Source organism: Paractinoplanes abujensis (assembly GCF_014204895.1).
Taxonomy (GTDB): Bacteria; Actinomycetota; Actinomycetes; order Mycobacteriales; family Micromonosporaceae; genus Actinoplanes; species Actinoplanes abujensis.
This window is the reverse complement of the sequence record NZ_JACHMF010000001.1, coordinates 516,751-978,123: the sequence shown is the minus strand read 5'-3', so window position 1 is coordinate 978,123 and position 461,373 is coordinate 516,751. Positions and strand designations below refer to the sequence as shown.

Genomic DNA, 461,373 nt, shown 5'->3' with positions numbered 1-461,373 from the left:
CGCCGTCGACCAGGTCGAACGCGAGCTCGACGAGGTGCGCGGCCGGGCCGAGGGGCTGCGCCTGGTGCCGGCCGGTTCGATCTTCACGGCGCTGCGCCGGGCGGTCCGCGACGCCGCCGACGCCGAGGGCAAGCGGGTCAACTTCCACGCCACGGGGGCCGACGTCCGGATGGGCCCCAACCTGCTCAACCTGATCAGCGGCGCGTTCCTGCACGTCGTACGGAACGCGGTGGTGCACGGCATCGAGGCCGAGGACCAGCGCCTGGCCGCGGGCAAACCGGCCGAGGGCACGGTCGGCGTGCACGTCGAGCGGCGCGGCCGGTACGCCGAGTTCCGCTGCAGCGACGACGGGCGCGGCTTCGACCTGGCCGCGCTGCGCCGCACCGCCGAGGAACGCGGCCTGCTGCGGCCGGGGGCCGACGCCGGGCCGCAGGCGCTGATCGACCTGGTGCTGCACGGCGGCATCAGCACCGCGCCCGGCGTCACCGAGGTGGCCGGCCGCGGCATCGGCATGGACGTGGCCCGCGACGTCGCGGCGCAGCTGGGCGGTGAGGTCTCCATCGACAACCGGCCCGGGCAGGGCGCCACCGTACGGCTGGTCGTGCCGCTGACTCTGCTGAGCATGAACGGGCTGATCGTCGAGGCCGGCGGCACGACCGCGACGATGCCGCTGGACGCGGTGCGCCGGTGTGTGCGCCTGGCCGCCGACGAGATGATCGCCGCCACCGCCACCGCCCGGCTCGCGCACGAGGGTGAGGTGCTGCCGTTCCTGCCGCTGGCCGGGGCGCTGCACGCGGTGCCCGCTGAGGACGGGGCCGGACCGGGCTCCGGGGTGGCCGTGGTGCTCGCGGCCGACCGGGACACCGTGGCGATCGGCGTCGACCGGCTGGCCGGCATCACCACGCTGGTGGCCCGCCCGCTGCCCGACCTGGCCCCGGCCGCCCCGGTGATCGCCAGCGTCTCGATCGACCTGGACGGCAACCCGCGGCTCGTGCTGGACGCGCACGGGCTGGTCGCCGAGGCCCGGCAGGAGAGCGCGGCCGCCCGCGGCGACCAGGCCGCCAGCACCCGCCCGAAGATGCCGATCCTGGTCGTCGACGACTCGCTGACCACGCGGATGCTGGAACGCAGCATCCTCGAGTCGGCCGGCTACGAGGTCGACCTGGCCGCGTCGGGCGAGGAGGGGCTGGAACGGGCCCGCAGCCGCGACTACGGGCTGTACCTGTCCGACATCGACATGCCCGGCATCGACGGCTTCACGTTCGTGGCCCGTGCGAAGGCCGACCCGCAGCTGGCTCACGTGCCCGCGATCCTGGTCAGCTCGCGGGCCAGCGCGGAGGACAAACGCAGGGGGGCCGAGGTGGGTGCGGCCGCGTACGTGATCAAGGGCGAGTTCAACCAGGAGGAACTGCTGGCGCACATCCGGAGGCTGATCCTCTGATGATCCGTGTTCTGTTGGTGGAGGACTCCGCGACCATGCGGAACCACCTGCGCGAATCGCTCGCCGCCGACCCGGAGCTGCAGGTCGTGGGTGAGGCGACCGACGGCACGGACGCGGTCGCCATGGTGGCCCGGCTGCGCCCCGACGTGGTGACGATGGACATGATGCTGCCCACGATGAGCGGGCTGGTCGCCACCGAGCACATCATGGCCGAGCATCCGACGCCGATCCTGGTCGTCTCGTCGGCCGACCGGCGCGAGCTCTTCAGCACCTACAACGCGCTGGCCGCGGGGGCGGTGGACGTGCTGGAGAAGCCGCGCGGCGACGCCTCCGACGAGGACTGGGGGCGGCGGCTGTGCGCGGCCGTCCGGCTCGTCTCGCGCATCCGGGTGATCACGCACCCGCGGGCCCGGCTCGACGGCCGGGGGAAATCGGCCGCCCCGATGCCGGCGTCCCCGGCCCCGGTGGTGCCGCTGCCGCAGGAATCGCTGCACGCCGTGGCGCTGGGCGCCTCGACGGGCGGGCCGGGCGCGCTGACCGACCTGCTGCGCGCGCTGCCGGTCGGCTTCCGCCCGCCGATCCTGTGCGTGCAGCACATCGCGGCCAGCGAGCCGTTCGCGGTGGCGTTCTCCGACTGGCTGGCCGGGCAGACGGGACGCGACGTCAGCTACGCCCGGGACCGTACCCCGCTGGCCGCCCTGGGCGGCCGGGTCGTGCTGGCCCCGCCGGACCGGCATCTGCTGGTGCGCGAGGGCATGGTGCGGCTCAGCGACGCCCCGCCCCGGCACTCGTGCCGCCCGTCGGTGGACGTGCTGTTCGAGTCGGTGGCCGCCGAGTACGGCCCGTCCGCGGCCGGCTGCCTGCTCACCGGCATGGGCCGCGACGGCGCCGAGGGGCTGCTGATGATGCGGGGCCGCGGCGCGGTCACGTTCGCCCAGGACGAGGCCAGCTGCGTCGTCTACGGCATGCCGCGCGAGGCGGCCCTGCTCGGCGCGGCCGCGTACGTGCTGCCCCCGGCCCGGATCGCGGCCCGGCTCACCGAGCTGAAACCCGCGGGGAGCCCGCGATGACCCACAGTGTGCTGATCGTCGACGACAGCTTGACCGTCCGGATGGACCTGCACGAGGCGTTCGAGGCGGACGGGTTCGGCACGATTTTGTGCGCGACCGGCGCCGAGGCGCGCACGGCCTTCGCCACCGGCGACTTCGACGTGGCCGTGCTCGACGTGCTGCTGCCCGACGCCGACGGCCTCGAGCTGCTCACCGAGCTGCGCGGGCAGCCCGACCGGGCCGGCGTGGTGACGATCCTGCTGAGCAGCGTGGACGAGGTGGCCGACCGGCTGGCCGGGCTGCGCACCGGGGCCGACGAATACGTGGGCAAGCCGTACGACGCGGGCTACGTCGTGGCCCGGGTGCGGCAGCTGCTCGGCGACGGCCCGGACCGCACCGGCGACCGGACCCAGGTGCTGATCGTGGACGACAGCCTGACGTTCCGCGAGCAGTTGCGCGAGCTGCTGGAGAGTGAGGGATACGCCGTGCTGCTGGCCCCCAGCGGCGAGGAGGGCCTGCGGATGGCGGCGGACCGGCGCCCGCAGGCGGTCATCGTGGACGGTGTGATGCCGGGCATCGACGGGGCCACGGTGATCCGCCGGATCCGCCTCGACCCGGCCCTGCGCGACACCCCGTGCATCCTGATGACCGCGGCCGACGACTACGCCACCGAGCTGCAGATGCTCGACGCGGGGGCCGACGCGTTCCTGCGTAAGCAGCAGAACCTGGCGGTCGTGCCGGCCAAGCTCAACGCGGTGCTGCGGCAGAGCTCGGAGCAGCTGCCCATCGAGGTCACCGGCAGTCTGCACGGGCCGAGCAAGGTGCTGGCGCTGACCCCGGACCGGGAGCGGCTGGCCGGCCTGGCGGCGGCGCTGCAGGGCGAGGGCTACGACGTGATCCAGGTGACCGACACCGACGACGCGCTCGACCTGCTGGGTGAGCAGCCGGTCGACTGCATCGTGCTCGGACTGGGGCCACGCGGCGAGCTGGGCCGCGAGGCCTGCCGGCGGATCAAGGAGGTGCCGCGGATCGGGGAGACACCGATCGTGATGACCGGCGCGTCCGACGACGACATGCTGGCCTGCCTGGGTTCCGGGGCCGACGACTACGTACGGGCCGACTCGGCCGCGGAGGCGTTGCACGCGCACGTCCGTACGCAGATCCGGCGCAAGCAGTCGCACGACGAGAGCCGCCGCATCCGCGAGGAACTGATGCGCCGCGAACTGGACGCGGCCGAGGAACGCTCGGCCCGGCAGCTCGCCGAGACCCGGGCCGCCCTGGTCGAGGAGCTGGAATGGCGCAACCGGGAGCTGGAGGCGTTCTCCGGCTCGGTGTCGCACGACCTGCGCGGGCCGCTGCAGGTGATCAGCAGCTTCGCCGAGCACATGCTGGACGACGAGGACGAGCCGCTGGGGGCCGAGGCGCGGCGCCGGCTGAGCCGCATCCAGGCGGCCGCGCACCGGATGGCCGACCTGGTCGAGTCGCTGCTGATCCTGGCCCGGGCCAGCCGGGGCGACCTGCGCCGGGCCGAGTTCGACATGACCGCCACCACCTGGTCGGTGATCGGCGAGGTGGAGGCGCGCGACCCCGAGCACAAGGTGTCGTTCACCGTGCACGAGAGGATGCGCGCGGACGCCGACGAGGGCCTGGTCCGGGTGATCCTGGAAAACCTGATCAACAACGCGGTCAAGTTCACCCGCAAGGTCACGGCGCCGGTCATCGCGGTGGGCCGGGCCGGGGACGCCTTCTTCGTGCGGGACAACGGCGCCGGGTTCCCGGCCGGCAAGGCGGGCGAACTGTTCCGCCCGTTCGCCCGGCTGCACAGTGCCGAGGACTTCCCCGGCACCGGGATCGGGCTGACCACCGTGCACCGGGCCGTCGAGCGGCACGGCGGGGAGATCTGGGCCGAGGGTGAGGACGGCCGGGGCGCGACGTTCTGGTTCACGCTGCCCCCGGCGGCGGGACCGGCCGCGGTGCCGGACCGGCGAGCTCAGGCCCGCCGGTCCGGCTGACGCGATCAGCGGACGTACGTGAGGCCGTCCGAGATGACCGTGGGGCGGCCGCTCGTGCCGGCCACGACGACCGAGACGGTGTGGGCCTTCCTGGTCAGCGAGCGCACCCAAAGCGTCTGGCGGTGCGTCGTCTTGGCCGCCCTGGTGTCGACCGTGGCCACCTTCACCCCGTCGACGTAGACGGACGCGACGCCGGTGGCCGGGGTGCGGGTGAAGGTCAGCGCGGCCGACGTGCCGGTGAACGTGTACGCCAGCTTGGCGTTCCGGGCCGACGCGGCCAGTGCCCGGCCGCCCAGGTAGCTCGACGCGACCCGGGCCGACCACGCACCGGTCTTCTTGGCCGCGGTCTCGGGCAGCTGGGTCACCGTACGGGAAACGCTCTTGCTGCCGACGTTGCCGGCCCAGTCACGCGCCTCCACCGTGTACTGCAGCGCGGCGCCCGGCTTGACCGTGGGATACCAGACCGTCGAGGCCGCACCCAGCGGCACCACGGCCGGCGCGGTGGCCCGCTGGCTGAACACCTTGACGTTGTCGGTGGTCCTGAACGTCACCGTGGCCGGCACGGACGTGGCCGAGGAGGTGCCCGTACGCAACGTGACCGTCGGGCCGGCCGCCACGATCGGCGCGGTGCGGTCACCGACCACCTTGATCGACGGGGTGACGTCGGCGGCGCCGGTGGTGTGCACGACGCGGACCGCGAAGGTGTTCGCCCCGGCCGGGACGTCGATGTCGGTGGCGCGCTCGGTGCCGCCGGTGATCGTCTTGACGACCTGGTTGTTGCGCAGGATGTCGAAGCGGGCGATGCCGGCCGGGTCGCCGCCGACGGACCAGGACAGCCGGGCTGTGGTGCGCACGTAGTAGCTGCCGGTCGCGCCGACCAGCGGCCCGCCGGTCAGCCCGGTGAGCTTCAGGTCGGGCATCAGGGCGCGGGCCCGCATGACGGTCATGAACGGGTACATCGCGTTGCCGGGGCAGGCCGTCTGGTCGGCGTCCCGGTGCCCGGCCATGCGCGGCAGGGTCTTGCCGCCCAGCTCCGCCGTTCCCGAGGCGTCGGACCCGTACGCCGCCAGCCGGGCCGCCGCGATCTGGGCGATCCGGGTCAGCGCGATCTGGGTCGGCTTGATCGTGGTGTAGTCGCCGAGCAGCGCGACGCCCGCCGAGCCGGTGTTGAACCCGGCCACGTGCGCGCCCACGACGGCCTTGGTGACACTGCCCTTGCGGCCCTCGAAGACCGTGCCGCAGGAGTCGACCACGAAGTTGTAGCCGATGTCGTCGAAGCCCTCGTTGACGTCGTTGGCCATGATGCTGCGGATCTGCGAGGCGGACTGGGCGCAGGGCACCGCCTTGAACCCGCTGTGGTGCACGAAGACAACCTTGACGCCGTCGGGGGCGACTGTCGCGGGCGCCTTGACCAGCGACTCGTCGGCGCCCCAGCCGGCCCGGGAGACCACGGCGGGCATGGCCGCCGGCTTGACCAGCGCAGGCTGGGCGGGCTTGGTCGTCGCCGCGGGCGTCGGGGTGGCTTTGGTGGCCTCGGGGGTCGGGGGCGGCGCGGTCGTGCTCCCGGTGGCCGGCGCGGGAGCCGGGCCCTGGCTGGGCGGCGGGGACGGGTTGGGCGTCATCGCCGCGCCGCCGCCGGTTCCGCCCCGGGTGACCGCCGCGTCGGGATCGATCAGGTTGAGCCGCAGGCCCGCGGGCAGCGGCTTGACACCGGCCCCGACGAGCCGGGCGGCCACGCCGTCGGAGGGCCCGGCCCACAGCGGCTCGGTGCGGCCGCGCACCTTCGCCACCTCGCCGGACTGGTCGGCGGCGGCCTCGGCGACGGCCAGGGACTGCCAGCCGCTCCACCCGCCGGACGCGGCGTCGCGGGTGCGCACCTGCACCGTACCGACCGGCTTGTCCTTCGGGTTCTGCCAGCTGACGCTGAGCATGCTGAACCGTTCGGTGGCGCGCTGGGGCAGGCTCGGCGCGGACAGGCCGATCTCCTTGATGCTGGTGCGCACGGCCGGCGCCTGGGCCTGCGCGGCCGGGGCCGGTGCCGCGGCCGGGGCCGCGGGGACCGCGGCGATCGTGGCCGGCAGCGCCGCCGGAACGGCTTCGCCGGGCCAGTTCAGCACGGCGATCCCGCCGCCCGCCGCGAGCACCGCCACGGCGGCGCCCACCCCTATCACCAGTCGACGTCCCACGCTGCTCCCCCGTTGATCTATCGAGAACCGCGCGTGAGGGTATCGAAGAGGTGCTCAGTCCGCTGTCCCGAACCAGGGGCGGCAGGAAGCGAATCCGGTCACTTCCACCTCCGCGCCCGGCCAGTCGGCGGCTTTCAACCGGAAATGCTGCAGTTCGACCACGTCGCCGCCGGTGTCGACGATGTGGCTGACCCCGTTCTCGGTGTAGCCCACGCGGCGGGACACCCCGAGCGAGGCGGCGTTCGTGACCGTGGCCGAGGTGATCGCGGCGGCCGCGCCCAGCTCGCCGAACGCGAACTGCAGCATCGCCGTACGCATGGCCACGCCCACGCCTTGACCGCGGGCCGGGGGCACCAGCCACGACGCCGAATCGACCGTACGCAGGACCGGGAAGTTCTCGCCCTCCAGCGTCTGCACGCCCACGGCTTCGCCGCCCCGTTCGACCACGAAGTGCAGCACCCAGGACGCCGGATCCCACGTGCCCAGCGACCTCCAGTAGCCCTGGCAGAACAGCCGGCGCTCGTTCTCGGCGAAACTCTGCGAATCGAACAACGTCAGCCGCGGGTCGTGCCCGACGTCGTCCGGCAGCACCGCGGCCAGGTGCGGCAGGTCGGCCTCGCGCATCGGCCGCAGCACCACGTCACGGAAGGCCAGCCGGAGCCCGAACAGGGGCCAGAACTCGTTCACCCCTGCTCTATAGCGGCCCGGCCGGCCTTCGCGCACGCGAATTACTCCGAACCCAGGGCCGCCACCGGGCTCACCTTGGCCGCGCGGCGGGCGGGCAGCACCCCGGCCAGCGCGGTCATCGCGACGAGGACGAGGAACACGATCGCCAGCTGCCCGTACGGCATCGAGAAGGGCGCGTTCAGGCCGAGTGCCTTGACGGCCAGCCAGGCGTACGGGATTCCCAGGGCCAGCCCGACCACGGCGCCGATCGCCCCGTAGAGCGCGGACTCCGTCGTCAGCATCGTGCGCAGGCCGCTCCGCGAGAGGCCGACCGCGCGCAGCACCCCGGATTCGCGGACCCGCTCGACCACCGACAGCGCGGTCGTCGTGCCCACCCCGACCACCGCGATGATCACGGTCAGCCCGACCAGGCCGACCGCGATGATCAGCAGCATGGTGACGTTGTCGTTGAGCTGGTCACGCTGATCGGCCAGCACGTCGACCCGCCACTTGCCGCCCGCCGCGACCTGCGCGTCCTGGATCGCCCGGTTGCCGTTGGTGCGCCCGGTCTCGCCGGCCGCCTTGGCGTTGGCCAGCACCCCCGAGAACGTGGCCGGGGCGCCCAGCTTGGTCAGGTCGGCCGGGTCGACCACGGCCGAGGCGTGCAGCGGCGCGTCCCCGGCGAACTGAGCCACCACCGTCAGGCTGACGGTGCGCCGGCCCGCCGACAGCTGGATCTGGTCGCCGACCTTCTTGCCGCTGTTGCCGGCGCCGAAACCGGAGAGCACCACCTTGCCCGGGCCCAGGTCGGCCAGCGAACCCGCGGTGAGATCGAGCTTCTCCAGTTCGGGCAGCGCCGACATCTTGAGGTCGGTCACGGCCAAGCCGTCGGTCGCGCCCAGCTTGACCTCCATCCGCCGGTACGGGGTGACGTCGGTGAGCTCGTCGCGCTGCTTGAGCTGCTCGGCCAGCGCCACCGGGACCCGGGCCTCGTCGACGCCGAGCATCTCGTAGTCGGCGGGCACCGACGCGGCCAGCTCACGGTCGGCCAGTTCCCGCAGCGACGCCCCGCCGACCAGCGTGCCCGCGATCAGCGTGACCCCGAGCGCGACCACGACCGAGACGGCGGCGGCCCGGCGCGGGGCGGCGCCCACTCCCCCGGCGGCCAGCCGGCCCACCGGGCTCGACCGGCGCAGCGGCCAGCCGATCAGCGCGAGCACCGGCCGCACCAGCACCGGGCCCAGCGTGACGAGCGCGAAGAAGGCCAGCGCGCCCGAGGCGACCAGCGCGAACAGCATGGGCTGGGCCCGGTAGTCCTCGTCGTCGCGGCCGGGCAGGTTCGTGACGATGTAGGCGGCCGTGAGCACGGCCCCCAGGACGAGCACGATGCCGGTGGCCCAGCGCAGCTTGCCGATGTCGCGGCGGGCGCCGGTGGTGCCGGAGCCGCGCAGGGCCTCCAGCGGCGACACCCGCGACGCCGAGACGGCCGGGGCGAGCACGGCCACGACCGTCAGGAAGACGGCGAGCAGCACGGTGAGCAGCGCGGCCGGGACCGGGAAGCCGGGCGAGGAGATGTTCTTGCCGAACCAGCCCGCCACGACCGGGAGCAGATGACCCGCGCCGAGCGCGATCAGCACGCCCGTCAGACCCGTGGCCAGGCCGGTCAGGGCACCCTCGACGGCCAGGGCCCGGACGATGGGGCCGCGGCCTGCGCCGACCGCCCGCAGCAGCGCCAGCTGGCGCATCCGCTGGGCGAACACGATGCGGAACGTGGACGTGGCGACCAGGCCCGCGGCCACCACGGCGATCGCGACGAACATGGCGATCACCGCGAAGATCGTGTTGACCTCTTCCGCGGCCGCCTCGGCCTCCTCGTGCCGCACGGTGGCGCCGTCCTGCACCTGGGGCCGCTCCTCCGACGGGATCTTGGACTTCGCGAGGACCGCGCCGACCTGGTCGATCACCGTGGTCGCGTCGGCGCCGGGGGCCAGGCGCATCTCGATCCGGTTGAGGAAGTCGTAGCCGCCCAGCTTCAGGAGCGCGCTCGTGGGTGCGTACGCCTGGAAGCCGTAGTCGTCGCGGACCTGCACCACGCCCACCACCGTGAGCTTGGACGGCGCCAGGGGTTTGCCGTCCTCGTCGTAGCGGATCTGCGCGTTCACGGTGCTGCCGGGTTTGATGCCCATCCGCTCGACCGTGCGCGGGGTGACCGCGATCTCGCCCGGCCGGGACGGATAGCGCCCCTCGCTCACCGTGGCCATGGCCAGCGGGCCGGTGCCGGGGTCGCCGAGCAGGGCCAGATACTCGCCGCCGACCTGGGTGCCGTTCTCGACGCGGCCGACCGCCTCCTCGACGCCGGGGATCTTGCTGACGGCGGCCAGCTCGGCCGAGGTGACAGTGCCGTTCTGCACGACCACGCCGGCCGCCTCGGGGGTGCCGCTGAGGCCGTTGAGCACGCTGCGCTCGGTGATCTGCTGCGCGAGCACCGTGGCGTACACGACGAACGAGACGACCAGCACGGCCAGACCGGTCAGCAGCAGGCGGGACGGGCGGCGGGCGACGCCGCGGAGCTGGGTGCGCAGCACACTCATCGTGCGACCGCCAGGCTCTGCAGGGCGTCGGTGACCGAGGCGATGTCGGGGCGGTCGATCTCGCCCGCGACCCGGCCGTCGGCCAGCAGCACGACCCGGTCCGCGTACGCGGCGGCGCCCGGGTCGTGGGTCACCATGACGATCGTCTGCCCCAGTTCCCGGACGGAGTTGCGCAGGAACAGCAGCACCTCGGCGCCGGAGCGGGAATCCAGGTTGCCGGTGGGCTCGTCGGCGAACACGACCTCGGGCCGCGACATCAACGCCCGGGCCAGGGCCACACGCTGCTGCTGGCCGCCCGACAGTTCGCCCGGGCGGTGGTCGAGGCGGGCCCCGATGCCCAGCGTCTCGGTCAGGTGGGCGTACAGGTGGGGGTCGGGTTTACGGCCGGACAGCTCGAGCGGCAGCGTGATGTTCTGCGCCGCGGTCAGCTGCGGCAGCAGGTTGAACGCCTGGAACACGAACCCGATCCGCTCGCGGCGCACCTTGGTCAGCACCTTGTCGCTCTGCTTGGTCAGGTCGGTGCCGCCCAGCAGGGCCTGCCCCGAGGTGGCCGTGTCCAGCCCGGCCAGGCAGTGCATCAGGGTGGACTTGCCCGACCCGGACGGCCCCATGATCGCGGTGAACTGGGCCCGGGCGAACCCGACGGTCACACCGTCGAGCGCCCGCACCGCGGTGTCGCCGCTGCCGTAGACCTTGACCAGATCCACGGCGGCGACCGCGGCCAACGTGTCCACGCTCTGCGTCAGCATTCTCTGTCTCCCACTCGGGTCGTTTCCGTCGTGGCAGATCATGGGCGCAGCCGGTCGGTCGGCACATCGGCCGCGGGCCAGGCTCGTAACCGGCGGTGGATCTGTCTTTCGGCCGATGGGCCACCCCGCACCAGCGCATACGCTGGGTGACGATGCAGAACAACTCGAACCGGATGGTGCTGCGCCGCATCGCCCAGCTGGCCGCGCTGGGCGCGATGGCGCTGCTCGGCATCTTCGACGTCGCCCAGGGCCTGCTGCGCGACTCCGAACTGCTGGGCCTGATCAGGGTTCTCCTCGCGATCGCGGCGGCCGCGGTCTGGCTGCCGGTGCACCGGCCCCGCTCGACCCGGCTGCCCAAGACGGCCATGGCCGTGGGCGGCGTCTCGCTGCTGGCCACCCTGGCCTCGGGGGCGCTGGCGGCGTCGGACGGCGGGTACGGCACGAGCTGGGGTCTCGCCGAGTCGGCGGCGCTGCTGGGCGTCTGCTACGTGGTGGCCCGGCACTCCACCGCCGGTCTGGGGTTCACCGCGCTCATCGTGGTCGGGGCCGCGGTCAGCTTCATGCCGTTGCGGGCCGGGCAGGACGCCGCGTACGTCATCTTCGGCCTGATCCAGGCTCTGGCCGCCGCGGCCGCCATCGGGCTCGGGATCTACCTGCGCATCATCGAGAGCTCCCGGCAGCGGGCGTTCGACGCCGTACGGGCCGAGCAGCGCGCCGAGTTCGCGCGGGACCTGCACGACTTCATCGCCCACCACGTGACCGGCATCGTCGTCCAGGCCCAGGGCGCGAAATTCATCGCCGAGCAGGACCCGCAACGGGTTCTGCAGGCCCTCGACCAGATCGAACAGGCCGGGGCCGAGACCATGGCGTCGATGCGGCGCATGGTGGGCGTGCTGCGCGACCCCGAGTCGAAGCCCGACGCGCCGCTGGCCCCCGTGGCCGGGGTGCACGACCTCGGCACGCTGATCGAACAGTTCAACGCGGCGGGCAGCATCAAAGCCCGGATGCACCTGGACGGCGCGCTCGACGGGCTGCCCGTCGAACTTTCCACCTCGGCCTACCGGGTGGTGATGGAGGCGCTGACCAACGTGCGCCAGCACGCCCCCGCCGCCGGCGCCGCCGACATCTGGATCCGGCGTACGCCCGAGTGGCTGCTGGTGCGGGTGGCCAACGACGGCGTGGTTCCGGCCCGCACGCCCGCGCCGCGTGATCGTCCGGGGTACGGTCTCGTGGGCCTGACCGAACGGGTCCGCGCGGTCGGCGGCCGCATCTCGGCCATGCCCGGCATCGAGGGCGGCTGGGTCGTCGACGCCGCGTTCCCGATCGACCCGAGGACGAGCTCATGATCCGCGTACTGATCGCCGACGACCAGGCCATGGTCCGTACGGGCTTCGGCATGATCATCGGCGCGCAGCCCGACATGGAGGTCGTCGGCGAGGCCAGCGACGGGGTCGAAGCCGTGGCCATGGCCCGCAAACTCAAGCCGGACGTGGCCCTGCTCGACATCCGCATGCCCAAGATGGACGGCCTGGAAGCGCTGCGCCTGCTCTCCGGCCCCGGCGTCACCGACCCCGTCAAAGTGGTCGTGGTAACCACCTTCGACCTGGACGAGTACGTCCATCAGGCCCTCCGCAACGGCGCGGCCGGCTTCCTGCTGAAGGACTCGGGCCCGGCCCTGCTGGTCGAGGCGGTCCGGGCCGCCGTCTCGGGCGACGCCCTGATCAGCCCCTCCATCACCGTGCGCCTGCTCGAACACCTCTCACCCCCCGCCCCCACCAACGACGACGGCGGCCTGTCCCCGCGCGAGCTGGACGTGGTGCGGCTGGCCGCCAAGGGGCTGACGAACGCCGAGATCGCGTCCCAGCTGTTCATCTCGATCGGCACCGTGAAGACCCACGTGGGCAGCGTCATGACGAAGATCAACGCCCGCAACCGGGTGGAGATCGCCGCCTGGGCCTGGGAACGCCGCCTCCTCGGCTGACCCCGGAGGTTCCCACGCTGCTGCTCCAGCATGCGCAAGGGTTCCACGGCCGCAGTAAGCCCTGGCGGCCGTGCGGCATGATCGGCGGCGTGCGGGGACTGCGATGGATCGGTGCGTTGCTGGCTGTGCCGCTGATGGCCGCGTGCACGGAGCCGTGGCGGGCGCCCGGTGCGCTGATGCCGTCGGCTTCACCGGCAACCAGTGTCCCGGTCCCGCCGACGGTCGTTCCGGGTCAGGCGGTGGCGGTCGAGGCGGTGTCCGCGTGTTCGGTGATCGGCCTGCTCGTCACGGCGGAGCGCGGGGAGGCGGCGATGGGCTACCGGGAGATGGTGCTCACCGTTCGCAACTGCGGCTCCAAGCCGTACGTGGTGAAGGGACGGCCGGAAATCGTCGTGCTCGACGAGGACGGGCGGCCGTTGCGGATCGACGTCGTGCCGAGCGTGCACTGGACCGCGGCCCCCGGAGAGAAGGTGCTGAAGCCGGGCACCAGCGCGATCTCCGTGCTGTCCTGGCGTAACACCGTCACCGACGTCGGCGGCGGGTCGGACACCGGGGAGTCGCTGGCGGTGGCCGTGTCGGCGGGGAGGACCCGCCAGTTCGTGTCGCTGCCGTCGTCGCTCGACCTGGGCAACACCCGGCGGCTCGAGGCCGGGGCCTGGTTCTGACGGTCAGGGCGCGGAGCGGCGGCGGCGCACGGCGAGGACGCCCAGGCCCACGCCGATCAGGGCCGGGGCGGCGATCAGCAGCGCAGCGTCGAGCCGGCTGTTGAGATCGGGTTCCAGGTAGGCCTCGTCGAGCACCAGGGTGTTCAGAAGCCAGCCGCTGACCAGCACGAAGGCGACGGCCAGGACGGCCAGGGCCCGCTGCCCGGCGACCCGGACAGCCCAGACAGCCGCGGCGGCCAGGGCGACGACAACGACGAGGTGCCAGCTCTGCAGTTCCATGATCAGCGAGACTAGACCAGTAGCGCTCGCTCGCGGCGTGGCGCTCAGGTGCCGGCCGGAACGGCCGAACGGGGTGAAGACCACTCCGTGCGACGTTGATGAGGTGAGTCATGGGTGCGGAAGCCGGCCCGGGGACCGTCACGCTGCCCGCGACGGGCACCCCGCTCTTTCTGGTCGCGTCGGAGGGCACGAGTCTGCCCTCCCGGCTGGAATCGGCCGACGGTGACACGTTCAGCGCCGATCGCCCACCGGGAATCAGCGGTCCGCTCGAGGCGGGTCAGGAACTCGACGTCTTCTGGGCCACGCCGCACTCCCGCGTCGTGCTGACGTGCCGGATCCTGGACGTGGAGGACCCGTCGCGCTGGCGGTTCCAGCCCGTCGGCCCGGCCCGGCCGGACAATCGCCGCCAGTTCGTGCGGGGCGGGGCCGGAGCGGCCGTTCAGCTGAGGCGCGGTGCGGACGGCGCGACCGCGGCCGCGGCGCTGCTGGACATCAGCGAGAGCGGACTCCGGTGCTGGATCGATCCGGCCCTGTCGTTCGCGCCGGGCGACCGGCTGCGGGCCACCCTGTGGCTGGGCACCGGCGAGGTCGAGCTCGACAGCGAGGTGCACGCCGTCCGGGAGGCCCGGGCCGGTGACGTGGGCCGGCACCTGATCCTCACCTTCACCGCCGACCCGGAGCAGGCCCACCTGATCCGCCAGTACGTGACGGCGTGGGAGATCGGCGAACGCCGCCGGACGGTCAGAGAGTGATCCAGTAGCGCTTGACCGTGTGCGCGCCGGCCGTACGGGTGTCCTCGTGGACGCCGCCGTGGGACTCGATCACGCGGGCCGAGGCCACGTTGGCCGGGTTGCAGCTGATCAGCACGCGGTCCAGGCCCATCGCCCGGGCCGTGTCCAGAGTCTGCGTCAGCGCCCACGAGGCCAGACCCCGGCGGCGGGCCGAGGGACGGATGCCGTAGCCGATGTGCCCGCCCGCCTCGAACAGCATCGTGTTGAGCGTGTGCCGCAGCGCGATCGACCCCAGGTATGCGTCGTCCTCGACGATCCAGCGGTAGGTGCAGTGCACCCAGCCGGGCACGGGCGGGATCGCCGGGTCGGCCTGGGCGTGCAGGTCGGCCACCCAGGTCGCGAAGCCGTGCGCGGAGTCGACGTCGTCGGTTTCCCGTACGCCGTGGCCGTCCATGTGGGCCCCGGGCGGCCACTCGTCGCGGGCCGCGAGCCAGGACTCGTGCAGGGTGACGGTGGGCGGGATCAGCACGGGCATGCCGTGCACCCTATGCGGCCATCCTCAGCAGCGTCTGGATCTGGGCCTGGCGGCGCTGGGTGACGGTCTCGCCCATCGTGCGCGCGGGCGGGTAGGCACCGCCGGTCGCGCCCATGCGGGCGGTCTCGACACAGTTGCCGAGGTGACCCAGGAGCAAACTGACCGCCGTACGGTCGAAGGTCGTGCCCGTGGCCGCTTTGAGCTCGCCGACGTCGGACTCCCGCAGGCTGTGCAGGTCGCCGTGGCCCGCGTGGGCGCCGGCGGACGGGTTCGCCTCCCGTGGCTGCTGCCAGCCGACGAGCCAGCGTTGCATCGGGCCGGACTCCTCGCGCCACTGGGTGAGCAGTTCGGTGGCCAGGGTGCGCAGGCGCGGGTCGGTGGCGCGCTGCCCGGCCAGTTCGGCGACCGGTGCGCCTTCGTCGATCTGGGTCAGCGCCATCTGCAGGAACATCACGTCGGTGGCGTTGAAGGCGGGGGCCGGGGTCTCCGGCTGCGCGGTGCAGCCGGAGACCAGGACCGTTACGGCCAGAACGGCCGCAGCTAGGCGGCGGCCCACAGCGCGGGCACGTTCGGCGGTTCCCAGCCGGTCAGCGACGTGTGCGCCTGGCGGCAGGTGTACGAGCGGCCGTTGTAGGTGACCGTGTTGCCCGGCGAGTAGGCCACTCCGGCGCGCCAGGTGCCGCTCGCGGGCGGGTTGGTCGGCGGCGTCGTCGGGGGCGTCGTGGGCGGGTTGGTCGGCGGAGTCGTCGGGGGCGTGGTGGGCGGGTTGCCACCGCCGCCGCCGATGTTCACGTCGACGCACGAGTAGAAGGCCATCGCGGTGTCGGCGACGTTCCACCGGGCCAGCACCGTCTGCCGGCCGCTGAAGCCGGCCATGTTCACCGTGTGCGACTTGGTGGCGCCGGGCTGCGCGCCGCCGTCGTTGAACGTGGCCAGCTTGGTGTTGCCGATGAAGTATTCCCAGGTGGTGGTCGAGTGCCGGGCCGTCAGCACCCAGTTGAAGGTGACCGTCTGCCCGACGGACGCGGCGGGCCAGTTGCGGCTGTTGTCGTTGAGCACGGCGAACCGGCTGCCGCCGCCGTTGCACTGCATCGAGCCCTTGGCCGCCTCGACACTCTGCGGCTCGTAGACGATGTCGCCGCAGTTGGCCACGGCGCCGCTCGCGCAGTTGGCCTGGCGGCTGGGCGGGGACGAGATGTAGCCGTGGGCCGAGGCCGGGGAGACCCCCACGGTCAGGGCGGCCGCGGTCGCGGCGACGGTCAGGGCGGGCAAGGTGAAGCTGCGTCTCATGACGAACTCCTCACGGGGAACCGGCGTACCGGGTGGGGGCCCGGCACCAGGTATCGACCAACATAAGTTAAAGAGTGTTAACAGTAAAGGGGGCTAAGACTTTTCTTGATTTCGTGGGGAATACCGCCGATATGCCCCTGGTGCCAGACATCCATGACGTCCTCGACCGGCGTGCGGTGACCACGCTCTTCCAGCCACTGGTCGAGATCGCCTCCGGCCGTGTGCTGGGTTACGAGGCGCTCAGCCGCGGCCCCGCCCACAGCCCGTGGGAATCGCCGGCCACCCTGTTCGCGGCCGCCCGCGCCGCCGGGCGGGAGACCGAGCTCGATTGGATCTGCCGGGCCCGGGCGTACGAGGCCGCGCTCACGGCCGGGCTCGACCCGGCGCTGAGCTGGTTCGTCAACATGGAGCCGGCCGCCGCGCGCACCGCCTGCCCGGCCGACCTGGCCCCCGTCGTCGCCTACGCCCGGCACCACCTGCGCGTCGTGACCGAGATGACCGAGCGGGCCATCGCCGTCGACCCCTCGGGCCTGCTCACCGCCGCGGCGGCGTGCCGGACGGCCGGCTGGGGCGTGGCGCTCGACGACGTCGGCGCCGACCCCATGTCGCTGGCCCTCATGCCGTTCGTGCACCCCGACGTGATCAAGCTCGACATGGCGCTGCTGCGGGCGCCGGGCGACCCGCACACCGCCCGGGTCGTGGCCGCGGTCGCCGCCTACGCGGAGACGAGCGGCGCGGTCGTGCTGGCCGAGGGCATCGAGACCGAGGAGCACCTGGCCGTGGCCCGGACGATGGGCGCGACCGTCGGGCAAGGCTGGCACTTCGGGCGTCCGGCCCCGCTGACCGGGCCGACCGGGCCGAGCGCCTCCCTTCCGCTGATCACGCCGCCCCGCGCCGACCCGCGCACCCCGTTCGGCATCGTGGGAGACCGGCGGCCCCTGGCCCGGACGACCAAGGCTCAGCTCATGCCGATGAGCCGCCACCTCGAGGCCCTGGCCGCCGACGGGGGCGAACCCTCGGTTCTGCTCGCCTGTTTCCAGGACGCCCGTCACTTCACGCCGGCCACCGAACGCCGCTTCGCCCGGATCGCGACCAGCAGTCCGCTGGTGGCCGCGTTCGGTACCGGACTCACCGACGAGCCGGCACCGGGCGTGCGTGGCGCCTGCCTGGGCGACGACGACTCGCTGCGCGGCGAATGGAACGTGATCGTGGTCGGCCCGCACCGGGCGGCCGCGCTGGTGGCGCGGGACCTGGGCGACGACGGGCCCCAGGGCGAGCGGCGGTTCGACTTCGCCCTCACGCACGACCGCGCCCTGGTGGTGGAGGCCGCCCGGTCACTGCTGCGCTGGCTCGCCCCCGTGCGCACGCCGGAACTGCTGGTGGGTTGAGAACCAGCGCACGGCGGCGAACCACAGCAGGGCCAGGAGCACCGCGTTCAGCACCAGCGACGGGTCGGAGTCGGCGCCGGCGATCGGCTCGTTGCCGGCCAGGGCCGTGAACGGGCGCGCCGCCTGCAGCAGCAGCACGAACAGAACCACGACGGTGATCGGCAACGCCACCACGGTCGCGATCAGCGCACCGCGGCCCGCCCCGGGCCGGCGCCACAGCACGATCCCGGTCGCGGCCGGCACGAGCAGCGCGAACGGCAGCCACAGGGGCACGCCCGGCACGAGGGCCGGCGCCAGCAGCGCGACCACCCCGGCGGTGGCCCACCAGTGGTAGCGGGCGACCGTCAGGCAGAACGCGGCCGCCGCGGTCAGCAACGCGAAGGCGGCCAGGCGGGACGGGCCCAGCTGCGGCTCGGTGTCACTGGGCGACTCCAGCCGGGCGACGAAGCTCGCGGCGAACACGCAGGCCAGCGCGACCCACGTCAGCCCGCGGCGGCGGCCCGGCGGACGCCCGAACAACGCGACGACCGCGGTCAGGATCAGCCCGGCGCTCACCGTGACGGCCGTGCGGGTGGCGCCGCCGGGATCCATCCGGTCGAGCGCCAGGTCGGCGCAGAGCCACACCATGCCGACGGCGACCGCGGTGCCGCTACGCGTGACCGCCCACAGCGCGGCAGTCACGGCGAGGATCGCGCTCCACCGGATGTCCCGGGCCCAGTAGGAGTTGTTCTCGGCGACCTCCCAGTACACCGACCCGGGCTCGCAGAGCGGCTGCAGAACCGCCATCCCGTACGCCCACAGGGCCGCCCCCGCCCATGCCACGGCCCCGGCCACCACCCGCGCGCTCACCGCAGAAGCTTAGGCACGCCGATCGAGGAACTCGTAGACGTCCTGCTCGTCGACGCCCGGGAACGTGCCCGGAGGCAACGCCGCGAGCAGGTGGGAGTGCACACGGGCGCTGGGCCAGGCGTGGCCCGCCCAGCGGTCGACCAGCGCGGCGGGCGGGCGGCGGCAGCAGGCGGGGTCGGGGCAGCGGGAGACCGTACGGCGGGAGGTGTCTCCGCCGCGGAACCAGCGCGCGTGCTCGTACGGCGTGCCGACCGTGACCGAGAATTCGCCCGAGCGCGTCGACTCGATGTGGACGGTGCACCAGTACGTGCCGGCCGACGTGTCGGTGAACTGGTAGAACGACGAATACGGGTCGTCCGCCTGGAAGATCGTGCGGGACGCCCATTTGCGGCAGATCGGCTGGCCCTCGATGGCCCCGGTGACGTCGGCCGGGAAGCGCACCCCGTCGTTCTCGTACGCCTTGTAGACGATGCCGCTCTCGTGCACCCGAGTGAAGTGCACCGGGATCCCGAAGTGATGCGTGGCCAGATTCGTGAACCGGTGCGCCGCCGTCTCGTAGGACACCCCGAACGCGTCCCGGAAGTCGTCGATGGCCAGCGCCCGGTCGGCCTTGGCCTCGCGCAGGAACTCGACCGCGAAGTTCTCCGGCATGAGCAGCGCCGCCGCGAAGTAATTGGCCTCGACCCGCTGCCGCAGGAAGTCGCCGTAGCCGGCCGGCTCGGGGTGCCCGAGCACGAAGTGGCCCAGCGTCTGCAGCACCACCGCGCGCGGGTCGTGGCCCTTGCCGCTGGCCACCTGGGGCAGATAGATCTTCCGCCCGGCCAGGTCGGTCACCGAGCGCGTCGAGCCGGGCAGGTCGTTCACGTAGTGCAACGAGAAGCCCAGTTGCGCCGCGATGTCGAGGATGCCGCGCTGACTGAGCGGCCCGGTCGTGTGTCTCACCGAGCGCAGGACCCGCGCCGCGGCCTCCTCGATCTCGGGGAAGTAGTTGTCACGCTCGCGCATGTCGACCCGCAGCTGCGCGTTGGCCCGCCGCGCGACCTCGGGCGTGGCGCTCTGCTCGGTCAGCCGCCGGTTGAGTTCCCGGTGCAGCCCGACCAGCGCTTCGAGGGCGTCCGCGGGCAGACGGCGCCCACCTTTGACGACGGGCAGACCCAGGTTCCCGTACGCCGGTGACTGCTGAAAGTGGGCGAGGTCGATCTCCAGCCCGGCCCGGCGCGACGGCGCCTCGGGCCGCAGCAGATCCTGCAGGGGCACACCGAGCGCCCCCGCGATCGCCTGCAGCACCGACAGCTTGGGCTCGCGCTTGCCGTTCTCGATCAACGACAACTGCGACGGCGCCCGGCCGACGGCCTCGCTGAGCTGCTCGAGGGTCATGCCCTTGGCTTTGCGCTGGTGACGCAGGCGCTGGCCGAGGGTCACGAGGTCGACGGTAGGTGAATCGGTCACAAGTTTTGACGCTAGCAGAATTTTTTCGTTTCTTCTGCTCACAAACGCCTCCCTAGGGGGTTGCGGGGTGCGCGAAAGTCGAGTTCTTCCCAGAACGCGACAGGGTACGGAAGGGATAAAGCGATGACTGATCAGCTGACCGAAGTTCGGGGCGGTACCGCGGCGGACCTCACTCGGGCGTGGGCCGGCGATCCCCGGTGGCTCGGCATCAAGCGCAGCTACACCGCGCACGACGTGGTCAAGCTGCGCGGCACGGTCCAGGAGCGGCACACCCTGGCCGAGCGCGGCGCGCAGCGGCTGTGGGAGCTGCTGCAGAACGAGGACTACATCAACGCGCTGGGCGCGCTGACCGGCGGCCAGGCCACGCAGATGGTCCGGGCCGGACTCAAGGCCATCTACCTCAGCGGCTGGCAGGTCGCGGCCGACGCCAACCTGGCCGGCGCCACGTACCCCGACCAGTCGCTCTACCCGGCCAACTCGGTGCCCGCGGTCGTGCGCCGGATCAACAACGCGCTGATGCGGGCCGACCAGATCGACACCGCGAGCGGCAAGCACGAGCGGGACTGGTTCGCCCCCATCGTGGCCGACGCGGAGGCCGGGTTCGGCGGCCCGCTCAACGCGTTCGAGCTGATGAAGGCCATGATCGCGGCGGGCGCGGCCGGCGTGCACTGGGAGGACCAGCTGGCCAGCGAGAAGAAGTGCGGCCACCTGGGCGGCAAGGTGCTGATCCCGACCGCGCAGCACATCCGCACGCTGAACGCGGCCCGCCTGGCGGCCGACGTGCTGGGCGTGCCGTCGCTGGTCATCGCGCGGACCGACGCCCTGGCCGCGGACCTGCTGACCACCGACGTCGACGAGCGCGACCAGCCGTTCCTGACCGGCGACCGTACGGCGGAAGGCTTCTTCCGGGTGCGCAGCGGGCCCGAGGCGGCCATCGCGCGCGGGGTGGCGTACGCGGATTATGCCGACCTGCTGTGGGTCGAGACCGGAAAGCCGGACCTGGAGTTCGCCAAGACCTTCGCCGAGGCCGTGCACAAGGAGCACCCGGGCAAGATGCTCGCCTACAACTGCTCGCCCTCGTTCAACTGGAAGAAGAACCTGGACGACGCCGACATCGCCCGCTTCCAGAAGGAGCTCGGCGCGATGGGCTACAAGTTCCAGTTCGTGACGCTGGCCGGTTTCCACGCGCTCAACCACTCGATGTACGAGCTGGCCCGCGGCTACGCCGAGACCGGCATGACCGCCTACGTGAAGCTGCAGGAGGCCGAGTTCGCGGCCGAGCTCGACGGTTACACCGCCACCAAGCACCAGGCCGAGGTCGGCACGGGCTACTTCGACGCCGTGTCCACCGCGCTCAACCCGTCCTCCTCCACGACTGCCCTGGCGGGCTCGACCGAGACGGAGCAGTTCTGATGGGCCACGAGGAAATCACCATCACCGGTACGACTTCCGGCCGGTACGCCGACATCCTGACCCCGGCGGCGATCGAGTTCGTCGTGGCGCTCGACCGGGAGTTCGGCGCTCGCCGTGTCCAACTGCTGGAGCGTCGTCGGCGGCGGCGGACGACCCGTACCTCCTCGCTGGATTTCCTGGAGTCGACCGCTCACGTCCGCGACGACGCCACGTGGACCGTTGCCCCGCCGGCCCACGACCTGCTCGACCGGCGCGTGGAGATCACCGGGCCGCCCGAGCGCAAGATGACGATCAACGCGCTCAACTCCGGGGCCAAGGTGTGGATGGCCGACTTCGAGGACGCCACGTCGCCCACCTGGGAGAACGTGGTGCTCGGACAGGCCAACCTGCGCGACGCACTCGACGGCACGCTCGACTTCACCGACCCGTCGGGCAAGGAATACAAGGTCAACGGGTGGACGCCGACCATCATGGTCCGGCCGCGGGGCTGGCACCTGCCGGAATGCCACCTGCGGATCGGCGGCCGGGCGGTGTCGGCGGCACTGTTCGACTTCGGGCTCTACATGTTCCACTGCGCGCAGCGGCAGCTCGACCGCGGCAGCGGCCCCTACTTCTACCTGCCCAAACTCGAATCGCACCTCGAGGCGCGGCTGTGGAACGACGTGTTCGTCTTCGCGCAGGAGGCGCTGGGCATCCCTCGCGGCACGATCCGCGCGACGGTGCTCATCGAGACGATCACCGCGGCCTTCGAGATGGACGAGATCCTGTACGAACTGCGCGAACACTCGGCCGGCCTGAACGCGGGCCGCTGGGACTACCTGTTCAGCATGATCAAGAACCGGCCCGAGGTGGTGCTGCCCGAACGCTCGCAGGTGACGATGACCGCGCCGTTCATGCGGGCCTACACCGAATTGCTGGTGCGCACGTGTCACCGCCGCAACGCGCATGCGATCGGCGGAATGGCCGCGGTCGTGCCGTCGAAGGACCCGGTGGCCGCCAAACGCGCGCTCAACCAGGTGCGCCAGGACAAGCGGCGCGAAGTCGGCGACGGCTTCGACGGCTCCTGGGTGGCGCACCCGGGCCTGGTCGAGACGTGCCGCGACGTGTTCGACCAGTGGCTGGGCGAAGAACCCCACCAGATCGTGCGCAAGCGTGAGGACGTGCGGGTTACCGCGACCGAACTGCTCGACGTGCGGTCACCGGGCGTGCAGGTGACCGAGGTGGCGCTGCGCAACAACGTCAGCGTGGCGCTGCGCTACATCGCGGCCTGGCTCGACGGTCGCGGCGCGGTGGCGCTGGGCGGCCTGATGGAGGACGCGGCCACCGCGGAGATCTGCCGGGCCCAGCTGTGGCAGTGGATCCACGCGGCCACCCCGACCGACTACGGCGTGCCGGTCAACTCGGCCCTGGTCACCCGCATGCTGCGCGAGGAAGTGGACGTGCTCAGCGAGACGGGCGCGCTGGACGAGGACGCGGCCCGGCGTTTCGGGCAGGCCCGCACCCTGCTGACGGTGCTGCTGACCGAACGCACATGCCCCGAGTTCCTGACCCTGCCGGCCTACTTACGGCACCTGTCCGGCGGGTCAGCCACCCCGGTCCCCGATGAGGCGCCTGTCGCCGCCTGATCGTCCCGGGCCAGGGCGCGGTCCCGTGGGAAACGGGGCCGCGCCCTTCGGCTGCCCGCCCGTCGCGGTCCGCCCCTCTCCCCGCTGCAGCGTCTCCCGACCTGCCCCCACTCCCAGCCGCGCCGCCGCTCGGCCCCTCCTTCAGCCGTCGCGTCCGCCGCTCTACCCCTCTCAGCGGCCGCGTCCGTCGCTTCGCGCCTTCAGCCGCCGCCGTGCCCGTCGGCTCTACCACACGACGTCGGCGTCAGGAGGCTGTCCTCGACGCCGAGCCGCCGTGCCACACCGGCCAGCAGATCGGCCACCTGGATGCGCGGGTCGTCGCGGGAGTCGGCCATCACGAACCCGGCCAGCGGCGAAACCCCGTCGGCCCCGGCGAGCGCACGCTGCAACCGGGCCAGCCGATCCGCGGTGAGGGCGCTCTGCTCGTCATGCGTCACCAGCACCCGCCTCTCACCGTTCGCCGGCGCCACCCCGACCGGCGTCGGCGGCCGCGGCTCGTTCCCGCTCCCCGACAGCACCGCCCCGGCGTGCGGCGACCCGTCCCCGCTCCCCCACGGCCCGGTCCCGGCCCGCGCCGGCTCGTTTGCGCTCCACGACAGCACCGTCTCGGCCAGGGCCGGCAGCAGTGGTTCCAGCGGCGGCGGGATCTCGCGGTCGTCGTCATCGAGCCGGGCCGCCAACGCCCACACCCGGGCCGGCTCCACCTCGACGACCGGCGCCGCCGCGGCCAGGAAGCGCTGCACAGTCTCGCTCGCCGGGCGCCGCCGCTTGGTGCGCACAAGATCGGCGAACGCCGGCAACAAACCCGGACTTTCCCGTACGACCCGGGCCAGCGCGACGGCGGCCGGCCGCTGAGCTTGCGTGAGGCGCGTCCCCGCCGCGTACGAGGGCTCGTAAAGCAAGAAATCGACGATGCGCGTGACCAGGAAGAACCGCTTGTTGATCACATGGACGAGCGCCCGCCCGCGCAGGGCCTCCTGGAACCGGTCCTCGCGGCCGGCCCGCAGGAACTGCCCCGACTTCAGCTCCCGCGACGCCGAGCCGGCCCCCAGCCGTACGAGCAGGTCCGCGGCCTCCGCCGCGCTCAGGTCGACGCTCGCGTGCGTGATCGTCGGCATGCCGGGGTGCAGCAGGTTGGTCCCCGAGAAGCCGGACTCGTCACAGGCGATCCGCACGACCGGCCCGGCCACCGCCTCCGCCGGCAGCAGCCCACCCTGCAGTGGCGACCTCATGACGCCCATTGGATCGCGCTCACAACAGGATGTCGACGTGAACAGGGCCCAGCTCGAACGGGTCGTGCACGACGGCATCGTGACCGAGGTGTCCGCGACCGATCAGGTTCGGGCGACGGTGTTGCATCCCATGGCCGCCGCTAACCGACCATATCCGCCATTGCGCATCGCCGGCGCGCCGCAGCACTTCGCGCAGGGCGGCGCAGGTCTGGCCGACCCCGACGTCCGCGCAGCCGCCGTCTTCGGCTCGCTGAACAGGCGCGACACCAAGCCCGGGCCTCCCGTCCGTCGAAGATGGGCCATGAGGAGCGCGTGGAAGATTTTCGGGAGGTAGTCATCAATCTGGTCGCCGCCGCGATCGGTGCGGCCGTCACCTGGGTCGCGGCTCGTTTCCGGCGCCGGCGCCGAGAGCGACGGTCTCGCCGTTTCTGGGGCGGAATGGCAACTCGGGGCGTCACGGTCGTCATCAGCGCCCAAGACTCCAAAGCCTTGACGGGGTGGGAGACACCACGGCCCTGATCACCGTCCAAGAAGTGCTTCCGGTTGATTCGCTGGTTGCTGGGCCTACGGAACGGCGGGCGCCGCGAAGGCTCTGTCCGACCTGACCGGCTGTGACTAGGGGGCGGCAGGCAGAGCCAGCCGAGGGCGCACGGCGTACGGAGGCCCGGCCCGGGATCACTTGAGCTCGGTCAGCCCGCCCCCCACGACGTCGGCGGCGGCCAGGGCGGCTCGCATGGTCTCCTAGCCGGGTTCCAGGGGGCCGAGGCCGCCTGGGGGATTCTCGCTCAGGTAGCGGCGTTCCGGCTCCGGGATGCGGGCCGATCAGGTCGGGGTCGGCCGTGTAGAGGCCGCGGCCGTCGGCGTAGTTCGGGTCGATCATGACCAGGCGGCCGTCGGTGGATTTCATGACGTCGGCCGGGTTGGTGTCCCGCACAGGGGCAGCGTACGGAGACCGGTTGTGGAAAACGGGCATGCGCAACGTGAAACCGGGCATCGAATGACGGCGTGTACGCCTTGCAGCCGCCTCGGGGGGACCCGTGGCCATCAGAAGATTCCGCAAGCCGGTCGCCGGTGACCTGGACGTTCCAGTGGGATGCTGTGGGGGATCCCCGATCCACTGCCGGGAGGAAGAGCCACCATGCTGCCCCTCAACGCTGAGACCCTGCGTCATCTGCCCGACGGCCTCGCCGTCCCCTCGTACGATCGGGACGCGCTGAGCACCGGCATCGTCCACTTCGGGGTGGGTGGTTTCCACCGCGCCCATCAGGCGATGTATCTGGATCGGCTGATGAACGAGGGCAAGGCCCTGGACTGGGCGATCTGCGGGGTCGGGGTGATGCCGGGCGACCGGCGCATGCAGCAGGTGCTCGACGCCCAGGACGGGCTGTACACGCTGGTGGTCAAGGCGCCCGACGGCGCGTTGGAGGCGCGGGTCATCGGTTCGATCAAGGAGTACCTGTTCGCCCCGGACGACCCGGATGCCGTGATCGAGAAGATGGCGGCGCCGCAGGTGCGGATCGTCTCGTTGACGGTGACCGAGGGCGGGTACAACTTCAACGCGGTCACCGGCGAGTTCATGGCCGACAACAAGGACGTGCAGCACGACCTGGCCCTGCCGAACGAGCCCCGGACGACGTTCGGCCTGATCACGGCGGCCCTCGAGCGCCGGCGGGAGCGGGGTCTGCCGCCCTTCACGATCATGAGTTGCGACAACATCCAGGGCAACGGGGACGCGGCCCGGCGCAGCTTCGTCGCGTTCGCCTCGTTGCGCGGGGGCGACCTGGCCTCGTACATGGAAAGCAATGTGCACTTCCCGAACAGCATGGTCGACCGGATCACGCCGGTGACGACCGACGACGACCGGGCCGAGGTGGGCAAGCACTTCGGGGTCGAGGACGGCTGGCCGGTGGTGTGCGAGCCGTTCACCCAGTGGGCTCTGGAGGACAGCTTCGGCCACGGCCGCCCGCCCTGGGAGGACGCGGGCGTGCAGGTGGTGCCGGAGGTCGAGCCGTACGAGCTGATGAAGTTGCGGCTGCTCAACGCGTCGCACCAGGCGCTGTGCTACTTCGGCTACCTGTCGGGCTACCGGCTGGTGCACGACGTGGCCCGCGACCCGGTGTTCGCGAAGTTCCTGCTCACGTACATGGAGTCCGAGGCCGAGCCGACGCTGGAGCCGGTGCCCGGCATCGACCTGCACGAGTACCAGCACCAGCTGATCGACCGGTTCTCCAACGCACAGGTCAAGGACACGGTGGCCCGGCTCTGCGCGGAGAGCTCGGACCGCATCCCCAAGTGGCTGCTGCCGGTGATCCGGCACAACCTCGACTCGGGCGGCGACATCATCCTGTCCACGGCCGTGGTCGCCTCGTGGGCCCGCTACGACGAGGGCGTCGACGAGCAGGGCGAGCCGATCGAGATCGTCGACCGGCTGCGCGACAAGCTGCACGCGGCGGCCCAGCGGCAGCACGACAACCCGCTGGCCTTCATCGCGGATCGTGAGGTGTTCGGTGACCTGATCGACAGTGAGCGCTTCGTCTCGGCGTACCGGTCGGTCCTGTCGTCGCTGCACTCCCGCGGGGCCAAGGCCACGCTGGAAGCCCTGGTGTCAGGAAGCCTTTAGGCGTGCGCCGCGGAACCGGGCCGGCACTGCCCAGTCCACGGCCCGGTTCAGCACCTCCCGCGCCATGATCGCGACGCAGGTGCAGCCGTTGAGGAACGAGGCGGTCACGTCGCTCGGGTGGTGCATGCCGCGGTAGAGCCGGGCCGTGGCCACCGTGATCGGCACCAGCACGAGCAACCAGGCCAGCCGCTTGGCCCAGGTGCGGTGCAGCAGCGTGAACAGCAGGAAGGCGAGCCCGACGTAGAGCGCCACGGCGGCCGAGGTGTGGCCGGAGGGGAAGCTCGACGTGGGCGGCGAGTCGTCCATCCGGTGCACGGCCGGGCGATCACGGTTGATCACCATCGTGGTGAACAGGAAGACCAGGGCCTGCGCGCTGACGGCCAGGCAGAGGTAGAGCGGCTCGCGCCAGCGGCCCAGTTTCCAGCGCAGGATGGCCGCGGCCACCCCGGTCACGGCGATGATCACCGGGGTGCTGCCGATCAGGCTGGCGATCTCGCTGAGCACGTTCAGGGGCGCGGTGCGGTGGGCCTCGAACCCGCTGTTGATGTCGTCCTCGGTGGTGAACGGCCAAGCGTCGTTCACCACCCGGGTCACGAGCAGGCCGAGCCCGACCATCACTCCGAAGAGGACGGTCACGGGTAGCAGCAGGCGCTTGGCTACTTGCGCGACGATCGGGGGCATGGCGGCCCTGGTACCCGATCTCGGCTCAGCTTATGCCTGAGCGTCGATCAGTTTGCGGGATCCGGTTCGCCGGGCCACGAACGCGGCAGTCGTCGCGGCCACGACGGCCAGGCCGAACAGCCAGCCGCCGACCACGTCGCTGAGCCAGTGCACACCCAGGCCGATGCGGAACAGCCCGGTCAAGGCGGGCACGGCGATACCCGCGGCGACCAGCCAGCGCCGCCGGCGCCGCGGCACGAAGGACCACAACGCCATCACGATCACCGCCGCGCCCAGCGCGTTGTTGAGGGCGTGCCCTGACGGGAACGAATAGCCGACCGCGGTGGCCACCGGATCGAGGAACGACGGCCGCTGCCGCTCGAAGACCAGCTTGAGCAGCACCCCGAGCAGCCCGCCCGCGATCATCGTGATGGCCACCCAGTACGCCAGGGGCCGCGCCCCGCGCCGGACGAGCCAGATCACCAGCGCGAGGGCGGCCGCCCGCCACGTCCACGGGTCGAAGACCAGGCACCACCACCACATGAAGCTCGCCCAGGCGGGGTGGGCCAGCGAGAAGTCGTGCACGGGCGCACTGACGTCGTGGTCGAGGTCGTGCAGCCAGCCGACGTTGCCGACGATCAGCGCGGCGATCACGGCGAAGGGCACGACGAGCACGACGGCGCCGGCGGCGGCCACCGCCAGGCGCACCTCGAGGGCATGTTCCTGATCTCGCATCGGGTCCAGCTATACCCCGTTCATTAACCCCTGATGCACCGGTCGTTCACTTCTCCCGAAGCAGATCCGTAGGCCGTACGGCGAAGTCGCCGTGCGGCACGGGGCGAGGGGCGCCGGGACCAGGCAGGTGCCGATCCGCGCACCCGCTGCGATCCACACTCGCTGATTCACCGGGGGCGGAATCTCGCGCGAGGGGTGAGTGGTCTCCCCGCCCGAGGGAGCGCCGGTCAGCGGACGGCGGCCAGGATCTGGGCCGGCTCGGGGTAGGCGGCGCCGTCGGGGCGGACGTCGGCGTGCCGCACCACGCCCGACCGGTCGGCCACCACGACCGCCGGGAACGGCAGGATCGAGCGGCGGGCGCCGAGCAGCACGTCGGCGCCCGGCGCGTGGAAGCCCAGGTTGAACGCGTCGATCAGCTGGTGGCGGGGGTCGGCGGCGACGAAGAAGCTCAGGTCGTGGCGGCGCTTGATCTCGGCCAGCCGCTCGGGGACCTGCGGGCTGACGGCGACCAGGTGCGCGTCGGTCGCACCGAGGGCGGGCCAGAGCGCGCGCTGGTAGGCGCCGAGCGCCGCGTTGGCCGGCTCGGACGACGCGTACGGGAAGAAGACCAGCACGATCGGGCCGGTCAGCAGCAGCCGGTCGAGGTGGATGGGGCCGAGGTCGGCTTCCAGCAGCACCGCCGACGGCAGCCGGTCGCCCGGTTTGACCAGACGATCCCAGATGTCGTCGCGGTCGAGCGGGAGGTCCACCCTGCGGGAACGGGCAGACCGGCCCGGACGCCGTCCGGCTTCGGGAATTGCTGCTGCGCTCATCGGGCCACCCGTTCAAATGCTATTTAGCAGATAGGAAATGTAGTCTACCGCGCCCGCGCAAACCCGGGCGCGGGACGCTCGTCACTGCCGGGCGGAGGCGACCATATCGGACGTTTCACCGGCGGGCTGCTCGGCAGCGACCGGTGTGGGCCGCAACACTTTGAACGCGAGCACCGCGGCGCCGGCCACCAGGGCCGCGGCCACCAGCGAGACCAGGGCAAAGGCGTTCCCGTACGAGGTGAGAGCCGCCCCGTCGCCCGCCGCGTCCATCAACGTCGAGCCCGCGGGCAGGCCCGGCGCGCCGGCCCGGTACGCCGCCACAACCACCGAGCCCAGCACGGCGATACCCACGGCACCACCCAGTTCGGCCCCGGTCTCCGTGACCGCCGCCGCCATCCCGGCCCGCTCCGGCCGTACGGCGGAAACGACCAGATCGGTGGTGAGCGTGTAGACCGGCGCCAGCCCCAGACCCCCGACCACCATGCCGGTGACCAGGGCCGGCAACCCTCCCCCGTACGGCGCCAGGGCCATCACGGCATGCCCGGTTGCCATCACGACGGCGCCCACCGCGACCACCCGACCGGCCGGGAACCACCGCACCAGCAGCGGCCCGGCCAGCGACGCGGTCAGGAACGCGACCACCGACGGCAGTGCCCACAGCCCGGCCCGCAACGGCGACAGGCCCAGCACGACCTGCAGATACTGCACGATGGCGAGCTGAGTGCCGTACAGCACGAAGAACGAGAGCGCGTTGGCCGACAGGGCCACCCGCACGCGGGCGTCGCGGAACATGGTCAGGTCGAGCAGCGGGCGCGGGATGCGGCGCTGCCGGCGCAGGAACAGCGCGCCCAGGACGCCCGCGACCAGGATCGCCAGGAACGGGACGGCCTGCCCGCCCCCGGCGGCGAGGCGCTTGATGCCGTACACGAGAACGAGAACCGCGGCCAGGCTGAGCAGCGCGCCGCCGAGGTCGAACCCCTTGGCCGAGGTGTCGCGAGCCTCGGGCAGCAGCGCCGGCCCCAGCGCGACGAGCAGCACGGTCGCGGGCACGGCGAGCAGGAAGACCGAACCCCACCAGAAGTGCTCCAGCATGATCCCGCCGATCAGCGGCGCGGCCAGCCCGCCGAGCGAGAACGAGGCGCTCCAGACACCGATCGCGATCGCCAGCTGCCGCGGATCGGTGAACATGGCCCGGATCAGCGCGAGAGTCGACGGCATCAGCGAGGCGCCGGCCAGCCCCATCAGCACCCGGGCCGCAATGAGCAGCTCAGGGCTGGTGGCGAACGCGGCCAGCAGCGACGACAGAGCGAACGCGGCCGCGCCGACCAGCAGCAGCCGGCGCCGCCCGACACGGTCGCCCAGCACACCCATGGCGATCAGGAAGCCCGCCACCACGAAGACGTAACTGTCCATGATCCAGAGCAGCTGGACCGCGGTCGGCTGCAGATCGCGAGCCAGTTGCGGCGCGGCCATGTTGAGCACCTCGGCGTCGAGCGACACCAGCAGGCAGGGCAGGGCCAGGACGGCGAGCCCGAGCCAGTTCCGTGTGCTTGCCTTTTCTCCTGTCACGCAATGAACCCTGCCATACCGTTATCAGCGCTGCAACGCGAAAAGTGGCTTCATTACGTTACGGTGGTGGGGTGCAGCTGGAAGCGATGGACATGGCCGAGGTGGTCACCCTGGTCAACGAGTGGGGCACCCTGCCGTGCCGGATGGACGGCCGCGCCCCCCGCCCGGGCGCCGCACAGACCGCGCTGGCCGACGAACTGCACCCGATCTTCGCCGCTTCCGACGCCACGACCCGGGCCGCGCTGGTCACCGAGTTGCTGCAGAGCACAGCCGTCCGGCCCGAGCTGACCCCCACGCTGATCGAGGCGTGGGCCGTCGACGACCCGGCACAGGCTCACCGGGCGGCGGCCGCGCTGGCGCTACGCCACCACTTGGCTGAGCATCCGGGCCGCCTCGGCATCTGCGCGGATGACCAGTGCGAGGACGTCTACGTGGACTCCTCCCCCGCCGGCAAGCGTCGTTTCTGCTGCCTGACCTGCCAGAACCGCGCCCGGGCAGCCGCCTTCCGCCGTCGCAAGGCCCAGCAGAAATAGCGATCGCGCCTCGTTGAACGGCCAAGCCGTTCGATCCGGAGCCGAGCGGGCCGGACCAGATGGCGAGAGTCGATCGAGAGCGGGCCGACAGCGGTGATCAGAAGGATGTGTTCCATGATTCGCCGCTTCGCCGCAGCCGCGGCCGCCGTAGTCACCGGTCTCACCGTCGCCATCATCGCCCCCGCCGCGCCCGCCCTGGCCATCCAGCAAGGAGATTGGAGCCGCATCGTCAACGTCGCCACCGGTATGGCTCTGGAGGGATACACCACACACAACAGTGTGCGGGTCGTGCAAAGGGCCATGCGGACTTTCGCCGGTGAGCCGGCAGCCCAGCAGAGCTGGCAGTTCAGCGTGGACAAGGGCTACGCCCGGTTCCGCAACGCGCTGGCCACGGACTCGTCGGGCTGGCTGGCCCTAACCGTGAACAACGGCGTCGACGCACTCGCGCGGCCCATCTTCCAATACACCAACATCCCGGGCAATCCGGCTCAGCTCTGGTCGGTGGTCAGAGCCCCGGGCTCCGCCAGCGACGTGTACACGGTCCGCAATCCGGCGAGCAACAGGTGCCTGTCCATCCCGAACGGCAACCCGAACGAAGAGGTACAGGCGATCGCCTATCCGTGCAACGGCGCTCTGGACCAGATGTGGCACATCAAAGCCTTCGCCTGACCTGAGCCGAATCGGAACGAACAAGCCTGGAGGCCGGCCGCGCGGGGTGCGGCCGGCCTCAGCTCAAGTAGCCGAGCTCCGGCAACTGCTCCTGATATCCCGCGATCAACCGCCGCGCCACCGGCACCGAGTCGATCAGGGGGTGGGAGGCCATTGCCCGTACGGCGACGGCACGCGAGCCCGTGGCCGCCGCCTCCAGCACGGCCCGGTCGGTGGCCTTGATCCGCCGCACCAGGTCGACACCGCCCGCGAACAACGACGTCGGCAGCGGCCGCGCCCCCGAGCCGTCCACGATGCAGGGCACCTCGACCACGGCGTCGTCGTCCAGTTCGGGCAGCGTGCCCCGGTTGCGGACGTTCAGGATGAGCTGGGCGGGCCGGCCCGACGCGATCGCCGACATGAGGGCCAGCGCCACAGCCTCGTAGCCGCCGCCCTCGACCGTCGCCGCGTCGCGTTCCCCCAGGCCTTCGGTGGCCATGTACGTCGCGTCGCGGTCCCGTCGCGCGGCCTGCCAAGCCTGCAACGGGTCGCCGTCGGCCGCGACCAGCCGCGCGTAGACGTCGCGCTGCTGGTGCAGCAGATATTCGCCGCGGGTCTGCGGGGCTTCGAGCAGGCCCCGCACCACCGACGAATGGTCGTAGTAGTAGTGCAGGTATTCGTTGGGCACGGCCCCCAGCGCCTGCAGGCGGGCGGCTCCGAAAAGCCGGCCCTCCTCGATCGACTCGGCCCGCGACGGCGTCGTCAGCAGCCGGGGCAGCAGGTCAATCCCGTTCTCCCGGACGGCGGTGAGCCAGCCCAGGTGGTTCAACCCGGCGTACTCGATCTCCACCGACGAAGGAGACGCCCCGAGCGCGCGCACCACTCGCCGCACCAGGGCCGACGGCGAGTCGCAGATGCCGATCACCCGGCCGCCCAGGTGCTGGGCCATCGCCTCGGTGACCAGCCCGGCCGGGTTCGTGAAGTTGATGACCCACGCCTCGGGCGCGACGAGACTGATCCGCCGGGCGATGGCCTGGGCCACGGGCACGGTTCGCAGCCCGTACGCGATGCCGCCCGCACCCACCGTCTCCTGCCCGAGCACCCCCTCGTTCAGGGCGACCCGTTCGTCGATCACGCGCCCCTCGAGCCCGTGCACCCGGATCGCGCTGAACACGAACGACGCCCCGGTCAGGGCCGAAGTCAGGTCGGTGGTGGCGTCGACGCGCGGGCCGCCCTCGAAGGCGCGCAGCACCCGCGTGATGGCCGACAGCCGGGCCGTGTCCACGTCGTGCAGCACGACCTCGTCGACCGGGGAGTCCGGTCCGAGCAACGCGCCGTAGACCAGCGGCACCCGGAACCCGCCGCCACCGAGAATGACCAGTTTCCTACGTGACATGAGCATCCGAGAGTCGGGCGATGGTCGCGCCCGCGCGGCGCACGGTGCGTTGTTCCCCGCCGGGAATCACGTCGTCCAGGAACGCGTACCGCTCGGCGAACGAGCCCAGCCGGGCGGCCTGACGCCACCAGTCGGCGATGTCGCCCCAGCCGGGCGCGGACAGCGAACCGCCGAAGTGCTGCACTGACAGGCCGGCGATCAGGTTGGCGAAGGCGAGGCTCTGGGCCAGCGGCCACTCCCGCAGGCTGCCCAGGATGAACCCGGCCGTGAAGACGTCGCCGGCGCCGGTCGGGTCGAGGGCGGGCACGGGCACGGCGGGCACGTGCACGGTCTCGCCGGTGCGCGCGTCGTGGGCCAGCACGCCGTCGCCGCCGCAGGTCACCACCACGACCGGGGCCAGCCCGGCCAGCCGGCGCAGGGCTTCTTCCGGCGTGGACGCGCGGGTGTACTGCATGGCTTCGACGGCGTTGGGCACGAAGGCGTGGCAGTCCTCCAGCATGTCCAGCATCTCGGGCGGCCACTCGGCGCTGGGGTCCCAGCCGACGTCGGCGAACACCAGCGTGCCCGCCTGCTTGGCCTTGCGGACCCAGGGCAGCCGGTCCTTGGTCAGCGACACCGAGGCCGCGCGGCAGGTCGGGAGCTCGCCGACCAGCCCGTCCGCGCCGACCGGCAACGGATGCCCGTGCGTGATCATGCTGCGGTCGCGGTCGTAGGCCAGCGACACCGTGACCGGCGAGTGCCCGTCGATGCGGCGCGACGCGTCGAGGTTGATGTTTTCCTGGTCGCACAGGATCTGCGCGCAGAAGTCCCCGTACGCGTCGGTGGCCAGCGCCGTGCCGAGGCCGGTGCCGAGGCCCAGACGCGCGGCCGCGACGGCCAGGTTGGCGATGCCGCCGGGGCACGAGCCCATGCCCGACGCCCACACCTCGGTGCCCGGCTCGGGCAGAGATTCCAAGCCGGTGAAGATGATGTCGAGATAGACGACACCGGGGACGAACAGGTCCAGTTCCGGGGTCATCTCGAGATCCTATGCGAGGTCAGCCGTAGTGGGGCCGCTCCGGGCGAGCGACCCCACTCACTTCGTCGTCTACCCCGCGACCCAGGACGCGTCGCCGGCGGCGAGATCGGCCGACGCGCCGCCGACGATCTCCACCCGCCACGGCAGCGCGGGCCCGTCCCGGTCGACGCGGAGCGCGGTGCCGTCGCGCGTCACGGTGAAGACCGATTCCCCCACCCGTACGGTGGAAGTGCCCTCAGCCGGGGCGAACAAGCGCAGCGTCACGCCGTCCGCGTGGTCGTAGTCGGGCCGGTCGGTCCGGTTGCCGATCGGCAGCACCGCGCCCGGCCGCACGAGCAGCGGGACACTGTCGAAGCCGTGCGTCTCGTGCACCCAGCCCGGCCCCTCGACGACCTCACCGGTGGTGAAGCGCGTCCACGAGCCGGCGGGCACGTAGTAGCTGACCTCGCCGCCCTCGCTGAACACCGGCGCCACCAGCAGATCCCCGCCGAGCAGGTACTGCCGGTCGAGGTGGGTCACCGCCGGGTCGTCCGGGAAGCCCAGCACCATCGGGCGCATCACCGGCAGGCCCTGCTCGTGGGCCTGCCGCGCGGCCTCGAACAGGTACGGCATCAGGCTGTACTTGAGGTGCGTGAACGAGCGCAGCACCTCGACCGACTCGTCGTCGAAGAGCCACGGCACCCGGTACGAGTGGTTGCCGTGCAGGCGGCTGTGCGACGACAGCAGGCCGAACGCGATCCACCGCTTGAACACGGCCGGGTCGGGACGGCCCTCGAAACCGCCGATGTCGTGGCTCCAGAACCCGAAGCCCGAGCTCATCAGCGACAGACCGCCGCGCAGGCTCTCGGCCATCGACTCGTACGTGGCCGAGTTGTCCCCACCCCAGTGCACCGGGAACTGCTGCCCGCCCACGGTGGCCGACCGGGCGAACAGCACGGCCTCGCCCTCACCCTTGGCCTCTTTGAGCACGTCGAAGACGACCTGGTTGTAGAGCTGGGTGTAGTAGTTGTGCATCCGCTCCGGGTCGGAGCCGTCGTGCCAGACCACATCCGTGGGCACGCGCTCGCCGAAGTCGGACTTGAACGCGTCCACACCCATCTCGACCAGGACCGCCAGCTTGGCCGCGTACCAAGCCCGGGCGTCGGGGTTGGTGAAGTCGACCAGCGCCATGCCGGCCTGCCACCTGTCCCACTGCCAGACGTCGCCGTTCGCCTTCTTGACCAGGTAGCCCCGGGCCAGACCCTCGGCGAACAGAGCCGAACGCTGCGCGATGTACGGGTTGATCCACAGGCAGGTCCGCAGGCCCCGGTCGTGCAGCCGCTTGAGCATGCCCGGCGGGTCCGGGAAGATCGCCGGGTCCCACTCGAAGTCGCACCAGTGGAACTCGCGCATCCAGAACGTGTCGAAGTGGAACACGCTCAGCGGCAGGTCCCGCTCGGCCATCCCGTCGACGAAACCGGTGACCGTCTCCTCGTCGTACGGTGTGGTGAAACTGGTCGTCAGCCACAGCCCGAAGGACCAGGCCGGGGGCAGCGCGGGCCGGCCGGTCAGCGCCGTGTACTTGCGCAGCACGTCGGCCGGGGTCGGCCCGTACACGATGTAATAGGACAGCGTCTGCCCGGCCACACTGAACTGGGTGCGCGACACCATCTCGCTGGCCACCTCGAAAGACACCTTGCCGGGGTGGTCGACCAGCACGCCGTAGCCGCGGTTGGTCAGATAGAACGGCACGTTCTTGTACGCCAGCTCGCTGCTGGTGCCGCCGTCCTCGTTCCAGATGTCGACGCTCTGCCCGTTCTTGACCAGCGGGCCGAACCGCTCCCCGAGCCCGTAGACGGCCTCCCCCACACCCAGGTCGAGCTGCTCGTGCACGAAATGCTCGCCGTCGGCCGTGTCGACGATGCCCATCCCGCGCCAGCCGCTGCCGGTCAGCCGGCGGCCCTCGGCCTCGAAGTCAAGACCCCACTGCTCCCCCGTACGGAACCGGGCCGTCAACCGGCCCGACGTGAGTTCGCTGTCCCCCACCGTGACGTCGTGGTCCTCGGTGTTGACGGCGAAGTTCGGGCCCGTGGGCACGCCGCCGAGGAAATGCCCGAGCGTCACCTTGAGCACGTCGGGCATCGGCGCCTCGACCTTGATCGTGATGAGCGGCGTGTCCAGCGTGTCCGACCGGCTGCGTACCGGCTTGGTGGCGGCGTACGCGGTCAGGGTCTTGCCGTCGGCAGAAGTGTCCCGCAGCTGAGCCGGGTGCAGGACGGTCAAGCCCTGGCGCTTGAGCCAGTACCCGTCGGTGAACTTCATGAGCGGTCCCTTACTACTTGATCGCGCCGGCAGTGATGCCGCGGGTGAGCGTGCGCTGGAAGACGAGGAAGAAGATCATGGCCGGGAGGATGCCGATCAGGCCCGAGGCGCTGGTCATGGTGGCGTCCATCAGCCGGTCGCCCTGCAGCACGCCGAGGGCCACCGGCACGGTCTGGTTGTCGTTGGAGACGAGGAAGACCAGCGGCAGGAAGAACTCGTTCCACGTCCAGATGAAGAAGAACGTGAACAGCACGCCGAGCGTCGGCCGGCTGACCGGAACCACGACGCTCCACAGAGTGCGCAGCTTGCCGGCGCCGTCGACGTCCGCCGCGTCCAGCAACTCGGTCGGGAACTCCTGATAGACCGAGGTCAGCAGGTAGGTCCCGAACGCGGCCTGGATGACCGTGAAGATGATGACGATCGAGATCAGACTGTCGTAGAGGCCGGCTTCCTTGGACAGGAAGTACAGCGGGTAGACCAGCACCTCCTGCGGCAGCAGGTTCGCCACCAGGAAGAACACGAGGAACCAGACCCGGCCCTTGACCTTGCCGATGCCCAGCGCGTACGCGTTGAGGATCGACAGCAGCACACCCAGCACGGCCACCGTGAAGCTGGTGATGAAGCTGTTCCAGAGCTTCATGCCGAAGTCGACCCGGTTCCAGAAGTCGACGATGCCGTCCCAGTAGAGGCTCGGCGGCAGCGACAGGGGGCCGCCGCTCGCGTAGTCGGCCGGGCTCTTGACCGCGTTGATCGTGATGATCAGCAGGGGCGCGATGACGATCAGCAGCAGCGCCAGCAGGGCCGCCAGGATGACGAACCTGAGCGGGTTGGTGCGCTTCTCTGCGCTTACCGCCGTCTCCGGCTCACGTTCTGTCCGATTTGCTGTGAGTGTCATGCGTTACGCTCCGCGCGGTTCTGCAGGCGCAGGAACACGATGGACAGCGCAATGATCAGCACGGTCAGCACCGTGGAGATCGCCGAGCCGTACCCGACCTGGGCCTTCTCGAAGAAGTTCTTGTACGCGAAGTACGACGGCACAAGCGTGGCGTTGCTCGGCCCGCCGCCGGTCAGCACGAAGATCGGACCGAAGATCTTGAGCGCCGAGATCGTGGTCGTGACCAGCACGACGTAGAACTCGGGCCGGATCAGATACACCGTGATCTTGCGGAACCGCTGCCACCAGGTCGCGCCGTCCAGGTCGGCCGCCTCGTACAGCTCCGGGTCGACCCGCTGCAGGCCGGCCATGAACATGACGATCGGATAGCCCAGCTGGACCCAGATCATGATGCCCATGACGCTGTACAGCGCCGAACCCGGCTCGCCCAGCCAGTTGTGGGCCAAGCCGCCCAGCCCGATCGTGTCGAGGATCTTGTTGAGCGCGCCGTACTCGGGGTGCAGGATCCAGCCCCACACGATGCCCGTGACCGCCACCGGGATCACCTGCGGCAGATAGAACCCGCTGCGGAACAGCGACGCCCAGCGGTTGCTGAACTTCTTGGCCACGTAGTCGAACAGCACCGCGGCCAGGAACAGGCCCAGCAGCGTGGGCACCACGGCCATGGCCAGGATCAGCAGCACGATGTTGCCGAACGACGACCAGAACAGCGAATCCTCGAACAGCCGGGTGTAGTTGTCGAAGCCGATCCAGCGCTGCTCACCCACGCCGTTCCACTTGGTGAAGCTCGTGTAGACGGTCATCACCAGCGGCACGACGATGACCAGCAAGGACAGCAGCACGCCCGGGATCAGGAAGACCCAATATCCCCTACGCCTCATGTAATACCCCTTCCGTGTGCCGGCGAAGGGGTCACCTCCGCCGGCATCCGGTTCACTTGCCGAGGTCGGCGAGGTTCTCGTCGTACGGCTTGGCGATCTCGGTCAGCACCTGGTCCGGGGTCTTGGAGCCGTTGATCAGGCCCTGCACCCCGGCGACCAGCACGTCGTAGTAGCCCGGGGCCGGCCAGTCGGGGTAGAAGGCCAGACCGTCCTCGGACGAGATCTTGTTGAAGTTCTCGATCAGTTCCTTGTTCTTGGCGTCCGTGATCGCCGCCGCGTCGGCCGCCACCGGCACGCCGCCGTTGTTACCGAGCAGCGCCTGGATCTCCGGCTTCATGGTGATGTCGATGAAGTCGTACGCGAGGGCCTTGGCCTTGCTCTTCTCCGGCACGACCCACAGGTTGCCGCTCGAACCCGGGTGCAGCTTGTTGCCCGGGAACAGGAACGTGCCCCACTCGAAGTTCTTGATCTCGTTGACGAACCGGCCGTACCACCACGAACCCGAGATCATGATGGGGAACTTGCCCTGGGTGAACGAGACACCCATGTCCTCGGCCTTGATGCCGGCCGAGTTCTTGGCGATGTAACCCTTGTCGACCCACTGCTTGAAGGTGTCCGCGCCGTACTTGAGCTGCGGGCCCTTGAAGTCGACCTTGTTCTTGTAGAGCTGGTAGTCGTCGACCCAGGCCCGGTCGGCCTTGCTCAGCGCGAGCGAATAGAGGATCTGCTGGGCCGGGTACTCGGCACCACCGACCGCGAGCGGGGTCACCTTGTTCTGGACGAAGGTGTCCATCACCTTGGTGAACTCGTCGAGCGTGGTCGGGACCTGCAGGTTGTACTTCTTGAACAGGTCCTTGTTGTAGTACACCTCGACGTACTCGGCGTAGTTCGGGATCCCGTACGTCTTGCCGGAGCCCATGATGCCGTCTTCGTCGTACTTGGTGGTGGTGGCCAGGCCGGTGTTGAGCGCCTTGTCCCAGCCCCGCTTGCTCGCCTCCTCGGTGAGGTCGGTGAGCAGCCCCTGCTTGCTCAGCAGCCCCGAGGTGGCGTTGCCCTTGTTGTACTCCATGATGTCCGGCGCGCTGTCCGAGTTGAGGATCATCTGGGCGTTCTGCTGGATCTGTTCGAAGCCCTTCTCCTCGAACTTGACCTCGACGCCCGGGTGGCTGGCCTTGAAGTCCTCGATGGCCTTGTTCCAGGCGATACCCATGGCGCTGTTCGGGCCCTCGTAGTGCCAGAGCGTCAGGGTCTTGGCGTCGGCGCCTTCTTCGGAATCACTGCCGCCACCACCACAGGCGGTGAGAGCGAGCGAGGCAGCCATCAACAGTGCACCGGCGGTAAGACCGGCTCGCGATCGAATCATGTTGGTTCGTCCTCCGGGAGGGATCCGTCGAAGCGCTTCGACAATCAGCTCACAGCTCACACCGCACGGGTTGTCGAAGCGCTTCGACGCGGGACTTTGGGAGGAAACTAGGCCCGGCCAAGCCCACATGTCAACGGTGTGACAAAGACATTTCCAAACCCGAGACCAACCCCGCCGAGCACGCCCCCGAAGACCCACCACCCGACGCCGCCGGCCCAGCCCTCACCAACCCACGGCAGCCCTCCCCTTGGCGCCGCTGTCCACGGCGGCCCTCTCGCATCGCCGTTCCCCACGACGCCACCCTCCGTGGCGCCCTCCTCGCGGCGACCTCACCGGGGGCGGCCCTCCTCGCGGCAGCTTCTGTCTCCTCGCGGCGACCCTCACCGGGGGCGGCCCTCCTCGCGGCAGCTTCCGTCTCCTCGCGGTGGCCTCCCGTAGCCGCGCGACCGCAGACCCCGTGCCATTACGGTCTCCGCAGCCGCTTGGCCGCCTTTGCCATCTGGGCCGCATCGCCAACGCAACCGAAGGGGTCGGCTCACCGCGAGTCGGCCGCTCTCACGCAAACTCCGCAATGTGCGCACTGCTCCACCGGCACAATCCCTTGGCATCCTAGGAGGCTAGGTTGTCGGTTGACGCGCAGGAGGGACGGTGCGGGCGAGCCTGGCAACACGCTGCACGGCGACGGATTGATGACCACACTGGGCGTGGCGGCGGGCAGCGGCATGGGATTGGACGCCGTAGCGGCGGCGCGGCGGCAGGCGGCGAACGGCGGGCGGCGGGCGGCGGGCGACACAGCGGCAGACGGCGGGCGGCGGGCGGCGGGCGGCGGGCGACACAGCGGCAGACGGCGGGCGGCGGGCGGCGGGCGACACAGCGGCAGACGGCGAACGGCGGGCGGCGGGGGGCACAGCGGCGGGCGGCGGGCGGCGGGCGACACGGCGGCGAACGGCAGGCGACACGGCGGCGAACGGCAGGCGACACGGCGGCGGGTGGCACGCGACACGGCGGCGGGTGGCACGCGACACGGCGGCAGACGGCAGGCGGCACGCGACACGGCGGCAGACGGCAAGCGAGTAGTGCGGGCTGTGGTTGCGGTTCAAGCGGGGCGGCGGCGCAACCGGGCGGTGCTTTTGGGCCTCCGATCAGGGTGAAACGACTTCTCATGCTTGTTCCTGCTGGGCGCCTGCGCGAGTGGGCCGGTTTCGGGGAGGGCGTCACCAGCCTGGCCACGCCGAAGGGCGGGCATCAGAGCGGGCCGCCCAGCACGACGTCGTGGCCGGGGCTGGGCGTCGTCGACTGTGGGACGTTCGAGCTGGGCAGGGTGAGGTGCTGGCCGACGGCGCGGTGACGGGCATGGGGAGCGGTTCACCGATTCGCGGGCGGACGGGTTCGGGCCCGGACCGTGACCACAGAGGACTGTCAGGCACCGAAGCCGGCGGCTCAAGGTCTTGATTTCACCTCGTGTGTCACGAAGTGAGGATCACCAGCTGGTGGGTCGCGCGGGTCATGGCCACGTAGCGGTCGACTGCCCCGAAGGCGGCCGGGTTGATGAGAATGACCAGGTCGAATTCGAGGCCTTTGGCCAGTTCCGGGGAGAGCGACCGGACTCTCGGCGACGGCCAGGTGAACGACGGGTCGCCGATCACGCAGGCCACCCCTTCGCCGGAGGTGTGCGACGCCAGCCACGAGCCGACGATTCCGGACAGGTCCGCTGTGGAGCCGTAGCGGACCGGCACGCCGCTTTCGCGGATGGATGTGGGCACGTTGGCGTCGGGCAGGACGGCCCGGATCACCGGCGCGGCCTCGTTCATGATCTCGGCCGGCGTACGGTAATTGATCGTCAGTGCGGCCAGTGACACGCGTTCGATGCCGACCCGGTTCAGCCGGGAGGTCCAGGTCTCGGTGAAGCCGTGCCGGGCTTGCGCGCGGTCGCCGACGATCGTGAAGCTGCGCGAGGGGCAGCGCAGCAGCAGCATCTGCCATTCGGCGTCGGTCAGTTCCTGGGCCTCGTCGACGACGATGTGCGCGAACGGGCCGGCCAGCCGGTCCACTTCGGAGCCCGGCAGGACGGACTCGTCGATCAGCACCTCCTTCATGTCCGGTTGCATGAACATCTGCATGAGGCCTTCGCCGTCGTCGTATTCGTGCGATGCGATCAGGTCGTCGATCACGCGGGCGTACGAGCGGCGCTGGGAGTCGACGGCGACGGCGCGGCGGCGTTCCTCGCGGGACGTCTCGGGGTCACCCACCCGCTGGTGTGCGGCGTCGAGCAGCGGCAGGTCCGGCAGGGTCCACGCCCGGGGGTCGGTGCGTTGCAGCGCGCGGATCTCGTCGGTGTTGAGCCAGGGCGCGCATCGGTGCAGGTACGCGGGCACCGACCACAGGTCGGCGACGATGTCGGTGGGTTCCAGGATCGGCCACGCCCGGTTGAACGCCGCGAGCAGTTCCCGATTGCCGAGCAGGCTCCGCCGTACGAGGTGGGAAGGCTCGTCGCCGGAGTATTTGGTCAGCAGGATGGTGAGCAGTTCCTCCCACACCTGGCCGCGGCCTTCGTTGTGCGGGGTGGCGGGTCCGGGCGCGTCGAACGCCTCGGCCCAGTCGTCGGCGGTGAGCCGGATGTCGTCGTCATCGGTGGCCACCGTCAGGCCCCGGGCGGGCGGCTCCTCGTAGAAACGTACGGCCGCTTCGACGGCCCGTACGAGGCGGGCCGACGACTTGAGCGCGGCGACCACCGGATCGTTCTCGGGTGCGGCCGCCGCCCCTTCGGGCACCAGGTCACGGATCATGCAGGTCTGCACGTCCTCCTCGCCCAGGCTGGGCAGCACGTCGGAGACGTAGGCCAGGTACGGCTCGTGCGGGCCCACGAAGAGCACCCGGCGCGCCTCGGAGTGGAGCAGGTACGCGGTGCGGTGCAGCGCGACCACGGTCTTGCCCGTGCCCGGCCCGCCGTCGACGACCAGCGCGCCGCTCGATCCGGCCCGGATGATGGCGTCCTGGTCGGCCTGGATCGTGCCCAGCACGTCGCGCATGCGGGCCGACCGGCTGCCGCCCAGGCCTGCGATGAACGCGGACTGGTCGTCGAGGGCCGCGTGCCCCTCGAGCCCGCCCGGGGTGAACACCTCGTCCCAGTAGTCGGTGACCTGACCGCCGGTCCACCGGTAGCGGCGGCGGCTGGCCAGGCCCATCGGCCGGGCGTGGGTGGCGGCGAAGTACGGTTCGGCCGCGGGCGACCGCCAGTCCACGATCAGGCGCCGGCCGTCGCGATCGGTCAGCCCGAACCGCCCGATGTACACCGGATCCGAGGAAGGGTCAAAAACCAGGCGGCCCAGGCAGATGTCGAGGCTGTAGCGCCGCAACGCCCGCAGCCGGGAGGTCAGCCGTTTGACCTCCTCGTCCCGCTCGACGGCCTGGCGGCCCTTGCCCGCGGGCGCCTTGCGTACGGACTCCAGGCGGTCCGACAGGTCGGCGACGGTGGCGGACAGGCTGGTAGCGATCGCCGCGAAATGCTTCGTGTCCTCGGCGATCAGGGCGGGATCACCCTTGGCGGCGAGGTTGGCAGGCAGGTTGAACGGTTCCACGGTGAGCGATTCTCCGGGAGCACCGGGGTCTTGCCGCAAGACCGGGGGTGTGGTAGACGATATAAGTGGGAGGAATGTCGGACAGGCACGAGCAACGGCTCAAGGACCTGCGACTTCTCCGCCGGGTGCGCGACCGGATCGACCGGGATTATGCGCAGCCCCTCGACGTGGAAGCCCTCGCTCGTGGGGTCAACATCTCGGCCGGGCACCTCAGCCGCGAGTTCCGGGCCGCGTTCGGCGAATCCCCGTACAGCTATCTCATGACCCGCCGCATCGAACGGGCGATGGCCCTGTTGCGCCGGGGCGACCTCAGCGTCACCGACGTGTGCTTCGCCGTCGGCTGTTCCTCGCTGGGCACCTTCAGCACGCGCTTCTCCGAGCTGGTGGGCATGTCACCCAGTGCGTACAGGCGCTTCACGGCCGAGCAGGCGCAGGCCCGGGGGCTGCCCGGGTGCGTGGTCAAGCAGGTGACCCGACCGATCAGGAATCGAGAAGCAACGCCCGCGCCCGGCCTTTAGCGTGGGGCCATGGACCTCACGATTGCCAACACTTTCCTGCCGGCCGACGACCCCGAGGCGTCCCTGGCGTTCTGGCGCGACACCATGGGTTTCGAGGTACGCAACGACGTCGGCTACGGCGACATGCGCTGGATCACCGTCGGCCCGCCCGGCCAGCCGCAGACGTCGATCGTGCTGCACCCGCCGGCCGTCGACCCCGGCCTGACCGACGACGAGAAGCGCGTGATCGCCGAGCTGATGGCCAAGGGCAGCTACGCCAGCATCGTGCTCAGCAGCACCAATGTCGACGAGGCGTTCGAGACGGTGCAGAAGAACGGCGCCGACGTGGTGCAGGAACCGATCGACCAGCCGTACGGGCTGCGCGACTGCGCCTTCCGCGACCCGGCCGGCAACATGGTGCGGATCAACCAGGCGGTCTAGCGGTGCTCCCCCGCTCGACCAGGGTGGGCGGGAGCAGGCGTACGAGCTCGGTGGGGCGGCCGTCGAGCAGCTTCATGGCCGTCTCGACCGCCAGGCCGCCGACGTCGTGCGCCGGGATGTCGACCGACGTCAGCGGCAGCGGCATGTTCAAGGCCACGTCGCGCGGGCAGACCGCCACCACGGAGACGTCCTCCGGCACCCGGCGCCCGCTCGCCCGCAGCTCCTCCAGCACGGTCCGCAGGGCCTCCTCGTTGTGCACGACGAACGCCGTGGCCCCCGGCAGCTGCGCGTCGATGTCGGCCAGGCACGCGCGCACGCCCTCCCGCCCGGGCTCGCACGGGTGCGCGAGCGTCTCCAGTCCCAGCGCCGCCGACGTCTCGGTGAAACCCGTCAAGAACCTTTCCGCGTACGTGGTGCCGCGCTTGTAGACGGCAGGTGACGGCCCGACCAGGGCGACCCGGCGGTGCCCGTGGAAGGACAGATGCCGCAGAGTCTCCGCCGCGGCCGCCTCGAAATCGAGGTCGACGCAGACGATGCCGTCCGGCTCCTCGGGCAGCCCGATCAGCACGGACGGCTGCTTGAGCCGGCGCAGGGCCGGAATGCGGACGTCGTCGCGTTCCACGTCCATCACGATCAGCGCGTCGACCATGGTGCTGTGCGCGACCCGCTCCAGACCCGCGGTGCCTTCGTCCTTGGTCAGCAGCAGGACGTCGTGGTTGTGGGTGCGCGAGGCGGTGACGACGGCGGTCGCGAACTGCATGATGACCGGCACGTTGACGTCGACGCGCAGCGGCACGACCAGGGCCAGCACGCTCGTCCGGCTGCTGGCCAGGGCCCGGGCCCCGGCGTGCGGGTGGAAGCCCAGTTCGGCGATGGCGGCCTGCACGCGGGCGCGGGTCTGCGCGGAGATCGGGCGGCGGCCGCTCAGCACGTACGACACCGTGCTCGGTGACACCCCGGCCGCCCGCGCCACGTCGTTGATCGTCGCCATCCACGCTCCCTGCCCGCCCCGCGCCGCAGATCCGCGCCGAACGGCCTGCTGTCTCAGCCCGGATCCTACTTACTGCCCGGAACGGGCCGGCGCCGCGGCGTGCGCAGAGGCGCCTCGGGCAGCAGGACGGCGTCCTCGGTGAGCAGCAGAACCCAGCCGCCGTCGCGCAGGTCGCCGGCCACCGTCACGGGCTGCGGCCGCGTCTGCTCAGTTCTCCAGCCGTCCTCCCACGTCACGTCCTCACCGGTCAGGCGGGGACGGGGCAGCCGGCGGGGCGTCGACGCGACCGGCACCAGGGCCAGGCCGTCGTGCAGGAGCGCGCGACCCTCGTCGGGTGCGGCGGTCAGCTCCACCGCGGGCAGCGGGCCGCTCAGCAGCCGCCGCCGGGCCGCCCGCATCCGCTGCTCGCGGATCAGCAGCAGGAGGGCGAGGGCGAGCGCTCCCAGCCCGATGCTGAGCCAGACGGTCACGTCCTCCGGCTCGTTCACCGGACGCACCCAGTCGCCGTCGACCAGCACCGGGACGACCTGCCCGGCCTCGTAGGAGCCGAGCACGCCGACCTTCACCGGCCGCGGCACCTCGAGCACGACCGTGCCTTCGGAGTTGTCGACGCCGCGCACCACCGCGTCCGCCCGTACGGCGGCCGCCTCGTGCCGCGCGACCTGGTCGTCCCGGTGGTGGTACCAGGCCAGGCTGACGGCCCCCACGAGGATCAGCAGGACGGCGAGGACGGACCGGCCGCCCCACCCCGGGAAGCTGTCGCGCAGCCGCTCGGTCAGCGCCGCGTCCAGGCGTACGGTCCCGGCCACCTCGGCCACGACCGCCGCCTGCCGCCGCCGGGCCGAGACGATCCAGGCGGCGACGGCCAGGCAGAGCAGGCCGTGCAGGGCGAAGGCCACGTTCGCGGCCCGCAGGTCGTCGTAGCTCACGTCGAGGACGGCGAACAGCACCCCGGCCGCGCAGCCGGCCGGCGGCAGCCACCAGAGCAGCACCGGCGTGGCGAGCAGGACGACGATCGCCACCGCGAACGTCACGTCCGGCCCGCACACGCCGGGGTCCGCCACCGAACAGGCCCGGTTGTCGGCGGCCACCGCCACGAGGACGGCGACCGCCCAACCGCCGAGCAGGCCCGTCCGGGGCACCCACCACGGCACCGCCGCGGCGGTCCACCTCTCGAGGTGCGGGCCGTCCAGTGCCGGGATCGTCGGTGTCACGGCGCTGAGCATAGGTTCTACTGCACAGCGAAGTCCGCCAGCCGCAATCCGGCGCTGAGAACCGGGTACACGTCGTGCCGAGGCCGACGCCGGTAGATCAGGTGTCCACAGCCCCGAGCAGCTCCCGATACTGGTCCAGATAGAACCCGTCCTTGATCGCGGCACTTTCGGCCGCGCCCAGCACGCCCACCTCCGGCGCGTAGGTGACCCCGCCCTTGGGGCCGAGCGGCAGCACGATGGCGTCGGGCTGGGGCACGTACGTCCGCTCGGCCCGGCCGCCCGTGATCAGCGAGCGGATGTTGGCCGCCACGACCTCGGCGTGCATCTGGGCCAGCCGCGCCATCTTCTGCTCGGGCAGCGCCGTCACATCACCGATCGCGAACAGCGTCTCGCTCCCCCGCACCCGCAGCTGGGGCGTCACCTCGATGCGGTCACCGGAGCCGGCCAGGTAGCCGCGGTCGACCGACGCGCCGTGGCAGACCAGCGTCAGATCGGCCTCGATGCCGTCCGCCGCCGTGCCCAGCCGCAGGTCGATACCCATCTCGTCGATCTGCTCGCGCAGTTGCCGCCGGAACTCGTCCGGGTAGTCGCCCGGCATCAGCTCCGTCCCCCGGTCGACGACGATCACGCGCTTCTCCGGCCAGGCCGCCTTGATCTCGCCCGCGAACTCCAGCCCGACCGGACCGGCCCCGATCAGCAGCACGGTTCCGGCCGCCGCGAGTGCGCCGTGCAGTTCCCGGAAATGCGCCGGCCCCTCCTCGGCGATCTTCGCCGGGAACGGATAGGAGGAACCGGTGGCGAGCACGACATAGTCGGCGTTCAATGACTCGCCGGACGCCAGGACGACGGTTCCTTCCGTCACGCGCACCGCCCGGTCCCGTCGCACGACGCCGTTGCGAAGCATTCCCCCGTACGGGATGAAGATCTTCGCGGCCCACGCCGGGTCGACCACCGCCCGCAGCGCCGCCACGTTGTGCACGAAGGTGGCCCGCGGCTCGACCAGGGTCACCCGCGCCACGTCGTCCAGGGCCTTCGCCACGGTGCTGCCGCCGTAGCCGCCACCCACCACAATCACGTTTGCCGTCATGGCTCGACGCTCGCGTGGTTCCGGCGGCGTAACCAGGCCGGGCTCAGGGTGGTAGCAGCGGGGACACGCTAAACGGCCGCCGCCCGGCTACGGTCGGACCGTGAGCGAGAACGAGCTCGGCCTGTTTCTGCGCAGCCGCCGCGAGTCGATCGACCCGGCCGCCGTCGGTCTGCCCGCGGGGTCGCGCCGCCGCACGCCCGGTCTGCGCCGCTCCGAGGTGGCCATGCTGGCCGGCGTCAGCGTGGAATACGTGACCCGCCTCGAACAGGGCCGCGACCGCCACCCGTCGCCGCCGGTGCTGGGCGCGCTGGCCGACGTGCTCCGGCTGACCGGCAACGACCGCGTGCACCTGTACCGGCTGACCAAGGGGGCCGGCGCCACCTTCCCGTGCCGGGCCGGCCTGACCCCGAGCCGCGTCCTGCGGCCGACGCTGCGCGCCCTGCTCGAGCGGCTCGAGCCGGCCCTGGCCGTGCTCGTCAACCACCTGGGCGACCTGGTGGCCCGCACCGAGACGTTCGACGCGTTCGCCCGGCCGCTCGGCCTGCTCGAGACCGATCCCCCCAACCTTCTGCGGTACGTCCTGACGTCACCCCGCGCCCGCACGGTGTTCCCCGAGTGGCCCGCGGTGGCCGACCACTGGGTGGCCACGCTCAAGGAAGGCCCGTTCCGCGCCGACCCGTACGTGGCCGCGGTGGCCGACGAGCTGTCGGTGATCGCAGGCGACGAATTCACCAGCCGCGTGGCCACCGTCCCCGGCGTCCCCGCCCCCACGGGCGTCCTGCGCGTGGCTCATCCGGAGCTGGGCCCGCTGGACCTGGCCTACGAATCACTGGAGCTCCCGGCCGACGACAGCCTCCGCCTGCTCGTCTACCTACCGGCCGATTCCGCCACCGCACACGTCTTGGAAGGCCCGGCTACCCACCCACCCCTGCGGCTCGTCTCGGGCTAGCGCTTCTGTCGGGGGGCGGTGCTAGGTTCCGGCGCATGATCGATGAGGGTCTGCGGCGGGACGCGGCGGAGCACATTCGTACCGAGGTCGCTCGCGGCCGTTCCACTTACGCCGAGATCGTGGACGGCGCGGTCGAATACCTGGAGGACGAGGCCGACGAGGCGGAGCTGCGGCCGGTGGTCCGGGAGATCGCCCGCGAGGAGTTCGCCGCGCACCTGGCCGCGCAGGCGACGTGGCCGGCCCGCACCGACAGCGACCGGCTGACCGACGCGTTCCGGGCCCTGGACGCGGCCGGCATCGTCGCCCGGGAGGACTTCGCCTGCTGCCAGAATTGCGGGACTTCCGAGATCGGCGACGAGGTGCTCGACAAGGCGGCCGCCCGGGGTTACGTCTTCTACCACATGCAGGACGCCGAACGGGCCGCCGACGGCGGCGGCGTCTGGCTGGCGTACGGGCATTTCGGCTCCGGGGCGACCGTCGCGCTGGGCGAGGAGATCGCGGCCGCGCTACGTGCCGAGGGGTTGACCGTCGAGTGGGACGGCTCGACCGGTCAGCGTATTCACGTGCCCCTGCGCTGGGCCCGGCTCCGGCACGGCCGGATGGCGGCCCACCCCGGCGCGCCCGAGGAGGCGAGCCCGATCACGGTGACGCTGCACGACGGCTCGGAGCGGCCGATGGTGCTGGCCGAGATGCTCGACGTGCTGCGCCGCCTGCCCACCCGCGTCAACGCTTTCCTCGTGGCCGTCCACCCCACCGCCGGCTGTGTGCAGATGCGCTGGGAGGACGGCCGGCTCTGGCTGGAGACGCCGGACGCGGACGCGCAGGCCTCGACGGGCAAGTACGCCACCCTGGCCGAGGCCGAGCGGACGTTGACGATCCTGGCCACCGAGCACCGCAACGCCGTCGCCGGCCTTGACGGCGTTACGACTACGGCTTGGTGATCCGATAGCCGTGGGGCTGGAGGATGTGGCCGTCGACCTCGACCGGGGTGGGGTTGTGGTTGATCAGGGTCAGCATCGGGCCGCGGGCGCACGCCTCCACGTGCGGGGGCAGGTTCGCCACGACGGGGCGCAGGTCCAGGGCGTCCACCACGTGCGCGGTGAGGGCGGCCGTGCCGGCCTCGTCGGCGATCGTGGCCAGGTGGTAGGAGCTGCCCGCGCCGTACGGGTGGCGGACCAGCGCGGGTGAGCCGTCGCCGAAGGTGGCCAGCACCGAGGCGCCCTCGACGTGCAGCACCTCGGCCACGACGGTGCCCTCGAAGCGCAGGCCGTCGCCGTGCACGGTGGCCTCGCCCGGCTGCACGCCCGCGAAGTCGAGCACCGACGCGCCGAGCACCGGGCCCAGCCGCCGCGTGAAGCCGCCGGGCAGGAACCGGTCGTGCTCGTCGACGATGTCGGTGAACGCGGTCGTGAGCAGGTGCCCGCCGCCGTCGACGTAGGCCGTCAGCGCGTCGAACGTGGGCGCCAGGTGCAGGCTGGGCGCCACGACCAGGCGGTAGCCGTCGAACGGTCCGGCCGCCCGGACGAAATCGGTCTGCACGCCCGCCTGCAGGAACGCGCTGTGCCAGGCCCGCACCTGCGCGATGTAGTCGAGTGGGGCCGGATGGTTGGGCTGGTCGAGCGCCCACCAGCTGTCCCAGTCGAGCACGATCGCGACGGCGGCCTCCCCACCGGGCGCGGGCAGGTCGCCCAGCTCCGCCAGTTCGGCGCCCAGCCGGGAGATCTCGCGGAACGTGCGGGTGTGCGGGCCGCCGTGCGGGAGCATCGCCGAGTGGTACTTCTCGGCCCCGGCCGACGACTGCCGCCACTGGAAGAACAGCACCCCGTCGGCGCCGCGCCCGACCGCCTGCATGCTCATCGCGGCCATCTGCCCGGGCGCCTTGGCCGCGTTGTTGTCCCGCCAGTTCACGTAGTTGGGGGCCTGCTCCATCAGAATCCACGGCCGGCCCGGTTTGAGCGAGCGCATCAGGTCACGGGCAAAGGCGCCCACCTGGTACGAGAGTGGGTCGCGCGGATCCGGGTAGGTGTCGTCGGCGATCACGTCGACCTCGTCCGCCCAGGCCCAGTAGTCGGTGGGCTGGAAGGCGCTCATCATGTTGGTCGTCAGCGGCTGCGCGGCCCCGGCCTCCCGGATGATCCGCTTCTCCATCCGCAGCAGCTCGAGCAGCATGTCGGACGAGAACCGGCGGAAGTCGAGCACCTGGCCCGGGTTGACGCTGTAAGGGGCGTGCCGCGGCGGCAGGATCTCCTCGAAATCGGTGTAGCGCTGCGACCAGAACATCGTGCCCCAGGCCGCGTTGAGCGCATCGACGTCGCCGTGTTTCGCGCGCAACCAGTCCCGGAAGGCCGCGGCCGCCTGATCCGAGTAGTCGTAGGCGACGTGGCAGCCGAGTTCGTTGTTGATGTGCCACAGCACCACGGCCGGGTGATTCTTGTAGCGCTCCACTGTGGTCCGCACGAGTTCGGAAGCCAGCCGCCGGTAGTCGGGCGACGTCGGGGCGTAGTGCTGGCGGCTGCCCGGCCAGCGCGTCACCCCGTCGGCGTTCTCGGTCAGCACGGCCGGATACTTCGCGGTCAGCCAGGGCGGCGGCGACGCGGTGCCGGTGGCCAGGTCGACCGCGATCCCCGCCTCGTGCAGCAGGTCGATGACCTGGTCGAGCCAGGCGTAGTCGAAGACACCCTCGGCGGGCTGGATTCGCGCCCACGAGAAAACGCCGACGGTGGCCAGGTTGACCCCGGCCTCGCGCATGAGCCGGACGTCGTCGGCCCAGACGTCGGAGGGCCACTGCTCGGGGTTGTAATCCCCGCCGTAGAAAATCGGCATGGCCCTATCCTCGCCGGTAGCCGACAGGGCGGTGGCTGGCGGGCCGTGTCACCAGGGCCGTAGGCTGCGGTGAAGCGGCATCGCGGGAGGGCGGACCCGGCATGACGACGGACGGCAGACCTGTGCGACTTCTGCGTGGGTACGGCTGGTGGATCATCCTGGTGACCGTTTTGATCACCGCCGGGGCATACGCGGTGAGCCGCCTCGAGAAACCGGACTACCGCTCGACGGCGACCGCCGTGACCAGTCCGCGGCTGCGCGCCGACACCGTCCCGGTGGCCGCCAACCCCGGCACCGAACGCGAGATCGCGCGCTCCGGCACGGTGCTCGACACGGTTTCCGAGCAGCTCCGCATCGGCCGCGACGAGCTGGCCCGGGGTCTGACGGTCGAGCCGGTCGAGGGCGGCGGGGCCGCGATCGTCTTCACCTACGACCACCGCAACGCCACCACCGCCCGGCAGCGCGCCCAGGCCGTCGCCGCCGAATACGTGCGCTACCGCAACAGCAGCATCACCCAGTACGGCATCGCGGCCTCTCTGGTCTCGCCGGCCAGTCGCGCCGAGGAGCAGCGCCGCCCGCTCTGGGTCTACCTGGCCCCCGGCGCGGTGCTGGGACTGCTGCTCGGGCTGCTCTCCGCGCTGGCGCTGGCCCGCCGCCGCGACCGGATCCGCGGGCGTGACCACTTCGAGCGGGTGACCGGGGTGCCGGTGCTGGCCACGATCCCGCGGGGCCGCCGCCCGCGCGGCCCGGGCGCGCCGCTGCCGGTGCTGCTGCGCGCGCCCGACTCGGCCGACGCCGAGTCCTACCGCTACCTGCGGGCCCGGCTCGCCCCCCGGCTGAGTGGCCCGTCCACGGTGCTGGTGGCGGGCGGCCGCGAAGGTGAGGGCCGCAGCACGACGGCGGCCAACCTGGCCGTCGCGCTGGCCCAGGCCGGCCGCCGGGTCGTGCTGATCGACACCGACGTGCGGCACCCGGCCCTGCACCTGATGTTCGACCTGTCCCGCGACCGCGGGCTGACCAACGTGCTGACCGGCGAGCACTCGCTGGCCGAGACCCTGGCCGCGGGCGCCATCGTCAACCTGCGGGTGCTGGCTGCAGGAGCCGACCGTGACGGCAGCGCCGACCTGCTGGCCGCGGGCGGGCTGACCGGGCTGCTGCACGAGCTCAAGGGCCAGTGCGACGTGGTTGTGCTCGACTCGCCGCCGCTGCTCAGCGTGTCCGACGCGCTCGGCCTGGCCGACCACAGCGATCACGTGCTGCTGGTCACCGACTATCGCCGGGCCACCCGGGCCGCCGCGGTGCGGGCCGCGGCCGAGCTGGACCAGGTTGCCCCGGGGCGGGTGGCCGCCGTGCTGATCGGTGTGCCCGAGCGCGACGGCGGCCTGACCCCGCGCACCCTGGCCGGCCGCGCTCCGGCCCCGGCCCCGGTTCACCACCCGGTGGCCGACCGGTTCGACGTGCTGGAGGGCCCCTCGGTCGTCCTTCCCCCGCACCCGGTTGCCGCCCCCACCCCGGCCCCGCAACCCGTCGCCGCTCCGGCCCCCGAGCCGCAGCCGGAGCCGGAGCCGGAGCCCGCCGCGAAGACGCCGAAGGCGAGGCCGGCCCGCGCCAAGGCGGCCATCCCGAAGCCGCGCGTCTATTCGTCGGCCGCCGCGGCCGAGGCCGAGGCCCGGGTGCAGGCCAAGGCGGCCGCGGAAGCCGAGGACGCCCCCGCCGAGAAGTAGCCGGCCGGCCCGGTACGCGACGGGCCAGGTCCTGGAGAACGAGGCGGCCCGGGTGGCCAGTTCCGGCGACGGCAGGTTAGGTTAGGCGAGCCTTACGTTCCGGAAGTTGCTATGGAGGCCTCCCGTGACCCAGACCGTCGACCCGGCCACGAGCACGGTGCCGTGGCGGTTCTTCGCCACCGAGGTGCGCGCGGTGACGCGGCTCAGCCCGCACTTCGTGCGCGTCACCTTCACCGGCGACGACCTGGACATGTTCGCCGACAACGGCTTCGACCAGCGCATCAAGCTGATCCCGCCGCTGCCCGGGTCGGGCCTGGCGCACCTGCCGACCGGTGCGGACTGGTACACGCAGTGGCGGGAGCTGCCCGAGGAGCAGCGCAACCCGATCCGGACGTACACGGTGCGCGCCGTCCGCCCCGAGCTGCGCGAGGTCGACGTCGACATGGTGCTGCACGGCGTCGACGGCCCGGCCTCCCGGTTCGCCGCCGAGGCGGGTCCGGGCACCCCGGCCTGCCTGATGGGCCCGAACGCTCTTTTCCCCGGCGCGCACGGCGGCATCGACTTCCACCCGCCCGCCCACACCGACTGCATCCTGCTGGGCGGTGACGAGACCGCAGTGCCGGCCATCGCCGGAATCCTGCGGCGGCTGCCGGCCGACGCGCGCGGCGAGGCGCTGCTCGAGGTGCCCTCGGCCGAGGACGCGCAGGAGCTGGTGGCGCCCGAGGGCGTCCGGGTCACCTGGCTGGCCCGCGATCACGCCGCCCACGGCGAGAAGCTGATTCCCGCCGTACGGGCGGCGACCCGGCGCATCTTCGGCGACGAGCGCCCCGGTCCGGCCGTCGAGCTGGAGGACGTCGACGTCGACCACGACGTGCTCTGGGAGGTCCCGGAGGAGGTCGTCGACGTCAGCCGGTTCTACGCGTGGCTGGCCGGCGAGGCCGCGATGATCAAGACGCTGCGCCGGCACCTGGTCGCCGAGTGCGGCGTCGACCGCAAGCTGGTGGCGTTCATGGGCTACTGGCGCCTCGGACGCGCCGAGGGTAACTAGGGCTCTCGTCCCGTTTTCCGCCGAATTCCCCCGGACGGGCACAGCGTCGCCTAGCGTTTTCGGTGAGGCCGCGCGTGTGTGCGGCGGCCCGGAGAGCCGCACCCTGAGGCGGCTCCACCGAGCCCGAGGGGAGACGGCGATGTGGAACACCTCGGCGCCCCAGCAGGGTCCGGTCGTCCTGCTGGTCGAGGACGACGAGGATCTGCGCGACATGACGTCGCAGATGCTCGAGCTGCGCGGCTTCCAGGTGCTGGTGGCCACCGACGCGGTCAGCGCCATCACCACGTGCCGGGTGCACGAGGGCAAGATCGACGTGCTGCTGACCGACCTGGGCCTGCCCGGAGTGTCGGGCGGCGAGCTGGCGCGCTCGGCCCACGCCGTCCGGCCGGGCATGGAGACGGTGTACGTGTCGGGCATGCCGCAAGAGATCGCGATCCGCCGCGGCATCATCAAACGCGGCGCGCCCTTCATCGCCAAGCCGTTCACGGCGGACCAGCTGGCGGGCATGTTGCGCTCGGTTCTGGCCCAGCACAACAGCAACGCTCCTGCACCCTGACTCTGTGTGCGTCTGACTTAACTCTCCGCAGCGACCTCCGATACATAGGGCACAGGCACGGAACACCGGGCCTGACCACAACGGGGGGGAACCCAATGCTCGCGATCACCTCTTACGTCTGCTCCTTCGTCCAGTCCCGCCTGACCCGCAAGGACGACGAGGGTGCGACCGCCGTGGAGTACGGCCTGCTCGTCACGCTGATCGCGATTGCCCTGATCGCCGGCGCCACGATCTTCGGCGGCAAGATCAGCGACCTGTTCAAGACGGTCGGCAACAAGCTTGTCGTGCCGTGATGATCTGAAAGGCCGGTAGTCACGACCGTGCGATCCGCCAGTCGTTCCCTCCTGCGCCCCGGGCCGCGTGCCGCACGCCGGCCGGCCCGGGGCGAGGAGGGTGCCGCCGCGGTGGAGTTCGCCATCGTGCTGCCGCTGATGCTGGTGCTCGTGTTCGGGGTCATCGACTTCGGGCGGGCCCTGCAACAGCAGACGTTGTTGAGCGCCGCGGTCCGGGAAGGGGCCCGGACCGGAGCGCTGAACGGCACCACCGCCACCATCCAGTCCAAGGTGCAGGGCATGGCGGGCACCAACGCCACCGTCACCAGCACCCTGTGCACCAGCAGTTCGACCACCACCGCCGACTCGACGGTGACGGCGTCACAGCCCTTCACGGCGGTGACGCCCATTTTCGCGTTCATGAAGATGTTCGGCGTCACCTCCAGCCTCACTACGCTCACCGCCACCGGGGTGATGGCGTGCACCGGCTGACCCGACCGCTGTCGGCCGCCCGGTGCGTGTGGCGCCGGGCCCTGCGTCGTCACGGCTCCGAGGACGGCCTGGTCGCCGCCATGCTCGCCGTGCTGCTCAGCACCGGCGTCTTCTTCGGCACGGGCGCCCTGGTCATCGACGTGGCCCAGCTCTCGCTGGAACGCACCGAGCTGCAGTCCGGGGCCGACGCGGCCTCCTGGGCGATCGCCCTCAACTGCGTACGGGTGCCGGCCAACTGCACCACTGCCGCGCAGAGCACGGTTGCGTCGACGTACACCACCAAGAACATCAAGCGCGGCGCGGCCGACTCGCAGATCTGCCTCACCGGTGTCACGGGCCAGACGTGCTCGGCCTGGAGCAGCCTCACCACCTGCCCCGCGACCACGGTCACCGGGGGCAAGTCCGTCGAGGTGCGTACGAGCACCAAGCTCTCCAGCGGCTCGACCCTGCTGCCGCCCACCTTCGCGGGCACGCTCTCCGGCAGCACCTACACCGGCACCCGGGTCGGCGCCTGCGGCCGCGTCGCGTGGGGCCCGCCCGGCCGCACCAAGGTGTTCGCACTGGGCATCTCGCTGTGCGACTGGCAGCGCATGACCAACAGCGGCACCACCTACTACGGTCCCCTGGTCGGGCTGGTGGGCCAGCTCGGGCTCTTCCCGTTCCTGGGGCTGCCCGCGCCCACCGCCGCCGCCGAGGGCGCGATCGTTCAGGTGACCGGGCTCTCCGCAGCGGGCCTGCCGTTGCCTTCGTGCACGACGCCGACTCTCAACCTCACCAAGCCACGCGGCTGGTCGTGGCTCTATGACAACAGCCTCAATCCGCCTGACGCCAACTGCGAGATCGGCGTCGACGTGGGCGACGAGCCGCGCGGCTTCCTTCTGGCCAATCTGACCGTCGGCGCGAACTGCCGCAACCGCTTGCAGACGCTCTACACCACCCGGCAGCCGGTCCTGGTACCGATCTTCGACCAGATCGAGGCGGTTCTGCTGTCGGCCACCCCGGCCTATCGTATCGCCGGTTTCGCGGCTTTCGTGGTGACCGGCTACTCCAGCCTGGGCGGGCTGCTGGGATCCGCGGCCAACCTGCTGTCGCCCGGCGGTGTCCCGTCGCTGGTGCAGAACGTCTTGTGCACCCTCAACTGCATCTACGGCTACTTCACCAGGACAGTCGTGCCCATCGACAACCCGGTCTTCGGCACCGGTTCGGACTACGGGGCCACAGTCATCGGGCGTACGGGATGAAAGGGCTGAGGGGGTAAGACATGCGTAGGCGACTGGTGCTGCTGGGCGTCGCCGCCTTGCTGGCGCTCCTGAGCGCGGTGGCGGTCGTCGCCTACGCGCGCGGCGCCGACCGGCGCGCGGTCGAGGGCAAAAAAGGCACCTGGGTGCTGCTGGCCACGGCGACCATTCCGAGCGGCACGACCGGCGCCCAGATCCGCTCCAAGCGGCTGGTGCGGCAGGTGCTGATGCCCGCCGAGACCGTGCCGTCGGGCGCGCTGACCAAGCTCGACTCCGCGCTCGACCTGAGAAAGCTGAACGCGGACCTGGCACCCGACCAGATGCTGCTGAGCCGGCAGTTCGAGGTGGCCGTCAAACCCACGGCCAGCCCGGCTCCCACGTTCAAGGTGCCGGCCGACCGGCTCGCCGTCAGCGTCCAGCTCGGCGTCGCGCCCCAGGTGGCGGGCAACGTCAAACGGGGCGACCGGGTGGCGGTCTTCCTCACCACCCCCAAACAGGACACCGACAGCAACCCGCAGAAGACCTCAGTGCTGCTGCCCAAGGTCACCGTGCTCAGCGTCGGCGAGAGCACCGAGCCCGCCCAGGCCCCGGTCGTCGTGCAGAAAAGCGGAGCCGCGGCCGTCATGTCGAGCGCGGTGCCCAGCCCCTCCGTGGGCTCCACCGAGCAGCTGATCCGTTACGTCGTCACCCTGGCCGTGACCGCCGAGCAGGCCGAGGAACTGGTCAACGGGTACAACCGCGGGCTGTTGCACCTGGGCCTGCTGGGCGCCAAGGCGACCGTGACCGCCACACCGACCGTCGTCGAGAGCGGGGCCGCCGGATGAGCCTGTACGTCTATCTCGAACCGGACCGCGACATGCTGGCCGAGCGCGGGCAGGAGTTCCAGTCCGTGGGCGGCTCGATCGTGCACAGCATGGCCGAGCTCGAGGCCCACCTGCCCCGCTACCCCGAGACGCTGCTGGTCGTGATGGGAGCCACTGTCGGCCTCGACGAGGCGCTGATGTTCACCGCCTATCAGCGGCTGCAGCGGCCCCTGATCGGGGTGGTGCTGGTGCGCAAACAGATCAACCCGGCCGAGGTCATCCGGTGCCTGCAGGCCGGCGTACGGGATGTCGTCGAGGAAGCCGACTGGGACGCGATCCGGCAGGCCACGAGCCGCTCGGTTGACATCTCTAAGGCGCTCAGCACCACCATGCGCTCCGGCGCCGACGTCGCCCCGCACGCCCGCATCGTCACGATCTTCGCGGGCAAGGGCGGCTGTGGCCGCAGCTTCGTCGCCACCAACCTCGCCGTGGCATTGTGGGCCGGGGGCGCCCGCCGGGTGCTGCTGGTCGACCTCGACCTCCAGTTCGGCGACATCGCGATCATGCTCAAGCTGCCGCCGGACCGCAGCATCGCGGGCGGTATCGCGATGGCCGGCCGCCTCGACGAGCCCGGCCTGCGCTCGATCGTCACGCCGTACCGGCCCGGCATCGACGCCCTGCTCGCGCCGGGCAATCCCGCGCAGGGTGAACACGTACGGCGGGAAATGGTTCTGGAGATCCTGGACGCGGCCCGCCCGCACTACGACTTCATCGTGATCGACACCCCGGCCATCGTCACCGACCAGGTGCTGGCCGCGCTCGACGTCTCGGACTGGTTCGTCCCGATCGTCACGCCCGACCTGCCGACGCTCAAGACGGTGCGGCTGACCGTCGAGATGTTCGACATGCTGGAGTATCCGCGCGACCGCAGCCTGCTCGTCTTCAACCGCGCCAACACCCAGGTCGGTCTGACCACCGCCGACGTCGAGGAGGCGATCGGCATGCCGTTCGCGTCGCTCGTGCCCTCCAGCCGGGACGTGCCGATCTCGGTCAACCAGGGTGAGCCGCTGCTGCTGACCGATCCGCTGCACCCGGTCAGCCGGGCCATCCGCCAGCTGGCCGACCGCTGCGCCGGCGTCGAGTCCGAGCCGGTCGTCAAACGCGGCCTGTTCGGGCGTTCGCTCAAGCGAAAGAAGGTGGCGCAGTGAGTCTCTCGGCGCGGCTCGGCATGTACGGCAACAAAGCCGGCGGCGCCGAGGAGGACAATCAGGAGCCGATCGAGGAGCTGCCGGGCCGGGCCTCCGCGACCACCCAGCGCTATCGGGCGGCCGGCCGGCAGGCCGTGGACCCGGTCTACGACGTGCGGCTGCGGATCCAGCGGCGGCTGGCCGACGAGCTCGGCCCGACCCTGTACGCCAGCCGGGGCAACGACGAGGCGCTCGACGCCCGCGTCCGCGAGGTGCTGTTCGAGCTGCTGGCCCGCGAGGAGACCCCGCTCTCCGGCGGCGACCGGGCCCGCATCATCAAGGAGGTCACCGACGAGGTCCTCGGCCACGGCCCGATCGAGACGCTGCTGCGCGACCCGTCGGTCACCGAGGTCATGGCCAACGGGGCCAAGAGCATCTATGTGGAACGGTTCGGCCGGCTCGAACGCACCGAGGTCGAGTTCGACGACGACGCGCACCTGCGCCGCATCATCGACCGGATCTGCGCCCGCGTGGGCCGCCGGGTCGACGAGGCCAGCCCCATGGTGGACGCGCGCCTGCCCGACGGCAGCCGGGTCAACGCCATCGTGCCGCCGATCGCCCTGGACGGCGCGTCGCTGACGATCCGCAAGTTCTCGGCCACCCCGCTGACCGTGGGCGACCTCATCTCGTACGGGACGATGACCCGGCCCGCCGCCGAGTTCCTCGAGGCCAGCGTGCGCGGCCGGCGCAACGTGCTGGTCAGCGGGGGCACCGGCTCCGGCAAGACGACCATCCTCAACGTGCTCTCCGACTTCGTGCCGGCCGACGAGCGCATCGTGACCATCGAGGACGCCGCCGAACTGCGGCTGGGCCAGGACCACGTGGTGCGCCTGGAATCGCGACCGTCCAACGCGGAGGGACGCGGCACGATCAACACCCGTGACCTGGTCAAGAACGCGCTGCGGATGCGCCCCGACCGGATCGTCGTCGGTGAGGTCCGCGACGCCGCCGCCCTCGACATGCTGCAGGCCATGAACACCGGTCACGACGGCTCGCTGACCACCCTGCACGCCAACACGCCGCGCGACGCGCTGTCCCGGCTCGAGACCATGGTGCTGATGGCCGGGATGGACCTGCCCAGCCGCGCCATCCGCGACCAGATCGCCTCCGCGGTCGACCTCGTCATTCAGATCACCCGCTTCAAGGACGGCTCGCGCAAGGTCACCCACATCACCGAGGTGGTGGGTATGGAAGGCGACACCATCACCCTGCAAGACCTTTTCCTGTACGACCTGAGCGCCGAGACGCCGGTCCATCTGGCCCAGCTGCGGCCCACCGGCATCCGTCCGCGGTTCGTCGACGCGCTCGCCATGTACGGGGTGACGCTGCCCGCCGGAATGTTCGGCGGTCCCAAGCGGTGAACATCGTCCGCTGGATCATCGCCCTGCCCGCCGCCGGCGCCACGTTCCTGCTGTTCGCTCTGATCATCGAGCGGTTCTTCGGACGTACGCCGATGCAGCGCCGGCTCACCACGCTGAAGCACTACACCCGCGGCGAGAAGCAGATCAGGGAGCCGGTGCTGCGCCGCTTGCAACACATGGCCGGCCAGTTCGTCGAACGCTCCCCCGCCCTGGTCGGCCTGGCCGCGCGGGCCGAACCCAAACTGGACGCGGCCGCCACCGGGCTGCTGCCCAGCGAATGGCTGGCCATCCGGTTCCTGATCTGTGTGCTGGCCGCGCTGGTGGGCATGCTGCTGCTCCCGCCGATCTTCGGCCTGCTGATCGGCGTCGTGTTCGGCTACCTGCTGCCCGGCATGCTGCTCACCGCGCAGATCAACCGCCGCCGCAAGACGTTCGCCGACGAGTTGCCGGGCATGCTGCAGCTGATCCTCAGCGCGCTGCGCTCCGGCTTCACCCTGCAGCAGTCGGTGGAGGCGGCCGTCCGCGACGACGAAGGTCCGGTCGCCGAGGAGTTCAGCCGGGCCCTGTCCGAGACCCGGATCAGCGGCGAGTTCGAGGACGCGCTGTCGCGGGCCGGTGAACGCGTGCAGAGCCCCGAACTGACCTGGCTGGTGATGGCGCTGCGGCTGCAGCGCGAGACCGGCGGCAGCCTGGCCGAGGTCATGCAGACCACCGCCGACACGATGCGCGAACGGGCCTACCTGCGCCGGCACGTGCGCAGCCTGTCGGCCGAGGGCCGGATGTCGGCCTACGTGCTGATCTGCCTGCCGATCTTCACGTCGATCATGCTGTTCATCGTCCGCAAGGACTACATCATGCCGCTGTTCCAGCAGTTCCTCGGCATCGTGCTGCTCGGCGTCGCGGTCATGATGCTGATCATCGGCGCGGTCTGGCTGCGCGCGATCACCAAGATCGAGGTGTAGCGGTGACCGGACCGATCCTCGTCGCGATCGCCGCGCTGGCCTCGATCCTGGCGGTGGCGTTCGCCGCGGCCGCGGCCACCGTGCCGCCCAGCCGCCGCCAGCGCATGCTGCGAATCCTGCACTCGTTCGACCGCAGCCGCAACGCGCCCCGCGCGGCCGCCACGCCGTTCGGCGGCCGGCTGCGACCGCCGGTGGTGTGGGCCCTGCAGCGCGTGGGCAACCTGGTCACCCCGCCACCCGTACGGGCCCGGCTGCTGCGGCACCTCGACTACGCCGGCAACCCGACCGCGTGGCCCCTGGACCGGGTGATCCGCGGCCGCATGATCGGCGGGATCGTGCTCGGCCTGTTCTTCTACATCATCGCCCAGGGCATCGCGTTCGCGTTCGCGCTGCCCGGGGCGGCGCTCGGCGTGCTGGCCGGGCTGCACGTGCCCGACCTGCTGGTCTACAACGCCGGGGTGAAACGCCAGAAGGACATCACCATGTCCCTGCCCGACGTGCTCGACGCCATGGTGATCGGCGTCGAGTCGGGCCTGGGCCTGGACGCCGCGATGGCCCAGGTGGCGCAGCTGCTGCAGGGCCCGATGCCGGACGAGCTCAACCGCGTGCTCCAGGAGATGCGCCTCGGTGTCTCCCGCTCGGTCTCACTGCGAGCGCTGGCCAAACGCACCACCGTACGGGACCTGAAGACCCTCGTGACGGCCCTGGTGCAGGCGGGCGAACTGGGGATCTCCATGGCCGGCATCCTGCGGGAACATGCGTCGGACCAGCGCATGAGACGCCGCCAGCGGGCCGAGGAACAGGCCCAGAAAGTGACGGTGAAGCTGCTCTTCCCCGTGCTGTTCTGCCTCTTCCCGGTCATCTTCATCGTCGTCCTGGGCCCCGCCATGATCAAAATCGCGGGCAGTCTCTGACCCCGTCCGTGAACGGCCCCTTCCCGCAGAGCCGTCACCCTCCCCTCACCGCGCCGCCCTCACTGCCGCCCTCGGCTAAGGAACGGACATTTCCGGTCGATAGGTGGAGGTGGCATCTGTCGTGATCGGGTCCGTGCTCGACGAGGAGCGGCGGCTTGCGGTTCTGCACGAGTACTGCGTGCTGGACGCCCCGGCCGACGAGGAGCTGACCACCGTCGTACGGGTGGCCGCCCTGGTCGCCGGTGTCCCCACCGCGACGCTGAACCTCATCGACGAGAGCCGGCAGTGTCAGCTCACCACGTACGGCTTCGAGGGTGGCAACTCGGCGCGGTCCGACTCGATGTGCGCCATCCAGTTCCGGGCCGGTCGCTTCGTGCACGTGCCGGACGCCCGCGAACACCCGCTCTACTGCGACAACCCGTGGGTCAACGGGCACATCGCCAACGTCCGCTTCTACGCCTCGGCGCCGCTGATCACCCCCGAAGGGTACGCGCTGGGCACGCTGTGCGTCTTCGACGACCAGGTCAAGGAGCTGACCGACGAGCAGAGCGGCCGCCTCATCGACCTGGCCGACGTGCTGGTGGCCCTCTTCGAACGCCGCCGGCAAGCCCGCCTCAACGAACGGCTCGCCGTCGAGTCCGAACATCGTCAGCGCTTCATCACCACTGTCCTCGAAACGATCAACGTGGGCGTGGTCGTCTCCGACCCCGCGGGCCACGTCACACTGCTCAACCGGGCGGCCCGCGACTGGCACGGCATGGACGCGGACGCCTCACTCGACCCGTCGGCCCTGCCCGACCGGTACGGACTGTTCGACGCCGAAGGCCGGTCCCGGCTCACACCCGACCAGATCCCGCTGCTCCGGGCCCTGCACGACGGCAAGATCGAAGACGTCGAGATGACCCTGCGCGCTCCGGGCCGCCCCACGATCCTGTTGAACTGCAACGGCAGCCAGCTCGTCGACGACGCCGGTGAGGTGCTGGGCGCGGTGGTCGTGATGAACGACGTCACGGCCGACCGGGCCTACCGGCGGGAACTCGAACGGGCCAGCGCCGAGATCGCAGCCCGGGGAGAGAAGCTGTCCCTGGCCATGGTCGAGTTGCGGCGCTCGAACGAGGAGCTGGAACAGTTCGCCGGCGCCGTCAGTCACGACCTCGTCCGCCCGATGGCGGCCGCGCACGGCTTCCTCGATCTGCTGGTCGGCGAGTACACCGCGGAGCTGGACGAACGGGCCACGAAGTGGCTGACCGGGGCGATACGGTCGGTCGAGCGCATGCAGAAGCTGGTGGACGCTTTGCTGCGGTACGCCCGGGCCGGCCAGACGCCGTACAAGGCCGAACCGGTGCACCTGAACAGCGTCGTGCTCGATGTGCTGGCCGACCTCCGCACGGCCACCGAGAGCAGCGGGGCGCAGATCTCGACGACCGATGACCTGCCCACGATCCAGGGCGACCCGGTGTTGCTGCGGCAGCTGCTGCAGAACCTGTTCGACAACGCGATGAAGTATCGCCGGCCCGACCGTGCGTGCCACATCACGGTGAGCGCGGAGGACCAGCCGGACCAGTGGATCGTGCGGGTGGCCGACAACGGGATCGGCATTCCGCCCGATCAGCGGGAGCGTGTGTTCGAGATGTTCGCGCAGGTCGACCCGAAGCAGCAGAAGGGTTTCGGGATCGGGCTCTCCACGTGCCTGCGCATTCTGGACCGGCACCGCGGCCGGATCACGCTGGAGGAGACCCCGGGCGGCGGCACGACCGTCTGCCTGCAACTGCCCAAATGACAGTAGGCCCACCCCGTAATGGGGTGGGCCTACTGTTCACGTTGAGTCCGGCGGCGTCCTACTCTCCCACACCCTCCCGAGTGCAGTACCATCGGCGCTGGAGGGCTTAGCTTCCGGGTTCGGAATGAGACCGGGCGTTTCCCCTCCGCTATGACCACCGAAACAGCTATCAGCGGAACAATCCAGGTTGTTGTCCAGCCGACCCCGTTCAAAAGGGGCTGCTGCCAACCGGTTGTTCGTTTGCTGTGAATCACACAGTGGACGCGTCGAGCAAAAAGTTTAGGGCGGTTAAGCCCTCGGCCTATTAGTACCGGTCGACTGAACCAGTTACCTGGCTTACATCTCCGGCCTATCAACCCAATAGTCTCTTGGGAGCCTTACCCACTCAAGGTGGTGGGATACCTCATCTCGAAGCGAGCTTCCCGCTTAGATGCTTTCAGCGGTTATCCCTTCCGAACGTAGCCAACCAGCCGTGCCCCTGGCGGGACAACTGGCACACCAGAGGTTCGTCCGTCCCGGTCCTCTCGTACTAGGGACAGCCCTTCTCAAGTATCCAACGCGCACGGCGGATAGGGACCGAACTGTCTCACGACGTTCTAAACCCAGCTCGCGTACCGCTTTAATGGGCGAACAGCCCAACCCTTGGGACCTGCTACAGCCCCAGGATGCGACGAGCCGACATCGAGGTGCCAAACCATCCCGTCGATATGGACTCTTGGGGAAGATCAGCCTGTTATCCCCGGGGTACCTTTTATCCGTTGAGCGACACCGCTTCCACACGCAAGTGCCGGATCACTAGTCCCGACTTTCGTCCCTGCTCGACCCGTCAGTCTCACAGTCAAGCTCCCTTGTGCACTTACACTCAACACCTGATTGCCAACCAGGCTGAGGGAACCTTTGGGCGCCTCCGTTACCCTTTAGGAGGCAACCGCCCCAGTTAAACTACCCACCAGACACTGTCCCTCGACCCGATCAGGGCCGCAAGTTAGATACCCAAACCCAACAGAGTGGTATTTCAAGATTGCCTCCACCCGAACTGGCGTCCGAGCTTCACCGGCTCCCACCTATCCTACACAATTAAATTCGGATACCAATGTCAAGCTATAGTAAAGGTCCCGGGGTCTTTCCGTCCTGCCGCGCGTAACGAGCATCTTTACTCGTACTGCAATTTCGCCGGGCCTGTGGTTGAGACAGTGGGGAAGTCGTTACGCCATTCGTGCAGGTCGGAACTTACCCGACAAGGAATTTCGCTACCTTAGGATGGTTATAGTTACCACCGCCGTTTACTGGCGCTTAAGTTCTCCGCCTCGCCCCGAAAGGCTAACAGGTCCCCTTAACGTTCCAGCACCGGGCAGGCGTCAGTCCATATACATCGTCTTACGACTTGGCATGGACCTGTGTTTTTAGTAAACAGTCGCTTCCCCCTGCTCTCTGCGGCCATACCACGCTCCACCAGCAAGTGGCTTCACGCGTCCGGCCCCCCTTCTCCCTAAGTTACGGGGGCAATTTGCCGAGTTCCTTAACCACAGTTCACCCGTCGCCTTGGTATTCTCTACCTGACCACCTGTGTCGGTTTAGGGTACGGGCCGCTCGGAACATCGCTAGAGGCTTTTCTCGGCAGCATAGGATCACTGACTTCACCTGAAACGGCTCGGCATCACGTCTCACCCTACATGGACTACGGATTTGCCTATAGTCCGGGCTACACGCTTACCCCAGGACAACCACCGCCTGGGACCAGCTACCTTCCTGCGTCACCCCATCACTAAACTACTACCCCACAAGGTCCCGCGCTCCGCTGATGCCGGCCGAAGCCATTACCAGTTTTGGGCGGTTAGTACATGAAGGTTCGTCTTGGGCGTTCCTTCGCGGGTACGGGAATATCAACCCGTTATCCATCGACTACGCCTCTCGGCCTCGCCTTAGGCCCCGACTCACCCAGGGCGGATTAGCCTGGCCCTGGAACCCTTGGTCATCCGGCGGAAGAGGTTCTCACTCTTCATTCGCTACTCATGCCTGCATTCTCACTCGTATGGCGTCCACGACTGGGTCACCCCGCCGCTTCACTCGCCATACGACGCTCCCCTACCCATCCACACCACTGCACCAACCGACGAATCGGAAGGCGGATGTCATGTGTGAATGCCACAGCTTCGGCGGTGTGCTTGAGCCCCGCTACATTGTCGGCGCGGAACCACTTGACCAGTGAGCTATTACGCACTCTTTAAAGGATGGCTGCTTCTAAGCCAACCTCCTGGTTGTCTAAGCGACCCCACATCCTTTTCCACTTAGCACACGCTTAGGGGCCTTAGCTGGTGATCTGGGCTGTTTCCCTCTCGACTACGAAGCTTATCCCCCGCAGTCTCACTGCCGCGCTCTCACTTACCGGCATTCGGAGTTTAGCTGATTTCGGTAAGCTTGTAGGCCCCCTAGACCATCCAGTGCTCTACCTCCGGCAAGAAACACACGACGCTGCACCTAAATGCATTTCGGGGAGAACCAGCTATCACGGAGTTTGATTGGCCTTTCACCCCTAACCACAGGTCATCCCCCAACTTTTCAACGTTGGTGGGTTCGGTCCTCCACGCAGTCTTACCCACGCTTCAACCTGCCCATGGCTAGATCACCCCGCTTCGGGTCTAGAACACGCGACTCACAACGCCCTATTCAGACTCGCTTTCGCTACGGCTACCCCACACAGGTTAACCTCGCCACGTGCCACTAACTCGCAGGCTCATTCTTCAAAAGGCACGCCATCACCCCGAAAGGCTCTGACGGATTGTAGGCGAACGGTTTCAGGTACTATTTCACTCCCCTCCCGGGGTACTTTTCACCATTCCCTCACGGTACTCGTCCGCTATCGGTCACCAGGAAGTATTCAGCCTTACCAGGTGGTCCTGGCAGATTCACAGCAGATTCTAGGAGTCCGCTGCTACTCGGGAACATCGTAAGGAGATCAGAGACTTTCGTCTACGGGGCTCTCACCCTCTACGGCCGGCTTTCCCACACCGTTCCACTAACCTCAGATTTTGTAACTCCTCGGGTGCATGTCAGCACACCCCAACACGTCCCACAACCCCGATGGCGCAACGCCTGACAGCTATCACACGCCCTCGGTTTAGGCTACGTCCGCTTTCGCTCGCCACTACTCACGGAATCACTGTTGTTTTCTCTTCCTACGGGTACTGAGATGTTTCACTTCCCCGCGTTCCCTCTACCCGACCTATGTATTCAGCCGGGAGTAACACGACATGACTCGTGCTAGGTTTCCCCATTCGGACACCCTGGGATCACAGCTAGGTTGACAGCTCCCCCAGGCCTATCGCGGCCTCCCACGTCCTTCATCGGCTCCTGGTGCCAAGGCATCCACCGTTCGCCCTTGACAACTTAACCACAGAAAACAAGATGCTCGCGTCCACTGTGCAATTCTCAACCAACGACCAACCCACAACCCCAAAACGTTCCGTACCGAACCTCGGCGCCGTCACCGGCTCCCACGAGTGGTATACGAAACCAGGTCGCGCCTGGCACTGAAATCCCAACCACACAGGTTGTTCTTTCAGGACCCAACAGGGTGCTATCTCTTGTCGCCCTCCCCAGCCGCACCAGCGAATCCGTTCCACGCCCGAAGGCTGTACTAGGCTCGCCGGCCGTTGCCGGTTCAGACTGGCCAGTGTCTCCGCCTATGAGCACCCCGACCTGACATTCGCAGGTCGCGGGCTACTGGACCACTTTCGTGGTCGAGTTGCTCCTTAGAAAGGAGGTGATCCAGCCGCACCTTCCGGTACGGCTACCTTGTTACGACTTCGTCCCAATCGCCAGCCCCACCTTCGACGGCTCCCTCCCCTTGCGGGGTTAGGCCACCGGCTTCGGGTGTTGCCGACTTTCGTGACGTGACGGGCGGTGTGTACAAGGCCCGGGAACGTATTCACCGCAGCGTTGCTGATCTGCGATTACTAGCGACTCCGACTTCACGGGGTCGAGTTGCAGACCCCGATCCGAACTGAGACCGGCTTTTTGGGATTCGCTCCACCTCACGGCATCGCAACCCTTTGTACCGGCCATTGTAGCATGCGTGAAGCCCTGGACATAAGGGGCATGATGACTTGACGTCATCCCCACCTTCCTCCGAGTTGACCCCGGCAGTCTTCGATGAGTCCCCGCCATAACGCGCTGGCAACATCGAACGAGGGTTGCGCTCGTTGCGGGACTTAACCCAACATCTCACGACACGAGCTGACGACAGCCATGCACCACCTGTCACCGGCCCCGAAGGACCCCACATCTCTGCGAGTTTTCCGGCGATGTCAAACCCAGGTAAGGTTCTTCGCGTTGCATCGAATTAATCCGCATGCTCCGCCGCTTGTGCGGGCCCCCGTCAATTCCTTTGAGTTTTAGCCTTGCGGCCGTACTCCCCAGGCGGGGCGCTTAATGCGTTAGCTGCGGCACAGAGAACCGGAGAGGTCCCCCACACCTAGCGCCCAACGTTTACAGCGTGGACTACCAGGGTATCTAATCCTGTTCGCTCCCCACGCTTTCGCTCCTCAGCGTCAGTATCGGCCCAGAGACCCGCCTTCGCCACCGGTGTTCCTCCTGATATCTGCGCATTTCACCGCTACACCAGGAATTCCAGTCTCCCCTACCGAACTCGAGCCTGCCCGTATCGACCGCAGGCTTGGGGTTGAGCCCCAAGTTTTCACGGTCGACGCGACAAGCCGCCTACGAGCTCTTTACGCCCAATAAATCCGGACAACGCTCGCGCCCTACGTCTTACCGCGGCTGCTGGCACGTAGTTGGCCGGCGCTTCTTCTGCAGGTACCGTCACTTGCGCTTCGTCCCTGCTGAAAGAGGTTTACAACCCGAAGGCCGTCATCCCTCACGCGGCGTCGCTGCATCAGGCTTCCGCCCATTGTGCAATATTCCCCACTGCTGCCTCCCGTAGGAGTCTGGGCCGTGTCTCAGTCCCAGTGTGGCCGGTCGCCCTCTCAGGCCGGCTACCCGTCGTCGCCTTGGTAGGCCATCACCCCACCAACAAGCTGATAGGCCGCGAGCCCATCCCAGACCGAAAAACTTTCCACACAGACTTCATGCAAAGCTGTGTCGTATTCGGTATTAGCCCCCGTTTCCGAGGGTTATCCCAAAGTCCAGGGCAGGTTACTCACGTGTTACTCACCCGTTCGCCGCTCGAGTACCCCGAAGGGCCTTTCCGCTCGACTTGCATGTGTTAAGCACGCCGCCAGCGTTCGTCCTGAGCCAGGATCAAACTCTCCAACAAAAACCTGTTGAAAAACTGTCCCGGCAGTTAAACAACTGCCAAAGGAATCACCCACCGACAAACCCCGTCCCGAAGAACGAGCAAGCCGGCCGGGGTATAACTAATTGGCACTGGCTTATCAAGCACCCTGTTGAGTTCTCAAAGAACAACCACACCCGGCTAACCGCTCCGGGGCACTTCCAAAACCTTACCCGCCGCTTTCCGTTGCGCCAAATCCGGGGTTGTGACCCGAATTTGCCGTGCCCGAATTGCTTTGGGCACCACCGTTCAACAGAATCTCCGGTCGGCCGCGAACGGCGCACACCGATCAACCCTGTTGGGTTCAGTGGTTTCCTCCAGGACGGCCGCGCCGGGCCTCCGAAGAGTCCCGCTCGCTCGCCCGTCTCCCTGGCGGCTCGGAAAACATTACCTGCTGTTGGCCCAACCGCCAAATCGGCCCCCGATGGTGTGCATCACCCCAGGTCAGGGTGGCGCTCCCGGAGTTATCCACAGGGGTGCCCGGCGGGCCGCCGAAGGGTGTGGGATGTAGGGGCCTCGCGCCAGGGCGGCGTGGGTGCGTACGGGTGTTGGGAGCTGCTCATGACTCAGGCTGACCTGGTCCTCACCGGGGGCAACGTCTTCACGGGCGGGAACGAGCAGGGCCGGCATTCCGGGCTGGCGGTCAAGGACGGGCGCATCCTCGCGGTCGGCGGGGATGAGCTGCGCGACCTCGTGGGGGCGGGCACGGAGGTGGTCGATCTGGGCGGCCGGCTGCTCCTCCCGGGGTTTCAGGACGCGCACATCCACGCCGTGATGGGCGGCGTCGAGCTGGGCCAGTGCGATCTGACCGGCACCACCGACCCGGAGGAATACCTGCGCCGGGTCCGTGACTACGCGGCGGCCAATCCACGGGCCGAGTGGATCCTGGGTGGCGGGTGGTCGATGGAAAGCTTCGAGAACGGCATCCCGGATCGGCGGCTGCTCGACTCCGTGGTGGCGGACCGCCCGGTCTACCTCCTCAACCGCGATCACCACGCCGCCTGGGTCAACACGGTGGCGCTGGAACGGGCCGGCATCACGGCTGCGACGCCCGACCCGGCCAGCGGGCGGATCGACCGGGAGGGTGACGGCACGCCGATCGGCGCGTTGCAGGAGGGCGCGATGGAGCTGGTCGATGTGCCCGACATGACGGCGTCGGAGAAGTACGAGGGGTTGCTGCGGGCCCAGCGGCTGCTGCTGTCGCTGGGCATCACGGCCTGGCAGGACGCCATGCTCGCGGCCTCCAACGGATATGCCGACGTCTCCGACGCGTATGTGCGCGCCGCCCGTGAGGGAACGCTGGTCGCGACGGTGGTCGGGGCCCTGTGGTGGGATCGGGATCGCGGGTTGGAGCAGGTCGCGCAGCTGGTCGAGCGGCGCCGGGAGCTGACGGCGGGGCGGCTGCGTTGCGACTCGGTCAAGCTGATGCTGGACGGCATCGCGGAGAACTTCACGGCGGCGATGACGGAGCCCTATCGCGATGCCTGTGGTCATGCCACGTCGAACCGGGGCATGTCGTTCATCGATCCGCAGGCGCTCCCCCGCTATGTGACCGAGCTCGACAAGCTGGGCTTCCAGCCGCATTTCCACGCGCTGGGCGATCGGGCGGTCCGGGATGCGCTCAACGCGGTGGAGGCGGCCCGCACGGCGAACGGGCCCAGCGACACCCGGCCCCATCTCGCTCATCTGCAGGTGGTGCACCCGGCCGACGTGCCGCGGTTCGCGCAGCTGGGGGCGACGGCGAACATGCAGCCGTACTGGGCGGCGCACGAGCCGCAGATGGACGAGCTGACGATCCCGTTCCTCGACCCGGATGCGGTGACCCGGCAGTACCCGTTCGGCGATCTGCTGCGCAGCGGGGCGCGGCTGGCCGGGGGCAGCGACTGGCCGGTCAGCACGCCCGACCCGTTGCAAGGCATCCACGTGGCCGTCAACCGCACGCTGCCCGACGAGGGGCGCGAGCCTTTCCTGCCCGAGCAGCGGCTCGAGCTGGGCACGGCGCTGGAGGCCTATACGGCCGGATCGGCGTACGTGAATCGGCGGGACGACTCGGGACGCCTCGCACCGGGCTGTCGGGCCGACCTGGTGGTGCTCGATCGCGACCTGTTCGCCCGGCCGATCGAGGAGATCGGCCAGGCGCGGGTCGCACAGACCTACGTCGACGGACGGAGGGTCTACGGCTGAGCGGGAGCAGGGCCCACGGCCGAGCGCGAGGAGGGCCTACGGCTGAGCGGGAGCAGGGCCCACGGCCGAGCGGAGGGGACCCGTACGGCTGACCGGCCGCCTCAGCCGCGAGGGGGAGACGACGGTGTCCGGGCGGCGGGAACGGTCGCGGGGCGGCGCTGGGCCGGGATCTGCGGCACGGCCGCGCGCGGGACCAGGGCGTGGACGACGGCGAGCAGACCGAGGACGGCGATCGCGTCGACCCAGTAGTGGTTGCCGGTGACCACCACGACCATCAGCGTGATCGCGGGGTGGACCAGCCACAGCCAGCGCTTCCAGCCGGCGGTGGTGGCCACCAGCGCGATGGCGACCACGACGGCCCAGCCGACGTGCAGCGACGGCATGGCCGCGTACTGGTTGGAAAGGGTGTCGCTCGAGGGCGAGCCGTAGACGGACGGGCCGAACAAGCGGCCGGTGTCGACGATGCCGACGCCGGTGAGCATCCGCGGCGGGGCGAGGGGGTAGAGCGCGTGGATGACCAGCGCGAACGCGGTCAGCGTGGCCAGGGTGCGGCGCATCCACAGGTACGTTTCGGGCTTGCGGACGTACAGCCAGATCAGCGCGGCCGCCGTGGCCGGGAAGTGCACATAGGCGTAGAAGCAGTTGGCGATCCGCACCCACCACTCGTGGCCGAGCAGCGAGCCTTGCAGGCCGGCCTCGCTGGGCAGGTGCAGGGTGCGCTCGAAGTGCCAGACCGCCGACGCGTTGTTCATCGCCTCGGTGACATGGCCGTCGACGAGCAGCCGACCCATCTTGTACGCCAGGAACAGCGCGGCCACGAGAGCGAACTCCCGCAGCGCACGTCGCACAGCAATGCCGTTCACGTGCACCTCCGGACGACCTCGCCGGGAGAACCGAAGCCGGCCCCCCAGGATCGTCCAGTAGTTGCACTCCACGCAATGTTTCACTCTGCGAAACGAATCACACGGCGACAACCAACGACGGACGACACGAACTCAAAGATCAAGTGAACGGCGAAGATACCAAGGGCATGCAAAGGCGGGAGGTCAGCTCATCGACCGAGATCCCGAACGTTTCGACGATCCGGGCCCCCTCCGGGCCGACGGCGAAGGTGGCCACGTCGGTGTACACCCTGCTCACACAGCCACGGCCGGTCAGCGGATAGGTGCACTCGGGCACAAGTTTCGGGCTGCCGTCCTTGGCGAACAGGCTCATCATCACGAAGACCCGCTTGGCCCCGATGGCCAGATCCATCGCCCCACCGACCGCCGGGATGGCGTCAGGAGCGCCGGTCGACCAGTTCGCCAGGTCGCCGGTCGCCGACACCTGGAACGCGCCCATGATGCAGACGTCCAGGTGCCCGCCGCGCATCATGGCGAACGAGTCGGCGTGGTGGAAATACGAGGCGCCGGGCAGCTCGGTGACGGGTTGCTTGCCCGCGTTGGTCAGGTCGGGGTCGACCTCGTCGCCGGTCGCGGGGCGGCCCATACCGAGCATGCCGTTCTCGGTGTGCAGGACGACCCCGCTGTCCGGGCGCAGATAGTCGGCAACCATCGTGGGCTGACCGATCCCCAGGTTGACGTAGGCGCCGTCCGGGATGTCGCGGGCGACGATCTCGGCCATCTGCTCACGGGACAGACTCATACCGACACCAGCCGATTCACGTAGACAGCGGGGGTCACGATCACCTCGGGGTCGAGTTCGCCGACGTCGACGATCCGCGACACCTGGGCGATCGTCACGGCGGCGGCGGTCGCCATCACCGGGCCGAAGTTGCGCGCCGTCTTGCGGTACACCAGGTTGCCCATACGGTCGGCGACGTGCGCGCGGATCAACGCCACATCCCCGCGGATCGGGAACTCCAGCACGTACTCGCGGCCGTCGATGACGCGCGACTCCTTGCCCTCGGCCAGCGGCGTGCCCACTCCGGTCGGGCTGTAGAACGCGCCGATCCCGGCCCCGGCGGCGCGCAGGCGCTCGGCCAGGTTGCCCTGCGGCACGACCTCGAGCTCGATCTTGCCGGCGCGGTACAGGCCGTCGAACACCCAGGAGTCGGCCTGACGGGGGAAAGAGCAAACCACTTTCCGTACGCGGCCCGCCGCCAGAAGTGCGGCCAGTCCCGTGTCGCCGTTGCCCGCGTTGTTGCTGACGATCGTCAGGTCGCCGGGGCCGTGCGCGATGAGCGCGTCGATCAGTTCGACCGGCATTCCGGCCATGCCGAACCCGCCGACCAGCACGGTGTCGCCGTCCTTGACGACCGAGACGGCCTCCGCCGCCCCCATGATCGCCGCCGTCATCGAACGCTCCCCCGGCACGCGAAGGGGAAAGCCAACGGAGCGGAGGGAGAAGCGGCCGGAGCGAAGAGGGCCGACAGAGCGGAGGGGAAAGCGGCCGGAGCGAAGAGGGCCGACAGAGCGGAGGGGAAAGCCGGCGGAGAGGTGGCGGCGGGACCGGGAGAGGGCGGACGGGACGTGTTCGACCGGCTGCGGCTGGTGGAGTCCCCAGAGGAGGCCGCCGTCATTGGTCGTCGCCCGGACGGAAGAAGAGGGACTCGGGCAGAGAAGGGATAACGGGCAAGGAGATGACGGGGCGGGAGGAAGGCTCGGAGCCGGAAGACGGGGTGGGCACGGAGGGAGAGGCCGGGGAGGAAGGGGTGGGCACGGAGGGAGAGGCCGCCGAGGAGGGGGTGGGCGGAGACGACGGCGCGGGGTGGGACGCGGACGGAGGGGGTGCGGAAGCAGAGGAGGCGGGCGGGGACGAGGCGAGGACCTGTTGGGCGATGCGGAAGGCGGCGTTGGCGGCGGGGACGCCGCAGTAGATGGCGGATTGCAGGAGGACTTCCTTGATCTCGTCGTCGGTCAGGCCGTTGGTGCGGGCCGCCCGGAGGTGCAGGGCCAGTTCCTCGTGGTGGCCGAGGGCGATCAGCGCCGTCAGGGTGATCATGGAGCGGCTGCGGCGGTCGAGGCCGGGGCGGGTCCAGATCTCGCCCCAGGCGTAGGCGGTGATCAGGTCCTGGAAGTCGCGGGTGAAGTCGGTCGTGGCGGCGACGGCGCGGTCGACGTGGTCGTCGCCGAGGACCTGGCGGCGTACGCGCAGGCCCGCCTCGCGCACCCGGTCAAGGGTGGCCGGGCCGCCGAAATGGTCGTCCAGCAGCGCCGCGACCTCGGCCGGCTTCTCGGCGGGGGCCAGGTGGGCGACGTTCTGCAGGACGACCAGACGCCCGTTGCGCACGCCCGACGCGATCCGGGCCAGGCCGTCGGGCGGGGTCGGCAGGTCGTCGGCGCCGGCGATCGCCAGCACGGGGGCCGTGATCTCGTTCAACCGGTCCCGTACGTCGAACGCGGCCAGCGCCTCGCACACCAGCGCGTAGCTTTCCGGGTCGGTGGCCCGCAGCGCGTTGAGCAGGGCGGCCGCGACGCCCGGGGACTGCTGGGCGAAGCCGGGCGCGAACCACCGCTGCTGCGAGGCGCCGACGACGGCGGGGGTGCCGTCCGCGCGTACGGTCTCGGCTCGCTGCCGCCACCCCGTGGACTCCCCGATCTTGGCGCCGGTGCAGATGAGGACGGCCGACTCGACCCGCTCGGGCGCGTCGAGCAGCAGTTGCAGGCCGGTCGCGCCGCCCACGGAGACGCCCGCGTAGCGGAACGGCTCGTCCGGGCGTAGCTGGTCGGCCAGCGCGAGGACGCCGCGGGCCAGCCCGGCGATCCCGAAACCGCCGGGTGCGGGCCGGCTCGCGCCGTGGCCGGGCAGGTCCCAGGCGACGACGTGATGTTCGCCCTGGAGGCGTTCGGCGCAGCGCCGCCAGAGGGTTTCGGCCGAGGTGCCCAGCGACGGCCCGAGCAGCAGCAGCGGGCGGCCGGGGGCGTCGACGATGGTGGTCGCGGTCAGCATGGTCTCTCCCCCGCCCGCGCCAGCGCGGCATCGATGATCAGGTCGGTGGCCCCCCGGTAGGAGCCCGAGTCGGTGGCCCCGCGCCGGGAGGGGTCGGAGTCGGTGGGCCCGCGAGAGGACTCGGGCGCGGAGTATTGGCGCTGTTCGGCGTCGATGCCGGGGCGGGCGGCGGCCAGTGTGGCGGCCATCCGCCGGGAGTCGACCTGCAAGCCGGCCAGCATGTCGGCGGTTTGCGAACCCGCGGCCACCGTACGGCGGGCGAGTGTGCGCACCGTGGCCCATTCGACGTGCCAGGCGCCGTCGGCGCGCTCGTCGACCATCGTCGCGGCCGCTGTGTGCAGGGTCGCGGCCAGCGGCGGCCCGGCCAGCGCGGCCCGGCGCACGAGGACGGCCAGGGTGGGGTTGCGTTTGCCGGGCATCGCGGATGATCCGCCGCTGCGGGCCAGGCCGAGTTCGCCGATCTCGGGCCGGGCCAGCAGCAGCACGTCGTTGGCGATCCGGCCCCAGGCGTCGGTGCAGGTCACGAGCGCGTCGCCGAAGCGGGTGAGCGGGGCCCGGCCGGTGTGCCAGGGCTGGTGCGGGGGCAGTCCGAGCCGGGCGGCGGTGGCCGCGACCCGGGCCACGGCCAGCTCGGGCGAGCCTTCGAGGGCCACGACCGCGGCCAGGCTGCCCGCCGCGCCGCCGATCTGGATTCCGAGGGTGGCCGCGGTCAGGGCGTCTCGGGCGTCGAGCACACCCTGCAGCCAGTTCGCCACCTTGAGCCCGAACGTGATCGGCACGGCGTGCTGCGTCAGCGTGCGTCCGGCCATGTCGGTGTGGCGATGCCGGTCGGCCAGCGCGGCCAGCGTCGTGATCGATGCGTCGAGATGGCCGCGCAGCGCGGAAACCGCCTCGCGAAGACAGAGCACGAGGGCCGTGTCGAGGACGTCCTGACTGGTCAGGCCGAGGTGAAGGCGCGGGTTGCCGGAGCGGGCGCGCAGCAGGGCCAGCAGCGGGATGACCGGGTTCCCACCCTCCTCGGCGGCCTCGGCCAGCGCCGGCAGATCGTCCGGGCCGGCCAGGGCTGAGAGGTCGGTGTCGATCCAAGCCGACTCGACCCGGAGCATGGCGGCCAGGAAGCTCGCGTCGGAGCAGAGCTCACCGGCCCGGGCGTCGCCGGGCCAGAGCAGACTGCTCATGGAGCCTGCCGGGGATAGCTCAGGAACACCGTCTCACCTTCACCCTGCAGGTGGATGTCGAAGAGCAGCCCGCGCTCCTCACGCGTGATGATCAGCGTATCGCGGCGCGCCGGTTCGAGCCCGTCGAGCAGCGCTTCCGGTTCGTCGCCGGGCAGGTAGGCGCGGGTGAAGAGCCGGTCGGTGAGGCCGCGAGCGAACACGGTGACGGCGAAGAACGGGCGACGGCCCGGTTCGGTGGCGCCCGGGATCAGCGTCGAGAACCAGTAGTGCCCGTCGCCGTCGGTCTGTGCCCGCCCCCACCCGGTGAACGTGAAGCCGTCGCGGTGCAAGGAGCCGGTTTCGCGGGGCACGCGGCCGGACGCGTCGGCCTGCCAGATCTCGATCACCGCGTCGGGCACGCCCGCTCCTTCGCCGTCGAGAACGCGCCCGTGGAGCCGTACGGCATCGGGGTGGCTCGCGGGAACCAGCAGATTGCCACCCTCGTAGGGCAGGCCCAGGTGGAAGAACGGCCCGACGGTCTGACCGGGTGCGAAGCTCACTGCTCCTCCATGGGCGTGCGGTGGGTGCCGCTGAGCACGATGTCCCACCGGTAGCCCAGGCGGTGTTCGGGCGTGGTGAGGTCGTGGTCGTAGGAGGCCACGAGCATGTCGCGGGCCTTGGGGTCGGTGACCGACTGATAGATCGGGTCGAGGTCGGACAGCGGGTCGCCCGGGAAGTACATCTGCGTGACCAGGCGCTGGGTGAAGTCGGTGCCGAAGAGCGAGAAGTGGATGTGCGCGGGCCGCCATGCGTTGACGTGGTTGCGCCACGGGTAGGCGCCCGGCTTGATGGTCTGGAAGGTGTACACGCCGTCGGCGTCGGTCAGGCAGCGGCCCGCGCCGACGAAGTTGGGGTCGAGCGGGGCCGGGTGCTGGTCGCGCTGGTGCCAGTAGCGTCCGGACGCGTTGGCCTGCCAGATCTCCACGAGCTGATGCCGTACGGGTCGCCCGTCGCCGTCGACGACGCGCCCGGTGACGACAATCCGCTCCCCCAGCGGCTCGCCGGAGCGCTGGATGGTCAGGTCGGCCTCGGCGTCGTCGACGTCCGCGGCGGAGAAACAGGGCGCCCACAGCTCGACGCCCTCGGGGTCGACCTGCAGCCGGTCGCGTGTCGGATGCCGCAGCACACTGCTGCGGTAGGGCGGGTAGTCCAGCCGCGGCTGGGGCCCGCCGCGCCCGCGCAACTGATCGATCTCGCGATTGATGTCCGCCTGGGTCGTCACGTTGGCGACGCTAGACCAGGCGAAGGTCGCGAGACGATACTTGGCTTCCATCCAGCGGAAGGGTCCGGCATGGCTGCGAGCGTCACTTCACGGGCTCTCGCGCTGCTCGGAGCGTTCGACGCGGAGCACCGCAGTCTGACGTTGAGCGAGCTCAGCCGCCGCTCCGGCCTGCCCTTGGCGACCGCGCACCGGCTCGTCGGCGAGCTGCGCGAGTGGGGTGCGCTGGCCCGCCTGGCCTCGGGCGAATACGTGATCGGGCGTCGGCTGTGGGATCTGGGGCTGCTCGCGCCGGTGCAGTCGGGACTGCGTCAGGCCGCGTCGCCGTTCCTGCACGACCTGTACGGCGCGACCCTGGCCACCGTGCATCTGGCGGTCCGCGACGGCTGCGAGGTGCTCTACGTCGACCGTCTGGCCGGGCATGTGTCGGTGCCGGTGGTGAGCAAGGTCGGCTCCCGGCTGCCGCTGCACGCCACGGGGGTGGGCAAGGTCCTTCTCGCGTACGCCCCGGAGGACGTACGGCAGGAAGCTTTCGGCCGGCTCGTGCGGGTCACCCCGTACACGATCACTCAGCCGGCCCGGCTCGCCGAGCAGCTGCGCAAGGTCCGAGCGGACGGGTACGCCACCACGGGCGAGGAGATGAGCCCGGGCGCCTGCTCGGTGGCGGTGCCCGTACGGGGTCCGGCCGACGCGGTGGTGGCCGCGCTCGGCATCGTCGTGCCCGACCTGCGACGCGAACAGGCCCGCCTGGTGGCCGCGCTGCAGGTGGCCGCACGCGGGATCGCCCGCACGATGGCTTCCGGTCAGTGGAAATAGGCTCTTGCCGGTGCGGCGCGGCTGCCGTTGGCTGGGCCCATGCGCACCCAGGTCGCCATCATCGGCGCCGGCCCGGCCGGTCTGCTCCTCGCCCATCTGCTGCACCGCGGCGGCGTCGACGCGGTCGTGATCGAGACCCGCTCGCAGGAGTACGTGGCCGCCCGCATCCGGGCCGGCATCCTGGAGAGTTCGAGCGTCGACCTGCTGGAATCGGTGGGGCTGGGTGAGCGGCTGCGGGCCGAGGGGCACGAACACCGCGGCATCTATCTGCAGCTGCCCGGCGAACGGCACCACCTCGACTTCGTCGACCTGGCCGGGCGCAGCGTGTGGGTCTACGGCCAGACCGAGGTGCAGAAGGACCTGGTCGCGGCGGGGACGGCCCAGGTCTTCTACGAGGCTTCCCAGGTGGAGCTGCATTCCCTGCAGGACCGGCCGTACGTGACGTTCACGGACTCCTCGGGTGCGGCGCAACGGCTGGACGCGGACGTGATCGCGGGCTGCGACGGGTCGTTCGGGCCCTCGCGCGCCGCCGCCACCCCGGGCGAGCGGTACGAGCGCGTGTACCCGTACTCGTGGCTCGGGATCCTGGCCGACGTGGCCCCGTCGACCGACGAGCTGATCTACGCGTGGCACCCCGGCGGGTTCGCCCTGCACTCGATGCGCTCGGAGACCGTGAGCCGGCTCTACCTGCAGGTGCCGAACGGGACGGACCCCGCCGACTGGCCCGACGACCGGATCTGGGCCGAGCTGGCGACCCGGCTCGGCCACGGGCAGGACGGCTGGAAACTGACCCCGGGCCCGGTCACCGACAAGAGCGTGCTGCCGATGCGCAGCTACGTGCAGACCCCGATGCGGCGCGGCCGGCTCTTCCTGGCCGGGGACGCCGCGCACATCGTGCCCCCGACCGGCGCCAAGGGCCTCAACCTGGCCGTGGCCGACGTGGCCCTGCTGAGCCGGGCTCTGGTGGCGCTGCTGATCGACGGCGACGCCCGGCTCGCCGACAGCTACTCCGACGACGCGCTGCGCCGGGTCTGGCGCTGCACCCACTTCTCGTGGTGGATGACGACGATGCTGCACGCCTCGGGCGACCCCTTCGACGCCCAGCTGCAGCTTTCGCAGCTGCGCTGGGTCACGTCGAGCGAGGCCGGCGCGACGGGCCTGGCCGAGAACTACGCGGGCCTGCCGATCGGGTTCTGACCGGACTCAAAGCCGGCCGAGGTCAACCTCGACGCTCCCCAAGCCAAGATACCGTGGCTCCGGCCCGTCCACGCCCACCACCTCCAGGCATGCACAGATGAACATATGCGCAGTTCAATGCGGGCGGGATTCCCTCGGGTGAGGCACTGGCGGGGTGAGGTCGGGCAGGTATGTTGGGGCGCGGCCGACCGCATTGGAGTGACTCTTGCCCCCGTCCCGCCTCGATGCCGAGGACATCGACTGGAACTCGCCGGATCAGCCTCCGGACGGCAGTGAGCAGGCCGCGCCCGGCGACGGCGAGCCGCACCAGCACCGTGGCGGCGAGCCGCACGGCAAGGGCGAGCGGAAGATCGGGTCGCTCGAAGTGCTGGCGGGGCTGCTGGTCCTGCTGGTCGTGTTCCGGGGGCCGCTGTCCGACCTCGTCTCCGGGCCCGCGCTGCAGACGTGGACGACCGTGTTCGTGTCGGTGCTCGTGCAAGCGGCGCCGTTCCTGGCGTTCGGGGTGGCGTTGTCGGCCGTGATCGCGGTCTACGTGCCCCGGTCGTTCTGGGCCAAGGCCCTGCCCAGCCATCCGGCGCTGGCCGTGCCGACGGCGAGCCTGGCCGGGGTGGTGCTGCCCGGGTGTGAGTGCGGCAGCGTGCCGATCGCGGGGTCGCTGATCCGGCGCGGGGTGACACCGGCCGCCGCGCTGGCCTTCCTGCTGGCGGCGCCGGCTATCAACCCGATCGTGCTGACGGCCACGGTGGTCGCCTTTCCCGGCCGGCCCGAGATGGCGGTCGCCCGCGGTGTGGCCAGCCTGGTCGTGGCGGTGCTGATCGGGTGGTTGTGGCTGCGCCTGGGCAAGACCGAGTGGATCAGGCTGCCGCACCGGCCCGAACTCGACGACCTGTCGCGGGCCCGGGCGTTCTGGGCCGCCTGCCGCCACGACGTGCTGCACGCGGGCGGCTTCCTGGTGGTCGGCGCGGCCGCCGCGGCCACGATCAACGTGGTGGTGCCCGAGGCCTGGCTGTCGTCGCTGGCCTCCAGCGAGGTGCTCTCGATCATCGCGCTGGCCGTGCTGGCCGTCCTGCTCTCGATCTGCAGCGAGGCCGACGCGTTCGTGGCCGCCTCGCTGAGCCAGTTCTCGCTCACGTCCCGGCTGGTGTTCCTGGTGGTGGGGCCGATGGTCGACCTCAAGCTGATCTCGATGCAGACCGGGGTGTTCGGCCGCCGGTTCGCCTCCCGGTTCGCGCCGGCCACGTTCGTCGTCGCCGTGCTGGTCGCCAGCCTCGTGGGGGTGGTGGTGCTGTGAACCGGCTGACCCAGGGCGTGATTCTGCTGCTCTTCGGGGGCGCGATCCTGCGCGCCTCGTTCACCGATCTCTATCTGCGCTACGTCAAGGAGGGGTTGCGGCCCTTCCTGATCGCCACCGGTCTGCTGCTGGTGGCCGCGGCCGTCATGACGATCTGGTATTCGTGGCGGTCGGCCGAGCAGACCGGGCACGACGAGCACGCGGAGCACGACGACGACGGGCACGGTCACGGCGAGCACGGGCCGCGCGTGGGCTGGCTGCTCATCCTGCCGGTGCTGGGGCTGCTGCTGGTGGCGCCGCCGGCCCTGGGGTCGTACGCGGCCAATCAGGCCGGCAGCGTGGTCGCGGCCCCGGTCGGCGACTCCGACTATCCCCCGCTGCCCGAGGGCCCGACGGTCGAGCTGAGCATGATCGATTACGCCTCCCGCGCGCTGTTCGACGACGGCAAGAGCCTCACCGGCCGCGACCTCAAGCTGACCGGCTTCATCACCACCGCCCCCGACGGCGCCCCGATGCTGGCCCGCATCGTGCTCTCCTGCTGCGCCGCCGACGGCCGCCCGATCAAGCTCGGGCTCACCGGCCGGGCCCCGATCGACGTGCCCGCCGACACCTGGGTCGAGGTGACCGGCGTCTACACGGGGCAGCGCGGCAAGGACCCGGTGAACAACGTCGACGTCGCCTTCCTCGAGGTGAAGTCGTGGCAGGAGGTCCCCCAGCCGAAGCAGCCGTACGCGTGACGGCGACGATCGAGCGGGCCGCGCCGCCGGGGACGCCGCGCCGCCATCGCTGGACGACCGCCGTCGCGCTGGCCGTCGCCCTGGCCGCCGGGACCGCGCTGATCGCGGGCGGACCCGGCGACGACACGACGACGGCGAAAGGGCCGCCCGCCCGCACCAGCGCGTCGGCCGCCTGGCCCGGCGCGCAGCGGGCGGACATGCCGGCCGGGCTGGCCGACGGCCCGCTGTTCGCACCGTCGATCTTCGTCGACGCGACCACCGCGGTCGGCACCGCGCCCACCCCGGCCGGGTCCGAGCAACGCCTTCTCCTCCGTACGGGAAACCAGGTCCGGGAATGGCGCCGGCTCCCGCTGGACGGCAATCCGCAGTTCGAGGCGTTCACGGTCAGCGACGGCCGGGTCTTCTGGGTGGAGTCGGCGGCCGGGCGCGGGACCAGCCTGTGGACGGCCGCCGTCGCCGGTGGGCCGGCCCGCAGGCTGCTGGCCGACATGGGCCGTGCGGTGTTCTTCGGCAATCAGTACGACCTGGTGGTGGCGGACGGGCAGGTGCACTGGACGGCCGCGCCGGATGACGGGGCCGAGCAGACCGAGGTGCGCTCGGTTCCCGTCGGCGGGGGCCAGGTCTCCGTACGCACCGAGCCCGGCCAGTGGTCGCTGTCGGCCTGGCCGTGGCTGGTCGACGACGGCTCCACATCGGGTGAGCCCCGGCTGCGCAACCTGGCCACGCGACGCGACGTCCCGATCGCCGCGGCCGGGGCCATGGACGTGCTGACCTGCGGCCCGGCGTGGTGCCGGTCGATGGTGATGGGTGCGGAGACGCTGGCCCGCATCGACCTCGTACGGCCCGACGGCACGGAACGCCGCAAGATCGCCGGCGGGGCCGCGCAGTCCGCGATCACCGACGTCGCCGTGCTGGACCGGTTCGAGGTACTGGCCGAGCCGGGCCCCGACACCGACGTGACCGGGGCGGCCGCGCTGGTGGTCTACGACATCGCGACCGGCCGTACGGTCGACATCGCCCCGGACGCGGACGGCGCGTTCGCCCGCGGCGGCATGCTCTGGTGGTCGACCACCAAGGACGACGACGACATCACCTGGCACACCCTCGACCTGCGAACCGTGTGAAGGAGGGCGCCGCCGCGGGGACGGTCCCGGCGGCGGCGCCCCTGACCTGACCGGCGCCGGATCAGCCCGACACCGGGCGTCCGGTCAGGTCGTGGAACATGTCGCGCCGTTGAGCGTGAAGCCGGTCGGCGCGGCATTGTTCCCGGTGTGGTTGGCCTGGAAGCCGATCGAGACCGAGGAGCCGGCCGCGATCGTGCCGTTGTAACTCGCGTTGCGGGCCGTGACCGCGCCGGACGTGGGCGCGTAGGTGGCGTTCCAGCCCGACGTGATCGTCTGCCCGGCGGCCAGGGTGAAGCCGAGGCTCCAGCCGTTGATCGCCGTGCTGCCGGTGTTGACCACCGTCAGCTGCGCGGTCAGCCCGCTGTTCCAGGCGTTGACCGTCGTGGTCACCCGGCACGCGCCGCCAGCGGGCGGAGGCGTGGTCGGCGGGGGCGTGGTGGGCGGAGGTGTGGTCGGGGGCGGCGTGGTGGGCGGAGGTGTGGTGGGCGGCGGGGTGGTCGAGCCGTCGAGGCCGAAGAACGCGATGGCCAGCCGGGCCATGCCCGCGAGCGGCAGGTTGTGTCCGGCCCCGGCCACGCTGATGCCCTCGACCGGCGCCTGCACGGCGGAACTGCCGTAGCGGGTACGGGTCCAGCCGCTCTGCGGTGTGTCGGTGAACGACGGGGTCTGCGAGACACCGAGCACGTTCGTCCACTGCTTGATCTCCTCACCGAAGTTCGGATACCGCAGCGTGGTGTCGTTGACCCCGTGCATGACCTGCATACGCGGCCGCCGGCCGGTGTAGCCGGGGTAGGCCGTCCGGACCAGATCACCCCAGGCCTGCGGCGTCCTCGTCACCTGGCCGTTGGCGCAGGCACTGTTCCACAGCGAGCCGTCGGTGGTGGCGAAGCAGCCGAACGGCACACCCGAGAACGCCGACCCGGCCGCGAACACGTCCGGGTAGTCGCCGAGCAGGACGTTGGTCATCATCGCGCCCGAGGACGCCCCGGTGACGAACGTGCGGTTCACGTCGGTGCCGTACCGCTGCTGCACGTAGCGGACCATCGACACGATGCCGGCCGGGTCGCTGGTGCTGTTGTGGGTCAGCGCGCCCGGCGTGGACACGTCGAAGCACTGGCCGGAGCGGGTGGCCGACGGGTAGACGACGATGAAGCCGTACTGGTCGGCGAGCGACGCGAACTCCGTACCGGAATAGAAGGCCGGACCGGTGCCCGTGCAGTAGTGCACGGCGACCAGCAGCCCCGGGTTCGCGGCGAGCCGGTCCGGGACGTACAGGTGCATCCGGAGGTTGGTCGGGTTGGTGCCGAAGCCCGTCACCTCTTGCAGCGACGCGGCCTGGGCGGGCAGGGCGGGAACGGACAGCGCGAGACCGGCGGCCGCCAGCACGGCGACCACGGCCCGCCAGAGAATCCTCATGGCGATCTCCTTGGGAAGGCCGCGGGCGCCCGGTGGAAAGCGCCCGCGGCCGGGCCGATCAGCGGGCCGTGCAGATGGCCGACGAGGGGCCGGTGCCCGTGCCCTGGAAGCCGAACTCGGTGCTGGCGCCGGCGTTGACCGAGCCGTTGTACGCCACGTTGCTGAAACTGGTGCCGCTGGCCTGCGCGTTCCAGCTGTTGGTGACGGCCGCGCCGGCGGGCAGGGTGACGTTGACGGTCCAGCCGCTGAGGCTCGACGCGCCCGCGGTGACCCTGACCGTGGCCACGAAACCGCCGTTCCACTGGTTCAACGAGATCGTCGAGGTGCAGCCCGAACCGGTCGGCGGCGTGGTGGGTGGCGTCGTCGGCGGGGTCGTCGGCGGGGTGGTGGTGGGCGGCGTGGTCGGCGGCGGCGTGGTGGTCCCGCTGTTCAGGGCGTCGAGAACGGCCGTGTACGCCGCTTTCTTGTTGCCCGAGCCGTCGAAGAGCAGCGGGGTGCCGCTGGCCCGCCACGAGTCCGAGTCACGGATGCCCCACACGGTGATGCCGTTGCAGCGCGTCACCGCCAGGCAGGCACGGGTCGCGGCGGCGAACGAATTGGCCTGCGCGGTGCCGGAACCCTCGATGTCGAGCTCGGTGATCTGCACGTCGACGCCGAGGTTGGCGAACCGCTGCAGGTTGGCCTGATAGTCCGAGGGCAGCGGGGACTGCGCGTTGAAGTGGGACTGGAAGCCGACGCAGTCGATCGGGACGCCGCGCGCCTTGAAGTCCTGCACCATCGCGTAGACCGCGTTGCTCTTCGCGTTCTGCCCGTCGGTGTTGTAGTCGTTGTAGCAGAGCTTGGCGGCCGGGTCGGCGGCCCGCGCGGCCCGGAACGCGGCCTCGATCCAGTCGTTGCCGGTGCGCTGCAGGTTGGAGTCGCGGCGGGCGCCCGAGCCACCGTCGGCGAACGCTTCGTTGACCACGTCCCACGAGTCGATCTGGCCCTTGTAGTGGGTCGCGACCTGGGTGACGTGGTTGAGCATGGCGTTGCGCAGCGCGGTGCCGCTCAGATTCTGGGCCCAGCCGGGCTGCTGCGAATGCCAGGCCAGGGCGTGCCCGCGCACCTTGGCCCCGATGCTCTTGGCCCGGGCCACGATCTGGTCGGCCGAGCCGTAGCTGAACTGGCCTTGCGTCGGCTCGGTGGCGTCCCACTTCATCTCGTTCTCGGGCGTGACCGAGTTGAACTCCCGGTTCAGGATGCCCGAGTACGTGGAGTCGCTGAGCTTGTACGCCGCGACGGCCGTGCCGAAATAGCGGCCCGAGGCGGCCGCGGACGCGCCGAGCGTGGTGGCCGCGTTCGCGGTGGAGGCGACGCTCACCGCGCCGGCCGCGACGAGCAGGCCCAGGGAACCGGCGAGGACGTGCCGGGAACGTTTCATGGCAGGTGCCTTCCGAGCTGTGAGGGGGATGGCACGGACCGGAGGCGCCGGTGGAGGAGCCCCGCGAACCGCTACAGCAGAAAGTGACCCGGATCGATCGAAACGTTAACGGCAAGTTCCGGAAACCACAACGCCCAATGTTGTTTCCGATTAGCCATGGGCACGCTCCCGACCGACATGAATACCCCTCAAACGGACGGGGTCCGGCCGAAAGTTTCGGCGACATGCGCCCGAGAATGTGAACGGGACCGGACGGGGTGAGGTGCCGACGTTAGGCGCGGGCGGCGCTGCGGCCGTTGAGGCGCAAGTCGGCGTCGATGGCGGCCGTGGCCGCGAGCAGCGGGGGCAGCAGCCGGCGGCGCATGGCGTCCACAGTGGCCCGTGCGGCGTGCACCGAGATGTTGACGGCGCCGGCCACCGCCCCGGCCCGGTCGTGGATCGGGGCCGCGATCGCCCGCAGCCCCTCCTCGAGTTCCTGGTCGACGATCGCGTAACCCTGAGCGCGAACCCGGGTCACCTCGGCGCGCAGCGCGTCGGCGGCGGCGACCGTCCGGGCGGTCAACCGATCGAGTGCGACCCGCTGCAGATACGCGTCGAGGGCGGCCGGGGGCAGTGCGGCCAGCAGGACCCGGCCCATCGACGTGGCGTACGCGGGAAAACGGGTGCCCACATTGATCGACACGGCCATGATGCGGCTCGTCGGCACCCGGGCCACGTAGACGATGTCGTCGCCGTCCAGAATGGACAGTGAGGAGGACTCGTGCACCTGCGACACCAGACGTTCCAGGTGGGGCGCGGCCACGTCCGGCAGCGACAGGCCGGACAGGAACGCGTAGCCCAGTTCGAGCACGCGCGGCGTGAGGCTGAACAGGCGCCCGTCGGTGCGCACGTAACCCAGGTCGGCCAGGGTGAGCAGGAAACGGCGGGCGGCGGCCCGGGTCAGGTCGCAGATCTTCGCCACCTCGCTGAGCGTGAGCTCGGGGCGGCGCGCGTCGAACGCCCTGATCACGGCGAGCCCGCGCTCCAGCGATTGGACGTGGTCCGGACTCATCGGCCAACCTGTGGAATCGATGAAGATCGTTGACCGGACACGGCCCACATCCTAGCGTTCACATCGAGAACTATCGTTCGCAATGCGCACAGCTTACCGGAGGCTACGAATGCGACGTGTCTTCATAGGGATAGCTTCAGCAGGGCTTTTGTTGGCGGCGACGGCCTGCGGTTCGTCGGGCGGCTCGTCCGGCGAGACCGGCTCCGACGGTGCCGACCAGGTCAAGGTCGGCGTGATTCCGATCGTCGACGTGGCGCCGATCTACCTCGGCAAGGACAAGGGGTTCTTCGCCAACCGCAACATCGAGGTCAGCATGGAGGCCGGTCAGGGCGGTGCGGCCATCGTGCCCGGCGTCGTCAGCGGCCAGTTCCAGTTCGGCTTCAGCAACATGACCTCGCTGCTCATCGCGCAGACCAAGAACGTGCCGATCAAGACGGTGTCGGCCGGGGTCGCGTCGACCGGCGAGCAGGGCAAGGACTTCGGCGCCGTCATGGTCAAGGCGGACAGCCCGATCAAGACGGCGGCCGACCTGGCCGGCAAGAAGGTCTCGGTCAACACCCTCAAGAACATCGGCGACACGACCGTGCGCGAATCCGTGCGCAAGGCGGGCGGCGACCCCAAGAACATCACCTTTGTCGAGATCCCGTTCGCGAACATGCCCGCGGCCCTCCAGGAGGGGCAGGTCGACGCGTCCTGGGTGGTCGAGCCGGCACTGTCGGCGGTCAAGGCGGCGGGCGGGCGGCTCGTGGCGTCCAACTACGTCGACGCCGCGCCCGACCTGACCGTGGCCGCCTACTTCACGTCGGCCAAGCTCGCCGGTGAGGACGCCGACCTGGTCAAGCGGTTCACCGAGGCGATCAACGAGTCGCTCACGTACGCCGACGCCCACCCCGACGAGGTGCGCGCAGTCCTCGGCAGCTACACCAAGATCGACGAAAAGACGCGCGGCGAGCTGATCCTGCCCAAGTGGCCGGTCGAGATCAATCAGGCCTCGGTGGAGACCCTGGCCGAGCTGGGCCGGCAGGACGGCATTTTCGAGGGAGCGACCCCCGACGTGGCCAAAGTCCTGCCGTGAAAGGCCTCTACGGCCTGGCTGGTCTGCTCCTGCTCGTCGAGGCGCTGCCGCGGCTCGGGCTGGTCGACGACGGCTACCTGCCGCCGGCCACCCGGATCGCGGCCGCCCTGGGCGACGAGGTGGTCACCGCCGGGTTCTGGCAGGCGGTCGGCGACACCCTGACCGGGTGGGCGATCGGCCTGGCCATCGCGGTCGTGGCCGGGGTGGTGATCGGCGTCGGGATCGGCGCGGTGCCGGTGCTGCGGGCCGCGACCGCGTCGACAGTCGAGTTCCTGCGGCCGATCCCGTCGGTCGCGCTGATCCCGCTGGCCGTGCTGCTCTACGGCACCGACCTCGGCTCGACGCTGCTGCTGGTCGTCTACGCGGCGTTCTGGCAGGTGCTGGTACAGGTGCTCTACGGGGTGGCCGACGTGGACCCGATCGCCGAGGAGACCGCACGCAGTTTCCGCTTAGGCGCCTGGGCCCGCATCCGCAACGTCCTCTGGCCGACCGCCCTCCCGTACGTCTTCACGGGCGTCCGCTTGGCCGCGTCGGTGGCCCTGGTGCTGGCCGTGACGGCCGAACTCGTGATCGGCGCGCCCGGGCTGGGCAAGATGATCGCGGTCGCGCAGACCTCGGGTGCGGTGCCCGACATGTACGCCCTGATCGCGGTGACCGGCCTGCTCGGCGTGGCCATCAACCTGGCCGCCCGCCTCTTCGAGCGGCGCACGCTGGCGTGGCATCAGTCCGTACGGGGGGAGGTTGCCTCATGAAAAGGGTCGCGTACGTGCTGGGTCTGCCGGTCGTGCTGTTCGCGGGCTGGTTCCTGATCAGCGCGGGCAGCGAGAACTTCTACGCTCCCCCGCTGAGCGACATCCTGCGCGCGTTCGGCAAGACCTGGACCCTCGACCGGCTGAACGCCGACGTGTTCCCCAGCCTGCTCCGCCTCGGGGCGGGCTATCTGCTGGCGGCGGTCATCGGGATCGCGCTCGGCGTCGCCGTCGGTCTGCACCGCGGGCTGCGGGCCACGCTCGAACCGGTGCTCGAGTTCTTCCGGGCCGTCCCGCCGCCCGTCCTGGTACCGGTGATCATGCTGTTCGCGGGCATCGGGGACGGCATGAAGATCATCGTCATCGTGTTCGGCTGCGTCTGGCCGGTGCTGCTCAACACGGTCGAGGGTGTCCGCGCGGTCGACAGCGTGCAACTCGCCACCGCCAAGGCGTACGGGATCGGCGGCGCCGCCCGCATCCGCCAGCTGATCGTGCCCTCGGCCTCGCCCCAGATCGTGGCGGGTCTGCGGCAGTCCCTGGCGATCGCGATCATCCTGATGGTGATCAGCGAGATGTTCGCGGCCAGCAACGGTCTCGGCTTCACGATCGTCCAGTTCCAGCGCAGTTTCGCGATCCCCGAGATGTGGAGCGGGATCATCCTGCTCGGCCTGCTCGGCTTCGTCCTGTCGCTGCTGTTCCGGCTGGCCGAGCGGCGGGTGCTGCGGTGGTATCACGGTCTGCGCTCAGTGGTGAGAGGTCGTTGACGATGCTCGAGGTGCAAGGACTCCGCAAGGTCTACCCGGGGCGAAGGGAGGTCGAGGCACTGCGCGACCTGAGCTTCACGGTGGGCAACGGCGAGCTGGTCTGCCTGGTCGGGCCGTCCGGCTGCGGCAAGACCACCCTGCTGCGCTGCATCGCCGGCCTGCTCGAGCCCAGCGGCGGCACGATCAGCCTGGACGGGCGCGCGGTCAGCGGGCCGCCGCCGGGCCTGGCCATGGTGTTCCAGGAGTACGGGCGCAGCCTGTTCCCGTGGATGAGCGTGCGCGACAACGTCGAGCTGCCGTTGAAACAGAAGAAGCTTCCCCGTACGCGGCGGGCCGAGCTCGTCGAGGAGGCGCTCACGGCGGTGGGGCTCGCGGGCACCGAGCCGGCGTACCCGTGGCAGCTCTCCGGCGGCATGCAGCAGCGGGTGGCGATCGCGCGGGCGGTCGCCTACGAGCCGTCGACGCTGCTGATGGACGAGCCGTTCGCCGCGGTCGACGCGCAGACCCGGGCCGACCTGGAGGACCTCGTGCGGGCGCTGTGGCAGCGGCTCGGGGTGACCGTCCTGTTCATCACCCACGACATCGACGAGGCCGTCTATCTGGGGCAACGCGTCGTGATGCTGTCGTCGTCGCCCACTGTCGTGCAGGACGAGATCACGGTGGACCTGCCCGCCGAGCGTGATCAACTGCACACGCGGGCCGATCCGCGCTTCACCGAGCTGCGCACGCACGTCTACGAGCAGATTCAGCGAGCCAAGCGCGCGCAGCCCGCATAGGTTGCGCTAGTTCCCTTTCCCGCGCCGGATCGTTTCCGGTGTGAAGCTCCTCTGCGGACCGACGTCCGGGTGACCGTCGCATGACCACGGGTAACCGGCGATCGGCCCTTAGCACCACCCACATGGTGCGCAAACGGGGGGATGTGCAAAGCTGCGCGCTACATCCGCAGCTCTCATTGTTCGGAGCCCTTCATATGGCATCGTTCCTCTCCCTTGTTGCCGGGGTCGTCGTCGGATTCGTCGCCGGGTGGTTTGTGCGCGGACTGCGGTCCCCCAAGCCCACCGCCACGGACGCGCCCGCCCCCACCACCAGCGCGACGGCCACCTCCGCGGCCGCCGAGGCCCCGACCACCGAGGACGAGCCGAAGGCCGACGCGGCCGTGACGCCCGAGCCGGTGGCCGCGCCTGTCGCCGTCGCCGAGCCCGTCGTCACCGAACCCGACACCAAGTCCACCGTCGCCGAGGCCGTCGACGCCCCCGCCTCACACGAGCCCGAGCCGGCCGCCGCTGTCGCCGTCGCCGAGCCGGTCGTCACCGAACCCGGCTCCGAGCCGGCAGTCACCGAAGCCGTGGACGCCCCCGCCGCCGTCGTGGCCGAGCCGGCGCGGGCCCCGCAGCCGATCTCCGCCACCGTGGCCGTCGACGAGCCGCTGGCCGAGACCGTCACCGAGCCGATCAAGCGCGCCTCCGAGCCGGCGCGCCCGGCCGGCGAACCGGTGCGCCCGGCCGAGCCGGAGCCCGTCGCGGTCACCGCCGAGCCGACGATCGTGTCCCCGCCGGCCGCCGAGCCGACGCCGGTGGCCACCTCGAAGCCGGCCCCGAAGCCGCGGGCGGCCCGCACCCGTGCGGCCAAGCCGAAGCCGGTCGCGGCCGTGCCCGGCGCCGACGCGGCCGACGAGGTCGCCGCCGTGCCCGCCCCCATCGCGGTGGCGGAGCCGGCCGTGTCCACTGCGGACACCACGGCCGCGGTTCCCGGTGTCGGCGAGGCCGACGAGGTCGCGGCTGTGCCCGCGCCGGTCGCGGTGGCCGTGACCGAGCCCGACGACCTCACCCGGATCGCCGGCATCGGCCCCAAGATGGCGATGGCCCTGGCCGCTTCGGGCATCACCACGTTCGAGAAGCTGGCCGACACCGACGTGGCCGCCCTGCGCGCCGCCGTCACCGGGGCCGGGCTGCGGCTCGCGCCGACCCTGCCGACCTGGCCCGAGAAGGCGAAGATGCTCGCCGGCAGCTGACCCTCGCAACACCCGATGCCCGGCAGACCCCGTGCTCTGCCGGGCATCGCTGTCTACAGGGCCGCGACTGTCTGCGCCACGCGCTCGCGCAACTCGTCCGGCAGCGGCGCATATCCCGTGGCCGCCGCCGTGTCCTGCCCGGCGGCGCTGGAGGCGTACGAGAGGAAGCTCTTGACCAGGTCCGGTGTGCCGGTCCGGCAGACGATCTCGTAGGTGACCAGCACCAGGGGGTAGGCGCGGGGGTCGGAAACGCGGTAGTCGAACTCGAGGCGCAGCCCCTCGGTGCCCACGACGCGCGCACCGCCCACCGTACGGGCCGCGGCCGCGTCGCCGACCGCGACGAACTGGCCGGCGGCATTGCCCACCTCCGCGGTCGGCAGGTTGTGGAAGCGGGCGTACGAGGCCTCCACGTATCCGATGGCGCCGTCGGTGCGTTCGATCGCCGAGACGAGGTCGTTGCTGCTCTCGGCGGCGATGCCCCCGCGCGCCGGCCACGTCGGGCTCACCTTCGAACCCCAGTCGGCCCGGGCCGTCGAGGCGAGGAACCGGGTGAAGTTCTCGGTCGTGCCGGAACTGCCGGCCCGGTGAACCGTGCGGATCGGCGTCTCCGGCAGCGTCACGCCCGGGTTGTCGGCCCGCACGGCCCGATCGTTCCAGCGCGTGGCCCGGCCGGTGAAGATACGGGCGATCGTGGCCGGGGACAGGCGCAGATCGTTGACGCCGGCCACCGTATAGGCGAGCGCTATCGGGCCGGCCACCATTGGCAGATGCACCAGCGGGCCCCGGCACCGTACGCGGGCCTGGGTCTGCTCGTCGTCGGGCGTGGGCGAGTCGGAACCCGCGAAGTGCCCGGTGCCCGCGAAGAACGCGCGCCGGCCGTCGCCGGAACCCACACTCGTGTACTCGATGGTCGCCTCGACACAGCTGACCTGATAGGCCTTGATCCACGCGCTGATCGCGTTGGCCTGCGCCGAGGAACCCTGCGCGCTGATCGAGCCCTTGCCGCACTCGATGGCGGCGGATGCGGGGGCGCTGGGCGAGTCGCACGCCGCGACGACCAGCAGCAGCGCGGCCAGTCCGAGCAGCCGGGTCTTCATGGCACTCTCCCTCAGCGGTACTCGGCGAAGCGTTTACGGACGGCCAGCGGCACGAGCAGGAGCACCAGGCCCAGCACCCCGGCCGGGATGTACGGCCAGCCGGTGAGCAGGATCTCGACGTCGCGCAGGTCGCGGTCGAAGCGGTCCTTGCGCGTGGCGGTGATGCCGGCGACGGCCGCGTCGTAGTAGGAGAAATCGAAGGCCGCGTCGCCGCGCCGGATGCCGGTGAGCGCGCCGATCGCCTCGGCGTCCCGCCCCGCGTCGGCCAGTTGCACGATCCGCCGGTGCCCGGCCCGGTACGCCCGCCACCGTTCGACGACCTGCTCGGTCGCGAACGGCGCGACGTCGGAACCGCCCGCCACGGCCGGCAGCCCGCTGTCGCCCTCCTCGAGCGCGCCGGCCTTGCGGTCGAAATCCTGCCGGTAGTAGTCGAGCCCGTCGCTGATCAGGTAACGCGACGTGTCGGCGGCGGCGTCGTAGCTGACCGCTCGCGCCTGCGACAGGTCGAGGAACGGGACCAGGCTCCGGTCGCGCGCCCGGCCCAGCGTCTGTCCCTGCACGACCAGCACGAAGGTGAGCGGGACGAGCAGCAGCACGGTCAGCACGGTGGTCGTGATCAGGGCCGGGCTCAGGATCCGGCGGAACCGCCGGGCCAGCCAGATCTGCAGCACCACCAGCAGCACGAACAGTGCGCCGCCGAGCAGCCCGATGAGGACCACGCCGGCCGTCTGCGTCGCGCTTTTCTGCCCGTACGCCTCGTCGAGCCGGGCCTCGCCGGCCTCGCGCAGCCTGGTCGCCGCCGGGAGCAGGTCGAGGTGCAGCACGTTGGTGGCCTGCGTGTAGTAGCCGGCGGCGGACGGGCCCGCGGTCAACGCCTGCCACACGCGTTCGCGGTAGACCCCGAGGCCGTGCATCAGGTCGAGCACGATCGCGCGCTCCGCCTCGACCGTCGCCGTGGTCAGGGACAGCTGCAGGTCGGTGTCGATCTGGCGGCCGCGCTGCTGGTAGGCGCCGAGCGCGTCGATCCGGCTGCCCGCCAGCTCGGCCCGGCCGGAGGTCAGCACGAGCCGTGCGACCTGGGCGTCCATGTCGCTGAGGGCGAAGTAGAGGTCGGCCGCGGTGGCCGCCTGCGGGGCCGCCTCGTCGCCGATGACGCGCACCTGCTGCTGCACCCGGGCCATGACGAGGCACGAGGAGACGAGCAGGGCGGCGGCGGCGAGGAGGGTGACGGTGACCAGGAGACGCAACCGGGCCGGGGTCTCGGGGCGGGCGGCTCGCCGGGCCAGGGACCGGGTCGCCTCCATTACTGCGGGCACGGCCCCAAGGTAATGCACGTGGGCAATTCTTCTTGTCGCCGGGATATCAATTTCCCGCCGTTAACCCGACGTTTTCTTAATGGTTTATGAATGCGTCGAGCGCCGTAACCTCCGGTGCGGCACCACCCGCCGCGGCGAGGCGCTCGGCCGGCGGCGTTCGCACCACCTGCATCCGGAGGCACACCCTCCACATCGGGCTGCCGAACTTTCTTCCAGCGGAAAATCAGGAGTTTCCGGTTCTGGCTGACAGCGGATCCGGGCACTCGTACCTTCGGTCTGGGTGCAAGCGCCACGCCGACGATCGGAGGTCCTGCGCCCGCCGGATCCGGTCTCGCACGAGCCGAGGCCGGCGACCGCTTCCACCCCTAGTCACGCATATGACCGGTTCTCACGGCCGGCCCTCGCTCACCTCAGAAAGCCATTACGGGGGCGGGGCCATGCCGTGATGAAGCCGGCGAATTCGACACCCCTCACGCCCGCCGTTCGCGGGCGCGCCGCAACAAGCACTAGGAGCACCACGTGTTCGGAAAAAGACTTGTCGGACAGATGATCAGCCGCAGTTCCGAGAACGCCACCGACCGGCGCCGATTCCTGCAGAGCGCCGGTGCGCTCGGGCTCGGCGTCGTCGGGGCGAACGCCCTGGGCTCCGGCGCGGCCCGGGCCGAGCCGGACGAGGTGACCGAGACCCTCGCGGAGGCCGACGGCCCCAGTGACGGCGCCGTCCTGAACTTCGCGCTCAACCTCGAATACCTCGAGGCCGAGTTCTACTCCTATGCCGTTCACGGGCACGGCCTGGCCGACGGCCTGACCACGGGCACGGGCCGCCGGGGTGGCGTCGTCGGCGGCAAGAAGGTGCCGTTCAAGACCAGCCGCATCCGGCAGTACGCCACCGAGATCGCGGCCGACGAACTGGCGCACGTCAGGTTCCTGCGGGGCGCGCTCGGCTCGGCCGCCGTCTCCCGGCCCGCCATCAACATCCGCGAGAGCTTCACCTGGGCCGCCCGTGCGGCCAAGCTGATCGGCCCGCACGACGTCTTCGACCCGTACGCCAACGAGAACAATTTCCTGCTGGCCGCCTTCCTGTTCGAGGACGTGGGCGTGACGGCCTACAAGGGCGCGGCCCCGCTGATCACGAACAAGACCTATCTCGAGGCGGCGGCGGGCATCCTGTCGGCCGAGGCCTATCACGCCGCGACGATCCGGTCCTCGCTGTTCGAGAAGGACCTCGCGCCCCAGGTCGTCAAGCTGTCGGCGGCGCGCAACATGCTCGACGGTTACGGCGACGAGGACCAGGGCATCGTCCGCGACCGCAACGCCAACATCAACCCGACCGACAAGAACGGCATCAACTTCAGCCGCTCCTACGACCGGGTTCTGAACATCGTCTATCTCAACCCGAACAAGACCACCAAGGGCGGTTTCTATCCCGCGGGCGTCAACGGCGACCTGAACACCAGCTCCTGATCCCACGCCGTCCGGGCCCGCCACGACGGCGGGCCCGTCAGCCCCGGAGGAACACCCGACATGGCGCAGACGCAGCCGATCACGTACGCCGTTCCATCGCTGGGACGGCCCGGCGCCCGCCCGGTCCGGCTGCGGGCGGCCACCACACTGGGTCCGGCGTTCGTCGCGGCCATCGCCTACGTCGACCCCGGCAACTTCGCCACCAATTTCGCCGGCGGCGCCAGCACCGGCTACCAGCTGGTGTGGGTCGTGGTCCTGGCCAACCTGGTCGCGATGCCGATCCAGTTCATGTCGGCCAAGCTCGGGGTGGCCACCGGCCGCAGCCTGCCGCACGTCTTCCGGGACACCTTCCCGGGCCCCCGGTCGTGGGTCATGTGGGGGCAGGCCGAGATCGTCGCCATGGCGACCGACCTGGCCGAGTTCGTCGGCGCCGCTATCGGGCTCTATCTGCTGTTCGGCATCCCCATGCCGCTGGCTGCCGGGATCACCGCCGTCATCTCCTTCGCCGTGCTGTCGCTGCAGCACCGGGGATACCGGCCGTTCGAGCTGGCGATCGGGGCCATGCTGGCCATGATCTGCGCCGGCTTCCTCTATCTGGCGGTGCGCGTTCCGCCCTCGGCCTCGGAAAGCCTCACCGGGCTGCTCCCGAGCATCGGCGGGGACAACATCCTGCTGCTGGCGGTCGGCATCATCGGCGCCACCGTCATGCCGCACGCCATCTATCTGCACTCCGGCCTGATGTGCGGCCGTGCGGCCGGCCGCACGACCGGCGAGAAGCGGCGGCTGCTCCGGCTCGAGCGGGTGGACATCGCCATCGCCATGAGCCTGGCCGGCCTGGTCAACCTGAGCATGCTGGCCATCGCGGCCAAGCTGTTCCACCGCGGCGCGGACACTCCCGCCATCACGCTCGACGCCGTGCACATCGGACTCGATCGCCTGGTTGGCGGCGGCGCCGCCCTGGCCTTCGCAGCGGCCCTGCTCGCCTCCGGAATCGCGTCGTCCAGCGTCGGCACGGCGGCCGGCCAGATGGTCATGGACGGATTCCTGCGCGCCCGCATTCCGCTGACAGCGCGCCGGCTGGTCACCATGACCCCGGCCGTGGCGCTGCTGTGCTCCGGGGTCGACCCTACCCAGGCACTGGTACTCAGCCAGGTCGTACTGTCCTTCGGCATCCCGTTCGCCCTGGTCGGCCTGCTCGTTCTGACCAGCCGTAAGAGCTTGATGGGGGAACATGTCAACAGCCGGCTCACCATCGCCGGCATGACTGTCGTCGTGGCCGTCCTCAGTGGATTGAACGTGCTGCTCCTCGGCCAGCAGCTCCTCTGAGAAGCCCGTTTGCTAGGGTCTTTCCCGTGACTGCCGGGTCGGCCGCTTCTGGCCTTTACCGAGTGGGGCACCCGGCTGACGTTTGATCCGCCGGCGGCCCCGTGGCCCGCCGCTGCTGTTGTGAGTTCCGATCGTCCGAGACTCCAGCAGAAAGCGATCAACCGTGCCGAACCCTTTCCATCAGCAGATCATCGACGAGTTTCGCACCAACGGCGGGCGTGTGGGCGGGATGTTCGCGGACAGTGAGCTGATTCTGCTCACGACCCGCGGCGCACGCAGCGGTAAGCCGCACACCACGCCGCTCGGGTTCCTCCGCGACGGGCCGGGGCGCATCCTGGTCATCGCCTCGGCCGGCGGGGCGCCCGGCAATCCGGACTGGTTCCGCAATGTGCAGGCGCAACCGCGGGTGACGGTGGAGATCGGGGCTGAGACGTACGAGGCCCTGGCCGTGGCCTTGCCGCCGGAGGAGCGTGACGCCGCGTGGGCGCGGGCCGTCGCCCGCGACCCGGGCTGGGCGGACTATCAGGCCAAGGTCACGCGGCGGATCCCGGTGGTGGCGCTGACCCGGGCCGGCTGAACACGAACGGGCCGGCCCGCTGAACGAAGCGGGCCGGGCCGGTTGAGGAGATGCGCCGGGGGGCCACCCGAGGCCCTCCGGCGCCGGCGCGGTCAGGACAGCTTGGCGAGATAGTCGTCCAGGGCCCGGTACGACTGCTCGGCGCCCGCCTCCATGCCGGACTCGATCATGCCGTCGCGGTCCTCCCGGCTGTCGAAGGTGGACGACGACGTGACAGTGGTCTTGCCACCTTCCTCGGTGAACACGTATTGCTCGCGCAGGACGTGGCCGGGCATCGGCTCGTACTCGAACGTCCACGAGAAGCCGGCCGGCGCGTCGATGGCCGTGATCTCGCCGCGGAACGCGTGCTCCCGGCCGTCGGCGTGCTCGACGAAACGCCATTTGCCGCCGACCCGGAAGTCGAGCTCGACGTCGAGCGGGTTGCCCCGGCCCCACCAGTGGCGCAGGTGCTCGGGCTGGGTGTGGCAGGCGAACACGAGGTCGCGGGGCGCGTCGAAGCTGCGGCTCATGACGAGGGTGGTGTCGGTGGGGGTCTGGACGTTGATGCTCACGGTTCCTCCTTGGTCGGGCCCGGCTGCAGCCGGCCCAGGTAGTCGTCGAGCGCGTCGTACCGCTGCTCCCAGAGGCGCCGATACTGCTCGGCCCACTGGGCGACCGCTTGCACCTGCCCCGGCACGATGCGGCACCACCGCCGCTGCGCCTCGCGGGTGCGGACGATCAGACCCGCCGCCTCGAGCACGTTGAGGTGTTTCGAGACGGCCTGCGCGCTGATCGGGAAGTTGGCGGCGAGCTCACCGGCGGTCGCGTCACCGGTGGCGAGGCGATCGAGGATCGCGCGCCGGGTCGGGTCGGCGAGGGCCGCGAAGACGCCGTCAATGGACTCCGTCATGACAACCACCTGGTTTATAAACTGGTTAGTTGAGAATACGCCCGGAAGCGACGGTGTCAAGCGGTCGCACGGGGATCAGACGCCGGTGGGGTACGTCTCGTACTCGTGCGTGTCGACGTGCAGCGGGTGCAGCGGGCGCAGCGCGCGGGTCTCGTCGAACCACAGGAACGCGTCGTAGCGGTCGCCCAGCACGGACGGCACGTAGTTGTCGAGCTGTTCCTGCTCGGGCCGGTAGACGACGCCGATGGCCCGGTGCGCGACCTCGTCGACGAGCAGGTCGGGGCGCTCACCGAGCGGCGGGAAGACGAACAGGGCCCGCGGCGGGGCGGTCGCGTGCAAGATGTCCTCGAGCGAGCCGGGCCGGCCGGGCGGCACGCGCAGCTCCGTCATGGCGGCGCCCCACGCGCGACCGGCGATCACCGAGCCGCGGTGCCCGCCCATCCCGATCAGCACGACCCGCTCAGCGCCGAACCGCTCCCGGGCCAGCGAGCCGATGGTCACCTCGCCCAGCGCGGCCTGATCGGTGGCGCCGGCGTCACCCACGTGGGTGTTGTGCGCCCACACGACGGCTTTCGAGGCCTCGCCGTAGTGGTCGAGCAGCCGGGCCAGCGTCGCGTCCATGTGCCGGTCCCGTACGTTCCACGAGCTCGCGCCGCCGGTCACCATCGCCCGGTAGTAGTGCTCGGCGCCCGCCACGACCTCCGCGTTCTGCCACACGGCGAGGTCGCGTCCGCGCAGCTCGACGAGCATCCGGACCACCTCGTCGGCACAGCTCGCGCGCAGGAACTTCGCGGCCCAGGCGTAGGACTGCGGATCCTCCGCGTACGAGGCCAGGCACTGGTACGCGTCCACGGCGTGGTCGGCGGCCTCCGGGTCGTTCTCGCGCAGCCACAGGATGACCTCGCGCAACGACTCCCACATCGAGTAGACGTCGAGGCCGTGGAAGCCCGCCTTGTCCGCACGGCCTTCGTTGTGGGCGCGGAGCCAGCCGGCGAAGTCGGCGACCTCCTCGTTGGCCCACATCCAGGTCGGCCACCGTTCGTAGCCGAGCAGCGCCGCCAGCGGTGACGCCGCGGAGCCGCGCACGGCCGCGTTGACGCGTTCGCAGTCGGGCCAGTCGCCCTCGACGGCGACGAAGGAGAAGCCACGCTCCGCGATCAGCCGGCGGGTCAGCGCGGACCGCCACGTGTAGTACTCGTGTGTGCCGTGGCTGGCCTCGCCGATCAGCACGACCCGGGCGTCACCGACCCGGTCGAGCAGGACGTCCAGGTCGCCCTCGTCGGCCAGGGGCCGGGCGATCGCCGCGACCTCATCCCCGTACCGGTGCATGGGTTCGGCTTACCCCTTGCGATTTCTCCCATACGTCCGACATCCGGCGGGCCGGCGCTGACCGGGCAGCTCGACGTACCGGTGGGGTCAGCGCGTCCAGCGCGACGAGTTCGGCGCACCCGTTCATCAGCAGGCCGGCCGCCACCGTACGCCACTCACACGACAATGATCAGACCAATACGTACGGTTAAAGTCCGGAATGGGGTGATCGATACTGGCGGATGTGGCGTATGTTCTCTCAGCAGTCCACCGTGGATCGGATCTTCCAAGGGGAGCAATGGCGGAGAACGACGCGCGTCGCGAGGATCCCGTTCTGGTGCGGCCGTACGTGAAGGCCGTCGCCGAGGCGGAACGTGCGCCCGACGAGGAGAACGAGACCTGGCCGGAGTCGGCGGACCTGCCGCCGGAAGCCGACACCCTCGTCCAGCCGAAGGTGGAGGACGAACCGCTCCCGCCGCCGCGCAGACCCCGGCTCACCCTGCATCCGCTGGCCCGGCTGGCCATCTTCGCCGGTGGCGCCGCGCTGGCCCTCGGCGTGGTGGGCTACTTGATCTTCGGACCGGCCGCCGACCCCGAGCTGCCCAAGCCCGGCACCGCGCTGCCCGCCATTCCCGGTCAGGCGCCCCTCGACGAGCAGAAGCAGAGCGCCGCACCGGGCACGACCGCCTCGCCGAGCGTCAGCGCGCCGGCCAGTGCCTCGGCCAGCGTCTCGGCGAGCGCCACGGTGACGCCCAGCTCGTCGTTCCAGACACTGACCCCCTCCAGCGCTCCCCCGGCCAGCGCGCCGCCCGCCACCGAGCCCACGCTCGCGCCGCCCGGCGCCGACCGCACCGGCGCGATCACCGCCGCCAGCGGCCGCTGCCTGGCACTGGGCAGCCTGTTCGGCTCGAACGGGAGCCCGGTGCAGGTGAACGGGTGCATGTCGGTCTCGTACCAGTCGTTCACCCTGGCCACCGACGGCACGTTGCGGGTGGCCGGCAAGTGCGCGCAGTCGACCGGCGACGGCAGCGTGCGGGTCACCGACTGCGGCGACGGCGCCTCGTCGCAGTGGCGGTCCGGCGGCGACGGCACGCTGGTCAACTCGGCCGGCGGCGGCTGCCTGACCGACCCGGGCCGCGGTGGCACCGCGGCGACGGTCAGCGCGTGCTCCGGCGGGCCGAGTCAGAGCTGGACGCTGCCTTAGCGGCCAGCTTGGCCCGATACATCGCGGCGTCGGCCTCGCGCAGCAGGTGGTCCGGGTCGTCCGCGTTGACCCCGCTCAGGGCCACGCCGATGCTCACGCCTACGGTCACGCGGCCGCCGTCGATCGCGTACGGCTCGGTCAGCCGCAACGCGATGGAGTCGCGCACCACCTGCTCCGTGCCGTCGGCGGGCAGCCCGTCCAGCAGCACCACGAACTCGTCGCCGCCGAGCCGGGCCACCGTGTCCGACTCGCGCAGCAACCCGGTCAGCCGCTGCGCCACCTCGATGAGCAGCACGTCGCCGGCGGCGTGGCCGAGCGTGTCGTTGACCGCCTTGAAGCCGTTGAGGTCGAGCAGCAGCACAGCGAAGCGGTGACCGGCCTGCCGGGCCGCGCGCAGACCGGCCTGGCGCAGCCGATCGGCCAGCAGCACCCGGTTGGGCAGGCCGGTGAGCGGGTCGTGCAGGGCCGCGTCACGCAGTTGCTCCTCCTGCTCGCGCAGCGCGGCCACCATCGCGCCGCGGTCGAGCGAGGCGGCCAGCAGGGCGCCCGACTGGTTCATCATCTCGCTGCCGGGCGGGGTGCTCTGCTGGATGTGCCCGACCGCGGCGAGCATGCCCCAGTCGCGGGTTGCGCTGCGCACCGGCACCACGAACACGGCGTCGCCGGCCGCCCCGTCGGCCAGCTCGAACAGCGCCGGCGGGGGGAACTCGCTGACCGGCATCGTGGCGCCGGCCAGGTCGCGCCCGGCCGGGTACTCCCCCTCGATGCGCAGCTCGGTGTCGAGTGAGGGCACCGCGCCGTCACGCCACAGGCCGAGGCAGCCGGCGAAGGCCGTGGTGCGCTTGAGCCAGCCGAGCTCGCGGGGGTCGCGGTCGTGCGCGCCGAGCAGGTCGATGCCCAGCTCGTGCTGGACGTTCAGGGTCTCCTGGAGGCTGACGACCTGCCCGAACAGATAACGGGTGAGGTCCTCGGTGACCGGCAGGCCGCTCGGCGGGCAGCCGCACGAGTCACGCCGGACGAAGGTGGTCGGCACCCGCCGGACGATGCCGGCCCCGGCGGGCTGCCCGGCCAGGTCGGCCAGCAACCCGACGGCGGCCGCCCCGATCACGTCGGCGGGCTGACGCACGGTGGACAGGCTGGGCCGCATGTACATCGCGCCGGCCACGTCGTCGAAGCCGACCACGGCGAGGTCGCCGGGGACCCGCCGGCCGAGCTCGCTGAGGCGGCGGATCAGGCCCATCGCGTTGCGGTCGGTGCCGCAGACCACGGCGGTGGCCGGCATCCCCGCCGCCACCAGCAGGTCGGCGACCAGTTCGCCGCCGCTTTCGTGGTTGTCGCCCGCGTCGATCAGCAGGTCGGACGGCGGGAGCAGGCCGCGCTCGGCCAGCGCGTTCTCGTAACCCTCGCGCCGTTCCCGCACGTCGAAGTGGACGAGGTGCCCGGCGAACGCGATCCGCTCGTGACCGTGCTCGAGCAGATGACGGACCGCCACCCGGACGCCCTCGCTGTTGTCGGCGAAGACCGCGGAGCAGTCACGCATCTCGTGCCCGACGGTGACCACGGGGATGCCCGCCTTCACCGCCGCCTGCGCGTAGGTGTCGTGGATCGCCCCGGCCAGCACCATGATCCCGGACAGGTGGCCCCACGCGACCGGCCGGCGATAGTCGGGCACCCCGCTGCGGTCGGCGTTGTAGGAGCCCGGGTCGAGGGTCTGCAGCGCGAGCACGCGGTCGCCGGAGGCCACGGCCGCCTCGTTCGCCCCCGCGATGATGGTGCCGTAGTAGTCGCCCCCGACGAAGGGCGACAGGACACCGTACGTGCGACCCCTCACGGCCGACATGATCTCCCGAAACGGCGCGGTCAGCGGCGCAGATGCGACATTTTGGCCGCTCCGGAGAGATATCTGCGCAGATCCTGGGTCTGTCCGGTCATCGGCCGGGCGGCCAGGATGCACGTGTCGTCGTCGGGGTTGGTGCGGCGCAGCCGGGACAGCAGTTGCCCCAGGGGCTGGTCGGGCGACGCCCGTACGGCCTCGTCGACGGTGGCGATGACCGAGGCCAGCCCGTCGTCGGGGCCGCGGCGGCGGTGCTCGACCAGGCCGTCGGTGTAGAGCAGCAGCACGTCGCCGACCCGGAAGTCGACCCGGGCGGTCCGGTACGCCGCGTCGTCCACCACACCCAGCATCGGGCCCCCCGGACGCTCCAGCGGCGCTGTCCGGCCGCCGCGAGCCAGCAGCGGCGGCGGGTGCCCGGCCTGCGCCCAGACGATCTCGTGGCGGGCCGGGTCGAACCGGGCCACCACGGCGGTGGCCGCCATCTCGGGCGACTCCCGTTCGAGCTCGCAGGTCAGCCGGTTGAGGTGGCCCAGGAGCTCGGCGGGGTCGCTGGTGGTGACGGCCAGAGCGCGCAGCGCGTGCCGCAGCTGGGCCATCGCGGTGGCGGCCTGGGTGCCGTGGCCGGCCACGTCGCCGACGGCCAGCAGCACCGAGCCGTCGCGCAGCTCGGCCGCGTGATACCAGTCGCCGCCGACCAGATCCTCCTGCCCGGCCGGCAGGTAGCGCACCGAGACCTTGAGCCCGGGCAGCACGATCGGGCCCTCGGGCAGGGGCAGGATGATGCGCTGCAGACGGCCGGCCAGCTCGTGCTCGGCGGCCAGGCTGCGGCGCTGCTCGGCCAGCTGCCGTTCGACCTCGGCCAGTCGCTGGGCCCCGGTCTCCTGCGCGGTGACGTCCTGCACGATGCCGAAGATCCGCAGCGGACGACCCTCGGCGTCGCGGCCGGCGTCGGCCACCGTGCGCAAATGCTTGACCCGGCCGTTGACCCGGATCCGGGTGATCATGTCGACGCGGTCGCCCCGGGCGAGCTGCGCCTTGGCTGCCGCACGCAGCGGCTCGTCCTCGGCCAGGCCGGCCTCGTCGGGCCCACCCGGGTCGGGCGGGCCCAGCCGGGGGTCGCGCTCGAAGATGCGGTACAGCTGGTCGGACCAGTAGACCTCGCCGCTGACCAGGTCCCACTCGCCCCAGCCGAGGTTGCCCAGGCGCTCCGTGCCGGCCAGCCGCTCCAGCAGGCCGCCGGGGTGATCGTCGTGCCGGGTCCAGTTGAGCAGCAGCCCCTCGCCGAGCCGGTGCGCGCGCACCGAGTAGACCCCGTCGCGGTGCGGGAACGGGCCCAGCGCGACGGGCACGCCGGTGTCCAGGACGTGCGCGTACGCGAGCCAGCGGTCGCTCGCCAGCACCTCCGGGAAGTGCTCGGACATGCGCAGCCCGACCAGCTGGGAGCCGCACAGACCGTTCGGCGCGACAGCGTCGGGGCTGGCCGCGGCCCAGATCAGGTCGGTCAGGCGGCCGTCCGGCCCGCGCTCGGCGCTGAGATAGGAGGCCATGCCGGGGGCGACGTCGAGCACCCGCTGCACCATGCCGATCCACGGCGCGAACCGGCGGACCGGGGCGGTGAGCGGGGACGGCAAGCGGTCGGTGTCGAGGCCCAGGACGACGCCGGTGTCGGGGTCGGCCACGTCGAGCATCCGGATCACCCCGCTCGCCACCTCGACCAGCCCGCGACCCTCCTCGGCGGCCATGCGCAGCAGATGCCGGTGGGCGTCGGCCAGACGGCAGCGGGCGCGACCGGCCAGCAGCCCGACGGCGCGCTCGACGGTCAGGCGCGCGCTCTCGGTGGCGCCGGCCGGCGCGCTGGGGCGCAGGCTCTCCACCGCCGCCGCGTACGCCTGTGTCACGCCTGTTCCTCCCCGTCCCTCGAGTACCGGTTACTTGAATACGTCAGCGGGACACCGGTCGTCATCGGCCGAACATCTCGACCGTTCGCTACCTGTGGCGTGACGTCGCACCGGTCACCCGACCGGGTGTGACCCGATGGAGTGCGTCCAGAGTTGAACGGACAAGGCGAATTAAGGCGGAGGAAAGGCTCACAACTCGAAGAGTGACCGCATAGCCTCGGTCAGGCGGGCCATGCTGGCCCCGGTGACCATGCCGATGCGTTCCGCGCCGACCGACGCGGGAAGCCGGCGCATCCGGTTGACCACCACGACGCCGGTGATCGGATCCTGCTCGGTCAGAGCCACCGCGTACGGAGGGAGCTCGGTGACCCCGCGCTGGCGCACGATCGGCGCGCAGAAGGGCGACGCGTTGCCGCGTTCGTTGTACGAGTCGGCGGACAGTACGAGAACGCGATAGCGCAGGTCGGTGCGGTTGCCGATGGTCCAGATCTCGCCGCGCCTCATGGACGCGTCCCGCTCGGCATGGGATAGACCCTACCGCCGCGCGATCTTAGGGCACCGCGAGGCACACCGGCGCAAAATCCCACTGTGCTGACAGGGGGGGCACGGGGGTGAACCTTGATCATGACGGAGCCGTAAGAATAGGCGGCGTGGTCTGCTGCTAGGGAAGGGTGTCAATGATGTCGGAGAAGGCACAGATCGGGGTCACCGGCCTCGCGGTGATGGGACGGAACCTGGCTCGCAACTTCGCCCGGCACGGGCACACCGTGGCCGTGCACAACCGCTCCTACAACCGCACCAAGGAGCTGGTCGAGGAGTTCGGAGGCGAGGGGAAGTTCATCCCGGCCGAGACCGCCGAGGAGTTCGTGGCCAGCCTCGAGCGGCCGCGTCGCGTGATCATCATGGTGAAGGCCGGTGGGCCCACCGACGCCGTGATCGACGAGTTCGCCCCGCTGCTCGAAGAGGGCGACATGCTCATCGACGCGGGTAACGCGCACTACCTGGACACGCGCCGGCGCGAGGCGGCCCTCAAGGAGCGCGGCCTGCACTTCGTGGGGACGGGCGTCTCCGGCGGCGAGGAGGGCGCACTGCACGGCCCCAGCATCATGCCGGGCGGCTCGCCGGAGTCGTACGAGGCGCTGGGCCCGCTGCTGGAGGACATCTCGGCCAAGGTCGACGGGGAGCCGTGCTGCGTGCACGTGGGGCCGGACGGCGCCGGGCACTTCGTCAAGATGGTGCACAACGGCATCGAGTACGCCGACATGCAGCTCATCGCCGAGGCGTACGACCTGCTGCGTCAGGTCGGCGGGCACTCCCCGGCCGAGATCGCCGACGTGTTCCGGGGCTGGAACGAAGGCCGGCTGGGGTCCTACCTGATCGAGATCACGGCCGAGGTGCTCAAGCAGGTCGACGCCGAGACGGGCCAGCCGTTCGTCGACATCGTGGTCGACCAGGCCGAGCAGAAGGGCACCGGCCGCTGGACGGTGCAGGCCGCCCTCGACCTGGGCGTGCCGGTCAGCGGCATCGCCGAGTCGGTGTTCGCGCGGGCGCTCTCCGGCGGCCCCGACGTGCGCAAGGCGGCCGCGGAGGCGGCGCTGCCCGGCCCGTCCGCGTCGTCCGGGGCGCACGGCGGCGACCTGCAGGCCGATGTGGAGCAGGCGCTGTTCGCCTCCAAGATCGTGGCCTACGCGCAGGGCTTCCAGCAGATCCAGGCGGCCAGCAAGGAATACGACTGGGCGATCGACCCGGGCGCGATGGCGAAGATCTGGCGCGACGGCTGCATCATCCGGGCCAAGTTCCTCGACTTCATCAAGCAGGCGTACGACAAGCAGCCCGAACTGGCCACGCTGCTGGTCGACCAGTACTTCCTGGACGCCGTCAGCGGCGCCCAGGACGCCTGGCGCCGGGTCGTGGCGACGGCCGCCCAGCAGGGCATCCCGGCTCCCGGCTTCGCGTCCGCCCTGGCCTACTACGACGGCCTGCGCGCCGAACGCCTGCCGGCCGCCCTGATCCAGGGCCAACGCGACTACTTCGGCGCCCACACCTACCGCCGCGTAGACAAGGACGGCTCGTTCCACACCCTCTGGGCCGCCGACGGCCGCCCCGAGACCGCAGCCTAGGCCACCACCGGGGCCGGCGTCGCCATCAGGGCGCCGGCCTCCTCGGCGGGCAGCGGCTTCGACATGAAGAAGCCCTGCCCCAGCCGGTACCCCATCTCGCGCAGGCGGATCAGCTGGGACTCGCTCTCGATGCCCTCGGCAACGGCGCTGAGCTGCAGGTATTCGGCCAATTGGGCCACTGCGGCGGCCACCGCGAGGCGACCCCGGTCGGCGCCCTCGGTGATGCCGTCCACGAACGATTTGTCCAGCTTGAGGACGTCGACGGGGAACGCGCGCAGCAGGCTGAGCGACGACGAGCCGGTGCCGAAGTCGTCCAGGGCCAGGCGGACCCCCATCTCGTGCAGCGCGTGCAGCGTCTCGCGCACCTGCCGGCCGTCCGCGACCGACGACTCGGTCACTTCGAGCACCAGGTTCTGCGGCATCAGCCCGGTCTCGCTGAGCACGGCCGCGACTTCGTCGACGAAGCCCGATTCGCGCAGTTGCCGGACCGCCACGTTCACGTTGATCGCCTTGATCGCGCCGTCGCCGTGGTCGCGGTGCCAGCGGGCCAGCTGCTCGCAGGCTTCGCGCAGCACCCATGAGCCGAGCGGCACGATCAGCCCCGACCGTTCGGCGACGGGGATGAAGTCGCCCGGTGAGACGAAGCCGCGGGTCGGGTGTTTCCACCGGACGAGGGCCTCGGCGCCGTGCAGGCGGCCGGTGACGATGTCGAAGACCGGCTGGTAGAGCAGGAACAGTTCATGCCGGATGATCGCGTTGTGCAGTTCGCTGCCCAGGCGGGCGTGGTTGACGACGTCCTGGCGCATCCGCGGCTCGAACCGGGTCCAGGCCGCCTTGCCGCCTTCCTTGGCCGCGTACATGGCGATGTCGGCGTTGCGCAGCACCTCGTCGGCCGAGTCGCCGGGCCCGGCGATGGCGACGCCCAGGCTGGCGTGGGCCAGCAGCTGGTGCTCGCCGACCCGGAACGGTTCGGCCAGGGCTTGCAGGATGCGCGTGGCGGCCTCCTCGGCCGAGGTGACCTCCTCCACGTCGAGCAGCACGGCGAATTCGTCGCCGCCGAGCCGGGCCGGCAGTTCCTTGGCCGCGCCGTTCTCGCGCAGCCGCTGCGCCACCTGGTAGAGCAGCTGGTCGCCGAGGGCCGGGCCCATGGTGTCGTTGACCATCTTGAAGTCGTCGATGTCGATGAGCAGCACGGTGGCCGGTTTGTGGGCGGCCAGCCGCTCGGTCAGCACGGCGACGAAGCGGGTGCGGTTGGCCAGTTCGGTCAGCGGGTCGGTCATCGCCAGGCGGGCCAGTTCGGCCTGCTGGTCGCGCAGGCCGGTCAGCATCCGGCGGTTGTCGCGCAGGCCCAGCAGCACCCGGGCCGCCACCAGCACGGCGATCACCACCGAGGCGAAGATCAGGGTGCGCTGCCGGGAGGTCATCTCGTGCACCGACACGTAGGTGACCAGCACACCGGTCCCGCCCACGGCGAGGAACGGCACCAGTTCGGTGCGCGAGCGACGCGGCGCCCGCGGTGCGGGCTCGGCCCCGGTGCGGTTCAGCACCCGGCGTTGGCGATAGGCGGCCGAGGTGAAGGACAGTGCGACGAGCGGGCTGCCGCCCACCGAGATCAGCAGGCGGGAGAAGTCGTTGCCGGCGATCAGCAGGACGGCCAGCGCGACCGCCACGATCGGGGCGGCGGTGAGCAGGCGCAGGGCGACCGGGTCGATCGGGCCGTCGGCGCGGCCTCCGGCCTTGCCGATGACGACCAAGCAGAGCACGCCGGCCACGCCGACCGTGGCGGCGGTGGCCCGGGTGGCCAGGTCGGTGCCGGGCGGGGCCGAGCTCAGCACGACGTACCAGAAGACCAGCCCGGCCGCGACGGCCACGGTGGCGCCGTCGAGCACCACCCGCAGCCAGCTCAGCGGCGCGCGGTCGGTCATCGGCAGGCGCAGGAAGGCCGACATGGTCCAGAACATGCCGGTGAGCATCGGCACCGCGACGTAGAGGGACATGCCCGCGTTGTTGTTGGCCAGGGCCAGCGCGGTGCTGCTGCTCAGCACGAGGATGATCGCGGCGTGCCCGAGCTGGCGCCAGAACGCGCGCATCACCCGCGGCAGCATCACCATCGCGCCGATGCGCTGCAGCGACCAGGCCGCGCCGGCCATCGCGACCGGGCCACCGACGTAGCCGAGGGCCACGGCGTGCGGTTCGCGCACCGCGAGCCACACGGCGACCGCCACGGTGGCGGCCGCCGCGAGAAGCAGGGGTGCGAGCCCGGTACCCGCACGCCGGGCGGCGGGTCCCACGGGTCCAGTCATGCGCGTCCTATTGGCCTGAGTCGGTAGAGTCCCTACCGCCCTCCAGTCGGCCGCCGGACGCCGAATCTGAGAAGATCAGCCCTTGAGCGCGGCCCCCACCACGGCCCGCGCCTCCTCCTGGATGCGGGCCAGCTGCTCCGGTCCGCCGAAGGACTCGGCGTAGATCTTGTAGACGTCCTCGGTGCCGGACGGGCGGGCGGCGAACCAGCCCGACTCGGTCGCGACCTTGAGCCCGCCGATCGCCGCGCCGTTGCCGGGGGCGGTGGTGAGCACGGCGGTGATCGGCTCGCCGGCGAGCTCCTTGGCGGTGACCTGCTCGGGCGAGAGCCGGCCCAGGACCGCCTTCTCCTCGCGGGTGGCGGGGGCGTCGATCCGGGCGTACGCGGGCTCGCCGAACTTGGCTGTCAGGTCGCGGTAGTGCTCGCTGGGTGTGCGCCCGGTGACGGCCAGGATCTCGGAGGCGAGCAGGTCGAGCAGAATGCCGTCCTTGTCGGTGCTCCACGGGCTGCCGTCGCGGCGCAGGAACGAGCCGCCCGCGCTCTCCTCGCCGCCGAAGCCGATCGAGCCGTCGAGCAGGCCGGGCACGAACCACTTGAACCCCACCGGCACCTCGTCGAGGCGGCGGCCCAGGTCGGCGGCCACCCGGTCGATCATCGAGGAGGACACCAGGGTCTTGCCGATGGCGGCGGCCGCGGGCCAGTCGGTGCGGTTGGCGAACAGATACCGGATCGCGACGGCCAGGTAGTGGTTGGGGTTCATCAGGCCGGCGTCGGGGGTGACGATGCCGTGCCGGTCGGCGTCCGCGTCGTTGCCGGTGGCCAGCTGGAAACGGTCCTTCTGCTCGATCAGCGAGGCCATCGCGTACGGCGACGAGCAGTCCATGCGGATCTTGCCGTCCCAGTCGAGCGTCATGAAACCGAAGGTCGGGTCGACGTTCGGGTTGACCACCGTGAGGTCGAGGCCGTGCCGCTCGGCGATCGCGCCCCAATAGGCGACGCTGGCCCCGCCGAGCGGGTCGGCCCCCACGCGCAGCCCGGCCTCGCGGACGGCGTCGAGGTTGATCACGGACGGGAGGTCACCCACGTACGCGTCGAGGAAGTCGTAACCGGAGACCGAGTCCGACTGCCGGGCCCGCGCGGCCGGGATGCGCCGCACGTCCTTGAGACCGGCCGCGATCAGCGCGTTGGCCCTGTCCTGGATCCACTTGGTGGCATCGGTGTCGGCCGGGCCACCGTTGGGCGGGTTGTACTTGAAGCCGCCGTCGGCCGGCGGATTGTGCGACGGGGTGACGACCACGCCGTCGGCCAGGCCGCTCGTACGGTTCCGGTTGTAGGTGAGGATCGCGTGCGACACGGCCGGGGTCGGCGTGTAACCGTCGCGGCTGTCGATCAGCACGGTGACGTCGTTGGCCGCGAACACCTCGAGCGCCGTGATCATCGCGGGCTCGCTCAGCGCGTGCGTGTCACGGCCCAGGTAGAGCGGGCCGTCGGTGCCCTGGTCGCGCCGATACTCGACGATCGCCTGGCTGGTCGCGGCGATGTGGTCGGCGTTGAAGGCGTTCTTGAGGCTGGAGCCGCGGTGGCCGGACGTGCCGAAGGCGACCCGCTCCCCGACGACCTCGGGGTCGGGGTGCTCGGTGTAGTAACGCGAGATCACCCGGGGCACGTCGATCAGGTCGCGCGGCTCGGCGGGCTTCCCGGCGCGGGGGTTGACGGACATGGGCGGCCTCCCTGAGAGCGTGGATCTGCCTCGGAGCCTATAGAAAGTGACTTTCGGCCGCGCTTTGGGAAGAAGGAATTAGCTTTCTTCTTCAGACCGGAGGTTGTCGTGCACGTGTCCGTGGTGGGGAACGCGGACGACTCAGTAGTCGTCACGGTTCGCGGCAATCTCGACATCGACAGCGGAACAACCCTGATCACGACGCTCAATCAGGTGCTGGACAGACCCTCGCCGCGCATCGTGGTCGACCTGTCCGGCGTCGAGTTCTGCGACTCGACCGGGCTGAGCGCGCTGATCGTCGGCCACAAGCGGGCGTCCGCGGGCGGGGGCTGGCTGCGGCTGGCCGCCCCCGGCGAGTTCCTGGGCCGGCTGCTCGACACGGTCGGGCTGACGCCGCGGCTCGCGATCTACCCGACGGTGGGTGACGCGCTGGTCGGGCGGGACGCCGACTAATCTCGCCAGGTGCTCATCCTGCTGCCGCCGTCCGAGGGCAAGACGCCCGCCGCCTCCGGTGACCCGGTCGACCCGGCCACGCTGTGGTTGCCCGCGCTGACGACGGCCCGCAAGCGGGTGCTGTCGCGCCTGGTGACGATGAGCAAGCGGACCAGTGCCCGCGCGCGGGCCGACTCGCTGGCCGTGCTCGGGCTCTCCCCCGGCCAGACCGACGAGGTCACCCGCAACGCGTCGCTGCTCACGGCCCCGGCCGCGCCCGCGGTCACGGTTTACACCGGAGTCCTGTACGAGGCGTTGGACGCGCAGTCGCTGGCCCCGGCCGCGCGCGCGTGGCTGGACGAGCGGGCGGTGGTGTTCTCCGGCCTGTGGGGCGTGGTGCGCCTCGACGACCGCATCCCCGCCTACCGCCTGTCGGTCGGGGTGACCCTGCCGGCGCTGGGCGGGATGACCTCGTACTGGAAGAAGGCTCTGCCCAAGGCCCTCGATCCCGAGGCGGCCGGGGGCCCGGTGCTCGACCTGCGCTCGGGAGCCTACGGCGCGATGTGGACGCCACCCGCGCCGACGTCGGCCACCGTACGGGTGCTGCACGAGCGGGTCGTCGACGGCGTGGCCAAGCGCTCGGTGGTCAGCCACTTCAACAAGGCGACCAAGGGCCGGCTCGTACGTTCCCTGGCCGAGGCAGCCGCGACGCCGGCCTCGGTGGACGAGATGGTCACGGCGTTGCGCGACCTGAAGTACACCGTCGAGGAGCAGCCCGTCGCCCCGGGCCGCCCCCGCCAGCTGGACGTGGTGGTCGCCGACCTGTGACCTACTGCGCGGCCAGGATGTCGACCACGAACCGCAGGTCACCCTGCTCCTCGCCGTAGGCCAGGGCGGCCGGGACGTCGATCTGGATGCGGCTGCCGACCTTCTGGCCCGGGATGCTCTTGTCCCAGCCCTGGATCACGCGGCCGGTGCCGATCGGGGTGCTGAAGGGCTCGCCGCGCTTCCAGGACGAGTCGATGACCTCGCCCTTCGCGTAGCTGATGAGCACGTAGTTGGCGGTGACCGTCTGGCCCGCCTTGACCGCGGGTCCGCGCCCGGCCACCAGCGGGGTCACCTTGAGCTCGGTCAGCTTGCCGGTGCCGGGCTTCACGACCGGCTCCTTCGACAGCTCGGGCGGGGTGCTGACCGGGGCGGGGGCGCCCGGCTCGGCGGGGGCCTCGGCCGACGGCGCGCTCTCCGGCGCCGCCTCGGCCGAGGCGGGCGCGGGAGCGGCGGCGGGCTGCTGGGCCGCGGGCTCGTCGGAGCCGCCGCGGACGGTGACGAAAACGGTCACCAGGACGGCGATCACGGCCACCCCGGCAACGGCGCCGGCGACGGCCTGAGTGCGGCGCTTCGCCGTGTCGCCGGTGATCGGGCGGGCGGTCTCGGTACTCATATGTCGTCGACTCTCCTGGTATCGGCGGCGCCGGAAACTTCGGACACGGTACCCGTACCGGTGACGAAGCCCACCGCAAACCTCGGCCGAACCGCTGAGGCGGATGATCGCCCGTACGGATGGTCACGGATTTCGCTCTATTCCGTCACGCATCGAAGTGCCATTGTTTAGCACTCCAACACGTTGATTCGCTCTGTGAACAACCGGTAACGCACTTGCAGGAGGGTCGGTTGCCGTCGACCGCGGATGGCCGCCGCCGAGGCCGGAACAGCCACCGCGCCGATCCCGCCGGGCGGCGGAACGGGCCGCGCCACGAGTGGAACGAATATCTTTCGTCCGCCGCCGTGATCCTCGCGGGTGTCCTCGTCGTCATCGGGTTCGGCTTCGTGGCCGCCCGTGCGCTCAACACCTCCGACGAGGCGGCCCCGCCGCTGGACCCGCCCGCCCCCGCGCTCGGTGACGTGCAGCTGCCCCCGCCGCCCAGCCAGGGGCTGATCCCGCTGCAGAGCCCCACCCCGACGCCGTCGCGCACCAGCGCCGCCCCGACGACCAAACCACCCGTACGCGACCAGCTCCGAATCGCCCAAGGCCCCGTACCGGGAAAGGTCGACCTGTCGGCGGAGGGCACGAGCGACTGGGTGCACTGGGGGCTCGACGGGACGTTCTCCCTCGAACGCGACCGCGGCGGCGACTTCCGCATCCTCGAGGGGGCCCCGACCGCGCCCCGGTTCCGGCATTCGCTGAGCCCCGCGCAGTTCACCTGGAGCGGCGGCGACCCGGTGGCCACCGCGGCCGGGACCCGTACGGGAATCCGCACCTGCGGCCAGGGCAACGGTTTCACGCTCAGCGCGCCCGCCGGCACCACCCCGCGGATCCTCAAGCTCTACCTGGGGTCGGTCTCCGCGCGCGGAAAGCTGACCGCGCGGCTGAGCACGGGCGACTCGACCGGCTCTACCGTGCTCGACAACCGTGGTGGCACGCTGCGTACCGCTGTGGTGACCGTGGCCTATCAGGCGCCGAGATCCGGCCAGATACGGCTCACGTGGACCACCGACAGCGCGTACGGGAAGGGTTGCGCAGGGGTAACCCTGGAAGCGGCGACGCTTTCGTGAAGTGGTCTCATAAGCACTCCAGCCGGGATCCGGCGGTAGTGAGGAACGATCAGAGGGGTTGACGTGTTCGCGGGCTGGGGATCGTGGGTCGCCCGCTTCCGGTGGCCGGTGCTGTCCGTCGCGCTCGTCGCGGTGATCAGCGCGGGCGTCTGGGGGCTCGGTGTTTTCGGCCAGCTCACCGAGGGCGGTTATCAAGACCCGGACAGCGAGTCGTCGCAGGCCGCCGAGGCCGTCGAGAAGGCGTTCGGCGCGCAGGGCGGCGACCTGGTCGTGCTGTACACGCCGGACAAGGTCAAGATCGACGACGTCGAGCTGGGCAAGAAGATCCGGACGAAGCTGGCGCTGCTGCCCAAGTCGGCCGTCACCGGCACCACCTCGTACTGGCAGACGAAGTCCTCCCAGTTCGCGGCGAAGGACAAAACCAGCGGCCTCGCGATCGTCACGCTGGCCGGCGCGGACGACGGCGCCAAACTCGACGCGTTCCGCGAGATCGACGACAAGTTCGCCGTCGAAGGCACCAAGGTGCAGCTCTCCGGCGGGGTCGTGCTCTCCGACGCCACCTCCACCCGCTCCACCCAGGACCTGGCGCGCGCCGAGATCATCTCGCTGCCGGTGGTCCTGATCCTGCTGCTGTTCCTGTTCGGCTCGCTCGTCGCGGCGTCGCTGCCCGTGCTCGTCGGCGGCGCGGCCGTGCTCGGCTCGCTGGGCATCCTGCACGCGGTGGCGAACGTGCACGAGGTCAACTCGTTCGCGGTCAACGTGGCCAGTCTGCTCGGCCTGGGCATGGCCATCGACTACGGCCTGTTCATGGTCGGCCGCTTCCGCGAGGAGCAGAACTCCGGTCGTACGCCGGCCGAGGCCGTGAGCCGCACCGTCGCCACCGCCGGGCGCACGGTCGTCTTCTCCGCCTCGCTGCTGATGATCGCGCTCGCCGGTCTGCTCCTGTTCCCGCAAGGGTTCCTCAAATCCCTGGCGTACGGGGGCCTGGCCGCGGTCGGCCTGGCCGCGCTGCTCTCGCTGACCCTGCTGCCCGCCATGCTGGCGCTGCTCGGCCCACGTGTCGACAGGCTGCCGATCCGGCTGCCCGGCCGTAAGTCTGTGGCCCCCGAAGACTCCTTCTGGGCCCGGCTGGCTGCGGCCGTGCTGCGCCGCCCGGTCATCGTCGCGCTGCCGATCCTGGCCGGGCTGCTGGTGCTGGCGGCGCCCATCGCCGGGGTCCGCTTCGGCGAGGCCGACGAACGTACGCTGCCCTCAGGCGACCCGGCCCGCGTCGCGATCGAAACCCTGAAAGCCGGCTACCCGCAGTTCACCGGCGACGGCATGCCGATCGTGCTGCGCGGGCAGGCCGACACCTCCGCGTTCGCCGTCACGCTGCGCCAGATCGACGGCATCGCCCAGCTCGGCCCCGCCCAACGCGCCGGTGACGTCACCGTCTTCACCGCCACGCTGAAATCGACCGACCCGTTCAGCGTCGAAGCCCGCCAGGTCGTCGACGACATCCGCTCCCTGCCCGTGCCCAACGGCGCGGAACTGCTGGTCGGCGGGACCACGGCCCGCAACGTGGACAGCCTGTCGGCCACCGCGGCCAAACTGCCGTGGATGGTCGGTCTGCTGGTCGGGGCCACACTGATCCTGATGTTCCTGGCCTTCGGCTCGATCCTGCTGCCGATCAAGGCCGTGGTGATGAGCGCGCTCAGCCTCAGCGCCACCTTCGGCATCCTGGTCTGGATCTTCCAGGAGGGCCACGGCGCGAGCTGGCTCGGCGTGACCCCGGCCCCGCTCGAGGCCGGCATCGTCGTGCTCATGGCGGCCGTGGTGTTCGGCCTGTCCACCGACTACGAAGTGTTCCTGCTCTCCCGCATGGTCGAGGCCCGTGCCCACGGCGCCACGACCGATCAGGCGGTGACCGTCGGCCTGGCCCGCACCGGCCGCGTCATCAGCGCCGCCGCCCTGCTGCTGATCGTGGTGACCGGGGCGTTCGCGCTGTCCTCGGTGACCACCATGCGGTTCGTGGGCGTCGGGATGATCGTGGCCCTGTTCCTGGACGCCACAGTCGTACGGATGCTGCTGGTGCCGGCCGTGATGGGGCTGCTCGGCAATGCGGTGTGGTGGGCCCCGGGCCCGTTGAAGCGCCTGCAGGAACGGGCCGGCCTGGCCGAACACGCCGGTGAACAACCGGCGCTGCCCTCCGGCCGGCACGCCGCCGGTGAGGTGACGGCGGTGCTGGCGCTGCCCCCCGGCCCGTCGGCGACCGCGAAGAAGGCCGACTGGGACCGCGAGGCGGCCGGGGTGCTGCTCCTCCCGCCCGGCATGATGCCGCAGGGGTTGGCGTCGCGGGAGGTGGCCACACAGGTCATCCCCCGAGTCGACGACAAACCAACCGACGACGACGTCGTGGACGCCGAAATCATCGAGGACACCCCATCCTCCTCCGCAGCCTCTTCTTCCTCCTCCGCACCGGCCGCCTCCTCTTCCGCCGCGGCTGCCTCTTCCGCCGCGGCTGCCTCCTCCTCCGCGGCTGCCTCGTCTTCCGCCGCGGCTGCCTCATCCTCCTCCGACTCGACACTCGACGGCCCCGCCGCCGAGTCCCCGGATTCCCCCGCCTCCACCGCCTCTGAGGCTTCCCCCTCCGCCGCGACCTCGCCTTCCGCGGCTCCCGGAACCGACGTCGAGGCCGAGATCGTCGAGGACGAGCCGGAGGGTGCGACGGCTGACAAGCCTGGCGCTGAGGATGAGCCGGCCAAGACGCCCGCCTCCGCTCCAGACGACGCTCCGCATGCGGAGAAGCCGCCCACCGTCGATACGAACGAGACAAAAGCCGCGAACGAGTCAGACGTTGCGGACGATGACGAGAAGGCCGAGAAGGCTCCAGCTGACGAAGCAGCTGCCGAGCCCGAGTCCGCTTCCTCTACTGCCGGCACCGGGGCGCCCACGGCATCCGCTCCCACTGACGCCACGACAACCGCGACGGCCGCACCCGTTGACAGAACAACGACCGCACCGTCCGAAACCGCCGCACCCGCTGACACAGCGACGACCGCACCGCCCGCGACGGCCGCACCCGCAGACACAACAACGACCGCACCGCCCGCGACCGCCGCACCCGCAGACACAACAACGACCGCACCGCCCGCGACCGCCGCACCCGCAGACACAACAACGACCGCACCGCCCGCGACCGCCGCACCCGCAGACACAACAACGACCGCACCGCCCGCGACGGCCGCACCCGCAGACACAACACAAACTGCGCCGTCCGGGACCACCTCACTCGCCGCGACGACCCTGACGACCGGGACCGCCGCATCTGCTGACACAACCACGACCGCGCCGTCCACGAAGAACTCACCCGCTGACACAACACAGATTGCGACGAGCGGGACCACCTCACTCGCCGCGACGAGCGCGACGAGCGCGACTACCTCGCCCGCTGAGGCCAGCTCGATCGGCCACCCCACTCCATCCAGCAAATCCGAAATTTCGGTTTTGCCCGATGAGAGTAATCGATCCGCTTCTGCCGCGAACCCCGCGTTCGGTGCGACTTCTGAGTCTGTCGCGGGCGCTACCGAGCCTGCTACGCCCGTCAGCGACCACGTTGCGCGCGCCGCCGAGCCTGTTGCACCCGTCAGCGACCACGTAGCGCCCGTCAGCGAGCACCTTGCACCCGCCGCCGAGCACGTTGCGCCCGCTGGCGAGCACCTTGCACCCGCCGCCGAGCACCTTGCACCCGCCAGCGAGCACCTTGCACCCGCCGCCGAGCACCTTGCACCCGCCGCCGAGCACCTTGCGCCCGCCAGCGAGCATGTTGCGCCCGCCGGCAAGCACCTTGCACCCGCCGCCGAGCACGTTGCGCCTGTCGCAGCCGAGGGGGAACCCGCCGGCGTCGCGGGCGACAGGGCGGCCGATGCCGTCGACGACGAGCAGGGTGTCGACGATGTCGTCGAGGCGGAGATCGTGGAGGCTGAGCTGGTCGAGGACGAGCCGGACGTCGAGCCCGATCCGCCCCTGGCCGCGGCCTCGCTCAACCTGCCGGTGCTCTACTACCCCGAGCCGGGTGTCTACCGGTCGGAGTCGGTGAGCAAGTACACCGACTACTCGGCGCCGGACGACTTCTTCTTCGGGCCGTCGGCGGCGGGGACGTTCGCGAGCTCGTTGCAGCTTCCGGCCGAACCGTCGCCGGTGCCCTACTTCGGCGAGCGGCCCGATTTTGAGCCCGCCGCCAATGTCTCGCTGCCCGAACTGGATCTGACCCGCAGCTTCGACGCGCCCGACCTGGACGCCACCGCGATTTTCGAGGCGCCCAACCGCGCGGCTGTACGGGCCTTCGAGTCGCCGGACCCGGAGACCTCCGGTGTGATCGTGACGCCGGAGACCGACCCGGCGCCGGATTCTCGACCCGAGCGGTTCTTCACCAATGAGCCGCCGTCCGCGGTCGACCCGAAGCCCGCGGCCGAGCCGGCCACCACTCCCGAGCCGGTCGCCGCGGCCGAGCCGGTCGCCGCGGCCGAGCCGGTCCCAGCGGCCGAGCCGGTCGCAGCTGAGCCGGTCTCCGCGGCTGCTACGCCGGGGCCGGGCGAGCCCGACGACGACGATCCTGCCGTCACGCGCAGCTTCGACGCGCCCGATCTGGACGCCACCCGCAAGCTTCAGCTGCCCGGTCTCGAAGCGACCCGGCGGATGCCCGCCCCCGACATCGCCCGCGCCCGCCGTCTGGAGTCGTCGCCGGCCGACCCGACGCCGGTCGAGCCGGTGGCCGAGCCGCTGCCCAAGCGTCCCGTGCCGGCCGCCGAAACGCCCTCGTCGCTGATCGAGCCGCCCACCAGCGGCAGTGGCACGGCGAACCGGCTTTCCGACCTGTTCCCGCCCCGGCGCGCGACGGAGCCCGCCGACACTCCGGTCCAGCGCCGCCCGACGATCTTCGACGAGCCCGCGCCTGTGCCCGAGGACCCGGGCCCGGCCCCGTACGACCGGCCCTTGCCCCGGTCCCGCACCACCGAACCGGCTCCGCAGCGTCGGGCCGGCGAACCCCTGCCGCAGCGCCAGGTTGGCGAACCGCTGCCGCAGCGCCAGACCGGCGAATCCCTGCCGCAGCGCCAGGTTGGCGAACCGCTGCCGCAGCGCCAGACCGGTGAGTCCCTGCCGCAGCGCCGGCCCAACGAGTCCCTGCCCCAGCGGCCCGTCAACGAGTCGCCGGTGGCCGAGCCGCTGCCCAAGCGGAAGGCCGCCGAGCCGTCGCCCGCGTTCGAGCCGCGCCTGCCCAAGCGCCCGACCAGTGAGCCGCCGGCCGCGTTCGAGCCGCCCCGGCCGACGCGCCCGACCGCCCCGCCGGCGCCGGTGCCCGTACGGGAGGAAAGCGAGCCGGCGCCGCTGCTCCGCCCCTCCATGCGTGGCGACCAGCCGTATTCGGTCCGCCGAGCCGAACCGCCCGCGCAGCCGGCCCCGCCCGCCGCGCCGATCGTGCCCACGCCGGTTCAGCCGCGCGCGTCGGTTCAGCCGCCCGCACCGGTTCAGCCGCCCGCACCGGTTCAGCCGCCCGCACCGGTTGTGCCCACGCAGCGCCGGCCCGCCGACCTGGGTGATCACCTGCGGACGACCCGCCCGGCCGACCTGGGTGATCACCTGCGCGAGTCCCGCCCGGCCGACCTGGCCCAGTACACCCGCCGCCCGACCACGGAACGCAAACGCCCCGAGACCCTGGCCGAGCACAAGCCGGCCCGCCGGCCCGCGACGCTGGCCGACCAGGTGACGACCCCGCGCCGCGACCCGGACGGCGACGAGCCCGCCGGCTGAGGCCTGTTTCACGACTGGGGCGGCAGCGAAGCCGGGTCCTGATTTCGTCTGGTGGTGGCCCGTGGAAGCCCGGCTCCCGGAGTGGGAACCGGGTTTTCGCTCAGGCGCCGCCGGGCGGGATCTGGACCCGGCCGCAGCCCCGTTCCGGTCATGAAACAGGGCTTGAGGCTCAGCGGAAGACGAGCCCGCCGCCGACCTCGAGCACCTGGCCGGTGATGGCGCCGGAACCCTCGGAGACCAGCAGGCGTACGGCGGCCACCACGTCCTCCGGGACGAGGGCGCGCGGCAGGGCCTGCGTGGCCACGAGGGGCGCGTGGGCCTGCTCGTCGCGCCCGGCGGCCAGTTCGACCTCGCCTTCGGTGCGGATCGCGCCCGGCGACAACGCGTTCACGGTGACGCCGGACGGGCCGAGCGCGCGGGCCAGTGACCGGGTGAGGCCGATCAGGGCGGCTTTGCTCGACACGTACGCGGGGCCGGACGGGCCGCCCATCCGCACGGTGGGCGAGACGACGTTGACGATGCGTCCCCAGCTCCGTTCGGCCATGCCCGCGCTGAGCGCCTGGGCCAGCAGCATCGGCGCGGTGACGTTGACGGCGAACGTCTGCTGCCACTCGGCCAGCGGCAGGGTCGCGAAGGCCATGTTGGACGCCTTGGCCGCGTTGTTGATCAGGACGTCGATCGGGCCGGCCCGTTCGGCCAGGTCCCGTACGGCTCCGGGGTCGGCCAGGTCGGCGTCGAGCAGGGTGGCTTGCGCGCCGAGGTCACGGCAGAGACGGGCGACCCCTTCGGCCTCGTCGGCGGCGGCCAGGTGATGCAACACGAGCCGGTGCCCGGGACGGGCCAGCCCGACGGCGATGGCCGCGCCGATTCCCCGCCGCGCCCCGGTGATCAGAATCCGCTGCCCCATGCCGGTCACCCTAAGCCGTCGACCGGCAAAAAGGGACGTGGCCGAGCGGCCCGCTGGCGCTGGGTCGCTCGGCCACGCCGGTCCGGGTGCGCGCTATACGCGGGCCAGTTCCAGCTCGGCCACCTCGGGTGCGGGGCGGGTCAACAGCCAGCAGCCGGTGGCGACCAGCGCGAAGCCGGCGATCGTGCTGAGCCCGAAGCTTTCGTTGAGCAGCGCCACCCCGAGCAGCACCGCGACGACCGGATTCACGTACGTGACCAGGCCCGCCCGGGTCGAGCCGACCTCGGCGATGAGCTGGTAGAAGGCCAGCAGCGCCAGCGCGGTGCACAGCAGGCCGAGCGCGCCGAGGGACGCCCAGGCTTCCGCCCGTACGGGTCGGGAAGGAAGTGAGAAAGCAGCGAACGGCGCGAGCGCCAGCGCGGTGATGCCGGTCGTCGCGCCGACCAGCGACTCGGTGGGCACGTCGGACAGGCGGCGCTGCACGAGCATGGTGGCGACCGCGTAGAAGAGCGCCGCGACCAGCACCATCCCGGCGCCCAGCAGGCCGAGGCGGTCACCGGACAGGTCGAGCCCGACGAGCAGCGCGACACCGCCGAAACCGAGCACGAGACCGGCCACGCGGATCGGGGTGAGCCGTTCGGTGCGCGCCATGAGCAGGGCGATCGCGACCGGTTCGACCGCGATGAGCAGGCCGGTCAGCGACGAGCTGATGTGTGTTTCCCCGTAGGTGATGAGCAGGAACGGGCCGAGGATGTGCACGACGGCCAGCACGGTCACCCAGCCCATCCGGCCCCGCAGCGCGGCCAGTGAACCGCGGGCGGCGGCGATCGGCAGCAACACCAGCGCGGCGATCGCCACACGGCCGAACACGACCAGCAGCGGCGACAGGTCCTCGAGGGCCACCTTGATCAGGAAGTAGGGGATGCCCCAAAGGACGGAGACGGTGAGGAAGAGGAGCCAGGCGCGACGATTCACACCTCGACCTTGCCTCCGTACGGTAGTAAGCGGTAGTAGTTACTTCCTGAGGTCGTCGTTAGGTGAGCTTATGATCGACGTGCGTCGTGTGGCAGTGCTGCGGGAAGTCGCCCGGCTCGGCAGCTTCAACCGGGCCGCCACCTCGCTCCGGCTGACCCCCTCGGCGGTGTCGCAGCAGATCAGCGCGCTCGAACGCGAACTGGGCGGCACACCGGTCGTGGAGCGCAGCACGCGCGGGGTGACGCTGACCGCGGCGGGGCGGGTGCTGGTCGACGCGGGTGACGCCATCGCCGCCGAACTGTCCCAGGCCGAACGGGAGATCGCGCGGCTGGACACCCCCGACAGCCTCACCGTGGCCACGTTCACCAGCGGCGGTCAGCGGCTGCTGCCCCCGGCGCTGACCCGCTTCGCCCTCGACCGGCCCGGGGTGGAGCTGACGGTCCTCGAGAACGAGCCCGCGGACGCGCTGCCCCTGGTCCGCTCGGGCGCGGCCGACCTCGCGCTCGTCTACCATTTCGACGACCTTCCCCCCGTACGGCCGGGGGACCGTTCCGGCCTGAGCTGGACCCCGCTGCTCGACGACCCCATGTGGATCGTGCTGCCCGCCGCCCACCCCTTGGCCGGCCGCGAGGCGCTCACGATCGCCGAACTGGCCGGTGAACGCTGGGTCCACGGCTGCCTGGAAATCGTCGACATGCTCGACCACTACGCGGCCCTGGCCGGCTACGAGATCCGCACAGCCTGCCGCGGCACGGACTACGTCTTCGCCCAATCCCTGGTGCGCGCCGAGGTCGGCATCAGCATGATCCCGCAGGTGGCCCTGACCGCCACCCCGGGCGGCCTGTCGATGGTGCCGCTGGCCCCACCGTGCCCATGCCGCTACATCGGCATAGTCACCCCCCGACGACGCCGGCCCAACCCGCTGACGTCCGCTTTGGTCCACTCCCTACGCGAAACGGTGGCCGCTCTGCCGGTGCCCGCTTAGTCCCCGCCCTCCCCGCCACCACCAGCGCCCCTTTATCTCAGGTCGCCGCCCTCGGTCGTACCGTCTCCGACCAGCCCGACCCCGACGAAGCCAAAGCCCCAGATCACCCCACTTTTCAACACCGTCGGCGACAAGCTGCCCGACGACGCCCGAGCACCTCGACGACCTGCTCGCGTGCCCCGCGAGCTCTGCCGCCAGATCTGGTCCAACAACCGCAAGAACGACTCGCCGCCGCACCGACGTCGTCGGGATCTTCCCGAACCCCGCCGCGATCATCACACTCCTCAGCGCCGTGCTCGCCGACCAAACCCCATGGGCCTCGACCTACTCCGCAAGGCCCGCCTTACACCCATCACCACCACCCCAGACACCGAACAAGCCGACCCCGTCGCGATCGCCCCACAGCATCAACCCACACGGACCAGCGATGGCCAACTCTCACACCACGCCAGCGGACGTGACCCGCCGCCCTCCCCCCAGCCACCACCCGTCCACCTTCGCCGCCCTCCACCGCGCCCATCCGCCCTCACCCTCGCCGCCCTCCCACCAGCCACCACCCGTTCACCCTCGCCCTCGACGCCCATCCGCCCCGCGCCGTCTTCCCACCGCCCATCCGCCCTCACCCTCGCCGCCCTCCCACCAGCCACCACCCGTTCACCCCCGCCCTCGACGCCCATCCACCCCGCGCCGTCCTCCCACCAGCCACCACCTATCCACCCTCGCCCTCGCCTCTCTCGCCGCCCTCCACCATCCATTCGTCCTCGCCCTCGACGCCCCCGCCGCCCTCCACCATCCATTCGTCCTCGCCCTCGCCGCCCTCGCCGCCCTCCACCATCCATCCGCCCTCGCCCTCGACGCCCCCGCCGCCCTCCACCATCCATTCGTCCTCGCCCTCGCCTCTCTCGCCGCCCCCATCACCCATCCGCCCTCGCCCTCGATGCCCTCGCCGCCCTCCACCATCCATTCGCCCTCGCCCTCGCCCTCGCCCTCGACGCCTCGCCGCCTCCACCACCCATCCGCTCTCGCCCTTGCCCTCGCACCAGCCACCACCCCGTCCGCCCTCACCACCTTCCAATGACCACCACCCGTTCGCCCTGCCGCCCTCGCCGCTTTGCCGCCGGCCGCCGAATGGTCAACGCCCAACTAAGGCGCACGCCCATATTTGCCTTCAGGCGTGAAGCTATTTTTCAACGCCTAGAAATTGCCACTAAATGGCATGATCGAATACTGACAGCGGGCATGATGAACGGCGGATAATGTAGGCATGGGCCAGATGTCGTTGTTCAGTCGAGCCGCTATTTCTCAGATGCGGGATCGGACGAAGGCGCGCAATTATTCGCCGGGCAACGAAGAGTTCCGGCGCGAGCATCAACAACGCCGGGCGTGGGGCCTGCAGCGTCGACATGCCGAGAAGGCGCGGTGGGCGGCACGGCATCCCGCCGCGGTGTGGCCTGCTGGCCGACGTCCGGTTCCTCCCCACGGCGTTTCCGGCAATATTGTCATTACCTCATTGAGGAGAGCGTCGGGGGTGCCACTACGGGAGCCGACTTCGACTCGCGCTCGTTGCATTTTAATGAGTTTGTGTGGTTGCGGCGGGAGGGTGGTTGCGGTGAAACTCAATGCCGTTGCAAAGCCTCCGGGAAGTGCAACTCACCATGCTGTGGTCGGGCTCGAGAGGCAGTTTCCCTCACCCGTGCCACTTAGTGTCGCTGCCCACACGTCGTCTCCTTACCGGGCCACCTCAGTCCCATCCCAACTGCTCCACTCACCCCGGGCCACCACGATCCCAACGCTCCGCCTCACTCACTTCTCCAGATCCGAACACTCCGTCGCTCACCCACCTATCGCTTCGCCGCAGCGCGCCACCTCCGTCCTTCGTCCTCCGCCGGCTCGGAGCTCCACCCCCTCTCCTTCGCCTCAGCCCATGCCGCAGGCCACTTCGCGACCCCGGCGCGCCGCATTGCCTCGTCCAGCCATTTGGCCCGGTTTGCACTACAGCGCTCCCACCCGCCGCGTCACGCCCCACCCCACCCCGCACGCCACCAGCCGCCTCACCGCCATCACGTCTTTCCGCGTTACAGCACCTCACCGCCGCTGCTGCATCCCGGTCGCACCACAACGCGCCATTCGCCGCGACACCACCCCCGCAGCGCGACACCCGCCGCTTATCCGTCGCAGCACGACACCCGCCGCCTCTATCCCCCGCAGCACGACACCCGCCGTTCCTATCCCCTGCGGCACGCCACCGCGCAGCACTGCGCCACCCACGCCTCCGCCGCCCCAGTCGCACCCACCGCCCCGTTCCACCAACTCGTCCGCCGCGCTGCGCCGCTTCACCGGCCTCAGACCGCAGCGCACCGTCCCCCGGGCGGCGGCTGTGCCTATTTGCTGCTTCGCTCTTTGCGCTGATGCGACCAGCCCCGCCGCGTCGCACCGTCAACCCGCCGGGGCACTGCTCCTACTCCGGAGGGCCCGCAGACCGGCAGCTCGCGCGGGCCGGCTGCTCGCGCGGGCCAGCAGCTCACGCAGGCCAGCAGCTCACGCGGGCCAGCAGCTCACGCAGGCCAGCAGCTCACGCAGGCCAGCAGCTCACGCAGGCCAGCAGCTCACGCAGGCCAGCAGCTCACGCAGGCCAGCAGCTCACGCAGGCCAGCAGCTCACGCAGGCCAGCAGCTCACGCGGGCCGGCGGCCCACGCGGGCCGTTCGCCGCATCTCTGGGCGGCTGCGGCCGGTTCGCGGCGTCCCGGGGCGGGCTGCGAGCGCGCCGGCTCGTGCCCCGCCGCGTGAGTTTCTCCGGCGAGTGCTGGTCGGGTCGGGCTGGATGAGGGCGCGGGGGGTGAATGGCTTCAGCGGGGGCTTGGGGGGTCGATCTTTCGGGGGGCTCAGTAAAGTTCCAGCGACGGGTTGGCGATGAGGGACGGACTGTTCGGATGACGGGCGAAGCGGTAGCGGCCGCTGGGGTGGATGCCGAGCGGCTGGCGGTGTGTCTTGCGGTGATTGCTGAGGTGGAGGGGCTTCCTACGGAGCACCCGGATGCTTTGGCGGTGCGGCGGGCTACTGCGGGGCTGTTCAAGACGGTGAAGCACAAGCGGCGGCGGGAGCGGCGGGACGCGATCCTGGCCAACGATCGGGCGGTCACCGAAGCCACCGCCACGGGGGCGCCGGGGCGCATCGATGACGAGACCGCGGGGATTCCGCTGCGCAGCACGGCCAAGGCGGCCACGGCCGGCATTTTGCATCAGGCCCGGGGTTGTTACGTCTGCAAGCAGCGGTTCACGCAGGTCGACGCGTTCTATCACCAGCTCTGCCCGGAGTGCGCCGCCAAGAATCATGAGCGGCGGGATGCCCGTACGGACCTGGTGGGGCGGCGTGCGCTGCTCACCGGCGGGCGGGCCAAGATCGGCATGTACATCGCGTTGCGGCTGTTGCGGGACGGGGCCGATCTGACGATCACCACGCGGTTCCCGCATGATGCGGTGCGGCGGTTCACGGCCATGCCTGACAGTGCCGAGTGGCTCCACCGGCTGCGCGTGGTCGGCCTCGACCTGCGTGACCCGGCCCAGGTCGTCGGGCTGGCCGATTCGGTGGCGGCGCGCGGGCCCGTCGACATCATCATCAACAACGCGGCGCAGACGGTGCGCCGTACGCCGGGGTCGTATTCGGCCATCGCCGCGGCTGAGGCCGAGTCGCTGCCGAACGGGCAGCTGCCGGAGCTCGAATATTTCGGTACGGCTGGTGGTTCCTCACCGGCGGCCGCGTTGACCACCGGGGCGCCGGTGCTGACACCGCAGCAGATCACCGAGATGGCGTTGACCGCGCGTTCGGTGGCGATCGACGCCGGTGGGCTGGTGCCCGACACGACGCCGACGAACAGCTGGAGCGACCGGGTGCACGAGGTCGAGCCGCTGGAGCTGCTGGAAGTGCAGCTGTGCAACGTGACGGCCCCGTTCGTGCTGGTCAGCCGGTTGCGGGCAGCGATGAAGGCGTCACCGTTCCCGCGCAAGTACGTGGTCAACGTGTCGGCGATGGAGGGCATCTTCAACCGCGGCTACAAGGGCGCCGGGCATCCGCACACCAACATGGCCAAGGCGGCGTTGAACATGCTGACCCGGACGAGCGCGGCCGACATGTTCACCGACGGGATTCTCATGACCAGCGTGGACACCGGCTGGATCACCGACGAACGCCCCCATCCGACGAAGATGCGCCTGGCCGAGGAGGGTTTCCACGCCCCGCTCGACCTCGTGGACGGCGCGGCCCGGGTGTACGACCCGATCGTGCGGGGCGAAGCCGGCGAGGACCTGTACGGGGTTTTCCTGAAGGATTACGCGCCGGTCGCCTGGTAGGACGCGAACGAGCCACGACCTGGTGAGGCCGTGGCCCGTCCTGTTGATGCTGTCAGGCAGCGGGGCGGTCAGCCCGGTCGCCACCCCGGTCACGGTCGCCGCCGCGGTCCCGGTCCCCGCCGCGGTCGCCATCGCGGTCACGGTCACGGTCACCATCACGGTCACGGTCACCATCGCGGTCGCGGTCGCGGTCGCGGTGGTCACGGTCGCGGTGGTCACGGTCGCGGTGGTCACGGTCCCGGTCGTGGAACCACGGACGGCCGTGACCGTGGTGCCGGTCACCCCAGCGCCAGTCACGGTCCCAGCTGACCTCGAGCGCGAACGTACGGCCACCGACCCGGTCGCAGTCGAAGTCGTCCCAGCGGTCGAAACGCTCACCGATGCGGCCGGCGATGACGCACGCTCCGTAGCTGCGGTAGTAGCCGACGATGCGGTCACGGCGGTTGTCCTGGGAGACGCTGGACGTCTTCGAGGTGCCGGCGTCGGCCGAGGAGGCCGCCATGGCCGGACCCGCACCCATGGTGACGCCCGCGAGCAGGCCGAGGCCGCTGACCGTGAGCATCCGGGAAATACGGTTCATATCACACCTTTTCTTGACAGAACGTTATGCCTCGAAAAGGACATCACGGGCACCGAATGTAACGGGGCGGTTTCATAGCGTGTAGCCCGTTAGTGACTCAGCACTGGACGAACGGTGGATCCCTACTCGTCGGGAAGGGCGAGGTAGGCGGGGCGCAGCACGTCGGTGATCGGGCGGCCGCCTTCGGCCAGCGGTGGCGGATCGAGCTGGTCGAGCAGCGCATCGGGCCTGCTCACCGCGCCGGGCCGGCCGCCGGTGGATGCGGCCGGAGGCAGTGCGGAACCCCAGAAGTCGGCCACGTCGCCGAGATCTTCGGCGGCCGCGGCGGAAGGCCCGGTCGCCGGGGCTGCAGGAGGGGCGGACGACGCCACCGCGAGGGCACTGCGCAGCTCGCGCAAGTGGGACAGCAGCTCGTCGCGCCCCCGGCCGCGCCAGGCGAAGACCCCGAACGGGTCCTCCTGGAAGCTGCGGGCCAGCGCGTAGCACGTGGCGGCCAGGTGGACGCACGGCATCGGCCACCGTTCACACGTGCAGTCCAGGGCGACCTCGTCGAGCGACAACGGCACCAGGCTCAGCCCGGCCGCCGCGAAGACCTCGCCGATCCCGGCCGGCATGCGTCCGTCGAGCAGCTGGGCCGTGAAGCGGGCCTCCTGCGCGAGCGAAGCTTCCAGGGCGGCCCACTCGGAGGCCCCGAAGGCGCGCACGGCGATCCGGGACCGGAAGGCGCGCGGGTCGTCGGGCCCGCGCACCTGCGCCACGACCAGGCTGGACGAGATGGTCAGGCTGCGTACGTGCCCGGCCCGTTCGTCGCGGCGGCCGCGGGCGAAGGTAGGCCCCATCCGCAACGACTCGAAGGTGCTCAGGAAGGCGACCGGCAAGTCAGTCAACGATGGCCTCCGGGGCGAGCGTGAGCAGGTCGCGCAGCTCGGTGGTGGAGAGCGCGGTCAGCCAGCCTTCGCCGTTGCCGACCACGCGCGCGGCCAGCACGCCCTTGTCGGCCAGCAGGCGGTCGATGCGTTCCTCCAGCGTGCCCAGGCAGACCAGGGTGTGCACCCGCACGTCGCGCTGCTGGCCGATGCGGAAGGCGCGGTCGGTCGCCTGTTCCTCGGTGGCGGGGTTCCACCAGCGATCGATGTGCACGACGTGGTTGGCCGCCGTCAGGTTGAGCCCCGTGCCGCCGGCTTTCAACGACAACACGAAGACGCCGGGGCGGGAGTCCGCCTGGAACTCGGCGACCATGGCGTCGCGGGCGGAACGGGACAGGCCGCCGTGCAGGAAACGCACCGGCGCCCCGAACCGGGCGGCCAGGTGCGGCGTCAGCATCCGCCCGAACTTGGCGAACTGCGTGAAGCAGAGCACGCTCTCGCCCTGCGCGAGCGCCCCGTCGACGATCTCCTCGAGGCGCTCCAGCTTGCCCGAGCGGCCCGGCAGCGGCGACCCGTCGCCCAGCAGCAACGCCGGGTGCACGCAGGCCTGTTTGAGCTTGGTCATGCCGGCCAGCACGATGCCTTTGTTCCAGCGGTCGGTGCTCTCGTCGAGCCGGGTGGTCATCTCGTCGAGGATCGCCCGATACAGCGTGGTCTGCTCGCCGGTGAGCCCGCACAGATGCCGTACGTGCTGCTTGTCGGGCAGGTCGTTGATCACCACGGGGTCGTTCTTGACCCGGCGCAGCAGGAAGGGGCGGGTGGCTTGGCGCAGCCGCGCGGCCGCCTCCTCGTCGGCGTAGCGCTCGATCGGCACGGCGAACCGCGCCCGGAAGGTGTGGGCCGACGCGAGCACGCCCGGGTTGAGGTAGTCGAGGATCGACCACAGCTCGGCCAGCCGGTTCTCCACCGGGGTGCCGGTCAGCGCGATCCGCATCCGCGAAGGAAGACGACGAATCGCCCGAGCGGCCTGCCCGGCGCTGTTCTTCACGTGCTGAGCCTCGTCCAGCACGACCCTGTCCCACTGCACGGCAGCCAAAAGATCCGCGTCCCGTACGGCGATGGAGTACGTAGTCAGCACAAGATCAGCGTCGAGGAGCCGCCGGTCGTCGCCGTGCAGGACGTGGACGCTGAGCGACGGCGCGAAGCGAGCGATTTCGCGCTGCCAGTTGCCCAGCACCGACAGCGGGCAGATCAGCAGGGCCGGCCCCGAGCGCCGGTGCAGCAGCAGGGCCAGCAGCTGCACGGTCTTGCCGAGCCCCATGTCGTCGGCCAGGCACGCCCCCAGGCCGAGCTGATCAAGGAACGCGAGCCAGGAGAAACCCCGGCGCTGGTACGGCCGGAGCTCGCCCCGCAACTCGGCCGGCGCGTCGAGCAGGTCCAGGCGGTGTTCGAGCTCGCCCGAGAGCAGGTCGGCGGCCCAGCCCGCGCCGCTGACCGTGGTGACCGGCAGCGGCAGCTCCTCGGGGGGCAGCAGTTTGATCGTGCGCAGCGCGTTGCCCGCGGTCATCGTGCCGCCGCCGTGAGCCAGGAAGCGCAGCCCGGCGTCGAGGCGGTCGGCGTCGAGATACACCCAGCGGCCCCGCAGCCGTACGAGGGGAACTTTGGCTTTGGCCAGGTCGGCGAGCTCCTCGCTGGTCAGCACCCGCCCGCCCAGGGCCAGGCCCCAGTCGTAGTCGACGAGATGGGCCAGGTCGGCCGTCTGGTCGCGCAGCACCGCGGGGATCGGGTCGCGGGGACGCAGGTTGAGGCCGAGCCCGAGGCCGGGTTTGTCCTGCCACCAGGCCGGCAGCAGCACGCCGTAGCCGGCCTCCTCCAGGGTGGCCGCGTGAGTGAGGAAGCGGTGCGCCTCCTCGGTGTCCAGCACCATGTCGACCGGACGGGGCACGCGCAACGCGGCCTCGAGGTCGGGATAGAGGCGGGCGGCCCGTCCGAGCGCGCCCAGCAGGCGTTCCTGCGGGTGGTGGGTCCAGCGGCGCAGCGGGGCGTAGCTGTCGCGCCAGATGTCGGCCGCGGTGACCAGGGCACTGGGCTCGTCGACGGCCTGCAGCAGAAACTCGAGCAGCCAGGCGTCGCGGGCCGGGACGACAGCCGGGTCGGGGTCGACCGCGTCGGGCTCGTCGGGTTCGAGCTCGGCCAGGTGGGTGAGGCGGAAGCAGAGCCGGACGGCGGCGCCGGTGAGCGCGCTGGTGTGCCAGTGGTCGAGGCGGTCGGCCAGCTCGTCGACCAGCCCGGGGGCAGCAGTGAAGGCGGGCTCGCCGGTGAGCGCGGCCAGCCAGCCCGCCCCGAGCTGCACGCCGGCCTCGGCCAGGCGGGTGCGCACGAGGCCGTCGACGAGGCGTTCGAGCGCGGCGGCCAGCGCGTCCTGGGCGGGCAGGCCGGCCACGTCGCCGGGGCGGGCCCGTTCGGCGCGGGCGGCCGCGGGCATGCGCAGCAGCAGGTCGTCACGGTGCAAGGCGTCGAAGCCGGTGAGCACGGGGCGCCAGCGGGCGGTGGGGCCGTGCGGGTGCACGGCGGGCAGCACCCGGCCCCGGCGCACCAGGTCGGCCGCGAACTCGCAGAGCTCGACGAGCCACTCGACGGACCGGCCCAGCCGCCCGTCGAACTCGGCCGTGACCTCGGCGTCCAGGAACGGCACGGTCACGGCGGGCACCGGCCACGCCCGCAACTTGGGCGTGCCCCGCCGGGGCGGCAGCCCGAACTGCGGCGACGGCAGCGGCCCGGCGCTGGTGGAGGGCAGCACGAGCGTGGCCCCGCGCTGGTCCCCCGCGGGGAGCCGGGCGACTGGGAGGGCGAAGGGATGCCCGGGCTCGGCCGTCGGCCCACCCTCACCCCACAGGTTGAGCGAACCGTCGCGGCCGACGAAGCCGTGCAGCACCCGCACCTCAGCGGCGACGAGAGAGGTGGCCGAAGGGGCGGCGGCCGAGGTGGCCGAAGGAGCGGCGGACGAAGCGGCCGAAGGAGCGGCGGCCGAAGTGGCCGAAGGAGCGGCGGCCGAAGTGGCCGAAGGAGCGGCGGCCGAAGTGGCCGAAGGAGCGGCGGCCGAAGTGGCCGGAGGAGCGGCGGCCGAAGTGGCCGAAGGGGCGGCGGGCGAAGTGGCTTGAGGGGTAGCGGGCGAGGCGGCCGGAGGGCTAGCGGTCATCGCACCTCCCATGCGATCACCGGCGGACGGACGCGGGCGCAGATCGGGTCGCCGAACCCGTCGGTCAGCGGGAGGGAGCCGGTCAGCCCCGGCAACCGCGGCCGGCAGGTCGCGTCCCTCGATCCGGATCCTCACCCCCGAAACCCTAGCCCGAGGGTCTGACAGAAAGCTCAGCCTCGAGGCCGGGGTCCGGAGGTGGGGGCGGGGCGGGGTGCCGAGGGTGGGAGTGCCGAGGGTGGGAGTGCCGACGGTGAGAGGGCGAGGGTGGGGGCGCCGGGTTGAGGGGGCCGAACGAGAGGGTGCCGGCGTGAGGGGCCGAGAGCGGGGGCGCCGAGGGTGGAAAGGCGAGGGTGGGAAGGCGAGGGTGAGGGCGCCGAGGGCGGGAAGGCGAAAGTGAGGGCGCCAAGGGTCGGAAGGCGAAAGTGAGGGCGCCAAGGGTCGGAAGGCGAAGGTGAGGACGCCGAGGGTGGGAAGGCGAGGGTGAGGGCGCCGATGGTGAGGGGATAGGGCGGGGCAGGCGGCGGGAACGGTCAGCGGTCGCGGACCCAGGCGTCGAGCAGGCCGCCGAAGTGGGCCAGGAACTTCTCGTGCTCGTGCACCGGATACATCGCCCGGACAGTCTCGCGCAGCAGCGAGCGGAACTCCTCCGAGGTGACCCAGTCGTAGACGATCTCGTCGACGTTGCCCAGGTAGCGGTCGCAGAAGTCGGCGTAGCGGTCGGCCTCGAAGTAGTCGTCGGCGAGCTTGCGGTATCCGGCGAGCTTCTCCGCGTACGAGAGGGAAGGGTCGTCGCCGATCGCGAAGTAGGCCGACGTGTCCGTGTCGAGGCGCGGCTTGCGCCCGGTCACCACGCAGAACACCGACCAGCGCAGGAGCGCCGACATGGCCCACGGGAAGTAGTAGTGCAGTGAGGTCAGCGCCACGTCGGGGCACGCGTTGGCGTAGTCGATGGGGTGCACGTCGTCGCCGCGCACCAGCGACTCGCACGAGTTGAACTCCCAGCGGAAGAACGCGTTGACCAGCCGCGAGATGGTCACCACCTCGTCGCCCTGCTCGGCGCCGAGGAAGTTGTGGTCGACCTCGTAGCGGGCGTGCATGGGCTGCTCGGGGCGGAACTTCATGACCATCGTCTCGGGGCCGATGGTCAGCGAGCGGGCGAACACGTCGTAGTTCTCGACGGACGCCTGCAGATGCATGAGCCGTTCGCCGGAGGCGTCGTACGCGGCGTGCAGCTCCTGCGGGTCGCGGATCTTGGAGACGCCGACCCAGGCGCCACCGTCGTACGGCTTCATGAACATCGGATAGCCGACTTGCGCGGCTGTCGCGTCGAGGTCGAACGCCTGGTTGTAGCGGGCCGCCGTGTACGCGTACCGGCTGTTGTCCAGGGGATTCTTGTACGGCACCAGCACCGTCTCGGGCACTTTGAGGCCGAGCCGCATCATCGCGCAGTAGGCCGCGTGCTTCTCCATCGACTGGAACGTGAACGGGCTGTTCAGCAGGTACACGTCGTCCATCAGCGCGATCTTCTTGAGCCACTCGCGGGGGTGGTAGTACCAGTAGGCCAGCCGGTCGATGACCAGTTCGTGGCGCGGCTTGTAGCGCAGGTTGAACGGCTCGATGGTGACACGCTCGGAGGAGACCCGGTGCGTCTTGCCGTCCGGCCCGTTGATGGTTCCGAGCCGCCGGACCAGGGCCTCGAAGGCCCGGGGCCAGTCGTCTTCCGTTCCGAGTAGAAGTCCGATGGTGTGTTCGACGTCCGCCACGGGTGCCTCCCTCAGGGCCAAACTCTTCTCAGCAGCGATGTCAGGTGCGGGTCGAGGGCGTCGCGCCACGCCGGCCAGTCGTGACCGCCCTCGATCTGCGCGAAGCTGACCGGATAGCCCTGCCCGCGCAGCGCCTCGGCCATGCTCCGGTTGTTGGCGAGATTTTCTTCGAGCCTGCCGCAGGTCATCGTCGTCGGCACGGCGGGACCGCCGCTGGAGCGCACGACCCGGCCCGTCCAGCGCACGATCGGCAGGTAGCGCGCGAACCCCGATTCCTGCCGGTCGAAGCGCGGCTGGAAGAAGCTGCCCGACTGCAGGAACAGCCCGGCGAACGGGCCGGGGTGCCGGCGCTGGCAGTGCAGCAGGGACAGCGCGCCCAGGCTGGCGCCGATCGCGACCACGGGCCGCCCGCCCGACAGGCGCTCGCTCAGCTGCGGCAGGATCTCCAGCCCCAGGCCCCGGGCGTATGCGGGGAGGGCCGCATACCACTGGAGGCGATCACCGGCCGGCAGCAGCACGACGTGGCAGGGCTGGATGCGGCCCGCGCAGATCGACGCGGCGGCGTAGCGGCCCAGGTCGGCGTGCTTGTCGTAGTCGGGCCCGTCGTGAGCGACCAGCACCCGGCCGGTGGCCTCGGCCGGGGACCAGACGCGCGCCTGCAGCTCGGCGCGTAACGCCTTGACCCGCAGGTCGAGCGTCGACCACGAACCGGCCGCGGCCGGAAGCGTCCACCAATCGGGGTCACGCCTCCGCTCCATGAACGCACGATAGCCGCAGCGTCGCGCGGCCGCGCGCCATCTGAAGTCAGGGTGTGTAGGTCTGGCTGGGCGACGACGACGGGGGCAGGCCGAACATCTCGGCCAGGCCGGTGACGCGCAGCTGCCGGTGCACGAACTCGCTGGGGTTGCGCAGCACGAACCGGGTGCCGGTCTCGCGGGCCGCGTGGTAACCCGTGACCAGCGTGCCGATGCCCTGCGAGTCCATGAACGTGACGTAGGTGAGGTCGACGATCAGGGTCAGCGGACGTTCCCGCTGCACCGTGCCGAGCAGGGTGTCGCGCAACGCGCCCACGGTCGCGGCGTCGAGGCTGCCCCGCACGTCGACGACGATCGCGCCGTCCGCCTGGCGCCGCGTCGTCATCACCGCCTCGCCCACCGCCGAACCTCCGTCACCCTGGGCTGTCTGGCCACCGTACCTCTGGTTTCGCCCTTCTCGCAGGCTGCCGCACGTTTCCGATGCCACAGCGGACACCCGGTCCGCGGGCTGCCCTCGGGAACATGCCGCACCTGCCCGATCTCGCTGTCCAGTTGCGGAGTGACCTTCTGTATGCACAAAGTCACATAGGCGGAAGCCGATGACGGGAGGGGTGGCATATGGCGACAACTTCGGGACGCCCGGGCATCTTCGCGGTGCGCGACGTCCGGTCCCTCATCACCGAGACGGCCGAGGAGGGCCAAGGTCTCAAGAAGGCGGTCGGTGCCACGCATCTGACCGCGATGGGTGTCGGCGCCATCATCGGCACCGGCATTTTCGTGGTGATCGGTGAGGGGGCCGGCATCGCCGGGCCCGCGGTCATCCTGTCCTTCGTGCTGGCCGCGGTGGCCTGCGCGTTCTCGGCGCTGTCGTACGCGGAGCTGGCCTCGTCGATCCCGGTCGCGGGCAGCGCGTACACCTATACCTACGCCACCCTGGGCGAGCTGGTGGCCTGGATCATCGGGTGGGACCTGATCCTGGAGTACGGGGTCTCGGTCGCGGCCATCGCCGTCGGCTGGGGCGGCAACCTCAACGCGTTCCTCGACTCCGCGTTCGGGGTCGCCCTGCCGGACGCGATCGCCAAGTCGCCCGAGGACGGCGGCGTCTTCAACCTGCCCGCCGTGTTCGTGGTCCTGGCCATCACGTTCCTGCTGATCCGGGGCGTGACCGAGAGCGCCCGGGTCAACCTGGTGATGGTCGCGGTCAAGCTGGTCGTCCTGCTGTTCTTCATCGTCGTGGCGTTCGCGAACTTCGGCACCGGCAACTTCCAGCCGTTCGCGCCCGAGGGAGTGGACGGGGTGACCGCGGCCGCGGCGGTGATCTTCTTCGCCTATATCGGCTTCGACGCGGTCTCGACCGGCAGCGAGGAGGCCAAGCAGCCCGCCCGCGACCTGCCCCTGGCCATCATCGGCTCGCTGGTCATCTGCACGATCTTCTACGTGCTGACCGCGGTCGGCGCGATCGGCATCGCCTCGCCCGAGCAGCTCGAGGGCAGCGACGCGCCGCTGGCGGCCGCGCTCGACCAGGGCGCCGGGATCAGCTGGGCGGCCGCGGTGCTGGCGCTGGGCGCCGTCGTCGCGATCACGAGCGTGGTGCTGGTCATCATGTACGGCCAGACCCGCATCTTCTTCGCCATGTGCCGCGACGGCCTGCTCCCCCAGCGGCTGGCCCAGGTCAACCAGCGTTACGGCACGCCGGCCCGGCTGACCCTGGTGCTGGGTGTGCTGATCGCGATCCTGGCCGCGCTGGTGCCGCTGAGCGAAATCGTCAAGCTCGTCAACATCGGCACGCTGTTCGCGTTCGTGCTGGTCAACATCGGCGTGATCGTGCTGCGGCGGACCCGGCCGGAGATGCCCCGGCCGTACCGGGTGCCGTGGTCGCCGGTGCTGCCGATCCTCGGTATCGCGTTCGCGATCTATCTGATGAGCGACCTGCCCTGGGACACCTGGGTGCGGTTCGTGGTCTGGCTCGTCATCGGCGTGCTGATCTACTGGCTGTACGGCTACAAGCACTCCCGCCTGCGCCGCGAGCAGCAGGGCGGCACCCCGGGCTGGGCCCGTACGCCGGAGGACGGTGACCCGCAATGACCGGCCCGGTGATCGCCGGGGTGGACGGGGGCACGGCCGCCGCCGACGCGCTGGCCCTGGGTCACTGGTTCGCCGAGACGCTCGGGGCCCCTCTCGTGGTGGCCGTCGTGCATCCGGCCCCGGCCGCCCTGGGCTCGGGCCGGGTCGACGCCGAGTGGGTCGCCGACCGGCACCGTGCCGCGCAGCGCGTGCTCGACGACGCCCGCGCCACGCTCACCGGCGTACGGGGGGAAGTGGCTTTTCGGATGGTCGCCTCGTCGTCGGCCGCGCACGGGCTGCACGACCTGGCCGAGCAGACGCAGGCGGCGATGGTGGTGATCGGCTCGGGGCGGCACGCCACGCGGGAGCGGCTGATGGCCGGCAGCACCGCCGAACGACTGCTCGCGGGCAGCGTCTGCCCGATCGCCATCGCTCCCGCCGCGATGCCCGCCCCGCCCACCGAGCAGCGGCGGATCGGCGTGGCCTACGTGGACACGCCGGACGGGCGGACCGCGCTCACCGCCGCGGCCGAGATGGCCCGCCGCACCGGGGACACGCTCAAGCTCTACACCGTGGTCGCCGAGGGGGACGCCTCGCTGCCGTTCCTCATCGGCGACGACGTCGAGCGGGCGTTCCTGGAGACGGCCCGCGAGACGTACGAGCAATCGCTGCGCAAGGCGGCCGACTCGTTGCCCGGCGTGACCGCCGAATGGCAGGTGGTGGCCGGTGACGTCGTCGACACGCTGGCCGACCTGACCGACGTGGACGTGCTGTACTGCGGCTCGCGCGGCTACGGCCCGGCCCGGCGGGTGCTGCTGGGCGGCGTCTCGACCCGGCTGATCCGGCGTGCCTGCCGTCCGCTGGTCGTGGTGCCGCGCAGCGGTTAGTCGGCGCGGTGGCGCCCACCTCCGGCCTGCACGGCGCTTGCGCCCGGCGGGGCGCTTGCGGCTTGGACCGCGACGGAGGTGGGCTCCTCCGCGGCGCGCTTGTCCCACGGTGAGATCGCCGGGTGCGCGTCGGCGGCCTGCAGATCCTGGATGGGCACATAGACCCGGGCGTCCACCGCCTCGGCCAGCAGCAGCGCGGCCACCATGGCGGTCGGACGTTCGGCCGGGTCGCGGTTGAGGCAGCGCGACACCAGGTCCTCCACCTCGGGCGGCAGGCCGTCGAGCTCGGGCAGCGGGTCGGGGTCGCGGTACCGCTGGGCGTAGACGAGTTCGGTGGGCGTCTCGGCCCGCCACGGCAGATGCCCGCTGATGCACTGGTGCAGCAGCGTGCCCAGGGCGAACATGTCGCTGGCCGGGGTCGGCGGCACGTTCTCGAAGAGCTCGGGCGCCACGTACGCCGGGGTGCCCATCACCGGCACCGACGGGTCCGGGTCGGGCACGCCCGCCGAGGCCGCGATGCCGAAGTCGAGCACCTTGGCCCCGGACGGCGTGAGCATGACGTTGGCCGGCTTGATGTCGCGGTGCACGATCAGCTCGGCGTGCGCGGCGGCCAGCGCGGCCGCGACCTCGGCGCAGATCCGCACCCCGATCCGCCAGTCGATGGGGCCCGCGGCCAGGTGCGCGCTCAGCGTCTGCCCCTCGACCAGTTCCATCACGATGTACGGGACGTCGCGCGCGGACGGCTCCGAGCGGGACGTGCCGAAGTCGTGCACGCCGGCCACATTGGGGTGGGCCAGTTTGGCCGCCGAGCGGGCCTCCGTGCGCACGAGATCGACACTCGCCGCGTCGCCCAGCGTGCCCTCCAGCGAGGGACCCATGATCTTGACGGCGACCGGACGATCGAGCACCTGATCGTGGCCCAGCCACACCTCGGACATGCCCCCGACGCCGATGCGCCGTACGAGCTGGTAGCGCCCGCCCAGCATCCGCATGTACCGAACCTCCTGGCTTAGATCTTCGGATCGCGGTACCCGTGGACCCGGTGGCAGAAACGCTGTACTCCCCCACTACGTGGAGATACAGTCCCCCGCGTGACGCGCTACGGACCGATGTACGGCCCCGATTTCACCTTCCTCGGGGTGCCCGCGTGCGACTGGGAGGAGCCGGAGACGTACGCGGATGCCGACGTCGTCATCCTCGGCGCGCCCTTCGACGGCGGCACCTCCCACCGGCCCGGCGCCCGCTTCGGCCCGCAGGTCATCCGGGGCACCGACTACCTGCCCCACGACGGCTCGCGGCCGCACATGGCGATGCGGGTCGACGCGCTCAGCGGTGACCTGACCGTCAAGGACGCGGGCGACCTCGAGGTGTTCAGCGGCGAGATCCAGCGCAGCTGCGACACGATCGAGGACGCGGTGGCCTTCGTCGCGTCGCACGGCGCCGTCCCGGTCGTCCTCGGGGGCGACCACACCGTCACGTGGCCCGACGTCGCGGGCGTGGCCCGCCATCACGGCGCCGGGCGGGTCTCGGTCATTCACTTCGACGCCCACGCCGACACCGGGGACATCGAGTTCGGGTCGCTCTACGGGCACGGGCAGCCCATGCGGCGGCTGATCGAGTCGGGAGCCGTACGGGGGGACCGCTTCCTGCAGCTGGGCCTGCGCGGCTACTGGCCCGGCCCGGAGACGCTGGACTGGATGGCCGACCAGGGCATGAACTCGTTCCACATGAGCGAGATCGTCGACCGCGGGCTCGACTCCGTGCTCGACCAGGCGTTCGCGATCGCCCTGGACGACTGCGACGGCGTGTTCCTCTCGGTCGACATCGACGTCTGCGACCCCGGCCACGCCCCCGGCACGGGCACCCCGGAGCCGGGCGGGTTCACGGCCCGGCAACTGCTCGACAGCGTCTCGCGCATCTGCCACGAGTTACCCGTAGTAGGCATGGACATCGTCGAGGTGGCACCCCCGTTCGACCACGCCGACATCACCGCCATGCTCGGCAACCGGGTGGTGCTGGAGGCCCTCTCAGGCATGGCCCGCCGGCGTAAAGACGCAGGTGGGCCTCGCTGGAACCGGGCTACGCCGCTGCTGTCGGGCCGCGGCTCCGCCGACGCTCCGCCGCCCTCCGTGAGTGATCCGCAGCGCTGAGTTCGTTTTGCGGGGCCGTCACAGACAGTCGCGGTTGCGCACTTGTTCCGCCCTGACCAGCCACGCAGCATGCCTTGCATGTCCCCCGACACGGCACTCTCCCCGTACCAGCAGATCGCGGCCGAGCTGAGACATCAGATCTTCACCGGCAGCCTCACGGTCGGCGCGAAGCTCCCCTCCGAGCACACGCTCGCCGGGGAGCATCGCGTCGCCCGCACCACCGTCCAGTCCGCGCTGCGGGTGCTGCGCACCGAGGGCCTGATCTCGTCGCGCAAAGGCGCCGGCAACTTCGTCACGAACCTCGCCGTCATCGACGAGCACCGCTGCCCGGCCCGCATCGAACTCGACCATCACCAGGTGGGCTGGCTGAGCCGGCTCCCCCGGCCCGCCCACGGGCTCGACCGGGTGCTGCACTGCGAACTCGAACACCCGCACTCCGGGGCGCACGCCGGGCTGGGCCAGCACGCGGCGGGCACCGGCTGGTGGGTGCAGTGGACGCTGTCCGCCTCCGAGATCAACGCGATCCCGCACTGCCTGGCCGTGCGGGCGCCCTCCGAGCAGGACGACAACCACTGCCTGCTCTACCGTGAGCACCCCGGACGGCACCTGTACGGCAGTGACTACTCCTGAACGCGCTTCGTATACCGGCGGCAGGGCACCCTCATGCCGGCCGTCACGTAGTCGAAGCCACCCTCGTCCTGCCACGCTTCGCGCTCGTAGAAGCGCCAGGCCCGGGCGTTGCCCGGCACCACGGCCGGCCACGCCACCCCGTGCCTGGCCGCCGCGACCTGACGTTGCGCCCCGGCCGGAAGCGCACGGGCCACGCCGCCGCCCCGGACGGCCGCGTCCACGTAGACCTGCTCGACCTCGCCGGCGGCCACCGTCACGAACCCGGCCACCTCGTCACCGGCGACCGCCACGGTGGTGCCGGCGATCCGTTGCGCGGCCCGGGAACGGAACGTCTGGGTGGTGCGGGTCACGACCAGGGGTCGGGCACGTGACCCAGGTGGCCGTCGCGCCAGCCGCCGCCCGGATGTGGGCGACGGCTTCGGCGTTGTCCCCACGGGCCGGTAGCGCCTCACGCCGCAGCTCGGGATCGCGCAGGGACCACGGCCACAACTCGACCCAGACCCGCCAGGGGGCGCCGCCGCCGGCGGCCGCTCGTCGCACCGGGAGTGTCCAGCACGGAGCGCCCACATCAGGCAGTCACGACAGCGCACGCTCCGTGATCGCCCACCACGGACGGTGAAGAGCCGCCGAAGTCCTTCTTTGACGCGGCAACAGAACGGCGCGAATTAACCGTGCATTAAGTACCACTTCGCCGTCGTCGGCAATTTGTCAGACGGAGAACTGACCGATTGTTGCCGGAAGATTACGCACGGAATACGCACCGGAATGTGCGCCGGGCCGCGGATCCGGCCATCGGGCGCTCGACCTCCCCCATTCGGTCGCGAGCGAGCATACAGCCCCGGCACCCACCGGTGAGCCCCGGGCCCGCGGCGGAGGTTTGGGAGCGCCCCCATCGGGGGATGGTGTTCTTTCACCGTGCAAGGGGTAGCGGGTGGATCAAGAGCTGCGGGAACTGGTGGAGCGGGCGAGCCGGCTGATCGCGATCCCGTCCACGGCGGACCGCCCCGAGGAGCTGACCCGGGCCCTCGACTTCGTGCTCGATGAGGTGGGTCCGGGTTTCATCACCAGGCGATTCATCGCGAACGGCAAGCCCAGCGCCCTCGTCCATCCGCCCGGCGCCGAGACCTTCCCGGTGATCCTCAATGCTCACCTGGACGTGGTCCCGGCCGCGCCCGAGCAGTTCGTGCCGCGGGTCGAGGGTGATCGGCTCTACGGGCGCGGGGCGCAGGACATGAAGGTGGCCGCCCTGATCATGGCGGACGTGTTTCGGGAACTGGCGCCGCGGCTGGATTTTCCGATCGCCTTGCAGCTGGTGACCGACGAGGAGGTCGGCGGCGCGGACGGGACGGCGCATCAGATCGCGCAGGGCGTACGGGCCGGGTTCGTCGTGATCGGAGAGCAGAGCCGGCTGCGGGTCGTGAACGAGTCGCGCGGGCTGGCTCATGTGCGGCTCACCGCGACGGGGCGCGCGGCCCACGCGGCGTACCCCTGGCTCGGGGAGAACGCCCTGGTCACCGTGATGAACGCGACGAACGAACTGTTGCGGAGATATCCGGTGCCGGGTGACGAGGTCTGGCGCACGACGGTGAACGTGGCCCGCATCGACACGCCCAACACGGCCGTCAACCAGGTGCCCGCCGAGGCGAGTGCCTGGCTGGACATCCGGTTCCCGGCCGAGGACGAGGACTGGCAGTCGACGGAACAGATCGAGGCCCGGCTCGGCGAACTGACCGGGGTCGCCGCGAAGGTCGAGGCGCTGGGCCACCCGCACCACGCCGACCCGGACGGTGCCGAGGTCAAGCTGTTGCAGCGGGCCGCGCGGGAGGCCGGGTTCGCGGGCTCGTTGCTGGCCAAGCACGGCGCCGCCGACGGCCGGCACTACTCGGCCGTCGGCGTGGACGCGGTGATTTTCGGACCGGGCGGGGACGGCCAGCACGGTGCGGGCGAGTTCGCCGATCTGACGACGCTCACCCCGTACGGGAAGGCCTTGGCAGGCTTTTTGCGGAGCCTCAGTCCTCGTTGGCCAGCAGCAGCCAGCGGACCCGGCGCACCAGCTCGGCCGGGTTGAACGGCTTGACCAGGTAGTCGTCGGCCCCGACGGTCAGGCCGAGGTCGATGTCGACCTGACGCGAGTGGCCGCTCATCATCAGCACCGGGATCTGCGCGGTGTCGGCCGACGAGTGCAGCTCGTAGCAGACGCTGAGGCCGTCCAGGCCGGGCATCGACACGTCGAGGATCACCATGTCGGGCTGCTCGGTGACCACCTGGCGCAGCGCGGAGGCGCCGTCGTCCGCCGTGATCACCCGGTAGCCGGCCGCGACCAGCTTGCTGGTGACCAGGTCACGCACGTCCTCGTCGTCGTCGGCGACCAGGATGGTCGGCTCCGCGAGGTCGGTCACCCAGTCGGCGACGGGCGCGGGGTGGCCGGACGCGGGTGCGATGAACGTGGGAACGATGGAAACCGTTGCTCCGACCATGTGATCTCTCCCCTTGATCCCTCGGTTGGTCTCGCTGGACGAGGGGACCATCGGCGGCGGGTGGGGAGGCTGCAGAAGATTTGAGGGTGCAGAGCGGGAGCAGGTCGGGGAAAGAAAAATGGCGGAGCCGCTCCTTGTGGGAGGGACTCCGCCACCGACGGTGCGGCCGTTTACCGCTCGCACCTGGCGTCGGTTTTCAAGCTAGAGGATCGGCGTCGATCCCCGGGCATCCGCCCCCGGGAATCGTGATGACGCTAACATCGCCCACTACCTGCGGTAACGCATCAGATCAGCTCCGTGCGCAGGTCGTGCGCGCCGTCGGCCCGGGTGGCCTCGTAGTAGACCCGGCGGCGACCGCCGGGCAGTTCGACGAGGCTCAAGTAGCGCAGGCCGTGCGGGGTGTGCGGGCTGCCCAGCGGCGGGCCGGGCTCGGCGGTGAGCTCGCCGAAGCTGCCGTCGGGCCGGCGTTTGCCCCGGGCCACCCCGGTGCGCTCCTCCCAGTTCTCCCCGGCCGTGGCCCGGCCGTCGTAGGCCACGCTGATCTCGTCCCCGTCCACCTGCACCGATGACACCCGTACGCCCCGGGCGTCCCACTCCCCCGGCCGGGGTGCGAGCGCCGTGCCGCGCCACGTCCAGTGCACGCCATCGGGGCTGGTCGCGTACTCGGTGGTCATCCTGTCGGCGTCGTCCCAGCTCTCCAGCGGGTGCACGGAAGCCCACAGGTGCCACCCGTACGCGTCGTGGTGCAGCACCGGGTCCTTGACGCCGGCCGTCTCGTCGCCCGCCAGCACGACCCGCGGCACGGCCGTGGCCAGGCCTTCCGGGGTGGCCGCCTCGAGCAGTTCGACCCGCCAGTGCTTGGTGCCGGGGGTGGCCGCGCTCACGTAGAGCCGCCAGCGCCCGTCTTCCGTGCGCACCAGGGCGGGTCGTTCCAGCGATTCGGCGCCGAACTGCTCCTTGGTCACCTCGGCGACCGTCTCGAAGGTCAGGCCGTCGGCCGAGCGGGCCACCACGTTCGCGATGCCGCGGCCCTCGCCGATCGGGAGCCGCACCCGGTACGCCAGGTAGACGTGGCCGTCGGCGACGATCGAGCTGGGCGCGCCCGACCAGGCGCCGGGCTCGTCACCGGGCGGCTCGACCACGACGGTGGAGTCCTCCCAGCGTGGCAGCGGCAGGGTGAAGGTTCCCGTGGTCAAGGCGGCTCCTCGTCGAGTCGGCACGATCAGGTGCGAAGAGTATCCGCACAAGTGTGCAATATCTATGGGGAAAGTGGGGATTAGGCGGGCGCGGCGTGTCGGTCGACCGACAGCCAGTCTTCGTACGACTCCCCGGTCACCTCGGTGAGCAGCGCGATGTCGTCGGCGAAGAGCGGCAGCAGCGCGGCCCGCTCGGCCGGCGTCGTGACCGGCCGGGTGCCGTGCTTGCGGTGCAGCAGGGTCAGCAGCGGCCCGCGGGCGGCCAGGCGCAGCGGGACCGGGAACCGATGCCCGAAACTGCCCCCATTGCGCAGGAGAAAGCGCAGAACCTGGTTCACGCCGTTGTCCTCGACCACGTGACGGTTCACGTTCTCGCGCGGCACGGCGGTCAGCACTCCGGTCTTCACGCCGAGGAACTCGCACACGCGGTCCAGAGTGGCCGCGGGCTGGTCCTTGAGCTCCTTGTAACGCATCAGCAGCACCTGCTCGCGCGGGAAGTGCTCGTACAGGTGGCGCACCTGCTCGCCGTAGCGGCCGAGCGCCACGTAGTGCCAGAACGGGGCCCAGCCGGCCGCGACACGCTCGGGCTCGGCCCGGCACGCGGTGAGGAAGTCGGCCTCCGGCTCGAGCCCGGCGTTCCACAGGTGGGTCCAGTTGGAATGGGCCCGATCGACCGGGTCGCGCAGCAGCAGGATCAGCCGGGCCGACGGCACCAGCGCCTTGATCCGTTCGTGCGAGGCCAGGTCGTGCAGGTAGAACGGGGTCGCCTCGCCGAGCAGCGCGCCCGCCGGGGCCGGGGCGAACAGCGCCTCGTAATCGGCCTGCCGCCAGACGTGCTCCTGGTAGGTCTGCACATCACCCGGGCCGCCGTGCCGGGGCGGCGGGCCGTCGGAGAGGAAGAACTTCGGTTCCTTGACCGTGGGCAGGAAGAGTTCGGGATGGCCCACGAGCGCCGCGTGCAGGGCGGTCGTACCCGCTTTCGGCACGCCGGCGATCAGGAAGTCGGGTAGTGCCATGACGGTCCCTCCAGTCGTGCGGAGACGTCGCGGAGCTGCGACTTCTCGCTCGAAGTGAGACTTACCCTACAGATCTGATATGCATTCGCGACAGCCGTCTCACCGTCCGGCCAGGAGCCGGCGCCACCAGGTGATACGCCGGAATCGCGGGCACCGCTCGGGCCCGCACAGCGCGCATTCAGTTCCTGACCGGTAGTGCTCGTGGGCACTGTGCGCATGCCCGCAGACACACACGGCTTCATCAGCGTTCATCGTCTCACCAACGGTAAGGCGGCCCGGAAGCTACGGGGGCGCGGCCGAATTACGCCCTGGTCGATACCTACCCAGGTCAGGGCGTAGCGACCCATCGATGAACGAGCAACCGAACTGCACCCGTTCGAATACGCTGCGTAATGTCCGTATTCGGTGACCCAGTTCACAGCGAGTAATCCGGCGTTACGGACATGACCGGTTTGCGGGATCTAACCCCGACTATGCGGTCATTGTCGCTTTCATGGATGACACGCCTATGCGAGCCGCATATGTCCATTACCAGTGGTAACGATGTGACGAAAATCCTCTTCAGTTAGCCGTGTGAATACACTGCGGTCATCCGGTTGGAGAGAATGATCCTCCCAGCCGCCCCTAGGTTGTCTTTTCGGACAGTTGACGCTTGGTAGCGACTTGCTACGTTGGTCGACAGAAGCGAAAGCCCTACGCTTCTTGCCGCTGGATTTACTGATCGAACCGCTTTGCCGCCCCCGGGAAGGGACCGACATGGAGTTTTCGACGCCTGCCGCGAACACGAGGGGTGACGGAGGAACGTCACCGACCGTGAGCGTGGTGATTCCGACCCTCAACGAGGAGCGCAACCTTCCGCACGTGTTCGCCAAGCTGCCGGCGAACATCGACGAGGTGGTTCTGGTCGACGGCGGCTCGAAGGACCGGACCGTCGAGGTCGCGCGGGAGCTGCGCCCCGACGTCGTCGTGGTGCACCAGACCCGTACGGGTAAGGGCAACGCGCTCGCCTGCGGCTTCGCCGCCTGCACGGGCGACATCATCGTGATGATCGACGCCGACGGCTCGACCGACCCGGCCGAGATCCCGCTGTTCGTCCAGAAGCTGACCGACGGCGCCGACTTCGTGAAGGGCAGCCGGTTCAACCACGGCGGTCACAGCCACGACATCACCAAGCTGCGCAAGCTCGGCAACGACGGGCTCAACCTGGTCGTCAACGTCCTGTTCGGGACGAAGTTCACCGACCTCTGCTACGGCTACAACGCGTTCTGGCGCACGGTCGTGCCGGTGCTCGACCTGCCCGACACCAAGCTGCCCAAGAAGACCGACGGCACCAAGCACTGGGGCGACGGCTTCGAGATCGAGACCATGATCAACATCCGGGCCGCGGTCGACGGGATGAAGGTCGGCGAGGTCGGCAGCATCGAGCACCGCCGTATTCACGGCGAGACCAACCTCAACACTTTCCGCGACGGCTTCCGCGTGCTGCGCACCATCTTCAGCGAGTACGGCCGCATGCGCAGCCAGAAGCGCAACGGCGAGCGCCGGCCGGGTGGCGTCATCGTGCACCAGCAGCCGGGCAGCCGGGCCCACGGCATCAAGCCCGCCGCCGAGCCCGCCCCCGAGGCCCGGGCGAGCCGTCAGGGCGACGAGGTCGGCGCCGTGAGCACCGACATCAAGCCGCTCAGCTGACCCACTGCGACCCGTCCCCACCCCTCGCTCAGGAGACGCTTCCCGTGGAACCCACCCCCCTCGACACGACCATCGTGATCCCGACCCATACGGAGGAACGCTGGTCCTCGCTCGTGCGGACGGTCGCCTGCGCCAAGTCGCAGGATCCCGAGCCCGCCGAGGTCGTCGTGGTCGTCGATCACAACCCCGACCTGTTCCGCCGCATCCAGCGGGACCTGCCGGGGGTGACCGTCCTCGAGAACGCCTACGCCAAGGGCGTCTCCGGCAACCGCAACACCGGCGCCTTCCACGCGAAGACCGCCCTCGTCGCCTTCATGGACGACGACATCACGGCCGGCCCCGACTGGCTGGAGCAGCTGATCAAGCCCTTCAGCGATCCGACGGTGGTCGGCACCGGCGGCGGCATCATCCCCGCCTGGGAGGGTCCGGAACCCCGCTGGATGCCCGCGGAGTTCCTGTGGGCGGTCGGCGGCTCGTACGCCGGCATGCCCACGGAGACCTCCCCGATCCGCAACGTGTGGTCGGCCAGCATGGTCGTGCGCCGGGAGACGTTCGACGCCGTCGGTGGCTTCCGGGTCGGCTTCGGCAAGCTGGGCGACCGCAACCGTCCCGAGGACACCGAGCTCTGCCTGCGGATGAGCGCGCACGCCGGCGGCCACTGGATGTACGTGCCGAGCGCGATGATCCGGCACGAGGTGCCCGCGAACCGCTCGACGTTCCCGTGGTTCGTCAAGCGCTGCTACGCCGAGGGCCGGGGCAAGGTGCAGATGGCCGGCCTCGACGACGGCAGCAGCGACACCTTGGGCGCCGAGCGCTCCTACTTGTGGTCGCTGCCCAAGGCGGCGCTGCGCAACCTGGGCGCCGGTCTGACCGGCAAGGGCGCCGACAACTTCCTGCGCGCCGGCGGCATCGTCGCCGGCGTGGCCGCGGCGGGCTGGGGTGGCGTCGTCGAGACGGTCGCCGCCAAGCGGGCCCCCAAGACCCAGCTGGAGCCAGCCCGATGAGCGCCGACCTCGGCCGCAGCGTGATCCCGGCGCAGCGCACCGCACAAGACGACACCCTGCCCGGCATCGTCCGCGACCTCGAACTCTCGCAGCCGCTGCCGACGATCCCGGCCGTGCAGCCCGACGGGCGCCGTGCCGAGCAGGCCTGGCTGCTGGTCCGGCTGTTCTCCGAGCCGCTGGGCGCCCTGCTGCTCGACATCCCGCCGGCCGGTCTGCTCCCCGCCGACCTGGCCGCGGCCGTCGAGGCCGAGCTGGGTGAGGCCGTCCGCAAGCGGCTCGGCGACGGCCCGGTGCCGCTGCACGGCGTCAACCCGGCCAGCGAGCCCGACTTCCTGGCCCAGCGGCGCGCGGTGCTGACCACCGCCCCGCACATCACCGTCGTGGTCTGCACCCGGGAGCACCCGGTCGAGCTGGCCAAGTGCCTGGACAGCCTGCTGGCCCAGGAGTACCCCGCGTTCCGGGTGCTGGTCGTCGACAACGCGCCGGTCACCGGCGCGACCGCCGAGGTCGTCCGGGCCGCCGCGGCCCGCGGCCCGGTCGACTACCTGGTGGAGCCCAAGGGCGGCCTGTCGTTCGCCCGTAACACCGCAGTCAAGGCCGCGCCCGGTCAGATCCTGGCCTGGCTCGACGACGACGAGGTGGCCGACCCGCACTGGCTGGCCGAGGTCGCCCGCGCCCTGCACGAGCACCCCGAGGCCGACGTCGTCTCCGGTGTGATCGTCCCGGCCGAGCTGGAGACCAAGGCGCAGATCTGGTTCGAGCAGTTCGGCGGGCACAGCAAGGGCCGCGGGTTCAAGCCGGACGAGTTCGGCCCGCACACCAGGCACATCCAGAGCCCGCTGTACCCGCTGCCGCCGTTCGGCACGGGCGCCAACATGACTTTCCGGCCCGGCGTGATCGAGCGGATCGGCCTGTTCGACACCGCGCTCGGCGCCGGCACCCCGGCCATGGGCTCCGAGGACACGCTGGCGTTCACCCAGGTGCTGCTGACCGGGGGCACGATCGTCTACCAGCCCTCCGCGATCACCCGGCACTATCACCGGCGCGACCTCGAGGGCCTGCGCAAGCAGATGGTCGGCTACGGCACGGGTCTGGTGGCCGCGTACACGAGCCTGCTGGTCTCCCGCCCGGCCCTGATCTTCGGTCTGCTGCGGCTCGTGCCCAGCGCGCTGAAGGACATGACGGGCAAGGACACCGCCCGAACTGCGACCATCCGCGAAGACTTCCCCCAGGAGCTGCTCTCGGCGAACCGCCGTGGCATGCTGGCGGGTCCGCGAGCCTACTTCACGTCTCGCCGGGCGGCTCGGGCCAAGGAACGCGCCGCAACCACCCAGGCTTAGGAACACGCGTCACGGCGGGCGTCGTGACGTTCACGGAGGACGGGAATTCATGCAGCAACGCTCGCCCGACATGCCAGACCGGCCGGACTCCACCGTCCGGATCGTGCTCGGCGCCGCCGGCGAGGCCCAGCCGGCTCCCGACGCGACCGCGGTGATCACCACCGTGGACAAGGACGCGACCACCCGGCTCGAGGTCGGCGACAAGACCGTACGGATCCCGGTCGGCCCCGACGACTCGTCGCAGACCCGGTTCATGCCGGCCCCGGTGATCACCACCGGTGGTTCGACGGCGCTGGCCGAGGAGCCCGCGGCCGCCGCCGACAGCGACTCCGGCGCCGACCACCGGCCCGAATTCGCGCTGGTCGGTATCGTCAGCGGCGTGCTCGGCCTGCTGGGCCAGGTCGTGCCCGAGGGCGCCGGGCGCCTGTTCCTGCTGCTCGCCCTGGCCCTGTTCGGCCCCGGCGCGGCCCTGCTGTCGGTGGCCAACGTGCGCAACCGGCTGGTTTCGTGGGCGCTCACCGTGGCCGGCAGCCTGGCCACCATCACGATCCTGTCCTCGCTCACGCTGTGGCTGCGGGTCTGGGAGCCGACGGCCTGGCTGAGCGCGCTCGCGGGCGTCACGATCGTCGGTTCCGCGGTGCAGTTCTTCCGGCTCAGCCGGGCCAAGGTGCCGCTGATCCTGGGCCGGGTCGGCAAGCCGTACGACAAGGTCGACAACGGTCTCGCCCTGGGCGTCATCCCGTTCGTCACCCTGGCCGCCGGCGTCGGCCTCTGGATCCTGGCGCTCGCCCAGATCTCCCCCGACCAGGTCGGCCTGTACGGCTTCAGCGCCGCGCTGGGCGTGCCGTTCGTGGTCGGCATGGTGCTGCTGTTCATCGGCTTCGCGGTCGAGCTGTTCGGCCGGGCCCGCCCGCTGGTCATGGCGGCCCACCTGGTCGTCGTCCCGATCGTCATGCAGGCCACCGTCCCGCTGCTGGACGGCACGATCGAATACGCGTGGACGTACAAGCACATCGGCGTGGTCGACCTGATCCGCGAGAACGGCTCGCTGATCAGCGGCAGCGACATCTACCAGCAGTGGCCCGGTTTCTTCGCCGCGGTGGCCGGCCTGTCGCAGGTCTCCGGCCTCGACGGGCTCTCCTTCGCGGCCTGGTCCTCGCTGCTGTTCGCGCTGGTCACCTCGCTGATGACGGCGGCCCTGCTGCGCCAGTTCACCAAGGACCGCCGGGTCATCGCGCTGGCCGTGCTGCTCTTCCAGGCCTGCATGTGGGTCGACATCGGCTACTTCTCGCCCCAGGCGCTGGTCTTCGCGCTGATGCTGGCGTTCTGGGTGATCGTGAGCCGCTGGCTGGTGGGCGCCCCCGAGATCAAGGGTGAGCCCAAGGGCAGGATCGGCCGGCTGCGGGCCTGGGCCGTGCGGGGCATGCCGCCGCGCATCGAGACCGACGCCCGGACGCGTCGTTTCGCCGCCCTCGGCGCCGCCGGGCTGTTCGCCGCGATCGTGGTGTCGCACCAGCTCACCCCGGTGCTGATGATGGTGCCGCTGTTCGCGCTGACGATCCTGGGCATCCTGCGGCCGCGCACGTTCCTGGTCGGCCTGGTCGCCGTCATGCTGATCTTCTTCGTGCCCCGCCTGGGCTCGGTGAACAGCCAGTACAGCCTGTTCAGCTTCGACCTGCTGTCCAACGCCTCGGGCAACTCGGCCAGCTGGAACACGCCGGAGCAGGAGTTCTCGGCGACGGTCTCGCGGGCCCTGGCCATCGGCCTCTGGCTGACCGCGCTGATCGCGATCTTCCTGACCCGCAAGAAGCTGGGCCGGGTGCTGGTGCCCGCGCTGATCGGCTTCCTGCCGATGGTCACCCTGGTCGCCGGCAACTACGGCGGCGAGGCGATCTACCGGGTCTTCGCCTTCTCGATGCCGTTCGTGGGTCTGCTGATCGGCGTGCTCTGGGCCGGCAAGGGGCGGCGCGGGGTGCCCGCGATGCTGGCCTCCGGCGTGATGCTGACCGTGCTGCTGCTGGCCGGTCTGCAGGGCCTGCAGGGCCAGCTGATGGTGCACCAGGTGCGGGCGACCGACATCGAGGCCGCGCAGTACTTCTACGCCAACGCCGAGCCCGGCTCCGGCCTGGTGCTGGTGGCGCCGAACTTCCCGACGAAGCTCGAGGCCAACTACGGCGACTACAACAAGGGCCACGTGTCGGTCGACATCTCGCTGATCGGCGACCCGCTGTTCACCGGCAACATCAACGGCAACCGCCTGCCCGACATCGAGCAGTACATCCGGTCGATGAACTACCCCACCAACTACTTGGTGGTCAGCGACGCGATGGACGACTACACCGACTACTTCGGCACGGCCGACGACAACGCGATGCAGTCGCTCGACTCGGCCCTGCGCGCCTCCGGCAACTGGCAGGTCTTCTACCAGGGTCCCGGCGTGGCGATCTTCAAGCTGGTCGGCGCCTCGGCCACGCAGTAACCAAGCAAGATCGAAGGCCCGCTGCCCGTACGATCGGGCAGCGGGCCTTTCTCATGAGTGCGCGTCACGAGCGGAGAGCGGCCGAGAAGCGACTCCCGTCCGACTCGCTCGTCGGCAGGCCCGGCCGGCGTCCAGCAGCAGGTCCGCGCCCTTCACCCCCACCGATGCGGCCACGCTGCGGGTCAGCTCAGGTTCCGTGCTCGTGGCGGACAGCGTTCGCGGCCGCCCCCCCGTCGAAGAACTCATCCCCCGCCAGCGGGATCAGCGGTCCGACCATGGTGTCGCCGTCCAGGACGAGGTGGCGGGGCCAGGCGCTGATGTCGTCGAGGTGTTGTCGATCGCGCTCGGGCAACTTGTCCCGCCACGACACCATCGCCCTCAATGAGGCTTCGTTCACGGGACGGTCGTAGCGCTTCACCAGACACCGCTCACCACCGGCCCGTACCGGGATCAGTCCGGCGTGGCGAGCGAGGCGGCGGTCCTGGACCCGCTGCAGCTCCTGCCAGCGCAGGTCACCCATGGCCGGTCCAGACACCAGCCTCATCAGCCCGGGACCAGCCTGCGGGTCTTCTGAGCACCGCCTCGTGCATAGCGCGGCGCGACACCGTGAAATCGTGGTACAGGCTTTCCGCGAAGGTCTCCGGAGTTTCCCTTCCCGCACGGACGAAGCAGTTCCGTGGGCCCCGAGGCTCCCCCGTCGACACATTCCAAAGCACCGACCGGTTCGAGTCGGGCGGCCCGATAGTGGCTATCTGCGCCTTGATACGGCCGCCGGTCAACGCCTCGCGATCCCGCGTGCCATCCGTACGTGTTGTCATGCGCGCGCCCGGACGTGAGGAGAAGGACCCAGGGCCTCGCGACCACCACGTGGACACCAGATCCGAGCTGATCGGCCCGGATGGTCCGCCTGGCGACACGTCGCGGACAAGCCGCCGATCCGGCGATTGCAGCTGCCGTCGGTCAAGGGCCTGCGGGACCCGGCACCCTTGCTGTCCCTGCGACGGCTGGAACATCTGCGACTCTATCCGCCACTCAACCGAAAGCTGATCGGGTTGCTGGCAGACCTTCCCCGCCTCAACACGCTCGGTCTGAGCCGGATCCGGCCGCCGGACGACCTGGACGGTATCGCGGCGGCGCAGCCCGGCCTGCAAAGGCTGGAATTGATGGAACTGCGACTGGCTGACCAGCGCCGAGAAGCTTCCGGACTTCACCCGTCTCAACCAGCTCTATCTGGCCAGTACCGGAATCACCTCCCTGGCCCCGCTGGTCTCCGCCACAGGCCTGCAGGCAATGTGGCTGAACTGTCCCTCGGTCCGTGACCTGGAACCGCTCGCCGGGCTTCCGCAACTGCGGCGGCTCTGGTTCGGCGCGGCCTCGACCGCTATGGACCTCACGCCGCTGGCCGGCTTGCCCCTCACGATCGAGATCACTGACCGGAAGACTCGTTCACGCTGGCGTGGCAAGCTCGGCGCTCGTACCAAGGTTCTGTAGAGCTCGTCAGCTCCCCGATCCGTGAGTGAACCTGACGCTCGCCCCCAGCATCTCGATAACCTCTGGGTGTGAAACTGAAGTTCAAGCTGGGCCGGCCGCAGATCATCGCCCTGGTGATCGCGGGCCTGGCCGTCGTGGCCCTGCTCGCGAGCCGGGGCGGTGACGGCGGCAACGAGGGGCCGGGCAGGCTCGACAACGCGGCCGTGCGGGCCTGCGACGACTTCGCCGCGGGGCAGTCGGCGGCCCGCAGCAACTCGGCCCGGCTCTCGCTGGCCGACAAGGTCACCGCGTCCGCCGCCGAGAGCGACAACGACCCCGTACGCACCCGGTCGATGGAGCTGGGACGCCAGGCCGACGAGGGCAACGCGGCCTGGCGCACGGCCGCCAACGCCCTCACCCGGGCCTGCCAGGAAGCGGGCTGGACGGCGCCTTAGCGCTTCAGGGTGGAGGCTTTGTCGAAGCCCGTACGGCTGACCCACTGGTCGTACGGGACGGAAGCCTCGGTGAAGCTGCCGTTGAGGATCGAGAAGTTGTTGTCGCCGGTCTCGTAGTTGTTCTTGTCGATCACCATGTTGGGCGAGGCCCCGCCGTCGATCTGCAGGCGGAAGATCGGCACGCTGTCGTTGCGGGTGACCGTGTTGCCGGTGATCTTCAAGCCTTCGATGCTGCCCGCGAAGTCGCTGCCGGTGGCCAGCAGGAAGGTGAACTTCTTCATGTCGGCGAAGGTGTTGTTGCTGACGGTCATGCCGGCCGCGCAGCGCAGCACCATGCCGGTGTCGTTCTCGAACCCGGACTGGGTGCCGCCGGTTGCCTTGTTGTCGCTGAAGACGTTGTTGGCGCAGCCCCCGCCGTTGCCGGTGCCGGTCTCCATCACGCCGTCGTTGGCCTCGAACGTGTTGCCGGTGATGGTGACGTTGGCGGCGTCGTAGATCTCCATGCCGCCGCCGTCGATGCCGTAGTCGGAGGACGGGCCGTGGTTGCGGCGCACGACGTTGTCGCGGAAGACCGGGCCCGGCTTGGCCGACACGAAGGTGGCCGACAGCCCGTAGCCGCCGAAGTCGTCGCCGTCCTGCTTGCTGTTCTGGATGATCCGGTCCTGGTCGTGCACGTCGTTGCCGTCGACCAGCACGCCCCGGCCACCGCCGGTGACACCGATGCCGGCGCCGTTGTTGTGGACCTCGGAACCGGTTACCCGTACGTCGTTGGAGTCGGTGACGAGGATGCCGTAGCAGCCGACGGGCAGCCCGGCCGCGTTCTCGCCGTGGCTGTCGCGCACGGTCACCCCGCGGATGGTCACCTTGCTGGTCTTGTGCACGCGGATACCGCTGCCGTGGTCGCCGTTGATGTTGACGTCGGCGTTCGGCTTGGGCACGCACTTCTGCACGGTCACGTCGGCGATCGTGGTGCCGGTGGCCGCGACCAGGATGCCGTCGCGCACCCCGGACACCCCTTCGACCGTCGCCTCCTCGCCGGGGGCGCTGCTGACGGTCAAGTTGGGCCGCGAGACCGTGAAGGGGGCGTACGTGCCCTCCCGCACGAAGATCTTGGAACCGGCCGGCGCCACCTCGACCGCGTGTGCGATCGTCTTCCAGGGCTTCTCGGGGCTGCCGTCGGCGTCGTCGGAGCCGCGGGTGGAGACCCAGAGACCGGGCCCGGCCGCCTCGACGTCGGGCGGGCCCTCGTAATAGTAGGCCCGATAGCCGGCGGCCGCGGTGCCACCGAGCAGCAGCACCATGACCAGCCCCAGCCAGCGGCGGCGGGAACCGGCCGGAGCGCGATGACTGGAACGCTTCGACCGGTGATGCGCTCCGCTCACCCGGTGAAGACCGGGTCGTTCGACATCGCCTTGTAGGCCGCGAGCGACGCGGCCGTCGAGTCGATCCGCCAGTTCTCCCGGGAGGACGGGTGCGTGTCGGTGTCGAACCAGACCGAGGCCCCGACCGCGGGATGCGCCTTGATCCACTCCTGCAGGGCAGCGATCCACTCGGGCTTGCTGCTGCCCCCGCGATCGACCACCGAGACCTCGGAGATCATGATGGGTTTCCGAGCCGCGTACGTCGCGTAGAACTCGTCGAACATGTCGCCCGGGGACTGGGTCTGGGCGAAGCCGGAAATACCGGCCCAGTCGACGTATTCATCACCCGGATAATAGTGCTTGAAGTGGTTCCAATCCTCGCCGGGGCGCGAATTCCAGTTCGGGCTCCAGACCCAGGCGACGTTGTCCGCGCCCTCCTCCCCGAAGATCCGGTGGATGCGGCGAAATGCCTGGATGTAGCCCTCCGTGTCCCTGTTGTTGGCGGGTCCGCCCCATTTGTAGAAGTCGCGATTCATGTCCCACGCCCAGCGCATCAACGTGGGCCTTTTCCGCTGCGCCATACGCTTCGCGGCGCGGGCGATCAGCCGGTCCGATGCGCCGCCGTTGATGTCTTTGTACTCCGGGCCGCGCCACGAGATCATCAGCGTGCTGCGGCCCGACACGTAGCCCAGCGAGACCGGCAGCTGGTCGGTCCACGAGAAGTACCGGTGGACGATCCGCTCGGCCCGCCCGAGCTGACGGCGGCGCAGATCGATGCCCGCGCTCGCGCTCCGGCCCTTGAGATCCACGTACGCCCCCAGCATCACCTGGCCGGGCTGGAAGGGCACGGCGCCGCCGCCCTTCGTGACCGGTGACGCGGCGGCCGAGGCGCCGCTCGCCGACGGGGCCGGGTGCGACACGACCGGGGGGACGGCGTCGTTGGACCGATACGTCTCACAGCCGGCCAGCGGGACGGCGGCCAGCGCGCCGGCGCCCAGGCCGAGCAGGCTCCGGCGCCTCATGTGAGGTTGCGCCCGAACGTGCGAGCCACCTTGCGGACCGCGCGCCAGCCCGGCTGGGCCAGCTGCTTGACCTTGGGGATCAGGCCGGCCTCGCCGTGCTTGACCAGCTCCACCAGGTCGGCGCCGCTGTGGTCGGGGGTGGGCTGCAGGCGCGGCACGGCGAGCTGCTTCTCGCCCGGCGTGTGCAGCCGGCGGCCGACCTCGGTGGCGTTGTCGTACCCGTTGGCCGCGACGATGTCCCGGACCCGCCGGCTGTTGTAACCGTGCGGGTAGGCGAACGACCGCACCTTGGTCTGCAGCCGCTGCTCGAGCTCGTCGTGACTGCGGGTGATCTCGTCGCGCAGCTGCTCGGGCGGGAGCACGTCGAGCGGGTGGTGGATCAGGCTGTGGTTGCCGATCTCGACGCCCGCCGCGGCCACCTCGCCCAGCTCGTCCCAGGTCAGCATCGGCCCGAAGTCGGGGGCCCACTGGCCGAGCCAGCCCGCCGTGCCGCCCAGGTGGCCGACCGAGGCGTACAGGGTCGCCTCGGCGCCGGTCTCGGCGAGGATCGGCACGCCCTCGGTCAAGAAGTCGCGGTAGCCGTCGTCGAACGTGACGGCGAGCAGCTTCTCGGTGCTGCCCGCGGCCAGCAGGTCGAGCGCCTCGGTCAGGCCGACGAGGCGGTAGCCCGCGCCGGTGAGCGCCTGCAACTGCTCGCGCAGCAGTGCGGGCGGCACGGCGAGATCACGCATCGGGCCGCCGACGGCCGACACGGAGTGGTACATGAGTGCGGGCAGGGTGTCCCAGCCCGGCCTCGTCGTCACGGTCACGCGGTCGTCCTCGTACGGCTTGTGGTCTGAGGTTCCACGCTAAGTGGAACCCTTGCGCAGGGTTGCGGTTTCTTCGCTTTCGTCCCTCTGCCGAAAGTCGTAGCCGAAGTCCCGCTCCGGGCAGAGGCGCGCAGGGATCCCCACCCGGAAGGGTGAAGGCTATGACATTCGATCCGTTGCGCTGCGCGGAGGCTACTTGTCAGGCGGCCGTCGTGCTAGGGGCAACCCTGGTTCCGGCCGCCTGGCCGGCCCTCGACGGGGCCCTGACCGCCGTGCTGGCCGCCATGTTCGTGGTCATCTCGGCTGCGATCTATGCCCTGCATGCGGTCACGTTCGACGCGTTCCGGCTCACCGGGCCGCGGGACCGGCAGATTTTCTCCACCGGCACCCATGACGAGTGAACCGCACGATCGCCTGGCCCGTACCCCCGGTCGACGACGGTCCTTCACCACCCGGGGGCGACGGGATATGTTCCGATTGATCCAGATGCAGGCCGAGAGCGGCATTCCTCGCATAAGCGTGGCTTCCGATGGTTACGCCAGCGCCCGGACCGCGCTCACCCGATATCGCAGCGCCCCCGCCGCCTATTTCGGGGTGGGCCGCTTCGACCACGAGGGCACCCTGGCCGAGATCATCCTCGACCGGCTGTGCGGCCCGCTGGGCGACTGCCCGCGCCCAGCCACCCTCGTGCACGCGGCGACCTACTACCGGCTCTGTGAGACCTGTGCGGCCGGGCTCGACGTGCTCACCGTGCCCGAGCTGGCCCGCCTGCTCGGCATCGCCTGCCGCCTGGCCCCGGTGCCGGCCCGCGCCGGCCGGCACGCCGCCCCCGAGGAGCCCTCACCGGCCGGCAACCGGATCGCCCGCGAGTTCGCCAACCGGGTCGACGACCCGCGTTGGCGCCGCGAGCTCTGCGCCGAACTGGTGCACACCCCGGGCGCGGTCAACGGCCTGCTCATCGGCGTCGGCGCGCTGACCCACCGCGACGTGCTCGACCTCTACCCGCGCCTGCGCTCCCTGGCCGACGAGCTTCCCCCCGCCGTACGGGAGGAGTTGTCCCGGGCCACGAAGCGCCCGCTCTCCCCGGCCGGGGTGGCCGGGCTGCGGCTCGGTCTAGGGCTTGGCTAGCGGGAAGCTGCGCACCGTGCCCTCGCCCGGGCAGTCCGCGCACGTCGTCACGTAGGCCACGCCGTTGCGGATGGTCAGGCCCGACGGCGCGGCCAGCCCGTCCGAGGCGATCGTCGCGCGCCGGCCACTGCCCTCGACACGCAGCAGCGCCCCGGTGCGGTCGCCGCTGAGCAGGCCGTGCCGGGCCAGCTCGAGCACGTAGAGCCCGCCCGGCCCCCAGTCGAGGTCGACCACGGCGGTGAACCCGCCCGCGTACACCTCCGGCGGCCGGCCCGGCACGACCCGCCACACCCGCGCCCGGCCCGGCGGGAACGGGAAACCGGTCAGCTCGCCCACGTAGAAGGCGCCGTCCGGCCCCATCGCGACCGCGCTCGGCACCGGCGGCATCCGCACCGGCCCACCCCGCGGCGTGCCGTCGGGCAGGCGCCCGGGCGCCGGCACGACACGGCTCGGGAACTCGGCCACCGTCGTGCGGCGGCCCCGCGGCATGAGCCGGATCAACGCGTCCCCCTCGGTCACGTAGACCCGGCCCCGCCGATCCACCGCGGAGTCGAACGGCCCCGCCGCGAAGCCCGGCCCGACCGGCTCGACCGGTGCGCTCACCAGCGTGGCCGCCAGCACGGCAGCCACCACCGCCCCCATGATCATGTGCAGATCCCCCGTTGCTTCCCCGCAACCGGTATAGGGCTTCGGCGCCGCCGATGGGACCCCTGAGTCGTCGATCCGACCGGTTACCGTGATCGCCATGACGCTCACGTTCGACGCGCTGGTGGAGCGGGCCCGCGGCCTGGTCTCCGGTGGCCGGCGGGCGGTCCTCGGCATCGCCGGGCCGCCCGCCGCCGGCAAGACCACGCTGGCCGAGGAACTGGTGGCCGCGCTGGCCCCCGCGCCGCCGGACGGGCTGGCCGCGGGCGCCTGGGTCGCGCACGTGCCGATGGACGGTTTCCACCTGGCCGACGCCGAGCTGGTGCGGCTGGGCCGCCGGGACAGCAAGGGTGCGCCCGACACGTTCGACCCGCTCGGCTACGCGGCCCTGCTGCGACGGCTGCTGGCCGACGAGGACGAGATCATTTACGCCCCCGGGTTCGAGCGCGTCATCGAGCAGCCGATCGCCGGCGCCCTGCCGATCTTCCGCGACGCCCGCCTGATCGTCAGCGAGGGCAACTACCTGCTGCTCGACGACGGCCCGTGGCGACCGCTGCGGCAGCTGTTCGCCGAGGTCTGGTACGCGGACCTGGATCAGCCGGAACGCCTGCGCCGGCTGATCGAGCGGCACGTGCGCTTCGGCAAGGACGAGACGACGGCGATAGCGTGGGCCACCGGCACCGACGAGCGCAACGCCGTGCGGATCGCGGCCACCCGGGACCGGGCCGACCTGATCGTGCCGGCCGAACTTGTCCACAGGGTCGGCAACCCGCCCGCGTGAGGTGTCATAGTTCAACGCGTGTCTGTGGGTGAAGCAGTCGAGACCGAGCCGCGTCGTCGCCGGCCCGGGCGCGCGATCCGGTTCGCGCTGACCATCACCGGGGTTCTGCTGCTGCTGTTCGGCGTGCCCTGGTGGACGCTCGTCGGCGCCGGAAACGACTGGCCCACCGGTGTCTTCGTGACCGGCACGATCGTCTTCGCGGTCGCCCTGGTGTCGTTCCCGGTCCTGATGTTCCTGGGCCACGGCCCGCGGCACCGCGACGGCCCGTCGGTCGTGGCCGACACGACGCTGGGCGTGATCTGGGTCCTGTTCGTCTGGTCGATCATCGGCCAGCTGCTCGTCCTGGTCCTGACGATCGCCGGCGTCGACGCCCCGGCCCGCTCCCGCGTCGCCACCGCGGCGGTTCTGGTGATCTCGCTGGTGCTGCTCGGGTGGGGCACCGTGGAGGCCCGGCGGGTGCCGCGGGTGCGCCGGGTGGAGGTGGTGCTGCCCCGGCTGGGCGCGGGCCTCGACGGGCTGCGGCTGGTGCTGCTGACCGACACCCACTACGGCCCGATCGAACGCTCCCGCTGGTCCCGCGGGGTCACCGAGGTGGTCAACACGCTCGACGCCGACGTGGTCGCCCACACCGGCGACATCGCCGACGGCGAAGTGGCCCAGCGCCGCAGCCAGGCCGCCCCGCTGGCCGACATCCGGGCGTCGATGGCCCGGGTCTACGTGACCGGCAACCACGAATACTTCAGCGGCGCCCAGCGCTGGGTCGAACACATGGCCGCGCTGGGCTGGGAAGCCCTGCACAACCGCCACGTGGTCGTCACCCGCGGCGGCGACTCCCTGGTGATCGCGGGCGTCGACGACCGCACCGCGGCCGGCTCCGGCGTGCCCGGCCACCACACCGACCACGAGGCCGCCCTGTCCGGCGCCGACCCGGCCCTGCCCGTCCTGCTGCTGGCCCACCAGCCGCAGCAGATCCAGGGCGCCGTCGCCCACGGCGTCGACCTGCAGATCTCCGGCCACACCCACGGCGGCCAGATGTGGCCCTTCCACTACCTCGTGCGGCTCGACCAGCCGGTGCTGCAGGGCCTCTCCCGGCACTCGGAACGCACCCAGCTCTACACCAGCCGGGGCACGGGCTTCTGGGGGCCGCCCTTCCGGATCTTCGCCCCCAGCGAGATCACCCTGCTGACCCTACGATCCGCCTGACGCGATCGCGTCGGCCGCGGCGAGCATCTGCGCGGCGACCGGCTGCAGACCGACGGCGGTCAGCACCAGACCCGTGCTGACCCGGTCGGCCACGCCCCACTCCCAGATCGCGACGGGGTCGGTGCCCGTGCGGGCGGCCAGCCGATGCGCACGGTCCCACGGGTCGCCGGCCATCAGCTCGATCGGGTCCTCGCGCATCAGCACGCCCAGGTCGCATTCGGGTTCGGCCCAGATCCCGTCGGGGTCGACCAGCTTGAAACCCGCGCCCGCGCGCAGCGCGTTCCACTGGTGCACGTCGCCGTGGTTGAGCACCGCCCGGGCCGGGTCGTGGGCGCGGCGCCGGCTCTCGGCTGCCGCCATCGCGTGATCGACGGCCGCCCGGCTGCACGGGCGGCCCAGCTCCTCCCACCGGCGCGTGATGGTGGCGGCCATCCGCTCGGCCCTGCCGGCGCCGGAGGGCAGAACCGACGCGGGCGACGCGGCCGCACGGCGGTCCGGGGTGGCCCGCCAGACCGTGGTGGCCAGGTCGGTGAGGATGGTCAGGCGGTCGGGCTGGGGCAGGGCCAGGTCCGACAGGGCGGGGCCCAGACGTTCCAGCAGCAGCGCGCCGCGGGCCTCGTCGTGCGCGAGGAGCCGGGCACATCCGGCACCGGCGGTCAGGCGCAGCACGGTGATCTCGTGGCGGGCCGCGGCGCCGGGGCGGGGAACCAGCAGCTTCAGCACCGCGGGGGTGCCGTCGTGGCGCGTCACCGCCGCCACATACGCCTCGGTGCCGTCCGGGAAGGCCTCGCCCACCGTGAAGGCCCAGCGCTCGGCGAGCTCGGCCACCAGTGCCGGCAGTCCCGCCAGCCACTGCTGGGCGCCGGCGTTCACGGCCTTGGCCCGTACGGGGTCAGGAAGATCTCGCACAGCCGTCGATGGTGACAGGCGCCATGCCGGTGAGCCACGTAATTCCGTTGAAGACCTCCTGCCCACGACAGAGGATGGTGGGACCCCCCTCCCCGCTCAACCAGAGGACTACGTCGATGCGTCTGCTTCGCGATCTGTGGGCCACCTCGAGGAGCCGTTCGGCCCTCGCGGCGGTCCTCATCCTGCTCGGTGCAGCGGGATCGGCGGGCGCGCTGGCTCTGTCGGGTCAGGTGCTGGTCAACCGGTCCATGCCGCTGTTCGGGGTGCTCGCCGCCGCGCTGGTGGCCTCCGTGCTCAGCGACGTGTTCGTCGGCCTGGTCGCCGCGCGGCTGACCGCCGACTGGGCCGCCAGGATCCGCCGCGGCCTCAACCGGGTCGCCTTCGGGCAGGACCTGCCCACGCTCGAGAACACTCCGGTCGGCGAGCTGCTCGACCGGATCGACGCCGACGTCTACGAGGTCGGCGCCCAGCTGCGCGGCAGCGGGGTGCGGATCGCCCAGTCGGTGGCCGTCGCGGTCTTCTCGATCGTGACGGCCTTCTTCGTGTGGTGGCCCGCAGGCGTCGGCATGGTGATCGTGTCGGTCCTGCTCTACGTCACGATGAACAAGCCCATCCAGCGCATCTCCCCGCGCCGCATCGCCGAGGAGGAGGCCTGGTCCGACCTGGCCGCCGTGATGGAGGAGTCGATCCACGGGCAGGACGACGTACGCACCAGCCTCGCCGCGCCGTACGTGCGCCGGCTCTACGCCCAGCGGGCGGCCGAGGTGCTGCGGCGCGGGCGTCTCGTCTGGCACTCCTCGGCCCGCATCACGATGGGCGCGGGCGCCATCACCCGTACGCTCATCGCGGTTCTGGTGGTCTTCGGCGCCTGGGCCCTGGTCGCGGGTCAGATCGACGGCGCCCGCCTGACCGCGGTGTGGCTGCTCGCGCTCGGCTTCGGCGGCACCCTCGAGCACGTCACCCGCATGGTGCCGGAGCTGCAGAACGCGCTCGGCGCCTGGAGCCGCGTGCAGCTGCTGCAGGACGTGCCGCAGGAGCCGACCGAGGGCCGCCCGCCGGTCGACGGCGACCTCGTCGTCCGCGACCTCACCTTCCGTTACGGCGAGTCCGACAGCGGACGCCCGCCCGCGCTCAAGGACGTCAACCTGACCTTCGCCCGCGGCCGGTCCTACGCGTTGATCGGCCGCACCGGCTCGGGCAAGTCGACGCTGGCCAAGGTGCTGACCCGCGCGGTCGACGTGCCGCGGGGCACGGTGTTCCTGGGCGGCACCGACCTCAACGACCTGGCCGTGGAGGGTCTGCGCCGCTGGACGGCGATCGTCCCCCAGCGTACGGAGATCCTCTCCGGCACCCTGGCCGAGAACATCGCGCTGTTCGACCCCGAGCTGCTGCCCAAAGCGCAGGGCGCGCTCGACGAGCTGGGCCTGAGCCCGTGGGCGACGAGCCTGCCCGACGGCATCGACACCAAGCTCGGCGAGGGCGGCTACAAGCTGTCGGCCGGACAGGAACAGCTGGTCGCGTTCGCACGCATCCTGGTCCGCGACCCGCACGTGGTGATCCTCGACGAGGCCACCGCGCGGATGGACCCGGTCACCGAGTCGTGGGTCCAGCGCGCGACCGATCGCCTGCTGGCCGGGCGGATCGGCGTGATCGTCGCCCACCGGCTGTCGTCGGTGCAGCGCTGCGACGAGGTGGTCGTGCTGGCCGACGGTGAGGTGCTCGAGTCGGGCCCGCTGCGCGAGTCGCGGCGGTTCGCCGAGCTGATGGCGAGCAGCGCCCTCTCCGTCCCGGCGGCGACGTCGGGCCACGGCGGGGTGCTCGTCGAGGAGGAGCGCGACTGGGACAAGGCCGCCCAGATCGAACTGGGTGCGGAGGCGCTGGCCAACAAGCTGCCCCCGGTCGACCCGCCGCCGCTGCCCGAACAGCCGCCCGCGCGCACGATGCGCGAGATCGTCCGGCTGGCCCTCAACGACAAGCGGTACGGGCTGGGCGCGGTCTCGCTGTTCGTCGTGCTGGTGCTGCTCGGCCTGGACGGCGCGATCCTGCCGCTGCTCTGGGCCAACGTCGTCGACGGCCTGGGCGACCCGCTCTATCCGGCCATCGGCATCGCGGCCGGCCTGCTGCTGGCGATCCCGACGCTCTACTACACGGGCGCCTGGTTTCCCGAATGGTGGGTCCGGCAGATGCTGCGGATCAGCATGCGCCTGGTGCACGGCCAGATCGGCCCGCGCCGGATCAGCAAGCACACGCCGGCCGAGGTCGTGGCCCAGGGCGGCGACACCGAACGCGTGGTCATGCTGGCCGACAACCTGATCGACAACGCGACCAGCCTGGTGATGATCGTCGCGATGACGTGGGCGTCCGGCTCGATCGTGCCGGCACTGTTCTTCCTCGGCACGATGGTGGTGTCCGGGCTCGCGGCGACACTCTTCGGTCCCCGGCTGGAAAAAGCCGCCCGCCGTACGGTGGCCGCCCGCGCGGCCTTCGCCACGGCCCTGGTGTCGTCGCTGTCGGCGGCGCGCACGGTCAAGCTGGCCGGCGCGACCGAGCCGGTGCTGACCCACCTGGCCCGGCTCGACGGCACCCGCAGCGAGCTGCAACGCCGCGAGATCGCCATCCAGGTGTGGGCGCGCTCGACGCCGTCGATCGCCAGCGGCCTGCTGCCGATCGCCGCGTGGGGGATGTATCTGAACGGGTCGCTGTCGGCCGCGGCCACCCTCATCGCGGTGGCGACACTGGGCGCCGCGCGCTGGTTCGCCTGGACGACGGCGTCGCTGGTCAGCCAGCTGCCGTCGGCCCGGGTGTGGACCCGCCGCACGGTCGCGATGACCGGCGTGTCGGATTACTCGTCCGACATCTCCGGGGTCGACCTCTCGGCCGGCACGGCGCCCGCGCCCCCGACCGCGCCGCGCAACCCGCTGCGCACGCTGGAGCTGCGCCGCTTCAGCGCGGTGCACGAAAACGGCACGGTCGGCGCGCAGGACGTCGACCTGACCGTCGAACGCGGCCAGCTCGTGCTGGTGGTCGGGCCGGTCGGCGCGGGCAAGTCGTCGCTGCTGCGGGCGCTGGCCGGCATCGTGCACCACGCAGGCGAGCTGCGCTGGAACGGCCAGGCAGTCGACGAGCCGGAGGTCTTCCTGCGGCCCAACCAGGTGGGCTACGTGGCCCAGCTGCCGCGGGTGCTGTCAGGCACGGTGGCCGACAACATCCAGCTCGGGCACGAGGTGGACGCGGCCGACGCGGTGTCGACGGCCCAGCTCGAGCACGACCTGAAAGCGGCCGGGGGCGGCCTGCAGCTGCTCATCGGGCACAAGGGCACGCGATTGTCGGGCGGCCAGCTGCAGCGGCTCGCGCTGGCCCGCGCGCTGGCCCCGCGGACGGAGTTGCTGATCGCCGACGACGTCTCCTCCGCGCTCGACGTGACGACCGAGCTGGAACTGTGGCGCGCCCTGCGCGAACACGGCGTCACGGTGGTCGGCTCGACCTCCAAACGGGCGGCGCTGAGCCAGGCCGACCGGGTGGTCGTGCTGATCGCGGGCAAGGTCGAGGATCAGGGCACGTGGGCCGAGCTGGAGGACCGCTGGGGGCACCTGGCGGGCTGAGGTCCGGCCGCTGCCTCACCGGGAGCGAAGTCGCACTTCGCTCCCGGGGCGACCCTCACCGCTCCGGCAGACCCAGAGCGCAGCCCTTACCGCCCCGGCAGACACAGAGGGCCCCTGCAGACGCAGAGGGCAGCCCTCACCCGCCCCCGGCAGACGCGGAGAGCAACCTCACCCGCCCCCGGCAGACGCGGAAAGCAACCCTCACCCGCCCCCGGCAGACGCAGAAAGCAACCCTCACCCGCCCCCGGCAGACGCAGAAAGCAACCCTCACCCGCCCCCGGCAGACGCAGGGGGCGGCCCTTACTGCCCCGGCGGGCCCGGGGTCGGGTCGGGCGGGTTGCCACGGTCGGACGGGGTCTCGGACGAAACGCCGGGAGCCGTGCCGGCGGGCGGAGCCTCGTCGGAAGAGGCGAGCGATCCCGCAGGCGGAGCCTCGTCGGAAGACGCGAGCGATCCCGCGGGCGGAGCCTCGTCGGGAGACGCGAGCGATCCAGCAGGCGGGGCCGCATCGGGAGAAGTGAGCGATCCGGCGGGCGGGGCCGCATCGGGCGACGTGGGTTGCCCGGCCGGCGTGAACGGGGCGGACGGTGGGAACGGCGGCGCGCCCCAGTCGGCGGGAGCCGGCGGGTACGGGTACACGGGGCCGGGCGGCGGGACGAACGGCCCGGGCGCTGGATAGTACGAGCCGGGCGCGGCGCCGTACGGGCCGGGCGCGGCGCCGTACGGGCCGGGCGCGGCGCCGTACGGGCCGGGCGCGGCGGCGTACGGGGCGGGCGCGGCGGCGTACGGGGCGGCCGGAGCGGCGTATGGGCCGGCCGCGTATGGGGCGGGCGTGGTGCCGTACGGGAGAAACGGCATCGGCGGGCGGCGCTCCGGCTCGTCGCGGCGGAAGTAGCGGGCGGCCGGACGCGTCAGGAGCAGGACCGCCACGGCCACCGCCAGCAGCAGCGCCAGCATGAAGCCGACGGCGGTGATGATGTCGTAGGCCAGGGACCAGCCGCCGCCGTCGAGGTAGACGCCCTCGGTGAAGGCCACGTCGCCGGGGTCGGCGAGGCCGGGGTCGTCCTCGTAGACCGACGGGTCCTCGAACGGTATCGCGATCATCGCGAAGGTCAGGATGCCGAGCGTGCCCAGCAGGCAGGACAGCAGCACGAACAGCGCCGGGCCGCCGACGCCGACCCAGGTCAGCACGCGGCCGATGTTGCTGCCGCGGCGCACGAGGAGCGCGCTGACGCCGAGCCAGACGGCCAGCACGAACATCGGCACGGCGACGAACAGCAGGCTCGCGATGGTGTCCTCGCGCTCCCAGCTGATCGCCGTCGTGTCGGGTGTGCTGGTCGTGCGGACCGCCTCGTCGATCAGCCCGTTGTGGTGGATCGCGTCGGCTGTCGACGCCGCCACGACGAGCAGGAGGGCCGCGACCAGGGAGACCTGCAGCCAGAAGGCGACGGTGACCACAGTGGGCCGGGCGGTCGGAGGGGTGGTGGCTGAAGTCACGACCGCACGGTACGGCCCCGGAGCCGCGGGCGGCAGACCCGTACGGTCAGTTGATCTGGGATCGCATCTGCTTGACGGCCGCGGTGACGGTGTCGGCGGGGATGGCGAATCCGACGCCGATGCTGCCCGTCGACGAATCGCTCGCGGTGGCGATGGCCACGTTGATGCCGACCACGTGGCCGGACAGGTCGACCAGCGCCCCGCCCGAGTTGCCCTGGTTGATGGCCGCGTCGGTCTGCAGCAGCCCGGTCAGCTTCTCGCTGCCGGAACCGGTGGCCGACTCGGTGGCTGTGCTGATGCTGCGGTCCAGCGCCGAGACGATGCCCGAGGTGACCGTGTTCTCCAGGCCGAGCGGCGCCCCGAAGGCCAGGACGGTGTCACCCACAGCGACGCTGTCGTCGGTGCCGAATGTGACGGGAGTCAGGCCGGACAGCCCGGTCGCCTGCACCAGGGCCAGGTCGTGGGTGGTGTCGGTGGCCACCACGCGGGCCGGCACGGTCTGGCCGGTCGACAGGCGCACGCTCACGGTGCCGTCGCTCTCGATGACGTGATTGTTGGTCAGCACCAGGCCGTCGGAGCTGATCACCACGCCGGAGCCGAGCGACGAGGAGCGGTTGCCGTCGACGAGCACGGTAACCACGCTCGGCTGCACTTGCTTGACCACCGCGGCCAGGTCGTCGCCCTCAGTGACGGTGGCCGACGTGGCCGCGGTCGAGGCGGTGGCGGCCGTGGTGGGGTGGTCGATCAGGTAGCGCTCGGCGGCCACTCCCCCGGCGGTGCCGCCCGCGCCGATCAACGCGAGCACTGCGGCCCCACCGGCCAGGCGGCGCGGCCAGCGACGGTCCTCGGGCGGAGGAGTCGGCACGAACGGGGGCCCGAGCGGCGGGGGCGGCGTCACATAGTCGTCGTGCTGGGGTCGGGTCATCAGGTCGGTCATGGCGACGCCTCACTTCATCGGCTGATGAGTCAACAGTGACCCCGTACCTTGTCGGCAACCGGTGAGTCGTCTGTGGGTTCGCTGTATGCGGCGGATCACCCTTCCGGGTCGGGTCGCCACCCGACGGTGGGCGCGCCGGGGCATCGGCCGGGGCCGCGCGCCTACGGTCGTCGCGTGCGTATTTGGCCCGTTTTCTCCGCGCCCCTGGTCGTCGTGGCCCTGCTCGGGACGCTGACCGCCTGCTCCGACCCGGCGCCGACCGCCCCGCTGGCCCCGGCGCCGCAGGGACCGTCGCCCGACGCCGCCACGCCGTCGTCACCGGTGGCTGCCGTACGGGTTTCGCCGGCTCCCGCCGTACGGGAGGAGGAACCGCAAGCGAAGGCACCCACCCGGACCACGACCCGGCCTCCGCAGCGGGACATGACCCGATTCGTCGCAGCCGTGCGGGAGCGTCTGCCCGAGGTCGTGATCGATCGGCGCGACGAGGAGATCGCGGCGCTCGGCGAGCAGACGTGTGCCGAGCTGAAGCGGGGACGCAAGAATGCCGCGATGGTGACCGCCATGACCGACCAGGGATTGGCGGCCACCGATGCCCGGACGGTGCTGAGGCTGGCCCGGACCGCCGCCTGCCCGACCTGAACCGCGCGACGAACCCGACCCGGGCCTTGTCTGAGCCGCACGACGAGCCCGGCCTGAGCCCGGCCTGAGCCGCGCGTTGGGCCTGCCCTGAGCCACAGAGCGGGGTCAGCCGAAAGTCGGATCGGGGCTCAGCGTTCCGAGACGCCGGTCCGATGTCGTTCACAGTCCGCCGCCCGATGCTGGAGACACCCCCCAAAACCAGCAGGAGGCACGAGATGTCCGCACGAGGATTGCTCTCAGTGGTCGGCACCGCGGTCGGCGGCGTGATCGGCCTGGGCACGCCCCCGCCGCCCGACCCCGAGTGTGTGCGCGAGTTGCTCGCCGAGCTCGACATGCTGCCCGGCCCGTCCGAGGAGGAGCTGACCGAGGCCGTACGGGTCTTCCAGGCGCGCACCGGCCTCGTCGAGGACGGCGTCGCCGGGCCCCGCACGGTCCACCTGTTGACGCGTTACGCCGCGCAGCGACGGTTCTTTCTGGCGGCGTAGCCTTGGCCCGATGACGGCCGGTGACCTTCTCACCTACTACGACGACAGGTCCGGTGAGCGTTTCGGCCTCACCGCGGGTGAGCTCGGTGGCTGGGCGGCGGCCACGTCCGCGCTGCTCACCGAAGGCGGGCTGGGCCCCGGCGACACCGCGGCGGTGCTGCTGCCGCCGCACTGGCAGACCGCGGCCGTGCTGCTCGGCGCGTGGTCGGCCGGCCTGAAGCTGTCGATCCGTGGCTGGGCGACCGCCGGCCTCACCCCCGCGGGTGACCCGCTCGACGTCACATTCGTGGAACGCCGCCGCGTCGGCCACTGGCTCGACGAGGTGCCCGCCGGACGGCACCAGTTCGTGCTCGGCCTGGCCCCGCACGGCGAGGCGACCGGCGACGTGCCGGACGGCTATCGCGACTACATCAGCTCGTTGCGGCCCCACCTGGGTGTGCACCCGCCCCGGCACGAGATCCAGGAGCATCTGCCCGCGGTCGCCGACGGCACCACCTATCGCGAATACGCGCAGGCGGCGGCCGGGGTCGCCGAGCGCAACGGCATCCGCGCGGGCGACCGGGTGCTGATCGACACAGCCGTCCAGGAGCAACCACTGATCTGGTTGCTCGGCCCGTTGTCGGTGGGCGCGTCGATCGTGCTCTGCGCCAACCTCGACCCGTCCCGTCTGGACGCGCGCATCGCCGGGGAAGGCGTCACCAAAGTCCTCTAACTGCTGTCAGTCGTCGAAACTCACCGTCACCTTCTCCGTCAGCGGGGTGGACTGGCAGGTCAGCACGAACCCGGCGTCGACCTCGGCCCGCTCCAGCGCGAAGTTGCGCCGCATCGCCACTTCGCCCTCCACCACCCGGGCCCGGCACGTGCCGCAGACCCCGCCCTTGCAGGCGAACGGCAGATCGGGGCGGCTGCGCTGGGCGCCGTCGAGCACGGTGTCGCTCTTCGCCACCGTGACGGTCGTCGAGCGGCCGTCGAGCAGCACCGTGACCTCGCTGCCCTCGTGAGTTCCCGGGTCGTCCCGTACGGGTTCCGGCGGCGCCTCGTCCACCCAGAAAAGCTCGCGGTGGATCCGCTCCGGCGCGACCCCGGCCTCCGCCAGCACCTCGGTGGCGTCGACGACCATCCCGTACGGGCCGCAGATCCACCAGTGGTCGACGGCGGGCACGTCGAGCAGCACCGGCAGCAGGGCGCGCAGCTTGGGGCCGTCGAGCCGGCCGCTGAGCAGGTCGACCTCGCGCGCCTCGCGGGACAGCAGGTGCACCAGCTCGAGCCGGGACGGGTGCCGGTCCTTCAGGTCGGCCAGCTCCTCGGCGAACATCACCGTGTCGGCCCGGCGGTTGCCGTAGAGCACGGCGATCTGGGCGGCCGGGTTGCGCAGCAGCGAGGTGGCGATCGACAACACGGGGGTGATGCCGGAGCCCGCCGCGATCATCACGTGCCGGCCGCCTGCCTCGACGTCGGGCGTGAACGTGCCCGAGGGTGGGGCCACCTCGACCTCGTCGCCGACCCGCACGTCGTGCACGAGCCACCCCGAGACCAGGCCGCCGGGCACCTCGCGGACGCCGATGCGCGGGCGGTCGCCGGCCGGGGCGCAGATCGAATAGGACCGCCGCTCGTCCCGGTCGTCGCCGGGCCGCCGCACGGTGAGCGACTGGCCGGGCCGGAACGCGTAGAGGCCGGCCAGGTCGCCGGGGACGTCGAAGGTCACCGCGACGGCGTCGGGGCAGAGCCGCTCGACCTCGGCGACCCGCAGCGCGTGGAAGTCCCGCACGTCAGATCTCCTTCACGTGCTCGAAAGGCTCCCGGCAGGCCGGGCAGCGCCGCAGCTCACGGCAGGCGGTGGCGCCGAACGCGGCCAGCCGCTCGGTGCCCGGCTCGCCGCAGCGCGGGCAGGCGACCGGCTCGTCCCGGACGCCGAGGGTCAGCGGCACCGGCCCGGTCGTTCGCCGGGGCGCGGGTCCGGGCGGGGCGATGCCGGCCGCGGCCAGCTTGGCCCGGCCCGCGGCCGAGATCCAGTCGGTGGTCCAGGGCGGGGCGAGCGAGGTCCGCACGCTTGCGCGCTCGAACCCGGCCCGGTGCAGCGCGCGGCGCAGGTCGGACTCGATCGCCGCCATGGCCGGGCAGCCCGAATACGTGGGGGTGATGGTGACCTCGACGCCGTCGCCGGTCTCCCGCACCTCGCGCAGGATGCCCAGGTCGGCCAGCGTGAGGAAGGGCAGCTCGGGGTCGGTGACCGTCGCCGCCACCTCGGCCGCGCTGATCACCACACACCGCCGGGGGTGGCGCGGGCCAGGCTTTGCAGCTCGCCGAGGATGTCGGTCAGCTCGTCGCCGTGCTCACCGTCGCGGCCCGCGGTCTCCGATTCCGGCCGCTCCGGGCCGGGCCGGAGTGTCGCCGCGCGCAGGACCTCGGCGAAGACGGCGTCGCACTCCTCCCGCAGCGACGCGGGGTCGACGCCCACGCGCAGCTCGACCTCGTGCGCGGCGAACAGCTCGCCCATCAGCGGCCACACCGCGTCGACCGCCGTCTGCATGCGCCGGTGCGACACCTCGGTGCCGTCGCCCAGACGCACGACCCAGCCGGCCGCGTAGTCGCGGTGGTAGGCGACCTCCTTGACGCCCTTGGCCCCGATCGCCGCCAGCACCGGGTCGCGGTGTGTGGCCAGCCGGTCGAGCAGGGCCAGCCGCCACGTCGCGAACACGAGCAGCCGGGCCACCAGCTGCGCGAAGTCGGCACTGGCGGCCTCGGCGAACCGCACGTGGCGGAACTCCGGTGGTTCGCGCAGATAGGCCAGGGCGTCCTCGTCGCGCCCGGCTCCCTCGGCCTCGGCCGCGCGGGTCAGCAGCAGGCGGGCCTGGCCGAGCAGGTCGAGCGCGATGTTGGCGATCGCCATCTCGTCCTCGAGTTCGGGGGCGCGGGTCACCCACTGCTGCAGACGGTGCGACATGATCAGCGCGTCGTCGCCGAGCATCAGGCAGTACGCGGCCAGGTCAGGCGGGGCCACACCCTCGGGCAGGGCGGTCGGTACCCCGGCCAGCGGGTCGGCGAAACCCGTCCCGTACGCCCAGCGCGCGTCGTCGTCGTGATCGGTGAGGGCCTGGTAGGCGTCGTCGAAGGACATGGCGGCCTCAGATGTGCGGGACCGAGTCGGGAATGGCGTAATACGTCGGGTGGCGGTAGACCTTGTCACCGCTGGGCGCGAAGAACGCATCCTTCTCGTCGGGGCCGGAGGCCACCACATCGTCGGAGCGCACCACCCAGATGCTCACGCCTTCGTTGCGCCGCGTGTAGAGGTCGCGCGCGTGGTGCAGCGCCATCTCGTGGTCGGCGGCCCGCAACGAGCCCACGTGCACGTGGTTGAGGCCGCGCTTGGCTCGCACGAACACCTCGAACAGTGGCCACTCGTGCCGGATCTCGCCGCTCATGCGCGCGCCTCCCGCTGCTTCGCCTCTTCGCCGGCGGGAGCCGCCTCGGCTTCGCGCTCATTCGCCGCGGTCTCGCGTTTCTCCGCCGTGGCCTCGCGCTTTTTTGCCGCGGCCTCCCGCTTTTTCGCCGCGTGGGCTGCTGCTGCCTCGCGGACCCAGGCGCCCTCCTCGTCGGCCCGGCGCCGGTGGGCGATCCGCTCGGCGTTCATCGGCCCGTCACCCGAGATCACCCGCTTGAGCTCGGACCAGTCGATGGCGCCGAAGTCGTAGTGCTCCCGGTCGGCGTTCCAGCGAAGGTCGTCGTCGGGCAGCCGCACGCCGAGCGCCTCGGCCTGGGGCACGCTCATGTCGACGAACCGCTGCCGGAGCTCGTCGTTGGTGTGCCGCTTGATCTTCCAGGCCATCGACTGGGCTGTGTTCGGCGAGTCGCCGTCGGGCGGGCCGAACATCATCAGGGACGGCCACCACCAGCGGTCGACCGCGTCCTGCACCATCGCGCGCTGCGCCTCGGTGCCGCGCATCATCGTCATCAGCAGCTCGTAGCCCTGCCGCTGATGGAACGACTCCTCCTTGCAGATCCGGATCATGGCCCGCGCGTACGGCCCGTACGAGCTGCGGCAGAGCGGCACCTGGTTGCAGATGGCGGCGCCGTCGACGAGCCAGCCGATCACCCCGACGTCGGCGAACGTCAGCGTCGGGTAGTTGAAGATCGACGAGTACTTCTGCCGGCCCTCGATGAGCCGGCGGGTCAGGTCGCCCCGGTCGGCCCCCAGCGTCTCGGCCGCCGAATACAGGTAGAGCCCGTGGCCGGCCTCGTCCTGCACCTTGGCCAGCAGGATCGCCTTGCGCCGCAACGACGGGGCCCGGGTGATCCAGGCGCCCTCGGGCTGCATCCCGATGATCTCGGAGTGGGCGTGCTGAGCGATCTGCCGGATCATCGTCGCGCGATACTTGTCAGGCATCCAGTCGCGGGGCTCGATCCGTTGATCCTTCTCGATCGTGTCGGCGAAGACCTGCTCGCTCATGACACCTCCCAGGTGTAGAAGCCCTGTCCGGCCTTGCGGCCCAGTTCGCCGCGGGCCACCTTGTCGCGCAGCAGCCGCGGCGGGGCGAAGCGCTCCCCCAGCTCGCGGTGCAGGTGCTCGGCGATGGCCAGGCGCACGTCGAGCCCGACCAGATCGGTGGAGCGCAGCGGGCCCATCGGGTGCCGGTAGCCCAGTTCCATCGCCCGGTCGATCGCCGCCGGGTCGGCCACGCCCTCTTCGAGCATGCGGATGGCCTCGAGCCCGAGCAGCACCCCGAGGCGGCTGGTGGCGAAGCCCGGCGAATCCCGGACCACGACCTCGCTCTTGCCCAGCCCGGCCACCCACGAGCGGGCCGCATCACGCGCCTGATCGCTGGTCAGCGAGCTGGTCACGATCTCGACGAGCTTGCTGGCGGGCACCGGGTTGAAGAAGTGCAGGCCCAGGAACCGCTCCGGCCGGCGCAGCCCGCCGGCCAGCCCGGTGATCGACAGCGAACTGGTGTTGCTGGCCAGCACCGTCTGCTCGCCGGCCGCTTGTTCGGCCGCGGCCAGCACCTGGATCTTGAGCGCAGCGTCCTCGGGGACGGCCTCCACCACCAGATCGGTGTCGGGGCTCAGGCCGCTCACGTCGTCGACGAGCCGCAACCGTTCCAGGACGGCGTCGGACGACTCGTCGAGCACGCCCTTCTCGGTTGCCCGCAGCAGGCCCATGGCCACCCGGTCACGGGCCGCCGCGGCGGCCGCCGGGTCGCGTTCGACCAGGCTCACCACCGACCCGGCGACGGCGAAGACCTGGGCTATCCCGGCCCCCATCCGTCCGCCCCCGACCACGGCGACGAGCTTCGGCACGGTGGCGGTCACGACCGGCCACCCGCCAGGAAGGCGTCCATCCGGGCGCGCTTGTCGTCGGACTCGAAGAGGATCGCCTGAGCCAGGTCGTCGGTCAGCGGATGCCCGCCGCCGTCGGCCACCAGCTTGGTCAGGCGCAGCGCGAGCGGGCCGGAGCGGGCCATCCGGTCGAGCACGGCATGCGCCCGCTCGAGCAGCTTCTCGGCCGGCACAACCTCGGCGACCAGCCCGAACCGCAGCGCGTCGTCGGCGTCGAGCCGCCGCCCGGCCAGCAGCACCTGCTTGGCGACCGAGGCCCCGACCAGCTCCCGCAGCCGCCAGCACGCGCCGGCCGCGGCGAGGATGCCCAACCCCGGCTCCGGATTGCCGAAGACGGCCGCCGGTGAGGCCAGGCGGACATCGCACGCGTACGCCAGCTCGGCGCCCCCGCCCAGCGCGTAACCGTCGACGGCGGCCACCGCCGGCAGCGGCAGCTTGGCGATCCGGTCGAACACCGCGCGGTTGATGCCCTGCAGTGCCTGCTCGCGGCCGCGGTCACGCAGCTCGCCGATGTCGGCCCCGGCGGCGAATGTGCCCCCGGCCCCGGTGATCAGCAGCAGCCTGGGCTCGGCCTCCAGAGCCGCGCACACGTCGTGCAGCTCGGCGACCATGGCCGCGTTGATGGCGTTGCGGGCCTCGGGCCGGTGCAACGTCACCACCACGCGGTCGTCGAACTCCTCGACGGCGAGTGTCGTCACGGCCGTTCCACCAGCATCGCGACGCCCTGACCGACACCCACGCACAGGGTGGACAGGCCGCGCCGGGCGTTCTCCCGTTCCATGCGGCCGAGCAGCGTGACCGTGAGCCGCGCGCCCGAGCAGCCCAGCGGGTGACCGAGCGCGATCGCGCCGCCGTCGGCGTTCACCCGCTCCTCGTCCAGCTTGAGCCGGCGGATCACCGCGAGCGACTGCACCGCGAACGCCTCGTTGAGCTCCACGGCGTCGAGATCGGTCGCCGCCCAGCCCACGCGGTCGAGTGCCTTCTGCGTGGCGGGCACCGGGCCCAGACCCATGAGCTGCGGCGGCACCCCGGCGCTGGCCGCGGTGACCACCCGGGCGCGCGGGGTCAGCCCGTAGCGCTCGACGGCGGCCCGGCTGGCCACGACCAGCGCGGCGGCGCCGTCGCTGAGCGGGGACGACGACCCGGCCGTGACCACACCGTCCTTGCGGAAGACCGTCTTCAGGCCGCCCAGCTTCTCCAGCGTGGAGCCGCGGCGCGGGATCTCGTCGGTGCTGACGTCGCCGACCGGCACGATCTCGTCGCCGAATCGCCCGGCGTCGATCGCGGCGATCGCCCGCTCGTGGCTGCGCAACGCGAACGCGTCGCTCTCGGCCCGGGTGATGCCGTCGAGCGCGGCCACCTCCTCGGCGGTCTCGCCCATGCTCAGCGTGATGCGGCGGTCCTCCGGGCCGCGGCCCGCGGTCTGATCGTGCTGCTTGAACAGCGGGTTGGTGAAGCGCCAGCCCAGCGACGTGTCGACCACCTCGCCAGGCCGCGCCCACGGGGTGCCCGGCTTCTGCATCACCCACGGCGCGCGGGTCATCGACTCGACGCCGCCGGCCACGATCAGGTCGGCCTCGCCGGCCCGGATCTGGTTGGCCGCCGACACGATCGCGGTCAGACCGCTCGCGCAGAGCCGGTTGACCGTGTAACCACCGACGGTGTCGGGCAGGCCCGCCAGCAGCACCGCCATGCGGGCCACGTTGCGATTGTCCTCCCCCGCCTGGTTCGCCGCGCCCAGCACGACCTCGTCGATCTCGTCGGCGGGCACCCCGGCGCGGGCCACCGCCTCGCGGACGACCAACCCGGCGAGGTCGTCGGGACGGAAGCCGGCGAGCGCGCCGCCGTACTTGCCCTGGGGGGTGCGGACGCCGCCGACGAGAAAGGCCTCGGCCATCGTGTAGTTCCTTCCGCTCAGACGTGGTGACGCGACTGCAGGGTGAAGAACCGGCCGGTGACGAAATGGTCGTCACTCAGCGAGGCCGTGGCCGCCGGGTTGGCCCCGGAGCCGTGCAGGTCGCTGAACGCGGCGGTCTGGTTGACGAACACCCCACCGGTGAGATTTTCGGCGAGGTGCACCCCGGCGTCGAGCGCCGCCTCCCGCGCAGCGGAAAGGATTTCGGGCCGGTTCGAGTGGACCAGCGCGGTGAGCGCCCCGTGGGCCCGGACCGTCTCGACCAGGATGCGCAGGCTGTGCTCGGTCGACTCGGTGGTGATCACGAACGACACCGGGCCGAACCACTCCCGCGTGTACGTCTTATCGTCGGCGGCGTCGAGGCTGATCACCACCGGCGTCCGGATCGTCGCCCCGGGGTGCTCGCCGGCGACCTCGGTGGTGGGGTGGATGACGCCGCTCGCGCCCGCGGCCTCGGTCAGCCGGGCCAGCACGCCGTCGTTGACGATCGCCCCGAGCGTGCCGGCCGCACGGGCCGGGTCGCCCAGCAGCTTGTCGAGCGCGCCCGCCAGGTCGGCCCCGAATTCCTCGACGCTGCGGTGACCGGCGTCGGTCTCGATGCCGGACGCCGGGACCAGGATGTTTTGCGGGGTCGTGCACATCTGGCCGCTGTAGAGCGAGAGCGAGAAGGACAGGTTGCGCAGCAGTCCCTTGTAGTCGTCGGTGGAATCGACGACGACCGTGTTGAGGCCGGCCTTCTCGGTGTAGACGACGGCCTGACGCGCGTTCGCCTCGAGCCAGTTGCCGAACTCGCTGGAGCCGGTGAAGTCGACGATGCGCACGTCGGGGTGGGTGGCCAGCGTGGCCGCGATGCCGTCGCCGGGCTCCTCGGCGGCCAGGGTGACCAGGTCGGGGTTCTGCCCGGCCTCGGCCAGCACCTCGCGGCAGATCTGCACGGTGATGGCGAGCGGCAGCACGGCCCCCGGGTGCGGCTTGACGATCACCGGGTTGCCCGTGACCAGGCTGGCGAACAGGCCGGGATAGCTGTTCCACGTGGGGAACGTGGTGCAGCCGATGACGAGGGAGACGCCGCGGCCGACGACCGTGCTGGTCTTGCTCAGCCGCAGCGGGTCACCGCCGCGCTGGGGCTTGCTCCACTCGGTGGTGGCCGGGATGCTGCGGGTGGCGGCCAGCGCGTAGGCCACCGCCTCGAGCGCGCGATCCTGCGCGTGCGGGCCGCCGGCCTGGAAGGCCATGACGAAGGCCTGGCCGGTGGTGTGCTGCACGGCGTGGGCCAGCTCGAAGCTGCGCGCGTTGATCCGCTTGATGATCTCGGCGGCGACCCCGGCCCGGCCCTCCGGCCCGACGGCGCGCCACGCCGAGGTGGCGGCGCGGGCCGCGGCGACCAGCGCCAGCGGGTCGGCCTTGGGATAGCTGACCCCCAGCTCGGGACCCCACGGGGACCGCTCGGTGGCGACGCTGCCCACGGCGCCGGGCACCTCGATCGGGAACGGCCGGCCGAGCAGGGCCTGGAAGGCGCTCTCGCCCTCACCGGCGGCGGTCTCGCCGTAGACCGACTTGCTGGGCGACTCGGGGAAGGCCGACCAGTAGTCACGGGTGGTGGTGGCCCGGACGGCCTGGTCGAGCAGCTCGGCATGCGTCTGAAAGAACTCGGCGGGGGTGGTCATCCTGCGCTCCCTTGCGCTCGCGTGCCTATTTATCTACCGTCCGTTCGGTAGGTAAATCAACCCCGGGAGCGACAATGGCATCTTCTGCTGCGCCCCGCCGGCGCGGACGCCCCGGTCACGACCAGGATGCCGTGCTGGCCGTCGCGGTGCGGCTGTTCAACGAGCGCGGCTACGACTACACGAGCATGTACGACCTCGCGGTGGCGCTCGGCATCACCAAATCGAGCGTCTACCACCACATCGCCAGCAAGGAGCAGCTGCTGCAGATGGCGATGGACCGGGCGCTGGACGGGCTGTTCGAGGCGGCCGACGAGGTCCGCGCGCTCGACGTCTCCGCCCTGGAACGGCTGGAGCAGCTGATCCGGCGCAGCGTGATCGTGCTGTCCGACCGCTTCGAGTACGTGACGGTCCTGCTGCGGGTGCGCGGCAACACGGCGGCCGAGCAGCACGCGCTGGCCCGGCGGCGCGAGTTCGACGGCCTGGTCACCGAGCTCGTCAAGCAGGCCCAGGCCGAGGGCGACGTACGGCCCGACATCGACCCGCCGACCGCGGCGCGCCTGCTCCTCGGCATGGTCAACTCCCTCACCGAGTGGTACAGGCCCCGTCCCGGCAGCGCCGAGTCGATCGCCGACGCGGTGACCGTGCTCGCCTTCGACGGCCTGCGGACCTGATCCACACAAGATCTCCCCGGCTTGTGCACCATCGGCGCACGTCCGGTTGCGCCGACGTTCCGATTGGCTAGCGTGGTCGCCGATGAAGCGAAGCCTGGCCGTTCTGACGGTCGCCGTCCTGCTGGCGTCCGGCGCCTGCTCCACCGAGGAAACGCCGTCGCCCTCCTCCGCGTCGCCTTCGCCTTCCTCGGCCGCGCCACCGTCAGCGTCAGCGTCAGCGTCCACCTCGCCTTCGCCGGCCCCGGATTGCGTCACCCGCACTCTGGAAGGCCTCGACCTGGCCGAACGCGCCGGTCAGCTGCTCATGATCGGCGTTGCGGTGAACGCGCCCAGTGGCGCCGGTGACACCTTGCGGCGCTACCACGTCGGCGGGGCGTTCCTGCGCGGCCGCAGCACACACACCGCCGCCGCCCTCAAGTCGGACATCGCCGGCCTGCAGAAGCGCGCCGAGCTGCCGATGCTGGTGGCCGTCGACCAGGAGGGCGGCAGCGTGCAGACCCTCAAGGGCCCCGACTTCCCACGGCTGCCGTCGGCCCATCGGCTCGGCTCCGGATCACCGGCGGCGCTGCGCGACACCACCCGTGAGAGCGCCCGCCGGCTGACCGGCATCGGCGTCAACCTCAACCTGGCCCCGGTGGCCGACACCGTCCCCACGAGCATCGGCGCCGACAACCCGCCGATCGGGGCGTTCCGCCGCGAGTTCGGCTCCGACCCGGTCCGCGTGGCCGCCGCCATCCGTACGGTTGTGCCCGCCTCACAGGACGCCGGGGTGCTGACCACCTTGAAGCACTTCCCGGGCCTGGGCCGGGTACGGGTCAACACCGACGTCTCGACGGGCGCGACCGACAACACCGCGACCGTCGACGACCCCTACCTGGCCCCGTTCAAGGCCGGCATCGACGCCGGGTCGGCCGCCGTGATGATCTCCTCCGCGCGCTATCCGAAAATCGACCCCGGCGCGGTCGCCGCCTTCTCGAAGCCGATCATCACCGGGCTGCTCCGGGAGAAGATCGGCTTCGAGGGCCTGGTGATCTCTGACGATCTGGGCGCGGCCCGGGCCGTCACCGGTGTGCCGCCGGCCCAGCGCGCGACCCGCTTCGTGGCCGCCGGGGGCGACATGGTGCTGACCATCGTCCCCTCCGACGCGGCCCCGATGGCCGGCGCCCTCATCGCCAAGGCCGAATCCGATCAGTCCTTCCGCTCCCGGGTGGACGACGCCGCCCGTCACGTGCTGCAGACCAAGGAGAAGGCCGGCCTCCTCCGCTGCGACTGACTCGGCCCGCGGCGATCGGTGGCGCCGACGGCGAACCGCCGGCGCCACCGCCCCGGTCAGGCCCTGCGCAGCCCGAACGTGAGGCCGATGGACTCGTCGGTGAACTGCTGGGCGCCCGGCCAGGTGGGCTCGCCCTCCGCGTAGGACGTGGCCAGCACCTCGTCGGCCACCAGGGCGGCGTGCTCGGTGAGGGCCTGTGCCGTCTCGCCCTGGGCCGACCAGCGCAGCTCGATGCGGTCGGAAACCTCCAGACCGCTGGCCTTGCGCGCCTCCTGGATCTGCCGGACCGCGTCGCGTGCGATGCCGGCCCGCCGCAGCTCGGGAGTGAGCGACAGGTCGAGCGCCACCGTGGCGCCCGAGTCGGAGGCCACGGCCCAGCCCGCCCGCGGGGTCTCGGTGATGACGACCTCATCGGGGCTCAACGTGACCTGCTCGCCGTCGACCTCCAGCGACGCCGTCCCCGTGGCCCGCAGGGCGTCCTTGAGCTGTGCGGCGTCGGCGGCCGCGATCGCCTGCGCGACGACCTGCACCTTCTTGCCGAACCGGCGGCCCAGCGTACGGAAGTTGGCCTTGGCTGTCGTGTCGACGAACGAACCGGCGACCGCGCCCACCTCCCCCACGTTGAGCTCGGCGGCGATCTCGGCGCGCAGATCGGCGGGCAGGGTGTCGAAACCGGACGCCGAGGCCAGGGCGCGCGACAGCGGCTGACGCACCTTCATGCCCGACTCGGCGCGGGCCGCCCGGCCCAGTTCGACCAGCCGCCGGACCAGGCCCATCTGCGTCGACAGGGCCGGGTCGATCAGCGACTCGTCGGGCTCCGGGAACGCGGCCAGGTGCACCGACTCGGCCGCCCGCGGGTCGACCTCGACGACCAGGTCGCGCCACACGCGCTCGGTCACGAACGGCGTCAGCGGCGCCATCAGCAGCGTCACGGTGCGCAGGGCCTCGTGCAGCGTGGCCAATGCGGCCGGCTCACCGCGCCAGAACCGGCGGCGGCTGCGGCGGACGTACCAGTTCGACAGGTCGTCGACGAACCCGGCCAGCAGCCGGCCCGCCTCCTGGGTGTCGAAGCCCGCGTAGGCCGCGTCGACCTTGCGGACGAGGTCGTTGAGCTCGGACAGCACCCAGCGGTCGAGCAGCGGGCGCTCGGCCGGCGCGGGATCGGCGGCCGACGGCGTCCAGCCCGAGGACCGGCCGTACAGCGCCTGGAAGGCGACGGTGTTCCAATACGTCAGCAGCGTCTTGCGAACGACCTCCTGCAGCGTGTTGTGCCCGACGCGACGGGCCGACCAGGGCGATCCCACGCAGGCCATGAACCAGCGCACCGCGTCGGCGCCGTGCGTGTCCATCAGCGGGATCGGCTCGAGGATGTTGCCGAGGTGCTTGGACATCTTGCGCCCGTCCTCGGCCAGGATGTGGCCCAGACACACGACTGTCTCGTACGACGAGCGGTCGAAGACCAGCGTGTTCACCGCCATCAGCGTGTAGAACCAGCCGCGGGTCTGGTCGATCGCCTCGGAGATGAACTGCGCCGGGAAGCGCTGCTCGAACAACTCCTTGTTGTGATACGGATAGCCGAACTGGGCGAACGGCATCGAACCCGAGTCGTACCAGGCGTCGATGACCTCGGGCACGCGGGTCGCCGTGGCCGTGCACTGCGGGCAGGCGAAAGTCACCTCGTCGATGTACGGCCGGTGAGGGTCGAGCCCGGACAGGTCGCGGCCGGCCTTCTCACCGAGCTCGGCCAGCGAGCCGATGCAGGTCAGGTGGCCCTCGTCGCAGCGCCAGATGGGCAGCGGCGTGCCCCAGTAGCGGTTACGCGACAGCGCCCAGTCGACGTTGTTGTTGAGCCAGTCGCCGTAGCGGCCGTGCTTGACCGTCTCGGGCTGCCAGGTCGTCCGCTCGTTCTCCCGCAACAGCGCATCCCGTACGGCGGTGGTCTTCACGTACCACGACGGCTGGGCGTAGTAGATCAGCGCGGTGTGGCAGCGCCAGCAGTGCGGATACTGGTGCTCGTAAGGATCGAGGCGGAACAGCAGGCCGGTGCGCCGCAGCTCCTCGACGAGCGGCTCGTTGGCCGTACGGAAGAAGAGGCCGCCCACCATCGGGAGATCGGCGGAGAAGGTGCCGTCGCGCCGCACCGGGTTGACCATCGGCAATCCGTACGCCCGGCAGCTGGCCAGGTCGTCCGCGCCGAACGCCGGCGACTGGTGCACCAGGCCGGTGCCGCTGTCGGTGGTCACGTAACCCGCCAGGATCACGATGTGCGCGTCGGGCACCTCGACCAGCTGGAACGGCGGCTCGTAGGTCCAGCGCTCGAGCTCGGAGCCGGTGAAGGTCTCGCCCGTGGCCGTCCAGCCCTCACCCAGGACCTGGCTCGCGAGCGGCTCGGCGAGCACCAGGCGCTCGGTGCCGTCGGTCATCACCACGTACGACACCGTGGGGTTGACCGCCACGGCCGTGTTGGACACGAGCGTCCACGGCGTGGTCGTCCAGACCAGCAGCGACGTGGTGCCGGCGAGCGGGCCCGAGGTGAGCGGGAACCGCACGTAGACGGCGGGGTCGACGTCGGTCTCGTAACCCTGGGCCAGCTCGTGGTCGGACAACGTCGTCTGGTCGCGCGGGCACCACGGGGCGACGCGGAAGTCCTCGACCAGCAGGCCCTTGTCGAAGATCTGCTGCAGCGACCACCAGACCGACTCGATGTATTGCGGATCCATCGTGCGATAGGCGTCGGCCATGTCGACCCAGTAGCCCATGCGCTCGGTGAGCTCGGCGAAGGCGTCGGTGTGGCGAGTGACCGAGGCCCGGCAGCGGTCGTTGAACGCGGCCACCCCGTACGCCTCGATGTCCTGCTTGCCGCTGAACCCGAGCTCCTTCTCCACCGCCAGCTCGACCGGGAGGCCGTGGCAGTCCCACCCGGCCTTGCGGGCGACGTGGAAGCCCTTCATCGTGCGGTAGCGCGGGAACACGTCTTTGAAGACGCGGGCCTCGATGTGGTGGGCCCCGGGCATGCCGTTGGCGGTGGGCGGGCCCTCGTAGAAGACCCACTCCGGGCGGCCCTCGGACTGCTCGAGACTGCGCGCGAAGATCTTGTTGTCCTGCCAGAACCGCAGGACGTCGTGGTCGAGCGCGGGCAGGTCCACCTGCGCGGGCACCTGGCGATACAAGGCATTCCTCCGTCGGACGTGTCATGTCGTACGTCGTCAACAGAGGGACGAGGCTCACCCCGCGGTACCACCCTCTTTGGCCGTGGTTGTCACGCCACGACCCACTCGAAGTGGTGCTGCCGGTTCTACTCGGCCGTGTGGCCTTTCCTCCGGCGGCTCCGGGGTGATCTTCGGGCCGCGCACACCCCCGGGCTTCCACCGTCCCCGGGTCTCTCCTGGCTGCGTGCGGTCCTACTCGTCCCCATCAGCGCCCTGCGCCGTTGATGCTACCGGGCCCGGTTCGCGGGCTGCCATGAGGTTTTCCGCAGTGCTTCCGCGGACCACCAGACGGGGGACCAACACGATCTCGCTCGCCGCCGTCCGGCCGCCGTCGAGGCGCGAGACGGCGGCCAGCACGGCGTTGCGGGCCTGGGCCGGGGCGTCCTGGTTGACCGAGGTCAGATCGATGTGGGCCAGCCGGGCCAGGCTGCTGTCGTCGTAGCCGACCACGGAGACGTCGCCCGGGACGCCCACGCCGGCTCGGAGCAGCGCGTCCATCAGGCCCACGGCGAGCCGGTCGTTGGAGGCGACGACCGCGGTCGGCCGGTCGGGAGCGGCCGCGAGCAGCCGGCCCGCCCGTACGCCGCCCTCCTCGGTGTGATCACCGGGCAACACCGCCGCCTCGAGACCGGCCCGGCGCATCGCCCGCCGATAGCCGCGCCGCCGCGCGGAGGCCACCGCACCCCGCCCGCCGTCGACGAACGCGATGCGCGCGTGTCCGAGACCGATCAGGTGGTCGAGCGCGGCGTCGACCCCCACGTCGTCGGCCGGGCGCACCACGTCGACGTCGAGACCCCGCACCATGCGGCCGACCACGACACAGGGCACGTGGGTGGCCAGCGCGCCCAGGGCGGCGTCGGGCGCGTCGGGCCCGAGCAGGATGAGGGCCTCGCACCGGAAGTCGAGCAGGGTCTCGACGGCGCGGGCCTCGTCGCGGGCGCGGGTCAGCGTCGAGAGCACCACTTCGTAGCCCGCCTCGTCGGCCTCGACCTGGATCTCCTCGACCAGCTCGGCGTGGAACGGGTTGCGCACGTCGAGCAGCACGCCCAGCAGGTGACGCCGGCGGCGGGCCAGCAGGCTGGCCGTGCGGTCGGCGCGATAGCCCAGCTCGGCCGCCGCGGCCAGCACCCGCTCGCGGGTCTCGGCGCTCGGGCCGGGGGCGCCGCGCAGCACGAGCGAGACCGAGGCGGGTGAGACGCCGACGCGCGCCGCCACGTCGGACAGCCGCGGTCGCTGATCCACTATTCACTCCTTGCCACCGGCTTGACACCCAGCGAGATCAACATCGATATTACAGGCATCCTTAAAGCGCTTTAACGAGGTGCCCATGACACTCGGAGTCGCAGTGATCGGCGCGGGCATGGTCGGCCGCGCTCACGCCAACGCCTATCGCCAGGCCGCCACCGTCTTCGGCCCGGAACAGCCCGCCCCGCGCCTGGTCGCGATCGCCGACCTGCACGAGCCGTTCGCCGCCGACGCCGCCGCGCGCTACGGCTACGAGCGCGCCGAGACCGACTGGCGCGCCGTCGTCGAGGCGCCCGACGTCGACGCGGTCAGCGTCGCCGTCGCCAACAACCTGCATCGCGAGATCGTCGAGGCCGCGCTGGCCGCCGGCAAGCACGTGCTCTGCGAGAAGCCGCTGGCCCCGAGCGTGGCCGACGGCGAGGCGATGGTGGCCGCGGCCGCCGCCGCGCCCGCCCTGGTCAACGCGGTCGGCTTCACGTTCCGCCGCTCCCCCGCCCTCAACGCGATCAAGGCGCAGGTCGAGGGCCCGCTCGGCCCGGTCCGCCACTTCGTCGGCAACTACTGGTGCGACTACGGTTTCGACCCGCAACGCCCGATGAGCTGGCGCTATCGGGGCGGTCCGGGCTCGGGCGTGCTGGCCGACATCGGCAGCCACCTGACCGACCTGGCCGAGTTCTTCTGCGGCGAGACCACCGGCGTCCACGGCACGACCATGACCACCCTGATCAAGCAGAGGCCCCAACCTCTCGGCGTCGCCATGGGCCACGCCGGGGGCGTCCAGGTCAGCGACGAGCACGCGCCAGTCGAAAACGAGGACATCTGCACCTTCACCAGCAGCTACGCCGGTGGCGCGGTGGGCACGTTCGCGCTGTCCCGGGTCGCGTTCGGCCACGCCAACACGCTGCGGGTCGACCTCTTCTGCGAAAACGGCACGGCCTCGTTCGACATGACCCGGCCCGCCGAGTTCAGCGTCATCGACGGCGCGCCCGACGTCGCGGTCAACGGCGCCCGCACGGTCTTCATCGGCCCGTGGCATCCCTACGTCGCGCGCGGCCTGCCCATGGACTTCCCCACCGTCGGCCACGGGCAGAACGACTTCTTCGTCTATCAGGCCCGCGCGTTCCTCGACCAGATCGCCGGCGTCAAAGGCCTGCCGCCCTGCCCCGACCTGGCCCACGGCCTGCACAACCTGCGCGTCCTCGACGCGGTCGTGTCCGCCGCCCGCCCCTGAAAGGAGCCCGTCCATGCGCCTCGGTGCCTACACCGCCTGCCTGCACGACCGATCCCTCGACGAGACCCTCAAGATCCTCGGCGAGCTGGGCCTGACCAGCGCCGAGATCAACACCGGTGGCTTCATCGCCGCCCCGCACATCCCGATCGACGACCTGCTCGCCAGCGCCGGCGCCCGGGAGGATTATCTGGGCCGCTACACCCAGGCCGGCATCACGCTGACCGGGCTCAACTGCAACGGCAACCCGCTGCACCCCGACCCGGTGGTCGGCCCGCGCCACGCGGAGGATCTGCGCCGCAGCATCGAGCTGGCCGCCCTGCTCGGGGTCAAGCGCGTGGTCACCATGTCCGGTCTGCCCGGCGGGGAACCCGGCGCCACGGTGGCCAACTGGGTGGTCAACCCGTGGGACAGTCAATGGCTCGACGTGCTCGACCATCAGTGGGGTGAGGTCGCCGTCCCGTTCTGGCGCGACATCCAGGCCCGGGCGGCCGCCGCCGACGTCAAGGTCTGCATCGAGATGCACCCGCACAACCTTGTTTTCAACCCGCCCACGCTGCTGCGCCTGATCGAGCAGACGAACGCCACGCATGTGGGGGCCGAGATGGATCCGAGCCACCTGTTCTGGCAGGGCATGGATCCGGTGGCCGCCATCGAGTTCCTGGGTGACCGGGTCTTTCATGCCGCCGCCAAAGACACGCGCATCAACGAGGCCAACGCGCGGCGGTTCGGGGTCCTCGACGACCGCTTCTCCCGTACGCCGGCCGACCAGAACCCGCTCAACCTCGGCGGCCGCAACACACTCAACCAGTGGCCGTCCGAGCCGGCATGGCAGTTCGTGGCGGTCGGCCGCGGGCACGGCGACGAGTTCTGGGTGCCGTTCCTGCAGGCCCTGCACCGCATCGACCCCGACATGGCCGTCAACATCGAACACGAGGACACCGAACTCGACCAGATCGAAGGCCTGCGCCAGGCCGCCGAAAACCTGATCGCCGCGGCCCGCCCGGCCGCGGTCTGACCCTGCCCCTACGGGCGGACCGGCACGGTCAGCCACAACGACGGCCAGACGCTGCCGCTGCTCGCACGCGTTCGGTTCGCCGGCGATCGGCCCATCCGGTTCGGCCGAGATGGGAGACGTCGTCGTCCTCGGCCCGGCACTCACGGCACCGGCCCGGCCGAGCCGCATCCGTTCGGCGTCGTGCTCAGCGGCCTGTGCAGGCACGGGGACTGACGCGCCACGAGATGGCCCGTCGCTGCCTCCGTGCCGAGTCCACCATCGCCTCGGCGACCGCCGGCGGCCAGAATCCGCACCGGACGTCGGGCCACGGCACCGCAGATGCCCGAGGCCGACCTGCTCGCCATCGCCGGCCTTGGACAGCCCGCCTGACCGGCGCTTGGGCTGCGAACTGCATCAGCTGACCCTTGATCACAACAGAGGCACGGGCACGGGGCAGAACGCCGCTCCGCGGCAACTCGGCGTGAGCCGGCGCCAAGAACCGGGCGGTCAGAAGCGTTCGGGCGCCACGGTGACCCGGCGGGCGGTAGCGGTGACCGGTGGGGCGTTGGGATGACCCGGCGGGTGTAGCGGCGAACCGGGCCGTTGTGGTGAACCGGCGGGGCGTTGCGGCGGAGCGCTGCAGTGACCCCGGGCGGGGCGTTGCGGTGACCGCCACGGGGCGCTGCGGCGGGCCCGGCGGAGCGTTGCGGCGGGCCGGGCGGAGCGTTGCGGCGGGCCGGGCGGAGCGTTGCGGTGACCCTGACGGGCGCTGCGGCGGGTCCGGCGGGGCGCTGCGGGGCGTCGCGGCGGGCGCGGTGGGCGGCTTCCCGTGGCGACCGCATCAACGCGGCGGCCCCGGCGGCCGGCCATGCCCGCGACGCATCGGGGCGAACGGCTCGGCGGCCGGGGCTGCGGCTTGCGGTCAGCGCAGTGCGCGGCCTCCGCGGCGGCCGGCCGTGCCTGCGACGATGGCCACACCCACGGCGGCCAGGACCACCTGGATGACCAGTTCCAGCACGCTGAAGCCGGAGGTGTTGACCCCCGCGGCGCGGGCGATCACGGTGCCCAGCAAGGCCGCGACGACACCGATGAGCATCGTCAGCCAGATCGGGATGTTCTGCCGGCCGGGCACGACCAACCGGCCCAGCGCGCCGACGATCAGACCCACGATGAGCGCGGTGATGATTCCGGTGACGGTCATGTGACTTGCTCCCTCGAGTTGACGTTGCCTCATCAATCCCCAGTGGCCGCGTCGGCTACCCATGACAGTTGTGTGTCAGCTGACCAACGCGAATTTGACGATCAGCGCGGCGAACGACGCGGGGCGCCGGAGGAGCCGGGCAGCGACCGCGGAGCGGGCCCGGAGCGGGCCCAGCAGCAGCCGCGAAGCGGTCCCCGAGCGGGCCCAGCAGCAGCCGCGGAGCGGGCCCAGCAGCGGCCGCGGGTGATGGCGGGTGGCGTGGGAGCCCAGGCCGTCCAGGATGGAGGTGAGGACCCGCTGTGTGCGGTCGGGGCCGGCGCGCCTGAGGGCTCCGGTGAGCTGGACGGCGAACGCGCGGCCAAAGGTGCCGACCCGGGAGATGCCGCTGCTGGGGGCCTTCGGCTTGGCCCGGGTCAACCCGCAGGTGCGCAACCCGCGTGCCCTGATCAGCCGGGACCTCGACGCCACGGCCAAGGCCGAACGCCCGCAGGGCTGGAAGACCCGCCCGATCGCGGACACGATCGCCGAGACCGCCCAGACAGTGACCGTTCAGAGGGCGCTGCGGGCGGCGTCGAGGAACTTCAGGTGCGGTTCCTCGATCACTTCGCCCACCGTGCGGCCCTCGGGCAGACCTTGCCAGACCGCCCCGTTGAGCACGAGGAAGTAGGCGCGTGCGGCGTCGTGGACCGGGCCCGGGAACAGGACACGGATCATGCGCTCCTCGACCCAGAAGCGGTTCATCACGGCCTGGGTGGGTGCATGCCACTCGTCGCCCTCCACCCACTCCGGTGGGCGGCTGAAGGCGCATCGTTCCGCGTCCGCGGCGACGGTGATGAAGCGTTCCAGCAGGGCCAGCCGCTCGGCGCGGCGGGCCTCGGTGCGGACGCTCTCCTGTTTGGACTGTTCCAGCCGAGCCGCCGTCTGCTGTGTGGTGCGCTGCACCAGGAACGACAGCCCGCCGCCCAGGGCGACCCCGCCCAGCGACGTCAGCGTCGCCCATGCTTCCCCCGCCATGCACGGCATGCTGCCGGACATGCGTAGCCGCTGTCGATCCCGAAACGCTTGACGGCGGCATCGGTAAGTCGTAGCTTACCGTTCGTGGGTACTTACCAAAGACCCGACGGGTGGGAGATTCTCGGGGATCCGAGCCGGCGCGCCATCGTGGAGTGCCTGGCCGAGCGACCCCGGGCCGTGGGCGAGCTGGCCGACACGTTGCCGATCAGCCGGCCCGCCGTGTCCCAGCACCTCAAGGTGCTCAAGGACGCGGGGCTGGTCGACGACGAGGCGGCGGGCACGCGGCGGGTCTATCGGCTCAACCCGGCGGGAGTTTCCGCACTCCGCGACCAGCTCGACATGTTCTGGAAGCGGACACTGCAGGGTTTCGAGGAGATCGTCGAGGACGAGGGGAACGCCTTGTCCGAGGCACCGGAGCAGGACGAGGGGAAGTCATGACCGAGGCAACCGAGCAGGCAGTGCTGCGCCAGGTCGTCGTGAAGGCGCCGCTGGAGCGGGCGTTCGAGCTGTTCACGACGCGGTTCGGCGACATCAAGCCACGCGACCACAATCTGCTGGACTCACCGATCACCGAGACGGTGTTCGAGCGGCAGGTCGGCGGCCGCATCTACGACGTCGTGGAGGACGGCCGCGTGTGGGCCTGGGCGCGGGTGCTGGCCTACGATCCGCCGCACCGGGTCGTTTTCAGCTGGGACATCGGCGTCCAGTGGACCCTCGAGACCGATCTGGCCAACACGAGCGAGGTCGAGGTCCGCTTCATCCCCGAGACCCCGGACCGTACGCGGGTGGAGCTCGAGCACCGCCACCTCGACCGCCACGGCCCGGGCTGGGAGTCGCTGCGCGACGGCGTCGCCGACGACCAGGGCTGGACGCTCTACCTGCAGCGCTTCGTCGCGCTGACCGAAGCCTGAGATCGGGGGTCGCCCAGCGGGCGACCCCCTGCTCTACGCATGCTTCTGCTGGTACTGGGTGATCTGGCTCAGGTTGTAGCGGGCGCTGTCCTCGGCCCGCTCCTCCCAGGCGAAGACGCAGACGGTGGCGATGCCGTCGAAGCCGACCTCGTGCAGGGAGGTGAAGAACTGGTCCCAGTCGACCTCGCCCTGGCCGATGTCGAGGTGCTGGTGGATGCGGGCCGGGGAGCCGGGTGGGTTGACGATGTAGCGCAGGCCCGACGAGGCGCGGAAGTCGAACGAGTCGGCGATGTGCACCTGGGTGAGCAGCGGACCGGCGTACCGGATGATCTCGGCCAGGTTGCCGCCCTGGTGGAACGTGTGGGGGCAGCAGTAGAGGAAGCTGACCAGCTCGGAGTTGATGCCACGGATCAGGTTGACCGCGCCGAGGCCGTCCTCGAGGAAGTCGTCGGGGTGTGGTTCGAGCACGAGCCGCACGCCTTCGCGCTCGAAGATCGGGAGCAGTTCCTCCATCGAGCGCCAGAACTGCGCCTCCGACTGCGCCGCCTGAGAAGGACGGCCGTTGAACTCGGAGTTCATCACGTCCACGCCGAGGTCGACGGTGATCTCGATGGCCCGTTTCCAATACCGTACGGCTGCTTGCCGCTCGTCCTCGTCCGGACCGGACCACTTGTAGAGCGGCAACACCGACGCCACCGACACCTCGGCATCGGCCAGCGCCTTGCGGAATGCCGCGACGCCCGCCTTGTCCACCCGGGGGTGGAGGAAGAACGGGAGAAAGTCGTCGCGGGGTGACAGTTCGATGTGGTGATAGCCGAGGTCGGCCACCACGCGCGGGAGTTCCAGAAGCGGAACGCGCCGCAACATGTACGGATCAAGCGCGATCTTCATGCGGGGACCTCCGGGGCGTACAGCTTGGGCCGGTCGGTCAGGCTGACCGGGACCCTCTCGCCGGAGCGGAGCGCGGCCACCCCGGCGTCGGAGACCACCGCGGCCGCGTAGCCGTCCCAGGCGCTGGGCCCGATGGGCCGCCCGGCCGTGCGCAGCGAGTCGATCCACTCCTGGAACTCGACGTCGTACGCGGTCAGGAAGCGTTCCCGCCAGTCGGTCGGCACCGGGTCGGACGTCCTGCCCGCCACGCGCACCTGTACGGGGCTGAGCGAGCCGAGCGCGGCCGTGCCGTTCTCCCCCACGATCTCGCCGCGGATGTCGTACCCGTACCGGATGTTGACCGAGGTCTCCACGTCGACCAGCGCGCCGTTCTCCATCTCGAAGAGCAGCAGCAACGGGTCCTGCAGGTCGCCGCCGTTGGCACTGCGGCGGGGGCGCAGCACCCGTACGGCGGTGATCTCCTCGCCGAACATCCAGCGGACCATGTCGATCTCGTGGACGGCGGTGTCGGTGATCGCCATTTCCTTCTCGTAGAAACCGGGCACACTGGCGTTGCGGTGCGCGCAGTGCATCATCAGCGGCGCTCCGAGTTCACCCGAGCGCAGCACGGCTTTGAGTGCCCGGTACGACGCGTCGTAGCGCCGCATGTAGCCGACCTGCACGAGCCGGCTGCCGTGCGCGACTTCCGCCTCGAGGATCCGCAGACACGCCTCTTGCGTCGTGGCCAGGGGCTTCTCGCAGAACACGGGTTTGCCCGCCGCGATCGCCGCCAGCACGTACTGTTCGTGCGTCGGCCCCCACGAGCAGACCACCACGGCGTCGACCGATGAGTCGGCGATAAGCGCCTCGCCCGACTTGTGCACGGAAGCGCCCAGTGGGCCGGCGACGGAGCCGGCGATCTCAAGATCCACGTCGGCGACCGCGACGACCTGAACCCCGGCCAGAACCGAGGTCATCCGCCGAATGTGATCCTGACCGATCATGCCTGTGCCGATGACTCCCACGCGAAGCATCCAGATCACCGCTTCAACTCATGGGACAGCTCGGCCAGCTCGTCGCCGCCCGCCATCTGCTGGGTGAGCTCGTCGATCCCGACTTCCTGGCGGGTCTTGTCGAGCGCCATCCGGCCCAGTTTCAGAATCACGAAGTGGTCGCCGACCAGGTACGCGTGGTGCGGGTTGTGCGTGATGAAGACGACGCCCAGCCCCGCGTCCCGGGCCGCGGCCACATATTTGAGCACGACGCCTGACTGTTTGACGCCCAGCGCCGCGGTCGGCTCGTCGAGGATGAGCACGCGCGCCCCGAAGTAGACGGCCCGCGCGATCGCCACGCACTGCCGCTGACCGCCGGAGAGCGTACCGATGGGCTGGTTGATGTCTTTGACGACGATGCCCATCTTGCGCAGTTCCTGATCGGCGATCTCGCGCATCTGCTTCACCTTGAGCCCGGCCAGCGGATATTTGCCCGCGGTGAGCTCGGAGCCGAGAAAGAAGTTGCGCCAGACCTCCATCAGCGACACGACCGCCAGGTCCTGATAGACGGTGGCGATGCCGTACGCGAGGGCCTCACGGGGAGACCCGAACGAGACGTCCTTGCCGTCCACGCGCAGGCTGCCCTCGTTGTGCGGGTGCAGCCCCGACATGATCTTGATGAGGGTCGACTTGCCGGCGCCGTTGTCGCCGAGCACGCAGGTCACTTCGCCCGCGCCGACACGCAGGTTGATGCCCCGCAGCGCGCGGATCGCCCCGTACGACTTGCCGACCTCCTCCATCTCGATGAGCGGGTCGCCCTTGTGCAACGTCTGATCGGCGTGCGAGGCCAGGGTGTCGGTCATGGTCAGCCCACTTTCCTGGCGGTGGCCATCCGTTTGACGTACAGGTTGACCAGCACGGCGAGCAGCAGCATGACGCCGAGGAAGGCCTTGAACCAGTTCGGGTCCCAGCCCGCGTAGATGATGCCGAGGCTGGTCATGCCGAAGATGAACGCGCCGATGGCCACGCCGATCGCGTTGCCGAAGCCGCCGGTGAGCAGGGTGCCGCCCACGACCGCGGCGATGATGTAGAGGAACTCGTTGCCGACGCCGCCGCCGGCCTGCAGCGTGTTGAACCGGAAGAGCTGGTGCATGCCGACGAACCAGCCCAGGAACGACACCGCCATGAAGAGCCCGATCTTCGTACGGACTACCGGCACCCCGACGGCCCGGGCGCTGTCCGGGTTGCCGCCCACCGCGAAGATCCAGTTGCCGATCCGGGTGCGCTGCAGGATCCAGGCCGCCAGCAGCACGAAGAAGGCCCACCAGAGCACCGAGGTCCAGATCGTCACCGACCCGATCTTGAAGCTCGACGAGAAGACCGTGCCGAGCGAGTCGAACCCGTCTATGCCGCTGATGTCGGGCGTGGAGACCGTCTCCGTGACGAGCTTGGTGACGCCGAGGTTGGCCCCCTGCAGCACGAAGAACGTGCCCAGGGTGATCAGGAAGCTCGGGATGCCGGTGCGCATCACCAGGTAGCCGTTGAGGAAGCCGATCAGCAGGCAGAAGACCAGCGACAGGGCGGCGCCGAGCCACAGGTTGACCCCGTAGTACCAGCAGAACATCGAGGTGAACAGGCCGGCGGTGTAGACGATGACACCGGCCGACAGGTCGAACTCGCCGCCGATCATCAGCAGCCCGACGCCGACGGCCACGATGCCGATCACCGACGACTGGTAGAGCACCGTGAAGAACGATTCGGCCGAGCGGAACGAGGGTGCGGCGATCAGGAAGAAGATGAAGATGATGACGGCCGCGACGAGGGCGCCGATCTCGGGGCGGGACAGCAACCGCTGCGCGAGCCCCATCCGTACGCGGTTGGAGGGTTCGGAAGGCGCCGGCGCGGGCGCCTCGAGAGTCTGGCTCATGACGTCATCCCCGCCTACCGGGTGTTGTTCTTGGTGAACGGAATGATCTTGTCGATGTTCGCGCTGTCCACGAAGGACGGACCGGTGAGAACCGCGCGGCCGCCGCCGATGTCGTTGCCGTTCTTGAGGTTCAGGTAGAGCGACGTGACGGCCATGTAGCCCTGCACGTACGGCTGCTGGTCGATCGAGAACACGATGTTGCCGTTCTTGATCTCCGTGGCGGCCTGCTCGTTGAGGTCGAAGGTGACCAGTTTGGCTTGGCTGCCCGACTGCTCCTTGGCCTTGATCGCGTCGAGGGCCTGCGGCGCGCCGAGCGTGACGATCGCGTCGATCGACTTGTCCTGGGCCAGCTTGGCCTGCAGGGTCGACGTCACGGCGGCGTCGTCGGCCCCGTTGACCTGAATGTTCTCGGTGCCGGGGACGGAGCTCTTGACACCCGCGCAACGCGCCTCGAGGGCCACCGAACCGGTCTGCTGGATCACGCAGAGCGGGTGCTTGACGCCCTGCGAGGCGAGCCGCTTGCCGGCCTCGGTGCCGGCCACGGTCTCGTCCGAGCCGAAGTACATCAGCGCGCCCAGCTTCTGGTACTCGTTGATGCCGGAGTTGAAGCCGACCACCGGGATCTTCGCGTCGGTCGCCGCCTTGACCGCGCCGGCCAGGGCATCGGGGGTGACCAGCGTGGTGGCGATGCCGCTGACCTTCGAGTCGACCGCGTTCTGGATCAGCACGGCCTGCTTGGGGGCCTCCGGATCGCTGGAGTACTTGAGGGTGACGCCGGTATCCTTCGCGGCCTGGTTGGCGCCGTTCTTGACCTTGTCCCAGAACGTGTCGCCGGGCGTCTCGTGCGTGATGAAGGCGATCGTGTATCCGGAGCTGCCGGCCGCGTTGCCGCCGCCGGAGGTGCCCGTGTCGTCGGTCTTCTCACGGCCGCCGCCACTGCATGCGGCGGCGGCCAGCATCACCGCCGCGCCGGCGGCGAGGATTCGGAAGGTGCGGGTCCGAGGGGTCATATCTTCTCTCCTGCTGAGTTGGGACGGGAGTGCAGGCCGACGGAGTTGAGATAGGTGCGGGTGCGCTGCGCGATCGGCAGCGGCACGTCGAACTCGACCGGATACATGTCCTGTTCGACGACGACGAACAGTTCGGCGTCGAGCTCGCTGAGGGCGTCGAGGACTGCGGGCACGTCGGGCTCGCCGGCCGGGGGTTCGACGCTGGCGCCCTGGGCCACGGCCTTGCCGAACGCGAGGTCCTCCTTGACGGCGCGCTCGGCGATGACCGGGTCCATCTGCTTGATGTGCACGTAGCCGATCCGGTCCGGGTATTTCCGGATGATGCCGGGCACGTCGGCCTTGCGGTACGCCAGATGCCCGGTGTCCAGGCACAGCGAGACGTACCGGGGATCGGTGTCGGCGAGGAAACGCTCGGTCTGCGTCTGCGTCTCCACCTGGTAGTCGGCGTGCGGGTGGAACCGCATGTGGACGCCGTACTCCTCGAGCAGGATCTTGCCCAGGGTGTTGGAGTTGGTCACCAGTGCCCGCCAGGCGTCCGGGTCGAGCTCGGCCGGCTCCAGATAGGCGTTGGTGACGTCGTCGCGATAGCCCGGCACTGGCACAAATACGACATTTTGCCCACCCACGGCGGCCGTCAGGGCGGCGACGTCCCGAGCGGCGGCAACCACGGCGTCGAAGTCCTTGTGCGGCCCACCGGCTCCGGCCACGGTCCCACCGGCGACGCTGAGCCCGCGCCGCCCCAGTTCGTCGCGCAACTGAGCCGGATCGGTCGGCAGATACCCGTACGGGCCGAGCTCCAGCCAGGAATAGCCCGACGCAACCATCTCGTCGAGGAAGCGCGACCACGGGGTCTGCTGCGGGTCGTCGGCGAACCACACCCCCCACGAGTCGGGGCAGCTACCGAGTTGCAGGTGACGGATTTCTTCCATGAGCAGCCCTTTACGAAGAGGTGGGGAAGTGCAGGGAGGCGTCGTACGAGTGGGAGACGTGCGGCCATCGCGCGGTGACGACCTTGCCGCGGGTGTAGAACGAGACGCCCTCGGGACCGTGGATGTGCTTGTCGCCGAAGAGCGAGTCCTTCCACCCGCCGAAGCTGTAGTAGGCCATCGGCACCGGGATCGGGACGTTGATGCCGATCATCCCGACCCGCACACCCCGCTGGAACCTCCGCGCGGCCTCCCCGCTCGACGTGAAAATCGCGGTTCCGTTCCCGTACGGATTGCTGTTGATCAGCTCGATGGCCGCGTCCACGCTGTCGGCGCGCACGACCGACAGCACCGGCCCGAAGATCTCCTCGCGGTAGACCTCCATCGACGGCTCGACCTGGTCGATCACTGTCGGCCCGACGAAGAAGCCCTCCTCGTAACCGGGGACGGTCAGCCCGCGCCCGTCCACGGTGACCTTGGCCCCCTCGCGCTCACCGCTTTCGATCAGCCCTTCGATGCGCTGCTTGGCCGCAGCGGTGACGACCGGGCCCATCTCGCTGGCCGGGTCGCGTCCGCTGCCCACCACGACCTCGCCCGCCTTGCGGTTGACCAGGTCGACCAGTGTGTCCCCGGCGCCGCCGACGGCCACCGCGGCCGAGATCGCCATGCACCGCTCGCCGGCCGAGCCGAACGCGGCCGCGGTCAGGTGACCGGCGGCGAAATCCAGGTCGGCGTCGGGCAGGACGATCGCGTGGTTCTTGGCCCCGCCCAGGGCCTGCACGCGCTTGCCCCGCTTGCTCGCCTCGTCGTGGATGTAGCGGGCGATCGGGGTCGACCCGACGAACGAGATCGCCGCGACGTCCGGATGCTGCAGCAGGCCGTCGACCGCGGTCTTGTCGCCGTGCAACACGTTGAAGACGCCGTCGGGCAGCCCGGCCTCGCGCCACAGCTGGGCCACGAAGTTCGACGCCGACGGGTCGCGCTCGCTGGGCTTGAGCACGAAGGTGTTGCCGCAGGCGATCGCGACCGGGTGCATCCACATCGGCACCATGGCCGGAAAGTTGAACGGCGTGATCCCGGCGCACACCCCGAGCGGCTCGCGGAAGCTGAACACGTCGACGCCGGACGAGGCCTGGTCGCTGTATTCGCCCTTGAGCAGCTGCGGGATGCCGCAGGCGAACTCGATCACCTCGAGTCCGCGCTGCACCTCGCCGGCCGCGTCCGAGAGCACCTTGCCGTGCTCGTCCGACACGATCTCGGCCAGCGGCTCGACCCGCGCGTTGACCAGTTCCCGGAAGTTGAACAGGATTTTGGTGCGCTTGCTCAGCGAGGCCTGGCTCCACTCCTCGAACGCCGTCCGGGCCGCGCCCACGGCGGCGTCGACGTCGGCGGACGAGGCCAGCACGACATCGTGCTGTTTCTGCCCGGTGGCCGGGTTGAAGACCGGGCCCGTACGGGTGGAACGGCCCGCGGTGAACTCGCCGCCGATCCAGTGCTCGATCGTTGCCATGACAGTCCTTACAGATAGGGGCGTTGGAGGCGCTTGGCGGCGTCGTAGGCCGTGCGCGCCTCCTGCGTGGAGGTCAAAGCGGAAACTGCCGGCACCGGCACGTCCCACCAGGACTCGGAGGACGGCACGGGAGCCAGCGGGTCGGTCTCGATGTGCACGACGGTGAGGCGGTCGGCCTCCCGCGCCCGCTTGAGCCCGTCGGCCAGGTCGGCGATCGTGCGGCAGCGGATGACGTTCGCGCCCAGCGATTCGGCGTTGGCGGCCAGGTCGACGGGCAGGTGACCGCCGTCGTAGTCGCCGCTCGCCCCGCGGTAGCGATAGCTGGTGCCGAACCGCTGCGAGCCGAGCGACTCCGACAGCGACCCGATCGAGGCGAACCCGTGGTTCTGGATGAGGACGATCACGAGCTTGATGCCGTCGGCCACGGCGGTCACGATCTCCTGCGCCATCATCAGGTAGGAGCCGTCGCCCACCATGGCGAAGACCTCGCGGCTGGGGTCGGCCAGTTTGATGCCGAGCGCGCCGGCGATCTCGAAGCCCATGCAGGAGTAGCCGTACTCGACGTGATACTGCTTGGGGTCACGGGCCCGCCACAGCATCTGCAGGTCGCCGGGCAGGCTGCCGGCCGCCTGCACGACGACGTCCCGCGCACCGCAGGCGTCGTTGACGGCCCCGATCACCTCGGTCTGGGCCGGCAGCGGCCCGTGCCCCAGGTGATACGCGTGGTCGACCGTGGCCTGCCACGACACGACGTCGGCCGAGAAATCCGCTGAGAAGCGACGGCCGTCGAGCGCGGCCAGCAACGAGGAGAGCCCGGCGCGGGCGTCGGCGACGATGGGATACGCCGACTCCTTGACCGCGTCGAACCCGGCCACGTTGATGTTGACGAACGTGACGTCCGGGTTCTGGAACGCCGTGCGGGAAGCGGTGGTGAAGTCGCTGTAACGGGTGCCGACCCCGATGATCACGTCGGCCTCGCGGGCCAGCCGGTTGGCGACCGGGCTGCCGGTCGAGCCGACGCCGCCCACCGACTGCGGATGGTCCCAGCTCAACGCGCCCTTGCCGGCCTGGGTGTCGGCCACCGGGATGCCGGTCGCGCGGGCGAACCGGTCGAGCTCGGCCGACGCCTCCGAGTAGATGACACCACCACCCGCGATGATCAACGGGCGTTGCGCTGTCTTCAGAACAGCCGCCGCCCGCGACACGAAGGACGCCTCCGCCGGCGGGCGGGCCACGTGCCAGACGCGCTTGGCGAACAACGCGTCCGGGAAGTCGTACGCCTCGGCCTGAAGGTCCTGCGGCAGGCAAATCGTGACCGCACCCGTCTCGGCCGGATCGGTCAGCACCCGCAGGGCGCCCAGCAGGGCCGCAGGCAGCTGCTCGGGCCGCCACACCCGGTCGAAGAAGCGCGACAGCGGGCGGAACGCGTCGTTGACCGACACGTCGTAACCGCCCGGGTCCTCCAGCTCCTGCAGCACCGGCGGCGCGACCCGGGTGGCGAAGACGTCGGACGGCAACAGCAGCACGGGCAGCCGGTTGACTGTGGCCAGGGCCGCGCCGGTCAGCATGTTGGTCGAGCCGGGGCCGATCGAGGCGGTGCACGCGTACGTCTGCAGCCGATTGCTCATCCGGGCGAAGCCCGCCGCCGCGTGAACCATGGCCTGCTCGTTGCGGGCCAGCCGGTACGGCAGGTCGGCCTCGCCGGTGCGCTGCGCCTGCAACAAGGCCTGGCCCAGACCGGCGACGTTGCCGTGCCCGAAGATGCCGAAGCAGCCCGCGACCGCCCGGCGCTCCACACCGTCCCGCTCGGTCCACTGGTTGGCCAGGAACCGCACCACGGCCTGCCCTACGGTGAGTCTCACGACCGCGTCCTTTCCTTGCTGGAGGTCAGGGGCAGGCGCGGGTCGACGTCGACGCCGCTCCAGGAGGCCCGCACCCAGCCGTGCGCCGGGTCGTCGCGCACCAGCCATTCGCGCTCGCCGGGGCCGGCCATCACATTGAGGTAGTAGAGGTCGTAGCCGGGCGCGGCCATCGACGGGCCGTGCCACCCGTACGGAATGAGGACCACGTCGCCGCTGCGCACCTCGGCGCACACGTCGATCGGCCGGTCGGGGTGCCCGTACACCCGCTGAAAGGCGCAGCCCGCGGTGCCCGCCGGCGACTGCGCGACCTCGAAGTAGTAGATCTCCTCGAGCGACGACTCCCCCTCGCCCGCCTCGTCGTGCTTGTGCGGCGGGTAGGACGACCAGTTGCCGCCCGGGGTGAGCACCTCGCACGCGATCAGCCGGTCCGCCTCGAACCGCTTCGGCGTGCAGAAGTTGTTGACCTGCCGGCTGGCCTGCCCCGCGCCGCGCAGTTCGACCGCCACGTCGTCGGCGGATCCGTACCGGAAAGGCAGTCGCCGGGTTGCACGGGCCGAGGGCAGGGCGAACCGTCCCCCGTTGGGCGCCCGTACGGTCACCGTGGCCTCGCGCGGCACGTAGGCGAAATCGGTGACCCGGGTGAAGACCGACCGGCGGCCGGTCAGTGTCATCCGCTCGTCGTCGCAGGTCACGTCGCAACCACCGGCCAGCGGCAGCACGAGCATCTCGTCGTCGCCGGTCAGCAATGTGGCCCGCGCGCCCACCGGCAGATCCAGGATGCGCAGCCCGCTGTAGTCCCAGCCGGCGTTCTCGGGGGTGACGACCACATCGAATGGCTTGCCGGCCGTGCTGCCGCTGGGCATCACCGGGTTCACGAAGGACCTCACAGCAGGCTCACCGCCCGGTCGACGGCGTCGCTCACCGAGCCGCCCGCGGGATAGAGCAGCGACCGCCCGATCACCAGCCCTTGCACGGTCGGCAGGTCGAGAGCCTTCCGCCATTCCCCGTACGCCGCCTCCCCCTCCCCGCCCAAGATCAGCGCGGGCAGCGTGGTCGCGGCCATGACGCGCTCCATGTCGTGCACCACCGGCACCTTGAGCCAGGTGTAGGCCGACGTCGTGCCCAGACCGGCCGCCACGGCCATCGCGCGCATCATCGCCTCGGCGGTCAGCTCGTTGCGGACCCGCCCGTCGACGCGGTGCGCGATGAACGGCTCCACCATTGCCATCCGCCGCCGGGCGGCCAGCGCGCTGACCGCCGACCCGCACGCCTCCAGCGTCGACACCGTGCCCGCGTCGTCCGGGTCGATGCGCAGCAGCATCTTGCCGCCCTCGAACCCGGCGGTCGTGATGCTTTGCGCGTCGTACGCGGTGAACCGGTCGTCGATCTCGAACGCCGTGCCGGCCAGCCCGCCCCGGTTCATCGAGCCGATCACGACCTTGTCGTCGAGCGCGCCCAGCAGCAGCAGGTCCTCCAGGATGTCGGGGGTGCCGAGCACGCCGTTCACACCGGGCCGGGCCAGCGCCGTACGGATGCGCCTCAGCAGGTCGACACGGTTGGCCATCGCCAGGGGATCGTCGCCGGCTCGCAGGGCGCCGCGGGCCGGGTGATCGGCGGCGATGATCATCAGCCGGCCGTGCGGGCCGAACAGCGACGCCGGCTTGCGCCGGGCCGAGGCGGCGGCGGCGATCGCGGCCGGGCGGCGAGTGCGGATGTCCAGGAGGTCGTCGAGATCAGGCATGCGTGGACTCCCCCATCAGGGCACGGACTTCGGCTTCCGTCGGCATGGCGTCGGCGCAGGACAGGCGCGAGGCGACGATGGCTCCCGCGGCGTTGGCGAAGCGCATCGTCGCCTCGAGCTCCCACCCGGCCAGCAGGCCGTGGCAGAGGGCGCCCCCGAAGGCGTCACCGGCGCCGAGGCCGTTGACGACGTCGACCGGCACCGGCGGGACCTCGGTCCGGTTCGTCCCGTCGGACGCGAGCACACCCGCGGGTCCTTGCTTGACCACCGCCAGCTCGATCCCGGCCTCGTGCAACTTCTGCGCGGCCTCGTCCGGCTTGCGGGCACCCACCGCCGTGTCCGTTTCATCCACGTTGCCCACGGCCACGGTGGCATGGGGCAGCGCACGGGCGTACCAGTGCCGCGCTTCCTCCCTCGACCGCCAGAACATGGGCCGGTAGTCGAGGTCGAAAACGGTGGTGCCCGACTTACCGCGATACTTCAGCGCGTCGAGGGTGGCCGTACGGGAAGGCTCCTGCGACAACCCCGTGCCGGTGACCCAGAAGATGTCGGCTGCCCGGATCGCGTCGTAATCCAGTTCGGACGGATGGATCTCCAGGTCGGGCGCCTTGGGGAAGCGGTAGAAGTACAGCGGGAAGTCGTCCGGCGGGAAGATCTCGCAGAACGTCACCGGCGTCGGCAGCGACGACACCGGTGTCACGAAGCGGTCGTCCACCCCGAAGCCGCGCAGCGCGTCGTGCAGGAACTCGCCGAACGGATCCTCGCCGGTGCGGGTGATCACCGCCGAGCGCCGGCCGTAGCGGGCCGCGGCCACCGCCACATTGGACGCGCTGCCGCCGAGGAACTTCTCGAAGGTCCGGACCTCGCGCAGCGACACTCCGGTCTGTTGCGGGTACAGGTCGACGCCTATGCGTCCCATTGTCAGTACCTCGTCGGCGGGCATGCGGCGGCCTCCGGCCCTTTACGCAGCGAGATCGAGGGATGTGGGCACGCGGCGGCGCGCCCGTTGCCGTGCTCGTTACGGCGCGGTGACGAATCGGTGACACCAGGTTCGCTGACTTCGATGTAATAACTTCGACCGGCGTACGTCAATACTTTGTCATGACAAACTGAGGTAGCTTGTCAGGACAAACTCGGGGAGCGAGGGGTCGCGGTGCCGTCCGATCTACAAGGTCGCATTCGTCCGGACGAGGTCGACCGGAGCAGTCCCGTGCCGTTGTACTTCCAGGTCGCGACGCGTCTGCAGGAACTCATCGAGAAGGGCGAGATCGGTGTCGGCGCCCGCATCGAGAACGAGGTCGACCTGGCCGAACGGCTCGGCGTGTCCCGCCCCACGACCCGCCGCGCCATCCAATATCTCGTCGAACGCGGCATGCTCGTCCGCAAGCGTGGCGTCGGCACCCAGGTCGTGCACCCCAAGGTGCGCCGCCCGGTCGAGCTGTCCAGCCTCTACGACGACCTCGTCGCCGGTGACCGCGCCCCCCGCACCGAAGTGCTGCGCCTCGAAGTGATGCCCGCCTCCGACACCGTCGCCACCGGCCTCGAGATCGCGCCCGGCACGCCCGTCACGTGGATCGAACGGCTGCGCTACGCCGGCGGCGAACCGCTGGCCCTCATGCACAACGCCATCCCGCTCGACGTGCTCCCCCTCACCCGCCACGACCTGGCCGGCCACGGTCTCTACGAGCTGCTGCGCTCGGGCGGCCTCACGCCGCGCACAGCCACCCAGGTGATCGGGGCCCGCTCGGCCACCGCCGCCGAGGCCAAGGTGCTGCAGGAGAAACGCGGCGCCTCACTGCTGACCATGACCAGAACGGCCTGGGACGCGGGCGGCCGGGCCCTGGAGTACGGCAGCCACGTCTACCGGGCCAGCCGATACAGCTTCGAGATCAATCTGAGCGCGGGCTAATAGTTCGATACTTAAGATCAAGAGCCGGATGTCCCCTGTGGGTGGTGGGTGCCGACCGTCGCTCCCGCGGAGGCCGGGCGCTCCCCACCCGCTCGCTCCGCTCCCGGGTGTCCGCACCCTTCATTCTGCGTGAACACTCACCCTCGCAGCGCTGACGCGCCAAACCCAGCGCTCCGCTGAACCCCAACCCCGCTCATACCGGCCGGCAGCCCGCCCCGCGCATGGCGGCGGCTCGCACTGGGCCGACCGCACGGCCAGCCACGTACCGCTTCACGCACCGCGGGCGGCTCGACGGGAGGCGTTGATGTGCGGGCGGCTCGGCGTCAGACGCCGGACCCTACGGGGGGCCACGCTATGGACGGCGCGGAAACGACCGGAACGGTGGAGGGCTCCGACCCTGGGGCGGTGGCTTCGCCGGGAATCGGGGTGGCCGGGTCGGCCGGAGCCGGGTGGGGCGCCAAGGGGAAGCGGGCTCGGACCTTGGTGGCGCACGCGGCCAGGGCGGCTTGGGGGTCAAGGCCGAGGCTGGCGATCGCGACCAGGGCCGTGAAGGCCACGTCGGCCAGTTCCGCGGCGACGTCCTCGCGGGTGTGAGTGACGCCCTTGCGCGGGTTCTGGCCGAGCAGATCGATCCAGGCCTGGACCGCCTCGCCCGCTTCCTCGGTGACTTTGAGGATGCGGCAGGTCAGTTCGAGCGGCAACGTTCCGTTCGACTGGTCCAGCCATTCGCGGGCCGCGTCGACTGCCGGCCAGATGTCGTCCTCCACCACGACGTCACCGTAGACGGGGTTGATAGGCAAGTGACGGCTTGCCTATCATGGGCGGGTGCGCGAGACCCCGGCCGACGAGAGCGTCTTCAAGGCGCTGGCCGATCCGACGCGGCGCAAGATCCTGGACGAGCTGGCCGAGCGGGACGGGCAGACGCTGTTCGAGATCTGCTCGCGGCTCGCCATGAAATATCAGCTCCAGTCGTCCCGGCAGGCGATCTCGCAGCATCTCGACACGCTCGCCGCGGCCGGCCTGGTGCGCAGCCGCAGGGACGGGCGCTACAAGTTCCACCACCTCGACACCACTCCCCTACAACGTCTCACCGAGAGATGGCACAAGGAGAACTGATGCGCATCACCATCACCAGCGTCATCGTGGACGACCAGGCCAAGGCCGAGCGTTTCTACGTCGACGTGCTCGGCTTCGTGAAGAAGCACGACGTGCCCACCGGTGACGCCCGCTGGCTGACGGTCGTCTCGCCCGAGGACCCGGAGGGCTGCGAGCTGCTGCTCGAGCCGGAGGGTCACCCCGCCGCCCGGCCGTTCAAGGCCGCCCTGGTCGCCGACGGCGTTCCGTACACGCAGTTCACGGTCAAGGACGTGCAGGCCGAGCACGAGCGGCTGCGCGGGCTCGGCGTCCGGTTCACCCAGGAGCCGGCCGACCTCGGTCCGCTGTGGACGGCAGTCCTCGACGACACCTGCGGCAACCTGATCCAGATCGTGCAGATGAAGTAAAGAACGGAGTAAGAGGGGAACGAGTCACTCACAGTGAGGTGACGGGTATCGGGCGTGACTTGCCATCTGTGACAGATCGGGCATCGAAAGGTTGCCCCAATACGGATCGATCCGGACGATCGTCGTCGCTACGACACCGATCGGAAGGATTCGACGTCACGTGCAGTCACACCCCTCTATGACTGGCGACGGCCCGGCCACCGCCGATCTCAGCGGCCGCCTCGTCGGCAACTCGTACGTGCTGGTCTGCCCGGTCGGGCACGGCGCCACCGGCACCGTCTGGCGCGGCATCGACCGGTCGACCGGCGCCGACGTGGCGGTCAAGCTGCTGCACGAGGGCCTGCTGCGTCAGCCCAAGCTGGTCATCCGGTTCGTGCAGGAGCGCACGATCCTGATGATGATGCGGCACGAGAACATCGTCGGCGTCCGCGACCTGTTCAGCGCGGGCGGCTCGCTCGCGCTGGTGATGGACTACGTCTCGGGCGGCAGCCTGCGCACCCACCTGCGCGCCGAGGGCACCCTGGCCCCGGCCGGCGCCGCCGACCTGCTGTCCCAGGTCGCCGCCGCCCTGGCCCAGGCGCACGAGCTGGGCGTGGTGCACCGCGACGTGAAGCCCGACAACATCCTGCTGCAGGAGAACGCGGGCCGGCTCGCGGTGCGCCTGACCGACTTCGGCATCGCGCGGGTGCTCGACACCGCCGGTCTGACCACCCCGCAGGCTATCGTGGGCACGCCGCACTACATGGCCCCCGAGGCGATCCAGGGCGAGGCCGTGCCCGCGTCCGACGTCTACTCCGCCGGGGTCGTCCTCTACGAGCTTCTGACCGGCCTTCCCCCGTACGCCGGGGAACCGCTCGCGGTGCTGCGAGGGCACCTGGACGAGGTTCCGCAGCGCCCGCCCGGCCTGCCGCACCCGGTGTGGGAGCTGATCACCTGGTGCCTGGCCAAGGACCCGGATCGCCGTCCGACCGCCGCCGAGCTGGGCGCCGCGCTGCGTGAGCTGTCCCGCGCGACCGCCGGCGTACCCGCGCTGCCCGCGCCCGAGGAGGAGCGGGAGGTCGCGCCCACCGCCACGCCGCACCTCGGGGTCCGCGCGGTTTCCCATCCCTCCGTACGCCGCACGCCCGCTCGCAAGCGGCCCCGCAACGGCCCCCGCTCGTGGATGTGGCGGCGGCCGTGGGCGATGGTCGCGCTGATGGCGGGCGTGCTGGCCATGTCCGGGGTGAGCGGTTTCAACGCGTGGCAGCTGCTGCGCGACGGCGGCGCCGACCCGGCGGTGGCCGCCCCGCAGACGCAGACCCAGCAGCGGGCGCAGCCCGGCGGGCACAGCCGGCTCGGTTCCAGCGGCGGCCCCCGGGCCGGCACCGATCCGTCCGGGGCGGCGACCGGGCTGCCCGCGCTGGCGGCCGTGGCCCCCAGCCCTCCGGCGCTCACGGGCGGCGAGCTGCCCGAGGCGGCCGCGCCCTCGGCCACGCCGTCGCGGGCCGCGGAGCCGGGCGGTGGTGGCGTCGGTGTCGGCGTAGGCGCCTCGGCCGGTCCGGGCGGGGCGCGGGCCGAGGCCACGCTCGGGCCGTGGGTGTGCGGCGACCAGTACGACTGGGATCTGGGCCACCCCGTGCTGGCGCGGCCCTGTCATGCGGTGGGCGGTGGCGTCCGGGTGGTGGGTCAGATGGAGGCGATGCCCGGAGTGCAGGCCGACATTGCGCTGACGCTGCGGGACGCCTCGACGAACGAGGTGCTGGCCGGGCCGTACACCTGCAAGGGTCTGATGTTCACGGACTTCGCGCTCAAGCACGCGTGCGGGCCGGTCGACCTGAATCCGCCGCGCGGGCGCCGGCTGGTGGTGGTGGAGACGTGGGAGTACACGTCGCGGCCGCTGATCCCGGGCGGCACCGCGCGCGGCCCGGAGTTCAGCTGGTGAGAAGGGGCGCGGCCGGACGGTGGCCGCGCCCCTTTCCCGGCAACGTCAGGCGCGCCACATGCGATAGAACGGCGTGCCGTCGGGCAGCAGCATCTCGAACGGGTCCATGTCGGCGTATCCGACCCGGTGGTAGAGGCGCACGTTGTTGTGGTTCGTGGCCTCCAGGTAGGCGGGGACGCCGCTCTTGTCGAGCTCGGAGTGCGTACGGGCCATCAGCTTGCTGCCGAGTCCGTGCTCCTGGTGGTCGGGGTGGACAGCCAGGAACGCCAGGTGCCAGTGCGGGTCGTGCGGGTGGTGCTTCTCGAACAGCAGGTCCAGCGCGACGAACCGGTCGATGTACTCGCCGGCCAGTGCGTTCAGCCGTTCCTCGTACGCCTCCGGGTCCGGCGCGTCCCGGGTGTAGTCGAACCACACCGCGGTCGCGGCCAGGCCGCCCCCGCCGGGCAGGTCGATGACGTCGACCCGGCCGTACTTCTGGGCGTGCTCGGTCAGCAGCGTGAAGAAGTCGGCCATCACCTTCAACCGGTCGTCCAGCGGCGGCACCAGGTAGGCGTTCGCGTCCAGCTCGAAGAAGGAGTGGCTGATCAGGTGGCCGACGGCAGGAATCTCCTCGTCGCGGGCCGGGCGGATCTCGGGGTACGTCGTCACTGGTGGTCCTTCGTGTCGGTGGAGGCGAGAGCGGCCGAGAAGCCACCCGTCGAGGCGGCGCTGCGGGCGCCCAGGCCGATGCCCGCGTAGACCTGCGGGCGGCTGCTGCGCAGAACGAGCGCCCAGGCGATGCCGGCGATCAGCAGGACGGCGAACGCGAGCGGCACGACCCAGGTCGGCTTGCTGCCCTCCTCGACGCCGAACAGCGTGGCGATGTTGCTCAGCGCCAGGTACGACATGATCAGCAGCAGGACCGAGCCGAGCACCGGCGCGCCCAGGCGGTGCCAGAAGTCCTCGCCCTCGGGGTGCTTGACGAAGTAGCCGATGACCGCGAGCGACGTCAGTGTGATCAGCAGCAGCACGCCGATACCGCCGCCGCTGCCGCCCCAGAAGAACAGGTTGACCAGCGGATCCCAGCCGGCCACGGCGTAGACGACGATGACGGTCAGGCCGAGCGCGCTCTGGATCAACGAGCCGTTCTTGGGGGCGCCGGTGCCGGGGACCGTCCGGCCGAAGGCACGCGGCAGCACGCCCTCGCGGCCGAGCGAGAACATGTAGCGGGCGATGATGTTGTGGAACGAGATCATCGCGGCGATCAGCGACGTCAGGAACAGCGCGTAGCCGAGGTCGACGGCCCGGCCGCCGAGCTGGTCGGAGGCGACGTTGAAGAACAGGTCGGGACCCTCGGCGCCGGCCCGGCCGACGACGTCGTCACCGGCGGCCGAGATCATCGCCCACGCGGCGAAGCCGTAGAGGACGGCGATCAGGGCGATGGCGATGTAGGTGGCGCGGGGCACGGTGCGGCGCGGGTCGCGCGACTCCTCGCTGAAGACCACCGACTGCTCGAAGCCCACGAAGCCGGTGATGGCCATGGCCAGCAGCGCGCCCGAGCCGGCGCCGGCCAGGCTGCTCACGTCGACGGGGGCCGAGGAGGCCTGGAAGTTGGGCGAGAACAGGTCGGCCAGGCTGAACGCGAAGACGACGATGATCTCGGCGACCAGCAGGGTGGCCAGGACCTTGCCGTTGACGGCGACGTCGCGGACGCCGAGGACCGCGGTCAGCGCCCACACGACGAGCGCGAGCACCCACCACTGGATGTCCAGGCCGAACCACTTGTCGAACAGCGGGGAGGCGATCGCGCCGAAGCCGCCGTACGCGGCGATCTGGAACATGTTGTAGGCCAGCAGCGCCACCCAGGACGCGCCGACGCCGAGTGGGCGGCCCAGGCCCTGCGAGATGTAGGCGTAGAAGGCGCCCGCGTTGGCGATGTGCCGGGCCATGGCGACGTAGCCCACCGCGAAGATCGCGAGCACGACGGCGACCGCCACGAAGGCGATGGAGATGCTCGTCAGCCCCGTGACGGCCAGGCCGGTCGGCACGACACCGGCGACGACGGTGAGCGGCGCGGCGGCCGACATGACGAAGAAGACGACCGCGGCCACGCCGAGACGGTCGCGGGCCAACGCTGTCGAGAGCTGGCTCTGGGGCGGTTTGGTAGTGGTGGCGGACACGCGGTCTCCAGGAGGGGGTTGAGAAGGAGGGGGTTGAGAAGGGGATGGTGAAAGGGGGTTCGCAGGTCAAGCGCGCCGGGCCATCACGGCGTCGCCCACCGCGGCCTCGGCCTGGCCCACGAGCTCGAGCAGCATGGCGGGCAGTCGGCGCTTGAGCTGGTCGAACAGGGCCGTACGGTCACGGGTGTCGAGGGTGAGGAAGACATGCTGGTCGAGGCCGGTGGCCAGGATCAGCCCGGTGAGCACCAGGTCGGGGATGTCGAGCAGCTCTCCGCGGCCGACGAACGTGCGGATCCGGGTGGCGGGCCACCCGGCGATCATCGAGTCGGAGGGCACGAAGGACACCTTGCTGCCGAACAGGCCTCGCTTCTCCTGCCGCTGCACGAGGGCGGCCCGGGCGAGGCGGCGCTCGACCAGGTCGGTCGCGACGCCGGTGGCGAGGAACGAGATCCAATCCCGGACGAGCCGGTGGTGGCCCTCGCGCAGCAGCTGGTCGAGAACGGCGTTCGCGGCGGGATCGCCGGTGGGTCGGTCGTCGATGATCTGGAGTTTTCCGTCCACCACGTCGAGGCGGCGCCAGAGCACGAGTTCTCCGATCAGGGCGGCGGCCATGCCGAGGCCCAATGTCGCCGGGGAGAGCAGGCACTTGCCCTTGACCGTGTCGTGCGCGGTGAGGAAGAGATCGTCGGCGAGGGGTAGTTGTGCCGATGCCGTCACGGCACTTCTCCTCTCCACTTCGGTATTCACGCGGGGTGACGCGCGCTAACCTCGCCCCACGATTACCGAAAGTGATTCTTACTGCTCATAGCCAACGTTACGGTGTGCGTCCCCCAGAACGACATCGCGTAGCATGCCAGCGAGGTCAACGTCGCGCAACGTCCTCTTGGGACCCAATTTTCGTCCGATGTGGTCCGATCCAGAATGCATTCTGCATCATTGCTCCTACCAGGCACCTTTCGGTCCCGAACGAGTTTGCTGCACGGCAAGAATCTCGGTCCGATGCACGCCTGTCGATACATTTGGCGTACCTCCGGAGCGGGACCGGAGAGCCCTCCGGGAGCGATGACGGAAAGTGTTGACAAGAATGCATCAATACACAGCGTAGTTTTTGACCGCTTCCTTGCTTGTGCAGGCAAGCAGCTGGGCCACCGAGCTGGGCGAAACCCTCGTTCCCGCTGGCAGGATCTCGCGCGACGGCTAAAATCCCAGCTAGGCAGGGCTGCGTTCAGGAAGCTCCCAGCTCAACCGAGGACGATCAACAGGTTGCCCCCCGCTTATCGCCCGGAGGTTCCTTCGCCATGCTTGAGGTCAACGCGCTCGGCTGGACGCTGACCATCGGGGTCATCGTCGCCCTGCTCGCCCTCGACCTGACACTCGGCGTGCTCCGCCCGCACGCCGTCGGCTTCCGAGAGGCGGCCGCCTGGTCCGTCTTCTACATCGCGGTCGCGGTCGTGTTCGGCATCGTCTTCGGACAGATAGCCGGTTGGGATTTCGGCGCCCAGTACTTCGCCGGCTACATCGTCGAGAAGAGTCTGTCGGTCGACAACCTCTTCGTCTTCGTGATCATCATGACCACGTTCGCCGTGCCCGAGAAGTATCAGCAGGAGGTCCTGACCTTCGGCATCATCATCGCGCTGGTCCTGCGGGTCATCTTCATCGCCCTCGGCGCGACGCTGCTCAACGCCTTCTCGTTCATGTTCCTGCTGTTCGGGCTGCTGCTCATCTTCACCGCGATCCAGCTCTTCCGGCATCGCGACGAGGATCCCGACGTCGAGGACAACGCGCTGGTCAAGGCCAGCAAGCGGTTCCTGCCGGTCACCGACGACTACATCGGCGGCAAGATGATCACCAAGGTGGACGGCCGCCGGGTCGTCACACCGATGTTCATCGTGCTGATCGCGATCGGCAGCTCCGACCTGCTGTTCGCGCTCGACTCCATCCCCGCCGTGTTCGGCGTGACCAACGAGGCGTTCATCGTCTTCGTGGCCAACGCGTTCGCCCTGCTCGGCCTGCGGGCCCTGTTCTTCCTCGTCAAGGGCCTGCTCGACCGTCTCGTCTACCTCTCGGCGGGCCTGTCGGTGATCCTGGCCTTCATCGGCGTCAAGCTGATCCTGCACTGGCTGCACGAGGACATCACCAAGTCAGCGCCCGAGATCCCGACGTCGCTCTCACTGATCGTCATCATCGGCGTCCTGGCCGTCACGACCGTGGCCAGCCTGATGAAGTCGCGCAAGGACCCGGAGACCAAGGCTCACGCCGGCAGCCTGCGCGCCCACGACAAGGAACGCGGCCGCTGACCCCGGCACGACAAAACCGGCCCCGGAGCGATCTCCGGGGCCGGCTGCGTTGTGCGCTCGTGGGGTCAGCCCAGATATCCGCCCAGGCCGGCGGTCTGGCGCCCGCTGCTCTGCTGGCGCGCCACGTCCTGGCGGTAGAGGATCTCGCGGATCTGCTCGGTCTCCTCGGCGCTGTGACGGCTGAGAAGCTGGTCGAGCTCGGCGCGCTCGGCGGTGGACCGGAACGACGACAGCTCCTCGGCGAGCCGGCGGTGGGCGACGCGCATGGTGCGGCGGTTCGCCAGCGCTGTGCGGGCGTCGCGAAGCGTGGTCGTGAACTGCATGGCCGTCTCCTTAACGGATAGTGATGGCGATAGGCCTCGTCGCCTTCCGGTACAACGATCCGCGGCCCGCGCTTCATACCCAAATCAAGCAGGTAAAACTTGCGCTTCAAAGGTGACCGCGGCCACGCGGAAGCTGTTGCCGGTGTCACCCTCTGTGGTGAAGTGGCTGGTCAGACACTCGTGGTGACTTCGGACACCACAGTGGGCAGCCGGGACGACAGTTGCGTCCGGGAACGGACGCCCAGCTTGCGGTAGATGCGGGTCAGCGTCGCCTCCACCGTCTTCACGCTCAGATAGAGCCGGCCCGCGATCTCCCGGTTGCTCGCCCCGTCGCGCACCAGCCCCGCGATGCGCAGCTCGGTCGAGGTCAGGCCCAGGTCGATCGGGGTGCCGGCGGCCGACGTGCCGGCCAGGGCGCGCTCGGTCTGCTCGGCCCACGGCTTCGCGTCGGCCGCCAGGAAAATCGTCAGCGCGGCCCCGATGGCCAGGCGGGCGGCCGCGTACCGGCGGCGGCGCCGCTCGGCGCTGCCCTGCACGAGCAACGCGTGAGCCTGCTCGATCGGCTGGTGCAGCTGCTCGAAGTGCTGCGCAGCCGACGCCGACAGCAGCACGGCCGAGTCGGCCTGACCGCTCTCGGAGAGCACGACCGCGGCGGCCCGGTCCAGATAGCCGGCCAGCGCCGGGTTCTCGCCCAGGCGCTCAGCCGCGGCCCGCCCCGCGACCAGCGTGGCCACCGCCTCGGCGTGCTCACCCAGCGCGGCCAGCCCGCCGGCCAGGTCGCCGTGCCAGCGCACGATCATCGGGTCGGCCCCGGCGAACCCGGAATCGAGGTCGCGCAGCCGGCGCAGCGCCGCCACGCCGGCCCGGGTCTCCCCTGCCCGCAGCTCGGCCTGGCCCAGCGCGTGCAGGTTGCGGCGCAGATAGAGAGTGTCGCCCTCCTGTTCGGAGGCGCGCACCCCGCGCCGGGCGAAACCGGCCGCCGCGCTCAAGCTGCCACCGGCCAGCTCCGCGATCGCCGCCGTGTACCAGGTCGGCCCCGGGCTCAGCCCGGCCCGCTGGGCGGCCCGGACGGCCCGGTGTGCGTAACTGAGCGCCTCGCGGCACCGCCCGGCCCGGGTGGCCACCTCGGACAGGCTCCGCAGCACCTCGACCCGGGCCTCGCCGATCCGGTCCTGCTCGGCCACCACCAGCAGGCCGAGCAGCGCGGCGCGGGCCTCCTCGAGCCGGTCGTCCATCATGGCGAACCGGGCCGCCACATAGCGCGGGCCGTAGTGCAACCAATCCGGCGCCGGGGCGGCCGGAAGCACCAGGGCCTGGGTCAGCGTGTCGGCCCAGCCGGGCTCGCCGCGCAGCCGCTCGATCTGGGCCAGCACGCTCAACGCCATCGCCTCGGTGGTCGGGTCGGCGGCGCGGCGGGCGGCCAGGGCAGTGTGCGCGGCCTCGGCGGCCGCGCGGTCCGGGTCGCCGGTGAGCAGCGCGGCCCACGTGCGGCGCAACCGCACCGGGGCGCTCAGGAAAGGGTCGTCGCCCGCCTCGGCCAGCGCGGCCGCGAACATCTCGCCCATCTCGGCCAGCCCCTGCCCGGCCAGGTCGATCAACACCAGACGGGCCCGCACCCGATGCTCGGCGGACGCCCCCGGCGCGGCCAGCACGGCCTCCGCGGCCCGGCCCGCCAGCGCGGCGGCGCCTCCGGCCAGACCGTCCCGGGCCGCCGCGACCAGCCAGTCCAGCCGCCGGTCGGCGTGAGTGTGCGGGCAACGGTCGGCGGCCAGCAGATACAGCTCGGCGGCCGGCCGCCCGGACGCGCGCTCGGCCGCCGCGGCCAGCGAGCCGGCGACCGCCGCATCGGGCACCGAACTGCGCAGAGCCCGATGCCGCAGCGCCTGCACGGGGTCGACAGCCCCCGCGGCCAGGGCGGCGTGCGCCTCGGCCCGGTCACCGGCGGGGGCGTCCTCGGCGACCACTGTCGCCAGCAGCGGCGGCGTGAACCGGACCCGCTCCCCGGTCACCTCCACGACTCCGGCCGCGGCGGCCACCCGCAGATCCCGCACGGCGTCCTCCCGGCCCGCCCGGCGCAGCAACGCGACCGTGGGTCCGGCGGCCAGCGCGGCCACCAGCAAGGTGTGCGCGACGTCGGCGGGCAGCGCCGCGAGCCGGTCCCGCAGCAGCTCCCGGGCCGCCTCGGGCAGGGGCGCGGGCCGCCACGCCTCCCCCGGCGGCTGGGCCGCCCCGAGCGTCAGGGCCAGGAACGGGTTGCCCGCGCTGGCCTCGTGCAGCCGGCTCGCCGTCCGGCAGGGCAGCCCGTGCGCCTCCAGCAACTCGGTCAGGTCATCGGCTTCCAGCGGCGGCACGGCCAGTTCGAGGGCAGGCGCCGGACAGAGCCGGGCCGCCCGCCGACGGACGGACGAGGCCGACGCCGCGAACGACCGGTCGGCGGCTGACGAGCCGGCCGAGTGGGGGCGACGCTCGGCGGCCGGTGGACGCGACCCAGCATCCGGACGGCGATCGGCCGCGGGCGGGCCGGAGCCGGCGTCCGGGCGGCGCTCGGCGGCGATGACGCGAACTCGGGGGCCGGGGCGGCGGCGCATGGCGAAGGCGATCAGTTCGGCCGACTCCGGGTCGAGCCACTGGCAGTCGTCCAGCACGAGCAGAACGGGGCGCAGGCGGGCGCTGTGGGCGAGCAGCAGCGGCAGCACCAGCCGCCGGGCCAGGGCGGGAGCGCCGGCGCGCGGGGCCAGACCTTGCCGCAGCGCGGCCAGGGCACCCCGCTGGGCCGGTAGCAGAGCTTCGCGGGCCGGTGACGGCAACTGCAGGATGAGGTCGGCGACGCCCGCGTACGGGATCCGGCGCTCACTGCGCACCGGGCGCAGCCGAACGACCAGCTCACCGCGGGCACACGCGGCCGCGGCGACCGCGTCCAGCAGGGCCGTCTTGCCGATCCCGGCCGGGCCGTGCAGGGCGACCCCGCCGCCCGCGCCGAGGCGACCCTCGATCGTCGCGAGAAGATCGCCTCGGCCTCGCAGGGCACTCACGTCGGACTGCACGCCGCCCTCCCCGGTCCAAGCCCGACTCAGACTATGGAGCGGCGGGGCCATTCATCAATGGATACACATATGACGACGTCATATCAGTCGTCACCTATCACCGCGATAGCGCGGCTCAGTCGTCGTCGTCGCCGCCGTCATCGTCGTCGTCATCGCCGCCGTCGCCGCCCGGGCAGCCGGACAGGGTCAGCACGGTGGCCGCACCACCCACCAGCAGCAGCGCCCGGCCGAAGAAGGCCCGCCGGCCGATCCCGGGCTCGCCGTCCTGCTCACGCTTCACTTCGTCCATGGCCCGCATTCTGTCAGCGAGACGACGTATCTGCCGAGAACCTTCATCCCTCTTCAGCGCAGACCCGAAAACAGACACAGACGAGGTGACCCATGTCGGAATGGATCGTCGTGCCCTGTCTGCTCCGGTTGCGTGACGAGTTCGACAGGCTCGCGCCGCACCGGCGGAAGGGCGCGGAAGGCACGATCGGCGACGCGGACCACGAGCCGACGTCCGATCACACCCCGGACGAGGACTCGGCCTTCCTCCGGCACAAAGACCCGGACGACGTCAACGAGGTGCACGCCCTCGACATCGACCAGGACCTGCGACTGCCCGGCCTGAGCATGGAGGCGGTCGTGCAGTTTCTGCTGGGGCGCTGCCGATCCGGCGCCGAGCAGAGGCTGCGGTACGTCATCTTCAACCGCCGCATCTGGGAGGCGTCGAACGACTGGCGCCGGTCCGACTATCACGGCGACAACCCGCACACCGATCACGCGCACTTCTCCGCTTCCTACAAGACCGGGCACGAGGCCTCGACGGCCTCCTGGCATCTGGAGGACATTCCCGTGGCACTGACCGACGACGACAAGAAATGGCTCTCCGCCGAGATCGCCAAGCAGGTGCGAGGCTGCGTCAACGACATCTGGGAACACAACATCGGCCGCGCCACCGGCGGCGCCGATCTGAGCGCGATGGGGGCCCTGGTCACCGCCAACGTGCGGGCGGGCGCGCTGACCAATCGGCAGATCCCCGACCTCGCCGAGAGCGTCGGCCGCGTCTCCACCTCGGTCGCCCAGTTGAAGACCGCCCTGGCCGCCGTGCCGCAGTGACCCCCGCATGAGAACGGGGCGCGGCCTCGCCTCCGCGCCCCATCCGCCTGCGCGGTGACCACCGGCTACTTCGTGGCGGTCACCGAGGTCGCCGTGACGCTGCCGTCCGAGCCGGTGCTGCCCTGGATCGTCACCGACTGACCCGCCTTCACGTCGGACACCTTGCCCTTCGTGGCCGTGGCGACACTGGTTCTCGCATCGGTCTTGACGGTGACGACCTGGCCGTCCGACGTCTCCACATAGATCGTCGTGCCGTTGACCAGCTTGACCTTGCCCGTGGTGGCCGCGGCGGCGGACGCCCCGCCCGGCGCCGGCCCACCTGGAGCTTGCCCGCCCGGCGCCTGCCCGCCGTAGCCGGCCCGATCCTGCCCGCCGCCGAAGCCCCGGGCCGCGGCGGTCGGCGTGTCGGCGCTCCCCCACTGCTTCTGCGCCTGCAGGCCACCGGCGAAGCCGCCCACGAGCAGCACTGTCCCGGCCAGCACCAGCGTGCCCCGGTTCCACCAGCGCCGCGGGGCGGCCCGAGCCAGCTCGGCCGCGAAATCGTCGTCGCGTGGCTCGGTGTCGAGGCGGCGGAGCACCTCGGTGTCGTCGTTCGATGGCGTCACAACGGGGTCCTCACTCGTAGCGCAGCGCGTCGATGGGGCGCAGCCGGGCGGCGCGGGCGGCCGGCAGACCGCCGAAGAACAGGCCGATGGCGATCGACACGCCCAGGGCGAGCCCGACCGAGCTCGGCACGATCACCGGTTCGACCCCGACGATCTCGAAGCTGCTGCCGATCAGCGCGGCCGCCACCCCGAGGGCGCCGCCGAGCACGCTGAGCAGGGTGGCCTCGATCAGGAACTGGGTCAGGATCGTGCGCCGGGGTGCGCCCAGCGCCTTGCGGATGCCGATCTCGCGGGTCCGTTCGGTCACCGTGACCAGCATGATGTTGGTGATGCCGATACCGCCCACGAGCAGGCTGATCGCGGCCACCGCGCCGAGCAGGGTGGTGAACGTGTCGGCGGTCTCGGTCTGGGTCTCGAGCAGCTGCGACGCGTTCTGGATCCGGTACGGCGTGGTGGTCGAGCCGTCGGCCACGTCCATCTTCTGGTTCAGGATGACCGACACCTGCGCCTGTACGGCGTCGACGCGGTCGGGGGCGGCCGCCTCGACCAGGATCGACGTGAGCGAGCCGTAGCCGGTGAGCACCTGCCGCACGGCGGTCAGCGGGGCGATCGCGGTGTCGTTGGCGTCCTGGAAGCCGGTCGAGCTCTTCTCGTCGAGCACGCCGACCACGGTGAACAGCGCCCCGCCCACGGTGACCTGCTGGTCGATCGGGTCGAGGCCGGGGAACAGCTCCTCGGCCACGGTCTGCCCGATCACGACCACCCGGCGGCCCTGGGCCTCGTCGTCCGCGGTGAAGGCGGCGCCGCGCCCGACGGGGGTGTTCGAGGCTGTGAACCAGCCCGGCGTGGTGCCCACGAACGAGGTGACGTCGTGGTCGGTGCCCTCGTACGTGAGAGTGGCCGAGGCGCTGACCACCGGCGACACGGATCGCACGTCCGGCGCGAGCTCCGGGTCGACCAGCGCGTCGGCCATCGCCTTGGTGATCGCGGTGCTGCTCGAGCCGCCACGGCCGGTGCTCATCACGGTGATCGTGTTGGTGCCCAGGGCCTCGATCCGGTCGCTGATCGCGCGGGCCGAGCCGTTGCCCACCGCCACCAGCAGGATCACCGCCGCCACCCCGATCAGGATCCCCAGCATGGTCAGCGCCGACCGCAGCTTGTTGGCCGACAGCCCGCGCAGGGCGAATCGGACGACTTCGAGGAAGCTCATACCGTCACCGGGGCCTGCCGCACGTCGTGCACGACGCTGCCGTCGACCAGGCGGATCAGCCGTTTCGCGCGGTCGCCCACCTCGGGCTCGTGGGTGATCAGCACGATCGTGCGGCCGGCCGCGTTGAGCTGGTCGAAGACGGTGAGCACGTCGTCGGTGGAGCGGGTGTCGAGGTTGCCGGTGGGCTCGTCGGCCAGCAGCAGCGCGGGCTCGGTGACCAGCGCGCGAGCCACGGCGACCCGCTGCTGCTGACCGCCGGAGAGCTGGTTGGGTTCGTGCCGCGCCCGGTCGGCCAGGCCCACCAGGTCGAGCGCGGCCATGGCGCGGCGGCGGCGCTCGCGGGGTTTCACCCCGGCGTAGGCGAGCGGGAGCTCCACGTTGGCCACCGCCGACGTACGGGGAATGAGGTTGAAGGCCTGGAAGATGAACCCGATGAGCCGGTTGCGGGCCAGGGCGAGCTGGCGGTCGGCCAGGCGGCTGACGTCGACGCCGTCGAGCAGGTAGGCGCCCGAGGACGGCACGTCGAGCGCGCCCAGGATGTTCATCAGCGTCGACTTGCCGGAGCCGGACGAACCCATGATCGCGACGTAGTCGCCGCGCTCGACGGTCAGCGTCACCCCGCGCAACGCGTGCACGGTCGCCTCGCCCTCGCCGTAGATCTTCTTCAGGTCGCGCACGTCGAGCACCGGCCCGCTCATCGCCCGCCTCCGCCGCCCGCGGGGAACCCGCCGCCCGGGCCACCGCCGCCGCCCACGGCGCCGCCGAAGCCTCCGCCGCCGGGGAAGCCGCCCTGGGTGCCGCCGCCGGTCGTGGCCGATGTGGCCGTGAGCACCACCCGCTCGCCCGCGTCGAGCCCGGAGGTGATCTGGGTGGCGCTGTCACCCTGCAGCCCGATCTCGACCTGACGCACCTCCTGGGCGCCCCCGGTCACCACCGTCACCGAGTGCCGGTTGCCCGCCGTGGTGATCGCGGCCGAGCTGACCATCACGGCGTTGGCGACGCTGCCCGTGGTCACCGCGACGCTCACCGTCTGCCCCGCCTTGGTCCCGGTGGGCACCTTGTCGAGAGTGAGCGTGACGCCGTACGTGACCACGTTGCCGGCCGTCGTCGCCGAGGGGTCGACCGCGCTCACCTTGCCCGTGGCCGTCGTGCCACTGAGCGCGTTCCAGGTGATGGTCGCGGCCTGTTTCTCCTTCAGCTTGGTCGCGTCGGCCTCGGCGAAGGCCGCCGTGATCTGCATCTTGGTCAGGTCCTGGATCTCGATGAACCCGCTGCTCGTCGGCTCCTCCCCGGTCTGACCGCCGGAGGCTTGGCTGCTGCCGCTGTTGCTGCCCAAAGTGCCGTTGACGGCGGTGACCGTGCCCGCCATCGGTGCTTGCAGGACGGTGCCGTCGACCGCCGCCTCCGCCTCGTCCACGGCCAGCCCGGCCTGCTGCACGGCGTTCTCGGCGGTGGACGTGTCGGAGCCGGCGTCCTCGGCCCGCTCCAGCGAGTCCTGTGCGGCGTCGAGGTCGGCGTTCGCAGCGTCCAGCGAACGTTGCGCGTCGGCCGGGTCGACCTTGGCCAGCACCTGCCCCTTGACGACCTTCTGACCGACCCGTACGGAGATCGACGTGACCGTGCCACCGGTGACGAAACTGGCCGTGGCCGTGCTCGCGCTCTCCACGGTCCCGTCCGCGGTGACCGTGCTGGTCACGGTTCCCCGCTGGACGGCGACCGTACGGGTGGCGGCGTTCGCGGCCGGGGTGGTGCCGGACCCGGCGAGGGTCCGGTAGGCCCAGAAACCCCCGGCGGCGAGGGCGACCCCGAGGGCGGTGTTGACCACCACCACGGGACGTCGCAGGTTGAGGCGCGCTGGCATGCCGGACACTGTGGCGGCCCGGCCTCGGAGCAGCTTCCGGGCAACCTCGGAGCCGCCTATGAATCAGGTCGGCAGCAGCACCCGGAACGTCGCGCCGCCGCCCGGTGACGGTTCCAGCTCGACCCAGCCGCCGTGGCCGTGCACGAAGGCGGCCACGATGGACAGGCCCAGGCCGGAGCCGCCGCCCTTGCCGCGGTAACGGCTGGAATCGGCGCGATACAGCCGCTCGAAGACGCGCGGCGCGTGCTCGTCGGGGATGCCGGGGCCGGTGTCGCTGACCTCGAGCACCGCGAGCCGGTCGGCGGTGGGTGACGGCGGGCCCGAGACGACGGCGCCGGGCTCGGGCGGGCGGGGAACCGACCATCCCACCCGTACGGTCACCTCGGCCTCGGGCGGCGTGTGCTGCAGCGCGTTGGCCACGAGGTTGGTGGCGATCTGACGCAGCGCGTGCTCGTCCCCCAGCACCGTGGGCGGCTCGAACGTGTCCTCGTCGTCGTTCAGCCCGGCCAGGTGCACGACCCTCTCCGGCGCGCGGGCATGCGCGTCGCGCACCGTGTCCACTGCGACTTCGAGCAGGTCGACGGGTTTGCGGGCGAGCGGACGCTGCTGGTCGAGCCGGGCCAGCATCAGCATGTCCTCGACCAGCAGGCTCATCCGGCCGGCCTCGGACTCGATGCGGTCGAGGGCCGGGCCGGGCGCGACCCCGCCCCGGCGGTGCAGCTCGGCGAAGCCCTTGATCGAGGTGAGCGGGGTACGCAACTCGTGCGAGGCGTCGGCCAGGAACTGACGCATCCGGCTCTCGGAAGCCGTACGCGCGCTGACCTCGGCCTCGATCCGGCCCAGCATCGAGTTGAGGGCCAGGCCCAGCCGGCCGGGCTCGGTGTGCGGGTCGGCCCCGGTGACGCGGCCGCTGAGGTTGCCCGCGGAGATGTCGGTGGCCAGGCGTTCCATGTCGTTCAGCGGGCGCAGACCCAGCCGTACGACGAAAGCCGCTCCGAGGCCGAGAAGCGCGAGCACGAGCACGCTCACCGCGGCCTGGGTGAGCAGCAGCCGATCGATGGTCCCGTGCAGCTCGACCAGGGAGACGCCGCCGACCGCGAACCCGCCGATCCGGTCGTTGCGCACGGCGATCATCCGCCATTCGCTGCCGTCCGCCGCGACCACCGTGTACGGCTCGCGGAAGCCCGGGGAGTCGGCCGCCTTCTCCAGCGTGGGCACCGCCGGCAGGTCGTCGCCGGCCGACGTGATGCGCGTGACCTCCACCAGGCCCGTACCGACGAACAGGTACTTCAGCTGGTCGGGACCGAGGATCTTGACGTGCCCACCGCCCGCCGGGGGCCCCGCGAACACGTCGACCTGCCCCGTCCGGCGCACCTCGCCGGACTCCGGCATCGCCTGCGACAGCGGCCCGGCCATGATCCGCAGCTGGTCGTCGATGCGCTCCTGCAGGTAGCTGCGGATCAGCACCAGCCCGGCCGCGTTCGCGACGAGCAGCCCGAGCGCGGCCAGCGCCGCCACCACCAGCACCAGGCGCGAGCGCAGGGTCCACTGCCGCCAGCGCCGCAGTCTCGTCCAGTTCCCCCGTGACAGTTTGATCATCTCAGTCGTCGCTGCCCCGGGGCAGCCGCAGCGCGTACCCGACACCGCGCACGGTGTGGATCAGCGGCGGTTCCGACTTGTCGATCTTGCGGCGCAGGTAGTACACGTACGACTCGACGATGCGCCCGTCACCGCCGAAGTCGTATTTCCACACCCGGTCCAGGATCTGCGCCTTGCTGACCACCCGGCCCGCGTTGACCAGCAGATATTTGAGCAGGTTGAACTCGGTCGGCGAGAGGTCGACGGGACGGCCGGCCCGGCGCACCTCGTGGGCGTCCTCGTCCATCTCGAGGTCGGCGTAGCGCAGCACACCCCGCTCGCCGGGCGCCCGCAGGCCGGGCTGGGTGCGGCGCAGGATGGCCCGGATGCGCAGCACCACCTCCTCCAGGCTGAACGGCTTGGTGACGTAGTCGTCGGCGCCCGCCGAGAGCCCGGACAGGCGATCCTCCAGGGCGTCGCGCGCGGTCAGGAACAGCACCGGCACGCGCGAGCCGCCGGCCCGCAGCCGCTTGGCGATCTCGAAGCCGTCCAGATCGGGCAGCATCACGTCGAGCACCACCAGGTCGGGCTCGAACTCCTGGGCCGCGACCAGCGCCCGATGACCGGTCTCGGCCACCCGCACGTCGAACTCGACGAGGCGCAGGGTCGCGCTGAGCAGCTCGGAGATGTTCGGCTCGTCGTCGACGACGAGCACCCGCGCGGCGCGGGCCGGGGCCTCGCCGAGCGCGGCCGAGGAGCGGGAATCAGTCAGCACCCCGAAGGAGTATCAACGGCACCTAGGAATTTGCTATGAACTTGTGTTGAGTCAGCTGGGTTGCTGTCAACCTGCTGACAATCACCACGACCGTACGACCTCGTCGCCCACCGCCAGGCCCTCGGTGATCTCGATGTATTGATCGCCGCGCACCCCGACGCTCACCTCGGCGCGGACGCCGTCGCGCAGCACCGTGCCCCGATCGCCCGACACGTCGTGCACGGCCGTGGCCGGCACGCGCAGCGCCTCCTCCTTCCGGCCGGTCGTCACGCGCACCGCGGCACTCTGCCCAACCAGCAGATCCTTGGGCAAGGAATCGAAGGACAGCAATACGCCGAAGCGCACCAGGGTGCCGTCGCTGGTCCCCACCGGGTCGACCTGCACCACGGTGGCCGTGAATTCCTGACCGGCCCGGTCGGCCAACGTGACCACGGCCTTCTGCGCGACGGCGAGCCGGTCGGCATCGGCCTCGGGAAAGGCCGCGCTGATCTGCATGGCATAGACGTCGGCCAGCGTTATGAAGGCGTTACCTGACGTGACCTGGCTGCCGACCTTGCCACCCACGCTGAGGACCCGCCCGGCGATCGGTGCCTTGATCGTCGCACCGGCCAGAGCTTCCTCGGCCTTCTCGAGCGCGGTCGTGGCCTGGGTGACCCGCTGCCGGGCGCTGAGAACGGCGTCGCCACCCTGGCCGCGATCGGCCGTGCAGGCGCCGCCGCTCGCCGTACCCCCGTTCGGGGCGCCACCGCTCTGCGCGCCGCCGTTCCCAGCGCCACCATTTCCAGCACCACCGTTCCCAGCGTCGCCGCTCGCCGCACCCCCGTCCGGGGCGCCACCGTTCCCAGCGCCACCCGTTGGTGCGCCACCCGTTGGTGCGCCACCCGTTGGTGCGCCACCCGTTGGTGCGCCACCCGTTGGTGCGCTACTTCCACCGGGCGCACCACCCCCACCCCCACCCGAACTGGTCGGAGCCGGGCTCGCGGTCTTGGTGGGTGCAGGCGTCGTGAAGCGCGTCGACGGTGCAGCGCCGGCAACGGGATTGCTCGACAGCCGGGCGTAGGCCGCCGGGACATCATCACCGCAGGACGCCGCGGAGTCCTCGGCCTCGTCCAGCGCGTCCTGGGCGTCGTCGAGGGTGTCCTGCGCGTCGTCCACTGCCTCGGCCGCGTCGGTGTCGTCGACCTCGGCCAGCACCTGCCCAGCCGTGACCGTAGTGCCCGCCCGTACGGAAATGCTTTCCACCGTGCCCGCCACCGCGAACGACAGGCTGCGGGTCTGCGCCGGCTGTACCGTCCCGGTCGTGGCCACCTCGCTGGTCACCGCACCCCGATCGACCGCCACCGTCGCCGCCTCGACTGGCCTCTCGACAGTGCCCGCGGTCAGCACGCGCACCACCCCGAAACCGATCAGCGCGAGCATCGCGACCGCCACCACGCCCCAGACCCAGCGGCGGCGGTGGGGTGGGGGCTGCTCGAGGTTGCCGCGGTGGTCGCGGGGCTGGGGCCGGGTTTGCGGCTGCGGCTGAGGCTGGGATTGCGGCTGAGACTGGGATTGCGGCTGAGACTGGGATTGCGGCTGAGACTGGGACTGGGACTGGGGCTGCGGCTGGGATTGCGGCTGCGGCCGGGACTGGGGCTGGGGTTGGGGTTGGGGTTGGGGTTGGTCGAGGTTGCGGCGGTAGCGACCGGCCCGTGGTTCACCCATGGGCCGGAAGTGTGGTCAACGGTCCTCGCGTCAGCCTTCAACTCAGCTCGGAGTTGCCTCGGAGCCGGGCCGCGGCGCGGGTCAGGTGGTCGCGTTCGGCCAGACTGGCCGCCAGGTGCGCCGCCTCGGCGTACAGCTCGGCCGCCCGTTCCCGCTCGCCCGCCCGTTCCAGCAGGTAGGCGCGGGCCGCCTGGTGGCGGGGCAGCGCGGGGTCGACCTTGTCCAGCTCGGCCAGCCCGGCCCGCGGCCCGTCGGCCTCGCCGATCGCGACCGCGCGGTTGAGCCGCACCACCGGGCTGCCGGTGAGCCCGAGCAGTTCGTCGTACCACTCGACGATCTGCACCCAGTCGGTCTCGGCGGCGCTCGGGGCGTCCGCGTGCAGGGCGGCGATAGCGGCCTGGGCCTGGTATTCGCCGAGCCGGTCCCGGGCCAGCGCGGCCTGCAGGATCTCCACACCCTCGGCGATCAGGGCGGTGTCCCACCGGGAGCGGTCCTGCTCGGCCAGCGGCACGAGCCGGCCGCCGGGCCCGGTGCGCGACGCCCGGCGCGCGTGGTGCAGCAGCATCAGCGCGAGCAGGCCCGCCGCTTCGGGGTCACCGGTCGCGGCGGCCAGCTGCCGGGTGAGCCGGATCGCCTCGGCGGCCAGGTCCACGTCGCCGCCGTAGCCTTCGTTGAAGACCAGGTAGAGCACGCGCAGCACGGTGCCGGGGTCACCGGGCCGGTCGAGCGGCAGGCCGGCCAGTTGCCGTTTGGCCCGGCTGATGCGCTGGGCGATGGTCGCCTCGGGCACGAGGTAGGCGGCCGCGATCTGCCGGGTGGTCAGGCCGCCGACCGCGCGCAGGGTCAGCGCGACGGCCGTGCCGGGCGACAACGACGGGTGCGCGCACAGGAAATACAGCCACAGCGTGTCGTCGGTGGCCGCCACCGAGCCCGGTGCCGGTTCGGCCTCGACGGCGAGCTCACGCCGTTGCCGCGCGGACTCCGACCGTACGGCATCGAGGAACTTGCGCCAGGCGGTGGCGACCAGCCAGCCTTTGGGGTCGCGCGGCGGGTCACCGGGCCACGTCTCCAGCGCGCGGATCAGGGCCTCCTGCACGGCGTCCTCGGCCGCGGCGAACTCCGCCCCGCGCCGGACCAGGACACCGATCACGGCGGGGACGAGTTCGCGCAGCAGGGTGTCGTTCACTCGAGGACCGTGGGCGCCTCGGTCATGAACGGCCGCAGTTCCAGCCACTCCTGGATCGGCCGCCCGCCCGCGCCGGGTGCGTCCGACAGCTCGGCCGCCAGTTCCAGGGCCCGCTCGTACGAGTCGACGTCGATGACCATCCAGCCCGCGATCAGGTCCTTGGTCTCGGCGAACGGGCCGTCGGTGACCGGCGGTTGCCCCGGGCCGCCGGAGCGGACGAACGTGCCCTGCGGGGAGACCGCCTGACCGTCGACGAACTCGCCGGTGGACTGGAGCTTGGCCGCCCAGTCCTGCATGTATTGGATGTGCGCGGTGACCTCCTCCGGGGTCCAGCGGTCCATCGGCACGTCGTTGGTCGGCGCAGGGGCGCCACGATAGTGCTTGAGCAGCAGATACTTGGCCATGGGGGTGCTCCCTTCAGAGCTTCGCGGCGCGCTCGCGGACGAGTTCCTCGACCGCGGTGGGCAGGGTGGTCTCGAAGTCGATCAGTTTGGCCCAGGTCGGGGTGACGACGATGCGCACCATCCCGTCGTACAGGGAACGCACCTCGGCCTCCCAGCCGACGCGCTGTTCGGGCGTCATGTCGTAGGTGCCGTTCATCTGCAGGTACTCCGCGGGGATGCCGTCGACCACGTCGAGTTCGCACCGGCCCCGGATCAGCAGGATCTTGGGCGGGTGCACCTCGGTGTCGATCGTCAGGGCGACCGCCGGGTTGTGCCGCAGCGAGGGCAGCTTCGGGGCGTTCTTGGCGGTGCAGAGCACGATCTGCGAACCGTTCCAGGTGAACGCGATCGGGATGCTGCGCGGGGTGCCGTCCCTGGCCACGTAGGCCAGGCGGGTGATGTCGCGGGCCAGCAGTTCCCGGCTGAGCGGGCGGTTCAGGACCTCGGTGATCTCGTGCTGTTCCATCGTCGCCCCTGAGGTAGGTGGGTGCTTGCACCCCGGGGACGGAGCCGGTCGGGCGTTCTCGACATCGCCGCCGGCATTTTCTCGAAGAAATCCGGCACAGCTTGCGCACAGCTGCTCCGAGCGAACTTCGAGGCGGCGCCGACGCGGTGACGAGGTCGGGCGGTTTGGGTGGGTCGGCATCGGAGAACCGGCCTCGCGAAAGGACAGCATCGTGGTCGAGAAGAGGACTTCCCGCCGGGCGGCGGGGCTGCTCGTGGCGGCGGCCGCGGCGGTGCTGAGCGCGGCCTGCGGCGGCGACTCCGGCGACGCGGGCACCGGCAACAGCGGCGGGGGCGGGCCGGGCGGCGCGTTCACGGCCTACACGGACTGCCTCAAGAACAACGGCGTCACGATCACGATGCCGTCGGGCGGGCCCCGCGAGAGCGGCGCGCGACCGTCAGGAATGCCCCGGCCGTCGGGCAGCGCCGGACCCGGCGGGGGCGGTTTCCCCGGGGGCGGCGGCATGGCCGGCAAGCCCGCCGGGGTCGACGACGCCACCTGGCAGAAGGCGCAGGAGGCGTGCTCGTCGCTGCGTCCCTCGGGCCGGCCCGGCGGCGAGGGCCGGGGCAACGGGCAGAACGCGGCCTACCAGAACTGCCTCAAGGAGAACGGCGTGACCGATCCGTCGACGCTCGACACGACCGACGCCACGACCCGGAAGGCGATCGAGACCTGCCGGGTGCTGCAGCCGACGGCCGCGCCCAGCGCCTGAGCCCGGCCCGCGAAACTGGGCCTAGCGGCGGCCTTGAACGTCGAGGCGGGACCAGCGGTCGGCCAGGTCGCGGCGGCGGCACGCGACCAGGTGCCCGGCCAGGATGGCGGGCTGCCCCCCACGGACGCAGGCGTCGGCCCCGGCCGTGAGCACCGCGGCCACCAGCTCGGCCGGGGCCTCCTCGTCGACCAGGGCGACGATCATCGTGCGGCCCGGCAGCACCCGGCGGGCGGTCGCCACCGCCCGCTCGGTGGCCCCGGCGAACAGCACGATCTCGTCGGGGCGCAGGTCGTCGAGGTTGTCGGCTTGGCGCAGCGACCAGCCGTGGGGCAGATGCTGAGCCAGGCCGGCCACGCGACCGGGATGGCCGAAGCAGGCCACGGCGGGCAGCGGGCCCCGGCCCGTACGGGGAAAGGTTGCGGGGTTGATCGGCAGGTCGGTCGCCGTGGCGGTGAAGTCGTGCGTGCCGGTGTTTCGATTGAGCTGAACGAGCATGGCGCTCCCCCTGTGTGCGAACCGTTCTGACACCCCTCACGATTCGCCCGCCGGCTGAGTCACCCGTGTGCTCCGCCTGTGCGTTTGTTGTGCACTTGATCGACGTGCGCCGATCAGGCGGTGGCCCGGCGCACGACCCGCACGATGTCGGCGGCGGGCAGGTCGGGAGCGGCCCGCCCGCTGATCGCGGCGACGACGGTGGCCGCCAGGTGCGCCCCGACGACCGTCTGATCGGTGGTCACCGTGGTCAGCGGCGGGTCGGCCAGACGGGCCGGCGGGATGTCGTCGACCCCGATCACGGCCAGGTCGTCCGGTGCCGTCAGACCTTCCCTCCGTACGCCGGCCAGGACCGCCAGTGCCACCTCGTCGTTGTACGCGCAGACGGCCGTCACCCCGGTCGCGCGCCACCGCCGTACGGCCTCGGCGGCGGCGGCCGGGTCGAGCGGGACGGTCAGGCCGACCGGCGTGGGCAGCCGCAGCGCGGCGCACGCGGCGCGCACCCCGGCCAGCCGCGGCTCGGCGAAGAACCGGACCCGCTCGTCGTCGGGGTAGGCGAAGCCGAGGCGGGTGTGCCCGGCCCGGGTGAGGTGCTCGGCCTGGCGGCGGCCGACGAGTTCCTGCGGCACGGCCAGCGAGCGGCCCTTGCGGCGGCTGACCGCCTCCACGATGGCGACCCCGGCCGCGCGCATGGCGGCCACGTCGGCGTCGGAGAACTCGGTGTACGCGATGACGGCGGCCGGGGTGATCGCCTTCCACAGCTCGGTCATCGGGCGTTCCTCGCGGTTGCCCGGGTGCACGACCAGGGTCAGGCCGTGCCGGGTGAGCGCGGACGAGAGCCGGCCCAGCATCGAGCCCACCTCGGGGCCGATCGGCCAGTCGGGCAGCAGGCACAGCACCACGTCGGAGCGGCCCGTGCGCAGGGTCCGCGCGGCGGCCGAGGGGGAATAGCCCAGCCGGGCGGCCGCGTCGAGCACACGGGTGCGGGTGCCGGCCGAGATAGTCTGGCGGGGCGTGTCGTTGAGGACGTAGCTGACGGTGGCCCGCGAGACCCCGGCCAGCCGGGCCACGTCGGCGCTCGTGACCCTCTTGGTGGTGGTGGACTCACTCATCGGGATCACGGCCTCCTCGTGCTGACAATCCCAACTTACACGTGTAACCATGAGGGGATGAGTTCCGACCTCGTCGCCCTCGTCAAGTCGCTCGACCTTCGCTCCAAGGTTCGCCTCCTCACCGGGGCCACCGCGTTCACGCTGGCCGGCGAACCGGCGATCGGGCTGCACGAGATGCGCTTCTCCGACGGCCCTACGGGCGTACGCGGATTGAAGTTCACCGGTGGCCGGGTGGTGACCTTGTTCCCCAACGCCACGCTGCTGGCCGCCACGTGGGACGAGCAGACCGCGTACGAGGTGGGACAGCTCCTGGCCGAGGAAGCCGCCGCGCAGGAGATCCACGTGGTGCTGGGGCCGACGATCAACCTGCACCGCTCCCCGCTGGGCGGCCGGCTGTTCGAGGCGTACTCGGAGGATCCGCTGCTCACCGGGCGCCTGGCCGCCGCCTACGTGCGGGGCATGCAGGACAGTGGCGTCGCCGCGTGCCTCAAACACCTGGTCGCCAACGAGAGCGAGACCGACCGCGACACGATGAACTCGGTAGTCGACGAGCGCACGCTGCACGAGCTGTACCTGCTGCCGTTCGAGATCGCCGCGCAGGACGCCGGCGCATGGACGATGATGGCGGCCTACAACGACGTCAACGGTGTGGCCGCGACCGAACAGGACTACGTCAACAACAAGGTCGTCAAGGGCGACTGGGGCTGGCCCGGCCTGATCATGTCGGACTGGTTCGCCACGAAGACCGCCGCCCCCGCCGCCAACGGCGGTCTCGACCTGGTCATGCCCGGCCCCGACGGCCCGTGGGGCGACGCGCTGGTGGCGGCCGTGCAGGCGGGCGAGGTCGACGAGTCAGCGATCGACGACCACGTGACCCGGCTGCTGCGCCTGGCCGAACGGGTCGGCGCCCTCGGCGAGCCCCGCACGTGGCCCGGCGACCTGCCAAAACCCGATTCCCCCGTACGCCGGGAGCAGTTGACCCGCCTGGCCGCGCGCGGCATCACCGTGCTCAAGAACGACAACGACCTGCTGCCGCTCAGCCGCTCGGCCTCCGTGGCCCTGATCGGCCGGCACGCCGTCGACACGATCGACATGGGCGGCGGTTCGGCCGCAGTGAACGCGCCGTACCAGGTCAGCGTGGCCGAAGGCCTGACCGCCCAGCTGGGCGACCGGGTGACGGTGCTCGACGGCGTCGACGTGCGCACCCGCCCGATCCCCGCCCGCGGCGGCTACCTGACCGCACCGTCCACCGGCCGGCCGGGCATCGACGTCATCCTGTACGACGCCACCGGCACCGAACTCGAACGCCGCTACTGCCCCCAGTCCAAAACCATGATCGGCATGGACGACGACTTCCCGGGCACCGTCACGTCGGCCCGCCTCCTCGCCGACGTCCACACCACCCCGTCCGGGGCCGACATCCCGCCGCCCGACTCCGGCTCTCCCACCCCTGCCGCCACTAGCCAAACCTCCACCACCTCCAGCACGAGTACCCCCGGTAGCACCGCCACCCCGGCCGACCAGCCCTCCTCCACCGGCCCCACCTCCCCCACCGCCACTGGCCAGACCTCCACCACCTCCAGCACCGCCCCCGACCAGACCTCCGCCGCCGGCCCCCCGTCTGCCACCGCCACTGGCCAGACCTCCACCACCGCCGCCGGGACGGCCTCCCCCACGCGCGGCGGGCTTGAGCTGGGTGTGTTCGGTGTGGGCGAGTGGCAGGTCGTGGGCGGTGAGTCCTTTGTGCTGCGGTCGGGCGGCGGGATGGGTGAGGACGTTCTGACTCCGCCGTATCGCACTTTCACCCCGGAATCGGCGCCCGAGCGGTTCGAGGCCACCGTGGCCATCGACGGCATGGGGCTTTACGGACTCGTCGGGAATGTCGCCCCGCGGGCCGGCGCCGACGTGATCGAGGAGGCCGTACGGGTGGCGACCGGCGCCGACGTGGCGGTCGTGGTCGTGGGGCTGACCGAGGAGCAGGAGACGGAGTCGGTCGACAAGACGACGCTGCGGCTGCCCGGCGACCAGGACGCGCTGGTGGAGGCGGTGGCCGATGCTGCCGCCCGTACGGTGGTGGTCGTCAACGCGGCCACCCCGGTGCTCATGCCGTGGCTGGCGAAGGTCGAGGCCGTGCTGTGGGCCGGGCTGCCCGGGCAGGAGGGCGGACACGCGGTCGCCGCGGCCCTGCTCGGCGACATCGAACCGGCGGGCCGGCTGGTCACGTCGTTCCCGGCCGCCGACGAGGCCTCGCCCGCGTGGTCGGTGACGCCGGTCGACGGCGAGGTGGCGTACGGGGAAGGAACCTTCATCGGCTATCGCGGGCACGCCGCGGGGCGCGCGCCCGAACCGGCGTTCTGGCTGGGGCACGGACTCGGGTACGGCGACTGGGAGTACAGCGACGTACGGCTGGTCACCGGGGACGCCCCCTCGATCACCGTGACCGTGCGTAACATCGGCCGGCACACGAGCCGCGAAGTGGTGCAGGTCTACCTGCGTCCCGTCGAGGCGGACGAGCCCGTACGGCTGGTGGGGTGGACAGCTGTCGAAGTCGATCCGGGCAAGTCGGCGCGCGTCGTCGTCCACACCGATCGCCGGCTGTGGCGACGCTGGGACGCGCAGTCACATTCGTGGGGCGGGCGGCTCGCCGACGGCGGACACTTCCTGGTCGCGCGCGGATTGGGCGACATCCGCGCGACGGTGTCCTGATCGCGGCCGCGACTCCTGGCATACTCGTTCCCTGCCGTGTCGTACGACCCGTCTGGATCACGCCGTGACCGCTGCGCCCGAACGCGTGGGACTCGAAGACTTCGAGCTCCACAGTCCGGTGCGCCCGAAAAACGTCCTCGAAGCCATGCGGCGCGAAGCGGAACGGCACAAAGCCCTGCTCGGCGAGGGCCGCACACTGGTGCCGAACCGCTACACGGTCGGCCTGTCCGCCTACGACCACCGCCGCTGGGCCCCGCACGCCACCCAGCTGGCGCAGGACCTGGCCGTTCACCAGGCCGCCCTGATCGCGGACCAGGCCTGGATCGTCTACGGCGACGTCTCGGTCGAGATTTTCGTGCTGGAAGACCTGGACACCGGCACGTTCCGGGTGGCCGCCCTGCTCGAACCCGACCCCCCACCCCTGGTCTCCTTCGGCGACGAGGCCGTGGCCACCCTGGTCAGCGCGGAGGGACAGGTGTGGCCGCTCTCCGCGGGGCTGACCGTGCTGGGCCGCGACCGCCAGTCCGGCGTACGGCTGCGCGACCCGGGCGTGTCGCGCCGCCACCTGATCCTGGAAGCCGCCGACGACCGCATCACCCTGACCGACCTGGGCTCCCACAACGGCACCCGGGTCAACGGACATCCGGTGGCAACAGTCGACCTACGGCCGGGCGACGTCATCGAGGTCGGCGGCACCCACTTGACTTTGCGCTCCGCAACCTGACCGCGGTCCTGCAGCCGGCCTCCTAACGCCTCCCCAAGCCCCGCCCCTCCACGCGCCACCTCCCCGTGCGCTGCCTTCCCGCGCCTTCCCACGTGCCGCCTCCCGTGCCACGCTCATCCGCGCACCAAGTTCCTCGCGCCCGCCCCTCCGGGGCGACGGCCTCCCGCGTCCCACTTTCCCGCGCCCCGCCCTTCCGCGCCCCGCCACCCGCACGCCGCCCTCCCGCGTCCTGCCTTCCGCACGCCGCCCTCCCGCGTCCTGCCTTCCGCGCGCCGTCCTCCCGCATACCAGCTCTCCACGCGCCACCCTCATCGCGCCGCATCCCCACCTTCCCCTTCCGTGCGCCGTGCTCCGCACCTCGCCTTCCGGCGTCCCGCCCTTCCGCCCGCCGCCTTCCGCACGCCGCCACCCCGCCACCCGCACCTCGCCTTCCCGCGTCCCGCCCCTCCGCGCCGCCCTCCACGCGCCGCCACCCGCACCTCGCCTTCCCGCGTCCCGCCCTTCCGCGCGCCGCCCTCCCGCGCTCCGCCACCCGTACGCCGCCCTCCCACGCGTCGTCCTCCCGCGCGCCGCATTCCCGCGCCCCGTTCTCCCGCGCGCCGGCGCATTTCCACGTACCGCCCATCCGCGCGCCGCTTCCGGCACTCGGCTAATGCGTCCGCGAAATTGTCGTAAAGTGGCATGATCGACTACTGACATCGTGTGGGTTCTTCGGTGAAGAATGTAGGCATGGGTCGTCAGATGTCGTTGTTCAGCCGGGCCGTTATTGCTGAGATGCGGGATCGGACCAAGGCGCGTAATTATTCGCCGGGGAATGAGGAGTTTCGGCGTGACCACGAGCGGCGTCGTGCTTTTGGGCTGCGGCGGCGGCATGCGGAGAAGGCTCGGTGGGCTGCGCAAAATCAGGCGGTGATCTGGCCTCGCGGCCGTCCGGTTGCGCCGTCTTGTCGCCGGGACGTGGTTACCCGGCCGCGCGTTGCCTCTCGGAAAAGGTGGACTTCCCCGGTGGGGGTTCCGCTTACGGTTTTGCGTTCGGCTCACGCTCGTTGCATTTTAATGGAATTGTGTGGTTGCTCTCCGAGAATGGTTGCGGTGAAACTCGATGCCGTTTCCAGCACTCGGCAGGTGCAACTCACCATGCTGGGGTCAAGGTTGAAAGAATGGGTGGGCCCGTCCGGCCTGTTCAGTGCCTCGGCTTTGGTTTTCCACGTTGTGACAACCGCTGCCACGATCGCGCCAACATCACGTCACTCCCGGACTCGCCCATCACTCACTTTCCTGAGCTTCCCCGCCAGCGCGATAGCCACCGCCGCACTTGCCCCGGCATCACGCCACCCAGCGCTCCGCCCACCGCGCTCGGTCCCAGAACCGGCCGCCGGCTCGGTAGCCAGTGCCGCCCTCGACCAGAAGCCGCGCTCACCGAGCGCCAAACCCGGCGCCGCCCCAGGCTTGGCCGTCGGCGTGATAGCCACCGCCACGTTCGTCCCAACATCAGGCCACCCGGCGCCACGCCGCCCACCCCGCTCGGCCGCAAGCCGGGCCGCCAGCGCTTTGTCACCGCCGCACTCGTTCCAGCATCACGCCACCGAGCGTCACGGCCACGGCGCTCGTCTCAAGCCGGGCGGTCGGCGCGATAGTCACCGCCCCACCTATCGCATTCGCCCCTGAGGTGCCTCGCCGGCACGGTGATCATCGCTACCGCCATCCACCGCTTCGTGCCTCGGCCATAGTGGGCGGGCGACGGTTGGCGAAGGTGGTCAGGAAGCACGCGGGGCTGGGCGTGGGGGCTGAGCAGTGCGGCCGGTGATCACGTTGCCTGCGGTGGTGGGCAGGCGGAAAGCTTCGATCGCCGGGAGGATCAGGAGGGCCGCCAGCGCCAGGAAGGCCACTCGGAACGGCGTCCCGGTGAAGGTTTCTCCCAGCCGTACGAGTAAGGCTCCTAGAGCGACTCCTAGACCTGCGCCCAGTTCCTGAATTGTTGACATCAGGGTGTTGGCGCTGGTCATGCGGGCGGGTGGCACGTCGGCGAAGGCGATCGTGTTGTAGATGGTGAAGCCGGTCGAGCGGAAGACGCCGCTGAGCAGCAGGACTGTCAGGGTGACGAGCAGGGGGGTGGCGGCGGTCAGGAAGGCGATGCCGGCCAGGCACGCGGCGGAGGCCAGGACCGAGCCGAGCATGACTGTGCGGATGCCGAGGCGGCGCATCAGGGGGGTGGTGACCGGTTTGATGCCGATGTTTCCCAGGAACAGGGCGATCACCACCAGGCCGGCCTGGGCGGCGGTCCAGCCGAAGCTGAGCTGGAACAGCAGGGGCAGCAGGAACGGGATGGCGGTGATGGCGGCGCGGAACGTCGAGCCGCCGAGGGCCGTCGCGCGGTAGGTGCGTACGTGGAAGATGCTCAAGTCGACCAGGGGGTGGGTGGCTCGCCGGAGGTGGGCGGTGGCGGCGCCCAACGCGGCCGCGGCCGGCACGAGCAGGGTGACGGCGAGGGGCCAGCGGGGGTCGGGGCCGGCGACGGTTTCCAGGGCGGCCACCAGCGCCGCCGTGCCCAGGGCGATCAGCAGGAAGCCGCGCCGGTCGAGGGGGCGGGGGCGGTCGGCGCGCACGTCGGGCAGCAGGCGGTGGGCCAGCACCAGGGCGGCCAGGCCGAGCGGCACGTTGATCAAAAAGATCCAGCGCCAGGACGCGTACGTGCTGAGGACACCACCGAGTGCGGGGGCGATCAGTGGCGCCGCCAGTGCGGGCCAGGTCAGGTAGGCGATGGCGCGCACCAGGTCGGTCTTGGCCGTCGTACGGATCACCACGAGGCGGCCGACCGGCACCATCAGCGCACCGCCGGCACCCTGCAACACCCGGGTGCCGACCAGCATCGGCAGGGTGACCGCGACGGCGCACCCCACCGAGGCCAGCGTGAACACGGTCAGCGCGGCCGTGAAGACCCGGCGGGCGCCGTACCGGTCGGTCAGCCACCCGCTGATCGGGATGAGCACGGCCAGCGTGAGCAGGTAGGCGGTGATCGCCACGTTCACGCTGACCGGCTCGACCCCCAGGTCGGCCGCGATGTGCGGCGCGGCCGGGGCGATCACCGTCGCGTCCAGGATCTCCATGAAGAACGCGCCCGCGACCAGCAACGCGACGCCCCGGGCCTTACCGTCCATGGCTCGATCATGTGCCCCCGTACGGGGTCAGCGGTAGTGACCTCCCGGCAGGAACTGGGCGGGGCGCAGGGCGCGGGCGGTGATGCGGACGTCGCCGATCCAGCCGTAGAAGCCCTGGCCGTACTTGAGGTCGAACGACGTCGCGCCGAGGGTGAAGGGGCGGCCCACCGTGGCGATGCCCCGGGCCGGCTGGGTCGGATTACGGGCGATCTTGGAGCCGTTCACGTAGACGAGCGAGCGCTTGCCGTCGTTGACCACCGCCAGGTGCTGCCAGACGCCGGTGGGCAGGGCGTGGCTCCAGTGGGTCGGGTTGTGGTCGCCCACCTCGGAGTAGAGCACGTACTGCAGGAACCGTTCGCCCGAGATGTTCAGGCTGCACGTGGGTTCCAGGTCGGACCAGCCGCTGTGCTTGCCGGCGTCGCCCGCGCGGCCCTCCCAGCTCAGGATGCCCATCCACGAGTGGTCGCCGGCGAACGGCTCGGGCAGCTTGACGAAAGCCTCGATCGTGTAGCCGTCGAGGAACTTCGCGCTGTTGAGCGGCGCGTTGCCGGCGGTCTGCAGGACGGCGCCGCGGTCGGGGTTCTTGCCGCCGTCGAAGCGCAAGCTGGCGTGGGCGGGCGCGCCGACGTGGTGTTCCTCGCTCAGCGTCAGCGTCTCGGGGGTGCTGTTGGCGAGACGCCGTACGGTCAAATGGTTGCCTTTGCCGCTGAGGTCACGCACGGTCGCACCGTCGGCCACGCTCTGTCCGGCCTGGTCGAAACGCCAGTAGGCGGCGGTGTGCCGGTCGACCACCCGGGCCGCGGGCCGCGGGGCAGGCTTGGGCGTGGGGAACCGGGCGTCGAAGTCGAAGTCGAGGCTGAACCGGTCGACGTCGCTGGTCAGCTCGATCGTCTCGGACTCCAGCGGGGTCCGCCGGGCGGGGTCGCGGGCCAGGAACCAGGGCGCGAACGTCTCCACGTCGATCCGGTTGCGGACCAGGTCGAAGCGGTACAGCCGGATCATGCCGGCGCCGCCGTAGTAGCGGTCCTGATAGTTGGTGATGTGCACGTGGACGTCGTTGCCCCGGGCGTTCCTCAGGGTGGTGCGCCCGGGCGGCCAGTAGTGCCCGTTGAGGGTCAGGAAGATCTGGTCGTGGTCCTTGATCAGGTTGTCCCAGAGCCGCTGGCCGTGGTCCGACAGGGCGGCCTGCCCGGTGTCGTCGGCGTAGGCGAGGTCGTGGGTCGTGACGATCGTCGGATAGTCACCCATGATCGACTTGACCCAGGCCAGACCCTTGTCGGAGATGCGCCAGTCCAGGGCCAGGATCAGCCACTTCCGGCCGGCCGCCTCGATCAGGTGGGCCGTGTTGTAACCGTCGGGTGAGGCGCCCAGGAAGGTGCGCGACTTGCGCTGCCGCTGCGGGCCGAAGGTCGACAGGTACGCGCTGGCGCCGCGCTGGTCGTCCTTCGAGCCGTCGACGTCGTGGTTGCCGGCCAGCACGCTGTACGGCAACTTCCCGTCGATCTTCGTGAACGTCTGCCCGGCCAGCACGATCTCCTGCTCGGTGCCGTGCTCGGTGACGTCCCCGAGGTGCGTCAGGAAGGCGATGTTGTCCTCGGCCCGCTGCTCGAGCAGGTAGCCGAAGGTTTCCCGCAGCGGCGCCGGGTCGGAGCTGTCCGCGTCGAACAGGTACTGGGTGTCCGGCAGCACCGCGATCGCGAACCGCGGGTCGTCCTGATCGAACGTCGCCGGCGCGGCGTGCGCCACCTCGGGGGCCGCCGTCGTCACGAGGGTCGCGGCCGCGGCCGCCCTGAAAAGATTCCGTCGTTCCACGACGGTCAATATGGCGGCCGCACCGCAACATCAGGCGGCGTCAATCCGAAGCTTGCGTGATCTTCCGGGTGCGGACCGGCTCAGCCGCAGGGGGCGTTCCACGTGTCGATGGCGGTGCGCCCGTGGTCGAAACCCAGGATCGACAGCGTCGCCGTGCCCAGCTTGAGCCGGCCGCCGTACTCGGCCGGCAGCCCGAGCCACCGCGCCCCGACCACCCGCAACGCGTGGCCGTGCCCGATCAGCGCCACATCCCCCGCGTCGAGCAGGGGCCGGACCTTTTCCAGTACGCGGTCGATCCGCTCGGCGATCTGGTCGGGCGACTCGCCACCGGGCGCGCCGTCGGAGAACAGCCACCAGTCCGGATCGGTCTCGTGGATCGTGGCCGAGGTGATGCCCTCGTACTTCCCGTAGTTCCACTCGGCCAGATCCTCGGTCGTCTCGGTGACCGTGAGCCCGGCCAGCTCGGCGGTGCGTAACGCCCGCCGGCGTGGGCTCGAGACCACGGCCACGAATTGCCGCTTCTCGACCCGCGGCGCGACGGCCCGCGCCTGAAGCTCCCCGTCCGCGGTCAGATCGAGATCGGTGTACGACGTGTGCTTGCCGTTCGCACTCCACTCGGTCTGCCCGTGCCGGACCAGCACGATCTCACCCATGACGGTGACCCCTTCGTCGGCTCGCTTCTTTGTACCCCGGCGCCGCCCGTCTTACAGGAGGTCTTTGAAGTCGACAGTGAGCGCGAACGGATCCGCGACGGTGGCCGGCTCGCGGCGCGACACCTCGGCCACCAGTTCCGCCGCGGCCCGGGTGATCCGGGACTGCAGGTAGCCGTCCGACGAGTCGGCGCCCCAGTCGTCGGTGGCCGCGAAGACCGCCGTCGGCACCACGACCGCCCGCAGGTAGGCGAACATGGGTCGCAGAGCGTGCTCCAGGGCCAGCGAGTGGCGGGCCGTCCCGGCCGTGGCCGCGATCAGCACCGGCTTGTCGACCAGCGCGTCCTTGTCGACCACGTCGAAGAACGACTTGAACAGCCCGCTGTAACTGGCCGTGAAGATCGGCGTCACCGCGATCAGCCCGTCCGCGCCGGCCACCGCGTCCAGGGCCTGTTTGAGGGCCGCGGGCGGGAAGCCGGTCAGCAGGTGGTTGGCGATGTCGTGAGCGAGGTCGCGCAGCTCGATCACGGTGACGTCGAAGTCGATCTCACGGCCGGCCACCACGGCCGCGGCCAGCTGATCGGCCAGCAGCCGGGTGGACGAGGGCTGGCTCAGCCCCGCCGACACCACTACCAGGTTGCGCTTCATGCGGCGACCTCCTGCCGGGCGGCGAGCATCGAGGCGTGGGTAGGGGCGTCCGGCACGTGGGCCGGCTTGAGCGACGCGAACTCCTTGCGCAGCACCGGCACGACTTCCTCGCCGAGCAGGTCGAGCTGCTCCAGCACGGTCTTCAGCGGCAGACCGGCGTGGTCGAGCAGGAACAGCTGGCGCTGGTAGTCGCCGACGTAGTCGCGGAAGCCCAGCGTGCGGTCGATCACCTGCTGCGGGCTGCCCACGGTGAGCGGCGTCTGGCTGGTGAAGTCCTCCAGTGACGGGCCGTGGCCGTAGACCGGTGCGTTGTCGAAGTACGGCCGGAACTCCTTGACCGCGTCCTGGCTGTTCTTGCGCATGAAGACCTGCCCGCCGAGACCGACGATGGCCCGGTCGGGGTCGCCGTGGCCGTAGTGCGCGAAACGCTGGCGGTAGAGCGCGATCATCCGCTGCGTGTGCTCCTTCGGCCAGAAGATGTGGTTGGCGAAGAAACCGTCGCCGTAGAAGGCGGCCTGCTCAGCGATCTCGGGGCTGCGGATCGAGCCGTGCCACACGAACGGTGGGATGCCGTCGAGCGGGCGCGGGGTCGACGTGAACGACTGCAGCGGCGTACGGAACTTGCCGGACCAGTCGACGACGTGCTCACGCCACAGCTTGTGCAGCAGCGCGTAGTTCTCGATGGCGAGCGGGATGCCGGCCCGGATGTCCTTGCCGAACCAGGGGTAGACCGGCCCGGTGTTGCCGCGCCCCATCATCAGGTCGACGCGGCCGCCCGACAAGTGCTGCAGCATCGCGTAGTCCTCGGCGATCTTCACCGGGTCGTTGGTGGTGATCAGCGTGGTCGCCGTGCTGAGCAGCAGATTGTCGGTCTGCGCGGCGATGTAGCCGAGTGTGGTGGTGGGCGACGACGAGAAGAACGGCTCGTTGTGGTGCTCGCCGAGCGCGAAGACGTCGAGACCGACCTCCTCGGCGTGCTTGGCGATCGTCACGATGTTCTTGATGCGCTCGTGCTCGGTCGGCGTCTGCCCGGTCGTCGGATCGGTCGTGATGTCGCTGACGCTGAAGATTCCGAACTGCATGACCCGCTCCCTCTGCCCCGGGACCCGTATGTGTCCCGCGTACTGCCACCCTCAACCTCGTTGACCCGGCAACTATTTCAAAATCAAAGAACCTGCGCTGCGGCGTGGATCACACCGCTGGTCGCACTCCGGCAGTCACGCCGGGTAAAGCCGGGATCCGTTCAGTGATCGCAGGTATTCGACGAGATGGCGCACCTCGGAGGTGCTCGTCTTGCTCGACGGCAAGGCGCTCAGGATGGTCTTGGTCCGCTCCGGGATCTGGCCGACGTGAAACTCCGTCGGCACGTCCCACGCCGCCCGGACCGACTGACAAGCGCCATCGACCTCACCGGACGCGAACATGACGGCAGCCCGATCAAGATGAAGCAGGGAACGGCCGACAAGATCTCCGCTTACCGAGGTGAGTTCCAGCGCCCGGTGTCGTAGCGGATCGGCGAGCCGGCCCTCACCCACGATGCTGAGGGCATTCGACTGGTGCCAGCGCAGGAAGTACTCCGGGATACGGATGCCGTCCGCCGCGATCATCTCTGGGGGCAGCTCGTCGAATATGCGCTCCGCCGTGCGGACGGCCACCAGCGTCTCCCGGCGGTTACCCAGCCGGGCCTGGACGCCGGCCTCCGACAGATAGCCGAAGAGCGCCGCCGAGTTGGGCGCCGACCCGCTGGCCAGCTGCGCCACTCGCGCGGCGTCCAGCCCTTGCCGCAGCGAGTGCCCGTAGCAGGCATGGGCATCACAGAGGTGACCGGCAATCCACGCCTCGATACCGGCGTCCTGGGCCCGGCGAGCGGCATGCCGGGCCACACCGAACCAGTTCATGGTCTCGTGAACGCTGGCGACGTCGGTGAGCCGCACACCGATGAAGCCCGCATTCTTGGCCAGCGTGCGATAAAGACGCCGTTCCAGGCCGACCGGCTGCCGCTGCAACAGCAAACGCTGAATCGCGGCGATATCCATCATCCGGGCCGGCACGAAATCGAGTGGCGCGGTCGTGTAGAGCCCGTAGCCACTGTCGTCGGCCCGCTGCTCGAAGTAGGAAACTGCTTGACGGGCGGTGCGACCGTTGAGGCGAACTGTGCCCAGCCCTTCGGCCGTCAGCACCTCCACTCCGTCGGGCACATCCACTTTTCGAGACGGCTCGTCCGGCTCCGTGTAGTCGTGACCGAAACCGAGACGGTCAGGCCTGGTGCGGTAGAGGTAACACAGGGCGTCGAAATAGCGGGCCGACGGCGTGTCAGAACCGCTCTCCCAACGGGAGATCATCTGATGGGCCAGGCCATCACTGACAACTCCCCGGTCGCGCAGGATCTCTTTCAAACGGTCGGCGACGTCGGTCAAGGTATAGCCGTGGGCCACCCGATGGGCGCGCAGCAGCGAGACACCGCAGTGCTGGTGAATCGCGTGAGCCGCGTCGTAGGGGGTGCCCCGAGCCTGCTTGACCTGCTCCGCCAGGCGGCGTCCACATGCACTGCCGTGCTGCTTGTCCACTGTCGTCTCCCGAGGTCAACGGTCAACGGCCCGAAGCGCCGGACTAGCTGCAGGCTAGCTCCGCTCCGGGCAGCCCGTCGACCACCGGCGACCGCTCTGCACGCGACACGTGCAGAGCGCGGTGCACGCATTGCGTGAAGGCCGAGTCGCCCGCTTTCCTGGAGGCACGAACAGTCCTCATGCTGGCCGCAATAACGGAAGCGAGATGGAGGAATGTCATGCGGCGATTCAGGAAGTTCGCCGGCGGCCGGCATTCGCCTGGAGAGTTCGAGTGCCACTGTCAACACGGGAACAACGCGCTGGCGCTGATCATCGAATTGATGCAGACCCTCTCGCTGGTCGTCGCCGTTCCCAGTTATTTTCTTGACGACTTCGCACTCCTGACCACCTTCGCGCCGCTGCTTTCGCTGGCATTCACGGCCGCCCGCATCGGCGTTTCATATCATCGGCCCGGCCGCCGCTTCGACAACGAACCGAACGATCAGCAGGCACTTTGAGTGGAGGAGAAAATGACCGCCCGCAATCTCACCGAACTGGAACTCCGCGCCCTCGACCCACGTGTGATCAACCTTTCGGACGGGCACGCGCATCAAACTCTCTCGGCCGAAAGCCAGGCCGGCATCAGGACTGCGGTCGAGAGGGCACTAGCCGGGACCCGGCCGGACTACCCCGAGGCCGAGCGGCAGTTTCTCCGCGCGCTGACCCATCACACCGGACAGGAGTATCCGGACGGCCGGACCTTCGTGACCTATGCGTCCTCGGTCGCGATGTCCGCCGTCGCCAGTCACCTGAGGAGGATGGACCGGCCGGTCGGCGTCGTCTGCCCCACCTTCGACAACATTCCGGGGCTCCTGCGCACGCTGGACATCAAGCCGATTCCGATTGACGAGCGAGACCTGACACCGACGGTCGACCTCGCCCGGCTGGATCTGAACGGACTGGGAGCCCTGGTCCTGGTCGCCCCGAACAACCCCACCGGACGCTGCCCGACCCGGGCGTCGTTGGAGGAGCTGATCGGCTGGGCCGCCGCCCGCGATGTCCTCCTGGTCGTGGACACCGCCTTTCGCTGGTGTGACGACACGATGCGCTGGGACCTCGTCCGAGCGGCCGAGGAGCAAGGTGCCGACCTCATCACCATCGACGACACGGGCAAGGCGCTCGCCTTCGCAGATGTCAAAGCGGCGGTCATCGGCGTCACTCGCCGTCTGAGCGAGCCGATTCGCGCCATCCACACGCAATACCTGCTGAACGTCTCGGAACTAGGGCTCCGAGCACTCACCGTCATGCTGGATCCGAGCCGGCCCGACAACGAACTCGAACGTGCCCGGAAGATCATTCTCAAGAATCGGGCCTACTTCGACAACGCCATCGAGGCGCAGGTGGGTTCCATCGGCCAGGATCCGCGGCGGCGAGACCGTAATCCTGCGCTGAGTGTGGAGTGGCTGAGGCTGCCCACGGGCCGAGACACGCTCCTCGAGGAGTGCCGGGCCCGGCAGCTGGAGGTGCTCAACGGAGATCAGTTCTTCTGGGCCGGGGAGTCCCTCGAGACAGGCACTTTCGTCCGTCTCGCACTGATGCGCGATCCCGCCTACTTCGCCCGCGGCATCGACCTCTTCGTCGAGTCCCTCAGCCGAACACGCAACGTCCATCGTCGTCTTCCTCTGCGTAATCGGCGTGACTAAGGTGGACGCATGGCGAGCGCCGACGTTGTGGTCATCGGATCCGGAGTCGTCGGCATGACAACCGCGCTTTCTCTCGCCGAGGCCGGTTGCAGCGTCACGGTTCTCACGGCCCACCGCCCCAGCGAGACGACGTCGGCGAGGGCGGGGGCGTTGTGGGGGCCCTATCTGGTCTCCGACGACCGGGTGCTTCGGTGGAGTCTGCTGACTCTGCGCGAAGTAGGATCGCTGGGCGCGGACGCAGGCGTCCAGTTCGTGGGCGGATACGAGGCGTCCCGGATCGAGATGTCGCCACCGGCCTGGCTGCACAACTTGCCGGGCTACGCCGTCCTGGCTCCGGAGCGGATCCCGGACGGTTTCGTGGCCGGCTGGACGTATTCAGCGCCCATCTTTGAGATGCCGGTCTACCTGCGATATCTCCAACAGAGACTGAACGACCTCAAGGTGCGGACCGAAATGCTCACCCGCCCGCTCCGCGGCATACGCGAGGCGATGGCCGAGGCCGACGCGGTCATCAATTGCGCGGGGCTGGGCGCCCGTCGCCTGGTGCCCGATCCCGAGGTGACGGCAAGCTGGGGACTCCTCGTCCAGGTAGAAAATCCGGGCATCGAACCAGGCTTCTTCTCCGACTATCCGGAAGATGCCGAGCCCACCTACTACATCGCCCACTCCGACCACGTGATCCTCGGCGGCTGCCTCCTCGACGAGGAGCCGGACAGCCGGCAAGCAGTTGCCGACATGGCGGCCCGCATCCGCGCCCGGTGCGCGGCGATCGAGCCCAGGCTGGAGCAGGCTCGGACGCTCCACCAGCAGTCCGCGCTGCGACCGGTTCGATCGCAAGTCCGGTTGGAGCGAGAGGTTCACGACGACACGGTCGTCATTCACAACTACGGACACGGTGGATCCGGCGTGACCCTTTCCTGGGGATGCGCGCGCGATGTCACCGCCCTGCTCGGATAGGTCGAGATGAGCACACTCAACACCCAGATCGACAGCAGGGGTTACGACCCCGACCCGTCCGAGCCGGTGGACCGCTGGTTTCAGGCCAAGAACGCCTCCAACGCCCGGACCACAGCGGACATCCTGAGCAAGCTCCGCACCGCCGGACCGGCCGTGGTCATCGATCCTTTCTGTGGTGGTGGCAGCACTGCGGCGGCCGCACGAATACTCGGGCTCGACTTCTTCGGTATCGAGCGCGATCCCCTGCTCGCCTGCGTGACCCTGGCCAAAGCGACGGCGCAATTCCGGCACGTTCCGCTGTTGCCGCCGCTCGCTGCCGCCGGCCAAACGGGCTGGCTGACCTCGGCGTTGACGGACATCGCCGATCGGATCGATCCGGCCGACGCGGTCGTGGTGTCAGCGCTGGCCGTACTGGCCGCTGTCCGGGCTGCCCACGGCCGGACGGCGCATGCCTCCATGTTCGCGACCGATCTGGAGATCGCACCACCCAGATCATCGACCGTTCGCGTGGTATGCGGGGATGCGACCGATCCGCAAGCGTGGCGCGCATTGAACCCGGCAGCGACGCCTGCGCTCGTCTACACGTCGCCGCCGTTTGGCCCGACATCTCCTACTGTGACCGCCCCGGCCGAGGTGCGCACGGCGGCATCGGCTGTGCTCGAGCGTGTCGGAGCGATGGTAGGCCAGCCGACCGGCTCCGCGCCGCGTCCCTTCACGGAGCTGACCGTCGGGATGTTGCGCCGGCTGACCGAGCATGTGCACCACGGACGACTGGTCATCGAGCACGAACCCGACGACGTTCAGGCGGACTCCACCGGCCCGCTTGTGGATGCGATCCAGCAACACTTAAGCCCTGCTCTGCACACACCTGGGATCGACCGGTACGAAGCCTTTTCAGCACGCGGCACCTTCACCCTGATCTCGTACCGCGTCCGCTGAAGAACGGAGTTCATGGTGTTCACCCACCGATCTTCCGGCAAGATACTTGTGACCGGGGACAGCACCCCCTCCAGCGTCCTCACGATGATCGAGGAAAGACACTACGAGGTACGTCTGGTCCCGGATCACGCGCTCAACCCCGAAGAGCTGCACGCCGCTTTGATCGGAATCCGCGGATATCTGATCGGCGGCGAGGAAGTACCCACAACCGAACACTTCGAGCAAGCCACGGCGTTGGAAGCTGTCGCCTTCCTGGGCACCGATTTCCGGGCCCACGTTCCGGGTTGGCAACGCGCCTTCGAGCTCGGCATAGCATTTGCGAACACTCCCGGAACGAATGCGACGGCGGTGGCCGAGCACACCATCCGTCTCCTTCTGACTCTCGCCCGGCCCCTGCCGCCCGGGCCGCTGGGCGATGAGCTCGGTGGCCGGACTCTCGGCATCGTGGGCGCCGGCCGGATCGGTTCACGGGTAGCCCGGACTGCTGCCCTGGGATTCGGCATGCGCGTCATCTACGCAGCGCCTCGCCGCAACGAGCCACTCGAGGCTGCCCTCGGAATGCGTCATGTCAGCATCGAGGAGCTTATTTCGGAGTCCGACGCCATCTGCCTGCACCGGCCCGGACCGGCCGAGGGGGAACCGCCGTTGTTGGGCGCCCTTGAACTGGGTGGTATGCGTACGGGGGCCATGCTGGTCAATACGGGCCATCCGCGTCTCGTTGACCCCTCGGCGCTGGCCGAGGCGATCGAGGCAGGACGCATCAAAGCCGCGTTCGACGGTCTCGGCAAGGGGCCCGAGTGGAAACACTTGGAGAGTCTCGACCCGCACCGGTTCGTCGCCTCGGTCTCAACGGCTTACCGCACACACGAAGCGAACCTTCGATCGAGTTCGGCTGCCGCCCAGGCAGTGTGCGACGTGCTCGACGGTCTCGGATCGCCTCTGGTGAACAACCCTGATCATCGCGAGCGAAGAGCTCAGCCATGATCGGCCCGAGCAGCGATCCGCATTCGGGATCACCGGCCGACGTCGTTGTCGTGGGCGCCGGCGTGATCGGCCTCACCACCGCCTTGCGCCTGGCGAAGTCCGGGCTGAAGGTTCGTGTGTACGCCGCAGACCGATGCCCCTCGCGCACGTCATCGGCGGCGGGAGCCATCTGGGACCCGCTCTACGCCGAGCACCCCCACCGCGGCCGGTGGGCCGAGGAATCCCTAGGACGCTTCGCCCGCATGGCCGTCGACGGCGTACCCGGCGTCCGGATGCTGTCGGGCATCGAGGCCTCGCAGACGTTGGTGGAGATCCCGGGCTGGAGTCGAAATCTGCCCGAGTTCCGAGTGTGTGAGCGCGATGAGCTGCCCACCGGCTTCGCAGTCGGATGGCGCTACCGGGCGCCAGTCATCGATATGCCGGCCTATCTGGCTTTCCTGGGCGCAGAGTTGCAGTCGCTGGGCGCAGAGGTGGTGAGGCGACGGCTCACCACCTTGAGCGAGGCCATGGCAGAGGCGCGGGTCGTGGTCAACTGCGGTGGATATGGCGCTCGGGACCTTGTGCCGGATCCGTCGGTACGACCCATACGCGGCCAGCTCGTGGCGGTGCGAAACCCAGGAATCGCGGAGTTCTTCATCGAACAGAGCAGCGGAATAGACGACTCGACGTACTTTCTGCCCCAGGGCGACGACGTGTTGCTCCTCGGCGGCTGCGCCGAACCGGACGCAGACGGCTACGAACCCGATACCACGACGGCCGAAGCAATAGTGCGGCGCTGCGCCGAGATCGACCCCAGGATAGGACACTCGGAAATTCTCGAGCATCGAGTCGGTATCCGGCCGCACCGGCCCACCGTAAGACTCGAATTGGTCACGACGCAGGACGGTCACGTGATCCACAACTACGGCCACAGCGGCTCCGGCGTGAGCCTCGCCTGGGGTTGCGCAACGGAAGTGCTCGACCTGGTCACCCCGCTCCCCGACTGACCGACAGGACGGCTGATGCAGATCCAACCACGCCAGCAGCTTCTCGACATCTGGCGGTCCACAGCCCGGGTTTCCTATCACGACGGTGAGTGGTTTCCAGGCGGGCGCAGCGGCAGCAACTCGATCAGCGACGCCGAGCAACTGTTGTGCATCATGGCTCCGGCTACCGAGATTCCGCTGTTCCGTCTCGACAATCCTGACGCGGTCGCCAGCGACGTGCTCGACACGTTGCGGACGGTCGGCGACAACCTGCAGATCCCGCAGCGGCTGTTGCGGGCACTGCGCAGTTACATCGACCGGTACACCGATTCCGGCGGTACCCCCGTCTTCTCCGGCGACTCGTATTTCTCGGTCGACGAGAACGAGAGCCCGGGCGCCGAGATCAAGCAGGAGCAGCGCGAGCTCGACGTGGTCGACTCGTTCTCCATCTCGGTCACGCTGATGCTGGCCACGATCGGCTTCACCAAGATCTTCCGGCAGGTCGTTACCCGTGCGTCATTGCTCACGCAGGTCGACGAGTTGGAGAAGGCGGCCAGCTTGCGCTTGACGGCGGCGATGGCAGGTCTGCTCCGCAGTTTTGCGGTCAACGTCTTCACGGCCGACAGCCTCGCCGGCCTGGAACTGGTACGCACGGTCAACCAGGAGCGACGGCCCAGCCACCAGGTAGTCGACGAACTGCGCGAGGCGCTCCGTGAGATCAACGCCCGCTTGCGGGACGACGTCACGATCGGTTCCGGCGCCGCCGAGGGCAACGAACTCGACAACCCGAATCGGCTCTTCGAGTGCGGCTGGTCGTGGGGTGTCGTGCAGGAGGCACCCACAATCGAGACGTCGGCCTCGATCGGCGAGCAGTGTGCCGGCGCCGCGCAGAACGCGCCTTACCTCTACTTCACCACCGTGGCCATGGACGCCGTCCAGGCGCTCTCGTCGGAACGCACCCGGCTGCTCGGCCTGCTCGACGCCGAGCAAGTCCGACTTGCGCAGTCGTTGCAGCTGCGCTTCGAGCTCACCCGGTCCTACTGGGCAGCCGTCGCCACATTCGGGTCGGGTCGCTGGCCGATTGAAGATCTGCCCTGGCGCACCACTGACGGCATCGAGTTCGACTACTTCAGCCTGCTGGTCACGGGCGTGGTCATCCAGAACATGCAGGCCGTCCGGCCGGCCACCACGGAGCTGGGCCGCGTGACCGAGGTGCTTGAGGAACTGGCCAACCGCAGCCGAATCACCCGGCGGTCCACAGAACCCGAAGCCGCGGTCAAAATCCACCACCCGGGCCTGCGCTTCCCGCTCGAAGGCAGTGAGGGTCACGGTGGCCCGCGGCTGGCCTGGACGGTCGCCGACATCGCGCCCACCCTCTTCAAGCGGGCGCTCACCCTGGCCGACATGGTCGATGACGGTCCCGTTCGCTCCCGCCTGCTCGACCTCGCCGACGCGATCTGGTCGCACCTGCAGGAGCGGGTGCTGCGCGAGGGCGATGACCACGGGCTGTGGGACCGTGCGGCAGGAGCATACAAATACCTGCCCGACGAGGTCCGCGAGGTGTCCTGGTATTACACGAAGCGTGTGGTCGACTGTCTCGTGGCGGCGGCGCGGCTGATCAACAACCCGCCGCTGCGTAGCACCCTGCTTACCCAGATTGCGGCCGACCTGCTCAGCGAGGCCGACCACCTGTACGACCGTGAGCTGCTCAACGGCACGACGACACGCGGCGAGACGCTGCGCATCGAGCTGGAACGGATCGGCACCGAGCTGCGGCGGGCGCGGGCCGTGCGCCGGGAACGGCCCGGTGTGGCTGTCGCCGTGGCCGAAGAGGTGCTGCGCAAGCTCGACCGCCTCTCCGCGGCGCGGCGGGCCGACAGCGGGATCAGCTGATGATCATCTTTGCGACCTCCGACAAGGGTGGCACGGGCCGCTCGGTGACCAGCAGCAACTTGGCCTACCGGCACGCGCTGCAGGGTTACGACGTCTGCTATCTCGACTTCGACTTCGGCTCACCCACGTCCGGCGCGATCTTCGACCTGCCCGAGGCGCTGGCCGGCGTCCAGGAGGGCGGCCTGCACAGTTACCTGATCGACGGCGCACCCGAGCCGCGGCGGCTCAACGTGTGGGCCGAGTCGCAGCGAGAGACGTTGCGCAACCGACCGGCGGGCGCAGGCCGGCTGACGCTGCTGCCCGGCGACGTGGGCCGGGGCGAGTTCAGCTCCCAGCCCGGCATCGTCGAGCGCTGCGTCACGCTGTTCCAGCGGCTCGATGAGGAGTACGACCTGATCATGGTCGACTTGAGCGCGGGCCGGTCCTATGCGACCGAGATCGTGCTGGCCGCCACACAGAACAAGGCCCTGCGCGACATCGTGGCCCGCTGGCTGGTCTTCCACCGGTGGACCCGGCAGCACATCATCACGGCCAGCGGCCTGGTCTACGGCCGGCACGGCATCATCGAGACCGGCGGGCATCTGGGCCACGACCCCCAGTCGCTGCGCGAGGCGATCCGATTCGTACGGACGGCAGTGCTCGACCCGTCGGCACCCGACCAGGCGGGCCTGCGCCCCGAGCAACTGGCGTGGCTCGACGTCTGCAACAAGCGCCTGCAGGAACTCGCAGCCAATAAGGGAGTGGGCAGGCTCACCATGATCGGCGAGGTACCGCTCGATCCGGTGCTGCAGTGGCAGGAGCAGCTCCTCTCCAACGACGATGTGTGGCTGCATCGAACGGCCAACGAGCGCACGGTGGTTGCCTTCGAGGAGTTGTCTAAGAAGATCGTCGACGAGAACGCGTGGGTCCGTCTGTGACGACTGCCGACGATTTTGCCACTGAGCTCGGCGTGCCGGCCGCGCCGGTCCGGTCGGTCGCGCTGTCGCACCTGTCGGTCGAGCTGGGTCACCTCTACATGGAGGACTTCAACGAGGGTGATTCCCGGCTGCGCCGGCAGTTCGACCGCGTACGCCCGTGGGCCGAGACCGCCGTACGTCAAGCAGAGCAGTCGGTCGCCACGGGTCGCGCGCGGATCAGCACGTGTTTCCTGATCGACGACTACTTCACCCGGTTCTCCTCGCCACGCGAGGTCGTGACCAGGCTTGTGGCCGCGGCCGAGAGGACCGGGTTGACTATCGACTATGTGGCCCGCGAGTCGGGATGCGCGCGAGCGGGTGAGGTGGACGTGGCCCGCTTGGTGCAAGAACATCTGGTGGACGAGCCGACCGAGGGCGCGAACGGACGCCCGGCAACCAGCGTGACCGGTTGGCTGACCAACGGCGAGCGCTCCCCCGGCACGTCAGCAGCAGCGATGGCCACGCCCCGGCAGTGGCGGCCGCCGCGGCAGAGCGCCGCCCGCAATCATTCGATCTTCGTGGATATCGAGCTGTGGGCCGATCAGCCGAACGGCGGGCGGTTGTGGTCGTGCCCGTTCCTGGCCGCCGTATGGCAGCTGCAACGACTCGGCCTGCTACGGCATCTCGGCCGGCCGGTTGCCGATCCGGTCGCGGCCACCCCCGAGACGCTGCCGGTCGAGTGGGAGCTGATGGCGCCGGTCGTTCAACTGAATCCGAGAGCGGCGCCGATGCGGGCGTACCGGACCTTCACCGCACTCGATTCTCGTTTCCTGTCGATCGAGCTGGCGGTCCGCACGATTCTGGGCAACGTCGCCGTCGACCCAGCAGCCGTAGAGCAGGTGCGCAAGCGGGCACAGGGCGAGGGTCTCGACCTGCCGGACGAGGCGGTCGGGCGCATCGGCTACGCGTTCCTCTGACCCGTCCCCGGTTCGCAGGACAACTCCCACAGTTCACGGAACATCTGTGAGCAGTCCTTGACGCGCGCCGCGGTCAGCACCAGCCGGGTCTCGGCCACCTGGGCGAGATGCGGGTCGCTGATGGTGGGCGTGGTCTCGTAGGCGACGATGTCGTCGAAAACGACCAGGTCGCGCAGCTGAATTTGCAGCGGGGTCGGAACGGCGGAGCGAACGAGCAGCCGCACGTCGATCGCCATCTGGCGCTGCTCCTCGTACGCACCGAGCAGCTTGGCGCCCAACTCCGGGTCGGGGCGTTCGAGCACGAAAATGCGTCGCACCCGCATGCCGTTCCGTGCCGCGCGGCGTTGAGCGTCGAGGTAGCGCAGGCCGATCTCGCTGTTCCACAGGTCGTGGTCGACGGAAGCCAGACTGATCGCGTCGATGCTCGCGGTGGCGTGCCGGGTCAACCCGAGCAGCCAGTCGCGGTCCTCGCCGTAGTAGGTCACCGTGCTTCCGTCGGAGAGCTGCTTGAGGAAGTCCGAGGTTTCCTTGATCTTCGCTTCGACGAACCGGTGGACGATCGGCGGCGAATCGGGTGAGATCAACGTTGAGTTACGGACGAGCTGAGTCACCACGTCGGTCTGCAGCGCCGAGGCCTCGACCGACCCGAACAAATCGGTCGCCTCACTGATCTTGAAGAAGGCGTCCCCGACCAGCCTCTTCATATCGGCCATGCCGGCAGCCCCGAGCTTCTCGACCTCGGCCAGGCGCTTTTCGAAGGCGATCAGGAAGCGCGTTATCAGGACGATGCCGCCGATGAGGATCGACAGGATGATGCAGGTCGCCTGCGGCTGGTCGAGCCCATTGGTGACGAGGAAAGTTGTCCCGCCCGTGGCGACGGTGAGCACGGCCGTACGAATGACACCGGAACTCTCGTTGACCTGACGTGCCGGAACGCTCACGGGGCCAATTCCCTCTTCGTCGAGCTCGTTTCCACAGCGGCCAGCGCGACAAGGTCGCGGATGCGATCGCGTACTAGTCTCCACTGATCGCTCAGGGCGTCCCGTCGCTCCATCTGCCCCCACAGATCGCGGGTCAGGTCGCTGCGGCGGCCGGGCAGCCAGAGGTGCAGCAGATGCTGGACGGCCGGGCGCAGACGTCGCAGCGCCTCGTCGAACGGAAGAATGCCGATCCCAGCCCGCTCGACGAGACCGGTTACCGAGGTCAGTAGCCAGTCGTGGAGCGCCAGATCCTCACCGAACGCAACCACCAGCCGCGGTTCGACGTCGGCCGGCAGGGTCAGGCGCAGCACCCGTAGCTGCTCGTCGTGCACGGTGAGGCGGGGCGGGCTGGGGGCGCCGGCCCGCTCGATCACGAACCGCAGCCGGGTGCGGGGCAGGCGCAACCGCTCGTAAGGACGGCCGTCGGCGGGGACAGCGCTCTGCACCGCATCGGACGCACGGCCAGCGATCTCACCCAGGTCGAGCGCGGCGGTGTCGCGGGCGGGGGCGGCGAAAGCGGCGGCCAGCTCGGCCGGACGAAATCGGCCCATGGCTTCGATCACGCCGGGCCGGGCCAAGTAGTGCGACCAAGGTTGGCGTGCGCTGCTTTCGGCCGGGAGCACGGCAGCCCACGCGGTGCCCTGCACGATGTGGCCGCCGACGACCGCCGCACGTTGCAGAACGGTGCCGATGCCCCGGACCTGCCGCGCCGAGGACACCCCGCCGAGCGGGCAGTCGACCCCGACGGGGCGGCTGGGTGACCGCACGTACGCCCGAGGGCGGTCGAGGCGCAACACCGGCTCGCCGGCCACGAGGTCGACCAGCAGCGCAGCCTCGCTCGCCCTCATCGGTCCGCGCCCGCGCAGCACGCCGGTGTGGACTTCACCCACGATCAGCATCCGGCCATCCCCTGTCGACAGACTGTAACTCTCAGCTACCACCCCGGCATGGACACCGCAAGGCCGGTCGAGTCGGAAGCCACGATCGACGGAGATTCACCTCACGCCATGGCCCGGTCCTCCTGGAGCAGCAGGTGGGAAACCGACGATGTCGCCGATAGTCCCTGAGCGGAGATCGTTAGGCTCGCCGGATGCCGGATACCACGCCGACCTGGCGGACCGTCGAGACCGAGGTCGTGCGGGGGCGGCAACGCCTGGTCTTCGTTCGTGAGCGGGAGCATTACGCCCTGACCCCGCTGCGCGTCTACGCCGACGGTGTCGTCGCCTGGCAGTGGACGTCGACCGACTTCGCCGGGCTGCGTGCTGCGTTCGACGACGGCACGGTGACGTTGGCGCCGCCCGGGGGTGCGCGCATCGTCGTCGACGGCACGGCCTCCGGCCCGGCCCACCTGGACTCGTGGCTGACCCCCGAGCTGGTGCTGGGCGACCTGGCCGACGACCTGGACCGGCTCAACGGGCGGCCGGACTCCTCCCGGCGCTGCTGGGACGCGCTTGTCGCGTACGCCGCCGACCCGAGCCCGGCGGGGCTGGAGACCGTACGGGAGCTGTATCACGCGGTGCCCGCGCACCGGCGGATCTTCATGCTGGGCGACATGGATCAGAACGACGTGCCGGTGCGGATCCTGCTGGCCGAGCCGGGCGAGACCATCCCGGCCCGGCATCCTGAGCGCACGCTGACCGTGTCGCCGGCGGTCCGGGAGGGGGCGCTGGAGTATTTCCGCCGCAGCGAGCGCGGTGCCGCCGAGTCGCGGGAGCGGGACACCGCGGACGGGCCGGAGACCACGGCGCCGCTGCGCGTGGGCGGTCACGTCTATCCGAACGGCTGGCCGGAGCCGCCGGGCCCGGAAGTGCTGCAGATCGACTATCCGGCGGTGGTCGGCCACGGCGGGCGGGAGTATGCAAGCGTCATGCACGCCTACTGGGCGTTGTCCACGAGCGACGCCGCCTGGCACGACCGGATTGCCGCCACCGCGCGCGGGCTCGACGCCCGGCGCCGGGCCGAGGAGGCGCCGCGCCGGGAGGACTGGCCCGCGGTGCGGCTCGGCGTGATGGCGGCGCTGCTGCGCGACAAGTTCGACCGGCATCCGCAGATGGCGCTCCAGCTGCGGGACACCGGCGACGCCCGGCTGCTCTACGTCGACTGGCGGTCCGGCTTCTGGAGCTCGGAGGGCGCCAACTGGCTGGGGCGGCTGCTGGAGCTGGTGCGCTCGGAGCGCGCGGGGCGATGATGGCGGTCACCGCCCCGCGCGCGGCCCGGCGTCAGCGGCCCTGCAGGCGCTTCACGTTGTCGCCGAACGTCCAGCCGCGGGAACCGTCCCAGTTGATCGACCAGGTCATCAGGCCCTTGATGCCGGGGACGCTGTTGTAGGCCTGGGTGACCAGGGCCGGCGTCATGTAGCCGCCGCCCGCGCCGGGCTGGGCGGGGAGGCCGGGGACCTGCTTGTCGTACGGGATGCGGATCGTCGTGCCCTGGATGGTGAGGCCGTTGGCCAGGCACTGGGTCTGCACGGTGAAGCCCTGGACCGTGCCGGCGCCGTACGAGTCGCCGTTGCAGCCGTACATCGAGCCGTTGTAGTACTGCATGTTCAGCCACCACAAGCGGCCGTTGTCCAGGTACTTCTTGATGATCGGCAGGTAGGAGCCCCAGATCGAGCCGTACGTGACGCTGCCGCCGGTGACGTAGGCCGTCTCGGGCGCCATGGTCAGGCCGAAGTTCGCCGGCATGGCGGCCAGCACGCCGTCGATGATGCGGATCAGGTTGGCCTGCGAGGTCGAGAGCTGGTTGATGTTGCCGCTGCCGGTGAGGCCGGTCTCGATGTCGATGTCGATGCCGTCGAAGTTGTACTGCTTGAGGATCGGCACGATCGTGGTCACGAAGCGGTCGGCCACGGCGGCTGAGCTCAGGTCGATGCCCGCGGTGGCGCCGCCGATCGACATCAGGATCGTCGCGCCCTGCTGCTTGGCCGCGCAGATCTCGGCCACGGTGGGCACCTTGACGCCGGCGTCCATGCCGTTCTCCCACAGCACCGTGCCGTCGGAGCGGATCACCGGGAAGGCGGCCATGAGCACGTTGTACCCGTGCTGGGTGATCCGGCTGTCGTTCATCGGGATCCAGCCCAGGCCGGGGTGCACGCCGTTGGACGCGCCGTCCCAGTTCTCCCAGTAGCCCTGCAGCACCTTGCCCGCGGGCTTACCGCGGACGGCACAACCGGTGGGCGGCGGCGTGGTGGGCGGCGGGGTGCTCGGGGGTGGCGTGCTCGGGGGCGGGGTCGTCGGCGGCGCAGTGGTGGTGGGCGGCGGCGTGGCCGGGCCGCCCGTGCAAGCTCCGAGATCACGCCACAGGGTCGGGGTGGCGGCCGGGTTCCAGCCCGTGCCCGCGTACGCGGTGTGGGTGACCAGGGCCTGGTAGAGGTGGGCGTTGTAGGTGACCTGCTGACCCGCGGTGTACGTCGGGCCCTCGCGCCAGACCGTGGCCGAGCAGGCCACCGCGGCGGAGGCGACACTCCCTCCGGTCACGGCGACGGCGAACCCGCCGGCTGCTACTCCCAGTGCGGCGGCCAGCGCCAGCACCCTGCGACGCACACCCATGGCGACTCCCTATGCGTACGTGACCTGCGTTACGCACATCATGGAGTTCACATGTTTAAATATCAAGGGTTCTTAACAGTCAGCGTCAGGCCCAGATAAGCCGCATACGGCTCCAGGGCCTCGGCTGCGGCTCGGCGATCAGCCGCGGTGAACTTCGTCAATGGTTCGACGGTCACCGTGACGCCCTTGCGGGTGAGCGTGCGGGTCCAGGTCGCGCGGACCCGGCCCGCCTGCACGAGCGTGGAGCGGAACACGCCGTTGCCGCCGGGAACGACCGCCTCGAAGTCGTCGGTCATCAGCGAGCGGTCCTTGTAGCCCAGCATGTATTCGTCGAAGCCGGGCAGCGCCAGCCACTCCCCCGCGCCGAGGTCGGGCGCGTCGGCCGCCATGATCATCTCGACGCCGTCGACCTCCACCGTGGTCAGTTGATCACCGGCGACGGCGATGCCCGTACGGCAGTCGGTCGTCGTCAGGCCCGTCCAGCCGACGAAATCCTTGCGCGGGGCCGGGCCGTGGCTGCGGAAATAGCGCAGCGCGATCAGGCCCAGCGCCTCCTCGCGGGACGGGCGGCGTGGCTCGGGCACCCACTCGTCGAGCAGGACGAACGTCTGCTCCTTGCCGACATGCGGCGCGATGGCCGTGACGCCGCGCTGCGACGCATACCAAAGCAGGTGATAGCCCCGCTGGCCGGCGATCTCGACGCCACCGCCGGTCATCGCGGCCATGCACTCGGCCCGGGTGAGCCGGCCGCCACCTCGCAGGGCCGCGCTCAGGATCTCGACGGCCCGGTCGACGGTCGCCTCGTCGAGGCCGAGCACCTCGCGGCGTTTCGCGGCGCCACTGAGGGCACGCACGCCCATCAGGTCGAGCATCCAGTGGGCGTCGGCCGCGGGCACCCAATGGACAGTGCCGCGCATGGGCCACGTACGGAGGACGCTTTTGTCCTCGATCGCCGCGTTGACCTGCTCGAGGGACCAGCCGGGCAGGCGGCAGCCGAGCGACCAGAGCGCGCTGTTGACGTCCTGCGCCTGCATCGCGCCGAACCACTCGACGATGCCCGTGACGTCGCCCGGGGCGTTGCCGCGCAGCAGCAGGCTGGTCATCCGTAGGCCCAGGGCCGTCGACGCGTTCATGCCGACGACCCTAGAGCCCGCGTACGACAGTTTTCAGCGGCCGCGCTGCGAGCGGTACAGCTTGATCAGCGCATTGGTCGACGAGTCGTCGTCCGCGGCCGGCTCGGACGACGCGGTCAGCTTGGGCGCCAGCTGGTTGGCCATGACCTTGCCCAGCTCGACACCCCACTGGTCGAACGAGTTGATCTCCCAGATCGTGCCCTGGGTGAACGTGATGTGCTCGTAGAGCGCGATCAGCTGCCCCAGGACGGCCGGGGTCAGCCGCTCGGCCAGGATCGTGGTCGTCGGGTGGTTGCCCCGCATGACCCGGTGCGGCGCGATCTCGGGCGACGTGCCCTCGGCGAGCACCTGATCGAGCGTGCGGCCGAACGCGAGGGCGCCGGTCTGGGCGAAGAAGTTCGACATGAACAGGTCGTGCATCTCGCCGATGTCGTGGTTCGGCTTGCTGAACCCGATGAAGTCGGCCGGGATCAGCTTGGTGCCCTGGTGGATCAGCTGGTAGAACGCGTGCTGACCATTCGTGCCGGGCTCGCCCCAGAAGACCTCGCCGGTCTGGAACGACGCGGGCGACCCGTCGAGCCGTACGGACTTGCCGTTGCTCTCCATCGTGAGCTGCTGGAGGTAGGCGGCGAAGCGGTGCAGATATTGCGAGTACGGCAGGACGGCGTGCGACTGGGCGCCCAGAAACGTGTCGTACCAGACGTTGAGCAGGCCCAGCAGCGCCGGCACGTTCGACTCGAGCGGCGTGTTGAGGAAGTGCTCGTCGACGGCGCGGTAACCGGCCAGCATGTCGGCGAAGTGCTCCTTGCCGACCGCGATCATCACGGACAGGCCGACCGCCGAGGGCAGCGAGTAGCGGCCGCCCACCCAGTCCCAGAAGCCGAACATGTTCTCGGTGTCGATGCCGAAGTCGGCGACCCGCTTGGCGTTCGTGCTGACCGCCACGAAGTGCTTGGCCACCGCGTCCGCGCCGGCATCGGACCCCAGGCCGGCCAGCAGCCAGTTACGCGCCTCGGTCGCGTTGGTCAGCGTCTCCTGCGTGCCGAACGTCTTGGAGCAGACGATGAACAGCGTGGTCGCCGGGTCGAGGTCGTGCGTCTTCTCGTGCAGGTCGGTGGGGTCGATGTTGGAGATGAACCGGCACTCGATCTCGGGCGCCTTGAAGTCCTTGAGCGCCTCGTACGCCATCACGGGGCCCAGGTCGGACCCGCCGATGCCGATGTTGACGACGGTCCTGATGCGCTGACCGGTGTGGCCGGTCCACTCGCCCGAACGCACCCGGTCGCTGAACGCGCCCATCCGGTCGAGCACCTCGTGCACCTCGGCCACCACGTTCTGCCCGTCCACCTCGAGCGTGGCGTCGCGGGGCAGGCGCAGCGCCGTGTGCAGCACGGCCCTGTCCTCGGTGACGTTGATGTGCTCGCCGGCGAACATCGCGGCGGTGCGCTCGCGCAGCTTGGCCCGTTCGGCCAGCGCCAGCAGAGCGCTCAGCACTTCGTCGTTGACCAGGTTCTTGCTGTAGTCGACGGTGAGGTCGGCAACCTGCGCGGTCAGGCGCTCGCCGCGCTTCGGGTCGCTGCCGAAGAGGTCGCGCAGGTGCACCCCGTTGAACTTCTCGGCGTGGCCCTGCAGCGCGAGCCACTCGGCGCTGTCGGAAACGTGTTCGCTCATTTGTCCTAGTCTCTTCCTTGAACCCGGACTCTCGTCCTCATCCTGGCACGAATCGTGCTAGTGCGACGGCGACGCCGTGGAGATCACTTGTCGGACTACCCGTTCCATGGCAGGCATCACCTTTTTCGGATCCTCCCCTGCCGTCTGCAGCGCCACCCGGAAACAGGCGATCCCGATCTGGGCCGCCAGCAGCGCCACCTCCGGGTCGGTTTTCCGCCGTACGAGGGTCGTCTCGAGCGCTTCGGCGATGCGCTGCATCTTGCGGTTGGCCCGGTCCTGCAACTCGGGCACCGTCGCGATCAACCTCTGCCGTACGCCGAACATGGCTCTGTCGCCCACGACGATGTCGCGTTTGGCGTAGGCGAGGCCCCAGAGCTGCGACAACGCGCCGGCCAGATCGCGCGGCGGGGGCGCCTCGGCCAGGGAGTCGGCGGCGAACTCCTCGATCAGCCGCTGCTCGCCGGCGAACAGGACCTCCTGCTTGTCGCCGAAATAGCGGAAGAACGTCGTGCGCCCGACCTGGGCCCGTTCGGCGATGTCGGTCACCGAGACCTGGGCGAAGCCATGCTCGGCGTACAGCGCGAAGGCCGCCTCGACCAGTTGCTCGCGGACCCGCTGCCGTTTGGCCTCCCGCAAGGACATGAGCCCACCCTAGCGGGACGGAACCGAGTCCCGGACGGTACTCAGTACCACCTCGAACTGCGGCACACCCTCGGCACCGTCCCCGCACCCACGTGGACCAAGCCCGCCGGACTGGCGCGCCCCGGCCCGGAACCCGAAGCCGGGACGCGTACGCGACCAGCAAACTGTGGGCCTTCTGTGAGAACGGGACCTCATAGAACAAGCACAGTGCGGGCACAGAGCGGAGGCCGACTCTTGCCGGCATGACGACCTTGTTGGAACGGCCACCTGCAGTTGCGCCTCGGCCCGCAGCCCCGCCCGCCTCCGGTGCGCGGCGCTGGCCGGTGCTCATTCTGCTGCTCGGCACGGCGGTGCTCTACCTGTGGGACCTGGGCGCATCCGGGTGGGGCAACAGCTTCTACGCGGCCGCCGCCCAAGCCGGCGCGCAGAGCTGGAAGGCGTGGCTGTTCGGCTCGCTCGACGCGGGCAACGCCATCACGGTCGACAAACCGCCCGCCGCGATGTGGGTGATGGGCCTGTCCGCGCGCCTCTTCGGCGTCAACAGCTGGGCGATCCTGGCCCCGCAGGCGCTGATGGGCGTGGCCAGTGTGTGGTTCCTGTACGCGGCGGTCAAACGCTGGTCGGGACAGGCGGCCGGGCTGGTCGCGGGGGCGGCGCTGGCGCTCACCCCGGTGGCCGTGCTCATGTTCCGGTACGACAACCCCGACGCGCTGCTCGTGCTGCTGATGACGGCGGCGGCCTACACGACCGTACGGGCCGTGGAGAAAGCCGCGTGCAAATGGCTGGCGCTCACCGGCGTTCTGCTGGGCTTCGGTTTCCTGACCAAGATGATGCAGGCGTTCCTGGTGCTGCCCGCGTTCGCTCTGGTGTACCTGATCGCGGCGCCCACCGGCCTGAAGCGGCGCATCCGGGACCTGCTGCTGGCCGGGCTCGCGCTGATCGTGTCGGCGGGGTGGTACGTCGCGCTGGTGTCGCTGTGGCCGGCCTCGTCGCGGCCCTACATCGCGGGCTCCACCAACAACACGCTGTGGGAACTGGCCCTGGGCTACAACGGGCTGGGGCGCCTCCTCGGCTCCACGGGCGGGTCGGCCGTGGCGAACGCCTCCTTCGGCGGCTCGACCGGGATCGGGCGGCTCTTCGGCACGTCGATGGGGCTGGAGATCTCGTGGCTGCTGCCGGCCGCACTGATCGGCCTGGCGGCCGGGCTCGCCTGCACGTGGCGGCGGCCGCGCACCGACCACCAGCGCGCGGCGATCGTGCTGTGGGGCGGATGGACGCTGGTCACCGGGCTGACGTTCTCGTACATGAGCGGCACGATCCACCCGTACTACACCGTCGCGCTGGCCCCGGCGATCGCCGCCCTCGTAGCCGTCGCCGGCCGCGCGATGTGGGCTGCCCGGACCTCGCTGCGAGCCCGGGCGGTGCTGGCCGCCATGGTGGGGGCGACCGCGGTGTGGGGATGGGTGCTGCTCGGGCGGGCCGACTGGCAGCCCTGGCTGCGCTGGGGTTCGCTCACGGCCGGGGTGGGGGTCGCGCTGGTGCTGCTGGTGCCGTTGCGGCGGCTCGCGGTGGTGGCGTTGACGGTGGCGGTGCTGTCGGCGGGGGCTGGGGGCGCGGCTTGGGCGGGGGCCACCGCCGCTGGTGCGCACAACGGGTCCATTCCGTCGTCGGGGCCGTCTTCGGCCGCCGGCTTCGGCGCCTTGCGGGGTGGTGGGCCCGACGGCAACAGGGCCTCGGATGCCGTGCCGCCCGGGTCATCGTCAGGTGCTGCTTCGTCCGGATCGTCGGGCGCGCCGTCCGGGTCCGCCATGGGTGGTCCGGCGGGTGGAGGCGGCGCTGGGAGCGACCGGTCCACCAACAGCGAGCTGACGGCCCTGCTGAAGTCCTCCACCACCCAGTGGTCCGCCGCGGTGAGCGGAGCCACCTCAGCGGCCGACCTCGAGCTGGCCAGCGGCACCGCGGTGATCGCCCTCGGCGGCTGGAACGGCTCCGACCCCTCGCCCACGCTGGCCGAGTTCCAGGCTTACGTGGCCGCCGGCCAACTCCACTACTACATCGCCGGTGGCGGCACGGGCGGCGGTCAGTCCACACAGGCCGGCCTGATCGCCGCCTGGGTAGCCGCCAATTACACGGCCACCACCGCCGGCGGGACAACGGTCTACGACCTCACCCAAGCGGCTTAGCTCTGCCGAACCGCAGCCGCAGTCAGGAGCCCCGCGTCCCGCCAAGACGCGGGGCTCCGGCGCGCGTCCCCGACGTCACATCCCCACAAACCCCCGGCGGCGCGCATTCACGCTCCCGAGTGACCTGGAACTAGGCCCCCGCGTAAGCCGGCAACCCCGCCTCCAGCAGTGCCCCGGCTTCGGGAGCAGGCACCGGCCGTGACAGGAAGTACCCCTGCGCGTAGTCGCACCCCATCCCCCGCAGCACCGCCAGCTGGGCCTCGTTCTCGATCCCTTCGGCCACGGTCAGCATGCCGAATCGCCGCCCCAGCCGGATGATCGTGTTGACCAGGGTCTCGTCTTCGGCGTCGCCGGAGCCGAGGCGGTCGACGAAGGAGCGGTCGATCTTCAGCACGTCCATGGGGAAGCGCCGCAGGTAGGCCAGCGACGAATATCCTGTGCCGAAGTCGTCCATGGCCAGCATCACGCCGAGCGCTTTGAGGCCGACGATGCGGGACAGGTTTTCGTCGGTGTCGGTCAGCAGCACGCTTTCGGTCATTTCGAGGCACAGCTGGTCGGCCGGCATCCCGGTTTCGGCGAGTACCGCCGCCACGGTGGCGGCCAGGTCGCCGGCCTCGAATTGGCGGACCGACACGTTCACGGCCATTTTCACGGGGCGGCCCCAGGCGACCGCTTGGCGGCAGGCCTCGGCGAGGACCCAGCGGCCGAGCGGCACGATCAGGCCGGTTGATTCGGCGATGCCGATGAATTCGAGTGGGGGCACCATGCCGCGGGTGGGGTGCTGCCACCGTACGAGGGCCTCGAAGCCGACGATGTCCCCGGTGGCCAGGTCGACGGTGGGCTGGTAGTGCAGCACCAGTTCGTCGCGGTCCAGGGCGAGGCGCAGGTCGTCGGCGAGTGACAGCCGTCGCATGAGGGCGTCGTGCATGGCCGGGTCGTAGCTCGCGTAGACACCGCCGCCGGCTTCTTTGGCTTTGTACATGGCCAGGTCGGCGTTGCGTTGCAACTGTTCGATGTCGGTGGCGTCGGCGGCCGCGGCGACCCCGACGCCCGCGCCGACATGCAGTTCGCGTCCGTCGACCAGGAACGGCTCGTCGAGGCTGTCGAGGACGGCCACGGCCAGCGCGGCGGCGTCGGCCGAGGTGATCACGGCGAACTCGTCGCCGCCGAGGCGGGCCACGGTGTGCGGGGGCGGCACCACGTCGAGCAGCCGCGCGGCCACCTGCACCAGCAGCTGGTCGCCGGCGGCGTGCCCGAGGCTGTCGTTGACTTCTTTGAACCCGTCCAGGTCGAGGAAGAGGATCGACACGTCGTCCTGGAAGGCCGCGGCCAGCCGTTCGCGGAACAGCGCGCGGTTGACGAGACCGGTCAGCGCGTCGTGGTAGGCCTCGTGGCGGAGCTGGTCCTGCAGCTGCTGGGCGTCGCTCACGTCGCGGGTGTTGAAGACCAGACCCCGTACGTACGGGTCGTCGAGCAGATTGGTGATGGTCATCTCGGACAGTCGCCAGGAGCCGTCCTGGTGGGGCAGCGTCACGGTGAACGTGTGGATTCCGCCCGGCCGGCCGAGCACGTTCTCGATGGCCGCCTGGACCCGGGGTGCGGCCCGCTTCCCGACGATGTCGATGAGGCGCCGGCCCACGAGGACCGCGGCGGGGTAACCGAAGATCCGTTCGACGGACGAGCTCTGGTAGCGCACGGTCGAGTCGGCTTCGAGGATCGCCAGCGAGTCGGAGCTCTGCTCGACGAGGGCCCGGAAGCGCTGTTCGCGGTTGGCCACTTCGGCCGTCCGGTCGGTGACCCGTTCTTCCAGGCGGCGGGCGAGCTGGCGGTTGTCGAGCACGAGGATCAGCCCGCGCAGCATGATCAGACCGATCGAGGCGAACCGGCACCACGTGAAGACGGGCGAGCTGGTGTGACCGGTGGCCAGCCAGAACGTGCCGGACGCCACGGCCGCGAGCACCGCCGCGTACGGCAGGAAAAGGCTGGCCGACCGGCGCGTGACGATCGCGTCGGGCTCGTCCTGCTCGTCGGCCAGGCGTCCCGTGCCCGCGGCACGGATGCCGGCCAGCAGCAGCAATCCGTAGCCGGCGAGCCCGCCCGCCTCGGGCATCGCCAGCCAGCCGGTGGTGTCCTCGGCCAGCATCCGGACGGCGGCGCTGTCCCCCAGCGCGATCAGCATCAACGCGACGCTGACCATGACGAGTGTGGCCGAGCCGCGGTAGCCGCGGTGCCAGCGGGCGAGGGCGGCGATCGCGACGGTGCCGAGCACGACGTCGGCCACCGGCAAGGCGATCAGCAATGTGTTGCCGTCCGCCTCGGCCGGCGCCAGCACGAAGTTCCAGCTCGTCATGAGCAGCGAGCTGGCCACCAGCAGGGCGTCGACGATGCTGCGCAGACGGGTCAGGCGGGTCTGTTCGGGTGTCGGGGTGACGAGGAGCGTGCCGGCGATGATCACGGCCATGGCGATGTGTCCGGCGCCCTGCGGTCCGTCGACGATGATGCCCACGGCCTCGGCCAGGGCGCCCGCGCCGAGCCCGAGCCAGGCCATCCGCGTACGGGCTTGGCGTAAGCGCATGACGTACAGGGCCATGCCGGCGACGGCGAGGGCGGTCAGCGCGGTCAGGCCGGCCAGCGTTCCCGAGCCGGCCACGGTGGCCAGGGCGACGCAGACGAGCAGCACGAGGACGGGTAGGGCGGCGCCCGACATCATCGCGTCCCTCCCCTGGTTGTCGCGTCCGGCGAACAGCAGATCGGGTTCTCGGCCGATCACCTGAGGGATCCGGGGGAAACAGGAACGGCGGCTTCCCCGTACGTTCCGGGGAAGCCGCCGCGAGCCAAGAAGAGTCAGGTCACTTCTTCTTCTTGTTCTTCTTGTCCTTCTTCGACTTCTTAGCCATGGTGGGACCCCCTTTCGACCTCAAACCGATCGCGGCGCGATCCGGCGCCGGTGGTTAACGTTACGGAAAGCGGAGGCGTACGGGGGCCCTACGAAGATGAACAACTGGTGCTCAAGGCAACTGGAACATCGGACGAAGCATCAGGTAACAGGCGTCAGCCCAGCTTGACCTTGAAGATCGGGTCGGCGGCCAGCTTCTTGAACGCGGCCAGCGCGGCCGGGGTGCTGTCGATGCTGATGTCGCGGTCGCCCTCGTCGTCGTGCTTGGTGTCGAAGTACACGATCGCCTTGATGCCCGGACGCTTGGCCAGCTCGGGCAGGACGCTGTGGTAGACCGCCGACTTGTCGTGGATCTTGCCGACGCGGTGGTAGGCGCCCCACTCGGCGACCATCAGCGGCTTGGCGGCGTGCTGGGTGGTCGACCACTCGTAGAAGCCGAGGCCACCGCCGGTCGGCGCGCGGTCGAGCAGGTCGTTGAACTTGCCGGCGTGGTAGTAGCCGGGCTCGACGCTCACGTAGGAGTCGAGGCCCATCCAGTCGACGACGTCGTCACCGGGGTACAGGTCCTTCCACCACGACTGGGCCATCCACTTCTCGTTACCCATGTACGCCATCACGTTGACGACATTGGTCACGCCCTGGGCGCGCAGGCGCAGGATCGTGTGGCGGTACATCGCGGCGAAGTCCTTGGCCTCCATGCCCGAGCCGGCCCTGGCCACGACGTCGTTCTCGGGCTCGTGGTTCAGAACCAGGAAGAACTTCTTCCCGTACGCCTTGGCGCGCGCGGCGAAGGCGTCGATGCGCTTGTCCTGCTGGCCCTGGGCCACCTTGGCCCACGACGAGCCGTACGCGATCTTCCAGTTGGTCAGCAGCACCCGGGGGCTGGCGGCGTCGCTCGTCATGGCGATCTCGGCCTTGGTGGGGAAGGTCTCGTCACCCTTGTGGTAGGTGTGGAAGATCGTGGAGGTCCGGCCGCTGAGCTTCTCCCAGTCCTTGAGGGCCTGGTCGCGCGGCGCGGTCGTGAAACCGCCGGCCGCGGCGCCCCAGAGCACGCCACAGGAGGGCACCAGCTTCGCGTCGGTCACACAGTCACCGGCGGGCTTGGGCGTCGACACCACTGGCGGCGACACGTCGGTGTCGGTCTTGACCTCGAGCACCGGGGCGCCCGTCTTGGCCTCGGCCGACTGGAACCGCACGGCCGCACCCGTCGAGGACAGGGCGAAGGCGTACGTGCCGGGACCCTTGACGACCTTGCCCAGGTCGAACGACAGGGTCGCGCCGGGCACGGCGCTGCCCAGCACCGAGCCGAGCGCCGGGGCGGTGGCCGCGGTGAGCTTGCCCTCGGCCCAGGTGGTGTTCGCGACCTGGCGGATGGCGACCGTGCTGGCCGAGGCGGCCTGCGTGGTCAGGACGAGGCGCGCGCCGGCGACCTTGGTGCCCGCCGGGACGGCGAACTTGAGGAACGAGGTCTTCGTCTCCTTGCCGGCGACCCCGGCCACCAGCTTGGTCTCCGCGCCGAAGGCGACACCCGTACGGGCGCTCGAGACGTACGCGTCGTCACCCGCGGCAAGCTTCAGGGTGGTCCCCGCGGCGGCCTGGGCCGGACCCGCAGCCGCGACACCGGCGGCACCGGCGATGACGGCGGTCATGACCGAGTACTTCTTCAGCTTGGAACGACGCATTGTGAATCTCCCCCGCTCTGTCCGGCTGTTGTCAGCCGGGCATGGGAAAGAGATTCCGGCACGCCCGGTGCGCGTCCGGTGCCCGTCGCGGTGCGGTCGGGTTGCGGGGGTCGTTTTCCTCAAGTCTTGCTTTTCGGTGCTTGCGCGGGGTAGCCAGACAGGATGGAACTGATCATCGACGGGCACAACGACCTGCCCATGCAGCTGCGCGGACGCTTCGGGTATCGGGTCGAAGGGCTGGACGAGCCGCGGCCCGAGCTGCAGACCGACATTCCCCGGCTGCGCGCGGGCGGTGTCGGTGGGCAGTTCTGGTCGGTCTACGTGCCGGGCGACCTGAGCGAGCCCGAGGCCGTGGTCGCGACGATGGAGCAGATCGACGCCGTTTACCGGATGGCCGCGGCCTACCCCGGCGACTTCGCGATCGCGTACAGCGCGGATCACGTCGAGCAGGCCATGGCCGACGGGAAGATCGCCTCGCTGATCGGGATCGAGGGCGGGCACAGCCTGGCCACCTCGCTCGGCGTGCTGCGGGCATTCGCGCGGCTGGGCGTGCGCTATGTGACGCTGACGCACAACGAGAACCTGTCCTGGGCCGATTCCGCCGTACGGGAATCCCAGGTCGGCGGGCTCAACGACGAAGGACGAGCCGTCGTACGGGAGATGCAGCGGATCGGTGTGCTGGTGGACCTGTCGCACGTGGCGCCGGTGACGATGCACGCCGCGCTGGACACGGCGGTCGCCCCGGTCATCTTCAGTCACTCCGGCGTGCGGGCCTTGCACGACCACCCGCGCAACGTGCCCGACGACGTGCTGACCCGGCTGCGCGACAACGGCGGCGTCATTCAGCTGACGTTCGTCGCGCCGTTCGTGTCGGCCGAGTCGCGGGCGTGGATGGCCGCGGCCGACGAACAATGGCAGCGGCTCGGACCGCCGGCGCGCCCGGCCGAATGGCCGCGGGCGCCGCGCCCCGGCGAGGACCCGGCCACGCTGCCGGAGTGGCCGGGCCCGGACCGGCTGGTGGAACCGGAGTTCGCGTCGTGGCTGGCCGCCAATCCGCGCCCGCCGGTGACCGTCGCGCAGGTGGCCGACCAGGTGGAGCACGCCCGCGACGTGGCCGGGGTGGACCACATCGGCCTGGGCGGCGACTACGACGGCACACCCGAGCTGCCCGACGGCATGGGCGACGTGTCGAGCTACCCGCTTCTGCTCACCGAGCTCGCCGGGCGCGGCTGGCCGGACGACGACCTGGGCAAACTGGCCGGGCGCAACATCCTGCGGGTCCTGCGCGAATCCGAGCGCCGGGCCGAGGAGCCGCTCTGGCCGCCGGTGCCGGCCCGCTAGACCAGCCCGGCGTCGTGGACCAGGATCGCGACCTGCACACGGTTGTTGAGTTCGAGCTTGATCAGCAGCCGGGAGACGTGAGCCTTCACGGTGGCGATCGACATGTGCAGGTCGCCCGCGATCTCGGCGTTGGACCGGCCGTGAGCCAGGGCCAGGGCCACGTCGCGCTCACGCTCGCTGAGCCGATCGAGCCGCTCGGTGGCCCGGCTGCGCGAGGGCGGGGCGGGCGCGGCAACGTGCGCGATCAGCTGCCGGGTGACAGTGGGCGACAGCATGGCCTCGCCCACGGACACCCGCCGTACGGCTCGCAGGATCTCCGCCGGAGGCGTGTCCTTGAGCAGAAAACCGCTGGCCCCGGCGCGCAGCGCGCGCAGCACGAACTCGTCGGCGTCGAAGGTGGTCAGCACGATCACCTCGGGCGCGCCGGGGCGGGCCCTGAGTGTCTCGGTGGCGGACAACCCGTCGACACGCGGCATCCGGATGTCCATCAGGACGACGTCGGGTTCGTGCCGCGACACCGCCCCGGGCACCTCGGCGCCGTCGGCCGCCTCACCCACCACCGCGATGTCCGGCGCGGCCGACAGGATCATGCCGAGCCCGGCCCGCACCAGCGCGTCGTCGTCGACGATCAGCACCCGCACCGGATCGTTCACGTCGGCCATGGCAGCCATGCTGTCAGAGCGAACTCGTTCTGCGGCGTGCGGCCGTGGCTCAGCCGCCCACCGGCCAGCGCCGTGCGCTCGGTCAGACCGATCAGGCCGGTGCCCGTGCCCGGGATCGACGTGCCGTTCCCGCCGATCGGCCACGGGTTGCGGACCTCGATCACCAGGCCGTCACCGGCCGAGCCGGCCACGTTGACCCGCACGAGAGCGCCGGGAGCGTGTTTGCGGGCGTTGGTCAGGCCCTCCTGCACGATCCGATAGGCCGTGCGGCCCGTGCCGGCCGGCACCGCCTCGGGTTCGACCGCGACGTCGAGGCTGACCTTGACACCGGCCGAGCGCGACTCCTCGGCCAGCGCGGGCAGCTCCCCCAGCGTCGGCTGCGGCGGCTCGGGCGCGCCCTCGGGCCGGTCGTCGCGCAGCACGCCGATCACCTCGCGCAGATCCTGCAGCGCCTGATGTGCGCTGGCCCGGATGACCCCGGCGGCGTTGGCCACGTCGTCGGGCGCGGCGTCCGGTTTGATCTCGAGGGCGCCCGCGTGCAGGCTCAGCAGCGAGATGCGGTGGGCCAGCACGTCGTGCATCTCGCGGGCGATGCGGTTGCGCTCGGTTGTGCGGGCCTGCGCCACCCGCAGCTGCTGCTCGGCCTCGGCGCGCTCGGCACGATCCCGGTACGACGCGAGCAACTGGCGGCGGGCGCGTACCACCATGCCCCACAAGCAGACGATCACCAGGAAGACGGTGCCCCAGGCGGCTGTCTCCCAATAATTGCGGCCGGTCTCGGGGCGGATGAACGGGAAGACGGCGTTGGTGGCGGTGATGCTGACGAAAAAGATGGCCAGCACCAGGAACTTGCGGTGCACGGCGATGGTGAAGAGCACGATGAGCAGCGTGAAGGCGGCGGCCACAGTGAAGATCGAGATGACCACGCAATAGATCGCCAGCGGGATCAGCAGTCTCGTGCGCCGCCACCACAGCCCGATTGCGGCCACCGTCGCGCAGGCGAAGTCGGTCCAGATCAGCCAGGCGGGGTTGCCGGCCTGCTCGACCAGCAACGTGGGCTCCGGCCGGAGCAGATCGATCGTGCCGTAGACGGTGAAGCCGAACCCCGACAGGAACGCCAGGACGTCGATCAGCCAGTCACGGGTCGACCTGCGACCCGGATCCGGCGCCTCGAGCGCGGACGGCAGCAGCCACCGGTATTCCTGGCTGAACCCCACGCCGGAAACTCTACGGGCGGGCGGCGGACCACGGATACCTACCAAAGTCGGTGCCCGGGGTAGACCAAGGTTCGCGGCGACCGACCTCCGGCCGAAGCGTGGCCCCATCCGGCGGCCGCAGGCTGGATGCATGATCACGGTCGAAAATCTCACGAGAAGGTACGGCGCCCATGCCGCCGTCAACGACGTGTCCTTCACGTGCGAGCCCGGCACGGTGACCGGCTTCCTCGGCCCGAACGGCGCGGGCAAGTCGACCACCATGCGGATGATCTGTGGTCTGTCCACGCCCACGTCCGGGTCGGCCACCGTCCGCGGCGTGCCCTACCGCCGGCTCGGCAACCCCGGCCGCGAGGTGGGCGTGCTGCTCGACGCTTCGGCTCAGCACCCCGGCCGTACGGGGAAAGAGGTCTTGACCCTGGCCGCCCTGACCATGGGCATCGACACCAAGGAGGTGCCGCGCGCGCTCGACCGGGTCGGGCTGAACACGGTCGCGGGCAAGCGGCGCGTGCGGGCCTACTCGCTCGGCATGCGGCAACGGCTCGGCCTGGCCCTGGCCCTGCTGGGCGACCCGGCCGTGCTGATCCTCGACGAGCCGGCCAACGGGCTCGACCCCGAGGGCATCTACTGGATGCGCGGCCTGCTGCGCGACTTCGCCGACCGGGGCGGCTCGGTGCTGCTCTCGTCGCACCTGCTGCGCGAGGTCGAGGCGGTCGCCGACCGGCTGGTGGTCATCGGCGCCGGCAAGGTCGTCGCGCAGGGTGACAAGGCCGAACTGCTGGCCCAGACCGGCACCCTGGTGCGCGCGGCCGACCCCGCCGCGCTGGCGATGGTGCTCGACCGGGCGGGTCTGCACGGCACGCGGACGACCGACGGGGCGGTCGTGGTGCCGACCGGAGCCGAGGTGATCGGGCGGGCCGCCGCCGACGCCGGGCTCGTCCTGCTCGAACTGCGGCCGGCCGGCTCCGGTGGCCTCGAGCAGATGTTCCTCACCCTGACCGCCGGCGATTCCGTCAAGGAGGCTGTCCGATGACCGCCGTTCTGGAAGATCAAGCTCCCTCCGTACGCCCCGAGTCCCGCACGCCCGGCCTCGGCCGGCTGACGACGGTCGAGCTGCGCAAACTGGCCGACACGCGGGCCGGGCTGTGGCTGTTGATCATCATCGCGCTGGCCACGGTGGGCACCTCGGCGATCCTGCTCGGCTGGGCGCCCGACGAGGAACAGAACCTCGAAGGCTTCTTCGGGCTGGCCCTGCTGCCCTCGGCCGTCCTGCTGCCCGTGCTGGGCATCCTGTCGATGACGGCCGAATGGTCGCAACGCACCGCGCTCACCACCTTCACCCTGGTGCCGGCGCGCGAGCGGGTGATCGTGGCCAAGCTGGCGGCCGGGGCGCTGATCGCGATCGTCTCGACCGCGGCCATGATGGTCATCGCGGCGGTGGCCAACCTGCTCGCCGGCGCGCTCGGCGGTGACGGCAGGTGGGACATTCCCGGCTCGCTGATCTGGCAGGGCGCCGCCATGCAGGTCATCTTCGTGCTGATGGGTCTGGCCTTCGGCGCTCTGCTGCTCAACTCGCCCCTGGCCATCGTGCTGTATCTGGCCCTGCCCATGGTCTGGGGCATCCTCGGCGGCACGATCAGGGCGCTGGGCGACGTGTCGCGCTGGCTCGACATCAACACCACGACCACGGCGATGACCGAGGCCGGCATGACCGGTGAGGAGTGGGCGCGGGTCGGCGCCTCGGCCGCGGTCTGGGTGCTGCTGCCGTTGGTGGTGGGCGTCGTGCGGGTGCTGCGCCGCGAGGTGAACTAGGGGTTTGTGCCCGGCCGGGCGAGGGTACGCGCCGCGCATGCCCATCGGCGCCCAACCGCCCGGCCGGCGCGGCACGGTCGAGGAACCGTACAGCCCGCTCAACCTGCGGCTGATCCTGGCCGCGTTCGGGTTCGTCGTCTGCACCGTCCTCGGGATCGTGCTGCTGCGCTCCGGCTGGACGGTGCCGGGCTGGCTGCTGCTGGCCTGGGCCGCGGTGGCCGTGGTCGACATGGTCGTCGTGCAGTTGCGCCGCCGGGCCCGCCGCCGCGCCGAGAGCGGACGGAACCACTCCCTCTTCGAATAGGCACCGGACGCCACCCGCCACAGGTAGCGTCCATTTTCATGAACCGTGACCGGTTTGCTGCTTTTGCCGCCCTCGTGCTTTTCACGGGGATCCCCATTCCGGCCACAGCTCAACCGGCGGAAACCGCCGTCTCCGCGCCCGACACCCGCGAGCTCAGCCACCGGCACTTCACGCTCGACGGGCGGCCACTTCCCACCGACACGAAACCGCGGCCCCAGGCCCGGCGGGCCGCCGGGCCGACCCCCGCGGTCGGGACCGTACGGGAATGGGTCGGCCTCGACGACACCACCGGCGACCTCTATCGCAAGAACTACACGCTCAAGGCGGTCGGCCGGCACATCGAGGTCTGGGTCGCGCAGGATCTCGCCTTCCCGGCCACCGACTGCCGCAAGAACTCGATCGAGGTCACCGACAAGAACATCGCTGACCTGGTCCGCGAGTTCGACGGCACGATCTACCCGAAGGAGACGGCCGTCTTCAGCATCCCGCCCGAACGCAACGGCGCGGCGGCGACGATGGACGGCGACTTCACCGGCGACGGCGACAAGACGGTCACCCTGGTCGACAACATCCGCGACGCCAACTACTTCACCTTCCCCAAGGCGGTCACCTACGTCGCCGGGTTCTTCTCGCGGCAGCTCAACGAACTCTTCGACCGCAACGTCATGACCATCGACGCCTACGACTGGAAGCATCGGCTCGGCGCACGACCGGCCGACGACCCCACCGGTGACTTGTGCACCAGCCGGCCCGCGCGGCCCCGCATGTACGAGGCGACCTTCGCCCACGAGTGGCAGCACCTGCTCACCTATTACACCGACCCCGACGAGAAGACCTGGCTCAACGAGGGGATGGCCGACTTCGCGCAGAGCCTGACCGGCTACGTCGACGGCCACGCCGGGGTGCACGACCCGGGCAACGACACGCACCTGATGTGTTTTCAGGGGTGGGGGCCGGTGCACACGCCCTACAACATCAACCCGCGCGACTGCGGCGGCCCGCAGAACTCGCTGAACCTGTGGGACGAGGGCGCACCGAGCGAGGTGCTGGCCGATTACGGGAACGTCTATCAGTTCATGCTCTATCTGCACGACCGCTTCGGAATCGAGGTGCTGACCATGCTGCACCGCGACGGGATGCGGCAGGGCCTGGCCGCGGTGCAGGCGGCGTTGCCGGTCGGGGTCGCCCTCTACGACGTGCTGCACGACTTCCAGCTGATGACACTGCTCGACGGCGTGGACGGGCCAGTCGCAGGGATCGCCGCCGAGCGGGTGACCGCCGCCTCGCTGCGCTCCTCGATCAACCTGAGCAACCGGACCGCGTACGACATGCCGGGCGCGGCGCCGAACGGAGCCGATTACGTGCCCCTGCCGACGCCGCTCAAGTCGGTCTCGTTCCGGGGCGCGAGCACGCTGGACCCGCTGCCGACGGGCTGGACGATCGCCGGCGGCACCCTCTTCTCCGGCAATGCCGACGACCTCGACTCGTACGCGGTCCGCAAGGTCACGATTCCGGCGGGCGAGCCGGTGCTGTCGCTCGAGACGTCCTACGCGGCCGAGGAACGCTACGACTACGCCTACGTGATGATCTCGATCAACGGCGGGCGCACCTATCACGCCGTGACCGGCGACCGGACCGTGCCCGGGCGGCTCGGGCCCGCCCTGACCGGCGCCAGCAACGGCGTCGTGACGGCGAACTATCCCCTCCGGGCCTACGCGGGCAGAAAGGTGCTGCTCGGCCTGCGTTACGTGACCGACGCGGCCGGCTCCAAGGGCGGCTGGCGGATCGGGACCATCACTCTGGCCGGCCGCAAGCTCAGCGACGGCACCTCGCTGGCCGGCTGGGCCGCCCCGACCGCCCTGCGGCGAACCCCCGTCCACGCCTGGCACGTGCGCCTGGCCGGCTTGGCCCCGGGCCGGGCCGAGGTCGTCCCGTTGTCGCAGGTCGAACGCTTGGCCGCCTATCCGCGGGTGGTGGCGATCGTCTCGCACGACGAGCCCACCGAGTCCGAGAAGCGCTACGCCCCCTACCGCCTGATCGCCAACGGCACCCTGCAGCCCGGCGGGTCCTCCGCCCCCGCGCCGGATCACGGCAGCAAGCCGTAGATCAGGGCCGGAGAGCCTGAGCCGGCCCGGTTGATCTGGCCGCCGCAGAGGATGTGGGCCCCCGTCTCGGGCAGCGCCTCGAGATTCGCGAGGATCTCCAGGCTGATGCGGTGACGCTGGTAGATCAAGTGCGACACCGTGTACGTGGCGTCGGCGCCCACGTCGGGACTGAACGCGTCGGTGCCGGTGCCGCCGCGGTGGCCGACGCGGCCCGTGTCGATCAGCCAGCGCGCGGTCTCGACGGCGAAGCCGGGATGGTGGGGCGCGCCGTCCGCACCGGCGTTGGTGAACTCGGCCGTGCCCCACTTCGCGTCCCAGCCCGTCCAAATGACCACCATGGACTCGTCGGGGATGCGCCCGTGCGTCCTTTCCCAGGCCTCGACGTCGGCGATCGTCACGGCGTAATCGGGGTCGCGGACGCACTTCTCCCGCACGTCGAGCTTGACCGCCCGCAGATGCAGGTCGGCGAGGTCGAGCTCGTCGGCCAAGGGCTGGCCCGGATTGAAGTGGCCGGGAGCGCCCCAGTGGGTGCCCGTGTGCTCACCCTGGCGGACGAGACGCAGGTAATAGCCGTCCTGCTCGATCGTGGCGACGGTCTCCAGCTCGAAGGGCGGGTCGCCCGGATAGACGTTTGTGGTCGCCGGGTCGTGCACGTGGGAGAGGCTCACGAGTCGCATGCCGCAGCACCTTACTCTCATTGACAGTGTCATGGTGACAGTGTCATAGTCGTCAGCATGTGGACGCTGGACGAGTTGGTAGAACGGGTACGTGAAGCCCTCGAGGCCGAATACCCGGGCGCGCCGAACGGACGCGTTCGCGACGTGCCCGACCGCCGGGCCATCCGGTGGTATTCGACGATCGGCCTGGTCGACAAGCCGCTCGGCATGCGCGGCCGCACAGCCCTTTACGGCCCGCGCCACCTGCAACAACTGGTCGCCGTCAAGCGGCGGCAGGCCGAGGGTCTCACCCTCGCCCAGATCCAGGCCGAGCTGACCGCCGTCTCCCCGGCCCGGCTGACCGAGATCGCCCACGTCCCGCCCGGCCTGATGGTCACGATCGACGAGAACACATTCGGGCATCACGCTCAGCGGTCCCGCTTCTGGGCCGACCACCCCGCCGAGGCCGCCGCGCCGCCGGCCGACCTCCCGCTGCCCGCCCACTCCCCGGCCGACCTCCCGCTGCCCGCCCACTCGCCGCCCGTCCGTTCCGTCGCGGCGAGCCAGGCCTTCACCGGCCTGGCGCTCGGCGGTGGCGTGCTGCTGCTCGTTCCCGCCGCTGTCTCCGATGCCGACCGCGACGCCGTCGCCGAGGCCGCCGCGCCCCTGCTCGACCTGCTCACCGCCCGAGGCCTGATCACCGCCGACGGCACGACCGATGGGAGTCCGTCATGACCTTTTCCGTCACCCCGATGGCGCCGGGGGAGATCAGCCGCATCCGGATTCTCCCCGACGCCGGCTTCGGCATGCTGCGCACCGACCGCGGTGCCCTGCCGCTCGACCGGCTCGACGTGCGGGCCCGCATCAGCGGCCTGGTCGCGCACACGGTCGTGACCACCGAGTTCGTCAACGTGCACGACGACGCGCTCGAGGCGACCTACGTCTTTCCGCTGCCGGACCGGGCCGCCGTCACCGGCATGACGATGACGTGCGACGACCGCGTGGTCACCGCCGAACTGCAGGAGCGCGGCGCGGCCCGCCAGGCGTACGACCAGGCGATCGCCTCCGGCCGGCGGGCCTCGATCGCCGAGGAGGAGCGACCCGACGTGTTCACGATGCGGGTCGGCAACATCGTGCCCGGCGAGCGCGTCACCGTCGAGCTGAGCCTGGTCGGGCCGTTGCCGTTCTCCGACGGCGAAGCCACGTTCCGGTTCCCGCTCGTGGTGGCCCCGCGCTACATCCCGGGCACGCCCCTGCCCGGCCGGTCGGTGGGTGACGGCTACGCGCCCGACACCGACGCCGTGCCCGACGCCTCGCGCATCACTCCCCCGGTGCTGTTGCCGGGTTTCCCCAACCCGTTGCGGCTGGGCGTCTCCGTCGAGATCGACCCGGCCGGGCTCGAGCTGGGCGAGGTGCGGTCGAGCCTGCACACGGTGGTCGACCGCGACGGCGTGCTGACGATCGGCCCCGGCGAGCGCGCCAACCGCGACTTCATCCTGCGCCTGCCCTATGCCGGAGGCGGTCAGACCGCGATCGCCGTGCCCGACGAGTCCGCCGAGGAGCCCGAGGGCGTCTTCCAGCTGGTGGTGCTGCCGCCCGCCGACGCCACGCCGGCCCGCCCGAAAGACGTGGTGCTGCTGCTCGACCGTTCGGGCAGCATGGGTGGCTGGAAGATGGTGGCCGCCCGCCGGGCCGCGGCCCGGGTGGTCGACACCCTGACCGCCGCCGACCGTTTCGCCGTGCTCACCTTCGACCACCAGGTCGACCGGCCCGGCGACCTGCCGGCCGGGCTGGCCGAGGCGACCGACCGGCACCGTTTCCGCGCGGTCGAGCACCTGGCCAAGGCAGGCGCCCGCGGCGGCACCGAGCTGCTCACCCCACTGCGCCAAGGGCTTGAGCTGCTGCGCGCGAGCGAGGGCCGCGACCGGGTGCTCGTGCTGGTCACCGACGGCCAGGTCGGCAACGAGGATCAGATCGTCCGCGACGTCACGCCGCTGATCGGCACGACCCGCATCCACACGATCGGGATCGATCGCGCGGTCAACGCCGGGTTCCTGGGGCGGCTGGCCGCGCTCGGGGCCGGGCGGGCCGAGCTGGTCGAGAGCGAGGACCGTCTCGACGAGGCGATGGAGCACATCCACCGGCGCATCGGCGCCCCGGTCGTCACCGGCCTGCGGGTCACGGCGACGGGCCTGACCCTGGTCGACGACGACACGTCGCCGGCCCGGCTCCCCGGCCTCTATCCGGGGGTCCCGCTGGTGGTGAGTGGCCGCTTCACCGGCCGGCCGGCCGGCGAACTGGTGGTCACCGGGCGCACGCGCGACGACCGGGAGTTCCGCACGACGGTGGCGGTGCAGGAACGTCGCGAGGCGGCGGTCGAGGCCCAGTGGGCGCGGGCACGGCTGCGCGATCTCGAAGACGCGTACGCGGCGGGCGACCTCGGTCTCGAGCAGCGCATCGTGGCGACGTCGCTGCGATACGGAGTGCTGTGCCGGTTCACCGCGTTCGTGGCGGTGGACAACCGGGTGGTCAACGAGGGCGGCGAGACCCGCCGGGTGACCCAGCCGGTCGAGTTCCCCGACGGCTGGGAGTCCATGGACGACAGTGCGGCGCTCCGCGTCATGCCCATGTCGGCCGGGGCGGCCGCGCCGATGCCGGCTCCGGCGCCGTCCAGGCCGGCCCGCTTCGCCCCGGCCACCCTGGAGTCGATGGCCGCGCCGGCCGAGTCCGGTTCGGCCGGCTTCGGCGGGGGCGGAGGCGTGGTGCCCGGGAGCCCGGGCGGTGCCGGCGGCTTCCGAACGGGCCGTGCCGCCGCCCGCCCGGCGATGATGCGGGCCAAGGCCCAGCCGTCGTTCGGAAGTGCTCTCAGCATCGACGAGGTACGGGCCCTGGCGGCCACCGAGGCCCAGCGGCTGCGCGATGCCGGCGAGCTGCCCGACTGGGAGCGCCGCGACCTGCTCGACGACCTCGCGAGCCGGCTTGACGTGCTGGTGGCAGGGCTCGACGATCCCGATTTCGCCCCGCTCAAGGACCTGGTCGCCAAGCTGCGCTCCGACACCGGCACGGCCGAGAAGTGGGCGGCGGCCACCGAGATCCTGACCACGTTCGCGGGCACATCAGGCCCGTCGGAGTCCGCGGCCGAGCCGGGGGCCGCCGAGAGTGCTCCCGCCCCGTCCGAGCCGGCTCCGGAGCGCAAATCGTTCTGGAAACGCTGAACACAGGCCGCCGCCTCGCCCACCGGCGATCGGTGAGCGGGCGGCGGGCACCTCAGCGGACGGGCGGGAGAACCTTCGGGCTGTTCTCGGCCGGCAGGCCGTGGGCGGCGATCTCGGCCGGGCCGGCGGTGTTGAGGTCGAAGGCGTCCTCGGTGGTCTCGTCCGGGTCGTCGCTCAGCTTCGTCCGGAAGGGCTGAACGTCACCGACGCAGGTCTTGCCCTTGGCGGGCAGGGTCCGCGTGAGCAGGTAGCGATCCATGGCGCCGGTCACGCAGGCCGACGTGCCGTAGGCGGTGTGGCCCCAGTTGGCGCTCGACAGGAGGCGGCTGTGCGGGATCAGGCGGGACGACTTGACCGCGTCGACGTAGTTGGTCGCCGGATCCCAGTAACTGCCGACCACGAGGACAGGGTTCTTGGTGCGGCGGTTGAAGGGCCCGGTGTAGGCGTCCTCGTCGCGGACGGTCCACGAGTCGCGGGCGCAGGCCGCGCTGGCCCACACCCAGGCGCGGCCGAAGTAGGGGGCGCGCTTGTCGGCCTTGGCGCCTGCCTTGACCCAGGTGGTGCCGTGCGCGGGGTGCCGGCCGTCGGTGCACATGACCGCGGTGTAGGCGTCGAACGAGTTGTCGTACGGGAAGGCCCGACCGATCGACTTCCGGTGCGCGCGGAGCACGACGCCGGCCTCGGTGCCTGTCGTCTTCGCGCCGGGTGTGGTCAGCCGCCACAACGCGGCCGCCATCTCGGTCACCTCGGCGCCCGCCTCCACGTCGTAGAGCGAGCTCAGCGCCATGCTCACGAATGCGGCGTAGGTGATCTTCTGGCCGCCCACGGCCAGCGGCCTGGCCTGGAGACGGTCCGCGATGATCCGGAAGCGGCGCAGCGCCTGCCCCGAGAATTCGCACTTGTCCGCGCCGGCCGCGTTGCAGCGCCGCATGATCTCCTGCAGCGCCTTCCACGCGCCGTCGGCCGAACGCAACCGGTCGTCCTGCACCTGCCCGGCCGTGCGGCCGCTGCCGACCCACGCGCGGGGGTCGATCACGCCGTCGACGGCGATCGCGCGAAAGCGGTCCGGGAACATGTTCGCGTAGTACTGCCCGAGCGCGGTGCCGTAACTGAAGCCCAGGTAGCTGAGCTTGCTGTCGCCGACCGCCCGGCGCATGACGTCCATGTCGCGCGCGACCTCGGCCGTCGACATCGCACCGGCGAGTTCGCGTCCGGTGGTCGAGCAGGCCCGGCCCTGCTTGGCGGCCGCTTTCAGGAAAGCCTTCTCGGCCTTGCCCCCGTACGGGAAACCGGTGTTGAGCGTGGCCAGGACGGGCTGCTGGCGACCGGGTCCGGTGAAACAGGTGACGGGGTCGCTGAAGCCGATGCCGCGCGGATCCATGCCGACGATGTCGAAGCGCTCGAGCAGCGGGTCGCTCATGAAGTACGGCGAGGCCAGCGCGAGCGCGACACTCGAACCGCCGGGGCCGCCCGGGTTCACGAAGAGGCTGCCGATCTTGTGCTTCTGGTCGCGGGCTTTGACACGCAGCAGGGCCAGGGTGACCTTGCGGCCGGAGGGACGGTCGTAGTCGAGCGGCACCTGCGCGGTCGTGCACTGCGCCCACGTGTAGCAGGAATACCAGCGCAGCTTGGGGGTCGCCACGGAGTCGACGCGCCGGCGCTCCACGGCGGAGGTCCGCGCGGTCCGCGCCAGAGCCGAAACCTCGGCCGTGCCATCCGCAGCGGCGGCAGTGCTGTCCGGGGCGGCGGCAGTGCTGTCCGGGGCGGCCGCGGCCGGGGCGACCAGCGCACCGGCCATGACCAGGCCCGCGACACCTGCGGCGAGCAGGCGGGAGGGAAGCGACATGGGGACCCTTCTGATCAGCCGGTGCCCGTGTCGCGCCCGGATGAGCAGAAAATAGGGGCGCTGAGGATCAGGCCGGTGCGCCGCCGGGGAGCAGCGACGTTGCTGCTCGATCAACTGTCGCCAAGCCGACTCAATGGCATGGATCACTGCCCGGACGACCACATCGGGCGGAAAGTCGGATGTTCACGGGGAGGCGGATTCACGATCATCGCGGGTATGTTGGACCGCCGATCGTCTTGTGCAGACTCGATGGCGGCGGGTGAAGCGTGACGGACGGTAACCAGAACGGCGAGCGGGATCCGTTGCTCGTGCGTCCGTTCGTGCTGCGCGACTCCGGCGCGCTCGACCACGACGAGTCCGCTCAGACCTGGCCGGCGGCGCCGGTCCGGCCGGAGCCGGGCGGTGACGACGCGCCCACGGCGATCCTGCATCTTCCGTTCAAGCGCCGGCACACCGGTGACAAGCCCGCACCCGGCAACCACCGGAGGCGGCTGCTGGTCCTGACGTCGGTCGCCGCCGTCGTGGTGCTGGGGGCCGCCGCGGCCGGTTACGCGGCGCTGCGCCACGAAGACGTCCGGCCGTCGGTCGCCACCGAGCCCGGAGCCGAGATTCCCGCCGCGAAGGCCCCGCTGCCCACGAGCGCCACGGTCTCGCCATCGCTCTCCGGCACGTCGGCCGACCGGCCGGGCCGCACCGGGAGCACGGCCGGCGCCGCCGCGTCGTCCGCCTCGGCCTCCACGAGCGCGGGAGCCTCCGCACCCGGGGGGTCACCCGCCGTGACCAGCCCGACCCCGATCTCGCTGAACCCGACGTCACCGGGCGGGGAGAAGACCGCCCCGACCGGCGGCCCGCAGCTCGTCGCGCCCGACCCGCCCCAGGCCGACCGCACCGGCGTGATCCGCGGCCAGAACGGCCAGTGCCTCGACCTGAACGGCGCCGTCGCGGTCGACGGCAACTTCGTGCAGACGTACGAATGCAACAACTCGGTGGCCCAGACGTGGACGCTGGCCACCGACGGCACCCTGCGCGTGATGGGCAAGTGCGCCCTGCTGGTCGGCGGCGGCGCGGTCGAGGTCGTCACGTGCGACGGCCGCACCCCGGCCCAGTGGCGCGTCTCCGGCCAGCGCCTGCTCAACGCCGTCAGCAACGACTGCCTGACCGACCCGGCGGGCGGCCGCAAGTCGGGCAGCCGCGTCGTCATCACCGACTGCACCGGTTCCGCCAACCAGCGCTGGTCCCTCCCGTAACGCCCGCGGCGAAACCCGCGCTCCCGCGCCGCCACGATCCGCGGCCGGCAAGCGCCAGCCGTCGGCCTTCCGACCAGGGCGGGCCGACCACGGCGGGCCGACCACGGTGGGCCGACCACGGCGGGCCGACCACGGTGGGCCGACTTCGGGCGGATCCCGGCGGGCTGACCGCGGCGCCTTGACTTCGGCGCGCCGACCGCGGCGGACCGGCATCAGGTTGACCGCGGCGGTCCACCGCGACGGGCCGGCTGCGGGCAGGGAGGTGGGTCAGGGTGCGAGCGGGTCGCAGCATGCGGGACTGACAGCGCGCGTTCATAGGGCTCGGGCCAGGATGCCGACCGGTCAACGGCTCGGGTCAAGGCCCCGGCCGCGTCAGAACGTGCGGATCAATGGGCGGGCGCGGGCGGGCGATCAGCGGGCGGGCGCCGGGCCGGCGATCGGTTCGGATTGCGGCCCGGCGCGGCGGCCGCGGTCAGAGGGTGCGGGCCAGGTGGCGGCCGGCGTTGCGGCCGCTGTAGAGGCAGCCGCCGAGGAACGTGCCCTCCAGAGCGTTGTAGCCGTGCACGCCGCCGCCGCCGAAGCCGGCTACCTCACCTGCGGCGTACAGGCCCGGGATGGGGGTGCCGTCGCTTTGCAGGGCGCGCGAATCCAGGTCGGTTTGGACGCCGCCCAGGGTTTTGCGGGTCAGGATGTGCAGCTTGACGCCGATCAGCGGGCCCGCGGCCGGGTCGAGGATGCGGTGCGGGGTGGCGGTGCGGCCGATCCGGTCGCCCAGATAGCGGCGCGAATTGCGGATTCCCTGCACCTGGGCGTCCTTCGCATACGGGTTGGCCATCTGGCGGTCGCGCGCCTCGATCTGGGTGCGGATCCGGGCCACGTCCAGTAACGGCTGGTCGGTCAGTTTGTTCATCCCGGCTACCAGGTCCTCCAGGGTGGAGGCGACCACGAAGTCGGCGCCTTTGCGCTTGAAAGCTTCTACGGGGGCGGGGGCGCCCTTGCCGAGCAGCCGCTCTTTGACGAAGGCCCGCTTGTCGCCCGAGGTGATGTCGGGGTTCTGCTCGGAGCCGGAAAGCGCGAACTCCTTCTCGATGATCCGCTGCGTGAGAATGAACCAGGAGTGGTCGTACTCGGCGATGTCCGGCGTCACCCGCAGGTGTTGCAGCGTGCTCATCGTGTCGTAACCGGGCAGGCAGGGCGCGGGCAGGCGGCGTCCGAGGGCGTCGAACCACATCGACGACGGCGCGGGCAGGATGCGGATGCCGTGGCCGGGCCAGATCGGATTCCAGTTCTGGATGCCCTCGGTGTAATGCCACATGCGGTCCCGGTTGACGAGCCTCGCTCCCGCGCTCGCCGTGATGTCCAGCATGCGGCCGTCCACGTACGCGGGAACGCCGGTGATCATCGTGCGGGGCGGCGTGCCCAGCCGGTCGGGCCAGAATTCGCGGACCAGTTCGTGGTTGCCGCCGATGCCCCCGGAGGCGACCACCACTGCCTGCGCGGTGAGACTGAAGTCGCCGGCCTCGTCGCGATTGGAGGGCTCACCGCGGGCGTCGCCGGAGGGCGCCAAGACCTTTCCCCGTACGCCGGTGACCGCGCCGTTCTCCACGATGAGCTCGTCGACCCGGTGGCGGTAGTGGAACGTCACCAGCCCGCGGGCCGCGGCCTCCTCGATCGACCGGACGAACGGCGCGACCACACCCGTGCCGGTCCCCCAGGTGACGTGGAAACGCGGCACCGAATTGCCGTGCCCGTCGGCGCGCAGACTGCCGCGTTCGGCCCAGCCCACGGTCGGCAGCCACGAGAGGCCGAGCGACGACAGCCAGGCCCGCTTCTCGCCGGACGCGAACTCGACATACGACCGGGCCCACTGGTAGCCCCACGAGTCCTGGTCGTCGAGCCGGTCGAAGCCCGCGCTGCCCTGCCAGTCGCTCCAGGCCAGGTCGAACGAGTCGGCCACACGCATGCGGCGCTGCTCGGGTGTGTCGACGAGGAACAGTCCGCCGAAGGACCAATACGCCTGCCCGCCGAGGTTGGCCGCGTTCTCCTGGTCGACGAGCGCGACCCGCTTGCCGGCCGAGGTGAGTTCGTGAGCGGCGGCGAGGCCGGCGAGCCCGCCCCCAACAACGATGACGTCTGCGTCCATGGTCCGGCAGGGTACCGGAGATTCCGAGGAAGTTTCAGATTCGCCGGGCGGGCGTCAACTCGGCTGGCGGCTGCGGGCGGGGTGGCCGCGGTACAGCGGGGACGGCGACGCGGGGGCGGCGGCGGTGCGGCGGGCGGCGGCGGCGCGGGGCGGCGGCGGCGCGGGGCGGCGGCGCGGGCGGCGGCTGCAGTGTGGCGGGCGGCGGCACGCGGGCGGCGGCTGCGCGGGCGGCGGCTGCAGTGTGGCGGGCGGCGGCACGCGGGCGGCGGCTGCGGTGCGGCGGGCGGCGGCTGCGCGGGCGGCGGCTGCGCGGGCGGCGGGCGGCGGCTATCAGGTGGACGGCAGACCCGCGGGCGTCGGCTCGGTGAGCAGAACGCGCTGGAGGCGGAAGGCCTCACGCATGTGGTCGATCAGCGCCCCGTCGTCGGGATCGGTTGTCCAGGCGGCGAAGGCGACCTTGAAGGCGGCCACCCCCGATTCGGCGGCCACCGCGGCGGACGGGGCGGTGACGCCCCGGTCGCGCAGCACTTGGGCCAGCGCTTCGGCCACGCGGTGGAGTTTGGCCAGCTCGCGTTCCTGCAGCGGCGGGTTGGCGTCGATGATGTCCTGGCGCTGGCGCGAGAACGCCACCTCGGGGAAGTACGTCGCGGCGGCGTGCTCGAAGGCAGCCGCCACCGCCCCGGCCGGGCCGGCGGTTTCGAGCGCCGCCGCGGTCGTCTCGACCAGCAGCTGCTGGAGGCGGTCGGAGCCGGCGAAGAGGACTTCGCGCTTGTCGGTGAAGTGCCGGAAGAACGTGCGTTCGGTGAGCCCGGCGCGCTCGGCGATCTCGGCGACTGTCGTGTTCTCGAAGCCCCGGGACGAGTAGAGGTCGAGCGCCGCCTGCCGAAGGCGGGCCTGCCCGTTCGGTTCCCAGCGTCCCATGACGTCATCCTATCCAACGTCAGTCTCTGACATCACAGCGTGCACGTGATGACAGGGGCTGACATCCGCGGCTACGGTAATGACAGCGACTGACATCGCCGCCGGGTGCGGCATCGAAAGAGAGAAGGACTGTCATGCGCGTATTCGTCACCGGAGCGTCGGGGTGGATCGGGTCGGCCGTGGTGCCCGAGCTGATCCGGCACGGGCACTCCGTGGTGGGACTGGCCCGGTCGGACGCCGCGGCGGAGCGGGTCGCCGCGGCGGGAGCGGAGGTGCTGCGGGGTGACCTGGACACGCTCGACGTGATCCGGGAGGGGGCCACCGGCACTGACGCAACCATTCACCTGGCCTTCGTGCACGACTTCGGCAACTTCGCCGAGTCGCTGCGCAAGGACCGGGCCGCCATCGACGTGATCGGGCAGGCCCTCGAGGGGTCGGGGCGGGCGTTCGCGATCGCCTCGGGAACCCTCGGCATCCTGCCGCCCGGACAGGTGGCCACCGAGCGGGACCGGCCCGAGCCGGGCGCCGGCCACCCTCGTCAGCAATCCGCGGCCGCGGCGCTCGCGTTCGCCGAGCGGGACGTGCGGCCGATCGTCGTGCGGCTGGCGCCCTCCGTGCACGGAACCGGCGACTACGGGTTCGTGCCGACGCTCGTGAACGTGGCCCGCGAGCGCAAACTGGCCGGCTACGTCGGCGACGGCTCCAACCGATGGACGGCCGTGCACCGGGACGACGCGGCGACCCTGTTCCGCCTGGCGATCGAGAAGGCACCGACGATCGGCGCGGCAACACCCGACGGGGCAGCGCCGGGCGGGACAGCGCCGGGCGGGACAGCGCCGGGCGGGACAGCGCCGGGCGGGACAGCGCCGGGCGGGACAGCGACCGGCGGAAACCCGGCGGGCGGGGCAGCGACGGCCGCGAGGGCGGCAGCCGGGACAGCCGCGGCGACGCCGGGTGAGACGGTGGCGGCCGGGAAGACCGCGGGACTTGTGCTCCACGCAGTCGCCGAGGAGGCGGTCACGGGCCGGGCGATCGCGGAGGCCATCGGGCGCGGGCTGGGCGTGCCCACCGGCCCGGCCGCCCCGGAGGACTTCGGGTGGATCGGGCCCATGTTCGCGATGGACAACCCGGCGTCCAGCACGATCACGCGTGAGCTGCTCGGCTGGAGCCCGGCCGGACCCGCTCTCATCGACGATCTTGAGTCTGGCCACTACTTCAACTAAGCCCGGAATAAAGAGAGCGCTCTCTTGTGCCGGAACTTTTAAGAGGGACTTAAGTACGTCGATCTGTGCTTGACCGGGATCTCCCGGGATGGGAACTGTTAACTCACTTTCCGGTTCCCCACCCCCACCCGGGAGATCCCCCATGCACAAACGCGCCCTGTTGGCGGCGTTCACGGCATTGGTCGCGGCGGCCGCCACGTTCGGCGTCCGCCTGACCGCCGACGCCGCCGAATCCGAAGCGGTCGGACAGGCAGCCGCCCCCGCCACCTTCGCCCACCCGGGCGTCCTGGTCAGCCGGGCCCAGCTCGACTTCGTCAAGGGCAAGGTCAGCGCAGGCGCCCAGCCCTGGGCCGCGGCCTACACCCAGATGGTCAGCAGCCGGTACGCGTCCTTGAGCCGTACGCCCAAGCCGCGCGCCACTGTCGAGTGCGGCTCCTACTCGAACCCGAACAACGGCTGCACCGACGAGCGTGAGGACGCCCTCGCGGCCTACACCGACGCGCTCATCTGGTACATCGGCGGCAACCCGGCGTACGCGCAGAAGTCGATCGCCCTCATGGACGCGTGGTCGGCCACCGTCAAGGCGCACACCAACAGCAACGCCCCGCTGCAGACGGGCTGGGCCGGCTCGGTGTGGCCGCGCGCCGCCGAGATCATCAAGTACACGTATTCCGGCTGGCCCAACCAGGCCCGGTTCGCCACCATGCTGCGCACCGTCTACCTGCCCACGGTGATCGGCGGCAGCAGCAGCAACGGCAACTGGGAACTGTCGATGATGGAGGCCGCGGCCGGCATCTCCGTCTTCCTCGACGACCGGGCGAGCTACGACCGGGCGATCACCCGCTTCAAGGCCCGCACCGCCGCGTACGTCTACGTGACGGCCGACGGCAGCCAGCCGAAGTATCCCCCCGTCGGCAGCGTCGACACCCGGGCCGAGCTGATCAGCTACTGGCAGGGGCAGAGCACGTTCGTGGACGGCCTGAGCCAGGAGACGTGCCGCGATTTCGTGCACACCGGGTACGGCCTGAGCGCGATCAGCCACGTCGCCGAGACCACCCGGATCCAGGGCGAGGACCTGTGGCCCGAGGTGAGTGACCGGATGCGGCACGCGCTCGGTTTCCACACCAAGTTCGAGAACGGCACGGCCGTGCCCGCGAACATCTGCGGCGGCTCCGTGGTCAAGGGCCTCGGGCCGGTGACCGAGGTGGCTTACAACGCCCTCGCGAACCGGCTCGGCATCGCCATGAGCAACAGCAAGACGTACACCGAAGCGCGCCGCCCGCAGGGCACGAACAACCTGTTCGTGGCCTGGGAGACGCTCACCCACGCGAACAACCCGGCCTGAGGAACGCCATGAAGAGAAGACTCCTGACGGCCGCGCTCGTCGGCCTCACCGCAACCGCCGTCGGCGTCGTCGGCGTGACCCAGGCGTACGCCGCGACCACCGGGTCGATCAGCAGCTCGGCCAACGGCAAGTGTCTCGACGTGACCAACGGCAGCACGGCCAACGGGAACCAGCCTCAGATGTGGGCGTGTGCCGGCGGCCCCAACCAGACGTGGACCCTCGGCGACGACGGCTCGCTGCGCGGCCTCAACAAGTGCCTCGATGTAGCCAACGGCGCCACCACCGACGGCGCCGTCGTGCACCTGTGGGACTGCTACGCCGGCCTGACCAGCCAGCAGTGGACGCTCAACGCGGCCAAGGATCTGGTCAACGTCAAGGCCGGCAAGTGCCTCGACATCAAGGACAACAACCTCGCCGACGGCGCCAAGCTGCAGCTCTGGACGTGCGGCGGCGGCGCCAACCAGAAGTGGACCATGAGCGGCGGCCCGACGACACCCCCGACCACCCCGCCGAACAATCCGAACAACCCGGACCTCGGCCCCAACGTCGCGATCTTCGACCCGTCGATGAGCGCGTCGGCGATTCAGAGCAAGCTCACCAGCACCTTCAACCAGCAGGTGACCAACCAGTTCGGAACGGCCCGCCACGCGCTGCTGTTCAAGCCGGGCACCTACAACGTCGACGTCAACGTCGGCTTCTTCACCCAGGTCGCCGGGCTCGGGCTGGTTCCCGGCCAGACCACCATCAACGGCCATGTGCACGTGGAGGCCGACTGGTGGCCCGACGGCTCGCAGAACGCCACCCAGAACTTCTGGCGATCCGCCGAGGGTCTGAGCGTCACCCCGCAGGACGGCCTGGACCGGTGGTCGGTGAGCCAGGCCGCGCCGTACCGCCGGATGCACGTACGGGGAAATCTGGCGCTCAGCGACGGCGGCTGGTCGAGCGGTGGCTTCATCGCCGACTCGAAGATCGACGGCCAGATCCAGTCGGGCAGCCAGCAGCAGTTCCTCACCCGCAACTCGCAGATGGGCAGCTGGAACGGCTCGAACTGGAACCAGGTGTTCGTCGGCTCCCCCGGCGCCCCGGCCCAGAGCTTCCCCAGCCCGCCGTTCACCACGGTCGGCTCGAGCCCGGTCATCGCCGAGAAGCCTTACCTGTACGTGGACTCGGCCGGGGCGTACCAGGTCTTCGTGCCTGCCCTGCGCAGCAACGCGAGCGGCACGACGTGGGCCGACGGCAACCCGGCGGGCACGAGCTTGCCGATCAGCACCTTCGCCGTCGTCAAGCCCGGTGACACCGCCGCCACGATCAACGCGGCCCTCGCCCAGGGCAAGAACCTGCTGGTCACTCCGGGTGTCTACAACCTCAACCAGACACTCAACGTGACCCGGGCCAACACGGTGGTCCTGGGTCTCGGCCTGGCCACCTTCGTCCCGACCGGTGGCGTCAACGCCATGAACATCGCCGACGTGGACGGCGTACGGCTGGCCGGGGTGCTTTTCGACGCGGGCACGACCAACTCGAACACGCTGCTGCAGGTGGGCCCGGCGGGTTCGGCGGCCGACCACGCCGCGAACCCGACCGTGCTCTCGGACGTGTTCGTGCGGGTCGGCGGTTCGATCGCGGGCAAGGCCACGGTCAGCGTCGAGGTCAACAGCGACGACGTGATCGGTGACCACGCCTGGATCTGGCGGGCCGACCACGGCAACGGCGGCACCGTCGGCTGGAACGTCAACAGCGGGCGCAACGGGCTGATCGTCAACGGCGACGACGTGACGTTCTACGGCCTGTTCGTCGAGCACTATCAGCAGTACCAGACGATCTGGAACGGTGAGCGCGGCCGCACGTACTTCTATCAGAACGAGATGCCGTACGACCCGCCGAACCAGGCGGCCTGGATGAACGGCTCGACGCGGGGCTGGGCCGCGTACAAGGTGGCCGACGCGGTGAACAGCCATGAGGCGTACGGCTTGGGCAGTTACTGCTTCTTCAACGTCAACCCGTCGGTGGTGGCGCAGCGGGCGTTCGAGGTGCCGGCCAAGCCGGGTGTGCGCTTCCGCGACATGGTCACGGTCTCGCTCGGCGGCACCGGCACGATCGTCAACGTCATCAACAACACGGGGCAGACGGTCAACAGCGGCCATCAGGTCACCAGCATCGTCGGCGGCCCCTGAAAAGGCCATAATTCGCCCACATCATCGAGGCCAACGCATGACGATGGAGTCATGCGTTGGCTGATGCGGGTGGACACCGCTGTGCCGGCCGCCGGCCTGGTCACGTTCCTGCTGGTCTTCGGCGTGTTCGGCGGCCCCTCGGACCCCGCCCCGGCCGCCCGCTGGGTCGGGCTGGGGGTGCTGATCGGGCCCGCGCTCATGGTCTACGCGCATCGGGGCGCCGCCGCGTGGGCCGCCGTGCTCGGCGCGGTGCTCTGGACCCCGCTCGCCAACTCCCCCGGCACTGTGCTCGTGACCTGGGGTTATGCGGCCGCCGCGATCGTGGTGTCCCGCCTCGACAAGCCGCCCGCGCCGCTGCCCGTCCCGCATCGCCGGCCCCCTCCCCCGTACGCCCTCCCGCACGTCGCCGTCCCGGCCGAGGTGGGCGGGTTCGCGCTGTTGCTCATGGCCGCGGCCGGGGTGTTCTGGGTGGCCGTCGACGACGCGGCCGTTCCGTGGCTGGCCCTCACGATCTGCGCCTTCTCGCTGGGCTGCGCGCTGCTGGCCCGGGCCGTACGGCACCAGTCCGCGCTGCGCCGCCTGTTCACGACACCGCAGCCCGTGCACGCCGTACGGGCCGTCGAGCAGGAGGGCTACGTCCATGTGCTGGTGCCCTCGGCGGACGGCCGCACCGCGCTGGAGTTCGCGTTCGACGTGGCCGAACCGGAACCGTGGCACGACGAGGACGACGTGCACACCGAGGCCGCCGTGCTCTACGGCGATCCGCGACCGGGCTCCTGGTGCGCGCTCGAGGTCGGCGAGCGGCTGCACGTGCCGGTCGGCCCGGTCGGCGAGGTCATCGAGGTGCCGTACGACGTGGTCGAGGGCCTGCCCCGCGAGATCGAGGACGACGAGGAGCAGCTGGTCGACCCGGAGTCGCTGCGCCCGGCGGACCGCGACGCCGATGCCTTCGTGCCGCGCGAGCACCGGATCAGCCCGCAGCGGGCCTGGATCGCCACCGTCGCCATCGGGCTGGGCGGCGCGCTGGGCCTGACCGAGGTCGCCCACCTGGCCGGGCTGCCCCGGAACGCGCTGATCGCCGTGGCCGCGGTGGCCGCCGGAGCCGGCTTCGAGTTCGGCTGGCGTTCGCAGCTGCGGCCGCGGCTGCGGTGGCACGCGGGCGGGATCGCGGCGATCGGCTTCCGCGAGCGCAACCGGGAGCCGTGGGCCACCGACAGCGCGATCGTGCACGACGACGAGGGCACGGTGGTGCTGACCGCGGGCGAGGCCGTCCTCAGCGTGCCGGTGCCCGCGCCCTGGCCGTCGCGTTCGCGTCAGCGCACCGCCGATCAGCTCGTGGCCGCGCTGCGCGACACCCGGATCCGGGCCCTGGCGCTCAGCCCGCTGCCCCCGCCGCCCGAGCTCGAGGTCCCGCGCCGGCCCGTGTTGCTGTTCGCGCTGTGGGCGGCCACGGTGGCGGCGACAATGCTGATCGTCAACTGACGGAAACACCACGCGCGTAACGTACGAACGTGGACCTCAACACCGTGGCCGAAGTGATCAGCCCAGCTCATGTGGGCCAGTGGCGCCCGGGTGACGCGTGGCTGGGCGGCGGCACGTCGCTGTTCGGCGAACCCCGTCCGCAGATCACCCGGCTGCTCGATCTGACCACCGCCGGCTGGCCCGCGCTGACCGTGCGCCCCGACGGGGTCGAAGTCGCCGCCACCTGCACGATCGCCGAGCTGGCGGCCAGCGGTTACGACATCGCCGAGCGGTGCTGCCACGCGTTCCTGGCCTCCTTCAAGATCTGGAACGTGGCGACGGTGGGCGGCAACCTGTGCGCCGCGCTGCCGGCCGGGCCGATGATCGCGCTCGGGGCCGCCCTCGACGGCACGGTGCTGCTGCAGGGCCCGGCGGGCGAGCGCACGGTGCCGGTGGCCGAGTTCGTCACGGGCGAGGAGAGGACCGTGCTGCGCGAGGGCGAGTTGCTGCGCTCGATGATGCTGCCGGCCTCGTCGCTGAGTGCCGTCACGGCGTACCGGCAAGGCTCTTTGCATGCCCACGGCCGCTCGGGGGTGCTCGTGATCGGGCGGCGCGACGCCGACGGCGCGACGACGCTGACCGTCACCGCGGCGACCAAACGGCCGTACGTGCTGCGGTTCTCCGAGCCGCCGCCGGCCGAGCTGGTGTCGGTGGCGCTGACCGAGCGCATCGAGGCGGACGCGTACGTCGACGACGTGCACGGGTCGCCCGCGTGGCGCCGGCACCTGACCCGGCTCTACGCCGAGCAGATCCGGGCGGAGCTGGCATGAGGATCGACGGGACCGAGCACGACCGGCCGCCCCGCCCCGGTCAGTGCCTGCGCACCTATCTGCGCGAGGAGGGGGCGTACGGGGTCAAGAAGGGATGTGACACCGGGGACTGCGGCGCCTGCACGGTGCACGTGGACGGCCGGCCCGTGCACTCCTGTGTCTATCCCGCGTTCCGGGCGGCCGGGCGCAGCGTCACCACGATCGAGGGGCTGGCCCGCGGCGGCGACCTGCACCCGGTGCAGCAGCGGTTCCTCGACGCGCAGGGGTTCCAGTGCGGGTTCTGCACCGCCGGCCTGATCATGACGACCGCGGCCCTCACCGACGACCAGCGGGCCGATCTGCCCCGGGCCCTCAAGGGCAACCTTTGCCGCTGTACGGGTTATCGTGCGATCGCCGACGCGGTGGCCGGGGTGGTCACCGTGGCCGAGCCGGTGGCGGGGCAGTCGGTCGGCGCCAATCTGGGCGCCCCGGCCGGACCGCAGGTGGTCACCGGCACCGCCCGCTACACGTTCGACCTGGACGTGCCGGACGTACGACATCTCAAGGTGCTGCGCTCGCCGCACCCGCACGCGCGGATCCTCGCCGTGCACACCGCGGGCGCGCTGGCCGTGCCGGGCGTCGAGCTGGTGCTGACCCACGCCGACGCGCCCGCCGCCCGGTTCTCCACCGCGCAGCACGAGCACGCGTCCGAGGATCCCTGGGACACCCGGGTGCTCGACGACGTGGTGCGCTTCGCCGGGCAGCGGGTGGCCGCGGTCGTCGCCACCAGCGAGGCCGCCGCCGAGGCGGGCGTGCGCGCGCTCGTCGTCGACTACGAGGTGCGGCCGGCCGTGCTCACCCCGGAGGAGGCCATGGCCGAGGGCGCTCCGCAACTGCACGCCGGAGCCGAGCGCAACATCGTGGCCGAACTGCACGCGGACCTGGGCGATCCGGAGGCCGGGTTCGCCGCGGCCGACGTGGTCTACGAGGAGACCTTCCGCACCCCGCGGGTGCAGCACGCGAGCCTGGAGACGCACGGCGCGGTCGGGTGGCTCGACGACGACGGCCGGCTCGTCGTACGCACCAGCACGCAGACGCCGTTCCTGACCCGGCGCGCCCTGGCCAAGCTGTACGACCTGCCCGAGGATCGGGTGCGGGTGGTCGCGGGCCGGGTCGGCGGCGGGTTCGGCGGCAAGCAGGAGATGCTGGTCGAGGACCTGGTGGCGCTGGCCGTGCTGCGTTTACGGAAGCCGGTGCGGCACGAGTACACGCGGGCCGAGCAGTTCACGTCGGCCACCACCCGGCATCCGTTCACGGTCACCGTCAAGGTGGGCGCGCGCGCCGACGGCACCCTCACCGCGCTTCAGCTCGGGGTGGTGGCGGACACCGGGGCGTACGGCAACCACGGACCGGCCGTGATGTTCCACGGCTGCCACGAGTCGGTTGCCGTCTACCGCTGCCCCGACATGCGCACCGACGCCCGCTGCGTCTACACGAACACGGTTCCGGCCGGGGCGTTCCGGGGGTACGGGCTGGGCCAGGTGTCGTTCGCGGTGGAGTCGGCGCTCGACGAGCTGGCCCGGCGGCTCGGCATCGACCCGATCACGCTGCGGGAACGCAACATCGTGCGCGAGGGCGACCACCTGACCGCGCCCGGCGACCACGCGGACGACCTGACCATCGCCTCGTACGGGCTGGATCAGTGCCTGGGTCACCTGCGCGAGGCCGCGGCAGGCCCGGCGGAACCGGCGCCGCCGGGGTGGCTGACCGGGGACGGCATGGCGGTCACGATGATCGCGGCCGGGCCACCGGGTGGGCACTACGCCGACGCGACCGCCACGCTGCGGCCCGACGGCCGGTTCGAGATCGCGGTCGGCACCGCGGAGTTCGGCAACGGCAGCACGACCGTGCACGCCCAGATCGCCGCGGACGCGCTGGGCACGACGGCGGACCGGATCACCGTACGGCAGTCCGACACCGACGTGGTGCGGCACGACACCGGGGCCTTCGCGTCGACCGGGGTGGTGGTGGCGGGCCAGGCGGTGCTGCACGCGGCCCGCGGCCTGCACTCGTTGCTGCGGGCCGCCTCCGGTGGCGCGGAGCTGACCGAGGGCCTGCTCCAGGAGCTGGCCGCGCGGGCCGCGGAGCCGCTGAGCGCCGGGGGGCACTGGGGCGGCAGCCCGCGATCGGTGGCGTTCAACGCGCAGTGGTTCCGCGTCGCGGTCGACCCCGACACCGGCGAGCTGCGGATCCTGCGCAGCGTGCACAGCGCCGACGCGGGCACGGTGATGAACCCGCTGCAGTGCCGCGGGCAGATCGAGGGCGGGGTGGCCCAGGCGCTCGGGGCGGCGCTGGCCGAGCACGTCGACATCGGGCCGGACGGGCAGGTCACCACGACCGGGTTCCGGCAGTATCACCTGCCCACGTTCGCCGACGTGCCGCGGACGGAGGTGTTGTTCGCCGACACCGACGACGCGATCGGGCCGCTGGGTGCGAAGTCGATGAGCGAGAGCCCGTTCAACCCGGTGGCCCCGGCGCTGGCCAACGCGGTGCGCGACGCCACCGGGGTCCGGCTGACCGAGCTGCCGTTCACCCGCGACCGGATCTGGGCGGCACTTCGGCCATCCGGGGCAGAGCCATCGTGAAAGTGCTCCCCCGGCCCAGCTCCGAGTGGGCGGTGACGGTGCCGCCGTGGTCGTTGACGATGTTGCGCACGATGGCCAGGCCCAGCCCGTTGCCCTGCACTGCCTGATCCATCGCGTTGGCCGCCCGGTGGAACGGGGTGAACAGCCCGGGCACGTCGTCGGCCGGGATGCCGATGCCGGTGTCGGTCACGGTGATCACCGCGCGGTCGCCGGCGCAGGCGAGCCGGCACTCCAGGTGCCCGCCGGGCGCGGTGAACTTGACGGCGTTGTCGAGCAGGTTGCGCACGGCCCGTTCCAGCTGCACCGAGTCGCCGCGCACCCAGGCCGGCTCGGTGCTCAGCTCGCACTCGAGGTCCTTGGCCCGGACGGCGGTGCCCAGCGTGCCGTGCACCTCGCCGACCAGGCGGGCCAGGTCGACCGGCCCGGCTTCGGCGTCGCCGATCCGCTCGTTGGAGCGGTCGAGCAGCAGCAGGTCGGCCACCGTGGCCTCGAGCCGGTGCGCGTTGCGCAGGATCGCCTCGACCCCGCGCTTCTGCACCAGCGACAGGCCGAGCGCATGCTCCTCGTCCTCCACGAGCATCTCGCTGTAACCCAGGATGCTGGTCAGCGGCGTCCGCAGCTCGTGGGTGACGGTGGCCACGAAGACGTCCTTCTGCTCGTCGAGCACCCGCAACTCGTTGATCAGGCGGGCCTGCCGCAGCCGCAGCCGTTCCTGGTGGGCGGCGTGGTCGATCTCGCGGGCGAGCCCGATCAGCAGCCGCCGCTCCTCCTCCGACCAGGCCGGCCGGGCCGGGCGGACCAGGCAGATCAGCCCGGGCGGGCAGCCCGCGTCGCCGCTGAGCGGGATGACCAGCCCGCCGGGCAGCCCCGCGGGCCGCAGCGAGCCGCCGGGCGCGCACGATCGGACCTGCTCGGCGATCGACGGGTCGAGCGGCTCGGCGTCCCGCGGCCACGTGGTCTCGATCGGGACGCCGGCCTGAATGGTGATCCGGCTGTGCACCGCCTCGGCGCCGAGGGTGGTGCCGATCATCTCGGCGATCCGCTCCGCCATGTCCAGCGGATCGCCGTCCTCCTGCAGCTGCACGGTGACGGCCTGGCGCAGCTCGCTGCGGGCCACCCGGGCCTGCTCGGCACTGATCAGCTGCTCGGTGCGGGCGGCCAGGTCGTTGAGGGTGCCGGCGACGGCGCGCAGCTCGCCCGGCCCGGCCGGAGTGACCCGGGCGGACAGGTCGCCGTCGGCCAGCCGGCGCAGGGTGAGCCGGATGTGCTCGAGCGGGACGAGCAGGTGCCGCTGGTGCAGCAGCGCGAGCCCGAACCCGGCCGCCACGACCAGCGCGGCCAGGCCGGCGAAGAGCAGGGTGGAGTACGTGGCGGCGGCGCGTTCACGGTCGCCGACGCGGCGCTCGAAGTTCTCGACCGCGGCGAAGAGGTCGGCGTTGGCCGTGCGGAGCCGGTCGAACAGGTCCTTGCCGCGGGCCGCCCGCTCGGCGTCGGTGTCGGCCACCCCGGCGTTGACGATCGGGATGGCGTAGCCGAAGAGCCAGCCCTCGGCGGACTCGCGCTCGACCGCCAGCAACCGCGCGGTCTCGGCGTCGAGCGGGTCCTCGGCCAGCCGCTGCATCGCGCTGAAGGCGCCGGCCCGCCCGCTGGTGTAGGGCGCAAGATACGCCGTGTCGCCGGTCAGCTGGAAACCGCGGACACCGGTCTCGGCGTCGGTCATGTACTGCAGCACCGCGCGATTGGTGTCGCGGAACACGTCGATCCGGGCCGCGTGCGCCTCGTGCTGTTCGCGTTCCCGTTCGCTCACCACGAAATGCGCGACGATCAGGGCGAGGAAAAGCGTGAGCAGGACGGCGAACCCGCCGGCCACCCGGTACTTCAGCCTCGTGACCGCGAACCGTTCGATCATGACACCGGCACCGGATGCCGCATCGGCAGCGTGAAGACCACTGTGGTGCCGCCGCCCGGCGTCTCGGCGGCGACGATGTGCCCGCCGTGCCGCTCGACGATCCGGTGACAGGTCGACAGCCCCACGCCGTGGCCCTGGCCGGACGCCGGGTCGACCTGAGTGAACATCTCGAAGACGCGCTCGCGCTGGGCCTTGGGGATGCCCACCCCGTTGTCGGCCACCGAGATCCGCCACTGCTCGCCGTCGCGGCGCGCCCCGACCTCGACGCGGCAAGGCCGGTCCTTGCGGCGGTACTTGAGCGCGTTGCCCAGCAGGTTCTGCAGCAGCTGGCGGATCAGGGTGGGGTCGGCCTCGATCACCGGCAGGTCCGCCGGCACCGTCACGGTCGCGTCCGAGATGGTGCCGCGCAGGTCGTTGAGGGCCTGGTCGGCCAGCTCGCCCAGTTTGACCGGCTCGGGGCGGCAGGGCGCCTGCCCGGCCCGGGCATAAGTGAGCAGCGAGGTGATCAGGCGCTGCATCCGGCCCACAGCCCGGGTCGAGGCAGCGACCCAGCGGGCCGACTCCGGATCGTCGCGGGCGACGCGCTCCTCGATCAGCTCCAGGTAGCCGTTGACGACCGTCAGCGGGGCGGCCAGATCGTGGCTGACCACACCGGCGAACTGCTCCAGCTCATGGTTGGAGCGCCGCAGCTCGGCGATCGCGACCTCGAGCTGATCGTGCTGCTCGCGCACCTCGGCGGCCAGGGCCTCGTTGGCGCGGGCCTGCCGGCGACGCTCGAACAGGGCCAGGATCACCTGGGCCAGATCCTTGAGGCGGTCGATCTGCCCGGCGGTCAGCTCGTGGCGCTCGGTGTGGAAGACGCAGAGCGAGCCCAGCGCGTAGCCCTGCGGGGTGACCAGCGGCGCCGAGAAGTAGAACCGGACGTGACCGAGCATGCCGGTGACCCAGGGGTTGAACGCGTACGCCGCGTCGAGGCCGGCGTCGGGCAGATACGTGACGTCGCCCGACTCGAACCGCACCGCGCACATCGAGTCCGAACGGGCGGAGTCGGCGCCCTCGAACCCGTGCGTGGTGAGCTGGCACTGCCGGTTCTCGTCGATCAGGTTGAGCGTCGCGTTGGGCACACCGGCCACCAGCGCCGCCACCCGTACCACTGCCTCCAGTTCGTCACCCGCGGGCGTGTCGAGCAGCTCGTACTCGTGCAGAGCGGCCAGGCGTCGCTGCTCGTGGGCGGCGGTCACAGGGTTAATGTCGGCAGCAAACCCCCCGATACTGAGTAAATCACCCGCCGTACGCCGATCGGCCGCTCGGCGGTGTGAACGTCGCGGACCCGGCGTTGCCGGCCGCTACCCGCAGTGTCCGGGCCACCGCCGCCACCACGCGCGCCTCGACCGCGCTGCCGACCCGGTCGGACGGGTCGGCCGGGTCGTTGGCGATGCCCGCGGCGGCCACCGCCGGGGTGAAACCGACGAAGGTCTCGGTGCGGTTGTCCTCGGTGCTGCCGGTCTTGCCGGCCAGGTCACCGCGCCCGAAGATGTCGCCGGCGGCGGTCGCGGTGCCGCCGTCGCACTGACCGAACGCGCTCTGCTGACCCACCGGGCAGCGGGCGGCGTCGGTGGCCGCGCGGGCGATGCCGGGATCGAGCACCCGGGTGCACGTGCTGGGCAGGGTCACCGCGGCGCCGTCGGGGCCGGTGATCGACCCGACCGGGCGCGGCGCGCAGTATTCGCCGTCGGCCGCCAGGGTCGCGTACGCCGAGGCCAACTCGAGCGGCGTGGTGTCGACGACCCCGAGGGTGAACGAGCCCCACGAGTCCGCGCCCTCGGCGGCCAGTTCCGCGTCGGCCGGGGCGCTGAAGCTGATGCCGAGCCGCTTGGCCATCGCGACCGCGGCGGCCGGGCCGACCTGCTCCTCCAGGTGCACGAAATACGTGTTGACCGAGCGGCCGAACGCCGTCCACATCGTCCGGTAGCCGTCCATCCAGGCCGGGTTGGCGTTGCCGGGGCAGTACCTGCCGTCGCAGCTACCCGGTCCGGCGTCGGGCCATGGCGTGACCAGCTTCGACGGCGAGTCGTAGCCGGTGTTCAGCGGCATCCCGGCTTCGAGCGCGGCCAGCATCGTGAACAGCTTGAAGGTCGAGCCGGACGGATACCCGTGGACGCTGCCACCCCCGCTGATCAGCGGGTTCACCGTCCGGGTGAGCGACGGGCCGGTGCCGTACTCCCGGTTGACGGCCAGCGCGAGCACCTTGCCCGTGCCGGGCTGCACGACCGCGATCGGCAGGGTCTTCCGGCTGTCGAGGGCGTACACCTTCCGCGACTGCTCGGCCGCGGCCCTCTGCACCCCGGCGTCGAGCGTGGTGACGATCGTGTAGCCGCCGCGCCGCAACGCGTTCTCCCGCTGCGCCTTCGTGGCGCCGAACGAGGCCTGGGTGTCCCACCAGCGCTCGAAGTAGTCGCAGAAGAACCCCGAGCCGCCGGCGGCCTCGACGCAGCCGTTGGGTTGAGCCTGCCCCGAGAACGTCAGTTTCTCCCGTACGGCCGCGTCGTGCTGGGCCTGCGTGATCAGGCCGGCCTTGCGCATGGCGCCGAGCACGTACGCCTGGCGCTCCTTGGCCTTGGCCCGGTCGCCGCCGATCGGGTTGTCGGCGTCGGGCGACTGCACGATCCCGGCGATCAAGGCGGACTGCGCGAGGTCGAGCCGGGCCGGGGCGACCCCGAAGATGTGGCGGGCCGCGGCCTCGATCCCGTACGAACCGTCGCCGAAGTACACGATGTTCAGGTAGTTGCGCAGGATCTGCTGCTTGCTCAGGCGCGACTCGAGCGCGACCGCGTACTGGATCTCGCGCAGCTTGCGGCCCGCCGAGTCCTCGGTGGCCGCGGCGCGCTCGGCCGCCGTCAGCGTCGGATCCTTCTTGAGCACGTTGCGCACCAGCTGCATGGTAAGCGTGGACGCGCCCTGCTCGGCGGCGCCGCGACGCGCGTCCGAGACGAACGCGCGGGCCAGGCCTTTGAGGTCGACCCCGCCGTGCTCGTAGAACCGGGTGTCCTCGGCGGCGACGATCGCGTTGCGCATCACCGGGGCGATCCGGTCCAGCGCGACGTCCTGCCGGTCCTCGTCGTAGAACGTGGTGATCAGCGTCTTCCCGTCGTTCGCGTAGACGCGGGTCAGCTGGGCCGTGGGCGGGTCGAGCAGCTGCGCCGGTAACTCCGCGCGCTGCCGGGCCTCCCAGCGGGCGCCGGCCGCAAGCACGGCGCCGACCGGGATCGCGGTCACGCCGGCCAGCACTGCCACCAGCACCAGCACGCCGGCCATGTTTCTCCTGGCACTCATCCGTCCAGCGGTAACACCGCCGGCTGGGAAGCAGCTGGGTCCCGCGGCCTCAGCGCCGGGCCCGCCAGCCCTCGACCACCTTCTCGACGTTGAGCTTGCGCAGAATGACCGGCGGACCGTCCATGCGCCCGACCGTGGCCTGGTGGATCCGCTCGTTGAGGTCGTCGACGTAGTCGCGCACCTCACGCTCGCCGCGCAGCCGGTCGACCTTGGCCTCCAGATCCTCGGTCTCGCGGCGCAGGGCCAGTGTGGGCGGGATCATCCCGGCCGTCGCGCCCTCACGCTCCAGCCAGTCCTTGACCCACCAGTCGTCCTCGTACTCCTCGCCGTGACCGCGCAGCGGCTTGCCCAGGCCGGGCAGGTTGTCGAACTCGCCGCGCTCGGTCGCCTCACGCAGCTGCCGATCGATGGAGGACTCGTACCAGTGCGCCATGCACCAATCGTATTTCGTCGTACGGGTGGCGTAGCTTGACGGAGGTTGCCCGTTCCTCGTCGTCCGGAGGTCCTGCCGTGTGCCGCAACATCCACCAGCTGCACAATTTCGAGCCGCCCGCCACGGGTGACGAGATCCACGCGGCCGCCCTGCAATACGTGCGCAAGGTGGCCGGCAGCACGAAGCCGTCGCAGGCCAACCAGGCCGCGTTCGACCGCGCGGTGGCCGCCGTGGCCGCCGCCACCGCCGAGCTGCTGGCCGAACTGGTCACCACCGCCCCGCCCAAGAACCGCGAGGTGGAGGCGATCAAGGCCCGAGCCCGCGCCGAGAAGCGCTACGCGAGCTGAGCCCAGCTCACCGTGAGGCCGGTGATCGCGCGCTCGGTGCGGATCTCCATCATCGTGCCCAGGATCGTGGCCCGGTCGGCCACCAGGGCGCGGTCGTCCAGGCCGTAGGTGATGCGCTCGGAGAGGAACGCCGCGGTGCCCGCGGGCTGCCGCAGCAGCGCGGCCGTGGCCTGGTCGAGGGCGCCCGGGCGGACGGCCTCGCTGGCCCGTTGCACGACCACGCCCCGCTCGGCCAGCGCCTGATAGAGCGAGGTGGCGCTGAGGTCGGCCTCGGCCAGCGCGGAACCGCGGATCCACGACACCTGGTGCACGGCGGGGCGTCCGGCCAGCAGCCGCAGCCGTTCGAGGCGGACGGCGGGCGGCCTCTCCCCCAGGTGCGCGGCCGCCCAGGCCGGTGGGGCGCCCACCGCCTGCCCGAGGATCTGCGTGGTGACCAGGTGGCCCTGGGCGCGCAGATCCTCGGCGAAACCGCGCAGCGAGTCGAGGCGGTAGGCGGCGCGCGGCTCGGCGACGAAGGTGCCCCGGCCCGGCTGCTGGGAGAGCAGCCCGTCGGCCTCCAGTTGTTGCAAAGCTTGCCGCAGCGTGGCCAGGGTGACGCCGTAGTGGCCGCTCAGCTCCTTCTGCGGGGGCAGGGCCGAGCCGGGCGGCAGTTCCCCGCCGCGGATCTTGGCGCCCAGGTCAGCCGCGATGACCTGATATTTGGGCGTGCGAGGCGTGGTCAGCGGTGGCCTCCTGGTCGGCGCGGTCGAGGGCGGCGCGCACCGCCGTGACCTCGGCTTCCAGGTCGGCCGGCGTGGCCCCGTCGAGAACCCTACGCATCAGGGCCGAGCCGATCACGACACCGTCCCCGGCGCGTCCCGCCTCCACGGCCTGCTCGGGCCCGGACACCCCGAAGCCGACCAGCACCGGCAGCGCCTCCTCCGGTGCCACCAGGGCCGCCTGGGCCGCCTTGATCCGGGCCGCCAGGGTGGCCGCGGTGGAAGCCAGCGCGTCGCGTTCGCCGGTGGTGCCCATCCGGCTCACCGCGTAGACATAGCCGCGGCTGCGGGCCACGATCTCGGCCAGCCGCTCGTCACTGGTCACCGGGGCCACCAGCAGGGTGAGTTCGATCCCGGCCGCCTCGGCCGCGCGGGCGACCTCGGCGGCTTCGTCGAGCGGCAGGTCGGGCACGATCAGCCCGCGGAACCCGGCCTCGGCCAGCCGGCGGCAGAACTGCTCGGCGCCGGGCCGGAAGACCAGGTTCGCGTACGTGAAAGCGATCAGCGGAACCCGTACGGGAGCGCCTTTGATCTCGGCCAGGATCGCGTCGATCGTGACACCACGCGCGAGCGCCCGGTCGGAGGCCTGCTGGATGGTGGCGCCGTCGAGCATCGGATCGGAGAACGGCAGCCCGATCTCCACCGCGTCCGCCCCGGCCGCCTGCATCGCGAGCAGGTAGTCGATCCAGTTCTCGGTCACACCCGCGGTCAAGTAGGGAACCAGCAGCTTCGTCATGCTGTGTATCAGGGCATGCCCTCCTGGCCCTACGGACGCTTCGCTGACTCCGGTGCAGTCGTTCATGCTGGGCATCGGGGCATGCCCTCCTGGCCCTACGGACGCTTCGCTGACTCCGGTGCGCTCAGTCATGCCACGGCTCCCAGCGTTGCCATGTCTTTGTCGCCGCGGCCCGAGAGAGTAAGAAGCACCCGCGACCCCGTGGGCAGCAGCGGGCCGCCCGCCTCGCGCAGCACCCACGCCACCGCGTGCGCCGATTCGAGGGCGCAGATGATGCCCTCGGCGCGGGCCAGCCGCCGTACGGCCGCCACCACCTCGTCGTCCTTGACCGAGTGGTATTCCGCTCGCCCGGTCGCGCCGAGATGCGCGTGCTCGGGTCCGATGCCGGGGTAGTCGAGGCCCGCGGCGATCGACTCGGCCTCGGCGACCTGGCCGTCCGCGTCCTGCAGCACCATCGAACGGGCGCCGTGCACCACCCCGGCCCGGCCCGAGGACATCGCCGCACCGCCCGCCGCCTCCACGCCGACCAGCCGGGCCGCGGTGTCCACGAAACCGGCGAACGTCCCGGCCGCGTTGGAGCCGCCGCCGACGCACGCCACCACGACGTCGGGCACGTACGGGCTCTGGCTTCTCGCCTCGTCGCCGATGACGCGCTGCAGTTCCCGCACCATCCACGGGTACGGGTGGGGGCCGCCCACCGAGCCGAGCAGGAAGTGCGCGTCGTCCACATCGGCGACCCACGCGCGCATCGCCTCGTTGGTGGCGTCCTTCAACGTACGGCTGCCCGTCGTGACCGGAACCACCGTGGCGCCCAGCGTGCTCATCCGCAGGACGTTGAGCTGCTGACGCTCGATGTCCCGCTCGCCCATGAAGATCGTGGCCTCGAGCCCGAGCAGGGCGGCGGCGGTGGCCGCGGCGACCCCGTGCTGCCCGGCGCCGGTCTCGGCCAGGATCCGGCGTTTGCCCATCCGGCGGGCCAGCAGCGTCTGCCCGAGCACGTTGTTGATTTTGTGGGAGCCGGTGTGTGCCAGGTCTTCCCGCTTGAGCAGCAGCTCGACGCCGAGGGCGGCGGAGAGGTTGCGGGCCGGGGTGAGCGGCGTCGGACGGCCGGCGTAGACGGCAAGCAGGTCGTTCAGCTCGGCCCGGAACGCGGGGTCGGCCCACGCGCCGGAGAAGGCCGCGGCCAGCGCGTCGCAGGCCGGGACGAGCGATTCGGGGACGAACCGGCCGCCGAAGCCGCCGAAGCGACCGGCGGCCGGTTCCGTCATCAGGGTGGGCATCGCGCCTCCAAAGTTCTAGAACTCTCCTCGGCAGTGTTGCACAGATGCCGGGGAGAGTTCTAGAACTATTGGAGACCGGTTACTTCTTGGCGGCCGCCTCGTACAGCGTCTCCGGGGCGACGGCGCCCGCGAAGACCCGGCCGTCGTCGGTCAGCAGCACGCTGAACAGCGAGCCGGCGAAGATCCGGCCCTTGCCCCACGAGCCGCTCGCCTCCGGCAGCGCGCCGAGCAGACCCTCGACCTGTGCCGGCTTCTCACCGTCGGCGGCGTCGGTCTTCGGCAGCGTGGCCGTCACCACTGACGCCCAGCCCTCGCCGATCACCTTCACACCCTCGCCCTTGGCCTTTTCGACCTCGGCGGGCGTGTGCTTCTGCGCCGACTTCTCGATGTCCTTCTCGATCTGGCCGGAGTTCGCCTCGGTCACCTTGGTGCCCGGCGGCGGGTTGAACACGAACTGCTGTGCGTCGGGCGTGTCAAAGCTGATCTGCTGGAACGCCACCCGGAAGGCCGGGCTGGTGGCGTTCTTCGCGTACACGTCGACACGCAGCGGGATGTGCTTCTCGGCGTCGACGGCCAGGCGCACCTGACCGATCAGCGACTGCTGCGCCTTGGGGCTGAGCACCAGCTCGTACGCGTCGCGGTCGGCCACCTTGGCCGCGCCGGTCGTCGTCACCGCGGTGGTGTCGTCGATCGCCGCCAGCGCCGCGTCCGCGGCCTCCTGCGGCGAGGACGGGATGCCGGACGGCAGGGCTTCCGGCTTCTTGCGCTCCGCGCCCGCCGGCACCTTGAGGTGCGTGGCCGCGCTCTCCTGCGACTGCCAGAACCACACATCCGGGCCGTTGCGGATGACGTCGGTCTCGCCCTGGGTGCCCAGCAGCGCGATCCGGGCCTTGTCCTCACCGGCGTACCAGACCCGTGCGGTGTTGCTGCCGGCGACGAGGCTGGCCAGGCCCAGCTGGCTCGACGCGTCGTCGGTGAGCCCGGCGATCTGGGGCAGCCCCAGATCGGAGCTCTGCACGATGGTGCCGCTGAGCCCGTCGACCTTGGCGTTCTGCAGGTCGACGAGGAGTTGCGCGGCGCTGCGCTCGGGCAGCGCGGGGTCGGCGCTGGCGATGATCGTCCCCGCCGCCGCGCCGCCGCCGATGACGACGACGGCTGCGGCCGACGGCACGAGCCACCGAAGTGCCGACCTTGACCTGAACACGGACACGATGTCCACCTCCCGTTGATCTGTCACCAGAGTGCGTCATCACCCCTGTGACCGGGCTGAGAGCCGCCCCTAAGGGTTGCCCCCCGCATGCAAAGGTAATGAGGTGCGGTTGCTGGTGGTGGAGGACGAAGCGCGGCTTGCGGCCGCGTTGCAGCGCGGACTGCAGGCCGAGGGCTTCGCGGTCGATGTGTCGGGCGACGGCCAGGACGGGCTTGAACTGGCCCGGCACGGCGGCTACGACGCCATGATCCTGGACGTGATGCTGCCCAGGCTGAGCGGTTATCGGGTGGTGCGGCAGCTGCGGGCCGAGCAGAACTGGGTGCCCGTGCTGATGCTGTCGGCCAAGGACGGCGAGTACGACCAGGCCGACGGTCTGGACTGCGGGGCCGACGACTATCTGACCAAACCTTTCTCGTACGTGGTGCTGCTGGCCCGGCTCCGGGCGCTGCTGCGGCGCGGGGTGCACGAACGCCCCGTCGTGATGCGGCACGGCGACGTCGAGCTCGACCCGGCCGAACGGCGGGTCATGGTGGCCGGCGCGGAGGTGACGCTCACGGCCCGCGAGTTCGCCCTGCTCGAATACCTGATCCGCCGGCCCGGCGAGGTGGTCAGCAAGATCGAGCTGCTCGACCACGTGTGGGACGCGGCGATCGAGACGGCCCCCAACGCGGTCGAGGTCTACGTGGGCTACCTGCGCCGCAAGATCGGACGTGAGCGGCTCGAGACCGTACGCGGTGCGGGTTACCGGCTGGCGGCGCGCTAGATGCGGCGCCCCCGCGAGCTCAGCCTGCGGGCCCGGCTCGTGCTCGTCTCCGTGCTGGCGCTGACCGTCGGCCTGGCCGCGGGCGGCGTGCTGCTGATCGGCGTGCTCAACTTCGCGCTGCTGCGGGCGATCAGCACCGAGACGCAGGAGACTGCGCGCGGTGTGGTCAACCTCATCGACCAGAAGTCGCTGAGCCAGCGCATCGAGGCCAACCCGGCCATGCAGGTGCAGGTCATCGACGCCCGGGGCCGGGTGCTGGCGATCTCGGCGGGCGCCGACCGGCTGGTGCCGATGCTGCACGACGACGAGCTGAACGGGCTGCGCGACGGTGAGGTGCGCGACATCCCGGGCAGCCGGATCGGCCTGCCGGGCGACGCCCGCGTGGTGATGCTGACCGCCGGGCCGCCCACCGACCCGCAGCGGGTGCTGGTCGCGCGCTCGACCAACGACCTGCGGCAGGGCGTGCACATCCTCCGGCTGGCCCTGCTGGTCACGTTCCCGCTGATCATCGCGCTGCTGGCGATCGTGCTGTGGCGGGCCCTGGGGGCCGCGCTGCACCCGGTCGACGCGCTGCGGGCCGGGGCCGAGGAGATCACCGGCGGCACCCGGGCCGGGCGGTTGCCGGTGCCGGAGTCGCGCGACGAGATCCACCGGCTGGCGGTCACGCTCAACGGCATGCTGTCCCGGCTCGAATCGGCCCGGGTGCGCCAGCGCGCGTTCGTGGCCGACGCCGCGCACGAGCTGCGCAGCCCGCTGACCAACATGCGAACCGAGCTCGAGGTGGCCCAGCGCCTGCCCGACACCGACTGGGCTGCGCTCACCGGCGACCTGCTGACCGACGTGGACCGGCTCAGCCGGCTCGTCGACGACCTGCTGCTGCTGGCCCGCGCGGACGACGGGGGCGGCCGGGCCGTCGCGGCGCCGTTCCGCTCGGTCGACCTGGGCGCGCTGGTCGGCGACGTGGCCGACCGCTATCCGGCGGTGACCTACGTGCGGCCGCCGGCGCCCATGGAGGTGACCGGCGAGCCCGACGCGCTGGGCCGGGTGGTGGCCAACCTCCTGGACAACGCCGTCCGGCACGCCACATCGAGCGTGCAGGCGACGGTGAGTGAGAACGGCACGTACCGGCTGATCACCGTGACCGACGACGGCCCGGGCATCCCGCAGGCCGACCGGGAACGCGTCTTCGACCGCTTCACCAGGCTCGACGATGCGCGGGCGCGGGACGCCGGCGGCTCCGGGCTGGGGCTGGCGATCGTGCGCGAACTGGTCCGCCGGCACGGAGGTATCGTGACGTTGAGTGATGCGTCTCCGGGGCTGCGGGTCGACGTACGGCTGCCGGCTCTGCATGAGAAATTCGCCGGGAACTAATCCGCGGCCGGGAGCGACCAATGCCGTACGCCGGTATTCCCCCCACGGAAGGTTCGACAAGGATGTCCCTGTTCAAGCGCTCGGCTCTGGTGGGCGCCACCGTCCTCGGGTTCACCCTCGCGCTGGCCTCCCCCGCCGCCGCTCACGTCACGGTGAACCCCGGAACCGCGACGGCCGGTGGGTATTCCAAGGTCACCTTCCGGGTGCCCAACGAGTCCGACAAGGAGTCGACGACCAAGGTCGAGATCAACCTGCCCGCCGACAAGCCGGTGGCCTCGGTCTCGGTCAAGCCGCTGACCGGGTGGGACGTCGCCACCACGATCGGCCGGCTCGACAAGCCGCTCGAGGCGCACGGCGCGCAGATCACCGAGGCCGTCTCCAAGATCACGTGGACGGCCAAGGCGGGCTCGGAGATCAAGCCGGGTCAGTTCCAGGAGTTCGACGTCTCGCTGGGCCCGCTGCCCGAGTCGGGCGACATGATCTTCAAGGCGTTGCAGACCTACTCCGACAACACGGTCGTGCGGTGGATCGACGAGCCGTCGACCGACGGCACCGAGCCCGAGTCGCCCGCCCCCGTGCTCAAGCTGACCGCGGCCGGCGCCGAGGGCGGCGACGCGGCCGCCGCGGCCCCGGTGGCCACGGCCGTGGCCGAGCCCGCCCCCGCGGAGGACTCGGACGGCACCGACGTGTTCGGGATCGCCGGGCTGGTCGCGGGCGTGCTGGCGCTGATCGTGGCGATGCTGGCCTATGCGCGTTCGGCCCGCCGCCCATCCGGCGCGGTTGCCGCTCCTTCGTCCTCCGGTTCTTCGCCCTCCGCGCCCTCGTCGGACAAATAGGCTGACCGCCCCGCCCCTGGCCGTCGCAAGGGCCTGGGCGTCGGGTTGATCAGCGTGGGGCCGGGCCGTTCTCCGGTCCGGCCTCGTCGTCCTTCCAGGCGTCGCGCAGGTCCCTCTTGGTGGTGCGCCACCAGTCGCGCAGCTCGTCGGTCCAGTCGCTCAGCGCCTGCCGGCTGCCCGGGTCATCGAGACCCGCACCCAGCAGCTCGGTCAGGCCCAGCAGCCACAGCAACGGCGTCACGGCCAGCGCGACCACCGGCAGCGGCCACCACGGCACGGCGGCGAACAACGCCAGCAGCGCCACGCCGAGCGCGGTGAGGGCCAGGCCCGCCACGTCGGCCCGGCGCATCAACGGCGGCAGCAGCCCCAGACAGCGCCACGGCAGCCGCCCGGCGGGGATGAGCACCCGGGCCGCGAACCCGGCCATCACCGCGGCCAGCACGGCCGCCACGATCCGCGCGAAAAACCCGGCCGGCCCCCACCACCAGTGCGCCATCAGCAGCAGCACGCAGATCAGGCCCGCGCTCACGGCCAGGCCCCGGCGCAGCCCGCTCAGCACGCCCCGGATCGGCCACGTCATCGAGACCACATCGGCGCGGGCCGGATTGTCCCGCGCGACCTCACGCAGCGCCCGCATCGAGCGGCGCACCCGCAGCCGCTCGGCGTCCAGCATGGCGATCAACCAACGCCCGTACGCGTTGCCGGGATCGATGGCCAGCGCCGCGCGCGCCGCGGCCAGCGCGGGCTCCCGGTGGCCCGCGTCGCGTTCCACGTCGGCCACCGTGAGCAGGCCCTCCACCGAGCGCGGAGCCAGCGTGCGGCCGTGCGCGGCGGCGGCCCGGGCCCGGTCGAAGTCCCGGGCGGCGGCCAGCGCGCGAGCCAGCACGAAGTGCCCGGACGCGGCCTGGGGGTCGAGCCGCACGGCCTCGGCCGCCGCGTCGACGGCATCCTTCGAGCGCACCAGGACGATCAGGTTCTCGGCCCGTTCCAGGTGCGCGTCGGACAGCAGGGGTGCGGCCGCGACGGCGGCGTCGGCCCCGCGCAGGGCAGCCGCGTAGTCGCGCTTCAGCCGCAACACCGAGGCCAGCAGGGTGAGCAGCCAGCCGTCGGCGGGCGCCTCGGCCAGGCCCTCGCGGGCGATCCGCTCGGCCTCCGCGTAGTGCCCGACCTCGGCCAGCCGCTGTGCCCGCCAATAGGCCGAGGGCGGCGACGTCACCGGCGCCCGCGCTTCATCAAGCCCGCCGCGCCGACGCTGGCACCGGCACGAACCAGGCCAACGCTGACACCGGCACGAACCAGGCCGACACTGTCAGCGGCGCGGGCCGGGCCGACGCTGACACCGGCGCGGGCCGGGCCCACGCTGTCACCGGCGCGAGCCGGGGCGGACCAGCCGGGTGTGGCGCTGTGATCGGCGCGAGCTTCTGTGACGCCGTCACCGGTTCTTGCGCTTCTTCAGGTAGGCCGCGAGGTCGTCGTACTCCCCCGACTCGTTGGCGAACATCGCCACGTTGCGGGCGGTGGCGAACCAGCCGTCGGTGGACGGGCGGACCTCGCGCGCGGCGGCCAGCATGTCCTGCTGGTTGATCATGCGGATCTCGCCGGTGGCGATCGAGTCGCGCATCGCGAACTCGGCCGCGGTCTCGCACACGTGCGCCAGGTCGGCGCCCGAGTAGTTCTCGGTCGCGTCGGCCACCCGGCCCAGATCGACGCCGGCCACCGGGCGGTCGCGCAGGTGGTACTGCAGGATGGCGGCGCGGGCCGGCTTGTCGGGCGGCAGCACCAGCAGGGTGCGGTCGAGCCGGCCGGGGCGGCGCAACGCGGAGTCGATGTCCCACGGCGCGTTGGTGGCGGCCAGCACGAACACGCCGTCGTTGTTGCCGTCGACGCCGTCCAGCTCGGTCAGCAGCTGATTGACCACCGTCCGCATCGAGGACGAGTTGAGCTGGCTGCGCTTGTGGCCGAGGGCGTCGATCTCGTCGAGGAACAGCACGCAGGGGGCGTGGCCCCGGGCCGACTGGAACAGGTCGTGCAGGTTGCGCTCGGAGCTGCCGACCCACATGTTGAGCACGTCGGTGATCGACAGGGAGATGAAGGCGGCCCCCATCTCGCCGGCCACCGCGCGGGCCAGGAAGGTCTTGCCGCAGCCGGGCGGGCCGTAGAGCAGCAGGCCGCCGCGCAGACTCTTGCCGAACAGCGTGCGGAGTCCGGGGTTCTTCAACGGCCCGAGGAACGAGATCTCGAGACGCTTCTTGACCTCCTGCATGCCACCGACGTCGGCCAGCGTGATGGTGGACTTCTCGATGTCGAACGTGCGGTCCTCGTGGCCCCGCACCGGCTCCTGCTCGTGCGAGAAGCGGGGCGGGACGATGTCGCCGAGATCCTGCTCCATGGCGGCCCAGTCGACGGCCTCGGCCGGAGCGGCGGACGCCGGGGCGGCGGGCGGCGGAGCCGCGGGCGGCGGAGCGGAAGGGGCCGGGCCGCCCAGGGCGGACGTCATCAGCTTCTGGGCGGCGGCGTTGCCCGGTTCACGGGCCAGGACCTGAGCGGCGTGCCCGATCGCCTCGCCGCCCCGCCCCGCGCCGACCAGCAGCTCGGCCAGGTGCAGGCGCAGCGTCAGGTCGTCGGGCCGGGCCTCGACGGCCGCGGTGAGGCTGTCGATCAAGGGCGAGTCGCTCATGACACGGAATTATGCCCGCGCCCGCCGGGAACATCGAAGGCCGCCGGGTAACTGCCGCGGCGGCCTTCGATCAGTGTGGTGATGTCGATCTAGCCGGGCCGGCGGTAACCCGCGATCGGGCCGCGGTCGATCGTCGCCATGCGCACGTGGTCGCCCGTGTGCGGCGCGTGCACGACCATGCCGCCGCCGATGTAGATGGCCACGTGATGCAGGCTGCCCGGATAGTAGAAGACCAGGTCACCTGGTTGCAGCTCGTCCTCGGAGACCGGCCGGCCCTGGTTCCACTGGTCTTTCGTGTAGTGGTCCAGGTGCACCCCGACACTCGCCCACGCCTCCTGGGTCAGACCCGAGCAGTCGTACGAGTTGGGGCCGGCCGAGCCGAAGACGTAGGGCAGGCCGATCAGGTCGCAGGCCCGCTGGGCCGCGCGGCCGCCCTTGTCGTTGGTGTAGTCCACCGGGCACGGGCCGGTCTTGAACGGTCCGTCCTCCGCGCCCGACGCACCGTAGGCCTGGATCCGCAGCTTCTGCAGCGACGTGATCTTGGCTTCGATCGCCTTCTTGCGCTTGGCCAGGTCGGCGTCGCGGGCGGCGTTCTCCTTGGTCACCACGTCCAGGTCGGCCTTGGTGGCCGCCAGCTTGTCACGCAGCGCGGCGACGTCGGCGATCTGCTCCTGCTGGTGCCGGGCGAGCTGGTCCAGGTACATCAGCTTGTCGGTCAGGCCGGTCGGCGAGCCGCTGATCAGCATGGCGTTGAGCGCGTTGGGCGAGCCCTGCTTGTAGGCGTCGACCGCGAGCCCGCGCACCTGCCGCATCGCGGCGTCGACCTGCGTCTGCAGCGGCTTCAGCTGAGCGGTCAGCTGCTTCTGCTGGGCCTTGTTCTTGATCAACGTGCCGTGCACGTCGTTGTACTTCTCGATGACCGGTTCGAGCTCGTTCCACTGCTTGTCGATCTGCGCCTCGACCGAGGACGGCGAGGGCGTTGCCTGCGCGGCGACGGGTCCGGAGAAGACGATCCCGACCGCGACGGCGGCGCAGACCAGGCTGCGCACAACTGCGGCGCGACGCACGGAGGTGGGTGTCCTTTCGGGCGGTGATCCGTCAGATCGGCCGGGTGGACGATGGGGGGCTGCCGGACCGGGGAACACCGTACTCCCGATCATGTCCTTATATAAAGGCGCACCGGACGAACAACTTTGTGCGGCGGAAGTTGCACGCTGAGTTACTACAGGGGCCAGGCTGCGAGCGCGCGGTCGAGCCAGGGCACAACCAGGATCACCGTGGGTAGCACCAGCAGGCCCAACGCGGCGGCCCCGGCGGCCACGTTGAGGGCGACGGACGGGGTGTGCGACGCGGCCAGCCGATCGAGCCGTCTGCGACGTGCGTCACCTCGGAGGTCGGGCTTGACGTCCTCCGCGAGAGGGACGGCATCGGTGAGCCGCTCCAACGCGGCCCGGAGCGGGCCGTCCCCCACCCGCCGGCGCGCGACGTCGTCCGCGACCATTTCGAGCAGCAGGTTGACGGCGTCGAGCGGCTTGCGGCTGCGCAACGGCCGCGGCACCGCGCGATAGAAGGCGGTGAACGACTCCATCACCACCTCGTGCCGATGCCGCAGGTGGGTCTGCTCGTGGGCCAGCACGGCGTCGATCTGGGCCCGGTCGAGCACCTGCAGCACGCCGTGGCTGAGCACGACGCGGGGCTCGCGGCCGGGCACGCAGTAGGCCAGCGGGAGGGCCCCGTCGAGCACGCGCAGGTGGTCGGGGCCGAGCTCACGGTGCTGCTCGGCCCGGTCGAGCAGGTCGACGAGCAGCCGGTGCCGGGCGCGGCGGGCCCGCGAACGGCGGCTCACCCCGTACAGGGAAACGAGAAGGCGCACAATGATGACCGCGGCCACGGCCAGGGCGCCGACGACCGCGACCTCGGCCACCGTCTGCCCCGAACCGGCGGCCCGGGTGACCTCCTCGGGCGCGGCCAGCACCACCCCGAGCGCGGCCAGCACGGCCGTCAACGTGATCGACTGCCAGAGCACCACCGCGGCGGCCGGCGCCCGGTCGGGCCAGCGGGCGTTGGCCAGAATGCCGGGCACGACGAGCGACAACGTCAGCCCGAGCGCACCCAGCAGCAGCGCGGTCACCGCTTCTTCTGCACCGCTTCGATCGCGGCCGCCAGCGCCTCCGGTGGCAGCTGCCCCACGAAGTGAGCCAGCGCCGCGTCCTGGTCGTCGCTGGACGACAGCGCGTCCAGCATCACCGAGGCCGTCATCTCCTCGCGGGACTGGGCGGCGGCGTACTTGTAAGCGCGGTCCGCCTTCTGCTGCAGGACCACGCCCTTCTTGGCCAGCCGATCGAGCACGGTCATCACCGTTGTGTAGGCCAAGTCGCGCTGACGGCTCAGGCGCTCGTGCACCTGCCGCACGGTGAGTGGCTCACCGGCGTCCCACAACTGCGTCATGACCTCGCGTTCCAAGTCACCGAGAGCCATGTGACCGAGCATACCGCCTCTATGTCACCGCGTCGTACTACGTGGCGTAGTATCTACTACGAGACGTCGTAGAGGGGGCTACCCATGGACGTGCTGGACCTGACGCGGCTGCAGTTCGCGGTCGTGACGATCTACCACTACTTCTTCGTGCCGCTGTCGATCAGCCTGGCCGCGAGCGCCGCCGGCCTGCAGATCGCCTGGCTGCGGACCCGTCGCGCGGAATACCTGCACCTGACGAAGTTCGTCGGCAAACTGCTGATCGTCACCTTCGCCGTCGGCGTCGTCACCGGCCTCGTGCAGGAATTCCAGTTCGGGCTGGGCTGGAGCGCCTTCGCGAACTTCTACGGCGACGTCTTCGGGCCCACCCTGGCCATCGAGGGCATGCTCGCGTTCTTCCTGGAGGCGACGTTCCTCGCGCTCTGGTACTTCGGGTGGGACCGGCTGCCCCGGCTCGTGCACACCGCCTGCATCGTCATCGTCGCGGCCGGCACCCTGCTCAGCGCGTTCATCATCCTCGCGGCCAACAGCTTCATGCAGAACCCGGTCGCGTACGCCCTCGACCCCGCCACCGGCCGGGCCCGGCTCACGTCGTTCACCGAACTGATGCTCAACAAGGTCAACCTGGCCGCGTTCCCGCACACCATGGCGGGGGCGCTGATGGTCGGCGGCGCGCTCCTGCTCGCGCTGGGCGTGTGGCGTCTCGCGGCCGACCCCGCGTACAGGATCCTGGCTCGTCTCGGCGCCTGGCTGACGCTGGCCGGGGGTGGGTTCACGGCGCTGACCGGCGACCACCTGGGCAAGGTCATCACCGAGGTCCAGCCGATGAAGATGGCCGCCGCCGAGGCCCTGTACGAGACGACGTCGGGCGCGCCGTTCGCCGTCTTCGCGACCGGCAAGCCGCTGCCCGAGTTCGCGCTGGAGATTCCCTGGCTGCTGTCGATCCTGGCCAAGGGCGACCCCGGCGCCACCGTGCAGGGCATCGACGACCTGCAGGCGCAGTACGCGGCGGAGTTCGGCCCCGGCTCGTACGTGCCGATGATCCCGGTCGCCTTCTGGACGTTCCGGCTCATGATCGGCGCGGGGATGCTCGCCATGGCCGTCGCCGCGTTCTACCTCTGGCGTACGCGGAAAGCTCGTCAAGCTCCGCACTGGCTGACCCGGTGGCTGCCGCTCATCCCGCTGCTGCCCGCCGCGGCCAACACCTTCGGCTGGATCTTCACCGAGACCGCGCGGCAGCCGTGGATCGCGTTCGGCATCTCCAAGACCGCCGACGGGATCTCACCCGGCCTGACGAGCACCGAGGTTCTCTTCTCGCTCGCCGGCTTCACGCTCGTCTACGGGGTGCTCGCCGTCGTCTGGCTGCGGCTCGTACGCCATCTCGCGCGGCAACCCCTCGCTGCTTCTTCCCCCTCTCCTGCGGACAAATCGGACCTCGCGCCCGTCTACTGAGGAGCTTTCACGTGATCACCTTGTGGTTCTCGGTCGTCGTGCTGGCCTGGGTGCTGTTCTTCGTGCTCGAAGGGTTCGACTTCGGCGTCGGCGTGCTCGGTCCGCTGCTGGGGCGCGACGACCATGAGCGGGGAGCCGCCGTCCGCACCATCGGCCCGTTCTGGGACGGCAACGAGGTCTGGCTGGTGGCCGCCATCGGCGTGACGTTCGCTGCGTTCCCGGCCTGGTACGGCGCCCTGCTGTCCGGCCTGTACGTGCCCATGGTGGTGCTGCTGCTCCTGCTCGCGGTGCGTGGCGTGGCCCTGGAGTTCCGCGGCAAGGGCGACGGTGAACGCTACCGCCGCCGGGCCGACGTCGCGCTGGCCGCCAGTTCGCTCGGCATCGTGCTGCTGTGGGGCGCGCTGCTGGCGGTCTTCGTCCGCGGCCTGGCCCTGGGCGCCGACGGCCAGGTCACCGGGGCCGGTCTGGCGCGCAGCCTCGACCCCGTCCTCACCGGGGAAGCCCTGCTCGGCGCGCTGGGCGCCCTGCTGGCCGCGCTCCTGCTGGGGGCGACGTTCCTTTCCCTCCGTACGAGCGGGCCCCTGCGCCGCCGCGCCCGGATGCTGGCCCGATGGCTGGGCACGGGCGGAGCCGTCGCCCTGCTGCTGACCGGGGTCCTCACGAGTTCGCCCCTCGCCCTGGTCGCGGCCGTGCTCAGCTTCGCCGCCGGGCTGCTGGCCCGCGCCGGACGCGAGGCCCTGGCCTTCGCCACCACGGCACTGGCCGTGGCCGGCGCGGTGGTCGCGGTCTTCACCGCCCGCGGTGCGGTCGTCCTGCACAGCACGGTCGACCCGGCCTTCTCGCTGACCCGGGCCTCGGCCGCCGCCACCCCCCAGGCGTTGGAACTGATTACCTGGGCGGGCGTCCTGATCCTGCCCGGAGTGCTGGCCTACCAGGCGTTCTCGTACTGGGTCTTCCGCCGCCGCGTCGCCAGCGAACGGGTCCCCTCATGACCACCCCCGCTCTGCCCGCGGCCACTCCTTCCGCGGCTGCTTCCTCGGCTGCTCCTTCCGTTGTTCCTCCTTCCGGGGCTGCTCTTTCCGTTGCTGCTCCTTCCACTGCTGCTCCTTCCGTTGCGGCTCCTCCCCTTGCCGCTCCTTCCGCGGCTGCTCCGACGGCTCCTCTCCGGGCCGCGGAGATCCAGCGGTCGCGCCCGCCACGCGGACCGCTGGACCCCCGGCTGGTGCGTCATGCCCGCACCAGCCGGACGGGCATCGCCGGCCTGGCCCTCCTCGGAGCAGGCCAGGCCGGCGCCACCATCGCCGTCGCGGTGGCGCTGACCCTGCTGGTGGCCCACCCTTCGTCGCGCCCCGGGGCGGCCGCCCTGCTGGCCGTCGCCTTCGGGGCCCGGGCCCTGTTCTCGTGGGCCGAACAGGTCGTGGCCCGCCGAACCGCCGCCCGGGTCACCGACGAACTGCGCCGCGCCATGCTCGCCGCCCTCCCCCAGCGCGGCCCCGCCTGGGTCGCCTCCTTCGGCGCCGGCCGCCTGACCGCCGTGCTCACCACCGGCCTCGACACGCTCAAGCCATGGTTCAGCGGCTACCTGCCGGCCCTGATCCTCGGCGTCACCCTGCCACCGCTGGTCATCCTGGCCATGGCCCTGGTCGACCCCACCTCGGCCGTGGTCGCCCTGATCACGCTGCCGCTGATCCCCGTGCTGGGCGCCCTGATCGGCTGGGCCACCCAGACCCAGGCCCGCCGCCGCTGGCAGGCCGACGCCCGCCTGGCCGGCCACTTCCTCGACGTGGTCCGCGGCCTGCCCACCCTGCGCGTCTACGGCCGGGCCGAACGCCAGACCGCGGTCGTCGAACACCTCACCGACCAGCACCGCTCCGCCACGCTGCGGGTCCTGCGGGTGGCCTTCCTCTCCTCCACGGCGCTGGACCTCGTCGGCACCCTCTCCGTCGGCCTGATCGCGGTCGAGGCCGGCCTGCGGGTCGCCGCCGGAAACTTGTCCCTGGGCCCGGCCCTGCTGGTCATCCTGCTGGCGCCCGAGGCGTACCGCCCGCTCCGCGAGATGGCCGCCCGCTACCACGCCTCCACTGACGCCACGGCGGTCATCACCGACGTCGACGAGATCCTCACCGCCGGCTCACCCGGCGGGCCCACCTCGTCACCCGCCACCAGCGAGCCGGCCGCCGCCGCGCCGCCCGCTCCCGTGCAGCCGACGCCGCCCCAGGCCCCCAGCCCAACCCAAGCCGCGACCCCGTCGCCCGCCGCCGTTACCGCATCCGCCGCGGCGACGGAGATCGACGGTCCCGCTGGAGTGGCCACGGCCGGACTGCGCGCTCGCTCGAGTGCCGACGCGGGCCATGTCTCTCCGGCATCGCAACGAGCTGCCCATGCCGCTGCCGCATCCGCCGCAGCGACCGAGGTCCACGGTCCCGCTGGAGTGGTCGCGTTCGGTCTGCGCGCTCGCTATCCCGGCGCCACCCAGGACGCGGTGGCGCTCGACGAACTGGTCGTGCGGCCGGGTGAGATCGTCGCGTTGAGCGGGCCCTCCGGCGCGGGCAAGACGACTGCGCTGCGTGTGCTGGCCGGTTTGCACGAAGCGACTGCCGGCGTGGCCCACGCCGCCGACCCGCTCTATCTGCCGCAGCGACCGACGTTGCCGCACGCCCGAGTCGTGGCTGACCTCTTCCCGGCGGGCGCTGACATCGCCGGAGCACTCCACTCTGTAGGCCTCGACGGTGACGTCACCGCGGAGACCCCGCTGGGTGAGCGCGGCTCCGGTGTCTCGGCGGGGCAACGCCATCGCCTGGCCCTCGCCGCCCTGCTGCACCAGGCGGACGGGCCGGTGACCCTGCTGCTGGACGAGCCGACCGCGCACCTCGACGCCGTCACAGAATCGCTGGTGATCGACCGTCTGCGCGCTGCGGCCCGGGGCGGGGCCGCGATCCTGGTGGTGGCGCACCGTCCGGCCCTGCTGGCCGCCGCCGACCATGTTGTGCCGGTGACCACGCCCGGGGCGACCGACACTTTCGCCCGCGATCAAGCCGGTGTCGCCGAGGTTGGACGCACGGCACTGGCGCAAGACGCCGCGACGGAAAGCGGCAAGAAGGTCGACGGATCTGCGGCATCTCGTGAAGAGGGCGACAGCGCCGACATCAAGCCGATGGCCGGGAGCGACACAACCGGCACAGCGGCCGGGAGCGGCGCGGCAGCAGAGAGCGGCATAGCCGGCGCCGCGCCCGAGAGCGGCCCAACCAACACGGCGCCCAAGAGCGGCACAACCGGCACAGCAGCCAGCAGCGGCACAGCCAACGCGGCGTCTGGGCGAAAGGGCGGGCGCGGCAGGGCCAAGGGCAGGGCGACCACGGCCTCGGGCCGGTGGGCGGCCCTGTGGCGGCGGCCCGGCGTCGCGGTGGTGCTGGGTAGTGGGTCGTCGCTGGCGGGGCTTCTGCTGACCGGGGCCGCGGCCTGGCTGCTGGTGCGGGCGTCAAGCTTGCCGCCCGTGCTGAGCCTGTCGACGGCAGTGGTGCTGGTTCGGGGTAGTGCCGTCGCCCGGCCGTTGCTGCGGTATTTGGAACGGCTGGTGGCGCATGATGTGGCCTTCGCGCGGCTGGGGGCCTGGCGGGCGCGCGTCTTCGCCGATCTTGTTCCGCGGGTTCCGGGGGTCCGGCTGCGGCGGCGCGGTGACCTGTTGTCCAAGGTGGTCGGTGACGTCGACGCCCGTGTGGACGGGCTGCTGCGGGGGCGGATGCCGGCCCTGATCGCGGGCGTGACGACCGCGGTGGCCGGGGGCGCGATCGCCGTGACGGCTCCGCCGGCGGTGCTTCCGCTGGGTGCGGGGCTGCTGCTCTCGGGGATCGTCGCGCCGGCGCTGGCTGTGCGTCAGGCGCGGCGGGATGAGGACGCTACCGGGGAGGCGCGGGGCCGGCTGCGGGACGCGATGGTGGAGACCGTCGACGGGGTCGAGGACCTCGGTGTCGCGGACAGCGGTGTGCCGCGGCGGCGGAGCCGGGAGTTGGCCCGGCTCGAGGCGCGGGCCGCGCACGCTTCCGGCCGGGCGGCTGCTGTTGCGCATCTCGGGTGGGGTGTTGCCGTGGTGGGGACGGCGTTCGCGGTGGGTGGGCTCAGCCCGGAGTGGGGCGCGGTGCTGTTGCTGGCGACCGTTGTGCTCGGTGAGACGGTTCTCGCGCTGCCCGACGCGGCGGTCGCCCGGTTGCAGGCTGCCGCGGCCGGGAAGCGGCTGGCCGCTCTGACCGCCGACCCGCCCAGCGCGACGTTCCCGGCGGGCGGGGCGGCTGCGGACGAGAAGCTTCTGGGCATCAGCTTGCGCGACGTCACCGCGGGCTGGGACCCCGGGCGGGAGCCCGCCCTGCGCGGGCTGGATCTGGAGGTGGCCGCCGGGGAGCGGGTCGCCGTCGTGGGCCGGTCCGGGGAGGGCAAGTCGACGCTGGCCGCGGTGGTGGCCCGGCTGCTGGACCCCCGATCGGGCACGGTGGCGCACGCCGACCGGCCCGAGCACCAGGTCCGGGGGCGGATCGTGGTGGTCGGCGACGACACCGATCACGTCTTCGCGTCCACCGTGCGCGAGAACTTGCGCCTGGCCCGGCCGGCCGCGAGCGATGGTGAGCTGCGGGCCGCGCTGACCCGCGTACGGCTGGGAACGTGGCTCGAAACGCTGCCGCGAGGGCTGGACACGTGGCTGGGCAGCGGCGGGACCACGATGTCGGGTGGCCAGGCGCGCCGCTTCGCCACGGCGCGGGCGCTGCTGGCCGAACCGGACGTGCTGGTGCTGGACGAGCCGACCGAGGGCCTCGACGAGGACGTGGCCGAGGCCGTGATGAGTGACCTGCTGGCGGCGTCGGGGAACCGTACGGTGCTGCTGCTGACTCACCGGCCCGAGGGGCTGGACCGGGTGGATCGGGTGCTCGAGCTCAGCGGGGGGCGGCTAGGGCCTCACGCAGGAAGCGCAGTTCCGGCGTGAGCAGGTCGGTGTCGGGGGGCATGTGGCTCGCGCCGGCCAGCGGCAGGACGGTGTGCGGCTTTCCGGCGGCGAGCAGGGCCGCCGACAACCGCATCGTGTGCACCGGGTAGACGTTGTCGTCGGCCAGGCCGTGGATCAGCAGCAACGGCCGGGACAGGCCTGCGGCGTCGGCGATCAACGACCCGTCCTCGTACGAGCCGGGGTTGCTCGCCGGGTGACCGAGGAACCGCTCCTGCCAGTGGGTGTCGTAGAGCCGCAGGTCGGTCACGGGCGCCCCGGCCACGGCGGCGTGGAAGACGTCGGGGCGGCGCAGTACGGCCAGGGCCGCCAGGTAGCCACCGGCCGACCAGCCACGGATGCCGACCCGGTTGACGTCGAGCTCGGGGTAGAGCCCGGCCACCGTCTCGAGGGCCACGATCTGGTCCTCGAGCAGCTTGGCCGCCGAGCGCCCGTACGCCTCTTTCTCCCAGCGCGGCCCGCGGCCGGGGGTGCCGCGACCGTCCGCGACGATCACCGCGAACCCCTGGTCGGCGAACCACTGCGACACGTAGTAGGACCGGCGGTCGGCGACGGCGCGGACCATGGCGGCACCCCCGTACGGGTCCATCAGCACGGGAAGCCGCTCGCCGCGCTGCCACAGGGCGGGGAACAGGACGGCCGTCCGCAGTTCGTGCCGGCCGGCGCGCAGCAGCGAGACCTTGGGCACGACCGGTGAGACGGTGGCGAGGTCCCGGACGGTGCCGCCGGGCCAGGTGATGCTCTGCCCGGTCAGCGTGGCCGAGTTGATCACGGTGGTGCCGCCTGCGCGGAAGCCCTCGTGGCGGCCCGGTTCGCTGGTGTGCCGGCGCAGTCCGTCGGCCGCCGACCATGACCAGACGTGCATCTCGGTGGGTTCCGGCGAGGCCGTGAAGAGCACGGTGTCGCCGTCGACCGCGCTCAACTCGGCCACCTGCAAACCGTCGGGCGTGACGGGCCGGCCGTCAACGGTCAGGCGCCGCGTGCCGCCGTCGTCGGCCGTCCAGATCAAAGAACCCTCCCCAGTACGGCGGGGGAAGCCGGGCGCGATGTGCGTCCAGCTCGGATCGGTGTTCTCGGCGAGTTTTTCCGTACGCCCGGTGGCCGGGTCGACCGCGAGCACGCGGAGCACGGTCTGCGGCCGGTTCTGCACGACCGCCATCAGCCCGTGCGCGTCCCATACGACGTCGACCAGATATTCGTACTCGTCCCACCCGAAGTCGACCCGCACCGGTTCGCCGTCGCCCAGAACCCACAGCTGCACGTCGGCGTTGGCCGTGCCCGCCACCGGGTAGCGCTGCGCGGTCGGCGGCTCGGCCGGTCGGCTGGGGTCGCTGAGATACCACACCTGGACGGGCTCGTTGTCGACCCGCGCCACGGCCAGCCGCCGTCCGTCGGGCGCCCACCAGAACCCGCGATGCCGCTGCATCGACTCCGACGCGACGTGCTCGGCCAGCCCGTACGTGACCAGCTCGTGCTCGGGGGTGGCGAGCGCCCGGTCGTCGTGGCCGTCGACGCCGATCGTCCGCAGCTCGCCGTCGTGCACGTAGGCCACCACCGCCCCGTCCGGGCTGATCGTGGCATCGGTCAGCGGCGTCCGGGCCGCCAGCTCGCGCGTCTCGCCTCGCCGGTGCCCGCGTCGACGACGTGCAGCCGCTGATCGGCCGTGTACGCGATCAGGCGCGCCTCACGGTCGGCACTGTAGCCGGAGATCCCGGCCGACCTGTCCCGCGCCCGTTCGCGACGGGCCCGTTCGGCCGCCGACATGGTGGTCTCACCTGCGGGCTCCCCCGGGTCGGCGAGCAGCCTCTCCTGGCCGGTCGCGAGGTCGAGGACCCACAGCCGGCGCACTCTGTCCTCCCCGCCCGAGCTGCGCAGGAACAGCAGCCGGAGGCCGCCCGCGACCAGGGTGAGGCGCTGCGGCCGCCCGAGCGTGAACCTCTGCGTACGCGACAGCATGCGGGGGAAAGACACATGCATGTGACCAGTCTTACTCCTGTCGATCAACCTTTCGCCCCTATGTAGAGTGCGTACATGGGTGGACCACGGATCACCGCGTCGGTGCTGCGGGTGCTGGCCGGTCTGCTCGCCGAGCCGGGGGCGCAGCGTTACGGGCTGGAGCTGATGCAGCAGTCGGGGCTGCCCAGCGGCACGCTCTATCCGATCCTGGCCCGGCTCGAGCGGGCGGGGTGGGTCGAGTCGCGCTGGGAGGAGATCGATCCGGTGGCCGAGGGGCGGCCGAGCCGGCGCTACTACCGGCTCACCGCGGACGGCGTGGTGGCCGCCCGGCGCGAGGTGGCGCTGATGCAGCAGCAGATGGCGCGGGCGACCGGGGCCACCGGCCGCGCGCAGGAGGCGTGATGCGGCGGCCGGGCCGAAGCGGGGCCGATCAACCGGGCCGGGACGGGGCCGCCCGGCCGGGGCGAGGTGTCGCTGATCGGGTGGCGCGGGGGCTCGTGACTGTTGCGGCGCGGCGGTGGCCCGACGATCTGGCCGGCGTCATGCGCGAGGAGTGGCTGGCCGAACTGGCGGCAGCCGGTGGGTGGCGGCGGAAGCTGGGCTTCGCGGCCTCGCTGGCGGTGTCGCCCGCTGTCGACGAGCCGTCGTGGCGGGAACGGGGGCAGGGGTTCGCGCGGGCGGCGGCGGTCGCGGCCGGGGTGACGTTGTGCGCCGCCCTGGTGGCGAACGTCGCGCGCGCGGCCGCGGTGTTCGCGCCGCTCGTGCTGTTCGTGGCGGCGGTGGCGCTCGTCCTGCTCGGGCGGCGGGTCCGGGTGTCGGGGCTGCTCGTGGGGGCGGCCGTCTTCGGTTTTCTGTTCGCGGGCAACCCGGTGCCGATCATGCCGTTCATGGGCGCCGTCGACATCGCCCCGGCCGTGGTGGTCTGGGTTGCCGGCATCACTGCTGTGTCCCGGTGGGCGCGACACCTCCCGGCCCGCTACGCCGTGGGCGGCGGACTGCTCACGCTGGAACTGGCCACGGTGGCGGGCTCGGCCCACGCGGCCTCGGTGCTCGGCGTGCCCGCGTGGAGCGCCCCGGCCTGGCTCCCGCTCGCGCTGCTGCCGGGTGACACCGTCGCGTTCGGCCCGCACTTTCCCGACGGTTCGGCCGCGTTCGGCAGTCTGCAGTCGTCGGGTCAGGCCTTTCACGCCTCCGACATCCTGCTGGCCAACGCGGCCGTGATGACCGGGCCGCTGTTGCTGTGCACCGCTTTCGTGCTGGCCTCGGTCCTCCGCGGCGCGTCCGGCCGGGCGTCCACCGGCGCCGCATCGCGGGCCGCGGCCGCGCAGGTCCCGACGGTCGTCATCGCGCAGGCCGGGCCCGTTGAGGCGCCCGGCAGCGCACCGATGCCGACATCCGGCAACGCGCTGACCCCGCCGGGTCCGGCGGTGACGTGCCAGCCGGCGGCCCGGGCGTGGCGCCGCTTCACGGTCCGGGCGGCGCATGTCGGTGACGACGCGCGCCGGATCGTGGTCGGGGTCGCGGCGGCGGGAGCCGGGATGGCGGTGGCGCCCCTGCTGTCCGGCGCGCCCGCCGACGCCGAGGCTGCCCTGCCGCGGATGCTGGACAACACGACAGCGTTCGGGTTCGGATTCGCCGAGCACCCGGCCGGGGCCGGGCTCGTCGCGCTGGTGGTGGCTGTGCTGGCGGTGCGGGCGGCCGACGCTCACCGCTGATAACGAAGGCGACACGGCCTCTTCTGCGCAGCCCAGACCCTATGTAGAGTTCCGAGCATGGGGAAACGATGGATGTGGCTCACGACTGCCCTGACCGGCGCGGTGACGGCCGCGGTCGTTCTGGGCAAGCCGGTGGACGCGCGGCTCACCGATCTGTCCGTCTACCTGGGCGCGGTGGGCGGGCTGGCCGACGGCGACAGCCTGTACGACTTCACGCGGGGCGCCGCGCCGTTCACCTATCCGCCGTTCGCCGCCCTGGTCTTCACGCCGCTGACCTGGGTGCCGGTACCCGTGGTGCAGATCGCGTGGACTGTGGTCACCCTGGCCGCGGTGGCCGCCCTGGCCGTGCTGGTGATGCGCGGCCGGGCGACGGCGGACGGCGCCGGGAACACGCGGGGCCAGGCGATGACAGCAGCGCCGGCAAGTGGCCCGGCCGCATCAGCGATCGCAGCCCTGGTTCTGGTGCTGTCCGCGCCGATCTCCTCGAACCTCAAATACGGCCAGGTCAGCCTGTTCCTGGTCGTGCTGGTGCTGACCGACGTGCTGCTGCTGCGCCGTACGGGAGCGAACGGGGTCTTGATCGGCATCGCGGCCGCCGTCAAGCTCACGCCGCTGATCTTCATCCCGCTGCTGTGGTTCTCGGGCCGGCGACGCGCGGCGGTCGTGGCCACGCTGACGTTCGCGGGCTGCGGGCTGGTCGGCGCGCTGGCGTTGCCCGGTGACTCGTGGCGGTTCTGGACGGGCGAGTTGTTCCACGTGAGCCGGCTCGGCTACATCACCGGCGCGGGCAATCAGTCGCTCAACGGCGCCCTCATGCGGCTCGACGTGCCCGATCACGCCCGGTCGGTGCTGGTGCTGGCGATCGGCGGCGGCATCGTGGCGGCCGCACTGATCAGGGCCGTGCGGCTGGCCGGCGAGAAGTACTGGCTGGGCGCGACGGTCGTCGTGGGCGCGGCCGGGATCGTGTTGTCACCGGTGTCGTGGACACATCACCAGGTCTGGCTCGTGCTGGCCGCCCTGCTGCCCGTGGCCGGTCCCGCCTGGGTGCGTGCGGCATGGCCGGCCGTCGTCGTGACGGTCATGCTGCTGCCGCTGGTCGGCGAGTCCCGGCTGCTGCTGGCGGTCGCCGTGGCCGCGCTGGTCCCGGTCTACGACGGGACGCGGCGCTGGGACGGGATCCGGACGCCGCCCACCTCGGCCGGGGGCCGCAGGGCGGTGACCGTCGCGTAGCCCTCGGCCAGCAGCGCCAGGTCGGTTCCGGGCACCAGCGGCTCATCGACGCGTTCGATGGTCGTCCGGACGAAGCCCTCCCCGGACTCGGCGACCGCGATGCCGGCCTGACCGAACGCCGCCAGGGTGGCCTCCCGCAGCTCGGCGGGCGCGGACCGGTCGGGCACGTTGACGTTGAGCACCGTGCCCGGCGCCGTCCCGGCCAGCGTGTCCATCAGCCCGGCGGCCGTGGCGGCGGCCGCGTCCCAGTTGAGTACGTCGTCGGAGGGCAGCACGATCGCGTTGCCCCCGGAGGCGGCCGACACCTCGGCCTCGGGGTGCAGCACGTCGAGCGACACCGCCATCGCCCGCATGCCGTAGTTGGCCGCGGTCAGCGCCGCCCCCACGGTCGCCGAGTGCAGCACGGCCCGGCCCGCGTTGGCCCCCCGGTTGACGCCCGACAGCACGAGGTCCGGCGGCGGCCCGAAGACCCCCAGCGACGCCAGCACCACGATGTACGCCGGAGAGGCCGCCACGCCGTAAGCCGGCAAGTCCGCGATGTCGGCGTGGGACAGCACGATCCGACCGTCCGACACGACGGCCGTCAGGGCGGAGCTCAGGCCACTGGCCTCTTCCTGCGGTGCCGCGACGACAACGTCATGAGCACCGGAGACAGCCAGAGCCAGAGCCCGCAGACCGGGCGCGGAGATCCCGTCGTCGTTGGTGACGAGCACCCTCATCGCGGCTCGATCCGCACACGGCTCATCAACTCCCGCACCGCCTCGCCCCTTCCGGTCCCCAGTCCGTGCCGGGTCACGTTCAGGGCACCAGCCGCCGACCCCGTACGCAAGGCCTCCTCCATCGAACCACCCCTCGCGAGCACCGAAGCCACCCCCGCGGTCATCGAATCCCCCGCCCCGCGATGCTCGTTGACCCGCAGCGGCGGCGGATGCACCTCGCACTCGTGGCCGTCGTAGAGCGCCAGCGCCGCGTCCCCGGCCCGGCTGATCAGCACCGCCTCGACCCCACGCTCGAGCAGGGCGCGACCGGCCCCCAGCAGGGCGTCGACACTGTCGTCCTGAGCCAGCCCGTCGCCGACGAGTTCCTCGTGGCTGACCTTGACGAAGGCCACCCCGCCTTCCAGTACGGCGGTGAGGTGATCACCGGACAGGTCGGCCACCACCCGCACGCCGTTGGCCGTCAGGTCCGCCGCGAGCCGCTCGTACAGGGCCGGGTCGACCACCGACGGGCCGTGCGGTCCGCTCAGGACGGCCACCGACGAGCGCAGCCCCTCGGTCAGCGCGACGTTGTGCAGTTCGTCCAGGTCGTGGCGTTCCAGCGGCTCCCCCGGATGCTCAGCCACCGTGTCGCGCTCGCCGTCGCGCCGGTCGTGCACGTACCACCCGGTCGCCGCGCGCCGCGACACCGTACGCACGTCGAACTCCTCGGCCTCGAGCAGCGCCTCGACCAGGAAACCGGGCTCGCCGCCGAGGGCGACGCACAGGCTCACCGGCACCCCGAGGGCGGTGATCATGCGGGCTTGCCAGACACCCTGACCGCCCGGATGGACGTGCAGGTTCGGCGCGTTGTGGTGCTGCTCGATCGTCACGGTCAGGATCGGCGCGGGGGCAAAAACCATCACCCGGTCGGTCATGGCGGTGTCCTTACCCAGCGGTGGCCGTCTCAAGCGAGGGCGGCCGGCCCGGTCGAGCAAAGGTCACCTCAGTCGACGCGGGTGAGGCGCAGGTAGCGCCGCCCAGCCGCGTGCCGGGCACTGCGGGGCTCGACGCGCAGCCGCACGGTGGCGCCCGGTCCGAGGTGGACGGGCAGGGCCTCGCTGCCGGTCCAGTCGAGCTTGACCCGCACGGTGTGGGTGCCCGGGGGCAACGCCAGCGACAGCTCACGGCCGCAGCGGACGGACCCTTTGACGGCGCCGTCGACGACGATCTCGTACGCCCGGGCCCGATCGAACCAGTGCCCCGACGGGCGTTCGACGGTGAGCGTAGCGATGACAGTCATACCAACGATCCTGCCACCGGTCGGCCGCTCCCGCAGTCCGGTCAGTCGGCGGTTTCCTTGATGAGTTTGCTGACTGCCTTCTCGCTGTCGGACCGGACGACCTCGCCTTCCTCGTAGGCTTCGAGCACCCGGGGATCGACGTAGGAGGCGCGGGCCACCGCCGGGGTGTTGCCCAGCAGCTCGGCGACCTCCTTCATGGCGTGCGAGACGGCCTTCTTGCGCTTGGACTCGGTCGGTTGCGGGCCCTGAGCGGCGAGGGACCGGGCCGCTTCGACGGTGCCGTGCCACGTCCGGAAGTCCTTGGCCGTCATCTGCTCGCCGCTGATTTCGCGCAGGTAGTCGTTGATGTCGTCGGCGTGGATCTCGCGCCAGCGCCGGGCCGTCCGGTCGTAGAAGGCGAACAGCCGGTTGTGCCCGCGGCGCCGGGTCTTGAGGTCGCGCAGCACCTGGCACACCTCGCCGTCGCCGACGGTGCCCGAGTGGTCGACGCCGGATTTGCCGGTGAACTCCAGCAGCACGCAGCCGCCTCGCGTCCGCACATGCGACGGCTGCAGGGTGGACAGGCCGAACGACGGATCGTCCTCCCGTACGGCGTACTGGTCGCTCCCGATCCGGAACATGCCCATGTCGAGCAGCCGTACGATCGCCGCCAGCACCCGTTCGCGGGTCAGCCCGCGCCCCTCGGTCAGGTCGGCGCAGAGCCGGTCACGGATCTTGGGCAGCCGCGCCGCCACCTCGAGCGCGTGGTCGAACTTCGCCTCGTCGCGGGCGGTCCGCCAGTCGTCGTGATAGCGGTACTGCTTGCGGCCGGCCGCGTCGATGCCGGTGGCCTGGATGTGCCCGCGGGGGTCGGTCGAGATCCACACGTCGGTCCAGGCGGGCGGGATGACCAGCGCCTTGATCCGTTCGACGGCCTCGGTGTCGGTCAGCCGGGTGCCGTCGGTGTCGCGATAGGTGAAACCCTTCCCCGTACGCTGTCGCGCGTAGCCGGGCTTCTCGAGGTCAGAGCGCCGCAGTCGCACCGGTCACCTCGCGGGCGGCGGCGAGCACCTCGTCGGGCTCGATGGCCAGCAGGGCCGGGTGCACGCGCGGGCCGGGACTGTCGCCGGGTTCGCTGCGGGTGCCGTGCCAGATCGCGCGGTGCTGCGGCCGGGCCGGCGGTCCCCAGCGGGCCGGCGACATGGGGCCGAAGAGCACCACGGACGGCGTGCGGTAGGCCGTCGCGAGGTGGGCGATGCCGGTGTCCCCGCTGATCACGACCCGGGCCCGGGCGACCAGGGCGGCGAGCTCACCCAGGTCGGTGCGCGGCACTGCCGACTCGTCGAGGCCGGCGCGGGTGGCGACCCGTACGGCCAGGTCTCGCTCCCGGTCGGAGCCGGTGATCAGCACCCGGTGGCCGTCGGCGCGCAGCCGCCCGGCCACGGCCGCGTAACGCTCGACCGGCCAGCGCCGCGACGGCGACTTGGCCCCGGGGTGAATGATCGAGACGTCGGCCTCCGCGGCAGCCGGCGGCCGGAGCGTCAGGTCCGACGGGTCGGCGGCCACGTCGTAGTGGCTCAGCATGCGGCACCAGCGTTGCACCTCGTGGTCCTCCTCATCCCAGGCAGGCCCGTCGAGATGCCCCGCCGCGGGGCAGGCAAACGCCCACAACCGATCGGGTGAGGCCGTCCGCAGCAGCCGGTGCGACTCGGGCCCGGAGCCGTGCAGGTTGACCGCGAGCGTGGCGGCCGGCAGAGCCGCGGGGCCGAGCCCGTCGACCGGCACGATCCGGTCGACGCCCCCGATCAGCGAGATCAGGGGCGTCAGCCACGTCGGCGCGCCCAGCGCGAGGGTGTGCCCCTCGAAGGCGCCGCGGAGCCCGCGCAGAGCGGGCACCGCGGTCAGCAGGTCGCCCACCCCGAGCGCGCGCAGGGCCAGGATCACGGGTACGACGTCTCCGTCTCGGCCGCGATCACGAGTTCACGCACCGCGCAGCCCCGCGGCTGGCCGAGCGCGAACATGATCGCCCCGGCCACGTGGGCGGGGTCGTTGAGCACGGCATCCGGCCCCGGCTTGTACTGGTCGTCGCGGTCGTCGAAGAACTTGGTGCGCATCCCGCCCGGCACCACCAGAGTGACGTTGACCTGCCCGGCCAGCTCAGCCGCGAGGGCCCGGGTGAAGCCGACCACGCCGAACTTGGCCGCGCAGTAGGCGGTGGCGTCACTGACCGCCTTGACGCCGAGCGTGGAGGCCACAGTCACGACGCCGCCGTGCGACTCCTTGAGCGCCGGGATCGCGGCCCGGATGACGGCCGCGGTGGCCAGCAGGTCGATCGTGACGATCCGGTCCCAGGTCTCCCCCGGGATGTCGGCCAGCGCGCCGGGCACGTCCATGCCGGCCGCGGTCACCACGCCGTCGATGCTGCCACCGGCCTCCGCGATGGCGCGGCGGGTGGCCTCCTCGGCGGCGCGGGTGTCGGCCAGGTCGCACTCGATCCAGGCCACGCCGCCGGCCGGGGCCTGGCGGTCGATCACGAACGGGCGGCCGCCGGCCTTGGTCACGGCGTCCACGACGGCGGCACCGAGCCCGCTCGAGCCGCCGGTGACGATCACTGCGTCCATGTGCTGGTTCTACCTTCCGGTGGTGGCGGCCTGGGCCGCGGCGATGGTCTTGGTCGTGGAGCGGCCGTCGAGGTAGGGCACGATCACGGTCTGGCCGCCCCACTGTTCGACCAGCTCCGTCTCGGGCAGCGTGTCGTAGTCGCCGCCCTTGACCCAGATGTCGGGCCGCAGCCAGGTCAGCACGGCCTCGGGGGTGGACTCGCCGAAGATCACGACGGCGTCCACGCAGTCGAGCGCGGCGAGCATGCGGGCCCGGTCGTGCTGCGAGTTGAGCGGGCGGTCCGGGCCTTTGAGACCCCGTACGGACTCGTCGCTGTTGAGACAGACGATCAGGCAGTCGCCCAGCCGGCGGGCCGCGCGCAGGGTCGCCAGGTGGCCCACGTGCAGCAGGTCGAAACAGCCGCCGGTGGCCACCACCGTGCCGCCCCGCTCGCGCACCTCGGCGATGAGCCGCCCGGCGTCGCCGGCGCCGATGCGCTCGGTGCTGTCCACCACCTCGCGGGGCGCCGCGTTGACCCCGCCGCCGGCCACGTAGGCCGAGGCGTCGGCCACCGCACGCTGCACGGCTTCGGAGACGAGCGCCCCCTCGGCCAGGGCCAGCGCCGCGCTGGCGGCGAACCGGTCCCCCGCGCCGCAGGTGTCACCGTCGCCGACCTGGGGGGCCGGGACGACCAGCGGGGTGGGGCCGGAGTGGCACAGCACCGCGCCCTCGGCGCCGCAGGTGACGACCACCGCGCCGGCCCGCCAGTGCTGCCGCAGGGCCTGCGCGCCACGCTGGGCGGCGGCCAGGGTGGAGCCGCCGCCCGCGTCGCCCGACAGTTTGCGCACCTCGGCCAGGTTGGGCGTGACCAGGCGGGCGTTGGGCACCGGGGACGGGCCGTTGGGGTGCGGGTCCCAGACGATGGCGGCCTTGGTCTCGCCCAGGGCCCGGCGCAGCTGCGGATGCCGGGCCACGCCCCGCCCGTAGTCGCTGACCAGGATGGCCTTGGCCGCGCGGAGCACGTCGAGCACCGCCTCGGGGGCCGGTCCGGGCGGCTGGGCGTCGCCGCCGCGGTCGAGGCGCAGCAGCACCTGCCCGTCGGCCCGCAGCCGCACCTTCTCGGGCGTCGCGCCCGGCAGCGGCAACGCGTAGACCTTGACCCCGGCCTCGGCCAGCAGTTCGCTCAAGCGGGCACCCCCGGCGTCGTCGGCCAGGGCGGTGACCAGCGCGACCTCCTGCCCCGACTGCGCGGCCAGCAGGGCCGCCAGCCCGGCGCCGCCGGGACGTTCGGCGACCCGCTCCTCGTCCAGCACGGGCGCGGGCGCGTCGGGGGCGACCCGCCGGACGCTGCCGTCGACGTCCTTGTCGAGCAGGGTGTCGCCGACGATGACCAGTCTCATACGGCCACCTCCACCTGCAGGCCGGCGAAAGGGGCGACGCTCGGCAGGGTCTTGTCGAGGTATTCGCACATCAGGTGGACCGCGACCAGGTGCAGTTCCTGCACGACCTGGCTGTCGCGCGACGGGCACCGCAGCGCCTCGTCGGCGGCGTCGGCCAGCGGCCCGTCCAGGCCGGTCATCGCCCACGTGCGCAGCCCGCACTCCTTGGCCGCGCGCACGGCGGCCAGCAGGTTGGGGCTGCGCCCACTGGTCGACAGGGTGATCAGCACGTCGCCGGGGCGGCCGTGGGCCCGCACCTGCCGGGCGAAGATCTCGTCGAAGCCGTAGTCGTTGCCGATCGCGGTGACCGCCGACGAGTCCGGGGTGAGCGCGATCGCGGACAGCGGCCGGCGTTCCTCGCGCAGCCGCCCGACCAGCTCGGCCGCCAGGTGCTGAGCCTCGGCCGCGCTGCCGCCGTTGCCCGCCACCAGCAGCCGGCCGCCCTGACCGAGGTGCCAGGCCAGGTCGGCACCCCAGCGGGCCAGCCGGTCGCCCTGGGCGCGGAACGGCTCGATGGCCGCGGCCAGGGCCGACAGATGCTTGTCGAGAAGGTCCATCAGGCCATTACCTCCGAGGTGTTCGCGGTCAGTCCGGCGTACGTCTCGGCGAGACGTTCGGCGATCCGGGGCCAGGCGTACGTGTGCTGGGCGCGGTCGACGGCGGCCGCGCCGTAGGAGACCCGGCGCATGTCGTCACCGGTCAGCCGGCGCAGGGCAGCACCCAGCCGGGCCGGGTCGCGCGGGGGAACGAGGTCGCCGGTGATGCCCTCGACGACGGTGTCGGCCAGCCCGCCGACCGCTGTCGCGACCACCGGGACGCCGCAGGCCATGGCCTCCAGCGCGGTCAGGCCGAACGGCTCGTACCAGGGGGTGGCGGCGAGCACGTCGGCCGAGCGGTACCACTGCGGCATCTCGTGGGCCGGGACGGCGCCGGCCAGCACCACGCGGTCGGCCACCCGGCTCGACTCGGCCAGCCGGCGCAGCTTGCGGGCGTACGGGTCGTCGTCGAGGTCACCCTCGGGCGGGCCGCCCACGACGACCAGCTCGGCGTGCGGCACGGCGGGCAGGGCCCGGATCAGGTCCTCCACGCCTTTGCGCTCGACCAGCCGGGCCACGGTGAGGATGCGAGCCCGTCCGGTGTCGCGGGCCACGGCCGGGCCGTCCGGGCGGAACCGTTCGACGTTGACGCCGGACGGCACGAGCGTCATCTGCGTACGGGGAACACCCAGCCGGACCAGCTCGCGCACCTCGTCCTGACATTGCACGACGACCCGGTCGACGGCCCGGCCCAGCTCGCGCTCGTAGGCCACGCGCCGGGGCGGGCTGGTGTCGGCCGCACCCTGGTGGCGGCGCTTGACCGAGCCGAGGGCGTGGAAGGTCTGCACGACCGGCACGTGGCAGCGCCGCCCGGCGGTGACCGCGGCCAGCCCGCTCATCCAGAAATGCGCGTGGGCGACGTCCGGCTTCCATTCCGTACGCCAGTCCTCGGCCAGCCGCTCGGCGAACTCCCCCATGTGGGGCAGCAGGTCGTCCTTGGGCAGCGCGGTGGCCGGCCCCGCGGGCACGTGCACGACGTCGATCCCGGCCGCCATCGGCATCACAGCCGGCCGGTCGGCGCTGTCCCGGCGGGTGTAGACGCGGATCTCGTGCCCGGCCGCGGCGAGCGCCCCGGCCAGCTCGGCCACGTGCGAGTTCTGCCCGCCCGCGTCGACGCCGCCCAGGGCGGCCAGCGGGCTGGCGTGTTCCGAGATCATCGCGATGCGCATGTTTCCTCCTCGAGCAGCCGGTCCCAGTCCGCGAGGAACCGGTCCAGCCCGTAGCGGGCGAGGGCGACCTGGCGGGCCCGGGCGCCGAGGGCGGCCGCCGCGGCGTCGTCCTCCAGCAGCCAGTGCGCGGCCTCGACCAGGGTGGAGACGCGGGTGTCGAGCACGCCGGCGTCGGGCGGCACCGCGACGACGGCCTCGGTGGTGGCCAGGCCGATCACCGGCATGCCCATCTGCATGGCCTCGATCAGGCTCAGCCCGAGCGAGGTCCAGCGGCACAGGTGCAGGTAGACGCGGCGCCGGGCGACCTCGGTGTGCATCCGGTGCTGCGGCAGGTCCTCGAAGGTGTTGGCCCCGGTGAGCTTCTCGACGCCCATGCCGAAGACGTCCAGCGGGGCCACGCCGGCGAAGCGCGGGAACAGGTCGGTGCCGGTGACGCGCTGCCGCCGTACGGGCTCGTTGGTCACCAGGGCGAAGTGGCCGAGCTCGCCGGTCCAGCGCGCCCGGGGTTCGACGATGCCGTGGTCGATGACTGTCGTCCGGGTGCCGCCGTTGTCCCACATCAGCTCGTTGAAGTCGGTGACGTGGGCGATGATCAGGTCGTCGCGGCCGGCCATGGGATGCCGCGTGTTGGGCACGTCGCCCTTGGGGGTGTTGTGCTCCACATAGATCACGGGCACCCCCTTGGGCACCCGTTCCAGCTCCTCGGGGCGTTGCACGATCGCCACGTCGGCGTCGCGGATCGCCTCCAGCGGCATCTCCTCGACGGTGGCGGGCCAGTCGAACGTGCGGGCCCGCCCCCGGCCCCATTCGTCGCGGGCGTCGTTGACGGGAATCAGGTAGCGGTGTTTGCCCTGCACGAACGAGGTCGTCCAGGAGCCGTGCACGTGCCAGAGCAGAATGTTCACGCGGCGACCTCGGTGGTCTCGGCGGGGACGGCGATCCGCGCGACGGCGGCCACCACCTCCGCGGGTTCGACGGTGGACAGACACGGGTGCCCGGCGACCGGGCAGGTCGTGGCGCGGGTGTCGCGGCAGGGCGCGGCGGCCTGGCCGAGGCGCACGTTGGGCACGCGGTAGGGACCCCATTTCCCGTACGGGACGGTCGGGGCGTACAGGCTGACGACGGGTGTGCCCACGGCTGCGGCCAGGTGGGCGGGCCCGGTGTTGGCCACGACGACCGCCCGCGCGCCGGCCAGGATCGCGGCGAGCTCGGCCATCGAGGTGCGCCCGGCCTTCTCGGCGACGTCCCCGGCCACGTACGCGGCCAGGTGGTGCTCGTCCGGCCCGGCCGTCACGAGCACGCGGTGACCGGCCGCGGCCAGGGCGGCCACGATCGCCCGCACGGTCTCCGGCGGGCAGGCGCGCGCCTCGCAGCTCGCGCCGGGGTGCACGACCAGGTAGTCGCCGCGCGGCCCGCCCGTGGCGGTGACCCGCAGGCCGCCGTCGTCACCCGGCGGCAGCGCGAAGCCCGCGGCCGCGGCCACGCTGCGGGCCCGTTCCGGTTCCGGCAGGTCCTCGGGCACGCGGTGGCGCACGTCGAGGAGCGAACCCGGGTAGTCCTCGCTGATCGCGGTGATCCGGCCGACCCCGGCCATGCGCAGCAGCAGCGCGAGCGGCAGCGCCGACTGGTGGTAGGAGGTGAGGACGACCGCCTCGTCCGCGCCGGTCGCCCGCAGGCGCTCGGTGAGCGCGGCCATCTCGTCCGCCTCGACCGGGCCGGGCTGCGGGTCGATCCAGGGCAGCCGCCACTCGATGATCTCGTCGACGCCCGGCAGCAGGTCGGCGGCGGCGCGGCCGCGCGGGCCGCAGAGCAGCACCACCCGTTCGGCGCCGGCCGCGACGGCCCGGACGGCGGGCCCGGTGACCAGCACGTCCCCGGCCGAGTCGGACCGCACGACCAGGACCGTCCCCGCCCGGTCGCGCCGGGCGCCCGGCGTGACCAGCGATTCCCGGCGGAGGATGAGCTCGGCCGCCTGGCCCAGCGTGGCGGCGGTGAAGGGCGCGGCGGCGACCTCGTCCGGCAGCGTGATCGGCGTCGGCACGAGGACGGCGGCCGCGCCCGCGGCCTGCGCGGCTTCGACGTCGCGGCCGATGTCGCCGACCATCACGCACCGGCCCGGCGTGGTGCCGAGCGCGGCCGCGGCCGCCTCGACCAGGCCCGGCGCGGGCTTGCGGCAGCGACACCGCGCCGTGTCGTCGTGCGGGCAGATCTGCCACGTGTCGAACGGGCCGAGCAGCTCCTCCACCCGGCGGTTGACCGCGTCCAGCTGCTCGGCGGTGAAGCGGCCACGGGCCAGGCCGGACTGGTTGGTGACCACGCCGAGCCGGAACCCGGCGGCGCGCAGCCGGTCGAGGGCCGCGCGGGCCCCCGGCATCGGCTCCACCAGGCCGGGGTCGCCGTTGTAGGGCACGTCCACGATCAGCGTGCCGTCCCGGTCGAGCAGGACGGCGTCGAACAGCTCGCTCACAGCGTGCGCCACCTCCACCAGCCGCGCAGCCAGTGCCAGGTGGCCGCGGGCGGGATGGCCGCGCTGGTCACCAGCATGGTGGCGACCTCGCGGGGGTCGCGCGGGCCGGGCGCGATGCGGGCCGCCGCGAACTCCGCCGTGCCGGCCGTCCAGACGAGCCCGGCCACTGCGGACAGACGCGGCCGGCGGGCGGCGGCGAGGGCCAGCGCGGTCAGGCCGGCCACGGTGACGGCCACGTGGCGCGAACGGCGGCCGGGTGGGATCTCCAGCAGCTCACGCCACCCGGGGCCGTAGAGGCGGCGCAGCAGCGCGTCGTCGGCGTTCCCGCGCTGCGTGCGCAGGCTGACCCATGGGCTCTCGGGCCGCACCGGATGGGTGATCCGACGCTGTCCGCGCCGCAAGGTCCACCCCTGTTCCCGTACGCGATAAGCCAGCTCGGCGTCCTCCCGGAAGGCTCGCGGCAGCCGCTCGTCGAAGCCGCCGCAACCCTCCAGGGCCTCGCGCCGGTAAGCCATGTCGGCAGTGATCCAGGCGCCCTGGGCCAGCCCGGCGGTCACCCGCTCCCAGTCGGTGGGCCGGCGATCGGACGGCAGCGGCACCCGCAGCTCGCCCTGGATGCCGCCGACCCGCTCGTCCGCCCCGGCCAGGTCGTCCATGAGCCGGTCGGCCCAGTCGGCGTCGGGCCGCACGTCGTCGTCGAGGAAGGCGACCCAATCGTGCTTGGCCGCGCGCCAGCCCACGTTACGGGCGGCCGCGGGGCCCCGCGAGGGCCCGGCCAGCACGGTGGCCGGCACGTCCAGCGGCGGGGGCGAGCCGGGCCGGTCGTCCACAATCAGTAGTTCGAGGTCGTGCTCGGCCACACCCGGGGCCAGCGCCGTGAGCAGCTCGGCCAGGCTGGGCCGGCCGAGCGTGGGTATGACGACTGTCGCGCTCACGCGAAGGCCTTCGCGCGGTGGACCGCGTACGGGCCCATCGCGAGCAGGTCGACCGGTGCCGACCCGAACAGCTCCATGGCCTCGCGCGGGGTGTCCACCATCGGGCGCCCGGCCGTGTTGAGCGAGGTGTTGACGACCACGGGCAGGCCGGTCAGCCGCTCGAACTCGGCCAGCATCTCGGCCACCAACGGCTCGGTCTCGGTGTGGACGGTCTGCACGCGGGCGGTGCCGTCGACGTGGGTGACGGCCGGGATGCGGTCCTTCCACTCCGGTCTCACCTGATGCACGAAGAGCATGTACGGGCTCGGGTTGACGCCGGTGAAGATGTCGTCGAAGCGTTCGGCCCGCACCATCGGCGCGATCGGGCGGAACTGCTCGCGACCCTTGACGTCGTTCATGCGGGTCTGGGTGTCCTGGTCACCGGGGTGAGCCAGCAACGAGCGGTGGCCCAGCGCGCGCGGGCCGTATTCGCTGCGGCCCTGATACCAGGCCACGATCCCGTTGCCGGCCAGCACCCGGGCGGCCTCGGCGGCGATCGACTCGGGCCGGGTGAACGGCAGCCCGGCCCGGCGCAGCTCCGCTTCCAGTTCCTCATCGGTCCAGCCCCGCCCGAGCGCGGCACTGCCGAAGGTCACGTTCTTTCCCTGTACGGACAGGGCCGCGCCCAGCGCCGTGCCGGAATCCCCGGCCGCCGGCTGCACCCACACCCGCTCGAACGGGCCCTCGGCCGCGATCCGGGCGTTGGCCACACAGTTGAGCGCCGTGCCCCCGGCCATCGTCAGCGTCTTCAAGCCGCCCGAGGCCTCGTACGTCCACCGGGCCAGCTCGAGCAGCACCTCCTCGAGCCGCGCCTGCACGCTGGAGGCCAGGTCCGCGTGCTCGTCGGTCATCTCGCCGTCGGCGCCGCGGGCCTTGGCCAGCGCGGCCCAGTCGATCCGCTCCACAGTGAAACCGCCGTCGCCGTTGACCCGGACGAGGTCACGGAACATGCCGAGGAACCGGGGGCGCCCGTACGACGCCAGGGCCATCACCTTGTATTCGTCGCTGGAGTGCAGAAAGCCCAGGTGGCGGGTCAGGTCCTCGTAGAGCAGCCCGAGCGAGTGGGGCAGCTCCTGGCTCTTGAACACCTCGAGGTCGCCGCCGCGGAACGCGCCCGCCAGGTGGCTGGCCACCTCGCCGCGGCCGTCGAGCACCAGGGTGGCGCTGTCCTCCGGCACCGACAGCCCGGCCGAGGCGGCATGGGCGACGTGATGCGGGACGAACCGCACCTGCTCGGGGTCGAGGCCGGGCAGCGCAGCCGCCAGGAACTGCGGCGCTCGCCGGGCGTAGTCGACCCGCAGGTGGTCCCACGGGTCGTTGAGGCCCAGGTCGGCCGCGTCGCGCGACAGTCCCGGGTCGAAGGAGTAAGCCACGGCGTCGAGGTCGCCCGGACGCAGACCGGCCTCCTCCAGACACCAGGCGGCGGCCAGCTCGGGCAGCTCCCAAGCAGCGAACGGCACGGGCCGCTTACCGTGCTTCCGGCGGCTGAAACGCTCCTCCTCGGCGGCCGCCACCACCTGACCGTCGACGACCAGTGCGGCCGCCGGATCGTGGAAGATCGCGTTGATTCCCAGCACTCGCATGGCGCGGCGGGTACCCGGGGATCCCGGGGTTACTCGCAAGATCGTTGACTTCTTGCAAATAAAACTCTCCAGCCGCACTAGCTGCACTGATAACAACGTTTGAACCCTTGGCGCCAGGGCAAGCGCCCCGCATGTTCGAGGTTCAGCACTATGTCTCCGGAACGTGGTCGGCAGGCAATTCCGGCCGGAAACTGACTGTTCTCAACCCGGCCGACGACACCCCCGTGACATCGATGGCGGTCGCTGACGAGGAAGACGTCGCGGCGGCCGTCCGGGCGGCCCGCGAAGCCGCCGCGGGCTGGGCGAGCACCGCCCCCGGAGCCCGCGCGGCGGCCCTGCACGCGGCGGCCGACGCCGTGACCGCGGCAGCCGGCGAACTGGCCGAGATCATGCAGGCCGAGATGGGCAAACCCGTCGACGGCGCCCGCGAATCGATCATGGCCGGGGTGGGGACGCTGCGGCAGTACGCCGAGCTGGGCCCGACCCACCGGGGCCGCACCCTGGCCGGCAACGACGAGGCGATCGACCTGATGGCGTACCAGCCGCGCGGCGTCGTCGCCGTGATCACGCCGTGGAACGACCCGGTCGCGGTGTCGTGCGGCCTGCTCGGCGCGGCCCTGGTCACCGGCAACACGGTCGTCTACAAGCCCAGCGAACGCACCCCCGCCACCGGCTGGCGCCTGGCCCAGCTGCTCGCCCCGCACTTCCCCGACGGCGTGTTCGGCCTGCTCAACGGCGACGGCCCGGTCGGCGCGGCGCTGGCCTCAGCCGCCGTCGACGTGGTGGCCCAGGTCGGCTCGACCGCCACCGGCCGCTCCATCGCCGCGGCCTGCGCCCGTACGGGAGCGAAAGCTCTGCTCGAGAACGGCGGCAGCGACCCCGTGATCGTGGACGCCGACGTCGACCCGGCCTGGGCCGCGGCGCAGGTCGCGCTGGGCGCCTTCGTCAACTCGGGCCAGATCTGCGTGGCCGTCGAACGCGTCTACGTGCACGAGGCGATCGCCCCCGCCTTCCTCGACGCGCTGGCCACCGAAGCAGCAGCCTGGGAACCCCAGATCGGCCCCCTGGTCGACCGGCGCCTGCGCGACACCGTCGACGACCAGGTGCAACAGGCCGTCAAAGCAGGCGCCCGCGTACTCCGCGGCGGCGCGGCGCCGGCCGGTCCCGGAGCGTTCTACCCCCCGACCGTGCTGGCCGACTGCACCGACGACATGGCCGTGGTGCGCGAAGAAACCTTCGGCCCGGTCGCGCCGGTCGTCACCGTCGACTCGTTCGAGGAGGGCCTGAAACGGGCCGCCGACTCCCCGTACGGCCTGGCCGCCACCGTGCTGACCACGTCGATGAGCCACGCCCAACAGGCCTGGCGCCACCTCCCGGCCGGCACCGTGAAGGTCAACGCCGTCTTCGGCGGGGCCCCCGGCGGCGCCGCCCACCCCCGGCGAGGCAGCGGCCAGGGCTTCGGCTACGGCCCCGAACTGCTGGACGAGATGACCGTCATGAAGGCCGTCCACATCGAAGCCCCACCCCAGGGCTGGTGATCAGCCCGGCGTGCCCGCCGCTCCGGCTCCGGGCGGCGAGCACGCCGGCATGCGCACCACACCGACTGTGCCGCCCGGCCCGCCGTTCGCCGGACTCGCCGGCCGGGTCCTCATCCGAAGGCCCGGCTCGGCCGACCAGGCGTGGCCCCGAGCAAGCGGCAGCGACCGTCACGCCTCCGAGCTCGCACGGGCGTCGGGTCCCGCCCGAAGCAGGGAGACATCGGGTCCCGCCTCGAGCACACGAAAGCTCGCATTGCCGGCAGAGCGCACGAAAGGTCGAGCCACAGGCCGGGCCGGCGCACGAATCAGGGCCGTTTCACGGGTGCCGAGTTGTCCCCAGGGTCTGCAGATCAGCTTCGACCTCGGGGGGCAACGGCCGCCGGTGGCGGCGGGCCCATCCCACCTGCCGCAGGGCATCCACCGCCCCGCGCGGGTTCGTGACGAGGGCCGCCCCCAGTGTTCGAGCGGCCACCCCGACCGGCCGCCGCAGCATCGCGGTCAGCACCTGGTTGCGCGCCTCGGTCCGGGCCCGCGCACCGTTGTCCCGCCCACCCGGCCGTGGGAAGTGCCGCACGACCAGTTCCTCCACGTACGACAGTTGATGTCCGGCCGCGGCCAGGTCCATAGCCAGCAGCGCCTCCTCGCCGTACACGAACAGGCGCGGCTCGAAGCCGCCGACCGCGAGGAATGCGTCCCGCCGGACGATGATCGAACAGGCCAGGAATCCGAGCACCGACGGCCCCGCGGCCCCCGGCGGCGTGCCCAGTGGTGACGCCGCCATCTCCGCCGACACGGGGTCCTCGCGCCCTTGCGGGCCGACGAGCACACGCGCCGCCAGCAGGGCCGCCCGCGGGTGTTGCCGCATCAGTTCGGCCGCGCGGGCCAACGCGCCCGGGGTCCAGTAGGAGTCGTCGTCGGCGAAGGCCACGAAGGGCGTACGGGCCAGCTCGACGCCGACGTTGCGGGCCGCGGCCCCCCGGTTCTCGCCGAGCTGGACGATCCGGGCGCCGGGCAGGGCGGGCGGGGGCGAGTCGGAGCCGTTGTCGATCAGGATCGCGGGGGCGCGGTGGTGCGGGAACGTCTCGAGCAGGCGTTCGCCCCGGTTGCGGGTGGCCACCACGACCGTCACGTCGTCGGTCTCGATGCCCGTACGGAGTATGTGGGGGGTTGTCGTCACGAGGGTGGCCGATACCCCGGTGGCAGGCGATCAAGCATCAGTCATCCGTGCGAGGAATCCGCCGTCACTCTCCGCTCACTGAAGTATCGCCGCACGTCATCGGGGGGCAGCGGACGGGCGTACAGGAAACCTTGGCCGGTGTGGCAGCCCAGGCGGCGCAGCTCGGCCGCCTGTTCGGGCGTCTCGATGCCTTCGGCCACGGTCGACAGGTCCAGGATGTCGGCCAGCCGGATGATGGCTTCCGTGATGGCCGAGTCCTTGCCGTCGTTGTCCAGCTCGGCCACGAAACTGCGGTCGACTTTGAGGGTGTCGGCGGGCAGGCGCGAGAGGTACTGCAGCGACGAGTAGCCGGTGCCGAAGTCGTCGATGGCGAAGCGGATGCCGTGCCGGCGCAGTTCCTCGATGGCGGGGATGGCCACCCGGTCGTCGACGATGGCGGACTCGGTGATCTCCAGGATGAGCCGCCCGGGGCTCAGGCCGGTGCGGTCGAGCACGTCGAGCACGGCCGGCACCAGCGCGGGGTCCTGCATCTGCCGGGCGGCCAGGTTGACGCTCACGTACGCGTCACCGGCCCAGTTCAGCGCCTCCCGGCAGGCCTGTTCGAGCACGTACAGGCCGACGTCGGTGATGGCCCCGGTCTGCTCGGCGATGGGGATGAAGTCCAGCGGGGCGACGACACCGCGGACGGGGTGGTGCCACCGCACCAGCGCCTCGGCCCCGACCGGTACGCCCGTGGCCAGCTCGATCATGGGCTGATAGAGCACCCGCAGCTGGCCGCTGTTCACCGCGGCCTCCAGGTCCTGGCCCAGGGCGGCGTCGTCGGCCCGGCGGTCCAGCATGCCGGGCCGGTGGATCACCAGCTCGTGCCGACCGGCCCGCTTGGCCTGGTACATCGCGATGTCGGCCCGGTGGCGCAGCTCGTCGCCGTCCTCGCCCGCCGTGGCCAGGGCGGCGCCGATGCTGGCGCGGGCGGTGACGGTGCGTTCCCCGGCCCGGATCGGGTTGCCCGCCGCGGCGGCCTGGATGCGCCGGGCCAGCGCGGTCACATCGCCCTCGCCGGTGACGGCGTGCTGCAGGACGACGAATTCGTCGCCGCCGATCCGGCAGGCCAGGTCGCTGCCGCGCACGTTGGCCCGCAACGTGGCCGCGAACTCCAGCAGGAGCAAGTCGCCGGTGTTGTGGCCGTAGCTGTCGTTGACGGCCTTGAACCCGTCCAGGTCGATCAGCAGCAGCGCGATCGGTTCGCCGCGGCGCAGGGCCTGGGTGAGCCGCCGGTTCAGGCCGACCCGGTTGACCAGCCCGGTGAGCGGGTCGATGGTCTCGTGCTGGCGGCTGTCGTGCAGCGAGACGATCTGCCGGGCGGCCACCCCGGCCGTGACCAGGATCAGGCCCAGCACCAGGCCGCCCCACGTGCGGATCTGCCCCTGGTGCAGGGTGACCGTCACCATCAGGGCCAGCGCGGCGCCGACCGCCGCGTACGGCAGATAGGAGAACCAGGCCGGCGCCCACGGCCGCCGTGGTGCGCCCGCATGGCCGTTCGCCGCGCTCTGCCACATCGCGGCCAGGGTGATGCAGAGCGAGGCCACGATTCCGGCCAAGGTGGCCGTCAGCGGGCCGGTCGAGTGGTTGCCGTCGTCCCCGATGGCGCCGAAGGCCGCGTCGGAGAAGACGGCGATGCTGAAGCCGACGGTGAGCAGCGCGACCGGCCGGCTGCCGGCGTTGAGGCCGCCGCGCAGGACGACCGCGCTCAGGCCCATCAGCACCAGGAGGTCGCCGACCGGGAAGCCGGCCAGCAGCGGCCAGCGCGACCAGTCGGTGGGCCGGTCCAGCAGCGGTCGCAGGTCGAAATACCAGAGGTACATGAACCCGCAGCCGAGCACGGCGACCGCCTCGCCGGCCAGGGCCGCGCGCTGCCAGCCGCGGGCGCGTTGCGCGGGGAACGCCAGCAGAGCCGCCGCGAACACCACGGAGGCGGTGATGCCGCACGTCGAGCCGATCCAGAACCAGGCCTGCGCCCCGGTCGCCGTGGCCCGGCCCATCGACGTGTTGGTGGCCGTGGTGAGCAGCTCCCCCGTGGCCACCAGCAGCCAGGCGACGCGATCGCCGCGGCGCGCGGCCCGCACCGCGAACAGCGCCCCGGCCACGTTGAGCAGCACGAGGCAGGCCATGGTGAGCCCGGCCCGCCGTTCCGGCACGCTCACGGCCACGACCTGCCCCACCAGCACCAGCAGGATCAGCGCGGCCGCCCCGGCTCGCACCCGGCGCACACCCGGCGTCCGCGCTGCACTGACACTCACACAGACCTGTTCGGCAACCGTGCGGGTGTGATGAGCGCGCTACAGGCGGCCCTTCAGCTCCTTGGCGAAGAAGTCGAGGAAACCGTCCGGGTCGGGGCCCGCGTTCATCAGCACGATGTGGTCGAAGCCGGCCTCGGTGTATTCACGCACCGATTTCACGTACGCCTCGGGGTCGGGTCCGACGGCGAACTGCTCGGCGATGTCCTCGGGCCGGACGGTGGCCGATGCGGCCTCGAAGTTGACCGGGTTGGGCAGCTCCGACATCACCTTCCAGCCGGTCACCGCCCAGCGGGTGGTCTCGTGCGCGGCCTTGACGGCCTCTTCCGCGCTGGGCGCCCACGCCACGGAGACCTCGGCGTACTTGGGGCCCTTACCGCCGGCCCCCGCGTATGTGGAGACCAGGTCCTCGCGCGGCTCGGTGGCGAACAATCCGGTCCCGTGGGTCGCGGCCAGCTCGGCGGCCCGCTTGCCGCCGGCCGCCACGGCGATCACCGGCAGCTTGTCGGGCAGGTCGAACACCTGCGCGTCCTCCAGCTGCAGATGCTTTCCCTCGTACGACTGGTAGCCGCCCGACCAGAGGAGGTTGATGATGTCGAGCGCCTCCACCAGGCGTTCGTGCCGTCCCCGTACGCTCGGGAAGCCCTGACCCACGATGTGCTCGTTGAGCCGCTCGCCGGCGCCGATACCGAGCGTGAAGCGGTTGTCCGAGATGATGGCCAGGGTGGCCGCGGCCTGCGCGACGATGGCCGGGTGGTAGCGCACGGTCGGGCAGGTGACTCCGGTGGCCAGTTCGAGCCGCTCGGTCTGCACGGCGATGGCGCTGAGCACGTTCCACGCGAACGGCGAGTGCCCCTGCACGTCCAGCCACGGGTGGTAGTGATCGCTGATCTCGACGAAGTCGAAGCCGGCTTGCTCGGCCCGCACGGCCTGCCGGATCAGTTCCTTGGGTCCGAAGGCCTCGGCGGCCAGCTTGTATCCGAGTTTCATACCTCTCGCCTTCCCCGGTGTGACCGGGGCAAACGCGACCGGACCGGCTCCCGTACGGGTAACCGGTCCGGACTGCTGGGGGCGATCAGGAAGCGGCCGACCGGGCCTGCTCCTTCACGTCCTGCGCGTTGGACTGCGCGGTGTCCTTGGTGGTCTGCACGGCGTCCTGCGCGGTCGACTTGACCTCGCCCAGGGCCTGCTGCGCGGAGCCGGACAGGTCGTCCTTGAGCTCGGCGGCCACGTCCTTGACCTTCTCGGTCAGGTCGCCGCTGTTGTCCTTGATCTGCTGACCCGCACGCTTCTCGGCGTCGGTCACCGGGATCAGGGTGGAGGCCAGCAGGCCCACGCCGAACGCGATGATTCCGGCCGCGAGCGGGTTGCCCTGCGTCTGCGAGGCGACCGCCTGCGGGGCGTTGCGCACGGCGTCCGCCGCCTGGTGCGCCTTCTCCCCCGCCACGTCGCTGACCTGCGACGCCTTGTCGCTGACGGTGCTGCCCACCGACGACGCGGTGTCGCTCACCGAGTGGCCGACCGACGACGCCTTGTCACCCACGGTGGAGCTCACCGAGGAGCTGGTGCCCATCACTTTCTCCTTCACCGCCGTCCAGCGCCGCTGCGCGACCTTGGACGGGCTCGTCTTGGTGGCCAGCAGGTCGACGTCGCGGGTGAGCGACGCCCGGGTGTTCTCGATCTGCTGCCTCAGCCGGTCGGGTTCTTCAGCCATTGGGCGTCCTCCTTGAGCGTGTCGACGGTGCGGCGCGGCATCGGGTCGACGGTCTTGAGCTTGTTCTTTCCGACTACGTAGAGGACGCCACCGATGACGCCCCACAGGACGGCGACGATCAGCGCCGCCCAGCCCGCGGGCATGACGGCGTCGAGCGCGAACACCAGCGCGAAGCTGAGCAGCACGACGGCCAGGTAGGCGGCGAACGCGGCGCCGCCGAGCATCCCGCCGGCCTTGCCGGCCTTGGACGCCTCCTGCTTGAGCTCGGCCTTGGCCAGCTCGACCTCCTGCCGGAACAGCTGCGACAGGTCATTGCTGATGTTGCCGATCATCTCGCCGACCGAGGTCTCGGCGACCTCTTCGTCGTCGATGCGGTGGTGCTGGTTGGGAGCGGTCATCGCAGGCGCTCCGGGCTCTCGACCACGTACTCCTCACGGACGGTGGGCGTGCCGGTGCCGGTCGAGGTGTACTCGGTGGCGCTGGCGTAGCCCGGACCGGTGGCGTACTCGTCCGTGCCGGCCGCGTACCCGGTGGTGTAGCCGGGCGTGGTCGTCACCGGGGGCGTGGTCACCGTGGCGGGCGGGGTGTAGCCACCCTGGCCCGACACGAAGGAGTCGCTGTCCGGCTTGGTCACTCCGGCGTTCGGGTCGGCCTTGGCCACGACCTTGCCGAGCCGTCCGACGACGAAGCCGGCGGCCAGCGCGGTGGCCAGGAAGGCTCCAGGCCGGCGACGGGCGAAGTCCTGCACCTCGCGCAGCACGCCGTCGGGGCCGTTGCGGTCGAGGTAGTCCGCGAACTGGCGGCCGCCCTCGGCCACCCGCGAGACCACGGCGGCCGCGGGCGAGTCGCCGCGTTCGCCGCGCATCTCGTCGAGCTGGTCGGCGGTGTCGCGGATCTGGCTGACCAGCCGGTCGTTCTGGCTCTTGGCCTGGTCGCTGACGCGGCTCTTCACGTCCGAGGCGAGGTTGGACGCCTGCGCCTTGGCCTCCTGGCCGACGCGGGCCGCCTGCTCCTTGGCCGTGTCCTTGACGTCGGTCGCCGCCTGGCCTGCGGCCTGCCCCGTCTGGGAGGCGACCTCCTTGGCCTTCTCCTTGGCGCCGCCCGCCGAACCGGTGGACGACTGGTCGCTGTAGCTCTCGGTGGCGTAAGAGCTCTCGGTGGCGTAAGCCTGGGTCGGGTAGTCGGCCGTGGTCGGCACGTCGACGGGAAAGGCGTCGTCCGGTCGACGAGCGCCCGAGGGCACGTCACTCATGGGGATTCCTCCAAAAAGGATTCGTCGTGTGCCTACGTTGCATTGGCTACCCGGCTGCGTGCTCCGCCATTCCTCATTTTCGGTGAGCAATAAAGTCAAAAATGACATCGCATGATCGGTTCGGATACGGGTATCCGTGACGTCCTTTTCTATTTTGGGCACTGCTCGAAAATCACCTCACGAGGCCTGTTACCCTGCCCAATCGTGAGCGACAAGACCGCAGTCCGAATCATCGGCGGCCGCCCGTACGACTTTTCCCGGCGCGTCGCCGTGATGGCGATCGTCAACCGGACACCCGACTCTTTTCACGATCGCGGCAGCACGTTCGCGCTCGGGAAGGCGCTGGAGGCGGTCGACGCCGCGGCCGCGGCCGGGGCCGATTGGATCGACGTCGGCGGGGTGCCGTTCGCGCCCGGCCCCGACGTCTCGGCGGCCGAGGAACTCGAACGGGTGCTGCCCGTCGTGGAGGCGGCCAAGTCACGCTGCGTGGTCTCGGTCGACACGTTCCGGCCCGAGGTCGCGGCCGAGGTGATCAAGGCGGGGGCCGGGGTCGTCAACGACACGTCGGGGCTGCGTGACCCGGCGATGGCCGAGGTCGTCGCGGGCACCGACGCGCAGCTGGTGATCTGTCACAGCCTGGCCGCCCCGCGCACGCTGTGGCCGAGCCCGCAGTATGACGACGTCACCGCCGACATCCAGAAGTTTCTGCGCGACCGGGTGGCGCTGGCGCTCGACCGCGGCGTGCGGCCCGGGCAGATCATCATCGATCCCGGTCACGACCTGAACAAGAACACTCTGCACACGCTGGAGCTGACCCGGCGGCTGGACGAGATCGCCGCGGTCGGCTACCCGCTGCTGGCCGCCGTGAGCAACAAGGACTTCATCGGCGAGACGCTCGACGTGCCGCAGCACGAGCGCCTGGCCGGCACGCTGGCCGCGGTGGTCTTCTGCGTCCTGCGCGGCGCCCGGATCGTGCGGGTGCACGACGTGCGGGCCACGGTCGACGCCGTACGCATGACGGAGGCGATGCTGGGTTGGCGGGAGCCCGCCTACCTCCGGCACAACATGTAGCTCACTTCTTGCCGAAGGTGGACAGCAGCCCCCGGGCCCACGGTTGCGGGGGCACCGCGTCCGGCCCCACCAGCCGCATAGCGCCCATGCAGGTCAGCAGCATGCCGAAGGCGAAGAAGTCGCTCGCCTCCTCGTCGGTGGCCCCGGTGAGCTCGCGCACCACCTCGTACAGGCCGCCGAAGCAGGCCCGCACCGGGTCGCCGATCGCCGGATCCCCCGCGGCCGCGAACCCGTGCAGCAGCATGCTGGTCAGTTCCGGCTCTTCGAGCAGTTCCTTGTACGCCTGGCCGAGGCTCTCCAGGGTGGCTTCGCGCTCGGCCGCCGCGCGCCACTTGGCCTCGATGCGGGCGCCCGCGTGCTGGACGGCGGCCAGGAACAGCTCCTGCTTCGTGCGGAACAGGCGGATCACGTACGGCTGGGAGACGCCGGCCAGGCGGGCCACCTGATCCGTCGTCGTGCCGGCGTAGCCGTTCTGGCTGAACGCCTGGACGGCGGCCGCGATCAACTGCTCCTGGCGTTCCTCTGCGGTGAGGCGGGTTCGGGTCACGGTTGACATGTTATCAGTCAATAACTACCGTGGCTGTCGTAGTTATCAGTCGATAACAACTTCTCCGGGGAGAGTCATGACCGCCGTACTCGAGGCGCCCGCACCACATCGGCGCAACCGCCGCCCGCTCGCCGCGGTGCTGGCCGCCGTCGGCATCCCGACCTTCATGGTCACGCTGGACAACCTGGTCGTCAGCACGGCGCTACCGGTGATCCGCACCGACCTGAACGCCTCGCTGGCCGACCTGCAGTGGTTCGTCAACGCCTACACGCTGCCGTTCGCGGCCTTCCTGCTCACCGCGGCCGCGCTGGGCGACCGCCTCGGCCGGCGTCGCATGTTCATCGCCGGCCTGGTCGTCTTCACCCTGGCCTCGGCCGCCGCCGCCCTGTCGGCCGAAGCCTGGCAGCTCACCGCGGCCCGGGCGGTCCAGGGCCTCGGCGGGGCCGCGGTCGCCCCGCTGGCCCTGACACTGCTGGCCGAGGCGGTGCCGGGCAGACTCCGTACGGCGGCCGTCGGCATCTGGGGTGGCATCAGCGGACTCGGCGTAGCAGTCGGCCCGGTCGTGGGCGGCGCGGTCGTCGAGGGCCTGGACTGGCACTGGATCTTCTGGCTGAACGTCCCGATCGGCGTCGTGGCCGTCGTGCTCGCCCTGACCGTGCTCGGCGAGTCCCGCGGGGGTGCGCGCCGGCTCGACCCGCTGGGCCTGCTGCTCTCCGCGGCCGGCATGCTGCTGGTGATCTGGGGCGTGGTCGACGGACCCGAACGCGGCTGGACCTCGGGCCGCATCCTGGCCATGCTGATCGGCGGCGGCGCGCTGCTGGCCGCGTTCGTGCTCTGGCAGGCCCGCAACCCGCACCCCATGCTGCCGCTGCGCCTGTTCCGCTCCCGCGGCTTCAGCCTGGTCAACACGGTCACCCTGACCTTCTCGGCGGGCGCCTTCGGCTCGGTGTTCCTGCTGGCCCAGTTCTTCCAGGTCGTGCAGGGCCTGAGCCCGCTCGACGCCGGTTTGCGCACGCTGCCCTGGACGGCCGCCCCGATGATCGTGGCCCCGCTGGCCGGCCTCTTCGGCGACCGCATCGGCCAGCGCGCCCTGATCTTCACCGGTCAGCTGTTCCTGGCCGCCGGCGTCCTCTGGATCGCCCTGGCCACCAGCACCACGGTCACCTACGGCAGCCTGATCACCGCGTTCCTCCTGGCCGGCATCGGCATGGGCCTGACGTTCGCCCCGATCAGCACCGTCGCCCTGGCCAGCGTCACCGAACAGGACCGCGGCGTGGCCTCCGGCGTCAACAACACGATCCGCGAGGCCGGGGTGGCCGCCGGCGTGGCCGTCCTGGCCTCCATCTTCAGCTCGTACGGCGGCTACACCAGCCTGCAGTCCTTCGTCGACGGCCTCCGCCCCGCAGTCGTCGTCGGCGCCGCCATCGTCGCCGCGGGCGCCCTGGTCGCCCTCGGCCTGCCCCGCCGCAACCACCCCTGAAAACCCTTCCCCGTACGCCGGGCCGCCTATGCGCGGCCCGGCGCACGACCACGCGGTCCCGCCCTCGGCGCCCCTTCCCGCGTGCCGGTCCGCCGCTCACGGCCCCGGGATCGCTTGCCGCGGCGCCCGCCCCACCGAGCGGTCCGGCGCCTCGCGGGCCGTCCGCGTCGTACGGCCCTCGATCAGATGGCGCGGCCGGTCCTCACTCGGAGCCGGCCAGCTCGCGGGCGGTTTCCCGGGTTGCCGGGTGTTCCTCGCCCAGCACCTGGATGCGGGTGGCGAGCACGCGGCGGAGCAGGTCGATGGCCTCTGTCCGGCGGGCGGCGACCCGGTAGGCCGAGGCCAGCACGGCCAGCGCGTTGAGGGTGATGGGATGGTCCTCGCCGAGCAGGCGACGGCAGTCGGCGGCCACCCGCTCGGCGTGCGCGATGGCCTCGCCCGCCCAGCCCGCCTCCCGATACGCCGCGGCCAGATTGATCCGGGCCGTGAGCGTGTCCAGGGCCGGTTCGCCCAAGGCCCGGCGGGACGCGGACACGACCTGTTCGTGCAGGTCGACCGCTTCGGTGGTGCGGCCGGCCAGGCGGTACGCGCGGGCCAGGTTGTTGCGGGCGGCGAGCGTGTCCGGGTGATCGTTGCCGAGCAGCCGCACGTAGTCGGCCAGCACCGACTCCTGCTGCTCGATGGCCTCGCCGAGCCGGCCCACGGTCTGGTAGGCCGATGCGAGATTGTGCCGTGAAGTCAGTGTGTCCGGGTGTTCCCGGCCCAGCTGCTTCTCCCGGATCTCGTAGACCCGCTCGAAGTCCCGGATCGCGATGTCGGCCTGCCCCTGGAAGAGCCGGTACGTGGCCGCCTGATCGACGACGAAGTGCAGCTCGGGCACGTTCTGCCGGGGGAGGCTGTCGATCAGCGCGTCGATGTGCGGCAGGAGCTGGTTCCAGCGCGCCCACCCGGCGACACCGATGGCCGGATCACCGGGGATCGCCTGGCGCAGCAGCTTCGCGGCCTGCCGCTGCGGATCCGGCACCTGGTCCCAGAAAGGCCCGAGCACCGAATCGGGGATCCGCGCCACCTCCTGGACCAGGCGATGCGAGCGCACCGAGCCCCCGTGGCGGCTGATCAAGCTGTGCGAGGCGAGGATCGTCAAGGCGCGATCCAGCTCCTCGGGCCCGTCCGTCATCGGCATCAGCACGCCCTCGGGCAGCGGCTCCCGGGCCAGACAGGCCAGCACCGACAGGATCTCGGCGGCCGTGGGCGACTGCCGGCGTACGGACGCAAGGCTCACCCGCACCACGTCACCGGGCTCGGGAAGCATCGGCAGGGCCGCCGCCAGCCGGTCCGGGCCGCTGTCACTGACCAGAGCGGCCGCCTGGTGCAGGGCCAGGGGCAGGTCACCGAGCCGATCGGCCAGCGCGTCCGCCTCGTCCACGTCGGTCAGACCGGTCAGCCGAACCAGGATGCGCACGCTGGCCGCGCGGTCCAGCACGTCCAGATCCAGCAGCACGAACCCGAGCTGACGCAGCCGCGGCCAGTTCGGCAGGCGACGCGTCGTGAGCAGCAGCCGCCCCCGGCCCGCCACCTGCTCGACCAGACCGCCGGCCTGCTCGGCGCCCTCGACACCGTCCAGGATCAGCAGCCAGTCGTCGTTGTTCTGCAGCCAGTTGAGCGCCCACGCCTGTGCGTCGGCCAGCGTGCCCGCCGGGTGCAGCCGGGCGGCCAGACCGGCCAGGCCCAGACCCACGTTCTGCGGGGTGTCCGCCGTGATCAGCCAGGCCACCCGGTAGCGGTCCCGGTTGGCCTGCGCGTACTCGACGGCCAGCTGCGTCTTGCCGATCCCGCCGATCCCGCGGATGACGACCGCGGCCGCCGCCTCGTCGTCGAACCGGGCGTCGATCTCGGTCAGGTCGCGGCCCTCGAACACGGCGCTGCGCGGCGGCAAGTTGTCGATCATCTGGCCGGTCGTCGAGGGAATCCGGGGGGCGGCTTCGGCGTACGGGAAAAGGGTCACCGTGACGGCATCGCCGGAACGCAGCACGGTGGGCTCGGCGGCGCCGCGCACACGGCAGTCGGCCAGCGCCCGCGGAATGCCCGCGCCCTCGCTCTCGACCAGGCTGTTCCAGGTCAGCACGTGCGCGAGCCAGAAGTTGCGCTGCCGCGACTCGCCGGCCAGGCGGCCCAGCGGCACCGGTTCACCGTCCGGGAGATCGGCGCCGCTCCACTCGCCCGGGCTGGTGATCTCGACCCGGTCGGCGAAGACCCGCACGTGCACACACATCTGCGCGTGCCCGTAGTCACGATGCACCAGCGCGTTCGCGATGATCTCGCGCACCGCCACCATCGGGAACCGGTAGACCGGCTCGGTCGTCGCCAGCTCCGGCGTCGGCGCCTCCCCGCGACGGGCCAGCCCGGCCACGAACGCCCGCGCGTGTTCGATCTGCTCCGGCACGGTGCCCTGCAGGACGCGCTTGTCCATCGGCGAGTCGCGCCCGGTGCCGTGGAACTGGGTGCACTGCACGGTCGCCGTCGGGATCACGGCCATCGGGTCCTCACCGAAGAGCAGCGCGCCGGCCCGGGTCAGCCGCCCGTCCCGCAAGAGGTTGGCGGACTGCAGGAAGGCGGTCGCGGAACCCCCCACCTGGCGCCCGACATCGGGCCGCATCCGCTCCCGGAACTCGGCCACCCGCCGCGCGTCGAGCACGGTCGCCCCGGTCGTGCCGTCGAGAAAGTCCCGGCCCTCACCCGGCCCGCCACCACCGGGCTCGCCGCCGTGGTGGCCGGCCGGGCCGAAGGCGGCGACCGCCGGGGACAGCGCTCGCCGGGCGATCGCCACCGAGCCGTACCCGTCGAACTTGTGCCGCGGCTCCGGTGCGCCCTTCAGCGTGACCTGCAAATACTTGTAGAGGTCGGCCAGATCCACCCGCCCGTCCCCGTCGCCGTCGGTGGCCCCCGAACGCAGCCCCTCGACCAGCGCCCGCGTGAACGGGCTGGGCTGCCCGTCCCTGGTGGCGTCCTCGGCCAGCTGGGCCGCGCCGGTGGCGGTCAGCACGAAACGGCCCTTGCCCGAGAGCAGCTGCTCCACATTGACCGGTCCGCCCTTGAAGGCCCCGCCGTGACAGCAGTCCAGGATGATCACGATCGTACGGGCCAGGGAGTCGGCCAGGATGTCGGTCAGCGTCTCGTTGGACACGGCCGTGCTGGGCAGCAGGTCGGCCACGGTGTCGGTGGCGCACAGGTAGAGCTTGCCGTTGCGGCTGCGGCCGTGCCCGCTGAAGTAGAGCAGCAGCACGTCGTCGGCCGTGGCCTCGTGGAAGAAGGTGTTCACCTGGATGGCGATCTCGTGCCGGGTCGCGTCGTAGAGCAGGCTGACCTGGGCCGGCTCGAACATGCCGGTCTGCTCGTCGGTCAGGGCCGCGGCCAGCAGCCGGCCGTCGGTGCGGGGCCCGTGCAGGTCGTCGAGCCGCGAGTCGGCCCCGTAGGCCGAGTTGCACACGAGCAGCGCGCGATACACGCATCCACTATGGCCGACACGATCTACTCTGTCGCTGTGGTCCTCCATCTGCGCCCCGAACTGCCGGGCCTCTCCCCCGGCGACGACCCCCTCCAGCTGGCCACCGCGGAACTGATCGCCGACCTGCGCGAGGCCGGCCTGCCCGCCACCGAGACCGGCCCGGCCACCCCCGGCACCAAGGGCACGCTCACCGACGTGGCCGTCACGATCGGCGGTTCCACCGCAGCCGCCGGCGCCCTGGTCCGGATCATCAACCTGTGGCTGCACCGCGACCGCCGCCGCACCCTCACGATCACTCGCTCCGGCCCGGACACCCCCGAGGTGATCAAGATCCAGGGCGAGGCCATCTCCGACCGCACCCTCCACGAGGCAATCCAGAAACTCCTCGACGACGAGCCCGCCTGACCCGCCGCGGCCACGGTCATGGCCCTTGGCCGCGGCGCGTTCCGCGAGACCCAACGCGACCACCCCTGTCACTGCCCCCACGAAGAAACACAACGTCGCGGGAACAGCGACGATCGACAGAAGGAATGCCACCTGCGCCCTTCGCTCCGCGCTGAGTGCCGGCCACGACGAACGGGCTTGCGACCCGGCGCCGGCTGTGCGGCGACTCCACGGCGACGAGTCTCCGGCCGCACCTTGTGCTGCTGCGCTCGGCGATCGCCGCGGTCACCGGCCGGCGGCTCCAGTGGCAGACGATCCACCGCACGGGCGATCGGAGCTCCGCGCCCGTTCCCGGACGTTGACCACCGTCGTTGCGCGTATGGTCTCGGCGGCGTACGGGTAGAGGAGGTCCATGCCATCCCCAGGTGAGATTCTCGGTGACCGCTACCGGCTGGACGACCGGATCGCGGCCGGCGGCATGGGTGAGGTCTGGCGGGCCACCGACACCGTGCTCGGGCGCGACGTGGCGGTCAAGACGCTGCACGCCGACCGGGCCGGCGACCCCGGCTTCCAGGAGCGTTTCCGGCACGAGGCCCGGTCGATGGCCGCGCTGCACCACCCCGGGGTGGCCGACGTCTACGACTTCGGCGAGACCGCGGGCGGGGCCGACGCGTACATCGTGATGGCCCGCATCGACGGTCAGCCGCTGAACGAGCGGATCGCCGAGAAGGGCCGGCTGACCGCGGCCGAGACCATGTCGGTGGTGGCCCAGGCGGCGCGGGCCCTCGAGGCCGCGCACGAGGCCGGCATCGTGCACCGCGACGTGAAGCCGAGCAATCTGATCATCAAGCCGGACGGCACCGTCGTGCTGGTCGACTTCGGGGTGGCCCGCTCGGCCGGCTCGTCGACGCTGACCGGGGCCCGCGAGGTGGTCGGCACGGCCATGTACATCGCGCCCGAGCAGGTTTCGAAGGAGACCACCGGGCCGCCCGCCGACCTGTACGCGCTGGGTGTGGTGGCCTATCACTGCCTGGCCGGGCATCCGCCGTTCACCGGCGACAACCCGATCGCCATCGCCATGCAGCACCTGAGCGAGCCGCCGCCCGACCTGCCCGAGGACGTGCCACCGGCGGTGCGCGCCCTGGTCGTGCGGGCGATGGCCAAGCGGCCGGAGGATCGTTTCGCCAGCGGGGCGGCGATGGCCGCGGCGGCCGACCGGGCGCTGTCCGGTGGCGGTGCCGACACGACCGCGATCCTGGCGGCGCCCCGCTATGCCGCGGCCGCGGCCCCCAAGACCCTTTCCGAGCCCGTACGGGGTGAGGGACCGAGACGCGCCACGCTGGTGCTGGCCGGGGCGGGGGCGCTGGTGCTGGTCGCGGCGATCGCGGCACTCGCGGTGTGGCTGCCCGACCGGGGCGGTGACGACGGCACGCCGGGTGTGGTCTCGCCGTCGCAGTCGGCGCGGGGGACGGTGGGCTCGGGTGACGCGCCCGTGAAGCCGGCCGGCACGCGGACTCGCGACAATCCGCAGCGGCCGACGACCAAGCCCGCGCCGCCGCAGGGCACTCCGGCCACCACGCCGCCCGACACTGCCGAACCCGGCACCACCACGTCGCCGCCGATCACCTCGGCCCCGCCGGAGGAGGAGGAACCGCCGCCACCGGACGGCGAGGTCACGTCGGCGCCGGCCGGCGATGGCGAGGGCGAAGGCGACCCGAACGACGGCGCCGTCGCGGTCCCTTAAGGTCGCGCGGTCACCTGGGCCTTGAGCTGGGCCACCTCGGAGGTGAGCTGCTCGATCGCGTCGAACAGCTTGGGCATCTGGTCGTTGGCGATCGTGCCGGTGCGCAGGTTGGTGGTCACGATCGCGCCGTCGGCCCGCTGCGTCGGCGTCTTGGTGGCCTTGCCGACGTTGAAGGCCCAGATGTCGTCGATCTGCGCCTTCACCTGCTTGGCGATCTCAGCGGAGATCCACTTCTTGTCGTCGGCGGTGAGTGCCACGGGAACGTCCTCCAAATGCCAGGAAGCCACTGAGGCTTCGCGGTTCGTCTCGTACGAGGATGAGAAGTGCGCGTGGTGATCGTGCGGGTTGGCCCCGGAGTAGGCCTGCTGACGCCACCCGTTGGCGGCCGACCAGATCCGCCGGTTGTAGATGATGTAGCGCAGGCGGGTCTCGGCCCCGGACCGGCAGCGGGTGAGCAGGAACTGCACCACCTTCTCCATGCTCAGGCCGGGCGTCCGCAGATCCACGTCGACGTCGATCGCGTGCACCTCGTTGGTCCGGTCGGCGTCGCGGATCGGCACGTTGCCGGTCTCGTCCGGGTTGTGATCCGACTGGCCCGACTGGTGTGCCGTGTCGCCGACGGAGCCGTCGCTCGACTTGTCGCGGTTCGGCGCGATCGCGTTGAACTCGGAGCGCAGCTTCACCAGGCAGGGCACCAAGATCCAGCTGGCCATTCGTCAGCTCCTCACGCTGCGTAGACGACGGCGGGCAACGCTACCAGTACCCGTACGGGAGGTCATCACTCAATTAGGCCCAGATTGTGGCATGTGGGAAAGCCAACTCTCCACTTCGATCATGAACACTGGGTGACCGCCCGAAAGCAGAAAGGGCCGCCGACCAGCGTCGGCGGCCCGTCCTGTGAGGACTCAGCCGATGGTGATCCAGACGTCGTCGAGGGCACCGTGGAACTGGTCGTTGTCCTGGCCCGCACCCTTGCCGCCGAGGCTGAACGGATGGGCACTGTCCACTGTGAGCGACTCCGGGATCGCGGTGGTCGCCCGCACCTGCTCGTCGACCACGATCGTCAATGCGGGGCCGGCGCGGCGGCACTCCAGGGCGTGCCACTTGTCGTCGGCGATCGAGTTCCGGCTGCGGACCACGTACGTCGTCCCGCCGCTCCGGTCGGTCACCGCGCAGCTGGGCTTGCCCGAGACGCCGTCCACCTGCAGCTTGTACTGGCCGCCTTCGCTCGCGTAGCCCTTCTGCAGGATGTTCTGCCCGTCCGGGCCCCGCGCGCCGGCCGGCGGCGAGGCGAGGCGCACCCCGGCCCCGTACCGGAAGGGTCTGGCCTGCGGGTTGAGATCCGGGGTCGTTGTGGCCTGCAGCACCAGCTTGGGACAGGTGTCGCCGGCGCAGCGCGGCGGGAACGTCAGAGCTTGACCCGCGCCGTGCGGCTCCATCGCGACCCGGCCGCCGTCACGGGTGACCGCGCGCAGCAGGTGACCGTGGCCCGACCCGTCGTCGAACGTGCCGTCGGCGCTCGTCGAATCGAAGTTGTACGAGGCCACGGGGCCGTCCGCGGACGCCTTCTCCACCCTCGGCGTCACACCGGCGAAGGCCACGTAACGCTTGCGGGAGATCGCGCTGACCGTGGTGAAGTCGCCGACCGCGCTGATCGAGCCGAGCTGCGGGCTGGTCGCGATCTGCCGGGTGCCGACCACGCCGTTGGCCTGCGGCGCCCACTCCAGCAGGTTGCCCTGGGCGTCGACGGCGGCCAGTTTTCCGCGCGGCACCGAACCGTCGGTGCAGACGCCCTTGACGCCGTTGTTCGTGGTGGTGCAGGCCTTGTCGAAATGCCCTCCCACGTACGTCGTCCCGTCGAGCACGGCCACCGCCTGCGCGTCGCCGTCGAAAACACGCGTCCAGCGGGTCACCCCGGCCGGCGTGTACGCCACCGCGCGCCCGCCCTGCCCGCCGAGCGCCACGTAGACGCCCGCCGGGTCGGCCGCGACCGCGAAGACCTGCGAGACCGGCTTCGGCCCGAACGCCGTGTCGAGCGCTCCGGTCGCCGGGTCCACGGCGGACAGTCGCAGCGTCGAACTCTTGCCGTTCGTCTTGTGGAAACGCCCGCCCACGTACACCCGCTGAGGTGTGACGGCGACGGCGTTGACCACGTCGTCGGTCGTCGGGGCCCACGGGTCGAGCGCACCCGTGGCCAGCGTGAACGCCGCCAGGTTGCCGCGCGGAACCCCGTTCACGGACGTGATCCGGCCACCCAGGTAGAGCCTCCCGTGGCCGGTCGCGAGCGCGTTGGGCTGACCCACCACCGTGTGCCGCATCGGCGTCAGCTGCCCGTTCGTCGCGCCGATCCCGGCCACCGCGTCACGCGCGGTGCCGTTGACGGTGTCGAAGTCGCCGGCCGCGTAGACGACATCGCCCGCGACGGCCAGGGCGCGCACATTGGCGTCGGCCGACGGCTGCCAGTCGAGGAGATTTCCCGTACGGGCGTCGAGCGCGGCCAGCCGGGTGCGCGCCACTGATTTGCCGCCGACGATCGCGCTGGTGAAGTTGCCGCCGACGTAGACCGTGGAGCCGCGGTAGGCCACCGCGTACACCGGCCCGTTGAACGACGGGGACCTCACCGGCTGCGACGTGACCACCTCGGCGACCGCGACACCGCCAGCCGTGATCATGAGCCCGGCCACGGCAACGGTCAGGCTAGTTTTTCGGATGTTGGGCACATAGCTCGTTAACTACGCTCCCGGCACGGGGTTGCGCGCTTTCCACCGGTGGTGAGTCCATCGATTGCTACTAAAATGTCGGGGATGTGTCACCGTCGACTCACCACAGTGCCGCTCGTGCTGGCCGGCCTCCTCGCCGGCTGCCAGGTCGATGCCACACCCGGTTCACACCCCGTGCCGATCAGCAACGCGCCGGTCCCGACGGCATCGGCGGGCGTGCCGGAATACGTCTGCGCGGCCACCGACAAGATCCTCCACGACGGTGCTTCCCGCCTGGCCACCCTGGCCACCGGTTCCGGCGACGAGGTCACCACCGGCGTGCAACGAACCCTGGCCGACATGGCATCCCAGGTCGCCGCCGAACGGGCTGCGGTGAGCGACGTCGGCCTGCTCGACGCCCTGCAGAAAATCAGCGACGAGCTCGCCGCCGGGGCCGCCCGCCCCGACCCCGTGGCCTACGTGAACGGCGACTTCCCGACGGTCGGCCAGAAACTCGACGGCCACTGCGACCAGGAGCCGGCTAGACCACCAGGCTGAGCAGCATCACGCAGGCGAACCCGACCACCGAGATGATCGTCTCCATCACCGACCAGGTCTTGATGGTCTGGCCCACGGTCATCCCGAAATACTCCTTGACCAGCCAGAAACCGGCGTCGTTGACGTGCGAGAAGAACAGCGAACCGGCGCCGATGGCCAGGGCGAGCAGCGCCACGGTCGGCCGGTCGAGCGTGGCCGCCAGCGGTGACACGATGCCGGCGGCGGTGATCGTGGCGACCGTGGCCGACCCGGTGGCGAGGCGGATGCCCACCGACACCAGGAAGCCGAGCACCAGCGCGTTGATGTTGGCGTCCCGGGCCGCGTCGGCCACCACGTTGCCCACGCCCGCGTCGACCAGCACCTGTTTGAAGCCGCCGCCCGCGGCCACGATCAGCAGGATGCCGGCGATCGGGGGCAGCGACCCGCCGATGACGGCCGAGGTCTGCTGACGGTCGAACCCGGCCCGCTTGCCCAGACTCCACATGGCCAGCAACAGCCCGGCCAGCAGCGCGACGACCGGCTCGCCGATCACCTCGAGGGCGCCGCGGACGCTGTTGCCCTCGGCCAGCGTCAGCTCACCGACGGCGCGGGCCAGCATGAGCACGATCGGCACCATCACCGTGAGGACCGCGGGCCAGAAACCCGGGTTGCGCCGCGTCGCCGGCAGTTGCTCGTCGACCAGGGCGTCGGGGCGGCCGCCAGGGTTGGCGACGTCGTCCCGGTCGACGAAATCCTGCCCACCGGCGGGTGTCCTGTCGCCGCTCAGCCGGTCGCCTGCCCGGTCGCCTGCCGGGCCGCCTGCCCGGTTCCCAGCCCGGTCGCCTGCCCGGTCGCTGCCCGCCCGGTCGCCGCTCGTCTGCTCGCCGCCCGCCAGGTTCAGGGCGGGCACCTGCAGGGGCACCCGCTTGGCGATCCAATTGCCGAAGACCGGACCCGCGACGATCACGGTCGGGATCGCGCAGATCAGGCCGAACATCAGAGTCAGCCCGAGATCGGCGTTGAGGTTGGCGATCGCGACCAGCGGCCCCGGGTGCGGCGGCACCAGACCGTGCAACACCGAGAGCCCCGCCAGCGCCGGGATGCCGATCCGCAGCAACCCGATGTCCGTACGCCGGGCCACCAGCAGCACGATCGGCACGAGCAGCACCACGCCGACCTCGAAGAACAACGGCAGCCCGATCAGCGCCGCCACCCCGGCCATCGCCCACGGCAGCGCCGACCCGGTCACCCGGGTGACGATCCGGTTCACGATGCCGTCGGCCCCGCCCGACTCGGCCAGCAACGCCCCGATCATCGACCCCAGCGCGATCAGCAGCCCGACGTTGCCCACGGTGCTGCCGAGCCCCGCCGTGAACGAGTCGATCGTGGCGCCCGGCGACGCCCCCGCGACGATGCCGAGCGTGGCCGACCCCAGAATCAGGGCCAGGAACGGATGCCATTTGGCCCAGGCGATCAACAGGACCACAACTACGATGCCCAGCACGGCGGCCAGCACAAGCTGCCCGGTCCCCGCGTCGGTGATGGCCTCAGCCGCGACAGACGTCATACGTGCGCGACTACCCGACCCGAGTAATTTTCAATCTACGCCCGCCGTGCCGCCTGACCTGCGGACGCGGCGTTCGCCTGGCCAGCAGGCCGGCGGGGGCCGCCCCGCTGATCGTCCGGTCGCCACCGGCCACACCGAGTGGACCGGCATCGCGACGTCCGGCTCGTTCACCGCCTTGGCCTCATCTCGTCCCGGAGCCAGGCGATTCCGCCGCCGCTCGCTCGTCTCCCCAGCGGTACGCGACCCGCGAAGCCCAACCCGTCCCGCACTCCGGTGCGTCGCGCGAAGTCCGTCCCGTCCCGGAGCTGGGCGCGTCCTCAACCGCCCGCCCGAACCCGGAGCCGGTCATGTCCCCCACCGCCCACCCGACCCGAAGCCGGTCACACCCCCACCGCCCACCCGAACCCGAAGCCAGTCACACCCCCCACCGCCCACCCGACCCGAAGCCAGTCACACCCCCCACCGCCCACCCGACCCGAAGCCAGTCACACCCCCCACCGCCCACCCGACCCGAAGCCGGGCGCGTCTGAAGCCGCTCGCTCTGCCCCGTGGTCGGGCCCGTCGCGCACCATCACGCATGACGCCGGCCCGGGCCGGGCCCGTAAGGCGAGCGCCACGTCGCAGAGGTGCTGATCACGCAGCCGGAACCGAGCTGAGCGGCCTGCACGGCCACGACCCGGTAGCCGCCGCCGAGCTTCGCGTGCTGGCCTACCAGATGACCCGTCGCGGCCCGTTCCTCGGCTCACCCCGACCGCCTTCGAGCAGCGCACCATCATCGAGCGCAGCCTGGCCGCACCTTCGCTGCGCAGCCCGCCCACCCGTCCGCACGGCCCGCTTCCGCCAGCGGCGGCCCGCTTCCGCCAGCGGCGGCCCGCGTGACCCTCGGAGCCCTGACTGCCGGCACCATGGCCGGCCTATTCGCCCGTCACCGGCCTCGGTCACCCGTATCAGGCCGCCGTCGCCACCATCCTGCAAGCCGCCTCACTGCGCCTCTCCGTGCACCGAGCCATTCAGCACGGCGGCCGCCACCTTCGCCGGTTGGCTAGTCGCGGGCGCCGCGGTTGCCCGGCGTCCAGATCGTGGTGGCTCAGGTCGTCGCCGAACTGCTGGCCGTGCTGATCGTCGCTTTGCCGGCCGTGCTGATCGCCGCTTTGCCGGCCGTACTGGTCGTCACTCCGCTGGCCGTACTGGTCATCGCTCCGCTGGCCCTGCTGGTCGGCAGCTCGGTCGCGAGTCCCCGCCGCTCGATTTGATCGGCGACCGGCTCATCAGAGCGCTTTCGGCCTGGCCGCAGCCCTGCTGATCCGTAAGCGGGCGGCTGGCGCTGACTTCGGAGCTGATCGCGGCGGCCAGGGCGGTCATCTGAGGGGGCGGCCGCGCGTCATCCCGACGAGGCTGTCCTGCCGGTGGAGGAGCCCCCCGCCTGGGGGCCGCGTGGGCGGGACGCCGCGGGTGAGCTGGTGGCCACGATGCGCGAGGCCGATGAGGGCGCCGTGGGCGAGCCCGGTGGTCACCGGTCGGGTGCTGACGGCCGAGCGCGAGGCCCGCCGGCGACGGCGCGGGCGCGGCCGGGCGTTGTTCAGGGCTGCAGCGGCGCCAAGTGGGTCCGGAGCCCGATCAGGGCCTGACGGACGTTGTCGAAGTCGTGCGAGTCGAAGTGCTGCGGGCGCCCCGGTGGCAGAAACGTCAGGGACACCCCTACGAACGCCCCGGCCAGCGCGCGGGCTCCGAAGTCGGTGGGTGACACTTCCAGGCGTTCGGCGATCACCCCGGTCAGCATGTCGACGGCCGCCACGGTGGCCTGCAGCTGGCGGGCCAGGAGCTCGGGCACGGTGCGGAAGAGCTCCTGCCGGCGCTGTTCGCTTTCCCATTCCTCCTCGGTGAGGTGCTCGAAGACCTGCCGCATCCCGGACAGCACCGCGTCGACGACTGGCACCTCGGGCGGCTGGGCCCGGATGGCCTCGAGGATCAGCGGGTCGTAGTCGTCGGTCACGACCACGTCTTCTTTGGTCGGGAAGTAGCGGAAGAACGTGCTCGGGGACACTTCGGCTGCCTCGGCGATCTGTTCGACTGTCGTCGCCGCGTAGCCCTGCGACGTGAACAGTCGCATCGCCACGTCGCGGATCGTCGCGCGTGTCTTGGCTTTCTTGCGTTCCCGCAGCCCGGCCGCCGCGGGAGGGGCAGCGGCGGCACGAGCGTCTGAGGTCATACCAGCGATTCTGCCAAAACCTCCGGCTGCGTCTCCGCGGGCCGCGCGGGCATCAGCACGAGCGCGAGCACCACACCGGCCAGGGCCAGCGCGCCCGCGACGAGCAGGGACCGGTCCATCCCGTACGCGAAGGCCTCTCGAACGGATCGCCCCAGCCCGGTATCCCCGGTCTGCGCGGCCACCGCCACGCCCGAGGTGACGCTTTCCCGCGCGGCGGCGGGGGCCGAACCGGGCACATGCGAGCGGTAGGCCGAGTTGAGCACGGTTCCCAGCACGGCCACCCCCACGGCCCCGCCCACCTGCCGCAACGCCTGCAGCAGCGCGTTGCCGACCCCGGCCCGGGCCGGTGTGAGGGCCCCGATCGCCGCGTTCAGGGCGGGCGGCATGGTCAGTCCGAGCCCGAGCCCGGTCAGGGTGATCCACACGGCGATGTATCCGTACCCGGTCGAAGCCGACGTCTGCGCCCCGAGCACCGACGCCACCGCGATCGCCAGCAGCCCACCGGCGATCACCATCCGGGCGCCGACCGCGGTGGCCAGCTTCTCCCCGGCCCGGGCGCCCACGATCAGTCCGCCGATCACGGGGAGCAGCCGGATCCCGGACCCGAACGCGTCGTGGCCGCCGACGGCCGAGAACAGCTGCGGCAGTGAGAACAGCAGCCCGAGCATCGCGAAGCTGGCCACGGTGGCCAGCACCGCACCGCCGGTGAAGGCCCGGTTGCCGAACAGGGCCAGGTCCACCAGGGGCGACGCCGCCCGCCGCTGCCACAGCACGAACACCACGAGCAGCACGATGCCGCCCGCGACGGTGAGCAGGGAGCGCGGGTCGGTCCAGCCCCGCGAGCCGGCTTCGATGATCCCGTACGTGATGCCGACCAGCCCGGCGGTCGACAGCACCATGCCGGCGATGTCGATCCGGGTGGAGTCGCCACGCGACGAGGGCAGCCACACGGCCAGCGCGACCACCCCGGCGATCACCACCGGCACGTTGATCAGGAAGACCGAACCCCACCAGAAGTTGTCGAGCAGCCAGCCGCCCAGCAGCGGCCCGAGCGGGATGCCGAGCGCGCTCGCGGTGACCCAGATCGACATGGCCCGGCCCCGTTCACGGTTGTCGAACAGGGTGGTCAGCACGGCCCCGGACAGCGGAATGATCACCGCCGCGCCCAGGCCCAGGACGGCCCGCGCGGCGATCAGCTGGCCCGACGTCTGCGCGTACGCACAGGCCACGGAGGCCGCCCCGAAGAGCACCAGGGCCCCGATGAGCAGGCGTTTGCGGCCGAAGCGGTCGCCCAGCAGCCCGGCCGGCAGCAGCGCCGCGGCCAGCACGAGCAGGTAGGCGGTGGTGAACCACTGCAGGTCACCGGTGGTGGCGTCGAGATCGCGGGCCAGGGTGGGCAGCGCGACGCTGAGCACTGTCGTGTCGAGCCCGACCGCGAGGGTGCTGAGGGCCATGGCGGCCAGCGCGTACCAGCGCGAAGTGGAAGTAACCATAATTTGAGAGTAGCTGTCATTTCAGAGCCGGTGTCAAGATGTAGGCTAGGGGATGTGATCGATCGCCTCGCCGACGTGCACACGCATTTCCTGCCTCCGCGCATGCAGCGCCGCGTGTGGGACCACTTCGACCAGGCCGGCCCGCTGATCGGCCGGCCCTGGCCGATCACGTATCGCGGGACCGAGCAGGAACGCGTGGAAACGCTCAGGAAGTTGAACGTCCGGATGTTCAGTGCGCTCGCCTACGCGCATCGGCCGGACATGGCGGCCGACCTCAACGACTGGACGCTCGCGTTCGCCGCGCGCACCCCGGGCTGCCTGCCCAGTGCCACCTTCTTCCCGGAGCCGGGCGCTACGGCGTACGCGCAGGAGGCTCTTGATCGTGGGGCGCGCATCTGGAAGGTGCATCTGCAGGTCGGCGGGTTCGACCCCCGGCTGCCCGAGCTCGACGAGGTGTGGGGGCTGCTGGCCGAGGCGGGCGCGCCGGTGGTCGTGCACGCCGGGTCGGGGCCGGTGGCCGCCGGGTTCACCGGGCCCGGCCCGATCGGCGACGTGCTGCGCAGGCATCCGCGGCTGCCGGTCATCATCGCGCACGCCGGGGCGCCCGAATATGCGGGTTTTCTCGACCTGGCCGAGCGTTACGAGCAGGTCCGGCTGGACACCACGATGGCCTTCACCGACTTCTTCGAGCAGATGGCGCCGTTCCCGCGCGATCTGAGACCGCGGCTGCGCGATCTGGGGCTGGCCGGCAAGGTGCTGCTGGGCAGCGACTTCCCCAACATTCCGTATCCGTACGAGCACCAGATCGATGCGCTGGTCCGGTTGGACCTGGGCGATGAGTGGCTGAATGCCGTCTGCTGGTCGAATGCGCAAGCGTTGTTCGCGCCGCGCGGGTGAAGGTGCGCGAAACGCGTGCGCCGACGTGCCACGATCATGTAGGCACACGCCCGGTCGCGGAAGGAGCCGATCTGATGAAGAAAGCCCTCGGCTGGATCGTGCTCGTTCTCATCATCTTCTACATCGGCACGAACCCCGGCCCGGCCTCGGAGATCGCGCAAGGCATCGGCGACGGCATCGCCGAGGTCTTCCGCAACATCGGGGTATTCGTGCGCGAACTGGCGACCTGACCGCCCCCGGCTGACGAGACTGATCAGATGGCGCACTGGCTTCTCCAGCACAATCCGGCCCGCGGCGTGTGCGGCAGTGGCGACTGGACGGTTCGCCGCTACCGCGAGCTGATCACGGCCGGCGACGACGTAGCCCTGTGGCACAGCGGCCGCGGCGGGGGCGTGGCCGCGGTCGGCACGATCGTCGACGCCCCGCACGACTCGGTGATCGGTGTCCACTTCACGCGCGAGTTCGCGAGCCGGCCGATCACGCGCGAAACGCTCAAGAACGACGAGCGTTTCCGCGACGCGCTCATCCTGCGCATGGCCGGCGGCAGCAACCCGTTCCCGCTGACCCCCGCGCAGTGGCAGGCCATCATCGAGCGCGTGCCACCCGAGCACCAGTTGGTCGCGGCGACGGTCCGGGGCGCCGCGGCGCTCGCGGTGGCCGGGGCGACCGCGATCCGGGAGGCGGTACGCTCGGTCGCGCAATGATCCTCTGCGTCGGACTGGCCACCGTCGACCTCGTCTATCGGGTCGAGCGGGTGCCCGGCGTGGACGAGAAGGCGCAGGCCCGGTCGGCCGAGGTCGCCGCGGGCGGGCCGGCCCTGAATGCCGCGATCACGGCGGCTGCCCTGGGCGCGCCCGTCACCCTGGTCACGGCGATCGGCGCGCATCCGCTGGGCGACCTCATCCGCAAAGACCTGGAGGCCCATGCTGTACGGCTCGTCGACGCGGCCCACGGTTCGGAGGAGTTGCCGCCGGTCTCGACCGTGATCGTGGCCGACGGCACGGGCGAGCGCACGATCGTCAGCCGCAACGCCGGTGACCGGTCGTTCCCCGTACCGGAGGAAGGTCTGCCCGAGGCGGAGCTGACCCTCGTCGACGGGCATCATCCCGGGCTCGCCGTGGCCGCCGCCCGGGCCGCGCGACGGCTGGTGGTCGACGCCGGGACATGGCGGCCCGTCTTCGCCGACATCCTGCCGCACGCCGACGTGGTCGCCTGCTCGGCCGCCTTCCGATCCCCCGCGGCTCTCACCGCCCCCGACGTGATCGTCACCCACGGCCCGGGCCCGGTGCTCTGGACCCGCGGCGGCCGCACCGACCGGATCGAAGTCCCGCCCGTCGAGGCGGCCGACACCGCGGGCGCCGGCGACGCCTTCCACGGCGCCCTGGCGTTCTCGTTGCACGCCGGCCAGCCCGTGCGCGACGCGATCACCGAGGCGATCCGGGTGGCCGGGGTGCGCGTGCGGCACCCCGGCCCTCGCAGCTGGTTGAACGAGCTCTAGACCGTCTTGGCCAGGCGCTCGGCCAGCAGTTTGGCGAAGCGCGCCGGGTCCTCCAGGTCGCCGCCCTCGGCCAGCAGGGCCGTGCCGTAGAGCAGCTCGGCCGTCTCCGGCAGCGCCGGGTCGTCGGCCCGCTCCTCGAACGCCGTACGCAGACCGCTGACCAGCGGGTGGCCCGGGTTGAGCTCGAGGATCCGCTTGACCCGCGGGCCCTCCTGCCCCATCGCGCGATACATCTTCTCGAGCGCGGGCGTGATGTCGTCGGTGTCGCTGACCAGGCACGCGGGCGAGCTGATGAGGCGGTGCGAGAGGCGGACGTCCTTGATCTGCTCGGTCAGCTGGTCCTTGAGGAAGGTCAGCAGCGGCGCGAAGTCGCCTTCGGGCTCCGGCTCCTCCTTGTCCTTGGGCAGGTCGACCGAGCCGCGCGCGATGGACTGCAGCTTCTTGCCGTCGTAGTCGGGGACGGCCTCGACCCAGATCTCGTCGACCGGGTCGGTGAGGATGAGAACTTCATACCCCTGCTGCTGGAAGGCCTCCATGTGGGGCGAGTTCTCCACCTGGGAGCGGCTGTCACCGGTCAGGAAGTAGATCTCCTCCTGGCCCTCCTTCATCCGCTCGATGTAGGCGGCGAGGGTGGTCGGCTCGGTGCCCGCCGTGGACGAGAACGTGGCCACGTCCAGGATCGCCTTCTGGTTGTCCTGGTCGTTGAGCAGACCCTCCTTGACCGCCCGGCCGAACTCGCGCCAGAACGTCGCGTACTTCTCCGGGTTGTTGTTGAGCAGGTCCTTGATGGTCGACAGCACCTTCTTGACCAGCCGGCGGCGGATCATCTGGATGTGCCTGTCCTGCTGCAGGATCTCGCGCGAGATGTTCAGCGACAGGTCGGCCGCGTCGACCACGCCCTTGACGAAGCGCAGGTAGTCGGGGATCAGCTCGCGGCTGTCGTCCATGATGAAGACACGCTTGACGTAGAGCTGCAGGCCGTGCCGGGAGTCGCGCTGGAACAGGTCGTGCGGGGCCCGCGACGGCAGGAAGAGCAGCGCCTCGTACTCGAACGTGCCCTCGGCCTTCATGTTGATGATCTCGAGCGGCTCGGACCAGTCGTGGCTGATGTGCTTGTAGAACTCGTGGTATTCCTCGTCGGACACCTCGGACCGGGGCCGCGCCCACAGCGCCTTCATCGAGTTGAGCGTGTCGTCGCCCATCTTGATGGGGAACGCGATGAAGTCCGAGTACTTCTTGACGATCTCCCGGATCTTCCAGTCGTCGGTGTAGTCGTAGAGCGCGTCCTCCTCGTCGGAGGGACGCAGGTGGACGGTGACGGTCGTGCCGACCGGCGCGTCCGGGGCGTCGTCGATCGTGAACGTGCCCTCGCCGCCGGACTCCCAGCGGGTGCCGTGCCCCTCGGTGCCGGCCTTGCGCGTCACCAGCTCGACCTTCTCGGCCACCATGAACGTCGAGTAGAACCCGACACCGAACTGCCCGATCAGCTCCGGGCTCTCCTTCGCCTCACGCAGCTTGGCCAGCAGCTCGGCCGTGCCCGACTTGGCGATCGTGCCGATCAGCTCGACGACCTCGTCGCGGGTCATGCCGATGCCGTTGTCGCGCACCGTCAGCGTGCGCGCCTCCTTGTCGGCGGCCAGCTCGATGTGCAGGTCGGTGGCGTCGGCCTCGAGCCCGTCCTGCAGGGTGGCCAGGCGCAGCTTGTCCAGCGCGTCCGAGGCGTTCGAGATCAGCTCGCGGAGGAAGATGTCCTTGTTCGAGTAGATCGAGTGGACCATCAACTGCAGCAGCTGCCGGGCTTCGGCCTGAAACTCCAACGTCTCCATGCCCCGATGTTACGAAAACGCCCCGCCGGATATCCGGCGGGGCGTCACATCAAGATTCCGTACGGTCAGCGCTTGTCGATAGCGACGAACTCGCGCTCCGCGGCGCCCGTGTAGAGCTGCCGCGGCCGGCCGATCTTGTTGGCCGGGTCGTTCATCATCTCGGTCCACTGCGCGATCCAGCCGGGCAGGCGGCCGAGCGCGAAGAGAACCGTGAACATCTTGGTCGGGAAACCCATCGCCTTGTAGATGAGGCCCGTGTAGAAGTCCACGTTCGGATACAGCTTGCGCGAGACGAAGTAGTCGTCGTTGAGCGCGATCTCCTCGAGCTGGAAGGCGAGCTCGAGCAGCGGGTCGGGCTTGTCGAGCGTGGCCAGCATGTCCTGCGCGGCCTTCTTGACGATGGCCGCCCGCGGGTCGTAGTTCTTGTAGACCCGGTGGCCGAAGCCCATGAGCTTGACGCCCTTTTCCTTGTTCTTCACTCGCGTGACGAACGAGGCGACGTCGCCGCCGTCCTTGCGGATCTGCTCGAGCATGTCGAGCACCGCCGCGTTGGCGCCGCCGTGCAGCGGGCCGGAGAGCGCGTTGATGCCGGCCGAGACCGACGCGAACAGGTTGGCCTGCGCCGAGCCGACCAGCCGTACGGTCGAGGTCGAGCAGTTCTGCTCGTGGTCGGCGTGCAGGATGAACAGCATGTCCAGGATCTTGGCGATCTTGGGGTCGATGTCGTACTGCACGGTGGGCAGGCCGAACGTCATCCGCAGGAAGTTGTCGACGTAATCCAGCGTGTTGTCCGGATACGGCAGCGGGTGCCCGATGGACTTCTTGTAGGCGTACGCCGCGATGGTCGGAAGCTTCGCCATCAGACGGATGCCGGAGATCTCCACCTGCTCGGGGTCGAGCGGGTCGAGCGCGTCCTGGTAGAAGGTCGACAGCGCGGTGACGGCCGAGGACAGCACCGCCATGGGGTGGGCGTCGCGCGGGAACCCGGAGAAGAAGGTGCGCATCTCCTCCTGCAGGAGCGTGTGCACCCGGATGCGGTCGCCGAACTCCTTCAGCTGCTGCTGCGTCGGCAGGGCGTCGTGCATCAGCAGGTACGAGACCTCGAGGAACGACGACTTCTCGGCCAGCTGCTCGATCGGGTATCCGCGGTAGCGGAGGATTCCGGCGTCACCGTCGATGTAGGTGATGGTCGACGTCGTGGAGGCGGTGTTGACGAAGCCTTGGTCCAGGGTGACGAAGCCGGTCTCCTTGAGGAGGGCACTGACGTCGATGCCGCCCGGGCCCTCGACCGCTTCGCGCACCGGCATCGACAGCTGGCCGCCGGGGTGGTCGAGCTTGACATCCGTCATGTATTTCCCTCACTTCACCGGCAGATGTCTCAAAAATTGTGTAGTTCACCGTAAACCCTCAACCTGAATGGGTCATCAGGCGGCTCCCGGCTGAGGGATTGATCACGAAGAGTGGCGGACTTGTATAGATAATGGTTGTAGTCGAACGCGGAGGTGCCAACGATGCCCGATCCGAGTCCGTCTCCAGTTGTCGTAGGTGTGACCGGCACGGCGGCGGGGCTCGCCGCGGTGCGGCTCGCCGCCCGCGAAGCCGTCTCGCGTGACCGTGAGCTACGAATCGTGCACGTCTTCACCTGGTCACACGCCCGGGCCCGCGGGGCTGCGACGCAGATCGTGGACGAGGCGGTGGCCACTGCCCAGCGTTCCACACCCGGGGTGCGGGTGACGGGACAACTCGTCGACGGCGTGCCCGACCGGGTGCTGCTGCGCCTGGGCCGCACCGCCGAGATGCTCGTGCTGGGCGACGACGACCTGGCCACCACGCCGTGGCTGCCCTCCGGCTCAGTGCTGGTGCAGACGGTGGCCCGGGCCTGGTGCCCGGTGCTGGTCGCGCGCGGGCCGCGCCCGCAGGCCGGTCCGATCCTGGCCGCGGTCGACGGGTCCGAGTGCTCCCTGCTGGGCCTGCGCACAGCGGCCGGCGAGGGCGCCCGCCGCAACGTGCCGGTGCTGGTGGCCCACGTGGTCGAGCGGCCCGGCGGCGAGGACGCCGGCCGCGAGGTCCTGGCCCGCGCGGTGGCCGCCGTTCCCGAACTCACCGATTTCACGACGAAGCTGCTCACCGGCGCCGCCGGCCCCACCCTGGTCCGCGCCTCGAGCCGGGCCCGGGTCACCGTGCTCGGGCCACGCGGCGCCCATCACGCGGGCCTGCTGGGCTCGGTCGCGCGGACCGTGCTGCGGCGCGCCGCCAGCCCGACGCTGTTCGCCCACGGCAGCCCGGTGCCCGGTCAACGCCCGGCGCCCGACCGGGAAAGAGAGCCGAGCCGGGTGCTCATCCCGTAGGGGCGGCTGTCGCTCAGTCGCGGGCGGTAAACACCGAACTGAGCAGTGATGACCGAGTGGAAACCGTTCGCGTTGGCGGGTCTCGCGGCCACGCCGACGTTGCTGACCGGCGTGCTGCTGGTGCTCGGCGAGGTGACCTGGGCGCAGCGGGAGACAGCGGTGGCCGGGGCGGTGATCGTCGTGCCGCTCCTGATCCGCGCGGTGACGGCCGCGCTGAGGCATGACGCGGCCGAAGACCCGGACCGCACTGTCGCCCCCGAACGGATCGACCTCGAAGAGGCGCTGCGCCGGGCCCTCGGCGACGGGCAGCTCAACGTGGCCTACCAGCCGGTCGTCGACCTGGCGACGGGCGTGCCGGTGGGCGCCGAGGCACTGGCACGCTGGGTGCATCCCGAGCGCGGGCCGATCCCGCCGGCCACGTTCATCCCGATCGCCGAGGAGGCCGGGCTGATCGGGGCGGTCGGCGACCGGGTACGCCAGGAGGCTTTGCGCATGCTCGGCACGTGGCGGGCCGACGGCACCGTGGACGACGCCTTCCACCTGTCGATCAACGTTTCCGGCCATCAGCTCACCGACCCGCACCTGCCCTCGACGGTCTCGGCCGAGTTGCTCCGGTACGGGGTGCCGGCGCGCTGCGTGGCGTTCGAGATCAGCGAGCCGGTGCCGGTCGACGCGGCCGGCCGGGTCCTCTTCGAGCTGCGCGAACTGGGCTGCCACGTGCTGATCGACGACTTCGGCACCGGGTACTCGCCGCTGGGTCACCTGCGCCGGTTCCCGGTCACCGGCATCAAGATCGACCGCTCGTTCGTGGCCGGCCTGGGGTCGAGCCGCGAGGACGACGAGATCGTGCGGGCCGTGGTCGCGATGAGCCGCGCGCTGGGGCACACGGTGATCGCCGAGGGGGTGGAGACCCGGCTGCAGCGGGACGCCCTGGCCGCGGTCGGCGTGACGCGGGGGCAGGGATGGCTGTGGGGGCCGGCGGTGCCACCGGCCGAATTCGCGCGGCACTGGCACGCCACCGGGCCGGCCGTCGCCCTGGCCGGCCGCAACCGCCGCGACTGACCTCAGGCGTCGGCGCGGGCCTTCGGGAACTCGTACATCCAGAAGGACTGGGAATCGATGCGGGTGGAAACGGCGTAACCGGCGATCCGGTCGAGGACCTTGCCGATCATTTCGGGCAGCTGGTGCACGTCCTCGTTGTAGGTGCAGACGTCGATGAAGACCAGGCCGTCGGCCGCCTCGATCGGTTTGTACATCTCCCGCAGCAGCTTGATGAAGACGCCGCGGCCCCGGCCGCCGGGACGGACACCCACGAAGTGCACGAAGAACAGGCGGTTCTCGGCGTACAGGTCGGGCCAGTGGTGCCGGAAGTAGTCGGGTGAGATCAACGGGGCGGCGTGCAGGTCGCTGGTCATCACGGCGAGCCCGGTGACGCCTTCGTCATCCCGTACGAAGAACTTGTCGTTGCGCTTGTCCGCCATGAGCTCGTCGAACTCGTGGCGGTAGAGCATGTGCCGGTTGACCGCGAGGACCCGCAGCTCGTCGAACGTGTCACGGTAGAACTCCCAGGCCGCGTCGAGGAGGCTGTCGGGCAGGGCCGGCGTCACGTCCACTCGCATGCTGACAAACCTGCCACCACGACTGGCATCGCGTGCGTGACTCGGGCATTATTCGCTGACGGGTCCGGCGGTAACGCGGATCACACTCGGTTTATTCTGTCAGATGGAAGGGAGCGAGCATGGCGACGCTGGTCGGCTCCGACGGAGCTGTGGTCTGGCTGGTCGCGGTGCTTCTCGTCCTCATGGCGGGCCTGGGCCTGGCCCTGCTGGCCGCCACCCGCGCGACGCGCCGTTTCTGAGCGGGCTCGCAGGCAGCGCACCGAGGCCCGATGTAGCAGGCTGGGAGGATGCGCTTCGCCACGTGGAACGTCAACTCGGTCAAGGCCCGCCTGCCGCGCCTTCTGGAGTGGCTCGACACCACCCAGCCCGACCTGCTGTGCCTGCAGGAGACCAAGGTCGCCGAGGACGGCTTCCCCACCGCTGAGGTCGCCGATCTCGGGTACGACGTGGCCGCGTACGGACAGGGCCGTTGGAACGGGGTCGCCCTGCTCTCGCGAGTGGGGCTCGACGACGTGCGCAAGGGTTTCGCGGGCGAGCCCGGCTTTCCCGACCCGGAAGCACGCGCGATCAGCGCCCTGGCCGGCGGTATCCGGTTCTATTCGATCTACGTGCCGAACGGCCGCACCCCCGACGACCCGCACTACACGTACAAGCTTTCCTGGCTGTCCGCATTGCGCGGTGCTCTCGCCGCCGACATCGACGCCGCGCCGCTCGTGGTGGCCGGCGATTTCAACGTCGCGCCCACTGATGACGACGTCTGGGACCCGAAAGTCTTCGTCGGCTCCACCCACGTGACTGCGCCCGAGCGGGAGGCCCTGTCCGGATTACGCGGCGTCGGGCTGCGCGACATCGTGGCCCGGCCTCTCAAGGGTGACCGCCCGTTCACCTATTGGGATTACCGGGCCGGCATGTTTCACAAGAACCTGGGGATGCGCATCGACCTCGTGTACGCCTCGGGGGCCGTGGCCGACCGGGTGACAGACGCGGTGGTGGACCGCGAGGCGCGCAAGGGCAAAGGCCCCAGCGATCACGCCCCGATCGTGGTCGACCTGGCCGGCTGAGACGTCCGCGCCCGGACCTCGGCACGGCCGCGGCGCCAATATGCACGTAGGCTGTGCATAGATCGTATTCGGCGGGGAGAGTCAGGAGGGACCATGACAGCGCAATCGTCGGCAGCAGCCGGCGAAAGGCTGACCGGCGGGCCCGCGCCCGCTCTGCTCCGCGCCGCACTCGACGCCGCCAGCGAGGCGGTGCTGCTGTGCGACTCCGCCGACGACACCGTCCTGATGGTCAACGCCGCGGCCCAGGCCCTGGTTCCGGCCCTCACCGCGGGCATGTCCCCGCTGGCCGGGCCGCTGCCCGGCCTGGCCGCCGCCCTGGCCGCCGGTGACGACTCCTTCACCGACGTCCACGACGGCCGCCACTTGCAGGGCCAGCGGCGCCCGCTGGGCCCCGCCCACTACGGGTGGTATCTGCGCGATCGCTCCGACGAGGTGGCCCGGGCCGACGCGTTGCGGGCCGAGCGCGCCCGCACGGCGTTCCTGGCCGAGGCCGGCCGCCGCCTGTCGTCGTCGCTGCACCAGGGCCGCTGCCAGCGGATCACCGCCGAGCTGGCGGTGGCGCACCTGGCCGACGCGGCCATGGTGGTGCTGCCGATCGACCGCCGCCAGTCCCAGTGGGTGCGGCTCGTAGCAGGCGGCATGATGGAGGAGGGCACGCTCCGCGAGCAGTCACTGAGCCAGGTGCCCGGCCTGATCGAGGCGCTCGGCGGGTTCCCGCCCATCCCCAGCAAATGGCTCGACGCGTCCCAGGCGCCCGAGTGGCTGCTGCCCGGCAGCTTCGGCCCGATCGGGGCGCTGCTGGTCACTCCCCTGCCCGGCAACGCCGAGCCGGCCGGCGCGCTGATCCTGGCCCGCCGGGGCGACGACGCCACGTTCAGCCCCGAGGACGAGATCCTGGCCCGCATCTTCGCGGCCCGGGCCGGCGCCGCCATCTCGGCCGCGCTGCTCTACCGCGAGCAGGTCGACACCACCGCGGTGCTGCAGGCCGACCTGCTGCCGCCCGAGCTGGTGCAGCCCGAGGGCATCGAGCTGGTCGGCTCCTACCAGGCGGCCCGTGAGGCGCTGCGCATCGGCGGCGACTTCTACGACGTGTTCGGCCCGACCGACAAGAGCCCCGACACGGTGATCGCGCTCGGCGACGTGTGCGGCAAGGGCCCCGAGGCGGCCGTGCTGACCGGCAAGGTGCGCCAGACGCTGCGCGCGTTGCGCCTGGTCGAGGCGCCGCCGGTCGAGATGCTGCGCGTGCTCAACAAGGCGCTGCTCGACTCCGGCCGCCAGCACCGGTTCGTCACCCTGGTCGTGGGCTCGGTCAGCCGGGCCGAGCACGGCCGGGTCAAGCTCTCGCTGGCCACGGGCGGGCATCCGCCGCCGCTCGTGCTGCGCAGCGACGGCAGCGTCGAGGAGGTGCCGGTCAGCGGCACTCTGATCGGCGCGGTCCCGCGTACGGTGGTCAATCCGGCCGACGTCGAGCTTGCGGCGGGCGAGTTGTGCCTGCTCTACAGCGACGGCCTGACCGAGGCCCGGGGCGGCCCGGGCGGGAACGAGCAGTTCGGCGAGGCCCGGTTGCGCGAGGCGCTGGCCGAGTGCCGCGGGCTGCCCGCCGTGGCCACCGTCGAACGCGTCCGGCAGCTGGTCAGCGACTGGGTGCACGGCGGCACCCGGGACGACATCGCCATGCTGGCCGTCCGCGCCCCCGCCCGCACCCAGCTCAGCCTGCGCAACGGCGCCCGCAACGCGTCGCCGTTCGCGATCGACGCCCGCCGCACCGAGCGGCGCGCGCGGGCCCGGTCGTGAGCGTTGCCTCGCGCCGCTCGCTCGACGACCCCGGCCTGCACGACGAGTTCCTCGACCTGATCGGCCAGGGCGACGAATACGGTGCCGTCGAGATCGTCAACGAGCTGCTCGACGGCGGCGCCGCTCCCCAGCGCGTCATCGTCGACCTGATCGGCGCCGCCCAGATCCGGGTCGGTGAGCTGTGGGCGGTCAACGAATGGACCGTCGCGCGCGAACACGCGGCCACCGCGATCAGCGACCGGGCCCTCGCCGCGCTGGCCGCCCGCACGAACGTGCGCCCCACCCGCGGCCGGGTGACGATCGCCTGCGTCGACGGCGAATGGCACGCGCTGCCGACCCGCATGCTGGCCGAGATGCTGCGGCTGGACGGCTGGCGGGTCGACTTCCTGGGCGCCAACGTGCCCGGGCCGCACCTGATCAGCCACCTGCACCAGACCGGGCCCGACGTGGTCGCGCTGAGCTGCATGATCGCGACCCGGCTGCCGCGGGCGCACGCCGCCATCACTGCCTGCAAGGCGGCCGGCATCCCGGTCATCGCGGGCGGGCGGGGTTTCGGGCCCGGCGGGCGGTACGCGCAGCACCTGGGCGCCGACGCGTGGGCCGCGGGCGCCGAGGAGGCCGTACGGCGGCTGGCCCGCAACTGGCCCCCGCACAACCAGGACCCGCAGCTCTCGGCGTTCCTGGGCGACGACGAATACACGTACGTGGTGCGGCACCGCCCCCAGCTGATCGACACGGCCATACAGCGGCTCACCGACGCGTATCCCGCGATGCGCACCTACAACCAGCGCCAGCTCGACTCGACGGCCGAGGACATGGCGCACATCGTCGACTTCCTGGCGGCGGCGCTCTACGTGAGCGAGACCGCGATCTTCACCGACTTCGTGACCTGGACCCATCAGGTGCTGCAGGCCCGGGGCGTGCCCACGGTGGCGCTGCGCGTCGGCCTGGAGACGGTTCAGGCCCAGCTGCGCGACTACCCCAGGGCCACGGCGATGCTGACGGCCGGGATGCGGCTTTTAAATCAGTAGCGCCGCGGGCGGGGCCCGATTAGCCTCGTCCGCATGATCTCCTGATGCTCCGGCCCGCATCATCCCTTGATGATCCGGCCCGTTTCTGTGCTCGGTTCCGGGTGCTCCGGCGTGATCCGTCCGTCGTGGAGCCACCATCGTGCCGGCCACCCGGAGCACACCCGCACCCCGATCATCGGCCGGCTCCACCGCAGGAGGTCCGTATGCCTGGTCAACGTTTCAAGGTTCAGCTCACCCCGGACGACATGCCGTCGCTCCCCGGCCTGGCGGGCGACTCCGCCGAGGCCAACCGCAAGCCCGCCGCCGGCGCCAAGCACCACGGCGCCACCGACGAGCGGCAGGCAGCCCGGCAACGCTCCGAGCGGGCCCACGCGGGCCGCGCCGCCGGCGCCGGGGGCGGTCGCTCCTACGCGTTCCGCCGCAGCTAGGCCACCATCAGCACGGAAAGGGCGCCCGGCTACCGGGCGCCCTTTCCCTTTGCCGTCCGCCGCAAAGTCTCAGGCCCTCGTCGGGTGGGGCTCAGACGACCGGCGGAAGCCGCCCTCCGTCGGGGCGGCGGCCACCAGAAAGCCGCCCTCCGTCGGGGCGGCCCGCACCGGTAGGAGAAGATCGACCCCGTGGGGACCAGGGACGAGATCGGTGCGCTGCCACCCGAGGCCGACCTGGCGCGGGCCGACTCGCTGGCGCGGGAGATCTTCTCCGACGTGGCCAACAAGTGGTCGCTGCTGATCATCGAGTTTCTCGGGCTGCGCACGATGCGCTTCAACGAACTGCGCCGCGAGGTCGGCGGGATCAGCCACAAGGTGCTGACCCAGAATCTGCGGACGCTGGAACGCAACGGACTGGTCGAGCGGACCGTGCACCCCACGGTCCCGCCCAGCGTCGACTACTCGCTCACCGAGGCCGGCCAGGCCCTGCGCAAGGTGGTCGACGGGATGTGCGACTGGACCCAGACCTACCTGGGCCACATCGAGGCCGCCCGCAAGAGGTTCTAGTCGAGCACGGCCACCGCTTCGACCTCGACCAGGTGCTCGGGCACGTCGAGGGCCACGATGCCGAACAGCGACGCGGGCGCGGCGATCGTGACGCCCAGCCGGGCCGAGGCGCGGGCGATGCCGTCGAGCAGTTCCGGCATCAGGCCGGGCTTCCAGTCGACGACATGGGCGGTCAGCTTCACCACGTCGTCGAAGGTGGCCCCGGCGGCGGCCAGAGCGGTGCCGACATTGAGGTAGGCCTGCTCGACCTGCGTGGCGAAATCCCCGCCGTCCCACGCGACCTGACCGGCGACGTGGATCAGGCGGGTGCCGGTGGCCACCGAGACCTGACGGTAGATCGGGATCTGCGGCAGGCCCGGCGGGTCGATCAACGTGACTGTCATACGACGACCGTACGGGCGATGCCCCGGACCCGGAAGAATGCACTTTTCCGAGCCCAGGGCACCTGGAGGTAACTACCCGAGCTCGGCGTACACGTCGTCGAGCCGGCCGTGGTACATGTCGGTCTTGGTGTTGAAGTTGGGGCCGCCCACCCGCAGCGGCAGGGTGTTGCTGATCGACAGGCTGGCCGGGATGGTGGTCTGACCGGCGGGCTGGTCGTCGACGAACACCGACAGGGTCGTGCCGCTGCGCTGGCAGAGCACCTTGTGCCACTGGCCGTCGGCGACGGTGGCCGACGAGCGGGCGATGTAGACCTGCGGGGAGCCGGCGCCGACGACCGCGCACTGCGCCTTGCCGTTGGTCTTGCCGACCTGCATCTTCCACTGGCTGGACGCCTTGGCCACGCCCTTCTGCATGATGTTGGCCGACCCGACGATCTGGGCCTTGGTCAGCTGCAGGCGGGCCGACCAGCGGAACGCCCGGGTGCCGGGGTTCAGGTTGGGCACGCTGGCCGTCTCGAACAGGGCGCGCGGGCAGGTGCGGGCCGTGGTCGCGCAGGCCGCCGGGAACGTCACGTAGCGACCGCTCGGGGTGGCGGTGTCGTAGCGGACGGCGCCCGAGTCGGCCGTACGGGTGGTGAGCGCGGGACCGCGGCCGGTGGTGTCGGCGACGCGGCCGTTGACGGCGCCGGCGTCGAACGTCCACTTGGCGACGAGCTGCCCGGCAGTGGGAGCGGCGGCCTGAACGGGCGCGGCCGCGGCCAGGACAGGCGCGTCGTCGGCGTCGGCGGCATCCGTGGCGTCGGCGTCGGCGGCATCCGTGGCGTCGGCGGTGGCATCGGTGGCGTCGGCGTCGGCGTCGGCGTCGGCGTCGGCCGGAGCGTCGTCGTCCGAGAAGGCCGGAGCGTCGTCGGCGGCGAAGGCCGAGTCGTCATCGACCGCCGCGTCATCGGCCGCGGCGGTCGCGGACGGCGGGAGGTCGTCAGGGGTGGCGGCGGCCAGGGCGGGCGCCGCCGGGAGCGTCAGACCGGCAACAGCGGCGAGCGCGAGAGCGAGCTTCATCAGCCCACCATCCCGTATCGACCGTTTTGCGGCAAATCTACCGTATCGGCGTTTCGGGGCGTTCCCCGAGACGAACGACCGAGCCCGGACGAAGGACACGAACGACAGGGCGGGAACGGGCGCGGGCCAGAACAGGCGTGGGCCAGAGCGAGCGTGGGCCGGAATGGGCGTGGGCCAGAGCGGGCGACGGACGCTCGGCGGCGGCACGCACGGGCGGGGCACGCACCGCGGGGCACCGACGAGAAACGGCCCGCCGAAGCGGGCCGTCAGCTCGAGCCAGGTCAGAGAACGGCATTCTCCTCGGCGATCGCGCACACCGCGACCAGGCGCAGCAGGTGCCAGTCGGCGGCCTGCCACTCGGCCGGCGCCGCGGGCGCCTCGCCCGGCGACGGCAGCGTGACGCCCATCCGGCGGGCGCCGGCCACGATCGCGCGGGCGTAGCCGGCCAGGCCCTCGGCGTCGGCGTCGCGGCCGGCCGACTCGAGGGCGTCGCGGACCGCGGCGGTGTGCTGGTCGACCAGGGCCAGCAGCCCCGGGTCGGCGAGCGCGGCGACGATTCCGTCGACGCCCACACGCGCCATCATCTCGTCCAGCAGGCCGGTCGCCGGGGAGGCCGGAACGAGCGGAGAAATCGGGGCGAAGGCGAGGAATTCGTTCGTCATGGCGAGAACGCTAGGGCCTGCCGGAGCCCCACGCGAGGGGGGTAACCGAACGGCACCCGAGCCTCAACGAGCGTGCTACGCCGGGAGCTGGTCCATCGCCTTGAAGATCCGTTTGTCCGATATCGGATAGGCGGTACCCAACGATTGGGCGAAGAGGTTGATCCGCAATTCCTCGATCATCCACCGGATCTCGCTCAGGCCTTCCGTGCCGGCCGGCAGCTCCGACCTGAGCTCCCGATACTCCGTCTCGATCTCGTGGAGCTGGGCCATCAGCTGCCGGTCGCGGGCCAGGTTGCCACCCAGCCGGTCGAGCCGGTAGACGATGCCGCGCAGGTAGCGGGGCAGGTGGTGCAGCTGCCGCCAGCCCGTCTCGGTCACGAACCCGGCGTGCACCAGACCCTTGAGCTGCTGCCGGATGTCGGCCAGGGCGGCCACCAGGGCCGGGTTGCGGGTCGAGCCGAGCCGCTGGTCGATGTCGTACGCGGTCGCCAGCACCTGCCGCACCTGCGTGACCACGTTCGCCACGGCGTCGACCAGATCCTGCCGTACGGCGTCACGCAGCGAGGCGAACTCGATCGACGACCACACCGGGCCGCCCGCGTCGGTGACCAGCTTGTCGACCGCCGCGCCGGCACAGTCGTCGAGCAGATCCGCGATCGACCGATACGGGTTGCCGCGTGAGAGCTCGAGTTTGGCCTTGTTGTCGAGCCGGCCCTGCAGGTAGCGCGCGGCCGGCGGCAGGGTCAGCAGGAGCAGCTTGCGCGTGCCCGCGACCATGGCCGTCCGCTGCTCGGCCTCGGACTCGAAGACCTTGATCGCGACGCTCTCACCCTCGTCGACCAGCGCCGGGAAGACGTTGACCTCGTAGCCGCCGCGCATCTGGCGGACCCGGCGCGGCAGCTGCCCGAAGTCGTTGGTGGTGATGCCGCGGCGCTCGATGTCGCCGGCGGCCTTGGAGATCGTCTGCTGCACCTTGGGCGCGAGCGAGCGGCGCAGCACCTCGAGGTCGCGCCCCTCCCCCAGCACCTTCTCGTTCTCGTCGACGACGCGGAAGTTGACCCGCAGGTGGTCGGGCACCTGGTCGGGTCGCCAGGCGTCGCGCGGGACGATCGTGCCGGTGAGCCGGCGCAGCTCGTTGCCGATCGCGTCGGGCAGCGGGCCGCGCCGAGCCGGCACCCGGTCCAGCACGGCCTCGGCCCAGTCCGGCACGGGCACGAAGTTGGTGCGCAAGGCCTTGGGCAGGGCCCGGATCAGCGCGATCACGACGTCCTTGCGGAAGCCGGGCACCGACCAGACGAAGTCCTCCGGGTCGAGCTTGTTGAGCAGCGGCAGCGGCACGGTCACGGTGACACCGTCGGCCTGGGTGTTCGGCTCGAACTCGTACGAGAGGGAAAGCCGGACCCCACCCGCGAGCCAGGCGTCCGGGTAGGCGTTGGGGTCGACCGAGTCGCGCCCGGAGTTGACCAGCAGCTCGCGCGTGAAGGTGAGCAGCTCCGGATCGTCGCGCCGGGCCTTCTTCCACCAGGCGTCGAAGTGGCGTTGCGACACCACGTCGGCCGGGATGCGCGCGTCGTAGAGCGCGTACACGGTCTCGTCGTCGACCGCGATGTCGCGCCGGCGGGCCCGGTTCTCGATCTCCTCGATCTGGGCCAGCAGCTTGGCGTTGTCGGCCCAGAACTTGTGGTGGGTGTCCCAGTCGCCCTCGACGAGCGCGTGCCTGATGAACAGCTCGCGCGACACCACCGGGTCGACCTTGGAGTAGAGCACCTTGCGGCGGGGCACGATCGGCAGGCCGTAGAGGGTCACCTTCTCGTACGCCATGACGGCGCCCTGCTTCTTCTCCCAGTGCGGCTCCGAGTAGGAGCGTTTCACCAGGTGCGGCGCGAGTTTCTCGGCCCACTCGGGCTCGATGCGGGCGTTGACCCGGCCCCACAGGCGGCTGGTCTCGACGAGCTCGGCCGACATCACCCAGCGCGGCTGCTTCTTGAACAACGCCGAGCCCGGGAAGATCGCGAACTTGGCCCCGCGGGCGCCCAGGTATTCGCGCTTGTCGCCTTCTTTGAGCCCGATGTGCGAAAGCAGGCCGGAGAGCAGCGCGGTGTGCACGTTCGGCCCGGCCGCGACCTCCTCACGATCCTCGGTGACGGAGAGATTGAGCGTCCGGGCGACCTGGCGCAGCTGCGCGTAGATGTCCTGCCATTCCCGTACGCGCAGGTAGTTGAGGAATTCGTTGCGGCACAGGCGGCGGAACTGGTTGCCCGACAGCTCCTGCTGCTTCTCGCGCAGATAGCGCCACAGGTTGAGGTAGCTGAAGAAGTCCGATTCCTTGTCGGTGAACCGGGCGTGCTTCTCGTCGGCCTGCTGCTGCTTCTCGGTCGGACGTTCGCGCGGATCCTGGATGGACAGCGCGGCCGCGATCACCATCACCTCGGCCACGCACTCCTGCCGGTCGGCCTCGATGACCATGCGGGCCAGCCGCGGGTCGACCGGAAGCTGGGCCAGCTGACGGCCGAGCGGGGTGAGCTTGCGGGTGTCGAGCGCGCCCAGCTCCTCCAGGAGCTTCACGCCGTCGGTGATGTTGCGGCGGTCCGGCGGGTCGATGAACGGGAACTTCGCCAGGTCGCCCAGGCCCAGGTTGGTCATCTGCAGGATGACGCTGGCCAGGTTGGTGCGCAGGATCTCGGGCTCGGTGAACTCGGGGCGGCCCTCGAAGTCCTCCTCCGAGTAGAGCCGGATGCAGATGCCGTCGGCGACCCGGCCGCAGCGGCCCTTGCGCTGGTTGGCGCTGGCCTGCGAGACCGGCTCGATGGGCAGCCGCTGCACCTTGAGCCGGTGGGAGTAGCGGCTGATCCGGGCCGTGCCGGGGTCGATGACGTAACGGATGCCGGGCACGGTCAGCGAGGTCTCGGCCACGTTGGTGGCCAGCACGACCCGGCGCTGCGAGTGCCGCTCGAACACCTTGTGCTGCTCGGCCGCGGAGAGCCGGCCGTACAAGGGGACGATGTCGGTGTTTCTGAGGTTGCGTTTGGCCAGCGCGTCGGCGGTGTCGCGGATCTCGCGCTCGCCGGAGAGGAACACGAGGATGTCGCCGTCGCCCTCGCGGCCCAGCTCGTCGACCGCCTCGGCGATGCCGTCGACCTGGTCCATCGGCTCCTCGGTGTCGTCCTCGGCCTGGGTGACGAGCGGCCGATATCGGGTCTCCACCGGGAACGTCCGGCCGGACACCTCGATCACCGGCGCGGGCTTGCCTGCCTGGTCGGCGAAGTGCGACGCGAAGCGCTCGGTCTCGATCGTGGCCGAGGTGATGATCAGCTTGAGGTCGGGGCGGCGCGGCAGCAGTTCGCGCAGATAGCCCAGGATGAAGTCGATGTTGAGGCTGCGCTCGTGGGCCTCGTCGATGATCAGCGTGTCGTACCGGAGCAGGTTGCGGTCGGTCTGGATCTCGGCCAGCAGGATGCCGTCCGTCATCACCTTGACCATGGTGTCGTCGCCGGCCTGGTCGGTGAAGCGCACCTTGTAACCGACAGTCGTGCCCAGCGGGCGCCCGACCTCCTCGGCGATGCGCTCGGCGACCGTGCGGGCGGCGATCCGGCGGGGCTGGGTGTGGCCGATCTGCCCCCGGACGCCCCGCCCCAGCTCCATGCAGATCTTGGGGATCTGGGTCGTCTTGCCCGACCCGGTCTCGCCCGCCACGACGACCACCTGATGGTCGCGAATGGCCGCGGCGATGTCGTCCTTGCGCTGGCTGACCGGCAACGACTCCGGATAGCTGATGGCCGGGACACCGGCCAGGCGCGCGGCGAACCGCTCGGCGGCCCGGTCCATCTCGGCTTCGATCTCGGCGAGCGCGGCCGCCCGGGCGGCCTCGTCCTTGATGCGGCGGGTGCCCTCGAGCCGCCGCCCGAGGCGGTGACTGTCACGGGGAAGCAGGTCGGCCAGGCGTTTACGGAGTTCGGGTGTTGTCGACATCGCGCAGCAAGAATAGGCGGATCACGCCGCAAACGCCTGGTGATTAACGCCGCCCCAGGGCGTCGATCGTGGTCATCTCGTCGGGGGTGAGCTCGAAGCCGTCGAGGTCGGCGTTGCGGGCGATGCGTTCCGGGGTGGCCGACTTGGGGATGACGACGATCTCGTGCTGGATGTGCCAGCGCAGGACCACGCGGGCCGGGTCGACGCCGTGGGCCGAGGCGATCCCGGTCAGGGCCGGGTCGTGCAGGTTGGTGGTCTTGAACGGCGAGTAGCCCTCGAGCACCACGCCACGCTCGCGGTGGGCGGCGACGAGGCCCGCGTCGTAGAGGGCCGGGCCGAAGCGGATCTGGTTGACCGCGGGCCGCTCACCGGTCTCGTCGGACAGCTGGTCGATCTCGTCGGGGCCGTAGTTGCTGACGCCGATCGCCCGGGTCAGGCCCTCGTCGCGGGCCTTGACGAACTCGCGCCACGTCTTCACCGAGCGGCCCCGCGACGGCGGCCAGTGGATCAGCCACAGGTCGATCGCGTCGAGACCCAGGTCGCGCAGCGAGGCGTCGATCGTGGCGCGCTCGTCACCGGCCCGCTCGGGCGGCAGCTTGGTGGTCACGAAGACCTCGTCGCGGGGCACGCCGGAATCGCGCAGGGCCCGGCCGACCTCGGCCTCGTTGCCGTACATGGTCGCGGTGTCGAGGTGGCGGTAGCCGGCCTCGAGCGCGTCCCGGACCGCCTGGTAGGCGGAGTCGCCGCGCAGCTGCCAGGTGCCGAAGCCGAGCAGCGGCATCGAGACGGAGGAGCCGGCCAGCGGCAGGGCGGGAATCGTCATGACTCCCATCCTGCCACCGCTCTCACTCCGCTCCGGCGGGCGACGCCGGGTGGTGGTCGGGCACGGGAGCGCGCAGGCGGGCCGAGGCCGGGTCGTGCGACGAGGGCTCGGCCGCGGGCAGGGCGCTCAGGCCCGGCAACCGCGAGTTCTCGATGGCGGCGCGCTCGGCCAGCGCCCGCTCCAGGGCCGCCTGGGCGGCGGCCTCGTCGGTCTTCTTCATGGTCGTCTCCTCCTCGGATGCGGGCAGGGTGAAGCTGAAGCGGGTGCCACCGCCGGGGTTGTCGGTCACGCCGATCTCGCCGCCGTGGCGGTCCACGATGCGTTTGCAGATGGCCAGACCCAGGCCGGTCCCGGCGTACCCGGCCTCGGCGTGCGCCCGGTGGAAGCTGTCGAAGATGTCGGACTTGTCGGCGTCGGGGATGCCGATCCCCCGGTCGGCCACCTCGACCCGCGCCCACTGCTCGCCGGGCACGTCGCCGGTGACGTCGCCGGTGACGTCGACGTGCGGGGCGGAGCCCGGGCGCACGTACTTCAGGGCGTTGCCGATCAGGTTGTCCAGCACGTGGCGCAGCATCGCCGGGTCGGCGGTGACCGCGGGCAGCGGGCCGACGTTGATCCGCGGCCGGTCGTTCTCGCGCAGGTGGGCCGTACGGTCGTGCACCACCTCGGCCACCAGCGCGCCCAGGTCGACCCGGCGGGTGCGCAGCGGCGCGTCGCGAGCGGTCGTGTAGGCCAGCAACGTGTCGATCAGGGTGGCCATCCGGTCGACGGCCAGGATGATCCGGTCCAGGCTGCCGCGCACCTCGTCCGGGGCCTCGTCGAGGTCCTCGCGGGCGACCTCGCAGTGCCCGCGGATCACGGTCAGCGGGGCCTTGAGGTCATGCGCGACCACGCCCGCGAACACGGCCAGGTCGTTCTCGTAACGGCGCAGGTCGGTGATGTCGTGGAAGACGGCAACCGCGCCCGGCTGCCCGGCGCTCGGGTCCAGCGGGCGGCCGTCGACGCTGACCAGGATGCCCTCGGGCCTGCGCTCGTTGCGCACGATCATCTCGACGCCGTCGCACGGTTCGCCGCGCAGGGCGCGGATCAGCGGCATCTCGTCGACCGGGAACGGGGTGCGCCCGTCCGGCCGATACAGGCCGTAATGACGTTGCCAGGCCTGCGGGTCGTCCTCGTCGGCGGCCACCCCGAGCATGGCCCGCGCGGCCGGGTTGTGCAGCAGGAAGGCGCCGTTCGCGTCGACCACGCCGACGGGGTCGCTGATGCTGGCCATGATCGCGCCGAGCAGCCCGGCCTGGCGGCGGCTCTCGGCCTCGGCCGCGCGCAGCTCGGCGGTGGCCGCATGCACCCCGGCCAGCGCCCGCGCGCGCCCGGTGGCCAGCACGTAGACCAGGCCGGCGAGCAGCACGACCATGGCGCAGCCGGTGAGCAGCAGGGTCAGCGGGAGGGTGCTGGACGCGCCGGGCAGGTGCGAGGCGTCGGCCCGGGTGATCAGCGTCCACCCCCGGTCGGCCACCACGAGGTCGGCGGTCCGGCGCAGGTCGGGCGAGCCCGGCACGGTGTACTGGGCGACCACCGGCCGGGCGCCGTCGCGGCCGGTGGCCAGCAGCTCGCCGTCGAGCTGGCCCTGGCTGACGGTGGCCAGCACGCCGGAGAGGAAGTCCTGGCCGCGCAGGCCGAGCACGATCCAGCCGCGGAACTCGGGGTGGTTGGCCTGGCTCCAGATCGGCGCGGCGAAGACGAAGGAGCGCTGCTGCTGGGCGGCCGGCAGGTTGCGGTCGCGCAGCAACACGTACGTGTCGGAGACGCTGGGCTGCCCGACCCGCCGCGAGTCGGTCAGGGCCGAGGCCGCCTCGGGCGCGGCCGCCAGGTCGAGCCCGTCCATCGGACGTCCGGCGGAGTTGAGCGTACGGGTGAAGATCGTGAAGTAGTGCTCCTCGCCCGCGCCCACCGGCCGCAGCCGCAGCCCGTCGGCCCCACGCGCGCGCCACACCCCTTCCAGCGCGGGGATCTGCGCCTGGGTGGCCGGCACGACGAACGCCAGGTAAGCCGCGCCGATCAGGTCGGCCGAGGCCAGCGGCGCGGTCGCGGTGTCGAAGTCCTCCCAGGTCAGCGCGTCGTTGGTGCGGAACCCGGCAGCCGTGGTCTCGACCAGCGACCGGTAGCGCTCGGTCTCGGTGCGCACGGCGGCCGCGGCCACGGCGGTGCGCTGATCCATCACGCGCTCGGCGTTCTCGCGCTGCGTCGACCGCAGCCCGGCGTAGACCGAGACCACGACGGAGAGGCCGACGACGAGCACGACACCGGAGAACACCGGACCGGCAGAGTGCTCCCGTCGCTTCACCGAAATGAGCATAAGACGCAAAACGCCCCCGTCGGCCCGGTTCGGCCGACGGGGGCGAGCGAAACCCGCTTACTTCCAGATGTCGTACTGGTAGAGGTTCTGCGACGCCATCAGGGTGGTGACCTTGGTGTAGTAGTTCGGGTCGGTGGCGTAGCCGGCCTTCCACACCTTCCAGATGAAGCTGTTGGCCTGCGTCGTGTAGTTGAAGGCGCCGGCGTAGCGGGGGTTCACCCGCAGGAAGTTGCCGTGGTCGCGGAACGAGTGCCCCATCGAGGCGTACGTGCGGAAGCTGGCCACCGTCGAGAAGCACTCGCCGGCCTTGGTGCACTCCTGGGTGCGGTAGTCGTGGCAGCCGCTGGCCAGCGTGCCGAACCGGCCGCTCTGACACTTGATGCCGAAGTAGTTGCGGTCGACGGTCGACAGGCCGCTGCGGCCCCAGCCCGACTCCAGGATCGCCTGGGCGATGGTGACCGACGCGGGCACGCCGTACTCACGCCAGCCCTGCTGGGCGCCGGGCACTGCCGCCTTGATGAACTGCTCCGGCGTCAGCGCGACACCCGGGGTGGACGGCGTGGTGGCCGGGGCGCCCGGGCAGACCGACAGGGCGGGCGTCACGACGTACGCGTGCGAGATGTACGTGCCGTCGGAGAGGCGGTTCCACTGGGTCGTGGAGCGGACCGTGCCCACGACCTTGGTGCCCTGCACGTAGCAGACCCCGTTGACCTTGGCGCCCGTGGTGACCACGCGCTTGACCGGCGCGGCGGTCGACGGGCCGGTCCGGATGTTGACCTTGCCGTCGGCGCTCTTGACCGTGCCCGTCCTGAACTTCGAGGTCGCGGGCTTCGTGCCCGGCTTGGCCTTCACCGCCGCGGCCTGCGGCGACGCGGTCACGCAGCGCGGCAGGTCGCCGGAGTTGACACTCACGTAGGCGTGAGTGATGTACCCGCCGGTGCTGAGCTTGTCCCACTGGGCGGTGGTGCGCACCGAGCCCCGCACGTTCTGCCCGGTGATCGCGCAGACCGCGGTGACCCGCTGGTTGTCGCGCAGCGAACCCACGACCTTGGCGGCCAGCGACGGCGCGGAACGCACCTTGAGCGTGCTGCGCACGTCGACCGTGACCGTGGCCCCGGCCGCGAACGCCGCGGAGGGCGCGGCCACGAGACCGGCGCCGACGGCGAACACGAGCAGGGGGCCGGCAAAGCGGCGGGCGTACTGCCTCATCTGAAAACGTCTCCTTCATCACGGGCGGCGTCGTAAAGAAGGTCGTTCGGGGCCGTTGCCGGGCGGGGAAGCGTTCGGGTGCGGAATCGTTGCGACGAGGCCCACCCGTGACGCACGTGTCGTGCGGCGTCCGGTGGGACTTATGATTTCTCGCGCTTAGAAAAGCGACCGGCTGGGCAATCCGCTTGGCGCCTTGTCCCGCCTCCGCAGCAGAAGGAACCGCCCATGACGACGGTCCTGGCGTCCCCCCAGCAGGCGACCCCCGCGCGCCCCCGCGGCGCCCGGCACCTGCTGGCGCCGATCGGGGTCGCGCTGCTCGCCGCGGTCGCGGCCGGCGCGCTCTATCAGGTCTTCGTGGGCACCACGCTCGGCCAGCGGGTCGACACGGTCGCCATGCGGGGGGCCGACGTGCACCATCCGAGGGTCGTCGAGGTGCTGGAGCGCACGCTCAACGGCACCAGCCTGGCCAGCATGGTGCTCGTCTGCCTGTTCGCCGCGGTCTTCGGAATGCTGCGCCGCCGGCTCGACCTCGCCCTGGGCGCGGCGCTGCTGGTGGTCGGGGCCAACGTGACCACGCAGCTGATGAAGACCCAGCTCGGCCGGCCCGACCTGGACGGCTTCGCGATGCCCAACTCGTTCCCGTCCGGTCACACCACGGCCGCCGCCTCGGTGGCGTTCGCGGTCGTCCTCGTGCTGCCGCAGGCCCTGCGCGGCATGGTGGCCCTCGTCGGTTTCGCGTACGTCTCGGTGATCGCGATCGCCACGGTCTGGGCCGAATGGCACCGGCCCAGCGACACGGTGGCCGCACTCGCGGTGACGGCGGCGTGGGGCGCCGTGGCCGTGTTCCTCATTCGCGTACGCCGGTGGAACGCCCCCGGCGGCACCCAGCCGCCCAGCCGCCTGGTCACGCTGCCGCTGCTCACGATCGGCGCCGTGACCGGCGCGGCCGGGCTGGTCGGCCTGGCCGCGGTGACCATGTCCGAACGCTCGATGCCCGACCTCGTCTCGGGCCGGTTCGCGTTCCTGACCGGCTCGGCTGCGATCGCCGCCGCCACGGCCGCCGTCTTCCTGGTGTGGGTGCGGCTGGCCGCCGGCGACCGGCTGGTCACCGAGACCCCGCTGGAGCCGGCCAAACCCGCTCTGCAGAAGTCCGGCGTTCCGGCACCCGCCGGCCGCCGAGTCAAGGGAGGCACGAAATGACCACGCCCAACACCCCTGCCGATAACCCGTCGACCGCCGCCGGTGGCATCCCGCCCGGTCCGGCCGGCGTGCCCAGCCTGCCCGCGCAGACCCAGGCCGCGGGGGGCGCGCCGACCGTCGTGGTCGGCACCTACCCCGACTACGCGCAGGCCCAGAAGGCCGTCGACACCCTCTCCGACAACAAGTTCCCGGTCGAGCGCACGGCCATCATCGGCACCGACCTGCGCCTGATCGAGAACGTGCTGGGCCGGCTCACCACGGGCCGGGCGGCGTTGGCCGGCGCGGCCAGCGGGGCCTGGTTCGGTCTCTTCGTGGGCCTGCTGTTCGGCCTGTTCAGCGACTCCGGCTGGTTCGCCGTGATCCTGGTCTGCCTGCTGATCGGCGCGGCCTGGGGCGCGGTCTTCGGTGCGATCGCCCACGCCGCGACCGGCGGCCGCCGCGACTTCGCCTCCCGCTCGTCGATCCAGGCCGGCCAGTACGCGGTCGTCACCGACGCCGAGGTCGCCGAGCAGGCCCGTCAGCTCCTGGTCCAGCTCAACTGGCAAGCCAGCGGCGCCCAGTAAGCGCTGCCGCATCAGGCCCGGTCCCCCGCGTGGAGGCCGGGCCTCTGCTTTGGGCGTCACCCCGCACCGCTGTCCCCGGGTTTTGAGGGGCGCAACCACTCACTCACGTCGCCCGGCCGGTCCGAGCGTTCAGGGCGCGCCAGCGCCCTGCTCGGGCCGGCCGGGTCCCCGCGGGAGCGACGGCCGGCACCCACCACCTCGCTGGGACACAAGGCTCTTGATCTTGATGGCGCCGCCCTGGCGCGAATCCGGGAAGAAACTTTCGAAAGGATGCAGCATTCTCCTTACGCCGGGCGTTTTCGGTGCACAAACAAGGAGCGGGGATGCGGGATGCGGACGGCTTCGACGAGTTCTACCGGGAGACGTCCGCGCGCATGTTGCGCTACGGGTACGCGCTGACCGGGGATCTCGCCGAGGCTCAGGATGTGGTGCAGGAGGCGTACACGCGGGCGTGGCGCCGCTGGGGGACGGTCTCCGCGCACCCGGCGCCGGAGGGCTGGCTGCGGCTGACCGTGGGCCGGCTGTCGACCGACCGGTGGCGGCGGCTCAGCGGCTGGCGGGCCGCGGTGCGCCGGGCCGGGCCGCCCGAACCGGTCGCGCCGCCCAGCGAGGACGCCGTGCTGGTGACGGCGGCGCTGCGCAAACTGGCGGTGCCCATGCGGCAGGCGGTGGCCCTGCACTACCTCTTCGACCTGTCGGTGGCCGACATCGCCGCCGAGATCGGCGCGCCGGTCGGCACGGTGACGTCACGGCTGAGCCGTGGCCGGGCCGAGCTGGCCGAGCTCCTCGCCCCCACCCGGACCCCGGAGGTCACCGATGCCGAACGCTGAAGTCGACGACGCTTTCGCCGCGCTCTCCTCGGACGCCGAGCGCGGGCTGCTGCTTTCCGGGCCCGAACTGCGCCGGCAGGCGGGCCGGCGGCACAACCGGGGCATCGCCCTGACGACCGGCACCGCCGCGGTGCTCGCCGTGGCCGCGATCGGCGCGGGTTGGGCGCTGGCCGGCGACAACCAGCAGAAATCCGCCCTGCCGCCCGCCGCGAGCGCCGGCCCGACCGTGAGCTCCGCCGCGCCGAGCACCGCCCCGTCCGTCGTGCCCCCGCCGGTCACCTCGGCCCCGGCGACCACGAAGCCACCTTCGTCCCCGCCGACCAGCAACGCCCCGGCCATCCCGAAGTCGATCCCGGCCCGGGCCCTGATCAGCCCGGACGACAAGGGTGTCAGCGACTTCCACCGCTACGACGAGCCCGAGCCGCGGCCGGAGTTCTGCGGCAAGGCCAAGTTCCCGAGCCAGGACGACGTCGGGGTCAGCGCGTCGGTGCGCATGTTCTACCGCGGGCCGGGCACCCCGGCCGACTACATCGCCGACGACACGCTCTTCAACACCGTGACCGTCTATCGCGGTGAGGGCGCCGAGGACTTCATGAGCGAGCTGGCCCGGGCCGTGCAGAACTGCCCCACCGGCAAGCTGGGTGACCTGGAAGCCGAGTTCGACTCGCTGGGTTCGCTGGGCCTGGGCGATTCGTCGATCCTGATCGACCGTTCGTACGCGTCGACCGGTGACGACGGCGAACCCTCGAACAACGGCTCCCGGCAGCACACCTTCATCGCGGCCGTGCGGGTCGGCGACGCGGTCACGCTGATCGACACGCGCGGCTACGAGAGCGCGTCGTCGCAGCGCAAGAACGTCGAGGCCATGGCCAAGATCGCGACGAACCGCCTGGCGGAGTGGCGCTAGGCGGTTCGTCGGACGCAGGACGGCTCAGGCCAGGCGGGCCGGGAAGCCGCCGGTCGCGATCGGGCCCCAGCGCTCGATCGTGATGCGGATCAGGGACTTGCCCTGGTCGCGCATGGCCTGGCGATACTCGTCCCAGTCGGAGTGTTCGCCCGAGATGACGCGGAAATACTCCACCAGGGGCTCGAGGGCCTCGGGCAGGTCGAGCACCTCGGCCGTGCCGTCGACCTGCACCCAGGGGCCGCCGAAGTCGTCGGAGAGCACGCACACCGAGACCTGCGGGTTGCGCCGCAGGTTGTAGACCTTGGCCCGCTCGGGGTAGGTCGAGATGACGATGCGGCCCTCGGTGTCGACGCCGCACGTGTTGGGCGAGGCCTGCGGGCGGCCGTCGCGGCGGGTGGTCATCAGGACGGCCTTGTGCCGCGGGCGCAGGAACTCGAGCAGGGCCTCGCGCTCGACGTCGGTGTTGGTGGCGATCGTGCGCGGCATCAGCCGGCCACCCGCTCGCCGGCCTCGTGCGGGGCGACGCCGTCGCGGTCGGGCGCCCGGCCGTCGATCTCGGCGATCCGCGCGGCGCCGATGATGCCCGCGTTGTTGAGCAGCGTGGCCGGCACCATCGGGGTGCGGATGTCGATCAGCGGGAGCCAGCGGTCGGCCTTCTTGCTGACACCGCCGCCGATGATGAACAGCCGGGGCGAGAGCAGCATCTCGACGTGGGCCAGGTAGTTGCGGACCCGGTGCGCCCACTTCTCCCAGCTCAGATCCTCCTGCTCGCGGGCCCGGTCGGCCGCCTTGGACTCGGCGTCGTGGCCGTCCAGCTCGAGGTGGCCGAACTCGGTGTTCGGGATCAGCGTGCCGTCGAGGAACAGCGCGCTGCCGATACCGGTGCCGAACGTGAGCATCATGATCAGGCCGGACTGGTCGCGGCCGGCACCGTAGGCCACTTCGGCCACACCCGCCGCGTCGGCGTCGTTGAGCACCGACACCGGCTTGCCCAGCCGGTCGCTGAACAGCCGCGCGGCCGGCGCGTCGAGCCAGGACTTGTCGACGTTGGCCGCCGAGCGGGTGACGCCGTCGACCACCACGCCGGGGAAGGTGATGCCGACCCGGTCGAAGCCGCCATCGAACTGGGCCGCCACCTCGGCCACGGCCTCGACCACGCTGGTGACGTCGGACGGCTGGGGCGTGGGCACCCGGTGCCGCTCGGCGAGCAGCTCGCCCGCGGCCGTGTCGACCGGGGCGCCCTTGACGCCCGAGCCGCCGATGTCGATGCCGAGAATGGCCATCTTGTTTCCCGTCTTGAGGTGCCAGGTGTGCATCCGCTGTTTACCACGGAGCCCCGACATTAAATCCCCTCGCCACGAGCCGGTCGGAGGGGTTGTCGGGTGACCCTCGTACTTTCGGCTGGGCAAGCCTCATCTTCTCAGTTAGCGTTAAACCATCTGAACGGTCGCCGCAAGCGGACACGGCTCTCTGCCCGCTCTCTGGAGGACCCGACCATGACAGTGCGTACGAAGGTGCCCGAAACCGCCTCTGAACTGCTGGTCACGCTCTCGCAGCACCCCGACCGGCCCCGGCTGCGGGAGGAGGCCATCGAGGCCTGGTTGCCCCTGGCCCGCCACTTGGCCCACCGCTACGCGGGCCGCGGCGAACCCACCGACGACCTGGTCCAGACGGCCACGATCGGCCTGATCAAGGCGGTCGACAAGTTCGACCCGGCACGCGGCGTCGACTTCGCCGGCTACGCCATCCCCACCATCATCGGCGAGATCAAACGCCACTTCCGCGACCGCACCTGGTCGGTCCGGGTGCCGCGGCGCCTGCAGGAGTTGCGCCTGGCGATCACCGAGGCCAACGCGACCCTCACCACCACTCTGGGCCGCTCGCCCACCGTGGCCGACGTCGCCGCCCACCTGGGCGTCACCGAGGAGGACGTGCTGGAAGGCCTGGAAGGCGCGCGGGCCTACAACACCGCCTCCCTCTCCACCCCCGTCAGCGCCGATGGCACCACGTCGCTCGGCGACACGATCGGCGGTGAGGACGCGGAGTTCGAGCTGGCCGAGACCCGGGTCGCGCTCGGGCCGGCGCTGGCCACGCTCGACGAGCGCGAGCAGAAGATCCTGACGCTGCGCTTCTACGGCAACCTGACCCAGTCGCAGATCGCCGACCACATCGGCATCTCCCAGATGCACGTGTCGCGCCTGCTGACCCGCGCCTTGACCAAGCTGCGCGGCGAACTACGAGAAGGACTGTGAGAAGAACCGGATGTCCCGGCGGGGTGGTGGGTGCCGGCCGTCGCTCCCGCGGGGGCCACGACACGACGAGCTGGCCGCTGACGCGTCCAGAACGCTCGCCGTGCCGCGGCGACGTGAGTGAGTGGTTGCGCCCAAAAGCAAAACCGGCACCCCCGTACGTGGGGGTGCCGGTTCCGGCGGTTTCAGGCGACCAGCGGCTGCTCGACGTCGAGCAGATACAGCAGGGTGTCGCGGTGCATCTCGGCGACCGGCTCGAGCAGGTCGGGGTGGCGGAGCAGGACGGCGGCGTCGCGGTCGCGCAGGTCGGGCTCGAGCAGGCGGCGGAACTCGGCCGGCGCGGCGCCGTTCTTGCGCGGGTAGGGCAGCGGCCGGTCGTCGGCGGACGGCATCGCGGCGATGACCGCGTCGACCCCGCGGCGGGCCAGCTCGGGGTCGGCCAGCAGGCAGGCGGCCCAGCTGACCACGACCTCGTCGACCCAGGTGCGCCAGCCCTCCTCCTCGGCCTCCTCGTCCTCGGGCTCGCTGCCGGCGCGCCAGTCGAGCACGGCCGAGCCGCCGGGCCCGGCGATCGCCACCAGCGCGGCGTCGACCTCCGTCGGGTAGCGCAGCCACGCGGCGACCGTCACGGCCTGCCGGGCCTGCAGCTCCGACAGGGTGTGGGCGATCGTGTCGGGGCTACCCGCCGGGTAGGCACGCGAGAGCCAGTGCGTGCTCGCCGCGATGACGGGCGACAGCTCGACAGACGGTCCAGCCACGAGGTCTCCTCCGTTCCGGCGCGGCCCGGTCGGTCCGCGTCACGGGATACCTCTCGGTCGCGGCGGAGGGGGATCTGAGGGGGGTCACCGGGTTGGGACCGCGCGGCAACCAAGGCGCTCCCGTCGGCCGGGCCGACGGGCGGAAAACTGCCGGTAACGTTCCGATGATCAAATTCGGCAGGCATCAAGCGCCGGGGAAATGGCTGATTTCATCGGTGGCGACAGGCCGCGCCTGGATGCGCCGGACCGAGCGGACTCCGGTAGGTTGAGCGCATCGGCACGCTGCCGTTTGCGGCGCCTCCACAGCGGAGAAGTATGCCCTGACGGCGGTCTGGATTAGCCGCCCCCGCCCGCGCCCTTGAAGATTACGGTGGAGATCATGACCGGTCGCTTTCCCATCGAAGACGTGACGCCCTCGGTGTCCTGTGGCCGTTACCCGGCCAAGGCCGTCGTCGGCGAAATCGTGCCGGTTTCCGCCGTGTCCTATCGCGAAGGTCATAACGCGCTCGGGGTCAACGTGGTATGGCGTGGCCCCGACGGCGAGTCGGAGCCGTTCACCCGCATGCGCCCCGGCGAGCCTGGTCTGGACCAGTGGCACGGCGTGATCCGGCCCGACCGGGTCGGCCGCTGGACGTTCACCGTCGAGGCCTTCGACGACCCGTACCGGACGTGGCGCGACGCCGTCGTGAAGAAGATCGGCGCCGGGCAGGGCCTGGAGGATCTCGCGAACGACCTGGCCGAGGGCGCCGACGTGCTCGACCTGGCCACCAAGATCGTGCCGGCGCACGACGAGGAGCGGGTGCGCGACGCGGCCGCAGCCCTGCGCGACGACCAGCGCTCGCTGTTCGCCCGGGTCTCCCCCGCGCTCGACCTGGAGGAGCTGCTCTGGCACCACCCGGTGCGGCAGCTGGTCACCACCACCCGGTCGTACGCGATCTGGGTCGACCGCAAGCGCGCGCTCTACTCCGCTTGGTACGAGTTCTTCCCCCGCTCCGAGGGCGCCGAGATCGGCCCCGAGTCGACGCCGATCAAGCACGGCACGTTCGTCACCGCGGCCGAGCGCATCCCGGCCGTCGCCGCCATGGGCTTCAACATCCTCTACCTGCCCCCGATCCACCCGATCGGCAAGGTCAACCGCAAGGGCCGCAACAACACGCTCGTGGCCCGCCCGCAGGACGTGGGCTCGCCGTGGGCCATCGGCTCCGACGAGGGCGGCCACGACGCGATCCACCCCGAACTGGGCACGCTGGAGGACTTCAAGGCGTTCATCGCCAAGGCGGAGGAGCACGGCCTCGAGATCGCCATGGACCTGGCGCTGCAGGCCGCCCCCGACCACCCCTGGGTCAAGAGCAACCCCGAGTTCTTCACCCGGCGGGCCGACGGCACGATCGCCTACGCGGAGAACCCGCCCAAGAAATACCAGGACATCTACCCGATCAACTGGGACAACGACTACAAGACGCTGCGCGAGGAGGTCTATCGCGTCGTCATGCACTGGGTGCACACCGGCGTGAAGGTCTTCCGCGTCGACAACCCGCACACCAAGGCGCTCAACTTCTGGCAGTGGCTGATCGCCAAGGTCAAGGAGACGAACCCCGAGGTGCTGTTCCTGGCCGAGGCGTTCACCAGGCCCGCGATGATGAACGGGCTCGGCAAGGTCGGCTTCACCCAGTCGTACACGTATTTCACCTGGCGCACGACGGCGTGGGAGATGCGGCAGTACATGGAGACGCTGCTCACCACGATCGACTGGATGCGCCCCAACTTCTGGCCCAACACCCCCGACATCCTGCACGAGTCGCTGCAGCACGGCGGCCCGCCGATGTTCAAGATTCGGGCCGTCCTGGCCAGCATGCTCACGCCGTCATGGGGCATGTACTCCGGGTACGAGCTGTTCGAGCACGTGCCGCGGCCGGGCGCCGAAGAGTACATCGACAACGAGAAGTTCGAGCTCAAGCCGCGGGACTGGGCGGCCGCCGAGCGGTCCGGCCGGTCGCTGGCCCCGTACATCACCCGGCTCAACCGCATCCGCGACGACAACCCCGCCCTGCACTGGCTGCGCAACCTGAAGTTCCACGAGATCGACAACGGCGCGCTGCTCTGTTTCTCCAAGCGTGACCCCGACACCGGAAACACGGTTCTCGTGGTGGTCACCTTCGACTCGACGACGGTGCAGTGGGGCAACACGGTGCTGGACATGCCGGCACTCGGTTTGGACTGGCACGACCGGTTCACGGTGACCGACCAGATCACCGGGGCCACGTACGAGTGGGGACAGCACAACGCCGTGCGGATCGATCCGTACGTCGAGCCGGCGCACATCTTCGTGATTGAGCCGAAGTAAAGATTCAAGTACCTGCGGGTGGGTAGGTGGGGAACCTGATGGACCAGAAAGACGATCTCGACCTCGAGGCGGCCGGCCTCGGCGCTGACGAGCACGACCCGGCCGAGGGCAGCCACGTCGAGGACGGGGTGGTGGAACACCCCAGCGCCGACGACTTCGAGCACGCCCGGGCGCTGCCGGCCGACCGCACGTGGTTCCAGCGCGCCGTCTTCTACGAGGTGCTGGTCCGGGCGTTCTACGACTCCGGCACCGACGGCTCGGGCGACCTGCGCGGCCTGATCGAGCGCCTTGACTACCTGCAGTGGCTCGGCGTCGACTGCCTGTGGCTGCCGCCGTTCTACCAGTCGCCGCTGCGCGACGGCGGTTACGACATCAGCGACTTCTACCGCGTGCTGCCCGAGTTCGGCACGGTCGAGGACTTCGTGGCGCTGCTCGACGCGGCGCACAAGCGGGGCATCCGCGTCATCACCGACCTGGTCATGAACCACACCTCCGACCAGCACATGTGGTTCCAGGAGTCGCGGCGCGACCCCGACGGGCCGTACGGCGACTTCTACGTCTGGAGCGACACCAGCGAGAAGTACCAGGACGCGCGGGTCATCTTCGTCGACACCGAGGAGTCCAACTGGACGTTCGACCCGGTGCGCCGGCAGTTCTTCTGGCACCGGTTCTTCTCGCACCAGCCCGATCTCAACTACGACAACCCGGCTGTGCAGGAGGCGATGCTCGACGTCCTGCGCTTCTGGCTCGACCTGGGCATCGACGGTTTCCGGCTGGACGCCGTGCCCTACCTGTACGAGCGGGAGGGCACCAACGGCGAGAACCTGCCCGAGACGCACGCCTTCCTCAAGCACTGCCGCAAGGTGATCGACGACGAGTTCCCGGGCCGGGTGCTGCTGGCCGAGGCCAACCAGTGGCCGGCCGACGTGGTGGAGTACTTCGGCGACCCCAAGGCGGGCGGCGACGAGTGCCACATGGCGTTCCACTTCCCGCTGATGCCGCGCATCTTCATGGCGGTCCGGCGCGAGTCCCGCTTCCCGATCTCCGAGATCATGGCGCAGACGCCGGCCATCCCCGACAACTGCCAGTGGGGCATCTTCCTGCGCAACCACGACGAGCTCACGCTCGAAATGGTCACCGACGAAGAGCGCGACTACATGTATTCGGAGTACGCCAAGGACCCGCGGATGAAGGCGAACGTGGGCATCCGGCGCCGGCTGGCTCCGCTGCTGGAGAACGACCGCAACCAGATCGAGCTGTTCACGGCCATGCTGCTGTCACTGCCCGGCTCGCCGGTGCTGTATTACGGCGACGAGATCGGCATGGGCGACAACATCTGGCTCGGTGACCGCGACGGTGTGCGCACACCGATGCAGTGGACTCCCGACCGCAACGCCGGGTTCTCCACGGCCCATCCGGGCCGGCTCTACCTGCCGGCCAACCAGGACCCGGTGTACGGCTACCAGGCCGTCAACGTCGAGGCCCAGCGGGACAGTTCCACGTCCCTGCTCAACTGGACGCGTACCATGCTTGCGGTGCGACGCCGCCACGAAGCGTTCGCCGTCGGAACCTTCCGCGAACTGGGCGGATCGAACCCGTCGGTGCTGGCGTACCTGCGTGAGGACGGCGACGACGTCGTGCTCTGCGTCAACAACCTGTCGCGCTTCCCGCAACCGATCGAGCTGAACCTGCAGCACTGGAACGGGTACACCCCCGTCGAACTGACCGGGCACGTGAACTTCCCGCGCATCGGCCAGCTGCCGTACCTTCTGACCCTCCCCGGGCACGGCTTCTACTGGTTCCAGCTGTGTGGGTCCGAGGAGAAGCAATGACGTTGCCTTTCGCCGAATGGCTGCCGCAGCAGCGGTGGTACGCCGGACGTTCCCGCACCCTGTCGTCGGTCAAGGAGGCGTCGAGCACGACGCTGGCCGAGAACCTCGACCTGGTGCTGGTCGACGTCGAGTACACCGACGGCAGCTCCGAGCGGTACCAGATCGTCGTGGCCTGGGGTTCCGGCCCGATCGTGGAGTACAGCGAGGTCGCGACGATAGGCACCGACGGCGAGCGCATCGGCTACGACGCGCTCTACGACACCGCCGCCGCCCGTAAGCTCCTGGCCCTGATCGCGGCCGGGGGCACGGTCGGTGACGTCATCTTCGAGCCCGAACCGGGCGCGGAGTTCCCGGTCGAGCTGTGGCCGCGGGTGTTCGACGCCGAGCAGAGCAACACCAGCGTGATCTTCGAGCAGGACGCCATCCTCAAGGTGTTCCGCCGCGTGTCGGCCGGGATCAACCCCGACATCGAGCTCAACCGGGTGCTCGGCCGGCGCAACAACCCGCACGTGGCGCGGCTGCTGGGGTCGTTCGAGACCACCGAGAGCGGTGAGCCGTGCCCGCTGGGCATGGTGACGCAGTACGCGGCGAACTCGGCCGAGGGGTGGGCGATGGCCACGGCCTCGGCCCGTGACCTGTTCGCCGACGCCGAGATGGGCGCCGACGAGGTGGGCGGTGACTTCCAGGGCGAGTCCTACCGGCTGGGCGAGGCGGTCGCGTCGGTGCACGCCGACCTGGCCGAGGCGCTCGGTTCGGGCCCGTCCGCGTTCCCGGTCGACGTCATGCTGGCCCGGCTGCGCGAGGCGGCCCAGGCCGTGGCCGAGATCCAGCAGTACGTGCCGACGATCGAGGCCCAGTTCCGGGCCCTGACCGGCGAGCCGGTCGAGGTGCAGCGGGTGCACGGCGACCTGCACCTGGGCCAGGTGCTGCGGGTGCCCGAGGCGTGGCTGCTGATCGACTTCGAGGGCGAGCCGGGGGCCCCGCTCGACGAACGCCGGCTGCCCGACTCGCCGCTGCGCGACGTGGCCGGTGTGCTCCGGTCCTACGAGTACGCGGCCTACCAGCTGCTGGTCGACCAGGACGACGACGAGCACCTGGCGGCGCGGGCCCGCGAATGGGTCGACCGCAACCGGTCGGCGTTCTGCGACGGCTACGCCAACGTCTCCGGCCGCGACCCGCGGGAGCAGGGCGCGCTGCTGGCGGCGTACGAGCTGGACAAGGCGGTCTACGAGGCCGCGTACGAATCCCGGCACCGGCCCGGATGGCTGCGGATCCCGCTGCGATCCATCGCCCGGCTCGTCGGCTGACCCACCACAACGAAGGAGATTCCCCCTCGTGATCGGCCACTCCGACTCCTCGCTCGCCGCCGACCAGCGCGCCCTGAACAGCGTGGTGGCCGGTGACACCCACGACCCGCACTCGGTGCTCGGCGCCCACCCGGGCGGCGGCAACACGGTGATCCGCACGCTGCGCAAGGGCGCCAAGGCGGTCACGCTCGTCCACGAGGGCGAGCGCGTCGAGATGACCCAGGTCCACCCCGACGGCGTCTTCGCGGCCGAGGTGCCCGGGCTGGTGCTCGACTACCGGCTCGACGTCGACGGCGACGTGGTCGACGACCCGTACCGGCACCTGCCCACGCTGGGCGAACTCGACCTGCACCTGATCGGCGAGGGCCGCCACGAGAAGCTGTGGAAGGTGCTCGGCGCGCAGCCGCGCGAGTCCGGTGTCGGCTTCGCGGTCTGGGCCCCGGGCGCCCGCGGTGTGCAGGTGATCGGCGACTTCACCGGCTGGGGCCCGTTCGACGGGTGGCCGATGCGTTCGCTCGGCTCCAGCGGCGTGTGGGAGATCTACCTGCCCGACGCGCACGCCGGCAACAAGTACAAGTTCAAGATCCTCGGGCGGGACGGGCAGTGGCGTGAGCACGCCGACCCGCTGGCCCAGCACACCGAGGTGCCGCCGGCCACGGCCTCCGTGGTCTACGAGAGCGCGTACGAGTGGGCCGACAACGACTGGATGACCCAGCGTGCCACGAAGCAGTGGCATCAGGAGCCGATGAGTGCGTACGAGGTGCATCTCGGCTCGTGGCGCCCCGGCCTGTCCTACACCGAGCTGGCCGAGCAGCTGGTCCAGTACGTCACCGAGACCGGCTTCACGCACGTCGAGCTGATGCCCGTGATGGAGCACCCGTTCGGCGGCTCCTGGGGCTATCAGGTCACCGGCTACTACGCCCCGACGTCGCGTTTCGGCACCCCCGACGAGTTCCGCTACCTGGTCGACAAGCTGCACCAGGCCGGCATCGGCGTGATCCTGGACTGGGTGCCGGCCCACTTCCCCAAGGACGAGTGGGCGCTGGCCCGGTTCGACGGCACCCCGCTCTACGAGCACGGCGACTGGCGTCGCGGCGAGCACCCGGACTGGGGCACGTACGTCTTCGACTTCGGCCGCAAGGAGGTGCGCAACTTCCTGGTGGCCAACGCGCTCTACTGGTGCGAGGAGTTCCACGCCGACGGCCTGCGGGTCGACGCGGTGGCCTCGATGCTCTACCTGGACTACTCGCGCAAGGACGGCGAGTGGACCCCCAACCAGTACGGCGGCCGGGAGAACCTCGACGCGATCAGCTTCCTGCAGGAGATGAACGCGACGGTCTACAAGAACTACCCCGGCGTCGTCACGGTGGCCGAGGAGTCGACCGCGTGGCCCGGCGTCACCCGCCCCACCCACCTGGGCGGCCTCGGGTTCGGCTTCAAGTGGAACATGGGCTGGATGAACGACACCCTGTCGTACATCGAGAAGGAGCCCATCTACCGCCAGTGGCACCACCACCAGATGACGTTCGCGACGGTGTACGCCTGGAGCGAGAACTACATCCTGCCGATCAGCCACGACGAGGTCGTGCACGGCAAGGGCTCGCTGACCGGCAAGATGCCCGGCGACCTGTGGCAGAAGCTGGCCAACACGCGGGCCCTGCTCGGGTTCATGTGGGCCTTCACCGGCAAGCAGCTGCTCTTCATGGGAGCCGAGCTGGGCGACCTGCGCGAGTGGAGCGAGGAACGCGGCCTCGACTGGCAGCTGATCGAGGACCCGCAGTTCGGCGGCGTGCAGTCGCTGGTCAAGGACCTGAACCGGGTCTACAAGGAGACACCGGCGATCTGGTCGCAGGACACCGAGGCCAGCGGCTTCCGGTGGATCACCAGCGAGGACTCGCAGCACAACACGTTCTCGTTCGTGCGGTTCGCCCCCGACGGCGCCCCACTGGCGTGCATCGTGAACTTCGCCGCCGTGCCGCACGAGCAGTACCGCATCGGCCTGCCCCGAGCAGGCCGCTGGACCGAGGTGATCAACACCGACAGCGAGCTCTACGGCGGCTCGGGCGTCGGCAACCTGGGCGGCGTCGACACAGACGCCCAGCCGTGGCACGGCTTCGACTACTCCGTGTCGCTGCGGGTGCCCCCGCTCGGCGCGATCTGGCTCCGCCTGGAGTCCTGACGCCTCGTAGAGTGCGGCGCATCGCTCATCCTCACCGGAGGGTGATCGATGTGTCGCACTCAATCCATCTGAAGGCACGCCGGAGCTGCCACTCACCGCCGCCGGGCGCGCGTTGTCCGGCGTCCGGTTCGGCCGCAACCAGCCGATCCGCCCTTCTCGGGCTCCCCGGATGCCTGGCCGGCTGAGTGCATCAGCGCCTGTTTCGCCGAGCCACTACGTGCCGGCACTCGGCCCACAATTGCCTTCGGCCGTCTCGACATCGCCCTGACCGACTTCGAGTCCTTACGCCGGGAACGAGACCAGCTACTCCACTGGACAGCGTGGCTCGCGTCCCAGCGCAGGCCGATCACCGCGGGTGGCGCTGAAACTGACTGACACGCGGCATCGTCGTACGGGCGCCACAGGGTACCGGAGTCGAGGGTTGCTGCCGTTCGTGTGTCACGAATCGGACAGGCGGGTTCAACGCCGAGAAGTTGGTCAATAGGTTCGAGGAAACTCCTTTCGGCCCGCCGGGGCGGTTTCCCCCGGCCGGCGGGTCCGGGGCGATCGGAGGCAGATCATGGAAGCTCAGGAACCCGAGGCCATCGACCTGCGGGACGTCGACGACGACCTGCTGGCCGAGCTCAATCCCGCCCTGCGCGCGGCGATCGACCGCGTGTACTCCCCTGATGCGCTCGAGGGCCCGGGCGGGTTCAACTCGTTCGTGGACGCCGACCTGTAATCATCCGCGCGGCGGCTCAGGGGGCCGGCTGATGAATGTGTCCTGGCCCGACGACCTCGACGTGACGGCCCTGACCGCCCGCGGCTGGGCGCCGGAGAACTTCAACCAGTTCATCGTCAAGATTCACAGCCGGTGCAACCTGGCCTGCGGCTACTGCTACGTCTACGAGTCGGCCGACCAGAGCTGGCGCGACCAGCCGCGGGTGATGAGCGAGGCCGTGTTCACCACGGCCTGCCGCCGGATCGCCGAGCACGCCGGTGAGTCGGTGAGCCTGGTCTTCCACGGCGGCGAGCCCTTGCTGGCCGGGGCCGAGCACCTCGATCGGCTGGCCGCGCTGGCCACCAGCATCGTCGGGCCCGGCCGCCGGCTGCGTCTGGGCATGCAGACCAACGGGCTGCTGTTCGACGAGCGGGTGGCCGAGGTCTGCGACCGGTGGCGGATCCGGGTCGCCGTGAGCGTCGACGGTGACGAGGCCGGGCACGACCGGCACCGGCAGTTCCGCGACGGCCGCGGCAGTCACGCCGAGGTCCTGCGTGGCCTGCACGTCCTGCAACAACACCGGCACCTGTACGCCGGCCTGCTGTGCACCGTGGACCTGCGGAACGATCCGATCACCACGTACGAGGCGCTGGTCGCGCTCGGCCCGCCCACCATGGACTTCCTGCTGCCGCACGGCAACTGGACCACACCCCCGCCCGGGCGCGTTCCGGGCGGACCTCCGGCGTACGGGGAGTGGTTGTCGTTGATCTTCGACCGCTGGTTCGGCGCGCCGGTCCGCGAGACGGGCGTGCGCCTGTTCGACGACATCCTCGCGCTGATCCTGGGCGGCCGCGGAACGTCGGAATCGGTCGGGCTGCTGCCCATCCGGGTCGCCGTGATCGAGACCGACGGCACGATCGAGCAGGTCGACACGTTGAAGACCGCCTTCGCGGGGGCCACCCGGGTGCGCCCCGCGGCCGGTGGCAATCCGTTCGACGCCGCGCTGCTGGAACCGCAGATCGTGGCCCGTCAGCTCGGTAAGGAGGCCCTCTGCGCGACGTGCCGGGCCTGCTCGATCCACGAGATCTGCGGCGGCGGCAACTACACGCACCGGTTCCGGGCGGGCTCCGGCTTCCTCAACCCGTCCGTCTACTGCCCCGACCTGATGTACCTGATCAACCACGTCCGGGCGCGGGTGTCCGGCGAGCTGGCCAAGATCGACCCGCGTCGCCGCCCCGACCAGACCGACCCGCATCCTCGCTCCGACCAGATTCGCGCCAGGAGGCCGACCGGTGGACATTGACCCCGAGACCCTGGCCCGCGACATCGGCACGGGCTTCGGCACGCCGGACAGCCTGGCCGCGCTGATCACCGGGCAGCGGCGCAAGCGCACGGTGCTGCTGCGAATGCTGCGCAACGACGTCGCCAAGTCCGGCCTGCCTGCGCTCACCTCGACCATCTCCGACGAACTCCTCGACTACCCGAATGTCGGTGTCTGGCTGGTCCACTGCATCCGGCGGCTGGCCCACCGGACCGACGACGAGGTGCCGCTCTGGGCCGACCTGGGCTATCTGGGCTGGCTGGCCGCCGCGCACGCGATCACGACCCGCCAGGCGGGCCGCCACGAGGTCGTCGTGCGGGACGGAGCGATCATGCTGCCCGGGCTCGGGCTGGCCCGGCTCGCCCCGCCCGGCACGCACGGGCACGCGGTGGTGACGGTGACGCCCGGCCGGGTCGAGATCACCCGCGAGGGAACCCGGATCGAGCTGCGCGACCTGGGCGGCGAGGGTGACGAGCGGTGGCTGCCGCTGCGCAAGCTGGGAGCGACGTACTCCACGCTCCGCACGGTGTACCTCGACGACCTCGACCCGTTCCGCGACCTGTCCGACCCTTACACGAAGGCACAGCTGACCGAACCACCCCCGCGGCTGACGGCGGCCCAGGCGGCGGCGTGGTCCCGGTCCTTCCACGGCGCGCTGGAGATCCTGCGGCAACAGTACGAGGGGTATTCGACCGGGATCGACGAGGTGCTGCGGTCGGTCGTGCCGCTGACCGCGGAACCGGTCACCAACGGGGTCAGCAACACCTCCCTGCACGCGTACGGGGGTGTCAACATGAGCGCCGCGGGCGGCCCGCACCAGTTCGCGCTGACCCTGATCCACGAATGCCAGCACGCCAAGCTGGCCGCGCTGACCGACCAGGTCGAGCTGCAGAAGCCGTCGGTGGTCAAAGACCTGTACGCGCCGTGGCGCGACGACCCGCGGCCGCTCTCGGGACTGCTGCAGGGAATCTACGCGCATCTGGGGGTGACGGACTTCTGGCGGGTCTACCGGTCGTCGTCGGCCAAGGCCGAGGTCGAGTTCGCGCGGTGGCGGACCCAGGTTCGGCAGGCGCTGCTCGTCGCGGGCGCTTCGCCGCTGCTGACCGAGGCCGGCACAGCGTTCGTGGAGGAGATGAGCGCGTCGGTGGCCCGCTGGTCGGGCGAGACCGTGCCCGCCCGGCTGGAGTCGATGGCCCGCGAGGCGTCGGCCGGGCACCTGGTCGCGTGGCGGGTGCGCAACATGACCGTCGACGTCACCGACCTGGTCGAGCGGTGGCGGGCGGGGGTGGCTCCGGGGGAGCTGCCGGTGTCAAGCGTTGTCGCTGCTCCCGCCGTGCCGGCGCGGTCCCGGCGGCCGGTCGGCCTGGTCAAGATGGGGATCTCCACCGGCGACGTGCCGGAGTCCGACCGCGCCTATGTGGAGGGCGACTACGAGCGGGCCTTGGCCCTGTACACGGCCGAGATCGGCAGCCCCGAGTCGTGGGCCGGGATCGCGCTCAGCCTGCGGCACCTGACCGAGGAGGCGTCGGTGTCGGCGCTGTTCCGGCGGCCCGAGGTGGTCGTGGCGGTCTTCACCGCTTGCCCTGCTTCCGACATCGTTCAGCTCACCGCGTGGCTGTCGTCGTGATCCTGCACAACCGGCGGTTCCTGGCGCTGTGGAGTGGCAACGCGCTGTCGCTGGTAGGCACCGCAGGCGTGCGCATCGCCTACCCGCTGCTCGCGCTGGCCCTGTTCGACTCGCCCGCGCTGGCCGGCTGGACAGCGTTCGCGGCCACCATCCCCACGTTGATCCTGCAGGTGCCGGCCGGGCTGATCGCCGACACGGTCAACCGGCGCCTGCTGATGCTCGTCGCGCAGGCGGTCGGCCTGGCCGCCACGGCCGCCGTGCTGCTCGCCTCGGCCCTCGACCTGCGCGGCCTGGCTGTCATCCTGATGGCCGCCGCGGTGATCGAGGGATCCGCGTTCGTCGTCTTCGGCATCGCCGAGGTGGGCGCGGTCCGCGACGTGGTCGACGAGCGGGAACGCACGGTCGCCTTCTCGTTCCTCGAGGCCGAACAGCCCATCGCCAACCTGGCCGGCCGTGCCGTCGGCGGCGCCCTGTTCGACCTCTCCCGCTGGGCGCCGTTCCTTTTCAACGCCTTCTCGTACGTCTTCTGCCTGTGGACGCTCGCCGCCATGCCCAAGAAGCTGTTCGACCCGCGGCCCGCCTCCACGCCTGCCTCCGACGACGTGGCCCGTTTCTGGCGGCGGATGGGCGAAGGGCTGGTCTGGATGTGGCGGATCCCGTACCTGCGCCTGACCACGATCGTCACCGGTTTCACCAACGTCCTGTTCCAGTGCGTGATCCTGATGATCCTGGTCGTCGGCACCCGCGAGGACCGCCCGGCCTGGACGGTCGGCGCGATCCTGGCCGCGGCCGGCGTGGGCGGCATCCTCGGTTCATTCGCGGCCCCCCGCCTGGAACGCCGTTTCTCCCCGCGCGCGCTGTTCCTGGGCTGCGTGTGGGCGTGGACGGTGATGCTGGCGATGATCGCGGTCAGCACCCACCCGTTCGTGCTCGTGATCGCCTGGGCCGGCGTCGGCGCGGTCGGCACGGTGGTCGCCGTGACCCTCACCGTGACCCGGGCCCGGGCCGTCCCCGACTCGGCTCTGGGCCGCATCGTCAGCGCGGCCTCCGTCATCACCGACGGCGCGGTCCCGATCGGCGCCGTCCTGGGCGGCTACCTGCTGGCCTCGGCGGGCCCCGAGACCACCGCGTGGATCCTGCTGATCGCCATGCTGGCCGCGGCCCTGGTCTGCACCCGCCTGCTGCGCCCGGCCCCGATCGACCGGACGTCCCGCCTGAGCCCGTCGATCACCGAATGACCGCCCCCACCCGTACGGGGGAAATGCTTGCCGCCTATTTCGATCTGCGCAGCGATCGCGGGCCGGTGCACGCACGGATCGTCGGCCTGATGGGCCGCCGCCTCACGCAGGGCCGGCCGATCCCCGCCTGCCAGACGGTCACGCCCAGCGTCCTGCGCTACGCGATCGCGCAGGACGCGCCGGACCTGCCGGTGATCGACGATCCCCGGGCCCTGCCGGCCGCCCGGCGGTCCCCCGAGTGGACCCACCTGTGCCGACTCGTCGAGAACTGGGACGCGCTGACCGTGCCCGACCGCCTGCGCGTCGCCCGGGTGCTGCACAAACTCGGCCTCTGGGGCGCCCTGCTCAGGCTCACCCCACCGCCGCGCGCCGACGACACCGCGCGTCGGACCCTCACCAGGCTCCGCCACCTGGCCGCCCTCAAGGCGCGGGGCGAGGACGACTTTCCGATCCCGCCCGACATGTACGAGACCTACGCCCACGTCGCCCGCCACCCCGGCGCCCCGCCCGAGGAGCGGATCAGCGCCGCGGTCAACCTGGCCGCCCAGCACGGCCGGCACGACCGCACCCCCGACGACATCGCCCCGTGGGCCGCCCTGGCGATGCGCCTGCTCGAATCCGGCTCCCCCGGCCCCGTGCTGGCCAGCGCGGCGTGGCGGGCGATCTGCTTCCTGCCGTACTACCGCAACGACCACGCGGCCGTCACGGCCATGCTGGACGAGGCCGAACGCCTCGCCCTGACCGCCCTGGAGACCGGCGACCACTTGACAGCCGTGGAGAACCTCCGCGTTCTGCACCAGACCCGCGGCCGCGCGGCCCGCGACCCGTCCACGGCCGAACGCCACTACCGCCGGGCAGTCGACCTCGACCCCGACGACCCGCAGACCCACGTCACCCTGGCCGACCACCTGCTCCGCGAGGGCCGCAGGGGCGAGGCCTACGACGCCTACGCCACCGCGGCCGGCCTGGGCGCCCCGTACACACGCTATGCACAGTCCCGCATGGACCAGTGCTGCCGTTGAACGCAACGGCCGGTGGCACCCACCACCGACACTCTGGGTATCTAAGCGAATACCTTGAGGAGGCGCCATGCCGCTACCGACCCTCGCCGTAGGACGCAGGACAACTGGGCTGCTCGGCCGCACGGCGCGGGCACTCGGCTGGGTCGTTCTCATCGGCGTGCTCGCCGCAGCCGTCCTGTTCTCACCCGCACTGCTGCGACTCGTCGACGACGACGGGGCGGACTGGAACCGCCTGAGCGACATCGGACAGTCGTACGGACCGGTGGCGGCTCTTCTCTCGGCCCTGGCCCTGTGCGTGGCGGTGCTGGTCCAACGGCGGCAGATTCGCCAGGAACGCGTTCGGATGGCCCGGGAAATGCACGTCAACGCCTTGCGGACCGCCATGGACGACCCCGTCTACGGGCAGTGCTGGGGAGCGCGCGTGACGCCCGACGACGTGGACGAAAAGCTCTACTACTACACCAACATGGTCATCTCCACGTGGCTTTATGCGTGGGAGTGCGGCGAACTCAGCGACAACGCCGTTCGTGCATATGTACGGGCCATGGCGGAAAGCGAGATCCCCCGTGCGTACTGGAAGCAGTACGGCGCGTGGCGGCTGCTGGCCGCCCACGGCCCTCGGCGCCGGTTCCTCAGCATGGTGGATGCCGAGTTCAAGGCGGCGGAGGCGACCGGGCCACCGTCGCGGGCCGTGGAACGGCCCGACGGCGGCTCCGGCTGCCCGGCACCCTGTTGCCGGCGCCGAGGACTCCGGCCTTACCCGTCCGGGCCGGGAATCGACCGCACCATGCGCAGGAAATCACGCCACTGATCCGCGGTCAGTCGAAGCACGTCGTCCGGCCTTTGCGAGTTTCGCATCAGTACACCCCCGTCGTCGGCGGCGGCGACCTCGACGCAATGGTGGTCACCGACGCAACGAGAGCCACGCCGCCAGAGCGGAGGATCTACGAACGAATGCGACATCGAGATACGTCCTTTCCCAGGAAAAAGGCGGCGCCCGGATCTCGAAACTCCGGACACCGCCCGATAAGGTGGTGTGAACCCATGCGATAGAAGGGGGGTCAGCACTTTGCTGCCCCTCTCCTGATATCGCTCAACGCTTGAGGTGCGACCTGATGATCTCCCTCGCCTCCGCATGGTGGCGCCGGAAGTCGTCCCGGCTCATCCCGATCACCTCCAGGGCGCCCGACTCCTTGAACCTCCGGAAGCGGAACAGCAGGTAAACCCATCGGTGCCGGTCCGTGGGGAGAGCAATCACCGCCGGGTGGATCTGCGGGCACATCCGCCGATGACTTCCCATGAGGACAGTCAAAGCCTCCTGGCGCAACTCCTCGTCGGCGTAGGTGTCCCTCCACGGAGGAACCAGGCATTCCTCGGCCCAGGCGAGCGCACCCTTCATCGCGGTGCCACGCTCCTCGGCGAAGTCCGGCGGTTGAAATGCTTCGTACAATCTGATGAGCAGTTCCGAAGGGTCGAATCTCGGCGGCATCCGAGACCTGAACTCCGCGCTGACGGCAACATACACATTGCCCCGGAACTGCTCCTTCTCCTGCTCGGTCAGTAATGTGGCCATGGCGCAGGGCTCCCCATTCCAATAAAAATGGCCCCGGCTCGGAAGCCAGGGCCTGGTGCGTATACAGATGTAGTGCGCATACGGGTGCGGTGCAAGATAGTCGCGTGGAGAGACCGCGGTTCGGAAGGACGACGGCCCTCGCTGCCCGCGGCGGGGAAAAGTTAGCATACGTCTCAGAGCGGGGCAAACGGTTCGCCGCAGCAACAAGCGAGGAAAGCCTTCGGCGTGCACAACGTCGCCGCCGCCGATCGGTGACGGGAGTCCTCGGATGCCCGCGACGTATGCTCGGCCGGACGCGAGGGGCGGTCATGGGGCGGATCGGGTTCGGGGCCATGCAGCTCCCGACCGGAGTGGAGCGTCGGGAATCATCGGTGGCGGTGTTGCGGCGGGCCGTCGAGTTGGGGGTGCCGCTGGTCGACACGGCTTACCTGTACGGCGGGGGCGCCAACGAGGAGCTGGTTGCTGCGGCGCTGCACCCGTACGGGGAAACGGTTGTCACCACGAAGGTCGGCGTGAGCGGGTCGGGACCGCTGAGTGAGTGGCGGCTGGACGGGCGCCCGGAATCGCTGCGGCGGCAGGTGGACGGGTGTCTGCGGCGGCTGCGGGTCGAGCGGATCGCGCTGCTGCAGCTGCACCGGATCGATCCGGACGTGCCCGCGGACGATCAGGTCGGCACGCTGGCGGAGCTGCGCGACGGGGGCAAAGCCGAGCGGCTCGGGTTGTCCGAGGTGACGGTGGCGGAGCTGGCGGCCGCGCGTGCGATCACCGAGATCGCCAGTGTGCAGAATCGCTACAACCTGGTCGACCGTACGCACGAGCCGGTGCTCAGGGAGTGCGAGCGGGCCGGGATCATGTTCCTGCCGTGGCGGCCGCTCGCTCACGACGGCGGCGCGGTGTCCGAGGTGGCCGCGCAGAGCGGTGCGTCCCCAGCTCAAGTGGCGCTGGCGTGGCTGCTGGCGCGATCACCGGTCATGCTGCCGATTCCGGGCACGGCCTCGCTCACGCACCTCGCCGAGAACGTGGCGGCTGAGTCGCTGCGGCTGTCCCCGGAGCAGTCGGCCCGACTCTAGAAACCCGGTCGGCGGCCGCAACAAATCCGGGGTGAGCCGGCGTCACAAGGGGCGGAAAGGGGGTCGGCTGGTGACCTTCGAGGACTTTCTCTCCGCCCGGTTGGCGGCGCTGCTGCGCTACGCGACCGTGCTCGCCTGCGATCCGCACCTGGGTGAGGACATCGTCCAGGAGGTGCTGGCCCGCGCGCAGCCGCGGTGGGAACGCATCGCCCGGGCCGACGTGCCCGAGGCCTACGTGAAGCGGATGATCATCAATGAGCTGGCCTCGTGGCGGCGGCGCCGGGCGGCGAAGGTGGTGCCGATGTCGCTGTCCGCCCTCGAGGCGGCGGGCGGGACCGCCGACGATGCGGTGGCCCAGCTCGACGAGCGCGACGCGATGATCCGCCGGATCGCCGGGCTGCCGCTGAAGCAGCGCATCGTCGTGGCGCTGCGGTTCTACGAACGACTGTCCGACGACGAGATCGCCGAGCAGATGGGCTGCCGTCCGGTCACCGTGCGCAGCCACGCCTCACGGGCGCTGGCCACCCTTCGCAAACAATTTCCCGCGCCCACAGTCCCGCTGGGAGGACGCCATGACTGACGAGTTGATTCAGGCCGCGTTCGAGAAGATCGCCGCCACGGCTCCGCCGCCCGAGCGGATCCGGGCCCGGCTGCTCGCCCGTTCCCGTTCCCATCGGCAGCGCCGCGCCGTGCTGGCCGGGGCCGGGGCGCTGGCCGCGACCGCCGTGACGATCCCGTTCGTCCACGCTGTCCGGCGCGTCCCCGCCCCCGTCGCGCCACCCGGCGCGACCCCGGCCAGGCCGTCACCCGAGCCACCGGCCACTGCTGCTCTGCGTTATACCCCCGGCTGGCTCCCGGCCGGCGTGGGCGAGCGTTACCGGGAAGCCACGACCGGCGGCGGTACGCGTACCTGGACACTGGACGGGGCCGGCCAACCCACCGACGGCAGCATCGGCAAGGGTGTGACCCTCATGGTCGGCGAGCGCATCGACGACGACTCGGGGTTACCGGTCACGATCGGCGACGTCACCGGGCGGCTGCGGGTGACCGATGCGTCGTTCGTCGAGTGGACCCCGCGCGGCGGCCCCCCTCTCGTCGTCGCCGCGTACGGGCTGCCCGACAGCACTGCAGTCGCCCTGCGGACGGCCCGCTCGGTACACCCGACCACCTCGACGATGCCCGTGTGGATCCGCGCGCCGTGGGTGCCCGGACGTTTCCGGGGCACGACAGCCGCAATTCTGCGTCCGTTGCCCGGCGGGGGCTGGCTGCAACAGCTCACCTTCACACCGCTCGGTTCCACCGGGATCCTGCGCGTCGTCGCCGCCACCGAGAAGGTGCCCGAGCGGGCCCTGCACGAGATCCGGCGCCCCGACGGCGTCTGGTTGTCGGTCCCCGCGACGCCCCGGGGCAGGGTCGGCTCCGCGCCGCTGGACTCCCCGACGCGCGCCGAAGCTGTCCGCGTGCTCGACGAACTCGTCTGCGTGGCCCCCGACATGCGGTGGCTGGGTTCGCGCGACCTGGGCTGACTCGTGCGGGAGCATCGAGGGATGGGGAGCCTGCCGATCGTCTATTACCTGCGAAGACGTAAAACGGATGACCATGACCGCGGAGTCGGTTAGCTTCGCGACCATGGAACCACTCGACGAGAAGGAGATCCGGGGCTCCTTCGTCAACTGCAGCAAGGGCGAGGCCGCGCGGATCAAGCTGCCGGCCGGCCCCGTCCCCTGGCCCGACCTCGACTTCCTGGGCTGGACCGACCCGGCCGCGCCGTTACGCGCGGCGCTGGTCGTGCCGGGCCCGGACGGTCCGGCCGGCATCGTGTTGCGCCGCCCCGCACCGGGCAAGGCGAGCGCGCTCCGGTCGAGCATGTGTCAGGTCTGCCTGACCGAGCACACGTCGTCGGGGGTGGCACTTTTCGTGGCCCCGCTGGCCGGCGCCTCCGGTCGCAACGGCAACACGGTCGGGCAGTACATCTGCTCCGATCTGGCCTGCTCGCTCTATCTGCGGGGCAAGCGCAAACCGAAGGCGCGCCTGGTCAGCCGGGAGGAGACGCTCACCCTGGACGAGCGGATCGACCGTGCGCTGACGAACCTGAGCGCCTTCACCGACCGGGTCAAGGCGGGCTGATGGCCGCGCCGCGCCGTTCGCGAACGCCCCGTACAAGATCAAGGCCCCGCCGGTCGGCGGGGCCTTTTCCGTTCACTGCCAGAGCGTCGACAGCCGGGCGAACGTCTCGTCGTCGCTGTGCCGCGGGATGACGCAGGCCAGCTGCCCACCCGGGATCCGCAGGATCCGGCACTCCAGCCACTGGTCGATCTGCTCGGCCCCCAAGGCGACCAGCCGCGCGGTCTCCGCCTCGACGTCGTCGGTCTCGAAGTCGACGTGATAGCGAGCGTCGCCGTCGATCGCCTGGATCGCCAGCGTCAGCCCGGGCAGCGCGTCGATCAGCCCGGTGAACTGCGGCTCGCCCGGAGGCTGACGGGTGTCGACGCCGAGGGCCTGCGACCAGAACGCGACAGCGGACGCGGTCCGGCCGGCGGGCACGTCGATCAGGATGGTGGACAGCCGGCTGCGGTGGGCCATGACATCTCCCTACAGTGACGGGACGGGGTCGAAAAGCGCGCTCAGCCGCGGGTAACGCCGCCGCCGCTCGGCCAGGTCGTCGAGGTCGAACCGGGGGTCGGACGGCTCGGGCGAGGACCGGAAGATCAGCCCGCGGTCCTCCAGCGCGTCGTCGAGGTCGTCGCCGTCGGTCACCTCCTCGTACGCCTCGGAGGCGACGTAGTCGAGAAGCTCCCAGTCGGGCCACTCGTCCTCCGACCAGTCGTCGCAGTCACGCCCGGCCAGCGCGCGGACGGCGGGCACGTCGGCCAGCGAGTCGGGATCGGCCACGGCTGCCTCGAAGACCTCGCGGCCCTGCCCGATCAGCCACGCCTGGAAATACCAGAACCCGTCGTCGGAGGCGCCGCTGCAGACCAGCACCGCCGCCCCCCACATGTGCCACGTGTCAACGCGGTCGCGCAGGCCGTAGTAAAGGATCTCGAACGACTCGATCTCGGCGGGTGGCAGCTTGGCCAGCTCGCCGGTCAGCCAGTCGGCCCGCTCGTCCTGATCCTTCTTCTTGCGCGCGCTGCGCTCGATCAGCGCCCAGAACCCATCGAGATCCACGCCCGGAACCTAACCACACGGGTGCGACAACGATTCACCGGATCAGCCACTCCGTCGAGAGCAGCCCGTAGAGCAGGTCGTCGGTCCACTCGCCCTTGATGTAGGTCTGCTGGCGCAGCAGCCCCTCGCGCGTGAACCCGAGCCGTTCCATCAGCCCCGCCGACGCCACGTTGCGCGAGTCGCACTCCCCGGTCACCTTGTGCAGCCCCTGCAGCCGGAACAGCCGGTCGAGCACGGCGGTCACGGCCTCCCGGGCGTACCCGTGCCGCTGGTGCTCCCTGGCCACGGTGAAGCCGATCTCGGCCTGTTTCAGGTTGTCGTGCAGGTGCACCGCCACGTCGCCGACGAGCTCGCGGTCGGCGGTGCGCTCCACCGCGTACTGGAACCAGCCCGGCTTGTCGGGATCGGAGGCGATGAAATTGGCCACCGCGGTCTCGGCCCGCAGCAACGAGAACGGCGAGTCCCACGACTGGTAGCGCGCAACGTCCGGATCCGACCGGTATGCGGCGAGCACCGGCGCGTCGTCCTTCCGGAAGCGCCGCAGGATGAGCCGTTCGGTCGCGATCAGCATTTGCCGAGGATAGAGCTTTGCTCCCGGGTCCGTGCCGTGCCGCGCGGCCGACAGCAGGAGGCTGACGTCACCCGTTACAGTGACACCTTCTGATTTTCTCCGGGACTGGGGGCGGTCATGCGTCCGGAGCCGTTGCGTCCGACTGATCCGGTCCGGCTGGGCTCGTACGAGCTGGTCGGCCGGCTCGGCGAGGGCGGCATGGGCACCGTCTACTTGGCGACGACACCGGCGGGCACGCAGGTGGCGGTCAAGGTGGTGCGCGCCGATCTGGCCCCCGACGACGAGTTCCGCCGCCGTTTCCGCAGCGAGGTGGCCCGGGCCCGGCAGGTGCCGCCGTTCTGCACGGCCGAGGTCATCGACGCCGACCCCGACGCCGAGCACCCCTATCTCGTCGTCGAGTACGTCGAGGGCCCGACCCTGCAGCAGGTCGTCGACGGGAAGGGTCCGCTGACCGCGGCGAATCTCCACAGTGTCGCGATCGGGGTGGCCACGGCGCTCACCGCCATCCACGGCGCCGGCATCATCCACCGCGATCTCAAGCCGCGCAATGTGCTGCTGGCCCCCGGCACTCCCAAAGTGATCGACTTCGGGATCGCGCGTGACATCGACGGCGCCCACACCGCCAACACGTCGCCCGAGTTCATGATGGGCACGGTGGCGTACATGGCGCCCGAGCGGTTCGGCGACGACGACGTGCCGCTGACCGCCGCGGCCGACGTGTTCGCGTGGGGCGGCGTGGTGACGTACGCGGGCACCGGCCGCACCCCGTTCGGCGGCGAGTCGGCCCCGGCCACGGCGGGGCGCATCCTGACCCGCGAACCCGACCTGTCCGGGCTCAGCGGCCCGCTGCGGGAGCTGGTCGCGCGGGCCCTGGCGAAGGATCCGGCCGACCGCCCGTCGGCCCGCGAGCTGCTCGACCTGCTGGTCTCCAGCCCGTCGCGGCCCACCGTGTCGGCCCTGGAAGGCCAGCCCGACCTGCGGGCGGCGGCCAATCAGGCGCAGTCGGTGACCGGCCTGATGCCCCAGCCGCCGGCGGCGGAACCGAACGCGCTCGTCCCGGCCGTGCCCGGCCTGGGCGAGCCGATCGCCGACGATCCCGTCCGCATGCGCCGCTGGTTCCTGCCGGTGGCGATCGCGATGCTGGTGTTCGCCGTGATCGCGGGCGCGATGCTGGTGGTGTTCAGCCCCCGCACCGGCCCGGTGGCCGGCGCGGACGAGCCCAGCCCGGTGGTCGTCTCGTCCTCACCGACGCCACCGCCCGGGCCGGTGCTGATCGCCGACGATCTCGACAATCAACGGCTGTGGCTGGCCAAGACCGAGCCCGACGGCAAGTCGTCCTGCGCCTTTGCCGGGGGCGAGCTGCGGGTGCGCATCGCCGACACGTCGCTCTACAAGTGCCGCGGCCCGCAGGACACGCTGCCCGACGACATGACCATCGACGTCGGTGTGCGGCTGCTGACCCCCAACGCGTGCGCGGCGGTGTGGTTCCACTTCAAGGTGCCGAGCGGCGGCCATCTCGTACGGGTCTGCCAGAACAACATCTACGTCGGCGCGCATCAGAGCACCGCCGTCACCGTCTCGCGGACGCTGCCGCTCGATCAGCCGGTCGCGGTGGGCGGCCCGGTCACCCGGATCGGCCTGCGGGTCTCCGGTGACACCGTGACCGTGACACGCGACGGCGTGGAGCTCGGAGACGCCCCGCTGAGTGCGGCCGACATCAAGGGAAATCGGGTGCTGCTCGGCATCATCCTCGACCGCGACGTGCCCGAGGCGGGGGCGGCCCAGGTGGGCTTCGACCAGATCGAGGTGCGGGGGCCGAGCGCCCGGTAAGCGCCCGGCCCCGCCCCGGCTAGTCCTTCGTCAGCCCGGCCCGGCGCAGCGCGTCGGCCATCGCCCCGCCGTTGAAGCTGGTCTGCGGCTGCTGCTGCCGCTGGCCGCCCTGCCGCTGCTGGCCGCCCTGCCGCTGGCCACCCTGCCGCTGCTGGCCACCCTGACGCGGCTGACCGCCGCCCTGCCGCGGCTTGTCCTCCCGCGGCTCGCGCGGCTTGCGTACGGGCTCGTCCTGCAGCCGCATCGTCAGCGAGATCCGCTTGCGCTGCTCGTCCACCTCGACGACCCGCACCTTCACGACGTCGCCCGACTTGACGACCTCGCGGGGGTCCTTGACGAACGTGTTGGACAGCGCCGACACGTGCACCAGCCCGTCCTGGTGGACGCCGATGTCGACGAACGCGCCGAACGCGGCCACGTTGGTCACGACGCCCTCGAGCACCATGCCCGGCTTGAGGTCGGCGATCTTCTCGACGCCCTCGGCGAACGTGGCCGTCGTGAACCCGGGCCGCGGGTCCCGGCCCGGCTTGTCGAGCTCGCGCAGAATGTCGGTCACGGTGAGCACGCCGACGGTGTCGGTGATGAACTGCTCAGGCTTGAGGGCGCGCAGCAGCGGGCTGTTGCCGATCAGCGACTTGATGTCGGTCTGGGCCGAGGCCAGGATCGTGCGGACCACCGGGTACGACTCGGGGTGCACGGCCGAGGAGTCGAGCGGGTCGTCGCCGTCGGGGATGCGCAGGAAGCCGGCGCACTGCTCGAACGCCTTGGGGCCGAGCCGGGCCACCTTCTTGATCTCGTTGCGGTTCTTGAACGGCCCGTTGGAGTCCCGGTGCAGCACGATGTTCTCGGCCAGGCCGGTCGTGATGCCGGAGACCCGGGACAGCAGCGGCGCCGACGCGGTGTTGATGTCGACGCCGACCGCGTTCACACAGTCCTCGACGACCGCGTCGAGCGACTTGGACAGCTTCGACTCGGACAGGTCGTGCTGATACTGCCCGACACCGATCGAACGCGGGTCGATCTTCACCAGCTCGGCCAGGGGGTCCTGCAGGCGGCGGGCGATCGAGACGGCCCCGCGCAGCGAGACGTCCATGCCCGGCAGCTCCTGGGCGGCGTACGCGGAAGCGGAGTAGACCGACGCCCCGGCCTCGCTCACCATGACCTTGGTCAGCTTGGCCTCGGGGTGCCGCTTGATCAGGTCGCCCGCGAGCTTGTCGGTCTCCCGCGAGGCGGTGCCGTTGCCGATCGCGATCAGGTCCACGCTGTGCTTGCTGGCCAGCGCGGCCAGCCGGTGGATGGACTCGTCCCACTTGTTCTGCGGCACGTGCGGGTAGATCACGTCGGTGGCCACCACCTTGCCGGTCGCATCGACCACGGCGACCTTCACGCCCGTACGGAAACCGGGGTCGAGACCCATCGTCGCGCGTGTGCCCGCGGGGGCCGCGAGCAGCAGATCCCGCAGGTTGGCCGCGAAGACCCGCACCGCCTCGTCCTCGGCGGCCTGCCACAGCCGCACCCGCGTGTCGGCGCCCAAGTGGATCAGCACCCGGGTGCGCCACGTCCAGCGCACGGTGTCGGCCATCCACTTGTCGCCGGGGCGGCCCTGGTCGACGACGCCGAACCGGGCGGCGATGCGCGGCTCGAACGTCGACTCGTCCGCCGGCTCGGGCTCCATGGTGAGGTCGAGGACCTCCTCCTTCTCACCACGGAACAGGGCCAGGATGCGGTGCGAGGGCAGCTTCGCGTACGGCTCGGCGAAGTCGAAGTAGTCGGCGAACTTGGCGCCTTCGTTCTCCTTGCCCTCGCGCACCTTGGCGACCAGGCGGCCCCGCGTCCACATCCGCTCGCGCAGCTCACCGATCAGGTCGGCGTCCTCAGCGAACCGCTCGATCAGGATGGCCCGCGCCCCGTCCAGGGCGGCCTGCTCATCCTTGACCTCTTCGGTCACGAACGCGGCCGCGGTGGTGCGCGGGTCGAGGTTGGGGTCGCCGAGGAGCTGATCGGCCAGCGGCTCCAGGCCCGCCTCACGGGCGGCCTGGGCCCGCGTCCGGCGCTTGGGCTTGTAAGGCAGGTAGATGTCCTCGAGCCGGGCCTTCGAGTCGGCGGCCAGGATCGCCTGCTCCAAGGCGTCGTCCAGCTTGCCCTGGGAGCGGATCGACTCCAGCACCGCGGCGCGCCGGTCCTCCAGCTCCCGCAGGTAGCCCAGCCGCTCGTCGAGCGTGCGGAGCTGGGTGTCGTCGAGGGCGCCGGTCACCTCCTTGCGGTAGCGGGCGATGAACGGGACCGTGGCCCCGCCGTCGAGCAGATCGACCGCCGCGGTGACCTGGCCCTCACGGACGCCGAGTTCGGTGGCAATGCGCTGATGGATGGCTGTCGTCACGACGACGATTGTCAACCACGGCCGCACCTGTTGTCCCGCCGCCCCGCGCGAGGTAGTCCTCCGGTGTGGTTGAGCTGCCGCGACGCCCAGTTCATCGCGTTACGTCCGCCCTTAACACAAACTCGTCCCCGCACTACCTAGGAGGTACTAGAGACATCTGATCGGGGCTTTGGCAGTCTTGTCACATGACGCTTGTTGTCCGGGCGGTCGCCGCCACCGATCAGGGCCTGGTGCGGTCCAACAACGAGGACTCGGTCTTCGTCGGCAACCGGTTGCTGGTGGTGGCGGACGGCATGGGCGGCCTGCCCGCCGGCGAACTGGCCAGCGACATCCTGGTGCAGGCGCTCAGCGTCGTCGACGGGAACCCCGACACCGGCGAGCCGCTGCAGGACCTGATCGCCGCGCTGGAGACCGCCAACGGCCGCATCGAGGCCGCGGTGGCCGACGACGACGCCCGCGACGGCATGGGCACGACGGTCACCGCGATCATGCTGTCGGGCGATCGCGTGGCCGCGCTCAACGTCGGCGACTCCCGCTGCTACCTGGTCCGCGACGGCGAGATGACCCAGCTGACCCGCGACGACACCTACGTGCAGGCGCTGGTCGACCAGGGCGTGCTCACCCCCGCCGACGCCCGCCGGCACCCCCAGCGGGCCCTGGTCACGCAGGCCGTGCAGGGCGGGCCGTACCGTCCCGCGGGCCGCATGATCTCGATCCAGGAGGGCGACCGTTTCCTGCTGTGCAGCGACGGACTGTCCGATTACGTGGAAGACAGCGTGATCGCCGAGACCCTGCTGACCAACCCCGACCGCAAAACGGCCGCCGCCGAGCTGGTCCACCGCACCCTCGAGAACGGCGCCCCCGACAACGTCACCGTCATCGTGGCCGACATAACCCAATAATCCCGTACGACTCGTCCCCTCCCGCAACCGCACCAGCCCCGGCCACCGGCCGTCGTGGGCGGCCGGCCAGGCGACCCTTGCGGCCGTCGCGAGCCGCCGGCTCATGCATCTTGGTCACCCCCCCGGCTGCCGGCTCACGCCTCTCACGGCCCCGGACCCGCGTGGACCGCCGCCTCACGCCTCGCGATCGAGGCCCCGGGACCCGGGTGGACCGCCGGCCCACGCCTCCCCATCACGGCCCCTCACGCCTCGCGATCGTGGCCCCGGGGCCTGCGCGGGCCGCCGGTCCACGCCTCCTGATTGCGCCCCGAACCCGCGCGGACCGCCGGCCCACGCCCCCTGATCGCGCCCCGAACCCGCGCGGACCGCCGGCCCACGCCCCCTGATCGCGCCCCGAACCCGCGCGGACCGCCGGCCCACGCCCCCTGATCGCGCCCCGAACCCGCGCGGACCGCCGGCCCACGCCCCCTGATCATGACTCCGGAATCCGCCAGTCGGGCGGGTCGGCCGCCCGCAGCTCCGGATCGTCGGCGGCGAAGTCCCGCACCGGCCCCGGCGGCGTGTTCGGCCCCTCGAAGCGAACGGTGACCCGGCCCCGGCCGCTGCCCCACACCCAGCCGGCCCCGTGCTGCTCGTGCCACACGTCCTGGCCCGGACGCCAGTCCGCTCCCTTGCGCGGCTCCAGCCCCGACCCCCGCTCCGGCTCCGGTTCCCGATATTCCGGCGCGACGATCGGGCGCGGATCGGTGGCCTCGTGGCCGTCCTCGGCCCCGTCGCCGGCCCCGGCCACCGCGCTGAACAGGTCGCCCGGCTCGTCGCCGAACAGGTCGTCCTGCACGAAATCGGCCAGCGTGCTCGCCCCCACCCCCAGCAACCGGATGCCCGCTGACGTGTCGACCTCGGCCAGCAGACGCCGGGCCAGCTGCGCGACAGTCCGCGGGTCGTCGGTGGGCTGAGCCCGCGTGGCGGACCGGGTGATCGTGGTGAAGTCGTAGTGGCGGACCTTGATGGTGATCGTCCGGGCCGACAGCCCCCCGGTGCGCAGCCGCCCCCCGACCCGGCCCGCGAGCAGGTCGAGCTCGGCGTTCAGCCGCCCCCGGTCGGTGAGGTCGACGTCGAACGTCTCCTCCGCGGACACCGACTTGGCCTCGCGCTCCCCCACGATCGGCCGGTCGTCGTCGGCCCGGGCCAGCCGATACAGGCTCGTGCCGTGCGCCTGCCCCAGCCAGTCGACCAGCTCCGGCAACGCGACACCGGCCAGGTCACCGATGGTGTGCACCCGTCCGCGGCGCAGCCGCTCCATGGTCGCCGGCCCCACCCCCGGCAGCCGCGTCACCGGCAACGGATGCAGCAAGGCCTGCTCCTGCCCCGGCGCGGCCACCGTCAACCCGTCCGGCTTGTGCAGGTCGGATCCGATCTTCGCCACGAGCTTGGAGGTGCCGACCCCGACGGACGCCGTCACCCCACCGGTGGCCGCCGCGATCGAGGCCCGAATCCGCTCGGCCAGCGCGGTGACACCCGCGACGGACAGGTCGTGCTCACCCGCTGCCAGGTCGACATACGCCTCGTCGATCGAAACTTGCTCAACCAGCGGCGACACTTCCGCCAGCAAGGCCATGACCACTTCACTGGTGCGCCGATAGGCAGCAAACCGCGGCGAAAGAAAGGCCGTCCCCGGCGGACACCGCCGCCGAGCCTCAGCGGTGGACATCGCCGACCGCGCCCCGAACCGCCGAGCTTCGTACGACGCCGTCGACACCACGCCGCGCCCAGCCACCCCACCCACGATGACCGGCCGCCCCCGCAGCGAAACCTTGTCCCGCTGCTCCACGGCGGCGAACATGGCGTCAAGGTCAACATGCGCAATGCTCGCCTCACGCCTCAACCCAGCCACGCTTCCAGTGTGGTCCGGGGGTACGACAAGAACGCCACCCACCGCTGCCTCAGCCCCGCCCCCAGCCCGAGTGCTCGATCACAGCCGCTTGGGCATCCTAGGAGGCTAGGCAACTGCGGTCACCAGGCTGCCGACGGGCCGTCGCGGACTGTCGCGGACTGTCGCTGACTGTCACCGTCGAGCCGTCGCCGTCGCGGCGGTTGCTGTCGCTGCGGTTGCTGTCGCTGCGGTTGCTGTCGCTGCGGTTGCTGTTGCGGCGGTTGCTGTCGCAGCGGTTGCTGTTGCGGCGGTTGCGGTCAAGCCAGGCGCTATCGAGCCAGGCGCCGTCGCGGCGGTTACTGCCGAACCGGACGTTACGAGCCAGGCGCTGCCGAACCGGGCCGCTACCGAATCGGGCGCCACCAAGGCGGGAGCTGTTGAACCGGGCGCCGTCGAGGCGAGCACTACCGAGCCAGACGCAAACGAGGCGAGCACTAACGAGCCAGACGACGTCGAGGCGATGGCTGCCGAGCGGCTGCTGCCGAAACGGCCACTACCGAGGCGGGCACTACCGAGCCAGGCGTCCCCGAGGCGGTGGCTGCCGAACAAGCCACTGTCGAGCTGGGCGTTACTGCGGCAGGTGCTGCGAAACCAGGCGCCGTCAAGGCGGGCGCTGCAGAGCCGGACCCCGCCGAGCACTACCCGGCCGGCGCTGCCGAACCGAGCACTACCAAGCCGAGCACTACCGAGCGGGCGCTGCCGAGCCGAGCACTACCAAGCGGGCGCTGCCGAGCCGAGCACTACCAAGCGGGCGCTGCCGAGCCGAGCACTACCAAGCGGGCGCTGCCGAGCCGAGCACTACCAAGCGGGCGCTGCCGAGCCGAGCACTACCGAACCGTGCGCTGTGGATCGGGCGTCGCCGGAGTCTCGACGCCGAACCGGTGTGCAGCGTCGTTCGTGAGCGACCTGCGGCTACGGCCGATGCGCTCCGGCGATGAGGCAGTGGTGTCCTGCGAGCGACTACCGACAGGCTGTTCGAGGCGGATCACGACCAACGGCAAGGTCGAGGTTGGGCCGCCTCGCCAGGTGTCCCAGGAAGTCGACCCAGCGCGGCCCGCAACGAACGGCCCACCGGCGGAAACCGGTGGGCCGTTCGGGGAACGGCTGTCACGATCAGCGGAAGTAGCGGGCGGCCAACGCCCCGCCGCGACAGTCCAGCCGGCCAGTACGGTCAGGTGCAGCAGCGACGGGCAGGAACCGCCGGTGGCGTCCTGTAAAGCCTGGACGCCGGCGCCGAGCGGGGTGAGGTCGCTGATCGTGCGCAGGGTGTCGTTCATCGGTTGATGGGTGGATCAGTCCGCGCCGGTGGTGGGCAGGTCGTGCATCGTCCGCAGCGGCGAGAAATAGATCCACAATGCTCCGAGCAGCGCGCCCACGGTGGCGATCCATAGCGATTCCCGTACGCCGAGGGCCGCGCCCAGTCCTCCGCCGATGAGCGCGCCGATCGGCCGGATGCCGTAGTTGACGGTGCGTTTGAAGCCGGACACGACGGCCAGCATCGTGTGCGGGGTGGCCGCCGTCTGCGCGGAGCCGCCGGTGATGTCGAGGACCATGACGCCCAGGGCGGCCAGGAACTCGGCCACGAACAGGGCCGCGAAGATCACCCAGCGCGGGCCCGCGGCCGCCGGCACCAGGATCAGCGGGGCCGGGAAGAGCAGATAGCCCAGGAGCACGGCCGGTCCGAGCCCGATCCGGCGGCTGAGCGGTCCGGCGATCGCGGCCCCGAGCAGACCGCCGATCGAGCCCAGGCCGATGATCACGCCGAGGGCGCCCGGCGAGACGTGCAGTTCGGTGGTCACGTAGAGGACGAACAGGGCGGCGAAGATGTAGTTGAAGAGGTTGAGCGTGGTCGCGCCGAGCAGCAGCGCCCGCAGCACGGCCGAGCGGAGCACGAACCGTACGCCCGCAAGCATGCCTTTGACCTCCGCGCCGGACGCGGCGGGCGGCTCGTCGACCCGCACCCGGGTCAGGAAGACGGCCGACAGCAGGTAGGTCAGCACGTCGGCGATCAGCGCGACCGGGGCGGTCAGCGTCTGCACGAGCAGGCCGCCCAGGCTGGGGCCGGCCACGAACGACGCCGCCCGGCTGCCGTTGAGCAGCGTGTTGGCGTCCACGTAGTCGTCGCGGCGCACGAGCGTGGCGAACAGGCTGGCGTGCGCGACCTCGAACAGCAGCGAGAACACGCCGGCCAGGAACGTCACCGCGTAGAGCAGGGGCAGCGTGAGCTGGCCGGCCCACCACAGCACGGGCACGCAGAGCAGCAGGGCGGCGCGGCTGACGTCGGCCACCACCATGATCTTGCGTTTGTCGTGGCGGCGGTCGGCCCAGGCCCCGGCGGGCAGCGAGAGGAACAGGTTGGGCAGCAGCGCGGCCGCGGTCAGGTAGCCCATCTGCTCGGGGCCGGCCCCGACGGCCAGGACCGCGAGCAGCGGCACGGCGATGAGGGTGATCTGGTCGCCGATGAGCGAGACGGTCTGCGCCGACCAGTAGCGGCGGAACGCGGCCGCCCGCAGCAGCCGGAGCGGGGTCTCGGCGGTGACGGTCATCGGGGCACCGGCCCGCGCGGGATCGCCATCTGGATGATCTGGATCGGGCGGGATCCGGCGGGCCGGGCCGCGGGGTCGGTGGCCCGGTGGTGGAAGCGGGCCGCCAGTTCCTGGATCTGCTCGTCGAGCTCGCGCAGTTCGTCGGGTGTGACGTGGATCAGGAGGTCGCCGAACCCGGCCGCGGCCCGCCACTCGGCCGGCTCGTCGGCCCGGCTGGCCAGATAGTCCTGCGCGCGTTGCGTGAAGATGCCGAGCAGCACGCTGTTGAGCTGGTCGGTGGCCGCCCGCATGGCCGGGTCGTCGGTGTCGTCGTCCCACGAGGTCGTGTGCGCGGTGGCCCGCCACGGCCGCTCGCGCCCGTCGGCCCCCGGCACCCGCTCGGCGAACCCGTATTTGGCCAGTTGCCGCAGGTGGAACGAGCAGTTGGGCACGTTGTCGTCGAGCTCGGCCGCGGCCCGGGTCGCGGTCATGGGCCCGTCGGAGCGTAGGAGACCGATCAGCCGTACGCGTAACGGGTGCGCGTAGGCCCGGAGCGTGCGCGGATCGGTGACCTTGAAATCATCGCTCATTCCTAGAGGATTCTTTAGAAAGAGTTCTCTAGCAAGTGGTTATCAGGGTTTCCGGCTCAGGGTCGAGCCAGGGCAGTTCCGGATGTCGATCGGCGCGGCCGCAGCCCACCATTGATGTATCAGGCCGAACGAGCCGCAGATGGAGAGAGAGACCTCATGAACGCCGTGCACGACAGCATGTCCCGCCAGGGCCTTTCCCGGCCGCGCGAGGGCCGGCTCCTCGCCGGTGTCGTCGCTGGACTGGCCCGCCGCTTCGGTATCGACCCGTGGCTGGCCCGCCTGCTCTTCGTGGTGGTCCTGCTGGCCATCCCGGGCAGCCAGATCCTGGTCTACCCGATCCTGTGGATCGTGATGCCGTCCGAGAAGAACGAGTTCGTCAGCGCGTACCCGCCGGCCGCCTGACCTCCTGATCCGTAACCCTTTCGCTGGAGAACGGCCCGCCTCGTGCGGGCCGTTTCTTCGTCAGCACCACCAGGGCGAGCAGCGCGATCGCGACGACGACCACGAACGGCCACGCGCCCAGGGCGGCGACGACCGAGCTGAGCCACCGCTGCACGACGGCCGCCGCGTTGATCACCGGGTCGGTGCCGGCCAGCCGCAGATCGCCGGCCAGGCGCAACTCGTACCAGCCGTAGTAGGCCACGTAGAGCCCGCACACGACCAGGATCGCGCCGCCCACGCGCGGCACCAGCCCGAGCAGGCCCCGGATCCGGGTGAGCAGCGAGACCCGTACGAGCGCCACGGCCACCGCGGTGGCGCTCACCACCAGGGCCATTCCTCCGGCGTACGCGAAAAAGAGCGCGACGCCGGAGCCGATCGAACCCGCCCGCAGGCTCGACACCACGAGGGCCAGGAACGGGCCGACCGCGCAGCCCAGCGAGGCCACCGCGTACGCCATCCCGAAGAGCACGGTCGAGCCGGTCGAACCGGTCAGCACCGGCGCGCGGACGGTGACCGACGGTAACGAGCGCCCGGCCAGCAGCCACCCGCCGAGCGCAGCCAGCCCCAGGCCGAGCACCACGGTCAGCCAGGGCAGGCGGGGTTGCAGCGCGCCGGCGATCGGGGTGAGCACCAGGCCGAACGCGCCGAACACGACCGCGTAGCCGAGCGCCAGGGCCGCGCCCGCCTGGAGCGCGCGCCCGACGGCCCGGACGGGACGGCCCGGTTCGGCCGCGACGAGCACCGAGAGATACGCCGGCAGGAGCGCGAAGCCGCACGGGTTGACCGCACCGAGCATGCCGGCGGTCAACGCGAGCAGCAGCTGCCCGGCCATGTCAGGCGGTCAGCGCCTTCACCTGGCCGGTCAGCTGCAGGTCGTCCAGATAACCCGTGTGCCGGACCTCGCCGTCGCGGTCGAGCACGACGTACAGGCTCTGCTCGGTGATCTTGAATTTCTTCCAGATCTTGCCGGCGCCGTCGTCGAGGTGGGTCACGTTGCCGACCTCAAGATCCTTGACGAACTGGTGCATGTCCTTGTTGCCGCCCATGCCCGCGATGCCCAGGAACGACAGCTTGTCGCCGTACTCCTCCTGCAGGTCGCGGACGCTCTGGGCCTCGCTGGCGCAGGTCGCGCACCAGGGCGCCCAGAACCACAGGATGGTGGGCTTGCCGGCCAGGGTAGTCGCGTCGAAAGCCTGGCCGTCGAGGGTCTTGCCGCTGAACTTGAGCGCCGCGGGGACAACGACCGGGACGTCCGTCCGGTCCGCCGAAGCCACGGGGGTGGGGACTGCTGCCGGCTCCACGAAAGCCGGCGGCGAAGAGGGCGCGCTGCTGCACCCGGCGGCGAGCAGCACGGTCGCCGCCGAGAACAGAACAGCGCGCCGCTTCACTTGGCCGCCTCCGTGAGTCGCAGGGCCAGCGCCGGGCAGACGTTGACGGCCTTACGGGCGCCGTTCTCGAGCCACGGCGGCAGCGGCGTCTGCGGGAACGCCGGGAAGCCGTTGGCGTCGAGCCGGATGATCTCGGGGGCCACGGCCGAGCAGAGCCCGTGCCCGTCGCACCGCGACCAGTCCACCGCGAGCCGCCGCGCGCCCTGCTCCGCCGTGTAAGGCAGGGGCAGAATTCCCCGTACGCTCTTGCCGCAGCCCTCGCCGTTGGTGTGCGCCTCCACGTCCTTGGCGAACACTTCGAGCGCGGACAGCGCGAACCGGGCCGTGCCGTCGGGGTGGCTGCACGCGCCGCGGCCCTTGACCACACCGGCCGCCTGGCGCACGTTCTCCACCGCGTTGCCGCCCAGCGAGACCAGCGTGACCGCGCGGGCCAGGTCGGGCAGGCCCAGCCGGCAGGGGCCGCACTGACCGGCCGACTCGCCCGCCAGGTATTGCACGACCTGAGAGACCTCGCCCAGCGGGCAGGTCTTGGAGCCGATCGGGATCAGCATGCCGGCGCCCAGCGTGCCGCCCACGCCGGCGAACCCCTTGCGGGAGATCGTGACGGTCTGCGCGGCCTCGGCGGTGATCCACTTGCCGTGGTAGCCGCCGACCAGCAGGCCCGGGCCGATGTCGGCGCCGCACATGTTGAGCACGTCCATGAGCGGGGTGCCGGTCGGCGCCTCGACCACTGCCGGGTTGGTGGCCGAGCCGCCCACGGTCAGCATGACCGTGCCCGGCTCCTCGGGGATGCCGACCGCGTTGTACTCCCACGGGCCGAGCCGGGCCGCGATCGCCAGCTGCGAATACGTCTCGGCGTTGGAGAGCAGGGTGGGCAGACCCATGACGCCGTTGTCGCTGGAGCGCACCTTGCGGCCGGGCGGGATGTGCGCCTCGCCGTTGATGCCGCGCACCAGCGCGCCACCCTCACCGGAGATGAACCGGTGCGGCACCGTGACGATGCGGGTCGGGCAGGGCATGCGCCGCTCGGCCAGGGCCGCGGTGAGTGAGCTCTGACCGATGCCGTCGTCGGCGATGCCGATGACGATCTCCTCGGCGTCGAGGGCGGCCGCGGCCAGCGCGGCCCCGTCCAGGATCAGGTGCGGGGCCCGGGTCAGCACCGCCTTGTCCTTCCAGGACGGGGGCTCACCCTCGGTCGCGTTGACCACGATCACCGGCGGCAGCTCCTGCCGGCGGCACGAGTCGAGCACCGCGCGCACCTTCCGGGCGAACGGGAAACCCGCACCGCCGCGTCCGCGCAGCTCGATCCGGTCGGCCAGACCGATCAGCTCACCGGAGGACAGGGCCGCGAACCCGCCGTGCACCTCCTGGTGCGCGAGCAGGTCGAGACGGCCGTACTCGTCGAAGCCCGCGGTGATCCGCGGCGTGCCGATCGAGGTGACCGGCGGAACCTGCGACGCGCTCAATTCGCTTCCCCTCGCAGCTGCGACCAGTAACCGTCGTCAGCCTCGTCCTCCACCCGGCCGCGCCCACCGCGGCGGGCTCCCCTGCCCGCCTGGACGCGTCCGGAATCCTGCTGCTCCCGCCGGGCTCGCCGGGACGCCATGTCGACCAGGGTCGGCGTCTCGTCGGGCTCCATGTACGTCGGGTCGTCGGCGAGATCGACGAACCCGCTGCGGCTGTGCCGCCCTGAATCGGCGCCTGAGATGTCTGCGCCCCGGTCGCGCCGAGCCCGGGGCGCATCCTCGGTCTCCCGGTCGTAGCGGGACTCCGAGCGCGACCGCCGGGGCGGCGGGGCGTCGTCGTCGTAGCGGCCGCGCTGGCGGGGCACCTCGTCGTAGGAGTCGGCGTGGCGGCTGGAGCGCGGCGGCTCCTCGTAGAACGGCATGTCACCGCGGCGGCGCGAGCGCGGCGGCTCGTCATCGTCGTCGGCGTAACGGCGGCGGCGGGGAGCGGGCTCGTCGTAGCCGGGTTCCGCGTAGCCGTCCATCTCGACGCGCCGCATCCGGGTCTGCGTGTCCTCGAAGTCGGGCCGGCGCATCCGGGTGCCGGTGTCCTCCATCTCGACCCGGCGCATCCGGGTCTGCGTGTCCTCGAAGTCGGGCCGGCGCATCCGGGTGCCGGTGTCCTCGAAGCCGTCCATCTCGACCCGGCGCATGCGGGTGTTCGTGTCCTCCAGCTCGGGGCGGCGCATCCGCGTGCCGGTCTCCTCCAGCTCGGAGCGGCGCATCCGCGTGCCGGTCTCCTCCAGCTCGGAGCGGCGCATCCGGGTGCTGGTGTCCTCGCCCGGGTAGCGGCGGCCGCGCGGCTCGTCGTACTCGATCTCGTCCTCGACGCGGCGGCCGCGGCCGCGGCGCTCGTCCTGCTCGTAGCGCGGCATCATGCCGGTGGGCTCGTCGAACGTCTCCGCGCGGGCCTGGCGCGGGCGCGGGGCGACCAGGTCACCGGCGGGCGGCGGGGCGACCGGCGGGGCCATGACCTCGACCGGCTGGAACGTGTCGACCACGGCGACCGGGCCCAGTCGCTCGGGCTCGACGGGCGCGGCCCGCTCGCGGCGGCCGGGGCGCTTCGCGGCCGGCGAACTGGTGGGCACCAGCGAGCCGACCGGCTTCAGGCCGCCCGGCGCGGCGGTCGAGGAGAAGTCCTTGTTGCGGTTGAGCGAGACGGAGAGGCGGACGGCCAGGCCGACCAGCACGCCCAGCACACAGACGATGTAGCTGACGACGACCCAGGTGGCCGCGGGCCGGCCGGCGCTGAGACCGTGCATCAGGGCGGTCGGCCAGATCAGGTACGAGATCGAGTGGATGCCCCGCCACATCCAGGGGCTGCCCCGGCCGATGAACCGCGAACGCATGATGCCCGTCCACATCACCAGGATCATGACCCAGCCGGAGATCGTGCCGAAGCCGATCCACACCCGCTTGTCGCCCTGGTAGAGGAACGGGATGAACGCGTCGATGACCGAGGCGTGCTTCTCGACGATCTTCATCCAGACGTGCAGGAAGAGCGCGGTGACCGCGATGACGCCGGTGGTGCGGTGCGCGGACTGCAGGAGCACGCGTTGGCGGATCGAGAGGACCAGCCGGTCGGTGGAGACCAGGCCGATCATGATCGTGATGGACAGGGACACGAGCGTGATCACGCCGACGTAGTACTCGGTGTAGGTGAAGACGTACACATAGCCGATGCGACCGGGCTTGGTCATCATCGCGACCGCCCAGATGGCGGCGATCACGCTCACGGCCAGAATCGCTACCGCGCCCCGGGAGGGCGCTCCTTTACCGGTAGCACCTACGTCGACGGGTACACGATTGGCGGATCGCTCACTACTACTCGTCCGGGCCATAACTCCTCGTTCTCCGCAGCGGTCACGTCCCGTGGGCGGTGGGACGCAGGCACCCGTGGGGAGTGCCCCCTGCTTCACGTTGTTGCCGGGCAGCGATCGGCATCGGCCGGTCCCTGCCCATCCCCCAACTACGTGCCGCAAGCGGGTTCGGATGAACGCCTGACGGTTCTTTTGTCGCCTACTTTCCAGCGAGGGCTGCCAGATGGGCGCTGAGCTGCGAAGACATGCCGGAGAAACAGTTGCCTGAGCGAAAAATAAGGCGTCACGGAGCAGTGACCCAGCGCACCCGGTGAACCTTTGAGGCCTCCGCTGCGAACCATCACCTGTGGCCTCGGTCATGCAGTCACTCAGGTACGAAGTGGCCGAGGCTTGAAGTCGCCCGAGGCATGAAGGAGATGATCGGCATGCGGCACCTGACCCGAGGGGGGACTCGGATCAGCGCTGTCCTCGTCGCCGTGGCGATGCTGGCGTGGGCCTCCCCGGCACGCGCCGACGTGCCGGGCTTCGAGGTCAAGGTGGGGCAGGCACCCCGGACGTTCACGATCGGCAAGGACGCCGGCACACTCACCGCGGTTGCCTCGACCGATCGCGGCCGCCGCTGCCTCAAGGTGCGGTGGGCGCTGACCATCGAGACCAAGGGCATCAGCCTCGACCAGATCCGCGTGACCCGGGTGGAGAACAACCAGTCCTTCCCCGTACGGGCCGGGGTCGAGGACGAGACGGCGACAGTGGTCGACGAGCGGCTCGACCCGGGGCAGCTCTGCCAGGGACGCACGGTGACGGGCCGCTGGGACGTGGCGTTCACCGGCCCCGACGACGGCGAGGTGACCTTCCGGGCGCAGGCCTTCGACGCCGCCGGCCGGCTGCTCAGCTCCACCGGCACCGAGTCCCAGGTGGTCAGCCCGGTCGCCGCCGAGCCGAGCGAAAGCCCGTCGCCGTCCCCGTCGGCCGTGCCCACCCAGGACATCGAAGTCGAGGAGGAGGATCCCGTCGAGGAGCAGGCGGCCGGCGCGGAGCCCGCACCGTCCGACCAGGCCCTGACCCCCGCTTCGAGCAGCTCGAACGTGCTCGGGGTGGGCCTGATCGTGGGCGCGCTGATGGTCTTCCTCGGCGTCGGCATGCTGCTGCGGCTGCGCCTGCGCAACCGCCGCCAGCCCGCCTGGCAGACCGAGACCCAGGCCATGCCCACCGGTTTCGAGAGCATGCCGCGCCGGCGTAATTAAGAGATTCCTGCAGATGCGTTTCGCTGCCTTTAAGGTCCCCACGGCCTGGTAGCGCTAGGTTCAATCACCAACAGCCCGCGAGCCACTACGTTCGGCACACGCGCCGGACACCGATGCGGCTCACCGCTTCGCCCGCGTTTCTCGCCGGGCGCGACTCCGGGCCGGCCGAGGTGGGCACCCCGGCCGCGACGGCGTCGGCCCGCGAGAGCAGAGCACGGCGAAGCCCGGCGGATGGGCGGCTGACTCCGCGCGTGGGGCGCGGGTCAGCCGCCGTCCGTCAGCGCACGGCCGCGTCCGCGCCCGGCTGGATCAGCGTCCGGCTGCGTCAGCTCCCGGCGAATCGGCTCACGAGCAGCTCCGTCCGCAGTTCGGCGAACTCCGCCGGGAGCCGGCCGGCCCGGGTCAGGGTGGCCAGCCCGTGCAGGGCCGACCAGAACACCTCGGTGAACAACCCCGGGTGCACCCCCTCGCCGGCGACCTCACCCAGGCTCTCCAGCAGCGCCGCGAAGGCGTCCTTGAGCGGCTCCGGAGTCTCCTCGACAGCGAACGCCAGGCCGCCGTCGAGCTGGAACATGGCGTCGTAGACGGCCGGATGGCGGGCGGCGAAATCGAGATAGGCGCCGGCCAGGGCGGCCACGCGGGCCCGCGGGCCGTCCGCGGCGGCGGTCGCGGCCCGCAACGCAGCGGCCAGCTCGGCGGCCCCCTCGAGGGCGACGGCGCCGATGATCTCGCGTTTGCCACGGAAGTGGCTGTAGAGGACGGGCTGGCTGTATTCGATGCGCTCGGCCAGCCGGCGGGTGGTGACCGCGTCCCACCCCTGCTGCTCGGCCAGCTCGCGGGCCGTGGCCAGGATCAGGCGCTCCCGGACCGCCCGCTCCCGCTCTTTGCGTTCCTGTACCGACATGCGGCGATCCTAGCACTGCTAGACATCGTAGCGACAGCAGTGCTAGCGTCGAACTATCAGCTAGCGCCGCTAGAACCGGGGAGGAAGCATGCTCGGCACACTTCAAGTAGTCACCGTCGTGAGCGTCGGCCTGATGGTGGGGGTCGAACTCGCCGTCGCCCTCGTCCTCAACCGGATCCTCGACGCGCTCCCCGGCGACGCCGGTCAGCTCGGCCGCGCGCACGGCGGCCGGATGCTCGGGGCCGCGATGCCGGTCTGGTACATCAGCTCGCTCGCCCTCGTCGTGATCTGGGCGGCCGCCGGCTGGGGCGACGCCGGCACCGGCCTCGTCGTCACCGCGGGCGCGCTGCTGATCGTCAGCGTGATCATGTCGGTGCTGCTGCTCGTCCCGATCAACAACCTGAGCAAGACGTGGACCCCGGAGAACCGGCCCGCCGACTGGAAGCAGCAGATGAACCGCTGGGATCGCTTCCATTACCTCCGTGTCGCGGTCATCGTCGGCGCGTTCACCCTGCTCGTGGTGGCTCTGGTCTAGACGGTGCGCTCCACGCGGACGACGACCGCCGTGGCGTTGTCGCGGCCACCGGCGGTCAGGGAGTCCTCGAGCAGGGCGTGCACGGCGGCGCCGGGGTCGTCGTTGGCCAGCACCCGGGTCAGATTCTCGTACGTGAGCTGGTCGGAAACGCCGTCGGTGCAGAGCAGATAGACGTCGCCGGGCTGCAGGGTCACGTTGATCAGATCGGGCTCGGGGCCGTCGGGGTGCCCGGCGTAGCGGGTCAGGCGGTAGCGGGCGGTGGCCGCCTCGGCCGAGTCGTGGGCGAACCAGCCGTGCAGCAGGCCCACCCAGGCGATCGTGTGGTCGACGGTGAGCAGGTCGAGCAGGCCGTCGCGCAGCCGGTAGGCGCGGGAGTCGCCCAGCTGCACGATCCAGGCGGAGGCGTCCCCGGCCGCCACGAGCGCGGTCAGCGTGCAGCCGGTCAGCCCGGCCAGCGTGCGCCCGGCCCCCCGTACGGACTCCTGGGCCCGGGCCACCGCGGCCCGCAGCGAGGCCGCGCCGTCACCCACCGCGGCCTCGCGCACGAAGACCTCGACTGCCGTACTGCCGGCCACCGTGCTGCCCGGGCCGTCACCCATGCCGTCGGCCACCACCGCCAGCGGGCCTCCCGGGTCGAGGTGCACCACGTCGTAGTTGGTGTCGTACCGCTCCCCCACGACACTGCCGGCCGCCGCGGTGAGGCGACGACCGGCAGTGGTCCAACCGACCTTGGTGATGTCCACCTGTTCTTTGTAGTACACCGCCGTGCGGCTGGGGCGGCCGCGGACAAACACCGGGCCCCGCTCCTCGTGGGTTAGAGCGGGGCCCGGCGGTCCTGTTTACCCGTTGCTTTACAGCGCCGGGTAGGCGTTGGCCATCAGCTGGCGGAACTGCGCCGAGAACCAGGCGCCGGAGATCGGCGCGTCGGGCAGGGCGCCACTCATGCTGTTGCCGTTGCGGGCGTTACCGGTGTAGGTCGGGTCGCACATCCGGTCGAAGCCCTTGCCCTCGTCGTTCGGGATCAGCTTGGACGAGCCGTCCGACTCACCCGGGGGCTTGACCCAGACGTACGCGTCGATGCCGCTGGCCGGGGCCGCGGTCGGGCGCTCGCCCAGGCCCGCACCGGACTGGTTGCACCAGTTGCCGGCGTGGATCCGGCGGTCGATGCGCGACTCGTTGACGAAGGTGTCGATGTTCGTCGAGGTGCTGGCCGCCGTCGGGCGGGCCGAGCCACCCCAGCCGTTACGGCTGGTGTCGATCAGCATGCCGATGTTCGAGTTGAAGCCGACCGAGACCAGCTTGTTGCGGAAGGCCTGGGCGAAGCTCAGCTCATCGGTGTACTGGTTCCAGTCGATCCACTTCGACTGCCGCACGCTCTGGCCACCGACCTGGGTGGTCGGCTGCACGAAGGGCTCCCGCAGGGCCGAGTAGTTGGCCGTGTTGGTGATGAAGCCGGTGACGTTGCTGACGTTGCCGGAGGCACGGGCGGCCTCGAGCATGATGTCGGCGGTGGGGCCGAAGTTCGAGTCCCAGCCGATCCAGCCGTGGTGCGCGGCGTCGACGTAGTTGTAGGTGTTGGGCAGCGCGCCGAGCTTGTTGAGCGCGTAGCCGATGCCCTGCACGTATCCGCCGTTGGCCTTCATCGTGTCGCAGGTCGCCGTGCCGCCGGCCTGGCCGGAGGTGTTGGTGACCAGGTTCGGCAGCGAGTCGATCTCGACGATGTTGATGATCCGCAGGCTGCGGTACTTGGCGTCGGACTGGATCGCGGCGATCGGGTCGATGTACTCGGCCTTGTAGCGCGGCAGGTCGTTCGGGCCCAGCTCACCGTTCGAGGCGAGCGCGGCGCAGTCGCGGCCGGGCAGGTTGTAGATGACGAGCTGGATGTAGCCGGCGCCCTGGGCGACAGCGGCGTCCAGGTGGTCGCGCAAGCCCATCGAGCCGTTGGAGCTGCTGTCGTCGGTGCCCTCGATCGCGGCGATCCGGTCCAGCCAGACGGCGGTCGGGTTGTTCGAGACGCGGCTGCCGCCGGGCTCGGCGTCGGCCTTGGCCTTCCACTCCGGGTTGACGTAGCCCTTGGCACCCGCGTACGGGTTGTCCACCTTGCCGGTCGTCGGCGGCGGGGTCGTCGGCGGCGGCGTGGTCGGGGGCGGCGTGGTCGGCGGCGGGGTGGTCGGGCCGCCGGTCGGCGGCGGGGTCGTCGGGCCGGTGGCGCCGGTGCAGGCCACGCCGTTGAGCGAGAACGTCGCGGGGTTGGCGTTGGTGCCCGAGTAGCTGGCGTTGAAGCCGAAGCTCGCGCTGCCGTTGGTCGGGAGCGAGCCCGCCCAGGACGGGTTGGTCGCCGTCACGTTCTGGCCGGACTGGGTGATCGTGGCGCTCCAGCCCTGGGTGATCTGCTGGTTGCCGGCGAAGGCCCAGGTCACCCGCCAGCCACCGGAGATCGGGTCACCGAGGTTGGTCACGTTGACCGTGCCGGTGAAGCCGGTGCTCCAGCTGTTGGCGGAGTAGTCGACCCGGCAGCCGGCCGCGGCGCTCGCGCTGGTGGCGGCGAAGACGCCCACCCCCGTGACGAGCGAAGCGGCGGCGGCCGCGGTCAGGCCGCGGATGAGGACAGGTCTCATGTGGTGGCTCCTCGAGACATGCGGCGGCACCCCAGAAGGCGCCGGGGGATCAGCCGGAGATATATCGAGGGGCATCGCTCCCCGGCTGTTTCGACAGCATGACATGGGAGCGCTCCCACCGCAATCGCCTGTTAACAAGAGGTCCGCCCGGCGGCTTTTGTGGTCATGACGTATAACGGACCCGTGCAGGTATACGAGCTGACCGAGGCGCTGGCCGAGGTTCCCGGGGTCGAAGTCAAGATCAAGCGAGGCCTCCTCTGGGTGCACATCCCCGCGATCGGCGACACCGCCCAGATCGCGCCGGACGAGGTGATGGCGGCGGAATCGGTCTTCGTGCCGACCCGCGCCCCCGCCGTCCAGCTCGACCTCAAACGCGGCCGCGAGGTCCTCCCCCTGATCGTCACGGTCGACGACATGGTCTTCACCCCCGCGTACGCCGACGACCTCGTCGAGAAGGGCGCCCACCGCCGGATCCCGGCCATGCCCAACCTGATCTCCTACTCCGAGATGCACCGCGACGTCCGCGCCCTGGGCAAAGCCATCGACGACCCCGCGCTCGACCTCGACCCCGAGACTTTGGCCGCCACTCTGCTGGCCCACCGCTGCTTCCTCGCCGGCGCCATGCGCGTGGGTCTCTGGCCCGTACGGGTCGCCGCGTGGTGGGAGTATGTGAACGCCCGCGTCGGTGGGCCGGTCGGTGTGGCCCCCCTGCGCTCCGACCCGGACTGGGACGACCTGATGACCGACGTGGCCGAAGCCCGCCGCCAGACCACCGCCCAGCCCTCGTCTCTGCAGCAGTAACCCCGGCCCGCGCCCGGCCCCAGCCGCGCCGCACAACCACGGCCGCGCCGACGACCCGCCCCGTCTGGAAGCGCCGCGCGGGAGGAGCGAAGCAAAGAAAGCGCCGCGCCGTAATGCCCCGGCGCGGCGCTTTCAGCTCGGATGCCTCAGTTGTTCGAGGCGTACAGTTCCTTGATTTCCGCGGCCGACAGTGCGCGGTCGTAAAGGTGCACCTGGTCGACCGTTCCGTCCAGGTAGTCGACCGGGTTGCCGTTGTACTTGCCCCGGCCAATCACGGTGTTTCCGGTCGGCGCGCCCTGCGGCAGGCAGGCGGTCGCCGTTCCGGCCAGTTCCCCGTCGACGTAGAGGCGCAGTTCGCCCTTCACCGTGTCCCGCACGCCGACCAGGTGATACCACTTGCCCACCTCGGGTTTCGCGGGCGCGAGAGCCCGTACGCCGGCGAAGCTCATCGCGAAGCGCTGGTCGGCCCCGGAGTACTGCAGGAAGAAGTCGCTGTTGGCCGGGCCGTCCTGCGAAACGACGGTCTGGAACGCGCCGTCGGCCTTGTCGAGTTTGACCCAGGCGGCCGCGGAATAGTCGGTCGCCGTGTTCAGGACGGGTTTTCCGGCGTCCAGGAATTGCGACGAGCCGTTGACCGCGACGCCCTGCCCGTTGTGCCCTTCGGCGAATGCCGGGTCACCCACCGGGGTCAGCGTTCCGTACGTCCCGTCGAGCGGCCAGAAAGCGATTCCTTCCAGCCCGGGTGTGCCCGGCGGCGGCTGCGGGATCGACGAGCCGGAGCCGTCGGCCTCCCGCACGATCTTCTGGTTGATCGCCTTGACCTGGCGCAGATCCATCTTCGTGACCTGCCGGTCGTACGTGAAGAAGCCGTTGAGCTCCCCCTCGACGTCGGTGATCTGGGTGTAGATGGCCGCGCTGATGCCGCACCGCTCGGCCGCGGTCAGCACGTCGGTCTGGTTGGCCACGTATTTCGCGGTCAGCGTGGCCTTGTCCGGCGTCATCTCGTAGGCCTGCCCGTCGCCGAACCACATGTGGTTGGAGACTTTGAGGCCGTAGCCGCCGTGCTCGCCGTCGATCGCCACCCGGGTCTCGGACGGCGTGGGCGCGGCCGGCCCGAGGTACTGGTGGAAGTCGATCACGTCGCCGCGCCCGGAGTCACCCTTGGAGTTGCAGCAGTTGACGCCGCTGTGCGCGTTGACCAGTCGGGACGGGTCCTGCGCCTGCACCGCGTCGGCGATGCGGCCGGTGGCCGTACGGTCCCATTCGCCCCAGCCCTCGTTGAACGGCACCCAGGCCACGATCGACGTCCAGGAGTCGTGTTCGCGCACCATCTCGTGCAGTTCGGCCTCGAACTGGTCGCGCCACTGCTCGGGCAGCGGGCCGGTGTTGCCGCTCGGCATGTCCTGCCAGACCAGCAGGCCCAGCTTGTCGGCCCAGTAGTACCAGCGGTCGGGTTCGACCTTGATGTGTTTACGGACGGCGTTGAAGCCCATCGCCTTGTCCTGCTGCAGGTCCCATTTGAGCGCGGCGTCGGTGGGCGCGGTGTAGAGCCCGTCGGGCCAGAACCCCTGGTCCAGGTTCATCATGTTGAACAGGATCTTGCCGTTGAGCGTGATCCGGAGTTTGCCGTCGGCGCCCTTCCTGGAGCCGATGGTGCGCAGCCCGAAGTACGACTCGACCGTGTCGACCGTCTTGCCCCCGCTGATCAGCGACACCTCAAGGTCGTACAGGAAGGGGTTGTCGGGTGACCAGAGCTTGGGCTTGCTGATGGGCAGCGTGAGGGCAGCGCCTGCGGCGCCCGAGACCGAGCCCGCCGTACGGGATCCGTCCCGCGCGACGGCCTTGACGGTGGTGCCGGCGGGCGCGTTCACGGTGAGTCCGAGCGAGGTCAGCGTGGGGGTCAGCTTGAGCCCGGCGATCGAGGCCGCGGGCACGGGTTCCATCCACACCGTGCGCCAGATGCCCGAGCTGCCCTGGTAGAAGATGCCCCGGTCCCCCGTACGGCGTTGCTTGCCGATCGGTTGCCCGGTGGCGTCGGTCAGGTCCTCCGCCCACACGATCAGTTCCTGCGGCCCGGCGCCCTTGAGCGCGTCGGTGACGTCGACGTCGAAGCCGTCGTAGCCGCCGCGGTGGGTCGCGACCTCGGCGCCGTTGACGTAGACCTTCGCGTCGTAGTCGACTGCCCCGAAGTTGAGGCGCAGCCGGTTGCCCGAGCCGACCTTCCAGTTCGCGGGCACGGTGAAGGTCCGGCGATACCACATGCGGTCCTCGCGGCGCTGGATGCCGGAGAGGGCGCTTTCGATCGGGTACGGCACGAGGACGCGCTCGGCCAGGCTCTGCCCGGTGGGCACGGCCTGCCCGGCGGTGGCCTCGGCGAATTCCCAGACGCCGTTGAGGTTCTGCCATTTGTCGCGGGTCAGCTGGGGGCGGGGATATTCGGGGAGGGCGTTTTTCGGGCCCACCTTGTCGGTCCACGGGGTGGCCAGGGGCGGGATGCCGGGCCGCCAGTCGGGGGCGGCGTGGGCGGGGGCGGCCGCGCCCGCCACGAGCAGGGCGGCTGCGGACAGGGCGGCGAGCACGCCACGATGTGTCTTCACGCGCGATGTTCCCTTCGGTGGCAAAGGTTGCGCTCGGGCTCACTCAGGAGCAAACACAACCCAACATTCTTTGCCAGATCCCGTCAAGGGTTGATGGGGATCAATATGTGCCCGACTGCACCCGAACCGCGACCCGGCGTTCGTCAACCCCGGCGCACGAGTGCCGAATTTCACGGCATGAGCGTGAGCACGAGTGCGGCAGCGGCCGGCGCGGTCCTCGGGGCAGACCCCCAGGACGCGCTGCTCACCGACCTTGTGGCGGTCATGACCAAGGACACGCCCTCGGTCCGGCACGTGCTCGAGCTGGCCGAGCCGCACCTGCGCGAGGCGGCCGGCCTGACCGCGGCCACCGTCTTCGAGCTCGACACCGAGACCGGCATGAACGTGACCGCGCGGGTCGGCCCGGCCGGCAGCCGCGACCTGTTCACCGCGGGCAAGGTGCTGCGCCAGGCGGCCGGGGCCAAACCCACGGTCTCCGGCGAGCAGATGACCGTACGGCTGCGCATCGGCGGCTCGACCGTGGGCGTGCTGCTGCTGACCGGCAGCGACCTCGGCGCGCTGCGCCCCGACCTGCTGGCCGCGCTCGCCCTGCACTTCGCGACCACGCTGCAGGCCCTGGCGGCCGAGCGGCAGCGGCAGTTCCTCGCGCACTCGTCGGCCACGATCCGTCAGCTGTTCGAGGCGGGCATGGTGGCCACCAGTGTCGAAGCCGCCGCGCGCATCCTGGCCGCGTCGGCTGTCGGCGGCTTCCGGGCCGAGCACGGCGCGGTCTACCTGACCGACGCCCAGGGCATGATCCGCTACGTGCACACCATCAACCCGCCCGGCGGCCACGACGACCTGCACGAGCACGTCGGCCGGTCCACGGCCGAGTCGCCCGTGTGGCAAACGGTCAAGGGCGGGCAGGCCTCCCTCGTCAGTGATGCCGCCGTCGTCCCGGTGACGCCGGGCGGCCTGGTGCAGCTGATGAGCCTCAAGGCCTACGTGGCGTTGCCGTTGATGTCGGCCCAGGGCCCGATCGGCATGATCGTGGTCGGGGACTCGGCCGCCAGCCGCTCCTGGAACAGCCAGGACCGCATCCTGGCCGAGCAGCTCTCGGTCGAGGGTGCGCTCATCCTGGACAGCGCGGGCATGCGCCAGGCCGCCCAGGCCCACGTGGCGCAGCTCAGCCACCAGGCCTTCCACGACTCCCTGACCGGGCTGCCCAACCGTACGCACCTGATCGAGCAGGCCGAGATCGCCGTGCACGACGCCGAGGCGACGCGCGGCCGGGTGGCGCTGATGATGCTCGACCTGAACGGCTTCAAGCAGGTCAACGACACCGCGGGACACCAGGCCGGCGACGTGCTGCTGCAGCAGGTGGCCAAGCGGGTGCTGGGCGCGGTGCGCGACAACGACGTGGTGGCCCGGCTGGGCGGCGACGAGTTCGCGATCCTGCTCAACCACGACCCCGACGACGCCGTGGCGTCCGCGGTGGCCGCGCGGATCTGCGAGCGGCTGCGGCAGCCCTTCACGATCGAAGGCCAGGAGGTCACGGTGGGCGGAAGCGTGGGCATCGCCCTCTATCCCGACGACGCCACTGACTACGAGGCGCTCATGAAGGCCGCGGACGCCGCCATGTACGAGGCGAAACGCGACACCAAGCACCTGGGCGGCGGCTACCGGCGGTCGTCAGGAGAGGACCCAGGCCACGGCCACGCCGACCAGGCCGCCGCTGACGAGTAGGCCCGCCCCGAACCGGCGGGTCTCCGGACGCCACACCGAGCCCGCCCCGATCAGCAGGTAGAGCGGGATCCAGCCCCAGTACGGCGCGGACCAGCCGGCCAGCGACGGGAACAACGTCATCGGCCCGACCGCGGAGCACGGGCCGGCGCAGCCCAGCGTGAGCCCGCCCAACAACCCCGCCAGCAGCGGCGGGTCGATCAGCCGGGCCGGGACCGGCGGCGAGGCCACGGTCAGGACCGGGTCGTCGCCCGGCTGCTGGGTCAGCGTGATCACGTAGCCCGCCGGGTCGTGCACGACGAGCGTGCGGCCGTAGCCCTCGATCCGGCACCCGGACTGCTCCCACAGCTCGCGAATGGTCGCGTACACCTCGTCGGTGAGCTCGTCCAGCCCCGGCAGCCGGCCCCCACGCAGGACCCGCACCCCCTCGCGGGTCGGCGGCGGTTTGAGCTGCGACGCCGGGATCTTCTCAAGGCGCAGCCCCGGATAGGCGTGCAACGTCGTCTCGAGGCGCTGGTCCACGCCCTCGGTCGCCTCGGCCCGCCCGACCCTCACCCGACACAGCGTCCCGCATCCCGGTCACGTTTGTCCGGGATTCGCCAGCTCCCCGGCCGATCCGCCCGGCGGCCAGGGTGTGGTGCGCGACCAGCGGGGCCGCGCCCCGCGGCAGCGCGCTGATGCGGCCGGCGCAGGTGCGCGGGCACGTCGAACCCGTCCCGGCCCGGTATCAGCGGTGAGCGGCCACTTGAGTGCTCGACCGGGCGGGGCCGCTCACGTAGCGCCGTCGGCGACGCGGGCCACGCGGTCGCGCAGGGCGTCGCCGGGCTCGGGACGGCCGGTGATGTTGATCAGGTCCTCGCGCAGGCCGTCCAGCCAGACCCGCAGGTCGGCGATGATGTAGAGGTCCTGCCCCAGGTCGTCGGGCCACTCCTGCGGCGCCGTGCGCGCCGGGGGCCGGGGCGGGGTCTCGCCGCGCATCAGCTTCGCGGCCGAGCGGTCGTAACTCGCGGCGACGTCCTCGGCCAGCGCCGTCAACTGGGCCACGCACGGCAGCAGCCCGCCCGCGGGGCACGACCGCACCAGGGCCTCGGCCCCGCGTACGGCGTGGTGGCCGGCGATCAGCGCGGCCTGCCAGTCGACCGGGGCCGGGCCGCGCCGCTCGCTCTGGTAGAGCGCGTACGACGCCTCGGCCAGCTGCCCGGCCCCGCGCGCCGCGGGCAGCGCGTCGCCCGGGGTCCGGCCCTGCGCCATCACGGCCACCGTCTCGCGCACCACCGCCGCCGCGGACGACAGGAACGTCGCCACCGCCCGCTGCAGCTCACCGGCGCCGCCCCGCGGCCACGCGAACAGCCCGATCACCACGCCGACGGCCGCGCCGATCAGCACATCGGCCACGCGCTGCTCGGCCAGCCGCCAGTCGACCGGGGTCACCTGGGCGAACACCAGCGTGATGACCAGCGTGAACAGGCCTTGGGACCAGCCCAGGCCCAGCAACGGGCCGGCCGCGAAGCCGGCGATCATCACGACCGGCAGGGCGATCACGTAGACCAGCGGGTCCAGACCGAGCAGCAGGAGCAACGCGGCCGCGATCGAACCGGCGACCGTGCCGACCAGGGCCGGGCGCAGCGTCGAGCGGGTCTCGGCGGCCGACGCGCGCAGCACGGTCAGGATCGTCAGCAGCACCCAGAAACCGTGCGACAGGTCGAGCACCCCGGCGATCAAGCGGGCCACGGCCAGCGCGGCGGCCAGGCGCAGGGCACCTTGGAAGGCGACCGAGCGCGGCGTCAGGTTCTCCCGCAGCCGGTGCCACCAGAGATAAGGCGTTTTCTCGTACGCGTACCAGAACTGCCCCGGTGGCGCCGACGGCGGCGGCTCCCCGGCCACGATCCGCACCGCGAGGACCACCTGCTTGGTCCACTCGCCCAGCGACAACGCGAGCGCGCCCAGGTGCAGGCGTTCCGGCGGCAGCCCGTTCGGGTCGGTGTTCATCCGGGCCGCCCGGAAGTCGCTGATCGCGGCCGTGACCCGGGCGGTGTCGGGCACCGGCCCGTCGGCGCGCAGCCAGTCGCCGGTGGCCGCGACGCAACCCGCGGCGGCCCGCAGCAGCGTGGCCGCGGCGGGCCCGGTGACGGCCTCGCGGTCGTCGGTGAAGTACAGGTCGACCACCCGGCCCAGCAGCAGCCGGGCCGTGCCCGCGGCCGACGAGAGGGCCCGGTCGCGCCGACCGGCCGAGGCGGGGCGTTCGGTCGGGGGCAGCCGTGAGGGCCGCAGCGCGTCGGCCCGGTCGGCCGCCTCGGGCAGCAGCTCGGCCAGGCGGGCCCGGTCGTCGGCGACCGCCCGCATGCAGCCGGCCAGCGCCGTGACCGCGTCGGCGAGCCGGTGCCGGTAGGGCGGCGGGACCGGGTCGGGCCAGACCACCAGTTCCGCCACGGCCAGCAGCACCACGGCCAGGGTCAGCCCGGCCAGCCGCTCCGGCAGCGAACCCGGATCGTACGGGGGGAAACACGGAAGAATGTAGAGCAACTGCATGCCGGCCGCGAGCCCGACGAGGCGCGGCCCGCCCACCCCGACGAAACTGACGGCGAACCCGAGCACGAACATGCCCGCCGTGGCCGCCACCGTGCTGACCGACAGCATGGTGCCCAGGGTGACCAGCACCCACCCGACCGGCAGGACGGCGATCAGCGTACGGGCGCGCTGCCGGGGCGACCCCGGAATCTGCGACAGCGCGCCCAGAGCGACCACCCCGAACAACGCGTACGGCGCCATGCCCGCGCTGCCGAGCACGTAGCGGCAGAAGTAGAACCCCAGGCAGGCCACCACCGTGACCCGAACCGCCCGCCGCACGACAAGCAGCCCCGGGTCGCGCTCCCGCACCCACCCCCACATGCCCCAGCACTCTGCCACCACCGAAGGGCCCGGGCCACTCGCTCAGCGGAAGTCGGCGGCGTGGTCGCGGGCCCATTCCGCGAAGGTCAGGGCGGGCCGGCCGAGGATCTCCGGCACGGCATCGGTGGCCACCTCGGCCGGCAGCTGATGCACGCTGCCGCCGGCCTGGAGCAGGAGGTCGACGAGCGGCTCCGGGAGCTGGGTGAGCAGGTCGGCGCGGTAGGTGTCGACGTCCACCTCCTGCAACCGGACGGGCTCACCGAGGGCCCGGGCGATCGCGGTGACCTGGTCCCGAATGGTCAATGGGCCCGCCCCCAGCACCGGGTAGGCAGCGTCCCGGGCGTCGTCCAGCAGCGCGCGGGCGGCCACGGCGGCGATGTCGCGTTCGTGGACCGGAGCGGTCGTCGCGTCCGGGAAGGCCGTGCGCAGCACGCGGTCCGTGCGAATCGACTGCCAGCGCAACGAGTTCGTGGCGAAATAGCCGGCCCGTACGAAGGTGCGAGCGAAACCCGCGCCGGTCAGCGCGTGTTCGGCGGCGAGGTGCCGGAGCGCGATGGGATTGGCGGCGGCGCCGGGGGCCATCACCGTGTACGACGACAACAGCACCACGTGCTCGACACCGGCGCGGCCGGCCGCGGCCGCGAACTCCGCCGCCTTTTCCGGGTGGGCGTAGAGAAAGACCTTGCGCACGCCGGCCAGAGCATCCGGCCACGTCGCCGGATCGGTCAGGTCGGCCCGCACCACGTCGACGTCCGGCGGGAAGTCGCCTGGTCGCGGGGCACGGCTGGACGCGCGGACCCGGACGCCGGCGGCCGCCAGCTCTTTGCGGACGGCCGCGCCCACGTGTCCCCGGGCACCCGTCACCAAAATGGTCACGTCTGGTCTCTTTTCGTCAGCGGGCCACCCGTCCGGGCCGCACGGAGGTTACAGAATACATAATCTGAAACCTGTAACTAGACCCGAGGGACCGCGTTCCGAGCCGCTACCCTCGGACGATGCTCCACTCGCCGAACCACTCACGCTGATGCGGGCCGGCAGCCCGCTGGACGCCGAGACGATCTTGTCGGCCACCGAGGACGTCCTCCGTCGCTACGGGCCGGCCAAGGCCACAGTGGTCGATGTGGGCAAGGAGCTCGGGGTCAGCCACGCAGCCGTCTACAAACATTTCCCGTCCAAGGCCGCGCTGCGCGACGCGGTGTCCCGGCGCTGGCTCAACCGCGATCGTGATGCCCTGGCAGCCATCGCGAACGATTCGGCGACGCCGCCCGACCAGCGGCTGCGCTCGTGGCTCGTCGCCCTGCTGGCCGCCAAGCGGGCCAAGGCCCACGACGAGCCGGAACTGTTCGCCGCCTACAAGATCCTGGTCACCGAGAACAGCGTCGCGGCGATCGACCACGTGGCCGACCTCCTGGGTCAGCTCGAAGCCGTCCTGGTCGCAGGCATGGCCGACGGCTCCTTCCGGCCGGCCGACCCGGCCGGGACAGCGCGGGCCGTCTTCACCGCCACCACTCGCTTCCACCATCCGGGCCTGGCCGACTCCTGGACCCAGCCGGGCCTCGAGCACGAGCTCGACGTCATCTGCACTCTCCTGCTCGACGGCCTGAGATGAGCTCCGCGCCTACACAAAGGCGCTTTCGCCGGTAACCGCGCGGCCGACGATCAGGGTGTTGATCTCGCGGGTGCCCTCGTAGGAGTAGAGGGCCTCGGCGTCGGCGACGAAGCGGCCGATGTCGTAGTCGAGGACGATGCCGTTGCCGGCCAGCAGTTCGCGGGCCCAGCCGGCCACCTCGCGCATGCGGGTGGTGCAGTAGGCCTTGGCCAGGGCCGAGTGCTCGTCGCGGTATTTGCCCTCGTCCTGCAGCTGGGCCAGCCGCACGCACATGCCGAGCGAGCCGGTGACGTTGCCCAGCATGCGTACGAGCAGGTCCTGCACGAGCTGGAACTTGGCGATGGGCCGGCCGAACTGCTGGCGCTCCTTGGCGTAGTTGAGGGCGATCTCGTAGGAGGCCAGCATCACGCCCACGGCCTCCCAGGCGACGCCGCTGCGCGTCTGGCGCAACACCTTGGCGGTGTCCTTGAACGAGTTCGCGTTCTGCAGCCGGTCCGCCTCGGGCACCCGCACACCGGTCAGGGTGATGTCGGCGTTCTGAACCGTCCGGAGCGCGATCTTGTTGTCGATCTTCGTGGCCTCGAAACCGGGGGCGTCACCCCGTACGACGAAGCCTTTGACCTGGTTGTCCTCGACGTCACGGGCCCAGAGGACGATCAGGTCGGCGAACGTGGCGTTGCCGATCCAGCGCTTGGCCCCGTCGAGCACCCACTCGTCGCCTTCGCGGCGGGCCGTGGTGCGCAGCCCGGCCGCCACGTCGGACCCGCCCGTCGGCTCGGTCAGCGCGAACGCGCCCACCTGCTCGAACGCGGCCATCGAAGGCAGCCAGCGCTCACGTTGCGCGGGCGAGCCGCACATCGTGATGCTGCCCATGGCCAGCCCCGCGTGCACGCCGTAGAACGTGGCCATCGACGCGTCGGCCCGGGCCATCTCGAGGGCCAGCCACCCGTTGAGCAGCGACGAGCCTTCCCGCCCGGCGATCCCGAGCCCGGCGTACCGCTTGATCAGGTGGTGCGGGAACTCGGCGCGCTGCCACTGGTCGTTCGCGATCGGCACGACCTCGTCGTCGAGGAACGCGCGCACCCGCTCCACGACGGCGGCCTCGTCAGCCGAAAGCAGGTCCTGAAAGGCGTAAAGGTCTCCGGCGAGCATGTTCGGTACCTACCCGCGCGGGGCCCGTCCTAGACTTCGGTCCCATGCTCACCATGCAGGACGCGCTGGCCCGGTTGACCGCGTACTGGACGGCTCAGGGGTGCCTGACCGTCCAGCCCATGAACACCGAGGTCGGGGCGGGCACGCTCAACCCGGCGACGTTCCTGCGGGTGCTGGGCCCGGAGCCGTGGCGGGTCGTCTACGTCGAGCCCTCCGTACGCCCCGACGACTCACGCTACGGCGAGAACCCGAACCGCTTGCAGACCCACACCCAGATGCAGGTGATCCTCAAGCCCGACCCGGGCAACCCGCAGGAGCTCTATCTGGGCAGCCTCTCCGCTCTGGGGATCGACATCACCAAGCATGACGTCCGTTTCGTCGAAGACAACTGGGCCTCCCCGGCGCTCGGCGCGTGGGGCCTGGGCTGGGAGGTCTGGCTCGACGGGCTGGAGATCACCCAGTTCACCTACTTCCAGCAGGCGGGCGGGCTCAACCTGGAGCCGGTGTCGGTCGAGATCACGTACGGCATCGAGCGCATCCTGATGGCTCTGCAGGACAAGACCCACTTCAAGGAGATCCAGTACGCGGAGGGCATCTCGTACGGGGAGGTGTTCGGCCAGAGCGAGTACGAGATGTCGCGGTACTACCTGGACGACGCCGACGTGGCCGCGAACCGGCAGCTGCTGGAGATCTACGCGGCCGAGGCGCAGCGGCTGATCGACGCCGGCCTGCCCGTGCCGGCTCACACGTACGTGTTGAAGTGCTCGCAAGCATTCAACGTGCTCGACTCGCGCGGCGCCGTGTCGACCGCCGACCGGGCCGCCGAGTTCGGCCGCATGCGCCGCCTGGCCGGCGAGGTCGCCAAGTTGTGGGTGGCCCGCCGCGACGAGATGGGTCACCCGCTGGGCCTGGTGCCACCGCTGCCCGCCGCCGTCGCCACCGCGCTGCCGGCCGCCCGCGAGAACGCGCGTGCGCTCATCTTCGAGATCGGCACCGAGGAGCTACCCCCGTCCGAGGCCCGCGCCGCACGCGACCACGTGCAGCGGTCCCTGACCGAGGGGCTGGCCGGCACGCGGCTCGAGCACGACGAGGTGCGGGTTTTCGCCACACCCCGGCGGCTGGTCGCTCTGGTGCCTTCGGTGGCCGCGCGCGAGACCGATCACGTACGGCAGGTGAAGGGTCCGCGCGTCGGCGCCCCCGCGGCCGCGCTGGAGGGCTTCGCGCGTGGTCAAGGCGTCCCAGTCAGTGATCTGTCCGTTTTCACCATCGGCGGCGTCGATCACCACGGGGTGGAGAAACACGAGGTCGGTGGCGCCGCGGCCGAGGTGCTGGCACCCGTCCTGGCCAAGGTCGTCACCGGTCTGCGCGCGGCCAAGAACATGCGCTGGAACGACCCGCAGCTCTCGTTCAGCCGCCCGATCCGCTGGCTGACCGCCCTCTGGGGCGACGACGTCGTGCCGGTCGCGGTGGGCGCCCTGTCCGCCGACCGCAAGACCAGGCTTCTCCGTACGGCCCCCGAACCCGTCGTGCCGGTCGCGTCGGCCGAGACGTTCATGGAGACGCTGGCCCTGGCCGGCATCGTGGCCGACCAGGAGGACCGGCACGACCTGATCGTGACCGGCGCCCAGGACGAGGTGTACCCCGACGGCCGTGTCGACGTCGCCGGGGAGGCCGCGCTGATCGAGCAGATCAGCTACCTGGTCGAGGCGCCCACCCCGCTGCTGGGCACGTTCGACGAGAGCTATCTGTCGCTGCCCGACGCCGTGCTGACCACGGTCATGCGCAAGCACCAGCGCTATCTGCCCGTACGGGATGCCGAAGGCTCGCTGCTCCCCATGTTCGTCACGGTCGCCAACGGCCCGGTCGACGTCGAACTGGTCCGCACCGGCAACGAGGCCGTGCTGCGCGCCCGCTACGAGGACGCGGCATTCTTCTACCGCGCCGATCGGGACACGCCCGTCGCCGACATGCGCGAGCGCCTGACCCGCCTCACGTTCACCGACAAGCTGGGCTCGATGGCCGACCGGGCCGCCCGCATCGCCGCGCTGTCCGGCACCCTGGCCGACTCGCTGGGCCTGGCCTCGGCCACCCTGGGCCGCGCGGCCCGCCTGGTCAAGTTCGACCTCGGCTCCCAGCTGGTGACCGAGATGACCAGCCTGGCCGGCGTGATGGCGCGCGACTACGCCCTGCACGCGGGCGAACCCCGCGACGTGGCCCAGGCCGTCCACGAGGCCGAACTCCCCCGCAACACCGGCGACGCCCTGCCCGCGTCGATCCCCGGCGCGCTGCTCTCGCTGTCCGACCGCCTCGACCTGGTGGCCGGGCTGGCGGCCACGGTGGGCCTGCCCACGGGCAGCAGCGACCCCTTCGCCGTACGCCGGGCCGTGCTCGGCCTGCTGGCGGTGCACCGGGCGCACCCGGCCCTCTCCGGGCTGTCGCTTCTCGACGGCCTGCGGGCCGCGGCGGCCCAGCAGCCCGTGCCCGTGGACGCCGCCGTGCTCGCCGCCGCCGGGGACTTCCTGGCCCGCCGTCTGGAGCAGGTGCTCACCGAGGAGGGTCACCCCGTCGACCGGGTGCGCGCGGCGATCGTCCACTACGCCCGCCCGTCGGTTGTCGACACGCTGCTGTCCCAGCTGGACACGCTGGTCGGCAACCCCGGCTTCGTCGCCGTGGCCGCCGCCATCCAACGGGCCCGCCGCATCCTGCCCGCCGGCACCGCCGCCGGCTACGACGCCACGGTGCTCACCGAACCGGCCGAACTCGCCCTGCACGAAGCGGTGACCGGGATCAAGGCGGACTACGGCCCCGACCTGGTCGCCTTCACGGCCGCCGTGGAACCCCTGGTCGAGCCGCTGTCCCGCTTCTTCGACGAGGTCTTCGTGATGGCCGAGGACCCCGCCCTGCGCGCGGCCCGCCTGGGCCTGCTGGCTACGGTGCGCGACCTGGGCGAGGGCCTGCTGGACTGGCCGGAGCTGCGCCTGTAAGCCCGAAGTCGCGCCGCTCCCGCGCGCTCAGTGGACGTCCCGCCCCGGCCCAGTCGACGGCGCCCGGCGGGGGGACGTCCCATCGATGGACAGCGCCGTCGTTCGTCACCGCCGCGAGGTCGCCGTCTCGGCCACCAGCCTCCGCCCTTCGGGAGACCAGTAGATGCGTCGCGGTTCGGCCGACGCCCGGACGGAGGCAGTACGCCGGCCCGAGCCGGCTTTCCGGGCCACGGTGACGCACGGATCCCCGCGGTCCGGGGTGGCCGGCAAGCTGATGTGCGGCGACCAGCGCGCGTCCACGCCCACCGACACGCCACCCGGCGCGCGGGCTGGCGCGACGGTCGCAGACCCAGCACCTCAGCTGACCCGACCGCACCCTGCCGGGTGGCCGGCAGCCGGCCGTCCGGCGACCACACCGGCGCGACACTGTCGGCAACGCCGAACTTCCGTGCCGTCTCCCCCGGCCGTGCTCGTCGATCACCAGGTGGTCCGGGTCATGGCGGGGTCCGTCACCGCCGAGCATCTGGGCCTTCTCGATCGCGGCGCAGGTCGCGAAACACCTCCGGGCCGGGCTGCATCGAGCCGATCACCCGCGAATTCTCTGTCAGCCGCAACAGCAAACCGGCTCCGTCCGGATCCGACTGCCCGACAGGCGCGGCTTGTCCTCGAGTACTAGGGTCGCGGGAATGTGGCTGACCCGGATGTGGAGCAAACACCACGAAGCGGCGAAGTTCCTGCTCGTCGGCGGCGTCTGCTTCCTCGTGACGACGGGCATCAACTACACGCTGAAGCTGACCGTGCTGCACGAGAAGCCGGTGACCGCGCTCGCCATCGCCACCACGCTGGCCACGGTGTTGTCGTACGTGCTGAACCGGGAATGGTCGTTCCGGCACCGCGGCGGGCGGGAGCGGCACCACGAGGCGCTGATGTTCTTCACGGTCAGCGCGATGGCCATCGTGCTCAACCTGATCCCGTTGGGCATCTCACGCTACGTGCTCGACTTGCGTGTGCCCGACGTGAGCCGGCCGGTGCAGGAGATCGCCGACTTCGTGAGCGGCATCGTCCTGGGCACGCTGGTCGCCATGGTGTTCCGGCTGTGGGCGTTCAAGCGGTTCGTCTTCCCCGAGCCGCAGCGCCGGCCTCTTCGCCGCGGCACACCGGGCCCCCGCAGCAAGCGCCGGGTGCTGGGCCACGGCGTCAGCGGGCCAGAGTCAGCCGCAGCAGCATCTCGCCGTCGTCGGCGTACTGGGCGTGCATGACGAACCACGGGAACACCCACTCGTCGGCTGCGCCGGCCACGTTCGTACGGTTGGGGTCGGAGCTCTGGGTGGGCCGGCCCAGCGACGCCCACAGGCTGCTGCGCCGCGCGATGGTGCCGCCGCGGCCCGGGATGGCGCCGCGGTAGGGCCGGAAGCCGTAGTCGCCGTTGAAGTGCAGCATCACCCAGGTGACGCGGTCGTGATCGTCGACACCGACCTGGACGCCGAACTCGCGGGACTGGTAGGTGCGGGCCCCCTGCGTGGCCATCAGCCCGAACTCGCGGCTGACGGCCAAAGCGGGGCCCTCAAGCAGATTCTGCCCGAGCAGGTGGGTCACATCGGCCGCCACGAGCAGTCACCGTAAGCCAGACGGGTTAACGCTGCGTGAACCAGCCGATGCTTCCCGAGCCGTTTCCGCGTACGCCACGTCAAGGTCGCCGACCCGTTGATCGAGTCCCATCGACTTTCTCCGGGACCCCCGGCGAGGGACGCCGGCAGCGAGTCCCGTGGAGGATCTCGTGGCAGACCGACGTCAGGTGCTGCGCATGGGCGCCGTCGCCGCCGCGGCACCCGCGCTGGCCGGTACGGTTGCCGCCCCCGCTCTCGCGCACGGCGGGGGCCGCGCGAAACCCGAGGTGTTCGGCCACCGTGGCGCCTCCGGCTACCGGCCGGAGCACACCCTTGCGTCGTACGAGCTCGCAGCCCGGATGGGGGCCGATTACATCGAGCCCGACCTGGTCGCCACCAAGGACCACGTGCTGGTGTGCCGGCACGAACCGGAGATCGGCGGCACCACCGACGTGGCCGGCCGGCCCGAGTTCGCCGCCCGCAAGAAGACCGTTTCGCTGGACGGGGTGAGCGTCACCGGCTGGTTCACCGAGGATTTCACGCTGGCCGAGCTCAAAAGCCTGCGCGCCGTCGAGCGGCTGCCCGCCGTACGGCAGGAGAACACGCTCTACGACGGCCTGTTCGAGGTGCCGACGTTCCGTGAGGTGCTGGAGCTGCGGGCCAAGCTGTCCCAGGAGCTGGGCCGCGACATCGGCGTCATCCCGGAGACCAAGCACCCCACGTACTTCCGGCGGCTCGGCCTGGAGTTGGAGACCCCGCTCGTCCGGGAGCTCAGGCGCGCCCGGCTCGACAAGCGCGGCGCCAAGGTGTGGATCCAGTCGTTCGAGGCGGCCAACCTCAAGGTGCTCCACCAGCAGTACAAGGTGCAGGTCAACCTGGTGTTCCTGACGAGCGCCGCGGGCAGCCCGTTCAACGACACCAAAACGTACGCGCAGTATCTGACCCCGGCCGGCCTGAAAGAGCTTTCCTCGTACGTGGACGGCATCGGCCCCGAGAAGAACCAGATCATCCCGCGCAACGCCGACGCGACCCTGGGCACGCCCACGTCACTCGTCAAGGACGCGCACGCCGCCGGGCTGAAAGTCATCCCGTACACGTTCCGCGCGGAGAACCAGTTCCTCCCGGCCGAGCTGCGGGTGGGCACCGACCCCACCGCGTACGGCAAAGCCATCGATGAACAGATCACCTTCCTCCGTACGGGCATCGACGGGTTGTTCACCGACCAGCCCGACATCGGCGTGCTGTCCCGCACGCTCCTCTAGCCGGTTCGCATCTGCTTTTCGGGCACGCTCGTCCAGCTGGCTCGCCGCCCGCTTTCGCGCACGCTCGTCGAGCCGGTTCGCCGCCTGCTTTTGCGCACGCTTGTCCAGCTGTTGGCCGCACCACGGTAGGGTTCGCTGCATGTCGACCGTGGTGCGGCTGCCGGGCGCCGTCGCGGCGCTGGTCACGACCCCCGACGCCGTGCCCGCCGCCCTCGCCTCGCTCGGCCTGCCCACCCCCCGCCCCGTGCTGGCCCTGGTCGGCGGCGCCGCCGGCATGGCCGAGGACGTGACGGACGTGCTGGCCGCCGTGCTCACCGACCTGGTCGCCCCGGCCATCCGCACCCACCGCGCGGTGGCAGTCGACGGCGGCACCGACGCCGGCGTGATGCGCCTGCTGGGCCGCACCCGTGCCGCCGGCCCGTCGTTCCCCCTGGTCGGCGTGGCCGCCCTGGGCACTGTCACATATCCCGGCCATACCGGCGCCAACCCCGACGCGGCCCCGCTCGACCGCCACCACTCACACTTCGTGCTGGCCCCCGGCGACACGTGGGGTGACGAGGTCCCCTACCTGGCCGCGGTGGTCTCCCACCTGGCCGCCGACCGCCCCAGCGTCACAGTCCTGGCCAACGGCGGCGACATAGCCCTGACCGACGCCGAACACAGCCTGACCCGGGGCCGCCCCGTCCTGATCCTCGCCGGCACAGGCCGCGCCGCCGACGACATCGCCCACGCAGCAACATCCCCCACAACCACCCGCCTGTCAGCGATCGCCCACCACCCCCTCGCACGCATCGTCGACGTCACCAACCACCCCCAACTCGCCGAAGGACTCGACGAGCTGCTCTCCACACCCCCACCCTGACCCCCACCCCACCTGAACCGACCACGTCCCTGCTCGCTGTCCCCCGACCCCGCCAACCGCGACCGAAACGACCCCAGCCGCGGCGAGACCGAGCAGACACGACACCCGAACCAAGACTCGCGACCAGCCCCGGAGCCGCAGGCCCCCGCCCAGTCAGCCCTGACCCGCGACCAGCCCCGGAGCCGCAGGCCCCCACCCCAGTCAGCCCTGACCCGCGACCAGCCCCGGGCCGCGGGCCCCAACCCCGGTGAGCCCTGACCGGAATGGGCCAGGCCCGAGAGGGCCCGAACCGGAGCTGACCCAGATCGGATCGAGTCAGAGGCGATCGAAACGGGCCAAGCCCACAACGAGCAAAGCCGAAACAGACCGGGGTGGGCTGCACCACGCAAGCGGAGAGGCGGGTCAGGTCGGGCCCGAACGAACCGCGGCGGAACACCCCGAATCGCGCGGACCAAAGAAGCAGGGCGGATCGGGCGCGGCGGCCGGACCGGAGCGACGTCGGACTCCCCGACCGAGACGTAGAAGCCAGGACTGAAGCACGCGCGCCCAGAACCCCGGCGCACGATAGCCGGAACCCCGGCTCGCAGGTCGGGACGGCAGCGAACAGGCCGAGGGCTGGAACGGGCCGGGGCAGGCCGAAGCCGGAGGGCAACAGGCCACGGCCGCAGAGGTTTGAGCGACGACAACAATGCTTTCTCACATGATCGGGATGAAATCCTTTGGTTCGGAACCTCGACCACGGCATGATGAGTTTCACGCACCCGACGCATGTTTACGGCATCGAGTGTCACCGTTCCCATTTCCGCAGAGCGACCACAGGAATCTCGAAAACCACCGCCCAAGCTCCGTTCTCTAAACGCGGAACCTGAACCCCGACGCAGGCCGTCGATCAGAACCGGCTGCGCCAAAGCATGAACGACTCGGCCCACAGAGCGAGGCGTCTCCACCCGTGGCAGCAGCCGAAACCGGTCAGGGAGCTGGACAGACATGGCCAGCCCACGCGAGTGGAGATATCGCAACTTTTCAGCATGCCGCCGCTTCAGACCCCACGCACGACGCCGCTCATGCTCACGCCGAAACGCTTCATTACCCGGCGAGTAATTGCGCCGTCGGGTGCGATCACGCATTGCGGCAGTCTCAGCCCGAGTGAACAAGGACAACTGACCCATGCTCAATTCTCCCGCATCACATTCACCCCGCACCAGCATTCGATCATGCCATGAGATTTGATTTCGTTGGGGCTTTGATTCCAGACGCCCAACAAAAGCGAAGCCGTGTGCAACGCAGCGAGCCGAACGACTGGCGGCGCGCATGGCGAGCGCCGGGGCGAGGTGCAGAGCGAGCGGGGGCAAGGTGCAGGGCGACCGGCGGCGTAAGGCGAGCGGCGAAGCAGGGGCGAACGGCTGGCGGCGCGCAGGGCGAGCAGCGGCGCCAGGCGAGCGGCTGGCGGCGCGAAGCGAACGACGGGCAAGGCGAGCGGCTGGCGGCGCGAAGCGAACGACGGGCAAGGCGAGCGGCTGGCGGCGCGAAGCGAACGACGGGCAAGGCGAGCGGCTGGCGGCGCGAAGCGAACGACGGGCAAGGCGAATGGCTGGCGGCGCACAGCGCGAGCAGCGGCTCAAGGCCAACGGCGGGGCGGGTTGCACGGCGAGCAGCGGCACGAGGCGAACGGCTGGCGGCGTGCAGGGCGAGCAGCCGTGCCACGCGAACGGCGAGGCGGGCTGCACGGCGAGCAGTGGCACGAGGCGATCGGCGAGGCCAGGGGCGATTGGCCGGGCTGGGGGCGAGCGGCGGGCAAGGCAAACGGCCAGTGGCGCGCAATGCGGGCAGCCGTGCCAGGCGAACGACGAGGCGAGGTGCACGGCGAGCAGCGGCGCGAGGCGAACGGCGAGACGGGGGGCGAAGCGAACGGCGGGCAAGGCGAAGGACTGGCGGCACGCAGGGCGAGCAGCGCGCCAGGCGAACGGCGAGGCCGGGGACGACCGGCCGGGCTGAGGGCGAGCGGCGGGCAAAGCGAACGGCCAGCAACGCGCACGGCGAGCAGCCGCGCCAGGCGAACGGCGAGACGGGGGGCGAAGCGAACGGCGGGCAAGGCGAAGCACTGGCGGCACGCAGGGCGAGCGGCGTGGCCGGGGCAAGCGGACGGGGTAAGGGTGTCGGGTGAAGCGAGCGGCGGGCGAGGCGGGGAAAGCAAGGCGAGCGGTAGGGCGAGGCCGGTAGGTGAGGCGAATGGCAGGGCGACGCCGGGAAGCATGAACAAGGCGAACGGCAAGGCGACGCGAGCCGGCACGGCGGCACGAAGGCCGCCGGACGGCCGGGCGCATGACCGGCGAGGCGACGCGAGCGTCAGGGCGACGTAAAGGCAGGCGCGGCGACAAGGGAACACAACCGACAGAGCGCCGCAAGGCAGGCGCGACGGCGAAAGGCGAACGGCCGCCTGAGCCCCGCGAGCGAGACCCGACACGGCGTCAGCGCCGCAATGCGGGCTCCAGCACGGCGAAAGCCCGATCCACCAGCTCCTGCGGATCCACCGATCCTCCGCTGCCCGCCCACCGCTGCAGCACAGCGTCGAAGGCGGCCAGCGCCATCCGTACGGCCATTTCCGGGAACAGGTCGTCCGGGGGCAGCCCCAGCCGGGACGCCAGCACCTCGGTCAGGCCGGCTTGGGCGTCGGCCTGCAGGGACAGGAAGCGGGCGTGCAGGGTCGGTGTTTCGAGGATGAGCCGCACCACGGCCAGCATTTTGACCGGGTCGTGGTGGCCGGAGCAGAAGTCGATGGCCACTCCGATCGATTGGCGTAGCGCGACCGCCGGGGGCTCGGCGGCGGGGCGGGTGGACAGCGCCGCCTGCACCTGGTCGCCCACGTCGGCCAGCAGCTGGATGACCACGTCTTCTTTGGAGGCGTAGTAGCGGTGGAACGTGCGCCGGGACATGCCGGCCGCGGCTGCGATCTCGTCGACTGTGGTGGTGTCGTAGCCCTGCCGGGCCAGCAGTTGCAGGGCGATTTCGCGCAGCTCGTCGCTGACCAGTTGTCGTTTGCGCTGGGCCAGGGAGGGCACGACCATGATCGCGATGCTACTCCATGGCGCCGTTGACACACTGTGTCAGCAAGGGCACGATGAGGCGCATGACGAAGACTTATGTCATCACCGGGGCCAACAGCGGGCTGGGTTTTGCGACGACGAAAGCGCTCACCGACCGCGGCGCTCACGTCATCATGGCCGTACGGGATGGGAACAAGGGCCGGGAAGCGCAAACCCGCCTGACCGGCGGGAGCAGCGAGGTGCGTGTGGTCGATCTGGCCGACCTCGCTTCGGTGCGCGCCTTCGCCGACGGGATCGAACGGGCCGACGTGCTCATCAACAACGCGGGCGTGATGGGGCTGCCGCGCACGCTCAGCGCCCAGGGGTTCGAGTTGCAGTTCGCGGTCAACCACCTGGCCCATTTCGCGCTGACCGGCCTGCTGCTCGACCGCATCGCCGACCGGGTCGTCACGGTCAGCTCGACCCTGCACAAACGGGGCCGCCTCGACTTCGACGATCTGAACGCCGAGCACGGCTATCGTCACGGCACCGCTTACAACCAGTCGAAACTGGCCAACGTCGTGTTCGGCCTGGAGCTGCAGCGCCGGCTGCGGGGCTCGTCGCTGCGCAGTGTGCTGGCCCACCCGGGTTACGCGGCGACCAGCCTGCAGGCCAAGACTCAGCCGGGCCTCTATCGGCGGGCTCTGCTGCTCGGCAACCGGTTCCTGGCCGCCTCGGCCGAGGAGGGCGCGCGGCCCACGGTGTTCGCCGCGACCGATCCGGCGGTGACGGGCGGCCAGTTCATCGGTCCGGGCGGGCTCGGCGAGATGCGGGGCGCCCCGCGCGTCGTCCAGCCCGCCCGCAAAGCCACCGATCCGCGGGTCGCGGAGCGCCTGTGGTCGGTCTCGGAGCGGCTGACCGGGGTCCGTTACTTGTCGACGACTGTCGGATAGACGTGCTCGAAGCTGATCGTCTTGCCGAAGCCGCTGGCCACGATGAACGTGATTCCCAGCAGCACCCCGAGAATGACGACGGCGAAGAGCCCGTACGCGATGGGCTTGCCCCGGCGACCACCGGCGAGCGCACGAATGCCCAGCGCGAACAACGCCGGCAGTCCCGCCCCCAGGACCAGCCCGGCCGCCAGCACCTTCCACGCGCCTTCGAGGGCGAATCCGAGGTTGCTCATCGGGCCGCCACCTTCTCCGCCGGGACGGGGACCGCGGGGTCCCACTCGTCGTTGACGTTGTTGTGGTCGATCGGGGCGACCCGGGACCGCAGCCACATCCCGGCTGCCGCGAGCAGCAGCAGGACGAAGATGACGATCGCGCCCGCGACCCCGCCCACGAAGTCGCCGAGGTACCACATCAGCGCGCCCACCACGGCCGCCGCGGGCAGCGTGATCAGCCAGGTCGCGACCATCCGGCCGGCCACCCGCCAGCGCACCTGCGCGCCGGGCTTGCCCACTCCCGAGCCGAGGATCGAGCCCGTCGCCACGTGCGTGGTCGACAGGGCGAAGCCGAGGTGGCTGGAGGCCAGGATGACCGCGGCCGACGAGGATTCCGCGGCCATGCCCTGCGGCGGGGCGATCTCCACCAGACCCTTGCCGAGCGTCCGGATGATCCGCCACCCGCCCAGGTAGGTGCCCAGCGCGATGGCGATCGCGCAGGCCGCCTTGACCCAGAACGGGATGTTCCCGGTGTCGGTCCAGTCGCCGGCCGCGATCAGGGCCAGCGTGATGACGCCCATCGTCTTCTGCGCGTCGTTGGTGCCGTGGGCCAGCGAGACCAGCGAGGCGCTGCCGATCTGGCCCCACCGGAAGCCGTTCTCGGTGAACCGCTGGGCCACCCCCACAGTGATCTTGTAGATCAGCCAGGTGCCCACGGCGGCGACCAAGCCCGCGATCACCGGTGAGATGAGGGCGGGCAGGATCACCTTGCCGACCACACCGTCGAGTTTGCTGCCGTTGCCGTTCCAGTTGACACCGGCCCAGCCCAGGCCCGCGATGGTGGCGCCGACGAGGCCACCGAACAGCGCGTGCGAGGAGCTCGAGGGCAGGCCGAGCAGCCAGGTCAGCAGGTTCCAGACGATGCCGCCGATCAGGCCGGCCAGCACGATCAGCAGCAGGGCCGTGCCGCCGTCGGCCAGCAGCGAGGCCTTGGGTGTCCCGTCCGGGTTCTGGATGCGCACGACCGCGTTGCTGACGGTCAGGGCAACCTCGACCGACAGGAAGGCGCCGATGAGGTTGAGGATGCCGGAGAGCGCGACGGCCGTTTTGGGCCGCAGGGCGCGGGTGGCGATGGAGGTGGCCATCGCGTTCGCCGTGTCGTGGAACCCGTTGGTGAAGTCGAAGCCGAGGGCCGTGATCACCACCAGGGCCAGGATCACCGATGTCTCTGTCACCCCGTCAGAATCAGGGCTGAAAGATCGGACCAGAAGAGTTCAACTTCTGTGAATTTGATATTACGTCCCAGTTACCGAGCCGATCACTGCTCGTTCACCTGCAGTTCACCTTACGGCCGGGTCCGGAGGCCCGGCCGCAAGCTCTCGTGCGGAATGTCACTCGGTGGGCGGGTCCGCCAGGGGCCAGCCGCCGGCCGCCAGGTGGGCCGACACCCGCGCCACGTCGGCGGGTGTGGCGTCCTGCAGCATCGAGTCGCTGATCATGGCCTCGATGTCGTCCCCGGTGATCGGGTCGTCGCTGGTCAGCGAGGTCTCGGCCAGATCGGCGGCGATCTTGCGAATCTCGTCCTCGGTGAGCTTGCGGCGCAGCACACCGAGCAGGGCCACGTAGTCCTGGCGCGGCACCCCGGTCGGGTAGCCCGCGCGCAGCCAGCCCACCGTACGGGTCAGGAAGTTGGAGCGGTTGTCGGTCACTGCCGTCCCCTACTTGTCGACGATCGTCGGGTAGATGTGCTCGAAGCTCAGCGCCTTGCCGAAGCCGCTGGCCACGATGAACGTGATACCCAGCAGCACCCCGAGGATGACGACCGCGAAGAGAACGTAGCCGAGAACCTTGCCGGCCGGGTTGGGCGCGGCGTGATCGACTTCCGCGTCGCCGCCCGCTCCCCAGGCGAGCGAGCGGATGCCGAGCGCGAACAGGGCGGGCAGACCGGCGCCGAGAATCAGGCCGGCGGCCAGAACCTTCCAGGCGCCTTCGAGGGCAAATCCCAAGTTGTGCATGTCGGTGGCCCTCTCAGCTCGCGGTGCCGGCGGGGACGCGCTCGGACGGCTGCTCGTCCCACTCGTCGTTGACGTTGTCGTGGTCGACCGGCGTCTTGCGCGAGTGCCAGTACATGTAACCCGCCGCCCCGAGCAGGAGCACGAAGACGATCAGGGCGCCGGGCAGGCCGCCGCCGAGGAGGTGCCCGATCCACCACATGATCGCACCGACGACGGCCGCCGAGGGCAGGGTGATCAACCAGGCTGCGACCATGCGACCGGCGACCCGCCAGCGCACCTGGGCGCCGGGCTTGCCCACGCCGGAACCGAGGATCGAGCCCGTCGCCACGTGCGTGGTCGACAGGGCGAAGCCGAGGTGGCTGGAGGCCAGGATGACCGCGGCCGAGGCGGACTCGGCGGCCATGCCCTGCGGGGGCGCGATCTCGACCAGGCCCTTGCCGAGCGTCCGGATGATCCGCCACCCGCCCAGGTAGGTGCCGAGCGCGATCGCAATGGCGCAGGAGGCCTTGACCCAGAACGGGATGTTCTTGGTGTCGGTCCAGTCGCCGGTGGCGATCAGGGCCAGCGTGATGACGCCCATCGTCTTCTGCGCGTCGTTGGTGCCGTGCGCGAGCGAGACGAGTGAGGCGCTGCCGATCTGGCCCCAGCGGAAGCCGTTGTCGGTGAAGCGGGCCGCGACACCGACGGTGACCTTGTAAATGATCCACGTGCCGACCGCGGCGACCAGCCCCGCGATCACCGGGGACATCAGCGCCGGGAGGATCACCTTGCCGATGACGCCGTCGAGCTTGGAGCCGTCGCCGTTCCAGTTGACGCCGGCCCAGCCCAGGCCCGCGATGGTGGCGCCGACGAGACCGCCGAACAGCGCGTGCGAGGAGCTCGAGGGCAGGCCGAGCAGCCAGGTCAGCAGGTTCCAGATGATCCCGCCGATGAGGCCGCACAGGACGATGAGGAGCAACGCTGTGCCACCGTCGGAGGTCAGGGTCTCCTTGGGTGTGCCGTCGGAGTTCTGGATCCGGACGACCGCGTTGCTGACGGTCAGGGCGACCTCGACGGAGAGGAACGCGCCGATCAGGTTGAGGATGCCGGAGAGGGCCACAGCCACCTTCGGCCGCAGTGCTCCCGTGGCGATGGACGTGGCCATCGCGTTCGCCGTGTCGTGGAACCCGTTGGTGAAGTCGAAGCCGAGGGCTGTGACGACCACCAGGGCCAGGATGACCGTTGTCTCTGTCACACCGTCAGCGTTGCCCCGGTAATGGTCGCCTGAAAGAAAGCTGAGAAGAACGACAGTTAAACTTTGCGCAATGGGAAGGCCGGGCCCGCGGGCCCGGCCTTCCGCTGCTTACCTCAGTTGGACGGCTGGAGAACCACGGTGTCGCGGCCGGTCTGCGGCGGGACGCCGGTGTCCGTGTAGGACGCGACGAACACACCGGTCAGGTTGTCGGCCCCGGCGTGCCCCGGGTCGAGGAACGTGGTGATCGAGCCGGTGCAGCCGGACGCCGTGCTGAGCGGGTGCCCGTGCTGGTCGTGCCCGAGGATGTACGTCACGGTGACCCGCGAGCAGTCGACCGGGGCGTCATCGGTCACGCGCACCTCGAAGTTCACCGTGTCACCGAAGGCGAACGGCTGGCCCTCCTGCGGGGTGACGAATTCGACGACCGGGGCCGCCGTGCCGACCGGCAGGATCACCTCGGCCGAGGCGGACCGGCCGGTGCTGTCGGTGACCTTCAGCGTCGGGCGGTAGTCGCCGTTCGCGGTGAACGTGAAGGTCGGGTTGGGCGCGGTGGAGTCGACCTTGTTGTCGTTGTCGAGGTACCACGCGTACTTCAGCGCGTCGCCGTCCGGGTCGGTGGTGCCGGCGCTGGAGAACTGAACCGTCAGCGGCGCCTGGCCCGACGTCGGGGTGGCCGACACCTTCGGGATCGGCGTGCGGTTGCCCCGTACGTAGTCGAAGCGGGACAGCTGGGCGTCCGGGTTCTCGTTGAAGTACCCGTCGCCGTACTCGAGGACGTAGAGCGCGCCGTCGGGGCCGAACTCGAGGTCCATCGGGTTGTCGAAGACCAGCTCCGGCAGCACCGGTTCGATCTTCGTCACCTGGTTGCGGCGGTCCAGCGTGAACGCCTTGACGTAGTCGCGGGTCCACTCGGCGAACAGCGGCTTGCCGTCGAACGCCTGCGGCCACTTGATCTGCGAGCGCGACCGCTTGTCGTACTCGTAGGCCGGACCGCCCATCGGGCCGATGCCACCCGTGCCCAGCTCCGGGAACTGCGCGCTGGCGCCGTAGCCGTAGATGACCTCGGGCTTCTCGACCGGCGGGAGGTTCTTCAGGCCGGTGTTGTTGGGCGACTCGTTGACCGGCTTGGCGCAGTTGAACGGCGCGCCGCTGGTGCCGGTGGCGAAGTCGTAGTCCACGTACGGCTGGTCGGGGGCCACGCAGTAGGGCCAGCCGTAGTTGGCGGGCTTGTCGATGGCCACCCAGCGGCCCTGACCGGCCGGGCCCCGCGCCGGGTTCGCGTTCTGCGCGTCGGGCGAGTAGTCGCCGACGTAGACCACGTCCGTACGGGGATCCACAGTGAACCGGAACGGGTTGCGCAGACCCATGGCGTAGATCTCGGGCCGGGTCTTGGGGGTGCCCGGCTTGAAGAGGTTGCCACGGGGGATCGAGTACTTGCCGCTGCTGTTCACCTTGATGCGCAGGACCTTGCCGCGCAGGTCGTTGGTGTTGGCCGCGGTGCGCTGAGCGTCGAAGACCGGGTTGCGGTTCGCGCGCTCGTCGATCGGGGCGTAGCCGTCGGAGAAGAACGGGTTGCTGTCGTCACCGGTCGACAGGTACAGGTTGCCCTTGCTGTCGAAGTCGATCTTGCCGCCGACGTGGCAGCACTGACCGCGGTCGGTGGCGACCTGCATGATCTTCTGCTCGGTCTTCAGGTTCAGCGTGCTGCCCTGCAGCTTGTAGCGCGAGAGCTGCATGTAGCCCTTGAACGGGGCGAAGTCCGCCGCCGTGCCCTCGGCGGGCGCGTCACCCTCGTTGACCTGCGGGGTGTTGGGGTCGTCGGACGGCGTGTTCAGCGGCGGCGAGTAGTAGACGTAGACCCACTTGTTGCGCTCGAAGTCGTCGTCGACCGCGATACCCTGCACACCCTCCTCGTCGTGCAGGTAGACCGGGATCGTCGCGGCCAGCACGTTGCGGCCCGTGGCGGGCTCGTGGATGCGGACCTCGCCGCCGCGGGCCGTGTGCAGCACCCGGCGGTCGGGCAGCACCGCGATCGCGATGGGCTCGCCCGGGAAGTCGTTGAGCGTGACCTTCTGGAAGTCGGACGACGGCGGCAGCGGCTGGCTGGGCTGAGAGGGCCCGGCCACGGCGGCCGAAGGCACCACGAGCAGCGCCGCGCCGACGATGCTGAGAACGGTGAGGCGGCGCATCAGAACCGCAGCCCGTCGAGGAAGTCGAAGCCGCGCTCGGCCGTGACCAAGGCGTCGGCGGGGGTGCGCGGCGGCGATCCCGCGTCGTCGCGTTCCACGATGTACTCGATGAGCCCGGCCTCCTTCGAGTTCTGGAAGATGCGGCCGAAATCGATCAGGCCGTCGCCCGGGTCGGCGAAGCTGGCGTTGGCGTCAAGGTCCTTGACGTGCACCTGCTTGATCCGGCCCCGGTTCTTCTTGATCAGGTCGACCGGGTCGTTGGCCCCGCGGAACGCCCAGAACAGGTCGACCTCGAGGTGCACGTAGCGGTCGTCGGTCTCGCCGGTCAGGATGTCGAAGCCGGTGAGCTTGGTGCCGGTCTGCCGGAAGAACTCGGCGTGGTGGTTGTGGTAGCCGAACGACAGCCCGGCCCGCTTGGCCAGCTTGCCGGCCTTGTTGAGGTCGGCCGCGAAGGCGCGGTAGACGGCCGCGTCACGGATCGGGCCGTTGGCGCCCTGCCCGAAGAACGGGTGGACGATGAACTTGTTGCCGACGACGTTGGCGTCCTGGAGGGCCTTCTCCCAGGTGTTCGCGTCGAACGGCTGCGGAATGCCGACGTGGCCCGAGGTGGCGCGCAGGCCGGCGGCGTCGAGGGCAGCCCGGAACTGAGCGGCCGTGCGGCCGACGAACCCGGCGTGCTCGACCCGCTTGTAGCCGATCTCGGCGAGCTCCGCGAGGCTCGCCTCCAGGTCGATGGTCAGCTGGTTGCGCAGGGTGTAGAGCTGCACGCTGATCTGGTCACGCGGAACCCGCCGGGACGACGAGTGCGAACCGCCCGCCTGCGCGGCGCCCGGCACTGCGAGGGTGGCCGCGGCGCCGGCTGCGGCTGCGGCGCCGAGTAGCTGACGGCGATTCAATGACTGCGGCATTGCGGTCTCCTTTGAACGACATCGCTCGATACATTACGCAGGTGTTTCGTTCGGAGGGAACCTAAGTTTCTTCAGATCCAGCAAAAGTTTCCCGCGGCCGGGCAAAACTCTCCGTCACGCTGAGTGCCCGCGAGCCGCGTTGCTTCGAAGTGTTTCGACAACTGCAACGCGCACCCCACCGAGCCGCGTCTTACCCATCAAGCGCGCCGAGTTCCCAGGGAACAAAACTCGACAGGGGGACCGGAACAATGCAAGAAACGGGATTCGAGGCCATCACCGAGGAGCAGCGGAATCAATTTTTGAACGACGGGGTGCTGGTGGTCCGCAACGCCCTCGACGAGGAGCGCCGGGCCCGGCTCGAGGCCGCCGTCGACCGGGTCTACGCGCAGGAACGCGAAGCCGGCCGGCTCAAGCCCGACGGCACCCTGCACCTGCTCGGCTTCCTGCCGCGCGACGAGGAGTTCGGCGAGCTGCTGACCGTCCCGGCCACCTTCCCGTACGTGTGGGGGCTGGCCGGCTGGAACATCTACACCCACCACAACCACCTGGACGTGACACCGCCCAATCCGTTCGAGAACGAGCCGGCGTGGGGCTGGCACCAGGACGGATACCGGCAGAACAGCGACCCCGAGACCCTCGGCGGGGAGCACGCCCGGCCGATGTTCTCGCTCAAGGTGGCGTACGTGCTCTCGGACCTGTCGCGCACCGGGCGGGGTGCGACCAAGGTGATCCCGGGCAGCCACCTCAACAACACGCTGGAGCGACCCGCGGGCGGCGGGGACCCCCGCGGGACCATGGAGATCACGGCCGACCCGGGCGACTGCTTCATCTTCGACCGGCGGCTCTGGCACTCCCGATCACCCAACCGCAGCGCCGTCACCCGCAAGATCCTGTTCATCGGGTACACGTACCGCTGGATCCGGCCGCTCGACGACATGCCGATCGACAAGGACTCCGAATGGTGGCGTAATCGCACCCCGGTGCAACGTCAATTGCTCGGGGAGGCCCCGCACACGGCCAACCATTGGGGTGTCGGATGGGACGGATACATCGACGAGAAAATTCCGCTGCGGCACGAATTGTCGACCCGGGGACTGCTCGACCGGTCGGTGCCCTGGCTGCGCTGAGCACTACGGTCGGTGATCACCGTTGGCCCCTCCCTGCCCCCGGGACGGGGCCAACGGTCCCGCATAGCGAGATCAGGCTATGCGTGCCTCGGCGTCCACCCGGGACAGTGCCCCGGTCAAAATCGACAAACCGTCGCGCGCTTCGGCCTCGGTGAGGGTCAGCGGCGGGCCCATCCGCAACACGTTGCCGTAGAGGCCACCCTTGCCCACCAGCAAACCGCCGGCCCGGCACTCGTCGAAGACGCGCACCGTGGCGGCCGGGTCGGGCTCACGCGTGCCCGGACGCACGACCTCAATGCCGATCATGAGGCCCTTGCCGCGCACCTCCCCCACGATCGGCAGATCGAGCGCGCGCAGACCGTCGAGCAGGACAGCACCCGTACGGGCGGCATTGCCCTGCAAATCATGATCGAGCAGATAGTCCAGCACGGCCACACCGGCCGACATCGACAGCGGGTTCCCGCCGAACGTGGAGAAACTGATCGCCGGCACCGCGTTCATCACCGACTCGCGCCCGACCACCCCGCCCAGCGCGAACCCGTTGCCGATCCCCTTGGCGAAAGTGATCAGATCGGGTGTGACGCCGTGCGCCTGATAACCCCAGAAATGCTCCCCCGTACGGCCCCAGCCCGTCTGCACCTCGTCGGCGATCAGCAGGATCCCGTGCTCCCCCAGGACTTTCTGATACGCCCCCAGCAGCCCGTCCGGCCCGGACACGAACCCGCCGACCCCCTGAATCGGCTCCGCGATCATGGCCGCCACATCGCCCGCGGTGACCGTGGCCAGCACCTCGCGCAGATCATCCACGGCCGCGTCCACGACGTCCCCGTCGGCCAGCCCCGCCATCCGCCCGCGCAGCCTGTCCCCCGAGGCCAGCCACGAGACGTTGAGCGGACTGAGCGAACTCGACGACCAACTGCGGTGCCCCGTGACCGCCATCGTGGCGAACGTCCGGCCGTGATAGCTGTTCTTGATGGCCAAGATCTGATTGGAGCGGCGCACGTTCGCGGCCATCAGCAAAGCCGTCTCGTTGGCCTCACTGCCCGAGTTGGTGAAGAAGACCCGGGCGTCGGGGATGCCGGAGACACGCGCGATCCGCTCGGCCAGCTCGACCTGCTGCCGGATCAGATACAGCGTCGACGTATGCACGACACCGGTCGCAAGCTGACGCTGAACGGCCGCGTTGATCTCCGGGATGTCGTAGCCGATCATGTTGGTCAGCACGCCGCCGAAAAAGTCCAGGTAGGTGCGACCGTCGGCGGCAGTGACGTGGCGCCCCTGACCGCTGACGATCTCGAGGGCGTCGTCGCCGTAGTAGACCGGCATCCAGTGAGGCATCACCGCCCGATGACGGGCCAACAGGTCATCGCTCACCGGCAGGTCATCACTCATGATCGGCTCCTTTGCACCAGTAGAAGATCAAGTTCGGACTCCCGAGCCCAGGCCGCTCCCGCGGAAGATCCAGAAGCGGATGTCCTCGCTGAGTGGTGGGTGCGAACCGTCGCTCCCGCGGGGACCCGGCCGGGCTTCGCTGGCCGCTGACGCGTCCAGAACGCGAAACCCACCCGGGCGACGTGAGTGAGTGGTTGCGCCCCACCCCGCTTGTCCATATATGACGGTCGTTCACAGACGCCCCGGACCACCCCCACCCCAGCTCTTGGGAGGGGCCGAGTAGACCAGCCGGGTACGACATTTCGCGGAGCTTGTCCACAGGAACCAGCCGCCGCCCAGTGCCAAGCAGAGAACGGAGTCGCGGGCGAGGGCGGGATCGCAGGCCCAGACGGGCTCGCAGACTTGGGCGAGCTCGCAGCCTCGGGCGGGACCGCATGCTCGGGTGGCATCGCGGGGTCAGGAGGGATCGCCCACGCAGGCTCGGGTGGGATCAAGAGTCCAGACGAGATCGCACGCGCAGGCTCGGGTGGGATCAAGAGTCCAGACGAGATCGCACGCGCAGGCTCGGGTGGGATCAAAAGTCCAGACGAGATCGCACGCGCAGGCGTGGATGGGAACGCGGGTATGGGCGTCCTCGCAGGCGCTGACCGGCGCGGAACTGCGGGCGCAAGCCTGGACGGGAACGCGGGTGTAGGCGGAGCTGCAGGCGCAGGCCCGGGTGAGGTCGCGGGGCCAGGCGGAGTCGCAGGCGCGGACCGGGGCGGGATTGCGGGCCGTTCGCGCGGCTGAACGACCGGGCCGATGGGTGGCCGACCGACCGGGCCGATAGGTGGCCGACCGACCGGGCCAGTGGGTGGCCGACCGACCGGGCCAGTGGGTGGCCGACCGACCGGGCCAGTGGGTGGCCGGCCGACCGGGCCGATGGGTGGCCGACCGACCGGACCAGTGGGTGGTTGCGCCCGCCGGCGTCCGGGGTTCATCGCCAGCCTCGGGGGTGGGGGCGGGCTCGGGGGCCGCTGCCGCGGCGGTTGAGCAGGGCGGCGCCGGCCAGGACGTCGGCCAGGTCGTCGAAGCGGGAGGCGACGAGGCCGGCGGTTATGCGCACGTGGTCGGCGCCGAGGGGGGCCACGCAGAAGGGGGAGCCCGGAGAGACGGCGATGCCGTGGGCGGCCAGGGCGACCATGGCGATCTGCTGGTCGTCGACGGTCATCCACAGGTTGATGCCGTCGGCCGCGGTGGCAGTGACGCCCCGGGAGTGCAGTTCGGTCAGCAGGGTTGCGCGTCTGGTGGCGTACGTGGAACGGGCTTTTGACACTTGCGCGACGGCTGCGGGGTCGGTCAGCAGGTCGAGCAGGACGCCTTGGAGCAGGCGGCTGGACCAGCCGGGGCCGAGCAGGCGGCGGTCCGCCACCGCACCGATCACCCGGGCCGGGCCGCCGACGGCCGCCAGGCGCAGGTCGGGGCCGTGGCTTTTGGAGAAGCTGGCGACGTGGACCGTGCGGGTGGGCAGGGAGCTGCCGAGGCTGACGGGGGCGGCGGTGGCGATGTCGCCGGCGTGGTCGTCCTCGACCACCAGGACGTCGGGGAAGCTTTCGAGCACTGCCGCCAGTGACGATGCGCGCGCCTGGGGCATGCTGACGCCGGTCGGGTTGTGCGCGCGGGGTTGCAGGAACACGGCGACCGCGGGGTAGGTGTCGAGCACTTCGTGGAGCAGGTCGGGGCGCATCCCGTACGCGTCCATCGGCACCCCCACCACCGTGGCGCCGACGGTTTGCAGCAGGTCGAGCAGGGGCGGGAAGGCGGGGTTCTCCACCACGACGTGGTCGCCGAACCGGACGACGGAGGCGATCACGCGGTCGAGTGCGTCGAGGGCGCCGTCCACGACGGTCAGTTGTTCGGGTGGGGAGGGCCACCGTTCGCGCAGCACCGTTTCCAGTGCGGGCAGCACCGGCTCGTCCAGGTAGCTGGAGGTCAGCCGCCCGTCGCCGAGTCGTTTGAGCGCGTCGGTCAGGTCGGGCAGCAGGTCGTGGTCGGGCACGCCGGTCGACAGGTCCCGGGTCACCGCGGCCGCCTGACCGCCCAGCTGGGAGTAGCGCCAGCGCTGGCGGGGCAGCACGGGGGCCGCCACGAAGGTGCCGGAGCGGCCGCGGGTCTGGATCGCGCCGGCCCGGGTGAGGCTGCGCCAGGCTTCGCTGACCGTGGTCGGGCTGACGCCGAGTTCGCGCGCCACGTCGCGGACCGTCGGCAGGCGGGTGCCCGCGGTCAGCTGCCCGGCGGTGACCAGTCGGCTCACCGCCGCGGCGATTCCGCGGGCGCTGCGGTCGTCGACGGCTCCCGTGATCAGCGCCAGCAAATTACCTCTCCGAAACATTTGGTTACGTTCAAGCAATTGTCCGCCTGAATGTGTGTCGTTAGTGTCCTACGGCATCCGAAGCGGACAAGCAAGCCCTAGCGCAGCTGGTATGACGGGGAGTAGACACACGATCACAGGCGCTTCCACCGCGCCGCCGCACGATGAAAGGGGCAGTCATGAGCGACATCGTTCGCGCCGCCCTCGTCCAGACGACATGGACGGGCGATAAAGAATCGATGATCAAGGCGCACGAGGACTACGCCCGCGACGCCGCCGCGCAGGGCGCGAAGGTGATCTGCTTCCAGGAGCTCTTCTACGGCCCGTACTTCTGTCAGGTGCAGGAGCCGGAGTTCTACGAGTACGCCGAGTCGATCCCCGGCCCGACCACCGAGCGCTTCCAGGCCCTGGCGGCCGAGCTCGGTCTGGTGATGGTCCTGCCCATGTACGAGAAGGAGCAGGAGGGCGTCCTCTACAACACCGCCGCCGTGGTCGACGCGGACGGTTCCTACCTCGGCAAGTACCGTAAGCACCACATCCCGCAGGTGAAGGGCTTCTGGGAGAAGTTCTACTTCCGGCCCGGCAATCTGGGCTACCCGGTCTTCGACACCGCGGTGGGCAAGGTCGGCGTCTACATCTGCTACGACCGGCACTTCCCGGAGGGCTGGCGCGAGCTGGGCCTGGGCGGCGCGCAGATCGTCTTCAACCCGTCGGCCACCAGCCGCGGCCTGAGCAGCTATCTGTGGCAGCTCGAGCAGCCGGCCTCCGCGGTCGCCAACGAGTATTTCGTGGGTGCGATCAACCGGGTCGGCACCGAGCCGCTGGGCGACAACGACTTCTACGGCCAGAGCTACTTCGCCGACCCCGAGGGCAAGTTCGTGGGCGAGGTCGGCGACACCCACAACCCCGAACTGATCGTCCGGGACCTCGACCTGGGCCTGATCAAAACCGTACGCGAACGCTGGCAGTTCTACCGCGACCGCCGCCCGGAGTCCTACACCCGGACGGTGGAACTGTGAGCACGCTGATCAAGAACGGGACGGTGATCGGGCCGACCGGCCCGTACGCGGCGGACGTGCTGGTCGACGGCGAGACCATCGCGGCGATCTTCGCGCCCGGTCAGGCCCCCGACGGCCCCGAGGTCATCGACGCGGGCGGCAAGTACGTGATCCCGGGTGCGGTCGACGCTCACACCCACATGGAGCTGCCGTTCGGCGGCACCGCGGCCAGTGACACCTTCGACACCGGCACGCGGGCCGCGGCCATCGGCGGCACCACCACGATCATCGACTTCGCCGTGCAGCGCTACGGCGAGGTCGTGCAGGACGGGCTGGCCGCGTGGCACGCCAAGGCCGCGGGCAACTGCCACATCGACTACGGCTTCCACATGATCCTGGGCGGCGTGGACGACGATTCCCTCAAGGCCATGGACCAGCTGGTCGGCACCGAGGGCATCACCAGCTTCAAGCTGTTCATGGCGTACCCGGGCGTCTTCTACTCCGACGACGGGCAGATCCTGCGCGCGATGCAGAAGGCCCGCGACAACGGCGCCCTGATCATGATGCACGCGGAGAACGGGCCGGCCATCGACGTGCTGGTCAAGCAGGCCCTGGAACGCGGTGAGACCGACCCGATCCACCACGGGCTGACCCGCCCGCAGGAGCTCGAGGCCGAGGCCACCAGCCGGGCCATCTGGCTGGCCTCCGTGGCCGCCGACTGCCCGCTCTACATCGTGCACCTGAGCGCCTCGAAGGCCTTGGAGCAGGTGAAGGCGGCCCGCGACCTGGGCCGCAACGTGTTCGCCGAGACCTGCCCGCAGTATCTCTACCTGACGCTGGAGGACCAGCTGGGCGCGCCCGGCTTCGAGGGCGCCAAGTGGGTCTGTTCGACTCCCCTGCGCAGCAAGCACGAGAGCCACCGGGCCGACCTGTGGCAGGGCCTGCGCACCAACGACCTGTC

General features: G+C 71.1%; 395 protein-coding genes, 3 rRNA genes and 1 pseudogene (2 of these 399 cut by a window edge). 176 read left to right on the top strand and 223 right to left on the bottom strand.

The features are described 5' to 3' along the window. The 3 genes in view from BKA14_RS03890 to BKA14_RS03880 are tightly spaced (each overlapping or abutting the next) and all read left to right on the top strand, a layout consistent with a single transcriptional unit that may run on beyond the window. Positions 1-1,441, top strand: the 3' portion of a protein-coding gene (locus tag BKA14_RS03890) for a hybrid sensor histidine kinase/response regulator (protein WP_184949560.1). Its footprint begins 752 nt before the window's first position; 1,441 of the gene's 2,193 nt are visible here — the last part of the coding sequence; the start codon falls outside the window, past its left edge; the stop codon is at positions 1,439-1,441. Continuing rightward, positions 1,441-2,511: a chemotaxis-specific protein-glutamate methyltransferase CheB gene (cheB, locus tag BKA14_RS03885; RefSeq protein ID WP_184949559.1), complete on the top strand. Its 1,071-nt coding sequence runs from the start codon at positions 1,441-1,443 to the stop codon at positions 2,509-2,511. Before BKA14_RS03890 ends, cheB begins: the two co-directional genes overlap by 1 nt. After that, positions 2,508-4,502: a response regulator gene (locus BKA14_RS03880; RefSeq protein WP_184949558.1), complete on the top strand. Its 1,995-nt coding sequence runs from the start codon at positions 2,508-2,510 to the stop codon at positions 4,500-4,502. Before cheB ends, BKA14_RS03880 begins: the two co-directional genes overlap by 4 nt. Before the next feature lie 5 nt (positions 4,503-4,507). Here the strand turns inward: BKA14_RS03880 and BKA14_RS03875 are convergent, their stop codons facing one another. From BKA14_RS03875 to BKA14_RS03860, 4 genes are read right to left on the bottom strand one after another with little or no spacing between them, the layout of a single operon-like run. Beyond that, on the bottom strand, positions 4,508-6,688 hold the full coding sequence (locus tag BKA14_RS03875; RefSeq protein ID WP_184949557.1) for an N-acetylmuramoyl-L-alanine amidase: 2,181 nt from the start codon (positions 6,686-6,688) through the stop codon (positions 4,508-4,510). A gap of 54 nt (positions 6,689-6,742) precedes the next feature. After that, on the bottom strand, positions 6,743-7,375 hold the full coding sequence (locus BKA14_RS03870; RefSeq protein WP_184949556.1) for a GNAT family N-acetyltransferase: 633 nt from the start codon (positions 7,373-7,375) through the stop codon (positions 6,743-6,745). 41 nt (positions 7,376-7,416) lie between these two features. After that, complete coding sequence (locus tag BKA14_RS03865; RefSeq protein ID WP_184949555.1) at positions 7,417-9,945, bottom strand: ABC transporter permease; 2,529 nt, start codon at positions 9,943-9,945, stop codon at positions 7,417-7,419. Continuing rightward, complete coding sequence (locus BKA14_RS03860) at positions 9,942-10,694, bottom strand: ABC transporter ATP-binding protein (RefSeq protein ID WP_203722039.1); 753 nt, start codon at positions 10,692-10,694, stop codon at positions 9,942-9,944. Before BKA14_RS03860 ends, BKA14_RS03865 begins: the two co-directional genes overlap by 4 nt. Before the next feature lie 152 nt (positions 10,695-10,846). Here BKA14_RS03860 and BKA14_RS03855 point away from each other — a divergent pair, with 152 nt between their 5' ends. The 3 genes from BKA14_RS03855 to BKA14_RS03845 all read left to right on the top strand — a co-directional run bounded on the left by BKA14_RS03855 (position 10,847) and on the right by BKA14_RS03845 (position 13,340). Next, positions 10,847-12,040, top strand: a complete 1,194-nt coding sequence (locus BKA14_RS03855; protein ID WP_184949553.1) for a sensor histidine kinase — start codon at positions 10,847-10,849, stop codon at positions 12,038-12,040. Further along, complete coding sequence (locus BKA14_RS03850; RefSeq protein ID WP_184949552.1) at positions 12,037-12,675, top strand: response regulator; 639 nt, start codon at positions 12,037-12,039, stop codon at positions 12,673-12,675. The genes BKA14_RS03855 and BKA14_RS03850 overlap by 4 nt, the downstream gene beginning before the upstream one ends. Before the next feature lie 89 nt (positions 12,676-12,764). Continuing rightward, positions 12,765-13,340 carry a DUF4232 domain-containing protein gene (locus BKA14_RS03845; RefSeq protein ID WP_184949551.1) on the top strand — a complete coding sequence of 192 codons (576 nt, stop codon included), beginning with the start codon at positions 12,765-12,767 and terminating at the stop codon, positions 13,338-13,340. Between the two features lie 3 nt (positions 13,341-13,343). On the opposite strand, the gene BKA14_RS03840 is transcribed toward BKA14_RS03845, so the two are convergent. Further along, complete coding sequence (locus tag BKA14_RS03840) at positions 13,344-13,619, bottom strand: hypothetical protein (protein ID WP_184949550.1); 276 nt, start codon at positions 13,617-13,619, stop codon at positions 13,344-13,346. A 110-nt stretch (positions 13,620-13,729) separates the two neighbouring features. On the opposite strand from BKA14_RS03840, the gene BKA14_RS03835 reads away from it, so the two are divergent. Then, positions 13,730-14,371 (top strand): PilZ domain-containing protein, encoded by a 642-nt coding sequence (locus tag BKA14_RS03835; protein WP_184949549.1) that lies wholly within the window; start codon positions 13,730-13,732, stop codon positions 14,369-14,371. Here the strand turns inward: BKA14_RS03835 and BKA14_RS03830 are convergent. The 3 genes from BKA14_RS03830 to BKA14_RS03820 are packed head-to-tail and all read right to left on the bottom strand — an operon-like array spanning position 14,361 to position 16,175. After that, positions 14,361-14,885, bottom strand: a complete 525-nt coding sequence (locus BKA14_RS03830) for a GNAT family N-acetyltransferase (protein ID WP_184949548.1) — start codon at positions 14,883-14,885, stop codon at positions 14,361-14,363. The two genes, BKA14_RS03835 and BKA14_RS03830, sit on opposite strands and share 11 nt — an antisense overlap. Before the next feature lie 10 nt (positions 14,886-14,895). Beyond that, positions 14,896-15,441: a DUF305 domain-containing protein gene (locus BKA14_RS03825; protein WP_239092510.1), complete on the bottom strand. Its 546-nt coding sequence runs from the start codon at positions 15,439-15,441 to the stop codon at positions 14,896-14,898. Continuing rightward, a complete protein-coding gene (locus tag BKA14_RS03820; protein ID WP_184949547.1) occupies positions 15,426-16,175 on the bottom strand; it encodes a lytic polysaccharide monooxygenase in 750 nt (249 codons plus the stop codon). Before BKA14_RS03820 ends, BKA14_RS03825 begins: the two co-directional genes overlap by 16 nt. 140 nt (positions 16,176-16,315) lie before the next feature. Between BKA14_RS03820 and BKA14_RS03815 the strand changes: the two genes are divergently transcribed. Beyond that, positions 16,316-17,563 (top strand): sensor domain-containing phosphodiesterase, encoded by a 1,248-nt coding sequence (locus tag BKA14_RS03815; protein ID WP_184949546.1) that lies wholly within the window; start codon positions 16,316-16,318, stop codon positions 17,561-17,563. Here BKA14_RS03815 and BKA14_RS03810 read toward each other — a convergent pair. Next, a complete protein-coding gene (locus BKA14_RS03810) occupies positions 17,510-18,412 on the bottom strand; it encodes a hypothetical protein (RefSeq protein WP_184949545.1) in 903 nt (300 codons plus the stop codon). The genes BKA14_RS03815 and BKA14_RS03810 overlap by 54 nt on opposite strands. Positions 18,413-18,421: 9 nt before the next feature. Continuing rightward, positions 18,422-19,861 (bottom strand): helix-turn-helix transcriptional regulator, encoded by a 1,440-nt coding sequence (locus tag BKA14_RS03805; protein WP_184949544.1) that lies wholly within the window; start codon positions 19,859-19,861, stop codon positions 18,422-18,424. A 123-nt stretch (positions 19,862-19,984) separates the two neighbouring features. Between BKA14_RS03805 and aceA the strand changes: the two genes are divergently transcribed. Beyond that, the gene (gene aceA / locus BKA14_RS03800) at positions 19,985-21,274 is read left to right on the top strand and encodes an isocitrate lyase (protein ID WP_184949543.1); all 1,290 of its coding nucleotides are present in this window, start codon (positions 19,985-19,987) and stop codon (positions 21,272-21,274) included. Continuing rightward, on the top strand, positions 21,274-22,899 hold the full coding sequence (gene aceB / locus BKA14_RS03795; protein ID WP_184949542.1) for a malate synthase A: 1,626 nt from the start codon (positions 21,274-21,276) through the stop codon (positions 22,897-22,899). The genes aceA and aceB overlap by 1 nt, the downstream gene beginning before the upstream one ends. A gap of 200 nt (positions 22,900-23,099) precedes the next feature. Here the strand turns inward: aceB and BKA14_RS03790 are convergent, their stop codons facing one another. Next, positions 23,100-24,131, bottom strand: a complete 1,032-nt coding sequence (locus BKA14_RS03790; protein ID WP_184949541.1) for a hypothetical protein — start codon at positions 24,129-24,131, stop codon at positions 23,100-23,102. A gap of 37 nt (positions 24,132-24,168) precedes the next feature. Here BKA14_RS03790 and BKA14_RS03785 point away from each other — a divergent pair, with 37 nt between their 5' ends. Together BKA14_RS03785 and BKA14_RS03780 are read left to right on the top strand one after the other, a co-directional pair. Continuing rightward, positions 24,169-24,465, top strand: a complete 297-nt coding sequence (locus tag BKA14_RS03785) for a hypothetical protein (RefSeq protein ID WP_184949540.1) — start codon at positions 24,169-24,171, stop codon at positions 24,463-24,465. 804 nt (positions 24,466-25,269) lie between these two features. Next, positions 25,270-26,751 carry a mannitol dehydrogenase family protein gene (locus BKA14_RS03780; protein ID WP_184949539.1) on the top strand — a complete coding sequence of 494 codons (1,482 nt, stop codon included), beginning with the start codon at positions 25,270-25,272 and terminating at the stop codon, positions 26,749-26,751. Here the strand turns inward: BKA14_RS03780 and BKA14_RS03775 are convergent. The 4 genes from BKA14_RS03775 to BKA14_RS03760 all read right to left on the bottom strand — a co-directional run bounded on the left by BKA14_RS03775 (position 26,737) and on the right by BKA14_RS03760 (position 30,527). Continuing rightward, positions 26,737-27,432 (bottom strand): phosphatase PAP2 family protein, encoded by a 696-nt coding sequence (locus BKA14_RS03775; RefSeq protein ID WP_184949538.1) that lies wholly within the window; start codon positions 27,430-27,432, stop codon positions 26,737-26,739. The two genes, BKA14_RS03780 and BKA14_RS03775, sit on opposite strands and share 15 nt — an antisense overlap. Before the next feature lie 30 nt (positions 27,433-27,462). After that, the gene (locus tag BKA14_RS03770) at positions 27,463-28,146 is read right to left on the bottom strand and encodes a phosphatase PAP2 family protein (protein WP_184949537.1); all 684 of its coding nucleotides are present in this window, start codon (positions 28,144-28,146) and stop codon (positions 27,463-27,465) included. A gap of 227 nt (positions 28,147-28,373) precedes the next feature. Further along, positions 28,374-28,895, bottom strand: coding sequence for a redoxin domain-containing protein (locus BKA14_RS03765; RefSeq protein WP_239092511.1), 522 nt, complete (start codon positions 28,893-28,895; stop codon positions 28,374-28,376). 144 nt (positions 28,896-29,039) lie between these two features. Next, a complete protein-coding gene (locus BKA14_RS03760; RefSeq protein ID WP_239092512.1) occupies positions 29,040-30,527 on the bottom strand; it encodes an MFS transporter in 1,488 nt (495 codons plus the stop codon). 71 nt (positions 30,528-30,598) lie between these two features. Between BKA14_RS03760 and BKA14_RS03755 the strand changes: the two genes are divergently transcribed. Together BKA14_RS03755 and BKA14_RS03750 are read left to right on the top strand one after the other, a co-directional pair. Next, positions 30,599-31,060, top strand: coding sequence for a CGNR zinc finger domain-containing protein (locus BKA14_RS03755; RefSeq protein ID WP_184949535.1), 462 nt, complete (start codon positions 30,599-30,601; stop codon positions 31,058-31,060). A 114-nt stretch (positions 31,061-31,174) separates the two neighbouring features. Then, the gene (locus tag BKA14_RS03750; RefSeq protein ID WP_184949534.1) at positions 31,175-31,729 is read left to right on the top strand and encodes an RICIN domain-containing protein; all 555 of its coding nucleotides are present in this window, start codon (positions 31,175-31,177) and stop codon (positions 31,727-31,729) included. Between the two features lie 58 nt (positions 31,730-31,787). Here BKA14_RS03750 and BKA14_RS03745 read toward each other — a convergent pair whose 3' ends face one another. The 6 genes from BKA14_RS03745 to BKA14_RS03720 form a co-directional block, all read right to left on the bottom strand. Then, entirely contained in the window at positions 31,788-33,104 is a 1,317-nt protein-coding gene (locus BKA14_RS03745; RefSeq protein WP_184949533.1) for a family 4 glycosyl hydrolase, read from the bottom strand. After that, complete coding sequence (locus tag BKA14_RS03740) at positions 33,094-34,122, bottom strand: carbohydrate kinase family protein (RefSeq protein WP_184949532.1); 1,029 nt, start codon at positions 34,120-34,122, stop codon at positions 33,094-33,096. The genes BKA14_RS03745 and BKA14_RS03740 overlap by 11 nt, the downstream gene beginning before the upstream one ends. 69 nt (positions 34,123-34,191) lie before the next feature. Then, positions 34,192-36,423 (bottom strand): alpha-xylosidase, encoded by a 2,232-nt coding sequence (gene yicI, locus BKA14_RS03735; protein ID WP_184949531.1) that lies wholly within the window; start codon positions 36,421-36,423, stop codon positions 34,192-34,194. 13 nt (positions 36,424-36,436) lie between these two features. Continuing rightward, complete coding sequence (locus BKA14_RS03730; protein WP_184949530.1) at positions 36,437-37,318, bottom strand: carbohydrate ABC transporter permease; 882 nt, start codon at positions 37,316-37,318, stop codon at positions 36,437-36,439. Continuing rightward, entirely contained in the window at positions 37,315-38,199 is an 885-nt protein-coding gene (locus BKA14_RS03725; protein WP_184949529.1) for a carbohydrate ABC transporter permease, read from the bottom strand. Before BKA14_RS03725 ends, BKA14_RS03730 begins: the two co-directional genes overlap by 4 nt. A gap of 52 nt (positions 38,200-38,251) precedes the next feature. After that, positions 38,252-39,562 carry an ABC transporter substrate-binding protein gene (locus BKA14_RS03720; protein WP_184949528.1) on the bottom strand — a complete coding sequence of 437 codons (1,311 nt, stop codon included), beginning with the start codon at positions 39,560-39,562 and terminating at the stop codon, positions 38,252-38,254. A 1,162-nt stretch (positions 39,563-40,724) separates the two neighbouring features. Between BKA14_RS03720 and BKA14_RS03715 the strand changes: the two genes are divergently transcribed. Continuing rightward, positions 40,725-40,910: a hypothetical protein gene (locus tag BKA14_RS03715; RefSeq protein ID WP_184949527.1), complete on the top strand. Its 186-nt coding sequence runs from the start codon at positions 40,725-40,727 to the stop codon at positions 40,908-40,910. Between the two features lie 118 nt (positions 40,911-41,028). Here the strand turns inward: BKA14_RS03715 and helR are convergent, their stop codons facing one another. Further along, positions 41,029-43,140, bottom strand: a complete 2,112-nt coding sequence (gene helR / locus BKA14_RS03710) for an RNA polymerase recycling motor ATPase HelR (RefSeq protein ID WP_184949526.1) — start codon at positions 43,138-43,140, stop codon at positions 41,029-41,031. A 74-nt stretch (positions 43,141-43,214) separates the two neighbouring features. On the opposite strand from helR, the gene BKA14_RS03705 reads away from it, so the two are divergent. Further along, complete coding sequence (locus BKA14_RS03705; protein WP_184949525.1) at positions 43,215-43,658, top strand: helix-turn-helix transcriptional regulator; 444 nt, start codon at positions 43,215-43,217, stop codon at positions 43,656-43,658. Between the two features lie 9 nt (positions 43,659-43,667). Continuing rightward, positions 43,668-44,078: a VOC family protein gene (locus tag BKA14_RS03700; RefSeq protein ID WP_184949524.1), complete on the top strand. Its 411-nt coding sequence runs from the start codon at positions 43,668-43,670 to the stop codon at positions 44,076-44,078. On the opposite strand, the gene BKA14_RS03695 is transcribed toward BKA14_RS03700, so the two are convergent. The 3 genes from BKA14_RS03695 to BKA14_RS03685 form a co-directional block, all read right to left on the bottom strand. After that, positions 44,062-45,069 (bottom strand): LacI family DNA-binding transcriptional regulator, encoded by a 1,008-nt coding sequence (locus tag BKA14_RS03695; RefSeq protein ID WP_184949523.1) that lies wholly within the window; start codon positions 45,067-45,069, stop codon positions 44,062-44,064. The genes BKA14_RS03700 and BKA14_RS03695 overlap by 17 nt on opposite strands. A gap of 65 nt (positions 45,070-45,134) precedes the next feature. Beyond that, positions 45,135-46,283 (bottom strand): hypothetical protein, encoded by a 1,149-nt coding sequence (locus BKA14_RS03690; protein WP_184949522.1) that lies wholly within the window; start codon positions 46,281-46,283, stop codon positions 45,135-45,137. Positions 46,284-46,380: 97 nt separating this feature from the next. Then, on the bottom strand, positions 46,381-47,370 hold the full coding sequence (locus BKA14_RS03685; protein WP_184949521.1) for an FAD-dependent oxidoreductase: 990 nt from the start codon (positions 47,368-47,370) through the stop codon (positions 46,381-46,383). A gap of 100 nt (positions 47,371-47,470) precedes the next feature. On the opposite strand from BKA14_RS03685, the gene BKA14_RS03680 reads away from it, so the two are divergent. Together BKA14_RS03680 and BKA14_RS43095 are read left to right on the top strand one after the other, a co-directional pair. Further along, entirely contained in the window at positions 47,471-48,319 is an 849-nt protein-coding gene (locus tag BKA14_RS03680; protein ID WP_184949520.1) for a helix-turn-helix transcriptional regulator, read from the top strand. A gap of 35 nt (positions 48,320-48,354) precedes the next feature. Next, entirely contained in the window at positions 48,355-49,260 is a 906-nt protein-coding gene (locus BKA14_RS43095; RefSeq protein WP_203722046.1) for a DUF6891 domain-containing protein, read from the top strand. Here the strand turns inward: BKA14_RS43095 and BKA14_RS03675 are convergent. Beyond that, positions 49,247-51,142 (bottom strand): beta-galactosidase, encoded by a 1,896-nt coding sequence (locus tag BKA14_RS03675; RefSeq protein WP_203722047.1) that lies wholly within the window; start codon positions 51,140-51,142, stop codon positions 49,247-49,249. The genes BKA14_RS43095 and BKA14_RS03675 overlap by 14 nt on opposite strands. A 122-nt stretch (positions 51,143-51,264) precedes the next feature. Between BKA14_RS03675 and BKA14_RS03670 the strand changes: the two genes are divergently transcribed. The 12 genes from BKA14_RS03670 to BKA14_RS03615 all read left to right on the top strand — a co-directional run bounded on the left by BKA14_RS03670 (position 51,265) and on the right by BKA14_RS03615 (position 63,539). Continuing rightward, the gene (locus BKA14_RS03670) at positions 51,265-52,866 is read left to right on the top strand and encodes a polysaccharide biosynthesis tyrosine autokinase (protein WP_184949519.1); all 1,602 of its coding nucleotides are present in this window, start codon (positions 51,265-51,267) and stop codon (positions 52,864-52,866) included. Between the two features lie 124 nt (positions 52,867-52,990). Further along, positions 52,991-53,914 carry a siderophore-interacting protein gene (locus BKA14_RS03665; protein ID WP_184949518.1) on the top strand — a complete coding sequence of 308 codons (924 nt, stop codon included), beginning with the start codon at positions 52,991-52,993 and terminating at the stop codon, positions 53,912-53,914. Positions 53,915-54,053: 139 nt separating this feature from the next. Continuing rightward, the gene (locus BKA14_RS03660) at positions 54,054-54,470 is read left to right on the top strand and encodes a response regulator (protein ID WP_184949517.1); all 417 of its coding nucleotides are present in this window, start codon (positions 54,054-54,056) and stop codon (positions 54,468-54,470) included. Between the two features lie 95 nt (positions 54,471-54,565). Further along, positions 54,566-54,763, top strand: coding sequence for a Flp family type IVb pilin (locus BKA14_RS03655; RefSeq protein WP_184949516.1), 198 nt, complete (start codon positions 54,566-54,568; stop codon positions 54,761-54,763). A gap of 111 nt (positions 54,764-54,874) precedes the next feature. Then, a complete protein-coding gene (locus BKA14_RS03650; RefSeq protein WP_203722049.1) occupies positions 54,875-55,234 on the top strand; it encodes a TadE/TadG family type IV pilus assembly protein in 360 nt (119 codons plus the stop codon). Then, a complete protein-coding gene (locus tag BKA14_RS03645; protein ID WP_184949515.1) occupies positions 55,222-56,475 on the top strand; it encodes a TadE/TadG family type IV pilus assembly protein in 1,254 nt (417 codons plus the stop codon). Before BKA14_RS03650 ends, BKA14_RS03645 begins: the two co-directional genes overlap by 13 nt. Before the next feature lie 20 nt (positions 56,476-56,495). Next, the gene (locus BKA14_RS03640) at positions 56,496-57,296 is read left to right on the top strand and encodes an RcpC/CpaB family pilus assembly protein (protein WP_184949514.1); all 801 of its coding nucleotides are present in this window, start codon (positions 56,496-56,498) and stop codon (positions 57,294-57,296) included. Further along, a complete protein-coding gene (locus BKA14_RS03635) occupies positions 57,293-58,483 on the top strand; it encodes a CpaE/TadZ family protein (protein ID WP_184949513.1) in 1,191 nt (396 codons plus the stop codon). Before BKA14_RS03640 ends, BKA14_RS03635 begins: the two co-directional genes overlap by 4 nt. Further along, positions 58,480-59,883 (top strand): TadA family conjugal transfer-associated ATPase, encoded by a 1,404-nt coding sequence (locus tag BKA14_RS03630; RefSeq protein ID WP_239092513.1) that lies wholly within the window; start codon positions 58,480-58,482, stop codon positions 59,881-59,883. The genes BKA14_RS03635 and BKA14_RS03630 overlap by 4 nt, the downstream gene beginning before the upstream one ends. After that, positions 59,880-60,845: a type II secretion system F family protein gene (locus BKA14_RS44890; protein ID WP_184949512.1), complete on the top strand. Its 966-nt coding sequence runs from the start codon at positions 59,880-59,882 to the stop codon at positions 60,843-60,845. Before BKA14_RS03630 ends, BKA14_RS44890 begins: the two co-directional genes overlap by 4 nt. A gap of 2 nt (positions 60,846-60,847) precedes the next feature. Continuing rightward, entirely contained in the window at positions 60,848-61,759 is a 912-nt protein-coding gene (locus BKA14_RS44885) for a type II secretion system F family protein (RefSeq protein WP_184949511.1), read from the top strand. A gap of 103 nt (positions 61,760-61,862) precedes the next feature. Next, a complete protein-coding gene (locus BKA14_RS03615; RefSeq protein ID WP_311776098.1) occupies positions 61,863-63,539 on the top strand; it encodes a GAF domain-containing sensor histidine kinase in 1,677 nt (558 codons plus the stop codon). A gap of 45 nt (positions 63,540-63,584) precedes the next feature. On the opposite strand, the gene rrf is transcribed toward BKA14_RS03615, so the two are convergent. From rrf to BKA14_RS03600, 3 genes are all read right to left on the bottom strand, one after another. After that, positions 63,585-63,701: ribosomal RNA gene (gene rrf / locus BKA14_RS03610) — 5S ribosomal RNA — on the bottom strand. Positions 63,702-63,823: 122 nt separating this feature from the next. Beyond that, positions 63,824-66,932 (bottom strand): 23S ribosomal RNA (locus tag BKA14_RS03605). 363 nt (positions 66,933-67,295) lie between these two features. After that, a 16S ribosomal RNA gene (locus tag BKA14_RS03600) occupies positions 67,296-68,814 on the bottom strand. Together the 16S, 23S and 5S rRNA genes form the textbook arrangement of a ribosomal RNA operon. Positions 68,815-69,393: 579 nt before the next feature. Between BKA14_RS03600 and BKA14_RS03595 the strand changes: the two genes are divergently transcribed. Further along, positions 69,394-71,016 carry an amidohydrolase gene (locus BKA14_RS03595; protein ID WP_184949510.1) on the top strand — a complete coding sequence of 541 codons (1,623 nt, stop codon included), beginning with the start codon at positions 69,394-69,396 and terminating at the stop codon, positions 71,014-71,016. A gap of 101 nt (positions 71,017-71,117) precedes the next feature. Here the strand turns inward: BKA14_RS03595 and BKA14_RS03590 are convergent, their stop codons facing one another. The 7 genes from BKA14_RS03590 to pcaH form a co-directional block, all read right to left on the bottom strand. Continuing rightward, positions 71,118-71,879 (bottom strand): phosphatase PAP2 family protein, encoded by a 762-nt coding sequence (locus BKA14_RS03590; protein WP_239093752.1) that lies wholly within the window; start codon positions 71,877-71,879, stop codon positions 71,118-71,120. Positions 71,880-72,018: 139 nt separating this feature from the next. Then, positions 72,019-72,660 carry a 3-oxoacid CoA-transferase subunit B gene (locus BKA14_RS03585; RefSeq protein ID WP_184949509.1) on the bottom strand — a complete coding sequence of 214 codons (642 nt, stop codon included), beginning with the start codon at positions 72,658-72,660 and terminating at the stop codon, positions 72,019-72,021. Beyond that, positions 72,657-73,313, bottom strand: coding sequence for a 3-oxoacid CoA-transferase subunit A (locus tag BKA14_RS03580; RefSeq protein WP_184949508.1), 657 nt, complete (start codon positions 73,311-73,313; stop codon positions 72,657-72,659). Before BKA14_RS03580 ends, BKA14_RS03585 begins: the two co-directional genes overlap by 4 nt. A 220-nt stretch (positions 73,314-73,533) precedes the next feature. Continuing rightward, a complete protein-coding gene (pcaDC, locus tag BKA14_RS45655) occupies positions 73,534-74,907 on the bottom strand; it encodes a bifunctional 3-oxoadipate enol-lactonase/4-carboxymuconolactone decarboxylase PcaDC (RefSeq protein ID WP_184949507.1) in 1,374 nt (457 codons plus the stop codon). Then, positions 74,901-76,085, bottom strand: coding sequence for a lyase family protein (locus BKA14_RS03570; protein ID WP_184949506.1), 1,185 nt, complete (start codon positions 76,083-76,085; stop codon positions 74,901-74,903). Before BKA14_RS03570 ends, pcaDC begins: the two co-directional genes overlap by 7 nt. Next, the gene (pcaG, locus tag BKA14_RS03565; RefSeq protein WP_184949505.1) at positions 76,082-76,624 is read right to left on the bottom strand and encodes a protocatechuate 3,4-dioxygenase subunit alpha; all 543 of its coding nucleotides are present in this window, start codon (positions 76,622-76,624) and stop codon (positions 76,082-76,084) included. Before pcaG ends, BKA14_RS03570 begins: the two co-directional genes overlap by 4 nt. Next, positions 76,621-77,346: a protocatechuate 3,4-dioxygenase subunit beta gene (gene pcaH / locus BKA14_RS03560; protein ID WP_203722968.1), complete on the bottom strand. Its 726-nt coding sequence runs from the start codon at positions 77,344-77,346 to the stop codon at positions 76,621-76,623. Before pcaH ends, pcaG begins: the two co-directional genes overlap by 4 nt. 69 nt (positions 77,347-77,415) lie before the next feature. Between pcaH and BKA14_RS03555 the strand changes: the two genes are divergently transcribed. From BKA14_RS03555 to BKA14_RS03535, 5 genes are all read left to right on the top strand, one after another. Next, positions 77,416-78,159, top strand: a complete 744-nt coding sequence (locus BKA14_RS03555; RefSeq protein WP_184949503.1) for an IclR family transcriptional regulator — start codon at positions 77,416-77,418, stop codon at positions 78,157-78,159. 39 nt (positions 78,160-78,198) lie between these two features. Beyond that, positions 78,199-79,356 (top strand): 4-hydroxybenzoate 3-monooxygenase, encoded by a 1,158-nt coding sequence (locus BKA14_RS03550; protein WP_184949502.1) that lies wholly within the window; start codon positions 78,199-78,201, stop codon positions 79,354-79,356. Between the two features lie 235 nt (positions 79,357-79,591). Beyond that, the gene (locus tag BKA14_RS03545) at positions 79,592-80,647 is read left to right on the top strand and encodes a permease (protein WP_184956528.1); all 1,056 of its coding nucleotides are present in this window, start codon (positions 79,592-79,594) and stop codon (positions 80,645-80,647) included. Beyond that, entirely contained in the window at positions 80,644-81,384 is a 741-nt protein-coding gene (locus BKA14_RS03540) for a TIGR03943 family putative permease subunit (protein WP_184949501.1), read from the top strand. The genes BKA14_RS03545 and BKA14_RS03540 overlap by 4 nt, the downstream gene beginning before the upstream one ends. Continuing rightward, positions 81,381-82,508, top strand: a complete 1,128-nt coding sequence (locus BKA14_RS03535; protein WP_239093750.1) for a hypothetical protein — start codon at positions 81,381-81,383, stop codon at positions 82,506-82,508. The genes BKA14_RS03540 and BKA14_RS03535 overlap by 4 nt, the downstream gene beginning before the upstream one ends. Positions 82,509-82,592: 84 nt before the next feature. On the opposite strand, the gene BKA14_RS03530 is transcribed toward BKA14_RS03535, so the two are convergent. From BKA14_RS03530 to BKA14_RS03520, 3 genes are all read right to left on the bottom strand, one after another. Beyond that, a complete protein-coding gene (locus BKA14_RS03530) occupies positions 82,593-83,924 on the bottom strand; it encodes an extracellular catalytic domain type 1 short-chain-length polyhydroxyalkanoate depolymerase (protein ID WP_184949500.1) in 1,332 nt (443 codons plus the stop codon). A gap of 58 nt (positions 83,925-83,982) precedes the next feature. Next, on the bottom strand, positions 83,983-85,344 hold the full coding sequence (locus BKA14_RS03525; protein WP_184949499.1) for a glycoside hydrolase family 10 protein: 1,362 nt from the start codon (positions 85,342-85,344) through the stop codon (positions 83,983-83,985). 271 nt (positions 85,345-85,615) lie between these two features. Next, positions 85,616-86,395, bottom strand: a complete 780-nt coding sequence (locus tag BKA14_RS03520; RefSeq protein ID WP_184949498.1) for an IclR family transcriptional regulator domain-containing protein — start codon at positions 86,393-86,395, stop codon at positions 85,616-85,618. Between the two features lie 151 nt (positions 86,396-86,546). Between BKA14_RS03520 and BKA14_RS03515 the strand changes: the two genes are divergently transcribed. From BKA14_RS03515 to BKA14_RS03495, 5 genes are all read left to right on the top strand, one after another. Then, entirely contained in the window at positions 86,547-87,470 is a 924-nt protein-coding gene (locus tag BKA14_RS03515) for an ABC transporter substrate-binding protein (protein WP_260416382.1), read from the top strand. After that, positions 87,467-88,222: an ABC transporter permease gene (locus BKA14_RS03510; protein WP_184949496.1), complete on the top strand. Its 756-nt coding sequence runs from the start codon at positions 87,467-87,469 to the stop codon at positions 88,220-88,222. Before BKA14_RS03515 ends, BKA14_RS03510 begins: the two co-directional genes overlap by 4 nt. Continuing rightward, on the top strand, positions 88,219-88,983 hold the full coding sequence (locus tag BKA14_RS03505) for an ABC transporter permease (RefSeq protein ID WP_184949495.1): 765 nt from the start codon (positions 88,219-88,221) through the stop codon (positions 88,981-88,983). Before BKA14_RS03510 ends, BKA14_RS03505 begins: the two co-directional genes overlap by 4 nt. Positions 88,984-88,985: 2 nt before the next feature. After that, a complete protein-coding gene (locus BKA14_RS03500; RefSeq protein WP_184949494.1) occupies positions 88,986-89,759 on the top strand; it encodes an ABC transporter ATP-binding protein in 774 nt (257 codons plus the stop codon). Positions 89,760-89,953: 194 nt separating this feature from the next. Continuing rightward, positions 89,954-90,994: a helix-hairpin-helix domain-containing protein gene (locus BKA14_RS03495; RefSeq protein WP_184949493.1), complete on the top strand. Its 1,041-nt coding sequence runs from the start codon at positions 89,954-89,956 to the stop codon at positions 90,992-90,994. A 53-nt stretch (positions 90,995-91,047) separates the two neighbouring features. Here BKA14_RS03495 and pstS read toward each other — a convergent pair whose 3' ends face one another. Then, on the bottom strand, positions 91,048-92,091 hold the full coding sequence (gene pstS / locus BKA14_RS03490; protein ID WP_184949492.1) for a phosphate ABC transporter substrate-binding protein PstS: 1,044 nt from the start codon (positions 92,089-92,091) through the stop codon (positions 91,048-91,050). Between the two features lie 11 nt (positions 92,092-92,102). Further along, positions 92,103-93,407 (bottom strand): GlnX family signal transduction membrane protein, encoded by a 1,305-nt coding sequence (locus BKA14_RS03485; RefSeq protein ID WP_239093746.1) that lies wholly within the window; start codon positions 93,405-93,407, stop codon positions 92,103-92,105. 546 nt (positions 93,408-93,953) lie between these two features. Here BKA14_RS03485 and BKA14_RS03480 point away from each other — a divergent pair. The 3 genes from BKA14_RS03480 (at position 93,954) to BKA14_RS03470 (ending at position 96,774) form a co-directional block, all read left to right on the top strand. Next, on the top strand, positions 93,954-94,871 hold the full coding sequence (locus BKA14_RS03480; RefSeq protein ID WP_203722959.1) for a ferritin-like domain-containing protein: 918 nt from the start codon (positions 93,954-93,956) through the stop codon (positions 94,869-94,871). 60 nt (positions 94,872-94,931) lie between these two features. Continuing rightward, entirely contained in the window at positions 94,932-96,197 is a 1,266-nt protein-coding gene (locus BKA14_RS03475) for an Nramp family divalent metal transporter (RefSeq protein ID WP_184949490.1), read from the top strand. A gap of 163 nt (positions 96,198-96,360) precedes the next feature. Continuing rightward, positions 96,361-96,774, top strand: coding sequence for a nitroreductase family deazaflavin-dependent oxidoreductase (locus tag BKA14_RS03470; protein ID WP_184949489.1), 414 nt, complete (start codon positions 96,361-96,363; stop codon positions 96,772-96,774). Positions 96,775-96,866: 92 nt separating this feature from the next. Here the strand turns inward: BKA14_RS03470 and BKA14_RS03465 are convergent, their stop codons facing one another. The 3 genes from BKA14_RS03465 to BKA14_RS03455 all read right to left on the bottom strand — a co-directional run bounded on the left by BKA14_RS03465 (position 96,867) and on the right by BKA14_RS03455 (position 98,992). Next, positions 96,867-97,325 (bottom strand): SRPBCC family protein, encoded by a 459-nt coding sequence (locus BKA14_RS03465; protein ID WP_239093744.1) that lies wholly within the window; start codon positions 97,323-97,325, stop codon positions 96,867-96,869. Further along, complete coding sequence (locus BKA14_RS03460; protein ID WP_184949488.1) at positions 97,322-97,663, bottom strand: ArsR/SmtB family transcription factor; 342 nt, start codon at positions 97,661-97,663, stop codon at positions 97,322-97,324. The genes BKA14_RS03465 and BKA14_RS03460 overlap by 4 nt, the downstream gene beginning before the upstream one ends. Before the next feature lie 75 nt (positions 97,664-97,738). Further along, entirely contained in the window at positions 97,739-98,992 is a 1,254-nt protein-coding gene (locus BKA14_RS03455; protein WP_184949487.1) for an erythromycin esterase family protein, read from the bottom strand. A gap of 277 nt (positions 98,993-99,269) precedes the next feature. Here BKA14_RS03455 and BKA14_RS03450 point away from each other — a divergent pair, with 277 nt between their 5' ends. Beyond that, entirely contained in the window at positions 99,270-100,175 is a 906-nt protein-coding gene (locus BKA14_RS03450; RefSeq protein WP_184949486.1) for a ricin-type beta-trefoil lectin domain protein, read from the top strand. On the opposite strand, the gene BKA14_RS03445 is transcribed toward BKA14_RS03450, so the two are convergent. The 3 genes from BKA14_RS03445 to BKA14_RS03435 all read right to left on the bottom strand — a co-directional run bounded on the left by BKA14_RS03445 (position 100,129) and on the right by BKA14_RS03435 (position 104,411). Next, positions 100,129-102,006 carry a substrate-binding and GGDEF domain-containing protein gene (locus tag BKA14_RS03445; protein WP_184949485.1) on the bottom strand — a complete coding sequence of 626 codons (1,878 nt, stop codon included), beginning with the start codon at positions 102,004-102,006 and terminating at the stop codon, positions 100,129-100,131. The genes BKA14_RS03450 and BKA14_RS03445 overlap by 47 nt on opposite strands. 29 nt (positions 102,007-102,035) lie before the next feature. Beyond that, the gene (locus tag BKA14_RS03440; RefSeq protein WP_239093743.1) at positions 102,036-103,907 is read right to left on the bottom strand and encodes a SpoIIE family protein phosphatase; all 1,872 of its coding nucleotides are present in this window, start codon (positions 103,905-103,907) and stop codon (positions 102,036-102,038) included. Between the two features lie 189 nt (positions 103,908-104,096). Beyond that, entirely contained in the window at positions 104,097-104,411 is a 315-nt protein-coding gene (locus BKA14_RS03435) for a type II toxin-antitoxin system PemK/MazF family toxin (RefSeq protein WP_184949484.1), read from the bottom strand. Positions 104,412-104,587: 176 nt separating this feature from the next. Here BKA14_RS03435 and gnd point away from each other — a divergent pair, with 176 nt between their 5' ends. Continuing rightward, a complete protein-coding gene (gene gnd / locus BKA14_RS03430; protein ID WP_184949483.1) occupies positions 104,588-106,027 on the top strand; it encodes an NADP-dependent phosphogluconate dehydrogenase in 1,440 nt (479 codons plus the stop codon). Here gnd and BKA14_RS03425 read toward each other — a convergent pair. Continuing rightward, the gene (locus tag BKA14_RS03425; RefSeq protein ID WP_184949482.1) at positions 106,024-108,330 is read right to left on the bottom strand and encodes a putative bifunctional diguanylate cyclase/phosphodiesterase; all 2,307 of its coding nucleotides are present in this window, start codon (positions 108,328-108,330) and stop codon (positions 106,024-106,026) included. The genes gnd and BKA14_RS03425 overlap by 4 nt on opposite strands. Before the next feature lie 75 nt (positions 108,331-108,405). Then, a complete protein-coding gene (gene pgm, locus BKA14_RS03420) occupies positions 108,406-110,049 on the bottom strand; it encodes a phosphoglucomutase (alpha-D-glucose-1,6-bisphosphate-dependent) (RefSeq protein ID WP_184949481.1) in 1,644 nt (547 codons plus the stop codon). Between the two features lie 114 nt (positions 110,050-110,163). On the opposite strand from pgm, the gene BKA14_RS03415 reads away from it, so the two are divergent. Continuing rightward, positions 110,164-110,502, top strand: a complete 339-nt coding sequence (locus BKA14_RS03415; protein ID WP_308441624.1) for an STAS domain-containing protein — start codon at positions 110,164-110,166, stop codon at positions 110,500-110,502. A gap of 9 nt (positions 110,503-110,511) precedes the next feature. After that, entirely contained in the window at positions 110,512-111,309 is a 798-nt protein-coding gene (yaaA, locus tag BKA14_RS03410) for a peroxide stress protein YaaA (protein WP_184949479.1), read from the top strand. A 1-nt stretch (position 111,310) separates the two neighbouring features. Here yaaA and BKA14_RS03405 read toward each other — a convergent pair whose 3' ends face one another. Then, complete coding sequence (locus BKA14_RS03405; protein ID WP_184949478.1) at positions 111,311-111,922, bottom strand: FKBP-type peptidyl-prolyl cis-trans isomerase; 612 nt, start codon at positions 111,920-111,922, stop codon at positions 111,311-111,313. A gap of 344 nt (positions 111,923-112,266) precedes the next feature. Here BKA14_RS03405 and BKA14_RS03400 point away from each other — a divergent pair, with 344 nt between their 5' ends. Together BKA14_RS03400 and BKA14_RS43090 are read left to right on the top strand one after the other, a co-directional pair. Further along, complete coding sequence (locus BKA14_RS03400) at positions 112,267-113,034, top strand: hypothetical protein (protein WP_184949477.1); 768 nt, start codon at positions 112,267-112,269, stop codon at positions 113,032-113,034. A gap of 63 nt (positions 113,035-113,097) precedes the next feature. Beyond that, entirely contained in the window at positions 113,098-118,824 is a 5,727-nt protein-coding gene (locus BKA14_RS43090) for an MMPL family transporter (protein ID WP_221477212.1), read from the top strand. A gap of 169 nt (positions 118,825-118,993) precedes the next feature. On the opposite strand, the gene BKA14_RS03390 is transcribed toward BKA14_RS43090, so the two are convergent. Together BKA14_RS03390 and BKA14_RS44880 are read right to left on the bottom strand one after the other, a co-directional pair. Continuing rightward, the gene (locus BKA14_RS03390) at positions 118,994-119,731 is read right to left on the bottom strand and encodes an SDR family NAD(P)-dependent oxidoreductase (RefSeq protein WP_184949476.1); all 738 of its coding nucleotides are present in this window, start codon (positions 119,729-119,731) and stop codon (positions 118,994-118,996) included. Positions 119,732-119,824: 93 nt separating this feature from the next. After that, the gene (locus tag BKA14_RS44880) at positions 119,825-120,706 is read right to left on the bottom strand and encodes a DMT family transporter (protein ID WP_184949475.1); all 882 of its coding nucleotides are present in this window, start codon (positions 120,704-120,706) and stop codon (positions 119,825-119,827) included. Positions 120,707-120,776: 70 nt separating this feature from the next. Here BKA14_RS44880 and BKA14_RS03380 point away from each other — a divergent pair, with 70 nt between their 5' ends. Beyond that, positions 120,777-121,691 (top strand): LysR family transcriptional regulator, encoded by a 915-nt coding sequence (locus tag BKA14_RS03380; protein ID WP_184949474.1) that lies wholly within the window; start codon positions 120,777-120,779, stop codon positions 121,689-121,691. Between the two features lie 217 nt (positions 121,692-121,908). After that, positions 121,909-121,998 (top strand): annotated as a pseudogene (locus tag BKA14_RS43505) (transposase); the annotation flags it as partial. 402 nt (positions 121,999-122,400) lie between these two features. On the opposite strand, the gene BKA14_RS03370 reads toward BKA14_RS43505, so the two are convergent. Continuing rightward, positions 122,401-122,613 (bottom strand): hypothetical protein, encoded by a 213-nt coding sequence (locus BKA14_RS03370; RefSeq protein WP_184949473.1) that lies wholly within the window; start codon positions 122,611-122,613, stop codon positions 122,401-122,403. Positions 122,614-124,622: 2,009 nt separating this feature from the next. Between BKA14_RS03370 and BKA14_RS03365 the strand changes: the two genes are divergently transcribed. Further along, positions 124,623-126,038: an SDR family NAD(P)-dependent oxidoreductase gene (locus tag BKA14_RS03365; RefSeq protein WP_184949472.1), complete on the top strand. Its 1,416-nt coding sequence runs from the start codon at positions 124,623-124,625 to the stop codon at positions 126,036-126,038. Positions 126,039-126,090: 52 nt separating this feature from the next. Here the strand turns inward: BKA14_RS03365 and BKA14_RS03360 are convergent, their stop codons facing one another. The 3 genes from BKA14_RS03360 to BKA14_RS03350 form a co-directional block, all read right to left on the bottom strand. Continuing rightward, complete coding sequence (locus BKA14_RS03360; RefSeq protein WP_184949471.1) at positions 126,091-126,618, bottom strand: hypothetical protein; 528 nt, start codon at positions 126,616-126,618, stop codon at positions 126,091-126,093. Positions 126,619-126,740: 122 nt separating this feature from the next. After that, positions 126,741-127,505 carry an SWIM zinc finger family protein gene (locus BKA14_RS03355; protein WP_184949470.1) on the bottom strand — a complete coding sequence of 255 codons (765 nt, stop codon included), beginning with the start codon at positions 127,503-127,505 and terminating at the stop codon, positions 126,741-126,743. Next, entirely contained in the window at positions 127,498-130,425 is a 2,928-nt protein-coding gene (locus BKA14_RS03350) for a DEAD/DEAH box helicase (RefSeq protein WP_239092957.1), read from the bottom strand. Before BKA14_RS03350 ends, BKA14_RS03355 begins: the two co-directional genes overlap by 8 nt. 19 nt (positions 130,426-130,444) lie before the next feature. Between BKA14_RS03350 and BKA14_RS43500 the strand changes: the two genes are divergently transcribed. Beyond that, positions 130,445-130,645, top strand: coding sequence for a hypothetical protein (locus BKA14_RS43500; RefSeq protein WP_260416377.1), 201 nt, complete (start codon positions 130,445-130,447; stop codon positions 130,643-130,645). A gap of 568 nt (positions 130,646-131,213) precedes the next feature. On the opposite strand, the gene BKA14_RS03345 is transcribed toward BKA14_RS43500, so the two are convergent. Genes BKA14_RS03345 through BKA14_RS03335 form a run of 3 tightly spaced genes read right to left on the bottom strand, consistent with a single transcriptional unit; the run spans position 131,214 to position 133,601 of the window. After that, positions 131,214-132,446 carry an ATP-grasp domain-containing protein gene (locus tag BKA14_RS03345; RefSeq protein ID WP_184949468.1) on the bottom strand — a complete coding sequence of 411 codons (1,233 nt, stop codon included), beginning with the start codon at positions 132,444-132,446 and terminating at the stop codon, positions 131,214-131,216. An 11-nt stretch (positions 132,447-132,457) separates the two neighbouring features. Then, a complete protein-coding gene (locus tag BKA14_RS03340; protein WP_184949467.1) occupies positions 132,458-133,204 on the bottom strand; it encodes an alpha/beta hydrolase in 747 nt (248 codons plus the stop codon). Positions 133,205-133,250: 46 nt separating this feature from the next. Further along, complete coding sequence (locus BKA14_RS03335; RefSeq protein ID WP_184949466.1) at positions 133,251-133,601, bottom strand: STAS domain-containing protein; 351 nt, start codon at positions 133,599-133,601, stop codon at positions 133,251-133,253. A 218-nt stretch (positions 133,602-133,819) separates the two neighbouring features. Between BKA14_RS03335 and BKA14_RS03330 the strand changes: the two genes are divergently transcribed. Continuing rightward, on the top strand, positions 133,820-135,286 hold the full coding sequence (locus BKA14_RS03330; RefSeq protein WP_184949465.1) for an amino acid permease: 1,467 nt from the start codon (positions 133,820-133,822) through the stop codon (positions 135,284-135,286). Continuing rightward, entirely contained in the window at positions 135,283-136,152 is an 870-nt protein-coding gene (locus BKA14_RS03325; protein WP_184949464.1) for a universal stress protein, read from the top strand. The genes BKA14_RS03330 and BKA14_RS03325 overlap by 4 nt, the downstream gene beginning before the upstream one ends. Here the strand turns inward: BKA14_RS03325 and BKA14_RS03320 are convergent. Then, on the bottom strand, positions 136,149-137,144 hold the full coding sequence (locus tag BKA14_RS03320) for a serine/threonine-protein kinase (RefSeq protein WP_184949463.1): 996 nt from the start codon (positions 137,142-137,144) through the stop codon (positions 136,149-136,151). The genes BKA14_RS03325 and BKA14_RS03320 overlap by 4 nt on opposite strands. 99 nt (positions 137,145-137,243) lie before the next feature. On the opposite strand from BKA14_RS03320, the gene speB reads away from it, so the two are divergent. Next, positions 137,244-138,302 (top strand): agmatinase, encoded by a 1,059-nt coding sequence (gene speB / locus BKA14_RS03315; RefSeq protein WP_184949462.1) that lies wholly within the window; start codon positions 137,244-137,246, stop codon positions 138,300-138,302. Positions 138,303-138,380: 78 nt separating this feature from the next. Continuing rightward, complete coding sequence (locus BKA14_RS03310) at positions 138,381-138,932, top strand: winged helix-turn-helix domain-containing protein (RefSeq protein WP_184949461.1); 552 nt, start codon at positions 138,381-138,383, stop codon at positions 138,930-138,932. On the opposite strand, the gene BKA14_RS44875 is transcribed toward BKA14_RS03310, so the two are convergent. Continuing rightward, positions 138,923-139,282, bottom strand: coding sequence for a GNAT family N-acetyltransferase (locus BKA14_RS44875; RefSeq protein WP_203722369.1), 360 nt, complete (start codon positions 139,280-139,282; stop codon positions 138,923-138,925). The genes BKA14_RS03310 and BKA14_RS44875 overlap by 10 nt on opposite strands. Before the next feature lie 581 nt (positions 139,283-139,863). On the opposite strand from BKA14_RS44875, the gene BKA14_RS03300 reads away from it, so the two are divergent. Further along, positions 139,864-141,000, top strand: coding sequence for a M20 family metallopeptidase (locus tag BKA14_RS03300; RefSeq protein ID WP_239092951.1), 1,137 nt, complete (start codon positions 139,864-139,866; stop codon positions 140,998-141,000). On the opposite strand, the gene BKA14_RS03295 is transcribed toward BKA14_RS03300, so the two are convergent. The 3 genes from BKA14_RS03295 to BKA14_RS03285 form a co-directional block, all read right to left on the bottom strand. Further along, positions 140,942-141,409 (bottom strand): response regulator transcription factor, encoded by a 468-nt coding sequence (locus BKA14_RS03295; protein ID WP_184949460.1) that lies wholly within the window; start codon positions 141,407-141,409, stop codon positions 140,942-140,944. The genes BKA14_RS03300 and BKA14_RS03295 overlap by 59 nt on opposite strands. Before the next feature lie 284 nt (positions 141,410-141,693). Further along, positions 141,694-142,605 (bottom strand): glycoside hydrolase family protein, encoded by a 912-nt coding sequence (locus BKA14_RS03290; protein ID WP_184949459.1) that lies wholly within the window; start codon positions 142,603-142,605, stop codon positions 141,694-141,696. A gap of 80 nt (positions 142,606-142,685) precedes the next feature. Beyond that, a complete protein-coding gene (locus tag BKA14_RS03285; RefSeq protein WP_184949458.1) occupies positions 142,686-143,621 on the bottom strand; it encodes a sulfotransferase domain-containing protein in 936 nt (311 codons plus the stop codon). Between the two features lie 813 nt (positions 143,622-144,434). Here BKA14_RS03285 and BKA14_RS03280 point away from each other — a divergent pair. The 4 genes from BKA14_RS03280 (at position 144,435) to BKA14_RS03265 (ending at position 150,133) form a co-directional block, all read left to right on the top strand. Continuing rightward, positions 144,435-145,310, top strand: a complete 876-nt coding sequence (locus BKA14_RS03280; protein ID WP_239092950.1) for a glycosyltransferase family 2 protein — start codon at positions 144,435-144,437, stop codon at positions 145,308-145,310. 44 nt (positions 145,311-145,354) lie between these two features. Further along, positions 145,355-146,314, top strand: a complete 960-nt coding sequence (locus tag BKA14_RS03275) for a glycosyltransferase family 2 protein (RefSeq protein ID WP_184949456.1) — start codon at positions 145,355-145,357, stop codon at positions 146,312-146,314. Further along, positions 146,311-147,654: a glycosyltransferase family 2 protein gene (locus BKA14_RS03270; protein ID WP_184949455.1), complete on the top strand. Its 1,344-nt coding sequence runs from the start codon at positions 146,311-146,313 to the stop codon at positions 147,652-147,654. The genes BKA14_RS03275 and BKA14_RS03270 overlap by 4 nt, the downstream gene beginning before the upstream one ends. Before the next feature lie 70 nt (positions 147,655-147,724). After that, positions 147,725-150,133, top strand: coding sequence for a hypothetical protein (locus BKA14_RS03265; RefSeq protein WP_184949454.1), 2,409 nt, complete (start codon positions 147,725-147,727; stop codon positions 150,131-150,133). A gap of 187 nt (positions 150,134-150,320) precedes the next feature. Here BKA14_RS03265 and BKA14_RS03260 read toward each other — a convergent pair whose 3' ends face one another. Continuing rightward, positions 150,321-150,653, bottom strand: coding sequence for a hypothetical protein (locus BKA14_RS03260; RefSeq protein ID WP_184949453.1), 333 nt, complete (start codon positions 150,651-150,653; stop codon positions 150,321-150,323). Positions 150,654-151,692: 1,039 nt separating this feature from the next. On the opposite strand from BKA14_RS03260, the gene BKA14_RS03255 reads away from it, so the two are divergent. Next, a complete protein-coding gene (locus BKA14_RS03255) occupies positions 151,693-152,058 on the top strand; it encodes a hypothetical protein (RefSeq protein WP_184949452.1) in 366 nt (121 codons plus the stop codon). On the opposite strand, the gene BKA14_RS03250 is transcribed toward BKA14_RS03255, so the two are convergent. Genes BKA14_RS03250 through BKA14_RS03240 form a run of 3 tightly spaced genes read right to left on the bottom strand, consistent with a single transcriptional unit; the run spans position 152,055 to position 155,250 of the window. Next, a complete protein-coding gene (locus BKA14_RS03250; protein WP_184949451.1) occupies positions 152,055-153,440 on the bottom strand; it encodes a right-handed parallel beta-helix repeat-containing protein in 1,386 nt (461 codons plus the stop codon). The genes BKA14_RS03255 and BKA14_RS03250 overlap by 4 nt on opposite strands. Next, positions 153,437-154,441, bottom strand: coding sequence for a glycoside hydrolase family 26 protein (locus tag BKA14_RS03245; RefSeq protein ID WP_184949450.1), 1,005 nt, complete (start codon positions 154,439-154,441; stop codon positions 153,437-153,439). Before BKA14_RS03245 ends, BKA14_RS03250 begins: the two co-directional genes overlap by 4 nt. Continuing rightward, positions 154,438-155,250: a polysaccharide deacetylase family protein gene (locus BKA14_RS03240; RefSeq protein ID WP_184949449.1), complete on the bottom strand. Its 813-nt coding sequence runs from the start codon at positions 155,248-155,250 to the stop codon at positions 154,438-154,440. Before BKA14_RS03240 ends, BKA14_RS03245 begins: the two co-directional genes overlap by 4 nt. 161 nt (positions 155,251-155,411) lie before the next feature. Here BKA14_RS03240 and BKA14_RS03235 point away from each other — a divergent pair, with 161 nt between their 5' ends. Beyond that, complete coding sequence (locus tag BKA14_RS03235) at positions 155,412-155,651, top strand: hypothetical protein (RefSeq protein ID WP_184949448.1); 240 nt, start codon at positions 155,412-155,414, stop codon at positions 155,649-155,651. 67 nt (positions 155,652-155,718) lie between these two features. Then, on the top strand, positions 155,719-156,378 hold the full coding sequence (locus BKA14_RS03230; protein WP_184949447.1) for a hypothetical protein: 660 nt from the start codon (positions 155,719-155,721) through the stop codon (positions 156,376-156,378). Here BKA14_RS03230 and BKA14_RS03225 read toward each other — a convergent pair. Further along, positions 156,364-157,026 carry a ScyD/ScyE family protein gene (locus BKA14_RS03225; protein WP_184949446.1) on the bottom strand — a complete coding sequence of 221 codons (663 nt, stop codon included), beginning with the start codon at positions 157,024-157,026 and terminating at the stop codon, positions 156,364-156,366. The two genes, BKA14_RS03230 and BKA14_RS03225, sit on opposite strands and share 15 nt — an antisense overlap. A 97-nt stretch (positions 157,027-157,123) precedes the next feature. On the opposite strand from BKA14_RS03225, the gene BKA14_RS03220 reads away from it, so the two are divergent. Then, positions 157,124-157,804: a nucleoside/nucleotide kinase family protein gene (locus tag BKA14_RS03220; protein WP_184949445.1), complete on the top strand. Its 681-nt coding sequence runs from the start codon at positions 157,124-157,126 to the stop codon at positions 157,802-157,804. Between the two features lie 18 nt (positions 157,805-157,822). After that, complete coding sequence (locus BKA14_RS03215; protein WP_184949444.1) at positions 157,823-159,007, top strand: metallophosphoesterase; 1,185 nt, start codon at positions 157,823-157,825, stop codon at positions 159,005-159,007. Here the strand turns inward: BKA14_RS03215 and BKA14_RS03210 are convergent. Next, entirely contained in the window at positions 158,993-159,916 is a 924-nt protein-coding gene (locus BKA14_RS03210; RefSeq protein WP_184949443.1) for an aminoglycoside phosphotransferase family protein, read from the bottom strand. The genes BKA14_RS03215 and BKA14_RS03210 overlap by 15 nt on opposite strands. 116 nt (positions 159,917-160,032) lie before the next feature. Here BKA14_RS03210 and BKA14_RS03205 point away from each other — a divergent pair, with 116 nt between their 5' ends. Next, positions 160,033-163,518, top strand: a complete 3,486-nt coding sequence (locus BKA14_RS03205; RefSeq protein ID WP_184949442.1) for an ATP-binding cassette domain-containing protein — start codon at positions 160,033-160,035, stop codon at positions 163,516-163,518. A gap of 300 nt (positions 163,519-163,818) precedes the next feature. Here the strand turns inward: BKA14_RS03205 and BKA14_RS03200 are convergent, their stop codons facing one another. Together BKA14_RS03200 and BKA14_RS03195 are read right to left on the bottom strand one after the other, a co-directional pair. Further along, positions 163,819-165,015 (bottom strand): hypothetical protein, encoded by a 1,197-nt coding sequence (locus BKA14_RS03200; protein WP_184949441.1) that lies wholly within the window; start codon positions 165,013-165,015, stop codon positions 163,819-163,821. A gap of 46 nt (positions 165,016-165,061) precedes the next feature. After that, positions 165,062-165,952, bottom strand: a complete 891-nt coding sequence (locus BKA14_RS03195; RefSeq protein ID WP_184949440.1) for a S1C family serine protease — start codon at positions 165,950-165,952, stop codon at positions 165,062-165,064. Positions 165,953-166,126: 174 nt separating this feature from the next. Between BKA14_RS03195 and BKA14_RS44870 the strand changes: the two genes are divergently transcribed. From BKA14_RS44870 to BKA14_RS03180, 3 genes are all read left to right on the top strand, one after another. Further along, the gene (locus BKA14_RS44870; RefSeq protein WP_184949439.1) at positions 166,127-166,591 is read left to right on the top strand and encodes a DUF732 domain-containing protein; all 465 of its coding nucleotides are present in this window, start codon (positions 166,127-166,129) and stop codon (positions 166,589-166,591) included. A gap of 215 nt (positions 166,592-166,806) precedes the next feature. Beyond that, complete coding sequence (locus BKA14_RS03185) at positions 166,807-167,076, top strand: peptidoglycan-binding protein (protein ID WP_184949438.1); 270 nt, start codon at positions 166,807-166,809, stop codon at positions 167,074-167,076. A gap of 10 nt (positions 167,077-167,086) precedes the next feature. Further along, positions 167,087-167,788: a TIGR03089 family protein gene (locus tag BKA14_RS03180; RefSeq protein WP_184949437.1), complete on the top strand. Its 702-nt coding sequence runs from the start codon at positions 167,087-167,089 to the stop codon at positions 167,786-167,788. Positions 167,789-167,794: 6 nt separating this feature from the next. On the opposite strand, the gene paaE is transcribed toward BKA14_RS03180, so the two are convergent. The 9 genes from paaE to paaN are packed head-to-tail and all read right to left on the bottom strand — an operon-like array spanning position 167,795 to position 175,992. Next, positions 167,795-168,844 carry a 1,2-phenylacetyl-CoA epoxidase subunit PaaE gene (gene paaE / locus BKA14_RS03175; protein WP_184949436.1) on the bottom strand — a complete coding sequence of 350 codons (1,050 nt, stop codon included), beginning with the start codon at positions 168,842-168,844 and terminating at the stop codon, positions 167,795-167,797. A 1-nt stretch (position 168,845) separates the two neighbouring features. Beyond that, positions 168,846-169,337: a 1,2-phenylacetyl-CoA epoxidase subunit PaaD gene (paaD, locus tag BKA14_RS03170; RefSeq protein ID WP_239092946.1), complete on the bottom strand. Its 492-nt coding sequence runs from the start codon at positions 169,335-169,337 to the stop codon at positions 168,846-168,848. After that, positions 169,334-170,194 (bottom strand): 1,2-phenylacetyl-CoA epoxidase subunit PaaC, encoded by an 861-nt coding sequence (paaC, locus tag BKA14_RS03165; RefSeq protein ID WP_184949435.1) that lies wholly within the window; start codon positions 170,192-170,194, stop codon positions 169,334-169,336. Before paaC ends, paaD begins: the two co-directional genes overlap by 4 nt. A gap of 7 nt (positions 170,195-170,201) precedes the next feature. Then, a complete protein-coding gene (paaB, locus tag BKA14_RS03160) occupies positions 170,202-170,498 on the bottom strand; it encodes a 1,2-phenylacetyl-CoA epoxidase subunit PaaB (RefSeq protein ID WP_184949434.1) in 297 nt (98 codons plus the stop codon). Further along, complete coding sequence (gene paaA, locus BKA14_RS03155; protein ID WP_184949433.1) at positions 170,495-171,523, bottom strand: 1,2-phenylacetyl-CoA epoxidase subunit PaaA; 1,029 nt, start codon at positions 171,521-171,523, stop codon at positions 170,495-170,497. The genes paaB and paaA overlap by 4 nt, the downstream gene beginning before the upstream one ends. Continuing rightward, positions 171,520-172,383 (bottom strand): 3-hydroxyacyl-CoA dehydrogenase family protein, encoded by an 864-nt coding sequence (locus BKA14_RS03150; protein ID WP_184949432.1) that lies wholly within the window; start codon positions 172,381-172,383, stop codon positions 171,520-171,522. The genes paaA and BKA14_RS03150 overlap by 4 nt, the downstream gene beginning before the upstream one ends. Then, on the bottom strand, positions 172,380-173,108 hold the full coding sequence (locus BKA14_RS03145; RefSeq protein ID WP_203722367.1) for an enoyl-CoA hydratase/isomerase family protein: 729 nt from the start codon (positions 173,106-173,108) through the stop codon (positions 172,380-172,382). The genes BKA14_RS03150 and BKA14_RS03145 overlap by 4 nt, the downstream gene beginning before the upstream one ends. Next, entirely contained in the window at positions 173,105-174,307 is a 1,203-nt protein-coding gene (locus BKA14_RS03140; RefSeq protein ID WP_184949430.1) for a thiolase family protein, read from the bottom strand. Before BKA14_RS03140 ends, BKA14_RS03145 begins: the two co-directional genes overlap by 4 nt. Positions 174,308-174,324: 17 nt before the next feature. Next, positions 174,325-175,992, bottom strand: coding sequence for a phenylacetic acid degradation protein PaaN (paaN, locus tag BKA14_RS03135; protein ID WP_184949429.1), 1,668 nt, complete (start codon positions 175,990-175,992; stop codon positions 174,325-174,327). Between the two features lie 74 nt (positions 175,993-176,066). Here paaN and BKA14_RS03130 point away from each other — a divergent pair, with 74 nt between their 5' ends. Both BKA14_RS03130 and BKA14_RS03125 read left to right on the top strand, forming a co-directional pair. Beyond that, positions 176,067-176,663, top strand: a complete 597-nt coding sequence (locus BKA14_RS03130) for a TetR/AcrR family transcriptional regulator (protein WP_184949428.1) — start codon at positions 176,067-176,069, stop codon at positions 176,661-176,663. Between the two features lie 82 nt (positions 176,664-176,745). After that, positions 176,746-177,936, top strand: a complete 1,191-nt coding sequence (locus tag BKA14_RS03125) for a glycoside hydrolase family 3 N-terminal domain-containing protein (RefSeq protein WP_184949427.1) — start codon at positions 176,746-176,748, stop codon at positions 177,934-177,936. A 56-nt stretch (positions 177,937-177,992) separates the two neighbouring features. On the opposite strand, the gene ileS is transcribed toward BKA14_RS03125, so the two are convergent. Next, on the bottom strand, positions 177,993-181,106 hold the full coding sequence (gene ileS / locus BKA14_RS03120; RefSeq protein WP_184949426.1) for an isoleucine--tRNA ligase: 3,114 nt from the start codon (positions 181,104-181,106) through the stop codon (positions 177,993-177,995). Between the two features lie 231 nt (positions 181,107-181,337). Further along, the gene (locus BKA14_RS03115) at positions 181,338-182,387 is read right to left on the bottom strand and encodes a LacI family DNA-binding transcriptional regulator (protein WP_184949425.1); all 1,050 of its coding nucleotides are present in this window, start codon (positions 182,385-182,387) and stop codon (positions 181,338-181,340) included. Between the two features lie 85 nt (positions 182,388-182,472). On the opposite strand from BKA14_RS03115, the gene BKA14_RS03110 reads away from it, so the two are divergent. Continuing rightward, the gene (locus BKA14_RS03110; protein ID WP_184949424.1) at positions 182,473-183,621 is read left to right on the top strand and encodes a Gfo/Idh/MocA family protein; all 1,149 of its coding nucleotides are present in this window, start codon (positions 182,473-182,475) and stop codon (positions 183,619-183,621) included. A 13-nt stretch (positions 183,622-183,634) separates the two neighbouring features. After that, entirely contained in the window at positions 183,635-184,636 is a 1,002-nt protein-coding gene (locus tag BKA14_RS03105) for a sugar phosphate isomerase/epimerase family protein (protein ID WP_184949423.1), read from the top strand. Between the two features lie 901 nt (positions 184,637-185,537). On the opposite strand, the gene BKA14_RS03100 is transcribed toward BKA14_RS03105, so the two are convergent. The 3 genes from BKA14_RS03100 to BKA14_RS03090 form a co-directional block, all read right to left on the bottom strand. Beyond that, positions 185,538-185,816 (bottom strand): GlsB/YeaQ/YmgE family stress response membrane protein, encoded by a 279-nt coding sequence (locus BKA14_RS03100; RefSeq protein WP_184949422.1) that lies wholly within the window; start codon positions 185,814-185,816, stop codon positions 185,538-185,540. Positions 185,817-185,891: 75 nt separating this feature from the next. Continuing rightward, positions 185,892-186,335 carry a hypothetical protein gene (locus BKA14_RS03095; RefSeq protein ID WP_184949421.1) on the bottom strand — a complete coding sequence of 148 codons (444 nt, stop codon included), beginning with the start codon at positions 186,333-186,335 and terminating at the stop codon, positions 185,892-185,894. Between the two features lie 30 nt (positions 186,336-186,365). Continuing rightward, a complete protein-coding gene (locus BKA14_RS03090; protein WP_203722365.1) occupies positions 186,366-186,830 on the bottom strand; it encodes a hypothetical protein in 465 nt (154 codons plus the stop codon). Between the two features lie 84 nt (positions 186,831-186,914). On the opposite strand from BKA14_RS03090, the gene BKA14_RS03085 reads away from it, so the two are divergent. Together BKA14_RS03085 and BKA14_RS03080 are read left to right on the top strand one after the other, a co-directional pair. Continuing rightward, positions 186,915-187,268 carry an ArsR/SmtB family transcription factor gene (locus BKA14_RS03085; RefSeq protein ID WP_184949420.1) on the top strand — a complete coding sequence of 118 codons (354 nt, stop codon included), beginning with the start codon at positions 186,915-186,917 and terminating at the stop codon, positions 187,266-187,268. Beyond that, on the top strand, positions 187,265-187,741 hold the full coding sequence (locus tag BKA14_RS03080) for an SRPBCC family protein (RefSeq protein WP_184949419.1): 477 nt from the start codon (positions 187,265-187,267) through the stop codon (positions 187,739-187,741). The genes BKA14_RS03085 and BKA14_RS03080 overlap by 4 nt, the downstream gene beginning before the upstream one ends. Before the next feature lie 33 nt (positions 187,742-187,774). On the opposite strand, the gene BKA14_RS03075 is transcribed toward BKA14_RS03080, so the two are convergent. Genes BKA14_RS03075 through iolC form a run of 11 tightly spaced genes read right to left on the bottom strand, consistent with a single transcriptional unit; the run spans position 187,775 to position 199,498 of the window. Further along, positions 187,775-188,632 carry a sugar phosphate isomerase/epimerase family protein gene (locus BKA14_RS03075; RefSeq protein ID WP_184949418.1) on the bottom strand — a complete coding sequence of 286 codons (858 nt, stop codon included), beginning with the start codon at positions 188,630-188,632 and terminating at the stop codon, positions 187,775-187,777. Beyond that, positions 188,629-189,645: a Gfo/Idh/MocA family protein gene (locus BKA14_RS03070; protein WP_184949417.1), complete on the bottom strand. Its 1,017-nt coding sequence runs from the start codon at positions 189,643-189,645 to the stop codon at positions 188,629-188,631. Before BKA14_RS03070 ends, BKA14_RS03075 begins: the two co-directional genes overlap by 4 nt. A gap of 5 nt (positions 189,646-189,650) precedes the next feature. Beyond that, the gene (locus BKA14_RS03065) at positions 189,651-190,466 is read right to left on the bottom strand and encodes an ATP-binding cassette domain-containing protein (RefSeq protein ID WP_184949416.1); all 816 of its coding nucleotides are present in this window, start codon (positions 190,464-190,466) and stop codon (positions 189,651-189,653) included. Positions 190,467-190,468: 2 nt separating this feature from the next. After that, positions 190,469-191,530 (bottom strand): ABC transporter permease, encoded by a 1,062-nt coding sequence (locus tag BKA14_RS03060; protein WP_184949415.1) that lies wholly within the window; start codon positions 191,528-191,530, stop codon positions 190,469-190,471. Between the two features lie 14 nt (positions 191,531-191,544). After that, positions 191,545-192,540: a sugar ABC transporter substrate-binding protein gene (locus BKA14_RS03055; protein ID WP_184949414.1), complete on the bottom strand. Its 996-nt coding sequence runs from the start codon at positions 192,538-192,540 to the stop codon at positions 191,545-191,547. Further along, positions 192,537-193,469 carry a TIM barrel protein gene (locus tag BKA14_RS03050; protein WP_184949413.1) on the bottom strand — a complete coding sequence of 311 codons (933 nt, stop codon included), beginning with the start codon at positions 193,467-193,469 and terminating at the stop codon, positions 192,537-192,539. Before BKA14_RS03050 ends, BKA14_RS03055 begins: the two co-directional genes overlap by 4 nt. Positions 193,470-193,479: 10 nt before the next feature. Then, positions 193,480-194,976, bottom strand: coding sequence for a CoA-acylating methylmalonate-semialdehyde dehydrogenase (locus BKA14_RS03045; protein ID WP_184949412.1), 1,497 nt, complete (start codon positions 194,974-194,976; stop codon positions 193,480-193,482). An 8-nt stretch (positions 194,977-194,984) separates the two neighbouring features. Then, entirely contained in the window at positions 194,985-196,838 is a 1,854-nt protein-coding gene (gene iolD / locus BKA14_RS03040) for a 3D-(3,5/4)-trihydroxycyclohexane-1,2-dione acylhydrolase (decyclizing) (protein WP_203722363.1), read from the bottom strand. Next, a complete protein-coding gene (iolB, locus tag BKA14_RS03035) occupies positions 196,835-197,725 on the bottom strand; it encodes a 5-deoxy-glucuronate isomerase (RefSeq protein ID WP_239092944.1) in 891 nt (296 codons plus the stop codon). The genes iolD and iolB overlap by 4 nt, the downstream gene beginning before the upstream one ends. Continuing rightward, positions 197,722-198,579, bottom strand: coding sequence for a Cgl0159 family (beta/alpha)8-fold protein (locus tag BKA14_RS03030; protein WP_184949410.1), 858 nt, complete (start codon positions 198,577-198,579; stop codon positions 197,722-197,724). Before BKA14_RS03030 ends, iolB begins: the two co-directional genes overlap by 4 nt. Beyond that, a complete protein-coding gene (iolC, locus tag BKA14_RS03025) occupies positions 198,572-199,498 on the bottom strand; it encodes a 5-dehydro-2-deoxygluconokinase (protein WP_239092942.1) in 927 nt (308 codons plus the stop codon). Before iolC ends, BKA14_RS03030 begins: the two co-directional genes overlap by 8 nt. 291 nt (positions 199,499-199,789) lie before the next feature. Between iolC and BKA14_RS03020 the strand changes: the two genes are divergently transcribed. After that, complete coding sequence (locus tag BKA14_RS03020) at positions 199,790-200,488, top strand: GntR family transcriptional regulator (RefSeq protein ID WP_239092940.1); 699 nt, start codon at positions 199,790-199,792, stop codon at positions 200,486-200,488. Positions 200,489-200,811: 323 nt separating this feature from the next. Here BKA14_RS03020 and BKA14_RS03015 read toward each other — a convergent pair whose 3' ends face one another. Then, positions 200,812-201,258 (bottom strand): MazG-like family protein, encoded by a 447-nt coding sequence (locus tag BKA14_RS03015; RefSeq protein WP_239092939.1) that lies wholly within the window; start codon positions 201,256-201,258, stop codon positions 200,812-200,814. Positions 201,259-201,313: 55 nt separating this feature from the next. Between BKA14_RS03015 and BKA14_RS03010 the strand changes: the two genes are divergently transcribed. The 3 genes from BKA14_RS03010 (at position 201,314) to BKA14_RS03000 (ending at position 203,911) form a co-directional block, all read left to right on the top strand. Next, positions 201,314-201,604: an ArsR/SmtB family transcription factor gene (locus tag BKA14_RS03010; protein WP_184949408.1), complete on the top strand. Its 291-nt coding sequence runs from the start codon at positions 201,314-201,316 to the stop codon at positions 201,602-201,604. Further along, positions 201,604-201,990 (top strand): VOC family protein, encoded by a 387-nt coding sequence (locus tag BKA14_RS03005; protein ID WP_184949407.1) that lies wholly within the window; start codon positions 201,604-201,606, stop codon positions 201,988-201,990. The genes BKA14_RS03010 and BKA14_RS03005 overlap by 1 nt, the downstream gene beginning before the upstream one ends. A gap of 178 nt (positions 201,991-202,168) precedes the next feature. Beyond that, positions 202,169-203,911 (top strand): serine/threonine-protein kinase, encoded by a 1,743-nt coding sequence (locus BKA14_RS03000; protein WP_184949406.1) that lies wholly within the window; start codon positions 202,169-202,171, stop codon positions 203,909-203,911. A gap of 45 nt (positions 203,912-203,956) precedes the next feature. Here the strand turns inward: BKA14_RS03000 and BKA14_RS02995 are convergent, their stop codons facing one another. The 3 genes from BKA14_RS02995 to BKA14_RS02985 form a co-directional block, all read right to left on the bottom strand. After that, on the bottom strand, positions 203,957-204,559 hold the full coding sequence (locus BKA14_RS02995; protein ID WP_184949405.1) for a GNAT family N-acetyltransferase: 603 nt from the start codon (positions 204,557-204,559) through the stop codon (positions 203,957-203,959). Then, the gene (locus BKA14_RS02990) at positions 204,556-206,070 is read right to left on the bottom strand and encodes an APC family permease (protein WP_184949404.1); all 1,515 of its coding nucleotides are present in this window, start codon (positions 206,068-206,070) and stop codon (positions 204,556-204,558) included. Before BKA14_RS02990 ends, BKA14_RS02995 begins: the two co-directional genes overlap by 4 nt. A gap of 66 nt (positions 206,071-206,136) precedes the next feature. Then, the gene (locus BKA14_RS02985) at positions 206,137-206,787 is read right to left on the bottom strand and encodes a GOLPH3/VPS74 family protein (RefSeq protein WP_184949403.1); all 651 of its coding nucleotides are present in this window, start codon (positions 206,785-206,787) and stop codon (positions 206,137-206,139) included. Positions 206,788-207,368: 581 nt separating this feature from the next. Here BKA14_RS02985 and BKA14_RS02980 point away from each other — a divergent pair. Further along, positions 207,369-208,367: a TerC family protein gene (locus tag BKA14_RS02980; RefSeq protein ID WP_184949402.1), complete on the top strand. Its 999-nt coding sequence runs from the start codon at positions 207,369-207,371 to the stop codon at positions 208,365-208,367. 65 nt (positions 208,368-208,432) lie between these two features. Here BKA14_RS02980 and BKA14_RS02975 read toward each other — a convergent pair whose 3' ends face one another. The 3 genes from BKA14_RS02975 to BKA14_RS02965 all read right to left on the bottom strand — a co-directional run bounded on the left by BKA14_RS02975 (position 208,433) and on the right by BKA14_RS02965 (position 212,023). Beyond that, positions 208,433-208,690, bottom strand: a complete 258-nt coding sequence (locus BKA14_RS02975; protein ID WP_184949401.1) for a hypothetical protein — start codon at positions 208,688-208,690, stop codon at positions 208,433-208,435. Between the two features lie 170 nt (positions 208,691-208,860). After that, positions 208,861-211,734, bottom strand: coding sequence for a helix-turn-helix transcriptional regulator (locus tag BKA14_RS02970; protein WP_239092937.1), 2,874 nt, complete (start codon positions 211,732-211,734; stop codon positions 208,861-208,863). Between the two features lie 115 nt (positions 211,735-211,849). Then, positions 211,850-212,023, bottom strand: a complete 174-nt coding sequence (locus tag BKA14_RS02965; RefSeq protein ID WP_184949399.1) for a hypothetical protein — start codon at positions 212,021-212,023, stop codon at positions 211,850-211,852. Between the two features lie 92 nt (positions 212,024-212,115). On the opposite strand from BKA14_RS02965, the gene BKA14_RS02960 reads away from it, so the two are divergent. Beyond that, positions 212,116-212,835, top strand: coding sequence for a hypothetical protein (locus tag BKA14_RS02960; protein ID WP_184949398.1), 720 nt, complete (start codon positions 212,116-212,118; stop codon positions 212,833-212,835). Positions 212,836-212,900: 65 nt separating this feature from the next. Here the strand turns inward: BKA14_RS02960 and BKA14_RS02955 are convergent, their stop codons facing one another. The 10 genes from BKA14_RS02955 to BKA14_RS02910 form a co-directional block, all read right to left on the bottom strand. Next, entirely contained in the window at positions 212,901-213,440 is a 540-nt protein-coding gene (locus BKA14_RS02955; protein ID WP_184949397.1) for a hypothetical protein, read from the bottom strand. 10 nt (positions 213,441-213,450) lie between these two features. Next, positions 213,451-214,650: an ABC transporter permease gene (locus BKA14_RS02950; RefSeq protein ID WP_184949396.1), complete on the bottom strand. Its 1,200-nt coding sequence runs from the start codon at positions 214,648-214,650 to the stop codon at positions 213,451-213,453. Next, positions 214,647-215,348, bottom strand: a complete 702-nt coding sequence (locus BKA14_RS02945) for an ABC transporter ATP-binding protein (RefSeq protein WP_184949395.1) — start codon at positions 215,346-215,348, stop codon at positions 214,647-214,649. Before BKA14_RS02945 ends, BKA14_RS02950 begins: the two co-directional genes overlap by 4 nt. Continuing rightward, positions 215,345-216,511: an efflux RND transporter periplasmic adaptor subunit gene (locus tag BKA14_RS02940; RefSeq protein WP_184949394.1), complete on the bottom strand. Its 1,167-nt coding sequence runs from the start codon at positions 216,509-216,511 to the stop codon at positions 215,345-215,347. Before BKA14_RS02940 ends, BKA14_RS02945 begins: the two co-directional genes overlap by 4 nt. A 63-nt stretch (positions 216,512-216,574) precedes the next feature. Next, positions 216,575-218,110, bottom strand: coding sequence for a sensor histidine kinase (locus BKA14_RS02935; RefSeq protein WP_184949393.1), 1,536 nt, complete (start codon positions 218,108-218,110; stop codon positions 216,575-216,577). 1 nt (position 218,111) lies between these two features. Further along, a complete protein-coding gene (locus tag BKA14_RS02930; protein ID WP_184949392.1) occupies positions 218,112-218,864 on the bottom strand; it encodes a response regulator transcription factor in 753 nt (250 codons plus the stop codon). 81 nt (positions 218,865-218,945) lie between these two features. Next, positions 218,946-220,298, bottom strand: a complete 1,353-nt coding sequence (locus tag BKA14_RS02925; protein ID WP_239092935.1) for an efflux RND transporter periplasmic adaptor subunit — start codon at positions 220,296-220,298, stop codon at positions 218,946-218,948. A 307-nt stretch (positions 220,299-220,605) separates the two neighbouring features. Next, positions 220,606-221,754 carry an RNA polymerase sigma factor gene (locus tag BKA14_RS02920; RefSeq protein ID WP_184949391.1) on the bottom strand — a complete coding sequence of 383 codons (1,149 nt, stop codon included), beginning with the start codon at positions 221,752-221,754 and terminating at the stop codon, positions 220,606-220,608. Then, a complete protein-coding gene (locus tag BKA14_RS02915) occupies positions 221,751-222,158 on the bottom strand; it encodes a YciI family protein (RefSeq protein WP_184949390.1) in 408 nt (135 codons plus the stop codon). The genes BKA14_RS02920 and BKA14_RS02915 overlap by 4 nt, the downstream gene beginning before the upstream one ends. Before the next feature lie 13 nt (positions 222,159-222,171). Then, positions 222,172-222,663 carry a pyridoxamine 5'-phosphate oxidase family protein gene (locus BKA14_RS02910; protein ID WP_184949389.1) on the bottom strand — a complete coding sequence of 164 codons (492 nt, stop codon included), beginning with the start codon at positions 222,661-222,663 and terminating at the stop codon, positions 222,172-222,174. 211 nt (positions 222,664-222,874) lie between these two features. Here BKA14_RS02910 and BKA14_RS02905 point away from each other — a divergent pair, with 211 nt between their 5' ends. Next, positions 222,875-223,414 (top strand): hypothetical protein, encoded by a 540-nt coding sequence (locus BKA14_RS02905; RefSeq protein WP_239092934.1) that lies wholly within the window; start codon positions 222,875-222,877, stop codon positions 223,412-223,414. Positions 223,415-223,435: 21 nt separating this feature from the next. On the opposite strand, the gene BKA14_RS02900 is transcribed toward BKA14_RS02905, so the two are convergent. Together BKA14_RS02900 and BKA14_RS02895 are read right to left on the bottom strand one after the other, a co-directional pair. Beyond that, positions 223,436-223,909: a hypothetical protein gene (locus tag BKA14_RS02900; RefSeq protein ID WP_184949388.1), complete on the bottom strand. Its 474-nt coding sequence runs from the start codon at positions 223,907-223,909 to the stop codon at positions 223,436-223,438. Positions 223,910-224,022: 113 nt separating this feature from the next. After that, positions 224,023-225,018, bottom strand: a complete 996-nt coding sequence (locus tag BKA14_RS02895) for a LacI family DNA-binding transcriptional regulator (RefSeq protein ID WP_184949387.1) — start codon at positions 225,016-225,018, stop codon at positions 224,023-224,025. A 57-nt stretch (positions 225,019-225,075) separates the two neighbouring features. Here BKA14_RS02895 and BKA14_RS02890 point away from each other — a divergent pair, with 57 nt between their 5' ends. Together BKA14_RS02890 and BKA14_RS02885 are read left to right on the top strand one after the other, a co-directional pair. Then, entirely contained in the window at positions 225,076-227,724 is a 2,649-nt protein-coding gene (locus tag BKA14_RS02890; RefSeq protein ID WP_184949386.1) for a beta-glucosidase, read from the top strand. Positions 227,725-227,842: 118 nt separating this feature from the next. Continuing rightward, a complete protein-coding gene (locus BKA14_RS02885) occupies positions 227,843-228,448 on the top strand; it encodes an FHA domain-containing protein (RefSeq protein ID WP_184949385.1) in 606 nt (201 codons plus the stop codon). A gap of 1,757 nt (positions 228,449-230,205) precedes the next feature. Here BKA14_RS02885 and BKA14_RS02880 read toward each other — a convergent pair. The 6 genes from BKA14_RS02880 to BKA14_RS02855 all read right to left on the bottom strand — a co-directional run bounded on the left by BKA14_RS02880 (position 230,206) and on the right by BKA14_RS02855 (position 237,283). Then, positions 230,206-231,606, bottom strand: a complete 1,401-nt coding sequence (locus BKA14_RS02880) for an MFS transporter (RefSeq protein WP_184949384.1) — start codon at positions 231,604-231,606, stop codon at positions 230,206-230,208. A gap of 27 nt (positions 231,607-231,633) precedes the next feature. Then, positions 231,634-233,418, bottom strand: coding sequence for a LamG-like jellyroll fold domain-containing protein (locus BKA14_RS02875; RefSeq protein WP_203722359.1), 1,785 nt, complete (start codon positions 233,416-233,418; stop codon positions 231,634-231,636). Positions 233,419-233,498: 80 nt separating this feature from the next. After that, positions 233,499-234,071: a histidine phosphatase family protein gene (locus BKA14_RS02870; protein ID WP_184949383.1), complete on the bottom strand. Its 573-nt coding sequence runs from the start codon at positions 234,069-234,071 to the stop codon at positions 233,499-233,501. Positions 234,072-234,122: 51 nt separating this feature from the next. Next, positions 234,123-234,716 (bottom strand): FMN reductase, encoded by a 594-nt coding sequence (locus BKA14_RS02865; RefSeq protein ID WP_184949382.1) that lies wholly within the window; start codon positions 234,714-234,716, stop codon positions 234,123-234,125. Continuing rightward, a complete protein-coding gene (locus tag BKA14_RS02860) occupies positions 234,713-235,798 on the bottom strand; it encodes an LLM class flavin-dependent oxidoreductase (RefSeq protein WP_184949381.1) in 1,086 nt (361 codons plus the stop codon). Before BKA14_RS02860 ends, BKA14_RS02865 begins: the two co-directional genes overlap by 4 nt. A 135-nt stretch (positions 235,799-235,933) precedes the next feature. Next, positions 235,934-237,283: a helix-turn-helix domain-containing protein gene (locus BKA14_RS02855; protein WP_184949380.1), complete on the bottom strand. Its 1,350-nt coding sequence runs from the start codon at positions 237,281-237,283 to the stop codon at positions 235,934-235,936. Positions 237,284-237,501: 218 nt separating this feature from the next. On the opposite strand from BKA14_RS02855, the gene BKA14_RS02850 reads away from it, so the two are divergent. The 9 genes from BKA14_RS02850 to BKA14_RS02810 are packed head-to-tail and all read left to right on the top strand — an operon-like array spanning position 237,502 to position 246,576. After that, complete coding sequence (locus tag BKA14_RS02850; RefSeq protein ID WP_184949379.1) at positions 237,502-237,780, top strand: hypothetical protein; 279 nt, start codon at positions 237,502-237,504, stop codon at positions 237,778-237,780. Between the two features lie 12 nt (positions 237,781-237,792). Continuing rightward, positions 237,793-238,965 (top strand): pyridoxal phosphate-dependent aminotransferase, encoded by a 1,173-nt coding sequence (locus BKA14_RS02845; protein WP_184949378.1) that lies wholly within the window; start codon positions 237,793-237,795, stop codon positions 238,963-238,965. 9 nt (positions 238,966-238,974) lie between these two features. Continuing rightward, on the top strand, positions 238,975-239,922 hold the full coding sequence (locus BKA14_RS02840) for an FAD-dependent oxidoreductase (RefSeq protein WP_184949377.1): 948 nt from the start codon (positions 238,975-238,977) through the stop codon (positions 239,920-239,922). A gap of 6 nt (positions 239,923-239,928) precedes the next feature. Further along, positions 239,929-240,861, top strand: a complete 933-nt coding sequence (locus tag BKA14_RS02835) for a hypothetical protein (RefSeq protein WP_184949376.1) — start codon at positions 239,929-239,931, stop codon at positions 240,859-240,861. A 12-nt stretch (positions 240,862-240,873) separates the two neighbouring features. Beyond that, on the top strand, positions 240,874-241,845 hold the full coding sequence (locus BKA14_RS02830; protein WP_184949375.1) for an NAD(P)-dependent oxidoreductase: 972 nt from the start codon (positions 240,874-240,876) through the stop codon (positions 241,843-241,845). Further along, positions 241,842-242,831: an FAD-dependent oxidoreductase gene (locus BKA14_RS02825; protein ID WP_184949374.1), complete on the top strand. Its 990-nt coding sequence runs from the start codon at positions 241,842-241,844 to the stop codon at positions 242,829-242,831. The genes BKA14_RS02830 and BKA14_RS02825 overlap by 4 nt, the downstream gene beginning before the upstream one ends. 15 nt (positions 242,832-242,846) lie before the next feature. Then, entirely contained in the window at positions 242,847-244,703 is a 1,857-nt protein-coding gene (locus tag BKA14_RS02820) for an SCO2524 family protein (protein WP_184949373.1), read from the top strand. Further along, positions 244,703-245,620 carry an SCO2523 family variant P-loop protein gene (locus BKA14_RS02815; RefSeq protein WP_184949372.1) on the top strand — a complete coding sequence of 306 codons (918 nt, stop codon included), beginning with the start codon at positions 244,703-244,705 and terminating at the stop codon, positions 245,618-245,620. Before BKA14_RS02820 ends, BKA14_RS02815 begins: the two co-directional genes overlap by 1 nt. Beyond that, on the top strand, positions 245,617-246,576 hold the full coding sequence (locus BKA14_RS02810) for an SCO2522 family protein (RefSeq protein WP_184949371.1): 960 nt from the start codon (positions 245,617-245,619) through the stop codon (positions 246,574-246,576). Before BKA14_RS02815 ends, BKA14_RS02810 begins: the two co-directional genes overlap by 4 nt. Here the strand turns inward: BKA14_RS02810 and BKA14_RS02805 are convergent. Then, positions 246,561-247,517, bottom strand: coding sequence for a DUF6879 family protein (locus BKA14_RS02805; RefSeq protein ID WP_184949370.1), 957 nt, complete (start codon positions 247,515-247,517; stop codon positions 246,561-246,563). The genes BKA14_RS02810 and BKA14_RS02805 overlap by 16 nt on opposite strands. Beyond that, positions 247,514-248,455 (bottom strand): SCO2521 family protein, encoded by a 942-nt coding sequence (locus BKA14_RS02800; RefSeq protein WP_184949369.1) that lies wholly within the window; start codon positions 248,453-248,455, stop codon positions 247,514-247,516. The genes BKA14_RS02805 and BKA14_RS02800 overlap by 4 nt, the downstream gene beginning before the upstream one ends. Positions 248,456-248,646: 191 nt before the next feature. Here BKA14_RS02800 and BKA14_RS02795 point away from each other — a divergent pair, with 191 nt between their 5' ends. Continuing rightward, positions 248,647-249,744 carry an NADAR family protein gene (locus BKA14_RS02795; RefSeq protein ID WP_184949368.1) on the top strand — a complete coding sequence of 366 codons (1,098 nt, stop codon included), beginning with the start codon at positions 248,647-248,649 and terminating at the stop codon, positions 249,742-249,744. Between the two features lie 31 nt (positions 249,745-249,775). Here the strand turns inward: BKA14_RS02795 and BKA14_RS02790 are convergent, their stop codons facing one another. The 4 genes from BKA14_RS02790 to BKA14_RS02775 form a co-directional block, all read right to left on the bottom strand. Next, complete coding sequence (locus BKA14_RS02790) at positions 249,776-251,104, bottom strand: glycosyl hydrolase family 18 protein (protein ID WP_184949367.1); 1,329 nt, start codon at positions 251,102-251,104, stop codon at positions 249,776-249,778. Positions 251,105-251,166: 62 nt separating this feature from the next. Continuing rightward, positions 251,167-252,237 carry a winged helix DNA-binding domain-containing protein gene (locus BKA14_RS02785; protein ID WP_184949366.1) on the bottom strand — a complete coding sequence of 357 codons (1,071 nt, stop codon included), beginning with the start codon at positions 252,235-252,237 and terminating at the stop codon, positions 251,167-251,169. Positions 252,238-252,270: 33 nt separating this feature from the next. Next, on the bottom strand, positions 252,271-253,908 hold the full coding sequence (gene pgi / locus BKA14_RS02780; protein ID WP_184949365.1) for a glucose-6-phosphate isomerase: 1,638 nt from the start codon (positions 253,906-253,908) through the stop codon (positions 252,271-252,273). Between the two features lie 57 nt (positions 253,909-253,965). Further along, the gene (locus tag BKA14_RS02775) at positions 253,966-254,550 is read right to left on the bottom strand and encodes a TetR/AcrR family transcriptional regulator (RefSeq protein WP_184949364.1); all 585 of its coding nucleotides are present in this window, start codon (positions 254,548-254,550) and stop codon (positions 253,966-253,968) included. Positions 254,551-254,792: 242 nt separating this feature from the next. Here BKA14_RS02775 and BKA14_RS02770 point away from each other — a divergent pair, with 242 nt between their 5' ends. After that, positions 254,793-256,733 (top strand): ArnT family glycosyltransferase, encoded by a 1,941-nt coding sequence (locus tag BKA14_RS02770; RefSeq protein ID WP_184949363.1) that lies wholly within the window; start codon positions 254,793-254,795, stop codon positions 256,731-256,733. A 130-nt stretch (positions 256,734-256,863) separates the two neighbouring features. On the opposite strand, the gene BKA14_RS02765 is transcribed toward BKA14_RS02770, so the two are convergent. Both BKA14_RS02765 and BKA14_RS02760 read right to left on the bottom strand, forming a co-directional pair. Next, the gene (locus BKA14_RS02765; protein ID WP_239092931.1) at positions 256,864-259,503 is read right to left on the bottom strand and encodes a putative bifunctional diguanylate cyclase/phosphodiesterase; all 2,640 of its coding nucleotides are present in this window, start codon (positions 259,501-259,503) and stop codon (positions 256,864-256,866) included. A 281-nt stretch (positions 259,504-259,784) separates the two neighbouring features. Continuing rightward, on the bottom strand, positions 259,785-261,311 hold the full coding sequence (locus BKA14_RS02760) for a CBM96 family carbohydrate-binding protein (RefSeq protein ID WP_184949362.1): 1,527 nt from the start codon (positions 261,309-261,311) through the stop codon (positions 259,785-259,787). 162 nt (positions 261,312-261,473) lie between these two features. Here BKA14_RS02760 and BKA14_RS02755 point away from each other — a divergent pair, with 162 nt between their 5' ends. Next, positions 261,474-262,652, top strand: a complete 1,179-nt coding sequence (locus BKA14_RS02755; protein ID WP_184949361.1) for a dipeptidase — start codon at positions 261,474-261,476, stop codon at positions 262,650-262,652. Here the strand turns inward: BKA14_RS02755 and BKA14_RS02750 are convergent. Both BKA14_RS02750 and BKA14_RS02745 read right to left on the bottom strand, forming a co-directional pair. Beyond that, positions 262,649-263,314 (bottom strand): response regulator, encoded by a 666-nt coding sequence (locus BKA14_RS02750; protein WP_203722352.1) that lies wholly within the window; start codon positions 263,312-263,314, stop codon positions 262,649-262,651. The genes BKA14_RS02755 and BKA14_RS02750 overlap by 4 nt on opposite strands. Next, positions 263,302-264,531, bottom strand: a complete 1,230-nt coding sequence (locus BKA14_RS02745; RefSeq protein ID WP_239092929.1) for a histidine kinase — start codon at positions 264,529-264,531, stop codon at positions 263,302-263,304. The genes BKA14_RS02750 and BKA14_RS02745 overlap by 13 nt, the downstream gene beginning before the upstream one ends. A 130-nt stretch (positions 264,532-264,661) precedes the next feature. Between BKA14_RS02745 and BKA14_RS02740 the strand changes: the two genes are divergently transcribed. From BKA14_RS02740 to BKA14_RS02725, 4 genes are read left to right on the top strand one after another with little or no spacing between them, the layout of a single operon-like run. Then, a complete protein-coding gene (locus tag BKA14_RS02740) occupies positions 264,662-265,561 on the top strand; it encodes an ABC transporter ATP-binding protein (RefSeq protein ID WP_184949359.1) in 900 nt (299 codons plus the stop codon). Next, positions 265,558-266,340, top strand: a complete 783-nt coding sequence (locus tag BKA14_RS02735) for an ABC transporter permease (RefSeq protein WP_184949358.1) — start codon at positions 265,558-265,560, stop codon at positions 266,338-266,340. The genes BKA14_RS02740 and BKA14_RS02735 overlap by 4 nt, the downstream gene beginning before the upstream one ends. Before the next feature lie 37 nt (positions 266,341-266,377). Next, positions 266,378-266,644, top strand: coding sequence for a hypothetical protein (locus BKA14_RS02730; protein WP_184949357.1), 267 nt, complete (start codon positions 266,378-266,380; stop codon positions 266,642-266,644). 38 nt (positions 266,645-266,682) lie between these two features. Continuing rightward, positions 266,683-268,749, top strand: a complete 2,067-nt coding sequence (locus BKA14_RS02725) for a M6 family metallopeptidase (protein WP_184949356.1) — start codon at positions 266,683-266,685, stop codon at positions 268,747-268,749. Here BKA14_RS02725 and BKA14_RS02720 read toward each other — a convergent pair. Then, positions 268,731-269,426: a cyclase family protein gene (locus tag BKA14_RS02720; RefSeq protein ID WP_184949355.1), complete on the bottom strand. Its 696-nt coding sequence runs from the start codon at positions 269,424-269,426 to the stop codon at positions 268,731-268,733. The two genes, BKA14_RS02725 and BKA14_RS02720, sit on opposite strands and share 19 nt — an antisense overlap. Positions 269,427-269,483: 57 nt before the next feature. On the opposite strand from BKA14_RS02720, the gene BKA14_RS02715 reads away from it, so the two are divergent. Together BKA14_RS02715 and BKA14_RS02710 are read left to right on the top strand one after the other, a co-directional pair. Further along, positions 269,484-270,140 carry a MerR family transcriptional regulator gene (locus tag BKA14_RS02715; protein WP_184949354.1) on the top strand — a complete coding sequence of 219 codons (657 nt, stop codon included), beginning with the start codon at positions 269,484-269,486 and terminating at the stop codon, positions 270,138-270,140. Next, positions 270,137-272,620, top strand: a complete 2,484-nt coding sequence (locus BKA14_RS02710; RefSeq protein WP_184949353.1) for a VIT domain-containing protein — start codon at positions 270,137-270,139, stop codon at positions 272,618-272,620. The genes BKA14_RS02715 and BKA14_RS02710 overlap by 4 nt, the downstream gene beginning before the upstream one ends. A 52-nt stretch (positions 272,621-272,672) precedes the next feature. On the opposite strand, the gene BKA14_RS02705 is transcribed toward BKA14_RS02710, so the two are convergent. Further along, complete coding sequence (locus BKA14_RS02705) at positions 272,673-274,466, bottom strand: alpha/beta fold hydrolase (RefSeq protein ID WP_184949352.1); 1,794 nt, start codon at positions 274,464-274,466, stop codon at positions 272,673-272,675. Between the two features lie 266 nt (positions 274,467-274,732). On the opposite strand from BKA14_RS02705, the gene BKA14_RS02700 reads away from it, so the two are divergent. Then, positions 274,733-275,713 (top strand): ricin-type beta-trefoil lectin domain protein, encoded by a 981-nt coding sequence (locus BKA14_RS02700; RefSeq protein ID WP_184949351.1) that lies wholly within the window; start codon positions 274,733-274,735, stop codon positions 275,711-275,713. Positions 275,714-276,185: 472 nt separating this feature from the next. Here the strand turns inward: BKA14_RS02700 and BKA14_RS02695 are convergent, their stop codons facing one another. Together BKA14_RS02695 and BKA14_RS02690 are read right to left on the bottom strand one after the other, a co-directional pair. Next, positions 276,186-277,856 carry an FAD-binding dehydrogenase gene (locus BKA14_RS02695; RefSeq protein WP_184949350.1) on the bottom strand — a complete coding sequence of 557 codons (1,671 nt, stop codon included), beginning with the start codon at positions 277,854-277,856 and terminating at the stop codon, positions 276,186-276,188. A 330-nt stretch (positions 277,857-278,186) separates the two neighbouring features. Next, a complete protein-coding gene (locus tag BKA14_RS02690; RefSeq protein WP_184949349.1) occupies positions 278,187-278,777 on the bottom strand; it encodes a TetR/AcrR family transcriptional regulator in 591 nt (196 codons plus the stop codon). A 134-nt stretch (positions 278,778-278,911) separates the two neighbouring features. Here BKA14_RS02690 and BKA14_RS43080 point away from each other — a divergent pair, with 134 nt between their 5' ends. The 6 genes from BKA14_RS43080 to BKA14_RS02660 all read left to right on the top strand — a co-directional run bounded on the left by BKA14_RS43080 (position 278,912) and on the right by BKA14_RS02660 (position 288,434). After that, positions 278,912-280,000: an SDR family oxidoreductase gene (locus tag BKA14_RS43080; protein ID WP_203722347.1), complete on the top strand. Its 1,089-nt coding sequence runs from the start codon at positions 278,912-278,914 to the stop codon at positions 279,998-280,000. Positions 280,001-280,142: 142 nt separating this feature from the next. After that, positions 280,143-281,345 carry an alginate lyase family protein gene (locus BKA14_RS02680; RefSeq protein ID WP_184949348.1) on the top strand — a complete coding sequence of 401 codons (1,203 nt, stop codon included), beginning with the start codon at positions 280,143-280,145 and terminating at the stop codon, positions 281,343-281,345. A gap of 8 nt (positions 281,346-281,353) precedes the next feature. Continuing rightward, positions 281,354-283,519 carry an RICIN domain-containing protein gene (locus BKA14_RS02675; RefSeq protein ID WP_184949347.1) on the top strand — a complete coding sequence of 722 codons (2,166 nt, stop codon included), beginning with the start codon at positions 281,354-281,356 and terminating at the stop codon, positions 283,517-283,519. Positions 283,520-283,570: 51 nt separating this feature from the next. After that, positions 283,571-285,001 (top strand): hypothetical protein, encoded by a 1,431-nt coding sequence (locus BKA14_RS02670; RefSeq protein ID WP_184949346.1) that lies wholly within the window; start codon positions 283,571-283,573, stop codon positions 284,999-285,001. Between the two features lie 29 nt (positions 285,002-285,030). Continuing rightward, complete coding sequence (locus BKA14_RS02665) at positions 285,031-285,810, top strand: FAD binding domain-containing protein (RefSeq protein ID WP_184949345.1); 780 nt, start codon at positions 285,031-285,033, stop codon at positions 285,808-285,810. Next, complete coding sequence (locus BKA14_RS02660) at positions 285,807-288,434, top strand: molybdopterin-dependent oxidoreductase (RefSeq protein ID WP_184949344.1); 2,628 nt, start codon at positions 285,807-285,809, stop codon at positions 288,432-288,434. The genes BKA14_RS02665 and BKA14_RS02660 overlap by 4 nt, the downstream gene beginning before the upstream one ends. On the opposite strand, the gene BKA14_RS02655 is transcribed toward BKA14_RS02660, so the two are convergent. Genes BKA14_RS02655 through BKA14_RS02640 form a run of 4 tightly spaced genes read right to left on the bottom strand, consistent with a single transcriptional unit; the run spans position 288,379 to position 294,109 of the window. Further along, on the bottom strand, positions 288,379-290,343 hold the full coding sequence (locus BKA14_RS02655) for an ATP-binding protein (protein WP_184949343.1): 1,965 nt from the start codon (positions 290,341-290,343) through the stop codon (positions 288,379-288,381). The genes BKA14_RS02660 and BKA14_RS02655 overlap by 56 nt on opposite strands. After that, positions 290,340-291,584, bottom strand: a complete 1,245-nt coding sequence (locus BKA14_RS02650; protein WP_184949342.1) for a sensor histidine kinase — start codon at positions 291,582-291,584, stop codon at positions 290,340-290,342. The genes BKA14_RS02655 and BKA14_RS02650 overlap by 4 nt, the downstream gene beginning before the upstream one ends. Positions 291,585-291,624: 40 nt before the next feature. Beyond that, the gene (locus BKA14_RS02645; protein WP_184949341.1) at positions 291,625-293,676 is read right to left on the bottom strand and encodes a transglycosylase domain-containing protein; all 2,052 of its coding nucleotides are present in this window, start codon (positions 293,674-293,676) and stop codon (positions 291,625-291,627) included. A 49-nt stretch (positions 293,677-293,725) separates the two neighbouring features. Then, a complete protein-coding gene (locus BKA14_RS02640) occupies positions 293,726-294,109 on the bottom strand; it encodes a DnaJ family domain-containing protein (RefSeq protein WP_184949340.1) in 384 nt (127 codons plus the stop codon). A 77-nt stretch (positions 294,110-294,186) separates the two neighbouring features. On the opposite strand from BKA14_RS02640, the gene BKA14_RS02635 reads away from it, so the two are divergent. Further along, positions 294,187-294,456, top strand: coding sequence for a DUF2277 domain-containing protein (locus BKA14_RS02635; protein WP_184949339.1), 270 nt, complete (start codon positions 294,187-294,189; stop codon positions 294,454-294,456). On the opposite strand, the gene BKA14_RS02630 is transcribed toward BKA14_RS02635, so the two are convergent. The 4 genes from BKA14_RS02630 to BKA14_RS02615 form a co-directional block, all read right to left on the bottom strand. Beyond that, entirely contained in the window at positions 294,444-295,106 is a 663-nt protein-coding gene (locus BKA14_RS02630) for a GntR family transcriptional regulator (protein WP_239092959.1), read from the bottom strand. The two genes, BKA14_RS02635 and BKA14_RS02630, sit on opposite strands and share 13 nt — an antisense overlap. Positions 295,107-295,134: 28 nt before the next feature. Further along, positions 295,135-295,950 carry a tryptophan synthase subunit alpha gene (trpA, locus tag BKA14_RS02625; protein WP_184949338.1) on the bottom strand — a complete coding sequence of 272 codons (816 nt, stop codon included), beginning with the start codon at positions 295,948-295,950 and terminating at the stop codon, positions 295,135-295,137. Between the two features lie 128 nt (positions 295,951-296,078). Next, the gene (gene trpB, locus BKA14_RS02620) at positions 296,079-297,230 is read right to left on the bottom strand and encodes a tryptophan synthase subunit beta (RefSeq protein ID WP_203722346.1); all 1,152 of its coding nucleotides are present in this window, start codon (positions 297,228-297,230) and stop codon (positions 296,079-296,081) included. 79 nt (positions 297,231-297,309) lie between these two features. Then, positions 297,310-298,440 carry a LolA family protein gene (locus BKA14_RS02615; protein ID WP_184949337.1) on the bottom strand — a complete coding sequence of 377 codons (1,131 nt, stop codon included), beginning with the start codon at positions 298,438-298,440 and terminating at the stop codon, positions 297,310-297,312. A 103-nt stretch (positions 298,441-298,543) separates the two neighbouring features. On the opposite strand from BKA14_RS02615, the gene BKA14_RS02610 reads away from it, so the two are divergent. The 3 genes from BKA14_RS02610 to BKA14_RS02600 all read left to right on the top strand — a co-directional run bounded on the left by BKA14_RS02610 (position 298,544) and on the right by BKA14_RS02600 (position 301,410). Then, the gene (locus BKA14_RS02610; protein WP_184949336.1) at positions 298,544-299,203 is read left to right on the top strand and encodes a response regulator transcription factor; all 660 of its coding nucleotides are present in this window, start codon (positions 298,544-298,546) and stop codon (positions 299,201-299,203) included. Then, positions 299,204-300,574 (top strand): ATP-binding protein, encoded by a 1,371-nt coding sequence (locus BKA14_RS02605; protein WP_184949335.1) that lies wholly within the window; start codon positions 299,204-299,206, stop codon positions 300,572-300,574. A 62-nt stretch (positions 300,575-300,636) separates the two neighbouring features. After that, positions 300,637-301,410 carry a YcnI family copper-binding membrane protein gene (locus tag BKA14_RS02600; RefSeq protein ID WP_184949334.1) on the top strand — a complete coding sequence of 258 codons (774 nt, stop codon included), beginning with the start codon at positions 300,637-300,639 and terminating at the stop codon, positions 301,408-301,410. A gap of 49 nt (positions 301,411-301,459) precedes the next feature. Here BKA14_RS02600 and BKA14_RS02595 read toward each other — a convergent pair whose 3' ends face one another. The 5 genes from BKA14_RS02595 to BKA14_RS02575 all read right to left on the bottom strand — a co-directional run bounded on the left by BKA14_RS02595 (position 301,460) and on the right by BKA14_RS02575 (position 306,565). After that, a complete protein-coding gene (locus BKA14_RS02595) occupies positions 301,460-302,626 on the bottom strand; it encodes a hypothetical protein (RefSeq protein ID WP_184949333.1) in 1,167 nt (388 codons plus the stop codon). Positions 302,627-302,842: 216 nt separating this feature from the next. Further along, positions 302,843-304,087 carry an AAA family ATPase gene (locus BKA14_RS02590; protein WP_184949332.1) on the bottom strand — a complete coding sequence of 415 codons (1,245 nt, stop codon included), beginning with the start codon at positions 304,085-304,087 and terminating at the stop codon, positions 302,843-302,845. An 89-nt stretch (positions 304,088-304,176) separates the two neighbouring features. Further along, positions 304,177-305,154, bottom strand: coding sequence for a C40 family peptidase (locus tag BKA14_RS02585; RefSeq protein WP_239092927.1), 978 nt, complete (start codon positions 305,152-305,154; stop codon positions 304,177-304,179). 155 nt (positions 305,155-305,309) lie between these two features. Continuing rightward, positions 305,310-306,218, bottom strand: coding sequence for a M56 family metallopeptidase (locus tag BKA14_RS02580; protein WP_184949330.1), 909 nt, complete (start codon positions 306,216-306,218; stop codon positions 305,310-305,312). Further along, positions 306,215-306,565: a BlaI/MecI/CopY family transcriptional regulator gene (locus BKA14_RS02575; protein WP_184949329.1), complete on the bottom strand. Its 351-nt coding sequence runs from the start codon at positions 306,563-306,565 to the stop codon at positions 306,215-306,217. Before BKA14_RS02575 ends, BKA14_RS02580 begins: the two co-directional genes overlap by 4 nt. A gap of 84 nt (positions 306,566-306,649) precedes the next feature. Between BKA14_RS02575 and BKA14_RS02570 the strand changes: the two genes are divergently transcribed. The 3 genes from BKA14_RS02570 (at position 306,650) to cydC (ending at position 312,986) form a co-directional block, all read left to right on the top strand. Further along, positions 306,650-308,014 (top strand): cytochrome ubiquinol oxidase subunit I, encoded by a 1,365-nt coding sequence (locus tag BKA14_RS02570; RefSeq protein ID WP_184949328.1) that lies wholly within the window; start codon positions 306,650-306,652, stop codon positions 308,012-308,014. Between the two features lie 11 nt (positions 308,015-308,025). Then, positions 308,026-309,006, top strand: coding sequence for a cytochrome d ubiquinol oxidase subunit II (gene cydB, locus BKA14_RS02565; RefSeq protein ID WP_184949327.1), 981 nt, complete (start codon positions 308,026-308,028; stop codon positions 309,004-309,006). Positions 309,007-309,236: 230 nt separating this feature from the next. After that, a complete protein-coding gene (gene cydC, locus BKA14_RS02560) occupies positions 309,237-312,986 on the top strand; it encodes a thiol reductant ABC exporter subunit CydC (protein WP_239092925.1) in 3,750 nt (1,249 codons plus the stop codon). Here cydC and BKA14_RS02555 read toward each other — a convergent pair. Continuing rightward, positions 312,937-314,577 carry a S9 family peptidase gene (locus BKA14_RS02555; RefSeq protein ID WP_369076896.1) on the bottom strand — a complete coding sequence of 547 codons (1,641 nt, stop codon included), beginning with the start codon at positions 314,575-314,577 and terminating at the stop codon, positions 312,937-312,939. The two genes, cydC and BKA14_RS02555, sit on opposite strands and share 50 nt — an antisense overlap. A gap of 11 nt (positions 314,578-314,588) precedes the next feature. Continuing rightward, positions 314,589-314,981, bottom strand: a complete 393-nt coding sequence (locus BKA14_RS43075; protein WP_221477205.1) for a hypothetical protein — start codon at positions 314,979-314,981, stop codon at positions 314,589-314,591. Positions 314,982-315,035: 54 nt separating this feature from the next. On the opposite strand from BKA14_RS43075, the gene BKA14_RS02550 reads away from it, so the two are divergent. The 3 genes from BKA14_RS02550 to BKA14_RS02540 all read left to right on the top strand — a co-directional run bounded on the left by BKA14_RS02550 (position 315,036) and on the right by BKA14_RS02540 (position 317,905). Next, positions 315,036-315,362, top strand: a complete 327-nt coding sequence (locus BKA14_RS02550) for a PadR family transcriptional regulator (RefSeq protein WP_184949325.1) — start codon at positions 315,036-315,038, stop codon at positions 315,360-315,362. Positions 315,363-315,457: 95 nt separating this feature from the next. Next, the gene (locus BKA14_RS02545; protein ID WP_184949324.1) at positions 315,458-316,675 is read left to right on the top strand and encodes a hypothetical protein; all 1,218 of its coding nucleotides are present in this window, start codon (positions 315,458-315,460) and stop codon (positions 316,673-316,675) included. A gap of 57 nt (positions 316,676-316,732) precedes the next feature. Next, complete coding sequence (locus BKA14_RS02540) at positions 316,733-317,905, top strand: glycosyltransferase 87 family protein (RefSeq protein ID WP_184949323.1); 1,173 nt, start codon at positions 316,733-316,735, stop codon at positions 317,903-317,905. Here BKA14_RS02540 and surE read toward each other — a convergent pair. The 13 genes from surE to BKA14_RS02475 all read right to left on the bottom strand — a co-directional run bounded on the left by surE (position 317,824) and on the right by BKA14_RS02475 (position 330,711). Further along, positions 317,824-318,624 carry a 5'/3'-nucleotidase SurE gene (surE, locus tag BKA14_RS02535; RefSeq protein WP_184949322.1) on the bottom strand — a complete coding sequence of 267 codons (801 nt, stop codon included), beginning with the start codon at positions 318,622-318,624 and terminating at the stop codon, positions 317,824-317,826. The genes BKA14_RS02540 and surE overlap by 82 nt on opposite strands. Then, positions 318,621-319,538, bottom strand: a complete 918-nt coding sequence (locus tag BKA14_RS02530; RefSeq protein ID WP_239092923.1) for a 1-phosphofructokinase family hexose kinase — start codon at positions 319,536-319,538, stop codon at positions 318,621-318,623. The genes surE and BKA14_RS02530 overlap by 4 nt, the downstream gene beginning before the upstream one ends. A 68-nt stretch (positions 319,539-319,606) precedes the next feature. Next, positions 319,607-319,903: a hypothetical protein gene (locus BKA14_RS02525; RefSeq protein ID WP_184949321.1), complete on the bottom strand. Its 297-nt coding sequence runs from the start codon at positions 319,901-319,903 to the stop codon at positions 319,607-319,609. 41 nt (positions 319,904-319,944) lie between these two features. Beyond that, on the bottom strand, positions 319,945-320,925 hold the full coding sequence (locus BKA14_RS02520) for a DNA topoisomerase IB (RefSeq protein WP_184949320.1): 981 nt from the start codon (positions 320,923-320,925) through the stop codon (positions 319,945-319,947). Beyond that, positions 320,906-321,826 (bottom strand): glycosyltransferase family 9 protein, encoded by a 921-nt coding sequence (locus tag BKA14_RS02515; RefSeq protein ID WP_184949319.1) that lies wholly within the window; start codon positions 321,824-321,826, stop codon positions 320,906-320,908. The genes BKA14_RS02520 and BKA14_RS02515 overlap by 20 nt, the downstream gene beginning before the upstream one ends. Beyond that, the gene (locus BKA14_RS02510; protein WP_184949318.1) at positions 321,823-322,503 is read right to left on the bottom strand and encodes an SDR family oxidoreductase; all 681 of its coding nucleotides are present in this window, start codon (positions 322,501-322,503) and stop codon (positions 321,823-321,825) included. The genes BKA14_RS02515 and BKA14_RS02510 overlap by 4 nt, the downstream gene beginning before the upstream one ends. 9 nt (positions 322,504-322,512) lie before the next feature. Continuing rightward, a complete protein-coding gene (locus BKA14_RS02505; RefSeq protein WP_184949317.1) occupies positions 322,513-323,883 on the bottom strand; it encodes a PfkB family carbohydrate kinase in 1,371 nt (456 codons plus the stop codon). Further along, positions 323,880-324,479, bottom strand: coding sequence for a D-sedoheptulose-7-phosphate isomerase (locus tag BKA14_RS02500; protein WP_184949316.1), 600 nt, complete (start codon positions 324,477-324,479; stop codon positions 323,880-323,882). Before BKA14_RS02500 ends, BKA14_RS02505 begins: the two co-directional genes overlap by 4 nt. Then, complete coding sequence (locus tag BKA14_RS02495; protein WP_184949315.1) at positions 324,479-325,687, bottom strand: glycosyltransferase; 1,209 nt, start codon at positions 325,685-325,687, stop codon at positions 324,479-324,481. The genes BKA14_RS02500 and BKA14_RS02495 overlap by 1 nt, the downstream gene beginning before the upstream one ends. Continuing rightward, positions 325,672-326,592: a glycosyltransferase gene (locus tag BKA14_RS02490; protein WP_184949314.1), complete on the bottom strand. Its 921-nt coding sequence runs from the start codon at positions 326,590-326,592 to the stop codon at positions 325,672-325,674. Before BKA14_RS02490 ends, BKA14_RS02495 begins: the two co-directional genes overlap by 16 nt. After that, positions 326,589-328,154, bottom strand: coding sequence for an HAD-IIIA family hydrolase (locus BKA14_RS02485; RefSeq protein ID WP_184949313.1), 1,566 nt, complete (start codon positions 328,152-328,154; stop codon positions 326,589-326,591). The genes BKA14_RS02490 and BKA14_RS02485 overlap by 4 nt, the downstream gene beginning before the upstream one ends. Continuing rightward, the gene (locus BKA14_RS02480) at positions 328,151-329,089 is read right to left on the bottom strand and encodes a glycosyltransferase family 2 protein (protein ID WP_184949312.1); all 939 of its coding nucleotides are present in this window, start codon (positions 329,087-329,089) and stop codon (positions 328,151-328,153) included. The genes BKA14_RS02485 and BKA14_RS02480 overlap by 4 nt, the downstream gene beginning before the upstream one ends. Beyond that, on the bottom strand, positions 329,086-330,711 hold the full coding sequence (locus tag BKA14_RS02475) for a carbamoyltransferase family protein (RefSeq protein ID WP_184949311.1): 1,626 nt from the start codon (positions 330,709-330,711) through the stop codon (positions 329,086-329,088). Before BKA14_RS02475 ends, BKA14_RS02480 begins: the two co-directional genes overlap by 4 nt. A gap of 131 nt (positions 330,712-330,842) precedes the next feature. On the opposite strand from BKA14_RS02475, the gene BKA14_RS02470 reads away from it, so the two are divergent. After that, on the top strand, positions 330,843-332,249 hold the full coding sequence (locus BKA14_RS02470) for an aldehyde dehydrogenase family protein (protein ID WP_184949310.1): 1,407 nt from the start codon (positions 330,843-330,845) through the stop codon (positions 332,247-332,249). A 316-nt stretch (positions 332,250-332,565) separates the two neighbouring features. Here BKA14_RS02470 and BKA14_RS02465 read toward each other — a convergent pair whose 3' ends face one another. The 6 genes from BKA14_RS02465 to BKA14_RS02440 all read right to left on the bottom strand — a co-directional run bounded on the left by BKA14_RS02465 (position 332,566) and on the right by BKA14_RS02440 (position 338,686). After that, positions 332,566-333,426: a glycosyltransferase family 2 protein gene (locus BKA14_RS02465; protein WP_239092919.1), complete on the bottom strand. Its 861-nt coding sequence runs from the start codon at positions 333,424-333,426 to the stop codon at positions 332,566-332,568. 41 nt (positions 333,427-333,467) lie between these two features. Further along, a complete protein-coding gene (locus BKA14_RS44865) occupies positions 333,468-335,723 on the bottom strand; it encodes a putative bifunctional diguanylate cyclase/phosphodiesterase (protein ID WP_184949309.1) in 2,256 nt (751 codons plus the stop codon). 39 nt (positions 335,724-335,762) lie between these two features. Continuing rightward, complete coding sequence (locus tag BKA14_RS02455; protein ID WP_184949308.1) at positions 335,763-336,710, bottom strand: TIGR03557 family F420-dependent LLM class oxidoreductase; 948 nt, start codon at positions 336,708-336,710, stop codon at positions 335,763-335,765. 85 nt (positions 336,711-336,795) lie between these two features. Beyond that, entirely contained in the window at positions 336,796-337,434 is a 639-nt protein-coding gene (locus BKA14_RS02450; RefSeq protein ID WP_184949307.1) for a DUF3618 domain-containing protein, read from the bottom strand. Beyond that, positions 337,410-337,832: a phage holin family protein gene (locus tag BKA14_RS02445; RefSeq protein ID WP_184949306.1), complete on the bottom strand. Its 423-nt coding sequence runs from the start codon at positions 337,830-337,832 to the stop codon at positions 337,410-337,412. Before BKA14_RS02445 ends, BKA14_RS02450 begins: the two co-directional genes overlap by 25 nt. Then, positions 337,829-338,686: a hypothetical protein gene (locus tag BKA14_RS02440; RefSeq protein WP_184949305.1), complete on the bottom strand. Its 858-nt coding sequence runs from the start codon at positions 338,684-338,686 to the stop codon at positions 337,829-337,831. The genes BKA14_RS02445 and BKA14_RS02440 overlap by 4 nt, the downstream gene beginning before the upstream one ends. A 273-nt stretch (positions 338,687-338,959) precedes the next feature. Between BKA14_RS02440 and folP the strand changes: the two genes are divergently transcribed. Further along, positions 338,960-339,757: a dihydropteroate synthase gene (folP, locus tag BKA14_RS02435; protein WP_260416749.1), complete on the top strand. Its 798-nt coding sequence runs from the start codon at positions 338,960-338,962 to the stop codon at positions 339,755-339,757. A 1-nt stretch (position 339,758) separates the two neighbouring features. Here the strand turns inward: folP and BKA14_RS02430 are convergent, their stop codons facing one another. After that, on the bottom strand, positions 339,759-340,304 hold the full coding sequence (locus BKA14_RS02430) for a TetR/AcrR family transcriptional regulator (RefSeq protein ID WP_184949303.1): 546 nt from the start codon (positions 340,302-340,304) through the stop codon (positions 339,759-339,761). A gap of 76 nt (positions 340,305-340,380) precedes the next feature. On the opposite strand from BKA14_RS02430, the gene BKA14_RS02425 reads away from it, so the two are divergent. Beyond that, on the top strand, positions 340,381-341,784 hold the full coding sequence (locus tag BKA14_RS02425; protein ID WP_184949302.1) for a DHA2 family efflux MFS transporter permease subunit: 1,404 nt from the start codon (positions 340,381-340,383) through the stop codon (positions 341,782-341,784). A gap of 202 nt (positions 341,785-341,986) precedes the next feature. Here BKA14_RS02425 and BKA14_RS02420 read toward each other — a convergent pair whose 3' ends face one another. Beyond that, complete coding sequence (locus tag BKA14_RS02420) at positions 341,987-345,289, bottom strand: caspase, EACC1-associated type (protein WP_184949301.1); 3,303 nt, start codon at positions 345,287-345,289, stop codon at positions 341,987-341,989. Between the two features lie 36 nt (positions 345,290-345,325). On the opposite strand from BKA14_RS02420, the gene BKA14_RS02415 reads away from it, so the two are divergent. Both BKA14_RS02415 and BKA14_RS02410 read left to right on the top strand, forming a co-directional pair. Beyond that, positions 345,326-345,694, top strand: a complete 369-nt coding sequence (locus BKA14_RS02415) for an effector-associated constant component EACC1 (RefSeq protein ID WP_184949300.1) — start codon at positions 345,326-345,328, stop codon at positions 345,692-345,694. A gap of 391 nt (positions 345,695-346,085) precedes the next feature. Then, positions 346,086-347,417, top strand: a complete 1,332-nt coding sequence (locus BKA14_RS02410; protein ID WP_184949299.1) for a serine/threonine-protein kinase — start codon at positions 346,086-346,088, stop codon at positions 347,415-347,417. Here BKA14_RS02410 and BKA14_RS02405 read toward each other — a convergent pair. Beyond that, positions 347,414-348,130 carry a hypothetical protein gene (locus BKA14_RS02405; protein WP_184949298.1) on the bottom strand — a complete coding sequence of 239 codons (717 nt, stop codon included), beginning with the start codon at positions 348,128-348,130 and terminating at the stop codon, positions 347,414-347,416. The two genes, BKA14_RS02410 and BKA14_RS02405, sit on opposite strands and share 4 nt — an antisense overlap. A 192-nt stretch (positions 348,131-348,322) precedes the next feature. Next, complete coding sequence (locus BKA14_RS02400) at positions 348,323-350,089, bottom strand: LamG-like jellyroll fold domain-containing protein (RefSeq protein ID WP_184949297.1); 1,767 nt, start codon at positions 350,087-350,089, stop codon at positions 348,323-348,325. Between the two features lie 132 nt (positions 350,090-350,221). On the opposite strand from BKA14_RS02400, the gene BKA14_RS02395 reads away from it, so the two are divergent. Continuing rightward, complete coding sequence (locus BKA14_RS02395) at positions 350,222-350,674, top strand: hypothetical protein (RefSeq protein ID WP_184949296.1); 453 nt, start codon at positions 350,222-350,224, stop codon at positions 350,672-350,674. Here BKA14_RS02395 and BKA14_RS02390 read toward each other — a convergent pair. Further along, positions 350,658-352,220 (bottom strand): GntT/GntP/DsdX family permease, encoded by a 1,563-nt coding sequence (locus tag BKA14_RS02390; RefSeq protein ID WP_184949295.1) that lies wholly within the window; start codon positions 352,218-352,220, stop codon positions 350,658-350,660. The two genes, BKA14_RS02395 and BKA14_RS02390, sit on opposite strands and share 17 nt — an antisense overlap. A gap of 1,079 nt (positions 352,221-353,299) precedes the next feature. Here BKA14_RS02390 and BKA14_RS02385 point away from each other — a divergent pair. Continuing rightward, a complete protein-coding gene (locus BKA14_RS02385) occupies positions 353,300-353,473 on the top strand; it encodes a hypothetical protein (protein WP_184949294.1) in 174 nt (57 codons plus the stop codon). Positions 353,474-353,799: 326 nt separating this feature from the next. Here BKA14_RS02385 and BKA14_RS02380 read toward each other — a convergent pair whose 3' ends face one another. Together BKA14_RS02380 and BKA14_RS02375 are read right to left on the bottom strand one after the other, a co-directional pair. Further along, a complete protein-coding gene (locus BKA14_RS02380; RefSeq protein ID WP_184949293.1) occupies positions 353,800-354,429 on the bottom strand; it encodes a TetR family transcriptional regulator in 630 nt (209 codons plus the stop codon). Then, positions 354,426-355,922, bottom strand: a complete 1,497-nt coding sequence (locus tag BKA14_RS02375) for a DHA2 family efflux MFS transporter permease subunit (RefSeq protein WP_184949292.1) — start codon at positions 355,920-355,922, stop codon at positions 354,426-354,428. Before BKA14_RS02375 ends, BKA14_RS02380 begins: the two co-directional genes overlap by 4 nt. 54 nt (positions 355,923-355,976) lie before the next feature. Here BKA14_RS02375 and BKA14_RS02370 point away from each other — a divergent pair, with 54 nt between their 5' ends. From BKA14_RS02370 to BKA14_RS02355, 4 genes are all read left to right on the top strand, one after another. Then, positions 355,977-356,819: an amidohydrolase family protein gene (locus tag BKA14_RS02370; RefSeq protein WP_239092915.1), complete on the top strand. Its 843-nt coding sequence runs from the start codon at positions 355,977-355,979 to the stop codon at positions 356,817-356,819. A gap of 74 nt (positions 356,820-356,893) precedes the next feature. Next, on the top strand, positions 356,894-357,049 hold the full coding sequence (locus tag BKA14_RS02365; RefSeq protein ID WP_184949291.1) for a hypothetical protein: 156 nt from the start codon (positions 356,894-356,896) through the stop codon (positions 357,047-357,049). A gap of 27 nt (positions 357,050-357,076) precedes the next feature. Further along, on the top strand, positions 357,077-357,523 hold the full coding sequence (locus tag BKA14_RS02360) for an EVE domain-containing protein (protein WP_184949290.1): 447 nt from the start codon (positions 357,077-357,079) through the stop codon (positions 357,521-357,523). Continuing rightward, the gene (locus BKA14_RS02355; RefSeq protein ID WP_184949289.1) at positions 357,520-358,317 is read left to right on the top strand and encodes a PfkB family carbohydrate kinase; all 798 of its coding nucleotides are present in this window, start codon (positions 357,520-357,522) and stop codon (positions 358,315-358,317) included. Before BKA14_RS02360 ends, BKA14_RS02355 begins: the two co-directional genes overlap by 4 nt. Here the strand turns inward: BKA14_RS02355 and htpG are convergent. Continuing rightward, positions 358,314-360,143, bottom strand: a complete 1,830-nt coding sequence (gene htpG / locus BKA14_RS02350) for a molecular chaperone HtpG (protein WP_184949288.1) — start codon at positions 360,141-360,143, stop codon at positions 358,314-358,316. The two genes, BKA14_RS02355 and htpG, sit on opposite strands and share 4 nt — an antisense overlap. Before the next feature lie 65 nt (positions 360,144-360,208). Beyond that, entirely contained in the window at positions 360,209-361,492 is a 1,284-nt protein-coding gene (locus tag BKA14_RS02345) for a citrate synthase (protein ID WP_184949287.1), read from the bottom strand. Between the two features lie 162 nt (positions 361,493-361,654). On the opposite strand from BKA14_RS02345, the gene BKA14_RS02340 reads away from it, so the two are divergent. After that, positions 361,655-362,491 carry a universal stress protein gene (locus tag BKA14_RS02340; RefSeq protein WP_184949286.1) on the top strand — a complete coding sequence of 279 codons (837 nt, stop codon included), beginning with the start codon at positions 361,655-361,657 and terminating at the stop codon, positions 362,489-362,491. 48 nt (positions 362,492-362,539) lie between these two features. Then, entirely contained in the window at positions 362,540-363,553 is a 1,014-nt protein-coding gene (locus BKA14_RS02335; protein WP_184949285.1) for a putative bifunctional diguanylate cyclase/phosphodiesterase, read from the top strand. A 2-nt stretch (positions 363,554-363,555) separates the two neighbouring features. Here the strand turns inward: BKA14_RS02335 and BKA14_RS02330 are convergent, their stop codons facing one another. Further along, positions 363,556-364,110: a hypothetical protein gene (locus BKA14_RS02330; protein WP_184949284.1), complete on the bottom strand. Its 555-nt coding sequence runs from the start codon at positions 364,108-364,110 to the stop codon at positions 363,556-363,558. A gap of 287 nt (positions 364,111-364,397) precedes the next feature. On the opposite strand from BKA14_RS02330, the gene BKA14_RS02325 reads away from it, so the two are divergent. The 5 genes from BKA14_RS02325 (at position 364,398) to BKA14_RS02305 (ending at position 368,991) form a co-directional block, all read left to right on the top strand. Then, on the top strand, positions 364,398-365,171 hold the full coding sequence (locus BKA14_RS02325; protein ID WP_184949283.1) for an exodeoxyribonuclease III: 774 nt from the start codon (positions 364,398-364,400) through the stop codon (positions 365,169-365,171). Between the two features lie 93 nt (positions 365,172-365,264). After that, complete coding sequence (locus tag BKA14_RS02320; protein WP_184949282.1) at positions 365,265-366,965, top strand: PP2C family protein-serine/threonine phosphatase; 1,701 nt, start codon at positions 365,265-365,267, stop codon at positions 366,963-366,965. Further along, complete coding sequence (locus BKA14_RS02315) at positions 366,962-367,996, top strand: cobalamin B12-binding domain-containing protein (RefSeq protein ID WP_184949281.1); 1,035 nt, start codon at positions 366,962-366,964, stop codon at positions 367,994-367,996. The genes BKA14_RS02320 and BKA14_RS02315 overlap by 4 nt, the downstream gene beginning before the upstream one ends. Before the next feature lie 203 nt (positions 367,997-368,199). Then, positions 368,200-368,424: a hypothetical protein gene (locus tag BKA14_RS02310; protein WP_184949280.1), complete on the top strand. Its 225-nt coding sequence runs from the start codon at positions 368,200-368,202 to the stop codon at positions 368,422-368,424. A gap of 189 nt (positions 368,425-368,613) precedes the next feature. Beyond that, a complete protein-coding gene (locus BKA14_RS02305; RefSeq protein WP_184949279.1) occupies positions 368,614-368,991 on the top strand; it encodes a winged helix-turn-helix transcriptional regulator in 378 nt (125 codons plus the stop codon). On the opposite strand, the gene BKA14_RS02300 is transcribed toward BKA14_RS02305, so the two are convergent. The 7 genes from BKA14_RS02300 to gsmA form a co-directional block, all read right to left on the bottom strand. Continuing rightward, positions 368,988-369,374, bottom strand: a complete 387-nt coding sequence (locus BKA14_RS02300) for a RidA family protein (RefSeq protein WP_184949278.1) — start codon at positions 369,372-369,374, stop codon at positions 368,988-368,990. The two genes, BKA14_RS02305 and BKA14_RS02300, sit on opposite strands and share 4 nt — an antisense overlap. Before the next feature lie 72 nt (positions 369,375-369,446). Further along, positions 369,447-370,433, bottom strand: coding sequence for a LamG-like jellyroll fold domain-containing protein (locus tag BKA14_RS02295; RefSeq protein ID WP_184949277.1), 987 nt, complete (start codon positions 370,431-370,433; stop codon positions 369,447-369,449). Positions 370,434-370,714: 281 nt separating this feature from the next. Then, positions 370,715-371,095, bottom strand: a complete 381-nt coding sequence (locus tag BKA14_RS02290; protein WP_184949276.1) for a DUF6401 family natural product biosynthesis protein — start codon at positions 371,093-371,095, stop codon at positions 370,715-370,717. A 75-nt stretch (positions 371,096-371,170) separates the two neighbouring features. Further along, entirely contained in the window at positions 371,171-375,064 is a 3,894-nt protein-coding gene (gene hrpA, locus BKA14_RS02285) for an ATP-dependent RNA helicase HrpA (RefSeq protein ID WP_184949275.1), read from the bottom strand. A 43-nt stretch (positions 375,065-375,107) separates the two neighbouring features. Then, positions 375,108-375,887 carry an aldo/keto reductase gene (locus BKA14_RS02280; protein WP_239092913.1) on the bottom strand — a complete coding sequence of 260 codons (780 nt, stop codon included), beginning with the start codon at positions 375,885-375,887 and terminating at the stop codon, positions 375,108-375,110. A gap of 22 nt (positions 375,888-375,909) precedes the next feature. Further along, the gene (locus BKA14_RS02275) at positions 375,910-378,231 is read right to left on the bottom strand and encodes an ATP-binding protein (RefSeq protein ID WP_239092910.1); all 2,322 of its coding nucleotides are present in this window, start codon (positions 378,229-378,231) and stop codon (positions 375,910-375,912) included. A gap of 69 nt (positions 378,232-378,300) precedes the next feature. Beyond that, positions 378,301-379,452, bottom strand: a complete 1,152-nt coding sequence (gene gsmA, locus BKA14_RS02270; RefSeq protein WP_184949274.1) for a sporangiospore maturation cell wall hydrolase GsmA — start codon at positions 379,450-379,452, stop codon at positions 378,301-378,303. Between the two features lie 225 nt (positions 379,453-379,677). Between gsmA and BKA14_RS02265 the strand changes: the two genes are divergently transcribed. The 4 genes from BKA14_RS02265 (at position 379,678) to BKA14_RS02250 (ending at position 382,952) form a co-directional block, all read left to right on the top strand. Continuing rightward, complete coding sequence (locus BKA14_RS02265) at positions 379,678-380,652, top strand: phosphatase PAP2 family protein (protein ID WP_184949273.1); 975 nt, start codon at positions 379,678-379,680, stop codon at positions 380,650-380,652. Continuing rightward, positions 380,649-381,215, top strand: coding sequence for a general stress protein (locus BKA14_RS02260; RefSeq protein ID WP_184949272.1), 567 nt, complete (start codon positions 380,649-380,651; stop codon positions 381,213-381,215). The genes BKA14_RS02265 and BKA14_RS02260 overlap by 4 nt, the downstream gene beginning before the upstream one ends. Before the next feature lie 323 nt (positions 381,216-381,538). Then, the gene (locus tag BKA14_RS02255; RefSeq protein WP_184949271.1) at positions 381,539-382,045 is read left to right on the top strand and encodes a SigE family RNA polymerase sigma factor; all 507 of its coding nucleotides are present in this window, start codon (positions 381,539-381,541) and stop codon (positions 382,043-382,045) included. Next, a complete protein-coding gene (locus tag BKA14_RS02250; RefSeq protein ID WP_184949270.1) occupies positions 382,032-382,952 on the top strand; it encodes a hypothetical protein in 921 nt (306 codons plus the stop codon). Before BKA14_RS02255 ends, BKA14_RS02250 begins: the two co-directional genes overlap by 14 nt. 24 nt (positions 382,953-382,976) lie before the next feature. On the opposite strand, the gene BKA14_RS02245 is transcribed toward BKA14_RS02250, so the two are convergent. Then, positions 382,977-383,438, bottom strand: coding sequence for a PPOX class F420-dependent oxidoreductase (locus tag BKA14_RS02245; RefSeq protein ID WP_184949269.1), 462 nt, complete (start codon positions 383,436-383,438; stop codon positions 382,977-382,979). Continuing rightward, positions 383,438-384,295, bottom strand: coding sequence for a polyphosphate--glucose phosphotransferase (gene ppgK, locus BKA14_RS02240; protein ID WP_239092908.1), 858 nt, complete (start codon positions 384,293-384,295; stop codon positions 383,438-383,440). The genes BKA14_RS02245 and ppgK overlap by 1 nt, the downstream gene beginning before the upstream one ends. Positions 384,296-384,448: 153 nt before the next feature. On the opposite strand from ppgK, the gene BKA14_RS02235 reads away from it, so the two are divergent. Next, positions 384,449-385,204 (top strand): RNA polymerase sigma factor SigF, encoded by a 756-nt coding sequence (locus BKA14_RS02235; protein WP_184949268.1) that lies wholly within the window; start codon positions 384,449-384,451, stop codon positions 385,202-385,204. Between the two features lie 182 nt (positions 385,205-385,386). On the opposite strand, the gene BKA14_RS02230 is transcribed toward BKA14_RS02235, so the two are convergent. Then, positions 385,387-385,959: a hypothetical protein gene (locus tag BKA14_RS02230; RefSeq protein WP_184949267.1), complete on the bottom strand. Its 573-nt coding sequence runs from the start codon at positions 385,957-385,959 to the stop codon at positions 385,387-385,389. Between the two features lie 379 nt (positions 385,960-386,338). On the opposite strand from BKA14_RS02230, the gene BKA14_RS02225 reads away from it, so the two are divergent. The 10 genes from BKA14_RS02225 to BKA14_RS02180 all read left to right on the top strand — a co-directional run bounded on the left by BKA14_RS02225 (position 386,339) and on the right by BKA14_RS02180 (position 400,340). Beyond that, a complete protein-coding gene (locus tag BKA14_RS02225; RefSeq protein ID WP_184949266.1) occupies positions 386,339-388,303 on the top strand; it encodes an alpha-1,4-glucan--maltose-1-phosphate maltosyltransferase in 1,965 nt (654 codons plus the stop codon). Between the two features lie 38 nt (positions 388,304-388,341). Continuing rightward, on the top strand, positions 388,342-390,135 hold the full coding sequence (gene treS / locus BKA14_RS02220) for a maltose alpha-D-glucosyltransferase (protein ID WP_184949265.1): 1,794 nt from the start codon (positions 388,342-388,344) through the stop codon (positions 390,133-390,135). After that, positions 390,132-391,442 (top strand): maltokinase N-terminal cap-like domain-containing protein, encoded by a 1,311-nt coding sequence (locus BKA14_RS02215; RefSeq protein ID WP_184949264.1) that lies wholly within the window; start codon positions 390,132-390,134, stop codon positions 391,440-391,442. The genes treS and BKA14_RS02215 overlap by 4 nt, the downstream gene beginning before the upstream one ends. Before the next feature lie 28 nt (positions 391,443-391,470). Next, positions 391,471-393,621, top strand: a complete 2,151-nt coding sequence (gene glgB, locus BKA14_RS02210; protein WP_275412388.1) for a 1,4-alpha-glucan branching protein GlgB — start codon at positions 391,471-391,473, stop codon at positions 393,619-393,621. Between the two features lie 559 nt (positions 393,622-394,180). After that, the gene (locus tag BKA14_RS02205; RefSeq protein WP_184949263.1) at positions 394,181-394,342 is read left to right on the top strand and encodes a hypothetical protein; all 162 of its coding nucleotides are present in this window, start codon (positions 394,181-394,183) and stop codon (positions 394,340-394,342) included. Between the two features lie 31 nt (positions 394,343-394,373). Beyond that, entirely contained in the window at positions 394,374-395,624 is a 1,251-nt protein-coding gene (locus tag BKA14_RS02200; RefSeq protein ID WP_184949262.1) for an FxsB family cyclophane-forming radical SAM/SPASM peptide maturase, read from the top strand. After that, positions 395,614-397,269, top strand: coding sequence for an HEXXH motif domain-containing protein (locus tag BKA14_RS02195; protein WP_184949261.1), 1,656 nt, complete (start codon positions 395,614-395,616; stop codon positions 397,267-397,269). The genes BKA14_RS02200 and BKA14_RS02195 overlap by 11 nt, the downstream gene beginning before the upstream one ends. Next, complete coding sequence (locus BKA14_RS02190; RefSeq protein ID WP_184949260.1) at positions 397,254-398,507, top strand: MFS transporter; 1,254 nt, start codon at positions 397,254-397,256, stop codon at positions 398,505-398,507. The genes BKA14_RS02195 and BKA14_RS02190 overlap by 16 nt, the downstream gene beginning before the upstream one ends. After that, positions 398,504-399,529 (top strand): tetratricopeptide repeat protein, encoded by a 1,026-nt coding sequence (locus BKA14_RS02185; RefSeq protein WP_184949259.1) that lies wholly within the window; start codon positions 398,504-398,506, stop codon positions 399,527-399,529. Before BKA14_RS02190 ends, BKA14_RS02185 begins: the two co-directional genes overlap by 4 nt. A gap of 67 nt (positions 399,530-399,596) precedes the next feature. Then, positions 399,597-400,340, top strand: a complete 744-nt coding sequence (locus tag BKA14_RS02180; RefSeq protein WP_184949258.1) for a DUF6082 family protein — start codon at positions 399,597-399,599, stop codon at positions 400,338-400,340. Here BKA14_RS02180 and BKA14_RS02175 read toward each other — a convergent pair. Both BKA14_RS02175 and BKA14_RS02170 read right to left on the bottom strand, forming a co-directional pair. Continuing rightward, the gene (locus BKA14_RS02175; RefSeq protein WP_184949257.1) at positions 400,286-400,492 is read right to left on the bottom strand and encodes a DUF397 domain-containing protein; all 207 of its coding nucleotides are present in this window, start codon (positions 400,490-400,492) and stop codon (positions 400,286-400,288) included. The two genes, BKA14_RS02180 and BKA14_RS02175, sit on opposite strands and share 55 nt — an antisense overlap. Positions 400,493-400,622: 130 nt before the next feature. Beyond that, positions 400,623-401,102 (bottom strand): hypothetical protein, encoded by a 480-nt coding sequence (locus BKA14_RS02170; RefSeq protein ID WP_184949256.1) that lies wholly within the window; start codon positions 401,100-401,102, stop codon positions 400,623-400,625. A gap of 308 nt (positions 401,103-401,410) precedes the next feature. On the opposite strand from BKA14_RS02170, the gene BKA14_RS02165 reads away from it, so the two are divergent. The 4 genes from BKA14_RS02165 to BKA14_RS02150 all read left to right on the top strand — a co-directional run bounded on the left by BKA14_RS02165 (position 401,411) and on the right by BKA14_RS02150 (position 404,299). Further along, positions 401,411-402,172: an aldo/keto reductase gene (locus BKA14_RS02165; RefSeq protein ID WP_184949255.1), complete on the top strand. Its 762-nt coding sequence runs from the start codon at positions 401,411-401,413 to the stop codon at positions 402,170-402,172. A gap of 70 nt (positions 402,173-402,242) precedes the next feature. Next, positions 402,243-402,752, top strand: a complete 510-nt coding sequence (locus BKA14_RS02160; protein WP_184949254.1) for a SigE family RNA polymerase sigma factor — start codon at positions 402,243-402,245, stop codon at positions 402,750-402,752. Beyond that, positions 402,745-403,698 (top strand): hypothetical protein, encoded by a 954-nt coding sequence (locus BKA14_RS02155; RefSeq protein WP_184949253.1) that lies wholly within the window; start codon positions 402,745-402,747, stop codon positions 403,696-403,698. The genes BKA14_RS02160 and BKA14_RS02155 overlap by 8 nt, the downstream gene beginning before the upstream one ends. A 103-nt stretch (positions 403,699-403,801) precedes the next feature. Continuing rightward, entirely contained in the window at positions 403,802-404,299 is a 498-nt protein-coding gene (locus BKA14_RS02150; protein WP_184949252.1) for an FBP domain-containing protein, read from the top strand. A gap of 72 nt (positions 404,300-404,371) precedes the next feature. On the opposite strand, the gene BKA14_RS02145 is transcribed toward BKA14_RS02150, so the two are convergent. The 3 genes from BKA14_RS02145 to BKA14_RS02135 are packed head-to-tail and all read right to left on the bottom strand — an operon-like array spanning position 404,372 to position 405,911. After that, on the bottom strand, positions 404,372-404,755 hold the full coding sequence (locus BKA14_RS02145) for a VOC family protein (RefSeq protein WP_184949251.1): 384 nt from the start codon (positions 404,753-404,755) through the stop codon (positions 404,372-404,374). Positions 404,756-404,764: 9 nt separating this feature from the next. Continuing rightward, positions 404,765-405,340 carry a DUF4240 domain-containing protein gene (locus BKA14_RS02140; RefSeq protein WP_184949250.1) on the bottom strand — a complete coding sequence of 192 codons (576 nt, stop codon included), beginning with the start codon at positions 405,338-405,340 and terminating at the stop codon, positions 404,765-404,767. A gap of 34 nt (positions 405,341-405,374) precedes the next feature. After that, the gene (locus BKA14_RS02135; RefSeq protein WP_184949249.1) at positions 405,375-405,911 is read right to left on the bottom strand and encodes a GNAT family N-acetyltransferase; all 537 of its coding nucleotides are present in this window, start codon (positions 405,909-405,911) and stop codon (positions 405,375-405,377) included. Positions 405,912-406,028: 117 nt separating this feature from the next. Between BKA14_RS02135 and BKA14_RS02130 the strand changes: the two genes are divergently transcribed. After that, the gene (locus BKA14_RS02130) at positions 406,029-407,741 is read left to right on the top strand and encodes a serine/threonine-protein kinase (protein WP_184949248.1); all 1,713 of its coding nucleotides are present in this window, start codon (positions 406,029-406,031) and stop codon (positions 407,739-407,741) included. A 19-nt stretch (positions 407,742-407,760) separates the two neighbouring features. On the opposite strand, the gene BKA14_RS02125 is transcribed toward BKA14_RS02130, so the two are convergent. Then, positions 407,761-410,121, bottom strand: a complete 2,361-nt coding sequence (locus BKA14_RS02125; protein ID WP_203722341.1) for a Tex family protein — start codon at positions 410,119-410,121, stop codon at positions 407,761-407,763. Between the two features lie 185 nt (positions 410,122-410,306). Between BKA14_RS02125 and BKA14_RS02120 the strand changes: the two genes are divergently transcribed. Then, complete coding sequence (locus BKA14_RS02120) at positions 410,307-411,023, top strand: PP2C family protein-serine/threonine phosphatase (protein ID WP_184949246.1); 717 nt, start codon at positions 410,307-410,309, stop codon at positions 411,021-411,023. A gap of 472 nt (positions 411,024-411,495) precedes the next feature. On the opposite strand, the gene BKA14_RS02115 is transcribed toward BKA14_RS02120, so the two are convergent. The 4 genes from BKA14_RS02115 to BKA14_RS02100 all read right to left on the bottom strand — a co-directional run bounded on the left by BKA14_RS02115 (position 411,496) and on the right by BKA14_RS02100 (position 416,071). Further along, the gene (locus BKA14_RS02115) at positions 411,496-412,917 is read right to left on the bottom strand and encodes a DNA polymerase IV (RefSeq protein WP_275412387.1); all 1,422 of its coding nucleotides are present in this window, start codon (positions 412,915-412,917) and stop codon (positions 411,496-411,498) included. Positions 412,918-413,783: 866 nt separating this feature from the next. Continuing rightward, positions 413,784-414,233, bottom strand: coding sequence for a hypothetical protein (locus BKA14_RS43070; RefSeq protein ID WP_203722339.1), 450 nt, complete (start codon positions 414,231-414,233; stop codon positions 413,784-413,786). Positions 414,234-414,248: 15 nt separating this feature from the next. After that, entirely contained in the window at positions 414,249-415,502 is a 1,254-nt protein-coding gene (locus BKA14_RS02105) for an MFS transporter (RefSeq protein ID WP_184949245.1), read from the bottom strand. Beyond that, positions 415,499-416,071 carry a winged helix-turn-helix domain-containing protein gene (locus BKA14_RS02100; RefSeq protein WP_184949244.1) on the bottom strand — a complete coding sequence of 191 codons (573 nt, stop codon included), beginning with the start codon at positions 416,069-416,071 and terminating at the stop codon, positions 415,499-415,501. The genes BKA14_RS02105 and BKA14_RS02100 overlap by 4 nt, the downstream gene beginning before the upstream one ends. Before the next feature lie 156 nt (positions 416,072-416,227). On the opposite strand from BKA14_RS02100, the gene BKA14_RS02095 reads away from it, so the two are divergent. Next, complete coding sequence (locus BKA14_RS02095) at positions 416,228-416,473, top strand: PspC domain-containing protein (protein WP_184949243.1); 246 nt, start codon at positions 416,228-416,230, stop codon at positions 416,471-416,473. Here the strand turns inward: BKA14_RS02095 and BKA14_RS02090 are convergent. From BKA14_RS02090 to BKA14_RS02075, 4 genes are read right to left on the bottom strand one after another with little or no spacing between them, the layout of a single operon-like run. Next, positions 416,448-417,344 (bottom strand): cytochrome c biogenesis CcdA family protein, encoded by an 897-nt coding sequence (locus tag BKA14_RS02090; RefSeq protein WP_184949242.1) that lies wholly within the window; start codon positions 417,342-417,344, stop codon positions 416,448-416,450. The genes BKA14_RS02095 and BKA14_RS02090 overlap by 26 nt on opposite strands. A 1-nt stretch (position 417,345) precedes the next feature. Further along, complete coding sequence (locus BKA14_RS02085; RefSeq protein ID WP_184949241.1) at positions 417,346-417,900, bottom strand: redoxin family protein; 555 nt, start codon at positions 417,898-417,900, stop codon at positions 417,346-417,348. Continuing rightward, the gene (locus BKA14_RS02080) at positions 417,897-419,366 is read right to left on the bottom strand and encodes an NADH-quinone oxidoreductase subunit NuoF family protein (RefSeq protein ID WP_184949240.1); all 1,470 of its coding nucleotides are present in this window, start codon (positions 419,364-419,366) and stop codon (positions 417,897-417,899) included. The genes BKA14_RS02085 and BKA14_RS02080 overlap by 4 nt, the downstream gene beginning before the upstream one ends. Then, positions 419,363-421,141, bottom strand: coding sequence for a ferric reductase-like transmembrane domain-containing protein (locus BKA14_RS02075; RefSeq protein ID WP_239092904.1), 1,779 nt, complete (start codon positions 421,139-421,141; stop codon positions 419,363-419,365). Before BKA14_RS02075 ends, BKA14_RS02080 begins: the two co-directional genes overlap by 4 nt. 491 nt (positions 421,142-421,632) lie before the next feature. Here BKA14_RS02075 and BKA14_RS02070 point away from each other — a divergent pair, with 491 nt between their 5' ends. Then, complete coding sequence (locus BKA14_RS02070; RefSeq protein WP_184949238.1) at positions 421,633-422,469, top strand: hypothetical protein; 837 nt, start codon at positions 421,633-421,635, stop codon at positions 422,467-422,469. Between the two features lie 325 nt (positions 422,470-422,794). Here the strand turns inward: BKA14_RS02070 and BKA14_RS02065 are convergent, their stop codons facing one another. After that, entirely contained in the window at positions 422,795-423,373 is a 579-nt protein-coding gene (locus BKA14_RS02065) for a TetR/AcrR family transcriptional regulator (protein WP_184949237.1), read from the bottom strand. An 88-nt stretch (positions 423,374-423,461) separates the two neighbouring features. Here BKA14_RS02065 and BKA14_RS02060 point away from each other — a divergent pair, with 88 nt between their 5' ends. Next, on the top strand, positions 423,462-423,908 hold the full coding sequence (locus tag BKA14_RS02060) for an anthrone oxygenase family protein (RefSeq protein ID WP_184949236.1): 447 nt from the start codon (positions 423,462-423,464) through the stop codon (positions 423,906-423,908). Here the strand turns inward: BKA14_RS02060 and BKA14_RS02055 are convergent. Together BKA14_RS02055 and BKA14_RS02050 are read right to left on the bottom strand one after the other, a co-directional pair. Further along, the gene (locus BKA14_RS02055; RefSeq protein WP_203722338.1) at positions 423,905-424,651 is read right to left on the bottom strand and encodes a PP2C family protein-serine/threonine phosphatase; all 747 of its coding nucleotides are present in this window, start codon (positions 424,649-424,651) and stop codon (positions 423,905-423,907) included. The genes BKA14_RS02060 and BKA14_RS02055 overlap by 4 nt on opposite strands. Positions 424,652-424,759: 108 nt before the next feature. Next, positions 424,760-426,526, bottom strand: coding sequence for a glycoside hydrolase family 6 protein (locus tag BKA14_RS02050; RefSeq protein WP_184949235.1), 1,767 nt, complete (start codon positions 426,524-426,526; stop codon positions 424,760-424,762). A gap of 183 nt (positions 426,527-426,709) precedes the next feature. Here BKA14_RS02050 and BKA14_RS02045 point away from each other — a divergent pair, with 183 nt between their 5' ends. Beyond that, entirely contained in the window at positions 426,710-427,327 is a 618-nt protein-coding gene (locus tag BKA14_RS02045; protein ID WP_184949234.1) for a hypothetical protein, read from the top strand. A gap of 146 nt (positions 427,328-427,473) precedes the next feature. Here the strand turns inward: BKA14_RS02045 and BKA14_RS02040 are convergent, their stop codons facing one another. Then, the gene (locus BKA14_RS02040; protein ID WP_184949233.1) at positions 427,474-429,924 is read right to left on the bottom strand and encodes a LamG-like jellyroll fold domain-containing protein; all 2,451 of its coding nucleotides are present in this window, start codon (positions 429,922-429,924) and stop codon (positions 427,474-427,476) included. Positions 429,925-430,101: 177 nt separating this feature from the next. Between BKA14_RS02040 and BKA14_RS02035 the strand changes: the two genes are divergently transcribed. Further along, positions 430,102-431,649, top strand: a complete 1,548-nt coding sequence (locus tag BKA14_RS02035) for a sensor domain-containing diguanylate cyclase (RefSeq protein ID WP_184949232.1) — start codon at positions 430,102-430,104, stop codon at positions 431,647-431,649. Here the strand turns inward: BKA14_RS02035 and BKA14_RS02030 are convergent. The 3 genes from BKA14_RS02030 to BKA14_RS02020 all read right to left on the bottom strand — a co-directional run bounded on the left by BKA14_RS02030 (position 431,596) and on the right by BKA14_RS02020 (position 435,411). Beyond that, entirely contained in the window at positions 431,596-432,201 is a 606-nt protein-coding gene (locus BKA14_RS02030; protein WP_184949231.1) for a hypothetical protein, read from the bottom strand. The two genes, BKA14_RS02035 and BKA14_RS02030, sit on opposite strands and share 54 nt — an antisense overlap. Before the next feature lie 216 nt (positions 432,202-432,417). Further along, positions 432,418-434,535, bottom strand: a complete 2,118-nt coding sequence (locus BKA14_RS02025; RefSeq protein ID WP_184949230.1) for an FUSC family protein — start codon at positions 434,533-434,535, stop codon at positions 432,418-432,420. A 42-nt stretch (positions 434,536-434,577) separates the two neighbouring features. Continuing rightward, a complete protein-coding gene (locus tag BKA14_RS02020; RefSeq protein ID WP_184949229.1) occupies positions 434,578-435,411 on the bottom strand; it encodes an NAD(P)H-binding protein in 834 nt (277 codons plus the stop codon). A gap of 148 nt (positions 435,412-435,559) precedes the next feature. Between BKA14_RS02020 and BKA14_RS02015 the strand changes: the two genes are divergently transcribed. Next, the gene (locus BKA14_RS02015) at positions 435,560-436,144 is read left to right on the top strand and encodes a TetR/AcrR family transcriptional regulator (RefSeq protein WP_184949228.1); all 585 of its coding nucleotides are present in this window, start codon (positions 435,560-435,562) and stop codon (positions 436,142-436,144) included. A 9-nt stretch (positions 436,145-436,153) separates the two neighbouring features. Here BKA14_RS02015 and BKA14_RS02010 read toward each other — a convergent pair whose 3' ends face one another. Then, positions 436,154-437,296 (bottom strand): acyl-CoA dehydrogenase family protein, encoded by a 1,143-nt coding sequence (locus BKA14_RS02010; protein ID WP_184949227.1) that lies wholly within the window; start codon positions 437,294-437,296, stop codon positions 436,154-436,156. Positions 437,297-437,340: 44 nt separating this feature from the next. Between BKA14_RS02010 and BKA14_RS02005 the strand changes: the two genes are divergently transcribed. Next, entirely contained in the window at positions 437,341-440,280 is a 2,940-nt protein-coding gene (locus BKA14_RS02005) for a glycine--tRNA ligase (RefSeq protein WP_184949226.1), read from the top strand. A gap of 686 nt (positions 440,281-440,966) precedes the next feature. Continuing rightward, positions 440,967-441,539 (top strand): GtrA family protein, encoded by a 573-nt coding sequence (locus tag BKA14_RS02000; protein WP_184949225.1) that lies wholly within the window; start codon positions 440,967-440,969, stop codon positions 441,537-441,539. On the opposite strand, the gene BKA14_RS01995 is transcribed toward BKA14_RS02000, so the two are convergent. Then, positions 441,478-441,888, bottom strand: coding sequence for a DUF6392 family protein (locus tag BKA14_RS01995; RefSeq protein ID WP_184949224.1), 411 nt, complete (start codon positions 441,886-441,888; stop codon positions 441,478-441,480). The genes BKA14_RS02000 and BKA14_RS01995 overlap by 62 nt on opposite strands. A gap of 169 nt (positions 441,889-442,057) precedes the next feature. Here BKA14_RS01995 and BKA14_RS01990 point away from each other — a divergent pair, with 169 nt between their 5' ends. Further along, a complete protein-coding gene (locus BKA14_RS01990; protein WP_203722336.1) occupies positions 442,058-443,149 on the top strand; it encodes a glycerophosphodiester phosphodiesterase in 1,092 nt (363 codons plus the stop codon). Positions 443,150-443,288: 139 nt separating this feature from the next. Beyond that, entirely contained in the window at positions 443,289-444,011 is a 723-nt protein-coding gene (locus BKA14_RS01985) for a TRP family putative cation channel (protein ID WP_184949223.1), read from the top strand. Between the two features lie 2,468 nt (positions 444,012-446,479). On the opposite strand, the gene BKA14_RS01980 is transcribed toward BKA14_RS01985, so the two are convergent. Then, positions 446,480-447,076, bottom strand: a complete 597-nt coding sequence (locus BKA14_RS01980) for a TetR family transcriptional regulator (protein WP_184949222.1) — start codon at positions 447,074-447,076, stop codon at positions 446,480-446,482. 62 nt (positions 447,077-447,138) lie between these two features. Here BKA14_RS01980 and BKA14_RS01975 point away from each other — a divergent pair, with 62 nt between their 5' ends. Beyond that, positions 447,139-447,987, top strand: a complete 849-nt coding sequence (locus BKA14_RS01975) for an oxidoreductase (protein ID WP_239092901.1) — start codon at positions 447,139-447,141, stop codon at positions 447,985-447,987. Here BKA14_RS01975 and BKA14_RS01970 read toward each other — a convergent pair. The 7 genes from BKA14_RS01970 to BKA14_RS01940 form a co-directional block, all read right to left on the bottom strand. Beyond that, a complete protein-coding gene (locus BKA14_RS01970) occupies positions 447,963-448,220 on the bottom strand; it encodes a hypothetical protein (RefSeq protein WP_184949220.1) in 258 nt (85 codons plus the stop codon). The genes BKA14_RS01975 and BKA14_RS01970 overlap by 25 nt on opposite strands. Continuing rightward, positions 448,217-449,434 carry an inorganic phosphate transporter gene (locus BKA14_RS01965; RefSeq protein ID WP_184949219.1) on the bottom strand — a complete coding sequence of 406 codons (1,218 nt, stop codon included), beginning with the start codon at positions 449,432-449,434 and terminating at the stop codon, positions 448,217-448,219. Before BKA14_RS01965 ends, BKA14_RS01970 begins: the two co-directional genes overlap by 4 nt. 156 nt (positions 449,435-449,590) lie before the next feature. Beyond that, positions 449,591-449,908 carry a DUF3349 domain-containing protein gene (locus BKA14_RS01960; protein ID WP_184949218.1) on the bottom strand — a complete coding sequence of 106 codons (318 nt, stop codon included), beginning with the start codon at positions 449,906-449,908 and terminating at the stop codon, positions 449,591-449,593. A gap of 9 nt (positions 449,909-449,917) precedes the next feature. Then, positions 449,918-450,214, bottom strand: a complete 297-nt coding sequence (locus tag BKA14_RS01955; RefSeq protein WP_184949217.1) for a hypothetical protein — start codon at positions 450,212-450,214, stop codon at positions 449,918-449,920. Between the two features lie 13 nt (positions 450,215-450,227). Further along, entirely contained in the window at positions 450,228-451,448 is a 1,221-nt protein-coding gene (locus BKA14_RS01950) for an inorganic phosphate transporter (RefSeq protein ID WP_184949216.1), read from the bottom strand. 113 nt (positions 451,449-451,561) lie between these two features. After that, positions 451,562-453,637: a PQQ-dependent sugar dehydrogenase gene (locus BKA14_RS01945; protein WP_184949215.1), complete on the bottom strand. Its 2,076-nt coding sequence runs from the start codon at positions 453,635-453,637 to the stop codon at positions 451,562-451,564. Next, positions 453,637-454,545 (bottom strand): sugar phosphate isomerase/epimerase family protein, encoded by a 909-nt coding sequence (locus BKA14_RS01940; protein ID WP_184949214.1) that lies wholly within the window; start codon positions 454,543-454,545, stop codon positions 453,637-453,639. The genes BKA14_RS01945 and BKA14_RS01940 overlap by 1 nt, the downstream gene beginning before the upstream one ends. A gap of 248 nt (positions 454,546-454,793) precedes the next feature. On the opposite strand from BKA14_RS01940, the gene BKA14_RS01935 reads away from it, so the two are divergent. Beyond that, complete coding sequence (locus BKA14_RS01935; protein ID WP_184949213.1) at positions 454,794-455,672, top strand: phytanoyl-CoA dioxygenase family protein; 879 nt, start codon at positions 454,794-454,796, stop codon at positions 455,670-455,672. 72 nt (positions 455,673-455,744) lie between these two features. On the opposite strand, the gene BKA14_RS01930 is transcribed toward BKA14_RS01935, so the two are convergent. Both BKA14_RS01930 and BKA14_RS01925 read right to left on the bottom strand, forming a co-directional pair. Beyond that, positions 455,745-457,064, bottom strand: a complete 1,320-nt coding sequence (locus tag BKA14_RS01930; RefSeq protein WP_184949212.1) for an aspartate aminotransferase family protein — start codon at positions 457,062-457,064, stop codon at positions 455,745-455,747. A 976-nt stretch (positions 457,065-458,040) separates the two neighbouring features. Beyond that, the gene (locus BKA14_RS01925; RefSeq protein WP_184949211.1) at positions 458,041-459,417 is read right to left on the bottom strand and encodes an aminotransferase-like domain-containing protein; all 1,377 of its coding nucleotides are present in this window, start codon (positions 459,415-459,417) and stop codon (positions 458,041-458,043) included. Between the two features lie 176 nt (positions 459,418-459,593). On the opposite strand from BKA14_RS01925, the gene BKA14_RS01920 reads away from it, so the two are divergent. Together BKA14_RS01920 and hydA are read left to right on the top strand one after the other, a co-directional pair. After that, positions 459,594-460,433 (top strand): nitrilase-related carbon-nitrogen hydrolase, encoded by an 840-nt coding sequence (locus BKA14_RS01920; protein WP_184949210.1) that lies wholly within the window; start codon positions 459,594-459,596, stop codon positions 460,431-460,433. Further along, positions 460,430-461,373, top strand: partial view of a dihydropyrimidinase gene (gene hydA, locus BKA14_RS01915; protein ID WP_184949209.1) — the 5' portion only. Its footprint extends 457 nt past the window's final position; only the first 944 of its 1,401 coding nucleotides appear in the window; its start codon is at positions 460,430-460,432; its stop codon lies off the right edge, out of view. Before BKA14_RS01920 ends, hydA begins: the two co-directional genes overlap by 4 nt.

Excerpts from the sequence above, each read along its gene's own strand:
- cheB (WP_184949559.1), top strand. The coding sequence starts at position 1,441 with ATGATCCGTGTTCTGTTGGTGGAGGACTCCGCGACCATGCGGAACCAC.
- BKA14_RS03880 (WP_184949558.1), top strand. The coding sequence starts at position 2,508 with ATGACCCACAGTGTGCTGATCGTCGACGACAGCTTGACCGTCCGGATG.
- BKA14_RS03865 (WP_184949555.1), bottom strand. The coding sequence starts at position 9,945 with ATGAGTGTGCTGCGCACCCAGCTCCGCGGCGTCGCCCGCCGCCCGTCC.
- BKA14_RS03860 (WP_203722039.1), bottom strand. The coding sequence starts at position 10,694 with ATGCTGACGCAGAGCGTGGACACGTTGGCCGCGGTCGCCGCCGTGGAT.
- BKA14_RS03855 (WP_184949553.1), top strand. The coding sequence starts at position 10,847 with ATGCAGAACAACTCGAACCGGATGGTGCTGCGCCGCATCGCCCAGCTG.
- BKA14_RS03850 (WP_184949552.1), top strand. The coding sequence starts at position 12,037 with ATGATCCGCGTACTGATCGCCGACGACCAGGCCATGGTCCGTACGGGC.
- BKA14_RS03840 (WP_184949550.1), bottom strand. The coding sequence starts at position 13,619 with ATGGAACTGCAGAGCTGGCACCTCGTCGTTGTCGTCGCCCTGGCCGCC.
- BKA14_RS03835 (WP_184949549.1), top strand. The coding sequence starts at position 13,730 with ATGGGTGCGGAAGCCGGCCCGGGGACCGTCACGCTGCCCGCGACGGGC.
- BKA14_RS03830 (WP_184949548.1), bottom strand. The coding sequence starts at position 14,885 with ATGCCCGTGCTGATCCCGCCCACCGTCACCCTGCACGAGTCCTGGCTC.
- BKA14_RS03820 (WP_184949547.1), bottom strand. The coding sequence starts at position 16,175 with ATGAGACGCAGCTTCACCTTGCCCGCCCTGACCGTCGCCGCGACCGCG.
- aceA (WP_184949543.1), top strand. The coding sequence starts at position 19,985 with ATGACTGATCAGCTGACCGAAGTTCGGGGCGGTACCGCGGCGGACCTC.
- aceB (WP_184949542.1), top strand. The coding sequence starts at position 21,274 with ATGGGCCACGAGGAAATCACCATCACCGGTACGACTTCCGGCCGGTAC.
- BKA14_RS03790 (WP_184949541.1), bottom strand. The coding sequence starts at position 24,131 with ATGAGGTCGCCACTGCAGGGTGGGCTGCTGCCGGCGGAGGCGGTGGCC.
- BKA14_RS03780 (WP_184949539.1), top strand. The coding sequence starts at position 25,270 with ATGCTGCCCCTCAACGCTGAGACCCTGCGTCATCTGCCCGACGGCCTC.
- BKA14_RS03775 (WP_184949538.1), bottom strand. The coding sequence starts at position 27,432 with ATGCCCCCGATCGTCGCGCAAGTAGCCAAGCGCCTGCTGCTACCCGTG.
- BKA14_RS03770 (WP_184949537.1), bottom strand. The coding sequence starts at position 28,146 with ATGCGAGATCAGGAACATGCCCTCGAGGTGCGCCTGGCGGTGGCCGCC.
- BKA14_RS03750 (WP_184949534.1), top strand. The coding sequence starts at position 31,175 with ATGATTCGCCGCTTCGCCGCAGCCGCGGCCGCCGTAGTCACCGGTCTC.
- BKA14_RS03745 (WP_184949533.1), bottom strand. The coding sequence starts at position 33,104 with ATGTCACGTAGGAAACTGGTCATTCTCGGTGGCGGCGGGTTCCGGGTG.
- BKA14_RS03740 (WP_184949532.1), bottom strand. The coding sequence starts at position 34,122 with ATGACCCCGGAACTGGACCTGTTCGTCCCCGGTGTCGTCTATCTCGAC.
- yicI (WP_184949531.1), bottom strand. The coding sequence starts at position 36,423 with ATGAAGTTCACCGACGGGTACTGGCTCAAGCGCCAGGGCTTGACCGTC.
- BKA14_RS03730 (WP_184949530.1), bottom strand. The coding sequence starts at position 37,318 with ATGACACTCACAGCAAATCGGACAGAACGTGAGCCGGAGACGGCGGTA.
- BKA14_RS03725 (WP_184949529.1), bottom strand. The coding sequence starts at position 38,199 with ATGAGGCGTAGGGGATATTGGGTCTTCCTGATCCCGGGCGTGCTGCTG.
- BKA14_RS03720 (WP_184949528.1), bottom strand. The coding sequence starts at position 39,562 with ATGATTCGATCGCGAGCCGGTCTTACCGCCGGTGCACTGTTGATGGCT.
- BKA14_RS03715 (WP_184949527.1), top strand. The coding sequence starts at position 40,725 with ATGCTTGTTCCTGCTGGGCGCCTGCGCGAGTGGGCCGGTTTCGGGGAG.
- BKA14_RS03705 (WP_184949525.1), top strand. The coding sequence starts at position 43,215 with ATGTCGGACAGGCACGAGCAACGGCTCAAGGACCTGCGACTTCTCCGC.
- BKA14_RS03700 (WP_184949524.1), top strand. The coding sequence starts at position 43,668 with ATGGACCTCACGATTGCCAACACTTTCCTGCCGGCCGACGACCCCGAG.
- BKA14_RS03695 (WP_184949523.1), bottom strand. The coding sequence starts at position 45,069 with ATGGCGACGATCAACGACGTGGCGCGGGCGGCCGGGGTGTCACCGAGC.
- BKA14_RS03685 (WP_184949521.1), bottom strand. The coding sequence starts at position 47,370 with ATGACGGCAAACGTGATTGTGGTGGGTGGCGGCTACGGCGGCAGCACC.
- BKA14_RS43095 (WP_203722046.1), top strand. The coding sequence starts at position 48,355 with ATGATCGATGAGGGTCTGCGGCGGGACGCGGCGGAGCACATTCGTACC.
- BKA14_RS03675 (WP_203722047.1), bottom strand. The coding sequence starts at position 51,142 with ATGCCGATTTTCTACGGCGGGGATTACAACCCCGAGCAGTGGCCCTCC.
- BKA14_RS03660 (WP_184949517.1), top strand. The coding sequence starts at position 54,054 with ATGTGGAACACCTCGGCGCCCCAGCAGGGTCCGGTCGTCCTGCTGGTC.
- BKA14_RS03655 (WP_184949516.1), top strand. The coding sequence starts at position 54,566 with ATGCTCGCGATCACCTCTTACGTCTGCTCCTTCGTCCAGTCCCGCCTG.
- BKA14_RS03640 (WP_184949514.1), top strand. The coding sequence starts at position 56,496 with ATGCGTAGGCGACTGGTGCTGCTGGGCGTCGCCGCCTTGCTGGCGCTC.
- BKA14_RS03635 (WP_184949513.1), top strand. The coding sequence starts at position 57,293 with ATGAGCCTGTACGTCTATCTCGAACCGGACCGCGACATGCTGGCCGAG.
- BKA14_RS03595 (WP_184949510.1), top strand. The coding sequence starts at position 69,394 with ATGACTCAGGCTGACCTGGTCCTCACCGGGGGCAACGTCTTCACGGGC.
- BKA14_RS03585 (WP_184949509.1), bottom strand. The coding sequence starts at position 72,660 with ATGAGTCTGTCCCGTGAGCAGATGGCCGAGATCGTCGCCCGCGACATC.
- BKA14_RS03580 (WP_184949508.1), bottom strand. The coding sequence starts at position 73,313 with ATGACGGCGGCGATCATGGGGGCGGCGGAGGCCGTCTCGGTCGTCAAG.
- pcaDC (WP_184949507.1), bottom strand. The coding sequence starts at position 74,907 with ATGCTGACCGCGACCACCATCGTCGACGCCCCCGGCCGCCCGCTGCTG.
- BKA14_RS03570 (WP_184949506.1), bottom strand. The coding sequence starts at position 76,085 with ATGAGCAGTCTGCTCTGGCCCGGCGACGCCCGGGCCGGTGAGCTCTGC.
- BKA14_RS03555 (WP_184949503.1), top strand. The coding sequence starts at position 77,416 with ATGGCTGCGAGCGTCACTTCACGGGCTCTCGCGCTGCTCGGAGCGTTC.
- BKA14_RS03550 (WP_184949502.1), top strand. The coding sequence starts at position 78,199 with ATGCGCACCCAGGTCGCCATCATCGGCGCCGGCCCGGCCGGTCTGCTC.
- BKA14_RS03530 (WP_184949500.1), bottom strand. The coding sequence starts at position 83,924 with ATGAGGATTCTCTGGCGGGCCGTGGTCGCCGTGCTGGCGGCCGCCGGT.
- BKA14_RS03525 (WP_184949499.1), bottom strand. The coding sequence starts at position 85,344 with ATGAAACGTTCCCGGCACGTCCTCGCCGGTTCCCTGGGCCTGCTCGTC.
- BKA14_RS03520 (WP_184949498.1), bottom strand. The coding sequence starts at position 86,395 with ATGAGTCCGGACCACGTCCAATCGCTGGAGCGCGGGCTCGCCGTGATC.
- BKA14_RS03505 (WP_184949495.1), top strand. The coding sequence starts at position 88,219 with ATGAAAAGGGTCGCGTACGTGCTGGGTCTGCCGGTCGTGCTGTTCGCG.
- BKA14_RS03500 (WP_184949494.1), top strand. The coding sequence starts at position 88,986 with ATGCTCGAGGTGCAAGGACTCCGCAAGGTCTACCCGGGGCGAAGGGAG.
- BKA14_RS03495 (WP_184949493.1), top strand. The coding sequence starts at position 89,954 with ATGGCATCGTTCCTCTCCCTTGTTGCCGGGGTCGTCGTCGGATTCGTC.
- pstS (WP_184949492.1), bottom strand. The coding sequence starts at position 92,091 with ATGAAGACCCGGCTGCTCGGACTGGCCGCGCTGCTGCTGGTCGTCGCG.
- BKA14_RS03480 (WP_203722959.1), top strand. The coding sequence starts at position 93,954 with ATGATCAGCCGCAGTTCCGAGAACGCCACCGACCGGCGCCGATTCCTG.
- BKA14_RS03475 (WP_184949490.1), top strand. The coding sequence starts at position 94,932 with ATGGCGCAGACGCAGCCGATCACGTACGCCGTTCCATCGCTGGGACGG.
- BKA14_RS03460 (WP_184949488.1), bottom strand. The coding sequence starts at position 97,663 with ATGACGGAGTCCATTGACGGCGTCTTCGCGGCCCTCGCCGACCCGACC.
- BKA14_RS03455 (WP_184949487.1), bottom strand. The coding sequence starts at position 98,992 with ATGCACCGGTACGGGGATGAGGTCGCGGCGATCGCCCGGCCCCTGGCC.
- BKA14_RS03450 (WP_184949486.1), top strand. The coding sequence starts at position 99,270 with ATGGCGGAGAACGACGCGCGTCGCGAGGATCCCGTTCTGGTGCGGCCG.
- BKA14_RS03435 (WP_184949484.1), bottom strand. The coding sequence starts at position 104,411 with ATGAGGCGCGGCGAGATCTGGACCATCGGCAACCGCACCGACCTGCGC.
- gnd (WP_184949483.1), top strand. The coding sequence starts at position 104,588 with ATGTCGGAGAAGGCACAGATCGGGGTCACCGGCCTCGCGGTGATGGGA.
- BKA14_RS03425 (WP_184949482.1), bottom strand. The coding sequence starts at position 108,330 with ATGACTGGACCCGTGGGACCCGCCGCCCGGCGTGCGGGTACCGGGCTC.
- pgm (WP_184949481.1), bottom strand. The coding sequence starts at position 110,049 with ATGTCCGTCAACCCCCGCGCCGGGAAGCCCGCCGAGCCGCGCGACCTG.
- BKA14_RS03405 (WP_184949478.1), bottom strand. The coding sequence starts at position 111,922 with ATGAGTACCGAGACCGCCCGCCCGATCACCGGCGACACGGCGAAGCGC.
- BKA14_RS03390 (WP_184949476.1), bottom strand. The coding sequence starts at position 119,731 with ATGGGGCAGCGGATTCTGATCACCGGGGCGCGGCGGGGAATCGGCGCG.
- BKA14_RS03380 (WP_184949474.1), top strand. The coding sequence starts at position 120,777 with ATGATCGACGTGCGTCGTGTGGCAGTGCTGCGGGAAGTCGCCCGGCTC.
- BKA14_RS03370 (WP_184949473.1), bottom strand. The coding sequence starts at position 122,613 with ATGGGTGATGGGGGCGGCGAGAGAGGCGAGGGCGAGGACGAATGGATG.
- BKA14_RS03365 (WP_184949472.1), top strand. The coding sequence starts at position 124,623 with ATGACGGGCGAAGCGGTAGCGGCCGCTGGGGTGGATGCCGAGCGGCTG.
- BKA14_RS03360 (WP_184949471.1), bottom strand. The coding sequence starts at position 126,618 with ATGAACCGTATTTCCCGGATGCTCACGGTCAGCGGCCTCGGCCTGCTC.
- BKA14_RS03340 (WP_184949467.1), bottom strand. The coding sequence starts at position 133,204 with ATGGAGCGGAGGCGTGACCCCGATTGGTGGACGCTTCCGGCCGCGGCC.
- BKA14_RS03330 (WP_184949465.1), top strand. The coding sequence starts at position 133,820 with ATGGCGACAACTTCGGGACGCCCGGGCATCTTCGCGGTGCGCGACGTC.
- BKA14_RS03325 (WP_184949464.1), top strand. The coding sequence starts at position 135,283 with ATGACCGGCCCGGTGATCGCCGGGGTGGACGGGGGCACGGCCGCCGCC.
- BKA14_RS03320 (WP_184949463.1), bottom strand. The coding sequence starts at position 137,144 with ATGCGGATGCTGGGCGGGCGCTACCAGCTCGTACGGCGCATCGGCGTC.
- BKA14_RS03310 (WP_184949461.1), top strand. The coding sequence starts at position 138,381 with ATGTCCCCCGACACGGCACTCTCCCCGTACCAGCAGATCGCGGCCGAG.
- BKA14_RS03295 (WP_184949460.1), bottom strand. The coding sequence starts at position 141,409 with ATGGTCGGAGCAACGGTTTCCATCGTTCCCACGTTCATCGCACCCGCG.
- BKA14_RS03285 (WP_184949458.1), bottom strand. The coding sequence starts at position 143,621 with ATGGCACTACCCGACTTCCTGATCGCCGGCGTGCCGAAAGCGGGTACG.
- BKA14_RS03270 (WP_184949455.1), top strand. The coding sequence starts at position 146,311 with ATGAGCGCCGACCTCGGCCGCAGCGTGATCCCGGCGCAGCGCACCGCA.
- BKA14_RS03265 (WP_184949454.1), top strand. The coding sequence starts at position 147,725 with ATGCCAGACCGGCCGGACTCCACCGTCCGGATCGTGCTCGGCGCCGCC.
- BKA14_RS03260 (WP_184949453.1), bottom strand. The coding sequence starts at position 150,653 with ATGGGTGACCTGCGCTGGCAGGAGCTGCAGCGGGTCCAGGACCGCCGC.
- BKA14_RS03245 (WP_184949450.1), bottom strand. The coding sequence starts at position 154,441 with ATGAGGCGCCGGAGCCTGCTCGGCCTGGGCGCCGGCGCGCTGGCCGCC.
- BKA14_RS03235 (WP_184949448.1), top strand. The coding sequence starts at position 155,412 with ATGACATTCGATCCGTTGCGCTGCGCGGAGGCTACTTGTCAGGCGGCC.
- BKA14_RS03230 (WP_184949447.1), top strand. The coding sequence starts at position 155,719 with ATGTTCCGATTGATCCAGATGCAGGCCGAGAGCGGCATTCCTCGCATA.
- BKA14_RS03225 (WP_184949446.1), bottom strand. The coding sequence starts at position 157,026 with ATGATCATGGGGGCGGTGGTGGCTGCCGTGCTGGCGGCCACGCTGGTG.
- BKA14_RS03220 (WP_184949445.1), top strand. The coding sequence starts at position 157,124 with ATGACGCTCACGTTCGACGCGCTGGTGGAGCGGGCCCGCGGCCTGGTC.
- BKA14_RS03205 (WP_184949442.1), top strand. The coding sequence starts at position 160,033 with ATGCGTCTGCTTCGCGATCTGTGGGCCACCTCGAGGAGCCGTTCGGCC.
- BKA14_RS03195 (WP_184949440.1), bottom strand. The coding sequence starts at position 165,952 with ATGACCGACCTGATGACCCGACCCCAGCACGACGACTATGTGACGCCG.
- BKA14_RS03185 (WP_184949438.1), top strand. The coding sequence starts at position 166,807 with ATGTCCGCACGAGGATTGCTCTCAGTGGTCGGCACCGCGGTCGGCGGC.
- BKA14_RS03180 (WP_184949437.1), top strand. The coding sequence starts at position 167,087 with ATGACGGCCGGTGACCTTCTCACCTACTACGACGACAGGTCCGGTGAG.
- paaC (WP_184949435.1), bottom strand. The coding sequence starts at position 170,194 with ATGTCCTTCGACGACGCCTACCAGGCCCTCACCGATCACGACGACGAC.
- paaB (WP_184949434.1), bottom strand. The coding sequence starts at position 170,498 with ATGAGCGGCGAGATCCGGCACGAGTGGCCACTGTTCGAGGTGTTCGTG.
- paaA (WP_184949433.1), bottom strand. The coding sequence starts at position 171,523 with ATGAGCGAGCAGGTCTTCGCCGACACGATCGAGAAGGATCAACGGATC.
- BKA14_RS03140 (WP_184949430.1), bottom strand. The coding sequence starts at position 174,307 with ATGGCCGAGGCCTTTCTCGTCGGCGGCGTCCGCACCCCCCAGGGCAAG.
- paaN (WP_184949429.1), bottom strand. The coding sequence starts at position 175,992 with ATGACCACCCCCGCCGAGTTCTTTCAGACGCATGCCGAGCTGCTCGAC.
- BKA14_RS03130 (WP_184949428.1), top strand. The coding sequence starts at position 176,067 with ATGGCATCTTCTGCTGCGCCCCGCCGGCGCGGACGCCCCGGTCACGAC.
- BKA14_RS03125 (WP_184949427.1), top strand. The coding sequence starts at position 176,746 with ATGAAGCGAAGCCTGGCCGTTCTGACGGTCGCCGTCCTGCTGGCGTCC.
- BKA14_RS03110 (WP_184949424.1), top strand. The coding sequence starts at position 182,473 with ATGACACTCGGAGTCGCAGTGATCGGCGCGGGCATGGTCGGCCGCGCT.
- BKA14_RS03105 (WP_184949423.1), top strand. The coding sequence starts at position 183,635 with ATGCGCCTCGGTGCCTACACCGCCTGCCTGCACGACCGATCCCTCGAC.
- BKA14_RS03100 (WP_184949422.1), bottom strand. The coding sequence starts at position 185,816 with ATGACCGTCACCGGAATCATCACCGCGCTCATCGTGGGTCTGATCGTC.
- BKA14_RS03090 (WP_203722365.1), bottom strand. The coding sequence starts at position 186,830 with ATGGCGGGGGAAGCATGGGCGACGCTGACGTCGCTGGGCGGGGTCGCC.
- BKA14_RS03080 (WP_184949419.1), top strand. The coding sequence starts at position 187,265 with ATGACCGAGGCAACCGAGCAGGCAGTGCTGCGCCAGGTCGTCGTGAAG.
- BKA14_RS03075 (WP_184949418.1), bottom strand. The coding sequence starts at position 188,632 with ATGAAGATCGCGCTTGATCCGTACATGTTGCGGCGCGTTCCGCTTCTG.
- BKA14_RS03070 (WP_184949417.1), bottom strand. The coding sequence starts at position 189,645 with ATGCTTCGCGTGGGAGTCATCGGCACAGGCATGATCGGTCAGGATCAC.
- BKA14_RS03065 (WP_184949416.1), bottom strand. The coding sequence starts at position 190,466 with ATGACCGACACCCTGGCCTCGCACGCCGATCAGACGTTGCACAAGGGC.
- BKA14_RS03060 (WP_184949415.1), bottom strand. The coding sequence starts at position 191,530 with ATGAGCCAGACTCTCGAGGCGCCCGCGCCGGCGCCTTCCGAACCCTCC.
- BKA14_RS03055 (WP_184949414.1), bottom strand. The coding sequence starts at position 192,540 with ATGACCCCTCGGACCCGCACCTTCCGAATCCTCGCCGCCGGCGCGGCG.
- BKA14_RS03050 (WP_184949413.1), bottom strand. The coding sequence starts at position 193,469 with ATGGAAGAAATCCGTCACCTGCAACTCGGTAGCTGCCCCGACTCGTGG.
- BKA14_RS03045 (WP_184949412.1), bottom strand. The coding sequence starts at position 194,976 with ATGGCAACGATCGAGCACTGGATCGGCGGCGAGTTCACCGCGGGCCGT.
- BKA14_RS03030 (WP_184949410.1), bottom strand. The coding sequence starts at position 198,579 with ATGCCTGATCTCGACGACCTCCTGGACATCCGCACTCGCCGCCCGGCC.
- iolC (WP_239092942.1), bottom strand. The coding sequence starts at position 199,498 with ATGGGACGCATAGGCGTCGACCTGTACCCGCAACAGACCGGAGTGTCG.
- BKA14_RS03005 (WP_184949407.1), top strand. The coding sequence starts at position 201,604 with ATGCGCATCACCATCACCAGCGTCATCGTGGACGACCAGGCCAAGGCC.
- BKA14_RS03000 (WP_184949406.1), top strand. The coding sequence starts at position 202,169 with ATGACTGGCGACGGCCCGGCCACCGCCGATCTCAGCGGCCGCCTCGTC.
- BKA14_RS02980 (WP_184949402.1), top strand. The coding sequence starts at position 207,369 with ATGCTTGAGGTCAACGCGCTCGGCTGGACGCTGACCATCGGGGTCATC.
- BKA14_RS02975 (WP_184949401.1), bottom strand. The coding sequence starts at position 208,690 with ATGCAGTTCACGACCACGCTTCGCGACGCCCGCACAGCGCTGGCGAAC.
- BKA14_RS02965 (WP_184949399.1), bottom strand. The coding sequence starts at position 212,023 with ATGGACGAAGTGAAGCGTGAGCAGGACGGCGAGCCCGGGATCGGCCGG.
- BKA14_RS02960 (WP_184949398.1), top strand. The coding sequence starts at position 212,116 with ATGTCGGAATGGATCGTCGTGCCCTGTCTGCTCCGGTTGCGTGACGAG.
- BKA14_RS02950 (WP_184949396.1), bottom strand. The coding sequence starts at position 214,650 with ATGAGCTTCCTCGAAGTCGTCCGATTCGCCCTGCGCGGGCTGTCGGCC.
- BKA14_RS02945 (WP_184949395.1), bottom strand. The coding sequence starts at position 215,348 with ATGAGCGGGCCGGTGCTCGACGTGCGCGACCTGAAGAAGATCTACGGC.
- BKA14_RS02940 (WP_184949394.1), bottom strand. The coding sequence starts at position 216,511 with ATGCCAGCGCGCCTCAACCTGCGACGTCCCGTGGTGGTGGTCAACACC.
- BKA14_RS02935 (WP_184949393.1), bottom strand. The coding sequence starts at position 218,110 with ATGATCAAACTGTCACGGGGGAACTGGACGAGACTGCGGCGCTGGCGG.
- BKA14_RS02915 (WP_184949390.1), bottom strand. The coding sequence starts at position 222,158 with ATGGCCAAGTATCTGCTGCTCAAGCACTATCGTGGCGCCCCTGCGCCG.
- BKA14_RS02910 (WP_184949389.1), bottom strand. The coding sequence starts at position 222,663 with ATGGAACAGCACGAGATCACCGAGGTCCTGAACCGCCCGCTCAGCCGG.
- BKA14_RS02900 (WP_184949388.1), bottom strand. The coding sequence starts at position 223,909 with ATGCTCGTTCAGCTCAATCGAAACACCGGCACGCACGACTTCACCGCC.
- BKA14_RS02895 (WP_184949387.1), bottom strand. The coding sequence starts at position 225,018 with ATGAGTGAGTCCACCACCACCAAGAGGGTCACGAGCGCCGACGTGGCC.
- BKA14_RS02890 (WP_184949386.1), top strand. The coding sequence starts at position 225,076 with ATGAGTTCCGACCTCGTCGCCCTCGTCAAGTCGCTCGACCTTCGCTCC.
- BKA14_RS02880 (WP_184949384.1), bottom strand. The coding sequence starts at position 231,606 with ATGGACGGTAAGGCCCGGGGCGTCGCGTTGCTGGTCGCGGGCGCGTTC.
- BKA14_RS02870 (WP_184949383.1), bottom strand. The coding sequence starts at position 234,071 with ATGGGTGAGATCGTGCTGGTCCGGCACGGGCAGACCGAGTGGAGTGCG.
- BKA14_RS02865 (WP_184949382.1), bottom strand. The coding sequence starts at position 234,716 with ATGAAGCGCAACCTGGTAGTGGTGTCGGCGGGGCTGAGCCAGCCCTCG.
- BKA14_RS02860 (WP_184949381.1), bottom strand. The coding sequence starts at position 235,798 with ATGCAGTTCGGAATCTTCAGCGTCAGCGACATCACGACCGATCCGACG.
- BKA14_RS02850 (WP_184949379.1), top strand. The coding sequence starts at position 237,502 with ATGCGGCGATTCAGGAAGTTCGCCGGCGGCCGGCATTCGCCTGGAGAG.
- BKA14_RS02845 (WP_184949378.1), top strand. The coding sequence starts at position 237,793 with ATGACCGCCCGCAATCTCACCGAACTGGAACTCCGCGCCCTCGACCCA.
- BKA14_RS02840 (WP_184949377.1), top strand. The coding sequence starts at position 238,975 with ATGGCGAGCGCCGACGTTGTGGTCATCGGATCCGGAGTCGTCGGCATG.
- BKA14_RS02835 (WP_184949376.1), top strand. The coding sequence starts at position 239,929 with ATGAGCACACTCAACACCCAGATCGACAGCAGGGGTTACGACCCCGAC.
- BKA14_RS02830 (WP_184949375.1), top strand. The coding sequence starts at position 240,874 with ATGGTGTTCACCCACCGATCTTCCGGCAAGATACTTGTGACCGGGGAC.
- BKA14_RS02825 (WP_184949374.1), top strand. The coding sequence starts at position 241,842 with ATGATCGGCCCGAGCAGCGATCCGCATTCGGGATCACCGGCCGACGTC.
- BKA14_RS02820 (WP_184949373.1), top strand. The coding sequence starts at position 242,847 with ATGCAGATCCAACCACGCCAGCAGCTTCTCGACATCTGGCGGTCCACA.
- BKA14_RS02815 (WP_184949372.1), top strand. The coding sequence starts at position 244,703 with ATGATCATCTTTGCGACCTCCGACAAGGGTGGCACGGGCCGCTCGGTG.
- BKA14_RS02800 (WP_184949369.1), bottom strand. The coding sequence starts at position 248,455 with ATGCTGATCGTGGGTGAAGTCCACACCGGCGTGCTGCGCGGGCGCGGA.
- BKA14_RS02795 (WP_184949368.1), top strand. The coding sequence starts at position 248,647 with ATGCCGGATACCACGCCGACCTGGCGGACCGTCGAGACCGAGGTCGTG.
- BKA14_RS02790 (WP_184949367.1), bottom strand. The coding sequence starts at position 251,104 with ATGGGTGTGCGTCGCAGGGTGCTGGCGCTGGCCGCCGCACTGGGAGTA.
- BKA14_RS02785 (WP_184949366.1), bottom strand. The coding sequence starts at position 252,237 with ATGAACGCGTCGACGGCCCTGGGCCTACGGATGACCAGCCTGCTGCTG.
- pgi (WP_184949365.1), bottom strand. The coding sequence starts at position 253,908 with ATGAGCGAACACGTTTCCGACAGCGCCGAGTGGCTCGCGCTGCAGGGC.
- BKA14_RS02775 (WP_184949364.1), bottom strand. The coding sequence starts at position 254,550 with ATGTCCTTGCGGGAGGCCAAACGGCAGCGGGTCCGCGAGCAACTGGTC.
- BKA14_RS02770 (WP_184949363.1), top strand. The coding sequence starts at position 254,793 with ATGACGACCTTGTTGGAACGGCCACCTGCAGTTGCGCCTCGGCCCGCA.
- BKA14_RS02760 (WP_184949362.1), bottom strand. The coding sequence starts at position 261,311 with ATGCGTCGTTCCAAGCTGAAGAAGTACTCGGTCATGACCGCCGTCATC.
- BKA14_RS02755 (WP_184949361.1), top strand. The coding sequence starts at position 261,474 with ATGGAACTGATCATCGACGGGCACAACGACCTGCCCATGCAGCTGCGC.
- BKA14_RS02750 (WP_203722352.1), bottom strand. The coding sequence starts at position 263,314 with ATGGCCGACGTGAACGATCCGGTGCGGGTGCTGATCGTCGACGACGAC.
- BKA14_RS02740 (WP_184949359.1), top strand. The coding sequence starts at position 264,662 with ATGATCACGGTCGAAAATCTCACGAGAAGGTACGGCGCCCATGCCGCC.
- BKA14_RS02735 (WP_184949358.1), top strand. The coding sequence starts at position 265,558 with ATGACCGCCGTTCTGGAAGATCAAGCTCCCTCCGTACGCCCCGAGTCC.
- BKA14_RS02730 (WP_184949357.1), top strand. The coding sequence starts at position 266,378 with ATGCCCATCGGCGCCCAACCGCCCGGCCGGCGCGGCACGGTCGAGGAA.
- BKA14_RS02725 (WP_184949356.1), top strand. The coding sequence starts at position 266,683 with ATGAACCGTGACCGGTTTGCTGCTTTTGCCGCCCTCGTGCTTTTCACG.
- BKA14_RS02720 (WP_184949355.1), bottom strand. The coding sequence starts at position 269,426 with ATGCGACTCGTGAGCCTCTCCCACGTGCACGACCCGGCGACCACAAAC.
- BKA14_RS02715 (WP_184949354.1), top strand. The coding sequence starts at position 269,484 with ATGTGGACGCTGGACGAGTTGGTAGAACGGGTACGTGAAGCCCTCGAG.
- BKA14_RS02710 (WP_184949353.1), top strand. The coding sequence starts at position 270,137 with ATGACCTTTTCCGTCACCCCGATGGCGCCGGGGGAGATCAGCCGCATC.
- BKA14_RS02705 (WP_184949352.1), bottom strand. The coding sequence starts at position 274,466 with ATGTCGCTTCCCTCCCGCCTGCTCGCCGCAGGTGTCGCGGGCCTGGTC.
- BKA14_RS02695 (WP_184949350.1), bottom strand. The coding sequence starts at position 277,856 with ATGGACGCAGACGTCATCGTTGTTGGGGGCGGGCTCGCCGGCCTCGCC.
- BKA14_RS02690 (WP_184949349.1), bottom strand. The coding sequence starts at position 278,777 with ATGGGACGCTGGGAACCGAACGGGCAGGCCCGCCTTCGGCAGGCGGCG.
- BKA14_RS43080 (WP_203722347.1), top strand. The coding sequence starts at position 278,912 with ATGCGCGTATTCGTCACCGGAGCGTCGGGGTGGATCGGGTCGGCCGTG.
- BKA14_RS02680 (WP_184949348.1), top strand. The coding sequence starts at position 280,143 with ATGCACAAACGCGCCCTGTTGGCGGCGTTCACGGCATTGGTCGCGGCG.
- BKA14_RS02675 (WP_184949347.1), top strand. The coding sequence starts at position 281,354 with ATGAAGAGAAGACTCCTGACGGCCGCGCTCGTCGGCCTCACCGCAACC.
- BKA14_RS02670 (WP_184949346.1), top strand. The coding sequence starts at position 283,571 with ATGCGTTGGCTGATGCGGGTGGACACCGCTGTGCCGGCCGCCGGCCTG.
- BKA14_RS02660 (WP_184949344.1), top strand. The coding sequence starts at position 285,807 with ATGAGGATCGACGGGACCGAGCACGACCGGCCGCCCCGCCCCGGTCAG.
- BKA14_RS02655 (WP_184949343.1), bottom strand. The coding sequence starts at position 290,343 with ATGATCGAACGGTTCGCGGTCACGAGGCTGAAGTACCGGGTGGCCGGC.
- BKA14_RS02645 (WP_184949341.1), bottom strand. The coding sequence starts at position 293,676 with ATGAGTGCCAGGAGAAACATGGCCGGCGTGCTGGTGCTGGTGGCAGTG.
- BKA14_RS02640 (WP_184949340.1), bottom strand. The coding sequence starts at position 294,109 with ATGGCGCACTGGTACGAGTCCTCCATCGATCGGCAGCTGCGTGAGGCG.
- trpA (WP_184949338.1), bottom strand. The coding sequence starts at position 295,950 with ATGACGAAGCTGCTGGTTCCCTACTTGACCGCGGGTGTGACCGAGAAC.
- trpB (WP_203722346.1), bottom strand. The coding sequence starts at position 297,230 with ATGCCCACCCTGATGACGGAACCGGCCGCCGGTCGCTTCGGCGGCTTC.
- BKA14_RS02605 (WP_184949335.1), top strand. The coding sequence starts at position 299,204 with ATGCGGCGCCCCCGCGAGCTCAGCCTGCGGGCCCGGCTCGTGCTCGTC.
- BKA14_RS02600 (WP_184949334.1), top strand. The coding sequence starts at position 300,637 with ATGTCCCTGTTCAAGCGCTCGGCTCTGGTGGGCGCCACCGTCCTCGGG.
- BKA14_RS02590 (WP_184949332.1), bottom strand. The coding sequence starts at position 304,087 with ATGAGCGACTCGCCCTTGATCGACAGCCTCACCGCGGCCGTCGAGGCC.
- BKA14_RS02575 (WP_184949329.1), bottom strand. The coding sequence starts at position 306,565 with ATGGCTCTCGGTGACTTGGAACGCGAGGTCATGACGCAGTTGTGGGAC.
- BKA14_RS02570 (WP_184949328.1), top strand. The coding sequence starts at position 306,650 with ATGGACGTGCTGGACCTGACGCGGCTGCAGTTCGCGGTCGTGACGATC.
- BKA14_RS43075 (WP_221477205.1), bottom strand. The coding sequence starts at position 314,981 with ATGCATGTGTCTTTCCCCCGCATGCTGTCGCGTACGCAGAGGTTCACG.
- BKA14_RS02550 (WP_184949325.1), top strand. The coding sequence starts at position 315,036 with ATGGGTGGACCACGGATCACCGCGTCGGTGCTGCGGGTGCTGGCCGGT.
- BKA14_RS02540 (WP_184949323.1), top strand. The coding sequence starts at position 316,733 with ATGGGGAAACGATGGATGTGGCTCACGACTGCCCTGACCGGCGCGGTG.
- surE (WP_184949322.1), bottom strand. The coding sequence starts at position 318,624 with ATGAGGGTGCTCGTCACCAACGACGACGGGATCTCCGCGCCCGGTCTG.
- BKA14_RS02530 (WP_239092923.1), bottom strand. The coding sequence starts at position 319,538 with ATGACCGACCGGGTGATGGTTTTTGCCCCCGCGCCGATCCTGACCGTG.
- BKA14_RS02525 (WP_184949321.1), bottom strand. The coding sequence starts at position 319,903 with ATGACTGTCATCGCTACGCTCACCGTCGAACGCCCGTCGGGGCACTGG.
- BKA14_RS02510 (WP_184949318.1), bottom strand. The coding sequence starts at position 322,503 with ATGGACGCAGTGATCGTCACCGGCGGCTCGAGCGGGCTCGGTGCCGCC.
- BKA14_RS02505 (WP_184949317.1), bottom strand. The coding sequence starts at position 323,883 with ATGAGACTGGTCATCGTCGGCGACACCCTGCTCGACAAGGACGTCGAC.
- BKA14_RS02500 (WP_184949316.1), bottom strand. The coding sequence starts at position 324,479 with ATGGACCTTCTCGACAAGCATCTGTCGGCCCTGGCCGCGGCCATCGAG.
- BKA14_RS02495 (WP_184949315.1), bottom strand. The coding sequence starts at position 325,687 with ATGCGCATCGCGATGATCTCGGAACACGCCAGCCCGCTGGCCGCCCTG.
- BKA14_RS02475 (WP_184949311.1), bottom strand. The coding sequence starts at position 330,711 with ATGCGAGTGCTGGGAATCAACGCGATCTTCCACGATCCGGCGGCCGCA.
- BKA14_RS02470 (WP_184949310.1), top strand. The coding sequence starts at position 330,843 with ATGTTCGAGGTTCAGCACTATGTCTCCGGAACGTGGTCGGCAGGCAAT.
- BKA14_RS02455 (WP_184949308.1), bottom strand. The coding sequence starts at position 336,710 with ATGAAACTCGGATACAAGCTGGCCGCCGAGGCCTTCGGACCCAAGGAA.
- BKA14_RS02450 (WP_184949307.1), bottom strand. The coding sequence starts at position 337,434 with ATGGCTGAAGAACCCGACCGGCTGAGGCAGCAGATCGAGAACACCCGG.
- BKA14_RS02445 (WP_184949306.1), bottom strand. The coding sequence starts at position 337,832 with ATGACCGCTCCCAACCAGCACCACCGCATCGACGACGAAGAGGTCGCC.
- BKA14_RS02440 (WP_184949305.1), bottom strand. The coding sequence starts at position 338,686 with ATGAGTGACGTGCCCTCGGGCGCTCGTCGACCGGACGACGCCTTTCCC.
- folP (WP_260416749.1), top strand. The coding sequence starts at position 338,960 with ATGGCGATCGTCAACCGGACACCCGACTCTTTTCACGATCGCGGCAGC.
- BKA14_RS02425 (WP_184949302.1), top strand. The coding sequence starts at position 340,381 with ATGACCGCCGTACTCGAGGCGCCCGCACCACATCGGCGCAACCGCCGC.
- BKA14_RS02410 (WP_184949299.1), top strand. The coding sequence starts at position 346,086 with ATGCCATCCCCAGGTGAGATTCTCGGTGACCGCTACCGGCTGGACGAC.
- BKA14_RS02405 (WP_184949298.1), bottom strand. The coding sequence starts at position 348,130 with ATGGCCAGCTGGATCTTGGTGCCCTGCCTGGTGAAGCTGCGCTCCGAG.
- BKA14_RS02400 (WP_184949297.1), bottom strand. The coding sequence starts at position 350,089 with ATGATCACGGCTGGCGGTGTCGCGGTCGCCGAGGTGGTCACGTCGCAG.
- BKA14_RS02395 (WP_184949296.1), top strand. The coding sequence starts at position 350,222 with ATGTGTCACCGTCGACTCACCACAGTGCCGCTCGTGCTGGCCGGCCTC.
- BKA14_RS02390 (WP_184949295.1), bottom strand. The coding sequence starts at position 352,220 with ATGACGTCTGTCGCGGCTGAGGCCATCACCGACGCGGGGACCGGGCAG.
- BKA14_RS02380 (WP_184949293.1), bottom strand. The coding sequence starts at position 354,429 with ATGACCTCAGACGCTCGTGCCGCCGCTGCCCCTCCCGCGGCGGCCGGG.
- BKA14_RS02375 (WP_184949292.1), bottom strand. The coding sequence starts at position 355,922 with ATGGTTACTTCCACTTCGCGCTGGTACGCGCTGGCCGCCATGGCCCTC.
- BKA14_RS02365 (WP_184949291.1), top strand. The coding sequence starts at position 356,894 with ATGAAGAAAGCCCTCGGCTGGATCGTGCTCGTTCTCATCATCTTCTAC.
- BKA14_RS02360 (WP_184949290.1), top strand. The coding sequence starts at position 357,077 with ATGGCGCACTGGCTTCTCCAGCACAATCCGGCCCGCGGCGTGTGCGGC.
- BKA14_RS02355 (WP_184949289.1), top strand. The coding sequence starts at position 357,520 with ATGATCCTCTGCGTCGGACTGGCCACCGTCGACCTCGTCTATCGGGTC.
- htpG (WP_184949288.1), bottom strand. The coding sequence starts at position 360,143 with ATGGAGACGTTGGAGTTTCAGGCCGAAGCCCGGCAGCTGCTGCAGTTG.
- BKA14_RS02345 (WP_184949287.1), bottom strand. The coding sequence starts at position 361,492 with ATGACGGATGTCAAGCTCGACCACCCCGGCGGCCAGCTGTCGATGCCG.
- BKA14_RS02340 (WP_184949286.1), top strand. The coding sequence starts at position 361,655 with ATGCCCGATCCGAGTCCGTCTCCAGTTGTCGTAGGTGTGACCGGCACG.
- BKA14_RS02335 (WP_184949285.1), top strand. The coding sequence starts at position 362,540 with ATGACCGAGTGGAAACCGTTCGCGTTGGCGGGTCTCGCGGCCACGCCG.
- BKA14_RS02330 (WP_184949284.1), bottom strand. The coding sequence starts at position 364,110 with ATGCGAGTGGACGTGACGCCGGCCCTGCCCGACAGCCTCCTCGACGCG.
- BKA14_RS02325 (WP_184949283.1), top strand. The coding sequence starts at position 364,398 with ATGCGCTTCGCCACGTGGAACGTCAACTCGGTCAAGGCCCGCCTGCCG.
- BKA14_RS02320 (WP_184949282.1), top strand. The coding sequence starts at position 365,265 with ATGACAGCGCAATCGTCGGCAGCAGCCGGCGAAAGGCTGACCGGCGGG.
- BKA14_RS02310 (WP_184949280.1), top strand. The coding sequence starts at position 368,200 with ATGCCTGGTCAACGTTTCAAGGTTCAGCTCACCCCGGACGACATGCCG.
- BKA14_RS02300 (WP_184949278.1), bottom strand. The coding sequence starts at position 369,374 with ATGACAGTCACGTTGATCGACCCGCCGGGCCTGCCGCAGATCCCGATC.
- BKA14_RS02295 (WP_184949277.1), bottom strand. The coding sequence starts at position 370,433 with ATGAAGCTCGCTCTCGCGCTCGCCGCTGTTGCCGGTCTGACGCTCCCG.
- BKA14_RS02290 (WP_184949276.1), bottom strand. The coding sequence starts at position 371,095 with ATGACGAACGAATTCCTCGCCTTCGCCCCGATTTCTCCGCTCGTTCCG.
- hrpA (WP_184949275.1), bottom strand. The coding sequence starts at position 375,064 with ATGTCGACAACACCCGAACTCCGTAAACGCCTGGCCGACCTGCTTCCC.
- BKA14_RS02280 (WP_239092913.1), bottom strand. The coding sequence starts at position 375,887 with ATGACGATTCCCGCCCTGCCGCTGGCCGGCTCCTCCGTCTCGATGCCG.
- gsmA (WP_184949274.1), bottom strand. The coding sequence starts at position 379,452 with ATGAGGCAGTACGCCCGCCGCTTTGCCGGCCCCCTGCTCGTGTTCGCC.
- BKA14_RS02265 (WP_184949273.1), top strand. The coding sequence starts at position 379,678 with ATGACGACGGTCCTGGCGTCCCCCCAGCAGGCGACCCCCGCGCGCCCC.
- BKA14_RS02260 (WP_184949272.1), top strand. The coding sequence starts at position 380,649 with ATGACCACGCCCAACACCCCTGCCGATAACCCGTCGACCGCCGCCGGT.
- BKA14_RS02255 (WP_184949271.1), top strand. The coding sequence starts at position 381,539 with ATGCGGGATGCGGACGGCTTCGACGAGTTCTACCGGGAGACGTCCGCG.
- BKA14_RS02250 (WP_184949270.1), top strand. The coding sequence starts at position 382,032 with ATGCCGAACGCTGAAGTCGACGACGCTTTCGCCGCGCTCTCCTCGGAC.
- BKA14_RS02245 (WP_184949269.1), bottom strand. The coding sequence starts at position 383,438 with ATGCCGCGCACGATCGCCACCAACACCGACGTCGAGCGCGAGGCCCTG.
- ppgK (WP_239092908.1), bottom strand. The coding sequence starts at position 384,295 with ATGTCGGGGCTCCGTGGTAAACAGCGGATGCACACCTGGCACCTCAAG.
- BKA14_RS02235 (WP_184949268.1), top strand. The coding sequence starts at position 384,449 with ATGACAGTGCGTACGAAGGTGCCCGAAACCGCCTCTGAACTGCTGGTC.
- BKA14_RS02225 (WP_184949266.1), top strand. The coding sequence starts at position 386,339 with ATGACCGGTCGCTTTCCCATCGAAGACGTGACGCCCTCGGTGTCCTGT.
- treS (WP_184949265.1), top strand. The coding sequence starts at position 388,342 with ATGGACCAGAAAGACGATCTCGACCTCGAGGCGGCCGGCCTCGGCGCT.
- BKA14_RS02215 (WP_184949264.1), top strand. The coding sequence starts at position 390,132 with ATGACGTTGCCTTTCGCCGAATGGCTGCCGCAGCAGCGGTGGTACGCC.
- BKA14_RS02205 (WP_184949263.1), top strand. The coding sequence starts at position 394,181 with ATGGAAGCTCAGGAACCCGAGGCCATCGACCTGCGGGACGTCGACGAC.
- BKA14_RS02200 (WP_184949262.1), top strand. The coding sequence starts at position 394,374 with ATGAATGTGTCCTGGCCCGACGACCTCGACGTGACGGCCCTGACCGCC.
- BKA14_RS02185 (WP_184949259.1), top strand. The coding sequence starts at position 398,504 with ATGACCGCCCCCACCCGTACGGGGGAAATGCTTGCCGCCTATTTCGAT.
- BKA14_RS02180 (WP_184949258.1), top strand. The coding sequence starts at position 399,597 with ATGCCGCTACCGACCCTCGCCGTAGGACGCAGGACAACTGGGCTGCTC.
- BKA14_RS02175 (WP_184949257.1), bottom strand. The coding sequence starts at position 400,492 with ATGTCGCATTCGTTCGTAGATCCTCCGCTCTGGCGGCGTGGCTCTCGT.
- BKA14_RS02170 (WP_184949256.1), bottom strand. The coding sequence starts at position 401,102 with ATGGCCACATTACTGACCGAGCAGGAGAAGGAGCAGTTCCGGGGCAAT.
- BKA14_RS02165 (WP_184949255.1), top strand. The coding sequence starts at position 401,411 with ATGGGGCGGATCGGGTTCGGGGCCATGCAGCTCCCGACCGGAGTGGAG.
- BKA14_RS02155 (WP_184949253.1), top strand. The coding sequence starts at position 402,745 with ATGACTGACGAGTTGATTCAGGCCGCGTTCGAGAAGATCGCCGCCACG.
- BKA14_RS02150 (WP_184949252.1), top strand. The coding sequence starts at position 403,802 with ATGGAACCACTCGACGAGAAGGAGATCCGGGGCTCCTTCGTCAACTGC.
- BKA14_RS02145 (WP_184949251.1), bottom strand. The coding sequence starts at position 404,755 with ATGGCCCACCGCAGCCGGCTGTCCACCATCCTGATCGACGTGCCCGCC.
- BKA14_RS02135 (WP_184949249.1), bottom strand. The coding sequence starts at position 405,911 with ATGCTGATCGCGACCGAACGGCTCATCCTGCGGCGCTTCCGGAAGGAC.
- BKA14_RS02130 (WP_184949248.1), top strand. The coding sequence starts at position 406,029 with ATGCGTCCGGAGCCGTTGCGTCCGACTGATCCGGTCCGGCTGGGCTCG.
- BKA14_RS02120 (WP_184949246.1), top strand. The coding sequence starts at position 410,307 with ATGACGCTTGTTGTCCGGGCGGTCGCCGCCACCGATCAGGGCCTGGTG.
- BKA14_RS43070 (WP_203722339.1), bottom strand. The coding sequence starts at position 414,233 with ATGAACGACACCCTGCGCACGATCAGCGACCTCACCCCGCTCGGCGCC.
- BKA14_RS02105 (WP_184949245.1), bottom strand. The coding sequence starts at position 415,502 with ATGACCGTCACCGCCGAGACCCCGCTCCGGCTGCTGCGGGCGGCCGCG.
- BKA14_RS02100 (WP_184949244.1), bottom strand. The coding sequence starts at position 416,071 with ATGAGCGATGATTTCAAGGTCACCGATCCGCGCACGCTCCGGGCCTAC.
- BKA14_RS02095 (WP_184949243.1), top strand. The coding sequence starts at position 416,228 with ATGAACGCCGTGCACGACAGCATGTCCCGCCAGGGCCTTTCCCGGCCG.
- BKA14_RS02090 (WP_184949242.1), bottom strand. The coding sequence starts at position 417,344 with ATGGCCGGGCAGCTGCTGCTCGCGTTGACCGCCGGCATGCTCGGTGCG.
- BKA14_RS02070 (WP_184949238.1), top strand. The coding sequence starts at position 421,633 with ATGAAGGAGATGATCGGCATGCGGCACCTGACCCGAGGGGGGACTCGG.
- BKA14_RS02065 (WP_184949237.1), bottom strand. The coding sequence starts at position 423,373 with ATGTCGGTACAGGAACGCAAAGAGCGGGAGCGGGCGGTCCGGGAGCGC.
- BKA14_RS02060 (WP_184949236.1), top strand. The coding sequence starts at position 423,462 with ATGCTCGGCACACTTCAAGTAGTCACCGTCGTGAGCGTCGGCCTGATG.
- BKA14_RS02050 (WP_184949235.1), bottom strand. The coding sequence starts at position 426,526 with ATGAGACCTGTCCTCATCCGCGGCCTGACCGCGGCCGCCGCCGCTTCG.
- BKA14_RS02035 (WP_184949232.1), top strand. The coding sequence starts at position 430,102 with ATGAGCGTGAGCACGAGTGCGGCAGCGGCCGGCGCGGTCCTCGGGGCA.
- BKA14_RS02025 (WP_184949230.1), bottom strand. The coding sequence starts at position 434,535 with ATGTGGGGGTGGGTGCGGGAGCGCGACCCGGGGCTGCTTGTCGTGCGG.
- BKA14_RS02015 (WP_184949228.1), top strand. The coding sequence starts at position 435,560 with ATGCGGGCCGGCAGCCCGCTGGACGCCGAGACGATCTTGTCGGCCACC.
- BKA14_RS02010 (WP_184949227.1), bottom strand. The coding sequence starts at position 437,296 with ATGCTCGCCGGAGACCTTTACGCCTTTCAGGACCTGCTTTCGGCTGAC.
- BKA14_RS02005 (WP_184949226.1), top strand. The coding sequence starts at position 437,341 with ATGCTCACCATGCAGGACGCGCTGGCCCGGTTGACCGCGTACTGGACG.
- BKA14_RS02000 (WP_184949225.1), top strand. The coding sequence starts at position 440,967 with ATGTGGCTGACCCGGATGTGGAGCAAACACCACGAAGCGGCGAAGTTC.
- BKA14_RS01985 (WP_184949223.1), top strand. The coding sequence starts at position 443,289 with ATGTCGACCGTGGTGCGGCTGCCGGGCGCCGTCGCGGCGCTGGTCACG.
- BKA14_RS01980 (WP_184949222.1), bottom strand. The coding sequence starts at position 447,076 with ATGGTCGTGCCCTCCCTGGCCCAGCGCAAACGACAACTGGTCAGCGAC.
- BKA14_RS01975 (WP_239092901.1), top strand. The coding sequence starts at position 447,139 with ATGACGAAGACTTATGTCATCACCGGGGCCAACAGCGGGCTGGGTTTT.
- BKA14_RS01970 (WP_184949220.1), bottom strand. The coding sequence starts at position 448,220 with ATGAGCAACCTCGGATTCGCCCTCGAAGGCGCGTGGAAGGTGCTGGCG.
- BKA14_RS01955 (WP_184949217.1), bottom strand. The coding sequence starts at position 450,214 with ATGCACAACTTGGGATTTGCCCTCGAAGGCGCCTGGAAGGTTCTGGCC.
- BKA14_RS01945 (WP_184949215.1), bottom strand. The coding sequence starts at position 453,637 with ATGCGCCGCCTCACCGTTCTCAGCATCGTCGGCGCGGCGCTGCTCGTG.
- BKA14_RS01940 (WP_184949214.1), bottom strand. The coding sequence starts at position 454,545 with ATGCCGCAGTCATTGAATCGCCGTCAGCTACTCGGCGCCGCAGCCGCA.
- BKA14_RS01935 (WP_184949213.1), top strand. The coding sequence starts at position 454,794 with ATGCAAGAAACGGGATTCGAGGCCATCACCGAGGAGCAGCGGAATCAA.
- BKA14_RS01930 (WP_184949212.1), bottom strand. The coding sequence starts at position 457,064 with ATGAGTGATGACCTGCCGGTGAGCGATGACCTGTTGGCCCGTCATCGG.
- BKA14_RS01920 (WP_184949210.1), top strand. The coding sequence starts at position 459,594 with ATGAGCGACATCGTTCGCGCCGCCCTCGTCCAGACGACATGGACGGGC.